374 protein-coding genes, 7 tRNA genes, 3 rRNA genes, 1 other RNA gene, 6 pseudogenes and 3 riboswitches (1 of these 394 only partly in view) are annotated in these 461,373 nt (G+C 72.3%); of the genes and pseudogenes, 233 read left to right on the top strand and 158 right to left on the bottom strand.

What is annotated here, in order from left to right; all coding sequences use genetic code 11:
• Window positions 1-69, top strand: the 3' end of a protein-coding gene (locus MID12_RS11430) for a zinc-ribbon domain-containing protein (protein WP_263166642.1). The gene continues 3,189 nt to the left of window position 1, outside the view; only the last 69 of its 3,258 coding nucleotides appear in the window; its start codon lies beyond the left edge, outside the window; it ends in the stop codon at window positions 67-69.
• Window positions 70-121: 52 nt separating this feature from the next.
• Here the strand turns inward: MID12_RS11430 and MID12_RS11425 are convergent, their stop codons facing one another.
• The gene (locus MID12_RS11425; protein ID WP_411576941.1) at window positions 122-682 is read right to left on the bottom strand and encodes a GNAT family N-acetyltransferase; all 561 of its coding nucleotides are present in this window, start codon (window positions 680-682) and stop codon (window positions 122-124) included.
• Between the two features lie 121 nt (window positions 683-803).
• On the opposite strand from MID12_RS11425, the gene MID12_RS11420 reads away from it, so the two are divergent.
• A complete protein-coding gene (locus MID12_RS11420; protein WP_040249606.1) occupies window positions 804-2,087 on the top strand; it encodes a geranylgeranyl reductase family protein in 1,284 nt (427 codons plus the stop codon).
• A gap of 588 nt (window positions 2,088-2,675) precedes the next feature.
• Here the strand turns inward: MID12_RS11420 and MID12_RS11415 are convergent.
• The gene (locus MID12_RS11415) at window positions 2,676-3,473 is read right to left on the bottom strand and encodes a C40 family peptidase (protein WP_040249604.1); all 798 of its coding nucleotides are present in this window, start codon (window positions 3,471-3,473) and stop codon (window positions 2,676-2,678) included.
• A gap of 755 nt (window positions 3,474-4,228) precedes the next feature.
• Here MID12_RS11415 and MID12_RS11410 point away from each other — a divergent pair.
• From MID12_RS11410 to recQ, 16 genes are all read left to right on the top strand, one after another.
• Window positions 4,229-4,588 (top strand): NADH-quinone oxidoreductase subunit A, encoded by a 360-nt coding sequence (locus MID12_RS11410; protein ID WP_040249601.1) that lies wholly within the window; start codon window positions 4,229-4,231, stop codon window positions 4,586-4,588.
• A 50-nt stretch (window positions 4,589-4,638) separates the two neighbouring features.
• Entirely contained in the window at window positions 4,639-5,193 is a 555-nt protein-coding gene (locus MID12_RS11405) for a NuoB/complex I 20 kDa subunit family protein (RefSeq protein ID WP_040249598.1), read from the top strand.
• A complete protein-coding gene (locus tag MID12_RS11400) occupies window positions 5,190-5,966 on the top strand; it encodes an NADH-quinone oxidoreductase subunit C (RefSeq protein WP_052482260.1) in 777 nt (258 codons plus the stop codon). Before MID12_RS11405 ends, MID12_RS11400 begins: the two co-directional genes overlap by 4 nt.
• Window positions 5,963-7,315, top strand: a complete 1,353-nt coding sequence (locus MID12_RS11395) for an NADH-quinone oxidoreductase subunit D (protein WP_040249593.1) — start codon at window positions 5,963-5,965, stop codon at window positions 7,313-7,315. Before MID12_RS11400 ends, MID12_RS11395 begins: the two co-directional genes overlap by 4 nt.
• Window positions 7,316-7,350: 35 nt before the next feature.
• Window positions 7,351-8,181 (top strand): NADH-quinone oxidoreductase subunit NuoE, encoded by an 831-nt coding sequence (gene nuoE, locus MID12_RS11390; protein WP_411577055.1) that lies wholly within the window; start codon window positions 7,351-7,353, stop codon window positions 8,179-8,181.
• Window positions 8,181-9,554 (top strand): NADH-quinone oxidoreductase subunit NuoF, encoded by a 1,374-nt coding sequence (gene nuoF, locus MID12_RS11385; protein ID WP_040249587.1) that lies wholly within the window; start codon window positions 8,181-8,183, stop codon window positions 9,552-9,554. The genes nuoE and nuoF overlap by 1 nt, the downstream gene beginning before the upstream one ends.
• Complete coding sequence (locus MID12_RS11380) at window positions 9,551-12,064, top strand: NADH-quinone oxidoreductase subunit G (protein ID WP_040249584.1); 2,514 nt, start codon at window positions 9,551-9,553, stop codon at window positions 12,062-12,064. Before nuoF ends, MID12_RS11380 begins: the two co-directional genes overlap by 4 nt.
• Window positions 12,061-13,422, top strand: a complete 1,362-nt coding sequence (nuoH, locus tag MID12_RS11375; RefSeq protein WP_263166634.1) for an NADH-quinone oxidoreductase subunit NuoH — start codon at window positions 12,061-12,063, stop codon at window positions 13,420-13,422. Before MID12_RS11380 ends, nuoH begins: the two co-directional genes overlap by 4 nt.
• On the top strand, window positions 13,415-14,083 hold the full coding sequence (gene nuoI, locus MID12_RS11370; protein ID WP_237282706.1) for an NADH-quinone oxidoreductase subunit NuoI: 669 nt from the start codon (window positions 13,415-13,417) through the stop codon (window positions 14,081-14,083). Before nuoH ends, nuoI begins: the two co-directional genes overlap by 8 nt.
• Entirely contained in the window at window positions 14,080-14,895 is an 816-nt protein-coding gene (locus MID12_RS11365; protein ID WP_040249578.1) for an NADH-quinone oxidoreductase subunit J, read from the top strand. The genes nuoI and MID12_RS11365 overlap by 4 nt, the downstream gene beginning before the upstream one ends.
• Window positions 14,892-15,191: an NADH-quinone oxidoreductase subunit NuoK gene (gene nuoK, locus MID12_RS11360; protein WP_006133113.1), complete on the top strand. Its 300-nt coding sequence runs from the start codon at window positions 14,892-14,894 to the stop codon at window positions 15,189-15,191. Before MID12_RS11365 ends, nuoK begins: the two co-directional genes overlap by 4 nt.
• Before the next feature lie 11 nt (window positions 15,192-15,202).
• The gene (gene nuoL / locus MID12_RS11355; protein ID WP_040249570.1) at window positions 15,203-17,122 is read left to right on the top strand and encodes an NADH-quinone oxidoreductase subunit L; all 1,920 of its coding nucleotides are present in this window, start codon (window positions 15,203-15,205) and stop codon (window positions 17,120-17,122) included.
• 5 nt (window positions 17,123-17,127) lie between these two features.
• Window positions 17,128-18,702 carry an NADH-quinone oxidoreductase subunit M gene (locus MID12_RS11350; RefSeq protein WP_040249567.1) on the top strand — a complete coding sequence of 525 codons (1,575 nt, stop codon included), beginning with the start codon at window positions 17,128-17,130 and terminating at the stop codon, window positions 18,700-18,702.
• Window positions 18,699-20,363, top strand: coding sequence for an NADH-quinone oxidoreductase subunit NuoN (nuoN, locus tag MID12_RS11345; protein WP_040249564.1), 1,665 nt, complete (start codon window positions 18,699-18,701; stop codon window positions 20,361-20,363). Before MID12_RS11350 ends, nuoN begins: the two co-directional genes overlap by 4 nt.
• Window positions 20,364-20,507: 144 nt before the next feature.
• Window positions 20,508-20,714, top strand: a complete 207-nt coding sequence (locus MID12_RS11340; RefSeq protein WP_040249560.1) for an antitoxin — start codon at window positions 20,508-20,510, stop codon at window positions 20,712-20,714.
• Between the two features lie 363 nt (window positions 20,715-21,077).
• Window positions 21,078-23,291, top strand: a complete 2,214-nt coding sequence (gene recQ / locus MID12_RS11335) for a DNA helicase RecQ (RefSeq protein ID WP_263166625.1) — start codon at window positions 21,078-21,080, stop codon at window positions 23,289-23,291.
• Between the two features lie 85 nt (window positions 23,292-23,376).
• Here recQ and MID12_RS11330 read toward each other — a convergent pair whose 3' ends face one another.
• Both MID12_RS11330 and map read right to left on the bottom strand, forming a co-directional pair.
• A complete protein-coding gene (locus MID12_RS11330; protein ID WP_263166623.1) occupies window positions 23,377-24,087 on the bottom strand; it encodes a DUF4232 domain-containing protein in 711 nt (236 codons plus the stop codon).
• Window positions 24,088-24,395: 308 nt separating this feature from the next.
• On the bottom strand, window positions 24,396-25,163 hold the full coding sequence (gene map, locus MID12_RS11325) for a type I methionyl aminopeptidase (protein ID WP_263166621.1): 768 nt from the start codon (window positions 25,161-25,163) through the stop codon (window positions 24,396-24,398).
• 104 nt (window positions 25,164-25,267) lie between these two features.
• On the opposite strand from map, the gene MID12_RS11320 reads away from it, so the two are divergent.
• A complete protein-coding gene (locus MID12_RS11320; RefSeq protein WP_040249553.1) occupies window positions 25,268-25,546 on the top strand; it encodes a helix-turn-helix domain-containing protein in 279 nt (92 codons plus the stop codon).
• A 73-nt stretch (window positions 25,547-25,619) separates the two neighbouring features.
• On the opposite strand, the gene MID12_RS11315 is transcribed toward MID12_RS11320, so the two are convergent.
• Window positions 25,620-26,291 carry an NADPH-dependent F420 reductase gene (locus MID12_RS11315; RefSeq protein ID WP_263166618.1) on the bottom strand — a complete coding sequence of 224 codons (672 nt, stop codon included), beginning with the start codon at window positions 26,289-26,291 and terminating at the stop codon, window positions 25,620-25,622.
• 288 nt (window positions 26,292-26,579) lie between these two features.
• Between MID12_RS11315 and MID12_RS11310 the strand changes: the two genes are divergently transcribed.
• On the top strand, window positions 26,580-26,879 hold the full coding sequence (locus tag MID12_RS11310; protein WP_263173069.1) for a winged helix-turn-helix transcriptional regulator: 300 nt from the start codon (window positions 26,580-26,582) through the stop codon (window positions 26,877-26,879).
• 94 nt (window positions 26,880-26,973) lie between these two features.
• On the opposite strand, the gene MID12_RS11305 is transcribed toward MID12_RS11310, so the two are convergent.
• From MID12_RS11305 to MID12_RS11280, 6 genes are all read right to left on the bottom strand, one after another.
• A complete protein-coding gene (locus tag MID12_RS11305) occupies window positions 26,974-29,778 on the bottom strand; it encodes a fumarate reductase/succinate dehydrogenase flavoprotein subunit (RefSeq protein WP_263166617.1) in 2,805 nt (934 codons plus the stop codon).
• Between the two features lie 70 nt (window positions 29,779-29,848).
• A complete protein-coding gene (locus MID12_RS11300; protein ID WP_411576940.1) occupies window positions 29,849-30,643 on the bottom strand; it encodes an ABC transporter ATP-binding protein in 795 nt (264 codons plus the stop codon).
• The gene (locus MID12_RS11295) at window positions 30,640-31,545 is read right to left on the bottom strand and encodes an ABC transporter permease (protein ID WP_263166614.1); all 906 of its coding nucleotides are present in this window, start codon (window positions 31,543-31,545) and stop codon (window positions 30,640-30,642) included. The genes MID12_RS11300 and MID12_RS11295 overlap by 4 nt, the downstream gene beginning before the upstream one ends.
• Entirely contained in the window at window positions 31,542-33,026 is a 1,485-nt protein-coding gene (locus tag MID12_RS11290) for an ABC transporter substrate-binding protein (protein WP_263166612.1), read from the bottom strand. The genes MID12_RS11295 and MID12_RS11290 overlap by 4 nt, the downstream gene beginning before the upstream one ends.
• A gap of 13 nt (window positions 33,027-33,039) precedes the next feature.
• Window positions 33,040-33,267, bottom strand: a complete 228-nt coding sequence (locus MID12_RS11285) for a ferredoxin family protein (protein ID WP_168543254.1) — start codon at window positions 33,265-33,267, stop codon at window positions 33,040-33,042.
• A gap of 238 nt (window positions 33,268-33,505) precedes the next feature.
• Window positions 33,506-34,342: a GntR family transcriptional regulator gene (locus tag MID12_RS11280; protein ID WP_263166609.1), complete on the bottom strand. Its 837-nt coding sequence runs from the start codon at window positions 34,340-34,342 to the stop codon at window positions 33,506-33,508.
• Window positions 34,343-34,796: 454 nt separating this feature from the next.
• Between MID12_RS11280 and MID12_RS11275 the strand changes: the two genes are divergently transcribed.
• Window positions 34,797-35,537 carry an SDR family NAD(P)-dependent oxidoreductase gene (locus MID12_RS11275; protein WP_040249533.1) on the top strand — a complete coding sequence of 247 codons (741 nt, stop codon included), beginning with the start codon at window positions 34,797-34,799 and terminating at the stop codon, window positions 35,535-35,537.
• Window positions 35,538-35,559: 22 nt separating this feature from the next.
• On the opposite strand, the gene fahA is transcribed toward MID12_RS11275, so the two are convergent.
• The 9 genes and pseudogenes from fahA to MID12_RS11235 form a co-directional block, all read right to left on the bottom strand.
• Entirely contained in the window at window positions 35,560-36,807 is a 1,248-nt protein-coding gene (fahA, locus tag MID12_RS11270; RefSeq protein WP_040249530.1) for a fumarylacetoacetase, read from the bottom strand.
• A gap of 251 nt (window positions 36,808-37,058) precedes the next feature.
• Window positions 37,059-38,078: a DUF5954 family protein gene (locus MID12_RS11265; protein ID WP_263166607.1), complete on the bottom strand. Its 1,020-nt coding sequence runs from the start codon at window positions 38,076-38,078 to the stop codon at window positions 37,059-37,061.
• Between the two features lie 496 nt (window positions 38,079-38,574).
• Window positions 38,575-38,973, bottom strand: a complete 399-nt coding sequence (locus MID12_RS11260; protein ID WP_263166604.1) for an immunity 50 family protein — start codon at window positions 38,971-38,973, stop codon at window positions 38,575-38,577.
• Window positions 38,974-38,983: 10 nt separating this feature from the next.
• Window positions 38,984-43,876 carry a putative T7SS-secreted protein gene (locus MID12_RS11255; protein WP_263166601.1) on the bottom strand — a complete coding sequence of 1,631 codons (4,893 nt, stop codon included), beginning with the start codon at window positions 43,874-43,876 and terminating at the stop codon, window positions 38,984-38,986.
• Entirely contained in the window at window positions 43,873-44,463 is a 591-nt protein-coding gene (locus MID12_RS11250; protein ID WP_263166598.1) for a hypothetical protein, read from the bottom strand. The genes MID12_RS11255 and MID12_RS11250 overlap by 4 nt, the downstream gene beginning before the upstream one ends.
• The gene (locus MID12_RS11245; RefSeq protein WP_263166596.1) at window positions 44,460-44,804 is read right to left on the bottom strand and encodes an SseB family protein; all 345 of its coding nucleotides are present in this window, start codon (window positions 44,802-44,804) and stop codon (window positions 44,460-44,462) included. The genes MID12_RS11250 and MID12_RS11245 overlap by 4 nt, the downstream gene beginning before the upstream one ends.
• Before the next feature lie 485 nt (window positions 44,805-45,289).
• The gene (locus MID12_RS11240) at window positions 45,290-45,493 is read right to left on the bottom strand and encodes a DUF397 domain-containing protein (protein WP_263166593.1); all 204 of its coding nucleotides are present in this window, start codon (window positions 45,491-45,493) and stop codon (window positions 45,290-45,292) included.
• Window positions 45,494-45,628: 135 nt separating this feature from the next.
• Window positions 45,629-45,733 (bottom strand): annotated as a pseudogene (locus tag MID12_RS32270) (transcriptional regulator); the annotation flags it as partial.
• A 210-nt stretch (window positions 45,734-45,943) separates the two neighbouring features.
• Window positions 45,944-46,207, bottom strand: a complete 264-nt coding sequence (locus MID12_RS11235; protein WP_263173065.1) for a helix-turn-helix domain-containing protein — start codon at window positions 46,205-46,207, stop codon at window positions 45,944-45,946.
• A gap of 68 nt (window positions 46,208-46,275) precedes the next feature.
• Between MID12_RS11235 and MID12_RS11230 the strand changes: the two genes are divergently transcribed.
• Window positions 46,276-47,958: a sensor histidine kinase gene (locus MID12_RS11230; RefSeq protein WP_263166590.1), complete on the top strand. Its 1,683-nt coding sequence runs from the start codon at window positions 46,276-46,278 to the stop codon at window positions 47,956-47,958.
• A 92-nt stretch (window positions 47,959-48,050) separates the two neighbouring features.
• Window positions 48,051-48,755, top strand: coding sequence for a response regulator (locus MID12_RS11225; protein WP_263173062.1), 705 nt, complete (start codon window positions 48,051-48,053; stop codon window positions 48,753-48,755).
• Between the two features lie 147 nt (window positions 48,756-48,902).
• Here MID12_RS11225 and MID12_RS11220 read toward each other — a convergent pair whose 3' ends face one another.
• Window positions 48,903-49,805, bottom strand: a complete 903-nt coding sequence (locus MID12_RS11220) for a phosphatase PAP2 family protein (RefSeq protein WP_263166587.1) — start codon at window positions 49,803-49,805, stop codon at window positions 48,903-48,905.
• A 278-nt stretch (window positions 49,806-50,083) separates the two neighbouring features.
• Complete coding sequence (locus MID12_RS11215; RefSeq protein ID WP_317633373.1) at window positions 50,084-51,100, bottom strand: GNAT family N-acetyltransferase; 1,017 nt, start codon at window positions 51,098-51,100, stop codon at window positions 50,084-50,086.
• A 330-nt stretch (window positions 51,101-51,430) separates the two neighbouring features.
• Here MID12_RS11215 and MID12_RS11210 point away from each other — a divergent pair, with 330 nt between their 5' ends.
• The 13 genes from MID12_RS11210 (at window position 51,431) to MID12_RS11150 (ending at window position 66,219) form a co-directional block, all read left to right on the top strand.
• The gene (locus MID12_RS11210; protein ID WP_397915742.1) at window positions 51,431-52,108 is read left to right on the top strand and encodes a SurA N-terminal domain-containing protein; all 678 of its coding nucleotides are present in this window, start codon (window positions 51,431-51,433) and stop codon (window positions 52,106-52,108) included.
• Between the two features lie 69 nt (window positions 52,109-52,177).
• Window positions 52,178-53,203: a nucleoside triphosphate pyrophosphohydrolase gene (locus MID12_RS11205; protein ID WP_040249525.1), complete on the top strand. Its 1,026-nt coding sequence runs from the start codon at window positions 52,178-52,180 to the stop codon at window positions 53,201-53,203.
• Between the two features lie 35 nt (window positions 53,204-53,238).
• On the top strand, window positions 53,239-54,576 hold the full coding sequence (locus MID12_RS11200) for a cytochrome P450 family protein (RefSeq protein WP_263166586.1): 1,338 nt from the start codon (window positions 53,239-53,241) through the stop codon (window positions 54,574-54,576).
• A gap of 307 nt (window positions 54,577-54,883) precedes the next feature.
• The gene (locus tag MID12_RS11195; RefSeq protein WP_263166585.1) at window positions 54,884-55,942 is read left to right on the top strand and encodes a LysM peptidoglycan-binding domain-containing protein; all 1,059 of its coding nucleotides are present in this window, start codon (window positions 54,884-54,886) and stop codon (window positions 55,940-55,942) included.
• A gap of 164 nt (window positions 55,943-56,106) precedes the next feature.
• A riboswitch (cyclic di-AMP (ydaO/yuaA leader) is annotated at window positions 56,107-56,324 on the top strand.
• Between the two features lie 4 nt (window positions 56,325-56,328).
• Complete coding sequence (locus tag MID12_RS11190) at window positions 56,329-57,030, top strand: transglycosylase family protein (RefSeq protein ID WP_040249519.1); 702 nt, start codon at window positions 56,329-56,331, stop codon at window positions 57,028-57,030.
• 383 nt (window positions 57,031-57,413) lie between these two features.
• The gene (gene eno / locus MID12_RS11185; RefSeq protein ID WP_040256857.1) at window positions 57,414-58,700 is read left to right on the top strand and encodes a phosphopyruvate hydratase; all 1,287 of its coding nucleotides are present in this window, start codon (window positions 57,414-57,416) and stop codon (window positions 58,698-58,700) included.
• A 101-nt stretch (window positions 58,701-58,801) separates the two neighbouring features.
• Entirely contained in the window at window positions 58,802-59,299 is a 498-nt protein-coding gene (locus tag MID12_RS11180) for an FtsB family cell division protein (RefSeq protein ID WP_263166583.1), read from the top strand.
• Window positions 59,300-59,387: 88 nt separating this feature from the next.
• On the top strand, window positions 59,388-60,047 hold the full coding sequence (locus MID12_RS11175; RefSeq protein WP_263166581.1) for a DUF501 domain-containing protein: 660 nt from the start codon (window positions 59,388-59,390) through the stop codon (window positions 60,045-60,047).
• Window positions 60,044-60,988: a Ppx/GppA phosphatase family protein gene (locus MID12_RS11170; RefSeq protein WP_263166579.1), complete on the top strand. Its 945-nt coding sequence runs from the start codon at window positions 60,044-60,046 to the stop codon at window positions 60,986-60,988. Before MID12_RS11175 ends, MID12_RS11170 begins: the two co-directional genes overlap by 4 nt.
• Before the next feature lie 530 nt (window positions 60,989-61,518).
• Window positions 61,519-62,913 (top strand): NAD(P)/FAD-dependent oxidoreductase, encoded by a 1,395-nt coding sequence (locus tag MID12_RS11165; protein ID WP_040249511.1) that lies wholly within the window; start codon window positions 61,519-61,521, stop codon window positions 62,911-62,913.
• Window positions 62,914-63,247: 334 nt separating this feature from the next.
• Entirely contained in the window at window positions 63,248-64,543 is a 1,296-nt protein-coding gene (locus tag MID12_RS11160) for an SAM-dependent methyltransferase (RefSeq protein WP_263166576.1), read from the top strand.
• A gap of 367 nt (window positions 64,544-64,910) precedes the next feature.
• Window positions 64,911-64,993: transfer RNA gene (locus tag MID12_RS11155), tRNA-Leu, on the top strand.
• A 329-nt stretch (window positions 64,994-65,322) separates the two neighbouring features.
• On the top strand, window positions 65,323-66,219 hold the full coding sequence (locus MID12_RS11150; protein WP_040249506.1) for a Bax inhibitor-1/YccA family membrane protein: 897 nt from the start codon (window positions 65,323-65,325) through the stop codon (window positions 66,217-66,219).
• A 155-nt stretch (window positions 66,220-66,374) separates the two neighbouring features.
• On the opposite strand, the gene MID12_RS11145 is transcribed toward MID12_RS11150, so the two are convergent.
• Entirely contained in the window at window positions 66,375-66,605 is a 231-nt protein-coding gene (locus MID12_RS11145) for a DUF4287 domain-containing protein (RefSeq protein ID WP_040249503.1), read from the bottom strand.
• 119 nt (window positions 66,606-66,724) lie between these two features.
• Between MID12_RS11145 and MID12_RS11140 the strand changes: the two genes are divergently transcribed.
• A complete protein-coding gene (locus tag MID12_RS11140; RefSeq protein ID WP_163011109.1) occupies window positions 66,725-67,036 on the top strand; it encodes a hypothetical protein in 312 nt (103 codons plus the stop codon).
• A 365-nt stretch (window positions 67,037-67,401) separates the two neighbouring features.
• Here MID12_RS11140 and MID12_RS11135 read toward each other — a convergent pair whose 3' ends face one another.
• The 3 genes from MID12_RS11135 to MID12_RS11125 form a co-directional block, all read right to left on the bottom strand.
• On the bottom strand, window positions 67,402-68,217 hold the full coding sequence (locus MID12_RS11135; RefSeq protein ID WP_040249497.1) for a hypothetical protein: 816 nt from the start codon (window positions 68,215-68,217) through the stop codon (window positions 67,402-67,404).
• Between the two features lie 277 nt (window positions 68,218-68,494).
• Window positions 68,495-69,715, bottom strand: coding sequence for an acetyl-CoA C-acetyltransferase (locus MID12_RS11130; RefSeq protein WP_040249496.1), 1,221 nt, complete (start codon window positions 69,713-69,715; stop codon window positions 68,495-68,497).
• Between the two features lie 367 nt (window positions 69,716-70,082).
• Window positions 70,083-71,255: an SGNH/GDSL hydrolase family protein gene (locus tag MID12_RS11125; protein WP_263166570.1), complete on the bottom strand. Its 1,173-nt coding sequence runs from the start codon at window positions 71,253-71,255 to the stop codon at window positions 70,083-70,085.
• 232 nt (window positions 71,256-71,487) lie between these two features.
• Here MID12_RS11125 and MID12_RS11120 point away from each other — a divergent pair, with 232 nt between their 5' ends.
• From MID12_RS11120 to MID12_RS11110, 3 genes are all read left to right on the top strand, one after another.
• Window positions 71,488-72,879, top strand: coding sequence for a cystathionine beta-synthase (locus tag MID12_RS11120; RefSeq protein ID WP_040249493.1), 1,392 nt, complete (start codon window positions 71,488-71,490; stop codon window positions 72,877-72,879).
• A gap of 725 nt (window positions 72,880-73,604) precedes the next feature.
• Window positions 73,605-74,177, top strand: a complete 573-nt coding sequence (locus tag MID12_RS11115) for an NlpC/P60 family protein (RefSeq protein ID WP_040249491.1) — start codon at window positions 73,605-73,607, stop codon at window positions 74,175-74,177.
• Window positions 74,178-74,434: 257 nt separating this feature from the next.
• Window positions 74,435-75,001 carry an NlpC/P60 family protein gene (locus MID12_RS11110; RefSeq protein ID WP_040249488.1) on the top strand — a complete coding sequence of 189 codons (567 nt, stop codon included), beginning with the start codon at window positions 74,435-74,437 and terminating at the stop codon, window positions 74,999-75,001.
• A 148-nt stretch (window positions 75,002-75,149) separates the two neighbouring features.
• Here the strand turns inward: MID12_RS11110 and MID12_RS11105 are convergent, their stop codons facing one another.
• Window positions 75,150-75,593, bottom strand: coding sequence for a hypothetical protein (locus MID12_RS11105; RefSeq protein WP_263166564.1), 444 nt, complete (start codon window positions 75,591-75,593; stop codon window positions 75,150-75,152).
• 196 nt (window positions 75,594-75,789) lie between these two features.
• Between MID12_RS11105 and MID12_RS11100 the strand changes: the two genes are divergently transcribed.
• Window positions 75,790-76,635, top strand: a complete 846-nt coding sequence (locus MID12_RS11100; RefSeq protein WP_040249484.1) for a MurR/RpiR family transcriptional regulator — start codon at window positions 75,790-75,792, stop codon at window positions 76,633-76,635.
• 150 nt (window positions 76,636-76,785) lie between these two features.
• Here the strand turns inward: MID12_RS11100 and MID12_RS11095 are convergent, their stop codons facing one another.
• Window positions 76,786-78,162, bottom strand: a complete 1,377-nt coding sequence (locus MID12_RS11095) for a diaminopimelate decarboxylase (protein ID WP_263166561.1) — start codon at window positions 78,160-78,162, stop codon at window positions 76,786-76,788.
• Window positions 78,163-78,332: 170 nt separating this feature from the next.
• Between MID12_RS11095 and hutU the strand changes: the two genes are divergently transcribed.
• From hutU to hutI, 4 genes are all read left to right on the top strand, one after another.
• A complete protein-coding gene (gene hutU / locus MID12_RS11090; RefSeq protein ID WP_040249481.1) occupies window positions 78,333-80,012 on the top strand; it encodes a urocanate hydratase in 1,680 nt (559 codons plus the stop codon).
• A gap of 71 nt (window positions 80,013-80,083) precedes the next feature.
• Complete coding sequence (locus tag MID12_RS11085; RefSeq protein WP_263173058.1) at window positions 80,084-81,292, top strand: allantoate amidohydrolase; 1,209 nt, start codon at window positions 80,084-80,086, stop codon at window positions 81,290-81,292.
• Complete coding sequence (locus tag MID12_RS11080; RefSeq protein ID WP_263166559.1) at window positions 81,289-82,683, top strand: formimidoylglutamate deiminase; 1,395 nt, start codon at window positions 81,289-81,291, stop codon at window positions 82,681-82,683. The genes MID12_RS11085 and MID12_RS11080 overlap by 4 nt, the downstream gene beginning before the upstream one ends.
• A gap of 131 nt (window positions 82,684-82,814) precedes the next feature.
• Window positions 82,815-83,984, top strand: a complete 1,170-nt coding sequence (hutI, locus tag MID12_RS11075; RefSeq protein WP_040249478.1) for an imidazolonepropionase — start codon at window positions 82,815-82,817, stop codon at window positions 83,982-83,984.
• Window positions 83,985-84,132: 148 nt separating this feature from the next.
• Here hutI and MID12_RS11070 read toward each other — a convergent pair whose 3' ends face one another.
• Window positions 84,133-85,035, bottom strand: a complete 903-nt coding sequence (locus MID12_RS11070; protein ID WP_040256844.1) for an RNA polymerase sigma factor SigF — start codon at window positions 85,033-85,035, stop codon at window positions 84,133-84,135.
• Window positions 85,036-85,289: 254 nt separating this feature from the next.
• Here MID12_RS11070 and MID12_RS11065 point away from each other — a divergent pair, with 254 nt between their 5' ends.
• Window positions 85,290-85,664, top strand: coding sequence for an STAS domain-containing protein (locus MID12_RS11065; RefSeq protein ID WP_040249475.1), 375 nt, complete (start codon window positions 85,290-85,292; stop codon window positions 85,662-85,664).
• Window positions 85,665-85,851: 187 nt separating this feature from the next.
• Complete coding sequence (locus tag MID12_RS11060) at window positions 85,852-86,361, top strand: ATP-binding protein (protein ID WP_040249473.1); 510 nt, start codon at window positions 85,852-85,854, stop codon at window positions 86,359-86,361.
• Window positions 86,362-86,564: 203 nt separating this feature from the next.
• On the opposite strand, the gene MID12_RS11055 is transcribed toward MID12_RS11060, so the two are convergent.
• Complete coding sequence (locus MID12_RS11055; protein WP_040249470.1) at window positions 86,565-88,091, bottom strand: peptide MFS transporter; 1,527 nt, start codon at window positions 88,089-88,091, stop codon at window positions 86,565-86,567.
• Between the two features lie 453 nt (window positions 88,092-88,544).
• On the opposite strand from MID12_RS11055, the gene MID12_RS11050 reads away from it, so the two are divergent.
• On the top strand, window positions 88,545-89,222 hold the full coding sequence (locus tag MID12_RS11050; RefSeq protein ID WP_040249465.1) for a response regulator transcription factor: 678 nt from the start codon (window positions 88,545-88,547) through the stop codon (window positions 89,220-89,222).
• Between the two features lie 15 nt (window positions 89,223-89,237).
• Window positions 89,238-90,551, top strand: coding sequence for an ATP-binding protein (locus MID12_RS11045; protein WP_052482255.1), 1,314 nt, complete (start codon window positions 89,238-89,240; stop codon window positions 90,549-90,551).
• A 63-nt stretch (window positions 90,552-90,614) separates the two neighbouring features.
• Here MID12_RS11045 and MID12_RS11040 read toward each other — a convergent pair whose 3' ends face one another.
• Window positions 90,615-91,136, bottom strand: coding sequence for a GtrA family protein (locus MID12_RS11040; protein WP_040249464.1), 522 nt, complete (start codon window positions 91,134-91,136; stop codon window positions 90,615-90,617).
• A 179-nt stretch (window positions 91,137-91,315) separates the two neighbouring features.
• On the opposite strand from MID12_RS11040, the gene MID12_RS11035 reads away from it, so the two are divergent.
• The 3 genes from MID12_RS11035 to MID12_RS11025 are packed head-to-tail and all read left to right on the top strand — an operon-like array spanning window position 91,316 to window position 94,393.
• Complete coding sequence (locus tag MID12_RS11035) at window positions 91,316-92,551, top strand: 5-(carboxyamino)imidazole ribonucleotide synthase (protein WP_078844898.1); 1,236 nt, start codon at window positions 91,316-91,318, stop codon at window positions 92,549-92,551.
• The gene (purE, locus tag MID12_RS11030) at window positions 92,548-93,114 is read left to right on the top strand and encodes a 5-(carboxyamino)imidazole ribonucleotide mutase (RefSeq protein ID WP_040249460.1); all 567 of its coding nucleotides are present in this window, start codon (window positions 92,548-92,550) and stop codon (window positions 93,112-93,114) included. The genes MID12_RS11035 and purE overlap by 4 nt, the downstream gene beginning before the upstream one ends.
• A gap of 16 nt (window positions 93,115-93,130) precedes the next feature.
• On the top strand, window positions 93,131-94,393 hold the full coding sequence (locus MID12_RS11025) for a dipeptidase (protein WP_078844897.1): 1,263 nt from the start codon (window positions 93,131-93,133) through the stop codon (window positions 94,391-94,393).
• Between the two features lie 157 nt (window positions 94,394-94,550).
• Here MID12_RS11025 and MID12_RS11020 read toward each other — a convergent pair whose 3' ends face one another.
• The gene (locus MID12_RS11020) at window positions 94,551-95,891 is read right to left on the bottom strand and encodes a UDP-glucose dehydrogenase family protein (protein ID WP_040249458.1); all 1,341 of its coding nucleotides are present in this window, start codon (window positions 95,889-95,891) and stop codon (window positions 94,551-94,553) included.
• 214 nt (window positions 95,892-96,105) lie between these two features.
• Between MID12_RS11020 and MID12_RS11015 the strand changes: the two genes are divergently transcribed.
• The gene (locus MID12_RS11015) at window positions 96,106-97,263 is read left to right on the top strand and encodes an acyl-CoA dehydrogenase family protein (RefSeq protein WP_040249456.1); all 1,158 of its coding nucleotides are present in this window, start codon (window positions 96,106-96,108) and stop codon (window positions 97,261-97,263) included.
• A gap of 172 nt (window positions 97,264-97,435) precedes the next feature.
• Window positions 97,436-98,476, top strand: coding sequence for a Fic family protein (locus tag MID12_RS11010; protein WP_263166552.1), 1,041 nt, complete (start codon window positions 97,436-97,438; stop codon window positions 98,474-98,476).
• A 100-nt stretch (window positions 98,477-98,576) separates the two neighbouring features.
• Here the strand turns inward: MID12_RS11010 and MID12_RS11005 are convergent, their stop codons facing one another.
• A complete protein-coding gene (locus MID12_RS11005) occupies window positions 98,577-99,929 on the bottom strand; it encodes an LCP family protein (RefSeq protein ID WP_263166549.1) in 1,353 nt (450 codons plus the stop codon).
• 107 nt (window positions 99,930-100,036) lie between these two features.
• On the opposite strand from MID12_RS11005, the gene MID12_RS11000 reads away from it, so the two are divergent.
• Entirely contained in the window at window positions 100,037-100,588 is a 552-nt protein-coding gene (locus MID12_RS11000) for an acyl-CoA thioesterase (RefSeq protein WP_040249452.1), read from the top strand.
• Between the two features lie 102 nt (window positions 100,589-100,690).
• Here the strand turns inward: MID12_RS11000 and MID12_RS10995 are convergent, their stop codons facing one another.
• Window positions 100,691-102,157: an LCP family protein gene (locus tag MID12_RS10995; RefSeq protein WP_263166546.1), complete on the bottom strand. Its 1,467-nt coding sequence runs from the start codon at window positions 102,155-102,157 to the stop codon at window positions 100,691-100,693.
• 291 nt (window positions 102,158-102,448) lie between these two features.
• Here MID12_RS10995 and MID12_RS10990 point away from each other — a divergent pair, with 291 nt between their 5' ends.
• Window positions 102,449-103,486: a glycosyltransferase family 2 protein gene (locus MID12_RS10990; RefSeq protein ID WP_052482254.1), complete on the top strand. Its 1,038-nt coding sequence runs from the start codon at window positions 102,449-102,451 to the stop codon at window positions 103,484-103,486.
• A 237-nt stretch (window positions 103,487-103,723) separates the two neighbouring features.
• Here the strand turns inward: MID12_RS10990 and MID12_RS10985 are convergent, their stop codons facing one another.
• The gene (locus MID12_RS10985) at window positions 103,724-104,953 is read right to left on the bottom strand and encodes a glycoside hydrolase family 64 protein (RefSeq protein WP_040249446.1); all 1,230 of its coding nucleotides are present in this window, start codon (window positions 104,951-104,953) and stop codon (window positions 103,724-103,726) included.
• A gap of 360 nt (window positions 104,954-105,313) precedes the next feature.
• On the opposite strand from MID12_RS10985, the gene MID12_RS10980 reads away from it, so the two are divergent.
• The 7 genes from MID12_RS10980 (at window position 105,314) to MID12_RS10950 (ending at window position 115,394) form a co-directional block, all read left to right on the top strand.
• On the top strand, window positions 105,314-106,354 hold the full coding sequence (locus MID12_RS10980; RefSeq protein WP_263166542.1) for a LacI family DNA-binding transcriptional regulator: 1,041 nt from the start codon (window positions 105,314-105,316) through the stop codon (window positions 106,352-106,354).
• A gap of 125 nt (window positions 106,355-106,479) precedes the next feature.
• On the top strand, window positions 106,480-107,841 hold the full coding sequence (locus MID12_RS10975) for an ABC transporter substrate-binding protein (protein WP_040249439.1): 1,362 nt from the start codon (window positions 106,480-106,482) through the stop codon (window positions 107,839-107,841).
• Window positions 107,842-107,846: 5 nt separating this feature from the next.
• Window positions 107,847-108,803, top strand: a complete 957-nt coding sequence (locus MID12_RS10970; protein ID WP_263166539.1) for a carbohydrate ABC transporter permease — start codon at window positions 107,847-107,849, stop codon at window positions 108,801-108,803.
• 38 nt (window positions 108,804-108,841) lie between these two features.
• Window positions 108,842-109,738, top strand: a complete 897-nt coding sequence (locus MID12_RS10965; protein WP_040249435.1) for a carbohydrate ABC transporter permease — start codon at window positions 108,842-108,844, stop codon at window positions 109,736-109,738.
• Between the two features lie 121 nt (window positions 109,739-109,859).
• Window positions 109,860-111,461 carry a glycoside hydrolase family 13 protein gene (locus tag MID12_RS10960; RefSeq protein ID WP_263166537.1) on the top strand — a complete coding sequence of 534 codons (1,602 nt, stop codon included), beginning with the start codon at window positions 109,860-109,862 and terminating at the stop codon, window positions 111,459-111,461.
• Window positions 111,462-111,574: 113 nt separating this feature from the next.
• A complete protein-coding gene (locus MID12_RS10955; RefSeq protein ID WP_317633372.1) occupies window positions 111,575-113,470 on the top strand; it encodes a glycosyl hydrolase family 28-related protein in 1,896 nt (631 codons plus the stop codon).
• Window positions 113,471-113,570: 100 nt separating this feature from the next.
• Window positions 113,571-115,394: a glycosyl hydrolase family 28-related protein gene (locus tag MID12_RS10950; RefSeq protein WP_263166535.1), complete on the top strand. Its 1,824-nt coding sequence runs from the start codon at window positions 113,571-113,573 to the stop codon at window positions 115,392-115,394.
• A 75-nt stretch (window positions 115,395-115,469) separates the two neighbouring features.
• Here MID12_RS10950 and MID12_RS10945 read toward each other — a convergent pair whose 3' ends face one another.
• From MID12_RS10945 to MID12_RS10930, 4 genes are all read right to left on the bottom strand, one after another.
• Window positions 115,470-117,194, bottom strand: a complete 1,725-nt coding sequence (locus MID12_RS10945; protein ID WP_263166533.1) for an LCP family protein — start codon at window positions 117,192-117,194, stop codon at window positions 115,470-115,472.
• Window positions 117,195-117,270: 76 nt separating this feature from the next.
• Window positions 117,271-118,998 carry an LCP family protein gene (locus MID12_RS10940; RefSeq protein WP_040249427.1) on the bottom strand — a complete coding sequence of 576 codons (1,728 nt, stop codon included), beginning with the start codon at window positions 118,996-118,998 and terminating at the stop codon, window positions 117,271-117,273.
• A gap of 278 nt (window positions 118,999-119,276) precedes the next feature.
• The gene (locus MID12_RS10935; RefSeq protein ID WP_263166531.1) at window positions 119,277-120,632 is read right to left on the bottom strand and encodes an LCP family protein; all 1,356 of its coding nucleotides are present in this window, start codon (window positions 120,630-120,632) and stop codon (window positions 119,277-119,279) included.
• A 277-nt stretch (window positions 120,633-120,909) separates the two neighbouring features.
• Window positions 120,910-121,665 carry a TIGR03089 family protein gene (locus MID12_RS10930; RefSeq protein ID WP_040249424.1) on the bottom strand — a complete coding sequence of 252 codons (756 nt, stop codon included), beginning with the start codon at window positions 121,663-121,665 and terminating at the stop codon, window positions 120,910-120,912.
• Window positions 121,666-121,793: 128 nt separating this feature from the next.
• Between MID12_RS10930 and MID12_RS10925 the strand changes: the two genes are divergently transcribed.
• Both MID12_RS10925 and MID12_RS10920 read left to right on the top strand, forming a co-directional pair.
• Entirely contained in the window at window positions 121,794-123,203 is a 1,410-nt protein-coding gene (locus tag MID12_RS10925) for a peptidoglycan recognition protein (protein WP_263166527.1), read from the top strand.
• A 247-nt stretch (window positions 123,204-123,450) separates the two neighbouring features.
• Complete coding sequence (locus tag MID12_RS10920) at window positions 123,451-124,533, top strand: NDP-sugar synthase (protein WP_040249420.1); 1,083 nt, start codon at window positions 123,451-123,453, stop codon at window positions 124,531-124,533.
• Window positions 124,534-124,669: 136 nt separating this feature from the next.
• Here MID12_RS10920 and MID12_RS10915 read toward each other — a convergent pair whose 3' ends face one another.
• The 4 genes from MID12_RS10915 to MID12_RS10900 all read right to left on the bottom strand — a co-directional run bounded on the left by MID12_RS10915 (window position 124,670) and on the right by MID12_RS10900 (window position 128,966).
• Window positions 124,670-125,719 (bottom strand): DNA-3-methyladenine glycosylase family protein, encoded by a 1,050-nt coding sequence (locus MID12_RS10915; protein ID WP_411576939.1) that lies wholly within the window; start codon window positions 125,717-125,719, stop codon window positions 124,670-124,672.
• Between the two features lie 220 nt (window positions 125,720-125,939).
• Window positions 125,940-127,427, bottom strand: coding sequence for a coenzyme F420-0:L-glutamate ligase (locus MID12_RS10910; protein WP_263166523.1), 1,488 nt, complete (start codon window positions 127,425-127,427; stop codon window positions 125,940-125,942).
• The gene (cofD, locus tag MID12_RS10905) at window positions 127,424-128,380 is read right to left on the bottom strand and encodes a 2-phospho-L-lactate transferase (RefSeq protein ID WP_040249413.1); all 957 of its coding nucleotides are present in this window, start codon (window positions 128,378-128,380) and stop codon (window positions 127,424-127,426) included. Before cofD ends, MID12_RS10910 begins: the two co-directional genes overlap by 4 nt.
• Before the next feature lie 58 nt (window positions 128,381-128,438).
• Window positions 128,439-128,966: a cysteine dioxygenase gene (locus MID12_RS10900; RefSeq protein ID WP_263166520.1), complete on the bottom strand. Its 528-nt coding sequence runs from the start codon at window positions 128,964-128,966 to the stop codon at window positions 128,439-128,441.
• A 696-nt stretch (window positions 128,967-129,662) separates the two neighbouring features.
• Between MID12_RS10900 and MID12_RS10895 the strand changes: the two genes are divergently transcribed.
• From MID12_RS10895 to MID12_RS10880, 4 genes and pseudogenes are all read left to right on the top strand, one after another.
• A complete protein-coding gene (locus MID12_RS10895) occupies window positions 129,663-129,926 on the top strand; it encodes a WhiB family transcriptional regulator (protein WP_040249407.1) in 264 nt (87 codons plus the stop codon).
• A gap of 246 nt (window positions 129,927-130,172) precedes the next feature.
• Window positions 130,173-134,008: pseudogene (locus tag MID12_RS10890) on the top strand (glycosyltransferase family 2 protein); the annotation flags it as partial.
• A gap of 323 nt (window positions 134,009-134,331) precedes the next feature.
• Window positions 134,332-135,936, top strand: coding sequence for a DUF5719 family protein (locus tag MID12_RS10885; protein ID WP_263166517.1), 1,605 nt, complete (start codon window positions 134,332-134,334; stop codon window positions 135,934-135,936).
• Between the two features lie 367 nt (window positions 135,937-136,303).
• Entirely contained in the window at window positions 136,304-137,704 is a 1,401-nt protein-coding gene (locus tag MID12_RS10880) for a PhoX family protein (protein ID WP_040249398.1), read from the top strand.
• 271 nt (window positions 137,705-137,975) lie between these two features.
• On the opposite strand, the gene MID12_RS10875 is transcribed toward MID12_RS10880, so the two are convergent.
• Window positions 137,976-138,425: a metallopeptidase family protein gene (locus tag MID12_RS10875; RefSeq protein WP_107071306.1), complete on the bottom strand. Its 450-nt coding sequence runs from the start codon at window positions 138,423-138,425 to the stop codon at window positions 137,976-137,978.
• 587 nt (window positions 138,426-139,012) lie between these two features.
• On the opposite strand from MID12_RS10875, the gene MID12_RS10870 reads away from it, so the two are divergent.
• The 8 genes from MID12_RS10870 (at window position 139,013) to MID12_RS10835 (ending at window position 148,238) form a co-directional block, all read left to right on the top strand.
• On the top strand, window positions 139,013-139,390 hold the full coding sequence (locus MID12_RS10870) for a DUF3499 domain-containing protein (protein ID WP_040249392.1): 378 nt from the start codon (window positions 139,013-139,015) through the stop codon (window positions 139,388-139,390).
• Between the two features lie 275 nt (window positions 139,391-139,665).
• Window positions 139,666-141,066 (top strand): phosphomannomutase/phosphoglucomutase, encoded by a 1,401-nt coding sequence (locus tag MID12_RS10865; RefSeq protein ID WP_078844891.1) that lies wholly within the window; start codon window positions 139,666-139,668, stop codon window positions 141,064-141,066.
• 457 nt (window positions 141,067-141,523) lie between these two features.
• Window positions 141,524-141,694, top strand: a complete 171-nt coding sequence (locus MID12_RS10860; RefSeq protein WP_078844890.1) for a Trm112 family protein — start codon at window positions 141,524-141,526, stop codon at window positions 141,692-141,694.
• Window positions 141,695-141,832: 138 nt separating this feature from the next.
• Window positions 141,833-142,960, top strand: coding sequence for an SIS domain-containing protein (locus MID12_RS10855; protein WP_263166511.1), 1,128 nt, complete (start codon window positions 141,833-141,835; stop codon window positions 142,958-142,960).
• Window positions 142,961-143,256: 296 nt separating this feature from the next.
• Complete coding sequence (gene manA, locus MID12_RS10850) at window positions 143,257-144,408, top strand: mannose-6-phosphate isomerase, class I (RefSeq protein ID WP_263166509.1); 1,152 nt, start codon at window positions 143,257-143,259, stop codon at window positions 144,406-144,408.
• Window positions 144,409-144,577: 169 nt separating this feature from the next.
• Complete coding sequence (locus MID12_RS10845; protein ID WP_263166506.1) at window positions 144,578-145,558, top strand: cation diffusion facilitator family transporter; 981 nt, start codon at window positions 144,578-144,580, stop codon at window positions 145,556-145,558.
• 418 nt (window positions 145,559-145,976) lie between these two features.
• On the top strand, window positions 145,977-147,434 hold the full coding sequence (gene ahcY / locus MID12_RS10840; protein ID WP_040249376.1) for an adenosylhomocysteinase: 1,458 nt from the start codon (window positions 145,977-145,979) through the stop codon (window positions 147,432-147,434).
• A 189-nt stretch (window positions 147,435-147,623) separates the two neighbouring features.
• Window positions 147,624-148,238: a hypothetical protein gene (locus MID12_RS10835; protein ID WP_263166503.1), complete on the top strand. Its 615-nt coding sequence runs from the start codon at window positions 147,624-147,626 to the stop codon at window positions 148,236-148,238.
• A gap of 63 nt (window positions 148,239-148,301) precedes the next feature.
• Here MID12_RS10835 and MID12_RS10830 read toward each other — a convergent pair whose 3' ends face one another.
• Window positions 148,302-149,306 (bottom strand): RDD family protein, encoded by a 1,005-nt coding sequence (locus MID12_RS10830; protein WP_263166502.1) that lies wholly within the window; start codon window positions 149,304-149,306, stop codon window positions 148,302-148,304.
• A 118-nt stretch (window positions 149,307-149,424) separates the two neighbouring features.
• Between MID12_RS10830 and MID12_RS10825 the strand changes: the two genes are divergently transcribed.
• The 4 genes from MID12_RS10825 (at window position 149,425) to rrf (ending at window position 156,225) form a co-directional block, all read left to right on the top strand.
• Window positions 149,425-150,432 (top strand): stage II sporulation protein M, encoded by a 1,008-nt coding sequence (locus MID12_RS10825; RefSeq protein WP_263166500.1) that lies wholly within the window; start codon window positions 149,425-149,427, stop codon window positions 150,430-150,432.
• A gap of 608 nt (window positions 150,433-151,040) precedes the next feature.
• A 16S ribosomal RNA gene (locus MID12_RS10820) occupies window positions 151,041-152,568 on the top strand.
• Window positions 152,569-152,886: 318 nt separating this feature from the next.
• Window positions 152,887-156,009 (top strand): 23S ribosomal RNA (locus tag MID12_RS10815).
• Between the two features lie 99 nt (window positions 156,010-156,108).
• Window positions 156,109-156,225: ribosomal RNA gene (gene rrf, locus MID12_RS10810) — 5S ribosomal RNA — on the top strand.
• The 16S, 23S and 5S rRNA genes sit together here, the layout of an rRNA operon.
• 98 nt (window positions 156,226-156,323) lie before the next feature.
• Here the strand turns inward: rrf and MID12_RS10805 are convergent.
• Genes MID12_RS10805 through MID12_RS10785 form a run of 5 tightly spaced genes read right to left on the bottom strand, consistent with a single transcriptional unit; the run spans window position 156,324 to window position 161,876 of the window.
• Window positions 156,324-157,634, bottom strand: a complete 1,311-nt coding sequence (locus MID12_RS10805) for a DUF58 domain-containing protein (RefSeq protein WP_263166497.1) — start codon at window positions 157,632-157,634, stop codon at window positions 156,324-156,326.
• Window positions 157,635-157,644: 10 nt separating this feature from the next.
• Window positions 157,645-158,628, bottom strand: coding sequence for an AAA family ATPase (locus tag MID12_RS10800; protein ID WP_040249362.1), 984 nt, complete (start codon window positions 158,626-158,628; stop codon window positions 157,645-157,647).
• Window positions 158,625-159,830 carry a DUF4350 domain-containing protein gene (locus MID12_RS10795; RefSeq protein WP_263166493.1) on the bottom strand — a complete coding sequence of 402 codons (1,206 nt, stop codon included), beginning with the start codon at window positions 159,828-159,830 and terminating at the stop codon, window positions 158,625-158,627. Before MID12_RS10795 ends, MID12_RS10800 begins: the two co-directional genes overlap by 4 nt.
• The gene (locus MID12_RS10790; protein ID WP_263166490.1) at window positions 159,827-160,540 is read right to left on the bottom strand and encodes a DUF4129 domain-containing protein; all 714 of its coding nucleotides are present in this window, start codon (window positions 160,538-160,540) and stop codon (window positions 159,827-159,829) included. The genes MID12_RS10795 and MID12_RS10790 overlap by 4 nt, the downstream gene beginning before the upstream one ends.
• A gap of 4 nt (window positions 160,541-160,544) precedes the next feature.
• A complete protein-coding gene (locus MID12_RS10785; RefSeq protein WP_263166487.1) occupies window positions 160,545-161,876 on the bottom strand; it encodes a glycerophosphoryl diester phosphodiesterase membrane domain-containing protein in 1,332 nt (443 codons plus the stop codon).
• A gap of 140 nt (window positions 161,877-162,016) precedes the next feature.
• Between MID12_RS10785 and mtnA the strand changes: the two genes are divergently transcribed.
• From mtnA to MID12_RS10745, 8 genes are all read left to right on the top strand, one after another.
• Window positions 162,017-163,201 carry an S-methyl-5-thioribose-1-phosphate isomerase gene (gene mtnA / locus MID12_RS10780; protein WP_040249354.1) on the top strand — a complete coding sequence of 395 codons (1,185 nt, stop codon included), beginning with the start codon at window positions 162,017-162,019 and terminating at the stop codon, window positions 163,199-163,201.
• Between the two features lie 22 nt (window positions 163,202-163,223).
• Window positions 163,224-163,913, top strand: a complete 690-nt coding sequence (mtrA, locus tag MID12_RS10775; RefSeq protein ID WP_191870552.1) for a two-component system response regulator MtrA — start codon at window positions 163,224-163,226, stop codon at window positions 163,911-163,913.
• Window positions 163,914-164,175: 262 nt separating this feature from the next.
• The gene (mtrB, locus tag MID12_RS10770; protein WP_263166475.1) at window positions 164,176-166,287 is read left to right on the top strand and encodes an MtrAB system histidine kinase MtrB; all 2,112 of its coding nucleotides are present in this window, start codon (window positions 164,176-164,178) and stop codon (window positions 166,285-166,287) included.
• Window positions 166,277-168,133: an LpqB family beta-propeller domain-containing protein gene (locus tag MID12_RS10765; RefSeq protein ID WP_411576938.1), complete on the top strand. Its 1,857-nt coding sequence runs from the start codon at window positions 166,277-166,279 to the stop codon at window positions 168,131-168,133. The genes mtrB and MID12_RS10765 overlap by 11 nt, the downstream gene beginning before the upstream one ends.
• A gap of 274 nt (window positions 168,134-168,407) precedes the next feature.
• Complete coding sequence (thrS, locus tag MID12_RS10760; RefSeq protein WP_263173051.1) at window positions 168,408-169,634, top strand: threonine--tRNA ligase; 1,227 nt, start codon at window positions 168,408-168,410, stop codon at window positions 169,632-169,634.
• Window positions 169,635-170,244: 610 nt separating this feature from the next.
• Window positions 170,245-170,523, top strand: a complete 279-nt coding sequence (locus tag MID12_RS32265) for a ComF family protein (protein WP_317633371.1) — start codon at window positions 170,245-170,247, stop codon at window positions 170,521-170,523.
• Window positions 170,524-170,901: 378 nt separating this feature from the next.
• A complete protein-coding gene (gene hpf, locus MID12_RS10750; RefSeq protein WP_040249347.1) occupies window positions 170,902-171,618 on the top strand; it encodes a ribosome hibernation-promoting factor, HPF/YfiA family in 717 nt (238 codons plus the stop codon).
• 217 nt (window positions 171,619-171,835) lie between these two features.
• Entirely contained in the window at window positions 171,836-172,582 is a 747-nt protein-coding gene (locus tag MID12_RS10745; protein ID WP_040249345.1) for a response regulator, read from the top strand.
• 76 nt (window positions 172,583-172,658) lie between these two features.
• Here MID12_RS10745 and MID12_RS10740 read toward each other — a convergent pair whose 3' ends face one another.
• Window positions 172,659-173,894 (bottom strand): winged helix-turn-helix domain-containing protein, encoded by a 1,236-nt coding sequence (locus tag MID12_RS10740; protein ID WP_263166471.1) that lies wholly within the window; start codon window positions 173,892-173,894, stop codon window positions 172,659-172,661.
• 82 nt (window positions 173,895-173,976) lie between these two features.
• Window positions 173,977-174,564 carry a GNAT family N-acetyltransferase gene (locus MID12_RS10735; protein WP_040249341.1) on the bottom strand — a complete coding sequence of 196 codons (588 nt, stop codon included), beginning with the start codon at window positions 174,562-174,564 and terminating at the stop codon, window positions 173,977-173,979.
• 313 nt (window positions 174,565-174,877) lie between these two features.
• On the opposite strand from MID12_RS10735, the gene secA reads away from it, so the two are divergent.
• Window positions 174,878-177,679 (top strand): preprotein translocase subunit SecA, encoded by a 2,802-nt coding sequence (secA, locus tag MID12_RS10730; RefSeq protein WP_040249339.1) that lies wholly within the window; start codon window positions 174,878-174,880, stop codon window positions 177,677-177,679.
• Between the two features lie 430 nt (window positions 177,680-178,109).
• Here the strand turns inward: secA and MID12_RS10725 are convergent, their stop codons facing one another.
• The gene (locus tag MID12_RS10725; protein ID WP_263166466.1) at window positions 178,110-178,976 is read right to left on the bottom strand and encodes an Rv3235 family protein; all 867 of its coding nucleotides are present in this window, start codon (window positions 178,974-178,976) and stop codon (window positions 178,110-178,112) included.
• Between the two features lie 369 nt (window positions 178,977-179,345).
• Between MID12_RS10725 and MID12_RS10720 the strand changes: the two genes are divergently transcribed.
• The 3 genes from MID12_RS10720 to MID12_RS10710 all read left to right on the top strand — a co-directional run bounded on the left by MID12_RS10720 (window position 179,346) and on the right by MID12_RS10710 (window position 186,092).
• Complete coding sequence (locus MID12_RS10720; RefSeq protein ID WP_263166464.1) at window positions 179,346-179,849, top strand: DUF6912 family protein; 504 nt, start codon at window positions 179,346-179,348, stop codon at window positions 179,847-179,849.
• A 90-nt stretch (window positions 179,850-179,939) separates the two neighbouring features.
• Window positions 179,940-180,614, top strand: coding sequence for an HAD family hydrolase (locus MID12_RS10715; RefSeq protein ID WP_107071304.1), 675 nt, complete (start codon window positions 179,940-179,942; stop codon window positions 180,612-180,614).
• Window positions 180,615-181,154: 540 nt separating this feature from the next.
• The gene (locus tag MID12_RS10710; protein WP_263166460.1) at window positions 181,155-186,092 is read left to right on the top strand and encodes an NAD-glutamate dehydrogenase; all 4,938 of its coding nucleotides are present in this window, start codon (window positions 181,155-181,157) and stop codon (window positions 186,090-186,092) included.
• Between the two features lie 110 nt (window positions 186,093-186,202).
• Here MID12_RS10710 and MID12_RS10705 read toward each other — a convergent pair whose 3' ends face one another.
• Entirely contained in the window at window positions 186,203-186,649 is a 447-nt protein-coding gene (locus tag MID12_RS10705) for a hypothetical protein (RefSeq protein WP_263166458.1), read from the bottom strand.
• Window positions 186,646-187,086: an ATP-binding protein gene (locus MID12_RS10700; RefSeq protein ID WP_263166456.1), complete on the bottom strand. Its 441-nt coding sequence runs from the start codon at window positions 187,084-187,086 to the stop codon at window positions 186,646-186,648. Before MID12_RS10700 ends, MID12_RS10705 begins: the two co-directional genes overlap by 4 nt.
• A 273-nt stretch (window positions 187,087-187,359) precedes the next feature.
• Here MID12_RS10700 and MID12_RS10695 point away from each other — a divergent pair, with 273 nt between their 5' ends.
• The 6 genes from MID12_RS10695 to MID12_RS10670 all read left to right on the top strand — a co-directional run bounded on the left by MID12_RS10695 (window position 187,360) and on the right by MID12_RS10670 (window position 190,376).
• The gene (locus tag MID12_RS10695; protein WP_222106682.1) at window positions 187,360-188,271 is read left to right on the top strand and encodes a helix-turn-helix domain-containing protein; all 912 of its coding nucleotides are present in this window, start codon (window positions 187,360-187,362) and stop codon (window positions 188,269-188,271) included.
• On the top strand, window positions 188,250-188,489 hold the full coding sequence (locus MID12_RS10690) for a DUF397 domain-containing protein (protein WP_167748042.1): 240 nt from the start codon (window positions 188,250-188,252) through the stop codon (window positions 188,487-188,489). Before MID12_RS10695 ends, MID12_RS10690 begins: the two co-directional genes overlap by 22 nt.
• 80 nt (window positions 188,490-188,569) lie before the next feature.
• Window positions 188,570-188,779, top strand: coding sequence for a DUF397 domain-containing protein (locus MID12_RS10685; RefSeq protein WP_078844887.1), 210 nt, complete (start codon window positions 188,570-188,572; stop codon window positions 188,777-188,779).
• Between the two features lie 79 nt (window positions 188,780-188,858).
• Complete coding sequence (locus MID12_RS10680; protein WP_263166448.1) at window positions 188,859-189,068, top strand: DUF397 domain-containing protein; 210 nt, start codon at window positions 188,859-188,861, stop codon at window positions 189,066-189,068.
• A 78-nt stretch (window positions 189,069-189,146) separates the two neighbouring features.
• A complete protein-coding gene (locus MID12_RS10675; protein ID WP_263166446.1) occupies window positions 189,147-189,830 on the top strand; it encodes a class I SAM-dependent methyltransferase in 684 nt (227 codons plus the stop codon).
• Between the two features lie 12 nt (window positions 189,831-189,842).
• Window positions 189,843-190,376, top strand: coding sequence for a DinB family protein (locus MID12_RS10670; protein ID WP_078844886.1), 534 nt, complete (start codon window positions 189,843-189,845; stop codon window positions 190,374-190,376).
• A gap of 94 nt (window positions 190,377-190,470) precedes the next feature.
• Here the strand turns inward: MID12_RS10670 and galE are convergent, their stop codons facing one another.
• Together galE and MID12_RS10660 are read right to left on the bottom strand one after the other, a co-directional pair.
• A complete protein-coding gene (galE, locus tag MID12_RS10665; RefSeq protein ID WP_263166444.1) occupies window positions 190,471-191,448 on the bottom strand; it encodes a UDP-glucose 4-epimerase GalE in 978 nt (325 codons plus the stop codon).
• 233 nt (window positions 191,449-191,681) lie between these two features.
• Window positions 191,682-192,197: a MarR family winged helix-turn-helix transcriptional regulator gene (locus MID12_RS10660; RefSeq protein ID WP_237283056.1), complete on the bottom strand. Its 516-nt coding sequence runs from the start codon at window positions 192,195-192,197 to the stop codon at window positions 191,682-191,684.
• 313 nt (window positions 192,198-192,510) lie between these two features.
• Between MID12_RS10660 and MID12_RS10655 the strand changes: the two genes are divergently transcribed.
• A complete protein-coding gene (locus MID12_RS10655) occupies window positions 192,511-192,921 on the top strand; it encodes an organic hydroperoxide resistance protein (RefSeq protein WP_040249325.1) in 411 nt (136 codons plus the stop codon).
• A gap of 6 nt (window positions 192,922-192,927) precedes the next feature.
• On the opposite strand, the gene MID12_RS10650 is transcribed toward MID12_RS10655, so the two are convergent.
• The 6 genes from MID12_RS10650 to MID12_RS10625 all read right to left on the bottom strand — a co-directional run bounded on the left by MID12_RS10650 (window position 192,928) and on the right by MID12_RS10625 (window position 202,814).
• Window positions 192,928-193,824, bottom strand: a complete 897-nt coding sequence (locus MID12_RS10650; RefSeq protein WP_263166442.1) for a class I SAM-dependent methyltransferase — start codon at window positions 193,822-193,824, stop codon at window positions 192,928-192,930.
• 618 nt (window positions 193,825-194,442) lie between these two features.
• A complete protein-coding gene (locus tag MID12_RS10645; RefSeq protein WP_040249319.1) occupies window positions 194,443-195,354 on the bottom strand; it encodes a carbohydrate ABC transporter permease in 912 nt (303 codons plus the stop codon).
• Window positions 195,351-196,637 carry an ABC transporter permease subunit gene (locus MID12_RS10640; protein WP_040256810.1) on the bottom strand — a complete coding sequence of 429 codons (1,287 nt, stop codon included), beginning with the start codon at window positions 196,635-196,637 and terminating at the stop codon, window positions 195,351-195,353. Before MID12_RS10640 ends, MID12_RS10645 begins: the two co-directional genes overlap by 4 nt.
• A 62-nt stretch (window positions 196,638-196,699) precedes the next feature.
• Window positions 196,700-198,082: an ABC transporter substrate-binding protein gene (locus MID12_RS10635; protein WP_040249317.1), complete on the bottom strand. Its 1,383-nt coding sequence runs from the start codon at window positions 198,080-198,082 to the stop codon at window positions 196,700-196,702.
• Between the two features lie 331 nt (window positions 198,083-198,413).
• Window positions 198,414-202,061, bottom strand: a complete 3,648-nt coding sequence (locus MID12_RS10630) for an FHA domain-containing protein (protein ID WP_263166438.1) — start codon at window positions 202,059-202,061, stop codon at window positions 198,414-198,416.
• Between the two features lie 468 nt (window positions 202,062-202,529).
• On the bottom strand, window positions 202,530-202,814 hold the full coding sequence (locus MID12_RS10625) for a hypothetical protein (protein WP_040249311.1): 285 nt from the start codon (window positions 202,812-202,814) through the stop codon (window positions 202,530-202,532).
• A gap of 264 nt (window positions 202,815-203,078) precedes the next feature.
• On the opposite strand from MID12_RS10625, the gene MID12_RS10620 reads away from it, so the two are divergent.
• The 4 genes from MID12_RS10620 to MID12_RS10605 all read left to right on the top strand — a co-directional run bounded on the left by MID12_RS10620 (window position 203,079) and on the right by MID12_RS10605 (window position 208,489).
• Entirely contained in the window at window positions 203,079-204,740 is a 1,662-nt protein-coding gene (locus MID12_RS10620; RefSeq protein ID WP_263166434.1) for a serine/threonine-protein kinase, read from the top strand.
• Window positions 204,741-205,028: 288 nt separating this feature from the next.
• On the top strand, window positions 205,029-206,330 hold the full coding sequence (locus tag MID12_RS10615) for a serine/threonine-protein kinase (protein WP_040249299.1): 1,302 nt from the start codon (window positions 205,029-205,031) through the stop codon (window positions 206,328-206,330).
• 132 nt (window positions 206,331-206,462) lie between these two features.
• Window positions 206,463-207,572, top strand: coding sequence for a peptide chain release factor 2 (prfB, locus tag MID12_RS10610; RefSeq protein WP_040249285.1), 1,110 nt, complete (start codon window positions 206,463-206,465; stop codon window positions 207,570-207,572).
• Between the two features lie 308 nt (window positions 207,573-207,880).
• The gene (locus MID12_RS10605; RefSeq protein WP_263166430.1) at window positions 207,881-208,489 is read left to right on the top strand and encodes an LPXTG cell wall anchor domain-containing protein; all 609 of its coding nucleotides are present in this window, start codon (window positions 207,881-207,883) and stop codon (window positions 208,487-208,489) included.
• A 245-nt stretch (window positions 208,490-208,734) separates the two neighbouring features.
• Here the strand turns inward: MID12_RS10605 and MID12_RS10600 are convergent, their stop codons facing one another.
• Window positions 208,735-208,926, bottom strand: coding sequence for a hypothetical protein (locus MID12_RS10600; RefSeq protein ID WP_040249279.1), 192 nt, complete (start codon window positions 208,924-208,926; stop codon window positions 208,735-208,737).
• Window positions 208,927-209,228: 302 nt separating this feature from the next.
• On the opposite strand from MID12_RS10600, the gene ftsE reads away from it, so the two are divergent.
• The 6 genes from ftsE to MID12_RS10570 all read left to right on the top strand — a co-directional run bounded on the left by ftsE (window position 209,229) and on the right by MID12_RS10570 (window position 213,863).
• Complete coding sequence (gene ftsE / locus MID12_RS10595; RefSeq protein ID WP_040249277.1) at window positions 209,229-209,918, top strand: cell division ATP-binding protein FtsE; 690 nt, start codon at window positions 209,229-209,231, stop codon at window positions 209,916-209,918.
• 61 nt (window positions 209,919-209,979) lie between these two features.
• Window positions 209,980-210,897 carry a permease-like cell division protein FtsX gene (gene ftsX / locus MID12_RS10590; RefSeq protein ID WP_040249275.1) on the top strand — a complete coding sequence of 306 codons (918 nt, stop codon included), beginning with the start codon at window positions 209,980-209,982 and terminating at the stop codon, window positions 210,895-210,897.
• A gap of 67 nt (window positions 210,898-210,964) precedes the next feature.
• Window positions 210,965-212,149, top strand: coding sequence for a S41 family peptidase (locus tag MID12_RS10585; RefSeq protein WP_040249274.1), 1,185 nt, complete (start codon window positions 210,965-210,967; stop codon window positions 212,147-212,149).
• Between the two features lie 18 nt (window positions 212,150-212,167).
• The gene (gene smpB, locus MID12_RS10580) at window positions 212,168-212,647 is read left to right on the top strand and encodes an SsrA-binding protein SmpB (protein WP_040249271.1); all 480 of its coding nucleotides are present in this window, start codon (window positions 212,168-212,170) and stop codon (window positions 212,645-212,647) included.
• A 180-nt stretch (window positions 212,648-212,827) separates the two neighbouring features.
• Window positions 212,828-213,197, top strand: a transfer-messenger RNA (tmRNA) gene (ssrA, locus tag MID12_RS10575).
• A 174-nt stretch (window positions 213,198-213,371) separates the two neighbouring features.
• The gene (locus MID12_RS10570; protein ID WP_263166420.1) at window positions 213,372-213,863 is read left to right on the top strand and encodes an NUDIX hydrolase; all 492 of its coding nucleotides are present in this window, start codon (window positions 213,372-213,374) and stop codon (window positions 213,861-213,863) included.
• Window positions 213,864-213,882: 19 nt separating this feature from the next.
• On the opposite strand, the gene MID12_RS32430 is transcribed toward MID12_RS10570, so the two are convergent.
• The 3 genes from MID12_RS32430 to MID12_RS10560 are packed head-to-tail and all read right to left on the bottom strand — an operon-like array spanning window position 213,883 to window position 215,900.
• Window positions 213,883-214,344 carry a deaminase gene (locus tag MID12_RS32430; RefSeq protein WP_411576937.1) on the bottom strand — a complete coding sequence of 154 codons (462 nt, stop codon included), beginning with the start codon at window positions 214,342-214,344 and terminating at the stop codon, window positions 213,883-213,885.
• A 6-nt stretch (window positions 214,345-214,350) separates the two neighbouring features.
• Window positions 214,351-215,031: a RibD family protein gene (locus MID12_RS32425; RefSeq protein ID WP_411576936.1), complete on the bottom strand. Its 681-nt coding sequence runs from the start codon at window positions 215,029-215,031 to the stop codon at window positions 214,351-214,353.
• Window positions 215,028-215,900 (bottom strand): hypothetical protein, encoded by an 873-nt coding sequence (locus tag MID12_RS10560; RefSeq protein WP_263166418.1) that lies wholly within the window; start codon window positions 215,898-215,900, stop codon window positions 215,028-215,030. The genes MID12_RS32425 and MID12_RS10560 overlap by 4 nt, the downstream gene beginning before the upstream one ends.
• A gap of 195 nt (window positions 215,901-216,095) precedes the next feature.
• Between MID12_RS10560 and MID12_RS10555 the strand changes: the two genes are divergently transcribed.
• The 16 genes and pseudogenes from MID12_RS10555 (at window position 216,096) to MID12_RS10485 (ending at window position 234,252) form a co-directional block, all read left to right on the top strand.
• Window positions 216,096-216,980, top strand: coding sequence for a radical SAM protein (locus MID12_RS10555; RefSeq protein WP_263166415.1), 885 nt, complete (start codon window positions 216,096-216,098; stop codon window positions 216,978-216,980).
• A complete protein-coding gene (locus MID12_RS10550; RefSeq protein ID WP_263166412.1) occupies window positions 216,973-217,647 on the top strand; it encodes a hypothetical protein in 675 nt (224 codons plus the stop codon). Before MID12_RS10555 ends, MID12_RS10550 begins: the two co-directional genes overlap by 8 nt.
• 58 nt (window positions 217,648-217,705) lie before the next feature.
• Window positions 217,706-218,185 (top strand): SAM-dependent methyltransferase, encoded by a 480-nt coding sequence (locus tag MID12_RS10545; RefSeq protein WP_263166410.1) that lies wholly within the window; start codon window positions 217,706-217,708, stop codon window positions 218,183-218,185.
• A gap of 15 nt (window positions 218,186-218,200) precedes the next feature.
• On the top strand, window positions 218,201-218,755 hold the full coding sequence (locus tag MID12_RS10540; protein ID WP_263166407.1) for a class IV adenylate cyclase: 555 nt from the start codon (window positions 218,201-218,203) through the stop codon (window positions 218,753-218,755).
• Between the two features lie 397 nt (window positions 218,756-219,152).
• Window positions 219,153-219,860 (top strand): hypothetical protein, encoded by a 708-nt coding sequence (locus MID12_RS10535; protein ID WP_263166402.1) that lies wholly within the window; start codon window positions 219,153-219,155, stop codon window positions 219,858-219,860.
• Window positions 219,857-222,031 carry a glycosyltransferase gene (locus tag MID12_RS10530; RefSeq protein WP_040249257.1) on the top strand — a complete coding sequence of 725 codons (2,175 nt, stop codon included), beginning with the start codon at window positions 219,857-219,859 and terminating at the stop codon, window positions 222,029-222,031. The genes MID12_RS10535 and MID12_RS10530 overlap by 4 nt, the downstream gene beginning before the upstream one ends.
• 158 nt (window positions 222,032-222,189) lie before the next feature.
• Entirely contained in the window at window positions 222,190-223,515 is a 1,326-nt protein-coding gene (locus MID12_RS10525; protein WP_263166399.1) for an acyltransferase family protein, read from the top strand.
• A gap of 114 nt (window positions 223,516-223,629) precedes the next feature.
• On the top strand, window positions 223,630-225,018 hold the full coding sequence (locus MID12_RS10520) for a nitrate/nitrite transporter (protein ID WP_263166397.1): 1,389 nt from the start codon (window positions 223,630-223,632) through the stop codon (window positions 225,016-225,018).
• Between the two features lie 156 nt (window positions 225,019-225,174).
• Window positions 225,175-226,314: a uroporphyrinogen-III synthase gene (locus MID12_RS10515; protein WP_040249253.1), complete on the top strand. Its 1,140-nt coding sequence runs from the start codon at window positions 225,175-225,177 to the stop codon at window positions 226,312-226,314.
• A 133-nt stretch (window positions 226,315-226,447) separates the two neighbouring features.
• The gene (locus tag MID12_RS10510) at window positions 226,448-227,047 is read left to right on the top strand and encodes a CGNR zinc finger domain-containing protein (RefSeq protein ID WP_040256804.1); all 600 of its coding nucleotides are present in this window, start codon (window positions 226,448-226,450) and stop codon (window positions 227,045-227,047) included.
• A gap of 166 nt (window positions 227,048-227,213) precedes the next feature.
• The gene (locus MID12_RS10505; RefSeq protein WP_040249245.1) at window positions 227,214-227,777 is read left to right on the top strand and encodes a sigma-70 family RNA polymerase sigma factor; all 564 of its coding nucleotides are present in this window, start codon (window positions 227,214-227,216) and stop codon (window positions 227,775-227,777) included.
• Window positions 227,774-228,001, top strand: a pseudogene (locus tag MID12_RS32420) (zf-HC2 domain-containing protein); the annotation flags it as partial. The gene MID12_RS10505 and the pseudogene MID12_RS32420, both read left to right, overlap by 4 nt.
• Before the next feature lie 454 nt (window positions 228,002-228,455).
• On the top strand, window positions 228,456-229,019 hold the full coding sequence (locus MID12_RS10500) for a hypothetical protein (RefSeq protein WP_052482246.1): 564 nt from the start codon (window positions 228,456-228,458) through the stop codon (window positions 229,017-229,019).
• Window positions 229,020-229,218: 199 nt separating this feature from the next.
• Window positions 229,219-231,546: a HelD family protein gene (locus MID12_RS10495; protein WP_263173048.1), complete on the top strand. Its 2,328-nt coding sequence runs from the start codon at window positions 229,219-229,221 to the stop codon at window positions 231,544-231,546.
• Between the two features lie 572 nt (window positions 231,547-232,118).
• Window positions 232,119-233,549: an NAD-dependent malic enzyme gene (locus MID12_RS10490; protein ID WP_040249239.1), complete on the top strand. Its 1,431-nt coding sequence runs from the start codon at window positions 232,119-232,121 to the stop codon at window positions 233,547-233,549.
• A 421-nt stretch (window positions 233,550-233,970) separates the two neighbouring features.
• Window positions 233,971-234,252, top strand: coding sequence for an HU family DNA-binding protein (locus MID12_RS10485; RefSeq protein ID WP_040249235.1), 282 nt, complete (start codon window positions 233,971-233,973; stop codon window positions 234,250-234,252).
• Window positions 234,253-234,431: 179 nt separating this feature from the next.
• On the opposite strand, the gene murA is transcribed toward MID12_RS10485, so the two are convergent.
• On the bottom strand, window positions 234,432-235,778 hold the full coding sequence (gene murA, locus MID12_RS10480) for a UDP-N-acetylglucosamine 1-carboxyvinyltransferase (RefSeq protein ID WP_040249232.1): 1,347 nt from the start codon (window positions 235,776-235,778) through the stop codon (window positions 234,432-234,434).
• Between the two features lie 252 nt (window positions 235,779-236,030).
• Between murA and MID12_RS10475 the strand changes: the two genes are divergently transcribed.
• The 8 genes from MID12_RS10475 to MID12_RS10440 all read left to right on the top strand — a co-directional run bounded on the left by MID12_RS10475 (window position 236,031) and on the right by MID12_RS10440 (window position 247,364).
• On the top strand, window positions 236,031-236,603 hold the full coding sequence (locus MID12_RS10475; protein WP_040249222.1) for a YqgE/AlgH family protein: 573 nt from the start codon (window positions 236,031-236,033) through the stop codon (window positions 236,601-236,603).
• 77 nt (window positions 236,604-236,680) lie between these two features.
• Window positions 236,681-236,977 carry a DUF3039 domain-containing protein gene (locus tag MID12_RS10470; protein ID WP_078844882.1) on the top strand — a complete coding sequence of 99 codons (297 nt, stop codon included), beginning with the start codon at window positions 236,681-236,683 and terminating at the stop codon, window positions 236,975-236,977.
• A 678-nt stretch (window positions 236,978-237,655) separates the two neighbouring features.
• On the top strand, window positions 237,656-238,549 hold the full coding sequence (locus tag MID12_RS10465) for an FAD binding domain-containing protein (protein WP_040249217.1): 894 nt from the start codon (window positions 237,656-237,658) through the stop codon (window positions 238,547-238,549).
• On the top strand, window positions 238,546-242,739 hold the full coding sequence (locus MID12_RS10460; protein ID WP_263166384.1) for a 2Fe-2S iron-sulfur cluster-binding protein: 4,194 nt from the start codon (window positions 238,546-238,548) through the stop codon (window positions 242,737-242,739). The genes MID12_RS10465 and MID12_RS10460 overlap by 4 nt, the downstream gene beginning before the upstream one ends.
• Window positions 242,736-245,042, top strand: a complete 2,307-nt coding sequence (locus tag MID12_RS10455; RefSeq protein ID WP_040249215.1) for a xanthine dehydrogenase family protein molybdopterin-binding subunit — start codon at window positions 242,736-242,738, stop codon at window positions 245,040-245,042. Before MID12_RS10460 ends, MID12_RS10455 begins: the two co-directional genes overlap by 4 nt.
• A gap of 80 nt (window positions 245,043-245,122) precedes the next feature.
• Window positions 245,123-245,632, top strand: a complete 510-nt coding sequence (locus MID12_RS10450; RefSeq protein WP_411577054.1) for an AAA family ATPase — start codon at window positions 245,123-245,125, stop codon at window positions 245,630-245,632.
• A gap of 408 nt (window positions 245,633-246,040) precedes the next feature.
• Entirely contained in the window at window positions 246,041-246,631 is a 591-nt protein-coding gene (locus tag MID12_RS10445; protein ID WP_263166380.1) for an SUKH-4 family immunity protein, read from the top strand.
• A gap of 184 nt (window positions 246,632-246,815) precedes the next feature.
• A complete protein-coding gene (locus tag MID12_RS10440; protein WP_040249212.1) occupies window positions 246,816-247,364 on the top strand; it encodes a bacterioferritin in 549 nt (182 codons plus the stop codon).
• Window positions 247,365-247,427: 63 nt separating this feature from the next.
• Here MID12_RS10440 and MID12_RS10435 read toward each other — a convergent pair whose 3' ends face one another.
• Both MID12_RS10435 and MID12_RS10430 read right to left on the bottom strand, forming a co-directional pair.
• Window positions 247,428-248,267: an oxidoreductase gene (locus MID12_RS10435; protein ID WP_263166379.1), complete on the bottom strand. Its 840-nt coding sequence runs from the start codon at window positions 248,265-248,267 to the stop codon at window positions 247,428-247,430.
• Window positions 248,268-248,427: 160 nt separating this feature from the next.
• On the bottom strand, window positions 248,428-249,006 hold the full coding sequence (locus MID12_RS10430; protein WP_263166377.1) for a TetR/AcrR family transcriptional regulator: 579 nt from the start codon (window positions 249,004-249,006) through the stop codon (window positions 248,428-248,430).
• Window positions 249,007-249,204: 198 nt separating this feature from the next.
• Between MID12_RS10430 and MID12_RS10425 the strand changes: the two are divergent.
• Window positions 249,205-250,038, top strand: a pseudogene (locus MID12_RS10425) (oxidoreductase); the annotation flags it as partial.
• A 90-nt stretch (window positions 250,039-250,128) separates the two neighbouring features.
• On the opposite strand, the gene MID12_RS10420 reads toward MID12_RS10425, so the two are convergent.
• Window positions 250,129-250,200, bottom strand: a tRNA-Cys gene (locus tag MID12_RS10420).
• A gap of 388 nt (window positions 250,201-250,588) precedes the next feature.
• On the opposite strand from MID12_RS10420, the gene MID12_RS10415 reads away from it, so the two are divergent.
• From MID12_RS10415 to MID12_RS10400, 4 genes are all read left to right on the top strand, one after another.
• Window positions 250,589-252,316 carry an MFS transporter gene (locus tag MID12_RS10415; protein WP_263166375.1) on the top strand — a complete coding sequence of 576 codons (1,728 nt, stop codon included), beginning with the start codon at window positions 250,589-250,591 and terminating at the stop codon, window positions 252,314-252,316.
• Between the two features lie 230 nt (window positions 252,317-252,546).
• Window positions 252,547-254,343 carry a DEAD/DEAH box helicase gene (locus MID12_RS10410; protein ID WP_263166371.1) on the top strand — a complete coding sequence of 599 codons (1,797 nt, stop codon included), beginning with the start codon at window positions 252,547-252,549 and terminating at the stop codon, window positions 254,341-254,343.
• A 367-nt stretch (window positions 254,344-254,710) separates the two neighbouring features.
• A complete protein-coding gene (locus MID12_RS10405; protein ID WP_040249198.1) occupies window positions 254,711-255,352 on the top strand; it encodes an IclR family transcriptional regulator in 642 nt (213 codons plus the stop codon).
• Between the two features lie 223 nt (window positions 255,353-255,575).
• Window positions 255,576-256,364 (top strand): S16 family serine protease, encoded by a 789-nt coding sequence (locus MID12_RS10400; RefSeq protein WP_263166369.1) that lies wholly within the window; start codon window positions 255,576-255,578, stop codon window positions 256,362-256,364.
• Between the two features lie 107 nt (window positions 256,365-256,471).
• Here MID12_RS10400 and MID12_RS10395 read toward each other — a convergent pair whose 3' ends face one another.
• Window positions 256,472-256,942 (bottom strand): Lrp/AsnC family transcriptional regulator, encoded by a 471-nt coding sequence (locus tag MID12_RS10395; RefSeq protein ID WP_040249192.1) that lies wholly within the window; start codon window positions 256,940-256,942, stop codon window positions 256,472-256,474.
• 159 nt (window positions 256,943-257,101) lie between these two features.
• Here MID12_RS10395 and hppD point away from each other — a divergent pair, with 159 nt between their 5' ends.
• Complete coding sequence (hppD, locus tag MID12_RS10390) at window positions 257,102-258,253, top strand: 4-hydroxyphenylpyruvate dioxygenase (protein ID WP_040249189.1); 1,152 nt, start codon at window positions 257,102-257,104, stop codon at window positions 258,251-258,253.
• 157 nt (window positions 258,254-258,410) lie between these two features.
• A complete protein-coding gene (locus MID12_RS10385) occupies window positions 258,411-259,781 on the top strand; it encodes an FAD-binding oxidoreductase (protein ID WP_052482241.1) in 1,371 nt (456 codons plus the stop codon).
• A gap of 90 nt (window positions 259,782-259,871) precedes the next feature.
• On the opposite strand, the gene MID12_RS10380 is transcribed toward MID12_RS10385, so the two are convergent.
• Window positions 259,872-260,354, bottom strand: coding sequence for an SsgA family sporulation/cell division regulator (locus tag MID12_RS10380; protein ID WP_040249186.1), 483 nt, complete (start codon window positions 260,352-260,354; stop codon window positions 259,872-259,874).
• 296 nt (window positions 260,355-260,650) lie between these two features.
• On the opposite strand from MID12_RS10380, the gene MID12_RS10375 reads away from it, so the two are divergent.
• Together MID12_RS10375 and MID12_RS10370 are read left to right on the top strand one after the other, a co-directional pair.
• Window positions 260,651-262,333: an RDD family protein gene (locus MID12_RS10375; RefSeq protein WP_263166365.1), complete on the top strand. Its 1,683-nt coding sequence runs from the start codon at window positions 260,651-260,653 to the stop codon at window positions 262,331-262,333.
• Between the two features lie 201 nt (window positions 262,334-262,534).
• Complete coding sequence (locus MID12_RS10370) at window positions 262,535-263,296, top strand: RDD family protein (RefSeq protein ID WP_040249180.1); 762 nt, start codon at window positions 262,535-262,537, stop codon at window positions 263,294-263,296.
• 10 nt (window positions 263,297-263,306) lie between these two features.
• Here the strand turns inward: MID12_RS10370 and MID12_RS10365 are convergent, their stop codons facing one another.
• The gene (locus tag MID12_RS10365) at window positions 263,307-263,582 is read right to left on the bottom strand and encodes a hypothetical protein (protein ID WP_052482240.1); all 276 of its coding nucleotides are present in this window, start codon (window positions 263,580-263,582) and stop codon (window positions 263,307-263,309) included.
• 585 nt (window positions 263,583-264,167) lie between these two features.
• On the opposite strand from MID12_RS10365, the gene MID12_RS10360 reads away from it, so the two are divergent.
• From MID12_RS10360 to MID12_RS10350, 3 genes and pseudogenes are all read left to right on the top strand, one after another.
• Window positions 264,168-266,597 (top strand): immune inhibitor A, encoded by a 2,430-nt coding sequence (locus tag MID12_RS10360; RefSeq protein ID WP_263166361.1) that lies wholly within the window; start codon window positions 264,168-264,170, stop codon window positions 266,595-266,597.
• 331 nt (window positions 266,598-266,928) lie between these two features.
• Complete coding sequence (locus tag MID12_RS10355) at window positions 266,929-267,354, top strand: VOC family protein (RefSeq protein WP_263166359.1); 426 nt, start codon at window positions 266,929-266,931, stop codon at window positions 267,352-267,354.
• A gap of 253 nt (window positions 267,355-267,607) precedes the next feature.
• Window positions 267,608-267,940: pseudogene (locus tag MID12_RS10350) on the top strand (hypothetical protein); the annotation flags it as partial.
• Between the two features lie 110 nt (window positions 267,941-268,050).
• On the opposite strand, the gene MID12_RS10345 reads toward MID12_RS10350, so the two are convergent.
• Both MID12_RS10345 and MID12_RS10340 read right to left on the bottom strand, forming a co-directional pair.
• Complete coding sequence (locus MID12_RS10345) at window positions 268,051-268,635, bottom strand: isochorismatase family protein (RefSeq protein ID WP_040249172.1); 585 nt, start codon at window positions 268,633-268,635, stop codon at window positions 268,051-268,053.
• Between the two features lie 349 nt (window positions 268,636-268,984).
• Window positions 268,985-270,358, bottom strand: a complete 1,374-nt coding sequence (locus MID12_RS10340; RefSeq protein ID WP_263166355.1) for a nicotinate phosphoribosyltransferase — start codon at window positions 270,356-270,358, stop codon at window positions 268,985-268,987.
• A gap of 180 nt (window positions 270,359-270,538) precedes the next feature.
• On the opposite strand from MID12_RS10340, the gene clpS reads away from it, so the two are divergent.
• The 4 genes from clpS (at window position 270,539) to MID12_RS10320 (ending at window position 273,882) form a co-directional block, all read left to right on the top strand.
• Complete coding sequence (gene clpS, locus MID12_RS10335) at window positions 270,539-270,829, top strand: ATP-dependent Clp protease adapter ClpS (protein ID WP_040249169.1); 291 nt, start codon at window positions 270,539-270,541, stop codon at window positions 270,827-270,829.
• Window positions 270,830-270,847: 18 nt separating this feature from the next.
• On the top strand, window positions 270,848-271,486 hold the full coding sequence (locus MID12_RS10330) for a DUF2017 domain-containing protein (protein WP_040249166.1): 639 nt from the start codon (window positions 270,848-270,850) through the stop codon (window positions 271,484-271,486).
• A 420-nt stretch (window positions 271,487-271,906) separates the two neighbouring features.
• Window positions 271,907-273,373, top strand: coding sequence for an amino acid permease (locus MID12_RS10325; RefSeq protein WP_052482239.1), 1,467 nt, complete (start codon window positions 271,907-271,909; stop codon window positions 273,371-273,373).
• An 86-nt stretch (window positions 273,374-273,459) separates the two neighbouring features.
• Entirely contained in the window at window positions 273,460-273,882 is a 423-nt protein-coding gene (locus MID12_RS10320) for a Mov34/MPN/PAD-1 family protein (protein WP_040249163.1), read from the top strand.
• Window positions 273,855-273,996, top strand: a riboswitch (cobalamin riboswitch). Its footprint overlaps the gene before it by 28 nt.
• A 281-nt stretch (window positions 273,997-274,277) precedes the next feature.
• On the opposite strand, the gene MID12_RS10315 is transcribed toward MID12_RS10320, so the two are convergent.
• A complete protein-coding gene (locus tag MID12_RS10315; protein ID WP_263166350.1) occupies window positions 274,278-275,072 on the bottom strand; it encodes an SDR family oxidoreductase in 795 nt (264 codons plus the stop codon).
• Window positions 275,073-275,550: 478 nt separating this feature from the next.
• Between MID12_RS10315 and MID12_RS10310 the strand changes: the two genes are divergently transcribed.
• The 10 genes from MID12_RS10310 to rdgB all read left to right on the top strand — a co-directional run bounded on the left by MID12_RS10310 (window position 275,551) and on the right by rdgB (window position 282,251).
• Complete coding sequence (locus MID12_RS10310; protein ID WP_263166348.1) at window positions 275,551-276,795, top strand: DUF4238 domain-containing protein; 1,245 nt, start codon at window positions 275,551-275,553, stop codon at window positions 276,793-276,795.
• A gap of 110 nt (window positions 276,796-276,905) precedes the next feature.
• Window positions 276,906-277,043 (top strand): hypothetical protein, encoded by a 138-nt coding sequence (locus MID12_RS10300; RefSeq protein ID WP_411576935.1) that lies wholly within the window; start codon window positions 276,906-276,908, stop codon window positions 277,041-277,043.
• A 69-nt stretch (window positions 277,044-277,112) separates the two neighbouring features.
• The gene (locus MID12_RS10295) at window positions 277,113-277,274 is read left to right on the top strand and encodes a putative leader peptide (RefSeq protein WP_107071301.1); all 162 of its coding nucleotides are present in this window, start codon (window positions 277,113-277,115) and stop codon (window positions 277,272-277,274) included.
• 107 nt (window positions 277,275-277,381) lie between these two features.
• Window positions 277,382-277,660, top strand: coding sequence for a MoaD/ThiS family protein (locus tag MID12_RS10290; RefSeq protein ID WP_040249153.1), 279 nt, complete (start codon window positions 277,382-277,384; stop codon window positions 277,658-277,660).
• A gap of 6 nt (window positions 277,661-277,666) precedes the next feature.
• The gene (locus MID12_RS10285; protein WP_263166342.1) at window positions 277,667-278,617 is read left to right on the top strand and encodes a PLP-dependent cysteine synthase family protein; all 951 of its coding nucleotides are present in this window, start codon (window positions 277,667-277,669) and stop codon (window positions 278,615-278,617) included.
• A gap of 332 nt (window positions 278,618-278,949) precedes the next feature.
• On the top strand, window positions 278,950-279,702 hold the full coding sequence (locus MID12_RS10280) for an MBL fold metallo-hydrolase (RefSeq protein WP_040249147.1): 753 nt from the start codon (window positions 278,950-278,952) through the stop codon (window positions 279,700-279,702).
• A gap of 187 nt (window positions 279,703-279,889) precedes the next feature.
• Entirely contained in the window at window positions 279,890-280,123 is a 234-nt protein-coding gene (locus MID12_RS10275; RefSeq protein ID WP_040249144.1) for a glucose PTS transporter subunit EIIB, read from the top strand.
• 105 nt (window positions 280,124-280,228) lie between these two features.
• Window positions 280,229-280,963 (top strand): ribonuclease PH, encoded by a 735-nt coding sequence (rph, locus tag MID12_RS10270; protein WP_263166336.1) that lies wholly within the window; start codon window positions 280,229-280,231, stop codon window positions 280,961-280,963.
• A gap of 231 nt (window positions 280,964-281,194) precedes the next feature.
• Window positions 281,195-281,587, top strand: a complete 393-nt coding sequence (locus MID12_RS10265; RefSeq protein ID WP_263166333.1) for a hypothetical protein — start codon at window positions 281,195-281,197, stop codon at window positions 281,585-281,587.
• Window positions 281,588-281,645: 58 nt separating this feature from the next.
• Window positions 281,646-282,251: an RdgB/HAM1 family non-canonical purine NTP pyrophosphatase gene (gene rdgB / locus MID12_RS10260; protein WP_040249136.1), complete on the top strand. Its 606-nt coding sequence runs from the start codon at window positions 281,646-281,648 to the stop codon at window positions 282,249-282,251.
• Between the two features lie 74 nt (window positions 282,252-282,325).
• Here rdgB and MID12_RS10255 read toward each other — a convergent pair.
• The 3 genes from MID12_RS10255 to bcp form a co-directional block, all read right to left on the bottom strand.
• A tRNA-Leu gene (locus MID12_RS10255) sits at window positions 282,326-282,408 on the bottom strand.
• 58 nt (window positions 282,409-282,466) lie between these two features.
• A complete protein-coding gene (gene proP, locus MID12_RS10250) occupies window positions 282,467-283,963 on the bottom strand; it encodes a glycine betaine/L-proline transporter ProP (protein WP_263166330.1) in 1,497 nt (498 codons plus the stop codon).
• Between the two features lie 198 nt (window positions 283,964-284,161).
• On the bottom strand, window positions 284,162-284,638 hold the full coding sequence (bcp, locus tag MID12_RS10245) for a thioredoxin-dependent thiol peroxidase (RefSeq protein ID WP_040249131.1): 477 nt from the start codon (window positions 284,636-284,638) through the stop codon (window positions 284,162-284,164).
• 157 nt (window positions 284,639-284,795) lie between these two features.
• Between bcp and MID12_RS10240 the strand changes: the two genes are divergently transcribed.
• Together MID12_RS10240 and MID12_RS10235 are read left to right on the top strand one after the other, a co-directional pair.
• On the top strand, window positions 284,796-285,110 hold the full coding sequence (locus MID12_RS10240) for a DUF3618 domain-containing protein (RefSeq protein ID WP_040249128.1): 315 nt from the start codon (window positions 284,796-284,798) through the stop codon (window positions 285,108-285,110).
• 43 nt (window positions 285,111-285,153) lie between these two features.
• Window positions 285,154-285,495 (top strand): GroES family chaperonin, encoded by a 342-nt coding sequence (locus MID12_RS10235; RefSeq protein WP_040249125.1) that lies wholly within the window; start codon window positions 285,154-285,156, stop codon window positions 285,493-285,495.
• Between the two features lie 180 nt (window positions 285,496-285,675).
• Here the strand turns inward: MID12_RS10235 and MID12_RS10230 are convergent, their stop codons facing one another.
• Window positions 285,676-288,054 carry a transglycosylase domain-containing protein gene (locus MID12_RS10230; protein ID WP_263166327.1) on the bottom strand — a complete coding sequence of 793 codons (2,379 nt, stop codon included), beginning with the start codon at window positions 288,052-288,054 and terminating at the stop codon, window positions 285,676-285,678.
• Between the two features lie 208 nt (window positions 288,055-288,262).
• Here MID12_RS10230 and MID12_RS10225 point away from each other — a divergent pair, with 208 nt between their 5' ends.
• The 4 genes from MID12_RS10225 (at window position 288,263) to MID12_RS10210 (ending at window position 291,895) form a co-directional block, all read left to right on the top strand.
• Window positions 288,263-289,075 (top strand): ABC transporter permease, encoded by an 813-nt coding sequence (locus tag MID12_RS10225; RefSeq protein ID WP_040256775.1) that lies wholly within the window; start codon window positions 288,263-288,265, stop codon window positions 289,073-289,075.
• Window positions 289,076-289,151: 76 nt separating this feature from the next.
• Window positions 289,152-290,000: an ABC transporter permease gene (locus MID12_RS10220; RefSeq protein WP_052483107.1), complete on the top strand. Its 849-nt coding sequence runs from the start codon at window positions 289,152-289,154 to the stop codon at window positions 289,998-290,000.
• A gap of 7 nt (window positions 290,001-290,007) precedes the next feature.
• Window positions 290,008-291,054, top strand: a complete 1,047-nt coding sequence (locus MID12_RS10215) for an ATP-binding cassette domain-containing protein (protein ID WP_263166325.1) — start codon at window positions 290,008-290,010, stop codon at window positions 291,052-291,054.
• Window positions 291,055-291,064: 10 nt separating this feature from the next.
• Window positions 291,065-291,895, top strand: a complete 831-nt coding sequence (locus MID12_RS10210; RefSeq protein WP_040249123.1) for a DUF1707 domain-containing protein — start codon at window positions 291,065-291,067, stop codon at window positions 291,893-291,895.
• Window positions 291,896-291,943: 48 nt separating this feature from the next.
• On the opposite strand, the gene MID12_RS10205 is transcribed toward MID12_RS10210, so the two are convergent.
• Both MID12_RS10205 and MID12_RS10200 read right to left on the bottom strand, forming a co-directional pair.
• A complete protein-coding gene (locus MID12_RS10205) occupies window positions 291,944-292,630 on the bottom strand; it encodes an alpha/beta fold hydrolase (protein WP_263166322.1) in 687 nt (228 codons plus the stop codon).
• 174 nt (window positions 292,631-292,804) lie between these two features.
• Window positions 292,805-294,130, bottom strand: a complete 1,326-nt coding sequence (locus MID12_RS10200) for an SGNH/GDSL hydrolase family protein (RefSeq protein WP_040249115.1) — start codon at window positions 294,128-294,130, stop codon at window positions 292,805-292,807.
• Window positions 294,131-294,534: 404 nt separating this feature from the next.
• Here MID12_RS10200 and MID12_RS10195 point away from each other — a divergent pair, with 404 nt between their 5' ends.
• On the top strand, window positions 294,535-295,746 hold the full coding sequence (locus tag MID12_RS10195) for a DUF445 domain-containing protein (RefSeq protein WP_107071487.1): 1,212 nt from the start codon (window positions 294,535-294,537) through the stop codon (window positions 295,744-295,746).
• A gap of 153 nt (window positions 295,747-295,899) precedes the next feature.
• Here MID12_RS10195 and MID12_RS10190 read toward each other — a convergent pair whose 3' ends face one another.
• Complete coding sequence (locus MID12_RS10190) at window positions 295,900-296,919, bottom strand: NADP-dependent oxidoreductase (protein WP_263166318.1); 1,020 nt, start codon at window positions 296,917-296,919, stop codon at window positions 295,900-295,902.
• 159 nt (window positions 296,920-297,078) lie between these two features.
• Here MID12_RS10190 and MID12_RS10185 point away from each other — a divergent pair, with 159 nt between their 5' ends.
• Both MID12_RS10185 and MID12_RS10180 read left to right on the top strand, forming a co-directional pair.
• Window positions 297,079-297,636: a TetR/AcrR family transcriptional regulator gene (locus MID12_RS10185; protein WP_263166316.1), complete on the top strand. Its 558-nt coding sequence runs from the start codon at window positions 297,079-297,081 to the stop codon at window positions 297,634-297,636.
• Between the two features lie 464 nt (window positions 297,637-298,100).
• Entirely contained in the window at window positions 298,101-299,615 is a 1,515-nt protein-coding gene (locus MID12_RS10180; RefSeq protein ID WP_078844875.1) for an MFS transporter, read from the top strand.
• 32 nt (window positions 299,616-299,647) lie between these two features.
• Here the strand turns inward: MID12_RS10180 and MID12_RS10175 are convergent, their stop codons facing one another.
• Entirely contained in the window at window positions 299,648-300,778 is a 1,131-nt protein-coding gene (locus tag MID12_RS10175) for an MFS transporter (protein WP_411577053.1), read from the bottom strand.
• A 387-nt stretch (window positions 300,779-301,165) separates the two neighbouring features.
• Here MID12_RS10175 and MID12_RS10170 point away from each other — a divergent pair, with 387 nt between their 5' ends.
• Both MID12_RS10170 and MID12_RS10165 read left to right on the top strand, forming a co-directional pair.
• Window positions 301,166-302,197, top strand: coding sequence for a GlxA family transcriptional regulator (locus MID12_RS10170; RefSeq protein WP_263166311.1), 1,032 nt, complete (start codon window positions 301,166-301,168; stop codon window positions 302,195-302,197).
• A 102-nt stretch (window positions 302,198-302,299) separates the two neighbouring features.
• A complete protein-coding gene (locus MID12_RS10165) occupies window positions 302,300-302,662 on the top strand; it encodes a VOC family protein (protein WP_040249096.1) in 363 nt (120 codons plus the stop codon).
• Window positions 302,663-302,736: 74 nt separating this feature from the next.
• Here MID12_RS10165 and MID12_RS10160 read toward each other — a convergent pair whose 3' ends face one another.
• Together MID12_RS10160 and MID12_RS10155 are read right to left on the bottom strand one after the other, a co-directional pair.
• On the bottom strand, window positions 302,737-303,039 hold the full coding sequence (locus MID12_RS10160; RefSeq protein WP_040249093.1) for a hypothetical protein: 303 nt from the start codon (window positions 303,037-303,039) through the stop codon (window positions 302,737-302,739).
• A 142-nt stretch (window positions 303,040-303,181) separates the two neighbouring features.
• Entirely contained in the window at window positions 303,182-304,198 is a 1,017-nt protein-coding gene (locus MID12_RS10155; RefSeq protein WP_040249089.1) for an SEC-C metal-binding domain-containing protein, read from the bottom strand.
• 365 nt (window positions 304,199-304,563) lie between these two features.
• Between MID12_RS10155 and MID12_RS10150 the strand changes: the two genes are divergently transcribed.
• Window positions 304,564-304,950, top strand: a complete 387-nt coding sequence (locus MID12_RS10150) for a DUF6412 domain-containing protein (RefSeq protein WP_263166308.1) — start codon at window positions 304,564-304,566, stop codon at window positions 304,948-304,950.
• Window positions 304,951-305,152: 202 nt separating this feature from the next.
• Window positions 305,153-305,929, top strand: a complete 777-nt coding sequence (locus tag MID12_RS10145) for a YidC/Oxa1 family membrane protein insertase (RefSeq protein ID WP_263166306.1) — start codon at window positions 305,153-305,155, stop codon at window positions 305,927-305,929.
• A gap of 119 nt (window positions 305,930-306,048) precedes the next feature.
• On the opposite strand, the gene MID12_RS10140 is transcribed toward MID12_RS10145, so the two are convergent.
• Complete coding sequence (locus MID12_RS10140) at window positions 306,049-307,128, bottom strand: Gfo/Idh/MocA family oxidoreductase (protein ID WP_263166305.1); 1,080 nt, start codon at window positions 307,126-307,128, stop codon at window positions 306,049-306,051.
• A 355-nt stretch (window positions 307,129-307,483) separates the two neighbouring features.
• Here MID12_RS10140 and MID12_RS10135 point away from each other — a divergent pair, with 355 nt between their 5' ends.
• From MID12_RS10135 to MID12_RS10070, 14 genes are all read left to right on the top strand, one after another.
• The gene (locus MID12_RS10135) at window positions 307,484-308,545 is read left to right on the top strand and encodes a hypothetical protein (protein ID WP_263166303.1); all 1,062 of its coding nucleotides are present in this window, start codon (window positions 307,484-307,486) and stop codon (window positions 308,543-308,545) included.
• A gap of 255 nt (window positions 308,546-308,800) precedes the next feature.
• Entirely contained in the window at window positions 308,801-310,180 is a 1,380-nt protein-coding gene (locus MID12_RS10130; protein WP_263166301.1) for an MFS transporter, read from the top strand.
• A 97-nt stretch (window positions 310,181-310,277) separates the two neighbouring features.
• Window positions 310,278-311,510, top strand: a complete 1,233-nt coding sequence (locus tag MID12_RS10125) for an anhydro-N-acetylmuramic acid kinase (protein WP_263166300.1) — start codon at window positions 310,278-310,280, stop codon at window positions 311,508-311,510.
• Between the two features lie 211 nt (window positions 311,511-311,721).
• The gene (locus tag MID12_RS10120; RefSeq protein WP_263166298.1) at window positions 311,722-312,489 is read left to right on the top strand and encodes a GntR family transcriptional regulator; all 768 of its coding nucleotides are present in this window, start codon (window positions 311,722-311,724) and stop codon (window positions 312,487-312,489) included.
• A 438-nt stretch (window positions 312,490-312,927) separates the two neighbouring features.
• Window positions 312,928-316,053 (top strand): alpha-N-acetylglucosaminidase, encoded by a 3,126-nt coding sequence (locus MID12_RS10115; protein WP_263173043.1) that lies wholly within the window; start codon window positions 312,928-312,930, stop codon window positions 316,051-316,053.
• A 290-nt stretch (window positions 316,054-316,343) separates the two neighbouring features.
• On the top strand, window positions 316,344-317,465 hold the full coding sequence (locus MID12_RS10110) for a TIGR03364 family FAD-dependent oxidoreductase (RefSeq protein WP_263166296.1): 1,122 nt from the start codon (window positions 316,344-316,346) through the stop codon (window positions 317,463-317,465).
• A 410-nt stretch (window positions 317,466-317,875) separates the two neighbouring features.
• The gene (locus MID12_RS10105; RefSeq protein WP_263173041.1) at window positions 317,876-318,562 is read left to right on the top strand and encodes a phosphonatase-like hydrolase; all 687 of its coding nucleotides are present in this window, start codon (window positions 317,876-317,878) and stop codon (window positions 318,560-318,562) included.
• On the top strand, window positions 318,559-319,680 hold the full coding sequence (locus MID12_RS10100) for an ABC transporter ATP-binding protein (RefSeq protein ID WP_263166294.1): 1,122 nt from the start codon (window positions 318,559-318,561) through the stop codon (window positions 319,678-319,680). Before MID12_RS10105 ends, MID12_RS10100 begins: the two co-directional genes overlap by 4 nt.
• Window positions 319,673-320,596 (top strand): 2-aminoethylphosphonate ABC transporter permease subunit, encoded by a 924-nt coding sequence (locus MID12_RS10095; RefSeq protein WP_263166292.1) that lies wholly within the window; start codon window positions 319,673-319,675, stop codon window positions 320,594-320,596. The genes MID12_RS10100 and MID12_RS10095 overlap by 8 nt, the downstream gene beginning before the upstream one ends.
• On the top strand, window positions 320,583-321,380 hold the full coding sequence (locus MID12_RS10090; RefSeq protein ID WP_263166290.1) for an ABC transporter permease subunit: 798 nt from the start codon (window positions 320,583-320,585) through the stop codon (window positions 321,378-321,380). Before MID12_RS10095 ends, MID12_RS10090 begins: the two co-directional genes overlap by 14 nt.
• 83 nt (window positions 321,381-321,463) lie before the next feature.
• Window positions 321,464-322,540: a 2-aminoethylphosphonate ABC transporter substrate-binding protein gene (locus MID12_RS10085; protein ID WP_263166289.1), complete on the top strand. Its 1,077-nt coding sequence runs from the start codon at window positions 321,464-321,466 to the stop codon at window positions 322,538-322,540.
• Window positions 322,541-322,772: 232 nt separating this feature from the next.
• Complete coding sequence (locus MID12_RS10080; protein ID WP_263166287.1) at window positions 322,773-324,260, top strand: alkaline phosphatase family protein; 1,488 nt, start codon at window positions 322,773-322,775, stop codon at window positions 324,258-324,260.
• A gap of 91 nt (window positions 324,261-324,351) precedes the next feature.
• Window positions 324,352-325,131 carry an HAD-IIA family hydrolase gene (locus MID12_RS10075; protein WP_040249071.1) on the top strand — a complete coding sequence of 260 codons (780 nt, stop codon included), beginning with the start codon at window positions 324,352-324,354 and terminating at the stop codon, window positions 325,129-325,131.
• A 218-nt stretch (window positions 325,132-325,349) separates the two neighbouring features.
• Entirely contained in the window at window positions 325,350-326,186 is an 837-nt protein-coding gene (locus MID12_RS10070; RefSeq protein WP_263166284.1) for a hypothetical protein, read from the top strand.
• Between the two features lie 139 nt (window positions 326,187-326,325).
• Here MID12_RS10070 and MID12_RS10065 read toward each other — a convergent pair whose 3' ends face one another.
• Window positions 326,326-327,096 carry a CbtA family protein gene (locus MID12_RS10065; protein WP_040249067.1) on the bottom strand — a complete coding sequence of 257 codons (771 nt, stop codon included), beginning with the start codon at window positions 327,094-327,096 and terminating at the stop codon, window positions 326,326-326,328.
• Window positions 327,097-327,209: 113 nt separating this feature from the next.
• Window positions 327,210-327,422: a CbtB domain-containing protein gene (locus tag MID12_RS10060; RefSeq protein WP_040249063.1), complete on the bottom strand. Its 213-nt coding sequence runs from the start codon at window positions 327,420-327,422 to the stop codon at window positions 327,210-327,212.
• Between the two features lie 34 nt (window positions 327,423-327,456).
• Window positions 327,457-327,614: riboswitch (cobalamin riboswitch) on the bottom strand.
• A 157-nt stretch (window positions 327,615-327,771) separates the two neighbouring features.
• On the opposite strand from MID12_RS10060, the gene MID12_RS10055 reads away from it, so the two are divergent.
• Complete coding sequence (locus MID12_RS10055) at window positions 327,772-328,839, top strand: glycoside hydrolase family 6 protein (RefSeq protein WP_411577052.1); 1,068 nt, start codon at window positions 327,772-327,774, stop codon at window positions 328,837-328,839.
• 116 nt (window positions 328,840-328,955) lie between these two features.
• Here the strand turns inward: MID12_RS10055 and MID12_RS10050 are convergent, their stop codons facing one another.
• From MID12_RS10050 to MID12_RS10035, 4 genes are all read right to left on the bottom strand, one after another.
• On the bottom strand, window positions 328,956-330,893 hold the full coding sequence (locus MID12_RS10050; RefSeq protein WP_263166278.1) for a kelch motif-containing protein: 1,938 nt from the start codon (window positions 330,891-330,893) through the stop codon (window positions 328,956-328,958).
• Between the two features lie 53 nt (window positions 330,894-330,946).
• Entirely contained in the window at window positions 330,947-333,163 is a 2,217-nt protein-coding gene (locus tag MID12_RS10045) for a cellulose synthase catalytic subunit (RefSeq protein ID WP_263166277.1), read from the bottom strand.
• 296 nt (window positions 333,164-333,459) lie between these two features.
• Entirely contained in the window at window positions 333,460-334,248 is a 789-nt protein-coding gene (locus MID12_RS10040; protein ID WP_078844869.1) for a FadR/GntR family transcriptional regulator, read from the bottom strand.
• A gap of 116 nt (window positions 334,249-334,364) precedes the next feature.
• Window positions 334,365-334,438, bottom strand: a tRNA-Lys gene (locus MID12_RS10035).
• 205 nt (window positions 334,439-334,643) lie between these two features.
• Here MID12_RS10035 and MID12_RS10030 point away from each other — a divergent pair.
• A complete protein-coding gene (locus MID12_RS10030; protein WP_263166274.1) occupies window positions 334,644-336,236 on the top strand; it encodes a peptidoglycan-binding protein in 1,593 nt (530 codons plus the stop codon).
• Window positions 336,237-337,122: 886 nt separating this feature from the next.
• Window positions 337,123-338,604: an SPFH domain-containing protein gene (locus MID12_RS10025; RefSeq protein WP_263166272.1), complete on the top strand. Its 1,482-nt coding sequence runs from the start codon at window positions 337,123-337,125 to the stop codon at window positions 338,602-338,604.
• A 189-nt stretch (window positions 338,605-338,793) separates the two neighbouring features.
• On the opposite strand, the gene MID12_RS10020 is transcribed toward MID12_RS10025, so the two are convergent.
• From MID12_RS10020 to MID12_RS10010, 3 genes are all read right to left on the bottom strand, one after another.
• Window positions 338,794-339,963 carry a hypothetical protein gene (locus tag MID12_RS10020; RefSeq protein WP_263166270.1) on the bottom strand — a complete coding sequence of 390 codons (1,170 nt, stop codon included), beginning with the start codon at window positions 339,961-339,963 and terminating at the stop codon, window positions 338,794-338,796.
• An 81-nt stretch (window positions 339,964-340,044) separates the two neighbouring features.
• Window positions 340,045-341,211 (bottom strand): PQQ-binding-like beta-propeller repeat protein, encoded by a 1,167-nt coding sequence (locus MID12_RS10015; RefSeq protein ID WP_263166268.1) that lies wholly within the window; start codon window positions 341,209-341,211, stop codon window positions 340,045-340,047.
• Window positions 341,212-341,485: 274 nt separating this feature from the next.
• Window positions 341,486-342,058: a dihydrofolate reductase family protein gene (locus tag MID12_RS10010; protein WP_263166267.1), complete on the bottom strand. Its 573-nt coding sequence runs from the start codon at window positions 342,056-342,058 to the stop codon at window positions 341,486-341,488.
• Window positions 342,059-342,408: 350 nt separating this feature from the next.
• On the opposite strand from MID12_RS10010, the gene MID12_RS10005 reads away from it, so the two are divergent.
• Both MID12_RS10005 and MID12_RS10000 read left to right on the top strand, forming a co-directional pair.
• Window positions 342,409-343,551: a hypothetical protein gene (locus tag MID12_RS10005; RefSeq protein ID WP_263166265.1), complete on the top strand. Its 1,143-nt coding sequence runs from the start codon at window positions 342,409-342,411 to the stop codon at window positions 343,549-343,551.
• Between the two features lie 225 nt (window positions 343,552-343,776).
• Window positions 343,777-344,493 carry a nucleoside/nucleotide kinase family protein gene (locus MID12_RS10000; RefSeq protein WP_263166262.1) on the top strand — a complete coding sequence of 239 codons (717 nt, stop codon included), beginning with the start codon at window positions 343,777-343,779 and terminating at the stop codon, window positions 344,491-344,493.
• Between the two features lie 126 nt (window positions 344,494-344,619).
• Here the strand turns inward: MID12_RS10000 and MID12_RS09995 are convergent.
• The 5 genes from MID12_RS09995 to ehuB form a co-directional block, all read right to left on the bottom strand.
• A tRNA-Lys gene (locus MID12_RS09995) sits at window positions 344,620-344,693 on the bottom strand.
• Between the two features lie 113 nt (window positions 344,694-344,806).
• Window positions 344,807-345,622 carry an ectoine/hydroxyectoine ABC transporter ATP-binding protein EhuA gene (gene ehuA / locus MID12_RS09990; protein ID WP_040249041.1) on the bottom strand — a complete coding sequence of 272 codons (816 nt, stop codon included), beginning with the start codon at window positions 345,620-345,622 and terminating at the stop codon, window positions 344,807-344,809.
• The gene (gene ehuD, locus MID12_RS09985) at window positions 345,612-346,259 is read right to left on the bottom strand and encodes an ectoine/hydroxyectoine ABC transporter permease subunit EhuD (protein WP_040249038.1); all 648 of its coding nucleotides are present in this window, start codon (window positions 346,257-346,259) and stop codon (window positions 345,612-345,614) included. The genes ehuA and ehuD overlap by 11 nt, the downstream gene beginning before the upstream one ends.
• The gene (ehuC, locus tag MID12_RS09980) at window positions 346,256-346,993 is read right to left on the bottom strand and encodes an ectoine/hydroxyectoine ABC transporter permease subunit EhuC (protein ID WP_040249035.1); all 738 of its coding nucleotides are present in this window, start codon (window positions 346,991-346,993) and stop codon (window positions 346,256-346,258) included. Before ehuC ends, ehuD begins: the two co-directional genes overlap by 4 nt.
• Window positions 346,990-347,922 (bottom strand): ectoine/hydroxyectoine ABC transporter substrate-binding protein EhuB, encoded by a 933-nt coding sequence (gene ehuB, locus MID12_RS09975; protein ID WP_040249032.1) that lies wholly within the window; start codon window positions 347,920-347,922, stop codon window positions 346,990-346,992. The genes ehuC and ehuB overlap by 4 nt, the downstream gene beginning before the upstream one ends.
• A 117-nt stretch (window positions 347,923-348,039) precedes the next feature.
• Between ehuB and MID12_RS09970 the strand changes: the two genes are divergently transcribed.
• Window positions 348,040-348,543: a DUF3830 family protein gene (locus MID12_RS09970; protein WP_040249030.1), complete on the top strand. Its 504-nt coding sequence runs from the start codon at window positions 348,040-348,042 to the stop codon at window positions 348,541-348,543.
• A 43-nt stretch (window positions 348,544-348,586) separates the two neighbouring features.
• Here the strand turns inward: MID12_RS09970 and MID12_RS09965 are convergent, their stop codons facing one another.
• Window positions 348,587-349,990 carry an amidase gene (locus MID12_RS09965; protein ID WP_263166255.1) on the bottom strand — a complete coding sequence of 468 codons (1,404 nt, stop codon included), beginning with the start codon at window positions 349,988-349,990 and terminating at the stop codon, window positions 348,587-348,589.
• Between the two features lie 146 nt (window positions 349,991-350,136).
• A complete protein-coding gene (locus tag MID12_RS09960) occupies window positions 350,137-351,084 on the bottom strand; it encodes a D-2-hydroxyacid dehydrogenase (RefSeq protein WP_263166254.1) in 948 nt (315 codons plus the stop codon).
• 237 nt (window positions 351,085-351,321) lie between these two features.
• Between MID12_RS09960 and MID12_RS09955 the strand changes: the two genes are divergently transcribed.
• Together MID12_RS09955 and MID12_RS09950 are read left to right on the top strand one after the other, a co-directional pair.
• Window positions 351,322-352,233 (top strand): decarboxylase, encoded by a 912-nt coding sequence (locus tag MID12_RS09955; protein ID WP_159392995.1) that lies wholly within the window; start codon window positions 351,322-351,324, stop codon window positions 352,231-352,233.
• Window positions 352,234-352,266: 33 nt separating this feature from the next.
• On the top strand, window positions 352,267-353,004 hold the full coding sequence (locus MID12_RS09950) for a decarboxylase (RefSeq protein WP_168534796.1): 738 nt from the start codon (window positions 352,267-352,269) through the stop codon (window positions 353,002-353,004).
• Between the two features lie 94 nt (window positions 353,005-353,098).
• Here MID12_RS09950 and MID12_RS09945 read toward each other — a convergent pair whose 3' ends face one another.
• Genes MID12_RS09945 through MID12_RS09935 form a run of 3 tightly spaced genes read right to left on the bottom strand, consistent with a single transcriptional unit; the run spans window position 353,099 to window position 354,379 of the window.
• Window positions 353,099-353,287, bottom strand: coding sequence for a DUF397 domain-containing protein (locus MID12_RS09945; protein WP_263166251.1), 189 nt, complete (start codon window positions 353,285-353,287; stop codon window positions 353,099-353,101).
• Window positions 353,288-353,306: 19 nt separating this feature from the next.
• Window positions 353,307-353,492 (bottom strand): DUF397 domain-containing protein, encoded by a 186-nt coding sequence (locus tag MID12_RS09940; protein WP_263166250.1) that lies wholly within the window; start codon window positions 353,490-353,492, stop codon window positions 353,307-353,309.
• Window positions 353,489-354,379, bottom strand: a complete 891-nt coding sequence (locus MID12_RS09935) for a helix-turn-helix domain-containing protein (protein WP_263166249.1) — start codon at window positions 354,377-354,379, stop codon at window positions 353,489-353,491. The genes MID12_RS09940 and MID12_RS09935 overlap by 4 nt, the downstream gene beginning before the upstream one ends.
• A gap of 156 nt (window positions 354,380-354,535) precedes the next feature.
• On the opposite strand from MID12_RS09935, the gene MID12_RS09930 reads away from it, so the two are divergent.
• Window positions 354,536-355,015, top strand: coding sequence for an ATP-binding protein (locus tag MID12_RS09930; RefSeq protein ID WP_263166247.1), 480 nt, complete (start codon window positions 354,536-354,538; stop codon window positions 355,013-355,015).
• On the opposite strand, the gene MID12_RS09925 is transcribed toward MID12_RS09930, so the two are convergent.
• Both MID12_RS09925 and MID12_RS09920 read right to left on the bottom strand, forming a co-directional pair.
• Window positions 354,949-355,488 (bottom strand): GNAT family N-acetyltransferase, encoded by a 540-nt coding sequence (locus MID12_RS09925; protein ID WP_263166246.1) that lies wholly within the window; start codon window positions 355,486-355,488, stop codon window positions 354,949-354,951. The two genes, MID12_RS09930 and MID12_RS09925, sit on opposite strands and share 67 nt — an antisense overlap.
• Window positions 355,489-356,107: 619 nt before the next feature.
• Window positions 356,108-356,680, bottom strand: a complete 573-nt coding sequence (locus MID12_RS09920) for a TetR/AcrR family transcriptional regulator (protein WP_040249001.1) — start codon at window positions 356,678-356,680, stop codon at window positions 356,108-356,110.
• A gap of 160 nt (window positions 356,681-356,840) precedes the next feature.
• On the opposite strand from MID12_RS09920, the gene MID12_RS09915 reads away from it, so the two are divergent.
• Window positions 356,841-357,338, top strand: a complete 498-nt coding sequence (locus tag MID12_RS09915; protein WP_263166243.1) for an FBP domain-containing protein — start codon at window positions 356,841-356,843, stop codon at window positions 357,336-357,338.
• 289 nt (window positions 357,339-357,627) lie between these two features.
• A complete protein-coding gene (locus MID12_RS09910; protein ID WP_040248995.1) occupies window positions 357,628-358,731 on the top strand; it encodes an LLM class flavin-dependent oxidoreductase in 1,104 nt (367 codons plus the stop codon).
• Window positions 358,732-358,759: 28 nt separating this feature from the next.
• Here the strand turns inward: MID12_RS09910 and MID12_RS09905 are convergent, their stop codons facing one another.
• A complete protein-coding gene (locus MID12_RS09905; protein WP_263166241.1) occupies window positions 358,760-360,775 on the bottom strand; it encodes a putative bifunctional diguanylate cyclase/phosphodiesterase in 2,016 nt (671 codons plus the stop codon).
• 604 nt (window positions 360,776-361,379) lie between these two features.
• Between MID12_RS09905 and MID12_RS09900 the strand changes: the two genes are divergently transcribed.
• A complete protein-coding gene (locus MID12_RS09900; protein WP_411577051.1) occupies window positions 361,380-362,768 on the top strand; it encodes a M6 family metalloprotease domain-containing protein in 1,389 nt (462 codons plus the stop codon).
• Window positions 362,769-362,927: 159 nt separating this feature from the next.
• Here the strand turns inward: MID12_RS09900 and MID12_RS09895 are convergent.
• From MID12_RS09895 to MID12_RS09885, 3 genes are all read right to left on the bottom strand, one after another.
• Window positions 362,928-363,001: transfer RNA gene (locus MID12_RS09895), tRNA-Lys, on the bottom strand.
• 18 nt (window positions 363,002-363,019) lie between these two features.
• Entirely contained in the window at window positions 363,020-363,859 is an 840-nt protein-coding gene (locus MID12_RS09890; protein WP_411576934.1) for a bifunctional DNA primase/polymerase, read from the bottom strand.
• Window positions 363,860-364,023: 164 nt separating this feature from the next.
• Complete coding sequence (locus MID12_RS09885; RefSeq protein WP_263166237.1) at window positions 364,024-364,758, bottom strand: SAM-dependent methyltransferase; 735 nt, start codon at window positions 364,756-364,758, stop codon at window positions 364,024-364,026.
• Window positions 364,759-364,990: 232 nt separating this feature from the next.
• Between MID12_RS09885 and MID12_RS09880 the strand changes: the two genes are divergently transcribed.
• Complete coding sequence (locus MID12_RS09880) at window positions 364,991-365,713, top strand: DUF2470 domain-containing protein (RefSeq protein WP_052482229.1); 723 nt, start codon at window positions 364,991-364,993, stop codon at window positions 365,711-365,713.
• A gap of 36 nt (window positions 365,714-365,749) precedes the next feature.
• Here MID12_RS09880 and MID12_RS09875 read toward each other — a convergent pair whose 3' ends face one another.
• From MID12_RS09875 to MID12_RS09845, 7 genes are all read right to left on the bottom strand, one after another.
• Window positions 365,750-365,962 carry a hypothetical protein gene (locus tag MID12_RS09875; protein WP_040248982.1) on the bottom strand — a complete coding sequence of 71 codons (213 nt, stop codon included), beginning with the start codon at window positions 365,960-365,962 and terminating at the stop codon, window positions 365,750-365,752.
• Window positions 365,963-366,063: 101 nt separating this feature from the next.
• The gene (locus MID12_RS09870) at window positions 366,064-366,432 is read right to left on the bottom strand and encodes a hypothetical protein (RefSeq protein ID WP_168534828.1); all 369 of its coding nucleotides are present in this window, start codon (window positions 366,430-366,432) and stop codon (window positions 366,064-366,066) included.
• Window positions 366,433-366,579: 147 nt separating this feature from the next.
• On the bottom strand, window positions 366,580-367,881 hold the full coding sequence (locus tag MID12_RS09865) for an AAA family ATPase (RefSeq protein ID WP_263173038.1): 1,302 nt from the start codon (window positions 367,879-367,881) through the stop codon (window positions 366,580-366,582).
• Window positions 367,882-367,973: 92 nt separating this feature from the next.
• A complete protein-coding gene (locus MID12_RS09860; RefSeq protein WP_263166233.1) occupies window positions 367,974-369,755 on the bottom strand; it encodes a hypothetical protein in 1,782 nt (593 codons plus the stop codon).
• Window positions 369,752-371,245, bottom strand: coding sequence for a hypothetical protein (locus tag MID12_RS09855; protein ID WP_411577050.1), 1,494 nt, complete (start codon window positions 371,243-371,245; stop codon window positions 369,752-369,754). Before MID12_RS09855 ends, MID12_RS09860 begins: the two co-directional genes overlap by 4 nt.
• Window positions 371,145-372,131: a phosphatase PAP2 family protein gene (locus MID12_RS09850; RefSeq protein WP_040248976.1), complete on the bottom strand. Its 987-nt coding sequence runs from the start codon at window positions 372,129-372,131 to the stop codon at window positions 371,145-371,147. The genes MID12_RS09855 and MID12_RS09850 overlap by 101 nt, the downstream gene beginning before the upstream one ends.
• Before the next feature lie 363 nt (window positions 372,132-372,494).
• Window positions 372,495-373,985, bottom strand: a complete 1,491-nt coding sequence (locus MID12_RS09845) for a tetratricopeptide repeat protein (protein WP_263166232.1) — start codon at window positions 373,983-373,985, stop codon at window positions 372,495-372,497.
• Window positions 373,986-374,344: 359 nt separating this feature from the next.
• Here MID12_RS09845 and MID12_RS09840 point away from each other — a divergent pair, with 359 nt between their 5' ends.
• Together MID12_RS09840 and MID12_RS09835 are read left to right on the top strand one after the other, a co-directional pair.
• A complete protein-coding gene (locus MID12_RS09840) occupies window positions 374,345-374,800 on the top strand; it encodes a hypothetical protein (RefSeq protein ID WP_237282697.1) in 456 nt (151 codons plus the stop codon).
• An 81-nt stretch (window positions 374,801-374,881) separates the two neighbouring features.
• Window positions 374,882-375,775, top strand: a complete 894-nt coding sequence (locus MID12_RS09835; protein ID WP_411576933.1) for a spermidine synthase — start codon at window positions 374,882-374,884, stop codon at window positions 375,773-375,775.
• 11 nt (window positions 375,776-375,786) lie between these two features.
• On the opposite strand, the gene MID12_RS09830 is transcribed toward MID12_RS09835, so the two are convergent.
• Together MID12_RS09830 and MID12_RS09825 are read right to left on the bottom strand one after the other, a co-directional pair.
• On the bottom strand, window positions 375,787-376,392 hold the full coding sequence (locus MID12_RS09830; protein WP_263166229.1) for a nuclear transport factor 2 family protein: 606 nt from the start codon (window positions 376,390-376,392) through the stop codon (window positions 375,787-375,789).
• A 121-nt stretch (window positions 376,393-376,513) separates the two neighbouring features.
• A complete protein-coding gene (locus MID12_RS09825; RefSeq protein ID WP_263166227.1) occupies window positions 376,514-377,491 on the bottom strand; it encodes an SDR family oxidoreductase in 978 nt (325 codons plus the stop codon).
• Between the two features lie 229 nt (window positions 377,492-377,720).
• On the opposite strand from MID12_RS09825, the gene MID12_RS09820 reads away from it, so the two are divergent.
• Window positions 377,721-379,136: a Gfo/Idh/MocA family protein gene (locus MID12_RS09820; protein ID WP_040248970.1), complete on the top strand. Its 1,416-nt coding sequence runs from the start codon at window positions 377,721-377,723 to the stop codon at window positions 379,134-379,136.
• 258 nt (window positions 379,137-379,394) lie between these two features.
• Window positions 379,395-379,934 (top strand): excalibur calcium-binding domain-containing protein, encoded by a 540-nt coding sequence (locus tag MID12_RS09815; RefSeq protein ID WP_263166223.1) that lies wholly within the window; start codon window positions 379,395-379,397, stop codon window positions 379,932-379,934.
• A 119-nt stretch (window positions 379,935-380,053) separates the two neighbouring features.
• Here the strand turns inward: MID12_RS09815 and MID12_RS09810 are convergent.
• The 3 genes from MID12_RS09810 to MID12_RS09800 all read right to left on the bottom strand — a co-directional run bounded on the left by MID12_RS09810 (window position 380,054) and on the right by MID12_RS09800 (window position 382,125).
• Window positions 380,054-380,126: transfer RNA gene (locus MID12_RS09810), tRNA-His, on the bottom strand.
• Between the two features lie 136 nt (window positions 380,127-380,262).
• Window positions 380,263-380,904: an oligoribonuclease gene (gene orn, locus MID12_RS09805; protein WP_263166221.1), complete on the bottom strand. Its 642-nt coding sequence runs from the start codon at window positions 380,902-380,904 to the stop codon at window positions 380,263-380,265.
• Between the two features lie 9 nt (window positions 380,905-380,913).
• On the bottom strand, window positions 380,914-382,125 hold the full coding sequence (locus MID12_RS09800) for a helix-turn-helix domain-containing protein (RefSeq protein ID WP_040248967.1): 1,212 nt from the start codon (window positions 382,123-382,125) through the stop codon (window positions 380,914-380,916).
• 914 nt (window positions 382,126-383,039) lie between these two features.
• On the opposite strand from MID12_RS09800, the gene MID12_RS09795 reads away from it, so the two are divergent.
• Entirely contained in the window at window positions 383,040-383,564 is a 525-nt protein-coding gene (locus MID12_RS09795) for a universal stress protein (protein ID WP_040248964.1), read from the top strand.
• A gap of 35 nt (window positions 383,565-383,599) precedes the next feature.
• Here the strand turns inward: MID12_RS09795 and glmS are convergent, their stop codons facing one another.
• Together glmS and MID12_RS09785 are read right to left on the bottom strand one after the other, a co-directional pair.
• Complete coding sequence (gene glmS / locus MID12_RS09790; RefSeq protein ID WP_263166217.1) at window positions 383,600-385,417, bottom strand: glutamine--fructose-6-phosphate transaminase (isomerizing); 1,818 nt, start codon at window positions 385,415-385,417, stop codon at window positions 383,600-383,602.
• 107 nt (window positions 385,418-385,524) lie between these two features.
• Window positions 385,525-385,782: a hypothetical protein gene (locus MID12_RS09785; protein WP_040248957.1), complete on the bottom strand. Its 258-nt coding sequence runs from the start codon at window positions 385,780-385,782 to the stop codon at window positions 385,525-385,527.
• A gap of 288 nt (window positions 385,783-386,070) precedes the next feature.
• Here MID12_RS09785 and MID12_RS09780 point away from each other — a divergent pair, with 288 nt between their 5' ends.
• Entirely contained in the window at window positions 386,071-387,690 is a 1,620-nt protein-coding gene (locus tag MID12_RS09780; protein WP_040248954.1) for a beta-N-acetylhexosaminidase, read from the top strand.
• A gap of 213 nt (window positions 387,691-387,903) precedes the next feature.
• Here the strand turns inward: MID12_RS09780 and MID12_RS09775 are convergent, their stop codons facing one another.
• Together MID12_RS09775 and MID12_RS09770 are read right to left on the bottom strand one after the other, a co-directional pair.
• The gene (locus MID12_RS09775; protein ID WP_040248951.1) at window positions 387,904-388,743 is read right to left on the bottom strand and encodes a siderophore-interacting protein; all 840 of its coding nucleotides are present in this window, start codon (window positions 388,741-388,743) and stop codon (window positions 387,904-387,906) included.
• Between the two features lie 73 nt (window positions 388,744-388,816).
• Complete coding sequence (locus MID12_RS09770; protein WP_040248948.1) at window positions 388,817-389,872, bottom strand: ABC transporter substrate-binding protein; 1,056 nt, start codon at window positions 389,870-389,872, stop codon at window positions 388,817-388,819.
• Between the two features lie 292 nt (window positions 389,873-390,164).
• Here MID12_RS09770 and MID12_RS32415 point away from each other — a divergent pair.
• Window positions 390,165-390,631, top strand: a pseudogene (locus MID12_RS32415) (FAD-binding oxidoreductase); the annotation flags it as partial.
• Window positions 390,632-390,925: 294 nt separating this feature from the next.
• Window positions 390,926-391,594 carry a BBE domain-containing protein gene (locus MID12_RS32410; protein WP_411577049.1) on the top strand — a complete coding sequence of 223 codons (669 nt, stop codon included), beginning with the start codon at window positions 390,926-390,928 and terminating at the stop codon, window positions 391,592-391,594.
• 147 nt (window positions 391,595-391,741) lie between these two features.
• Here MID12_RS32410 and MID12_RS09760 read toward each other — a convergent pair whose 3' ends face one another.
• A complete protein-coding gene (locus tag MID12_RS09760) occupies window positions 391,742-393,538 on the bottom strand; it encodes an FAD-binding dehydrogenase (RefSeq protein ID WP_263166211.1) in 1,797 nt (598 codons plus the stop codon).
• A gap of 312 nt (window positions 393,539-393,850) precedes the next feature.
• Here MID12_RS09760 and MID12_RS09755 point away from each other — a divergent pair, with 312 nt between their 5' ends.
• Entirely contained in the window at window positions 393,851-394,498 is a 648-nt protein-coding gene (locus tag MID12_RS09755; protein WP_263166209.1) for a TetR/AcrR family transcriptional regulator, read from the top strand.
• Between the two features lie 31 nt (window positions 394,499-394,529).
• On the opposite strand, the gene MID12_RS09750 is transcribed toward MID12_RS09755, so the two are convergent.
• The 4 genes from MID12_RS09750 to MID12_RS09735 form a co-directional block, all read right to left on the bottom strand.
• Window positions 394,530-395,687, bottom strand: a complete 1,158-nt coding sequence (locus MID12_RS09750) for an acyl-CoA dehydrogenase family protein (protein ID WP_263173032.1) — start codon at window positions 395,685-395,687, stop codon at window positions 394,530-394,532.
• A gap of 11 nt (window positions 395,688-395,698) precedes the next feature.
• The gene (locus MID12_RS09745; RefSeq protein WP_040256714.1) at window positions 395,699-396,619 is read right to left on the bottom strand and encodes a hydroxymethylglutaryl-CoA lyase; all 921 of its coding nucleotides are present in this window, start codon (window positions 396,617-396,619) and stop codon (window positions 395,699-395,701) included.
• Window positions 396,620-396,711: 92 nt separating this feature from the next.
• Window positions 396,712-398,715, bottom strand: a complete 2,004-nt coding sequence (locus tag MID12_RS09740) for an acetyl/propionyl/methylcrotonyl-CoA carboxylase subunit alpha (RefSeq protein WP_263173027.1) — start codon at window positions 398,713-398,715, stop codon at window positions 396,712-396,714.
• 113 nt (window positions 398,716-398,828) lie between these two features.
• Entirely contained in the window at window positions 398,829-400,460 is a 1,632-nt protein-coding gene (locus MID12_RS09735; RefSeq protein WP_168534869.1) for a carboxyl transferase domain-containing protein, read from the bottom strand.
• Between the two features lie 121 nt (window positions 400,461-400,581).
• Here MID12_RS09735 and MID12_RS09730 point away from each other — a divergent pair, with 121 nt between their 5' ends.
• On the top strand, window positions 400,582-401,169 hold the full coding sequence (locus MID12_RS09730; RefSeq protein WP_168534871.1) for a TetR/AcrR family transcriptional regulator: 588 nt from the start codon (window positions 400,582-400,584) through the stop codon (window positions 401,167-401,169).
• Window positions 401,170-401,254: 85 nt separating this feature from the next.
• On the opposite strand, the gene MID12_RS09725 is transcribed toward MID12_RS09730, so the two are convergent.
• Window positions 401,255-402,136 (bottom strand): glycoside hydrolase family 16 protein, encoded by an 882-nt coding sequence (locus MID12_RS09725; protein ID WP_263166199.1) that lies wholly within the window; start codon window positions 402,134-402,136, stop codon window positions 401,255-401,257.
• Between the two features lie 385 nt (window positions 402,137-402,521).
• Between MID12_RS09725 and MID12_RS09720 the strand changes: the two genes are divergently transcribed.
• Window positions 402,522-406,325, top strand: coding sequence for a WD40 repeat domain-containing protein (locus MID12_RS09720; protein WP_263166197.1), 3,804 nt, complete (start codon window positions 402,522-402,524; stop codon window positions 406,323-406,325).
• Between the two features lie 174 nt (window positions 406,326-406,499).
• Here the strand turns inward: MID12_RS09720 and MID12_RS09715 are convergent, their stop codons facing one another.
• Both MID12_RS09715 and MID12_RS09710 read right to left on the bottom strand, forming a co-directional pair.
• The gene (locus MID12_RS09715; protein ID WP_317633370.1) at window positions 406,500-408,377 is read right to left on the bottom strand and encodes a serine/threonine-protein kinase; all 1,878 of its coding nucleotides are present in this window, start codon (window positions 408,375-408,377) and stop codon (window positions 406,500-406,502) included.
• A 182-nt stretch (window positions 408,378-408,559) separates the two neighbouring features.
• Window positions 408,560-408,997: a Dabb family protein gene (locus MID12_RS09710; RefSeq protein ID WP_263166195.1), complete on the bottom strand. Its 438-nt coding sequence runs from the start codon at window positions 408,995-408,997 to the stop codon at window positions 408,560-408,562.
• Window positions 408,998-409,089: 92 nt separating this feature from the next.
• Between MID12_RS09710 and MID12_RS09705 the strand changes: the two genes are divergently transcribed.
• Window positions 409,090-409,740: a TetR/AcrR family transcriptional regulator gene (locus MID12_RS09705; RefSeq protein ID WP_040248933.1), complete on the top strand. Its 651-nt coding sequence runs from the start codon at window positions 409,090-409,092 to the stop codon at window positions 409,738-409,740.
• 217 nt (window positions 409,741-409,957) lie between these two features.
• Here the strand turns inward: MID12_RS09705 and MID12_RS09700 are convergent, their stop codons facing one another.
• A complete protein-coding gene (locus tag MID12_RS09700) occupies window positions 409,958-410,491 on the bottom strand; it encodes an alkyl hydroperoxide reductase (protein ID WP_040248929.1) in 534 nt (177 codons plus the stop codon).
• 21 nt (window positions 410,492-410,512) lie between these two features.
• Window positions 410,513-411,064 (bottom strand): peroxiredoxin, encoded by a 552-nt coding sequence (locus MID12_RS09695; protein ID WP_040248925.1) that lies wholly within the window; start codon window positions 411,062-411,064, stop codon window positions 410,513-410,515.
• A gap of 137 nt (window positions 411,065-411,201) precedes the next feature.
• On the opposite strand from MID12_RS09695, the gene MID12_RS09690 reads away from it, so the two are divergent.
• Window positions 411,202-412,176: a LysR substrate-binding domain-containing protein gene (locus tag MID12_RS09690; protein ID WP_052483101.1), complete on the top strand. Its 975-nt coding sequence runs from the start codon at window positions 411,202-411,204 to the stop codon at window positions 412,174-412,176.
• Between the two features lie 177 nt (window positions 412,177-412,353).
• On the opposite strand, the gene MID12_RS09685 is transcribed toward MID12_RS09690, so the two are convergent.
• The 5 genes from MID12_RS09685 to MID12_RS09665 form a co-directional block, all read right to left on the bottom strand.
• Window positions 412,354-414,738 (bottom strand): ABC transporter permease, encoded by a 2,385-nt coding sequence (locus MID12_RS09685; RefSeq protein WP_263166193.1) that lies wholly within the window; start codon window positions 414,736-414,738, stop codon window positions 412,354-412,356.
• Window positions 414,735-415,436, bottom strand: coding sequence for an ABC transporter ATP-binding protein (locus MID12_RS09680; protein WP_040248922.1), 702 nt, complete (start codon window positions 415,434-415,436; stop codon window positions 414,735-414,737). The genes MID12_RS09685 and MID12_RS09680 overlap by 4 nt, the downstream gene beginning before the upstream one ends.
• A complete protein-coding gene (locus MID12_RS09675; protein ID WP_040248919.1) occupies window positions 415,433-415,957 on the bottom strand; it encodes a PadR family transcriptional regulator in 525 nt (174 codons plus the stop codon). Before MID12_RS09675 ends, MID12_RS09680 begins: the two co-directional genes overlap by 4 nt.
• Window positions 415,958-416,104: 147 nt before the next feature.
• Window positions 416,105-416,458, bottom strand: coding sequence for a hypothetical protein (locus MID12_RS09670; protein ID WP_411576932.1), 354 nt, complete (start codon window positions 416,456-416,458; stop codon window positions 416,105-416,107).
• Complete coding sequence (locus tag MID12_RS09665) at window positions 416,404-417,297, bottom strand: SPFH domain-containing protein (protein WP_263173022.1); 894 nt, start codon at window positions 417,295-417,297, stop codon at window positions 416,404-416,406. Before MID12_RS09665 ends, MID12_RS09670 begins: the two co-directional genes overlap by 55 nt.
• Window positions 417,298-417,830: 533 nt before the next feature.
• Here MID12_RS09665 and MID12_RS09660 point away from each other — a divergent pair.
• Entirely contained in the window at window positions 417,831-420,101 is a 2,271-nt protein-coding gene (locus MID12_RS09660) for a transglycosylase domain-containing protein (RefSeq protein WP_263166186.1), read from the top strand.
• Window positions 420,102-420,234: 133 nt separating this feature from the next.
• Here the strand turns inward: MID12_RS09660 and MID12_RS09655 are convergent, their stop codons facing one another.
• Together MID12_RS09655 and MID12_RS09650 are read right to left on the bottom strand one after the other, a co-directional pair.
• Entirely contained in the window at window positions 420,235-421,701 is a 1,467-nt protein-coding gene (locus MID12_RS09655; RefSeq protein WP_040248911.1) for a catalase, read from the bottom strand.
• Between the two features lie 122 nt (window positions 421,702-421,823).
• Complete coding sequence (locus MID12_RS09650; RefSeq protein ID WP_263166183.1) at window positions 421,824-422,915, bottom strand: GlxA family transcriptional regulator; 1,092 nt, start codon at window positions 422,913-422,915, stop codon at window positions 421,824-421,826.
• Between the two features lie 70 nt (window positions 422,916-422,985).
• Between MID12_RS09650 and MID12_RS09645 the strand changes: the two genes are divergently transcribed.
• Entirely contained in the window at window positions 422,986-424,008 is a 1,023-nt protein-coding gene (locus MID12_RS09645; RefSeq protein ID WP_411576931.1) for an NADP-dependent oxidoreductase, read from the top strand.
• An 82-nt stretch (window positions 424,009-424,090) separates the two neighbouring features.
• Here the strand turns inward: MID12_RS09645 and MID12_RS09640 are convergent, their stop codons facing one another.
• From MID12_RS09640 to MID12_RS09625, 4 genes are all read right to left on the bottom strand, one after another.
• Window positions 424,091-426,076, bottom strand: a complete 1,986-nt coding sequence (locus MID12_RS09640) for an ATP-binding SpoIIE family protein phosphatase (protein WP_079152724.1) — start codon at window positions 426,074-426,076, stop codon at window positions 424,091-424,093.
• Between the two features lie 49 nt (window positions 426,077-426,125).
• Window positions 426,126-426,800 (bottom strand): class I SAM-dependent DNA methyltransferase, encoded by a 675-nt coding sequence (locus MID12_RS09635; protein ID WP_040248904.1) that lies wholly within the window; start codon window positions 426,798-426,800, stop codon window positions 426,126-426,128.
• A 120-nt stretch (window positions 426,801-426,920) separates the two neighbouring features.
• Window positions 426,921-427,616: a DUF402 domain-containing protein gene (locus MID12_RS09630; protein ID WP_263166179.1), complete on the bottom strand. Its 696-nt coding sequence runs from the start codon at window positions 427,614-427,616 to the stop codon at window positions 426,921-426,923.
• A 262-nt stretch (window positions 427,617-427,878) separates the two neighbouring features.
• Window positions 427,879-429,300 carry a class II fumarate hydratase gene (locus MID12_RS09625; protein ID WP_263166177.1) on the bottom strand — a complete coding sequence of 474 codons (1,422 nt, stop codon included), beginning with the start codon at window positions 429,298-429,300 and terminating at the stop codon, window positions 427,879-427,881.
• A gap of 212 nt (window positions 429,301-429,512) precedes the next feature.
• Here MID12_RS09625 and MID12_RS09620 point away from each other — a divergent pair, with 212 nt between their 5' ends.
• The 5 genes from MID12_RS09620 to MID12_RS09600 all read left to right on the top strand — a co-directional run bounded on the left by MID12_RS09620 (window position 429,513) and on the right by MID12_RS09600 (window position 433,695).
• On the top strand, window positions 429,513-429,827 hold the full coding sequence (locus MID12_RS09620; RefSeq protein ID WP_040248896.1) for a hypothetical protein: 315 nt from the start codon (window positions 429,513-429,515) through the stop codon (window positions 429,825-429,827).
• Window positions 429,828-429,840: 13 nt separating this feature from the next.
• Entirely contained in the window at window positions 429,841-431,136 is a 1,296-nt protein-coding gene (locus MID12_RS09615) for a putative T7SS-secreted protein (RefSeq protein WP_263166175.1), read from the top strand.
• Between the two features lie 253 nt (window positions 431,137-431,389).
• Window positions 431,390-432,061 (top strand): hypothetical protein, encoded by a 672-nt coding sequence (locus MID12_RS09610; RefSeq protein ID WP_263166172.1) that lies wholly within the window; start codon window positions 431,390-431,392, stop codon window positions 432,059-432,061.
• A 53-nt stretch (window positions 432,062-432,114) separates the two neighbouring features.
• Window positions 432,115-432,753 carry a hypothetical protein gene (locus tag MID12_RS09605; RefSeq protein ID WP_263166168.1) on the top strand — a complete coding sequence of 213 codons (639 nt, stop codon included), beginning with the start codon at window positions 432,115-432,117 and terminating at the stop codon, window positions 432,751-432,753.
• 54 nt (window positions 432,754-432,807) lie between these two features.
• On the top strand, window positions 432,808-433,695 hold the full coding sequence (locus MID12_RS09600; RefSeq protein WP_263166165.1) for a hypothetical protein: 888 nt from the start codon (window positions 432,808-432,810) through the stop codon (window positions 433,693-433,695).
• Between the two features lie 43 nt (window positions 433,696-433,738).
• Here MID12_RS09600 and MID12_RS09595 read toward each other — a convergent pair whose 3' ends face one another.
• The gene (locus tag MID12_RS09595) at window positions 433,739-435,403 is read right to left on the bottom strand and encodes a fumarate hydratase (RefSeq protein WP_040248888.1); all 1,665 of its coding nucleotides are present in this window, start codon (window positions 435,401-435,403) and stop codon (window positions 433,739-433,741) included.
• Between the two features lie 224 nt (window positions 435,404-435,627).
• Here MID12_RS09595 and MID12_RS09590 point away from each other — a divergent pair, with 224 nt between their 5' ends.
• Complete coding sequence (locus MID12_RS09590) at window positions 435,628-436,368, top strand: DUF1707 domain-containing protein (RefSeq protein ID WP_078844855.1); 741 nt, start codon at window positions 435,628-435,630, stop codon at window positions 436,366-436,368.
• 260 nt (window positions 436,369-436,628) lie between these two features.
• A complete protein-coding gene (locus tag MID12_RS09585) occupies window positions 436,629-437,003 on the top strand; it encodes a WhiB family transcriptional regulator (protein WP_040248886.1) in 375 nt (124 codons plus the stop codon).
• A gap of 223 nt (window positions 437,004-437,226) precedes the next feature.
• Here the strand turns inward: MID12_RS09585 and glpX are convergent, their stop codons facing one another.
• Entirely contained in the window at window positions 437,227-438,258 is a 1,032-nt protein-coding gene (gene glpX, locus MID12_RS09580; RefSeq protein ID WP_040248883.1) for a class II fructose-bisphosphatase, read from the bottom strand.
• Window positions 438,259-438,492: 234 nt separating this feature from the next.
• Here glpX and MID12_RS09575 point away from each other — a divergent pair, with 234 nt between their 5' ends.
• On the top strand, window positions 438,493-439,002 hold the full coding sequence (locus tag MID12_RS09575; protein WP_040248880.1) for a DUF4245 domain-containing protein: 510 nt from the start codon (window positions 438,493-438,495) through the stop codon (window positions 439,000-439,002).
• 219 nt (window positions 439,003-439,221) lie between these two features.
• On the opposite strand, the gene MID12_RS09570 is transcribed toward MID12_RS09575, so the two are convergent.
• The 3 genes from MID12_RS09570 to xseA form a co-directional block, all read right to left on the bottom strand.
• On the bottom strand, window positions 439,222-439,812 hold the full coding sequence (locus MID12_RS09570) for a malonic semialdehyde reductase (protein ID WP_040248877.1): 591 nt from the start codon (window positions 439,810-439,812) through the stop codon (window positions 439,222-439,224).
• A gap of 178 nt (window positions 439,813-439,990) precedes the next feature.
• Window positions 439,991-440,287 carry an exodeoxyribonuclease VII small subunit gene (locus MID12_RS09565; protein WP_263166157.1) on the bottom strand — a complete coding sequence of 99 codons (297 nt, stop codon included), beginning with the start codon at window positions 440,285-440,287 and terminating at the stop codon, window positions 439,991-439,993.
• A 121-nt stretch (window positions 440,288-440,408) separates the two neighbouring features.
• A complete protein-coding gene (gene xseA / locus MID12_RS09560) occupies window positions 440,409-441,620 on the bottom strand; it encodes an exodeoxyribonuclease VII large subunit (protein WP_040248871.1) in 1,212 nt (403 codons plus the stop codon).
• Between the two features lie 114 nt (window positions 441,621-441,734).
• Here xseA and MID12_RS09555 point away from each other — a divergent pair, with 114 nt between their 5' ends.
• Both MID12_RS09555 and ppgK read left to right on the top strand, forming a co-directional pair.
• The gene (locus MID12_RS09555; RefSeq protein ID WP_397914600.1) at window positions 441,735-442,799 is read left to right on the top strand and encodes a 4-hydroxy-3-methylbut-2-enyl diphosphate reductase; all 1,065 of its coding nucleotides are present in this window, start codon (window positions 441,735-441,737) and stop codon (window positions 442,797-442,799) included.
• Window positions 442,800-442,931: 132 nt separating this feature from the next.
• Window positions 442,932-443,687: a polyphosphate--glucose phosphotransferase gene (gene ppgK / locus MID12_RS09550; RefSeq protein ID WP_263166153.1), complete on the top strand. Its 756-nt coding sequence runs from the start codon at window positions 442,932-442,934 to the stop codon at window positions 443,685-443,687.
• Between the two features lie 130 nt (window positions 443,688-443,817).
• Here ppgK and MID12_RS09545 read toward each other — a convergent pair whose 3' ends face one another.
• Window positions 443,818-444,576: a DUF6542 domain-containing protein gene (locus tag MID12_RS09545; RefSeq protein WP_107071298.1), complete on the bottom strand. Its 759-nt coding sequence runs from the start codon at window positions 444,574-444,576 to the stop codon at window positions 443,818-443,820.
• Between the two features lie 283 nt (window positions 444,577-444,859).
• Between MID12_RS09545 and ychF the strand changes: the two genes are divergently transcribed.
• The 8 genes from ychF to MID12_RS09505 all read left to right on the top strand — a co-directional run bounded on the left by ychF (window position 444,860) and on the right by MID12_RS09505 (window position 458,281).
• The gene (ychF, locus tag MID12_RS09540) at window positions 444,860-445,948 is read left to right on the top strand and encodes a redox-regulated ATPase YchF (protein WP_040248865.1); all 1,089 of its coding nucleotides are present in this window, start codon (window positions 444,860-444,862) and stop codon (window positions 445,946-445,948) included.
• A gap of 710 nt (window positions 445,949-446,658) precedes the next feature.
• The gene (locus MID12_RS09535; RefSeq protein WP_263166150.1) at window positions 446,659-449,097 is read left to right on the top strand and encodes a type I restriction-modification system subunit M; all 2,439 of its coding nucleotides are present in this window, start codon (window positions 446,659-446,661) and stop codon (window positions 449,095-449,097) included.
• Between the two features lie 113 nt (window positions 449,098-449,210).
• Window positions 449,211-450,332: a restriction endonuclease subunit S gene (locus MID12_RS09530; protein ID WP_263166146.1), complete on the top strand. Its 1,122-nt coding sequence runs from the start codon at window positions 449,211-449,213 to the stop codon at window positions 450,330-450,332.
• Complete coding sequence (locus tag MID12_RS09525; RefSeq protein WP_263166143.1) at window positions 450,329-453,421, top strand: type I restriction endonuclease subunit R; 3,093 nt, start codon at window positions 450,329-450,331, stop codon at window positions 453,419-453,421. Before MID12_RS09530 ends, MID12_RS09525 begins: the two co-directional genes overlap by 4 nt.
• Window positions 453,408-454,130, top strand: a complete 723-nt coding sequence (locus tag MID12_RS09520; protein WP_263166141.1) for a M48 family metallopeptidase — start codon at window positions 453,408-453,410, stop codon at window positions 454,128-454,130. The genes MID12_RS09525 and MID12_RS09520 overlap by 14 nt, the downstream gene beginning before the upstream one ends.
• A 199-nt stretch (window positions 454,131-454,329) precedes the next feature.
• Entirely contained in the window at window positions 454,330-455,856 is a 1,527-nt protein-coding gene (locus MID12_RS09515; protein ID WP_263166138.1) for an ATP-binding protein, read from the top strand.
• Between the two features lie 8 nt (window positions 455,857-455,864).
• Complete coding sequence (locus MID12_RS09510; protein WP_263166135.1) at window positions 455,865-456,725, top strand: HNH endonuclease; 861 nt, start codon at window positions 455,865-455,867, stop codon at window positions 456,723-456,725.
• Window positions 456,726-457,180: 455 nt separating this feature from the next.
• Window positions 457,181-458,281: a tyrosine-type recombinase/integrase gene (locus MID12_RS09505; protein WP_263166132.1), complete on the top strand. Its 1,101-nt coding sequence runs from the start codon at window positions 457,181-457,183 to the stop codon at window positions 458,279-458,281.
• Window positions 458,282-458,587: 306 nt separating this feature from the next.
• On the opposite strand, the gene MID12_RS09500 is transcribed toward MID12_RS09505, so the two are convergent.
• Together MID12_RS09500 and MID12_RS09495 are read right to left on the bottom strand one after the other, a co-directional pair.
• A complete protein-coding gene (locus tag MID12_RS09500) occupies window positions 458,588-459,493 on the bottom strand; it encodes a ParB N-terminal domain-containing protein (RefSeq protein WP_411577048.1) in 906 nt (301 codons plus the stop codon).
• 450 nt (window positions 459,494-459,943) lie between these two features.
• A complete protein-coding gene (locus tag MID12_RS09495) occupies window positions 459,944-461,113 on the bottom strand; it encodes a GNAT family N-acetyltransferase (protein ID WP_263166129.1) in 1,170 nt (389 codons plus the stop codon).
• Between the last annotated feature and the right edge of the window lie 260 nt (window positions 461,114-461,373).

Raw genomic sequence — 461,373 nt, 5'->3', positions numbered from 1 at the left:
TGGGACACCGTGCTGAGCGGTGCCTTCGACACGGCCCTCGACACCTGGCGGCTGTCCGGCAGCGACTGAGCGGGCGGGGCGCCGGGGCGGGGAGTGGAACCTCCCGCCCCGGCGCCCGGCGTCACAGCGCCAGCCGGTAGCAGTGGCCCTCGCGCCGGGAGACCGGGGTCAGGAAGGTCTCCGCGAGTTCCATGCCGAGGCGGCGGGTGACCGCCACCGAGCGCGCGTTGCGGGCGTCCACCATGGCGACGACCCGGCCGACGCCCGCCGCGCGCAGCCGCTCCAGGGTGGTCTCGGCGGCGGCGGTGGCATAGCCCCGGCCCCAGTAGTCCCGGCCGAGCCGCCAGCCGATCTCGATCTCGCCCGCCGGGCCCCAGCTGTGCGGCCAGGGCTGGGCCCCGGTGAAGCCGAGGACCTCGCCGCCGGGGCCGAGCATGGTCCACAGGCAGAAGCCGCGCTCGGCGTCGTGGCGGCGCTGCCGGGCGGTCAGCTCCTCGTAGACGGACAGCTCCGCGGAGCGGCCGCCGTGGAATTCCATGACCTCGGGGTCGGCGAAGACGCGATGCCAGGCGTAGGCGTCCTCGTCGGTGGGAACCCGCAGGTCGACCGCGGGCAGCGGCCGGTCCGGCGCCACCGCGGTGCGCGGTGCGGTCAGCGAGCCCGGTGTTCTCGGTTCTGTCACGAGCGGCCCTTCGGCTGGGTGAGCGGTGCCGCTGAATAGACTGCCCGTGTCCTGTGCCCCTCGGCACGCGGAATACTGAAAACCCATGGCCCGAGAATTCCGACAGTGGGGAGTGCCCGCCGTGACCGAGCTTCTTGCCGACAACTCCGCGGATGTCATCGTCGTAGGGGCCGGCCCCGCCGGTTCGACGACCGCCTATCACCTCGCCAAGGCCGGACTCGACGTCCTGCTCCTGGAGAAGACGGCCTTTCCGCGCGAGAAGGTCTGCGGCGACGGACTGACACCGCGTGCCGTCAAGCAGCTCGTCGCGATGGGGATCGACATCTCCGAGGAGGCGGGCTGGCTGCGCAACAAGGGCCTTCGGATCATCGGCGGCGGCGTCCGGCTCCAGCTCGACTGGCCCGATCTGGCCACGTACCCGGACTACGGCCTGGTGCGCAAACGCGACGACTTCGACGAGCAGCTCGCCCGCCAGGCGCAGAAGGCCGGGGCCCGCCTCCACGAGCGCTGCAACGTCGGCTCCCCGATCACCGACGAGCGCACCGGGCACATCACCGGGGTGCGCGCCAAGCTCGGCGAGGACAAGAAGGAGGTCAGCTTCCACGCCCCGCTGGTCATCGCCGCGGACGGCAACTCGACGCGGATCTCCCTCCAGATGGGCCTGCACCGCCGCGAGGACCGGCCGATGGGTGTCGCGGTGCGCACCTACTTCACCTCGCCCCGGCACGACGACGACTACCTGGAGTCCTGGCTGGAGCTGTGGGACCGGCGCGACGGCCAGGAGCGGCTGCTGCCCGGCTACGGCTGGATCTTCGGCATGGGCGACGGCACCTCCAACGTCGGCCTCGGCGTGCTCAACACCACCGCCGCCTTCAAGGAGCTGGACTGGCGCGAGGTCCTCAAGACCTGGTGCGCCTCGCTGCCCGAGGACTGGGGCTACACCGAGGAGAACATGACCGGCCCGATCCGCGGGGCCGCCCTCCCGATGGCCTTCAACCGCCAGCCGCACTACACCAAGGGCCTGATGCTGGTCGGCGACGCGGGCGGACTGGTGAACCCGTTCAACGGCGAGGGCATCGCGTACGCCATGGAGTCCGGCCAGATCGCCGCCGACGTGGTGGTCCAGGCGCACGCCCGCGCCACCCGCGAGCAGCGCGAACTCGCCCTGCAGAACTACCCGAAGGTCCTCAAGCAGACCTACGGCGGCTACTACACGCTCGGTCGCGCCTTCGTGAAGCTGATCGGCAACCCGAAGGTCATGAGGATCGCCGCCGAGCGCGGTCTGACCCACCCGCTGCTGATGAAGTTCACCCTGAAGATGCTCGCCAACCTCACCGACCCGAGCGGCGGCGACGCGATGGACCGCATCATCAACGGCCTGAGCCGGGTGGCCCCGAAGGCCTGAGTTCCCGCGTCCCGGCCTTCTGCGCGCCGGTTCCGGTACGTACGTGCACGGCCGTGCGGCCCGGTTCGTCCCCGAGGTGGGGGCGGGCCGGGCCGCGTGCGTTGCGGGCGCCTGGGCGACTCAGGGGGTGAAGCTGCCTGGCTCCGGGCGTGGACTTGCCCGGCTCCGGGAGTAAATCGGTGCAGAGCGGGGCTAATTGGGGCGCCGGGCCCCTGACCGGGCCGCCGCCCGGCCCTCGTTCTGTGGCGCGTCCACCCTGCCGGGCCTCTGGAGCGGCCGCTGACGGCCTCGACGGGGCCGGGAGAGGGGCGGGGCGGTCCGGGCGGTTCCCCGGCCTCTGAGGGGCGCTCTCCGGGTGCCGGGAGAGGCGCGGTCGCGGTACGCGCGGTTGCCGGGGTGTGAACAAGCCCCCGCAGGGCGGCTGTTCGGGGTGCGCGAAACCGCATGTACCGGGTCGAAACCGGCTGGGATCCGCGGGAGCCCGTATACGGGCGAAGGCCGCCGCTCCCGGTGGGGGAGAGGCGGCCTTCGTCCGTGTCGTCGGGGGCCCGTGCGGGACCCCGGTCGTTCAGTGGCGGGTCCGGTGGCTCACAGGACGCGGATCGCGCCGCTGGCCGGGTAGCCGGAGAGGTCCTGGATCACGACGCCCTTGGAGGGGTTCGCGGCGTCCAGGTACTGGCCGCCGCCGAGGTAGACGCCGACGTGGTGGGCGCTGCCCGCGCCGCCCCAGTACAGGATGTCGCCGGCCTGGGCGCTGGAGACCGAGACCTGGGTGCCCGCGGTCGACTGCTCCTGCGAGGTGCGCGGGAGGCTGATGCCGGCCTGCTGGAACGCGGCCTGGACGAGGCCGGAGCAGTCCCAGGAGCTGGGGCCGGTGCCGCCCATGACGTAGGGCTTGCCGAGCTGGGCCTTGAGGAAGGAGATGACCGTGCTGACGCTGCCGCTGGACGGCGTGGCGACGGGGGTGAGCGCGGTGCGGGCGGAGGAACGGTTCGCCCGCTGCTCGGCCGCGCGGGCGGCCTTCTCCTTCGCCTCCTCGGCGGCCTTCTTCTTGGCCTCCTCGGCCTTGCGCTCCGCGGCGGCCTGGTCCTTCTTGGCCTGCTTCACGGCGCGTTCGGTCGCGGTCTCGCGGGTGGCCTGCAGTTCGTAGGTGTCGGCCGCCTGCTGGATCTGCGCGGCGGACTCGGCGGTCTGCGTGGACAGGCCCTCGGTGAGGGTGGGCAGCTCGATGGTCTCGGTGGCCGGTTCCGCCGCGTTCGCGGGGCCCGCCGCACCGGCCACTGCCAGGGTGCTGAGGAAGCCACCGGCAACTCCGGCCCGCAGTGCCAGCTTCGACTGACTGCGGCGGGGCTTCCGGTGGCTGCGTATGTGAGCGCTGTGGGACATGGGACAACCGCTATCAGGGCTCCACCGTTACCTTCAAGAAACGTGGGCTGCGCCACAGTTACCGTTTTGTCCGGCCGAACCGCGCCCCGAGAGCCCCTTATTGACGCCGTAACGGGCAATGCGGACGCGGGCTTTCCCCTCCCTGTGCACGGGCTATTCGCGATACGTCCGAATTGCCCCGCGCCTACCACCCGTTGGGAAGATTGGCCAAGCCCCGTTCCCCGGCCAGGGTGGCCGATGTGGCGCAGGTCACGGAACGATCACACGGCGGGCCGCGTCCGCTCGTGAATCCGCGCACGTATGCGGCGCGCGTCCACGATCATCACCGGATCTCCTTCCGGCGGGTGAATCCGCGCCTCCTATCAAGAAGGTGTGTCCAGCACCAATTTTGTGCGATTCGCCGGGACTTGATAATGCGCGACCCGTCCCCTACGTGGCCGACTGGGCCGGATGTCACGTCTCGTGGTCACTCGGGTGTCTCCGGTGTGAACTGCGGGGTGGCACTGCGTGCATGATCCACGGGCTCGTGGTGCAGATCACAAAGATCGTCTTGTACCCCGTGTCGCAGATCACAGACGGGCGGGCATAGGATGCACGGCAGTTGGGCTTGTGACCTGCTTCACATGCGCGCGATCTTCAGGAATCCGCACACCAGGCGGCTTCCGGAGGCGGGCGCACCGCACGGGACGCGGAGGGGAGCGGGAGGGCCCGGCGTCGCCGAAGCAGTCAAAGCCGACTGAGAGGAGCGGGGAGCGGTGAACGCGTATGCGCCCATCCTCGTACTGGGAGCCCTGGGGGCCGCCTTTGCGATCTTCTCCGTGATCGCGGCCTCGCTCATCGGCCCGAAGCGGTACAACCGGGCCAAGCTGGAGGCCTACGAGTGCGGTATCGAGCCGACCCCGACTCCGGCCGGTGGCGGGCGATTCCCGATCAAGTACTACCTGACGGCGATGCTCTTCATCGTCTTCGACATCGAGATCGTCTTCCTCTACCCGTGGGCGGTCACCTTCGACGCGCTGGGCCTCTTCGGCCTCGTCGAAATGCTGCTGTTCGTGGTCACGGTCTTCGTCGCCTACGCCTATGTCTGGCGCCGCGGCGGCCTGGAGTGGGACTGAACACCGCGAAAGACGCAAGCTGGTCTTGAAGGGGCATTAAGGGGCAACCAATGGGACTCGAAGAAAAACTGCCGAGCGGTTTTCTGCTGACCACCGTCGAACAGGCCGCGGGCTGGGTGCGCAAGTCGTCCGTCTTTCCCGCCACCTTCGGCCTGGCGTGCTGCGCCATCGAGATGATGACCACCGGCGCGGGACGCTACGACCTCGCACGCTTCGGCATGGAGGTCTTCCGCGGCTCCCCGCGGCAGGCGGACCTGATGATCGTGGCGGGCCGCGTCAGCCAGAAGATGGCGCCGGTGCTGCGGCAGGTCTACGACCAGATGCCCAACCCCAAGTGGGTCATCTCCATGGGGGTCTGCGCCTCCTCCGGCGGCATGTTCAACAACTACGCGATCGTCCAGGGCGTCGACCACGTCGTCCCGGTCGACATCTACCTGCCGGGCTGCCCGCCGCGCCCCGAGATGCTGATCGACGCGATCCTCAAGCTGCACACCAAGATCCAGGGCTCCAAGCTCGGCGTGAACGCCGCGGAGGCCGCCCGGGAGGCCGAAGAGGCCGCCCTCAACGCACTGCCGACCATCGAGATGAAGGGGCTGCTGCGGTGAGCGGGACCTCTCCTGGCGACAAACCCGACGGCGAATCCACCGGCCCGGACGCGGGGGTGAACCCCGAGGCGGACCTGAACGCCCAGAACCTGCCCGGCCAGCGCGGCGAAGGCGGCGAGGAGATCCGCGTCCAGCGCGGCATGTTCGGCGCCAACAACGGCGGCGACACCTCCGGCTACGGCGGCCTGGTCCGCTCGATCCGGCTGCCCGGCGCGGCCAGCCGCCCGTACGGGGGCTGGTTCGACGAGGTCGCCGACGAGCTGGAGGGCGCCCTGGAGGAGCAGGGACTCGTCCCCGAGAACGCCATCGACAAGACGGTGGTCGACCGCGACGAGCTGACCTTCCACATCCACCGCGAACACCTGGTGCAGGTCGCCCGCACCCTGCGTGACGACCCGGCGCTCCGCTTCGAGCTGTGCACCGGCGTGAGCGGGGTGCACTACCTCCACGACAAGGGCCGCGAGCTGCACGCCGTCTACCATCTGCGTTCGCTCACGCACAATCGGCTCATCCGCCTGGAGGTCAGCGCCCCCGACGCGGACCCGCACATCCCCTCGCTGGTCGCGGTGTACCCGACCAACGACTGGCACGAGCGCGAGGCCTACGACTTCTTCGGCCTCGTCTTCGACGGCCACCCCGCGCTGACGCGGATCATGATGCCGGACGACTGGCAGGGCTTCCCGCAGCGCAAGGACTACCCCCTCGGCGGCATCCCCGTCGAGTACAAGGGCGCCCAGATCCCGGCTCCGGACCAGCGGAGGTCGTACTCGTGAGCACCGACTCCCCCCACGCGGCCGACTGGGGCGACGCCTCCTCCGCCGCACGCGAGACCACCGAGGGGACCGTCTACACGGTCACCGGCGGCGACTGGGACGAGGTCGTCCGGTCCGCCGCCAAGGCCGACGACGAGCGCATCGTCGTCAACATGGGCCCCCAGCACCCCTCCACGCACGGCGTGCTCCGCCTGATCCTGGAGATCGACGGCGAGACGGTCACCGAGGCCCGCTGCGGCATCGGCTACCTGCACACCGGCATCGAGAAGAACCTCGAATTCCGCAACTGGACGCAGGGCACCACCTTCGTCACGCGGATGGATTACCTGACGCCCTTCTACAACGAGGCCGCCTACTGCCTCGGCGTGGAGAAGCTCCTCGGCATCCAGGACGAGATCCCGGAGCGGGCGAACATCATCCGGGTGCTCCTGATGGAGCTGAACCGCCTCTCCTCGCACCTGGTGGCCATCGCCACCGGCGGCATGGAGCTCGGCGCGACGACCATCATGATCTACGGCTTCCGCGATCGTGAACTGATTCTCGATCTCTACGAGCTGATCACCGGCCTGCGGATGAACCACGCCTACATCCGGCCCGGCGGCCTCGCCCAGGACCTGCCGCCCGGCGCCCCGGAGGCGATCCGCGAGTTCCTGAAGACCATGCGCAAGAACCTCCCGGAGTACGACAAGCTCGCCACCGGGAACCCGATCTTCAAGGGCCGCATGCAGGACGTCGGCTACCTCGACCTCGCGGGCTGCATGGCCCTCGGCGCCACCGGCCCCGTGCTGCGCTCCGCGGGCCTGCCGCACGACCTGCGCAAGTCCAGCCCCTACTGCGGCTACGAGACCTACGACTTCGAGGTCCCCACCACCGACACCTGCGACTCCTACGGGCGCTTCCTCATCCGTATCGAGGAGATGCGCGAGTCGCTGAAGATCGTCGAGCAGTGCCTGGACCGGCTGCAGCCGGGCCCGGTGATGGTCGGCGACAAGAAGATCGCCTGGCCCGCGCAGCTCGCGCTCGGCCCGGACGGGCTCGGCAACTCCCTCGACCACATCAAGAAGATCATGGGCACCTCCATGGAGTCCCTGATCCACCACTTCAAGCTGGTGACCGAGGGCTTCCGGGTCCCGCCGGGACAGGCGTACACCGCGGTGGAGTCCCCCAAGGGCGAACTCGGCGTGCACGTCGTCTCCGACGGCGGCACCCGGCCCTTCCGGGTGCACTTCCGCGACCCGTCCTTCACCAATCTGCAGGCCATGGCGGCGATGTGCGAGGGCGGCCAGGTCGCCGACGTCATCGTCGCCGTCGCGTCCATCGACCCCGTGATGGGAGGCGTCGACCGGTGACGACCACACCCGCGAGCCACGAGGTGAGCCTGGGCATGCCCCAGCTGCCCGCCCCCGCGTACCCGGCCGAGGTGCGCGCCCGCCTGGAGGCCGACGCGCGCGAGGTCATCGCCCGCTACCCGGACTCCCGCTCGGCGCTGCTGCCGCTGCTGCACCTGGTGCAGTCCGAGGAGGGCCATGTCACGCGCACCGGAATGCAGTTCTGCGCGGACGTCCTCCAACTGACCACCGCCGAGGTCACCGCGGTCGCCACCTTCTACACGATGTACCGGCGCAAGCCGGGCGGCGACTACCAGGTCGGTGTCTGCACCAACACGCTGTGCGCGGTGATGGGCGGCGACGCCATCTTCTCCGCGCTGCAGGAGCACCTCGGCGTCGGCAACGGCGAGACCACCGAGGACGGCAAGGTCACCCTCGAACACATCGAGTGCAACGCGGCCTGCGACTTCGCTCCGGTCCTGATGGTCAACTGGGAGTTCTTCGACAACCAGACCGTCGAGTCCGCCAAGCGCCTGGTCGACGAGCTGCGGGCCGGAGCCACCGTCGAGCCCACCCGCGGCGCCCCCCTGTGCACGTACAAGGAGACCGCCCGCATCCTCGCCGGATTCCCCGACACGCGCGAAGGCGCCGTCGAGGCCGGCGGCAGCGGCGGCCCCGCCTCCCTGATCGGACTGCGCCTGGCCAAGGGCGAGAGCCCCCAGCCCCGGGTGGTCCACCCGCGCGGCCAGGACGCCGGGACGATCCGCGGGACCGCCCCGCACGAGCCCTCGCCGGGCGAGCACCTCAGCTCGCACGACGCCCCGCAGGAGACCTCGGCCTCCGACCCGGCCCACCCCGCAGGCCCCGCTGCCGAGGAGGGGGAGTGATGACCTTGACCACCGACAACGGCGACACCGCGGCGCCCGGCGGCCCGGAGCTGAGCCCCGAGGAACTGCTCGCCCCGGTGCTGTCCGCCTTCTGGGACGAGGAGAAGTCCTGGTCCCTGGAGGTCTACCGCCGCCACGAGGGATACGAGGGGCTGCGCAAGGCGCTCGCCATGGCCCCGGACGACCTGATCGCCTATGTGAAGGACTCCGGTCTGCGCGGCCGCGGCGGCGCGGGCTTCCCCACCGGCATGAAGTGGCAGTTCATCCCGCAGGGCGACGGCAAGCCGCACTACCTCGTCGTCAACGCCGACGAGTCCGAGCCCGGCACCTGCAAGGACATCCCCCTCCTCTACGCCAACCCGCACTCCCTCATCGAGGGCATCGTGATCGCCTGCCACGCGATCCGCTCCTCGCACGCCTTCATCTACCTGCGCGGCGAGGTCGTCCCCGTACTGCGCAGGCTGCACGAGGCCGTGCGCGAGGCCTACGAGGCCGGCTACCTCGGCAAGAACGCGCTCGGCGAGGGACTCGACCTCGACCTCACCGTGCACGCGGGCGCCGGGGCTTACATCTGCGGCGAGGAGACCGCGCTCCTCGACTCCCTGGAGGGGCGCCGCGGCCAGCCGAGGCTCCGGCCGCCCTTCCCCGCCGTCGCCGGTCTCTACGCCTGCCCCACGGTGGTGAACAACGTCGAGTCCATCGCCTCGGTTCCCGCGATCCTCAACAAGGGCAAGGACTGGTTCAAGTCCATGGGCAGCGAGAAGTCCCCGGGCTTCACGCTGTACTCGCTCAGCGGCCATGTCGCGGGCCCCGGCCAGTACGAGGGCCCGCTCGGCATCACCCTGCGCCAGCTCCTCGACATGAGCGGCGGCATGCGGCCCGGGCACCGCCTGAAGTTCTGGACCCCGGGCGGCTCCTCCACCCCGCTGCTCACCGACGAGCACCTCGACGTCCCCCTCGACTACGAGGCCGTCGGCGCCGCCGGATCGATGCTCGGCACCAAGGCCCTGCAGTGCTTCGACGAGACCACCTGCGTGGTCCGCGCCGTCACCCGCTGGACCGAGTTCTACGCCCACGAGTCCTGCGGCAAGTGCACCCCCTGCCGCGAAGGCACCTACTGGCTCGTGCAGTTGATGCGCGACCTGGAGGCGGGCAAGGGCACCCACGCCGACCTCGACAAGCTCGCCGACATCGCCGACAACATCAACGGCAAGTCCTTCTGCGCCCTCGGCGACGGCGCCGCCGCGCCGATCTTCTCCTCGCTCAAGTACTTCCGCGCGGAGTACGAGCAGCACATCGACGAGAAGGGCTGCCCCTTCGACCCGGCCCGGTCCACCGCCTGGGCCGACACCCACACGGAGGTGAACGCATGACGGTCACCACAGGCGCTCCCTCCGGCGGGGCGTCGGGCAAAGAGGCCCCGGTCGCCGAGGACCTCGTGACCCTGACCATCGACGGCTCCGAGATCAGCGTGCCCAAGGGCACCCTGGTCATCCGGGCCGCCGAGATGCTCGGCATCGAGATCCCCCGCTTCTGCGACCACCCGCTGCTCGACCCGGCCGGTGCCTGCCGCCAATGCATCGTCGAGGTCGAGGGCCAGCGCAAGCCGATGGCCTCCTGCACCATCACCTGCACCGACGGCATGGTCGTCAGCTCCCAGCTGACCTCGCCGGTCGCGGAGAAGGCGCAGCGCGGGGTGATGGAGCTGCTGCTCATCAACCACCCCCTGGACTGCCCGGTCTGCGACAAGGGCGGCGAGTGCCCGCTGCAGAACCAGGCCATGTCGGTCGGCGACGCCGACTCCCGCTTCGAGGGCAAGAAGCGGACCTTCGAGAAGCCGGTGCCGATCTCCACCCAGGTGCTCCTGGACCGCGAGCGCTGCGTGCTGTGCGCGCGCTGCACCCGCTTCTCCAACCAGGTCGCCGGCGACCCGATGATCGAACTCCTCGAACGCGGCGCCCTCCAGCAGGTCGGCACCGGCGAGGGCGACCCCTTCGAGTCGTACTTCTCCGGCAACACCATCCAGATCTGCCCGGTCGGCGCGCTGACCTCGGCGGCGTACCGCTTCCGCTCCCGCCCCTTCGACCTGGTGTCCTCGCCGAGCGTGTGCGAGCACTGCGCCGGGGGCTGCGCCACCCGCACCGACCACCGCCGCGGCAAGGTCATGCGGCGCCTGGCCGCCGACGACCCCGAGGTCAACGAGGAGTGGATCTGCGACAAGGGCCGCTTCGGCTTCCGCTACGCGCAGCTCAAGGACCGCCTCACCACCCCGCTCGTCCGTGACGCCGCCACCGGTCAACTGCGGAGCGCCAGCTGGCCGGAGGCCCTGGACGCCGCCGCGAGCGGACTGGCCGCGGCCCGCGGCCGGGCGGCCGTGCTCACCGGCGGCCGGCTGACCGTCGAGGACTCCTACGCGTACAGCAAGTTCGCCCGGGTCGCCCTCGACACCAACGACGTCGACTTCCGGGCCCGGGTGCACAGCGCCGAGGAGGCCGACTTCCTGGCCGCCTTCGTCGCCGGGCGCGGCCGCGACCTGGACGGTACGGGCGTCACGTACACCCTGCTCGGCAAGGCGCCCGCGGTGCTGCTCGCCGGGATCGAGGCGGAGGAGGAGGCACCCGGTGTCTTCCTGAGGCTGCGCAAGGCCTGGCGCAAGCACGGCCAGCGCACCTTCGCCCTCGCCACCCACGCCACCCGGGGCCTGGAGAAGGCGGGCGGCACCCTGCTGCCCGCCGCCCCCGGCACCGAGACCGAGTGGCTGGACGCCCTCGCCACCGGCACCGGACTCGAAGGCGACGGCAGCCGGGCCGCCGAGGCGCTGCGCGAGGAGGGCGCCGTCCTCGTCGTCGGCGAACGCCTCGCCGCGGTCCCCGGCGCGCTCACCGCCGCCGCCCGCACCGCCGCCGCCACCGGCGCCCGCCTGGTGTGGATCCCGCGCCGGGCGGGTGAGCGCGGCGCCGTCGAGACCGGCGCGCTGCCCTCGCTGCTGCCCGGCGGACGCCCGGCCACCGACCCGCGCGCCCGGGACGAGGTCGCCGCCGTCTGGGGCCTGGCCCGCCTTCCGCACCGCCACGGCCGCGACACCGGGCAGATCGTCGAGGCCGCCGCGAGCGGCGAGCTCGGCGCGCTGCTCGTCGGCGGCGTCGAGATCGACGACCTGCCGGACCCGGCACGCGCCCGTACCGCGCTGAAGGAGGCCGCCTTCGTGGTCTCCCTGGAGCAGCGGCCGAGCGAGGTCACCGAACGGGCCGATGTGGTCCTGCCGGTCGCCGCCGTCGCCGAGAAGTCCGGCACCTTCCTCAACTGGGAAGGCCGGGCGCGGATGTTCGAGGCCTCGCTCAAGCCCGACCAGATGACCCGCACCCTGGCCCCCCAGGACCTGCGCGTGCTGCACATGCTCGCCGACGCCATGGACATCCACCTGGGCCTGCCCGATGTGCGCACCGCCCGCGCCGAACTCGACCGCCTCGGCGGCTGGGACGGACCGCTCGCCACCGGGCCCAGCGGGACCACGGCCGCGCTGCCCCGCCCCGGTCAGGGCGAGGCGGTGCTCGCCGGGCACCGGCTGCTGCTCGACCGCGGCCGGCTCCAGGAGGGCGACGAGGCGCTGGCCGGCACCCGGCACGCCGCCGTCGCCCGGCTCTCCGCGGCCACCGCCGCCGAGACCGGGGTCGCCGACGGCCAGGCCCTGAGGGTCACCGGACCCGAGGGCAGCGTCGAACTGCCGCTGCTCGTCACGGAGATGCCCGACCGGGTGGTCTGGCTGCCGCTGAACTCCACCGGCCACGGCGTGGCCGCCGACACCGGAGCGCGGCCCGGCCAGCTCGTGCGCCTCGCCCCCGCCACCGACGGGGCCACCGCGATCACGGAGGTGACGTCATGATGCCGCTCGCCCAGGAAGACCTGTCGCTGTTCGGCACCGACCCGTGGTGGCTGGTCGTCATCAAGGCGGTCTTCTGCTTCGCCTTCCTGATGGTGACCGTGCTCTTCTCCATCGTGTGGGAGCGCAAGGTCGTCGCCTGGATGCAGCGGCGCATCGGCCCCAACCGGCACGGCCCCTGGGGCCTGCTGCAGTCGCTGGCCGACGGCATCAAGCTGATGCTGAAGGAAGACGTCATCGTCAAGCGCGCGGACAAGGTCGTCTACGTCCTCGCGCCGATCGTCGCCGCGGTCCCCGCGTTCATGGCGATCGCGGTGATCCCCTTCGGGCCCTCCGGCAACGAGGTCTCGATCTTCGGCCAGCGCACCACCATGCAGCTCACCGACCTGCCGATCGCGATGCTCTACATCCTCGCGGTCGCCTCCGTCGGCATCTACGGCATCGTCCTCGCGGGCTGGTCCTCCGGCTCCACGTACCCGCTGCTCGGCGGGCTGCGCTCCTGCGCGCAGATGATCTCGTACGAGATCGCGATGGGCGCCGCCTTCGCCTCCGTCTTCCTCTACTCCGGGTCGATGTCGACCTCGGCGATCGTGGAAGGCCAGCAGGACCGCTGGTACATCCTGCTGCTGCCGGTCTCCTTCCTGCTCTACATCATCACGATGGTCGGCGAGACCAACCGGGCGCCCTTCGACATGCCGGAGTCCGAGGGCGACCTCGTCGGTGGCTTCAACACCGAGTACTCCTCCATCAAGTTCGCGATGTTCATGCTCGCCGAGTACGTGAACATGGTGACGGTCTCCGCGGTCGCCACCACCCTCTTCCTCGGCGGGTGGCGCGCACCCTGGCCGGTCAGCACCTTCTGGGAGGGCGCCAACCACGGCTGGTGGCCGATGCTCTGGTTCGTCCTCAAGGTCCAGCTGCTGCTGTTCGGCTTCATCTGGCTGCGCGGCACCCTGCCCCGGGTCCGCTACGACCAGCTGATGAAGCTCGGCTGGAAGGTGCTCATCCCGGTCTCGGTGGTCTGGCTGATGCTGGTCGCCACCGTGCGGGCGCTGCGCAACGAGGACTACGACTTCGCCGAGATCGCCCTCTACGTCGGCGGCGCCGTGATCGCCCTGCTGCTGATCTCCTTCGTCGTCGACATCCTGCGCGACAACCAGGAGAAGCGGGAGAAGGCCGAGTCCGTCGCCCACCCGCCCGAGCCGGAGGTCTTCGACCCGATGGCCGGCGGCTTCCCCGTACCGCCGCTGCCGGGGCAGAGCCTGCCGCCGGTGCCGCGCAGGCCCTCCCGCCAGCGCGACCTCGTTGTCAGTGGCGGCCCCAATACTGACAGTGACGGAAAGGAGGCGTCCGATGGCTGAGCAGTCCTCAGTGCCCGAGAAGCCCGGCAAGGGCGGCGAAGTGGCCCCGGCCGGGGCGGAGTCGGGCGGCCGGTCCGCCGAACCGGCCGGGTTCCAGAACCCGGTGGCCGGCTTCGGCGTGACCTTCAAGGCCATGTTCAAGAAGCGGCTCACCGAGCAGTACCCCGAGCAGCCCAAGACCACCGCACCGCGCTTCCACGGCCGGCACCAGCTCAACCGCCACCCGGACGGCCTGGAGAAGTGCGTCGGCTGCGAGCTGTGCGCCTGGGCCTGCCCCGCCGACGCCATCTATGTGGAGGGCGCCGACAACACCGACGAGGAGCGCTACTCGCCGGGCGAGCGGTACGGACGCGTCTACCAGATCAACTACGCCCGCTGCATCCTGTGCGGGCTGTGCATCGAGGCCTGTCCGACCCGCGCGCTCACCATGACCAACGAGTTCGAACTCGCCGACTCCAGCCGCGAGAACCTCATCTACACCAAGGAGCAGCTGCTCGCCGGGCTCGACGAGGGCATGGTCGACAGCCCGCACGCGATCTACCCGGGCACCGACGAGCAGGACTACTACCGGGGCCTGGTCACCGAGGCCGCCCCCGGCACCGAGATCCAGACGCCCCGCTCCAAGGACGAGAAGCCGGACTCCGAGGAGGTGGACGTATGAGCCAGCTCGCCGCCGCCACCACCTCCACCGGTGAGGCCGTCCAGTTCTGGATCCTCGGCACCGTCGCGGTGCTCGGCGCCCTGTGCACCATCCTGATGCGCCGGGCCGTGCACAGCGCGCTCTGCCTCGCCGGGACGATGATCATCCTCGCGGTCTTCTACCTGGCCAACGGCGCCTACTTCCTCGGCATCGTGCAGATCGTCGTCTACACCGGCGCGATCATGATGCTGTTCCTCTTCGTGGTCATGCTCATCGGCGTCAGCGCCGCGGACTCCCTGAAGGAGACCATCAAGGGCCAGCGCTGGCTGGCCGCGCTGTGCGGACTCGGCTTCGGCGTCCTGCTGATCGCCGGGATCGGCAACGCCTCGCTGACCGAGTTCAGCGGACTGAGCCGCGCCAACTCCGGCGGGAACGTCGAGGGCCTGGCCACCCTGATCTTCACCAAGTACGTCTTCGCCTTCGAGATCACCGGCGCCCTGCTCATCACCGCCGCGGTCGGCGCGATGGTGCTCACCCACCGGGAGCGCACCGAACGCGCCAAGACCCAGCGCGAGTTGTCCGAGCAGCGCATCCGGGACGGCGTCCACCTGCCGCCGCTGCCCGCCCCCGGCGTCTACGCCCGGCACAACGCGGTCGACATCGCGGGCCTGCTGCCGGACGGCTCCCCCTCGGAGCTGACCGTCAACAAGACGCTGCGCGCCCGCGGCCAGATCCGCGACGTCTCCAGCGAGGCGCTGAACGACCTCAAGGCCCTCGAACAGCGGTCCACCGAGCGCCTGGAGCGGCCGACCTCCGAGGAGGCATCGAAGTGAACCCGGTCAACTACCTGTATCTGGCGGCACTGCTGTTCACCATCGGTGCCACCGGCGTACTGATCAGGCGGAACGCGATCGTGGTGTTCATGTGCGTGGAGCTGATGCTCAACGCCTGCAACCTCGCCTTCGTCGCCTTCTCGCGCCTGCACGGAAACCTCGACGGCCAGATCATCGCCTTCTTCACGATGGTCGTCGCCGCCGCGGAGGTCGTCGTCGGACTCGCGATCATCGTGTCGCTGTTCCGCTCCCGCCACTCGGCCTCGGTCGACGACGCCAGCCTGATGAAGCTCTAAGGGGTCAGCTCGTGGAGAACCTGATCGCGCTGCTGATCGCGGCGCCACTGCTCGGAGCCGCCGTGCTCCTGTGCGGCGGGCGGGCCCTGGACCGCACCGGGCATCTGCTCGGCACCCTGCTGTCCTTCGCCTCCTTCGCCTTCGGGCTCGTCCTGTTCACGGACATGCTCGGCAAGGACGCGGAGGAACGCGCCCTGCACCAGCACCTGTTCAGCTGGATCCCCGTCGAGGGCTTCCAGGCCGACGTCGCCTTCCAGCTGGACCAGCTGTCGATGACGTTCGTGCTCCTGATCAGCGGGGTGGGCACGCTCATCCACATCTACTCGATCGGGTACATGGAGCACGACGAGCGGCGCCGCCGCTTCTTCGGCTACCTGAACCTGTTCCTCGCGGCGATGCTGCTGCTGGTCCTCGCCGACAACTACCTCCTGCTGTACGTCGGCTGGGAGGGCGTCGGCCTCGCCTCGTACCTGCTCATCGGCTTCTGGCAGCACAAGCCCAGCGCCGCCACCGCCGCGAAGAAGGCCTTCCTGGTCAACCGCGTCGGCGACATGGGCCTGTCCATCGCCATCATGCTGATGTTCACCACCTTCGGGACCTTCGCCTTCGGGCCGGTCCTGGAGGCCACCGGGGACACCGGCGAGGGCAAGCTCACCGCGATCGCGCTGATGCTGCTGCTCGCCGCCTGCGGCAAGTCCGCCCAGGTGCCGCTGCAGTCCTGGCTCGGCGACGCGATGGAGGGCCCGACCCCGGTCTCCGCCCTCATCCACGCCGCCACCATGGTCACCGCGGGCGTCTACCTGATCGTGCGCTCCGGGGCGATCTTCAACGCCGCCCCCGACGCCCAGCTCGTCGTCACCATCGTCGGCGCGGTCACGCTGCTCTTCGGTGCGATCGTCGGTTGCGCCAAGGACGACATCAAGAAGGCGCTCGCCGGATCGACGATGTCGCAGATCGGCTACATGGTCCTCGCCGCGGGCCTCGGCCCCATCGGCTACGTCTTCGCGATCATGCACCTGGTGACCCACGGCTTCTTCAAGGCCGGGCTCTTCCTCGGCGCCGGATCCGTGATGCACGGCATGAACGACGAGGTCGACATGCGCCGCTACGGCGGACTGCGCAAGTACATGCCGGTCACCTTCGTCACCTTCGGACTCGGCTACCTCGCCATCATCGGCTTCCCCGGCCTGTCCGGCTTCTTCTCCAAGGACAAGATCATCGAGGCGGCCTTCGCCAAGGGCGGCACCGAGGGCTGGATCCTCGGCTCGGTGGCCCTGCTCGGCGCCGCGATCACCGCCTTCTACATGACCCGCGTGATGCTGATGACCTTCTTCGGCGAGGAGCGCTGGCGGGGGCAGGCGGCGATCGCCTCGGGCGCCGGCGAGGACTACCAGGAGCCCCACCCGCACGAGTCGCCCAAGTCGATGACGATCCCGATGATCATCCTCGCCTTCGGCTCGGTCTTCGCGGGCGGCTTCTTCAGCATCGGCGACCGCTTCCTGCACTGGCTGGAGCCGGTCACCGCACACGAGCACGGCCATCCGCCGATCAGCGCGGGCGCCGTCACCGGCGCCACCGTCGCGGTGCTCGTCCTCGGGGTGGCCGCCGCCTGGCTGATGTACGGCAGGCGCCCGGTGCCCGCCGTCGCCCCGCGCGGCTCGCTGCTCACCCGGGCGGCCCGCCGCGACCTGCTCCAGGACGACTTCAACCACGTCGTCCTGGTCCGCGGCGGCGAACACCTCACCCGCTCCCTGGTCTACCTCGACCACTCCCTGGTCGACGGCGCCGTCAACGGCACCGCGGCCTCCGTCGGCGGACTCTCCGGCCGGCTGCGCAGGCTGCAGAACGGCTACGTCCGCAGCTACGCCGTCTCGATGTTCGGCGGTGCCGCACTGATCGTCGCCGCGACCCTGCTGATGAGGGCGGTCTGATTCCCATGTCCTTTCCTCTGCTGACCGCGACCGCGGCCCTGCCCGCCCTCGGCGCCCTCGCCACGGCCGCCGTCCCTGCGGGCAAACGCAACGCCGCCAAGTCCCTGGCACTGCTCGTCTCGCTCGCCACCCTCGGCCTCGCCGTCGCCGTCCTGGTCCGCTTCGACCCGGACGGCGGGCGGTACCAGCTCACCGAATCCCACTCCTGGATCAAGGACTTCGGGGTCCGCTACGAGCTGGGCGTCGACGGCATCGGGGTGGCCCTGCTCGCCCTGACCGCGCTGCTCATCCCGTTCATCATCCTGGCGGGCTGGCACGACGCCGACACCCTGGAGACCAGCTCCTCGCGCTGGCGTCCGACCCAGGGCTTCTTCGCCCTGATCCTCGCCGTCGAGGCGATGGTGATCCTCTCCTTCGAGGCCACCGACGTCTTCCTCTTCTACATCTTCTTCGAAGCCATGCTCATCCCGATGTACTTCCTCATCGGCGGCTTCGGAGACCGCGCCCACCCGCACCAGGACGAGAAGACCGCCGCCGCCCAACGCTCGTACGCGGCGGTCAAGTTCCTCCTCTACAACCTGGTCGGCGGCCTGATCATGCTGGCCGCGGTGATCGGCCTCTACACGGTCGCGGGCAGCTTCTCGCTCGCCGAGATCGCCGAGGCCCGGGCCAACGGCTCCCTCGACATGGCGACCTCCACCGAGCGCTGGCTCTTCCTCGGCTTCTTCTTCGCCTTCGCGGTGAAGGCCCCGCTGTGGCCGCTGCACACCTGGCTGCCCAACGCCATGGGCGAGTCGACCGCGCCGGTCGCCGTGCTGATCACCGCGGTCGTCGACAAGGTCGGCACCTTCGCGATGCTCCGCTTCTGCCTCCAGCTCTTCCCGGAGGCCTCCAAGTGGGCCACCCCCGCGATCCTGGTGCTCGCCGTGATCAGCATCGTCTACGGCGCCCTGCTCGCGGTCGGCCAGCGCGACATCAAACGCCTGGTCGCGTACGCCTCGATCTCCCACTTCGGGTTCATCATCCTCGGCATCTTCGCGATGACCTCCCAGGGCCAGAGCGGCGCCACCCTCTACATGGTCAACCACGGCATCTCCACCGCCGCCCTGATGCTGGTCGCCGGATTCCTCATCTCCCGGCGCGGCTCCCGGCTCATCGCGGACTACGGCGGGGTGCAGAAGACGGCGCCGCTGCTCGCCGGCACCTTCCTCATCGGCTCCCTCGCCACCCTCTCGCTGCCCGGACTCGCCCCGTTCGTCAGCGAGTTCCTGGTCCTGGTCGGCACCTTCTCGCGGTATCCGGCCCTCGGCATCATCGCCACCTTCGGCATCGTGCTCGCCGCCCTGTACTCCCTCGTCCTCTACCAGCGGACGATGACCGGCCCGGTCAAACCGGAACTCGCCAAGATCCCCGATCTGCGGGTACGTGAACTGGCCGTGGTCGTCCCGCTGATCGCACTGCTCGTCTTCCTCGGCGTCTACCCGAAGCCGCTGACCGAGCTCGTCGACCCGGCGGTGAAACACACCATGTCCGACGTCCAGAAGAAGGATCCCCGGCCCGACGTGGAGGCGTCCAAGTGAGCGCATCGGCCGTCCACAGCCTGTGGACAATGGCGGCCACCGCGCCCGCCAGCAACGAGATCGGCAAGATCGACGCACCCAAGATCGAGTACGCCCAGCTGTCGCCCACGCTGATCGTCATCGGCGCGGCCCTCATCGGCATCCTCATCGAGGCCTTCGTACCGCGCCGGTCCCGCTACTACGCGCAGGTCGGCACCGCCGTCCTCGCCCTGGTCGCCGCCTTCATCGCGGTGCTCGCCCTCGCCGCCGACGGCTACGGCACCACCAAGGCGCACATCGCCGCCATGGGCGCCGTCGCCGTCGACGGACCCGCCCTCTTCCTCCAGGGCACCATCCTGCTCGCCGGGCTCGTCGCGATCTTCACCTTCGCCGAGCGCAGGCTCGACCCGGCCGCCCACGGCAACCAGGTCGACTCCTTCGCCGCGCAGGCCGCCTCGGTCCCCGGCAGCGACTCCGAGAAGGCCGCCCTGAAGGCCGGGTTCACCACCACCGAGGTGTTCCCGCTGGCCCTCTTCGCCATCGGCGGCATGCTCGTCTTCCCCGCGGCGAACGACCTGCTGACCCTCTTCATCGCGCTGGAAGTCTTCTCCCTGCCGCTGTACCTGCTGTGCGCGCTCGCCCGCCGCAACCGGCTCATGTCGCAGGAAGCCGCCGTCAAGTACTTCCTCCTCGGCGCCTTCGCCTCCGCCTTCACCCTCTTCGGCATCGCCCTGCTCTACGGCTACTCCGGCTCCGTCTCCTACGCCCGGATCGCCAGCGTCGTCGACGGGAGCGTGCAGGACATCGACCCGGCGCTCGCCGACACCATGGGCAACGACGCGCTGCTCCTGATCGGCGCCGCACTCGTCGTCATGGGCCTGCTCTTCAAGGTCGGCGCGGTCCCCTTCCACATGTGGACCCCGGACGTCTACCAGGGCGCGCCCACCCCCGTCACCGGCTTCATGGCCGCCGCCACCAAGGTCGCCGCCTTCGGCGCCCTGCTCCGCCTGCTGTACGTGGTGCTGCCGGGCCTGCGCTGGGACTGGCGGCCGGTCATGTGGGGCGTCGCCATCGTCACCATGCTGGGCGGCGCGATCGTCGCCATCACCCAGACCGACATCAAGCGGCTGCTCGCGTACTCCTCCATCGCGCACGCGGGCTTCATCCTCGCCGGTGTCATCGCCATGAACCCGGAGGGCATCTCCTCCGTCCTCTTCTACCTCGCCGCGTACTCCTTCGTGACCATCGGCGCCTTCGCCGTGGTCACCCTGGTCCGCGACGCGGGCGGCGAGGCGACCCACCTGTCGAAGTGGGCGGGGCTCGGCCGCCGCTCGCCGCTCGTCGCGGCGGTCTTCGCCATCTTCCTGCTCGCCTTCGCGGGCATCCCGCTGACCTCCGGTTTCGCCGGAAAGTTCGCGGTGTTCAAGGCCGCGGCGGAGGGCGGCGCCGGTCCGCTCGTGGTCGTCGGTGTGCTCTCCTCGGCGGTCGCGGCCTTCTTCTACATCCGCGTCATCGTGCTGATGTTCTTCAGCGAGCCCCAGCCCGGCGGCCCCACGGTCGCGGTGCCCTCCGCGCTGACGACCACGGCCATCGCGGTCGGCGTCGCGGTCACCCTGGTGCTCGGCGTCGCCCCGCAGTACTTCCTGGACCTGGCGGGGCAGGCGGGGGTGTTCGCCCGGTAGCCCGCCCGGCGCACAAGCCGGACCAGAAGGCCCCTTCCGCCACGGCGGAAGGGGCCTTCGTCCTGCGGCCTTGCCCGCACTGGAGATGCGGACTCCCCGCACTGTCGTGATGCTGGAGTGAGGCCCAGAAGCTAGGAGGACCACATGTCCATGATGGACAAGCTGAAGCAGATGCTCAAAGGCCACCCCGAGCAAACCGGCAAGGGCATCGACAAGGCAGGGGACTTCGTCGACGGCAAGACCGGCGGCAAGTACAAGGGCCAGGTCGACTCCCTACAGGACAAGATGAGGGACCAGTACGGAGGCAGCGGCGGCGGTGGCGGAAAGGGCGAGGACCGCCCCTCGCACTGACCGCGGGCCACTGACCGCGGGCCACCCGCACCCGCGACCGGCGTGCGGCGTTGCTGCCCGTGCCCGTGCCCGTGCCCGTGCCCGTGCCCGTGCGGGTGCCCATGCCGGTGCCCGCGGCGGGCAGCGGCGCTGACCCGCCGCACCACGTCCTACGGAGGGGCGCGCAGGCCCCGAGCGCGCCCGCGGACGCGCCGATACGCGTGCCCGCGCCCCTCCGCGAGCCCCCTGCCTGTGGATAACTCCTGCCCTGTCCCCGCCGCCCCCTATCGTTGCCTGCGTGGGCCGGAAAGCCGCCCACGGCAGCAGCGCGGACGCCGCAGGGGCGGTCGCGCGGCGTGAAGCAGACGGGTGGGATCGGGCAGCATGACGGACACGGCACGGCACGGGACGGGCCCCGAGCAGGAGGCGCCCCCGGCGGAGGGCACCGAAGCGGAATCCGGGGCGGCGTCCCCGACGGCCCCGGAGGACGCCCCTGACGGCACCCCCGCCGAGGGCGCCCCGGAGAGCGGCCCCGGGGGAAGCGCGGCGGACAGCCCCGCCCTTGGCACCCTGCGCCGCGTCTTCGGATACGAGGCCTTCCGCGGGGAGCAGGAGGCCGTCATCGAGCATGTGGTCGGCGGCGGCGACGCGGTCGTGCTCATGCCCACCGGCGGCGGCAAATCCCTCTGCTACCAGATCCCGGCGCTGGTGCGCCCCGGCACCGGGGTGGTCGTCTCCCCGCTGATCGCGCTCATGCAGGACCAGGTCGACGCCCTGCGCGCGCTCGGTGTCCGCGCCGGGTTCATGAACTCCACCCAGGACTTCGAGGAACGCCGCCTGGTCGAGGCCGAGTTCCTCGCCGGGGAACTCGACCTCCTCTACCTCGCCCCCGAGCGCCTCCGCCTCGACACCACCCTCGATCTGCTCGGCCGCGGGGACATCTCCGTCTTCGCCATCGACGAGGCGCACTGCGTCGCCCAGTGGGGCCACGACTTCCGGCCCGACTACCTGGCCCTCGCGGTCCTCGGCGAGCGCTGGCCCGAGGTCCCGCGCATCGCGCTCACGGCCACCGCCACCAGGGCCACCCACCAGGAGATCACCCAGCGGCTCGACATGCCCCGGGCCCGGCACTTCGAGGCCAGCTTCGACCGGCCCAACATCCAGTACCGCATCGTCCCCAAGGCCGACCCGAAGAAGCAGCTGCTGTCCTTCCTGCGCACCGAGCACCCGGGCGACGCGGGAATCGTCTACTGCCTCTCGCGCAACTCGGTGGACAAGACCGCCGAGTTCCTGAACCGCAACGGCGTCCACGCCGTCCCGTACCACGCGGGTCTGGACGCCCCGGTGCGCGCCGAGCACCAGGCCCGGTTCCTCCGCGAGGAGGGGCTCGTCGTGGTCGCCACCATCGCCTTCGGGATGGGCATCGACAAACCCGACGTACGCTTCGTCGCCCACCTCGACCTGCCCAAGTCCGTCGAGGGCTACTACCAGGAGACCGGCCGCGCGGGCCGCGACGGACTGCCCTCCACCGCGTGGATGGCCTACGGCCTCCAGGACGTCGTCCAGCAGCGCAAGCTCATCCAGATGGGAGAGGGCGACGAGGCCTTCCGGCGCCGCGCGGGCGCCCACCTCGACGCCATGCTCGCCCTCTGCGAGACCGCCCAGTGCCGGCGCGGCCAGCTCCTGATGTACTTCGGCCAGGAACCGGGCAGCGCGGGCTGCGGCAACTGCGACACCTGCCTCACCCCGCCGGAGACCTGGGACGGCACCGTCGCCGCGCAGAAGGCCCTCTCGACGGTGGTCCGGCTGAAGCGGGAGCGCAATCAGAAGTTCGGCGCCGGTCAGATCATCGACATCCTGCTCGGCCGCAGGACCGCGAAGGTGATCCAGTTCGACCACGACCAGCTCTCCGTCTTCGGCATCGGTGAGGAACTGGCCGAGGCCGAATGGCGGGGCGTGGTACGCCAGTTGCTGGCCCAGGGCCTCCTCGCGGTCGAGGGCGAGTACGGCACCCTGGTCCTGACCGAGGGCAGCGGCACGGTCCTGCGCAGGGAGCGCGAGGTCCCCCTGCGCAAGGAGGCGAAGATCCCCACCGCCCGCGCGGGCAGCGGCGCCTCGGGCAGCTCGCGCGGCGAACGCAGGCAGAAGGCGGCGGCCGCCGCGGCGGAGCTGCCCGCCGAACTCCAGCCGGTCTTCGAGGCACTGCGGACCTGGCGCGGCCAGCAGGCCAAGGAGCAGGGCGTCCCCGCCTACGTGATCTTCCACGACGCCACCCTGCGTGAGATCGCCACCCTCCAGCCCACCTCGGTACGCGAACTCGGCGGCATCAGCGGCATCGGCGAGAAGAAGCTGGCCACCTGGGGCGAGGGCGTGCTGGAGGTGCTGGGGTCGCTCGGCGCCACCGGGGGCGGCGAAGGCACTGGTAGCGCCGGTGCCGGTGCTGGCACCGGTGGGGGGACGGCAGGTGCCGGAGCCCCCGGGGCCGGGCGGGGCGCGGCGGGAGGCGCCCGGGGCGCGAAGGGGTCGGAGGAGGCCCTGTTCTCGGAGGAGGAGCCGCCCGAGGAGGAGTGGGGGTGGGAGCCGCCGGACGAGGGGTGAGGCCGTGCCCCGCCTGCCCCGGGACGAGGCCGCCCTGCTGTCCCGGGGCGGGCCGCCCCACGGTGCCGGGCCCGGGGCCCTGTCGTCAGTGGCCGCCGTCGAAGGGAACGGCGTCCGCCGGTGAGGTGTGCCAGTTGGTGACGATCGGGTCGTCGACGGTGAGGGTGCCGGTCTTCAGGGCTACCGGGTCGGTCCTGTCGTCCTTGCTCACCGCGACGATGATCTCCTCCAGTTCCTTGCCGCCGTCCCTGTTGGTGGTCTTGGGGTTCACCCCGGCGTAGGCGACCGTGCCGCCGCTCAGCTTCACGGGCTCGCCCACGGACTGCTCGGCCGGCCCCGCCTCCGTACCGTCCGACCCGAAGGCCACCACCGGCAGCTGAGCCGGGAGCGTGCAGGTGATCCCGGACCTGGCCTGCACCGAGAGGAGGATGTAGCCCCCGGCCTGGGTCTTGGACGTGGCCTTCCAGGTCAGGTCATTGGCACCGCAGACCTGCCCGTAGCCGTCCTTGTCACCGCCCCCGCTGCCGCTGCCACCGGCGTCGGAGGAGCCGTCGCCGCCGGAGGCGCCACCGCTCGAACCCCCGCTCTCCGACCCCGCGGAGGAGCCCTGCGAACCGGAGCCCGCGCCGGAGCCGTCCGCCCCGCTGTCGCCGCCCTGCCCCTTGTCCGCGGACTGCTCGGCACCGGGCGAGGACGAAGACGAGGAGTCCTCGTCCCCGTCGCAGGCGGTCAGCGAGAAGACGGCGGCCACGGCCGTGACGGCCAGTGCGGTCGTGCGGATGAGGTTCTTGCGCATGGGTGGTCTCCCCCGTAGTGGTCGGACTGCCGGCCCCGAAGCGGTGCGAGGCACCCGCCCGGTCGGCCTCGTGGCCCGTCGGCGGGATCAAGACTCCCGGCGGCTCATCCACCCCGCAATGATCTCCGTCCAAGCAGGGACACTGGAACGCGGAGACCCCATCTGACCTGCGCCGATTCGGCATCGCTGGAATGTCTGCCTGGGACGGGCGCTGAAGGGTCCGCATACGAGGACGCGAAGCGGGGGGGTGGGGGCGGCAGGGAACGCCCCCGACCAGAAGCCCTACGAGGCCGTCACGCCCGGATCCCTCACAGCGCCGTGAGGATGCGCGGGCCGTTGTCGGTGACCGCGATGGTGTGCTCGATGTGGGCCGCGCGGCTGCCGTCGGTGGTGTGCAGGGTCCAGCCGTCCGGGGCGGTGCGGTAGGCGTTGGTGCCGCCGGACATGAGCATGGGCTCGATGGCGAGGGTCAGGCCGTGCCGGAGCGGGAAGCCGCGGCCGGGGCGGCCCTGGTTGGGCACATGCGGGTCCTCGTGCATCCGGCGGCCGATGCCGTGGCCGCCGAAGTCCAGCGGCATACCGCAGCCCGCCGCCTCGGCGACGCGGTGGACGGCATGCCCGATGTCCCCGATGCGGTTGCCCACGGTGGCGGCGGCGATCCCCGCCGCCAGGGCCTGCCGGGTGGACTCGATGAGGGCGAGGTCCTCGGGCCGGGGCGTGCCGACGACGAAGCTGACGGCGGCGTCGCCGGTCCAGCCGTCGAGGGTGGCCCCGCAGTCGATGCTGAGCAGGTCGCCGTCCCGGAGGCGGTATGTGCTCGGGATGCCGTGCACCAGGGCGTCGTTGACCGAGGTGCAGAGGACACCGGGGAAGGGGGTCGGCGCGAAGGAGGGCCGGTAGCCGAGGAAGGGCGAGGTGGCTCCGGCCGCCTCGATGGCCTCGCGGGCGGCCCCGTCCAGCTCGCGCAGGCTCACCCCCACGCCCGCCGCCTTCCGCGCGGCCTCCAGTGCCTGCGCCACCACGCGCCCCGCCTCGCGCATCGCGTCCATCGAGGCATCGGTCTTGATCTCCACCATCTTCGGAACCCGCCCGTCGATCCAATTCTTGTACCGGTATAGATATCACGGTACAGGTATCACGGTATAGCTATAACGGTCGGGGCGGTATTAGTATCCGGACCATGGTGCGAACCCCTTTGACCCCCTGGGAGCGGCAGCGCGGCGAGCGCTTCGGTGATCTGCTGCGCCGGGCGCGCGGCGACCGGAGCATGGTCGAGGTCGCGGCGGCGGCCGGGGTCTCCGCGGAGACCCTGCGCAAGATCGAGACGGGCCGCGCGCCCACCCCCGCCTTCTTCACCGTGGCCGCGCTGGCCGCCGCCCTGGAGGTCTCGCTCGACGCGCTCGCCACCGCCTGCGCCGAAGAGAGCGCCCCCGCCGAGGACGAGCCCTTGACGGCCTGAGCCGCCAAAGCCCTTGCGCCGCCGGTCAGTTCGCCCACGCATCTCCGGCCGCTCACCGGCGCCGCCCGGCCGCTCAGCCCCCGCCGAACTCCACCGGCGGCAGGATCGCCTGCGCGTCCGCCCCCGCGCCCACCCACAGCCCGATCACGAAGGCGGCGGTCGCTTCGAGGAGCCGCGCGCGGACGAGCCCGCCGCCGTCGACGGGCGTGCAGCCGAGGTCCCGTACGAGGGCGGCGACCCGCGCGACCGCTTCCGGCTCGTCGCCGCACAGGGGGACGGAGAGCGCGCGGCCCGCGAAGACCGGCGGGGTCAGCCGCCAGACATCGGCATGGCAGAGGTTGAAGGCCTTGACCACCTGCGCCCCGGGCGCCTCGGCGGCCAGCCGCTCGGCCATCGAGGGGCTTCCGGTGGTGCCGAGGGTGAAGCCGGGGCCGAGGTCGTTGGTGCAGTCGATGAGGGTACGGCCGCGCAGGGTCCCCGCCCCCGCGCCGACGGCGGCCAGTACGCCGGGCGCGCTCGCGGCCGGTACGGCGAGCAGGACGGCGTCCCCGAAGGGACCGGCCTCCGTCAACGGGCCGTGGGCGACGGGCGGGCGGGAACCGGCGGTGGGCTCGCCCAGCCTCCGGGCGAGTGCCGAGGCCTTGCCCGGATCGCGGCCCAGTACGGTCAACTCGTGGCCCGCGCGGGCCCATGGGGTGCCCAGGGCCTCGGCCATGGTGCCGGTTCCGAGCAGGGTCAGATGCATGGGACGCTCCGAAAGCAGTGCGGATGACGGGTGGTTGCCACCGGGCCCGGTGCGCGGCGACCGTGGCGACGACCCTAGGAATCCCGAAGGGAACCGATCGGTACCCGCACCCCGCGCGACACTGGGACCATGGCCCGCACCCCCGACACCCGCACCCCTGAAGCCGCCTCCGCCACCGCCACCGCTCCTGCCACCGCAACCGTCACCGCCTCCGGCTCCGGCTCCGACCCCACTCCCGCCCCCGACGCCTTCCTCGCCGACTGCCGTGCGCGTCAGGCCTTCGACCTTCTGCTCAACACCTGGAACCCGGTCGTCCTCTGGGCGCTGCGGCACGGTCCCCTGCGGCACGGCGCGCTGCGCACCCGGATCGGCGGCATCAGCGCGAAGGTGCTGACCGAGACCCTGCGCAGACTGGAACACCACGGTCTGGTCTCCCGCACCACCCACCCCGCGGCACCGCCCCGCGTCGAGTACGGACTCACCGACCTCGGCCGCACCCTCCTGGACCCCATCGACTCCTTCGGCCGCTGGGCCTTCACCCACGGGGACGCACTCCTGCGGGCTCAGGACGAGGCGAACTCCGCCTGAGGACAGTCCACTTGCCTGCCCGCACCCCTCAACTCCCGCTCAGCGGCGCCCTGAAGAGGTAACCAGCGGGCACCCCGGCCCCCCGCCCCTCCCCTCAAACCCACCGCCCCGCATACGCCCGTACGTCCGCGTCCGGGTCGCGCAGCACCGTCGACAGGGCCCGGCGGGCGGCCTCCTGGGACGGGGCGTGGCGGCCGAGGGCGAGTACGGCGGCCTTGCGCACGTCGGCGTTCGGGTCGGTGAGGGCGGTGGTCAGCGCGGGGAGGGCGGCCGGGGAGGCGGCGGCGCCGAGGGCCCCGGCGGCGCCCGCCCGCACCTGCCAGGCGGGGTCCGCGAGCGCGCCGGCGGCCCGGGCGGCGAGCGGTTCGGGGCAGCCGGTCGCGCCCAGGGAGGCGAAGGCGGCGGCGCGGACCAGGTGGTCGGGGTCGCCGAGCAGGGCGGTCAGCACCTCGCGTACGGCCGCCGCCGCGGTGGCCGCGCCCGCCGGGGTCCCGGATCCGGCCCGCACGGTGTCCACGGCGGCCAGGCCCTTGGCCACCGTCACCCGTACCTCGCGGGCGGGGTCGCCCGCCGCGACGGCGAGGGAGTCCACGGCGTCCACGGAGACCAGGGCCCGTACCGCCTCGATGCGCACCGCGGTCTCCGCGTCGTCGAGCGACCCGGCGAAGAGCTCGGCCCCGCCGAGGCGCAGAGCCCGCAGGACGTCGAGGGCGGCGGCCCGTACCGCGGTGTCGGGGGAGGCGAGGGCGGTCAACAGGCCGGTGCGCAGGGCGGGTTCGGGGGGCAGGGTCTCGACGACCTCGCGCAGGGAGGAGGCCGCGGCACCGCGCACCCCGGCGTCCGGGTCGGTGAGGGCGGCGGCAAGGGCGGGTCCGGTGCCCTCCGGTGCCGTCTCGGTCAGGGTCTGCACCGCCGCTTTGCGGACGGCCGGGTCGGGGTCGGCCAAGTACGGTGCCAGCGCGTCGAGTCGGGGCTGCTCCTCGGCGAGGGCCACCACCCGCAGCAGTCGCTCCCGCGCCGCCGGGGCACCGGCCTCCTGCCCGGCCGGGGCCGCGGTCACTTCCCCAACGGGCCCGCGCACAGCGGCACTTGAGGAGAGCGGCGGATCATCCCCGGAGGGCGCGGGAGACGGCGTCTCCTCTCCCGCGATCGCCACCCGCTGCCCCGCCACCGCGCCCAGGTGGCGGGAGGGACCGCCGACCGGAGTGAACTCCTCGACCGGCACCACATAGGGAGCCACCGGCCTGGCCGTGAACTCCATCGTGCCCTCAGGGGACTTGCGCAGGTCGAGGTGGTGGAGCCAGTCCTCGTCGTCGCGGGCGGGGTGGTCGAGGCGCTCGTGGTAGAGGCCCCAGCGGGACTCGGTGCGGGCCAGCGAGGCGCGGGCGGCCATCTCGGCGCAGTCGCGGATGAAGCTCACCTCGGCGCAGCGCATCAGCTCGTGCGGGGTCGTCGCGCCCATCCGCGCCAGGTCGGTGCGCATCCGCTGGAAGTGCTCCAGGGCCAGCGAGAGGCGGGCGCCGGTCTTCGGCGGGGCGACGTAGTCGTTGACGAACCGGCGCAGCTTGTACTCGACCTGCGGCTGCGGCGGCCCGTCGGGGTTGCGCAGCGGCCGGTAGACCAGCTCGTGCGCGGCGGCCAGTTGATCCGCGGGCAACTCCCCTTCGTAGGGCGGATACTTGGCGGCGTCGAGGCCCGCGAGGTCGCCGTAGACGAAGGCGCCGATCATGTAGTTGTGCGGTACGCAGGCGAGGTCCCCGGCCGCGTAGAGGCGGGGCACCGTGGTCCGGGCGTGCTCGTCGACCCGGACCCCGGAGGCCGAGTGGCCGCCGCACAGGCCGATCTCGGAGATGTGCATCTCGATGTCATGGGTGCGGTAGTCGTGGCCGCGGCCGCTGTGGAAGGTGCCGCGGGTGGGGCGCTCGGTGGTGTGCAGGATCCCTTCGAGGGCGCTCACCGACTCCTCGGGCAGATGGCTCAGCTTCAGATACACCGGCCCCCGGTCGGAGGCGACCTCGGCGGCGAACTCCGCCATCATCTGCCCCGACCAGTAGTCCGAGTCCACGAAGCGCTCGCCGTGCCGGTTGACCTGGTAGCCGCCGAAGGGGTTGGCGACATAGGCGCAGGCGGGGCCGTTGTAGTCCTTGATCAGCGGATTGATCTGGAAGCACTCGATGCCGGTCAGCTCGGCGCCCGCGTGGTAGGCCATCGCATAGCCGTCGCCCGCGTTGGTGGGGTTCTCGTAGGTGCCGTACAGATAGCCGCTCGCGGGCAGCCCGAGCCGTCCGCAGGCCCCGGTGGCGAGGACGACGGCGCCCGCGCGGATCGTGACGAAGGCGCCGGTGCGGGTGTGGAAGGCGGCGGCGCCCACGGCCCGGCCGTCCGCGGTGAGCACCCGCACCGGCATGACGCGGTTCTCGATACGGATCCGCTCGCGCATCTCGCGCCGCCGCAACTGCCGGTAGAGGACCTTCTTGACGTCCTTGCCCTCCGGCATCGGCAGCACATACGAGCCGGAGCGGTGCACCTGGCGCACCGCGTACTCGCCGTGCTCGTCCTTCTCGAACTTCACCCCGTACGACTCCAGGCGCCGCACCATGCCGTAGCCGCGCTCGGCGGTCTGGCGCACCGTGCGCTGGTCGACGATGCCGTCGTTGGCGCGGGTGATCTCGGCGACGTAGTCCTCGGGTTCGGCGCGGCCGGGGATGACGGCGTTGTTGACCCCGTCCATGCCCATCGCGAGCGCACCCGAGTGCCGTACGTGCGCCTTCTCCAACAGCAGGACGTCCGCGCCCTGTTCGGCCGCGGTGAGCGCGGCCATGGTGCCTGCCGTGCCCCCGCCGATGACGAGGACGCCGCAGGAGAGCTCCTCGGCGGAACCGAGCGGGGGGATCTCCATGGGGGTGCCTTTCGGTGCAACAGGGTTGGGGGCGGGCGTACTTGGGGCGTGCGTGCTGCGGAGGCGGCGGTCAGCCGGTGGTCAGGGCGTCCAGCACCTCGTGGCGCAGGGCCCGGGTCGCCGCCGCCTCGCGGGCGGTGCGGTCGCGGGGGTGCGGCACCTCCCGTACGCCGAGCAGGGCGCCCTCGCCGAGGAGGGCCACCCGGTCGCCGAGGAAGAGGGCCTCGTCGACGTCATGGGTGACGAAGACGACCGTGGCGCAGGTGTCGCGCAGGACCTCGACCAGGAGATCCTGCATACCGGTGCGGGTCTGCACATCCAGGGCGCCGAAGGGCTCGTCCATCAGGACCGCCCGGGGCGCGCCCGCCAACGCCCGTGCGAGCTGGGCGCGTTGGCGCTGCCCGCCCGAGACCCGATGCGGCAACTGCCCTGCCCGGTCGCCGAGTCCGACCCGGTCGAGCCAGCGCGCGGCCTCGGAGCGGCGCTGAGTGCGCGTCACCTTCTGCACGGCCAGCGGGAGTTCGACATTGCCTCGCAGGGTGCGCCAGGGGAGCAGCGCGTCCTCCTGGAAGACCAGGGCGCGGTCGGCGGCGGGACCCCGCACCGGTTCGCCGTCCGCGGTGGCCCGCCCGCCGAGGGGCGCCAGCAGCCCGGCGAAGGTGCGCAGCAGCGTCGACTTGCCGCAGCCGGACGGCCCGACCACGGTGAGGATCTGCCCGGCCGGTACCTCCAGGGAGACGCCGTGCAGCGCCGGGTGCCCCGGGCGGCCGAGGGTGGCCCCGTCCAGCGCGAGCCGCGCCCCGGGGGTACGGGATACGCCGGTGGCGGGGCGCCGGGGCGCGGGCGTACGGGGGAGTGCGGTCACGGCCGTTTCCCTTCGCTCGATGCCGCGGGGACCGGCACGGCCGCGCCGCGTACGGCAGGGGCCGGACGGTCCACGGGTGCCGGTCCGCTCCGGCGCGCCCGCGCCCGGCCCCCGGCCGCGCTCGTCACCGCGGGTCGCGCCGGTTCGCGGCCCGGCAGCCACCGGGTCACCCGGCGTCCGGCGCTCTCCACCGCGGTCGAGGTCAGCCAGCCGAGGACCCCGATGGTGACCATGCCGGCCAGGACCCCCGGGTAGTCGACCACCGTGTAGTCCTGCCAGGTCCGGTACCCGACCCCGTACTCGCCGGAGATCATCTCCGCGGAGATCACGCAGATCCAGGAGACGCCGATGCCGACCGAGAGCCCGCCGAAGATGCCGGGCAGCGCGCCCGGCAGCAGCACCGAGACCAGGACCCGGGCCCGGCCGCCGCCCATGGTGCGCACCGCCTCCTCCCACACCGGCGACAGGGCGCGCACCGCGTGGCGGGTGGAGACCATCACCGGGAAGAAGGCGGCGGTGCAGGTGATGAAGACGATGCCCTGCTCATTGCTGGGGAACAGCAGGATCGCCACCGGTACCAGGGCGATCGCGGGGATCGGCCGCACCACTTCGAGCAGCGGCCCGAGCAGGTCCTCCACAAGCCGGGAGCGGGCGATCGCGGTGCCCGCGGCCACCCCGAGCACCGCGGCCAGGGCGAAGCCGAGGACGATCCGGGTGACGCTGTCGGTGAGGTCCTGCCAGTAGGCGTCGGTGCCAAGACGCGTCCCGAAGGTCCGGGCGACATCCGTCACCGTCGGGAACTGCGCGAATCTCAGCCAGAGTTCGACATCCCGGGCGGTGAGGAACTGCCACAGTCCCAGCGCCCCCGCCAGCGAGAACGCCCGCAGCGCGTACCGCCTCATGTCCCCTCACCCGCCGCCGACTTGAGGGCCTCGGCATACGAGAGCCGGTGTGCGCCGGGGTGGCCGGCGAGGTAGGCCTTCGCCGCCGAGGGGGTGACGAAGGCGGCGAACTCCCGTTGTGCTGCCCCGCCTTGGGGCTTCGGTCCGCGGACCCACACCGCCTTGTCTGCGAACCAGGAGGTGCCCGTCACCGCGTCCGGCACATAGGCGGCCCGCACCTTCCCGGGCCCGGCCGCGGCGACCGCCCGCAGCAGCGCGCCGGGGCTGCCGAAGCTGCGGGTCCTGTCGGCGCCGCGCTCCCACAGCTCGCTCCGTGCGGCGGGGGCCGGGGCGGCGAGCTGCCGGGCGTACGGGGCCCTGCCGAGGGCGCGCTTCAGATACCGGTCGTCGACGAAGCCGTCCACGTCCACCTCGCCCACCAGCTTCGCCGACTTCAGTACCGGTACGTCCTTCTTCAGGGCGGACACCAGCGGCGGCTTGAGGGTGGGATCGAAGGTGGCGATGCCGTGCGCGCCGTTGTAGAGGTAGACCACCTCGGCCGGGAGCCCGGTCTCGCCGGCGACCTTCCCGGCCGCCGCGACGGGATGCGCACGCAGGTAACTCGTCGCCGTACGCTGCGCCTTGAGGAAGGCCTCCAGCGCGGCGGAGTGCCCTTCGGCGAAGTCCTCGCGGGCGGTGACCCCGTGGAAGGTGGGCAGCCTCAGCGCGGCGCCGTCGTACAGGGCGCGCGCCTTGCCCTGGTGGACCAGCAGCCCCGGCCAGGCCACGAACTGCGAGAGCGCGTCCGCACTGCCCGCCTCAAGGGCCGAAGCACCCACCGCGGGCTGCTGGTTGAGCTTGCGGATGTCCTTGTCCGGGTCGAGTCCGGCACGTCGGAGTGCCCGTACGAGCGTGCCGTCCGCGGCCGAGCCGATGCTCGTGGAGACCTTGCGGCCCTTGAGGTCCGCGAGATCCTGAAGTCCCGAACCGGGCTTGCTCACCACGGTGTTGAGGCCGCCGCGCAGGTTGTAGCCGGTCACCGAGACGAGCTTGGTGGGGCGGTTCAGCTGCTTGCCGCGGGCGGCGTTGAGGAGCAGCGGGTAGTCGCCCATCGAGCCGATGTCGATCTTCCCCGCGGTCATCTGCGCGGTGATCGGCGCCCCGGTCGCGTAGTCCTGCCACTTCACCTTGTACGTCCTGCCGTCCCGCCTGCCGAGCGCGCGCAGCTCCTTCTCGAAGGCGCCCAGCGAACGCAGCAGCGTCCCGGCGGTGACGGTGTTGATCGTCTTGGACTGGTAGCCGACCGTGACGGTGACCGTGGAACCGTCCCCGCCGCCGGTGGATCCGCATCCGGCGAGCGGCACCAACAGCGCGGCGCAGCAGAGGAGTCGGGGCAGCGGGGTGGCGCGGAGGGCGCCGCGGGCGGGGGTGCGGCCGGGGGTGCGGGGGCGTTTTTGGCGGTGCCCGGTCCGGGGACGCGGGTGGCTGGTTTCGGTGTGCATGGGAGGGGGCCTCTCACCGGAGCAGATAGGGCATGTCGACCGTGACGGCTCCGGTGGGACAGCGGGCCGCGCACGGGCCGCAGTACCAGCACTCGTCCACGTGCATATAGGCCTTGCCGCTCTCCTCGTGGATGGCGAGGGAGTCGAGGGGGCACATGTCCACGCACAGCGTGCAGCCGTCGATGCACTTCGACTCGTCGATGGTCACGGGCACATCGGCCCGTTGGGGTGCCAAGGGCATGGCGGACTCCAGGGGAGGGGACGGGAGAGGGGGCCGCTTCCGGGCAGCGCGGACCGGCGTACGTACGAGCGCGAGAGCCGGGCGTGCGGAACGGGGGCGTACGAGTGCGGAACACGGAGGCGTACGAGTGCGGATCAGGGACGTACGCGTGACGTGCGAGTGATGTACGCGTACGGAGTGGGAACGGGGCGTAGCGGCGGTGGGCGCGGCCGGTTCGGGTCCGGCGGCCGGTTCGGGTCTAGGGGGTGTGGGACCGGACCCCCGGCCGGGTCGGGGGCTGGGCCTGAGTGCGGGTGTCGGCGGTCCGGTGCAGCAGTCCGCTCATGGCGATGCGGTCGCCGCGGAAGCGGATGAACTCCAGGTCCACGGGCCGCCCGTCGGCGAGATGGGTGAGGCGTTCGAGCATCAGCACCGCGGAACCGCGCGGCGCCCCGAGCACGGCCGCCGAGTGGGCGTCCGCGGTCACCGCCTCCAGGGTGATCTCGGCGTGCCCGAGCGACTGCCCGGTCAGCTCCTCGAGCAGGCGGAAGACATCGGTGTTCTCCAGGTCGGCGCCGAGCAGCCCGCTGCCGAGGTCGAGCGGCAGATAGGTGAGGTCGAGGGAGAGCGGGATGCCGCCGAGGCTGCGCAGCCGTTCGATGTACAGGACCTCGGCGCCCGCGGGCAGACACAGCCGCTCGGCGACCGGGGCGGGCGCGGTGACCGGCTGGACGGTGCGGACCTCGTTGGTCACCCTGCCCTGTTCGTGCAGCGTCTCGCCGAGCCCGCGCAGCCGCTCCAGGCCGTGGGTGCACTTCTCGGCCACGACCACGGTGCCCACCCCGGGCAGCCGCTCGACCAGCCCCTCGGCACGCAGCAGCCCGAGCGCCTGGCGCACCGTGTTGCGGCTGGCGCCGTAGTCCCCGGCGAGGGCCGCCTCGTGCGGCAGCGTCCCGTCCGGGAAGCCGCCGCTCAGGACCTGGCGGCGCAGCAGGTCGGCGAGTTGCCGGGCCCGGTCGGCACGCAGCCGCCGCCGGTGCGCGGCGACGGTTCGCGCCCCGGCCCCGGCGTGCTCGCGGATGCGTTCGGCTGACATGCCAAGGACCATAGCCAGGCCCGCCCGCCCGGGGTGTTGCCGCAGTATTGCGCCACCCCCGCGCCCGGCCCGACCGCCCCTGACCTGTGCATTTCCGCCCGCCGCGGCAAGATCTGCCAGTACCGGGTCGCCCGGGGTCCGCACTGTGGACGCCGCCGCGTCCGCCCGCCGGTGGCACCCCTGATCTCCCACACCACCGGCGCGGGCCGCCGGGCGCCCGTCCCGTACGGACGCGTACCTCCTCGGCGGGTCACGGGTCCGCGCGCCGTCCCGAAACCTCCGGGTGGCGGCCGGGAAGAGGCACCCGCGCGGGCCGGGGGAGTGAGACGCTGAGCGGGCGGCCCGCCCGGGCCCGCTTCTGTTCCCGCCGACCGCCCCGCGTCCGCCCGCCCGCGGACGACCCGCCGTCCGCGTACGGCCCCGGTGCGGTCACGCGCATCCACGGGAGGCTCCAGTGCCACGTCCGGTCACCATCGTCACCGGCGGCAGCCGCGGAATCGGTGCCGCCGTCTGCGTCCGCCTGGCCGCCGAGGGCCACGATCTGGTCCTCGGCTACCGCACCGACGGCTGGGCCGCCGAGGAGACGGCCGCGGCGGTACGGGCGGCCGGTGTGCGCTGCCTGCCCGTCCGGGTGGATGTCGCCGAAGAGGCGGACGTGGAGCGGCTGTTCGACCGTGCGGCCGCCGAACTCGGCCCGGTCACCGGCCTGGTGAACAACGCCGGGGTCACCGGCCCGCTCGGCCCGCTCGCCAAGGCCGAGACGGCCGGGCTGCGGCGCGTCCTCGACGTCAACATCCTGGGCACACTGCTCAGTTGCCGCCGCGCCGCCCAGGACATGACCGCGAACGGCGGCGGCGCCATCGTCAACATCTCCTCCGCCGCGGCCACCCTCGGCAGCCCCGGCGAGTACGTCCACTACGCCGCCGCCAAGGCCGCCGTCGACACCCTCACCCTCGGCCTCGCCAAGGAACTCGGCCCCGAGGGCATCCGCGTCAACGCCGTCGCCCCCGGTGTCGTCACCACCGGCATCCACGCCGAGATGGGCGACGCCGACCGCCCCGCCCGGGTCGCCCGCGACACCCCGCTGCGCCGCCCCGGCGAACCCGAGGAGATCGCCGCCGCCGTCGCCTGGCTCCTCTCCGAGGACGCCTCCTACGCGACGGGGACGGTGGTACGGGTGGCCGGGGGGCGGTGAGGGCGGTCCGCGTCCGCCCCCGCTACCGCGCCGCCGCGATCCGCCCCCGCACCTCGCCGAGGGCGACCCGGGTGCCGCCCGGGCCCGGGGCCCAGGCGGTCATGGTGACCTCGTCGCCGTCCTCCAGGAAGGTGCGCTTGCCGCCGGGGAGTTCGAGGGGGTTCTTGCCGCCCCAGCTGAGTTCGAGGAGGGAGCCGCGCTCACCCTCGGTCCCGCCGCTGACGGTGCCGGAGCCGTAGAGGTCCCCGGTGCGCAGCGAGGCGCCGTTCACCGTCATATGGGCGAGCTGCTGGGCGGCCGTCCAGTACATGGTGGAGAAGGGCGGCTCGGAGATCACCTGGCCGTTCAGCTCGACGGTGATCCGCAGGTCGTAGCCGCCGGGCTCGCCGCGCAGCTCCTCCAGGGTGTCGTCGAGGTAGGGGAGCAGCTCGTGGGTGCGGGCGGGCGGCGCGATCCGCGCGGCGTCCAGGGCCTCCAGCGGGGTGATCCACGCCGAGACCGACGTCGCGAAGGACTTCCCGAGGTGCGGGCCGAGCGGCACGTACTCCCAGGCCTGGATGTCCCGCGCCGACCAGTCGTTGAGCAGGGTCAGCCCGAAGACGTGCTCCCGGAAGTCCGCCAGCGCGACCGGCTGCCCGATCTCCGTCGGCACGCCGACCACGAAGCCGACCTCCGTCTCGATGTCGAGCCGCACCGAGGCCCCGAACACCGGCACCGGATCGGCCGGCGTCTTGCGCTGCCCCGAGGGCCGTACGACCTCCGTACCGGAGACCACGACGGTCCCCGCCCTGCCGTGGTAACCCACCGGCAGATGCTTCCAGTTGGGCATCAGCGAGTCCTCGGCGTCCGGCCGGAACAGGCGGCCGAGGTTCCGCGCGTGGTTCTCCGAGGCGTAGAAGTCGACGTAGTCCGCCACCTCGAACGGCAGGTGCAGGGCCACCTCGGCCAGCGGGTGGAAGTGCGCGGCCGCCGTCTCGCGGTACGCGGACTCGGTCACCCAGGCGGTCAGCTCCCGCCGCACCTCGCTCCAGACACCGCGGCCCGCCGCCATCAGCGGGTTGAGCGTCGCCTGCGAGAGCACACCGGCGTGCGGCGACCCCAGCACCCCCGCCACCGCCCCCGCGTCGAGCACGAACTCCCCGAGCCGCACCCCGACCCGGCGCTCACCCGAACCGCCGGGGGAGAACACGCCATACGGAAGGTTGTGCGGCCCGAAGGGATGCCCCTCGGCCAGATCGAACGGGCTGTCCGCGGACTGCTGCTCGGGCATCGGTCGGTGCCTCGCTCTCCGTGCGCTGGGTACTCGTGCGGCCCACGGTAGCGGGGGACGGAGACGAAGGGGACAGCGGGAGCCCCGATTTATGAAACGTGTGTCCGGTTAACGGACGGGAGGGTGGGGGTGCGCAGGGTCCGTCACCGGCTACGGGACTGCCCCTTGCCGAGTGCCGGGGAGTTGGAGACCGAGCGGGGAGGTACGGAGATCCGGACGCGGTGAGCGGGGGTAGGAGATGAAGCGCGGGATCAGGAGCCGAAGTGAATCGTCCCGTCCTCGTCCATCTTCGGGTGCAGCGCCATCGGCTCGCTGGTCTCGACGTCCGAGGCGCGCGGCGGCTCGGGCCCGTCCCCGCCGACGCGCACCAGGCGTTCCACCCGGCAGATGCGGTAGACCTCTCCGCCGACCCGCGCCTCGTTCGCCCGCTCGGCCGCCCGGAACTCCTCGGCCGCCGCCGCGTACCGGGCCGTGACCCTCGCGTCGAGGCGGTAGATCTTCGCCCAGAACTCCCGCAGGCCGTCGTAGAGCAGCAGCCGGGCGTCGTGCGGGGTCGGCATCAGGACACCGTGCGGCGTCCAACCGGGCCCGTCCTTCTCGATCACCCCGAAGGCCACCGGCAGCAGGACGATCCCCGGATGACTCCTCACCGACGCCTCGGACTCCCGGCGCACCTGCGAGGGGAACCCGAAATCCGTGTACGCGAACTCGCGCAGCCCCAGCCGCAGCGCCCCGGCGGAGAGGCTGGTCTCGCCGTGGCCGGGCTCGAGTACGAAGCCCTCCGGGTCCGGCGAGACATAGGGCTGGTGCTCCCAGACCCGCTTCAGCGGCTCCGGATCCGTGGCCCGGGGCGGTTCGAGGCCGCTCATGCCCCCGCGGGCGAACTCGTCGCCGCGGATCACCCGGTAGCGCGCGCCGAGGACCTCCACCTCGTCCACGGGTTCGCGCTCCAGCACCGAGACCGCGGCGAGCAGCGCCCGGCGCTCCGTACGGTCCTCGGTGTCGTCCTTGGCCCGGAACCACAGGTACGACTGGAGCGCGTCCCGCGCCTGCTGCGGCGTCCCGTCCGTCACCGACTTCAGCACCCGCCACTCGGGCCCTCGCGCCGGATCCTGCACAGCCACCCCGAAGACCGGCCCGCGCAGCGCCACCCCCGGATACCGCTCGGACGCCTCCATCGCCTCGGTCTCCGCCACCAGCTCCGCAGGATGGTCCCGCTCCCTCAACCCGGCGTGGAGGGCGTCCAGTTGTCGCTTCCAGTCATCGACCATGACCCCATTGTGACGATCGGGGAGGGGTGCGGAGGGCGAATGGCATATTCACCGGGGCGGGGGTGGGGTGCGGTGGGGGACGTGCGCCCCCGGGTGCTGGGGCGCTCGGCATCGGCGAGGAGTGGGAGGCTGGCCCGTGGCGTCGGCGGACTCGCGGCGCACCGCGCATCTCGCGCCGAGCTCGCCTCGGACTGCTGCGGCAGCGTCGCGGTCCTCGCCCTGGGGCCTCGCGCCAGACGAGTGGGTCGCTCCGATGAGTCGCTCCGACGGAAATCTCGACCACTGACTCTTGTTCACAGCTCACTTGCCACTCTGAGCGCTGCTTTACAGGGTTGTCAGGTCATTTCTTATGCGGGCGCGCAATTTGGTTGCTGCGAAGTCTTCGATGCCGAAGGCTTCTTCCTGGGAAAGACTGGGTGGTGCGAGGGGAAGCGGTGGCAAAGCTCCTTGACCGTCGACGCCGTCGATGAACAGGATGCTCGACTCTCGGATCCATTTAGTGTGTTTCGTCTTCGTTGCAGTATGCTGAAATTTTGGACAAGAAGGCTGCATCGGCAGTGGCGCTGATTCTGGCACCCGCAGAATTCGCTTTGAGGGTCACCAGATCTGGCTTCGTGAGGGAGATGTCTGCTCTTATTGTCGTTGTGAAGCCATCGAGTCGCACCTCGTGAATCCCTCCAAGCGTAATTTCCAATTGCACTGTGTTGAATCCCTTTGTGATCCATTTTTTGGGTGGATTCTGAGGAGGTCTATTCAGGTCGAACCGGAGAATGAGAGATGGTCCGTCGCGAACCAGTCTTACTTCGTGCAGTGAAACGCCTGAGAGGGAAGGTGTTCCTTCGGTGTAGATGTTTTCCAGACCTGTAGGATTGGCCACATGATTCAACCAGGACATCATCGCTTCCTCAATACTCGTAGTGCTGAGCTGTTCCGGGTACTTTTCCGGTTCGAGGGTTTTCAATGGGACGTACGTTCAGATGTGGGCCTTGGTCTCCTATCCCGCCTTCTCCGTAGTAGTGTCCGGCTGCGTGATCCTGGATGATGACTCTACTCCCGTCCTCTCTGGTGAATGTGTACTCTCTGGTCATGACAGGGCGGCTGTTCTCGTCCATCACCTGTCGCCCGCCCCGCTCGGTCATCGGTACTCGATCGATTGCATCCGGTTGTTGCGACACAGGTATTCCGAGATCGCGTTTTGCCTCTCGAAATGCTTCATTTCTGCTGGACGACTTCTTGTGGGTGACCTGCTCGTCACATCCAGATTTCGGTGCGAGACCGAGAGGGTCCACGAGAGTGGCAGGATTTGCTACGTACGCTACGGGGTTGGGGTCGGGCGCCAGGCCGAGCGGATCCGATGAGAGGTACCGAGCGGTTTGCGGATCGTAGTGGCGAAAATAATTGTAATGAAGGCCGGTCTCCACGTCGAAATACTGACCCGAGAAGCGCAGCGGTGTATATGCGTCGCTTCTCCGATGCCATGCAGTGCTCCCCCATAGAGTTGCCTGGTTCCGCCAGACCATCTTGCCGGTTTCGTCAAAAATCTCTGTCGGTGCTCCGGCCAGATCTGTGACGATGCTGAGAAATCGGTTGTCGATTTCTTGTTGTGAGTGATCTGTAAGGCGTTCAGTCTGACTTACTGGCTGAAGATTTTGATGCTCCCAGGTCAAGGTGACGACCTGGGCCAGACCCTCGCCTCGGCTCGTCTGCTCGCACAGCGTCGTCCCGTCCCAGGTGAAGTCCACCCTCTCCACGACGCTCGTCCCATCGCCCCCCATCCGCAGCTTCGCGATGCGGCGGCCCAGGGCGTCGTACTGGTAGCGCCAGAGCGTGCCGTCGGGGGTGAGGGCCTCGCGGAGGCGGTCCTCGGGGTCCCAGGTGTAGTGCCAGGTGTCGGGTTTGCGGGAGAGGCGGGTCTTCTGGCGGAGGGTTACGCGCCCGGCGGCGTCGTGCTCGTAGCGGATGCGCCCGGCGGTGGTGATGCGGGTGCCCTCGTACGTGCGGGGGCCGCGGGCCTCGGGGCCGGGGTGGCTGTCCGGCCAGTGGGCGAAGGTCTGGTTGCCGGCGGCGTCATAGGCGTAGGTCTCCGTCCAGTTGCGGGCGTGGACGGCGGTGACGCGGCCGACGGGGTCGAGCTCGAAGTGCTTGGTGCCGCCCAGGAGGTCGTCGACGGCGGTGAGGTTGCCGTCGGCGCGGTAGGTGTAGGCGCGGCGCTGGACCAGGGCGCCGTCGTGGCCGTGGACGGTATGGGTGGTGAGGCGGCCCAGGTCGTCGTAGGCGCGGTCGAGGGTGAGGGACTCGCCGATGCGGCGGCTGGTTTCGCGGCCCGCGGTGTCGCGGGTGAAGGTGATGCGGCGTCCGGAGGTGAGCAGTTCCGCGCGGCGGCCCGCGGCGTCGTAGGTCCAGGTGCTGGTGGCGCCGGAGGGGGTGATGCGCCCGGTGCGGCGGCCCAGGGCGTCGTAGTCGTAGCGGAGTTGCCTGCCCGCGACGGTCTCGGTGCGGACGCGGCCGTGGCGGTCGCGGAGGATCGAGACGGTGGTGTCCGCGTTCACGGCTTCGGCGAGCTGGTCGGTGAAGTCGTATGCGTAAGTGGTGAGTTGGCCGTCGGCGTTCTTACGGGTGATGCGGCCGAGCGCGTCGTGTTCGAGGGTGATGCGGTGGCCGAGGGGGGTGGTGCGGGAGGTCAGGCGGCCCGCCGCGTCGTGGGTGTAGCGCTGGACCCGGTGGTCGAAGTCGGTCTCGGTGACCAGGTTTCCGGCCGGGTCGTACTCGTAGGTCCAGTGCAGGCCTTGGGGGTTGGTGACCCGGGTGAGGCGGAGTTCGTGGTCGTGGGTGAACTCGTGGCGGACGCCGTCGGGGCCGGTGCGGGCGGTGAGCAGGTCGAAGTGGGTGTACTCGAAGCGGGAGACGCCGCCGAGCGGGTCGGTGTGGGTGAGGCAGTTGCCCTCGCCGTCGTAGGTCCAGCTCTCGGTGGAGCCGTCGGGGGCGGTGCGGTGGAGCGGCTTGCCCTCAACCGACCAGCGGGTGCGGGTGGTTGCGCCGAGCGGGTCGGTGACCGAGGTGACGCGGCCGAGGGCGTCGCGGGTGCAGCGGGTGGTGGCGCCGAGGGGATCGGTCAGCTCCAGGGGGAGCCCGGCGCGGTCGCAGCGCACCCGGGTGACCGCGCCCGCCGGGTCGGTGACGGCGGTGAGGTGGCCCCGGTCGTCGTGGGCGAAGTGGGTGGTGCGGCCCGCCGGGTCGGTGGTCGAGGTGCGGTTGCCGCGGGGGTCGTAGGCGTGCCGGACGGTGCTGCCGTCGTAGCCGGATATCCGTACGGGCAGGCCGAGTTCGCCGTAGGCGACGGTGGCGCGGCGGCCGTCGGGGCGGATCGCCTCGGTGAGGTTGCCGTGCTCGTCGTAGGCGAAGGAGGTGGTGTGGCCGAGGGGGTCGGTGCGGGTGAGGACGCGGCCGTGGCGGTCGTGGGTCCAGCGGGTGGTGGCGCCCAGCGGGTCGGTCTCGGCGACGATCCGGTCCTCGGCGTCGATGTGGAAGCGGCGGCTGTGGCCCGCGGCGCTGGTCGTGGTGGTGGTGCGCAGGCCGGTGCCGGGGTCGGTGTCCTCGTAGGCGAGGGTGAGGCTCAGATGGCCCTCGGTGCCGCCCTCGGCGACGCAGCGGTCCCGTTCGTCGTAGGCGTAGTGGTAGGCGCGGTCGTTGGTGTCGGTCCAGGAGGTGACGCGGCCGCGTTCGTCGTAGGTGAAACGCAGTGGCAGGCCTGAGGAGTTGACGACCTCGGTGAGGTTGCCGTCCGTGTAGCCGTAGCGGATCAGGGCGAGGTCGGTGCCGTCGTCGGCGCCGCCGGACAGGTGCAGGGCGCGCACCCGGCCCTCGGCGGCGGTGATCCGCAGCCGGTGGCCCGCGCTGTGGGTGAGGCCGAGCGGGGTGCCCTCGGCGTCGTACGCGAAGGTGATCCAGTTGCCGTTGCGGTCGTCGATCTGCTCCAGGACCGCGAGGTGTTCGTCCTGGTCGGCGAAGTGCCAGGTGCGCCCGGTGGCCGGGTCGGTGACGGTGTAGCCGCCGTCGACGCGGTCCAGGGCCCAGCGCGCGCCGCGCTCGGGCAGTACCGGCACGCCGGGGGCCGGGTGCGGGTAGCTGAGGAGGGTGCCGTCCTCGCGGGCGAAGAGCACGCCGCGGGCGTCGATGCGCAGGCACTGGTCGAGGGTGCTCGACCAGGAGGGTCCGAACCAGCGGCCGAGGCGGTAGCCGGACTCCACGCGCCGGGTGAAGACGAGCGGCAGCGCGCCGGGCAGGGCGACATCGGTGGTCGGCAGGAACATCTTGCCGGAGACCATGTCGACGGGGTCGGTGTCCCCGGAGGACTTCTCGGGGTTCTCGCTGCCGGGCTCCTGGTCGCTGCGGTGCCGGGCCTCCTCGGCGGACTCGGCCGAACTGCCGGGGTCCTCGCCGCGCTCGCGCCCGCCCGGGGCGCCGTCCGAGTCGTCGAAGGCGTCGGTGAGCCGCTCGGCGCTCGTCAGGTCGGTGCGGTCCGGACCGCCGGGTCCTTCCTTGGGCAGGCCGTCGAGGGCGTCCGCCAACTCCCCGGTCGCGCGGGCGAGTTCGGTGGGGGAGTCGCCGGGCGGCCGGGTGCCGAGCCCCGGTGCCTCGGGGCCCGGCTCATGGCCGCCCGGCCGCCGGAAGGCCGTGCCCTTCTTCAGGATGCCCGCGCCCTTGGTGCCCACGGCCTCCGGCAGCAGCCGCCCCGCGAACTCCGCGGGATCGTCTCTCAGCGCCGCCACCATCTGGGCCAGCGTCTCCTGCGGGTGCGCCGTGCTGTAGGCGACGCTGTTGACGGTGGTCTGGACGTTCTTGCCGTAGTCGCCGGGGTGCAGCAGGTTGTACGGGTCGAGGGGGTTGACCATCCGCGCCGCGTTCACCATGCCCGCCGCGCCCTTGAGCGCACCCGAACCCAGGTGCGCCGCCTCGGTGTCGGCGGCGGCGAAGGCGTCCCCGGCGTCGTCCCGCAGCCGGGACAGCGGTGGCGGCTCCTTCGGCGCGTGCTCCAGGGCCGCCTTCACCAGCCGGGCCGCGGTCTCGCCCGCCCGGTCGCGCTGCCGCCGGGCCCCGGCGAGGAGTTCGCGCGCGGCCTCCTTCGCCGCCTCGCCGGGGTCGGTCTCCGGCGGCCGGGTCAGGCCCTCGGTATCGCCCGCCAGCGCCGCGGTGCGGTAGGCGGCGACGTCCTTCTGGTGCCTGCCCGAGGCCCGCTCGCCCTTGGCCCAGGCCTCGACGGCCTCACCGGCGCGGGTCTGCGCCCACTCGATCACCTCCGCGTACGCGCTGAGCGCCTGCCCGGCCTCCTTGCAGGCGTCCGCCGCCCGCAGCCACTTCTGCGGGTGCAGCCCGAACTTCTTGCGGAAGGCGCCCGCCGCCTCGCCCTGCCAGGAGGTTGAGTCGACGCTCCGCATGCCGAGCCCGACCGCCTCGAAGGCGGTGGCGAAGTCGCTCAGGTTCTTGGCGGTGCCGCGCACCTTCCCGGCGCTGCCGTGGATCAGTTCGCGTGGGTTGTCGCTCTCGTCGAGCTGCTTCTCGGGTACGTCCGCGCCGAGTCGGGAGGCCAGGCTGTCCGCGGCGGCGTCCACCGCGTCCGCGGCGCCGTCCACGCCCCGGTCGCGCATCCAGTCGCCCACCGCGTGGCCGCCCTCGGCGACCCCCTCGCCGACGCCCTTCTTGACCTTGTCGATGCCGTCTTCCACCGCGCCCGCGGCGTCATTGGCGACATCCGTCGCCTTGTCCTTGAGCTTGTCCTCGGCGTCGTCCCACAGGCTCACCGCTCGCCGCCCTGCTCCGGTCGAAGAGCGCCCAGGTACCGGCGGGCCCCGGGCGGCGCGGTGCCGAGGTTCTCGCTCTCCGCCTCGAACTCCCGCTTCCCGGCGGCGAGATCCCCGCCGCTCCACTCCGGGTCGGTGAGGTAGTTGTCCCGCACCAGCCCGTCCCAGGAGCTGTTCCGGACCTCCTCCTCCGAGCGCGCGGGGTCCCCGATCGCCGCGTTGGCGACCGTCTTGAAGGCGCCGTCCACGGTCACATCCGTCTGGTGCAGGGTCCCCGCCGAGAGGCCCACCGCCTCCGCGAGTTCGTTGCCCTCGTGGATCAGGGAGCGCACCCCCCACTCCCAGCGCGAGCAGAACTCCCCGAACTGCGTGATGAGTTCGCCATGCCCCAAATCGAGTCCGGACAGCTCCAGTTCGCCGAAACCGCGTCCGGCGCCCGACCAGCCCACGCCGGGGGTGAGGTCGTCCAGTTCGGAGAGGGCGAGCGTGATGCCCTGGGCGATCAGCTTGAGCCCCAGGACCTGGAGGTCGGGCGCACCGCCCGCGCTCCCGTCCGCCCCGCCCGCGGGTGCTGTGCCCTCGTTCACCTTCGCGCACCCCCTGCGACCGGCGCGGCCGACCGCCGCTCCCGGGCTCCCGTGTCGACCGCCGCCGACTCCGGCACGATCCCGCCGACCGGCGGGAAGAGCATCGCCTCCGGCCCGCTGCCCGCGTCGAGCACGATCCCGCAGGGCGCGCCGACCGCGGGCACGGCCACGTCCAACAGCCGTGCGCCGTAGACGCGTTGGTACGACCACTCCCGGCCGCCCTCGCCGCGCGCGAGCGCCCAGGCGGCGAAGGCGGTCTCGTCCGAGAAGGCATAGAGCCAGCGGATGCCGTCCCGGTCCCCCGCGAGCGGCAGCCCGTCCTCGGTCAGCGGCAGCAGCACCAGTGAGCGCCTGAACTCCCCGAGCTGAGCGCGGAATTGGCGGCGCCGGTCCCCAACTCGCGGATCCTCGGCGGAGAATGACCGGTTCCCGTGCGGGAGGGCAGGCGCGGGGAGTGCGGGCGACGTAGGGAGTGCGGGCGAAGAGGGCGCGGCAGGCTCTCCGGTGTCCCCGCGCTCTCCGCGCTCTCCGGTCTCCTCCGCCTCCGGCTCAGGAACGGGTGGTACGTCGGCCCGGGCCGGGATCTCCGTGGTCAGGTCCCACAGCCGCGAACGCCGGGGCTCGGCCCGGTCCGCCGGGCCCGGATCCGCCCCGGGCCCGGCCGCCCATCCGTCTCCCACCGTGCTCGCCCCGTCCCCGTACGTGATCAGTACAGGGCATGCTCACATGGGCGAATTGCCTGGCGCAATGTGTTCTGGGTCAAGCCCAACTCGGGGGCTGGGCACGCCAGTTCAGTGGGGCGAACGGTCCGGTGGGGGTAAGGGACTCAGGCGCCGGTCGCGTACGAGACGAAGGCGGACCAGGTCCCGGGGGTGAGGGTCAGGTGGGGGAGGTCGGTGCGCTTGGAGTCGCGGACATGGACGTGGCCCGGGGCGGCGGCGAACTCGACGCAGTCGGGGCCGTCGTCGGTGCTGTAGCTGCTCTTGGACCACGGCAGTGCGGAGGCGCCGGTCGTGGGCCGCAGAGTCATGTCGAATCCCGTACTTCTCGGATGAGGTCCAGCGACCTGTTGGGGGTGAGAGCCTGCGCCCGGATCATGCCCATGGCGCATCTCCATGATCTGCACCTCTTTCGGGTCGGTGATGAGGCAGTTGGTGAGCTGAACTTCGTTGTGGGCGACGGTCGATCCGTCACGCAACTTCAGCAGCTTCAGCGACCCCGCCAGCCCCGCGTGTTCCTCTGTGTCCCTTGGTATCACCTGGATCTCCACGTCGGGCAGTTGGCCCAGTTCGCGCAGGCGGTCCAACTGCCGTCGCAGGACCAACCCGGCCGCCGATCGGACGTCGCAGCGTGACCTCCTCTTGAACAATGGTGACGAGCGGTGCCGGACTGCGCTCCAGATCAGAGTCGGCCGCCGTTCGGCGAACAGGACCCGCGCGTAGTCCTTGGTCTGCAACAGACCGTGAAGGACGATGCTGTCCTACGCCCCCAACTCCAAGGCTTTCGCCTCGATGTCCCTGAGGGCGCGGACCTTCTTCGGGACCCGGGCCTCCCGTAGGGGCTCCTCGAACGCCTTCAAGTGGCCGCCCGCGCGCAGGATGTCGTCTGACCTGACCAGGAGAGTGGGGCGGATGTTGCGGCGTCCGCGTTCCATGGAGCCGACCATCTCGGCGCTGTAGCCGACCAGGCGGCCGAACTCGGCGCGGCTGAGCCCCGCCGCGGTGCGCCGCGTCGTGAGCTGGATGCCGATCGTGCGCAGATGCGACTTTCGTCAGGGGCGGTCGAGGACCCGCGTCGCTTACCGTCGCCGATGTGGACGTGGACGTGGACGTGGACGTGGACGTGGACGCGGAGGTGAGCGGGGGCGTGGGCAGGGTCGCGGTTGTCGTGAAGTGGCGTTCGGGCCTGCGCGCGTTGTCAGGTCTGCGGGCGTTGCCGGGCCTGCGCGCATGGGGCCTGCCGCACCGGCTCGCCCTGCTGCTCGCGGGCGTCTCGGTCTGCCTCAGCGTGGTCAGCGGCTGGTGGGCGGCGGTGACCGTGGTCGCCGCCTTCCTGGCCGGGCGGGGGCCGGGGCGCGGGCGGTCGGCGGCCTGGATGCTCGGCGGGGTGGTGCTGCTCGCCGCCGCGGCCGTGCCCCTCTGGCCCCAACTGCTGGCCGGAGGTGAGGTGTTCGTGGTGGCGGTGGCCGGGGCCGCCATGCCGAGCTGGTTCGCGGGACGGTTCCGGCGGCAGTACCGGCAGCTCGTACGGGCGGGCTGGGAGCGTGCCGCTCAGCTCGAACGCGAACGCCAACTGGTCGCCGAGCAGGCCCGGTTGAGGGAACGGGCGCGGATCGCCCAGGACATGCACGACGTACTCGGCCACGACCTGAACCTGATCGCCCTGTCGGCGGGTGCCCTCGCCCTCGACCCCGGCCTGGCCGAGCCGCACCGGCTTGCCGCGCGGGAGATCCGGGGCCGGGCGGGAGCCGCGGTGGAACGGCTCGGCGAGGTGGTCGGCGTACTCCGCGAGACGGACGGCGCCTCCCCGCGACCGGCTTCCCGGCAACCGGCTTCTCCCGGACCCGCCTCCTGGTGCCCCGCCTCTTCGCGCCCTGCCTCCCCGCGGGCCGGTGCCGCCGCGGTCGCCGCGCTGGTCGAGGAGGCACGGGTGGCGGGGCTCGCGGTCGGGCTGCGCAGCGAGGGTGAGCCGGGGACGGTGCCCGTGGTGGTCGGGCACGCCGTGCACCGGGTCGTCCAGGAATCCCTCACCAACGCCGCCAAGCACGCCCCGGGCGCACCGGTCACCGTGCTCCTCGCTTACCGGGAGGGCGAGACCGGGGTCCGGGTCGAGAGTGGGGCTCGTGACGAGTGCGGGGCCAGGGGCGGGAGCGGGCCGGACGGGGCGCGGGGATCCGGTGGCGGGCCCGCCCCGGCGGGGACGCCCGCCGCCTCCGGCAGCCGCACCGGTCTGATCAGCCTCGACGAACGGGTCCGGCTCGCGGGCGGCGAGTTCGCCTACGGCGCCACCGGGGGCGGGTTCACCGTGACGGCCCGGCTGCCGCACACCCCGCCCGCAGCACCGCAGCCCCCGGGGCCGGACGCTCCCGAGAGCACCGGCGGCCGTGGCGGACTTCCGCCGGAGCACCGGCGCGCCGGCCGCAGCACGGTACGCGTCCTGGTCGCCGCCGGGGTGCTGCCGCTCGCCACCGGTGCGCTGCTCTACGCGGGGCTGACCGGCTGGGATACGTACGCCGCCGGGCGCACGGTCCTCGGCGAGCAGGACTTCGCGCGCCTCTACGTCGGCCAGCCCCGCGCGGACGCCGAACGCCTGCTGCCCGACCACCAGTCCCCGGACCGGCCGGGCGCCGCGGAGCCACCGGGGCGCGAGGTGAGCTGCCGGTACTACGCCCGTACCGCCGACCGGTTCGACGACCTCTCCGGCGAGGTGTACCGGGTCTGCTTCCGCGGCGGCCGGATTCTGAGCCTGGACGCCTACGGAGAGGAAGCGCGGTGAACGCGGAACGAGAGGCGGGGAGAGAGGGGCCCAGGGAAGAGGCGGCGGATCTCGCCGCCCCGGAATCCGCCGCCCCGGAACCGGCCGCCGCGATCCGGGTCCTCGTCGCCGACGACGAGCCGATGATCAGGGCGGGGGTGCGCGCGGTGCTGGCCGCCGATCCGGGGGTCGAGATCGTCGCCGAGGCGGCGGACGGACGGCAGGCGGTCGAACTGGCGCAGCGGTACCGCCCGCACGTCGCCGTACTGGACATCCGGATGCCCGGCACCGACGGACTCGCCGCGCTGGCCGGGATCCGCCGGACGGTTCCCGCCACCGCCGTGGTCATGCTGACCACCTTCGGCGAGGACGAGTACATCCTCCAGGCGCTCGGTCAGGGCGCCACCGGTTTCCTCATCAAGTCGGGGGAGCCGGAGGAACTCCTCGCGGGCGTACGGGCGGTGGCCGAGGGCGCCGCCTACCTCTCGCCGCGGGTCGCGGCGCGGGTCCTGGTCCACCTGGCCGCGGGGACCGGCCCGGCGAGCCGCCGCAGCGCCGCCCGGCAGCGGGTGGAGTCGCTCACCGTACGGGAACGCGAGGTCCTCGGGCTGCTCGGCGGCGGGCTCTCCAACGGGCAGATCGCGCGCCGGCTCCATGTGGTCGAGGGCACGGTCAAGGCGCACGTCAGCTCCATCCTCGCCCGCCTCGGCGTCGGCAACCGGGCCGCGGCCGCCGTCCTCGCCCATGAGGCCGGGATCCTGCCGCCCGATCGACCCGATCGACCTGATTCATCCGATCGACCCGGTTCCTCCGCCTGAGTCCCGGCCCTGAGTTCCGGACCTGGGCCCCGGACCCGAGCCCCGTGTCCGGATCCCCTGCCCGGATCCCCTGCCCGGTTCCCCTGCCCGGTTCCCCTGCCCGGTTCCCGTGCCCGGCCCCCGTACTGCGTCCCTCGCCCAACTCCCTCAGGCGGCAGGGGAGTCGATCCTCCGCGCGGGGCTCTCGGCCCGGCCGGTGGCGGACAGGCGGTGCAGCAGTGCGGTCGCGGGCGGCAGCAGCAGGAGGACCGTTGCCGCGGTGATGCCGGAGCCGAGGGCCGCCCCGGCGACCACGTCGTGCGGGTAGTGGGCGCCGAGCAGGACGCGGCTCAGCGCCTCCGCGAGGGCGAGGGGCAGGGCGAGGGCCGCGAGGCGGGGGCGCAGCAGCACGAGACCGGTGGCGAGGCCGAAGGCCAGGGTCGTGTGGTTGCTGGTGAAGGACCAGTCGCCCGGCGGCGGGCAGGCGCCGATGGTGTCGGTGACCCCGGTCGCGCGGCAGGGGCGCTCCTCGTCGACGGCGAGCTTCACGGCCTCGCTCAGCGCGTACGCGGCCAGTGTGCCGCCCACCGCGAGCAGTGCCCCGGCGAGCGCCGCGGCGTCCCGGCGGCGCAGTCCGGACCAGCCGGTCAGCGCGAGCAGCAGGCCGAGCAGGAGCAGGAGGCCGGGGGAGGAGGCCTCCAGCGCGGTACCCGCCCAGGAGGGCACGCCCTCCGTCGCCCGGACCGCGTCGCGGTAGAGCTCCGCGGACCAGCCGTCCGTCACGTGCACCGCCCGCGGGGTGCCGAGGCCTCCGGGGGCCAGCAGGCCCACGACGGCCGCGGCGCCGAGCAGCGCGGCGAGGGCGGTCAGCAGCCGGGCCGCGGGGCCCGGCCGAGGGGTTTTCGGCCGGGGCGACCGGTGGGCTGCCGCCTCAGTTCCCGTCGGCCCGGGCGACCGGTGGGCCGCCGCCTCCGTTCCCGTCTGCGCGGCCGACCGGTGGATCGCCGCCTCCGTTCCCGTCTGCGCGGGGGAGTCCGCCTGCCTCGTCCTGGCCATGTCGCCGGTCGTCACGGTCCTCTTCTTCTGGGTGCGGGTGCGAGTAGGGGTGTGCGTGGGGGGTGTCTCTGCCGTCGTCGGCCTTGTGCTCAGCTTCTGCTTCGTCTGCTTCGTCTTCTTCTGCTGCTGCTGCTGCTTCGGCTGCCTCGTTGCCGTGGTCGAGCTTTCGCCATGCCTCCGACGCTAGGGAGTGCCGGGGGAGGGGGGACGGGACGAAGGGCGGGGACGGGCCCTGACGTTGGTCGGGGGAGCGGGTCCTCCCGTCCCGTCCCGAGGGTCCGCCTTGCCGTCCGTCACGAAGGTCCGGCTCCGATGCTCCGGGACCCCCGCCCCAGGTCGTACTGGTACAGGACTTCCTGGTGCGTGGGCCGGTAGCCGAGGCGGTCGTTGACGGCGCGCATCGGGAGGTTGCTCAGGGCGGTGTCGGTGAGGAAGCCGTCCAGGTCCGGGTACTGCTCGCAGGCCAGGCGGACCGACTCGGCCTTGAGCCACAGGGCGAGGCCCCGGCCGCGGTGCTCGGGCAGCACGCCGGTGCCGTAGTGCTGGGCGTCGCCGGTGCCCGTACCGGGGACGACGAGTTCGGTGAAGCCGACCAGGGAGCCGTCCGCCTCGTCGGCCACCGCCACCGTGTGCAGGCGGTCGCCGCGGCGGGCGACGGCCCCGGTGGCGGCGGCGACCCGGGCGGCGTCCCACACCATCGGGCCGTGGTCGGCGTCCTCCATCGGCATGTCGTCCATGGCGCGGCGGGAGGCGACGAAGGCCGCGAGCAGATGCTCGGGTACGTGGCCCGCCCAGTGCACCAACCGGTAGCCCTGGTGCGGGACTTCGGCCAGCGCCCGCACGGTGGCGAGGTCGAGCCCGCGGCGCGCGAGCCGGGTGAAGCCTAGGCGCAGCGCGGGACCGAAGCCCGACCGGGCGAGGAAGGCTGCGGCCGCCGAGTCGCCCGGCACCTGCGCCAGCACGCTGCGGCGCTCCTGCTCCCGGGCCGCGTCCAGGGCGGCGGTGAGCAGGCGCCGCCCCACGCCCTGGCGGCGGTGCGCCGGGTGGACGGTGACCTCGATCTCGGCGAGATGCTCCTGCCCCCGCGCGCACAGCAGCCGCAGGAAGGCCGAGCCGAGCGGGACGGAGTCCGGGTCCGAGGCCAGCCAGGCGAGTCTGCGGGCGGCGCCGGGCGCGGTGCCCTCCGCCTCGGTGAGCACGGTCAGTGAGGTGACGGCCACCGGGGGCGCGGCCGGGGGAGCGGGTGCCTGCGGCTGCCCGGGTACGGGCGCGGCCGGGTCGGCGGGGCGAGCGGTGGGGCGAAGGGACAAGTGCGGTTCTCCGTAAGGCGATCGGGGAGGGCTGGTGCGTAAGGGATCGGGAGCGGGCCGGGGCGTCGGGCCCAAGGAGCGGGGCGGGCCGCCCGGGACCCGGGGGTCCGAGGGTATGCCCTGGTCGGCGTCCCGAACTGTACCGAGCGTGCGGGGTCGGGCACCCTGCGGCAACGGTTTTTCAGGGGTCGCGGGCAGGGTGCCCGGGGCGGGGCTCGCTCGTTGGTCGAATCAGTGCTGTCGAACCTGTGGCCCGGGCCACCGCGACTGCCTACCATCGATCACCGCAAGACTTTGTGCACCGTCGCACAAGCTCGCCGGGAGGACACCTTGCTCAGCCTGTACCGCGGCAGCCGTCCGCGCCGCCGTCGTTCCGCGCTCGCCCTGTCCGCCGCCTTGGTGGCAGCGGCGCCGCTGCTCGCCGCCTGCGGCGACGACGCCCACCCGGGCGCGGCCGCCGTGGTCGGCGGCGAGCGCATCACGGTCTCCCAGCTGGAGAACCGGGTCAACGAGGTACGGGAGGCCCAGCGGTCCGCGACCGGCGGCGGGGCCCAGTACGCCGAGGCGATCTCCAAGAGCGGCGGCCTCGCCCGCGACACCCTGCACACCATGGTCCTGGACCGGGTGCTGCACCAGGCCGCGGCGGACTCCGGCATCAGCGTGACCCGCCGCGAGACCCAGCGGATGCGCGAGGGCCTGGAGAAGCAGGCGGGCGGCGCGAAGGCCCTGGAGGCGGGCTGGCTGCGGCAGTACGGGGTCGCCCCCGCCCGGCTCGACGCCAGCCTGCGCACCGAGCTGGAGGCCCAGAAGCTGGCCCGCAAGCTCGGCGCCGACATGCAGACCAAGGAGGGGCAGGACGTCTTCTGGCGCCATATGTCGGCCACCTCCAAGAAGCTCGACATCGACCTCAACCCCCGCTACGGCACCTGGGACGCGGTCAACAGCAAGCGCACCGACGCGAAGACGCCGTGGCTGCGCGAGGTCTCGCGGGGGCAGCAGCCGGCCTGAGGCCATGAGGCGCGGGGGTGCCCGGCCGCTGCCGTCGGGTGCCCCGCCCGGGTGGGTTACGTTCGGTGCGTGAACGCCACTTCGCAGACGGCCGCGGGCCGCATCGTCCTGCTCACCACCAGCCACCGGGTCGCCCCCGGGCTGCTGTCCTGGCCCGCCTGGCAGACGCTGCACGCCGCCGACCGCGTGCTCTGCGCGGATGCCGCACACGTACAGCTGCCGTATCTGCGGGACGCCGGGGTCGAGGTCGCGCGGGAGGCGCCGCTCGCCCGGGAGCTGGTCGACTGGTGCGCGGGCGGGCGCACGGTGGTCGTCGTCGCCACCGGTGAGGGCGACCGGAAGCTCACCGACGGGCTCGCCGCGCTGGCCGGTTCGGGCCGGGTGACCATGCCCGAGCTGGAACTCCTCCCCGGCTCCTACGACCTCCCCGGCGCCCGCCTCCTCGACCTCGTCCAGGTGATGGACCAGATCCGCGCCGAGTGCCCCTGGTCCTCCCGGCAGACCCACGAGGGGCTCGCGAAGTACGCGATCGAGGAGGCGTACGAACTCGTCGAGGCGATCGAGGACGGCGACCGGGCGGAACTGCGCGAGGAGTTGGGCGACGTCCTGCTCCAGGTCGTCTTCCACGCCCGGATCGCCCAGGAGGGGCCCGCCGCCGGGGACGCGGCGGCGGGAGAAGAGGAAGGGGACGGCGAGGAGGAGGTGGGCGCCTTCTCCCTCGACGATGTCGCCGCCGGGATCGTCGCCAAGCTCATCCACCGCCACCCGCACGTCTTCGGCGAGGAGAGCGCCGAGACCCCCGAGGACGTGGAGGCGCTCTGGCGGCGCACCAAGGCGGAGGAGAAGCAGCGCGACTCCCTCACCGACGGCGTCCCGCTCGGTCAGCCGGGCCTCGCCCTCGCCGCCAAGCTCGCCTCCCGGGTGCGCACCGCGGGCCTCGACGTGCCCCTGCCCACCGGCGAGGGCATCGGCTACCGGCTGCTCGCCCTCGCCCTGGACGCCCAGGAGCAGGGCGTGGACCCCGAGGCGGCCCTGCGCTCCGCGGCCCGCGCCTACCGGGACGCCATCCGGGCGGCGGAGCAGGGCCAGGCCTGACGGCGGTGGCGAGCGGGACGAGAGGAAGTCAGCACGTGTCCGAGCAGGTGGGGCGGAACGGACAGGCCGGGGAGCCCGGCGGCCCGGACGCCCCGGCCGCCGCCCCCGGAAGCTGCCCGGTCGCCGGTGCCGAGAGCCCGCCCGACCTCTTCACCTGGGAGTTCGCGGCGGATCCGTACCCGGCCTACGCCTGGCTGCGCACCCACGCGCCCGTGCACCGCACCCGGCTGCCGAGCGGGGTGGAGGCCTGGCTGGTGACGCGGTACGCGGACGCCCGGGCGGCGCTGGCCGATCCGCGGCTCAGCAAGAACCCGGCGCACCACGACGAGCCCGCGCACGCCAAGGGGAAGACCGGTATCCCGGGCGAGCGCAAGGCCGAGCTGATGACGCATCTGCTGAACATCGACCCGCCGGACCACACCCGGCTGCGCCGCCTCGTCTCCAAGGCCTTCACCCCGCGCCGGGTGGCCGAATTCGCGCCCAGGGTCCAGGAGTTGACCGACTCGCTGATCGACTCCTTCGCCGCGCGCGGCAGCGCCGACCTGATCCACGAGTTCGCCTTCCCACTGCCGATCTACGCGATCTGCGAACTGCTCGGCGTCCCGCGCGAGGACCAGGACGACTTCCGGGACTGGGCGGGCATGATGATCCGGCACGGCGGCGGCCCCCGCGGCGGTGTCGCGCGCTCGGTGAAGAAGATGCGCGCCTACCTGGCCGAACTCATCCACCGCAAGCGCGAGGACCTCGGCGAGGAGTCCGCGCGGGACGACCTGATCTCCGGCCTGATCCGCGCCTCCGACCACGGCGAGCACCTCACCGAGAACGAGGTCGCCGCGATGGCCTTCATCCTGCTCTTCGCGGGCTTCGAGACCACGGTCAACCTGATCGGCAACGGTACGTACACGCTGCTCCGCAATCCTGACCGGCGGGCCGAGTTCCAGCGGGCGGTGGCCGAGGAGGACACCGCGCTGCTCGCCTCCTCGGTCGAGGAACTGCTGCGCTACGACGGCCCGGTGGAGCTGGCCACCTGGCGGTTCGCGACCCGGCCGCTGGAGATCGGCGGGCAGCGGATCGCGAGCGGCGACCCGGTGCTCGTGGTGCTGGCCGCCGCCGACCGCGACCCGGCCCGCTTCCCCGCCCCCGACACCCTCGACCTCGCCCGCACCGACAACCAGCACCTCGGCTACGGCCACGGCATCCACTACTGCCTCGGCGCACCCCTGGCCCGCCTGGAGGGCCAGTACGCGCTCGGCACCCTGCTCCGCCGCCTCCCGGACCTGCGCCTCGCCGCGGAACCGGAGGAGCTGCGCTGGCGCGGCGGCCTCATCATGCGCGGACTGCGCACCCTGCCGGTCAGCTTCACCCCGCGGTAGGGCGGCCACCGCAGGGTGCCCGCGGCGGGCGGTCCGTCCTCGGGCGGACGGGGCGTCGTACCGCGTATGTCGGACATGCGCGGCAGTCGGTCCGCGGCTCCGTCGACCCGCTTTGCGGACTCGGGGCGAACCCCGGTCACTGCCCTGAACTGCCTCTGGGCATGCGGAATTGACGGAGCGTCAGGATTGTGATGTACGCGTGATCTCCGCTGCATCGACTTGTGACAAGCGTTCGACTCCGGCTACGTTCTCGGGCAACTCGGCGGCTGGTCACAGCCGTCACCGCTGTCACGCGAAAGGCCACGGCATGCTCTCCGGGAACGGTCGCCATCGACGCCCCCGCCAGGCTCCGGCGTTCGTCGTCACGGCGGGGGTGACCGGCTCCGCGCTGGCCCTGCCCCTGCTCGCCGGGACCTCCGCGCACGCCGCGGACAAGGCCACCTGGGACCGCCTCGCCGACTGCGAGAGCGGTGGCGCCTGGAGCGCGAACGAGGGCAACGGCCATTACGGCGGGCTCCAGTTGACGCAGCGTGACTGGGAGTCCTACGGCGGCCTCGACTTCGCGGCCCGCCCCGACCTCGCCAGCCGCTCGCAGCAGATCGCCGTGGGCCAGAAGCTCCTGGACGACAAGGGCCCGGCGGCCTGGCTGGCCTGCGCCGCCGTCGCCGAGCTGACCGGCGGCGGCCCGGAGCCCTCGGTCGACCCCGGCGTCCCGGACTCCAGCAGCCCGAAGCCGAGCGACAGTCCGAAGCCGGATGACGGCGGCGAGCCGTCCGGGTCGCCCTCGCCCTCCGGTTCCGGCGGCGACTCCGACAAGAAGGACGATCCGAACCCTTCGGACTCGGCGGATCCGACGGACTCGGCCGGCTCGGCGGACCCGTCAGGCTCCCCGAGCGAATCGGATGAGTCGGGTGAAAAGGGTGAGTCCGGCGCCCCGGAAGCCGACCCGAGCGCCACCCCCGAGGACTCCGCCACCCCGGGCGACGGTGACGGCAAAACCGGCGACGAGGGTGATTCCGGTACGGATCGCGGCAACTCCCCTGGCTCCGGCGGGGGTTCGGGTTCCGGCGGGGAGGGTTCCGGCCGCCATCGCGGTGAGCCCGCGCCCGACGCGGACGTCCCCGACCGCCCGGGGAACTCCACCGGCCGCCACTCCCGTCCCGGTGACTCGCCCGCGGCCGGGGACGGTTCGTACTCCGTGCGGCCGGGCGACAGCCTGTCGATGATCGCGGAAGCACAGGATGTGGACGGCGGATGGCCCGCGCTCTACGCGCTCAACAAGGAGACGGTGGGCGCCGATCCCGACCTCATCCTGCCCGGTCAGAGCCTTGCACTTGCCTCCGAAACGGACGCTCCCCAGGGCTAGTTCGGCAGCTATTGTCCGCTTTGGTGAAACTGAGACATGAGTCTCAGAAGCCCTGATCGTCTTTGGAGATCCGGCGAGCGCGTGTTTACGGTCGTGACCGCTCGCCACAGCGGGCTCCGTGTGACCGTCACGCCGAATCCTGCCGGCGGTCCCCGGGAAACTCGTCGCGTGAAGCGCCGTTGGCAGGAGCGGGGGAACCAAGGTTTGCGCCGGGTCCCAGGGGCCGGGCAGCACATGCTGCCCACTTCGGGAAACGGCTAGGGGTGAAGTCGCACAGCGCGAGCGTGCGGCCGGGCAATTCGCCTTCTGCTCTTACGGAGCGGGGGGCACCCCATCGGCCCGAACCCGACAGCTCACCTCGCAGGCGTCGGTGAGGGGATCTCTTCATGCTGCTTTCCGGCAAGGGCAAGCACCGCCGCCCGACCGTCTTCAACCGCACCACCCGTGTCGTCACGCTCGCCGGCGTCGCCGGTGCCGCCATCGCCGCGCCGCTGGTCACCAGCGGTTCCGCCTCCGCCGCCACCGCCTCCGAGTGGGACAAGGTCGCCCAGTGCGAGTCCGGCGGCGACTGGTCGATCAACACCGGCAACGGCTTCTACGGCGGCCTGCAGTTCACCAACTCCACCTGGGCCGGCTACGGCGGCACCCAGTACGCCGCCCGTGCCGACCAGGCCACCAAGGAGCAGCAGATAGCCGTCGCCGAGAAGGTGCTCGCCGGTCAGGGCAAGGGCGCCTGGCCGTCCTGCGGTGTCGGCCTGTCCAGCACCCCGTACGGCGGCGGCGCCCCGCAGTCCGGTGGTCAGCAGGAGAGCAAGCCCGCCGAGCAGCGCTCCTCGCGCTCCGCGGAGCGTCCGGCCCCGGCGAAGAAGGCCGAGCCGAAGGCCGAGAAGAAGACCGTCACCACCCCGACCGGCAAGAAGGTCGCCAAGGGTGACGGCGAGTACAAGGTGGTCAAGGGCGACACGCTCAGCGAGATCGCCGCCGAGCACAAGGTCAAGGGCGGCTGGGCCAAGCTCTTCAAGCTCAACGACGACATCGTCGACGAGGCCGACCTCATCTACCCGGGCCAGCAGCTGCACCTGCGCTGACCCCGCACGGCCGGACCGGCCGGGCCCCGCGCCCGGCCCGTCCCCCGCACAAGGACCGCCCCGCCCCACGCGTCATCCCCCGTACGCGTGGGGCGGGGCTCTTGTCTGCCGCCGTGCCGCCGCGGTGCTCCTGCCGGGGCGTACCGGGTTCCGGAAGTGACCGGCCGGTAGCCGTACTCCGGCTGACGGGGCGGTGGCCGCAGGGGGACATGAAATGCGTATGTTCATCCTGTTATTCGTATCTTTTGGTCGTCTTTTCGTCCCGGTACGTGGGCCGTCGGGCGGGGCCGGTGCCCACTGCGGATAGGCTCTTGGCGCAAGGACACCCCCGCACAAAGGCGTGCTCCCGCATTCCACGCGTCACATCCCAGAAGGAGATGCTCGTGCCGTCCATCGACGTCGTCGTAGCCCGGGAAATCCTGGACTCCCGAGGCAACCCCACGGTCGAGGTCGAGGTAGGCCTCGACGACGGAAGCACCGGCCGTGCCGCCGTCCCCTCCGGTGCCTCCACCGGTGCCTTCGAAGCCCTGGAACTCCGCGACCAGGACGCGAGCCGCTACAACGGCAAGGGCGTGGAGAAGGCCGTACTCGCCGTCATCGAGCAGATCGGCCCCGAGCTGGTCGGCTACGACGCCACCGAGCAGCGCCTGATCGACCAGGCGATGTTCGACCTGGACGCCACCCCGGACAAGTCCTCGCTCGGAGCCAACGCCATCCTCGGCGTCTCGCTCGCCGTGGCGCACGCCGCCTCCGAGGCCTCCGACCTGCCGCTCTTCCGCTACCTGGGTGGCCCCAACGCGCACCTGCTCCCGGTGCCGATGATGAACATCCTCAACGGCGGTTCGCACGCGGACTCCAACGTCGACATCCAGGAGTTCATGATCGCGCCGATCGGCGCCGAGTCCTTCTCCGAGGCCCTGCGCTGGGGCGCCGAGGTCTACCACACCCTCAAGAAGGTGCTGAAGGACCGCGGCCTGTCCACCGGCCTCGGCGACGAGGGCGGCTTCGCCCCCAACCTCGGCTCCAACCGCGAGGCCCTCGACCTCATCCTCGTCGCGATCAAGGAGGCCGGTTACGTCCCCGGCCAGCAGATCGCGCTCGCCCTCGATGTCGCCGCCTCCGAGTTCTACAAGGACGGCGCCTACGAATTCGAGGGCAAGTCCCGCTCCGCCGCCGAACTCACCGAGTACTACGAGGAGTTGGTCGCCGCCTACCCGCTGGTCTCCATCGAGGACCCGCTCTTCGAGGACGACTGGGACGGCTGGAAGGTCATCACCGACCGCCTCGGCGACAAGGTGCAGCTGGTCGGCGACGACCTCTTCGTCACCAACCCGGAGCGCCTGGCCCGCGGCATCGACGAGGGCGCCGCCAACTCCCTCCTGGTCAAGGTCAACCAGATCGGCTCGCTGACCGAGACCCTGGACGCCGTCGAACTGGCCCAGCGCAACGGCTTCAAGTGCATGATGTCGCACCGCTCCGGCGAGACCGAGGACGTCACCATCGCCGACCTCGCCGTCGCCACCAACTGCGGCCAGATCAAGACCGGCGCCCCGGCCCGCTCCGAGCGCGTCGCCAAGTACAACCAGCTGCTGCGCATCGAGGAGATCCTCGACGACGCCGCGGTGTACGCCGGCCGCAGCGCCTTCCCGCGCTTCAGCGCCGACCAGTAGTCCCGCGTCCGGGCCCCGCGCCCGGTTGACCGTGTCCCTGCCCCCGGTCCCGTACCGTGTGCGGGGACACGGTGACGTACAGCGCAGTGGGGAGGCGGGCGATGGCCGGCAGGAAGGCTCCGGGCGGACCGCGGGATGCCGACAGGTTCTCCACCTCCACCCGGCTCCGGCTGATCGGCGAGCAGACCGCCGAGCGCGTCTACCGCTCCCAGACCCGGCGCCAGGCCCGCCGCTCCCGGCTCACCGGCCGCGCGGCCCTGCTCGCCCTGGTGCTCTGCTCGCTGGTGGTGGCCCTCGCCTATCCCATGAGGCAGTACGTCTCCCAGCAGGCCGAGATCGACGAGCTGCGCCGGGAGAAGGCCGAGCGCCGCGAGGAGGTCGAACGGCTCCGCGACGCCAAGGCCCGCTGGCAGGACGACAGGTTCGCCGAGCAGCAGATCCGCGCCCGACTGCACTACGTACGCCCCGGGGAGACCGGCTACACCGTGGTCGGCCCCGACGCCACCCGCGCCCGCCCGCGGACCGAGGGCGCCACCGACCGCCCCTGGTACGCCAATGTCTGGGACGGCGTGGACAAGGCCGACCGCTCCGGCGGCTGAGCCCGCCCGCCGCACCCGCGGACCGGCGCCCCCTCGGGCCGGGCCGCCCCACTCGCCGCCCCATATGAGGAAAGACGACAGTTCAGGCATGGACACCCCCGACCACCGACCGACCGAAGACCCCGCGGGCAACCGCCCCGCGCCCCCGGCCGGCCGGACCGCCTCGCCGCACGGGGACCTCGCCGTCCTGCACCGCGCGGACCTGCCGCCGACCCCGCGCACCCTCCCGGTCGACGCCGATGTCGAGGCCTTCGAGCAGCAACTCGGCCGCCCCCCGCGCGGACTGCGGGCCATCGCGCACCGCTGCCCCTGCGGCGAACCGGACGTGGTGGAGACCGCGCCGAGGCTCCCGGACGGCACCCCCTTCCCGACGCTGTACTACCTGACCTGCCCGCGGGCCTCCTCCGCGATCGGCACCCTGGAGGCCGAGGGCGTCATGAAGGAGATGACCGCCCGCCTCGCCGAGGACCCCGAACTCGCCGCCGCCTACCGCTCGGCGCACGAGGACTACCTCCGCCGCCGCGACGAGATCGAGGAGCTGACCGGCTTCCCGAGCGCGGGCGGCATGCCGGACCGGGTGAAGTGCCTGCACGTCCTCGTCGCGCACGCGCTCGCGGCGGGCCCGGGCGTCAACCCGCTCGGCGACGAGGCCATCGAGCTGCTGCCCGCCTGGTGGCGCAAGGGCCCCTGCGTGAGCCACCCGTCGGCCGCCCCGGCCGACTCCGACGAGCCCGAGGAGCAGGCATGACCAGGGTCGCGGCCGTCGACTGCGGCACCAACTCCATCCGCCTCCTGGTCGCCGACGCCGACCCGGCCACCGGTCGACTCACCGACCTGGACCGGCGGATGGAGATCGTCCGGCTCGGCCAGGGCGTCGACCGCACCGGCCGCCTCGCCCCCGAGGCCCTGGAGCGCACCTTCGCCGCCTGCCGCCAGTACGCCGCGGTCGTCAAGGAGCACGGCGCCGAGCAGCTGCGCTTCCTCGCCACCTCCGCCTCCCGGGACGCCGAGAACCGCGACGACTTCGTGGCGGGCGTACGGGAGATCCTCGGCGTCGAACCCGAGGTGATCACCGGGGCGCAGGAGGCCGAGTTCTCCTTCACCGGCGCCACCAAGGAGCTGACCGGCCGCACCGACCTGGCCACCCCCTACCTGGTGGTGGACATCGGCGGCGGCTCCACCGAGTTCGTGGTCGGCGACCAAGGGGTGCGCGCCGCCCGCTCCGTGGACATCGGCTGCGTGCGGATGACCGAACGGCACCTGGTCCACGAGGGCCGGATCACCGACCCGCCGACCGAGGCGCAGATCGCCGCCATACAAGGGGACGTCGAGGCCGCCCTCGACGAGGCGGAGCGCACGGTGCCGCTGCGCGAGGCCAAGACCCTGGTGGGACTGGCGGGTTCGGTGACCACCCTCGCCGGGATCGCCCTGGACCTGCCCGCCTACGACTCGGCGGTCATCCACCACTCCCGGATCGCCTACGCCCAGGTCGACGCCATCACCGACCGCCTGCTGCGCGCCACCCACGCCGAACGCGCCGCCGTGCCGGTCATGCACCCCGGCCGGGTGGACGTCATCGGCGCGGGCGCCCTCATCCTGCGCGGCATCATGGACCGCTGCGGCGCCACCGAGGTCGTGGTGAGCGAGCACGACATCCTGGACGGGATCGCCTGGAGCGTGGCGGGCTGAGGGGCGGGGGAGCGTTGCCGGTTGCCGGTCCCGCGGTCCGCCTCCCGCTGTCCCTCTCCTCACCCTCCTCCTCTCACACTGCTCCCCGCCTTCCGCGGAGCCTCTTGTTACTTACGGGTAATGCTTCGCCTGAGCAGTTCCGGTATCGTCTGAGCGCGCCCTCGGGGGCCCTGGGAGCCCCCGGAAAAGACCTCGCCGAGAATGTTCGTGAAGTTCTTCACAAGGATTGGCGCCCAGAGGAACCCATAAGGCGCCCGTAAAGGCCGCTTCCGGCGGTCCGGGGCCCGTCCCGGCTCAACTCCGCCAGGGTGATGGCGTGTTACATCCCTGTGAACTGAGGTGAGCGCCCGCCATCGCCTGGGAATCGGAGGCGCAGCTCAGGGGGGTTGCCGGTGCGAGTGAGTACACGACTGTACGGCGCGCTTCGTGTGATCTGCGCAAAATGAGCCGCGCAGTGTAGCAGAAGGTGTGCAGATGCTTGTGAAGGGGCGCACGAGCGACCCCCTCCAGGCGGGTGGATACTCGATGGCATGAGCACCACGGAGCGTCCCAGGATCCTCGTAGTAGGCGGCGGATACGTCGGCTTGTACGCGGCTCGCCGCATCCTCAAGAAGATGCGTTACGGCGAGGCGACCGTCACCGTTGTCGACCCGCGCTCGTACATGACCTACCAGCCCTTCCTCCCCGAAACGGCCGCCGGCAGCATCTCGCCCCGGCACGTCGTCGTTCCGCTGCGACGCGTGCTGCCGAAGGCCGAGGTCCTCACCGGGCGGGTCACCACCATCGACCAGGACCGCAAGGTCGCCACGATCGCCCCGCTGGTCGGCGAGGCGTACGAGCTGCCCTTCGACTACCTGGTGATCGCGCTCGGCGCGGTCTCCCGCACCTTCCCGATCCCCGGCCTCGCCGAGCAGGGCATCGGCATGAAGGGCATCGAGGAGGCCATCGGCCTGCGCAACCACGTCCTCGAGCAGCTCGACAAGGCCGACTCCACGACCGACGAGGAGGTCCGCCGCAAGGCGCTCACCTTCGTCTTCATCGGTGGCGGCTTCGCGGGCGCGGAGACGGTCGGCGAGGTGGAGGACATGGCGCGCGACGCGGCCAAGTACTACACCAACGTCAAGCGCGAGGACATGCGCTTCGTCCTCGTCGACGTCGCCGACAAGATCCTCCCCGAGGTCGGCCCCAAGCTCGGCCAGTACGGCAAGGAGCACCTGGAGAGCCGCGGCGTCGAGGTCTACCTCAAGACCGGCATGGACTCCTGCGTGGACGGGCACGTGGTGCTCGGCAACGGCCTGGAGGTCGACTCCAACACCATCGTGTGGACCGCCGGTGTGAAGCCGAACCCGGCGCTCGCCCGCTACGGCCTGCCGCTCGGCCCCCGCGGCCACGTCGACACCCGGCCCACCCTCCAGGTGCAGGGCACCGACTACATCTGGGCCGCGGGCGACAACGCGCAGATCCCCGATGTGGCCGCGCGCAAGGCGGGCAACGAGAACGCCTGGTGCCCGCCCAACGCCCAGCACGCGCTGCGCCAGTCCAAGGTCCTCGGCGACAACGTCATCTCCGGTATGCGGGGCTTCCCGCAGAAGGAGTACAGCCACGCCAACAAGGGCGCGGTGGCGGGCCTCGGCCTGCACAAGGGCGTCGCGATGATCGTCCTCGGCAAGCTGAAGATCAAGGTCAAGGGCCGCCTCGCCTGGTACATGCACCGCGGCTACCACGGTCTGGCGATGCCGACCTGGAACCGCAAGATCCGCGTCTTCGCCGACTGGACCCTCGCGGTCTTCCTCAAGCGCGAGGTCGTCTCGCTCGGCGCGATCGAGACCCCGCGCGAGGAGTTCTACGAGGCGGCCAAGCCCGCCCCGGCACCGGCGGCGGCCCAGCCCGTCGCCCCCGCGGGGGAGCGGGCCAAGGCCTCCTGACCCCCCGTCCCGTACGGCCCTGAAGGGGCGCTCGCCATCCGTGGTGCGAGCGCCCCTTCGGCGTTCCCGGGCGCCCGCGCGTACGCAGGTCCGGGCGCCCGCGCGTGCGTGTGTCTGGGCGCCCGCTCGCGCGCGGGGCGCATGGGGCTGGTGCGGGGCGTATGGGGCCGGTGGGGCGCTCATGCCCCGGTGGGGCGGGCCCGGAGCCCACTTACGTGCCCCAGGCAACTTCTTTGCCCAGGCATGACCCGGCAACGGGACTGTGCGCGGCCCCGGTTGGTGTTTACGTGGTATCGGGCGCTTTGCTCGGGCTGAAGCCACGGAGGTGTGCGTGATGCGGGACGCGGCACGGCAGCTGCAGTCGGTTGCCGAGGAACTGTTGGGGACCGGGCTGCCGCTGCGGCTGCGCGCCTGGGACGGCAGCGAGGCGGGCCCGCCCGGCGGCCCGGTGCTCGTCGTCCGCAACCGCCGCGCGCTGCGCCGGCTGCTCTTCAAGCCAGGCGAACTCGGCCTCGCCCGCGCCTGGGTGGCGGGCGACCTCGATGTCGAGGGCGACCTCTACGCCGCCCTCGCGCTGCTCTCCGGGCTCATCTGGGAGCGCGGGGAGGACGCCCGCGGCCTCGGTGCGGCGCTGCGCGAGCCGGGCGTGCGCGCCGCCGTGCGCCGGCTCGTGGCCCTGGCCCGCCCGCTGCTGCCGCCCGCCCCGCCGGCCGAGGAGCGCCGCCGCCCCGGCCTGCTGCACCGGCACACCAGACGCAGCGACCGGCAGGCCATCGGCCACCACTACGACGTCGGCAACGACTTCTACGCGCTCGTCCTCGGGCCCTCCATGGTCTACTCCTGCGCCTACTGGGGCGGCCCGGAGGACACCCTCGAAGCCGCCCAGCGCGACAAGCTGGAGCTGGTCTGCCGCAAGCTCGGGCTGCGGCCCGGGATGCGGCTGCTCGACGTCGGCTGCGGCTGGGGGTCGATGGCGATCCACGCCGCCCGGGAGCACGGGGTGCGGGTCGTCGGGGTCACCCTCTCCGCCGAGCAGGCCGCCTTCGCCCGCAAGCGGGTGGCCGACGCGGGCCTGACCGACCGGGTCGAGATCCGCGTCCAGGACTACCGCGACGTCGCCGACGGCCCCTTCGACGCCGTCTCCTCCATCGGCATGGCCGAGCACGTCGGCGCCGCCCGCTACCTGGAGTACGCGCGCACCCTGCACGGCCTCCTGGCCCCCGGCGGGCGGCTGCTCAACCACCAGATCGCCCGGCCCCCGCAGCGCGACGAGGGCGCGTACGAGGTCGACGCCTTCATCGACGCCTATGTCTTCCCCGGCGGCGAACTCGCCCCGGTCGGCACCACCGCGGGGCTCCTGGAGGAGGCCGGTTTCGAGGTGCGCGACCTGGAGGGCCTGCGCGAGCACTACGCGCTGACGCTGCGCGGCTGGGTCGCCAACCTGGAGCGGGAGTGGCGCCGGGCCGGCGCCCTCACCACCCCGGGCCGGGCCCGCGTCTGGCGCCTGTACATGGCCGCCTCGGCGCTCGCCTTCGAGTCCGGGCAGCTCGGGGTGAACCAGGTGCTCGCGGTGCGCGCCGCGGACGGGGGCGGCTCCGGCCTGCCGCTGCGGACCCGCGACTGGCGGTGAGCCCCCGGCGGCCCCGGCGCGGACCCGGGGCCGCCGTCCGGCAACCGCCGCTATCTGTCTTCAACTACCCTTATGCGGAGGGAAGTTGAGTTGTAGTCTGCATTTACGGAGGGTCATCTTCCGGCCTGGCGGGGCCTGTTGCCGGGTGGTCAGGGGCCGGGGAGGCTCTCGGGGGCGGCGATATTCCGTCAATCCCTGGCAGCGCCTCCGCGGCGCCGAGGCCTGCGCTGGCGGGCCCGAACACCCGGTGGAGAGATCTGACGCGCCCTCAGACGCCCATAAAATAAGACAGTATCGGCCCCGGGTGCCGATCGTCGCCGGGGCCCGTCCCGATAGTCTCGAACCGCTCGATGCGGAGCCATGGCCTGCCCGGATGGTGGAATGCAGACACGGCGAGCTTAAACCTCGCTGCCCCTCGGGGGCGTACCGGTTCAAGTCCGGTTCCGGGCACCTCCGCGCCCACGTTCCCCGGTGCTCCACCGCACCCGGAAGAAGCCGGAAGAAGATCGTACCGGTGCGCGGACGGTGCCCCCGAAGGCCGCGGGCCCGCCCGGTCCGTCGTGCGGCGCCGGAGTCCGTACGGATCCCGGCCGGACCGCACCGGCCCGGGCCGCCCGGCGCACGGGCCGACCGCCCGCCGACGTGGAATCTCCCCCTCGCGTACCGTGTTGCGAGTCACAGGCGGAGGCGAAAGATCCTCCCCAGGCAGTACTGTCAGTCTTTTGCCTACGCATTACTCTTGAGCCAAGGCCGTGCAGTGCGGCCGATGGAGGAGTGACATGAGGAGCAGCAACCCGGTCTTCTCGCGACGGGGCTTCAGCCGCGACAACGGCTACGCGGGCTTCAACGCCGCGCCCCAGGCCGGGGGACCCGCCGTCGCGACGCAGGGCAACCCGTACGCGGGTCAGCAGCAGGCCCCCGCGAACCCGTACGCCCAGAACCCGTACGCCCCCCAGGACCAGCAGTACGGCGCCCCGCAGGCGCCGGCCGCCACCCGTATGACGATGGACGACGTCATCATGCGCACGGCGAGCACGCTGGGCCTGCTGGTCGTCACGGCCGCGCTCGCCTGGGCGCTGCTGCCGGTCGACGACGCCAACATCAGCAAGTCCTACGGCATCGCCATCGGCGCCGGTCTCGTCGCGATGGTGCTCGGCCTGGTGCAGGCCTTCAAGCGCAAGGCCTCGCCGCCGCTGATCCTCGCCTACGCCGCCCTGGAGGGCGTCTTCCTCGGCGTGGTCTCCAGCGTGGTCGACAACCGCATCGCCGACGGCGCGGCCATGCAGGCCGTGATCGGCACGATCAGCGTCTTCGGCGCGGTCCTGCTCGCCTACAAGGCCGGCTGGATCCGGGTGAACCGCCGCTTCTACGGATTCGTGATGGCGGCCGCGGTCGGCTTCCTGATCCTGATGGCCGTGAACCTGCTCTTCATGGTCTTCGGCGGCGGTGACGGCCTCGGCTTCCGCAGCGGCCCGCTCGGCGTGGTCTTCGGCGTCATCGGCATCCTGCTCGGCGCGGCCTTCCTCGCCATGGACTTCAAGCAGGTCGAGGACGGCATCGCCTACGGCGCCCCGCGCGAGGAGTCCTGGCTCGCGGCCTTCGGCCTCACCATGACCCTGGTCTGGATCTACATGGAGTTCCTGCGCATCATCGCCATCCTGCAGGGGAACGACTAGCGCCCACCGATCCGGTGACGGTCCCGCCCGCCGGGACCGTGGACCGGCACAGCGAAGGGCCCGCGGCTTCGGCCGCGGGCCCTTCGGCGTCGTCCGGGGCGGATAGGGGTGGTGGCGGTCCTGGAAGAGAGCGGGTGAGGGTGTCGGCGGTGCGGCTAGCCCAGCTTGCGGGCGGCCCGGCGCAGGTCGTACTCGTGGATGATCGCCTTGGCGTGCCCGTACGCGAGGTCGTGCTCGGAGCGGAGCCAGCTGACCTTCTCCTCGAAGCGGAAGAGGGAAGGGCCTTCCTCGACGGTTCGCAGCCAGTCGGAGATCTCGCGGCCGGTGCACGCGGGAATCCTGGCGAGCAGATTGCGGTGGGTCTCCTGCGAGAAGAGTTGAGACATCGGCGCCTCCGGACGCGTTCGATGTGGTCCGTCCTTCACGTCACCGTGCCTGAGCGTCCGGGAGTTGGCAACAGTCCCGTACGGGCGCATCGGATCGCGGCGCGCTATAGGGTCACCGGGTGCTCGATACGACCCCCCTCATGGACGCCGTCCTGCGCTTCGCCGACCGGCTGCGGGCCGCCCCGCAGAGCAGGCTGCAACGGGGCGCCGCCGCCGAGGCCCTGGCGCTCGCCCGTGAACTCGCCCGCCGCGCCCAGCTGATCGAGGAGCCGGAGCGTACGCCCCGGGAGATGCCGGAGGCCGGGATGTTCGCGGTGGCCGACCAGCTCACCGTCGCGGGACGGGACCTGGCGCTCGTACTGACCGCCGCGGAGGCGCTCGACGAGTCCGTCGCCCTGGTGGAGGAGGCGCACAAGCGGGCGGGGGTCTGAGCCCGGGAGCGGCCTGAGAGTGCGAGCCCGCCGAGGTGAACTCGGCGCTGTGGGCTCGCCGATGTGGGCTCGTGGGTGCGGGTCCCTGCCGGTGTGTTCTCGCGGGTGCGCCGGGCGGCTGTGCCGGGCGCCTGTGCGGCGGTGCCCGGGCTCCCGGGCACACAGACGCGCCGGGGCGTGGGGCCCCGGCGCGGACGTGGCGGCGGGTGGTGGGGCGGAGCCCCGGACCCGCGGGAGGCGGACCGGTCGACGGTGACGGGTCCCTCGTGCGTGCGGTGCGCGGGCGCGGTGCGTGTGAGGCGGTGCCCAGGCGCGGTGCGTGTGCGCGGTGTGGTGTGCGCGTGGTGCGGTGTGTGCGGTGCCGGTCAGGCGGAGGCGATCACCCGGTCCGCGAGGACGTAGACATTGTCCTCGCCGCAGGCGAAGGTCAGCGAGTAGGCGCCCGAGACCCCGGAACCGCCGAGCAGTACCGGCGCCTCGCCGTTGACCAGGGCGGCGGCCAGCTGCTGCGCGGTCTCCCGGTGGCCGGGGGTCATGCAGAGCGTGGTCCCGTCCGCGAAGACGTAGACGTCGAGGGTGCCGAGCGGTCCGGGCCGGACGTCCGCCAGCTCGGTGCCGGACTCGGCGAGTTCCTCCAGGGCGGCCACCGTGCGCTCGTGGTCCCCGGTCACCGGCGACCGGTCCGGCACGAAGTCCGGGTGGGAGGGGTGGCGGCGCCGGGCGGCGGCCAGCTCCGGCGAGTCACCGGAGGCCTCGTGCGGCCCCGCGGAGTGGCCCAGCTGGTTCTCCTCGAACTCCACCGTGGCCTCGGCGAGATGCTCCAGGCCGATGAAGTCCGCCTGCCGCGGCAGGAAGAGGTCGTCGGCGGGCAGGCCGAGCAGCGAGGGCGAGTCGGAGGCGTCCCGCGCCTCCTGGGCGGCCCAGAAGGCGCGTGCCTCGGCGAGTTCGCGCTCGCGCTCCTCGGCCAGCGCCTCCGCGACGGCGGTACGTATCTGCTCGGTGTCCGCGGCGGTACGGGCCGCCGGAATCGAGGCCTCGGCCCGCAGGGCGGTGCTCTCGGCCAGTTCCGCGCGCAGCGAGGTGAGCTGGCCGCGCAGTCCTCGTACGGTGTGCAGCGCGGCGGTGCCGACGGCCGTGGCGGCGGCCGTGGCGAGCAGCAGAGCTATGGGGATGGCGCTCACTGAATAGACTCCCGGTTCAGTCGACCCCCGACTTCTTACCTCAGCTTGAAGCCGGGGACGACCCACTGTCAGTGCATTACGTCACCGACTTGGCGGGCCATAAGACCCTGACCGGTCCCCCGTACCGGCCGTGGCCTGCGAAAACCGGCCACCCCGGGACGCAGGTCACATCCTGGGGGAGATTGGGTCACGGCCGGGCGGCCTGCCGGGACCCCGTCCCAAGCGCCCGCGACGCGCGCTCCGGCCGGGGTCCCGTCGGATCAGTGCCTGCTGTCTATCAGCTCAGCCGCTCGATGACCATGGCCATGCCCTGACCGCCGCCCACGCACATGGTCTCCAGACCGAACTGCTTGTCGTGGAACTGCAGGCTGTTGATCAGGGTGCCGGTGATCCGGGCGCCGGTCATGCCGAAGGGGTGGCCGACCGCGATCGAGCCGCCGTTGACGTTCACCTTGTCCAGGTCGAAGCCCAGCTCCTGGTAGGAGGGGATGACCTGGCCCGCGAAGGCCTCGTTGATCTCGACCAGGTCGATGTCGTCGGTGGTCAGGCCCGCGCGCCGCAGCGCCTGGCGGCTCGCCTCGACCGGGCCGAGGCCCATGATCTCGGGGGAGAGGCCGGTGACGCCGGTGGAGACGATGCGGGCGAGCGGGGTCAGGCCCAGCTCGCGGGCCTTGGTGTCGCTCATGATTACCAGGGCGGCGGCGCCGTCGTTGAGCGGACAGGCGTTGCCCGGGGTGACCCGGCCGTCGGGGCGGAAGGAGGGCTTCAGCGCGGCGACCGCCTCCAGGGTGACGCCGGGGCGGGGGCCGTCGTCCTTGCTGACCACGGTGCCGTCCGGGGTGGTCACCGGGGTGATCTCGCGCTCCCAGAAGCCCTTGGCGATGGCCTCCTCGGCGAGGTTCTGCGAGCGCACCCCGAACTCGTCCATCGCCTCGCGGGTGATCCCCTTGTGGCGGGCCAGGTTCTCCATGGTCTGGCCCATCGCGATGTAGGCGTCCGGCACCAGGCCGTCCTCGCGCGGGTCGTGCCACTCGTCGGCGCCCTCCTCGGCCTTCTTCGCGGTACGGGCCTCGGCCTCGGCGAAGAGGGGGTTGTGGGTGCCGGGCAGATCGTCGGAGGAGCCGTTGACGAAGCGGGAGACCATCTCGACACCGGCCGAGAGGAAGACGTCGCCCTCGCCCGCCTTGATCGCGTGCAGCGCCATCCGGCTGGTCTGCAGCGAGGAGGAGCAGTAGCGGGTGATGGTGCAGCCCGGCAGGTGGTCCATGCCCAGCTGCACGGCCACGATGCGGGCGAGGTTGTGGCCCTGCTCGCCGCCCGGCAGACCGCAGCCGAGCATCAGGTCGTCGATGTCCCTGGGGTCGAGCGCGGGGATCTTGTCCAGGGCGGTCTTGATGATGGTGGCGGTCAGGTCGTCGGCCCGTACGCCCTTCAGGGATCCCTTGAAGGCGCGGCCGATCGGGGAGCGGGCGGCTGAGACGATCACGGCTTCGGGCATCACGGCTCCAGTTCGGAGAGCGGGCAGGTGCGGTACCGGCGGTACTGGGACTCCAGGCGAAGTTACCTCTGCGTAGGGGGTGGGTCACCCTCGCCCGCGTGTGACACCTGCCGCATTTTTCTAAGCGCTTGCTCACTGCCAGGGTGCCACGCGTCCGGGGCGGGTGCCATGGCCGTACGAGCGGGTGCCATGGCCGTACGAGGGGTGGCGGGGCGCACGCGCACGGGGTGGCGGCGGCGCGGGTGCGAGTGGCGCCGCCGTGTGTACGAGCGGGGGCGGCGCCGCTTGGCCGCGGGTGGCGGGGCCGCGGAGAGCAGGGCGCGGGCCGGGCACGGGGCAGCACGCGGGCAGGGCGCCGCCCCGGTGGTCAGCCCGTGGTGCCTCCTTCCGCGCGCTCGGAGTCCGGCGCGGAGTCGGCGGGGTCCGGCGGGGAGTCCGCCGAGCCCTGCGCGGAGTCCCGCTCGGTGAAGCGCCCCCGCCAGGCCCGCCAGGCGCTCTCGCCGCCGGGGCGTGCCTCCTGGTCCTCCTGCGGGGCCGGGCCGGGGGAGGTGATCCGGCGCCGGCGGCGGCGCTTGAGCAGCGCCCAGGGGCCCCGGGGCCCGGTCGCGGTGGCCGGGGTGACCTCGGTGCCGCTCTCGGCCGCGGCCTCGGCGGCGGCCCGGGCCACCGGCAGGAAGCCCTCCCGCCGGGAGGTCTCGGGGCGCTCGGCCTCCGGCCACAGGCCCAGGCTCGCGCAGAGCGTGGGCAGCACGGCCATCGCCGCGGTCACATACCCCTCGGCGGAGGGGTGGTACTTGTCCGGGCCGAACAGCTCGCGGTTGGCGGCGAACTCGGGGCCGAGCAGATCGCCGAGCGAGACCGTACGGCCGCCCTGCTCCACGGTGGCGATGGTCTGCGCCGCCGCCAGCTGCCGCGAGGCGCGCCGGGCCAGCCAGCTCAGCGGCTGGTAGACGTGCTCGATGGTGCCGAGGTCGGGGCAGGTGCCGACCACCACCTCGGCGCCCGCGGTGCGCAGCCTGCGCACGGCCGCCGACAGGGAGCGCACCGACTCGGTGAAGGGCATCCGGTTGGTGACGTCATTGGCGCCGATCATGATCACGCAGACGTGCGGAGGCCGGGCCCGGTCCGCGAGCAGCAGCGAGACCTGGCGGCCGAGGTCGTCGGAGCGGGCGCCCGGCAGCGCCACATTGCGCAGCTGCACCGGGCGCTCGGCGACCGCCGCGAGCCCGGAGGCGAGCAGCGCGGCCGGCGTCTCCCGGGCCAGCCGCACCCCCTGCCCCGCCGCGGTCGAGTCGCCCAGCATCGCGAACCGCAGTAATCCGCCCGGGGTGCCGTGCTCGGCGAGGCCGTCGCCGTAGAGGCCGTCCGCCCGGGGCGGCGGCTCGTCCTCCTCGCCCGCGTGGTTGCCGACCTGGCGCTTGGCCAGCTCCGCCTCCGTGAGCAGCAGTCCCACCGCGGCCGCGCCCAGCAGCCCGATCCCGCCCGATCCGTACGCCGCCCCCGCGGCGATCCGCCGTGCCACCCGCGCCCTCGACGACATTCGCGACACCACCTCCTGACCCGTACTCCACTCCTTGCCCCGCCGGACGGGCCGGTCAATCCAGCGCGGCGGGAGAAGCCTTCGGCCGACAGTCAACAGGGATCCGGCCTGGAGCGGGGGGCCTGTGGACAACTTCCCTCGGGGCCCTGTGGACAACTCACCGGGGCCGCCCGGCACGCCTTAGGCTGACAGCACCCAGTCCTTTTCTTCTTGCGCAGCTCCGGAGACAACGGTGCAATTCCACGATTCGATGATCAGCCTCGTCGGCAACACCCCGCTGGTGAGGCTCAACAACGTCACCGCCGGAATCCAGGCGACCGTCCTGGCCAAGGTCGAGTACTTCAACCCCGGCGGCAGCGTGAAGGACCGCATCGCCCTGCGCATGATCGAGGCGGCCGAGCAGTCCGGCGCCCTCCAGCCCGGCGGCACCATCGTCGAGCCGACCAGCGGCAACACCGGCGTCGGTCTCGCCATCGTGGCCCAGCAGAAGGGCTACAAGTGCATCTTCGTGTGCCCGGACAAGGTCTCCACGGACAAGATCAACGTCCTGCGGGCCTACGGCGCCGAGGTGGTCGTCTGCCCGACCGCCGTCGACCCCGAGCACCCGGACTCGTACTACAACGTCTCCGACCGCCTGGTCCGCGAGACCCCCGGCGCCTGGAAGCCCGACCAGTACTCCAACCCGCACAACCCGCTCTCCCACTACCACTCCACCGGACCGGAGCTGTGGGAGCAGACCGAGGGCAAGATCACCCACTTCGTGGCGGGCGTCGGCACCGGCGGCACCATCTCCGGCACCGGCCGCTACCTGAAGGAGGTCAGCGAGGGCCGGGTGCAGGTCATCGGCGCCGACCCGGAGGGCTCCGTCTACTCCGGCGGCTCCGGGCGGCCGTACCTGGTCGAGGGCGTCGGCGAGGACTTCTGGCCGACCGCCTACGACCGGACCGTGGCCGACGAGATCGTGCCCGTCTCCGACAAGGACTCCTTCCAGATGACCCGCCGCCTCGCCAAGGAGGAGGGCCTGCTCGTCGGCGGCTCCTGCGGGATGGCGGTCGTCGGCGCCCTGGAGGTCGCCAAGCGGCTCGGGCCCGACGACGTGGTCGTGGTGCTGCTCCCGGACAGCGGGCGCGGCTACCTCAGCAAGATCTTCAACGACGAGTGGATGGCCGACTACGGCTTCCTGGAGGACCTCGGCCCCTCCGCCCGGGTCGGCGACGTGCTGCGCGACAAGTCCGAGGGCATGCCCTCCCTCGTCCACATGCACCCCGAGGAGACCGTCGGCGAGGCCATCGAGGTGCTGCGCGAGTACGGCGTCTCGCAGATGCCGATCGTCAAGCCCGGCGCCGGGCACCCCGATGTGATGGCCGCCGAGGTCGTCGGCTCCGTCGTCGAACGCGAGCTGCTCGACGCGCTCTTCGCCCAGCGCGCCTCCCTCGGCGAACCGCTGGAGAAGCACATGTCCCCGCCGCTGCCGCAGGTCGGCTCCGGTGAACCGGTCGCCGACCTGATGGCCGTGCTCGGCAAGGCCGACGCCGCCATCGTGCTCGTCGAGGGCAAGCCCACCGGCGTCGTCAGCCGCCAGGACCTGCTCTCCTTCCTCGCCAAGGGCCAGCAGAGCCGCTGAGCCCCGGGGCAGCCCGCCCGGCGGCCCGGCCCGTGTGACGCGCGTCCACCTGCGCTTCGCCCGGCGGCCGCCGGGAGTTCCCCGACTTCGCGGAAGTGGTACGAGGGCGTCACGTCCGCGCAGCACCGGCTTAACACAGGGCAGGCAGATTAGAGGGCGTCGGCAGGGAAGAGCGGGATCGGCTCCCCGCTCCTCCACCACCGGCACCACGCGGCACCAAGGACCTCCGGAGCGGCTCCCGGACCTCTTTGGTCGCCCGGACGCGCAGCGCCGGCCCTGACCCGGCCACGCGTCCCCCGCGGGGACCGCCGTCGTCCCGCCCCTCAGTACTGGGGGTGCGGCGGTCCCCGCCTTAACCCCCGTACTGAGGTGCCTCTTTGCGCCTAAACCGGCGCCGCTCTCGCGTAGGTGGCTGGGGTTCGTCGGGGTTGCTCAATTGATGGTGGCGGTTCTTGGGAGGGGGTTTCCCGGGGGCCGCTTTTCTGTGTGGGTGGGTGCGGGTGGGTGGGGCTCGTGGGGCGGGAGGTGGTGCGGGGGGTGGTGTTTCGGGGCTTGGGGTTTTGGTCAAGTGGCTGGATGTTGACCTTGACGTGTGCATGGTCGGGGTTGAAGTGTGATCGACACGCGTAGAGAAGCGGCTGCCGCAGGCCATGCTTCGCCGGGGGTGCGCGCAGGTTTCCTGTGTGTGTGACCGGCGGGGTTCCGTCGATTCCACGAGGACAGTCATGCAGCGAACTGCCCGAGCACTTCTCCCGCTCGCCTTCAGTACCGCCCTGATCGCCCCGCTCGCCCTCGCGCAGGGTGCCAGCGCCGCTCCGGCGGAGCAGCACGCGGCCGGGCAGCAGACCGTGCGTGCGCAGAGCGGGGCCGAGGCCGCCGCCGCGTACAGCAGGACCACCACGATCAACCGGGCCAAGAAGTGGCTGACCGCCAACAACGGCCACCAGGTGCCCTACAGCCAGACGAAGACCTGGGGCGGCTACCGGACCGACTGCTCCGGGTACGTGAGCATGGCGCTCTCGCTCGGCAAGCCGGGGCCCAACACGGTGGGCCTGGCGACGAGCACGTACACCAAGAAGATCAAGATGGCGTCCCTGAAGAAGGGCGACCTGATCATCGACAAGACCGGTGGCTCCACCGCCCGGCACGTGGTGATCTTCGTCAAGTGGTCCAGCAGCGCGCACAAGTCCTACAAGGCCTATGAGCAGCGCGGCGGCCACGGCACCGACTACCGGACGCTGAGCTACGGCGTCGGCTCCGACCAGTACGACGCCTACCGGCCGAAGAAGTACGGCTGAGCGGACAACTGCCGTACGTACGGGCGCTGTTGCCCGGTGTGAGGGGCGAGGGGCGGTCACCCGCGGGTGGTCGCCCCTCGCCCGGTCCGGATTCCGGGGAGTGGCCGAATATCAACCTTGACGCGTACGCGTCAAAGCCGCCACGGTGGTCAACACGCGTAGACAAGCGGCTGCCGCAAGGCCATCGCTTCGCCGGGGGTACGCAGGACTTCTGTGTGTCCCGGGCGGGGCAACCGTCGACCCCCACGAGGACAGTCATGAAGCGCACTGCCCGAGTTCTCCTCCCGCTCGCTTTCAGCACCGCGCTGGTCGCCCCACTCGGCCTCGCGCACGGTGCCGCCGCGGCCCCGGCCGTCGCGCAGCACCAGCAGACGGTCCACCACAAGAGCGGCGAGAAGTCCGCCGCCGCGTACAGCCGGGACACCACCATCAACCGGGCCAAGACCTGGCTGACCGCCAACAACGGCTCGCAGGTGCCCTACAGCCAGACCGCGACCTGGGACGGCTACCGCACCGACTGCTCCGGCTACGTGAGCATGGCGCTCTCGCTCGGCAAGCCCGGCCCGAACACGGTGGGCCTCGCCTCCAGCACGTACACCACGAAGATCAACATGTCGCAGCTGCAGAAGGGCGACCTGATCATCGACGCGAACGGCAGCTCCACCACCCGGCACGTCGTCATCTTCGTGAAGTGGAACGACAGCGCCCACACCTCCTACGAGGCCTATGAGCAGCGGGGCGGCCACGGCACCGACCACCGCAACCTGAGCTACGGCGTCGGCTCCGACGAGTACGACCCCTACCGGCCGAAGGTCTACGGCTGAGCGCGGCAGGCATCCGCGGAGAGAGACCCGCCGCCCCGGAGGAGGATGACCTCCGGGCAGACGGTGAAAGGCCGGGCCGCCCCCGTGGCGGCCCGGCCCGTCCGTGTCCGGACCGGTCCTCGCGGCGGGCCCGGTGCCCGGCGCCGGTTCAGTCCTCCCAGTCCGAGGAGTCCCGGCGGGATTCCCGGGAGGAGTCCGCGCCGCGGCGGGTGAAGCGGCCCCAGCCGTGCTTGGCGTGCACCGCGTTCACGCCGACGATCCCGGCCCAGGTGACCAGGAGTCCCGGCAGGTCGGCGTTGACCGCGCCGATCGCGGAGAGCGGGATGGCCAGGATCATCGTGACCATGCCGAAGCCGAAGCGCTCGCCCCAGGAGTCCCCGGAGTGCTCCTGCGGCCGTGAACCGCGGGCCACCACCATCTGCTGCTGGGCGAGCTGCCGCCGGACCTGGCGGTCGACCGTGCTGGTCACCTGCTGCTCGACCTTCTCCAGGAAGGAGTCGATCAGCGCGGACTCGTACTCCTCGCCGAGGTCCCTGCGCGCGTGCAGGGTGGCGTCGAGTTCCTTCTTGAGGTCGGCGTCGTGGGCGTCCATAGCGCCTTACGGTACGGAGTACGGGAGCGCCCGGCAGTGGGGCTAGCCCCCCTCTTGATGCTGTGCCGGGCCCCCGGTCCGGGCCCCGCCTTGCCGCCCTGCATACTTTCATGCAGAGTTTTCGGAACGTGAATAGGGCGCCGTGCGGGCGGCGCCGCGGCGGGGCGCGGGTCCGCGCCGGCCGGGGAGGCAGCGGATGAACGACAGTCCTGGCGCACGGCTCCAGCGGCTCTTCGAGGGGCACCGGCTGACCCCGACCCAGCGCCGTATCGCGCACTGCATGGTGCGCAGCCCCGCCGACGCGCCCTTCCTGTCCAGCGTGGAACTGGCCGAACTGGCCGGGGTGAGCCAGCCCTCGGTGACCCGGTTCGCGGTCGCCCTCGGCTTCGACGGCTATCCGGCGCTGCGCCGGGCGCTGCGGGAGATGGCCCCCTCCGAGGGCGCCGCGGGCGCGGCCGAGGAGGCGGGCGGCAACGAGTACCAGCAGGCCGTGCTCGCCGAGATCGAGAACCTGCGCCGGCTCGCCGCGGCCCTCGCCGATCCCGCGCCGGTGGCCGAGGCGGGGCGGCTGCTCGCCGCCTCCCGGCCGCTGCCGGTGCTCGGGCTGCGCGCGGCCGCCGCCCAGGCCTACGGCTTCGCGTACTTCGCGGCGAAGGTGCACCCCGACATCCGGCTGCTGCACGAGGGCGGCACCATGCTCCAGGACCGGCTCGACGCGGCGGCGCGGGCGGGCGCCTCGGCGCTGCTCTGCTTCGCGCTGCCGCGCCATCCGCGCGAGGTGGTGGACGCGCTCCGGCAGGCCCGCGCGGCCGGGCTCACGGTGGTGACCGTCGCCGACAGCGCCTTCGCGCCCGTCGCCGGGCTCTCCGACCTGCTGCTGCCCGCCGCCGTCGGCACCGGCCTCGCCTTCGACACGGCCTGCGCGCCGATGCTGCTCGGCCGGGTCCTCCTGGAGGCCATGTGCGATGTGCTGCCCGAGGCGCAGGCGCGGCTGGAGGAGTTCGACGCGCGGGCGGCCGAGCGCGGGCTGTTCGTGGAGTAGCCCGCGGCCCGGAGCCTGCGCCTGCCGCGCGCGTGCCCGCGGTTGCCGCCGCCCGCGCGCGTACCGCCGCCCGCGCCTACCGGGCCCGTGCCTGCCGTGCTCCGGCCCGCCGGGCCCGCGTCTCCCGTGCGCCCGTCTGCCGGGCCCCGCTCACTCCGCCACCAGCGCGTCCCGCAGCGCGCCGCCCGACTCGGCGACGATCTCCTCGGTCCGCTGCCCCTCGCGGACCAGCGCGAAGCGCACCTCGCTCGCCGGCTCCGCGGTGGTGGTGAAGCCGTAGACGGGCGGCCGGGCAAGGGAGTTGTACGCGTAGTGGTGGGCGAAGTAGTAGGCCCCGGTGTCCAGGGCGGCGGCGAAGTCCCCGGGGGCGAGCAGCGGCAGCGGCCGGTCCCGGGCGAGCAAATCCCCCGCGAAGCAGGCGGGACCGGCGACGTCCTGGGCCACCTCGGGCCCGGACTTGGGGCGCCCTGAGCTGTCGTAGGCGGCGATCCGCAGCGGCCAGGACTCGGGGGCGTAGACCGTGCGGGCCGCGATCTGGGCGCCCGCGTGGGTCACCGCGATGGGGCGGCCCCCGGAGCTCTTGGTGTACTCGACGCGGGCGAGCGCGGTGCCGTGCTTGGCGAGCAGGGAGCGCCCGAACTCGGTGACCAGTCCGTAGCCGCCGCCGAAGAGCACCGGGACCTCGCGGCGCAGCAGGCGGGCGTACGTGGCGAAGTCGGGGGTGCGCTCGTCGGAGGCGAAGTTGACCGGGAGCCCGCCGCCGATGTCCAGGGTGTCGATCTGGCGGCGGCCCGCCTTCTCGTTGATCTCCTCGGCGAGCGCGGCGGTCGCGGCGAGCCCGGCGGCGAGCCGGTCGAGCGGGATGCCCTGGGAGCCGGAGTGGGTGTGCAGCCGGGTCAGCCAGGGGCGGTCGAGGAAGGCGCGCACCAGCCAGTCCCGGGCGCCCTCGTCGCGCAGCGCCACCCCGAACTTGGAGGTGGCGGTCGCGGTGGACAGCGCCTCGATGCTGCCGCCGCCGACCTGCGGGTTGACGCGGATACCGAGCGGCGAGCGGGGCGGCGCACCGGCCACCAGCTCGTCCAGGCGGGCGAGTTCCTGCGGGTTGTCGGCGTTGACGGCGATGCCGAGGTCCAGGGCCTCGCGCAGTTCGGCGCGGGTCTTGGCGGGGGAGTCCAGCACCGTCCGCCCGGGCTCGATCCCGGCCGCCCGGGCGAGGGCGAGTTCGCCGGGGCTCGCCACCTCGGCGCCGATGCCCTCCGCGCGCAGCAGCCGCAGCACCGGCACCAGCGGGGCCGCCTTCACCGCGAAGGCGTGCAGGACCGGGGTGCCCGGCGCGGTCACCTCCGCGAAGGCGGCGGTGAGGGCGCGGGCGTCCTCGCGGATCCCGGTCACGTCGAGGAGCCCGACCACGGGCGCGGCCTCCCCGGCGAGGGAGACCGCGACGGCGGAACGCACCGCCTTGTCGCGCCGGAGGGTCAGGGCGGGCAGGTCGGTGGCCGCGGCGGTGCGCGGGGCGCTGTCGCTCATACGGTCAGCCAATCACGGCGGTCCGCCGGGCGTCGCGGCCCGTTCCGGTCCCTGGACGCCGACCGCCCCGGGGCGGGCCCGGACGCGCGGCGAGGAGGCCGTATTGACTGAATCTATTCAGCACTCCAGGATGTGAATATCTGAGGCAACAGTCCGCGAGGAGGCACCCCATGTCAGGACCCCGGCCGGTGAGCGCACCACGAGGTACGGAGCTGAACTCCCTGGGCTGGCAGCAGGAGGCCGCCCTGCGGATGCTGCAGAACAACCTCGACCCCGAGGTGGCCGAGCACCCCGACAAGCTCGTGGTCTACGGCGGCACCGGCAAGGCGGCCCGCGACTGGCGCTCCTTCGACGCGATGGTGCGCACCCTGAAGACCCTCAAGCAGGACGAGACCATGCTGGTCCAGTCCGGCCGCCCGGTCGGCGTGATGCAGACCCACGAGTGGGCGCCCCGGGTGCTGCTCGCCAACTCCAACCTGGTCGGCGACTGGGCGAACTGGGAGGAGTTCCGGCGCCTGGAGCAGCTGGGCCTGACCATGTACGGGCAGATGACCGCGGGCTCCTGGATCTACATCGGCACCCAGGGCATCCTCCAGGGCACCTACGAGACCTTCGCCGCCGTCGCCGCCAAGCTGCACGCGAGCGGCCGGGGCGGCGCCGACGGCTCGCTCGCCGGGACCATCACGCTCACCGCCGGGCTCGGCGGCATGGGCGGCGCCCAGCCGCTCGCCGTCACCATGAACGGCGGCGTGGTCATCTGCATCGACTGCGATCCGCGCGCCATCGAGCGCCGCATCGGGCACCGCTACCTCGACGTCAGGGCGGACTCCCTGGAGCACGCCCTGACGCTCGCCACCGAGGCCCGCGACGCCCGCCGCCCGCTCTCCATCGGGCTGCTCGGCAACGCGGCCGAGCTGCTGCCGCGGATGCTCGCCGAGGGCGCCCCGATCGACATCGTCACCGACCAGACCAGCGCCCACGACCCGCTCTCCTACCTCCCGGTCGGCATCGACTTCGCCGACATGGCCGCCTACGCCGCCGAGAAGCCCGCCGACTTCACCACCCGGGCCCGGGAGTCGATGGCCCGGCACGTGGAGGCGATGGTCGGCTTCATGGACGCGGGCGCCGAGGTCTTCGACTACGGCAACTCCATCCGGGGCGAGGCCCGACTCCACGGCTACCAGCGGGCGTTCGACTTCCCCGGCTTCGTCCCCGCCTACATCCGGCCGCTGTTCTGCGAGGGCAAGGGCCCCTTCCGCTGGGCGGCGCTCTCCGGCGACCCCAAGGACATCGCGGCCACCGACAAGGCCATCCTCGACCTCTTCCCGGAGAACGAGTCGCTGGCCCGCTGGATCAGGCTGGCCGGGGAGCGCGTCCACTTCCAGGGCCTGCCCGCGCGGATCTGCTGGCTCGGCTACGGGGAGCGCGAGCGGGCCGGTGAGCGCTTCAACTCCATGGTGGCGAGCGGGGAGTTGACCGCCCCGCTGGCGATCGGCCGGGACCACCTGGACTGCGGCTCGGTGGCCTCCCCCTACCGGGAGACCGAGTCGATGCGCGACGGCTCCGATGCCATCGCCGACTGGCCGCTGCTCAACGCCATGGTCAACGTCGCCTCCGGGGCCTCCTGGGTCTCGCTGCACCACGGCGGCGGCGTCGGCATGGGCCGCTCGATCCACGCCGGGCAGGTCTCGGTCGCCGACGGCACCGAACTCGCGGGCGAGAAGCTGCACCGGGTGCTCACCAACGACCCCGGCATGGGCGTGATCCGGCACGTCGACGCGGGCTACGAGGAGGCCGAGGCGGTCGCCGAGGCCAAGGACGTCCGCATCCCGATGAAGGAATCCGAGTGAACGAGCCGTCTCGACAGGCCGCCGTGGCAAGGGAGTCCACCCCCTCGGTGACCCCGCCCTCCTTCCACGCGATGTGGCGGGAGCTGGCGGCCATCGGCCGCGAGGACTCCACCGGCGGCTACCGCCGCTACGCCTGGACGCCCGCCGACGCCGACTGCCGCGACTGGTTCCGCGCGCAGGCGCTCGCCCGCGGCCTCGACCACCAGGTGGACCGCAACGGCAACCAGTGGGCCTGGCTGGGCGATCCCGCCGAGGGGGACGCGGTCGTCACCGGCTCGCACCTCGACTCGGTGCCGGACGGCGGCGCCTTCGACGGCCCGCTCGGCGTGGTCTCCGCCTTCGCCGCCCTCGACCGGCTCCGGGACAGGCAGGCCCGGTTCACCCGGCCGGTGGGCCTGGTCAACTTCGGCGACGAGGAGGGCGCGCGCTTCGGCCTGGCCTGCGTGGGCTCCCGGCTCGCCGCCGGGCGGCTCAGCCGCGAGCAGGCCTTCGCCCTGCGGGACCAGGACGGCATCGCGCTGCCCGCGGCCATGGAACGGGCCGGATACGACCCGGAGGCCATCGGCGCCGACCCCGAACTCCTCGGCCGTATCGGCGCGTTCGTGGAACTGCACATCGAGCAGGGCCGGGCGCTCGCCCTGCCGGAGAGCGGCGGCGCGCGGGTCGGCCTCGCCTCCGCGATCTGGCCGCACGGCCGCTGGCGCTTCGACTTCCGCGGCGAGGCCAACCATGCGGGCACCACCCGCCTCGCCGACCGCCGCGACCCGATGCTCTCCTACGCCGAGACCGTGCTCGCCGCCCGCCGGGAGGCCGAACTCGCCGGTGCCGTCGCCACGTTCGGGAAGATCGCGGTCGAGCCGAACGGCGTCAACGCCATCCCCTCCCTGGTCCGCGGCTGGCTCGACTCCCGCGCCGCCGACCAGCGGACCCTGGACACCGTCGTCACCGGCATCCAGGAGGCCGCCGAGCAGTACGCCACCCGCTACGGGGTCCGACTCGACGTCGTCCGCGAGTCGTTCACCCCCGTGGTCGAGTTCGGCGACGCGCTGCGCGAGGAACTCGCCCGTATCCTCGGCGGCCGGGGGGAGCCGGTGCCGGTACTCGGCACCGGCGCCGGGCACGACGCCGGAATCCTCTCCGAGTCGGTGCCCACCGCCATGCTCTTCGTCCGCAATCCGACCGGCGTCTCGCACTCCCCGGCGGAGTGGGCCGAGGAGGACGACTGCCTGGCGGGAGTGGCCGCCCTCGCCGACGTACTGGAAGGTCTCGCCTGCGCATGAGCCACGAGCACGCCGAAGGTTCCGGTCAACTCCCTTCCCCGCCGCCTGAGTTCACCTACTGGCTGGAGCACGCCTGGCTCGGCACCCATGTCGAACCGGAGGTGTGCGTGGAGGTCACCGGCGGCCGGATCACCGGGGTGCGCCGCCAGGTGCCGGTGCCGCCGCGCGGGGCGCACGTACTGCGCGGGCTCACCCTGCCGGGCCTGGCCAACGCGCACTCGCACGCCTTCCACCGGGCGCTGCGCGGCACCGTCCAGGTCGGCACCGGCACCTTCTGGACCTGGCGCGAGACGATGTACTCGGTGGCCGACCGGCTCACCCCCGAGTCGTACTTCCGGCTCGCCCGCGCGGTCTACGCGGAGATGGCGCTCGCCGGGGTCACCGCGGTGGGGGAGTTCCACTACCTGCACCACGCGCCCGGCGGGAGCCCCTACCAGGACCCCAACGCCATGGGCGAGGCGCTGATCGCCGCCGCCCGCGAGGCCGGGATCCGGATCACCCTGCTCGACACCGCCTACCTCTCGGCCGGTTTCGGCGAGCCGCCCAACCACCACCAGCTGCGGTTCTCCGACCGCACCGCCGAGGCCTGGGCCGAGCGGGCGAGCCTGCTCGCGGACGCCGCGAAGCCCTCCGAGCACACCCTGATCGGCGCGGCCGTGCACTCCGTACGGGCCGTGCCCGCCGGGCAGTTGGCCACCGTCGCCGACTGGGCCCGCGCGCGGTCCGCACCGCTGCACGTCCACCTCTCCGAGCAGCGGGCCGAGAACGAGGCCTGCCTCGCCGCGCACGGCGTCACCCCCGCCCGCCTCCTCGCCGACCACGGCGTCCTCGGCCCCGGCACCACCGCCGTGCACAGCACCCACCTCACCGAGGAGGACATCGCCCTGCTCGGCGGCTCCGGCACCGGCACCTGCATGTGCCCCACCACCGAACGCGACCTCGCCGACGGCATCGGCCCCGCGCCCCGGCTCCAGGCCGCGGGCAGCCCGCTCAGCCTCGGCAGCGACAGCCACGCCGTCATCGACCTCTTCGAGGAGGCGCGCGCCATGGAGCTGGACGAGCGCCTGCGCAGCCGCACCCGGGGCCACTGGACCGCGGCGGCCCTGCTGCGCGCCGCGAGCCCCGACGGGCACGCCGCCCTCGGCCGCCCCGACGCGGGCGCCATCGAGCAGGGCGCCCTCGCCGACCTCACCACCGTCGCCCTCGACTCGGTGCGCACCGCGGGCTCGATCCCTCGCCTCGGCGCGGAGACCGCCGTCTTCGCGGCCACCGCCGCCGACGTACGGCATGTCGTGGTCGGCGGCCGCCACCTGGTACGGGACGGGGCGCACTGCCGGATCCCGGACGTACCGGCGGCGCTGGCGGAGGCCGTGGAACTGCTGCGCGGCTGAACACGGCACCGCCCGCGGGAGGCGGCGGGCGGACACGGGGAGACGGGAAGAGCGGACAGTGAACCGGCGGGGCCTCCGGCCCGGCAGGAGAGCGCAGGGCATCGGGCCCGGCAGGAAAGCGGAGGAACGCGATGGGCAGCACCGTCCTCACCGGCATCGGCAGCCTGGTCACCAACGACCCCGCACTCGGCGAGGGCCCGCTCGGCCTGCTCACCGGGGCGGCCCTGGTCCTCGACGGGGAGCGGATCGCCTGGGCGGGACCGGCGGACCGGGCCCCGGCCGCGGACGAGGCGCACGACCTCGGCGGGCGGGCGGTCGTCCCCGGCTTCGTCGACTCGCACTCGCATCTGGTCTTCGCCGGTGACCGTACGGCGGAGTTCAACGCCCGTATGTCCGGGCGGAGTTACTCGGCGGGCGGCATCCGCACCACGGTCGCCGCCACCCGGGCGGCGAGCGACACCGCGCTCGCCGAGAACCTCGCCCGCCATCTGCGCGAGGCGCTGGCCCAGGGCACCACGACCTTCGAGACCAAGTCCGGCTACGGGCTCAGCGTCGAGCAGGAGGCGCGCGCCCTGCGCCTGGCCGCCGAGCAGACCGAGGAGGTCACCTTCCTCGGCGCGCACATCGTGCCCCCCGAGTTCGCCGAGGACCCGGCGGGCTATGTCGCCCTGGTCACCGGTGAGATGCTCACGGCCTGCGCCCCGTACGCCCGCTGGGTGGACGTCTTCTGCGAGCGCGGCGCCTTCGACGGCGAGCAGGCCCGCGCGATCCTCACCGCCGGGATGGCGGCCGGCCTGACCCCCCGGGTGCACGCCAACCAGCTCTCCTACGGGCCCGGGGTCCAGCTCGCCGTGGAGCTCGGCGCGGCCAGCGCGGACCACTGCACCCACCTGACCGACGCCGATGTGGACGCCCTCGCGCAGGGGAGCACGGTGGCCACCCTGCTGCCGGGCGCGGAGTTCTCCACCCGGGCGCGGTGGCCGGACGCCCGCCGCCTGCTCGACGCGGGCGCCACCGTCGCGCTGTCCACGGACTGCAACCCCGGCTCCTCGTACACCTCCTCGATGCCCTTCTGCCTGGCGCTCGCGGTGCGCGACATGGGGATGACCCCCGACGAGGCGCTCTGGTCGGCCACCGCGGGCGGGGCCGCGGCGCTGCGCCGGACCGACATCGGCCGCCTGGCCCCGGGCGCCCGCGCGGACCTCGCCGTCCTGGACGCGCCGAGCCATGTCCACCTGGTGTACCGGCCGGGGGTGCCGCTGGTCTCCCAGGTGTGGCGCCGGGGCGTGCCGGTCGCCTGAGGGCCGCGGGGCAGACGCGGAAAAGCCCGCCTCCGGGGGAGGCGGGCTTCCTCGTCTGCCAGCTGCCGTGTGCCGGGGCCGCGGGCGGCCGCGAGCCTGTCCGGTGGGCCTTCGTCGGGGGCGAGGGTCCGCGGGGCAGGCCCGTCGGTCACTCCTCGACCGTCAGCCCCTTGCGGAGCCGGCCCAGGGTGCGGGTGAGCAGGCGGGAGACGTGCATCTGCGAGATGCCCAGCTCCTCGCCGATCTCCGACTGGGTCATATTGGCGACGAAGCGCAGCGAGAGGATCTTCCGGTCGCGCGGCGGGAGTTCGGCGATCAGCGGCTTCAGGGACTCGATGTACTCGATGCCCTCCAGGCCGTGGTCCTCGTAGCCGATCCGGTCCGCGAGCGCGCCCTCGGAGTCGTCCTCCTCGGGCTGGGCGTCGAGCGAGCTGGCCGTGTAGGCGTTGGAGGCGGCCATGCCCTCGACGACCTCGTCCCTGCTCAGGTCGAGGCGCTCGGCCAGTTCCGCCACGGTGGGCGCGCGGTCGAGCTTCTGGGCGAGTTCGTCGCCGGCCTTGGCCAGGTCCAGGCGCAGCTCCTGGAGCCGCCGCGGCACGCGGACGGACCAGCTGGTGTCCCGGAAGAAGCGCTTGATCTCACCGACGATGGTGGGCATCGCGAAGGTCGGGAACTCGACCCCGCGGCTCAGCTCGAAGCGGTCGATCGCCTTGATCAGGCCGATGGTGCCGACCTGGATGATGTCCTCCATCGGCTCGCTGCGGGAGCGGAACCGGGAGGCGGCGAACTTCACCAGGGCGAGGTTCAGTTCGACCAGGGTGTTGCGTACGTACGCGTACTCGTGGGTGCCTTCTTCGAGCGAACCGAGACGGTCGAAGAGCGTCTTGGACAGAGCCCGCGCGTCCGCCGGTCCCACCTCGTCGTACGGGGGGATCTCGGGGAGGTCGAGGTCGTCCGCGGCCTCTGCGGGCGCGGGCAGCTCGGCGCGGAGTTCCGGCGGATGTGCCGACGTCGCCTGGTCGGTATGCGATTCGTCGAGCCGGGGTGACATGGTGTCCTCCATGATTCTCGGCATCTGGCTGCCGAAGCCTTTGCGTGCACTGCGGAGTGCGGCGCCTCCATAGCCGGCGTGTCGGTCAGGTGTCCTTATAAGCCCTACCCGTTTTTCCGGTGGACTTGCAAGTGCATTTCCTTGTGAATTGTCCGCTTTGAACCGGTTGTTCGGGTGTTGGAAGGCACCCGGAGAGCGGTAGTGTTCGAGGGCGTCAATCCACATCCACGACTGTCGGAAGAGAGAGACACCGCATGGACCGCGGGACGGTCGGCAGCGCGAACCGGGGCCGGCTTCTTGTCGAGGTACGGGAAGAGGGCGGCACCGCCGTCATCACCCCGGCAGGTGAGCTCGACCACCACACCGCCGATCTGCTGCGCGAGCCCCTGGAGGCCAGCATCGACCGGGGCCTCTCGCGCCTCGTGGTCGACTGCTCCCGCCTGGAGTTCTGCGACTCCACCGGGCTCAACGTCCTGCTCGGCGCCCGCCTGAAGGCGGAGGAGGCCGGCGGTGCAGTCCACCTCGCGGGCATGCTCCCGGTGGTCGCCAGGGTCTTCGAGATCACCGGCGCGGAGGCCGTCTTCACCCTGCACGACAGCCTCGCCGAGGCGCTCGCGGCCACCGGCTGAACCACCGGACGAGGAGACTTGCGTCTCCTCGTCCACTGTGTGACCGGCACGTTACGAGCGTCACACGGCCCGCTTTCGAATACGTGGGTGTTCTCACGGAACGACCGGGCAGAAGACCCCCTGGATCAGACAACAGGCACAGCGGCAAGAACTGCCACGACTGGTGAATCGGTGAGGTGAAGCGCTGATGAGCACCACCCGGCCCTTCCCGCCGGGCGAGCGGGGCCCCCAGGCGGGCACCGGCGCTCCCGCGAACGGCGAAGGCGCGGCCTTGGCCCCCGTCACCGAGCGGCAGGTGCGTGCCCTGGACTTCGAAGGGGCGAGCGGCATCGTCCCGCTCGCCCGCGACTTCACCCGTGAGGCCCTGTACGACTGGGGCTGGCTGCCCGCCGCCGGCGCCGACCGCAGGGCCGCCGCCGAGGACGTCCTCCTGGTCGTCTCCGAGCTCGTCACCAACGCCTGCCTGCACGCGGGCGGCCCCGAGCGGATGTGGATCTCCAGCGAGGGCAAGGTGCTGCGGATCGAGGTCCGCGACAAGGGCGCGGGCGAGCCCGCACCCCGCACCCCGCACCGCGCGGGCCGCCCCGGCGGGCACGGCATGTTCATCGTGCAGCGCCTCTGCCTGGACTGGGGGATCGTCCGTACGCCGAGCCTGACCGGCAAGACGGTCTGGGCCGAACTGGGCGCCCCCGCCTAGCGCTTCACCCTCCCCCCCGCCTCGCTTCCGCCCTCGTCGGCACACGTCCGCACGGGGGCGTTCCGCTGCCCGCTCCCGCCCGGCCGCGTACGTACCGGGATCGCCCGGGCGCGTACCCACCGGGATACCGACCGGAGCGACGGCGAGGGCCGCCCCGCCTGGTGCGGCGGGACGGCCCTCGGTGCGTGCGGTGCGCGGTGGGGTCAGTGGACCTCGCCCATGTGGGCGCGCACCTGCTTGCGGTACATGTACACCGCGAAGGCGGCGAGCAGCGCGAGGCCGGCCTCCAGAGCCACCACGCCCGACTTGTTGAGGTCGACCCCGGCGATGGAGAGCAGCCCGGTGGCGCAGTCGCCCGCGGTGACCGCGAGGAACCAGACGCCCATCATCTGGGAGGCGTACTTGGCCGGGGCCATCTTGGTGGTGACCGAGAGGCCGACCGGGGAGATGCACAGCTCACCGACGGTCTGGATCAGGTAGATGCCGACCAGCCACATCGGGCTGACCTTGGTGCCGTCCGAGGAGGCCGCGAGCGGCAGCAGGAAGAGCACGAAGGACAGGCCCACCAGGCCGAGACCGGCGGAGAACTTCACCACCGTGCTCGGCTCCTTGGCCTTGCGGGCCAGGTAGAGCCAGAGCCAGGCGACGAGCGGGGCCAGCGCCATGATCATGACCGGGTTGACCGACTGGAACCAGGAGACCGGGAAGTCGAAGCCGAGGATCACGGTGTTGGTCTTCGACTCGGCGAAGATCGACAGGGTCGAGCCGCCCTGGTCGTAGATCATCCAGAAGATGGCCGCGGCGACGAAGAACCAGATGTAGCCGTTCATCTTGGACTGCTCTTCGCCGGACAGGTCCTTGTCCCGCTTGATCCGGGCCAGCACCCCGATCGGGATGAGCAGACCGGCCAGGGTGATCGGGACCAGCGCCCAGTTCAGGGTGTAGAGGTCGGTGGCGACCACCACCGCGTAGAAGACGGCGGTCAGCGCGACGCCGATCAGCGTCTTGCGGATCACCGAGCTGCGCTCCTGCTCGGACAGCGGCTTGGGCACCTCGCTGGAGCGGGCGTCCAGGTGGCGGGTGCCGAGCAGGAACTGGGCGAGGCCGAGCGCCATGCCGAGCGCGGCGAGGGCGAAGCCGAAGTGCCAGTTGACCTTCTCGCCGACGGTGCCGATGATCAGCGGCGCACCGAAGGCACCGACGTTGATGCCGATGTAGAAGACGGTGAAGCCGCCGTCCCGGCGCGGGTCCTCGGGGCCGTCGTAGAGGTGGCCGACCATCGTGGAGACGTTGGCCTTGAGCAGGCCCGAGCCGATCGCGACGAGCGCGAGACCGGCGAAGAAGGCGCCCTCACCGGGGATGGCCAGCGTCAGGTGGCCGAGCACCACGATCGAGGCGGAGACGGTGACCGTCTTGCGCGGGCCCCAGACCCGGTCGCCGAACCAGCCGCCCGGCATCGCGAGCAGGTAGACCATCGCCAGGTAGATCGAGTAGATCGCGGTGGCGGTGGCGGCGGTCATCGCCAGGCCGCCCTCCTGCGCGCCCTTGCTCGCCGCCGGGCCGCCCGCGATCAGGTAGAGGGGGAGCAGGGCTTTCATGCCGTAGAAGCTGAAGCGCTCCCACATCTCCGTCATGAAGAGCGTGGCCAGTCCGCGGGGATGGCCGAAGAAGGTTTTTCCGGAGCCCGGGGTGCCGGCTCGTGCGGAGTCCTTCGTCTGGCTGGGCGCCATGTCGATCCTCTGGGTTTCGGGACGCGCTGCGAGAGCGGGTGCGCGCCCGGTGGGGGGCGGCCGGTTTACCGGGCGCGCCGCCCCGCGTTGAGGGGTGAGGACGGCGGTCCCGGGATCCACGCCCGGCGCATCCCGGCGCCGTGGCCCGGCCACAGATTCTTGTTGACTTGTCGAAAGGCTGGATCATCCCGACCCGCGCACAAAAGAGACCCTTGGCACAGATAACGGGCCAAAGGTCCTCAAGCAGTGCGACAAGCTGCGGCCACGATACGGCACGACATAGGCCGCTATGGAAGGACTTGAGAGATGGATCACAGGTGACCGTGGAACCACATACCCAGTTTCGAAGGTTCATCACAGGTTCTCATCACCAAGCCGCAGGGCCGAACCCGCAGGCCCCGCGGGGCGCCGATCACCCCGCGAGCCCGGCGGCACGCGGTCTACCATCACTCCATGACCCGTGTACTGCTCGCCGAGGACGACGCGTCCATCTCGGAACCGCTGGCCCGCGCCCTGCGCCGGGAGGGTTACGAGGTGGAGGTGCGCGAGGACGGCCCCGCGGCGGTCGACGCCGGAATGCAGGGCGGTGTCGACCTGGTCGTGCTCGACCTCGGACTGCCCGGCATGGACGGCCTCGAAGTCGCCCGCAGGCTGCGCGCCGAGGGCCACACCGTGCCGATCCTGATCCTCACCGCACGCGCCGACGAGGTGGACACCGTCGTCGGCCTCGACGCGGGCGCCGACGACTACGTCACCAAGCCCTTCCGGCTCGCCGAACTCCTCGCCCGGGTACGGGCCCTGCTGCGCCGCGGCTCCGCCGAACCCCAGCAGCCGCCCGCCACCCACGGGGTGCGCATCGACGTCGAATCGCACCGCGCCTGGATGGGCGAGGAGGAACTCCAGCTCACCGCCAAGGAGTTCGACCTGCTGCGGGTGCTCGTACGGGACGCGGGCCGGGTCGTCACCCGGGACCAGCTGATGCGCGAGGTCTGGGACACCACCTGGTGGTCCTCCACCAAGACCCTCGACATGCACATCTCCTGGCTGCGCAAGAAGCTCGGCGACGACGCCGCCAACCCCCGCTACATCGCCACCGTGCGGGGTGTCGGCTTCCGCTTCGAGAAGAGCTGACGAAGCCTCCTCCTCATGCGCCGCCGCCTGATCAACTCCACCCTCGCCGTCGTGCTCGTGGTCATCGCCGTGTTCGGGGTCTCCCTGGTGATCGTCGAGACCCGCACCATCACCAGCAGCGCCCAGGACCGGGTGGACTCCGAGGCGGTGCGCCTGGTGAGCATCGTCGACAGCAGGCTGCTCGGCCAGGAGAACATCAGCGCCGACATCCTGCGCGAACAGGTCGAGCCGGGCCGCCACGCCGTGGTGGAGATCCCCGGCCGCGAGCCGATCCGGATCGGGGACCGCCTCGGCGGCGAGGTCATCGAGTCCAGCGCCCGCGGCGAACAGGGCGAGCGGGTCACCGTCCAGGACTCGCGCTCCTCGGTCACCCGCGAGGTCGGCCGCACCCTGCTGATCATCGCCGCCGTCGCCCTGCTCGCCGTGATCGCCGCCGTCCTGCTCGCGGTACGCCAGGCCAACCGGCTCGGCTCCCCGCTCACCGACCTCGCCGAGACCGCCGAACGCCTCGGCTCCGGCGACCCGCGGCCGCGGCACAAGCGCTACGGGGTGCCCGAACTCGACCGGGTCGCGGACGTCCTCGACGGCTCCGCCGAGCGCATCGCCCGGATGCTCACCGCCGAACGCCGGCTCGCCGCCGACGCCTCCCACCAGCTGCGCACCCCGCTGACCGCGCTGTCGATGCGCCTGGAGGAGATCACCGTCACCGAGGACCTGGACACGGTGAAGGAGGAGGCCTCCATCGCGCTCACCCAGGTCGAGCGGCTCACCGACGTGGTGGAGCGGCTGCTCACCAACGCTCGTGACCCGCGCACCGGTTCGGCCGTCTCCTTCGACCTGGACGAGGTCATCAAGCAGCAGCTGGAGGAGTGGCGCCCGGCCTACCGGGGCGTCGGCCGCGCCATCGTCAGCTCCGGCAAGCACGGGCTGCGGGCGGTGGGCACCCCCGGCGCGGTCGCCCAGGTGCTCGCCGCGCTGATCGAGAACTCGCTGATGCACGGCGGCGGCACCGTCGCGCTGCGCACCCGGGTCACCGGCAACCAGGTCGTCGTCGAGATCACCGACGAGGGCACCGGCGTCCCCGGCGACCTCGGCGCCCGCATCTTCGAGCGCACCATCAGCGGCCGCAACTCCACCGGCATCGGCCTCGCGGTCGCCCGGGACCTCGCCGAGGCGGACGGCGGCCGCCTCGAAATGCTCCAGAGCCGCCCGCCGGTCTTCGGCCTCTTCCTCTCCCGTACGCCGAAGAAGGGCGGGGAACCGCTCCTCGGGGAGCCGGGCGGGACCGGAGCCCCCGGCGAGGACGGACCGCCCGCCCCGGTGCGCTGAGCCGTCCCGGGCGCGCCGCGTCTCCGGGCGCGCGGGGCCTTCGCCCGCGCCGGGCGGCCGGGCTCAGCGGATCCGGGGCCCCGCGGGCTCCCGCTGCTCCGCCTCCAGGAAGGACTCGGCGCGGGCCACGGTCTCGCGGGCGGGCAGCGCGCGGAAGACCCAGGTGCGGTACGACCAGAAGCGGAAGAGGGTGGCGACGCCGATGCCGAGGAACTTGAAGATGTTGCTCTGCAGCGGGCTGTCCCAGCCGAAGCCGTAGGTCGCGGTGTAGAGGACGCCGTTCTCGATGACCAGGCCCACCGCGCTGAACAGCAGGAAGAGGGTCAGTTCCTTGGTCCGGCCACTCTTGTCGCGGTCACGGTAGGTGAAGTACCGGAAGCCCAGGTAGTTGAAGACGATCGCGACCACGGTGGCGATCACACTGGCCCGGACCACCTGGAGATCGGTGACCTGCCGGACCAGGTTGAAGACCAGGAGGTTCACCAGGAGACCGGCCCCGCCCACCGCCCCGAACTTCGCCAGCTCGCCGGTCAGTTGCCGGATGCGCCGCCGCAGCGGGCGGTACGCGGGACCGTGGTGCTCCATGGGCGGCGTGCCCCCGTCTGTCGGAAATCCGGAGTGTCGTTTCGCAAAAGCTCGACCCGACCATGCTAACCACGCGGCGGGACATGTGCCTCGGGGCTTTTGCGGCCTGTGGCAGGGGTGTGACGGAGCCGCCCGCGCGCACCGCTCCGGCCTGCGGTGGTCACCCTGCGTAGGCGGCGATGCCTCGAAGAGTGGCCGGAACGGTGCGCGGCGGGGCACCCGCGCGCGGCCGATACCCTGGGTTCGTGACATTCCCGGTAATCGGCATGGTCGGCGGGGGACAGCTCGCCCGTATGACCCACGAGGCGGGTATCCCGCTCGGCATCAGGTTCAGGCTCCTCAGCGACACCCCGCAGGACTCCGCGGCGCAGGTCGCCGGTGACGTCGTCGTCGGCGACTACCGCGATCTGGAGACGCTGCGCGCCTTCGCGCAGGGCTGCGATGTGATCACCTTCGATCACGAGCACGTCCCGACGGAGCACCTGCGCGTCCTGGAGGCGGACGGCATCCCGGTCCGCCCGGGCCCCGAGGCCCTGGTGCACGCCCAGGACAAGGGCGTGATGCGGGCCAGGCTCACCGAGATCGGCGCCCCCTGCCCGCGCCACCGCATCGTCGCCGACCCGGCCGATGTCGCCGCCTTCGCGGCCGAGCTGGCCGCCGAGGACGGGGGCGAGGGCTTCCCGCTCGTCCTGAAGACCGTCCGCGGCGGCTACGACGGCAAGGGCGTGTGGATCGTCCGCTCCGCCGAGGAGGCCGCCGAGCCCTTCCGCGCGGGCGTCCCCGTGCTCGCCGAGGAGAAGGTCGACTTCGTACGGGAGCTGGCCGCCAACGTGGTCCGCTCCCCGCACGGCCAGGCCGTCGCCTACCCGGTCGTGGAGTCCCAGCAGGTCGACGGCGTCTGCGACACCGTGATCGCCCCCGCGCCCGGACTGGACGAGGGCCTCGCCCTCGGCGCGAGCGAGCTGGCGCTGCGCATCGCCGCCGAACTCGGCGTCGTCGGCCATCTCGCCGTCGAGCTCTTCGAGGTGCGCGCGGCCGACGGCACCCCCCGCGTGCTGGTCAACGAGCTGGCCATGCGCCCGCACAACTCCGGCCACTGGACCCAGGACGGCGCCGTCACCTCGCAGTTCGCCAACCACGTACGCGCCGTCCTCGACCTGCCGCTCGGCGACCCCCGCCCGCGCGCCCGCTGGACCGTGATGGGCAACGTCCTCGGCGGCGACTACCCCGACATGTACACCGCGTACCTGCACTGCATGGCCCGCGACCCCCAGCTGAAGATCCACATGTACGGGAAGGACGTGAAGCCCGGCCGCAAGGTCGGCCACGTCAACACCTACGGCGACGACCTGGACGACGTCCTCGCACGCGCCCGCCACGCCGCCGGCTACCTCCGAGGGACCATCCAGGAATGACCGCACCGTCCGCCCCCGGCAGCTTTGCCGAGGACAGCCCGCTCATCGGCATCGTCATGGGCTCCGACTCCGACTGGCCCGTGATGGAGGCCGCCGCCAAGGCCCTCGACGAGTTCGAGATCCCCTACGAGGTCGACGTGGTCTCCGCGCACCGCATGCCGCGCGAGATGATCGCCTACGGCGAGGGGGCCGCGGCCCGCGGGCTCAAGGCCGTCATCGCGGGCGCGGGCGGCGCCGCCCACCTGCCCGGCATGCTCGCCTCGGTGACCACGCTGCCGGTGATCGGCGTGCCCGTACCGCTGAAGTACCTGGACGGCATGGACTCCCTGCTCTCCATCGTGCAGATGCCCGCCGGGGTCCCGGTCGCCACCGTCTCGGTCGGCGGCGCCCGCAACGCCGGACTGCTCGCGGTGCGCCTGCTCGCCGCCCACGACGAGGAACTCGCCGCCCGGATGCGGGACTTCCAGCAGGAGCTGAACGACCAGGCCACCGAGAAGGGCAAGCGGCTGCGCGCCAAGGCGGGCGGCCAGGCATCCGGCTTCGGCTTCGGCGGCGGGAACTGAGGGGAGTCTTACGTCCATGACCTCCCCCAGCTCCGGCACCTCTGGTTCTGCCGCCTCCCCGGCTCCCTCGGCCGCCTCGCTCGACGAAGCCCGCGCGCTGCTCCGCGAGTTCCCGGTGGCCGACGGCCACAACGACCTGCCCTGGGCGCTGCGTCAGCAGGTCCGCTACGACCTCGGCGCCCGCGACATCGCCACCGACCAGCGGGCCCATCTGCACACCGACCTCGCCCGGCTCGGCGAGGGCGGCGTCGGCGCCCAGTTCTGGTCGGTCTACGTCCGCAGCGACCTCAGCGGCGACGCGGCCGTCAGCGCCACCCTCGAACAGATCGACTGCGTCGAGCAGTTGACCGCCCGCTACGAGGCGGACCTCAGGCGCGCCCGCAGCGCCGCCGACATGGAGAGCGCCCGGTCCGAGGGCCGGATCGCCTCCCTGATGGGCGCCGAGGGCGGGCACTCCATCAACAACTCGCTCGCCACCCTGCGCGCCCTGTACGCGCTCGGCGTGCGCTATATGACCCTCACCCACAACGACAACATCGACTGGGCCGACTCCGCCACCGACGAGGCCGGCGTGGGCGGCCTGACCGCCTTCGGCCGCGCGGTGGTCCGCGAGATGAACCGCAGCGGCATGCTGGTCGACCTCTCGCACGTGGCGGCGAGCACCATGCGCGACGCCCTGGACGCCTCCGCGGCCCCGGTGATCTTCAGCCACTCCTCCTCCCGCGCGGTCTGCGACCACCCGCGCAACATCCCCGACGACGTACTGGAGCGGCTGCCCGCCAACGGCGGCGTGGCGATGGCCACCTTCGTGCCGAAGTTCGTCCTCCAGGAGGCGGTCGACTGGACCCGCAGGGCCGAGGGCCATCTGGAGGCGGGCGGCTTCCACGCCCTCGACCACACCCCCGAGGCCATGAAGGTGCTGGCCGCCTTCGAGGAGGCCGACCCGCGCCCGGTCGCCACCGCCGCCACCGTCGCCGACCACCTCGACCACATGCGCGAGGTGGCGGGCATCGACCACCTCGGCATCGGCGGCGACTACGACGGCACCGCCTACACCCCGCGGGGCCTCGACGACGTCGCGGGCTACCCGAACCTCATCGCCGAACTCCTCGACCGCGGCTGGTCCCGCCCCGACCTCGCCAAGCTGACCTGGCAGAACACGGTACGGGTACTGGGCGCCGCCGAGGACGTGGCGGCCGACCTCCAGTCCCGTACGGGCGTCTCGAACGCGACGATCGAGGAACTCGACGGGGCGGGCGGGGCGGCCGGGGAAGGCTGAGTCCTCCCGGCACGGGAGCGGTCGGCCTCCCGGCAACGGGCCGACGGCGAAGGGGCCGCATCGCTTCGGCGGTGCGGCCCCTTCGGGTGTCCCGGGTGGTGTGCTTCGGCGGCGGTTCCGGGGCGGGCCGGAGCGGTGCTCAGGCCGCCGCGCCGTCTCAGGCCGCCGGGCGGCCCATCGCCCGGTACGTCCATCCCGCCGCGCGCCACAGGGCCGGGTCCAGGGCGTTGCGGCCGTCGAGGAGGACCCGGGAGGCGGTGGCGCCGCCCAGCTCGGCCGGGTCCAGCTCGCGGAACTCCCGCCATTCGGTGAGGTGCAGGACGACATCGGCGCCGCGTACCGCCTCCAGGGCGCTGTCCGCGTAGCCGAGGGTGGGGAAGAGGCGGCGGGCGTTGTCCATGCCCTTGGGGTCGTAGACGGTGACCTGGCCGCCCTGGAGGTGGATCTGCCCCGCGACGTTCAGGGCGGGCGAATCGCGGACGTCGTCCGAGTCGGGCTTGAAGGCGGCGCCGAGGACGCCGACCCGCTTGCCGAGGAAGGTGCCGCCGACCGCCTCCCGGGCCATCTCGACCATCGCGCCCCGGCGGCGCATGTTGATCGAGTCGATCTCGCGCAGGAAGGTGAGGGCCTGGTCGGCGCCGAGTTCGCCCGCGCGGGCCATGAAGGCGCGGATGTCCTTGGGCAGGCAGCCGCCGCCGAAGCCGATGCCCGCGCGCAGGAACTTCGAGCCGATGCGCTCGTCGTGCCCGATGGCCTCGGCCAGCTTGGCGACATCGCCGCCCCCGGCCTCGCAGACCTCCGCCATCGCGTTGATGAAGGAGATCTTGGTGGCCAGGAAGGAGTTGGCGGAGGTCTTCACCAGCTCGGCGGTCGGGAAGTCGGTGACCACGAAGGGGGTGCCCTCGGCCAGCGGCTTCGCGTACACCTCGCGCAGCAGGCGCTCGGCGCGCTCGCTGCCGACCCCGGCCACGATCCGGTCCGGGTGCAGGGTGTCCTGGACGGCGAAGCCCTCGCGCAGGAACTCCGGGTTCCAGGCCAGCTCCGCCTCGGCGCCCGCGGGGGCCAGCTCCGCGATCCGGGCGGCGATCCGCTCCGCGCTGCCGACCGGCACGGTGGACTTGCCGACCACCAGGCAGGGCCGGACGAGGTGCTTGGCCAGCGACTCCATGGCGGAGTCGACGTAGCTCATGTCGCAGGCGTACTCGCCGTGCTTCTGCGGGGTGTTCACGCAGACGAAGTGCACATCGCCGAACTCCGCGACCTCGGCGAAGTCCATGGTGAAGCGCAGCCGCCCCGAGGAGCCCTCGATCCCCGCGACATGCGCCCGCAGCAGTTCCGCGAGGCCCGGCTCGTACATCGGGACCTCGCCCCGCCCGAGCATGTCGATCTTCTCCGGCACCACATCGAGGCCGAGGACCTCGAAGCCGAGTTCCGCCATGGCCGCGGCGTGCGTGGCGCCGAGATAGCCGGTGCCGATCACGGTGATCTTGAGGGCCATGCGGTTACTCCAGTGCTCCGTCGAGGGGCGGTTCCGGTACCCGTCCGGTACGCCGTTTCGTACGCGGTCGAGCGCGCGCCCAGAGCATAGTCCGGAGCCCGGAGGCTGTGTTTCCGCGCTGTCGGCAACCTCACGTACCGCCCGGGAGAGCGGAGCCGTAAAATTGGGTTACTTGACGGTAACTGGCATTTTTGCGACATGGAGAGTGAGAGCCTTGGCGGGCAACGCAGCTTTTGATCTGTACCGGCCGTCGGAGGAGCACGAGATGCTCCGGGAGACGGTGCGCGCGCTCGCCGAGGCGAAGATCGCGCCGTTCGCCGCGCAGGTGGACGAGGAGGGCCGCTTCCCCCAGGAAGCGCTGGACGCGCTGCTCGGCGCCGACCTGCACGCCGTCCACGTCCCCGAGACCTACGGCGGCGCCGGAGCCGACGCCCTGGCCACCGTCCTGGTCATCGAGGAAGTCGCCCGCGTCTGCGGCTCCTCCTCCCTCATCCCCGCCGTCAACAAACTCGGCTCCATGCCCGTCGTCCTGTCCGGCAGCGAGGAACTCAAGCACACCTACCTCGGCGCCCTGGCCCGCGGCGACGGCATGTTCTCCTACTGCCTGTCCGAACCCGAAGCAGGCTCCGACGCCGCCGGGATGAAGACCCGCGCCGTACGCGACGGCGACCACTGGGTCCTCAACGGCGTCAAGCGCTGGATCACCAACGCCGGCGTCTCCGAGTACTACACCGTCATGGCCGTCACCGACCCCGCCCAGCGCTCCAAGGGCATCTCCGCCTTCGTCGTCGAGAAGGGCGACGAGGGGGTCTCCTTCGGCGCCCCGGAGAAGAAACTCGGCATCAAGGGCTCACCCACCCGCGAGGTCTACCTCGACAACGTCCGCATCCCCGCCTCCCGCATGATCGGCGCCGAGGGCACCGGCTTCGCCACCGCCATGCGCACCCTGGACCACACCCGCGTCACCATCGCCGCCCAGGCCCTCGGCATCGCCCAGGGCGCCCTGGACTACGCCAAGCAGTACGTCACCGAACGCAAGCAGTTCGGCAAGCCCATCGGCGACTTCCAGGGCGTGCAGTTCATGCTCGCCGACATGGCCATGAAACTCGAAGCCGCCCGCCAGCTCACCTACTCCGCCGCCGCCAAGTCCGAACGCGAGGACCGCGACCTCACCTTCCACGGCGCCGCCGCCAAGTGCTTCGCCTCCGACATCGCCATGGACGTCACCGTCGACGCCGTCCAACTCCTCGGCGGCTACGGCTACACCCGCGACTACCCCGTCGAACGCATGATGCGCGACGCCAAGATCACCCAGATCTACGAAGGCACCAACCAGGTCCAGCGCATCGTCATGGCCCGCAACCTGCCGTAGACCCCGACCACACCTCACGCACCAGAAGGGCGTCCCGGGAGCCGGGGCGCCCTTCGTGTTTCCAGGATGGCCGAAAGGATGGGTGACCCCGATTTTCCGGGAATGCGAGCCCGCCGGTACTTGATAAGTTCAATTCGCCTTGGGGTTCATGTATCAACTTTGGGAGTGAGTGGTGGCGGGACGTGGGCGACCGAGTCGGCACACGGTGTACCGCCGCCTGGACGCGGCGCTGGCGGAACTGAACGAGCGGTTCGGCGGCCTGCCCAGCCCTCGTGAGGCCAGGGAGATCTGGGACGACATCTGGCACCAGGAGGCGCACCATTCGACTGCGCTGGAGGGCAACACCCTCGTGCTGCGCGAGGTCCAGACGCTACTCGACGAGGGCCGGGCGGTAGGAGCCAAACCTCTCAGCGAGTACAACGAGGTGCAGGGGTACGCGGCTGCCGCGCGATGGGTCTACGGGCAGGCACTCGAACCGGACGCCTGGCATGACGGCCGTCTCCTCACCCTCGCCGAGATCCGTCACCTCCACCATGTCTCGATGACTCCGGTTTGGGATGTGGCGCCGCCTCCTGACGCGGGAGACCGGGAAGGGCCCGGTTCCTTCCGTGAGCACGACATCGCCGCCTTCACGGAAGGGATGACCCCGCCGCCCTGGAACCTGGTACCGGCACGGACCGAGGCGTGGGTCACCGATGTCTGCCTGCTCGGCGAGCGAATCGGCCGCGGAGGGAGCCTCGGCAGGCCGCTGCCCGAAGAACTCGCCGGTATCCACAACGAGTTCGAGCAGATCCATCCGTTCCTGGACGGGAACGGCCGGACCGGGCGCCTGGTCATGAACCTGGTGCTCGTACGGCTCGGGTATCCGCCGATCATCATCTCCAAGCGCCAGCGGGACCTGTATCTCGCGGCGCTCCGGGGTGCTGACGGGGGCGACTGCGGTGCGCTCGGTGAGCTCATCGCCCGAGCCATGGAGGACAACCTCAACCGCTTCATCGTCCCCAACATCGCGGGACCTGCCCGGCTGGTCCCGCTCGCCGCTCTCGTGGACGAGGACCACTCGCTCGCGGCTCTGCGCCAGGCAGCACAACGGGGCCGTCTCAGCGCAGTGCAGGGAGCCGATGGAGTCTGGCGCTCCTCTCGGAAATCCGTGGCCGCCTACCAGGCCACCAAACATCAGCGCAGGCCACCTGGCACCCGTTCGCCCCGGTAGAGACGGGCCACGCCGAGGGCCGGCCGCTGGGCGGCACGCCAGGTACCCGCGACCGCCTGCACCTGCTCGGGTTCCGCCCGTGGACCCGGTCCCCGCCCCCTCAGTTCCCCGTGACCGTGACCTTCTCGTCGTTCTTCAGCTGCTCGACCAGTTGCTTCTTCTTGGCCTCGTCCCAGACCAGGTTGGCGCCCTTGGAGCCGCTGATGGGCATGTTCATGGACGTGCCGTCGCCGCCGGTGACGCCCTTCATGGCCCAGAACATCGAGCTGAGGTCCCACAGGCTCATGTCCTTGTCGACGATGAGGGAGTCCAGGCCGGCGCCCATCACGGGGTACAGCTTGAACGGGTTCATCACCGTCGTCGGGGTGGCCGTCTGGCTGGCGAGGGCCGAGAGGAACTTCTGCTGGTTCTTGGTGCGGTCCAGGTCGCTGGTGAAGGCGTGCCGGGTGCGGACGAAGGCGAGGGCCTGCTGGCCGTCGAGGGTCTGCTTGCCGGGGCCGAAGTCGGCGCCGGAGTACTTGTCCTTGAAGCCCTTGCCGAGGTCCATCTCGACACCGCCGACCGCGTCCACGATGTTCGCGAAGCCCGCGAAGCCGATCTCGGCGTAGTGGTCGATGCGCAGTCCGGTGTTGAACTCCACGATGCGCACGAGCAGTTCGGCGCCGTCCACGCTGTAGGTGTCGGTGAGCTTGGCCTCGCGGCCGGTGTCGGGGTACATCTTCCCGGAGGTGCCGCGGAAGGACGGGACCCGCACGTTCGAGTCACGCGGCAGGGAGACCATGGTGTTCCCGTTGTCGCCGACGTGCAGGATCATCATCGAGTCGGTGCGCTTGCCGTCGGCGGAGCCGGTGTGCAGCTCCTTCTTCTGCTCATCGGACATGCCCTCGCGGCTGTCGGAGCCGACGATCAGGTAGTTGGTGCCCTTGCCGGCCTCGGGGCGCTCGATCACGTGCGAGAGGTCGACCTCGCGCTTGAGCTTGGAGTCCGCCCAGAAGTACGTCGCCACGCTCGTCACCAGCAGGACCACTGCCAGCGTGAGCGCGGTGAAGCCTATCCGGCGCTTCCAGTTCACCGGCGGCTTCGGCGGGCGCTGCCCGGCCGGTCCGCCGGGGCCGCCGGGACCCTGGCCGTCGCCGTCCGCCCCGGGCCCGCGGCGGCCGCCGCGGGACTCGTAGACCTGGCCGGTGTTGTAGCCGCTGTCGTACGCGGCCCCCGGGTCCTGCTCGTTCTCGTAAGAGGGGGCACCGGCGTGGTCCTCGGGTCCGTAGGCGGGCTGGCGCGGAACCGAGGAGTTCGGGGGCGCGGCCGGGGCGCCCGGCGGCGCGTCGCCGCGCTGCACATGGCGCATGACGCGGGCGCGCTCGGGCTGCGCGCCCGCACTGCCGCGGCCGTAGCGGCGCTGCTGCTGCGGCGCGCCGTCCTCGTCGCTCCACCCCTCGGGCCAGTTGTTCATGGGCTCAGTCTGCGGGACGGCGGCCGGAGGCTCACAGGCCGGGTGGAGACTTGGGGCGAGGCTGTTGCAGAGCTGATGCAAAGGGGGCCCGGCATAAGGTGGGGGCTATGACAGACCAGGCTCCCGGCCCGGATGCCGGTATTCCGGGCAAGCCCACCGCCGCTTCCCGCACCACGCTGAGCCACATCATGACGCAGGCCGACACCAACCTCCTGGGCACGGTGCACGGCGGCGTGATCATGAAACTCGTGGACGACGCGGCGGGCGCGGTCGCCGGGCGGCACTCCGGCGGGCCCGCCGTCACCGCCTCCATGGACGAGATGGCCTTCCTGGAGCCGGTGCGGGTCGGCGACCTGGTCCATGTGAAGGCGCAGATCAACTGGACGGGCCGTACCTCGATGGAGGTCGGGGTGCGGGTGCTCGCCGAGCGGTGGAACGAGTCCTCGCCGCCGCAGCAGGTGGGCAGCGCCTATCTGGTGTTCGCGGCGGTCGACGCGGACGGCAAGCCGCGGGCCGTACCGCCGGTGCTGCCGGAGAGCGAGCGGGACAAGCGGCGCTACCAGGAGGCGCAGATCCGGCGCACCCACCGCCTCGCCCGGCGCCGCGCGATCATGGAGCTGCGCGAGCGGCGCGCGGCCGAGGGCATCGACGAGGGGTAGCGGGGCCGGGGCCTTCCGTCCTTCTGTCCCTTTCTTTCCTTGTCGATCCTCTTTCGGGCCGCCGGTCCGCCCCCCGGCCGGGCCCGCCCGCCCCGCGGCTCGTCAGCCGCACTCCACCTCGTCGCCGCGTACCGCCGCCGAGCCGTCGTCGCGGGGCTTCTCGGCGCGTACCTGGCGGACCTTCTCGAAGTCCTTGCCCGCGAGCACCTTCAGGGTGGGCCCCTGCTTCTTCACCGCGTGCAGCCGGGAGCCCGGCAGCGCGGTGGCCAGGGACTTCGCGGAGCGGTCCCACCGGGGGTCGTAGAGCACGGTGGTCCGCGCGGCGTCCCGCTGCTTCGCGTCGCGGGGGGCGCCGGTGGTGCGGAAGCCGGTGGCGCGCAGGGCGCCGTCCACGCGCTTGCCGAGGCCGGGGGTGCCGGTGCCGTTCTCCACCTGGACGCGGATGGTGCGCGGGTCGACCGGGACCACCGTCTTCTTCGGCCCGACCCGGGGCGAGGTGATCGGCCGGTCCTCGCGCAGCGCCGTGAAGAGCCGCGCGGACTTCGCCGGGTCCCATTTCACGGTGGAGCCGACGCCGGGCACCGCGTAGCCGACGGTGCCGATCGGGACGGTCTGGAACTCCGAGGAGCGGGGCGAGAAGGTGCGCATGGCGCGGCCGAGGGCGAGCAGCTCCGCGGAGCCGAAGCCCTTGTCGGCGCGGACCGAGCCGAGCACGGCGCCCGTCACCTCGCGGAACTTCACCGGGTTCAGGAGGATGCCGGAGGAGGTGGCCCGCTGGACCAGGGCGGCCATGAACCGCTGCTGGCGCTGCATCCGGCCGAGGTCGGAGTCGGCCTCGATGTGCCGGGCGCGGACGTACTGCAGGGCCTGGCCGCCGCCCAGTTCATGGGTGCCCGCGGGGAGGTCCAGTCCGGAGTAGCGGTCCTTGAGCGGCCTGCTGGTGCAGACCTCGACGCCGCCGACCACGTCGACCGTCTTCATGAAGCTGGTGAAGTCGACTTCCAGATAGTGGTCGATCTTCAGCTTGGTCATGTGCTCGACGGTGCGCACGGTCAGCCCCGGACCGCCCTCCGCGTAGGCCGCGTTGAGCTTCACCGGGTGCGCCTTGTGCCGCTTCTTCGTGGTGCGGTCCAGGTGCGGGGGCATCATCGCGTACGAGTCCCGGGGCAGGCTGACCACGCTGGCGCGGTGCCGGTCGGCGGAGAGGTGGACGATCATCACGGTGTCGGTGCAGTGGCAGGGGGCGCCGCCGAGCTTGTACTTCTCGCGCTCCGCCTTGGAGATCTTCTCGCGGCCGTCGGTGCCGACCAGGAGGATGTTGGTGCCGTGCCCGGACTCGGGCCGGTTCTTCATGTCGCGGAAGGGGTCCACCCGGTCGATCTCCGCGCCGACGCCGGTGAGCAGGGCGTGCCCGATCCCGGCCACCGCGAGCACCGCCACCGAGCAGCCGGTCACCACCCGCATCCGCCAGCGCGGGCCCGGTCTGCGCCGGGGCGCCGCGGGCCTGCGCTGCGGGGCCGGCCGCGGCCTTCGCGGCGGCGGGGCGGGGGAGCGGGGCGGGCTGGGCACGAGGGCGGGACCTCCGCGGTTCCTTGCGGTCCCGGGGCGGGCCGGGACGCGGCTCGGGAAGGTGATCTTGTACGGCCGGGGGACGCTGCGGGACACAGTAGGCCGATACGAAATGCTGCCCGGCGCATTCCGCCGTACGGCGCGCGCTGCTGTCCCCCGTAAGCGGTAACGTGACGTCCGATGCAGTGGTCCCGCCCGCTCCCGGAGGGGCCGCGCACCCCGTACAGCCCAGCAGTCCGCACGGTTCTCGCAGAGATCCCCGGGCCCCCGGACCACGGCACGAAAGACGAGATGGAAGCCCAAGCCCCCCAGGCCGGTGTGCCGCACCCCGCCGTTTCCGTGATCATGCCCGTGCTCAACGAGGAGCGGCACCTGCGCGGCGCCGTCCAGGCGATCCTCGCCCAGCAGTACGCGGGCGAGATGGAGGTGGTGATCGCGCTCGGCCCCTCCGCGGACCGTACCGACGAGATCGCCGCCGAGCTGGTCCGCGAGGACCCGCGGGTGCACACCGTGCCCAATCCGACGGGCCGTACGCCCGCCGCCCTGAACGCCGCCATCAAGGCCTCCCGGCACCCGGTCGTGGTGCGGGTCGACGGCCACGGCATGCTCTCGCCCGACTACATCGCCACCGCGGTACGGCTCCTCGCGGAGACCGGCGCGCAGAACGTCGGCGGCCTGATGCACGCCGAGGGCGAGAACGACTGGGAGCACGCGGTCGCCGCCGCGATGACCTCCAAGATCGGCGTGGGCAACGCCGCCTTCCACACCGGCGGCGCGGCCGGACCCGCCGAGACCGTCTACCTCGGTGTCTTCCGGCGCGAGGCGCTGGAGCAGCAGGGCGGCTACAACGTCGAGTTCATCCGCGCCCAGGACTGGGAGCTGAACTTCCGCATCCGCGAGGCCGGGGGCCTGATCTGGTTCTCGCCCGAGCTGCGGGTCTCCTACCGGCCGCGGCCCTCGGTGCGCGCGCTCGCCAAGCAGTACAAGGACTACGGGCGCTGGCGCCATGTCGTCGCCCGGTACCACGAGGGCTCGATCAACCTGCGCTACCTCGCCCCGCCGGTCGCCGTCTGCGCGATCGCGGCGGGCCTGGTCGCCGGGGCCGTGCTCACCCCCTGGGCGCTGCTCGTGCCGGGCGGCTACCTCGCGGCGATCACCGCGGGCTCGGTGCCCGCCGGGCGCGGACTGCCCCTGAAGGCGCGGCTGCGGATCCCGCTCGCCCTCGCGACCATGCACATGTCCTGGGGCTGGGGCTTCCTCACCAGCCCGCGCTCACTGGCGAAGAAGGTCATCGCGAGCCGCCGTCCGGCCGTGCTCAGCGAGGCCTGAGGCCCGCCTGCCGCGTCCGGGACGCCCGCACGGGGGTACGTACGGGCTCCCGGCCCGCGGTCACCGCGCACCGGTGCCGGGTGCGCCGATGCCGGGTGCGCCGATGCCGGGTGCGCCGATGCCGGTGGGGCGGGCCCGAACCCGCCCCACCGGCATCGTTGTCGAGGGCAACGTTGTCACACCGCCCGGACCGGCCGGACCGTGCGCACCGCGCCGCTCCTCATCGGGCGCCGGGCCTCAGGAGCCGACCCGTACGGTGAAGCGCCGCGGGTTGCCGTCGAAGGCGGCGCCGGAGACGTCGGGTTCGCCGTCGGGGCGGACGTCGTCGTACGGGAAGGCGTAGCCGATCGGCGAGTTGGCGTGCACCACGCGGGACCAGTGGTTGGTGATGGGGTCCTGGTAGTAGTCGTCGGAGCCGCCGCCCGGCTGGTCGGGGTGGGTGAGCAGGGTGCTGCGGTTGAATCCGGCGGCGAGGCGGGCGAGCAGGCCCTTCTTCTCGTCGGAGTCGTCGGGGTTGTTGGTGAACGGGCCGTGGTTGCAGCTGAAGATGTCCTTGGACACGGGCTTGATGAACTCGTGGCCGCCGTCGAAGGTGAGCACGTCGCCGCTGACCCGGCCGGTGAAGACGCCCCGGCCGCCCTGGAGGTCGATCTTGAGGTCCTCCGCGCCGTACTTCTCCCAGACCTTGTCGATGTACTCGTTCCAGACGTCCCGGAAGGGCATCTTGTCGGGCTGGTCGTACCAGGGCGCCATGATGCTCTGCGGCGAGACCACCCGCAGCACCTTGCCGTCGCCCTCGATGACGAGCTGGTCCCAGGGCTGGCCGTCCTTGGCCGCCTGGTCCCGCACCCCGGCGGCGATCTTGTCGACCGCGCCGTCCGGGAGCGGTGCCACCTCGTGGTCGCCGTCGCCCTCCAGGTGCAGTCCGATGGGCAGCGCGGTGACCAGGTCGACATAGCTGATGTTGGAGTACAGCTGCTCGGTGTTGAAGGTGAACTCGCAGAACGACCAGGTGCGGCCGTAGTTGGGGTCCTCGGGTGCGGCGAAGGACGGTTCGACCAGGGAGGGCCCCGGGTTGACGAAGAAGTCCAGCTTGTCGTCGCGCACGAAGTAGACCCGGGCGCCGTGCATCTGCGGCAGCGTGATCACCTTCGGCTCGCTGCCCGCCGCCGGGACCGGGATGGCGCAGTCGTCGGGCAGCGGGGTGTTGGGCGCGCCCGGCTCCTCCAGGCGGTAGACGCTGCCGTCCGCCTTGAGCACCACCCAGGCGTCGGTGGCCAGGTCGCGGCCGGTGACATAGGCGTTGACCTCGCCGGGCAAGGAGGTGTTCTGCAGGGCGAGTTCGCAGGTCTCGGGGGCTGCCGACCGGGCGCGGGTCGCGGCGGCGGAGAGGTTCGGCACGCCGAGGAGGGCGGCCGCTCCCGCGGTGCCGGCGGCTCCGGCGAGGAACAGTCTGCGTGAGATCACTGAGGCCTCCGTGGCTCTGGTGTGGGGGGCATGCCGCAGGGCCGTGGACCGGGTGGGGGGTGGGCCCGTACGGCAGGCCCCAGAGTTGCGTTGCGTCACGGACACGTCAAGACTGCCGACGCCGGGCTCCTGACGTGCGGAAGTGACCGCGTGGCGTGGGCACTTACCGTGACCGCGGACGCTTGAACACGGCGTGCGCAGGTGGCGCCGAGGACGTGAAGGCAGCCGGGAGCGGGCGGGTGGGCGCCCGGCGGCGATCCGAGACGCGAGAAAAATTCAGGAATTCGCCTGGGCGGACCGGCCGCTGAGCGGACATCGAGGCCGCAAGTACACCGCAAATCTTGCGCTATTCTTGCGCGCATGACGCGACGACTTGCTCAGGTGGCCCAGAAGGTCGGAGTCAGCGAGGCCACGGTGAGCCGGGTCCTCAACGGCAAGCCGGGGGTCTCCGAGGCCACCCGCCAGTCCGTGCTGAGCGCCCTGGACGTGCTCGGCTACGAGCGCCCCACCCAGCTGCGCGGCGAACGCGCCCGCCTGGTCGGCCTGGTCCTGCCCGAGCTGCAGAACCCGATCTTCCCCGCCTTCGCCGAGGTCATCGGCGGCGCGCTGGCCCAGCAGGGGCTCACCCCGGTGCTCTGCACCCAGACCAAGGGCGGCGTCTCCGAGGCGGACTACGTCGAACTCCTGCTCCAGCAGCAGGTCTCCGGGGTGGTCTTCGCGGGCGGGCTCTACGCCCAGGCCGAGGCCCCGCACGCGCACTACCGGCGGCTGGCCGAGCGCAACATCCCGGTGGTGCTGATCAACGCGGCCATCGAGCGGCTCGGCTTCCCCTGCGTCTCCTGCGACGACGCGGTCGCCGTCGAGCAGGCCTGGCGGCATCTGACCTCGCTCGGGCACCGCCGGATCGGCCTGATCCTGGGCCCGGACGACCACCAGCCCTCGCAGCGCAAGCTCGCCACCGCCCGCGCGCTGGCCGCGGCCGCGGGCGGCGAACTGCCCGAGGAGCACGTGGTGCGGGCGATGTTCTCGCTGGAGGGCGGGCAGGCCGCGGCGGGCCGGCTCCTGGAGCGCGGGGTCACCGGCATCGTCTGCGCCAGCGACCCGCTCGCGCTCGGGGCGGTACGGGCCGCGCGGCGCCGCGGGCTCGCGGTGCCGGGGGAGGTCTCGGTGGTGGGCTACGACGACTCGGCGTTCATGAACTGCACGGCGCCGCCGCTGACCACGGTCCGCCAGCCCATCGAGGCCATGGGCCGGGCCGCCGTCGACCTGCTCTGCGCGCAGATCCAGGGCGGTGCGGTGCCCCTGGAGGAGCTGCTCTTCGAGCCCGAGCTGGTGGTGCGCGGCTCCACCGGGCAGCCGCGGCCCGAGGCGGGTCGGCGGGGGGACTCCGGCGCCTGCTGAGCGCTGTCGATTTTTTACAGAACTCGCGCGAGATATTGCGGAGTTCTGGCCGCGGTGGTTGAGTGTGGGCCGCCTCACAGCGCCGCGCTGTGGGCTTCCCGCGCTCCTGCCCTGGAGGGGTCCCGATGAGAAGTGCCCGCTCTGGCCGTGCCCGCCGTACCCGTGTCAGCCTCGTGGCCACCGCGCTCGCGCTCTCCGGCCTCGCCGCCTGCTCCGACTCCGGCGGCGGGGCGGCCGACGGCAAGGTCCACCTCACGGTCAACTGCCGCCCGCAGGCCAGCGCGAAGATCGACCACCGGCGCTTCGGCGAGGACCTCGCGGCCTTCGAGAAGCAGCACCCGGACATCGACATCACCGCCCACGACGCCTTCCCCTGCCAGGACCCGAAGACCTTCGACGCCAAGCTCGCGGGCGGGCAGATGGAGGACGTCTTCTACACGTACTTCACCGACACCCGGCATGTCGTCGACATCGGCCAGGCCGCCGATCTCACCCCGTACGTCAAGGAGTTGAAGGGCTACCAGGCCATCGCCGAGCCGCTGCGCGCGGCGTACACCGTGGACGGCAAGGTCTACGGGATCCCGCGCACCAACTACTCGATGGGCCTGCTCTACCACCGCGGCCTGTTCGAGAAGGCGGGCCTGGACCCGGACCGCCCCCCGGCCACCTGGGCCGAGGTCCGCGCCGCCGCGAAGAAGATCGCCGGGCTCGGCGGCGGCACCGTGGGCTACGCCGACTACAGCGCCCAGAACCAGGGCGGCTGGCACTTCACCGCCGAGATGTACTCGCGAGGCGGCGAGGTGGTCAGCGCCGACGGGAAGAAGTCCCGGGTCGACTCGCCCGCGGGCCGGGCGGTGCTGCAGAACCTCAAGGACATGCGCTGGAAGGACGACTCCATGGGGTCCCGCCAGCTCCTGGTCATCAACGACACGCTGCAGATGATGGGTTCGGGCAAGCTCGGGATGTACCTCGCCGCCCCCGACAACGTCCCGCGCATCGTCAAGGAGGCGGGCGGCGACTACCAGGACCTCGCCTTCGCGCCGATGCCCGGCGGCCAGGGCACCCTCATCGGGGGCGACGGCTACATGTTCAGCAAGAAGGCCAGCCCCGCGCAGATCAGGGCCGGGCTGAAGTGGCTGGAGTGGACCTTCCTCACCCCGGGCAACGGCTACGTCAACAACTACGCCCGCCTCGCGCGGGACAAGTCCCCGGTCGGGCTGCCCGAGCCGCGCCTGTTCACCGGCGCCACCGACGCCGAGGACCAGGCGCTGAAGAAGAAGCACGCCAATGTCCCGGTCGCCAACTACCGCGCCTTCACCGAGGGCGGCCGCACGCTGCGCGCCCGGCTCGAACCGCCGCACGGCCAGCAGATCTACGCGGTCCTCGACGGCGCCGTCTCCGCCGTCCTCACCAAGGAGGACGCCGACATCGACCGCCTCCTGAAGGACGCCGCGCGCAAGATCGACGGCATCCTGGCCCGGGGCTGAGCGCCGTGCGCACCGCCTCCCGGGGCGCGGCGCCCGCCCCCGCCGCGCCGCCACCGCTCAAGCTCCCGCCCCGGGACCGCGCCCCGGTCCGCCCCTGGCGCCGGCGGCTCGCCGACCAGGCCGCGGCCCACGGCTTCCTGCTCGGCGGAGTGCTCTGCTTCGCCCTGTTCTCCTGGTACCCGGCGATCCGCTCGCTGGTCATCGCCTTCCAGAAGTACACCCCCGGCTCGGACCCCGAGTGGGTGGGCACCGCCAACTTCACCCGCGTCTTCGGCGACCCGGAGTTCGCCGCCGCCTGGCGCAACACCGCCGTCTTCACCGCCCTCGCCCTGCTCCTCGGCTTCGCGGTGCCCTTCCTGATGGCCCTCGTCCTCAACGAACTCCGGCACGCCCGGGCCTTCTTCCGGATCGTGGTCTATCTGCCGGTGATGATCCCGCCGGTGGTCAGCGCCCTGCTGTGGAAGTGGTTCTACGATCCGGGCGCCGGGCTCGCCAACGAGAGCCTGCGGCTGCTGCACCTGCCGACCTCGAACTGGTCCAACGGCGCGGACACCGCCCTCATCTCCCTCGTCATCGTGGCGACGTGGGCCAACATGGGCGGCACCGTCCTGATCTACCTCGCCGCCCTCCAGTCCATCCCGGGCGAGCTGTACGAGGCCGCCGAACTCGACGGCGCGAACCTCCTCCAGCGCGTGCGGTACGTCACGGTCCCGCAGACCCGGTTCATCCTCCTGATGCTGATGCTCCTTCAGATCATCGCGACGATGCAGGTGTTCACCGAGCCCTTCGTCATCACCGGCGGCGGCCCGGAGAACTCCACGGTCACCGTGCTCTACCTGATCTACAAATACGCCTTCCTCTACAACGACTTCGGCGGGGCCTGCGCGCTCAGCGTCCTGCTGCTGCTCGCCCTCGGCGCCTTCTCCGCCCTCTATCTGCGGCTCACCCGCACCGAGGACTGAGCCGCACCCGCACCGCAGACCGACAGGAGCGCCCGGCCGTGAACCGCACCCCGCCACCCGCCGCACCCCGCACCCTGATCTCCCCGCTGACCCTCGCCCGCCCCCGCGGCAAGGTCCTGTACTGGACGGTCTTCGGCGCCGTCGTCCTGCTCTTCGCGCTCGCCTTCCTCTTCCCGGTGTACTGGATGGTGACCGGCGCGATGAAGGCGCCGGAGGAGCTGGCCCGCACTCCGCCGACGGTGGTCCCCGAGTCCTGGAGCCTGGCCGGCTACACCGACGCCTGGGACCTGATGGACCTGCCCACCCACCTCAAGAACACCCTGGTCCAGGCCGCCGGCGCCTGGCTGCTGCAACTGGTCTTCTGCACGGCCGCCGCCTACGCGCTCTCCCAACTGCGCCCCGCCTTCGGCAAGGTGATCCTCGGCGGGATCCTGGCCACGCTGATGGTCCCGGCGCAGGCCCTGGTCGTCCCGAAGTACCTCACCGTCGCCGACCTGCCGCTGCTCCACCTCAACCTGCTCAACGACCCCGCGGCGATCTGGCTCCCGGCGGTCGCCAACGCTTTCAACCTCTACCTGCTCAAGCGGTTCTTCGACCGGATCCCGCAGGAGGTGCTCGAAGCCGCCCGGATCGACGGCGCGGGGCGGCTCCGCACCCTCGTCTCGATCGTGCTGCCGATGTCCCGGCCGGTGCTCGGGGTGGTCTCGATCTTCGCCCTGGTCGCGGTCTGGCAGGACTTCCTCTGGCCGCTGATGGTCTTCTCCGACACCGGGAAGCAGCCGGTCAGCGTGGCCCTGGTGCAGCTCTCCCAGAACGTCCCGCTGACCGTGCTCATCGGCGCGATGGTCGTCACCAGCATCCCGATGGTGCTGCTCTTCCTGGTCTTCCAGCGCCACATCATCGCCGGTATCAGCGCCGGCAGCACCAAGGGCTGAGCCCCGCCGGGGCCTCAAGTCCGGCGCACAGCACAGCAGTTCACCGCTCCCGCACTCCGCACCCCCTCCCGCGCACCGGCAGCCCTGCCGGTGCCCCCGCCTGCCGCGAAGGAGACCCCGCATGGAAGGCAGCCCGCTTGCCGACGGCGACTGGTGGCGTACGGCCGTCCTCTACCAGGTGTACGTACGCAGCTTCGCCGACGGCGACGGCGACGGCACCGGCGACCTGACGGGGGTGCGCTCCCGGCTCCCGTACCTCGCCGAACTCGGCGTGGACGCCCTGTGGTTCACCCCCTGGTACCGCTCCCCGATGGCGGACGGCGGCTACGACGTCGCCGACTACCGCACCGTCGACCCCGCCTTCGGCACCCTCGCCGACGCCGAGAAGCTCATCGCCGAGGCCCGCACCGCCGGGATCCGGGTGCTGGTCGACGTGGTGCCCAACCACGTCTCGGCGCAGCACAGTTGGTTCCGTGCCGCGCTCGCCGCCGGACCCGGCAGCCCGGAGCGGGAGCTGTTCCACTTCCGGCCCGGCCGCGGACCGGAGGGCCAACTGCCGCCCAACGACTGGCAGAGCGAGTTCGGCGGCCCCGCCTGGACCCGGCTCGCGGACGGCCAGTGGTATCTGCACCTCTTCGCCCCCGAGCAGCCCGACCTCAACTGGGCGCACCCGGCGGTGCGCAGGGAGCACGAGGAGATCCTGCGGTTCTGGTTCGAGCGGGGCGTGGCCGGGGTGCGCATCGACTCCGCGGCCCTGCTCGCCAAGGACCCCGAACTGCCGGACATGGCAGGGCACCAGGGCCCGCACCCGTATATCGACCGGGACGAACTCCACGAGATCTACCGCTCCTGGCGGGCGCTGGCCGAGGAGTACGGCGGCGTCTTCGTCGGCGAGGTCTGGCTGCCCGACTCCGAGCGCTTCGCCCGCTACCTGCGCCCCGACGAACTGCACACCGCCTTCAACTTCGCCTTCCTGAGCTGCCCTTGGGACGCCGGGCGGCTGCGTACCGCGGTCGACGAGACCCTCGCCGAGCACGCCCCGGTCGGCGCCCCGGCGACCTGGGTGCTCTGCAACCACGACGTCACCCGCACGGTCACCCGCTACGGCCGCGAGGACACCGGCTTCGACTTCGCCCGCAAGGCCTTCGGGGTCCCCAGCGACCCGGTGCTCGGCACCCGCCGGGCCCGCGCCGCCGCCCTGCTCTCGCTCGCCCTGCCCGGCTCGGTCTACCTCTACCAGGGTGAGGAACTCGGCCTGGTAGAGGCGGAGATACCCCGGGAGCTGATCCAGGACCCGATGCACGAGCGCTCCGGCGGGCGCGACCCGGGCCGCGACGGCTGCCGGGTGCCGCTGCCCTGGGCGGCCGCCGAACCGTACGCGGGCTTCGGCTCCACCGTCGAGCCCTGGCTGCCGCAGCCCCCCGGCTGGAGCCGCTTCGCCGCCGACCGCCAACTCGCCGATCCCGACTCGATGTTGAGCCTCTACCGGGCCGCCCTCGCACTGCGCAGGAGCCACCCCGGCTTCACCGGCACCCCGCTGCGCTGGCTGCCCGCCCCGCCCGAGGTGCTCGCCTTCACCCGCGGCGAGGAGCTGAGCTGCCTGGTCAACCTCTCCGCCGCCGCCGTCCCGCTGCCCGCCCACCGGGAACTGCTGCTCACCAGCGGTCCCCTGGACGACGCGGGGCACCTGCCGCCCGACACGGCGGCCTGGCTGCGTACCTGACGGCCCCTCACACGCACGTACCCGTACCGCTCTTGACGATCCCTCACCTCAGCACCGCCCCGCTTCGGCCCGCCCACCCTCGGGCCCCCTCCCCCCAGAAAGGGACGAGTGTCATGCCCCGAAGAGCCCCACTCCGCCTGCCGCGCGCCCGGTTGACGGCGGCCGTGCTCGCCTGCCTGGCGAGCGTCGCCACCCTCGCCGCCGCCCCGCCCGGCCGTGCCGCGGAGCCGCCGCCCGCCGCACCCGCGGCGCTGTCCCCCTTCGCCGTCGAGGGCCGCGGGGCGAGCGTGCCCTTCACCGAGCTGGAGGCCGAGTCCGCGGCCACCAGCGGCGAGGTGATCGGCCCGGACCGTACGTACACCACGCTGCCCTCGGAGGCCTCGGGGCGCAGCGCCGTGCGGCTCGACGCGGCGGGGGAGTACGTCGAGTTCACGCTGACCGCCGAGGCGAACGCGGTCTCGGTGCGCACCGCGCTGCCCGACAACGCGGCGGGCACCGGGATCACCGCGCCGGTCGCCCTGAGCGCGGACGGCGAGAGCCTCGGTGAGCTGGACCTCACCTCCAAGTACGGCTGGTTCTACGGCAGTTACCCCTTCACCAACACCCCGGGCGACCAGCCGCACCACTTCTACGACGAGCAGCGGCTGCGCTTCGGCCGGACCCTGGCGGCGGGCACCAAGGTGCGCCTCACCCTGCCGTCCACCGAGCGCACCCCCTGGGCGGTCGTCGACCTCGCGGACTTCGAGAAGGTCGCCGCGCCGGTCCAGCAGCCCGCGGGCGCCCTCTCGGTGACCGACTTCGGCGCCGACCCGAGCGGCGCGCGGGACTCCACGGCCGCCTTCCAGGAGGCGGTGGACGCGGGCGCCGCCCAGGGCAAGGAGGTCTACATCCCCGAGGGCCGCTTCACCCTCACCGACCATGTGGTGGTGGACCGGGTGACGCTGCGCGGCGCCGGGCCCTGGTACAGCGAGCTGACCGGCCGCAGCGGCAGCGACCCGCGGCGGGCCGCCGGGATCTACGGCAAGTACGCGGCGGGCGGCGGCTACCAGGGCGAGATCCGGCCGCACGAGGCGGGCGGCCCCAGCACCGGGGTCACCCTGAAGGACTTCGCGATCCTCGGCGAGATCACCGAGCGGGTGGACGAGGACCAGGTGAACGGCATCGGCGGCGCCCTGAGCGAGTCGACGGCCGACAACCTCTGGATCCAGCACACCAAGGTCGGCGCCTGGATGGACGGCCCGATGGACCGCTTCACCCTGAAGAACAGCCGGATCCTCGACCAGACCGCGGACGGCGTCAACTTCCACTGGGGGGTGACGAATTCCTCGGTGGAGAACACCTTCGTCCGCAACACCGGCGACGACGGCCTCGCCATGTGGGCGGACACCGAGGCCAACACCCGCAACAGCTTCCGCGGCAACACCGTGGTGCTGCCGATCCTCGCCAACGCGGTCGCCCTCTACGGCGGCACGGACCTCTCCGTCACCGACAGCGTGCTCGGTGAGAACCTCACCAACGGCGGCGGACTGCACGTCGGCAACCGCTACCCGGGGGTGAGCCCCGGCCAGGGCACGGATGTGCGGGGCACCTTCACCCTCGCCCGCAACACCCTGCTGCGGGCGGGCAACACGGACTACGGCTGGCCGTTCCCGATCGGGGCGCTCTGGTTCGACGCCCGCAACAGCCCGATCGACCAGGCGTCCGTCGAGGTCCGCGACACCGAGATCCTGGACAGTTCCTACGCGGCGGTGCAGTTCGTCTCCGGCACCACCAAGGGCGTCTCCTTCGAGGACGTCTCCATCGAGAAGACCGGCACCTTCGCCCTCCAGCTGAACGACCCCGGCGCGGCCTCCTTCACCCGGGTCACCGCGCGCGACCTCGGCTTCACCGAACCCGTCTACAGCTGCCTGGGCAGCCAGTTCGCCCTCACCGAGGGCGAGGGCAACTCCGGCTGGAACGAGAAGCTGCCCGAGACGTACTGCGGCGAATGGCCGGACCGCCAGGACTGAGCGCCGCCCCCCGGTACGACCAGCTCTCCACCCGCACGCCCGCTCCACCCCCGTACCTCTCCACCCCACGGCTCCACCCCACCGAGAAGGGAACCCCCACATGTCCGTCGACGACGCGCCCCTGACCGCCCCGTCCCCGAGAGTCTCCCGGCGCTCCCGCCGCACCCGTACCGCCGCCCTCGCCGCCCTGGTGGCCGCCGGGGTGACGGCCTCCGCCGCGCTGCTCGGCCCGGCCGCCACCGCCGCACCCGCCCCCGAGGACCGGCCCGCCGCCTCCCCCTACGAGGCGGGCACCGCGGGGGCCGACCTCCCCTTCGTCTCGCAGGAGGCGGAGAGCGCCGCGAGCGAGGGCAGCGCGGTCGGGCCCGACTACACCCAGGGCACGCTCGCCTCCGAGGCCTCCGGCAGGCAGGCGGTGAAGCTCGCCGCGGGCCAGGGCGTGGAGTTCACGCTGAGCGCCGCGGCCAACGCGGTCAACGTGGCGTACAGCCTCCCGGACGGGCAGACCTCCGCCCTGGAGGTCTACGCCAACGGCGAGAAGCTCGACCGCAGCCTCGCCCTGACCAGCAAGTACTCCTATGTCGACACGCCCTGGATCGCGGGCGCCAAGACCCACCACCTCTTCGACAACGCCCGGCTGCTGCTCGGCCGGGACCTCGCCGCGGGCGACAAGGTCAAGCTGGTCGCCACCGGCGAGACCACCGTGGACGTCGCCGACTTCGAGCAGGTCGCCCCGGCGGCCGAGGCGCCCGCCGGAGCCGTCTCGGTGCTCGACAAGGGCGCCGACCCGAGCGGCGAGCAGGACTCCACCCAGGCCTTCCGGGAGGCCATCGCGGCGGCCCGGGGCGGCACCGTGTGGATCCCGGCGGGCGACTTCAAGCTCACCTCGGCGCTGAGCGGCGTCGAGGACGTCACCCTCCAGGGCGCGGGCGCCTGGCACTCGGTGGTGCACAGCTCCCGCTTCCTCGACCAGTCCAGCTCCGCGGGCAAGGTCCACCTCAAGGACTTCGCGGTGCTCGGCGAGGTCACCGAGCGGGTCGACAGCAGCCCGGACAACTTCGTCAACGGCTCGCTGGGCGCCGGGTCCTCGGTCTCCGGGATGTGGCTCCAGCACCTCAAGGTCGGCCTGTGGCTGACGGGCACCAACGACGGCCTCGTGGTCGAGGACAACCGCATCCTCGACATGACCGCGGACGGCCTCAACCTCAACGGCACCGCCAAGAACGTCACCGTACGGAACAACTTCCTGCGCAACACCGGCGACGACGCCCTGGCGATGTGGTCGCTCAACACCACCAACAGCGACAGCAGCTTCGAGAACAACACCGTCTCGCAGCCCAACCTCGCCAACGGCATCGCGATCTACGGCGGCCGGGACATCACCGTCAAGGACAACCTCGTCCTCGACACCAACGCCCTCGGCAGCGGCATCGCGCTCTCCAACCAGAAGTTCATGGACCCCTTCTTCCCGCTCGCCGGAACGCTCACGGTCTCCGGCAACACCCTGGTGCGCACCGGCGCGATGAACCCCAACTGGCAGCACCCGATGGGCGCGCTGCGGGTGGACTCCTACGACAGCGCCATCGAGGCCACCGTCAACATCACCGGGACGACGGCCACCGACAGCCCGTACGGGGTCTTCGAGTTCGTCTCCGGCGGCGGCACCGGCAAGGAGGTCAGGAACGTCACCGTGGACGGGGCCGTCATCGAGCGGGCCGGCACCGTCGCCGTGCAGGCGGAGACGCCCGGCGAGGTGAAGTTCAGCAAGGTCACGGCGAGCGGGCTCGGCGCCGCGGGCATCTGGAACTGCCCCTTCCCCGAGGGCTCCGGCACCTTCACCCTCACCGACGGCGGCGGCAACGAGGGCTGGGACACCACCTGGGAGGACTGCGCGAGCTGGCCCGCCCCGGGCGGGGAACGCTGACCGGACCTCGCACGGACGAGGGGCGGGCGACCCGGTCGCCCGCCCCTCACCGATCCCTTCAGACCGCCAACTCGCTCAGCTCCAGGTGAAGTTGGGGTCGACGTGCATACAGGCGTCCTTGTCGGAGCCGTTGAGGGCGTCGGCCGACTCGGGCGTCCTGTCGTCGTCCGCGCCGCCGCCCTTGCCGTCGGCGCGGCCCTCGGGCGCCTGGTAGCGGTCGCCCTCGCGCCAGTCGGCGCCGACCACCAGGGTCACCCCGGAGACCGCGGTGGAGCGCTCCACCGCGTCGGCCGGGATGCCGAGCTTCTTCGCCACCCGCCGGGCGTCGCCCTCCAGTTCGGCGCTCGGGTAGCGCAGCACGGTCCGCTCCACGCCGGGCACCGCGGAGCCGTCGGCCGCCGCGGCGGTGAAGCCCTCGGCCGCGAGCAGCCCGCCGACCTGGGTGGCCCGGCCGGAGGCGGCGGCCCGGGTCGCGGTGCCGGTGCCGTTCTGCACCCGCACGGCGATCTGCGCGTCCGGCGCGGCCGGGTCGGTGGACTCCGGCTCCTTCGCGGCCTGCTCCTGCTCCGCCTTCTCCTTCTCGGCCGCGGACTTCCGCTTGTCCTTGCCGTCCAGGGCGATGTCCTCGCGCACCAGGCGGAAGAGCTGCTCGGCGTCCTCGGGCTTGGGCTCCACCCGGTTGTGGTCCGAGACGGCCTGCTGCCAGGGCATCGTCGTCATGGTGATCCGGCTCGGCGGCACCCGCTTGAACTCGTTGCTGAGGTCGTACAGCTTCTTGACCGTGTCCAGGCCCTCGTCCACGGTCAGCGCGCTGGTGGCCTGCTCGGCGAGGCCCCGCAGCTTGCCCGGGTTGCCGAGGGTGGCGTTCTCGCGCAGCTCGCGTGCCATGGAGTTCATGTACATGTGCTGGGCCTTGGCCCGGCCGATGTCGGTGCCGTCCTCGAAGCCGTAGCGGGTGCGCAGCCACTGCAGGGCCTGCTCGCCCTTGACCGGGTGGGTGCCCTTCTCCAGCTTCAGGCCCGAGCCGTGGCCCTCGCCGTCCCGGGAGAGGATGTTGGCGTCCACGCAGACCGGGACGCCGCCGATCGCGTCGGCCATCGAGACCACGCCCGCGAAGTCCACCATCATGAAGTGGTCGATCCGGATCCTGGTGAGCTTCTGCCAGGTGGCCACCGTGCAGCCCGGACCGCCGCGCCCCAGCGACTCGTTGGTCATCACCGGCCGGGTGGAGGCCGGGTAGACCTTGCCCTCGCCGTCCGTGCACTTGGGGATCTCGAGCAGGGTGTCGCGCGGCATGCTGACGACCGACATATTGCTGCGGTCCGCCGAGAGGTGCACCAGCATCTGCACATCCGCGAGCGGGGTCCCGCCGAAGGTGTCCCGGGCCCCGCCGAGGTCCTGGTTGGCCTTGGTGTCCCGGGCGTCCGAACCGATCAGCAGGATGTTCATCGGGGTCTGGCCGGCCGCGTTCGGCGCGGTGCCCGCGACGCTGTCGTCGCCGAGGTTGAGCTTGTCCTTCTTGATGTTGCCGTTCAGGTGCAGGTAGTAGAGGTAACCCGCCCCCGCCGTACCGAGGATGAGCAGCGCGAGGCAGGCCGCCACCCAGCGGAGTATTCGGTAGCGGCGGCGCGGCCGCTCCCGCTGCCTGCGCCGCCGGAGCGCGCCGCGCCCCCCGGCGGCAGCGGGGGAGGCGTCCTCGGCCGCCTGGTCCCCGCCGTCCGGGGCGCCGCCCCGGTCCGGGTCACCGGCATGCCGGACGCGTTCTCGCGTCTCCTCCCCACGCACGCTGCTCTGCCCCACAGTCCCCGCCCCTCTGCGCCCCGCAGCCCCGCCGGGGCCCTTGTGTGCCTGTTAGACGCACGAGAGCCCCCGAGGGTTACTTGGCACACACAGTTTTGTCCGCTTCCACGCGCTGGACGTCGTCCGGCGCCTTCTTCGGCGGAGTGAGCGGAACCCCCGCGCCCTTGAAGTCCTTGCCCAGGGTCAGCTTCATCGCCGGGAGCCCCTGCGCGTTCTCCTCGCTCTTGCCCGGCTTCAGCGCCGAGCCCGGCAGGCCCATGATCTCGGCGAGCCTGCGCGCCTGATCGGCCTGGTCCGGGTCGTACTCCAGGAGCGTCTTGTCCAGCGGCTTGTCGGCGTTGCCGAGCTGACTGGACTTCAGTACGCCCTCCTGGTTCTGCAGCCAGGTCAGCGTCTGGGAGGCGGAGCCCGCCGGGGCGCCGCCGTTGTAGAGGTCGACGCGGACCTCGGAGGCCTTCGCCTTCGGCCCCTTGAGGAGGGCGTCCTGCTTGGACTTCTCCTCCTTCTCCTTCTTCTTCACCTCGGTCAGCGAGACATCGGCGCGCATCATCTCGAAGAGCGGCTCGGCCGCGGACTCCTTGAGCAGCACCGTGGCCCCGTCGGTGTTGTCCACGACCGGGGTGGTGGCGAAGCTGAGGTTCTTGGTGTTGACCTTGCCGATCTCGGTGCCGAGGTCGCGCAGCTTGCCGATGTCGCTGATCTTGGAGTCGACGGTGAGCGCCTTGGTGCCCGCCTCGGCCAGCTTGAACATCTTCGTCGGGCTGGTGAGGGTGTCGTTCGACTTCAGCTTGCGCATCAGCGAGCTGAGGAACTGCTGCTGGAGCTCGATCCGGCTGAGGTCGCCGCCGAAGCCGACCGAGTGCCGGGTCCGTACGAAGGCCAGCGCCTCCTCGCCCGCGATGGTGTGCTTGCCCTTGTCCAGCTTCAGATGCGACTTCGGGTCGTCTATGTCCTTGGCGAGGCAGATGTCCACGCCGCCGACCGCGCTGGAGAGCGACTTCACGGCGTTGAAGTCGGCCACCATGAAGTGGTCGATCTCCAGGCCGGTGATCTCGGTCGCGGTGCGCATCGCGCAGCTCGGGGAGCGGCCCGACTGGCCGAGGCTCTCGTTGAACCGGGTCTCCGAGGAGCCCGGGATGACCTTGGTGGAGCCGTCCTCCTGGGTCGTCGGGCAGTCCGGGATGTCGGTGATCATGTCCCGGGGGATGCTCAGCGCAGTGGCGTTGGTGCGGTCCTTGGAGACGTGCAGCAGGATCGTGGTGTCCGCGTGGCCCGCGCTGCCGGAGTCGCCGTAGCCCGCGTTGCCCTTGCCGGTGCGCTTGTCGGTGCCGATCAGCAGGACGTTGATGGCCCGGTCCTTGCTGAAGCCGCCGGTGCCCGCGCCGTCGTCCGGGATCGCGGTGATGTTGTCGTTCAGGTGCTGGTAGTACAGGTATCCGGCGGCCGCGGCGGCGAAGAGCACGAAGGCCAGGGTGCCGACGCTCCACAGGAGCACCTTCTTGGCCCGGGACTTCTTCGGCTTCTGCTTGCGGCGCCCGGCGGGCGCGGGCTGCTCCTCCTGCGGGGCGCGGCGCCTGCGCGAACCGGCGCCCTCCCGCGCGGCGCGCGAAGGCGGCCCGGCGGCCTGTTCGGCCCGGGCGGCGCGGCGACCGGCGGCCCGGCCCTCCGTTCCGCGAGGACTCGGGACGCCCGACTGCTCTGGGGAAGGACCCAGTCGCAGTTCGTAATCACCGGTGTGCGGGTTCAGTACCCACTGGTCCGCGGGGTCGATGTCGTCCGCCCGCCCTCGGCCTTGCGCGTCCACGGTTGTCTGTGTCCTCCGTCGGGGCCACGCGGCGCCCTCCCCCCGGGCGCCAGGTCACTCGGTGCTGCTCAGTGCGCGACCAGAGGCCGGAGCACCGGATCGGGTCACACTATCCGCCCAGTTCAGCGTGGTGCGACTGGCGGTGACAAATTCCACGCCCATACAACCGGGCAATCTGCCCCAATTCACGAGTCGCCGCAGCGGCTTTGAGGTGGCCTTTACCGAGCGGAGTCGACACTTCCGTCGGTGCCGCCGCCGGCGCGGCCGCCGGGGGCTCCTCAGCAGGCGTCCTGCTCGGCCGTGTTGCCCCGGAATGTCGGTGCCGGGGAGGAGGGGTCCTCGGGTGCGTCCGACCGCTTCTCCGCGCGCCCGGAACCGCTCTCGGCCGCCTGCTCGCGCGGCTCCTCCTCGCGCGGGCGCTGCTCGCTCACTGCCAGGTCCCGGTCGTGGCGCAGCCGGGAGAACAGCCGCCCGGCCTGGGGTTCGACGAGCTGGTCGCGGTTGGCGTCGTAGACGTACGAGCGCCGCGGCACCGTCAGGAACTGCACCTTCTCGGACGGCACCTTCCGCATCCCGCGCACCAGCTGGTAGAGGTCGCGCAGGCTGGCGAGGCCCGGGTCGGTGGTGAGCGAGGAGGTCGCCGCGTCCAGGACCGGGTAGAGCTTGCCCGGGTTGAGCAGGACGTCGTTGCTCTGCACCTTGTGCACCAGGGCGCCGAGGAAGCGCTGCTGACGGTCCATGCGGTCGGTGTCGCTGCCGTTGCCGAGGCTCTTGCGGGCGCGGACGTAGCCGAGGGCCTGTTCGCCGTCGAGCTGGCGGCGCCCGGCGGCCAGCCGCAGATGGGCCTTCTCGTCGTCTATCGCCTTGGGCAGGCAGACCTCGACCCCGTCGACGGCGTCGACCACCTTCTTGAAGCCGCCGAAGTCGATCACCATGTGGTGGTCGATCCGGATGTCCGTCATCTTCTCGACGGTACGGATGGTGCAGGCCGAACCGCCCTTCTGGAAGGCGTAGTTGAACATCGCGAACATCGGCCGGCTCTGCTTGCCGTCCCGGCCGCGGCAGCCGGGGACCTGGGTCATCAGATCGCGGGGTATCGACATGGCGGTGGCGCTGCGCCGGTCCGCCGCGAGGTGCAGCAGGATCGTGGTGTCCGAGCGCTCGGTGCCGTTGTCCCGGCCGTAGCGGGCGTTGGCCCGGCCCGCCCGCGAGTCGGAGCCGATGAGCAGGATGTTCTGGGCGCCGCGCACCAGCGCGGTGGGGCGCTCCTTCTCGTAGCGGGCCAGCTCCCGGGCCGCGGCCTCGTCGGCGGTGATGTTGCCGTTCAGCTTCTCGTAGAGCGCCCAGCCCGCGCCGCCCGCGACCAGGACCAGGAAGGCGCCGCCGATCGCGGTCCGGCGGATCCACCGCCTGCGCCGCACCGCCCGCTGACCGGTGGGCGTGGCCCCGGCGCCGTAGGGGGAGGGGGCCTTGCGCCCCGCCCGGGGGCCCGGCCGCCCGGCCCAGGAGTCCGCCGGGCCGAAGCCCTCGGACCCGCCCGGCCCCGTCGGACCCCCGCCGGTGCCGCCCGCCCCGTCGTGCTCGTGCCGCTCGCCGTCTCCGGTGTCACCCGGACCGCCGGTGGAGCCGTTCATCCGACGCCTCCCTCGGTAGGCCCGGTCCACGCCTCTCGGTACGGCCAACCCTCTGGCCTCTGTACGACCATGGACCGTGCCCGGCGAGGGGGCGCGCGGTCAGGGGGAAAGCTCGGCCGGTCGGGTGAGCGGGGGAGGGGGCGGGAGCGGGGGCGGGAGCGGGCTCTCGGCCGGGGCGGGCGGCGGCGGGCCCGGGGTGCGGCGGGGTGCGGCCGGGTGCGGTGGCCCGGGGGCCGACGGGTCCCAGCGGATCCCGGCGGAGTCCGGCGCCTCCGGCTCAGCGGGCCGTGGCGCTGACCCGCTCGGTGTCGATGCGCTCCCTGAGCACGTCCTCGGCGGCCTGTTCGGCATGGCGGCACAGCACGACCGAGGCGCCGGAGGCCAGCGGCGCGTACAGCCCGGCGCTCAGGCCCTCCCAGGTGTCGTAGCCGCGGGTGGAGAGCAGCCGGGTGCCGGGTCCGGTCAGGCCGAGGCCGAGCGCGTCGGCGCGGGCGCGGTCCACCACCTCGGAGGCGGCGAACCGGGCGCCCGCGACGATCAGCGCCGGCTCCTCCGGGTCCACCGGCGCGAAGGGCGCGAAGCGGTCGCCCTGCCCCGGCACCTCCAGGGCGTAGTCCGCGAAGCCCTCGGGCGGCTCGGGGAACCGCCCGCCGAGGGGGCGCAGCGCGAGGGCCACCCGCTCCCCGCGGCAGGCGCGCGCGGCCCCGAGCGTGTCCGGCCCGCTGACCACGAGGTCGGCCTCGGCCGGGTCGCCGCCGACATCGGCGAGCACCCCGACCGAGGAGGCGGCGAGCAGCCACACCGCGCTCTGCCAGTGCGCCGGGAGCAGCAGCGCGAGCCGGTCGCCCGGTTCGGCGCCGAGGTCGCCCTGGAGCAGATTGGCCGTCTTCGCCACCCAATTGGCGAAGGTGGCGACGGAAAGTTCGACGCGTTCGCCGGTGGCGTCGTCGTAGAAGGTCACCAGGGGGCGCGCGGGGTCCGCGGCGAGCGCGGATCGCAGCAGGTCGGCAGGGGTGCGGTCGGTGGCGGTCACGGGCGCAAGGGTACGCGGGCGGCGCCGGGGCCCGGGCGGCGGACCGGGGTGCGCCCGGGTGCCCGTACCCGACGAGGCGTCAATTCCGCAATAGACAGCTTTGTTGCTTCATGCCCAGGATCGTCCCCATGCGTGGATTCCTTGCTTCCTCGATCGGTGTCTCCTGTGCGGCCGCCGCCCTGGCGGCCCCCCTTGTCCTGACCGCCCCCGCCTCCGCCTCCCCGACCGCCCCCGCCCCGCCCGCCGCCGCGCCGAAGGCGGCGCCCGGCGCCACCCAGTCCCTGCCCCTGGTGCCGCTCGGCAGCGACCGCGGCCTGAGCCAGGGCCCCGGCGAACAGGGCCTGGCGAAGCGGGAGGTGAAGCCCTTCTCGCTGCTCGGCGTGGTCTGGGACGACCCCGACGCCGAACTCCCCGGCCTGGTCCAGGTCCGTACCCGCGACGCCGCCACCGGCCGCTGGTCCGCCTGGCAGGGCGTCGAGACCCACAACCACGAGCACGCCGCCGACCCGGGCAGCGCCGAACGCGGCACCGGACGGCGGCTGCGCGGCGGCACCGCCCCGCTGTGGGTGGGCGCCAGCGACGGCGTCGAGGTCCGGGTGCGGCCCGGCGGCGAGGCCCCCGCCGACGAGCCCTTCGCCGACGAGAACGGCCAGCCGGTGCTCCCCGGCGGACTCCACCTCGAACTCGTCGACCCCGGCGGCTCGCCGGGCGGCACCGGTGCCCGCGACGCCGCCGAGAAGGCCGCGAGCCGGGCCAACAGCCCGCTCGCCCCGCTCGGCGCCACCCGACTGCCCGCCCGGAGCGCCGCCGAGGTCCGCGCCGAACAGGGCGCCAAGCCGCTCCCGTACGCCGCCGCGCAGCCGGAGATCGTCACCCGCCGCGGCTGGGGCGCCGACGAGAGCATCCGCGAGGCCGAGTTCCTCTACACGGACACCGTGAAGGCCGCCTTCGTGCACCACAGCGCCTCCGGCAACAACTACAGCTGCGCGGACGCGCCCGCCATGATCCGCAGCATCTACCGCTACCACGTCGAGAGCGAGGGCTGGCGGGACATCGGCTACAACTTCCTCGTCGACAAGTGCGGAAAGGTCTACGAGGGCCGCGCGGGCGGCGTCGCCAAGCCGGTGATGGGCGCGCACACCCTCGGCTTCAACGAGAACAGCACCGGGGTCGCCGTCCTCGGCACCTTCACCGGCACCGAGCCGCCCGCCCCCGCGGTCGAGGCCCTGAAGAAGCTCACGGCCTGGAAGCTCGGCCTGACCGGCGCCGACCCGGCGGGCACCACCCACCTGGTCTCCGGCGGCGGCAACCGCTACCCCAAGGGCCAGAACGTGCCGATGAAGGTGATCTCCGGCCACCGCGACGGCTTCACCACCGAGTGCCCCGGCACCAAGCTCTACGACAAGCTCCCCGAGATCCGCACCGGCGCCGCCGCCCTGCAGCAGCGCGAGCCCGGCGAGGAGACCGAGCCGGGTACCGGGACCGGTGCGGAGACCGCTCCGGGCGAGCCGACCGCCCCCGCCGGAGCGGCCCGCTGAGGCCCGGCTCCCCCGCGGGGGAGCGCCCGCCGCCGCCACCGGTCCGCCCGGCGGCCCCGCTCCGGAGGCCGCCGGGCGGAGCCGTGCCCGGGTCTGCCTAGACTGACCGGCCAGGCGGTGCCGGGCAGCTCCGGGCGGCCGCGGCGTACCGCGCCGCGCCGTCGTGCCCGTCCCGCCTGCGCGCGCGTGAGCGCCGGGCAGGCTCCACCGCACCACCGACCGACCGGGCAGGAAGCAGAGACAACAGGTGACAGAAGCGATCCTCCTGGTCGGGGGCAAGGGCACCCGCCTGCGCCCGCTCACCGTCCGCACCCCCAAGCCGATGGTCCCCGCGGCGGGCGTGCCCTTCCTCGCGCACCAGCTCGCCCGCGCCAAGGCGGCCGGCGTCGAGCACATCGTGCTTGCCACCTCCTACCTCGCCGAGGTCTTCGAGCCGTACTTCGGGGACGGCTCGGCCCTCGGCCTGCACCTGGAGTACGTCACCGAGGCCGAACCCCTCGGCACCGGCGGCGCCCTGCGCAATGTCGCCTCCCGGCTGCGCTCGGCCCCCGGCGACCCGGTGCTGATCTTCAACGGGGACATCCTCACCGGACTGGACATCCGCGCCCTGGTCGGCGTCCACGAGTCCAGCGGCGCCGATGTCTCGCTGCATCTGACCCGGGTGCCCGACCCGCGCGCCTTCGGGCTCGTGCCCACCGACGCCACCGGCCGGGTCACCGCCTTCCTGGAGAAGCCGGAGACCCCCGAGGAGATCGTCACCGACCAGATCAACGCGGGCGCCTACGTCTTCCGGCGCTCGGTCCTCGACACCATCCCCGCGGGCCGCCCGGTCTCCGTCGAACGCGAGACCTTCCCCGGACTGCTCGCCGCCGGTGCGCACCTCCAGGGCATGGTCGACTCCACCTACTGGCTCGACCTCGGCACCCCGGGCGCCTTCGTCCGCGGCTCCGCCGACCTCGTCCTCGGCCGGGTCGCCTCCCCGGCGCTGCCCGGCCGCCGCGGCGACCGGCTGGTCCTGCCGGGCGCCGAGATCGCCCCGGACGCCAAGCTGACCGACGGCACCGTCATCGGGGAGCGCGCGGTGGTGGGCCCCGGCGCCCGCGTCTCCGGAAGCGCCGTGCTGGACGGCGCGGTCGTCGGCCCCGGCGCCGTGGTCACCGACTCCCTGATAGGCGAGGGCGCCCACGTCGGCGCCCGGACCGTCCTCGCCGGCGCGGTGGTCGGCGACGGCGCCCGGGTCGGCGAGGACAACGAACTCCGCGCGGGCGCCCGCGTCTGGTGCGACGCGGTCCTCCCGGCCGGGACGGTGCGGTTCTCCTCGGACCAGTGAGGGGCCGGGGTTCGGTCCCATCGGATCCCCCCCGGGGGACCGGTGGGACGGCCGCGGCTGCGGGAGGGATGGCCGCGGCTCCAGGAGGAGCGGGGCGTACCGCCCGCTCCTCAGCCGCCGATCGGGCGGCGCCCGCTCACCACTTGCTGATGTCGGTACGCCGCATCTTCGGCGTCCGGCGTGCGGGCGCGTGCCCGGAGAGCAGGATCAGCCGCGCCGCCCGGTGCCGCTGGCCCGCGTAGGGCTCCAGGAGCCGCAGCATCTCGGCGTCGTCCGCGTGCCGGTTCCCGGCGAGCGCGTAGCCGATGATGCCGGGCAGGTGCAGATCGCCCACGGTGACCTCGTCCGGGGCGCCGTGGCTGCGCTGGACCACCTCGGCGGAGGTCCACGGGCCGATCCCGGGGACGAGTTCGAGGCGGGCCCGCGCCTGCTCCGGCGCCATGCCCGCGGCCTCTTCGAGGCGCCGGGCCACCCGGACCGCCCGCAGGATGCTCCCGGCGCGCTTGTCGTCCACGCCCGCCCGGTGCCACTCCCAGGACGGGATCAGCGCCCAGCGCCGCGGCTCCGGCATCACATACAGATCCGGCATCCCCTCGGCGGGCCCCGGCGCGGGCTGCCCGTATCGCCGCACCAGCAACCGCCAAGCCCGGTAGGCCTCGTCGGTGGTGACCTTCTGCTCCAGTACGGACGGGATCAGCGACTCCAGGACCAGTCCGGTACGGGTGAGCCGCAGCCCCGGGCGGCGGTGCCTGCTGTGCGCGAGGAGGCGGTGCCGGGGCACGAAGGCCGCCGGGTCGTCCTCGGCGCCGAGCAGTCCGGGCAGCCGGTCGAGCAGCCAGTCGGCGCCCGGGCCCCAGGCCTCGGCCTCGGCCCGTCCCCCGGCGGCGGCCACCCGCAGGGTGCCCGGCCCCTCGGGGGTCAGACAGCTCCGCCACACCGTGCCGTCCCGCCCGGCCCGGAAACTCGGATCCACGGGGCCCCGGCGCAGCGGCCCGAGCACCAGGCCGAGGTCGAGCGGCCCGTGCTCCGCGGGCGGCAGCCAGCTGCGCCGCCGCACCGGCGCCGCCGGACGCGCCGCCCGCTCGGGCGCGGGCCCGGGAGCGGGAACCCGCCCGCCGCGCACCGTCGTCCGGGTGCCGTGCTCGCCCTCCTGCCGGGGGCCGCGGGGCGCGAAACGTCCAGCCACGGGCTCGGTCCGCTCCTCGGGTCGGGCGCGCCTCGGGACGGGACGCTGGGGTCGGTGGTCGGTGGTCGGTGGTCGGCCGGGCGGGGGCGCCCGGGTGGTGCGCGGTGCCGCGGTGGCGGTGGTGCCTGCCCCGGTGGTGGTACGTGCGGTGGTGCTCCGGCGCCCCGGTGGGGGAGCGTACGCGGCGGTGGCGAGCCCCGACCCGGTGGGCGCCCCGGGGTCAGCGCACTGCGAGGAAGTCGGCGGCCTCCCGGGTGGGGCGCGGCGGCGGGTCGCTCGCGGGGTGGCCGACGGCGACGGCGCCCATCGGGTCCCAGTCGTCCGGGAGCCGCAGGACCTCGCGTACCACCTCGCGGCAGAACATCGTCGAGGAGACCCAGGCCGAGCCGAGCCGCTCACCGGCGAGGGCGATCAGGAAGTTCTGCACGCCCGCGCCCGCGGCGACCACGAACATCTCGCGCTCGGCGGCATCCCGCCGGGCGTCCCCGTAGTGGTGCGAGCCGTCCATGACCAGGCAGGGCACCACCAGATACGGGGCCCGGCGCAGCACCTCGCCGCGGCGCACCCGGCGGGCGACGGACTCCTCGCTCTTGCCGTCCCGGCGCAGATCGGCGATCCAGGCCTCCCGCATGGCGTCCAGGAGCCGGGTGCGCGAGGCCGCCGACTCCAGGAGGACGAAGCGCCAGGGGGTGGTGTGGTGCGGGGCGGGCGCGGTCACGGCGGCGGCCACCGCCCGGCGCACCGCCCCGGGGTCCACCTCCTCGGCGGTGAACTCCCGCACCGTGCGCCGCCCGGTCACCGCCTCCCGCACCGCCTCCGAGGTGCCGAGCCGGAACATGTCGTCCCGCGCGCTGCGCACCAGCGCCCGCGCGCCCGAGGGGCCCGGTGCCGCGGCTTCCGTACCGGCCGGGCCTGCCGCCCCCTCCGCACCCGTTTCCGCCGCCCGCTCCGCGCCCGTTCCGGAGGTCGCCGTCCCTGATGCCGTCGTGCCCGATGCCTCTGTCCCCGGTGCCGCCGTCTCCGACGTCTCTGTCCGCGGTGTCCCGGGCTCCGGTGCCCCGCTCCCCGGCCCCTCGTCCGCCTCGACGAGATGGCCGAGTCCGCGGATGACGGCGACCGGCAGGCCCGCGGCCTTGCCCTTCACCAGGTCGGCCGCCGCGGCGAGTTCGTCGGCGGTGGCGACCACGGTGGCGGAGAGCGGATTGCCGTGGGCGTCCTCGCCGCCGCGCAGATCGTCCAGGACGCGCACCCCGGCGGCGCCGATCGCCACATCGGTGAGGCCGTTGCGCCAGGGGCGGCCGAAGGTGTCGGTGAGCAGCACGCCGACCTCGACGCCGAGGGTGTCGCGCAGTCCCGTACGGATCGCGCGGGCCGAGGCGTCCGGGTCCTCGGGCAGCAGCAGGACGGTGCCCTCGGGGGTGTTGGAGGCGTCGATCCCGGCGGCGGCCATCACCAGGCCCTGCCGGTTCTCCACGATGCGCAGCGCACCGCGGCGGGCGACCACCCGTACCGTCTCGGCGTCGATGGCCGACTCGCGGTCGGCGGCGGCCAGGATCCGGCCCTCGGCCTTGGAGACGATCTTCGAGGTGACCAGCACGAGGTCGCCGTCGACCAGGCCGGGGCCGGTCGCGGCGATCAGCTTCGCCAGGTCGTCGCCGGGCCGGACCTCGGGCAGCCCGGGCAGCGCCCAGACCCGGTAGGAGTTCACGCGCTGACCTCCTCGGCCAGTCTCAGCGCCTCGGCGGCCATCCGGGCGGCGGCGTCCACGTCGGTCATCAGCAGCGGGACGGCCCGGCAGCGGATCCCGGCCGACTCCACCCGCTCCACCACGCCCGCGTCGGCGGTGTCCACCAGCCAGCCGTCGACCAGGCCCGAGCCGTAGTGCTCGGCGACCGCCGCGGCGTCGGCCTCGACGCCGACCGCCGCGAGCACCTTGTCGGCCATGCCGCGCACCGGGGCGCCGCCGACGATCGGCGAGAGGCCCACGACCGGTACGGCCGCCTCCGCGATCGCCTCGCGGATCCCCGGCACGGCGAGGATGGTGCCGATGCTGACGACCGGGTTGGACGGCGGGAAGAGCACGATGTCCGCCTCGGCGATCGCCTCCAGGACCCCGGGCGCGGGCTCGGCCTGCTCCGCGCCGACCGGCACCACCGCGAGCGCGGGCACCGAGGCCCGCATCCGCACCCAGTACTCCTGGAAGTGCACCGCGCGCTGCTCGCCGTCGACCTCGACGGCGACATGGGTCTCGATCCGGTCGTCGCTCATCGGCAGCAGCCGCACCCCGGGCTGCCAGCGGTCGCAGAGCGCCTCGGTGACCGCGCTGAGCGGGAAGCCCGCGCCGAGCATCTGCGTCCGCACGATGTGGGTGGCGAAGTCGCGGTCGCCGAGCCCGAACCACTCGGGGCCCACTCCGTAGGCCGCGAGCTCCTCCTTGAGGTGGAAGGTCTCGTCCCGGCGGCCCCAGCCCTGCTCCTCGTTGATGCCGCCGCCCAGCGTGTACATCACCGTGTCGAGGTCGGGACAGACCTTCAGGCCGAAGAGATGGATGTCGTCACCGGTGTTGCCGATGACGGTGATCTCGGCGTCCGGGGCCGCCTGCTTCAATCCACGCAGGAAACGGGCACCGCCGATGCCGCCTGCCAGAACCACAATGCGCATGCCCGCAGTCTGTCAGGCCCCACCGACAGCCCCGGCGCGGACGGGTCGCCGGACGGCCTCAGGCGGGGCCCGCGAGCTGCGCGCACCGGGCCGCCTGGGCGGCCGGTTCCAGCGCCCCGCCGTCCCCGGAGCGCATCGGCATCTCGGTCAGGCCCGGGAAGTAGACGTGCAGGCTGACCGCCCCTTCGAGGGAGTCGTTGACCACCTCGTGGACGTAGCCCGGCGCGAACACGCGCTGCGCGCCGGTGCCGAGACGGTGGTCGCCGCGCGGGGTGCGCTCGGTCAACTCCCCTTCCAGGACGGTCAGTACGCCGCTGGAGGGGCCGTGGTCGTGGAGCCGGCTGCGCTGCCCGGGCACCCAGGAGAGCAGCCAGACCTCGTAGCCGGGGCCGGTGCGCAGCCGGTGGTACCAGCGGGTGGTGGCGTCGTAGCGGACCAGCGGGGCCCACTGGGCGCGGTCGGCGGCGAGCCCCCGGGCCAGCCCGACGAACTCGCCCACGGTGGTGGGGTGTTCGCGCTGGGGCTGCAGGAGGTGCAGGACCTCGAGGAGGTCGCCGGCGATCTGGAGGTCGCTGTCGCTGTTCATCGTGGGAGGTGTCCTCGGCGGATGCTGGAGTGTCACGGGCGGCGCCCTGGGACGGAGCGCGGGGTCCGCCCGGTGGGGAGGGCGGGGAGAAGCCGGAGCGGGAAGGCTCAACAGCTGGGACAGCAACAGCTCCAGCGCGTACGGGCAGCACCCGGGGACCCGGCGGTGCGGGTCAGGAGGGTGGCCGAAGTCGCGAGCATGCCCACAAGGACACCCGCTCATGCTCGCGCTGTCAACTTGCTCACCGGTTCGTGCGAGATGTTTCACCCCATCCGGTATCGGTGGGAGGCGAAAGGTTTGTGCGGCCCCGGGCCAGGAGAGACGGCGCTGTACCGGGCATGCCCGGCGCCCCGTCGGCACCCGTCCCCCGGGCCGGGCGGCCGCGGGGCCCGGCATGCGGAACGCGTGTGGTCCCCGAAGCGTTTCTCCCGGTGTGCGGCTGCGCCGAATGTGTGGCGCCGGACCGGGCACAGGGCGTCGGGGACCGCGAAAATCCGCCACAGGGATGTGTCATGGTTTAGGCCGATATGAACACTTTCTGTGTCAGCTTGGTTCCGCAGAGTGAATAACGGGCTCAATAGCAGATCCCGGCTTGACTCGCTCGGAGTCACACACTTGTAATTTCACACGTGTCGTTCGGCCGAAAACGGGCCAACGGCAGCATCGCGGGGACGCAAAGTCGGACGAGGGGCGCACATGACCGAGCTGTTTGAGGAACTGCTGGTCGACGAGGCCGAGGAGGAACTCGGCTGGCAGGAACGCGCGCTCTGCGCGCAGACCGACCCCGAGTCCTTCTTCCCGGAGAAGGGCGGCTCCACCCGCGAGGCCAAAAAGGTGTGCCTCGCCTGCGAGGTGCGCTCCGAGTGCCTCGAATACGCCCTCGCCAACGACGAGCGCTTCGGCATCTGGGGCGGACTCTCCGAGCGCGAGCGCCGCCGCCTGAAGAAGGCCGCCGTCTGATCCCCGCCCCGCGCCCGTGGACGGCTCCCACGCCCCGGTGCCGCGCGCTCCGCTTCGGCTGAGCCCCGCCCGGGCGGCCCGCCGCCACCCGCCCCGTCGCCATGTACGGCCCGTCGCCTCCGAGTTGTCCACAGGCGGCGGGCCGCGGTGTTGCGCAGCCGTTAGTGTGGGCCCTCGTCCGAGACGCACACGCCCCCGCGGGCAGGTGCGTCCACCGCAGTCCAGCGAACCGGGGCCCGTACCTCGATGTCCGTGCACAGCCATTCGGCAGGCCACCACGATCCGGTCACCGCCGCGGGGCCCGACCCCGCCCGCGGGCCGCTCTCCGACGCCACCAGCGCGCCCGAGTTCCCGGCGGCCGTGGTCACCGCCGTCCTCGTCTCGCACGACGGCGCCCGCTGGCTGCCCAAGGCGCTCGCCGGACTCCTCGGCCAGCAGCGCCCGGTGCAGAACGCCATCGCCTCCGACACCGGCAGCGCCGACGACTCCGCGCGCCTGCTCGCCGAGGCCCTCGGCGACGCCCGCGTCCTGCACCTCGCCCGGCGCACCGGCTTCGGCGCCGCCGTCGACGAGGCGGCCCGCACCGCCGGGGTGCTCACCCCCGACGACCTGCCCTATCTGAAGCGGCCCAGCGGCTGGGACCCGGTCACCCGGACCTGGCGCGACGAGGCCTACGAGATGCCCGAACTCCCGTACGGGGAGCCGGAGCAGTGGCTCTGGCTGCTGCACGACGACTGCGCCCCCGAGCCCGACGCCCTCGCCCAGCTCCTGCGCGTCGTGGAGAACGAACGCGAACTCGGCCGGGAGACCGCCATCGTCGGCCCCAAGCTGCTCGGCTGGTACGACCGCAGGCAGCTCCTGGAGGTCGGCGCCTCCATCGCGCACAGCGGCCGCCGCTGGACCGGCCTCGACCGCCGCGAACAGGACCAGGGCCAGCACGACCACGTACGCCCCGTGCTCTCCGTCTCCACCGCGGGCATGCTCATCCGGCGCGACGTCTACGAGCAGCTCGGCGGCTTCGACCGCAGGCTGCCCCTGATGCGCGACGACGTCGACCTGTGCTGGCGCGCCCACCAGGCGGGCCACCGCGTCCTCGTCGCCCCCGACGCCGTCGTCCGGCACGCCGAGGCCGCCTCCCGTGAGCGCCGCACCGTCGACTGCGTCGGCCGCACCGCCGCCGCCGACCGCACGGGCACGGGCCGCTTCGCCCGCCAGGGCACCGGACCGCACCGCGTCGACAAGGCGGGCGCCGCCTACACCCTGCTCGTCAACTCCCGTACCGCCGTGCTGCCCTGGGTGCTGCTGCGCCTGGTCGTCGGCACCGTGGTGCGCACCCTCGCCTATCTGGTCGGCAAGGTGCCGGGGCAGGCCCTCGACGAGATCGCCGGGCTCTGCACCACCCTGCTGCGGCCCGAGCGGATCCTCGCCGGGCGCCGCCGCCGCAAGGGCTCCGTCCTCGACAAGGGCGAACTGCGCGCCCTGTTCCCGCCGCCCGGCGCCACCGTGCGGCACACCGTCGAACAGGTCGCGGGCAATCTCATCGGCCGCTCCGAGCCCGAGGTCCTCACCGCCGGCCGGCACGGCGGCGCGGTCGAGTCCGGACCCGGCGGGGACGACGCCGACTTCCTGGAGATCGAGCAGTTCGCCCGGCTCAAGCGGGTCGCCCGCAGGCCGGGACCGGTGCTCTTCTTCGTCCTGCTCTTCGTCTCCCTCATCGCCTGCCGCTCGCTGCTCGGCAGCGGCGCGCTCGCGGGCGGCGCCCTGCTGCCCGCACCCCCCGACGCCTGGGACCTCTGGTCGCGCTACACCGACGGCTGGCATCCGGTCGGCACCGGCGGCACCCAGTCGGCGCCGCCCTACCTCGCCCTCGTCGCCCTGCTCGCCACGGTCTTCTTCGGCTCCACCGGCCTCGCCGTCACCGTGCTGCTCGTCTGCTCGGTGCCGCTCGCCGGATTCTCCGCGTACTTCGCCTCCCGCCCGCTCGTCGGCTCCCGGCTGCTGCGCGCCTGGGCCTCGGTCGCCTACGCCTTCCTGCCCGCCGCCACCGGCGCGCTCGCGGGCGGCCGCATCGGCACCGCGGTCCTCGCCATCCTGCTGCCGCTGATCGCCCGGGCCGGTATCGCCGCCGCGGGCCTGGCCACCGGCGACCGCGGCAGCTGGCGCGCCACCTGGGCGTACGCCCTGCTGCTCACCACCGCCACCGCCTTCACCCCGATCGTCTGGCCGCTGGCCCTGGTCCTCGGGCTCGGCCTGCTCGCCCTGCGCCGCGGTGAACTGCGCGCCCACGGGCTCCGGTTGCTCGCCGCCCTCGGCGCCCCGCTGGTCGTGCTCGCCCCCTGGTCGCTCTCCCTGCTGCCGTTCGGCTTCTTCCGCGAGGCCGGACTCGACTACGGCGAGGGCGCGGCCTCCGTGCTCGACCTGCTCGGCACCTCCCCGGGCGGCCCCGGCACCGTCGGCGGGCTCGTCCTGACCGGCATCGTCCTCGCCGCGCTCGCCGCGCTCCTGCGCCGCGAGAGGCAGTTCGCGATCCGCGTCGCCTGGACCGTCGCCCTCACCGGCTTCCTCTTCGCCGCCCTGTCCAACTCCTCCGCCTGGGCGGGCCCGGCCACCCTGGTCTACGGAATCGCCCTGCTCGGCGCCGCCGCCCTGGGCGCCGAGGAGGCCCGCGGCCGGGTCGCGCAGCAGAGCTTCGGCTGGCGCCAGCCGCTGGCCGCGCTCATCGCCCTCGCCGCCTTCCTCGGCCCGCTGTCGGCCGCCCTCGGCTGGATGGCCGACGGCGCCGACGGCCCGCTGGAGCGCCGCGACCCCGTCCAGGTCCCGGCCTTCGTCGCCGAGGAGAGCCGCACCCCCGACCAGCCCCGCACCCTGATCCTCGGCAGCGACTCCGCCGCCGAGGTCTCCTACACCCTGATCCGCGGCTCCGGCGCCCGCATGGCCGACGCCGAACTCACCGGGGCCGCCGACCGCAACACCCGCCTCGACAAGGTCGTCGCCAACCTCGTCGCGGGCTCCGGCGCCAACCAGGCCGACCAGCTCGGCGGCTTCGCCGTGCGCTACGTCCTGGTCCGCGACGGCGCCCCGCGCGAGATGAGCCGCGTCCTGGACGCCACCCCCGGCCTCACCCGGCTCAGCCAGCAGGACGGCAGCGCCCTGTGGCGGGTGGACCGGCAGGTCGCCCGCGCCGTGGTGGTGCCGAAGTCCGGCGAGCCGCTGCCGGTCGCCGCCGGACCCGTCGAACTGCACACCGAGCTGCCCGCGGGCAGCGAGGGCCGGGTACTGCGCCTCGCCGACACCGCCGACGAGGGCTGGACCGCCACCCTCGACGGCCGCCCGCTCACCAAGGTGACCCTCGACGGCTGGGCCCAGGGCTTCGCACTCCCCTCCGGCGGCGGCCGCCTCGACCTCGGGTACGAGGACTCGGTCGGGCACACCGCCTGGCTCTTCGCCCAGGGCTTCCTCGCCCTCGTCCTGGTCGTGATGGCCCTGCCGGGCCGCCGCCGCCATGTCGACGACGACCTCCCCGAGGAGCCGCTGGTCCCCGCCCAGGCCGTCGCGGGCGAGGGCCGCCGGGCCCGCCGCCTCCGCGCCCAGGCGGTCGCCGAGGGCCAGCCGGCCCCGCAGGACCCGGCCGCTCCCGCCCCGCCGTCCGCCGGGCCCGCCCCGGCCGAGCCCGGCGGAGAGTCCCCGGCGCGGAGCAGGAGTTTCACCCCGCCCGCCCGCCCCCCGCCGCCCCCCCCGCCGCGCCCCCGGCCCCGCCGGGGACCCCGCCGCCCGGCACCGAGGACCAGGCCACGGCCACGCCCCCGGCCGCCGAGCCCTACCTCCCGCAGCAGCAGGGGTACGAGCAGTGGGCGCAACCCCCCGCCGAACCGGGCCGGTCGCCCCAGGACCCGGCGGACCAGGGCGCCTACGCCGACTACACCGCGTACGGCCGGACCTCGTACGCCGAGGAGAGCCCGTACCCGCAGACGCCGTACCAGGGCGGTGCCTACGAGCAGACGTACCAGGACCCGGGACAGCAGGCGTACCAGGAGCAGCAGGCGTACGAGAACCCGGGCACGTACCAGGACGGCCAGGCCTACGAGGGCGGGCAGTCCTACGGGAGCGGCCAGGCCTACGAGGGCCCGCAGACGTACGGCGGCCAGGGCGGCCCGGACTATCAGCAGAGCCCGGGCTACCAGGAGGGCCCGTACGGGAGCGGGCAGTACCAGGAGCAGGGCGGGCAGTACGACCCCTACGCCGGGTACGGCACCGGCTACGAGGGCGGGTACGGCTCCGGCTATCCCGCGCAGGGTGAGCAGGGCGCCGCCGAGGGGCCCGAGCAGGGCGGTCACCCGGGCCCTGACCCGCGGACCGGCCGTCCCGCGCACGACCACGACAGCGAGCGTCCCGACGGGAGCCAGCAGTGAACCGCAAGACCCTGCCCCTGCCCGTACCCGTCCCGCTGCTCGCGGCCACCGGCGCCCTGCTCCTGCTGACCGGGGTCGCCGCCCTCGCCGCGCCCGAGGACTCCGGCGCGCAGGCGAAGTCCGCGGCCCGGCTGCCCGTCGAGCGCAGCAGCCTGCTCTGCCCGGCGCCCAGCGGCTCCGACCTCGCCGAGACCTCGTACACCTCCTTCACCCCCGTGGTGAAGGGCGCCGACGGCGAGGGCGAGGCGAGCCTGCTGCCCGCCGCCACGGACGGCGCCGAGGGCGAGACGGACAAGAAGAAGGACGGCAAGGGCAAGAAGGACGGCAAGGGCGACAAGAGCGAGAAGGGCAAGGGGGACAAGGACGGGAAGGGCGGCAGCGGCCAGGAGGCCGGTGCCGAGCCGGTGTTCGAGGCCAAGGAGCCGGGGAAGCCGGTCGGGCACTCGGCCTCCGGCGGTGCGGAACCCGCGCTGATCGGCACCGCCGAGGGGCGGCTCGCCCCGGGCTGGACCGTGCAGCAGTCCACCAAGACGCCGGTGGGCACCGGCCGGGGCCTGTCCGGCCTCGCCTGCTCCGCCCCCGACACCGACTTCTGGTTCCCCGGCGTCAGCACCGCGGGCTCCCGCAGCGACTACGTCCACCTCACCAACCCGGACGACTCCGCCGCCGTGGTCGACGTCGAGCTGTACGGACCCGGCGGCGCCCTCAAGTCCGAGGTGGGCGAGGACATCCAGGTCCGCCCGCACGCCAGCGTGTCCGTGCTCCTCTCCACGCTCACCGAGAAGACCGAGGCCGATGTCACCGCGCATGTCGCGGTCCGCAGCGGCCGGGTCTCCGCCGCCGTGCACAGCGCCGACGAGAAGACCGGCGGCGACTGGCTGGCCCCGGCCGGGGACCCGGCGGGCAGCCTCGTGCTGCCGGGCATCCCCAAGGACGCCACCTCGGCCCGCCTGGTCGTCTTCGCGCCCGGCGAGAACGACGCCGACCTCCGGCTGAAACTCGCCACCCCCAGCGGCCCGATCACCCCCGCGGGACACGAGTCCCTGCATGTGAAGGCGGGCATGACCGCCACCGCCGATCTGCGCGACGTGACCCGCGGCCAGCCCGGATCGCTGCTGCTCAGCCCCGGCGACAAGGCCGTACCGGTGGTCGCCGCCCTGCACGTGGTGCGCGGCAACGGCGAGAAGCGCGAGTCCGCCTTCCTGCCCGCGGCCCCCTCGGTCGGCGCCCGGGCGAGCGTGGCCGAGAACCATGCCAAGGGCAGCGTGCTGAGCCTCACCGCCCCCGGCGCCGCGGGCAGGGTCAAGGTCACCGCCTCGGCGGGCACCCGGGGCGGCACCCCCGTCAGCAAGACCTACCGCGTCAAGAGCGGGAGCACCCTCGCGGTGGCCCCGCCCGTACCGCAGGGCCTGAAGGGGACGTACGCCCTGACCGTGGAGCACCTCTCCGGCGGCCCCGTCCACGCCTCCCGGCTCCTGGAGGCGCCCGAGGACGGCATCCCGATGTTCACCATCCAGACCCTCTCGGACGACGGCGGCACCGTCGCGGTGCCCGAGGCGGAGGAGGACCTGTCGGTGGTGCAGGACGCCGAACGGGACTGAGGGCCGAGCGGGGTTGAGGCTGAGCGGGGTTGTGGCCCGAGCGGGACTGAGGTCCGAAAGGGATTGAGGTCCGAGCGGGATCGCGGCCCGAACGGGATTGAGGTCCGGGGCTGATCGCCTCGGGTGCCGGAGCGGCAACCGGAGCACCGGAGGAGATCAGGACGCGCGGCTTCCGCGGTGGACGGTGCGGCTTCTGCGGGGGACACGGGGGACGCCGGGGGACGGTGCGGCGGAAACCGGTCGGCTCCGCGCCCGGGTTGCCGGAGCTGCGCACGTGACGGGGGTACGCACCTGGTTCCCGTGGGACGGAGCGCGTGATACACACGGGCGGGTCCGGATTCCTGTCCGCCAGCAGGAGGTACGCCCAATGTCCGCACCGTCCGGGGCCACGCCCCACCCCAGCTCGTCCGCCCCGTCCCGGCGCCAGATCCTGGCCCGCACCGGTGCGGTGGGCGCGGGAATCGCCTTCACCGGCGCGCTCGGTGAACTCTTCGCCGGTACCGCCGCCGCCCACTCACCCGGCAAGGGCGGCTACGGCCCCCTGGTCCCCGACCCCGCAGGCATCCTCGACCTGCCCAAAGGTTTCCGCTACAAGGTGCTCTCCCGCGAGGGCGAGCCCCTGCGCTCCGGCGAGGGCCCGGTCCCCAGCAACTGCGACGGCATGACCGCCCTGCCCGGCCGCCACGGCCAGGTCCACCTGGTGCGCAACCACGAGAACCGCGCCGACGGCCGGGTCCCGGTGCCGGTGATCGACGGCCTCACGTACGACCCGATGGGCAAGGGCGGCTGTACCGCGCTCACCCTCGACCGGCACGGCGAGGTCCGCACCGAGCGCGTCGGCATCGCCGGTACCGCGGTCAACTGCGCGGGCGGGCCCACCCCTTGGGGCACCTGGCTCACCTGCGAGGAGACCGAGGACAAGGCCGGCACCAACGGCTACACCAAGGACCACGGCTTCATCTTCGAGGTCGACCCGGTCGACCCGCACCGCTCCGGCGCCGTCCCGCTCACCGCGATGGGCCGCTTCCAGCACGAGGCCATCGCCATCGACCCGCGGCGCGGCATCGTCTACGAGACCGAGGACGCCTTCGAGAAGCCCTTCGGCCTCTTCTACCGCTTCCTGCCCGAGAAACCCCAGGGCGGCCTCGGCTCGCTGCGCGCCGGGGGCACCCTCCAGGCGATGCGGGTACCCGGCGTACCGGATCTCTCCGCGGTGCAGGAGACCGGCACCGTCTTCCGGCACATCGAGTGGGTCGACGTCCCCGACCCGCTGGCCACCTCCACCCCCATCCGCTTCCAGGACTTCGGCGCCGGCGGCATCACGCACGCCCAGAAGCTGGAGGGCTGCTACTGGGGCGGCAGTTGCGTCTACTTCGTCTCGTCCTTCGCCCACAGCGACGAGGGCTCGGCCGCGGACCACTACGGCCAGGTCTGGCGGTACGACCCCAGCCGCCGCACCCTCACCCTGGTCATCGTCTTCGGCCCCGACACCGACGTCCAACTCCCGGGCGAGTCCCCGGACAACATCTGCCTGGCCCCCTCCGGCGGTCTGATGGTCTGCGAGGACGGCGAGGGCGGCCAGCACGTCTTCGGCCTGACCCGCAGGGGCGAGGTCTACCCGATGGCCCGCGGCCGCCAGAACATCGGCACCCCCGAGGAACCGGAGTGGGGCGAGTTCGCGGGGGTCACCTTCGCCCCCGACCACAAGACGATGTTCGTGAACGTGTACACGCCGGGTACTACGTTCGCGGTCACGGGGCCGTTCTGAGCCAGGGGCCGTGCTGAGTCGGCGACGGTGCTGAGTCAGGGACGGTGACGGTGCTGAGTCGGAGGCTGTGCTGAGGTCCGGCTCGTTCCGAGGCCAGGCGCTGGCGTGTCTGACTGATCTGGTCGGGAACGTGAGCCGACCGCGAGGGCGGGGCCCGCTGGGTGCGGGGCCCGCCCTTCGTCAGGTGCGGGGCCTGCCCTACGTCAGGTGTGGGGCCCCGGCGTCACTGCCAGGCTGAGGCCCGGTGTCAGTGTCCGGCCGAGGTCCGGTGTCAGTCCTCGCCGTAGCGGGGGTCGACGGTCTCGGGCGTGAGGCCGAGCAACTCGGCCACCTGCTCGACGACGACCTCGTGCACCAGCTCGGCCCGCTCGTCGCGGCTCTTGGTACGGATCTCGATCGGCCGCCGGTAGACGACCACCCGCCCGGGGCGCCCGTCCCGGGCCGCGGAGATACCGCCGAGCGGCACCGACTGCCCGTCCCAGTCCTCGGCGCCGCTGTCCAGGCGCGGCACCTCCAGCACCAGGAAGTCGACCTCCGCCAACTGCGGCCACCGGCGCTCGAGACGCTCGACGGAATCCTGCACGAGGTCGGCGAAGACCTGCGCGCGCGGCGCGGAGAGCGGCACCTGAGGAGGTGCGACGGGGCCGCGCATGCCCCTGCCGTGACGGTCACGGCGACGGGGCCGCGGCTCGGTGGGGGGCGGCGGTACGGGGTTGTCCATCACCGACGAAGCGTAATCCCCGGGGAGGGGTGGGGTCGCGGATGTCGACTGAGGGCGGTGGGTGATGACCGGCAGGTGGCGGATGACAGGTGACAGGTAACAGATGACGGATGACAGATAGTGATATCCGTCATCCGTCATCTGCCACCTGCCATCCGTCGCCCGGGTTCCTCATCGACCGCCCGGGTCCCCCATCGCCCCATCCCTCGCCTGTTCACCTGCCGCCACTCTCCGCCGCCAGCCGCCAGCCGCCAGCCGCCAGCCGCCAGCCGCCAGCCGCCAGCCGCCAGCCGCTGGCCACCGGCTGCCGACCGCTGGTCACCGGTCACCAGCTGCCAGCCGCCGCTCCCCCCTCCCCGGGCTCGATCGCATATCAGTCCCGGCCCTCCCGCGGCCCGCTCTTCGCCGGCATCCGACCCGAGCGGCGCCAGATGGCCGCCGCCCCCACCGCCTCCCGTACCACGTCACGCCAGTTCAGCGCCGCGTGTCCGACCGGCGCCGGGCCGCGCCCGCGGGGTACGACACGGTGGGGTGACCTCGGGGAGAGTCGTCGCGGCCCGCTCAAGAGTGCGGTACCGTCCAACGTCGTGAGCCCTGTACGTCGTTGTTCGCGCACCGCATGCGGCCGTCCTGCCGTAGCGACGCTGACGTACGTCTACGCCGACTCGACCGCGGTCCTCGGCCCGCTCGCCACCTACGCCGAACCGCACTGCTACGACCTCTGCGCCGAGCACTCGGAACGCCTCACCGCCCCCCGCGGCTGGGAGGTCGTCCGGCTCGCCGAGGCCTCGGGGCCGAGCCGCCCCAGCGGCGACGATCTGGAAGCCCTCGCCAACGCGGTCCGCGAGGCGGCACGTCCCCAGGAGCGCGCCGCGGAGGCGGGCGGTAACCCGACCCGCGCCGCCGACCCGATGGAGGTCGCCCGCCGCGGCCACCTGCGCGTACTCCGCTCCCCGGACTCCTGACCCCGCGTACGTTTCCGAAGGCATACGTTTACCGCTCGGGCGTGTTTCCTGGCCGGGTACTTCTGCGGGCCTTCCGCTTACGCACTCGTGAACGCATGGCGCGACGTACCGAGTTGCCCGCTTTGCCGGCGTCCTGCATGGGGTGTTATCTGCCGATACCTCAGGTGAAGTACCGTCAAGCGGCGCTGCCGACAACGTCACAGTGACCGGGAAGCGGAACCGGGTAGCTTTTGCCCTGACCGCAGGGACCGCAGGAACTCCAGAAGGGCTCGGCCGTGGCTGTTGCTGATCTTTCGCAGCTCGTGAAGGCGTACGACGTACGCGGGGTGGTCCCGGACCAGTGGGACGAGTCGCTGGCCGAGCTGTTCGGCGCGGCCTTCGTCCAGGTGACCGGCGCGGAGGCGATCGTCACCGGACACGACATGCGGCCCTCCTCGCCCGGCCTCGCCCGCGCCTTCGCCCGGGGGGCCGCCGCCCGGGGCGCGGACGTCACCGAGATCGGGCTCTGCTCCACGGACCAGCTGTACTACGCCTCCGGGGCGCTCGACCTGCCGGGCGCGATGTTCACCGCCTCGCACAACCCGGCCCAGTACAACGGCATCAAGATGTGCCGCGCCGGGGCCGCGCCGGTCGGGCAGGACACCGGACTCGCCGAGATCCGCGCGCTTGTCGAGGGCTGGCAGGACGGCGGAGCCCCCGCGCCCGCCGCCACCACGGGCACCATCACCCAGCGGGACACCCTCGGCGACTACGCGGCCCATCTGCGCTCGCTCGTCGACCTCACCGGGATCAGGCCCCCGGCGAGCGGCGCCAAGGCGGCCGGGGACAAGGTCAAGGTCGTCGTCGACGCGGGCAACGGCATGGGCGGCCACACGGTGCCCACCGTGTTCGAGGGCCTGCCGATCGACCTCGTACCGCTGTACTTCGAGCTCGACGGCACCTTCCCGAACCACGAGGCCAACCCGCTCGACCCGAAGAACATCGTCGACCTCCAGCAGCGGGTGCGCGAGGAGAACGCCGACCTCGGCCTCGCCTTCGACGGCGACGCGGACCGCTGCTTCGTCGTCGACCAGAACGGCGACCCGGTCTCCCCGTCCGCCGTGACCGCGCTCGTCGCCGCCCGCGAACTGGCGAAGAACGGCGGCACCGGCACCGTCATCCACAACCTGATCACCTCCTGGTCCGTCCCGGAAGTGGTACGCGAGAACGGCGGCACCCCCGTCCGCACCCGGGTCGGCCACTCCTTCATCAAGGCCGAGATGGCGAAGACCGGCGCGATCTTCGGCGGCGAGCACTCCGCGCACTACTACTTCCGCGACTTCTGGAACGCCGACACCGGCATGCTCGCCGCCCTGCACGTCCTCGCGGCACTCGGCACCCAGGACCAGACCCTGTCCGCCCTGGTCGCCCAGTACGACCGCTACGCCAGCTCCGGCGAGATCAACTCCACCGTCACGGACCAGGCCGCCAGCGCCGCCGCCGTGAAGTCGGCGTACGAGAGCCGGGACGACGTCACCCTCGACGAACTCGACGGCCTCACTGTCACCGCCGCCGACTGGTGGTTCAACCTCCGCGCCTCCAACACCGAGCCGCTCCTGCGCCTCAACGTCGAGGCCCGCGACGAGACCACGGCGGCGAAGGTACGGGACGAGGTGCTGGCTCTGGTCAGGGGCTGAGGCACGCGCCCGGGCGGCTGGTCGGGGGTCGGTCGTGGGCTGCGGGACCCCCCCCGCTCGGGCGGGGGTTGGATTGGGCCGGGGCCGGGGCCGGGGCCGAGCGGGGCGTGGCGTGGCGTGGTGGGGCGGTTGCCTCGGAGTCGGCGGTAGTGGAGTGGACTCGGCGCGCCACCCGGCGGCGGCCAGGCTGCCGGAAGCCGGGCATTGAAAGTCGGGCACCGGCTATCAAGTGGCAGATGACGGATGACAGATAGTGAAATGCGTCATCCGTTATCTGTCAGCCGTCAGCCGTCAGCCGTCAGCCGTCAGCCGTCAGCCGTCAGCCGCTGCCTCCGTCCCCTCCGCTCCTCACCCCCCACCCCCTCCCGGGCCACCCCCACACCCCACCCCTCACAGCGGTACCCTGGCCAGGCCGCGTCCTGCGGCCCAAGTGCTGCTCCTTTGAAGGGACGACCCCATGCCGCTGGAAGCCGGCCTCCTGGAGATCCTCGCCTGTCCGGCCTGCCATTCCGCGCTCGACGAGCGGGACAGCGAACTGGTCTGCACCAGCAAGGAATGCGGCCTCGCCTACCCCGTGCGCGACGACATCCCGGTCCTGCTGGTGGACGAGGCGCGCCGCCCCGCCTGAGCGCGCCCGCACGGCCTCCCCGAGCTCCCGAGCCGCCGCAGGGACCCCGTCGTAGAGGCTTGCTCCCCGCCCGAGGCCCCGGACCCGGCTCCCGCCACTCCAGCCCGCCCCGACCCACGGCCCAGGAAAGGCCCCGCCATGCTGGACGAAACGCTGCTGGAGGACCCCGAGGCGCTCGCGCGTGCCGACCGGCGCGGCCTGCTGCGCGGAGCGGCCGAGGCGGGCGCCCGGGTGCGTACCGCCGTACGGCACGCCGCCGAGGCCGGGGTCACCGAGCTGAAGCCCGAGGGGCGCCCGCGTGCCGTACTGATCGCGGGCCCGGGCGCCGCCGCGATCTGCGTGGGGGACCTGCTCGGCAGGCTGGCCGGGGTCGGCTGCCCCGTGACACGGCTGCACGCCACCGGCGTCGCCCCCGCCCCGGGTGCCCTGCGCTGGACGCTGCCCGGCTGGGCGGGCCCGGTGGACGTCCTCCTGCTCGCCACCCCGGACGGTTCCGAGCCGGGCCTCGCGGTCCTCGCCGACCAGGCCTACCGCCGCGGCTGCAACGTGGTCGCCGTCGCGCCCCAGGACTCCCCGCTGCGGGAGGCCGTGGAGACGGCGCACGGACTCTTCGTGCCGATGGCGACCGCCCCGTACGAGGAGGAAGAGGTCGGGGCGGCCTCCGCGCCCGGCGCGCTGTGGGCCCTGCTCACGCCGCTGCTCGCGCTCCTGGACCGTACGGGCCTGATCAGCGCGCCCGCCGAGGAGCTGGCCCGCGTCGCCGACCGGCTCGACGAGATCGCGCAGCGCTGCGGCCCCGCCATCGCCACGTACCACAACCCGGCCAAGACGCTCGCCGCCGAACTCGCCGACTCGCTGCCGCTGATCTGGACCGAGGGGCTGTGCGCGGGTCCGGCCGGGCGGCGTTTCGCCGGGGCGCTCGCCGAGCTGGCCGGGCGCCCCGCGCTCGCCGCCGAGCTGCCCGAGGCGCTGCCCGCGCACGGCGCCCTGCTCGCCGGGGTGCTCGCCGCGGGCGGCGACCCGGACGACTTCTTCCGCGACCGGGTCGAGGAACCGCAGGCCATGCGCGCCCGTGTGGTGCTGCTGCGCGACGCGCTGAACGGCGGTCTCAGCGCCGCGCCCGCCGCGCGCGAGCTGGCGCTCGGCCACGACACCGCCCTCAGCGAGTTGGAGCCCGGCGAGGGCGGGGAACTGGAACGGCTCGCGGAGCTGATCGCCATCACGGATTTCGCCGCCGTTTACCTGGCGCTCGCCTCCGGGGTCTGATCTTGACGCCACCGGGCAGCCGCTCCACCGACGGCACCCCGCACCGGTCCGTGGCACCGCCGCCCCGGATCTGCCCGGCCCCGCACCAGGCGCCCGGCGCGGCGCGCAGGACGTCCACCGCCGCGCCCACGGCGCACTGACCCGCGCCCGACCTCCGCAGCCCGCCCCCTGCCCTCAGCCGCCCTCCTCCCCGTCCACTCCCGTCCGCCCCTCCGCGCTTCCGGCCAGCCCTCCCCGCCGCCACACCCCCCTCCCGCAGAATTCGCCCCCCGCGCCCCTCCGCAGAAAGAGCCCGCATGTACCGCCTCGCGAACTCCGTCCGGCCCTACGCCTGGGGCTCGGTCACCGCCCTCCCGCAGCTGCTCGGCGTGGAGCCGAGCGGCGAGCCGCAGGCCGAGATGTGGATGGGCGCGCACCCGGGGGCGCCCTCGCACACCGAGGCCGGACCGCTCAACGAGGTCATCGACGCCGCCCCCGAGGCCCTGCTCGGCGAGGCCGCGGTCGCGAAGTTCGGCCCCCGGCTGCCCTTCCTCCTGAAGCTCCTCGCGGCGGGCGCCCCGCTCTCCCTCCAGGTCCACCCCGATCTCGACCAGGCCAGGGCGGGCTTCGCGGAGGAGGAGCGCCGGGGCGTCCCGCTCGACGCCCCGCACCGCAACTACAAGGACGCCAACCACAAGCCCGAACTCCTCTGCGCGCTCACCCCCTTCGACGGACTGTGCGGCTTCCGCGAACCCGCCGCCGCGGCCGAACTGATCGCGGGCCTCGGCGTCGACTCCCTCAAGCCGTACGTGGACCTGCTGCGCGCCCACCCGGAGGAGGCCGCGCTGCGCGAGGTCCTCACCGCCGTGCTCGGCGCCGACCGCGAGGAGATGGCCGCCACCGTCACCGAGGCCGCCGCCGCGGCCGAACGCCTCGGCGGCGACTACGCCCCGTACGCCACCCTCGCCCACCACTACCCCGGCGACCCGGGGGTCCTCGCGGGGATGCTGCTGAACCACGTCACCCTCCAGCCGGGGGAGGCCCTCTACCTCGGGGCGGGGATCCCGCACGCCTATCTGGACGGCCTCGGCGTCGAGATCATGGCCAACTCGGACAACGTGCTGCGCTGCGGCCTCACCCCCAAGCACATCGACATCCCGGAGCTGCTGCGCATCGTCCGCTTCCAGGCGGGCGAGGCGGGCGTACTGCGCCCGGAGGCCGGCCCGGACGGCGAGGAGGTCTACGCGACCCCCATCGAGGAGTTCCGGCTCTCCCGCTTCGTCCTGTCCGAGGACGGCGCCGCCCGCGACCTCGCCACCGCGCTGCCGCAGATCCTGCTCTGCACGGCGGGCCGGGTCCAGGTCGGCGAACTGGCCCTCGGCCCGGGCGAGTCGGCCTTCGTGACCCCCGGCGAAGCCGCCGAAGTGTCCGGAGACGGCACGCTTTTCCGGGCCACCGTGGTCGCCTGAGACGCCGATCCGGAACCGCCCTGCCGACCCGGCCCCCCGGGTGGAGCCGAGGCTGCAACAATGGCCCCTCGCAAAGGTCCGGCAAAGCCGGAACGGCGACCGCAAGGCGCGGCCGAGCACGCCAGGGGCGGGCGGCTGCGCGTCACGTACGAAGGGACTTCGGGAACACATGAGTGCTTCAGGCGGCACCAAGGCGATCGTGGCGGCACTGGGCGCCAACCTCGCGATCGCGGTGGCGAAGTTCGTGGCGTTCCTCTTCAGCGGATCGTCCTCGATGCTCGCCGAGTCGGTGCACTCCCTCGCGGACTCCGGCAACCAGGGCCTGCTCCTCCTCGGCGGCAAGAAGGCCCAGCGCGAAGCCACCCCGCAGCACCCCTTCGGCTACGGCCGCGAGCGCTATATCTACGCCTTCCTCGTCTCCATCGTCCTCTTCTCGGTCGGCGGCATGTTCGCGATCTACGAGGGCTACGAGAAGATCAAGCACCCCCACGAACTGGAGCACTGGTACTGGCCGGTCGGCGTCCTGGTCTTCGCGATCATCGCCGAGAGCATCTCCTTTCGTACGGCGATCAAGGAGTCCAACCTCCTGCGCGGGAAGCTGAGCTGGTCGCAGTTCATCCGCCGCGCCAAGGCCCCGGAGCTGCCGGTGGTGCTCCTGGAGGACTTCGGCGCGCTGGTCGGTCTGGTCCTCGCCCTCGGCGGCGTCGGACTGGCCCTGGCGACCGGCGACGGCGTCTGGGACGGCATCGGCACCCTGTGCATCGGTGTCCTCCTCATCGTCATCGCGATCGTGCTCGCCGCCGAGACCAAGTCGCTCCTCCTCGGAGAGGCCGCGGGCACCGAGGACGTCGCGAAGATCGAGAAGGCGGTCGTCGACGGGGACACGGTCACCGGCATCATCCACATGCGCACGCTCCACCTCGGCCCCGAGGAACTCCTCGTCGCCGCCAAGATCTCGGTCCGCCACGACGACACCGCCGCCCAGGTCGCCGAGGCCATCGACGCGGCCGAGGCCCGGATCCGCGACAGCGTCCCGATCGCCCGCGTCATCTACCTGGAGCCCGACATCTACAGCGCGGCCGAGGCCGCCGCCGGCGCCTCCCCGGAGGCCTCACCCGGCGGCCCCGCCAAGGACGCCCCCGGCCACTGATCTCAGGCCGTACGGCGGGCACTTCCCGCCAAGCTCGACTGTGGCTGTCCTCACTCCACCTCCTCGTCCGCGCCGCGAGGCCCGTTCCGCGCCCGCGGCCCCGACCGTCTCGACCAGCGATTTCGCCCCGAGTGCCGCCACCACCCGGCGTCCCGCCGGGGCCCCTGGCTCCCCGGTCCGCCGCCGCGGGCGGGGCACGAATTCCCGGGGCGGGCTGGGGTCGGCCGGGCCGATCGGTGTAGATTCGTGACCAGAGCCAGACGTCGCTGCTGATGGCGGTCGGGCGACCCGCGACGCGGGCCGGCCGAGGGAGAGAGGGCCTCCGACGGACTGCTTTGCGCGCGCCCGGCCACAGTTGTGTCCGCCGCCGCTCAGCCAGCCGTACCCACCCTCGACCCATCACGAGGAGCAGCTCGACATGACCACTGTCGACAACCGACAGGACTTCAAGGTCGCCGACCTTTCCCTGGCCGAGTTCGGCCGCAAGGAGATCACTCTCGCCGAGCACGAGATGCCCGGCCTGATGTCGATCCGCAAGGAGTACGCCGCCGCGCAGCCCCTCGCGGGCGCGCGCATCACCGGCTCCCTGCACATGACGGTGCAGACCGCCGTCCTCATCGAGACCCTGGCCGCCCTGGGCGCCGAGGTCCGCTGGGCCTCCTGCAACATCTTCTCCACCCAGGACCACGCGGCCGCGGCCATCGCCGTCGGCCCCGAGGGCACCCCGGACAACCCGCAGGGCATCCCCGTCTTCGCCTGGAAGGGCGAGACGCTCGAGGAGTACTGGTGGTGCACGGAGCAGGCGCTGACCTGGCCGGACACCCCCACCGGCGGCCCGAACATGGTCCTCGACGACGGCGGTGACGCCACGCTCCTCGTCCACAAGGGCGTCGAGTACGAGAAGGACGGCAAGGTCCCCGCCGTCGACACCGCCGAGAACGACGAGCACCGCGTCATCCTCGAGGTGCTGCACCGCACCATCGGCGAGAACCCGCAGAAGTGGACCCAGCTCGCCTCGGAGATCCGCGGCGTGACCGAGGAGACCACCACCGGCGTCCACCGCCTGTACGAGATGCACCGCGAGGGGACCCTGCTGTTCCCCGCGATCAACGTCAACGACGCCGTCACCAAGTCGAAGTTCGACAACAAGTACGGCTGCCGCCACTCTCTGGTCGACGGCATCAACCGCGCCACTGACGTCCTCATCGGCGGCAAGACGGCCGTGATCTGCGGCTACGGCGACGTCGGCAAGGGCTGCGCGGAGTCGCTGCGCGGCCAGGGCGCCCGCGTGATCGTCACCGAGATCGACCCGATCTGCGCGCTGCAGGCGGCGATGGACGGCTACCAGGTCGCCACGCTCGACGACGTGGTCGAGACCGCCGACATCTTCATCACCACGACCGGCAACAAGGACATCATCATGGCCTCGGACATGGCCAAGATGAAGCACCAGGCGATCGTGGGCAACATCGGCCACTTCGACAACGAGATCGACATGGCCGGTCTCGCGAAGATCGACGGCATCGTCAAGGACGAGGTCAAGCCGCAGGTCCACACCTGGACCTTCCCCGAGGGCAAGAAGATCATCGTGCTCTCGGAGGGCCGCCTGCTCAACCTGGGCAACGCGACCGGACACCCCTCCTTCGTGATGTCCAACAGCTTCGCGGACCAGACCCTGGCCCAGATCGAGCTGTTCACCAAGCCCGACGAGTACCCGACCGACGTCTACGTGCTCCCCAAGCACCTCGACGAGAAGGTCGCCCGCCTCCACCTGGAATCCCTCGGGGTCAAGCTGACGACGCTGCGCCCGGAGCAGGCCGCGTACATCGGCGTCGAGGTCGAGGGCCCGTACAAGTCGGACCACTACCGCTACTGACGGCCGCGCCGCCGATCCCGGGCATCCCGGCCCGGGATCCGGTGGACGACCGCCCCGCACAGGCCCTCGCCCGAACCGGTGGGGGCCTGTGCCCGTCAGCGCACCGCTCCGGCCGCGCGCCGACCGCGCGGCCAGGGCCCACCGCACACCCGCGAGCCGGCCCAGCAGGCCGAGAAGGACCCGCACCCCATGCCCCGCGGCCGCTACTCCCTGCACGACCCCCACGACCACACCCCCCTCGGAGAAGAACGCTTCCAGTGCGCCCCCGGGCCCTCCGGCTGGCGCTATGTCTCCCGGCTCACCGCTCCCGACGGCAGCCCCACCGGCTCCGTCGACCTGGCGCTCGACGCGCTGGGCCGCCCTATTCGCCTGGAGGCGCACGCCTTCGAGTGGCAGGTGAAGGGCGCCGCCATCGACGGCGTCACCTGGGTACGCACCGACCCCACCGGCGTCCACGCCACCGAGGGCAACGCGCCCGCCCACGCCTTCACCGGCACCTCTCCGGCCTTCCTCATCGCCACATCCCGCCTGCTCGACCTCAGCCCCGGCGCCCCCGCCACCCGCGTCAGGCTCCTCGCCCTCACGGATCCGGTACTCGCCCCGCGCACCCTGGACCAGTCCTGGGCGCTGCTGAGGAGCGAAGCACACCCCACTGACAACGGGACCCTCACCGTGGACACGTACCAGGTCACAGCCCTGGACACCGGTGAGCAGGCGGAGATCCACCTCGCCGGGGACGTGGTCCTCGCGGCCCCCGGAATCGAGCTGGAGGACCTGGAGTCACCACCCTCGGTCTTCACCTGAACCGGCCGCACCTGAACCGGCCGCGCGACGGGGCCGCCTCAGCCCGGACTCATGAGCCCGGACTCACGCGGGCGGCGCGAAGCCCGTCCCCGAGGCAGGACGCCCCTCCGAAGCGGGACGATCCGCAGGCGCAGGCGCGGCTGCGGGCACCGGAGGCACGGGGTGCGCCTGTGGGGCAGGCGGCTGGTGGGCGGGGTGCTGCCGCGACGGCCAGCCCTGTGGCGCGGGCGTATACGGCTGGGCCGGCTGCGGCGCTCCGTACGGTGCATTGGTGTACGGCGTATTGGTGTGCGGCTGGGGCGCGTGCGATGCCCCCGCACCACCCCCGAAGGCCCGATGCGCGTCCCGCGCCTGCCGTTCCTGAAGGACCCCCGCCAGATACATCGCGGGCGGCATCCCCGGCGGCACCGGAGCCCCGGTCCGCGCCGCGACCTCGTTGGCGAGCCGCCCCGCCATGGACCAGCTGATCTGCTGGTCGAGCTGCCCCATCCGCCCCAGGTACTGCCGTACGCCCAGCCACAGCTCGTCCGGCACCCCGGACAGGTCGAGACCCGTGAACAAGGCCGCCACCTGCGGAGGCGGCGGCGCCACAAAACCCGTACGCGCCACGGGTATCCGCTCCCGCACCACCAGCGTCCCCGCGAAGACGTCGCCGAGCCGCCGCCCGCGCGCCGAGACGAACGAGGCGATGCAGGCCACCACACCCATGGTCATCAGGATCTCGACCACACCCATCGCCCCGCGCACCAGCGCGTGCCGGAACCGGATCGGCCCGCCGTCGTCCCGTACCACCCTCAGGCCGAAGGCGAGCTTGCCCAGCGAACGACCGTGGCTCAGGGTCTCCACCGCGATCGGCACACCCACGAGCAGCAGCAGGAACGAGGCCACGGCTATCGCCGCCTGCGCGGCCTCGTCGAGCGAGGCGGTCGCCGCGGCGAGGGCGAGGATCAGGACGACATACACCGTCAGGGCCACCACCAGATCGAGCAGCACCGCCAGGGCACGGCTCGGCAACCGGGCAGGCCGCAACTCCAGCGCCACCGCCTCACCCGTCACGAACTCCGTCATGCCCCCGCCGCCCTTCCGCCCTGGCCTGCCCCTCGCACGGCCAGTCTGCCAAGCTGAGGCGCACCGCGCCGCACGCAGTACCACGCAGTCCCTGCCGGACGAGGAGGAGCAGCCGCAGATGGACCTCGACGTCTTCGTCGCCGCCCACCGCCAGGAGTGGGACCGGCTCGACGCGCTCCTGCGCCGCCGGCGCCGCCTGACGGGTACCGAGGCGGACGAACTCGTCGCCCTCTATCAGCGTGCCGCCACCCACCTCTCACTGATCCAGTCCAGCGCCCCCGACCCCCAGCTCACCGGTCGGCTCACCCAGCTCGTCGCCCGTGCGCGCAGCACCGTCACCGGCACCCGCCGCGCCTCCTGGCGCGATGTGACCCGCTTCCTCACCGAGGGGTTCCCCGCCGCCGTCTACCGCAGCCGCCGCTGGTGGGTGCCGACCGCCCTGCTCTCCACGGCCCTCGCCGCCCTGCTCGGCTGGTGGATCGGCACCCACCCCGAGGTCCAGGCGACCATCGCCGCCCCGGACGAGCTCCGCCAGATGACCCGCCCCGGCGGCGAGTACGAGACGTACTACTCCAGCCACCCCGCCACCTCGTTCGCCGCCCAGGTCTGGACGAACAACGCGCAGGCGGCGGCGATGTGCCTCGTCCTCGGCGCCTTCCTGTGCCTGCCGGTCATCTGGATCCTCTTCCAGAACATGCTCAACCTCGGCGTGGGCATCGGCCTGATGTCCTCCGCGGGCCGCCTGGACACCTTCCTCGGCCTGGTACTGCCGCACGGCCTGCTCGAACTCACCGCCGTCTTCGTCGCCGCCGGTACGGGGCTGCGCCTGGGCTGGACCGTCATCGACCCCGGGCCGCGCAGCCGCCGCACCGCCCTCGCCGAAGAGGGCCGCTCCGCGCTGGGCATGGCGGTCGGCCTGGCCCTGGTGCTCTTCGTCTCCGGCGCCATCGAGGGCTTCGTGACCCCCTCCGGTCTGCCGACCTGGGCCCGGATCACCATCGGGGTCGCGGCCGAGGCGGCCTTCCTGCTGTACGTGTGGATCCTCGGCCGCCGGGCCGTGCAACTCGGCGAGACGGGTGACGTGGAGGAGGCCGAACGCAGCGCCACGGTGCCGCTCGCCGCCTGATGTGCATCGGGAAGCCGTGAGCTGCTAGTCTCCTCTTCGCCGCACGGACTCCGTTGACACGGAGCGCGTGGGGAGGTAGATTCGAACAGTTGCCTAGAGCGAGGCAGTGACTGCCGGCTCGGTGGTACTTGAGAAAATCTATAAGGCTCTGCGGAAGTCACTTCCACCGGAGCCATTCCGATTCAGTCAGAACAGACCACCGGTCAATCCGGCGGAAAACCTCTGATAAAGTCGGGTCCACCGAAAGGGAGCCGGAAGGCAACTGAATAGGTACGGCTCTCCAACGGCCACTGGATGACATTACGGACCGGAAATCGGGACGGAAAGCGTCTGGTAGAGTTGGAAACACCGAAGGGAAACGCCCGGAGGAAAGCCTCGGCTGAATGGTCGGGGTGAGTACGAAGGAAGTGTCCGTTCCTTGAGAACTCAACAGCGTGCCAAAAGTCAACGCCAGATATGTTGATACCCCTGACTCTGGTGCAGTCGTTTGTGGCTGTCTTGGGTTTGGGTTCCTTTGAAGAAACACACAGCGAGGATGCTGTGGACCGGGGGGATTATTCCTCTTCCTGGTTCCGCTCTCGTGTGTGTGACCGGATTACCGGTACACATTCACGGAGAGTTTGATCCTGGCTCAGGACGAACGCTGGCGGCGTGCTTAACACATGCAAGTCGAACGATGAACCCGCTTCGGTGGGGGATTAGTGGCGAACGGGTGAGTAACACGTGGGCAATCTGCCCTGCACTCTGGGACAAGCCCTGGAAACGGGGTCTAATACCGGATATTGACCTGCTTGGGCATCCAAGTGGGTGGAAAGCTCCGGCGGTGCAGGATGAGCCCGCGGCCTATCAGCTTGTTGGTGAGGTAGTGGCTCACCAAGGCGACGACGGGTAGCCGGCCTGAGAGGGCGACCGGCCACACTGGGACTGAGACACGGCCCAGACTCCTACGGGAGGCAGCAGTGGGGAATATTGCACAATGGGCGGAAGCCTGATGCAGCGACGCCGCGTGAGGGATGACGGCCTTCGGGTTGTAAACCTCTTTCAGCAGGGAAGAAGCGTGAGTGACGGTACCTGCAGAAGAAGCGCCGGCTAACTACGTGCCAGCAGCCGCGGTAATACGTAGGGCGCAAGCGTTGTCCGGAATTATTGGGCGTAAAGAGCTCGTAGGCGGCTTGTCGCGTCGGTTGTGAAAGCCCGGGGCTTAACCCCGGGTCTGCAGTCGATACGGGCAGGCTAGAGTTCGGTAGGGGAGATCGGAATTCCTGGTGTAGCGGTGAAATGCGCAGATATCAGGAGGAACACCGGTGGCGAAGGCGGATCTCTGGGCCGATACTGACGCTGAGGAGCGAAAGCGTGGGGAGCGAACAGGATTAGATACCCTGGTAGTCCACGCCGTAAACGGTGGGCACTAGGTGTGGGCAACATTCCACGTTGTCCGTGCCGCAGCTAACGCATTAAGTGCCCCGCCTGGGGAGTACGGCCGCAAGGCTAAAACTCAAAGGAATTGACGGGGGCCCGCACAAGCGGCGGAGCATGTGGCTTAATTCGACGCAACGCGAAGAACCTTACCAAGGCTTGACATACACCGGAAAACTCTGGAGACAGGGTCCCCCTTGTGGTCGGTGTACAGGTGGTGCATGGCTGTCGTCAGCTCGTGTCGTGAGATGTTGGGTTAAGTCCCGCAACGAGCGCAACCCTTGTCCCGTGTTGCCAGCAGGCCCTTGTGGTGCTGGGGACTCACGGGAGACCGCCGGGGTCAACTCGGAGGAAGGTGGGGACGACGTCAAGTCATCATGCCCCTTATGTCTTGGGCTGCACACGTGCTACAATGGCCGGTACAATGAGCTGCGATACCGCAAGGTGGAGCGAATCTCAAAAAGCCGGTCTCAGTTCGGATTGGGGTCTGCAACTCGACCCCATGAAGTCGGAGTCGCTAGTAATCGCAGATCAGCATTGCTGCGGTGAATACGTTCCCGGGCCTTGTACACACCGCCCGTCACGTCACGAAAGTCGGTAACACCCGAAGCCGGTGGCCCAACCCCTTGTGGGAGGGAGCTGTCGAAGGTGGGACTGGCGATTGGGACGAAGTCGTAACAAGGTAGCCGTACCGGAAGGTGCGGCTGGATCACCTCCTTTCTAAGGAGCACTTCTCGGCTGTCCGGCTCTGCCGAACAGTCCAGAGGCCAGATCGCGAGCGAACGTCTCGCGCTGGTTGCTCATGGGTGGAACGTTGACTACTCGGCACACTCGGTTCGGTGGGTTCGCTAGTACTGCTCGTAAGGGCGTGGAACGTGAAGATCGTGGAGCTGGGGGTGTCGGGCACGCTGTTGGGTGTCTGAAGGTACGGCCGTTGAGGCTGCCTTCAGTGCCGGCCCCGGTGAAGCATCACGTTGGTGGTGTGTGACGGGTGGTTGGTCGTTGTTTGAGAACTGCACAGTGGACGCGAGCATCTGTGGCCAAGTTTTTAAGGGCGCACGGTGGATGCCTTGGTACCAGGAACCGATGAAGGACGTGGGAGGCCGCGATAGGCCCCGGGGAGCTGTCAACCGAGCTGTGATCCGGGGGTGTCCGAATGGGGAAACCCGGCAGTCGTCATGGGCTGTCACCCATGCCTGAACACATAGGGCATGTGGAGGGAACGCGGGGAAGTGAAACATCTCAGTACCCGCAGGAAGAGAAAACAACCGTGATTCCGGGAGTAGTGGCGAGCGAAACTGGATGAGGCTAAACCATGTGTGTGTGAGACCCGGCAGGGGTTGCGCATGTGGGGTTGTGGGATTCTTCTTGATCAATCTGCCGGTTGGTCGACGAGTCAGAAACCGTTGGTGTAGGCGAAGGACATGCGAAAGGTCCGGCGTAGAGGGTAAGACCCCCGTAGCTGAAACATCAACGGCTCGTTTGGAGAACACCCAAGTAGCACGGGGCCCGAGAAATCCCGTGTGAATCTGGCGGGACCACCCGCTAAGCCTAAATATTCCCTGGTGACCGATAGCGGATAGTACCGTGAGGGAATGGTGAAAAGTACCCCGGGAGGGGAGTGAAATAGTACCTGAAACCGTGTGCCTACAAGCCGTGGGAGCGTCGGGCAAGCACTTGTGCTTGTCTCGTGACTGCGTGCCTTTTGAAGAATGAGCCTGCGAGTTTGCGGTGTGTTGCGAGGTTAACCCGTGTGGGGAAGCCGTAGCGAAAGCGAGTCCGAATAGGGCGGTATAGTAGCGCGCTCAAGACCCGAAGCGGAGTGATCTAGCCATGGGCAGGTTGAAGCGGAGGTAAGACTTCGTGGAGGACCGAACCCACCAGGGTTGAAAACCTGGGGGATGACCTGTGGTTAGGGGTGAAAGGCCAATCAAACTCCGTGATAGCTGGTTCTCCCCGAAATGCATTTAGGTGCAGCGTCGTGTGTTTCTTGCCGGAGGTAGAGCACTGGATAGGCGATGGGCCCTACCGGGTTACTGACCTTAGCCAAACTCCGAATGCCGGTAAGTGAGAGCGCGGCAGTGAGACTGTGGGGGATAAGCTCCATGGTCGAGAGGGAAACAGCCCAGAGCATCGACTAAGGCCCCTAAGCGTACGCTAAGTGGGAAAGGATGTGGAGTCGCAGAGACAACCAGGAGGTTGGCTTAGAAGCAGCCATCCTTGAAAGAGTGCGTAATAGCTCACTGGTCAAGTGATTCCGCGCCGACAATGTAGCGGGGCTCAAGCGTACCGCCGAAGTCGTGTCAATCCAGCAGATAGCCCTAACGGGTGTTGGGTTGGGTAGGGGAGCGTCGTGTGCCGGGTGAAGCCGCGCCGGAAGGCAGTGGTGGATGGTTCACGAGTGAGAATGCAGGCATGAGTAGCGATACACACGTGAGAAACGTGTGCGCCGATTGACTAAGGGTTCCTGGGTCAAGCTGATCTGCCCAGGGTAAGTCGGGACCTAAGGCGAGGCCGACAGGCGTAGTCGATGGATAACCGGTTGATATTCCGGTACCCGCTGTAGAGCGTCAAACATCGAGCATCGTGATGCTAAGGCCGTGAAGCCGCCCTGATCTCTTCGGAGTTGAGGGGAGTGGTGGAGCCGCCGGTCCAAGCGGTTAGTAGGTGAGTGATGGGGTGACGCAGGAAGGTAGTCCATCCCGGGCGGTGGTTGTCCCGGGGTAAGGGTGTAGCCCGTGCGATAGGTAAATCCGTCGTACATAGGGGTGAGACCTGATGCCGAGCCGATTGTGGTGAAGTGGATGATCCTATGCTGTCGAGAAAAGCCTCTAGCGAGTTTTATGGCGGCCCGTACCCTAAACCGACTCAGGTGGTCTGGTAGAGAATACCGAGGCGTTCGGGTGAACTATGGTTAAGGAACTCGGCAAAATGCCCCCGTAACTTCGGGAGAAGGGGGGCCATTTCTGGTGATCCCACGTGCTGGGTGAGCTGGGGGTGGCCGCAGAGACCAGCGAGAAGCGACTGTTTACTAAAAACACAGGTCCGTGCGAAGCCGTAAGGCGATGTATACGGACTGACGCCTGCCCGGTGCTGGAACGTTAAGGGGACCGGTTAGCTCACTTTCGGGTGGGCGAGGCTGAGAACTTAAGCGCCAGTAAACGGCGGTGGTAACTATAACCATCCTAAGGTAGCGAAATTCCTTGTCGGGTAAGTTCCGACCTGCACGAATGGCGTAACGACTTCTCGACTGTCTCAACCATAGGCCCGGTGAAATTGCACTACGAGTAAAGATGCTCGTTTCGCGCAGCAGGACGGAAAGACCCCGGGACCTTTACTACAGTTTGATATTGGTGTTCGGTTCGGCTTGTGTAGGATAGGTGGGAGACTGTGAACTTGTCACGCCAGTGGCGGGGGAGTCGTTGTTGAAATACCACTCTGGTCGTGCTGGATGTCTAACCTGGGTCCGTGATCCGGATCAGGGACAGTGTCTGATGGGTAGTTTAACTGGGGCGGTTGCCTCCTAAAGGGTAACGGAGGCGCCCAAAGGTTCCCTCAGCCTGGTTGGTAATCAGGTGTTGAGTGTAAGTGCACAAGGGAGCTTGACTGTGAGACCGACGGGTCGAGCAGGGACGAAAGTCGGGACTAGTGATCCGGCGGTGGCTTGTGGAAGCGCCGTCGCTCAACGGATAAAAGGTACCCCGGGGATAACAGGCTGATCTTCCCCAAGAGTCCATATCGACGGGATGGTTTGGCACCTCGATGTCGGCTCGTCGCATCCTGGGGCTGGAGTCGGTCCCAAGGGTTGGGCTGTTCGCCCATTAAAGCGGTACGCGAGCTGGGTTTAGAACGTCGTGAGACAGTTCGGTCCCTATCCGCTGTGCGCGTAGGAATATTGAGAAGGGCTGTCCCTAGTACGAGAGGACCGGGACGGACGAACCTCTGGTGTGCCAGTTGTTCTGCCAAGGGCATGGCTGGTTGGCTACGTTCGGGAGGGATAACCGCTGAAAGCATCTAAGCGGGAAGCCTGCTTCGAGATGAGTGTTCCCACCTCCTTTGAGAGGGTAAGGCTCCCAGTAGACGACTGGGTTGATAGGCCGGATATGGAAGCCCTGTGAGGGGTGGAGTTGACCGGTACTAATAGGCCGAGGGCTTGTCCTCAGTTGCTCGCGTCCACTGTGTTGGTTCTGAAACCACGAACAACCGCTGCCCCGCATCCAGGTGGGTGTGGTGTGGCTTCGGTTGTGTGTTTCATAGTGTTTCGGTGGTCATAGCGTGAGGGAAACGCCCGGTTACATTCCGAACCCGGAAGCTAAGCCTTACAGCGCCGATGGTACTGCAGGGGGGACCCTGTGGGAGAGTAGGACGCCGCCGAACAAATTGTAGAGAAGAGCCCCTGTACCGGGAGACCGGTATGGGGGCTTTTTTCATTTCCAGGGGTAATTCCCGTTCCCCGTCCTGTTCCCGGACCCCTTTCAGAGCTTTCCGGCGGCCTTCAGGGCCAAGTACGTGTCGGCGAGGGCGGGGGCCAATTCGTCCGGGAGGGCATCGACCACATGGACACCGTGGCGGGTGAGGCGGGCGGCGACGCGGTGGCGTTCCGCCTCCGCCTGGGCCCCGGCGGCCGCGCTGTACACCGCCTCCGTACTGCCGCGTGAGGCGGCCATGCCGGCGATGTGCGGGTCCGCGACCGAGGCGATGAGGACGGTGTGGCGGTCGGTGAGGGTGGAGAGGACCGGGAAGAGGCCTTCTTCGAGGGGGGCGCTCTCCAGGCCGGTGAACAGCACGATGAGGGAGCGGCGGGGCGCGGAGCGCAGTGCGGCGGCGGAGAGTCCCCGGGAGTCCGTCTCCACCAGTTCCGGTTCGAGCGGGGCCATCGCGTCGACCAGGGCGGGCAGCAGCTCACCGGAGGCCTTGCCCTGGACCAGGGCCCGTACGCGGCGGTCGTAGGCGAGCAGGTCCACGCGGTCTCCGGCGCGGGAGGCGAGCGCGGCGAGGAGGAGGGCCGCGTCCATGGCGGCGTCGAGCCGGGGCGCGTCGCCGACCCGGCCTGCGGAGGTGCGGCCGGTGTCGAGGACGAGCAGGAGGTGCCGGTCGCGTTCCGGGCGCCAGGTGCGGACGGCGACGGTGGACTGCCGGGCGGTGGCGCGCCAGTCGATGGAGCGGGTGTCGTCGCCGGGCACGTACTCGCGCAGGCTGTCGAATTCGGTTCCCTCGCCGCGGGTGAGCAGGCTGGTGCGGCCGTCGAGTTCGCGCAGCCGGGCCAGTTTGGACGGCAGGTGCTTGCGGCTGGTGAACGGCGGCAGGACGCGGACGGTCCAGGGGACCCGGTGGCTGCCCTGGCGGGCGTACAGGCCGAGGGGGCCGTAGGAGCGCAGGGTGACGCGGTCGGCGATGCGGTCGCCGCGGCGGGTGGGGCGCAGGCGGGTGGTGAGGCGGCGGCGTTCGCCGGGCGGGACGGTGAGGGTGTGCCGGGAGGCGTCCTGCTCGGTGCCGGGGCGCCAGCTGCTCGGCGGCCAGGCGTCGCGTACCCGGGCGCGCAGCGGGCGGCGCGAGGTGTTGGTGACGGTGAGGGTGACCTCGGCGGGTTCGCCGAGGCGTACGGAGGTGTCGCCGGTGCGGCTGAGGCCGAGGCGGCGTACGGGGGCGGCGAGGGCGACGTCGCAGGCGCAGGCCAGGGCGACGGCGCCGTCGACGGCGAGGATGCCGGTCCAGCTCGGGGCGAGCAGGCCGACCGGGAGGGAGCCGAGGGCCGCGAGGAGCGCGGCGCGTCCGGTGGGTGCCATGTCTCCTCGGTCAGCGGGGGACGGGTACGTGGGCGAGGATCGCGTTGATGACGGAGTCGGCGGTGACGCCTTCCATCTCGGCCTCGGGGCGCAGCTGGACGCGGTGGCGCAGGGTCGGCAGGGCGAGGGCCTTCACATCGTCGGGGATGACGTAGTCGCGGCCGGTGAGCCAGGCCCAGGCGCGGGCGGTCGACAGGAGCGCGGTCGCGCCGCGGGGGGAGACGCCGAGGGTGAGCGAGGGCGATTCGCGGGTGCTGCGGCAGAGGTCCACGACGTATCCGGCGATGTCGGGGGAGACGGTGGTCTTCGCGACGGCGGTGCGGGCGGCTTCGAGGTCGGCGGCGGTGGCGACGGGGCGCACTCCGGCGGCGGCGAGGTCGCGGGGGTCGAAGCCGGAGGCGTGCCGGGTGAGGACGTCGATCTCGTCCTCGCGGGAGGGCAGCGGGATCGTCAGCTTCAGCAGGAAGCGGTCGAGCTGGGCCTCGGGCAGCGGGTAGGTGCCCTCGTACTCGACGGGGTTCTGGGTGGCGGCGACGAGGAAGGGCTCGGGCAGCGGGCGGGCGGTGCCGTCGACGGTGACCTGGCGCTCCTCCATGGCTTCGAGCAGGGAGGACTGCGTCTTCGGCGGGGTGCGGTTGATCTCGTCGGCGAGCAGGAGGTGGGTGAAGACGGGCCCGGGCTGGAAGGAGAACTCGGCGGTGCGGGCGTCGTAGACCAGGGAGCCGGTGATGTCGGCGGGCATCAGGTCGGGGGTGAACTGGACCCGCTTGGAGTCGAGTGCGAGGGCGGAGGCGAGGGCCCGTACGAGGAGGGTCTTGGCGACGCCGGGGACCCCTTCGAGCAGGACGTGGCCGCGGCACAGCAGGGCCACGACGAGGCCGGTGACGGCGGGGTCCTGGCCGACCACGGCCTTGCCGATCTCGGTGCGCAGGAGTTCCAGGGAGGCGCGGGGGCCGCCCGGACCGCCGGCGTTGTCAGTGGTCGGGTCCATCATGAAACGCGTACCTCTCTTTCGAGGGCGTCGAGTTGATCGGCGAGCTGGATGAGGGCCGCGTCGTCGTGCGGGGGCGGCCCGAAGAGCAGGGCGAGCGGGTCCCGGCCGGGCTCGGGGAGCCGGGCGGCCAGGGCGGGCAGCAGGGTCTCGGGCGCGTGCGCCTGGGCGGGGGAGACACCGAGCAGGGGGGCGAGGCGCAGGCGGGAGGCGGAGCGGAGGGCCGCGGCGGCACGGTCGCGGGCCCGGGTGCGGTGGTAGAGGCGGACGCGGCCTTCGGCGGTCTCGGAGGCGCGTACGGCGACGGGGAGGCGTTCGGGGACCAGCGGGCCGAAGCGGCGTGCCCGCCAGAAGGCGGCGAGGACGGCGGCGAGGGTGAGTTGGAGGGTGCCCCAGAGCCAGCCGGAGGGGATCAGGTCGAAGAAGCCGCGTTCCTCGCCGTCGGTGGCGGCGGAGTCGGAGAGCGAGGGGAGGTACCAGACCAGATGGGGCCGGGAGCCGAGGAGTTGGAGCGCGAGGGAGGCATTGCCGTGGGCGTCGAGGCGTTCGTTGAAGAGGATGTCGGGCGAGCCGAGCAGCACGGTGTCGCCGGGGGAGTCCTGGGCGGGGATCCGCAGCAGGGAGGCGGATCCGGCGTCCCGGTAGCAGGACCGGGCGCCGGGTGCGGTGGTGGTGTAGCGGACGCCGCCCACCTCGGCCGTGCCCGCGCGGCGGGCCTCGGGAAGCGAACAGCCGGGCGGGAGCAGCGAGTTGAGGCTCGGGGTGTCGGCGGCGGTGGTCCCGGGGGCCAGCCGCCGGGTCGCGCCGGGCCCGGGGGCGAGCAGGACGGTGCGGCCGCGGGAGTCGAGCTGGCCGAGGCGCCGCTGCTGGCCCGTGGTGAGCAGTTCGGGGCGGGCCACCAGGAGTGTGGTGTCCGCGCCGGTGGCGGCCTCGGCCTCGGCGGTGGTGGTGACGACCCGGGTGGACACCCCGCGTTCGGCGAGGAGTTCGGCGACGGCGCGGCTGCCGTGCGGGTCGGCGGCGCGCGGGTCGAGGCGCCCGTGCTCGGCCCCGGAGCGTACGAGGGCGATGACGGCGGCGGCGAGCAGCAGCAGGGCGAGCGCGAGCAGCGGTCCGCGGCCGCCGCGCCACAGTCCGCGGGCGGTGGGCGCCAGCGAGGTCGGGGCGGCCGGTGCGGGGGCGGCCGGTGGTGCGCCGGTGGTCACCGGATCGCCTCCCAGGAGCCGCGGCCGGTTGCGGCGGAGGCGGCGAGGTCGGGCTTGGCGCGCTCCAGTTCGCCGTCGAGGGCGGTGAGTTCCTCGTACGCGGCGGGGGTGGCGCGGCGGCCGCCGTATGCGATGTCGTCGAAGGCGCGGGCCGCGGTGCGCAGCCGCTCGGCGTGGGCGGGCAGCGGGCGGCCGGCCTCGGCGGCGGCCTCGTCGGCGGTGCGGCCGGGGCGCGGGTCGAGGAGGGCGCGTTCCTCCAGGGCGCGCACCAGGGCGCGCATGCGTTCCTGGACGGCCTGGTTCCAGTGGCCCTGGGCGGCATGCGCCTCGGCCTGGGCGCGGTGTTCGGCGGCGGTGCGGGCGCGGTCCTCGAAGAGCGCGGCGCCCTTGTCCGCCGAGGGGGTGCGGCGGGGGGCGCCGAGCCGCCACCACAGCAGGGCGGCGAGGGCGAGCACGGCGAGGACGATGACGGTCAGGCCGAGTCCGCCGCCGGGGGTGGCGCCGGAGGCGGAGTTCAGCAGCTGGTCCAGCCAGTCCCAGAAGCGGTCGAGGGCGCGCTGGAAGAGGCTCGGTTCCTGGTCGTGGTACCGGCCCTTGGTCAGCTCGCGGCGGGCGGCCTCCCGCGCGTCCTCGCGGGAGACGACGACCGGCGGTTCCTCGCCGGACGCCGCGCGCAGCACCGTGCCGAACAGGTCCCCCGTCGCCCTCACCCGCTCAGCTCCCGGTGGCGTAGCCCTGGACGCCCGCGGCGCGGCCCAGTTCGAGGTCGAGGGCTTCCCGGCGGATGCGCTGGTCGATGTAGAGGAGCACGGTCACGCCCGCGGAGACGGGGAAGCTCAGCATGGAGCCGATGACCGCGCCGACGCCCTGGATGATCAGGAAGGTCCAGCCCATGTCGGAGGAGCTGTTGTTGAGGAAGGTGTCGAGGCTGCCCTCGCCCACCGCGCCCGCGACGAGGGTGAAGGGGATGACGATGATCGACGAGAGCACGTTGGCGATGATCGCGCCGAGCACCTGGATGCCGAACACCCGCCACCAGGAACCCTGGACGAGTTTCGTGGAGCGCCGCATGGCCTGGCCGATGCCCTGCTTCTCCAGCATCAGCGCGGGCGAGGCGAGGGAGAAGCGCACGGTCAGCCAGATCGCGACGGCGGCGCCGGCGAGCAGCCCGAGGACGAGCAGGCCGACCGCGGCGTCGGAGCCGTCCGAGCCGAGCGCGACGAGCAGGGCGGGCAGGCAGGCCAGGGTGACGACGGCGAGGGCGATCAGCGGCAGCAGCAGGGTCAGGCCGAGCAGGCGCACCATCTGAGGCCGGGCGTCCCGCCAGGCCTCCGCGGTGCTGACCGGCCTGCCGATCACGGCGCGGCTGGTGACGGTGGTCAGCAGCGCGGTCGCGACGATGGTGCCGATCAGGGAGATCAGCAGGACGATGCCGGAGCCGAGCAGGGCGTCGCCCATGGCGTCGGCGACCTCGTCGAGGCTCGCGGTCTCGTCCTCCAGGGCGGAGGTGTCCGTCATGTCGTTGAGGTAGAGGCCTTGGAGGAGGACCACGGCGACCTGGGTGACGACGGCGACGGTCAGCGAGATGCCGAGGACGGTGCGCCAGTGCTTGCGCATCGTGGAGACCGCGCCGTCGAGGATCTCGCCCACGCCGAGCGGGCGCAGCGGGATCACCCCGGGCTTGGCCGCGGGCGGGGGGCCTCCCCAGCCGCCGAAGCCTCCCCAGCCGGGTCCGCCCCGGCCGGGACCGCCTCCTGCGGGGCCGCCTCCCCAGCCGCCGCCTCCTGGGCCCGAGGGTCCCGGGCCGCCGCCGGGCTGTCCCCAGCCGGGCTGCTGCCGCGGGGGCGGGCCCTGCCCCGGCTGTCCGCCGCCGGGGGCCGTCCACTGGGCGGGAGGGGGCTGGTTGCCGGACCACTTCGAGGAGGGACCGCCCGGGTTCGAGGAGGGATCGCCTTGGCCGCCCGCCGCCTCCTGGCCGGGGGCGCCGGGCTCCTGCCCGTCGGAGGGGGAGGATCCGGGCGAGGCCCAGCCCGGAGAGTCGTTCATCGTCGCTCCTTCTCGGTGCCCGTCCGCGGTCGCGGCGGCAGCTTGGCGCCCATCGTGCCATGGGGCGTCGGCGGGCGGACCGGGTGCTGCCGGGGCAGTGCACCTTCAATAGTGGCGCCGGGGGCGGGCACACTGTGCGGATGGCAGATCACGAAGCGCGCGCACAGGTGGATGCACCGGCCGACGGCATTCCCACGATCCGCTGGGAGGAGCCCCCGGAGGGCCCCGTCCTCGTCCTGCTCGACCAGACCCGGCTCCCGGCCGAGGAGGCCGAGTACGTCTGCACGGATCCCCCCTCCCTGGTGGAGGCGATCCGCACCCTGGTGGTCCGCGGGGCGCCGGTCCTCGGCATCGCCGGGGCGTACGGGGTGGCACTGGCCGCGGCCCGCGGCTTCGACGTGGACGAGGCCGCGGAGGCGCTGGCCGCCGCCCGGCCCACCGCCGTCAACCTGGCCCGGGGGGTGCGCAGGGCGCAGGGTGCCTACCACCGGGCGCTGGCGGGGGCGGCCTCCGTGGCGGCCTCGACGGGACCGGACGCGGAGGACTCCGCGGGCACCGCGGACCAGGTGGCCCTGGCCGCGGCCGTCGCGGCGCTGGCCGCCGCGCGGGCACTGCACCGGGAGGACGCGCAGGCCAGCGACCGGATGGCCGCCCATGGCCTGGCCCTCCTCGGTGAGCTGCTGCCCGGGGGCGGGCACCGGCTGCTCACCCACTGCAATACGGGCGCGCTGGTCTCCGGCGGGCGCGGCACCGCCTTCGCCCTCGCGCGGGCCGCCCACGACCGGGGGCAGCTGCGCAGGCTGTGGGTGGACGAGACCCGGCCGCTGCTGCAGGGGGCGCGGCTGACCGCCTGGGAGGCCGCGCGGGCCGGCATGGCGTACACACTGCTCACGGACAACGCGGCGGGTTCGCTCTTCTCGGCGGGCGAGGTGGACGCGGTGCTCGTGGGCGCGGACCGGATCGCCGCCGACGGCTCGGTCGCCAACAAGGTGGGCACCTACCCGCTCGCGGTGCTCGCGCGCTACCACCATGTGCCCTTCCTGGTGGTGGCGCCGGTGACCACGATCGACCCGGACACCCCGGACGGCGCCTCGATCGAGGTGGAGCAGCGCGCCGCCCATGAAGTGACAGAGGTCACATCGCCGACTGCGGGTGGCGCGGGCGGCCCCGGGGGCGGGGTGAGCGTGGCACCGCTGGGGACCCAGGCGTACAACCCGGCCTTCGATGTGACGCCTCCTGAGCTGGTCACGGCGATCGTCACGGAGGAAGGTGTGGTGTCGCCGGTGACGGCCGAAGCGCTGACCGAGCTGTGTGGCAGGTCATGACGGGTAACGATTCGCTAATGGGATGATGTCATTCATGAAGGGACGAGTCCTTGTCGTCGACGACGACACCGCACTGGCCGAGATGCTCGGCATTGTGCTGCGTGGTGAGGGTTTCGAGCCGTCTTTCGTCGCGGACGGCGACAAGGCGCTGGCGGCATTCCGGGAGACCAAGCCCGATCTGGTCCTGCTCGACCTGATGCTTCCCGGACGGGACGGCATCGAGGTCTGCAGGCTGATCCGGGCCGAGTCCGGGGTGCCGATCGTGATGCTCACCGCCAAGAGCGACACCGTGGACGTGGTGGTCGGCCTGGAGTCCGGGGCCGACGACTACATCGTGAAGCCGTTCAAGCCCAAGGAGCTGGTGGCCCGCATCCGTGCGCGGCTGCGGCGCTCCGAGGAGCCCGCCCCCGAGCAGCTGACCATCGGTGACCTCGTCATCGACGTGGCCGGCCACTCGGTGAAGCGGGACGGGCAGTCGATCGCGCTCACCCCGCTGGAGTTCGACCTCCTGGTCGCGCTTGCCCGCAAGCCGTGGCAGGTGTTCACCCGGGAGGTCCTTCTCGAGCAGGTGTGGGGCTACCGGCACGCGGCGGACACCAGGCTGGTCAACGTGCACGTACAGCGGCTGCGCTCCAAGGTCGAGAAGGACCCCGAGCGGCCCGAGATCGTGGTGACGGTCCGCGGAGTCGGATACAAGGCGGGACCGAGCTGAGATGAACCCGGACGACAGTGCCGCTGCGGCGGGCGGGGCGTCGGGCGCCCACGCCGAGCGGCCTGTCGGCCGGGGGCACCCGGACCGCCCCGTCACACCCGCACCACCCGTACCTCCCGCGCCCGGCTCCGGGGGCGCCACCGCCCCGGCGCCCTCCGGCGCGCACGCCGACGCACCCGCCCCCGCCCCGCACGCTCCCGGCGCACCCCCCAAGGGCCCGGCGGCGGCCCGCCCCGGCCGGTCCGCCAAGGCCAGGAAGGGGATGAAGGCCGCGGCGCCCTCGCTCGGGCGGTTCCTGGACACCGGTCTGATGCTCCAGGGCGGGGTGCAGGGCAGCCCCGTACTGCGGCTTTTCACGCGGTGGGTACGGCGTCCGCTGCTGCCCGCGCTGCGGCTGTGGCGGCGCAACATCCAGCTGAAGGTCGTCGCCACCACCCTGCTGATGTCGCTCGGCGTGGTGCTGCTGCTCGGCTTCGTCGTCATCGGGCAGGTCCGCAACGGCCTCCTCGACGCCAAGGTGAAGGCCTCCCAGGGCCAGGCGGACGGCGGCTTCCGCGCCGCGAAGGACCGCGCCGACTCGGCCAGCTCCGGCCAGGCGCCCGAGGGCGCGGACCCGGACGGGCAGCCGGGCCAGAACCCGGCGGTCTGGATGAACGACCTCGTCGAGCAGCTGTCCAGCGGCGGCCAGAGCGCCTTCGACGTCGTCACCCTCAGCCCCACCGCCGAGGGCGACACCGGCAGCGTCCGCGGCCCGCGCGCCTCCGGCGGCGTCGACCCCATCTCCAGCGTCCCCGAGGAGCTGCGCGACAACGTCCGCCGCGGCACGACCTTCCAGAGCTACACCCGCATCGTCTACGGGGACGGCCAGGCACCCCAGCCCGGACTGGTCATCGGCAAGCAGCTCAACGGCCCCGACAGCGAGCCGTACCAGCTGTACTACCTCTTCCCGCTCACCCAGGAGGAGAAGTCGCTCAGCCTGGTCAAGGGCACCCTGGCCACCGCCGGGCTCTTCGTGGTGGTGCTGCTCGGCGCCATCGCCTGGCTCGTGGTGCGCCAGGTCGTCACCCCCGTACGGATGGCCGCGGGCATCGCCGAGCGGCTCTCCGCGGGGCGCCTGCAGGAGCGGATGAAGGTCACCGGCGAGGACGACATCGCCCGCCTCGGCGAGGCCTTCAACAAGATGGCGCAGAACCTCCAGCTCAAGATCCAGCAGCTGGAGGACCTCTCCCGGATGCAGCGCCGCTTCGTCTCCGACGTCTCGCACGAACTGCGCACCCCGCTGACGACGGTACGGATGGCCGCCGATGTCATCCACGAGGCCCGCGAGGACTTCGACCCGATCACCGCCCGCTCCGCGGAACTCCTCGCCGACCAGCTCGACCGCTTCGAGTCGCTGCTCGCCGACCTCCTGGAGATCAGCCGCTTCGACGCGGGCGCGGCGGCCCTGGAGGCGGAGCCGATAGACCTCAGGGAGGTCGTACGGCGCGTGGTCGGCGGCGCCCAGCCGCTCGCGGACCGCAAGGGCAGCCGGGTGCGGATCCTCGGGGACCAGCAGCCGGTGGTCGCCGAGGCCGACGGGCGGCGCGTCGAGCGGGTGCTGCGCAACCTCGTCGTCAACGCCGTCGAGCACGGCGAGGGCAAGGACGTCGTGGTGCGCCTCGCCGCGGCGGGCGGCGCCGTCGCGGTCGCGGTACGCGACTACGGCGTGGGCCTCAAACCGGGCGAGGCGAGCCGCGTCTTCAGCCGCTTCTGGCGCGCCGACCCGGCCCGCGCCCGCACCACCGGCGGCACCGGCCTCGGGCTGTCCATCGCCCTGGAGGACGCCCGGCTGCACGGCGGCTGGCTCCAGGCCTGGGGCGAACCGGGCGGCGGCTCGCAGTTCCGGCTCACCCTGCCGCGTACGGCCGACGAGCCGCTGCGGGGCTCCCCGATCCCCCTGGAACCCGACGACTCCCGCCACAACCGCGAGCTGCGGAAGGCCGGGCTGCCCCCCGGCGGTGCGGAACGCGCCGTGACGGTTCCCGAGCGCAGCCCCGTCACGGTGTCGCGCGAGGCACAGGGCCACCCCGTCTCCCCGCTCGCCCGCTCGCTGACCCCGGTCGGGGGCTCGGGCACAGGCGCGACGGCGGTCGTCACCGGGGAGGGGACGGCGAAGAGGGAGACGGCCCCTACGGGGGCGGAAGGGCGCCCGGCACCGGCCACGGGCGCGCCCGCGCAGCCGGAACCGGGGACCCCCGACTCGGCCGCCCCCGCCACCGAGTCCACCCCCGGTACACCTTCCCGTTCCCCCAAGCCCGCCCCGACCGGCGACCCCCGGGACCGCGACAGCCGCGGCGGCCGGGGCGCCGACGAGGAGACCCGACGTGGCCGATGACCGCTCCCGGCGCCGCACCGGCCGCCCGCTGCGCACCGCCCTGGTGCTCGGCTGCTCCGGCGCCCTCCTCGCGGGCTGCGCCTCCATGCCCGACACCGGCGACGTACGGGGCGTCGAACCCTCGCAGCGCCCCGACGCCCAGGTCCGCGTCTTCGCGATGCCGCCGCCGCAGAAGGCCACCCCCGACGAGATCATCCAGGGCTTTCTCGAGGCCCTGACCAGCGACGACCCGCAGTTCGAGATGGCGCGCAAGTACCTCACGCGCGAGGCCTCGCGGAACTGGCACCCCGAGAGCTCCACCACGGTGCTCGCCGACGGGCCCAGCACCGAGGCCACCGACCGGGGCTCGACCCAGGACGGCCAGCCGGGCCGGAACTGGCTGCTCACCGGCCGCGAGGTCGCCAAGGTCGACGGCCGGCGCGCCTACACGCCCCGCAAGTCCACCTACTCCGAGCCCGTGCACCTGTCCATGGACCCGGACGTGGAGGGCGGCCCCGAGTGGCGAATAGACCGGCCGCCGAGCGGAGTCGTCCTCGGCGAGTCCGACTTCCAGCGCATCTACCGCTCCGTCAGCAAGTACTACTACGCGGCCGATACGGTGCCCAGCGACGGCGGGCAGGGCGATGTCGTCGCCGACCCCGTCTACGTACGGGAGCGAATAGACCCGCTCACGCAGACCGTGCGCTCGCTGCTCGAAGGGCCCACCGAGTGGCTGGACCCGGCCGTCACCTCGCTCTTCCCCAAGGGCACCCGGCTCGCCGCGGGCACCAAGGGGCTCGCCCCGGACGACCAGAACACCCTCACCGTCCCGCTGACCCGGCAGGCGGACCGGGTCGACCTGCGCCGCTGCAAGCTGATGGCCACGCAGATCCTGTACACCCTTGAGGACTTGACGCCCGCCGGGATCGAGGAGGTCAAGCTCCTGCGCTCCGACGGCCGCCAGCTCTGCCCCCCGCTGCGCGAGGACGACGCCGAGGCCGCGGCCCCGCACCGCACCGCGGGACAGGCCCGCTACCAGTACTTCCTGGACGGGCAGCGCCGCCTCGTCCGGCTCTTCGGCACCTCCACCGGCCACAAGGCCGAGCCCGTACCCGGCGCCTTCGGCGAGGGCGGGCGCAAGCTGCGCGGTGCCGCCGTCTCCCGCGAGGAGGACAAGGCCGCGGGGGTCTCGCTCGACGGGCGCTCCCTGTACGTGAGTTCGCTGGTCCAGGGCGCCGAACTGGGCGAGCCGGTGATCAGCAGCAGCGCCAAGGCGGAGGACAACCGGCTCACCGCGCCGAGCTGGGACGGCCGGGGCGATCTGTGGGTGGCCGACCGCGACCCGCTGGACCCGCAGCTGTACCTCCTCAAGGACGGTGCGGGCACGCCGAAGCCGGTGGCCGTCGCCGGACTCGGCAAGGGCCGCATCCAGGCCGTACGGGTGGCGGCCGACGGGGTGCGCATCGCCCTCCTCGTGGCGGACGGGGGCAAGAAGTCCCTGCGGGTCGGCCGCGTCCAGCGCACCCCCGGCGAGAACGGCCCCGCCCGCATCAGCGTGCACCAACTCCGCACCGCCGCACCGCAGATGGAGGACGTCACCGCGATGTCCTGGGCCGGCGGCAGCAGGCTCGTGGTCGTCGGGCGCGAGGAGGGCGGCGTCCAGCAGATCCGGTACGTGCAGTGCGACGGCTCCGCCCCGGCCGGCGGCGTCCTGCCCGGCCTGACCGGAGCCGAGGAGATCGCCGCCGCCGAGGACGAACGCCTCCCGCTGATCGCCCACTCCGACGACGGAATCGTCCGCCTGCCGCCGGGCGCCCCCTGGCAGACGGTGGTGGGCGAGGGGACGGCGCCGGTCTATCCGGGGTAGCCCTGGTCGGGGCTGTCGGGGCTGTCGCCAGGTAGGGCCGCTCTCCTCCGGGGGCTGTCCGGCGGATCTCCTGACCGAGGAATCGACCGCGTGGACCGCGGTGCATCCTGCTAACGTCCGCGACATGAAGCGCGCTGCCATGACGACGACGCCGGAGAGTGTCCCGGCGCGCTGACAGATGATCTGATCCGAAGCCCCGGGGCGAGTGCCCCGGGGCTTCGTCGTAGGCCCGGTCACTCGCTCCGCACCCAGCGAGGAGACCGCGATGACCACCGTGCACGACCACCGCAAGCTCGGCCGTGAACTGGGTCTGTTCGACACCGATCCGCTGATCGGCGCAGGCCTGCCGTACTGGCTGCCCGACGGCGCGGCCGTGCGGCACACCCTGGAGGAGTACATCCGTGCCGCCGAGCGGCGGGCGGGCTACCAGCACGTGTACTCACCGGTACTCGGCAAGCGGGAGCTGTACGAGATGTCGGGGCACTGGGCGCACTACAGCGACGACATGTTCCCCCCGATGGACCTCGGCGGAGAGCAGGTCGTCCTGCGGCCGAGCCTGTGCCCCCATCACGCGGTGATCTACCGCTCCCGCTCCCACAGCTACCGCGAACTGCCCCTGCGGATGGCCGAACTGGGCGGCATGTACCGCTCCGAACTCTCGGGCGTGCTCGGCGGACTGACCCGGGTGCGGGCCATCCAGCTCAACGACGCGCACATCTTCTGCACCCTGGACCAGGTCGCCCGGGAGGCGCAGGCGGCCCTGGAGATGATCCGCCGGGCGTACGAGGCGCTCGGCATCACCCCGACCCGTTACCGGCTCTCCCTCCCGGGCCCCGGCGGCAAGTACGTCGCCGCACCCGAGAAGTGGCAGCGGTCCACCGCCCTGCTGACCGACGTCCTCGACCGCTCCGGCCTGCCCTACGAGGCGGCCGAGGGAGAGGCCGCGTTCTACGGCCCCAAGATCGATGTCCAGGTCACCGACGGCGCCGGCCGGGAGTCCACCCTGTCCACCGTCCAGGTCGACTTCCACCAGCCCGAGCAGTTCGACCTGCACTACATCGGCGCGGACGGCGCCCAGCACCGCCCGGTCATGGTGCACCGCAGCATCATCGGCAGCGTGGAACGAGCCGTCGCTCATCTCATCGAACAGCACGGCGGTGCCTTCCCCGCCTGGCTCGCCCCCACTCAGCTGGTGATCCTCCCGATCTCCGACACCGAACTGCCGAACGCCGCGGCCCTCGCCCACCGTTGCACCCTTCTCGGACTGCGTGCCCAGATCGCGGGACCGGACCGCGGCAGCCTGGGCGCCCGCATCCGAGAGGCCCGCCTGGTTCCCTACCAAGCCGTCATCGGCGCCAAGGAGGCCGCTGACGATCACGTCGCACTGCGCTTGCGTGACGGACGCCGACTCGACCCGCTGCCGGTCGATGACGTACTGACCCGCATCAGCGCTCTCATCGGGGCCCACGGCACCGACCTGTGGGCCGACCCCACCTCGTAGCGGAGGGTGCCGTCAGCGGTGGGTGGGCGCGGTGCTGCCTGTGGACAGTCGTCCATGCCTGCGAGGGGGTTCACTCCCAGGGCATCGGTGGCGGACGCGGCGACCGCGGGAGTTATCCACAGGCCTTTCGCGTTCCCGCCCCTCCCCCCACAGTAGAGCCATGCGACGGCTCTGGCAGGACCTCGCCGACCTGGTGCTCCCGGCCGACTGCGCCGGGTGCGGCGAACCGCGCACGGAGCTGTGCGGGCGGTGCCGTGCGGCGCTGCACGGGCGGCGGCCGCGCCGGGTGCGGCCCGATCCGGCGCCGGGCGGGCTGCCGGTGGTGCATGCCGCCGCGCCGTACCAGGACGCGGTACGCGCCGTGCTCCTCGCGCACAAGGAGCGCGGGGCACTCGCGCTGGCCGCTCCGCTGGGCACGGCCCTGGCGGGGGTGGTACGGGCGGCACGGGGCGGCGCGGGGGGAGGGGGAGGGGAGGGGGGAGGGGCCCCCACCCTCCTCGTCCCCCTCCCCTCCACCCCCCGCTCCACCCGCGCCCGGGGCCACGACCCCACGCGCCGTGTCGCGCTGGCCGCCGCGCGTGTGCTGCGGGGCTCGGGGGTGCCCGCGCGGGTGGTGCCCGTACTGCGGCAGCGGCGGGCGGTCGCCGATCAGTCGGGGCTCAACTCCCGGCAGCGGAAGGCGAATCTGAAAGGGGCGCTGGAAGTGAATGCGAGAGCGGTCCGGCTGTTCGGCTCGGGGGCTCGCGTGATCATTGTGGACGATCTTCTGACCACGGGTTCTTCGTTGGCCGAAGCCGCACGCGCATTGTCCGCGGATGCCGGGGTAAGGAGGATCTCAGCGGCGGTGATCGCCGCTCCTGCCGAGGCTTTCGAAGTAAACAGGAACTGATCGAAAACTTGCATCGTTGCAGGTAGAGAGAGACTGGTGACACCCGAACGGAGGTAGGTACCGGTAGAGGGTGACGACTTCCTCCGGGCGAGATATGTTCGGTTGTGAGGAATGACGGAGGTACCGGATCCGGAGCCGCAAGGCGGATCTCGGCCTGCCCCTCACACAACCGAATGCCTGACCGCTGCCGCGGGTAGCCGAGTGAATCGACGGAATCGACGATTCTCGCAATCACCCGGTCCGGTGGGGTGGAGATCTTGCCCGCGGGGGAGGAGGAGGTGGAAGTCACCGAGTCCGAGGCTCCGGGAGCACCGGGGCCTGGTGCGAAAGGGAGATGCTCCGCCGCCGTAGCGGAGCTATCCGGGAACGGAGTTCTGCGTGGACATCGTCGTCAAAGGCCGCAAGACCGAAGTACCCGAGCGGTTCCGCAAGCACGTGGCCGAGAAGCTGAAGCTGGAGAAGATCCAGAAGCTCGACGCCAAGGTGATCAGCCTCGACGTGGAGGTGTCCAAGGAGCCGAACCCCCGCCAGCACGACCACTGCGAGCGTGTGGAGATCACGCTCCGCTCGCGGGGTCCGGTGATCCGGGCGGAGGCGGCTGCCAGCGACCCGTACGCAGCGCTCGACCTTGCGACCGAGAAGCTCGAGGCGCGACTGCGCAGGCAGCACGACAAGCGGCGCACCCGCCGCGGCTCGGGCAGGCTTTCAGCGGCTGAGGTTGCCGACCACGTCCCGGACGCGGCGCACCTCAACACCGACGGCACCCTCGCAAAGGACGAGCCGGAGTCCGACGACGGCGTCCCCACCAAGCGGATGGGCTCGCTGGAAGTGAAGGGCGACGGCCCCCTCGTGGTCCGCGAGAAGACCCACATCGCCGCCCCGATGACGCTGGACCAGGCGCTCTACGAGATGGAGCTCGTCGGGCACGACTTCTACCTCTTCGTCGACTCGGAGACGAAGGAGCCGAGCGTCGTCTACCGGCGTCACGCCTACGACTACGGCGTCATCCACCTCACCACGGACCAGATGGTGACGGCCACCTCGGATACGGCGGACGCCTCGATGTCCGCGGCCGGTGGCGTGATCGGCGCTTGACGCGAAGAAGGTGACCACCACGTTTCGGCGCCCCCGGGTGCGCATTGGCGCCCCGGGGGCGCCGGTGTGCTCCCGCGGGGCTCTCGCGACGTCACCGTTTCGCCTGCCGGGCATGGAATCATGACCGGCAGGCCAACCGGGGTGCTGCCGCCCCGGGTTGGCGCCTTCGACCCGGCAGCGCTGGAAGACAGGGCCATGGCCTTCAGGGGGAGGAACGATGGCGGACAGCTTCGGACCGATGCGTGAGCAGGGTGCCGACCTCGGTGCCGTCGGCATGGGCCCGCAGGGCGGAGCACCGGGGCAGGAGCCGATCCGGGTCCTCGTCGTCGACGATCACGCGCTCTTCCGGCGGGGACTGGAGATCGTGCTCCAGGCCGAGGAGGACATCCTCGTGGTGGGGGAGGCCGGGGACGGCGCCGAGGCGGTGGACAAGGCGGCCGACCTGCTGCCCGACATCGTGCTGATGGACGTCCGGATGCCCAAGCGCGGTGGTATCGAGGCCTGCACCTCCATCAAGGAGGTGGCCCCCAGCGCGAAGATCATCATGCTGACGATAAGCGACGAGGAGGCCGACCTCTACGAGGCGATCAAGGCCGGGGCCACGGGCTATCTGCTCAAGGAGATCTCCACCGACGAGGTGGCCACGGCGATCCGCGCGGTCGCCGACGGGCAGTCCCAGATCAGTCCCTCCATGGCCTCCAAGCTGCTCACCGAGTTCAAGTCGATGATCCAGCGCACCGACGAGCGCCGTCTGGTGCCCGCGCCCAAACTCACCGACCGCGAGATCGAGGTGCTCAAGCTCGTCGCGACCGGCATGAACAACCGTGACATCGCCAAGGCGTTGTTCATCAGCGAGAACACGGTGAAGAACCATGTGCGCAACATCCTGGAGAAGCTGCAGCTGCACTCCCGGATGGAGGCCGTGGTCTACGCGATGCGGGAGAAGATCCTCGAGATCCGCTGAACAGGGCTGATCTGCGCTCAACAGAGCGCCCGCCGGGGCGCGTTCGCGACCGGCTCCCGGCCCCGGCACCCTGCTCTCAGCCCAGCAGCCGCGCCACCTCCGCCGTCAGCGGTGCCCGCAGTTCCTCCTCGGCCAGCCGCTCGACGCGTACGGCGGTGCAGTCCACCCAGTTCGCGGCCTCCACCAGCGCCTGGGCGACGCCGGGCACCGCGGCGGGCCCGGCCAGCGATATCTGCTTGGCGACCAGGGTCTTCCCCTCCCGCCCCGGGTCCACCCGGCCGACGAGGCGGCCGCCGGAGAGCACCGGCATCGCGAAGTAGCCGTGGATCCGCTTGGGCCGCGGGACGTAGGCCTCCAGGCGGTGGGTGAAGCCGAAGATCCGCTCGGTGCGGGCGCGTTCCCAGACCAGGGAGTCGAAGGGGGAGAGCAGGGTCGTGCGGTGGCGGCCGCGGACCGGGGTGCCGAGCGCCTCCGGGTCGGCCCAGGCCTCGGCGGGGCCGCGCCCGGCACCGCGCGCACCGCTGCCGGGGCGCCCCCAGCCCGCCACCGTGACCGGGACCAGGCCGGAGTCGGCGAGCACCGCGTCGACCTGCTCGCCCCTGAGCCGGTGGTAGTCGGCGATATCGGCCCGGGTGCCGACGCCCAGCGACCGGCCGGCCAGGCGCACCAGGCGGCGCACGCACTCCCGGTCGTCGAGCTCGTCGTGCAGCAGCGCCTCGGGGATGGCGCGTTCGGCGAGGTCGTAGACGCGCTTCCAGCTGTGGCGGCGGGTGCAGACCACCTCTCCGTACATCAGGGCGCGTTCGACGGCGACCTTGGCCGCGGACCAGTCCCACCACTCGCCGGTGCGCTTGGCGCCGCCCAACTCGGTGGCGGTGAGCGGGCCTTCGGCGCGCAGCTGCTTGATGACCTGCTCGTAGGCGCCGTCCGGCAGCTCGTGGTTCCAGTGCGGGCGGGAGCGGTAGGCGCGGCGGCGGAAGGCGAAGTGCGGCCACTCCTCGACGGGCAGGATGCAGGCGGCGTGCGACCAGTACTCGAAGGCGTGCGGCCGGGGGCCGCCCTCGGTGGCCGGTGCCCAGTACGCCTCCTCGACGCGGCCGCGGCCGACGGCGCCGAGCCGGGCGTAGGGGACGAGTTCGTGGGAGCGGGCGAGGACGGAGATCGTGTCCAGCTGCACCGCGCCGAGGTGCCGGAGCACGCCGCGCACGCCGCCGCGGCGGTCGGGGGCGCCGAGCAGCCCTTGTGCGCGCAGGGCTATGCGGCGGGCCTCGTCGGCGGACAGCTCTGTCGTCGGACGCGGATCAGTCGTCATGAGCGCACCCTAGAACGCGGCACTGACATCGCCGCCCGGGCGGGGTGGCCGGCCCCGGGGACCGGGCTCCGGCGGGCCCGGTTCAGGCGGCCGGGCCCGGTACGTAGGGCGAGTTGGCGGGCAGGTCGAGGTCGGCGGGGAGCAGGGAGCCCACCCAGCAGTCGCGGCGCGCGCCCCGGTGCTCCATGCCCGCGCGCTGGACGCCCTCCATGGTGAAGCCGGCCCGCAGGGCGGTGGCGCGGGAGCCGTGGTTGCCGACCTCCGCGCGCCACTCGATGCGGTCGATCCTGGCCTCGGTGCAGGCCCAGCGGCAGACGGCGAGGGTGGCCTCGACGACGTAGCCCTTGCCGCGGTGCTCCCGGGCGGCCCAGAAGCCGATCTCGCCGGTGCCGGGGCCGCGCCTGGTCAGGCCGAGCATCGCGGCGAGCGGTCCGTGGGCGGCGCCCCGGCCGCGCGGGAAGACGCCGAAGGTGAACATGGACGCGTCGTGCCAGCCGTCGGGGACCATCTGGCCGGTGAACCCCGCGGCGTGCTCGTGGAGATAGGGCGAGGGGATCGTCGTCCAGTGCTGGATGTCGGGGTCCTGGCAGGCCTCGTAGACGGCCTGGGTGTCGTCGGGACCGACGGTGCGCAGCAGCAGGCGTTCGGTGGCGAGGGCGACGGGTTCCATGGGCCGATTGTGTGGGTGGTGCGAAGAGCGCGCCAAGGCTTTTCGCCGGGCGGGCGCATGCCGGTCGCCGGGCGGGCGCGTCCGGCGCGTACCGGGCGCGTGCGGGCAGGGCGCGCGCCGCCGCGGGTGAGCGCCCGGTGACTTTCCGTGCGGGCCGGGCACCTTCCGGGACGCCCGTCCGTTGGCTCGGTACCGTGGGCAGTTGTCGTCGTCGCGGCAGACCTCCCGGCGTGGCGGGGTCCTCGCATACGATGGCCGTTGCCCGAAGTAATAACGACCGTGCCAGGCCCGACCGGCAAGGAGAACACCCCCCGTGTCCGTCCTCTCGAAGATCATGCGTGCAGGCGAAGGCAAGATCCTGCGCAAGCTGCACCGCATCGCGGACCAGGTCAACTCCATCGAAGAGGACTTCACGGGCCTCTCCGACGCCGAGCTGCGCGCCCTCACGGACGAGTACAAGGAGCGCTACGAGGCGGGCGAGACCCTCGACGACCTGCTCCCGGAGGCCTTCGCCACGGTCCGCGAGGCCGCCAAGCGCGTGCTCGGCCAGCGGCACTACGACGTGCAGATGATGGGCGGCGCGGCGCTGCACCTCGGCTATGTCGCCGAGATGAAGACCGGTGAGGGCAAGACCCTGGTGGGCACCCTGCCCGCGTATCTGAACGCGCTGTCCGGCAAGGGCGTCCACCTGATCACGGTCAACGACTACCTGGCCGAGCGCGACTCGGAGATGATGGGCCGGGTCCACAAGTTCCTCGGCCTGGAAGTCGGTTGCATCCTGGCGAACATGACGCCGGCGCAGCGCCGCGAGCAGTACGGCTGCGACATCACCTACGGCACCAACAACGAGTTCGGCTTCGACTACCTGCGCGACAACATGGCCTGGTCGAAGGAGGAACTCGTCCAGCGCGGCCACAACTTCGCGATCGTCGACGAGGTCGACTCGATCCTCGTCGACGAGGCCCGTACGCCGCTGATCATCTCCGGCCCCGCCGACCAGGCCACCAAGTGGTACGGCGACTTCGCCAAGCTGGTCACCCGTCTGAAGCGGGGCGAGGCGGGCAACCAGCTCAAGGGCATCGAGGAGACCGGCGACTACGAGGTCGACGAGAAGAAGCGCACCGTCGCCATCCACGAGTCCGGTGTCGGCAAGGTCGAGGACTGGCTGGGCATCGACAACCTCTACGAGTCGGTGAACACCCCGCTCGTCGGCTACCTGAACAACGCCATCAAGGCCAAGGAGCTGTTCAAGAAGGACAAGGACTACGTCGTCATGGACGGCGAAGTCATGATCGTCGACGAGCACACCGGCCGTATCCTCGCGGGCCGCCGCTACAACGAGGGCATGCACCAGGCGATCGAGGCGAAGGAAGGGGTGGACATCAAGGACGAGAACCAGACCCTCGCCACGATCACCCTGCAGAACTTCTTCCGCCTGTACGACAAGCTCTCCGGCATGACCGGTACGGCGATGACCGAGGCCGCCGAGTTCCACCAGATCTACAAGCTGGGCGTCGTGCCGATCCCGACGAACAAGCCGATGATCCGCATGGACCAGTCGGACCTGATCTACCGCACCGAGGTCGCCAAGTTCGACGCCGTCGTCGACGACATCGCCGAGAAGCACGGCCAGGGCCAGCCGATCCTGGTCGGCACCACCTCGGTCGAGAAGTCCGAGTACCTCTCCCAGCAGCTCAACAAGCGCGGCATCCGGCACGAGGTCCTCAACGCCAAGCAGCACGACCGGGAGGCGACCATCGTCGCCCAGGCGGGCCGCAAGGGCGCCGTCACCGTCGCCACCAACATGGCCGGACGAGGCACCGACATCAAGCTCGGCGGCAACCCGGACGACCTCGCCGAGGCGGAGCTGCGCGGCCAGGGCCTGGACCCGGTGGAGCACGCCGAGCAGTGGGCGGCGGCGCTGCCCGCGGCCCTGGAGCGGGCCGAGCAGTCGGTGAAGGCGGAGTTCGAGGAGGTCACCGACCTCGGCGGGCTGTACGTCCTCGGCACCGAGCGGCACGAGTCGCGCCGTATCGACAACCAGCTCCGCGGCCGCAGCGGCCGCCAGGGCGACCCCGGCGAGTCCCGGTTCTACCTCTCCCTCGGCGACGACCTGATGCGCCTGTTCAAGGCGCAGATGGTCGAGCGCGTGATGGCGATGGCGAACGTCCCCGACGACGTCCCGATCGAGAACAAGATGGTCACCCGCGCCATCGCCTCCGCCCAGTCGCAGGTCGAGCAGCAGAACTTCGAGACCCGCAAGAACGTCCTCAAGTACGACGAGGTCCTCAACCGGCAGCGCGAGGTCATCTACGGCGAGCGCCGCCGCGTCCTGGAGGGCGAGGACCTGCACGAGCAGGTGCAGCACTTCATGGACGACACCATCGACGCCTACATCCAGGCGGAGACCGCCGAGGGCTTCGCCGAGGAGTGGGACCTGGACCGGCTGTGGGGCGCCTTCAAGCAGCTCTACCCGGTGAAGGTCACCGTCGAGGAGCTGGAGGACGAGGCCGGCGACCGCGCGGGCCTGACCGCCGAGTTCATCTCGGAGTCCATCAAGGACGACATCCACGCGCAGTACGAGGCCCGCGAGGAGCAGCTCGGCTCCGAGATCATGCGGGAGCTGGAGCGCCGCGTGGTGCTCTCCGTCCTGGACCGCAAGTGGCGCGAGCACCTCTACGAGATGGACTACCTCCAGGAGGGCATCGGCCTGCGGGCGATGGCGCAGAAGGACCCGCTGGTCGAGTACCAGCGCGAGGGCTTCGACATGTTCGGCGCCATGATGGACGGCATCAAGGAGGAGTCCGTCGGCTATCTGTTCAACCTGGAGGTCCAGGTCGAGCAGCAGGTCGAGGAGGTCCCGGTCGAGGACGCGGCGCCCGCCCAGCAGGACGCCGTCCCTGCGGGTGCCCGCCCGGAGATCCGCGCCAAGGGCCTGGACGCCCCGCAGCGCCCGGACCGCCTGCACTTCTCCGCGCCCACGGTGGACGGTGAGGGCGGTGTCGTCGAGGGCGACTTCGCCGACACCCCGCCGCGTTCCGAGTCGGACGGGCTGACCCGCGCCGAGCGCCGCAAGCAGCAGCAGAAGGGCGGCAGCCGCCGCCGCAAGAAGTGAGCCGGGGCGGCCCGGACCGCGGGGCGAGAGACCGCGGATCCGGGACGCCGGACAGCTGACGCACAGGGACCGGTGGCCTCGGGGGCCGCCGGTCCCTCGTGGTTCCGGAGGGCCCCGGCCTTTTCGCGGTCAGCTGCCCAACTCTTCGCGGGCAGGGGGGCGGTGGGGCCTTCGCGGTGGGTCTGTTCTTGGTGCGTCCCTTCGCCGTGGGTCTCCTCGCGATGCGTCCCCTCGCCGTGGGTCTGTTCGTGGTGCGTCCCTTCGCGCAGGTGCCCCGCGCGGTACGGGGCTCGCCGCTGCTTCGCGGTACGGTGCGCCGCCCCTTTGCCGTGCGGGGCCCGCCGCTGCCTCGCGGTACATGTCCGCCGCCCTTTGCCGTACGGGGCCCGCCGCTCCCTGGCGTACAGGACGCGGCCCTTGCCGGGTGCGCTCAGACGGCGGCTTCCGCTCGGTGCCGCCGCCCCCGCTCCTGTCCCTGCCCCTGCCCCTGCCCCTGCCCCTGCCCGTGTCCCTGTCCGTGCCCCTGCCGGGGGACGGCGCCCAGTTCCACGGCCGTGCAGCGCCAGCGCAGATCGCGGCCCCGCTCCAGCCGGTAGGCCATGGCGCGCACCCTGCCGTCGGCGGCGATCCGGGCGAAGGCCTCCATGGCGCCCTCCTGCGGGACGCACCAGCCGAGGTCCCGCACCACCGGCGGCGGACCGCAGGTGCCGAGCGGCGTCCGCTCGGCGAGGGAGGCCAGCTCGTCGTAGGCGCTGGACGCGGTGTGGCGGAGCATCCAGTGCACCGGCCGCTGTCCGCTGAGCACCGCGAGCAGCCGCTCGGCGAAGGCCTCGGCGGGGTGCGGCTCGGGTGCCGGGGCCTGCCGCCGGGGCAGCGCGGCACCGGGGCGGCGGCCGTCGCGTCTGCCGGGGGGCCGGGTGCCGCTGCCGGGGCGCCGCCGGTTCCTCGCCATCACCTTGGCGAAGCCGTCCGCCTGCGCGAGGAGGTCGGCCTCGCGGGCTCGCGGGGTGCTGGCCGCGTCGGCGTCGGCGGAGGCGGTGCCCTGCGCGGTCGTCGCTGTGGGCGAGGCCGTGGCCGTGGTCCTGGCCGTGGTCGTGGCCGCGGTCCTCCGTGCCGCCGCGACGCCGGACGCGGCCGAGCTGCCGATGGCGGTTGTGACGCCGCGGACCGCGACGCCGCGGACGGTCGTCGTGCCGCTGGGGGCCGTGAGGACGGTCGTCGTGCTGTGGCGGGTCGTGAAGACGGTCGTCGTGCCGCTGCGGGTCGTGGGGACGGTCGTCGTGCTGCTGTTGGTCATGGTGAGCCCCGTGTCCGGTCGGCCCGGGGGGTCCGGGCGCTGCCGTTTGCCGGGATCCTGGCCGAGGCCCGGGGGCGTGGCGAGCACCCCGTGTCCGTGGCGCGGGCGCCGGGAGAATTCACCTATCAGGGTGAGAGGCGTGCGGCAGGGCCCGTGAGGACCGGGATCCGGGTGTCCGCGGGAGCCGCCTCCGGGCCCGGGGACACCGCCCCGAAGGGGGACTCCCGCACGTACTCTGGGAGCCGTCGCCGGGCGGGGTGTCCGTCCGGGAGGCAGCGCCCGGGGGCGTCACCGGCAGACGCGTACCGGCGGAGTCCGGAGCGTCACCGGCGAATCCAGACGGGCGTCACGAGCAGAAAGCGGCCAGTCATGCGTGTCTATGTCCCCCTGACCCTCTCCGGCCTCGCCGAGGCGGCCAAGGCCGGAGAACTCGGACCGGGCCCGCTGACCGCGTACGCGGTGACCCCCGGCCTGCGCGAGTGGTACCTCTCCGACGACATCGAGGAGCTGGAGTACGCCGCCCTCAACCGCGCCGCCCTCGCCTCGCTGCGGCAGCTCGCGCTCGACCCGGCCGCGGCCCGCCGCCGGGTGGTCGTCGCGGTCGACGTGCCGGACGGCGAGGCGCAGGCCGACCCGGACCTCGGGCTCGACCCCTCCTCGCTGGGCGAGGTGCGCCTGGCGCGGCCGGTTCCGCTGGCCAAGGCCGCCGCCGTGCACGTCGACTCCGAGGAGGCGGAGGCCGACGTACGGGCCGCCGCGGACGCGGTCGGGGCGGCGGACGTGGGCGACGACGACGCGCAGTTCACCGTGGACGGCGCCGAGGACCACGAGCTCCTCTGGTACGCGACGCAGGAGATCCCGAACCTGATCTGACCGGCGCGGCCGCCGCTGCCCGGCCCGCCGTGAGCGAGGCCACGGACGGCGGGCGGGGCGTTGTCGGTGGGCCCGGGTAGGTTGCGAGGCATGGGGATGAAGCAGGCAGCGGCAGGGCACATCGTCTGGGACTGGAACGGCACCCTGTTCCACGACATCGAGGCCGTGGTGGGCGCGACCAACGCGGCCTTCGCCTCCGCCGGGATAGACCCGGTGACCGTCGCGCAGTACCGCGAGCTGTACTGCGTGCCCATCCCCCGTTTCTACGAGCGGATCATGGGCCGGCTGCCCACCGAGGCCGAGTGGCAGAGCATGGACGGCGTCTTCCACCGGCACTACACCGACCGGCGGGCGGCCTGCGCCCTCGCCGAAGGGGTGGAGGAGCTGCTCGGCCAGTGGTCCGCGGCGGGGCACAGCCAGTCGATCCTCAGCATGTACGGGCACGACGAACTGGTGCCGCTGGTGCGCGGCTTCGGCATCGCCTCGCACTTCGTCCGCGTCCAGGGCCGCACCGGCCCCTCCGGCGGCAGCAAGGCGGAGCACATGGTCCGCCACCTGGCCGCGCTCGGCGGCGGCATAGCACCGGAGCGCACCGTGGTCATCGGTGACGCCGCCGACGACGCGGTCGCCGCGGCGCACGCCGGGGTGCGGGCGGTGCTCTACACCGGCGGCTCGCACGGCAGGGCCAGCCTGGAGGAGACCGGCGCCCCGGTGGTGGACAGCCTCGCCGAGGCGGTGGCCGAGGCGCGCCGGATGGCCGCCTGAGCACGGGAGCCGGCACCGGGGCGCGTCCCCTCACCGCCTGAGCAGGGACCCGCCGCCGGGGCAGCAGAGAGCCCGCCGCCGGGGCGCGTCCCCCGGGCGGCCGTATCCGCTCCCGGGCGCTTCGGGGCGGTGTACGGGAGCGGGCGGGGAAGGCCACGGGTGGACGGGGGGAGGGTACGGGTGGACAAGGAGGGTTTCTGTGCAGTCCGTCAAAATTGCGCGCCGGGTTTTGTACAGAAGCGGCTCATGACGGCGGGCCGGGTAAGGACGATAGCCTTGGGGCCGTGATCAGTGCGATATCCCGCAGGGGCACCGTCGCCCCTGCGCCGCACCCGGTACGCGTGGAGGATTCCCGCCGCCGGGCGTTCGCCGATCCCCGCGGGAACCGCGCCGTGCGAACGGCCGGGAGCGCCCCGCACCTCGCAGCGCGCGGCAGGACGTCCACCCCGAGCGGAGACCCCGCGCCATGGCGTCGATCCGCGCGTGCCGCACTATTTCCTTCTACGTCTCGCAATGGCGCGCGACAGGAGTCAGAGGACAATGCAGACCAAGCTGGACGAAGCCAAGGCCGAGCTGCTCGAGAGGGCCGCGCGCGTAGCTGAGAACAGCCCGGTCGGGGGGATCCTCCCGACCGAGGCGCAGGGCGCGAAATCCGACCAGGCTGCCGTACTCGCGTTCCTCCAGCGCTACTACCTGCACACCGCGGCCGAGGACTTCGTCGGCCGCGACCCGGACGACGTCTTCGGCGCCGCCTTCTCGCACCTCAGGCTGGCCGAGAACCGCCCCCAGGGCACCGCGAACGTCCGGGTGCACACCCCGACCGTGGAAGAGAACGGCTGGACCTGCAGCCACAGCGTCGTCGAGGTCGTCACCGACGACATGCCCTTCCTCGTGGACTCCGTCACCAACGAGCTGACCCGCCAGCACCGCGGCATCCATGTCGTCATCCACCCGCAGATCGTGGTCCGCCGCGACGTCACGGGCCGCCTCCTGGAGGTGCTGACCTCCGCCACCGCCGGCGACCGGGGCAGCCTGCCGCACGACGCGCTCATCGAGTCCTGGATCCACGTCGAGACGGACCGCGAGACCGACCGCTCCGACCTCAAGCAGATCACCGCCGACCTGCTGCGGGTGCTCTCCGACGCCCGGGAGGCCGTCGAGGACTGGGAGAAGATGCGCGAGGCCGCGCTGCGCATCGCCGAGGAGCTGCCCGGCGAGCCCACCGCCGACGACCTGCCCGCCCAGGAGGTCGAGGAGGCCCGCGAGCTGCTGCGCTGGCTCGCCGCCGATCACTTCACCTTCCTCGGCTACCGCGAGTACGAGCTGCGTGAGGACGACTCCCTCGCCGCCGTCCCCGGCACCGGCCTCGGCATCCTGCGCGCCGACCCGCACCACAGCGGCGAGGAGCACCCGGTCAGCCCGTCCTTCAGCCGCCTGCCCGCCGACGCCCGGGCCAAGGCCCGCGAGCACAAGCTGCTCGTGCTGACCAAGGCGAACAGCCGCTCCACCGTGCACCGGCCCTCGTACCTGGACTACGTGGGCGTGAAGAAGTTCGACGCCGAGGGCAATGTCATCGGCGAGCGGCGCTTCCTCGGGCTCTTCTCCTCGGCCGCCTACACCGAGTCGGTGCGCCGGGTGCCGGTGATCCGCCGCAAGGTCGAGGAGGTGCTGCGCGGCGCCGGGTTCTCGCCCAACAGCCACGACGGCCGCGACCTGCTGCAGATCCTGGAGACCTATCCGCGCGACGAGCTGTTCCAGACCCCGCCGGACGAGCTGCGCGCCATCGTCACCAGCGTCCTCTACCTCCAGGAGCGCCGCCGCCTGCGGCTCTACCTGCGCAAGGACGAGTACGGGCGCTACTACTCGGCCCTGGTCTACCTCCCGCGCGACCGCTACACCACGGGCGTACGGCTGCGCATCATCGACATCCTGAAGGAGGAACTCGGCGGCACCAGCGTCGACTTCACCGCCTGGAACACCGAATCGGTGCTCTCCCGGCTGCACTTCGTCATCCGGGTGCCCACCGGGACGGAGCTGCCGCAGCTCAGCGACGCCGACAAGGACCGTATCGAGGCCCGCCTCGTCGAGGCCGCCCGCTCCTGGCAGGACGCCTTCACCGAGGCCCTCTACGCCGAACTGGGCGAGGAGCGCGCCGCCGAGCTGGCCCGCCGCTACGCCGGTGCCTTCCCCGAGGGCTACAAGGCCGACCACTCGCCGCGCTCCGGCGTCGCCGACCTGGTGCACCTGGAGGCGATCCAGAGCGGCGCCAAGGACTTCGCCCTCTCGCTGTACGAGCCGGTCGGCGCCCAGCCCGGCGAGCGCCGCTTCAAGATCTACCGGGCGGGCGGCCAGGTCTCGCTGTCCGCGGTGCTGCCGGTGCTCCAGCGCCTCGGCGTGGAGGTCACCGACGAGCGCCCCTACGAGCTGCGCTGCGCGGACCGGCCCAACGCCTGGATCTACGACTTCGGCCTGCGGATGCCGAAGGCGCCCGGCCCCAGCGGCGACTACCTCGGCGACGACGGCCGGGACCGCTTCCAGGAGGCCTTCGAGGCGACCTGGAAGGGGCACGCCGAGAACGACGGCTTCAACTCCCTGGTCCTGCGCGCCGGTCTGAGCTGGCGCCAGGCGATGGTGCTGCGCGCCTACGCCAAGTACCTGCGGCAGGCCGGTTCCACCTTCAGCCAGGACTACATGGAGGACACCCTCCAGAACAACGTCCACACCACCCGGCTGCTCGTCTCCCTCTTCGAGGCGCGCATGTCGCCCGACCACCAGCGGGCCGGCACCGAGCTGACCGACGGCCTCCTGGAGGAACTCGACGGCGCCCTCGACCAGGTCGCCAGCCTGGACGAGGACCGCATCCTGCGCTCCTTCCTGACCGTCATCAAGGCGACGCTGCGCACCAACTTCTTCCAGGAGACCGAGGGCGGCAGCCCGCACGACTACGTCTCCATGAAGTTCGACCCGCAGGCCATCCCGGACCTGCCCGCGCCGCGGCCCGCCTACGAGATCTGGGTGTACTCGCCGCGGGTCGAGGGCGTCCACCTGCGCTTCGGCAAGGTCGCGCGCGGCGGCCTGCGCTGGTCCGACCGGCGTGAGGACTTCCGTACCGAGATCCTCGGCCTGGTCAAGGCGCAGATGGTGAAGAACACCGTCATCGTGCCGGTCGGCGCCAAGGGCGGCTTCGTCGCCAAGCAGCTGCCGGACCCCTCCGAGGACCGGGACGCCTGGCTCGCCGAGGGCATCGCCTGCTACCGCACCTTCATCTCGGCGCTGCTCGACATCACCGACAACCTGGTCGCGGGCGAGGTCGTACCGCCCGCGGACGTGGTGCGCCACGACGAGGACGACACCTATCTGGTGGTCGCCGCGGACAAGGGCACCGCCACCTTCTCCGACATCGCCAACGAGGTCGCCGAGAGCTACGAATTCTGGCTCGGTGACGCCTTCGCCTCCGGCGGCAGCGCGGGCTACGACCACAAGGGCATGGGCATCACCGCCCGCGGCGCCTGGGAGTCGGTCAAGCGGCACTTCCGCGAACTGGGCCACGACAGCCAGACCGAGGACTTCACCGCGGTCGGCGTCGGCGACATGAGCGGCGACGTCTTCGGCAACGGCATGCTGCTCTCCGAGCACATCCGCCTGGTCGCCGCCTTCGACCACCGGCACATCTTCATCGACCCGAAGCCGGACGTGGCCGTCTCCTACGCCGAGCGCCGCCGCCTGTTCGAACTGCCGCGCAGCTCCTGGGCGGACTACAACACCGAGCTGCTCTCCGCGGGCGGCGGGATCTTCCCCCGCTCCGCCAAGGCGATCCAGCTCAACTCGCATGTGCGGGAGGCCCTCGGCATCGAGAAGGGCGTCGCCAAGATGACCCCGGCCGACCTGATGCGGGCCATCCTCCAGGCCCCGGTCGACCTGCTGTGGAACGGCGGCATCGGCACGTATGTGAAGTCCTCGCAGGAGTCGAACGCCGACGTCGGCGACAAGGCCAACGACGCCATCCGGGTGGACGGCGCCGACCTGCGCGCCAAGGTCGTCGGCGAGGGCGGCAACCTGGGCCTGACCCAGCTCGGCCGGATCGAGTTCGCCCTCGGCGGCGGGCGGATCAACACCGACGCCATCGACAACAGCGCCGGGGTGGACACCTCCGACCACGAGGTGAACATCAAGATCCTGCTCAACGCGGTCGTCGGCGAGGGCGACATGACCGTCAAGCAGCGCAACAAGCTGCTCGCCGAGATGACCGACGAGGTCGGCAGGCTGGTGCTGCGCAACAACTACGCGCAGAACACCGCCCTCGCCAACGCCGAGGCCCAGTCGCCCTCGCTGCTCCACGCCCACCAGCGCTTCATGCGCCGCCTGGAGCGGGACGGGCACCTCGACCGCGACCTGGAGTTCCTGCCCACCGACCGGCAGATCAAGGAACGCCTCGCGGGCGGTCGCGGCCTGAGCCAGCCCGAGCTGAGCGTGCTCCTCGCCTACACCAAGATCACCGCGGCGGACGAGCTGATCCGCACCACGCTGCCGGACGACCCGTATCTGCGCGGGCTGCTGCTCGCCTACTTCCCGGCGGCGCTGCGCGAGCGCTTCCCCGAGCAGATCGACGGGCACGCCCTGCACCGCGAGATCGTCACCACGGTCCTCGTCAACGACACGGTCAACACCGGCGGTTCGACCTTCCTGCACCGGCTGCGCGAGGAGTCCGGCGCCTCCCTGGAGGAGATCGTCCGGGCGCAGCTGGCGGCGCGCACCATCTTCGGGATGTCCGAGGTCTGGGACGCCGTCGAGGGACTCGACAACATCGTGGACGCCGATGTCCTCACCCGGATCCGGCTGCACTCGCGGCGCCTGGTGGAGCGCGGCACCCGCTGGCTGCTCAACAACCGGCCGCAGCCGCTCCAGCTCCAGGAGACCGTGGACTTCTTCGCCGAGGGCGTCGCCGCGGTCTGGGACGAGCTGCCCAAGCTGCTGCGCGGCGCGGACCAGGAGTGGTACCAGCGCATCCGCGAGGAGCTCACCGAGGTCGGCGTCCCCGACGAACTCGCCCAGCGGGTGGCCGGATTCTCCGCGGCCTTCCCGACGCTGGACATCGTGGCCATCGCCGACCGGATGGGCAAGGAGCCGTCGGCGGTCGCGGAGGTCTACTACGACCTCGGGGACCGGCTGCGGATCAGCCAGCTCATGGACCGCATCATCGAGCTGCCCCGCACGGACCGCTGGCAGTCCATGGCCCGCGCCTCCATCCGCGAGGACCTCTACGCGGCGCACGCGGCGCTCACCGCCGACGTGCTCGCCGTGGGCAACGGCGGCTCCAGCCCCGAGCAGCGCTTCAAGGCCTGGGAGGAGAAGAACGCCGCCATCCTCGGCCGCGCCCGCACCACCCTGGACGAGATCCAGAGCTCGGACGCCTTCGACCTGGCCAACCTCTCGGTGGCGATGCGGACGATGCGCACCTTGCTGCGGACCCACAGCTAGCCGACGGCCGCCGCCCTCGGACGGTTGCCACGGGAAGGGGGCGCCCCGCACCAGCCGGTGCGGGGCGCCCCCTTCCCGTGCCGCACCGGGCGGCAGGAGTCCCGCCCCCCTCAGAACCCCTCGGGCTCCGACCCGGTGAGGCCCGGGGCGGTACGGAGGCGGAGCAGGCCTCTTCCCCAGGTGGTGGCCGCGATGGGCAACCTCCGTACGGGCCCCGGCAGTTGAGGCGCGGTGGTCTGGGTGAGGAAGACGTAGCGGGTGCCGTCCTCGTCTCTGGCGCAGAAGACATAGGGCTCCCCGAGGGCCACGCAGTCCAGGGCCCAGCTGTGTTCGTCCGGGTCGTTCGCCCAGGCGCGTACGGGGCGGGCGCAGGGAGGGGGAAGCTGGTCCGCGACGTGCTGCGCGCGGGCGTGCAGCCAACGCAGCGCCGAGCGGGGGGAGTTGGTGCGGTGCTCACCGAGCGGTATCCAGGAGCCGCCGGGCGTGTGGGCGGTGAGGCGGGCGCTGTAGGTGCCGCGGACCTGGTCTCGTAAGGGAGCTTCGTGCAGCAGCGTCACGCGGTTGCCGCCTTCTTCACCAGCAGGCGCGCCCATACGGTCTTGCCCACTCCGAGGCGGGGTGCGACGCCCCAGGACTCGGCGAGCGCGGTCACCAGGGCGAGGCCCCGGCCGGACTCGTCTTCTGGTCCGGCCTCCCTCATCGTGGGCTTCTCGTCGCTCGCGTCGGAGACTTCGAGGCGCAGCTCGGTCCCGTTCAACTCGAAGCGGACCAGGATCTCGTGCCCGGGGCGGGTCTTGGCGCAGAGGGCGTTGGTGGCCAGCTCGGAGAGCAACAGCACGGCGGTGTCGGTGACTTCGCCGTCCACCTGCCAGAGGGCGAGCTGGTGGCGCAGGGCGTCGCGGGCACGGGCGACGTTGCGGCGGTGGCGGGGGTACTGGTGGGAGACCGCCTTCACGGCGGCGGGTGTTGCAGCTGGTACGGCACTTTCGGGCATGGCTCAACCCCTCGGGATCAGGCGACGGCGGTGCGCAGGGATGGGGAGCGGTCTCGCGGTCGTCCTCCCGCAGGAGAGACTTCGGCCGCTCTTCAGCAGGCATGTGTCACACAGGGTGAAGACATAGGTGTGACTTGATGCGCAGTCACATGTTCTGCCGCACTCAGCATGCTCCTTTTGGCGGTTGGGTTGCAACAAGGATGGCCGAGTTAGCAAGAAGTCGAACAGGCATCCCCATCGTCGGGCGCGTCAGGCACGTGCAACACTGCGTCCATGACCGAGAACCGCGCGTCGTCGCCTCAGAAACGTGCGACGCCGACCATCATGCGGCGTCGCGTCGGTGCTCAGATCCGTCGCTGGCGCGGCGAGTTGAAGTCGGGCGAGGCCGCCAAGCTGATGCCGGGCTGGGACACCACCAAGCTCAGCCGCATTGAGCGCGGGCTGTACCGCATCTCGGGTGACGACGTGCGCACCTTCACCGCCAAGCTCGGCGTCGAGGACCCCGAGGGTGTGGAGGAAGTCGCCAGCGTGGCGGAGGAGCCGGCCGGAGGAGCGCATGGCTGGTGGAAGGCGTATGACAGTCGGGTATCTGAACCCCTGATCGACTTCGTGCAGCTCGAATCACGTGCCAGCAAAATCCGTATGCATCATCCTGTTGTGATCCCGGGGCTGCTTCAAACTCCAGGCTATCTACGAGAGATCATCGGAGGGCCATCCGCGGCGATCAGCCCTGAGCAGGCGGAGATCCTGGTCTCGATCCGGCTGGCGCGTCAGGAAGTGCTCACACGCACGGATAATCCAGTCGAGTTTCATGCGCTCGTGCCTGAGTCGGCGTTTCACGCCACGATCGAGTCCGGCCCTGGCGTCATGAAGGATCAGCTTCGGAAGCTGTTGGACGTGTCTGAGCGTCCCAACGTGAGATTGCAGATCCTCCCGCTCACCGCCCATCCGTCGCACGGATCAAACGGAGCGACAACGATCCTGACCTTCAGCCACCCTTGGGTGCCAGTGGTCAGCATCGACAATCCTCTGGGCGGCACCCACAGCGAAGATCCCGTCGAAATCGGCTACATGGAGCGGATCTTCACGGCGGCTGCCGACACTGCGCTTCCCGTGGACGAGTCACGGGACCTCATCACCGAGTACCTGGAAGGAAAGCCGAAGTGGCCAACAACAGGAGCCTGAGGGCGACCGATCTCTCCGGTGCCGACTGGCGGAAGTCGTCGTACAGCGGCGCTAATGAGGGCCAGTGCGTCGAGATCGCCGCCAACCTCGTTGCTTCGCATGGCATGGTCCCCATCCGTGACTCCAAGGCCCCCACCGGCCCCATTCTGGGTCTTCGCGTTGACGCGTTCTCGTCGTTCGTGGCGGGGATCAAGGCGGGTCAGCTGGGTACCGTCTGATCGTCCGAGCGTTACAACGGCCCCGTCGTTATCCCTTAGTTGGGGTGTGGCGGGGCCGCTGTCAAGGGAAGGGTTTCTCGATGGCTGCCGATTCTCCTCGCTGGTTCAAGTCCTCCTACAGCGGTGGTGAGGGCAACTGTGTTGAGGTGGCTGACCTTCGCCGGTCGTCCTTCCCCGCTATCGCTGTCCGTGATTCCAAGAACCTCAGCGGTCCTGTTCTGGGCCTTCACGTTGACGCGTTCTCGTTGTTCGTGGCGGGCGTCAAGGCTGGGCAGCTGGGTACCGTCTGATTGACCGAGCGCTACAACGGCCCCGCCACGCTTGCACGTTGAGGGTTGGCGGGGCCGATTGCTAAGGAAAGGGTTCTCGATGGCTACCGAATCTCCCCGCTGGTTCAAGTCTTCGTACTCCAGTGCCGGAGAGCAGTGCGTCGAGGTCGCCGACCTTCGTCAGTCGCCGTTCCCCGTCATCGCCGTCCGTGATTCCAAGGCCCCCACCGGCCCCGTCCTAGGCCTGCGCGCCGACGCCTTCGCCTCGTTCCTCGTGGGCGTCAAGGGCGGGCGGCTCGGCGCCGTCTGAGCGTCCGGGGGCCGCGCGGCACCGGCGTCGTCACTCGTACGGGGGGCGATGTCAGTGGCCTCGCGTACGTTTCCTCGCATGACGCCGACTGCCGACCCCGCTGCGACACCGACCCCTGAACCGCTGTATCCGACGGCCACCCGCACCTCCTACAGCGCCATCGCGGAGCCCTACCTGGACTACGCCCTGGAGGAGTTCGGGAGCGAGCCGTACGGGCGGGCGATGCTCACCGCCTTCGCGGAGCGGATACGGGCGCGCGGGGGCGCCAGGGTGGTCGAGGTGGGCAGTGGCCCCGGGTACGTCAGCTCCTATCTGCACGGGCTCGGCCTCGACATCTCCGGTGTGGACCTGGCCCCGGGGATGGTCGCCCTGGCCTCGCGGAGCTACCCCGGACTCCGCTTCACCGAGGGCACGATGACCGCGCTCGACCTGCCGGACGCCTGTCTCGGCGGGCTCGTCGCCTGGTACTCCCTGATCCACATCCCGCCGGAGCACCGGCCGGGCGTCCTCGCCGAGTTCCACCGGGTGCTCGCCCCGGGCGGCTACCTCCAACTCGCCTTCCAGACAGGCCAGGAGGAGCCGCTCCACTTCGCCGAGGCCTTCGGCCACCCGGTCGCGCTCGACTTCCACCGCCTCGCGCCCGAGGCCCTCACCGAGCAGCTGACCCGTACCGGATTCACGGTCCGCGCCAGCCTGGTGCGCGCCCCGGAGGAGACGGAACGGACCCCGCACGCCTACGTACTGGCGCGCAAGGAAGAGTGAAAGGTACAGGACATGAGTACGGGTACGACCCCGGACGGGCGCGCCGTCCCGCCGCCACGGGCCGGTGAACGCGCCACCCTGGAGAGCTGGCTGGACTTCCACCGGGCCACGCTGGAACTCAAGTGCGCGGGCCTGGACGACGCGCAGCTGCGGCTCGCCCCGGTGCCGCCCTCCTCGATGACGCTCCTCGGCCTTGTCCAGCACCTCGCCGAGATCGAACGCAACTGGTTCCAGCGGGTGTTCGCCGGTCTGCGGGTGCCGCCGGTGTACGAGGAGGGCGGCCCGGACGCCTTCACGCTGAGCCCGGACCGGGGCATCGAGGAGGCGCTGGCCGCCTGGCGCGCCGAGGTGGCCCGGAGCCGCGAGATCACCGCCGCCGCCCTCCTGGAGGACACCGGCATACCGCCCGCGCCCGAGTCCGCGTACCTCGGAGAGGAGGGAGTCTCGCTGCGCTGGATCCTGGTCCACCTGATCGAGGAGTACGCCCGGCACAACGGCCACGCCGATCTGATCAGGGAGTGCCTCGACGGGGCCACCGGGGCCTGAGCGCGGGCGTCCGGCGCGGGCCGCGCCGCCGCAGCCCGGGGCCGGTGCCGCCTGCGCCGGGGGCCTGTTTCGTCTGAGCCTGGGGCCCCGCCGCCTACGGGTGGCGGTGCAGCCAGCCCGCCCAGGCGGAGGTGACCATGTCCCGGACGTCGTGGCGGGCCTTCCAGCCCAGCTCGGCGTGGACCCGGTCGGCGGCGGCGACCACCGAGGCCGGGTCGCCGGGGCGGCGGGGCGCGACCTCGGGGGCGAGCCGGTGGCCGGTGACCTCGCCGATCAGCTCGGTCATGGCGCGCACCGAAACGCCTTCGCCGCGGCCGATGTTGAGGGTGAGGTCGGAGCCGGGCGCGCTCGCGGTGAGCCGCCGGGCGGCGGCCACATGCGCCTCGGCCAGGTCGCTGACGTGGATGTAGTCCCGTACGCAGGTGCCGTCCGGGGTGGCGTAGTCGTCGCCGAAGATGCGGGGGGCGGTGCCCTCGGTGAGCTTCTCGAAGACCATCGGGATCAGGTTGAAGACGCCGGTGTCGGCCAGCTCCGGGGCGGCGGCGCCCGCGACGTTGAAGTAGCGCAGGTTCGCGGTGGCCAGCCCATGGGCCCGGCCGGTCGCCCGCACCAGCCACTCACCGGCGAGCTTGGTCTCGCCGTACGGGGACATCGGCAGGCAGGGGGTGTCCTCGGTGACCAGACCGGAGGCCCCGGTGTCCGGCATGCCGTAGACAGCGGCGGAGGAGGAGAAGACGAAGGAGGGGACACCGGCCGCGGTCACGGCCTGGAGCACCGTGCGCAGGCCCTCGACATTGGTGCGGTAGTAGTGCAGCGGCAGCTCCACCGACTCGCCGACCTGCTTGCTCGCGGCCAGGTGCACCACGCCGGTGATCCGGTGCCGGGCGAGGGTGCGCTCCAGGAGGTCGTGGTCGAGGACCGAGCCCTCGACGAGGGGCACCTCGGCGGGGAGACGGCCGGCCAAGCCGGTGGAGAGGTCGTCGTAGACGACGGCCTGCTCGCCCGCCGCGGTCATGGCGCGCACCACGTGCGCCCCGATGTAACCGGCCCCGCCGGTGATCAGCCAGGTCATGCTCTGCGTCCGCCTGTCCGTCTGCTGTGCTGTGCGTGCCGCCGTCTCCGGCAACCGTTCCGCCGGGCAGTGTGCCAGACGGGGCAGGTTCGGCGCCGTTCGCGGCCCGCCGGGCAGGCCTGGTGCGGGGTGGCCCCGGGTGCGCTCGGCCGTGGCCCTCGGGGCGCCCGGCAGCCGCCGTCGTGGCACCCGGCCCTGGTCCCGGACGCGCGCGACGGTGGCCCCGGACCGCCTCAGCCGCAGCCCTGGCCTTCGGCGGTCCGAGCCGCGGTGCCGTTCTCGCCGGTGCCGCTCTCCCCGGCCTCGTCCTCGTCGCGGCCGGTCAGATCGACCCGGTCGAGCGCGTCGATCAGGCGGTCCAGGGTGCCGCGCAGGTCCCGCAGTTCCTCCAGGCCGAAGCCGGTGGCCCCGGCTATCCGGCGCGGGACACGCAGGGCCCGTTCGCGCAGGGCGGCTCCCTCGGGGGTGAGCCGGATGCCGACGGAGCGCTCGTCGCGGGTGCTGCGCTGCCGGGTGACGAGACCCGCCGCCTCCAGGCGCTTGAGCAGGGGCGAGAGGGTGCCGGAGTCGAGCCGCAGCTCCTCGCCGAGCCGCTTGACCGGCAGTTCGCCCCGCTCCCACAGGACCAGCATCACCAGGTACTGCGGGTAGGTGAGGCCGAGGTCCTTCAGGAGTACCCGGTAGACGCCGTTGAAGGCGCGCGAGGCCGCGTGCAGGGAGAAGCAGATCTGCCGGTCGAGGCGGAGCATGTCCCCGGCGGGCAGCTCGCCGGCGAGCACGGCCTCGGAGAGCGTCGGACCGGCAGCGGAGCCGGACGGGGCCGGGGAGCCGGACGGGGTCGGGGCGGGGGTCGGAGGGGGCGTCGCGGTCATGGATCCAGGGTAGCCCGGCACATCCCACGCACGATTGAGTTGTGCACAACTTAATTGCGTGCTCTACTGGAGCACGCGAGGCGGAGACGCCCGCGAACGGAACGAAGAGGCCGACTGACGGAACGCACAGGCCAGTCGGCGGCGGCGAACCGACCGCGCAAGCAGACCAGCCAACAGAGGAGACCCCGCGATGGACGCGCTCTACACCGCAGTGGCGACGGCCAACGGCCGCGACGGACGGGCCGTGAGCTCGGACGGTCAGATCGACCTGCCGCTCGCCTTCCCGACCGCGCTCGGCGGTGACGGCAAGGGCACCAACCCCGAGCAGCTCTTCGCCGCGGGCTACGCGGCCTGCTACGCGAGCGCCCTCGGCCTCGTCGGACGGCAGGCCAAGGTCGACACCGGCGAGATCTCGGTGACCGCCGAGGTGGGCATCGGCGACGACGGCGACGGCTTCGCCCTCAAGGTCACCCTCCGCGTCGAACTGCCCGAGAACCTGTCCAACTCCGTGGGCGAGGACCTCGTCCACAAGGCCCACCAGGTCTGCCCGTACTCCAAGGCGACCCGGGGCAACATCCCGGTCGACCTCGTCATCGAGTAGTCGGCCTCACCGCGGGCCCCGGCGCCGGACCGCGCGCGTCACGATCGGCGGCAGGACGTCCTTGGCCAGGGCGCGGGCCCGCCGGGTGCGGCGGGGAGCGGCCGGGGCCGCGGTGTCCGCCGGGGCCGGGGCCGGTTCGGCGGCCCGGTGGCGGGAGGGCGGGTGCGCCGGGGTGGCGGCCTTCCTGCCGTCGATGCGGATCAGGCTGCCGGTGCCGAGCCCCTGCACCTCGTGCCACAGATCGCCGCGGCCCCGCAGCCAGTCGAGGAGTTCCTCGCGTACCGGCCCGGGGTCGCCCCAGGTCCCGTAGAACTTCGTACCGCTGACGCAGACCGGGTGCAGTCCGGCGACCGCCACCGCCTCCCAGGTCGCGAAGGCGACGCCGGGGCAGTGCTCCGCGCGGTAGTCGTCCAGGGCGACGATGCCCTCGGGGCGCAGGGCCTCGCGGGCCGCGGCGATGTCGCCGTGCACATGCTCGTACAGATGCGAGGCGTCGATGTGGACGAAGCGGCAGCTGCCCGGGGCCACCCGCGCGGGGACGGCGGAGGTCGGCGCCTGGAGGATCCGGGGGAGCCGGGCGTGGAAGGAGAGGTAGTTGGCCTCGAAGGCGCGCCGGGTCAGGCTCGCGTACGACTTGGTCATCTCCTTCGAGTTGGCCGCGTCCGGGGCCGGGGAGTCGAAGAGGTCGCAGACCGTGAAGGCCTCGTCCTCGCGCAGGTAGCCGGCCAGGAAGATGGCGCTCTTGCCGAGGTAGGCGCCCATTTCGAGCAGGTCGCCGTGCTCTTCCGCGGCGAGCTGGCGGGAGAGGAACCAGCCGAAGAGCTGCTGGTCGACCGGGCGGAACCAGCCCTGCACCTCCGCGAGGGAGGCGGGGCGCGGCAGCTCCGAGGTGGCGCTGGTCATCGGGACTCCAGACGGTGGGTGATCCGTTCCGGGACCCCGGCCGCGGCGGACGGCGCGGGTCCCGTGGGCGTGGGTTCGGTGTGCGGAGGCCCCGGGTGCCGGAGGCCGGGCCGGGACCTCTGGCGGCGGCTGCCCGGCCCCCTGGGCGGCACACCCCGCGAGGGCGCCGGGTGCGCTGAAAGGTGCCCGAACTGCGGACGTACGACAAGACAAGCAGAGGAAGGGGTTGTGTGAAGGGCCAGCTCACGGCCCTCGCCGGGTGCTCCGGGGGCGTGCGGGCGGAGCGGGTGCGCTGCTCAGGGGGGCGCCCGCGCGTGAGCGGGGCGCGGGCGCTCGCCGTGCTCGGGGCGGGGGTGGCCGCTACTCCCGTACGCCGGACCGGTCCGTCCCTCACGGCCGCGTACTCATCCCCGTACTCATCCGAACGAGCGAGCCCCGCACGGACGAACGGCGTAGCGGGAGCGGCCCCGCCGATGCCACCGACACCAGAGGGGCGGACCGGTGAACCGGTCCGCCCCTCTGCCGTGCCCTGCTGTCCCGCCCGGAGGCGGGGGAGTGCTCAGCGCTCCCCTCCCGTACCGCGGTGGGGGAGTGCTCAGCCCTCCTCGGTGCTCCGCGTCACTTGACGGCGCCCGCCATGACCCCGGTGACGAACTGCCGCTGGAAGGCGAAGAAGACCGCCAGCGGGATCACCATGGAGATGAAGGCGCCCGGTGCCAGGACGTCGATGTTGTTGCCGAACTGGCGGACCTGGGTCTGCAGCGCCACGGTGACCGGCTGGTTGCCGGGGTCCGCGAAGATCAGCGAGACCAGCATGTCGTTCCACACCCACAGGAACTGGAAGATCCCCAGCGAGGCGATCGCCGGTCCGCCGAGCGGCATCACCACGCGGAAGAAGAGCCGCAGCTCACCGGCGCCGTCGAGGCGGGCGGCCTCCAGGAGTTCCCGGGGGATCTCCGCGAAGAAGTTCCGCAGCAGGAAGACCGCGAACGGCAGGCCGAAGCCGGTGTGGAAGAGGACCACCCCGAACACCGAGCCGAAGATGCCGAGGTCGCCGAAGAGCCGCGCGATCGGCAGCAGGGCGACCTGGACGGGCACCACGAGCAGACCGACCACCCCGAGGAACCACCAGTCCCGGCCGGGGAAGTCCATCCACGCGAAGGCGTACCCGGCGAGCGAGCCGACCACGACGACGAGCAGCGTCGCCGGGACCGTGATGATCAGGGTGTTCCACAGCGAGTCGGTGATCTGGGAGTTGTCGAGCAGCTTGGAGTAGCTGTCGAAGGTGATCTGCGAGGGCTCGCCGATCAGGTTCCACCAGCCGCTGTCGGCGGTGTCCTCGGGCGTGCGCAGCGAGGCGAGCAGCAGCCCGACCGTGGGCGCCAGCCAGAGCAGGCCGACCATGATCAGGAAGATCCGCAGGAAGCCGCCGCCCGCCGCGGCCGCGATCCGGGAGGCCACTGAGGGCTTCGCCAGGCCGCTGCGTTCGGCGACGGGGGCGCCTTCGAGGACTTCAGTCTGTGCGGTCATCGCCGTCCCTCCCGCTTCAGCCGCCGGATGTTGAAGAGCATCACCGGCACCACGAACAGCAGCAGCACGACCGCGATGGCGCTCGCGATGCCGGGTTGCTGGTCGGAGAAGGCCGAGCGGTAGAGCTGCAGGGCGAGCACGTTGGCGTCGTCCTGCGAGGAGCCCGGCGGGATGATGAACACCAGGTCGAAGATCTTCAGTACGTTGATCATCAGGGTGACCAGGACGACCGCGAGCACCGGCGCCAGCAGCGGCACGGTGATCCGGCGGAACACCTGCCACTCATTGGCGCCGTCCACCCGCGCCGCCTCCAGCAACTCCCGTGGCACGCCCGCGAGTCCGGCCGCGATGAGCACCATCGCGAATCCGGCCCACATCCATACGTAGCTGCCGATGACGGCGGGGGTGACGAAGGACGGGCCGAGCCAGTCGACGCCGTTGTAGGCCTCGCGGAAGTTGGAGGCGGGCAGGCGCAGTTTCGCGCCGTCGGCCTCCTTCGGCAGGGTGAAGCTGCCGTCGCCCGCGGTGGTGGTGGAGGCCACCACCTTGCCGTCCGCGCCGACCGCCTCGACCTTCATCCCGGAGTAGCCGGACTCGGTGGTGTCCACCGCGCCGAGCTTTCCGGCGCCCTTGCCGCGGGTGAAGTCCTGCCAGGCGATGCCGGTGACCTTGCCCGGGTCGGTGCCGGCCGCCTTGGCGGGCTCGGTGCCGTCCGGCATCTCGTCCGGGGCGACACCGACCAGCGGCAGCAGGGCGCTCTGGCCCGCGCGTACCGGCTCCTTGGTGAGGAAGGCGCCGCCCTTCTCGGGCACCAGCGGCGAATCGCGGCCGGGGTGCGCCTTGGGGAAGGCGGAGGACTCCTGGAAGGTGTCGTGGACGCCGACCCATACCGCGTTGGCGACGCCCTTCTCCGGGTCCTGCTCGTAGACGAGGCGGAAGATGATCCCGGAGGCGAGCATGGAGATCGCCATCGGCATGAAGATGATCAGCTTGAACGCCGTCGCCCAGCGCACCCGTTCGGTGAGCACCGCGAAGATCAGGCCGAGCACGGTGGCCACCGTCGGGGCGAGGGCCACCCAGATCAGGTTGTTCTTCAGTGCCGTCAGGATGGTGTCGTCGGTGAAGAGTTCCCGGTAGTTGTCCAGGCCGACGAAGGAGTCTCCGGACCGGTCCAGGAAGCTGTGGACCAGTGAGTACCCGATCGGGTAGACCACGAGCGCGCCGAGGAGCACGAGCGCGGGCAGCAGGAAAAGCACCACCAGGCTCTTGCGGGTCCCCGTCACGCTCTTGCGCACGTGGGGTGCGGGAGGCGCCTCGGCGCCTCCCGCCACTGCCGACTTCACCCTCAGTCCTTGTAGGCCTTGGCGGCGCCGGCTTCCAGGGTCTCCTGGGTGCCCTTGACGTCCTTCGGGTTCTTCAGGAAGTCCTGGAGGGCCTTCCACTCACCCTTGCCGGGCGTGCCGCCGAAGGACTGCGGCGCCTGGTCGGACATGTCGAAGCGGAAGTCGTCGCCCGCGTCGATGAGCGCCTTCGCCATCGAGCGCTGCACCTCGTTCGGGTAGGCGGCGAGGTCGACGTTCTTGACCGGCGACAGGAAGCCGCCCTGCTTCGCCCAGATCTCCGCGGCGTCCGGCGAGGCGAGGAAGGTGAGCAGCGCCTGCCCGGCCTTCGACTCCTTCAGCAGTACGGCCGCGTCGCCGCCGCTGACCACCGGCGGCTCGTCGCCGACGGCCGGGAAGGGGAAGACCTTCGCGTCGGTGCCGACCTTGGCCTCGGTGTCGGCGATGTTGACGCCCACGAAGTCGCCCTCGAAGACCATGCCCGCCTTCGGCTGCTCGCCGCCGGTGAAGGTCTGCGTCACGGAGGCCGGGAACTCGGTCTGCAGGGCGCCGTCCGCGCCGCCCGCGACGTAGTCCTTCTTGCCGAACAGCGAACCCAGCGTGGTCAGCGCGTCCTTGACGGACGGGTCGGTCCACTTGATCTTGTGGGTGGCGAGCTGGTCGTACTTCTCCGGGCCCGCCTGCGAGAGGTAGATGTTCTCGAACCAGTCGGTGAGGGTCCAGCCGTCCGCGCCACCGACCGAGACCGGGGTGACGCCCGAGTCGTAGACGGTCTGCGCGGTGCCCAGGAAGTCCTTCCAGGTCTTCGGCTCCTCGGCGCCCGCGTTCTCGAAGACCTTGGCGTTGTACCAGACCAGCGACTTGTTGGCGGCCTTGAAGTAGACGCCGTACTGCTTGCCGCCGACCTTGCCGAGGTCCTGCCAGCCCTTGCTGTAGTTCTTGGCGAGCTGCTTGACCGCCTCGGGCCCCGCGGGCTTGGCCCACTTCTTGTCCACGGCCTGCTGGATGGCGCCGACCTGCGGCAGCATCGCGATGTCCGGCGGGGAGCCACCGGCTATCTTCGAGCCGAGGAAGTTGATGATGGGGTCCTGCGCCGGTACGAAGGTGACCTCCGCGCCGGTGCGCTTCTCGAACTCCCCGAGCACCTTCTTGAAGTTGGCCTGCTCGGCACCGGTCCACACCGCGGCGACCTGGAGCTTCTCGCCGTCCAGCTTGGGCAGCTGCACGCTGGGGGCGCTGTCCTTCTCGCCCTTGTCCGCCTTGTCGTCGCTGTCGTCGCCGCCGCACGCGCTGAGCGTGAGGGCGAGCGAGCCGGCGAGGACCGCCGCCGCGGCTCTGGCGGTGATGCGGCCGCGGCCGGTGTGTCGTGCCTGTCGAAGAGTGCGCATTGTGCCCCGTGTCTTCATGATCTGCACGCGCGTCCGCGCGTGACGGCGAGCCGTTGTCCCGTAACGGTCTGGTCTACGCCCGCGTGGACGACGGCGGCAAGGGCTTCTGCGAGGTCACGGTCATGATCGTGACGGGGTCGTGATCTGCGGCGGTGCCAAGGGCCCACAAGCCTCTGATCACCGCACACACGGGGCACTTGGGACCCAGCGGAACAGGGGTTGCGCACCCCTTCGAGAAGGGGATAAGGGCCGGTCGGGGTCGCTGCCCCGGGCCCGCGCACGGGGCCCCGCAGCGGGCGTACGCACCCCTCACCCCCGGCGGCACCCGCCCTCACAGCAGCGAGGGCACCGGCCGCACCTGCACCGAACGGGCCGCCCGCTCCAGGGCGCTGGCCAGCAGGGCCAGATCGGTGGGGCCGTTGCCCAGCTCGCGCACCGGGCGCCGGGCGGGCGGATCGCCCATCCGCTCCCACTCCAGGGGGACCACGGTGGGCCGCAGGGTCGCGGTGCGCGGGATCCGCCCGGTGACCCGGCCCGCCTGGAGGGGGGTGGTCCGGCCGTCCGGGCCGTGCAGCCGCCCGCGCCCGGGCGCCGGGTCCTCGGGCCCCGGCGCGGGGGCGTCCAGGCTCAGCCGCAGCGCCGCACCGGCGGCCGGGGCCCAGCCGGAGAGGCGTTCGCCGCCGGAGGCCACCAGATGCACCCCGAGCCGCTCCCCCTCGCGGGCGACGGCCTCCAGGGCGCGTATCACCGAGCCCGCCGCGGGCCGCCCCGGCGAGCCGAGCGGCGGGGCGAGCAGCGCGTCCACGTCGTCGACCAGGACGACCAGCCGGGGCAGCGGCGCCCCCGGCTCGCCCTCGGCCGCGCGCGGGGCGGGCCGCAGCCGCAGGGTCGTACTGGGCGGCCCGTCGACCTCCCCCGCCGCGGGCACGGCCCGGCCGCCCTCGCCGCCCTCGCTCCGCCGGGCCCCGGGGACGCGGGGCCCGGCGGGCGGCTCCACGGTGCCGGTGCCCCCCGGTGCCCGGCCCTGCTCCCGGGCGCCGGACTCGGGGCCCCGGCGCGGGGGCGCCGGCGGCGCGTGCTTGCGGCCGCCGTGCCACTGGGCGAAGCCGTTCAGGCCGAGCAGCCCGGCCCGGCGCTTCAGCTCCGCGGTCAGCGCCTGCGCGAACTCCCGCATCCGTACCGGGTCGTTGGCGGTGAGATGGGTCGTGACATGCGGCAGGTCGGTACAGACCCGCAGCCCCTCGCCGACGGCCGGGCCCGCCGTGCCGTCCCGCCCGTCGACCAGGACCATCGCCAGCCGGTCGGGGCGCTCCGCCGCGGCGAGCGAGGCGGCCACCGCCCGCAGCACCTCGCTGCGCCCGCTGCCCGCGGGCCCCTCCACCACGGCGTGCGGCCCCTCGGCGACCAGATCCATCAGTACGGGTCCGCGCGGCCCGGCGCCGAGCACCGCGAGCGCCCGGCCGCCCGGACAGGAGGTGTCGTCCGCCGCGGCCGCCCAACGCGCCATCAGGGAAGCCGGGGTGGCCCGGGCGAGCCCCAACTCGTCGAGGAGCCGGGCCACTTGGGGCAGGGGCGCGGAGATCCGCGCGGTGGAGCCGCCGGAGCCTTCGGTACGCAGCGGGGCGAGCGCCCGCGCGAAACGGTCCGCCCAGGCCGCCGAGACCGCGTCCAGGGTGCCGGGCAGCCCCAGCCCGGCGGCCCCGGCGCGGCCCGTGTCGCGCGGCGCCGGGTGCAGCAGGCGCAGGGCGGTGGCCACCTCGCCGGTCAGCAGCGCGGCGGCCCCGCAGGCGCGGAAGGCCGGGGAGGCGGTGCAGGCGCTCTCGTACGTCTCGTGCAGCGGGGAGGCGGCCGAGGCGGGCGGGGTGGTGGCCAGGCACAGGACATGGATCCCGGCGAGCGCGCCCTGCGCGGCGAGCCGGGTCACCGCCTCGCGCAGCGCCACGGAACCGGGGTCCCCGTCGACCACGACGACGGTGGCGGCGAGGGTGTTCGGGGCGGGACCGCTCGCGCCGGGGGAGGGGGCGGTGCCGGGTCCGTGCGCGGGGGAAAAGGGTGCGGTGCCGGGTCCGGCCGCGGCGGGAGAGGGGACGGTGCCCGGTCCGTCCGCGGTGGTGGCGTATCCGTCCGGGAGGTGACCCGCGGGGTCGTCGGCGGCCGGGTGGGGCGGCTGGGGAGCGGTGTGCCCGGCGAGCAAGTCGTCGAGCCTGCGCAGCAGTTCACCGGTGCGGGCGGTGGCCTGTTCGCGGTCGAAGGCGAGCAGCAGGCGGCAGTCCTGGCCGTGCGCCGGGCGCAGATGCGGCAGCCAGCCCAGCCAGGCCCAGTCGGCGAGATGGGCGGCCGTGCCGCGCGCCCGGTCCGTGCTCAGCAGGACGATCTGGAGGTCCTCCGGCGCGTGCAGCGCCGCGAGTTGGGCGAGCACCGCGCGGGCGAGCCCGGTGACCCGCTCGCGGGGGCCCGCGAGCCCCAGCGAACCCGCCTCGCGCAGGCTCAGCGTCAACGGCACCGGACGACGGCCGCCCGGCGCGTCGCCGAGGCCGAGCCGCACGGTCAGCGCCTGCGGATGCTCCGGGTCCCGCTCCCACAGGCGGGGTCCGGGGCCGAGCGCGGTCAGCAGCAGCGCGGCCGGATCGGGACAGGGCTCCGGACCGGCGGGCCCCGGCGGCGGCCCCTCCTCGAAGGCGTGGTCGCGGGCGGCGGGCTCCGCGGCCGGGGGCTCCTGCGGACCGCCGCCTCCGGCGAGCCGCCGCGCCCAGCCCGCGAGCCCCCGGCGGCGCACGCCCCGGGGCACGGGGGTACCGCGCAGCGGCGTACCGCGCCGGTTGCCCTCGGCGCCCGGCGGCCCGCCCTGGTACGGCACCGTGTGCGTGCTGTCCGGACCCGGCTCGTCCCAGGCGGAGTCGCCGTACCCGTGCCCGGTCGGGGCGGTGCCCGGGGGAGCGGCGTGACCGGCGGCCGGCCGGCCCTCGCCCGGGGTACGCGCCTGCGGAACCCGCGGCTGCGCGCCGCCGGGGCGAGGCGCGCTCGCCTGGGGTCCCGCCGGATCAGGCCTCGTCTGACCGAGCCCGGCGGGGCCAGACCCCGCTGGAGCAGAGCCCATCGGAGCAGAGCCCATCGGACCAGAGCCCACCTGACCAGAGCCCGTGGGACCGGGCCTCATCGGATCAAGTCCGGTGGGATCAGCGCCCGTCGGTCCATACCCCGTCGGCCCATGCCCCGTCGGCCCCTGCGCTGTCGGCCCCTGCCCCGTCGGGCCCGGCCCCGCCGATTCAGGGCCCTCGGCCGGGGACTCCCGCGGCCGGGACCCCAACTCCTCGCGCGGGTGCGGGAGTCGGGTGCCGCGGTCCTCGGGCAGGCGCAGGTGGCCCTCGCCGTCCGCCGCGGTGCGCAGGACGAGGCCGCCGTCGCCAGCGGGCGTGAGCCGCAGCGCGGACTCGCCGAGGCGCAGCAGCCCGCCGGGTGCCAGCGGGACGGGGTCGGGGCCGACCGGCCGCCCGTCCAGGAGGGTGCCGTTGGTGGAGCCGAGGTCGGTGGCGGTGACACTGCCGTCCTCGGCGACGGTGACCGCGCAGTGCAGCCGGGAGACGTCCGGGTCGTCCAGGGGTACGTCCGCCTCCGCGCTGCGGCCGATCAGGATCTGCCCGCCGTGCAGCAGATGCACCCCGCCCGCGTCCGGGCCCGCCACCACGTGGAGTTGGGCCGCCCCCGCCGCGAGGTCGGGCCCCGCCTCGCCCACCGAGCCGAGACAGAGCACCGCCCCGTCGGTCAGCGGGGGTTCGCCGAGCACGCTGCGCCCGCTGTCCAGGCGCTGGCCGCCCGCGTAGAGGACCGGCTGCCCCTCACCGCCGCCGACCGCGGCCGCGAGCGCCGGGGCCACCGCCGCGAGCGCGGTACCGGCGGGGGCGGTGACCAGCACATCGCTCGCCCGCTCGGGGACCTGCGGTACGGGCCCCGGCCCGAGGACGGTCAGCCGGATCTGCATGGATGCGGCGGTCCCTTCTGCGCGGGCGCCCGGCACGGGGACGCGGCGAACTCCCCCGACGCGCCGGGCACGTGGGCCAGTACAGAGGAGCATCCTCGCACCTGCCACCGACAACACGCCCGCCGGGCGACCAGGAATGATCATGAATGGCCGGGTCCGTGCGCACAAGAGGCCGGTCCCGACCGTCTCACCCCTCGGCCCCGGGAGCCCCGGGAACCCGGCCCGGTCTCCGGCAACCGCCGCGGGCCGTACGGACGTCTTCCGTAGCGCGGGCTCTTTCACGGGATCCCGCGGCAGCGGACGTACGAGAGACCGCAGACGTACGAGGCAGTGGGCGTACGCGGCGGGCGTACGAGAAGGAGAGGCAGGTGCCGTGCCAGCGGCAGGCGTCCCGCCGGAAGCGGGCGTCCTCCCGGAAACAGGTGTCCGAGCGGTCCGAGCGGTCGCGGTGGTCGCGTCCGGGTGGGCCTAGCGGTCCGAGCCGAAGAGGAAGTCCCGGTCGGCGCGGCCGTTGATCTCGGCGATGACGAGGTGGTGCCGGTGGACTCCGTAGCGCAGGGAGAGGTCGCCGTTGATGAACGCGCGGCGGGCGTCGGGTCCCTCGGGGGCGGTGCCCTTGTCCGGGTACGGGTCCTTCTCCAGCAGGCCGACGGCCATGTCGACCAGCGCCCGGTCCTGCGGGGAGAGCCCCTGGTACTCGGCGCGGGCCTCGACGGAGAACACATGCGTGTAGCCGGGGGCGGTGGCGGTCATGCCCGCGATCGTACGTGAGGCGCCCCGCGCGGGGCCCGCAGCGCCCGCGGCGGTGGCCCGGGGACGCCTCTCACCTGCACAGGTGTCATGGTCACCCCCTTCGCGGGTACGTTCGACGCGCGGCGGCACCCCACTACAGTGGGCGCGAGGACCCCGGACCCTCCGGAGAGCCGACGAGAGACCCAGCTCACGCACCACCCAGACCTCACGCACCACCCAGATCACACAGACCACACGGACCCGGACCAGCAGGGAGCGCATGACGTGCGGCCGGTAGGCAGCAAGTACATCCTGGAGGAGCCGCTCGGCCGCGGCGCCACCGGCACCGTATGGCGGGCCTCCCAGCGGGAGACCGCGGGATCCGAGGCGGCCGTGCAGGGGCGGCCCGGCGAGACCGTGGCCATCAAGGTCCTCAAGGAGGAGCTGGCGGGCGACGCGGACGTGGTGATGCGCTTCCTGCGCGAGCGTTCGGTGCTCATGCGGCTCACCCACGAGAACATCGTGCGGGTGCGCGACCTGGTCGTGGAGGGCGATCTGCTCGCCCTGGTCATGGACCTGATCGAGGGCCCCGATCTGCACCGCTATCTGCGGCAGAACGGCCCCTTCAGCCCGGTCGCCGCCGCCCTGGTGACCGCGCAGATCGCCGACGCCCTCGCCGCCAGCCACGCCGACGGCGTCGTGCACCGGGATCTGAAGCCCGCGAACGTCCTGCTCAAGCAGCAGGACGGCGCGATGCATCCGATGCTGACCGACTTCGGCATCGCCCGCCTCGCCGACTCCCCGGGCCTGACCCGCACCCACGAGTTCGTCGGCACCCCGGCCTATGTCGCCCCCGAGTCCGCCGAGGGCCGGCCGCAGACCTCCGCCGTGGACGTCTACGGCGCGGGCATCCTGCTCTACGAGCTGCTCACCGGGCGCCCGCCCTTCTCCGGCGAATCCGCCCTGGAGGTGCTGCACCAGCACATCAGCTCCGAGCCCCGGCGGCCCTCCACGGTGCCGGACCCGCTGTGGACGGTGGTCGAGCGCTGCCTGCGCAAGGACCCGGACCAGCGGCCCAGCGCCGAGAACCTCGCGCGGGCGCTGCGGGTGGTCGCCCAGGGCGTCGGCGTGCACGCCTCCTCGGCGCAGATCGCCGCCGCGGAGAACGTCGCGGGCCTGCTCGCCCCCGACCCCGCCCCGACCGCCGTGCACGAGGTGCCCGGCGCGGCCGACCCCACCCAGGTCCTCGACCGCCCGGGCGGCGCCCACGACCCCGAGGCCGCCACCAGCGTGCTGCCGCACACCGGGGGATCCCCCGGCCAGGGCGGCGGGCAGGGCGGCGGCGACGCGACCGCGGTGCTGCCGCCGGTGCCGCCCGGCCAGGGCTCCGAGCCGGAGGGCCCACACCCCTGGCAGAGCCAGCTGCGCGCCGCCCGCGACCGCAACGAGCAGACCCAGTACCTCGACCCGGGCCAGGACCCGCTGCGCCGCCGCCCGCAACGCCAGGTGGCCCGGCCGCAGCAGCAGCAACCCCGGCAGCCGCAACAGCAGCAGCCCCGGCCCCAGCAGCGGCGCTCCACGCCCCAGCCGGAGCAGTACGCCCCCCAGCAGCAGCCGCAGCGGTACGCCCCGCAACCGGTGCAGCCCCAGCCGCAGCACTACGCGCCGCCCCAGCAGCCGGCCGCCCCGCAGCAGCCGCGCGAGCGCCGGCGCAGCGCCAACCCGGCCCGGATCCCCGGCCTCGGCTGCCTCAAGGGGTGCCTGATCACCCTGGTGGTGCTCTTCGTCGCGGGCTGGCTGGTGTGGGAGCTGAGCCCGCTCCAGGACTGGATCGGTACGTCCAAGGGCTACTGGGACCAGATCAGCGACCTGTTCTCCAAGGTCTCCGGACTCCTCGACGACCTCGGCGGCTCCGGGGGCGACGGCGGGGGCGGCGGCGGCAACTGACGCGCGGCACAGGGCGGGTGGCGGACCTCGGCGTCCGCCACCCGCCCTCTGCTTTCCCCGCTGCTCCCCTCTCGGCTTCCCTGTCGCCGACGGGTGCCCGGGCGCCCGAAGCGCCCCGGCACCCTCCAACACCCCTCCTATTCAGCCGACTTGTCGACATCCAGCGGGTGATTTCCCGCGGGGATGCGCGGCTTGGCTCTCGGGGCGCGTAGTTTTGTCGACCGTGGGGTTCCGGGAGGCGTCCTTCCGGAGAGGTGAAGCCGCCAGCCCGCGTCGGTAGGAGCAGCCTTGGCACGGAAAATCGGCAGCCGGTACACCGCGAACCAGATCCTGGGCCGCGGCAGCGCCGGCACGGTGTGGCTGGGCGAGGGGCCCGAGGGCCCGGTCGCCATCAAGACGCTGCGCGAGGACCTCGCCTGCGACCAGGAGCTGGTCGGCAGGTTCGTCCAGGAGCGCACGGCCCTGCTCAGCCTCGACCACCCGCGGGTGGTCGGCGTGCACGAGCTGGTCGTCGACGGGCACGACCTCGCCCTGGTGATGGACCTGGTCCGCGGTACGGACCTGCGGACCCGCCTGGAGCGGGAGCGCAGGCTCGCCCCCGAGGCGGCCGTCGCGATCACCGCGGACGTCGCGGAGGCGCTCGCCGCCGCGCACGCCGCGCAGATCGTGCACCGCGACGTGAAGCCGGAGAACATCCTGCTCGACATGCAGGGCCCGCTCGGACCGGGTGGCTCGCATCCCGCGCTGCTCACCGACTTCGGTGTCGCCAAGCTCATCGACTCCACCCGGCGCGCCCTGCCGCAGGGCCCCGCGGCGCCGGGCAGACCGGGCGCCAAGAAGATCATCGGCACCCCCGACTACCTCGCCCCGGAGATCGTCGAGGGCCTGCCGCCGCGCGCCTCGGTCGACATCTACGCCCTCGCCACGGTCCTGTACGAACTCCTCGCCGGGTTCACCCCCTTCGGCGGCGGGCACCCGGGCGCGATCCTGCGCCGCCATGTCACCGAGACCGTGGTGCCGCTGCCGGGCATCCCCGAGGAGCTGTGGCAGCTGATCGTCCAGTGCCTGGCCAAGGCCCCGGCCTCCCGGCTGCGCGCCGGTGAGCTCGCGGCCCGGCTGCGGGAGCAGCTGCCGCTGCTGCGCGGCATGCCGCCGCTGGACGTGGACGAGCCCGAGTCCGCGGACCCGGAGACCGCCGAGCGCCCGGACGCCTCCGGCGGGACCGCCGAGGGCGCCCCGGAGACCGCCGCCTCCGGCCGCCGCCTCGCGGTGCACCGGGGTGCGGTGCCGCTGGTGCCGGGCGCGGCCCCCGACTCCAACCGGGACACCCACACCAGCATGCGGGTGCCGGCCCCGGACGAGCTGGCCGGGGGCGCGCTCGGCACCGCCCGCGCCCCCCGCGCCACGGGCGCGCCCCGCCCCGGCTCGGCCCGCAACCGGGCGGCCGCCCGCAGGCGCCGCCTCACGCTCAGCGCGGCCGGGGTGGTGCTCGCCGCCGCGGTGGGCGTCGGCGCCTGGGTGGCGGGTTCCGGCGACGACTCCGACCCCCAGCAGGAGGAGACCGGCAGCTCGGCCCCGGCCGGTCCCTGAGCGGCCGGGGGCCTGTCCTCGACCGGCCGGGGGCCTGTCCTCGACCGGCCGGGGGCCGGTCCCTGTGCGGGCCGGGCCCGCCCCCTTCCCGGGGCGGGGAGCATCGCTTGCGACAGCCGTTAGGCTGGAGTCGTGGCAGTCGTCGATGTATCCGAAGAGCTCAAGTCCCTCTCCTCGACCATGGAGTCGATCGAGGCCGTATTGGACCTCGACAGGCTGAGGGCCGACATCGCCGTCCTGGAAGAGCAGGCGGCGGCGCCGTCGCTGTGGGACGACCCGGAGGCGGCGCAGAAGATCACCAGCAAGCTCAGCCACCTCCAGGCCGAGGTCCGCAAGGCGGAGGCGCTGCGCTCCCGCATCGACGACCTCGAGGTCCTCTTCGAGCTCGCCGAGGCCGAGGACGACCCGGACACCCAGGCCGAGGCCGAGGGCGAGCTGGCCGCGGTGAAGAAGGCGCTGGACGAGATGGAGGTCCGCACCCTGCTGTCCGGGGAGTACGACTCCCGGGAGGCGCTGGTCAACATCCGCGCCGAGGCGGGCGGCGTGGACGCGGCCGACTTCGCCGAGCAGCTGCAGCGGATGTACCTGCGCTGGGCGGAGCGGCACGGCTACAAGACCGAGGTGTACGAGACCTCCTACGCCGAAGAGGCCGGGATCAAGTCGACCACCTTCGCCGTCCAGGTGCCGTACGCCTACGGCACCCTCTCCGTCGAGCAGGGCACCCACCGCCTGGTGCGGATCTCGCCCTTCGACAACCAGGGCCGCCGCCAGACCTCCTTCGCGGGGGTCGAGGTGCTGCCGGTGGTCGAGCAGACCGACCACATCGACATCGACGAGTCCGAACTGCGGGTGGACGTCTACCGCTCCTCGGGCCCCGGCGGCCAGGGCGTCAACACCACCGACTCCGCGGTCCGCCTGACGCACATCCCGACCGGCATCGTCGTCTCCTGCCAGAACGAGCGCTCGCAGATCCAGAACAAGGCGACCGCGATGAACGTCCTCCAGGCCAAGCTGCTCGAACGCCGCCGCCAGGAGGAGCAGGCCAAGATGGACGCGCTCAAGGGCGACGGCGGCAACTCCTGGGGAAACCAGATGCGTTCGTACGTCCTGCACCCGTACCAGATGGTCAAGGACCTGCGCACCGAGTTCGAGGTGGGCAATCCGCAGTCCGTGCTCGACGGTGAGATCGACGGCTTCCTGGAGGCCGGAATTCGCTGGCGCAAGCAGCAGGACAACCAGTAACGCCCCGCCGGAGCGCGGAAGTTGCGCGCCCGGAGCTTTGTCGACAAGGCAACTGCCCTCCCAAAGAGGACAGTTGCCTTGTTTCTTGCGGTATTCGTCACAGTCCTGTGGAGAGTTCGCGGGCAACAGCACCTAAGTCGGACATCGCGGTCGCAACGGCCTTGACGGTGTTCACACCGCTGGGAAAGGGTGACGCGCGGCATGCGTAACTCTGGGACGGGTGGGAACAGGCGGGCAGGTTCAGCCTCTTCGAGACCGTGACCCGGGCGCTGCTCCACTGACGAATAGCTACTGGGGGTAGCAAGCAGATGACCAAGAAGACGCGGATCCGGATCGCGCGCGTCGCCGCCGGTGCGGTGATCGCGGCCGGTGCCTCGCTGTCCGCCGCCGGTGTCGCCTCGGCGAGCGACGGCACGGCCCAGGACTGCGGTCTGCTCGGCGGGATCTTCGGTTGCGAGGAGGGTGACGAGCCGGGCGACGAGCCCACCGAGATCCCCACCGAGCCCACCGACGACCCGACGGAGCCCACCGAGGTCCCGACCGAGCCGACGGACGAGCCCACCGAGCCGACCGACGAGCCGACCGAGCCCACGGACGAGCCCACCGAGCCGACCGAGGAGCCCACCGAGCCCACGGACGAGCCCACCGAGCCGACCGGCGAGCCCACCTCGGAGCCGAGCGAGCCCGGCAACGACACCGACCCCGACGGCGGTTCGATCCCCGACGACCAGGGCAAGGACGACCTGACCGACACCGGCTCCAAGCCGGTCGAGCAGGGCAAGCCCGACGGAGAGCTGGCCGAGACCGGTGCCGCCGAGAACACCACCTACCTGGTGATCGGCGCCGCCACCATGATCGCCGGTGGCGTGGGCTTCCGCCTGCTGCCCCGTCTCGTCGGCGGCCGCACCGCCGCCTGAGTCCCGCGGGGCCCGCGGGCCCGCCGAGCGTGACGACACCACGAAGGCCCGGAGCCACCGCTCCGGGCCTCTCGTGTGCGTGGGGGTCGTGCGTGGGGACGGCGCCGGTACGCACGTATCGCCTGCCGTGACGCCGCGGACACGGACGGTTCCGCGCGGACGCCGACAGTTCCGTACGGTCGCGGACAGTTGCGTACGGTCGGTGCGGACAGTTGCGTACGGCCAGTGCGGACGGTTCCGTACGGTCAGGCGGTCTGGTGCGCCACCAGTGCCACCGCCGTGATCAGTATCGCGAGCAGGGCTATCAGCATCATCGGGTTGAGCCCGGCGAAGGGGCCCTGCTGCTGCATGCGCTCGCGGCTGGCCCGGCAGACCGGGCAGCGGCCCTCGCTCACCGGTGCCGCGCAGTTCGCGCACACCAGTCGGTCGTAGGTCATGCGCACTCCTCCTCCCGCACGGCGGGCCCTGTTCACCGGGGGCCGGGGCCCTGATGGCGGTGGTTCTGCAGGGGCACAACGCCCGGGGAACCGCATCCGTTCCCCTTCCCACTGTGCCAGCTCCGGCGGATTTCGGCGCGGTCCGCAGCTTCTTGCCCCGTTTCGCCCGTTCCGCGCGCCTGGAGTGGTGACAAAACACGCAAGGCATGCCCAAGTCGGGCCGTGGACTGCGCGCGTACACCGCTGTCGCGTATGGTCACGCTCACCTACCCCCGACGCCCCAAAAGCTCCGAGGCGCACCCGTGATCCGATTCGACAACGTCTCCAAGGTCTACCCCAAACAGAACCGCCCCGCACTCAGGGAAGTCTCCCTGGAGGTCGAGCGCGGCGAGTTCGTGTTCCTGGTGGGTTCCTCCGGTTCCGGGAAGTCGACCTTCCTGCGGCTGATCCTGCGCGAGGAGCGCACCAGTCACGGCCAGGTCCACGTCCTCGGCAAGGACCTGGCCCGGCTGTCGAACTGGAAGGTGCCGCACATGCGCCGCCAGCTCGGCACCGTCTTCCAGGACTTCCGGCTGCTGCCGAACAAGACCGTCGCGGAGAACGTCGCCTTCGCGCAGGAGGTCATCGGCAAGTCCCGGGGCGAGATCCGCAAGTCGGTGCCGCAGGTGCTCGACCTGGTGGGCCTCGGCGGCAAGGAGGACCGGATGCCCGGCGAGCTGTCCGGCGGCGAGCAGCAGCGCGTGGCCATCGCCCGCGCCTTCGTCAACCGCCCCAAGCTGCTGATCGCCGACGAGCCGACCGGCAACCTCGACCCGCAGACCTCCGTGGGCATCATGAAGCTGCTCGACCGCATCAACCGCACCGGCACCACCGTGGTGATGGCCACCCACGACCAGAACATCGTGGACCAGATGCGCAAGCGCGTGATCGAGCTGGAGAAGGGCCGTCTCGTACGCGACCAGGCGCGCGGTGTCTACGGATACCAGCACTGAGCCGGCCGCGGTGCACACCGGAGTCGAGCAGATGATCCACGGAAAGGCCTGAAACCCCGCCATGCGCGCACAGTTCGTCCTGTCGGAGATCGGCGTCGGTCTCCGCCGCAATCTCACGATGACCTTCGCGGTCGTGGTCTCCGTGGCCCTCTCGCTCGCCCTGTTCGGCGGCTCGCTGCTGATGCGCGACCAGGTGAGCACCATGAAGGGCTACTGGTACGACAAGGTCAACGTCTCCATCTTCCTGTGCAACAAGGGCGATGCCGAGTCGGACGCCAACTGCGCCAAGGGCGCCGTCACCAGTGAGCAGAAGAAGCAGATCCAGACCGATCTGCAGAAGATGCCGGTGGTCGACAAGGTCATCTACGAGTCCAGCGACGAGGCCTACAAGCACTACAAGGAGCAGTTCGGCGACTCCCCGCTGGCCAGTTCGCTGACCCCGGACCAGATGCAGGAGTCCTTCCGCGTCAAGCTCAAGGACCCGCAGAAGTACGCGGTGATCGCCACCGCCTTCGACGGCCGGGACGGCGTGCAGTCGGTGCAGGACCAGAAGAGCGTCCTGGACAACCTCTTCGAACTGCTCAACGGCATGAACTGGGCGGCGATCATGGTGATGCTGCTCATGCTGGTGGTCGCGCTGATGCTGATCGTCAACACGGTGCGGGTCTCCGCCTTCAGCAGACGGCGGGAGACCGGCATCATGCGGCTCGTCGGCGCCTCCAGTTTCTACATCCAGGCGCCGTTCATCATGGAGGCCGCCGTCGCCGGGCTCATCGGCGCGGGCGTGGCCTGCCTCATGCTCGTGGTGGGCCGCTACTTCATCATCGACAACGGCCTCGCCCTCTCCGAGAAGCTGAATCTCATCAACTTCATCGGCTGGGACGCGGTCCTGTCCAAGCTGCCGCTCGTCCTCGCGATCGGCCTGCTGATGCCCGCTCTTGCGGCCTTCTTCGCGTTGCGCAAGTACCTCAAGGTGTGAGACATCCCCACCCGCGCAAGTCCGCAACCACCCCTGTCGAGGACCGGGTTGTCCTAGACTCACCGCCATGTCGGGTCCGGATACCAGCTTCGAGCTCCGCCGCTTGCGCCGCGGGGCCGCCCTGACACTGGTCTTCGCGGGAGTGCTCGCGGCGGGTGCCGCGGGCGGAGCCTTCGGCGGGGACCGCGCTCCGGGCGAGAGGGCCGCGGCCCCGGTGGGCTCCTCACCGGCCGCGCACAAGCAGGACGTACAGGACGTGAACGAGGCGGCGGCCGAGGCGCTGGCCGACGGCAAGTCGGCCGCGGAGGCCGCCCGTCGCGAGGTCAGCCGCAGCGGCGACCGCTGGGGCGCGGTCTACTCCCCGCACGAGTACGAGGAGTTCGCCCAGTCCCTGGACGGCGAGTACACCGGGGTCGGGCTGCGCGCCAGACGCGGCGGCGACGGCGGCATCGAGGTCTCCCGGGTCCAGGAGGGCGGCCCCGCGGACCGCGCCGGGATACGGCGCGGCGACCGGCTGCGCAGCATCGACGGCAAGCGCGTCACGGACCGCCCGGTGACCGAGGTGGTGGCGCTGCTTCGCGGCGACGCCGAGCAGGCCCGCGCCGGCAGCCCCGTCGAACTGGGCCTCAGCCGCGAGGGCCGCGACTGGCGGCAGACGGTACGCAGGGCCGTGCTGCGCACCAGCCCGGTCACCGTGGAGCGGCCGCACCCCGAGGGCCCGGTCCGGATCAAGGTGGACTCCTTCACCAAGGGCGCCGGTGAGCGGGTGCGCGAGGCGGTGCTGAGCGCCCCCGAGGGCGCCGGGGTCCTGCTCGACCTGCGCGGCAACTCCGGCGGCCTGGTCGTCGAGGCCACCCGGGCCGCCTCCGCCTTCCTGGACGGCGGCCTGGTCGCCACCTACGACGTGGACGGCAGCCAGCGCGCCCTGCACGCGGAGCCCGGCGGCGACACCCGCAGGCCGGTGGTCGCCCTGGTCGACGGCGGCACCATGAGCGCGGCCGAGCTGCTCACCGGGGCGCTCCAGGACCGCGGCCGGGCCGTGGTCGTCGGCGAGCGGACCTTCGGCAAGGGCTCGGTGCAGATGCCGAGCGAGCTGCCGGACGGCTCGGTGGCCGAGCTGACCGTGGGCCACTACCGCACCCCCGCGGGCCACCGCCTCGACAACCGCGGCATCACCCCGGACCTGGAGGTCGAGGAGAAGGCCGCTCAGCGGGCCGAGTCGGTATTGAGTGGCCTCGGGGGCCCCTCCTAGTGCGAAAATGGGCGCACTATGGCTAAGGAAAAAGGGCGCAAGCTGATCGCGCAGCACAAGAAGGCGCGGCACGACTACCTCATCCTCGACACCTACGAGGCCGGTCTGGCCCTCACCGGCACCGAGGTGAAGTCGCTGCGCCAGGGGCGGGCCTCGCTGGTCGACGGCTTCGTGCAGCTCGACGACAACGAGGCCTGGCTGCACAACGTGCACATCCCCGAGTACAGCCAGGGCACCTGGACCAACCACAGCGCCCGCCGCAAGCGCAAGCTGCTGCTGCACCGCGTGGAGATCGACAAGCTGGCCGCGAAGTCCCAGGAGAGCGGGCACACCATCGTGCCGCTGGCGCTCTACTTCAAGGACGGCCGGGCCAAGATCGAGATCGCGCTGGCCAAGGGCAAGAAGGAGTACGACAAGCGGCAGACCCTGCGCGAGAAGCAGGACCGCCGCGAGACCGAGCGCGCCATGTCGGCGGTCCGCCGCAAGCAGCGGGCCTGAGCGGGGCCGCGCCCGGGCAGGGCGGCCCCGGGGCGGCCGGGCCCGGCGGCGCCGCCGCGGCGTGCGGCCCGGGCGGGGGAATACGCTGGCCCCCGCCCTCGTCGGTCACGTACGATGGCTACTGCCCGCTCGGACAGGGGCGGCCTCTCGGTGAAGAGGCGGAGCTTTTCAACTCAACATGGGGATGATCGGTTTCGACAGCGGATGTCGAGGCAGGGGAAGCGAGTCGAGGAAGCGGCCATGATCTCGTAAACCACAGGCCGAAAAAAATAATCGCCAATACCAAGCGCGATTCCTTCGCCCTCGCTGCCTAAGTAGCGACTTGCGAAGTGTCAGCCCGGGGGTGTTCCCGACCCGGATCCTGGCATCAGCTAGGGAACTAAACCTCTAGGCCCGGTCACGGGGCGTAGGGGGAAATCACACAGTGGCTGAGCCCGTCGGAGACTTGTTCGCGTGATCTCCGGGGCCGAGAAAATCACAGCGAACTGCACTCGGAGAAGCCCTGGTTCCGCACCGTTGGACGCGGGTTCGATTCCCGCCATCTCCACCACCCCATGGAGCCCCTGGCCTGCCCGTTTTCGCGGCAGACCGGGGGCTTTGGTGTTGCTGCTTCCGCTTTTGCCGCATAGCGGCTGGGGGAGGGTGACCAAAGACAGCAGCCGACTCCCCGGAGAATCACACTCTGTAAAATTCTGGTACCTGTCTGCATTTCCTGAGGATTGGTATGACCCAGAGCCAGCCCACCGAACCGACCCCGTTCGTCCACCCCGACGGTCGCCACCGTCTGGTCGTGGGCGTACACCTGATCCTGCAGCGGAACGACCGAGTGCTCCTCGGCCTCCGGCAGGGCACTGGCTGGCGGGACGGCCACTACCACGTGCCGGCCGGACATCTGGAGTCCGGCGAATCCGCGACCGCAGGTGCCGTACGCGAGGCTGCCGAAGAGCTCGGCCTCGCGCTGCGCGAGGCCGACCTGGAGCTCGTCCATACCGTGCACCACCACAGCGGCTCGGTGGACGACCCCAGGATCCAGCTGTTCTTCCGGGTACGGCACTGGCAGGGGGAACCCGTGAACCGGGAGCCCGAGCTGTGCGCCGACCTGTCCTGGTTCCCGCTCGACCGGCTCCCGGAGCCGATGGTCGACTACACGGCCGTGGCCCTCGCGCAGTTCCGGCGGGGCCTGACGTACTCCAACGTCGGCTGGCCCGCCTCCTGACGGAAGAGTTCGCGAGGACCTACGGGTGGATCAAGTGCACGTTGACGGTCCGGGCCCTGTGCGCCAGCTCCCGCATCTCGACGACCTCGACTCCGGCGGCACGAAGCTGTTCGGCACCGTCGCAGTCGACGAACAGCCTCGGTTCGCGCCAAGCGAAGACGACCCGGGCGATGCGTGCCCTGAGGATGTGCTGGGTGCAGGTGACCGACCGGGAGGCGCGCTTGCTGCACGGCTCCAGGGAGCTGTACAGCGTCGCGGTCGCCAGCGCGGGAGAGCCGGGTGCCAGCTTGGCCAAGGCGGCCTCTTCGGCGTGGTCGTGCGGGTCGTTCTCGCGGGAGTAGCCGGTGGCCAGAACGTCGCCGTCGGCGGCGACGATCAGGGCGCCGACGGAAAAGGCCGTCGTCGAGGGCGGGCACTGCTCGGCCAGCGCGATCGCTTCTGTCAGGCGGCGGCGATCGGCATCGATCGGGATCTCGCTCATGGGTACCTAGTGTGCCGGGAGGTAGCGCAGCAGGACGCAGTCGCCGATCTGCCGTGTCTCCGCGAGCCGCATGTGACGGCCGGGCCCGTTGGCGAATGTGCCGGGGCCCACGAAGCGGGGGGCGTCCCTGTCACCGACGAAGAACGGGGCGAGGACGAGGTGCAGTTCGTCGGCGAGGCCTGCGGTGAGGAACTGCGTGTGCATGCTGCTGCCGCCCTCGACCATCAGCCGGTGCACGCCGCGGGCGTCCAGGTCGGCCAAGAGGCGAGGCAGGTCGATGGATTCTCCGGCATCCACGACCGTGGCCCTCTCACCGAGACGGGCGGTGGCCTTGTCGACGCCGGACGAAGCCGCATAGACGATTTTTTCCTCGCCGCCGGTGGTGAAGAACTTCGCCTCGGGGTCGAGGTCGCCCGAGGTGCTGACGGTGACCTTGACCAGGTTCTTGGTCCTGCCCGCCGCTGCGCGCGCGGCGCGGCGCTGCTCGGACCTGATCAGCAGGCGGGGGTTGTCGCGGCGGATGGTGTTGGCGCCGACGAGGATGGCATCGCACTCGGCACGGACGGCGTCCACGCGGTCGAAGTCCTCCTCGTTGGACAGCAGCAGCCGCGTAGTGGTGGTGTCGTCGATGTAGCCGTCGAGAGAGGCCGCGCAGGACAGCAGAACGTACGGGGCGGCGGTGGTCACAGGGCGGCTCCGGCGGTGTCGGTGAGGACGCTTTCGATGAAGGCGATGTGGTCGTCCACGCTCGAACATGCTTCCACAGCGGCGAGTTGCCCGTCGGTGATCCACGGCCACAAGTTCCGCTCGGCCAAGGCGCGTTCATGGAAGCGGCGGGCAGCTCCGCCGGTAGGAGCAACCGGCAGGACAGGGATGCGGAGGGAGCGGGCGAGATCGAGCTCGTCCTGGGTACCGGGGCCGCCTCCGGCAACGATGACGTAGTTCACGCTGTGGACGATGTTGATGCGGCCGAAGATTCCGGTCGTGGTCCGGAAGTCCGGTGGCCGGTAGTGATCGGCGATATAGGTCATCACTTCGATACCGACCCCCACGGGGCCGTGGCTGATCCGGTAGCGGCGGGCCAGGACGAGGCGGGCCAGGCCCCGTACGGTCTGGTCGAGCGCTTCAGGATCGCAGTCGGGGTGTCGGCTTCCGCAGATCGCGACTCGTAGGTGTCGCTCGGCCTCGTCCGGGCGCGGGCCGGAAGGCTTGGCAGCCTGTGATTCCACGCCGACTTTGGTGACGAGCATGTCAGCGGGAGCGAGGCCTAAGAGCAGGCGGGCGTGGTCCGGCATGACCAGGCCTTCGACGATCCTGGTCAGGACGTCGATGTCCGAGACGCGGCTCTGGCGGGCACCACGCACCCAGTTGGAGATGTCCGCACGGTCGTGTTCGGTCAACAGAGCCAGCTGAGTCTGCGTGCAGTCCGGGAAGGCGGCGAGGTAGGCCCGGAAGAGGCAGCCGAGGTCCCGGTTGGCGAGGTAGGTCTCGATGTCGCCGCGCGCCCAGAAGGCGACGGGCACGGTGGCGGGATCGAAAATCCGGCGTCGCGTCATGTCCAACCGCTCCCGTATGCCGTCAGGTCGAGAGGAATCAGCATGGCAGCCCTGGGTGGCCGCGCACACACTGAGGGTGGGGAACGGTTCCGTGGGACGGTTCCGTGGAACGCATCGATTTCCCCCGGACGCTCGCCCTCTGAGACTCAAGGCCACACCGACCTCACTGGCTTGGGAGGCACTGTGATCAGGGACGTGACCGGAATCGATCACATCGAGACCCTCTATTTGCAGTTGTTGTTCCGCTGCAACTTCGACTGCGCACACTGCTTCCACGGTGAGCGCCTGGCTTGGCGCGACGCCTACACCTACGAGCAGGCTCAGCATCTTCTGGCGCTGATGAAGACCGACTACCAGACGTCGAGGGTGGTGCTGCTGGGCGGTGAGCCACTTCTCCACACCCGCCTGCCCGACCTCGTGCGACACGCTCGCCACGACCTCGGCCTGCGAGTCGAGATCTGCACCAATGGCTACCGGATCGAACGTCGTCTCGGTCAGTGCGCGGACGCGATCGACCTGTTGCGTGTCTCTCTCGAAGGCCTGGAAGTGGCCAACGACCGCATCCGCCGCCCAGGCAGTTTCGCCGCAGCGATGCACACCCTGGCTGTGGCAAGGAACCTCGGCATCGCCACGGGGGCGACGATGACCGTAACCCGCGACACCGTCGATGATGTCCTGCCGCTCGCCCGTCTGCTGCAAGAGGCCGGAGTAGGGCAGCTGAAGTTGCACTGCCTGCGGCCGGTGGGCAACGCCGTCCACCACCCGGAGCTCACGGTCACCGAGCCAACTGCCTATACGGGCATGCTCGTGGAGGTGAAAACCGCCGGCCTCACCATCGACATCGTGGCCGACGAGGACCTCGTGGCCGCCGAGCCCGGCTGCGCAGTGCTGGACCGAGGCGGGCGGATCCAGCGGATCGAGTCGGACCCCCGCGGGGCGCTGACGATGTCCTGCAAGGCCGTGGGCAAGGACGCTCACGCCTTCTGGTACGACAAGGCCGCGGGAGCCATCGTTCACCGGCCCACCGTGACCGACGAGCTGACGCTGCCGGTCGCGGACGTGGTGTACACCCATGTCTGATCTGCCACGCTTCCTTGCCCTGGAGGGGTTGCGCGGGGTGGGGAAGTCCACCGTCGCCCCCCTCGTGGCTGCCGCACTCGGTGCAGAGCTGGTGCCCACCGTGCCTCCCCCGTATGCAGCGGCGCGTCGCCATGTGGACGGCAGAGAGAACCCCGAGGCCCGGATGTGCCTGTACCTGGCCGCGTTGTTCGATGCCGCTGAGCGCATCCGCCAGCTCGGCTGCGAGGGCCGCTCGGTGGTGGTGGAGAGCTACTTCGCCCGCTGCTTTGCCACGCACCTCGGCATGGGGGCCCGCCTGCATGTGGTCCTGCCTCCGCGCCTGCCCGCACCGCTCAGCTTCCGCCTGCTGTGCAGCGAGCCGGAACGGCAGCGCCGGCTGCTCACACGAGTCAAGGCGACCACGCACTGGGATGCCCTCGCCGAATCCAGCGCGAGCCGGATCAGCGCCGTCTACGACCACTTTCCGATGGCGCCGATCGACACCACCGACCACACCCCGCAGCAGGTCGCCGAGACGATCTGCGATCGACTCAGGGAGGACACCGCCGATGCGGACCGAGAGCCTGTGGGCACAGACGCTGACGTTCTTTCCGCAGTTCCTCCGCGCCCTCGACGAGCAGGTCACCGGGGCGGCGAGGATTGCAGTGGTCGGGGCCTCGGACGGTAAGTTCGTTCTCCCGCTGGCCGCCGCCGGGCATCACGTGATCGCGATCGAGAAAGATCCCGTGGCAGTCCACGGCGGCGACATCACCCTTCCGGACGGCCGCACCGTGTACCACCCCGGCCTCCTCGGCCGCCTCGGGGAGTACGGCCTCGGCGGCCGGGTCACGGTCGTCGAGGGCGACTTCCTCGACACCGCTGCCCGGTTGGCGAGTTGCGACGCCGTGTGGACCTCCTGCAGCTGGCACTACTCCGCCAACCAGGCTCGGCCCCTTCCGCTCTTCCTCGGCCGTATGCAGGACCTGGTGTGCGCCACCGGCCTCTTCGGCGCCGAGTTCTTCATGCCCCTCGCCTCCCGCCATCGCAGCGTCGAGCACTACACCTCGCCGGAGAGGCTCATGCGCCACTTCGCGCCTTCCGCATGGCAGATACTGCTGACGCTGCGCACCGGCATCTTCACCGAGCATCCGCACATCGACCATCCCCACGAGCATGAACACCGCATGGGGTTCCTGCTCGCAGCCCGCAACGGCGCGGCCCACTGAATCGGAGACAAGCGCGTGAAGAACGAGTACGAGGCCACGTTCATCAACATCGATGCGTCCGCGCTCAAGCAGCAACTCGCCGCCCGTGGGGCCACCCAGGCAGTCCCCCGTACTCTCCAGACCCGAATGATCTTCGACAGTGACCGCCTGCCCCAGGGCGCCTGGCTGCGGTTGCGCGACGAGGGGCGGCGCACCACGCTCACGCTGAAGCAGGTCACCGACGCCACCACCATCGAGGGCACCAAGGAGATCGAGACGGAGGTCTCCGACGTGGACGCGACGGCGGAGCTGTTGCGGACGATCGGCCTCAACCAGGTGCGGTACCAGGAGAACTACCGGGAGGAATGGCGCCTGGACGGGGTGGTCTACGACTTCGACACATGGCCGGACCTTCCCGAGATGCTGGAGATCGAAGGGCCTGGAGAAGAGGCGGTCAGGAGGGCGACTGCCGACCTGGGGCTGGACTTCGGCGACGCCCGCTTCGGTTCCGTGGATGAGATCTACCGGAGCGAGCTGGGACGGGACATCCTCGCCGAGACGACTCTGCTCTTCGGCGCCCCTTCTTCCTGACAGCGTCTTGGTGGACGACTCCACGGGCCGCAGGTGCGAGTCCGCGTGCACCGACTTCGCCGGTACCGCGGATTGTTCTGTTCTGGCCGAGCCCGCCTGACCCGTCTCGCAGTGTGGGCAGGTTCCGACCGTGAATGGCCGACTCTGCGCTTTTCCGTGTGCTCCTGGCGGAAAACAAGAGTCGGATCCGGCCAGTGGCCATTCATGGATGCCCCGTCCCCGTCGAGTGTCGGTTCCGTGAAGAGGCGGGTGGGGTTCCGGTGCGCTACATTCATGGCCCGGGTGCAGTGCGGTAAGGGGGGCGCGCGGAGCGGGTGGGGGCCCGGTCCGGTGCCGAAGTGCCCGGCTTCTGCGTTCGCGCACCTTGCTTGAGTCCCGTGGGGGGATGTGCGTGCACATGAACATCTGGCGTGAAGACGCCCAACCCGGTCATACCCATGACCCCAACGAGGTCACCGTCCAACTGGACGGCGCGGGCCGGCAGTTGGCCGAACTCCTGGACCGCGGGGAGCGTCCCGCGCCGGACACCCCGGTGTTCGTCGACGAGACGGGCCGCCGCAGCCGTACCTACCGCACCCTCGGTGTGCTGGTCGGCCTCGCCTGCGCCGGGTACGCGGCCGTCATCGCGGTGACCCTGCTCTCCGGCAACGCCGGTGCCCCCTGGCTGCCGCTGGACGGACCGCCGGAGGGCAGGCCCGCGGGCAAGGTCGAGCCCTCCCAGGTGCCCGCCGGGCAGGAGGCCGTCCCCGGGGGCAGCACCGCCCCCGCCGCGGACCCGGCCGGGGAGCCCGGCACCGACCCCGCCACCGGCACCTCCGCGGAGCCCGGCGCCGGCCCCTCCGCCACCCCGGACGCCGAGGGCCGCGGCCGCGCGGACCGGGCCGGCGGCCAGGACGAGCCCGCGCGGGGCGGCACCGCGAGCACGCCGGGGCGCCCGAGCGGCACCCCGGGCTCCGGCCCGAAGCAGCCCGCCGAACCCGTGGGTCCCGGGCCCGCCGAGTCCTCCGGCCCCGGCACGGCCACCGCCGAACCGCCGCCCCCGGCGCCCTCCGCGGCGACCGGTGAGACGGTTCCGCTCACCCCCGCGGAGAGCCCCGCACCATGAGCCGAGGCCGCCGCGCCCGGGTGAGAACGCCCCGGCGCAAGCTCCCCCTGCGCTATCTGCTGCCCTTCGTCCTGCTGGTGGCGCTCTCCGCGATGCTGATGCTGCGCGGCTATGTGCATAGCGAGATCCTCGCCGACCACCGGGTGCGCCCGCCCGCGCCCACCGACCGGGTGCCGCAGAAGATCCTCGACGGCGGGCCGGTCATCGACACCCGCGGCGGCGGCGAGCAGAGCCTGCGGGTGCCGGACCGGCGCCTGGTGCTCACCTTCGACGACGGCCCGGACCCCGAGTGGACCCCGAAGGTCCTCGACGTGCTGCGCGAACACCACGCGCACGCCGTCTTCTTCGTCACCGGCACCATGACCTCGCGCCACCCCGAACTCGTACGCCGGATGGTCGCCGAGGGCCACGAGGTCGGGCTGCACACCTTCAACCACCCGGACCTCTCCTACCAGTCCACCGACCGCATCGACCGGGAGCTCTCGCAGAGCCAGCTGGCGCTCTCGGGGGCGGCGGGCATCAGGACCTCGCTCTTCCGGCCGCCGTACTCCTCCTTCGCCGACGCCATGGACAACCGGTCCTGGCCGGTGACGCGGTACGTGGGCAGCCGGGGCTACCTCACCGTCGTCAACGACACCGACAGCGAGGACTGGCGGCGGCCCGGCGTGGACGAGATCATCCGCCGGGCCACCCCCGAGGGCACCGAGGGCGCCCTGGTCCTGATGCACGACTCCGGCGGCGACCGCGCCCAGACGGTGGCCGCGCTCGACCGCTTCCTGCCCGAACTCCAGGCCCGCGGCTACCGGTTCGACAATCTCACCGACGCGCTCGGCGCACCCAGCGCGCACACCCCGGTCACCGGGCTCGGCCTGTGGAAGGGCAAGGCGTGGATCTGGGCGGTGACCGCCTCCGACTCCGTCACCGGCGTGCTCGTGGTCTGCCTCGCGGTGATCGGGGTGCTGGTCCTCGGGCGGTTCGCGCTGATGCTGCTGCTCTCCGGGGCGCACGCCCGCCGGGTGCGGCGGCGCGGCTTCTCCTGGGGGCCGCCGGTCACCGCGCCCGTCTCGGTCCTGGTGCCCGCGTACAACGAGGCCAAGTGCATCGAGAACACGGTCCGTTCGCTGATGGCGGGGGACCACCCGATCGAGGTGATCGTCATCGACGACGGCTCCACGGACGGGACCGCGCGCCTGGTCGAGGAGTTGCGGCTGCCCGGGGTGCGGGTGGTGCGCCAGCACAACGGCGGCAAGCCCGCGGCGCTCAACCGCGGGCTCGCCAACGCCCGCCACGAGCTGGTCGTGATGATGGACGGCGACACCGTCTTCGAACCCTCCACGGTCCGCGAACTGGTGCAGCCCTTCGCCGATCCCCGGGTCGGCGCCGTCGCCGGGAACGCCAAGGTCGGCAACCGCGACTCGCTGATCGGCGCCTGGCAGCACATCGAGTACGTGATGGGCTTCAACCTCGACCGGCGGATGTACGACATGCTGCGCTGCATGCCCACCATCCCCGGCGCGGTCGGCGCCTTCCGCCGCGGCGCCCTGGAGCGGGTCGGCGGCATGAGCGACGACACCCTCGCCGAGGACACCGACGTCACCATGGCCCTGCACCGCGACGGCTGGCGGGTGGTCTACGCGGAGAACGCCCGCGCCTGGACCGAGGCCCCGGAGAGCGTGCAGCAGCTGTGGTCCCAGCGCTACCGCTGGTCGTACGGCACCATGCAGGCCATCTGGAAGCACCGCCGCGCCGTCCTCGAGCGCGGGCCCTCCGGGCGCTTCGGCCGGATCGGGCTGCCGCTCGTCTCCCTGTTCATGGTCCTCGCGCCGCTGCTCGCCCCGCTCATCGACGTCTTCCTGCTGTACGGGCTCGTCTTCGGGCCCACCGGCAAGACCGTGCTCGCCTGGTGCGGGGTGCTCGCCGTCCAACTGGTCTGCGCCGCCTACGCCTTCCGGCTCGACAAGGAACGCATGACCCACCTTCTCTCGCTGCCCCTCCAGCAACTCCTGTACCGGCAGCTGATGTACGTGGTCCTGCTCCAGTCCTGGATCACCGCGCTCACCGGCGGCCGGCTGCGCTGGCAGAAGCTGCGCCGCACCGGCGCGGTCGGCGCGGCCCCGGGCCTGATCCCGGCGCCCCGCACCGCCCCGCGCGAACGGAGGCCGGTGGGATGAGCACGACCCGCCCCGGGCCCGGACGGGCGGAGGCCACCGCCGCCGGATCCGCTCCCGGACCTGCCGCGGTGTCCGCCCCCGGACCCGCCGCCGTACGCCCGCAGACCGGACCAGGGGGACCGGAGAGACCGGAGAGACCGGAGTACCCCGCCCCCGTCGTGCCCGCGGAACCGTCCACGGGACCGCACACGGAACCGACTGCGGGACCGCATACGGAAACGACTGCGGAACCGCCTGCGGGCCCGCCCGCCGAGGCGCCCCCGGGCCGCGACCGCTATCTCGACCTGCTGCGCTTCCTCGCCCTGGTCCGGGTGGTCGTCTACCACCTGCTCGGCTGGGGCTGGCTCTCGCTCGTCTTCCCCTCCATGGGCGTGATGTTCGCGCTCGCGGGCTCGCTGATGGCCCGCTCGCTGAAGCGCCCCGCGGCCGGGGTGGTCCGCGGGCGGCTGCGCAGACTGCTGCCGCCGCTGTGGGCCTTCAGCGCGCTCGCCCTGGTCATGCTCTTCACCAGCGGCTGGGACCCCGGTGAGGAGGAGGGCGCCTGGGGCTGGGCCAAGGTCCTCAACTACCTGGTGCCGCTGGGGGCGCCCCCGTACCCCTGGGAGAGCGGCAGCGAGGGCGGCTGGCTGGAGACCAGCTGGGCCGACCAGGCGGTGGGACCGCTCTGGTACCTGCGGGCCTACCTCTGGTTCGTGCTCGCCTCGCCGCTGCTCCTGTGGGCCTTCCGCCGCTTCCCCTGGCCGACCCTGCTCGCCCCGCTCGCGCTCACCGCGCTGCTCGCCACCCCCCTCGTCGAGATCCCCGGCGAGACCGGCAACGCGGTGGGCGACTTCGCGGTCTACGGCGGCTGCTGGCTGCTCGGCTTCGCGCACCACGAGGGGCTGCTCCGGGCGGTGCCGCGCTATCTGGCCGTCTCGCTGGCCTCCCTGGTGATGGCCTTCGGCCTGTGGTGGGCCTCCGGTCACCTCGGCCCGGACGGCTGGGACCTCAACGACATCCCGCTCGCCCAGGCCGCCTGGTCCTTCGGCTTCGTGGTGATCCTGCTCCAGTACGCGCCGTCCTGGCGGGCACTGCCGGGCAGGCTGGCCCGCTGGGACCGGCTGGTCACCCTCGCCAACAACCGGGCGGTGACGGTCTACCTCTGGCACAACCTGCTGATCATGGGCACCATCGTGCTCCTCGACCAGGCCTACGGACTGCCCTTCATGGACGAGCGGCTCTCCACCGCGCTGGACACCACGTACACGCTGTGGATGCTCACCCTGATCTGGCCGCTGCTCGCGCTCGCCGTGCTCGGCACCGGCTGGATCGAGGACCTCGCGGCCCGGCGGCGGCCCCGGCTGTGGCCCGACCGGCCGGAGCGGAAGGCCGGGCGCGGCGCGGGAAGGCGCGGCGGGGGCGGCGGGCGCGGTGCCGGGCGGCGCGGCGGGCGGCGGCGCAGGCCGGGGGGACGGGCCCTCACGGCGCCGGGTCCGGGCCGGTGAGAGCAACGTTCCCCGCCGGTCACCGCGCGGGGCACAGCGCGGAAACCCCGCCTCCCTAGCTTCGAGGCCTCAGCAAGAGCGCGCCGCGCACGCCGAGAATCCGGAGGCGAACAGATGACTGCCGCGAGCCCGAGCCCCGCCGCACCGAAGCGGCGGGCCAGCCGCTGGATCGACGAGTGGGACCCCGAGGACGAGCGCTTCTGGGAGGCCGGCGGCAAGCGCGTCGCCCACCGCAACCTCTTCTTCTCGGTGCTCTCGGAGCACATCGGCTTCTCGATCTGGACCCTGTGGTCGGTCCTGGTCCTCTTCATGGGCCCGGAGTACGGGATCGACCCGGCCGGGAAGTTCTTCCTGGTGTCCATGGCGACCCTGGTCGGCGCCTGCGCCCGGGTCCCGTACACCTTCGCGGTGGCGCGGTTCGGCGGCCGGAACTGGACGGTCTTCTCGGCCGCGCTGCTGCTGCTTCCCGCGCTGGCCGCCTTCTGGGTGATGGAGCCCGGCACCTCCTACACCACCTTCATGCTCTGCGCGCTGCTCACCGGCATCGGCGGCGGCAACTTCGCCTCCTCGATGACCAACATCAACTCGTTCTTCCCGCTGCGGAAGAAGGGCTGGGCGCTCGGCCTGAACGCGGGCGGCGGCAACATCGGCGTCCCCGTGGTGCAGCTGATCGCCCTCGCGGTGATCGGTGCCGGCGGCGGACCGCGGGTGCTGCTCGGCTTCTACCTGCCGCTGATCCTGGTGGCCGTGGTGCTCTCCGCCCGGTACATGGACAACCTCTCCTCGGTGCGCAACGACACCGGCGCCGCCCGGGAGGCCGCCCGGGACCCGCACACCTGGATCGTGTCGCTGCTCTACATCGGCTCCTTCGGCTCCTTCATCGGCTACAGCTTCGCCTTCGGCCTGGTCCTGCAGACCCAGTTCGGGCGCACCCCGCTCCAGGCCGCCTCGATCACCTTCATCGGCCCGCTGCTCGGCTCGCTGATCCGGCCGGTCGGCGGGCTCCTCGCGGACCGCTGGGGCGGTGCCCGCATCACCCTCGGCAACTTCGTCGCCATGGCCGCCGCGACCGGTGTGGTGGTGCTCGCCTCGGTCGAGGAGTCGCTGGCCCTCTTCACGGCCGCCTTCATCGCCCTGTTCGTGCTCACCGGGCTCGGCAACGGCTCGACATACAAGATGATCCCCGGCATCTTCCAGGCCAAGGCGCGGGCCCGGGGGCTCACCGGCGAGGAGGCCGCGGCCTGGGCGCGGCGGCTGTCGGGGGCCTCGATGGGCCTGATCGGGGCGGTCGGCGCGCTCGGCGGACTCGGCATCAACCTCGCCTTCCGCCAGTCCTTCCAGACCGCGGGCACCGGCACCGGCGCCTTCGTGGCCTTCCTCGCCTTCTACGCCGTCTGTCTCCTTCTCACCTGGGCCGTATACCTTCGACGTCCGGCCCCGGCCGCCGCGCCCGCGGCGGCGGCCGGTGATACGAAGAAGCAGCTCGGTTACGCCGAGGTGTGACCCCGTCCGCGTAACACCGCGGACATCGGGCGGAACCGGGCCTGTCATGCCCCGTTGGCAGGCTCGGCCGCCCCGAGGGCGCGAGCGGCACCACGGGGGGCCGGGCCCCGTACAGCGGGCCGGGCACCATACGAACGGGACGAGCGGACGAGAGCCATGCACGAGAAGGAACACGGTCCCCTGGCGGGCTTCACGGTCGGAGTGACCGCCGCCCGCCGGGCCGACGAGCTGATCGCCCTGCTCGAACGGCGCGGCGCGGCGGTCCTGCACGCCCCCGCCCTGCGCATCGTCCCGCTCGCCGACGACGGTGAACTCCTCGACGCCACCAAGGGGTTGATCGACCGGGCGCCGGACATCGTGGTGGCCACCACCGCGATCGGCTTCCGCGGCTGGATCGAGGCCGCCGAGGGCTGGGGCGTGGGCACCGCCCTGCTCGACCGGCTCGGCACGGTGGAACTCCTCGCCCGCGGACCCAAGGTGAAGGGCGCGATCCGGGCCGCCGGGCTCACCGAGCACTGGTCGCCCAGTTCGGAGTCGATGGCCGAGGTGCTGGACCGGCTGCTCGACGAGGGGGTCCAGGGGCGCCGGGTGGCGGTGCAGCTGCACGGCGAGCCGCTGCCCGGATTCGTCGAGTCGCTGCGAGAGGCCGGGGCCGAGGTGGTCGGCGTCCCCGTCTACCGGTGGATGCCGCCGGAGGACATAGGGCCCGTGGACCGGCTGCTCGACACCGTGGTCGCCCGCGGCGTCGACGCCCTCACCTTCACCAGCGCGCCCGCCGCGGCCTCCCTGCTCTCCCGCGCCGAGGAGCGCGGGCGGCTGGCCGAGGTGCTCGACGCCCTCGGCCACGACGTCCTCGCGGCCTGCGTGGGACCGGTCACCGCGCTTCCGCTCCAGGCCCGGGGCATCGACACGGTGGCCCCCGAACGCTTCCGGCTCGGCCCGCTCGTCCAGGTGCTCTGCCAGGAACTCCCGTCCCGCGCACGGGTGTTGCCGATCGCGGGCCACCAGGTGGCGATCCGCGGCCACGCGGTCCTGGTGGACGGGGAGCTGCGGACCGTGCCGCCCGCCGGGATGGCCCTGCTGCGCGCGCTCGCCCGCCGCCCCGGCTGGGTCGTCTCGCGCGGCGAGCTGCTCAAGGCGCTGCCGGGCGCGGGCACCGACGAGCACGCGGTGGAGACCGCGATGGCCCGGCTGCGCACCTCGCTCGGCACCCCGAAGCTGATCCAGACGGTCGTCAAACGCGGCTACCGGCTCGCCCTCGATCCGCACGCGGAGACCAAGTACGCGGGAGAGTAGGGCAGTTGGGTCCTGTGTCCGCGGCGGGCGGATGCGGGGGGAATCGGCGCCGACGGGGTTCCGGTCGGCCGCCGGGGCGGGCACTGTAGGGGGACGGCAGGCACCGGATCCCCGAAAAGGCGGTGACATGCTCATGGCAGCGAGCCCCCTCGGTACGGCTCCCCCCGCCCATCCCTTCCGCTTCGACTCCGGCCGGGTCTGTCTCGACCTGCTCGCCACCGCCCACCCCGCCGAACGCCTCGACACCGTGCTGCGGCTGCGCTCCTGGTGCACCGGGGTCGGACTCGTGCCCAGCGGCACCCCGCTGCTCGCCGCCGACCCCGGCTGGCTCGCCGCCTTCCGCGAACTGCGCGAGCACCTCGCCCGCCTGACCCGCGCCGCGCTGGAGGACGGCGCCCCCGCCCGCGGGGCCCTCGACCGCGTCAACGCCCTGGCCCGCGAGGCCCCGCCCGCCCCGCGCGCGGTACGCGCCAGTGACGGCAGCCTGATCCGCGCCCTGCACGCCGAGCCCGGCTGCGCGGCCCTGCTCGCCGTCATCGCCCGGGACGCCGTCGACCTCCTCACCGACCCGCGCTCCCGCGCCGGACTCCGCCGCTGCGAGGGCGACAACTGCCCCCTGGTCTACCTCGACACCTCCCGCGGCAGGCGCCGCCGCTGGTGCTCCAGCGAGGTCTGCGGCAACCGGGAACGGGTGGCCCGGCACCGGCGGCGGGCGGCACTGGCCCAGGCGTAGCGTGCGGGCGGCTCTGATCCGCCGGGCACTCCTCGCGGGGCGGGTCGGGTCGGGTTCGGGCGGCCCGCGGAAGAAAATCCGCGGTCCGTTGAACGGTGCGTCCTCCCGTACGTACTTCCTGGAAGGGCACCGCTCCGGGTGGTCCGCAGGGGAGGTGGGCGCAGGCGTGAGGGAGGATGCGGCGGTGGCCGGGGAACGCCTGGCGGCGGCCGGTCATGGCGCGCCGCACGACGAGGAGTTGATGCGCGCGCTGTACGAGGAGCACGCGGCGCCGCTGCTCAGCTATGTCCTGCGGCTCGTCGCGGGGGACCGCCAGCGGGCCGAGGACGTGGTGCAGGAGACCCTGATCCGGGCCTGGCGCAACGCCGACAGCCTTGCCGCGCACGGGAGTTCGCTGCGCCCCTGGCTGGTCACGGTGGCCCGCCGGATCGTGATCGACGGCCACCGCAGCCGCCAGGCCCGGCCGCAGGAGGTCGACCCGGCACCGCTGGAGGGCGTCCCCGCCTCGGACGAGATCGACCGGGCGCTGTGGCTGATGACCCTCACCGACGCCCTCCAGGACCTCACGCCCGCCCACCGCGCCGCCCTGGTGGAGACGTACTTCCTGGGCCGTACGGTCAACGAGGCCGCCGAGACACTGGGGATACCGAGCGGCACCGTGCGCTCGCGGGTGTTCTACGCCCTGCGCGCGCTCCGGCTGGCTCTGGAGGAGAGGGGGGTGACGGCATGACGGGTGAGGACTTCCGGATGACGGGTAAGCACTTCCGGGAGACCGGCGGACGGGACGGGGCCGGCCACCCGCTCTTCGGGACGGGCCCGGCGTACGGGAACGACCGGCCTGAGGGGAGCGACCGGGCCGACGGCAGGGATCCGGTCCACGAGACGGTGGGGGCCTACGCCCTCGGTCTGCTCGAAGAGGAGGAGGCCCGGGACTTCGAGGCGCACCTCGCCGGATGCGATCTGTGCGGGGCGCGGCTGGTGGAGTTCCGGGGGCTGCGGCCGCTGCTGGACCTCATGGGTGGAGTGGGGGGAGACGGGGGGAGCGGGGGAGGAGCGGTCCCTGGATCGACGGTCAGCGGATCGGCGGTCGGCGGATCGGCGGTCGGCGGATCGGCGGTTCCAGGATCGGCAGTCCCAGGGGCGGCGGTCCCGGGATCGGCAGTCCCAGGATCGGCGATCCCGGGATCGGCGGTCCCAGGATCGGTAGTCCCTGGATCCCCGGTCCCAGGCTCGGCAGTCCTCGGATCCTCGGTCCCTGGCGCCGCGATTCCTGGACCGGCGATCCCCGGATCCCCGGTCCTGGGTCTCCCGATCCCAGGACCCGCCGCACCCCCCGGCTCCCCGAGCCCCGTACCCCCCCCCCGACCCCTCACCGCAGGCGCCCCTCCTGCCCCGCCTCCTCCACCAAGTGGCCCGCGAACGGGTCCGCCGCCGCAGGCGCGCCCTCGCCCTCGCCGCGGTCGCCGCGCTGCTGCTCGTCGGCGGCCCGCTGGCGGTGCTCGCCGTGGACCGGGACCGCGAGCCCGCGGCGGCGCCCGGGGACGCGGTGCCCGCCGACCGGCAGACCCTGCGGGCCACCGACCCGAAGACCCGGGTGACCGCCGAGATCGGCATGGAGCCCCGGGCCTGGGGCACCCACACGGTGCTGCGGCTGAGCGGCGTACGGGGCCCGCTCACCTGCTCCCTGTACGCGATCGGCGTCGACGGCAGCCGGGAGACCGTCTCCACCTGGGCCGTCCCCGAGGGCGGCTACCGGCCGGGCCGGGGCGGCTCCACCGGCGGCCACGGCCAGGACGACCGCTACCCGCAGGACCAGCAGGGGCAGCAGGATCCGCAGGGCGGGTCCGGCGGGTCCGGTGCCTACGGCGGCCTGAACGTCGAGGGCGGTGCCTCCTACCGCCCCGCCGGGATCGACCACTTCGAGGTGCGCACCACCCAAGGGCGGCGCCTGGTGACGGTCAGCAACCCCTGAACCCGGGCCGGTGACCGCGGGAATCCGGCACGAGTCGTCCTTTCCGAGGATTTTCCGGGGTGGGACAGTGCACACGTGTCGCCTCTTTCGCGTACGGTAGACGGCTGCCAAGTCAGGAGAAGGGGGCCCGGTGGCCGCGCAGCAAGCCGTCGATTCCACTGGTGATCCGGTCGGGTCCGCAGAAGGCGCCGAGAGCGGGGTGCCGGGGCCGCCCCAGGGGACGGAACCGTCCCCGGACTCGCTGCGCGAGCGGGAGATCGGCGCCGAACAGGAGCACCTGGACCGGGTCTACCGGCGCCTCGAGGAGAAGATCGACGAAGCCGAGTTCCTGATGAACGACGCCGCCCGGCGCGGTCAGGTCGGCACCCCGGGGGCGCTCGCCGAGCGCGACGCGCAGGTCTTCCGCGCCGGTGTCCATCTCAACCGGCTCAACAACGAGTTCGAGGACTTCCTCTTCGGCCGGATCGACCTGCTCAAGGGCAAGGACGGCAAGAAGGGACCGGACGGCGCGTACACGGCCGTCGAGCCCGCCGAGGGCGCGGTGCGCGAGGACGGCACCGCGGACATCGCCGAGACCCTGCACATCGGCCGGATCGGCGTGCTCGACGCCGACTACGCCCCGCTGGTCATCGACTGGCGCGCCCCGGCGGCGGCCCCCTTCTACCGGTCCACCCCGGTGGAGCCCGGCCGGGTGGTGCGCCGCCGGGTGATCCGCTCCAAGGGCCGCCGGGTGCTCGGCGTCGAGGACGATCTGATGCGGCCCGAGCTGACCGCCTTCCTGGACGGCGAGCGGCTCGCGGCGATCGGCGACGGCGCGCTGATGGCCGCCCTCGGCCAGGCCCGCGGCCACACCATGCGCGACATCGTCGCCTCCATCCAGGCCGAACAGGATCTGGTGATCCGCGCCCCCGCCGCCTCCGTCACCTATGTCGAGGGCGGCCCCGGCACCGGCAAGACCGCGGTGGCCCTGCACCGGGCCGCGTACCTGCTCTACCAGGACCGGCGCCGCTACTCCGGCGGCATCCTGATCGTCTCGCCGACGCCGCTGCTCGTCTCGTACACCGAGGGCGTGCTGCCCTCGCTCGGCGAGGAGGGGCAGGTCGCGATCCGCGCGGTCGGCTCGCTCTACGAGGGCCCGGACGGCGGGCAGGCCACCGAGTACGACTCCCCGGCCGCCGCCCGCGTCAAGGGCTCGGCGCGGATGCTGAAGGTGCTGCGCAAGGCGGCCCGCGGCGCCCTGGAGCTCGGCGAGGTCCCCACCCGGCTGCGGGTGGTGGCCTTCGGGCGCCGACTGGAGCTCGACACCGAGGCCCTCGCCCGGATCCGCGCCTCCGCCCTCGGCGGCACCGCCCCCGTCAACCTGCTGCGCCCGCGCGCCCGCAGGCTGCTGCTCGACGCGCTGTGGGCGCAGTCCGGCGCGGGCAGCCGGCACACCGATCCGGAGCTGGCCGCCGAACTGCGCTCCGGCTTCGACGAGGACATCAGCGCCGAGGACTCCTTCCAGTCCTTCCTGGACGCCTGGTGGCCCGAGCTGACCCCGCGGTCCGTCCTCGCCGCGATGGCCGACGAGCGCCGCCTCGCCCGCTGGTCGCGCCGGGTGCTGAACCAGAACGAGGTCCGCAGGGCCGCCCGCTCCTTCGCCAGGAAGGAGCTGAGCGTGCACGACGTGGCCCTGCTCGACGAACTCCAGGCTCTCCTCGGCACCCCGGTCAGGACCCGCCCCCGCCGCGAGCTGGACCCGCTCGACCAGCTCACCGGCCTGGAGGAGCTGATGCCGCGCCGCGAGGAGACCCAGCGCGAGCGCGCGGAGCGGCTGGCCCAGGAGCGCACCGAGTACGCGCACGTCATCGTCGACGAGGCGCAGGACCTCACGCCGATGCAGTGGCGGATGGTCGGCCGCCGCGGCCGGCACGCCACCTGGACCGTGGTCGGGGACCCGGCGCAGTCCAGCTGGTCCGACCCGGAGGAGGCCGCCGCGGCGCGCGACGAGGCGCTCGGCAGCCGCCCGCGCCGCCGCTTCACCCTCACCGTCAACTACCGCAACCCCTCCGAGGTCGCCGAACTGGCCGCCCGGGTCCTCGCCCTGGCCATGCCGGGCGCCGAGGCCCCGCGGGCGGTCCGCTCCACCGGTCTGCGCCCGCGCTTCCGGGCGGCGCAGGACGGCGCGCTCGCCGGGGCGCTGCGCGAGGAGGCCGCCCGGCTGCTCGGCCAGGTGGACGGCACGGTCGGTGTGGTGGTCGCGATGCGGCGCCGCGAGGAGGTCCGCCGGGCGCTCGCCGGACTCACCGCGCCGGACGGCTCGGCGGCGGACACCGGCCGCGTGGTGGTGCTCGGCAGCCTGGAGGCCAAGGGCCTGGAGTACGACGCCACGCTGGTGCTCTCGCCCGCCGAGATCGCCGACGAGAGCCCGGCCGGGCTGCGCGTCCTCTACGTCGCCCTGACCCGCGCCACCCAGCAGCTCACCGTGGTCGCCGTGCCGCGCGACCTCCCGGACGCCGAGGGCGTGCCCGACCTGCTGCGCGACTGAGCGGCGGCCGCCCGGATCCGGGTCTCCCGAGCGGCCCGGATCCGGGTCCGGGGTGCGGCCCGGACCCGGCGTCCCGGGCCGTCCGGATCCGGCCGTCCGGACGAACTTCCGTGACGGGAATGGCCTTCCGGGGATCCTTTGTTACCGTGGATGTGGCACCGGCTCGATCCAAGCCCCCGGGCCCAACCTTCGTCGCTACGAGCGACCACTTGCCGCGAGGCGAGCATGGCGGGCCGGTGTCACCTACTTCCCGCGGGAGACCGCGGGCGCACAGCACGAGCGCGAGACAGTACGAGCACCACACGAGGTCCGCTCCGCAGCCGCGGGGCGGACCTTCCGCGTGTGCGCCGGTGGGCCCGGCGCACCCCGGCCCGCGTACCTCCCGGGGAACGGGTGGGGAACAGAACGTACGCAATCAGGGGCCGTTACCACGTACCCGGCAGTAGGTGCGACGATCGGTCCACGCCGCCTGGGCCGTGTCGGCCCGGCGGCAGTCCCGCGCACCGGTGACCGGTACGCGTACCGCGCGCGGGGCGGACACGCGCACAGAGAACAAGCAGAGGAAGTCGGTCATGGCAACGGCGCCCAGCGTCTCCTACTCGATGACGGTCCGTCTCGAGGTGCCCGCGAGCGGAACCGCCGTCTCGCAGCTCACCACCGCCGTGGAGTCCTCCGGCGGTTCGGTGTCGGGCCTGGACGTCACGGCATCGGGCCACGAGAAGCTCCGTATCGACGTCACGATCGCCGCCTCCTCCACCGCGCACGCGGACGAGATCGTCGGCAAGCTGCGCGGCATCGAGGGCGTCACCCTCGGCAAGGTCTCGGACCGTACCTTCCTCATGCACCTCGGCGGCAAGATCGAGATGCAGTCCAAGCACCCCATCCGCAACCGCGACGACCTGTCCATGGTCTACACGCCCGGCGTCGCCCGGGTCTGCATGGCCATCGCGCAGAACCCCGAGGACGCCCGCCGCCTGACCATCAAGCGCAACTCCGTCGCGGTCGTCACCGACGGCTCGGCGGTGCTCGGCCTCGGCAACATCGGGCCGAAGGCGGCGCTGCCGGTCATGGAGGGCAAGGCCGCCCTCTTCAAGCGCTTCGCGGGCATCGACGCCTGGCCGCTGTGCCTGGACACCCAGGACACCGACGCCATCGTGGAGATCGTCAAGGCCATCGCCCCCGGCTTCGCGGGCATCAACCTGGAGGACATCTCCGCCCCGCGCTGCTTCGAGATCGAGGCCCGGCTGCGGGAGGCCCTGGACATCCCGGTCTTCCACGACGACCAGCACGGCACCGCCATCGTGGTGCTCGCCGCGCTGACCAACGCGCTGCGCGTGGTCGGCAAGGCGATCGGCGACGTACGGGTCGTCATGTCCGGTGCGGGCGCGGCCGGTACGGCCATCCTGAAGCTGCTGATCGCCGCGGGCGTCAAGCACGCGGTGGTCGCGGACATCGAGGGAGTGGTGCACGCGGGGCGCACGGACCTGGTGGACGCCGCCCCCGATTCGCCCCTGCGGTGGATCGCCGACAACACCAACCCCGAGGGCGTACGCGGCTCGCTGAAGGAGGCGGTGCGCGGCGCGGACGTCTTCATCGGTGTCTCGGCGCCCAACGTCCTCGGCGGCGAGGACGTCGCGGCGATGGCGGACGGCGCCATCGTCTTCGCCCTGGCCAACCCGGACCCCGAGGTCGACCCGGCAATCGCCCGGCAGAGCGCGGCAGTTGTGGCCACCGGCCGCAGCGACTTCCCGAACCAGATCAACAACGTCCTGGTGTTCCCCGGGGTGTTCCGCGGACTGCTCGACGCGCAGTCCCGCACCGTCAACACGGAGATGATGCTCGCCGCCGCGAGCGCCCTCGCCGACGTGGTCACGGGTGACGAACTCAACCCCAACTACATCATTCCGAGCGTTTTCAACGACAAGGTCGCGGGGGCGGTGGCCGACGCGGTGCGCAGCGCCGCCAAGGCCGTGGGCGCCGTCGCCCCCGCCGCGGGGGCCTGACGTACGGCGCGTCGCGGGACCAAGCGCCCCGGCGCGCCCTTAGGGTGGCACGCAGCGAACTCGCCCGGCCCCCGCCGGGGATGCCCGGCCTCCCACCACCGGGCAACGCCGGCGGGGGCCGGGCGAACCCCGGAAGCGAGCAGTCGCCCTGCGGACCGCTGCCGGGAGCGGACGGAGCGTCACCAAGGCGAGGCAGTGGCGTTTTTCGTGTGGCTTCCAAAGCCCGGCCCGAGCGCCGGATTGGCTTTACCGCCGCAGGTGGGGGCAGGATGCTCCTCCGGGACGTAGTCCTGGGGGGACGACCCCCAGGGGCGCGAGGGCGTCCGGCGGAACGGACCCGGGTCCGGCCCCGGACAAGGGCCCTGGCAGCATCGGCTTCGATCTCACGCCTCAACGGCAAGATGAACACGGGAGTACAAAAATGAACCGCAGTGAGCTGGTGGCCGCGCTGGCCGACCGCGCCGAGGTGACCCGCAAGGACGCCGACGCCGTTCTGGCCGCCTTCGCCGAGGTTACGGGCGAGATCGTCGCCAAGGGCGACGAGAAGGTCACCATCCCCGGCTTCCTCACCTTCGAGCGCACCCACCGTGCCGCTCGCACCGCCCGCAACCCGCAGACCGGCGAGCCGATCGACATCCCGGCCGGCTACAGCGTGAAGGTCTCCGCGGGCTCCAAGCTCAAGGAAGCCGCCAAGGGCAAGTGAGTCGGTCCGGGCGCACCCCGCACGGCGGGAGGGCGCCCGGACCACCGGCCGCCCGGCGCACGTCAAGACCGGCGCGAGCCGCAGGACATGGCGAAGGGGGCGGCCACCCGGACCGGGTGGCCGCCCCCTTCGTCGTGCTCGCTGCCGTCACCGGCGGGCAGTTGGCCCGCCGGGTGCCCTCAGCCCAGTGCCTTGCCCGGGAGTTCGACCTTGGCGCCGAGCTCCTGGAGCTTGTCCATGAAGTTCTCGTAACCGCGGTTGATGAGGTCGATGCCGTGCACCCGGGAGGTGCCCTGGGCGGCGAGCGCGGCGATCAGATAGGAGAAGCCGCCGCGCAGGTCGGGGATGACCAGGTCGGAGCCCTGGAGCCGGGTCGGGCCCGAAACCACCGCGGAGTGCAGGAAGTTGCGCTGGCCGAAGCGGCAGTCGGAGCCGCCGAGGCACTCGCGGTAGAGCTGGATGTGCGCGCCCATCTGGTTCAGCGCCGAGGTGAAGCCGAGCCGGGACTCGTACACCGTCTCGTGGATGATGGACAGTCCGGTCGCCTGGGTGAGCGCGACCACCAGCGGCTGCTGCCAGTCGGTCTGGAAGCCGGGGTGGACATCGGTCTCCAGGGCGATGGCGTTCAGGGTGCCGCCCGGGTGCCAGAAGCGGATGCCCTCGTCGTCGATCTCGAAGGCGCCGCCGACCTTCCGGAAGGTGTTCAGGAAGGTCATCATCGAGCGCTGCTGGGCGCCGCGGACCAGGATGTTGCCCTCGGTGGCGAGCGCCGCGGACGCCCAGGAGGCCGCCTCCAGGCGGTCCGGGAGGGCGCGGTGGTTGTAGCCGCCGAGCGAGTCGACACCGGTGATCCGGATGGTCCGGTCGGTGTCCATGGCGATGATCGCGCCCATCTTCTGCAGTACGCAGATGAGGTCCTCGATCTCCGGCTCCACGGCCGCGTTGGACAGCTCGGTGACGCCCTCCGCGAGCACCGCGGTGAGCAGCACCTGCTCGGTCGCGCCCACCGAGGGGTAGGGCAGCTCGATCTTGGTGCCGCGCAGCCGCTGCGGGGCCTCCAGGTACTGGCCGTCGGCGCGCTTCTCGATCCGGGCGCCGAACTGCCGCAGCACGTCGAAGTGGAAGTCGATCGGGCGGCCGCCGATGTCGCAGCCGCCGAGGCCGGGGATGAAGGCGTGCCCGAGCCGGTGCAGCAGCGGCCCGCAGAACAGGATCGGAATGCGGGAGGACCCGGCGTGCGCGTCGATGTCGGCGACGTTCGCGCTCTCCACGTGCGTGGGGTCCAGGACGAGTTCGCCGGGCTCCTCGCCGGGACGGACCGTTACTCCGTGCAGCTGGAGCAGCCCGCGGACGACGCGGACGTCCCGGATGTCGGGGACGTTGCGCAGGCGGCTGGGGCCGCTGCCGAGCAGCGCGGCGACCATGGCCTTCGGCACGAGGTTCTTCGCGCCGCGGACCCGGATCTCGCCCTCCAGCGGGGTACCGCCGTGGACAAGGAGTACGTCGTCAATGCCGGTGACGGTCATGTATCTCGCGTTCCGGTGAGGTGGGCAGGGGCAAGGGACCAAGACTAATGGCCCCGGGCCCCCCTTCCGTAAGTCCGGGGACGGCGGGAGGGCTTCCGGGGTTCCGCGGCGGTACGTCCCGTGGCCGCTCCGGGACGGCCGGTCGCTCCCCGCCGCGGGCGCCGGGGGCCGGAGGCACCCCGCTGAGCTGGGCGGCGGCGGCCGGCGCCGCGGGCGTCCCGCGCGCGGCCCGGATGCGGGATCATGTCTGGCATGACCGAGGTGTCCTCTCTCACAGGGCGGCTGCTCGTGGCCAGCCCCGCCCTGACGGACCCGAATTTCGACCGCGCGGTGGTGCTCCTCCTCGACCACGACGAGGAGGGCTCGCTCGGCGTGGTCCTGAACCGCCCGACGCCCGTCGACGTGGAGACCGTCCTCACCGGCTGGGGCGGGCTCACCGGCGAGCCCGCGGTCGTCTTCCAGGGCGGCCCCGTCTCGCTGGACGCCGCCCTCGGCGTCGGCGTCGTACCGGGCGAGAACGCCGGGGAAAGCGGAATCCTCGGCTGGCGCCGGGTGCACGGGGCGATCGGCCTCGTCGACCTGGAGGCCCCGCCGGAGCTGCTCGCCCCGGAACTCGGCTCGCTGCGGATCTTCGCCGGGTACGCGGGCTGGGGCCCGGGCCAGCTGGAGGACGAGCTGACCGAGGGCGCCTGGTACGTCGTCGAATCGGAACCCGGCGATGTCTCCTGCCCGGTGCCGGAGCGGCTGTGGCGCGAGGTGCTGCGCCGCCAGCGCGGCCAGCTCGCCATGGTGGCGACCTACCCGGACGATCCGTCCATGAACTGACCCATGCCGTCTCCCGCGCCGAGGCGGCGGGACGGTCCGCGACCCGCGTCCGCGCGGCTTCAGTAAACTGGAAACTTATGAGCACTCTCGAGCCCGAGCGCGGGGCAGGAACCGGAACTCTCGTCGAGCCGACACCGCAGGTGTCGCACGGCGACGGCGATCACGAGCGCTTCGCCCATTACGTCCAGAAGGACAAGATCATGGCGAGCGCGATGGACGGCACCCCCGTCGTCGCGCTCTGCGGCAAGGTGTGGGTCCCGGGCCGCGACCCGAAGAAGTACCCCGTCTGTCCCATGTGCAAGGAGATCTACGAGTCCATGGGCGCCGGTGGCGAGGGCGACAAGGGCAAGGGCGGCGGCAAGGACAAGAAGTAGTCCCGCCGGGCCGGGCGCGCCTCGCGCGGTGCGCCCGGCGGCCCGCCTGCCCTCCCGCCCGCCAACTGCTCTGCCCGCCCGGGGGTTTCCTCCGTTTCCCGGTTCCCACGAGACCGCGGCGCGCTCCCCGCTGAGGGGGGACGCGCCGCGGTCTCGGCGTGTCCGGCGGCCGAAAGCCGCCGCCGGCAAGGGAGTCCGGGGCCCGGGAACTCAAGCCGCCCGCGGTTTCGGGGAGTTGGTTCTCGGCCACGCGCTCGGCGGATGTCCCGGCCGCCGCCTGCCGTCAGCCGCGGGCGCGGAGTGCGGCCCGGCCCGCCTCAAACGTCCGAGCGACCCGGCGTCCCCGTACGTGTGAGCCGCCCCCTGACGTGGAACGCGCGCCCGGTGGGCCTGCCACCGTGGAGGCAGTCGGGGGCGGGCGGGGGCGCGCGTCCGGGAGGCGGCGCCCGCGGGGCGACGGGGGAGCCGGTGAGGAGGAGAGCGGCACGGGCGGCCGGAGGACTGGCCGAGGAGCAACGGCGATATCCGGTCAAGGGTGTTCAGGAGGGCAAAAGCCTCCTAACGGACCCCCGCTCCGGGCCCTGGGGAAGATGTGCCAGAGTTGCCACGTCCCTCCGGTGAGCACGTACCGTACGGCCACGGGTGGGACCAGGTGAGACGCGGAAGGGACAGCCGGTTTTGACGACGCAGGCACCGCAGGCAGTGCAACCGGTGAAGCTGCCTGCCACGCTGGACGAGGCCGTGGCGGCGCTCGCCGCCGTGCCCGCAGCCGTGCCGGTGGCCGGCGGTACCGACCTGATGGCCTCCGTGAACGCGGGGCAGCTGCGTCCCGCGGCGCTCGTCGGCCTCGGCCGGATCAGCGAGATCCGCAGCTGGCAGTACCTGGACGGGCATGCCCTGCTCGGCGCCGGACTCACCCACGCCCGCATGGGCCGCCCCGACTTCGCCGCCCTGATCCCCGGCCTCGCCGCCGCCGCGCGCGCCGCCGGGCCCCCGCAGATCCGCAACGCCGGGACCCTCGGCGGCAACATCGCGAGCGCGGCGCCCACCGGGGACTCGCTGCCCGTACTGGCCGCCCTGGAAGCCACGTTGATCATCGCGGGCCCCGGCGGCACCCGCCGCGAGATCCCCGTCTCGCATCTGCTCGCGGGCATGGAGATGCTCGGCCCCGGCGAGCTGATCGGCTTCGTCCGGGTGCCGCTGCTGCACGCCCCCCAGGTCTTCCTCAAGGCCACCGGGCGCACCGGGCCCGGCCGGGCCACCGCCTCGGTGGGGCTCGTGCTCGACCCCGCGCGCCGGAGCGTGCGCTGCGCGGTCGGCGCGGTGGCGCCCATGCCGCTGAGGCCCCTGGAGGCCGAGCAGTGGGTGGCCTCGCTGATCGACTGGGAGAACGGCCGCGCCCTGGTCCCCGAGGCGCTGCGCGGCTTCGGCGAGTACGTCGCCGCCGCCTGCATCCCGGACCCCGAGCCCGCCCCGGACGGCACCGTGAGCGAGCATCCGCCCGCCGTACTGCACCTGCGGCGCACCGTCGCCGCGCTGGCCCGACGAGCGTTGGGGAGGGCACTGTCGTGACCGACGAACAGCGGGGCGGCGAGGGCGCCCCCCGGGGCTGGGAGCCGCTGCCCCAGGGCGAGTACGACGACGGCGCCACCGCCTTCGTCCAGCTGCCGGAGAACTTCGACCAGTACGCGGGGGGCGGCGACAGCCCGCTGGCCGCCCCCGGCCACGGCTACGTCCCCCCGCAGATAACGATCACCCCGACCGCCGGCGGCACCACCGACCCCGCGGCCACCGGCACCTGGACCCTGCCGCACCTGACGCCCGGGCCGCCCGCCGGGGAGCAGGGCCGACCCCGGCCCCCGCAGGCGCAGTCGGCCCCGCCGGAGGCCGTGCACTGGCCGGAGCCCGGCGACGCCCACGGCCACGCCACCCCGCCGCACGGCACATCGGACCCGCTCCACACCCAGCAGGGCCAGTTCGTCTACGAGCCCGCGGCCACCGGCCAGTGGACCTTCGCGGACGGCACGGACCACCGCGGCGGCCACCCGGACCCCACGGCACAGGACCCCTCTCAGGGCGCGTACCCGGAGGCGTATCCGCAGGACCCGTACGCCCAGGAGCAGCGGTTCCAGGAGCAGCGGTTCACGGACGGGCAGTTCCCCGACCGGCAGTTCCCGGACGAGCAGTACCGGGATCCGCAGTACCAGGATCCGCAGTCCGGGGATCAGGGGTACAGGGATCAGGCGTACGCGGATCAGGCTTACGGGGACCCCCAGTCCGGGGACCCCCAGTCCGGGGACCCCCAGTCCGGGGACCCCCAGTCCGGGGACCCCCAGTCCGGGGACCCCCGGTCCGGGGATCGGCAGTCCGGGGATTCGCCGTACGGGGACGCGCAGTACGGGGACCAGCGATACCGGGATCAGCCGTACGGGGACTCCCGCTACCCGGATCCGCGGTTCGGGGATCCCCAGTACCAGGACCCGCAGTACCAGGACCCGCAGTACCAGGACCCCCAGTACCAGGACCCGCAGTACGAGGAGCAGCAGTACGCGGACCCGTCCGTGCCGCAGGCGCACGGTGACGGGCAGCCGCACAGCGATGTCACCGGCGAGTGGTCCATCCCGGTCGCCGAGGGCGATCTGCCGGATGACTCGGGCGAGTTCACCGCCTCCAGCCTCGCCTCCCAGTGGGAGGGCACCCTCCCGGCCACCCTGCCCGGCGGGGCCGTCGCCCCCTGGGCGGCCGGTGCCGCCGCGGGCACCTCCTGGCAGGGCGGGGCGGAGGCCGGACCCCCGGACGCCGCCGAGGAGCACCAGGGCTCCCGGGACCAGCGGGACCGCCGGGACGACCACCAGGACCACCGCGGGTACGCGGACTACGCGGCCTCCGCCGACTACCGCGCCGGAGCCCTGGACGGCTACGAGGACGCCGCGGACCCCGGATTCGCGGCACCGGACGGCATGGCCGGGGAGGACCCCGAGGGCTACGCCGGGCGCGGTCCGGGATACCCGGGCGGCCCGTACGGAGGCCCCGAAGGCTTCGCCGCCACCGGGCAGTTCGAGACCGGCGACCTGTACTCGGACGGGCCCGTCACCGAGGACGAGGGCACGGACTCCGAGACGGACGAGGACTCCGGCCCCGGCGAGAACGAGGAGTACCGCGGCCCCGGCGCCGGTTTCGGCGGGGGACTCGCGGCACTGCGGCGTTCCGGCACTCCGGGCCCGGACGCCGGTACGGACGCGGGCCCGAGTGCGGGCGCGGGGGGAGCGGCGGCCGGGCCTTCCGGACGCGCCGGCCACCCCGGCGCCGGGCCGGGCGGGCGCGCCGGGGGGCGACCGCAGCAGGGAAGCCGAGTACCGGCGGGGCCGGGCGAGAACACGGCGGGGACAGGCCAGTTCCCGGCAGGGACAGAAGAGTTCCCGGCGGGAGCAGGCGAGATCCCGGCCGGGGCAGGCGAGGCACCGGCAGGGCCGGGCCAGGTACCGGCAGGACCGGGCCAGGCTTCGGTAGGACCGGGCCAGGCTCCGGGTGGTCTGGACATGCCGGGCACGCCTGGTACGCCGGGTGACCTGGGTACGCCCCAGGGGCACGCTCCGCAGGGTCCCGGCACCGGGGGCCCCGAGGCCTCCGGCCGTGGTCCCGCCGCTCCGCGCGGCGCGGCCCCGGACGCGGCTCACGAGTCCGCCGCGCCCGCCCCCGCGCGCAGGCGCCTCGGCAGCGGTGTCGGCCCCGTGGTGGCGGTCGGCGGGCTGGACTTCGTGGAAGAGGGTGCCTTCGGCGCGGACGGCGAACCGGGCGGTCAAGGCGACCAGGGTGCCCAGGGCGGCCGGCGTGGACAACTGCCGGGCCGGGCGGCTGGCCAGGCGCCGGGCCGGGAGGCGACTGGCGCGGGTACCACCGGTGCGGAGACCCCTGGGACACCTCGTCCTGGGACCGCTCGTCCTGGGACCGCTGAGGCTGGGACTGCCGCTCCTGGGATTGCCGCTCCTGGGATCGAGGAGCCGGGGATCGCTGATCCTGGGGTCGAGGAGTCGGGGCTCGCCGCTCCCGGGATCCGCGCTGCCGGGACCGCCGCTCCGGGGACCGCAGCTCCCGGGATCGCCGACCCCGGGATGGCCGACTCTGGGATCCCCGAGTCTGGTTCCCCCGACGCCGGGACGCCCGATCCCGGGACCCCCGAGGCCCGGATCCCCGAAGCCCGGACTCCCGAGTCCCGTACCGCCGAGCCCCGGCCCCGACGTCCGCTGAACGGCAGGCCCGGGACCCCCCGCACTCCGGCCGACCCGACCGGCGGGGCCCCAGCAACTACCCCCGATCGCAACGACGTTGACACCGGCCGCCCCGACCCCGCCCCTCAGGCCGGAGCCGGAGCCGGAGCCGGAGCCGGAGCCGGAGCCGGAGCCGGAGCCGGAGCGGGAGCCGAGGCCGAGGCCGCGGCGACCCAGGGCGAAGCCCACCACCCCGCCGCCACCCCCGCCGGTCCGGACCCCGCGTCCACCCCCGGCGCCCCTGCGGCACCCGGCGCCTCCGTGGCCCCCCCGGCCCCCCCACCCCCCCCACCCCCCCGGCCGAGGACACCGCCACCCCGGACACCCCCGGCACCGGCCCCTCCGCCGAGGGGCACCCCCGACCTGCCCCCGCCCAGGCCACCGCGCGCGCCCACCCCCGCCGAGCCGCCGACCTCCGACGCCCACTCCACGGGCGCCCAACCCACCGACGGCCGCCCCACCGACGTACAGCCTCCTGACGCGGAACCCACCGACGCCCAGCCGTCCGACCCGTCCGACCCCTCCGACGCCCCACCCCCCGGCACCCGCCTCTCCGAACTCCCCCCGGGAGCCGTGCCCTCCGCGCGGGCCGGGGAGCCCGCGCCCGCGCCGGTGGCGCCCGCGGTGCCGCGGGAGGAGCATCCGCTCGGCTCGTATGTGCTGCGGGTCAACGGGTCCGACCGGCCGGTGACCGGTGCCTGGATCGGGGAGTCCCTGCTCTATGTGCTGCGCGAGCGGCTCGGTCTCGCGGGGGCCAAGGACGGCTGCTCGCAGGGGGAGTGCGGGGCCTGCAACGTCCTGGTGGACGGGCGGCTCGTCGCCTCCTGCCTGGTGCCCGCGGCCACCACGGCGGGCAGCGAGGTGCGCACCGTCGAGGGACTCGGCGAGAACGGCGAACCCTCCGATGTGCAGCGCGCGTTGACCAAGTGCGGTGCCGTGCAGTGCGGCTTCTGCGTACCCGGCATGGCGATGACCGTGCACGACCTGCTCCAGCGCAATCCCGCGCCCGGCGAGCTGGAGACCCGCCAGGCGCTCTGCGGCAACCTCTGCCGCTGCTCCGGCTACCGGGGCGTGCTCGAAGCCGTACGCGAGGTGGTCGCCGAACGCGGCAGCGCGGCGGCGCGGCAGTCCGGGGCGCAGGACGAGTCCGCCGAGGCCGAGCCGCGCATCCCGCACCAGGCCGGACCCGGCGCGGGCGGCATCCACCCCTCGGCGCACGAGGGTTACGCCGACCCCTCCGCCCAGGAGCCCTACGGCGAGGACGGCCAGGCGCCCGGCGGCTACGGCGAGGACGCGCAGGCCCCGTACGCCGACGGCACCGAAGACCCCTACGGCGACGGCACCCAGGTCCCGTACGGCGGCGCCCCGCAGGACCCGTACGGTGACGTCTCGGCGCATCTCGACGCGTACGGCGACCCGGTGCACCGTACGTACGACGGGGGCCCGTCCGGGCGCGGGGCATACGGCGAGGAGAACGGCGGAGGCACGGCGTGAGCAAGGATTCCCCCGCGGCGCCGACCGCCGTCGTGGTGCCCGCGGCGGGCGCCGCCCCGCACGGGCTCGGCGCGCCGGTCCCCTCCGCCGAGGCGCGTGCCAAGAGCGAGGGCACCTTCCCGTACGCCTCCGATCTGTGGGCCGAGGGGCTGCTGTGGGCGGCGGTGCTGCGTTCGCCGCATCCGCGCGCGCGGATCGTCTCCATCGACACCGCGCACGCCCGCGAGATGCCCGGCGTGCGCGCGGTGATCACCCACGAGGACGTGCCGGGGCGGGGCACCTACGGACGCAGCGGCGACCGGCCGGTGTTCGCCTCCGGCGAGGTCCGCCACCACGGCGAGCCGATCGCCGCGGTCGCCGCGGACCACCCGGACACCGCGCGGATGGCGGCCGCCGCGATCACCGTCGAGTACGAGGTGCGCGAGCCGGTCACCGACCCGGAGAAGACCTTCGCCGCCGAGCCGCTGCACCCCGACGGCAACGTCATCCGGCACATCCCGCTGCGCCACGGCGACCCGGACGCGGCGGGCGAGACCGTGGTCGAGGGCCTGTACCGGATCGGCCGCCAGGACCCGGCGCCCATCGGCGCCGAGGCGGGCCTCGCGGTGCCCCGCCCGGACGGCGGCGTGGAGCTGTACACCGCCTCCACCGACCCGCACCGCGACCGCCGGCTCGCCGCCGCCTGCTACGGACTCGACGAGGACCTGGTCAAGGTCGTCGTCACCGGGGTGCCCGGCGCGACCGCCGACCGCGAGGACCCCGGCTTCCAGCTCCCGCTCGGCCTGCTCGCCCTGCGCACCGGCTGCCCGGTCAAGCTGACCGCGACCCGCGAGGAGTCCTTCCTCGGCCACGCCCACCGGCATCCGACGCTGCTGCGCTACCGCCACCACGCGGACGCCGAGGGCAAGTTGGTCAAGGTCGAGGCGCAGATCCTCCTCGACTCCGGCGCCTACGCCGACACCTCCTCGGACGCGCTCGCCGCCGCCGTCTCCTTCGCCTGCGGCCCCTATGTCGTCCCGCACGCCTTCATCGAGGGCTGGGCGGTGCGCACCAACAACCCGCCCTCCGGGCATGTGCGGGGCGAGGGCGCGCTCCAGGTCTGCGCCGCCTACGAGGCCCAGATGGACAAGCTCGCCAGGAAGCTCGGCCTGGACCCCGCCGAACTGCGGATGCGCAACGTCCTCGCCACCGGCGACGAACTGCCCACCGGCCAGACCGTCACCTGCCCCGCCCCGGTCGCCGAACTCCTCACCGCGGTACGGGAGATCCCGCTGCCGCCGCTGCCCAAGGACAGCCCCGAGACCGAGTGGCTGCTGCCCGGCGGCCCCGAGGGCGCGGGCGAGCCGGGCGCGGTCCGCCGCGGTGTCGGCTACGGACTCGGCATGGTCCACATGCTCGGCGCCGAGGGCACCGACGAGGTCTCCACCGCCACCGTCAAGGTCCAGGACGGCGTGGCCACCGTGCTCTGCGCGGCCGTCGAGACCGGCCAGGGCTTCGCCACCCTCGCCCGGCAGATCGTGCAGGAGGTCCTCGGCGTCGAGGAGGTGCACGTGGCGCCGGTCGACACCGACCAGCCGCCCGCGGGCCCCGGCTGCCGCGGCCGCCACACCTGGGTCTCCGGCGGCGCCGTCGAACGCGCCGCCAAGATGGTCCGCACCCAGCTCCTCCAGCCGCTGGCCCACAAGTTCGGCATGTCCACCGAACTCCTGCAGATCAACGACGGCCGCATCACCTCCTACGACGGCGTGCTCTCCACCACCGTCACCGAGGCCCTGGACGGCAAGGAGCTCTGGGCCACCGCCCAGTGCCGCCCGCACCCCACCGAGCCGCTCGACGAGTCCGGCCAGGGCGACGCCTTCGTCGGCCTCACCTTCTGCGCGATCCGCGCGGTGGTGGACGTCGACATCGAACTCGGCTCGGTACGGGTCGTCGAACTCGCCGTCGCCCAGGACGTCGGCCGCATCCTCAACCCCGCCCAGCTCACCGCCCGTATCGAGGCGGGCGTCACCCAGGGCGTGGGCGCGGCCCTCACCGAGAACCTGCGCACCCCCCGCGGCCTCGTCCGCCACCCCGACCTCACCGGCTACGCCCTGCCGACCGCCCTGGACGCCCCCGAGATCCGCATCGTCAAACTCGTCGAGGAGCGCGACGTCGTCGCCCCCTTCGGCGCCAAGGCGGTCAGCGCGGTCCCGGTGGTCACCGCCCCCGCCGCCATCGCCTCCGCGGTCCGCACCGCCACCGGCCGCCCGGTCAACCGCCTGCCGATCCGGCCGCAGGCGGCGGTGGTCACCGGGGCCTCCTGAGGGTGGCGGCGGAGGGGCCGGTATCCGGCGGCGCGGCAGCTCCGGGGACCTGCGAGGGCGTCCTCGTCCTGACCGGCATCATGGCCGCCGGGAAGTCGACCGTCGCCGAGGCGCTGGCCGCCCGGCTGCCCCGCGCCGCGCACATCCGCGGTGACGTCTTCCGCCGCATGGTGGTCTCCGGCCGCGAGGAGTACGCCCCCGGCGCGGGCCCCGAGGCCGAGGCCCAACTCCGCCTGCGCCACCGCCTCTCCGCGGCGACCGCCGACGCCTACGCGGCCGCCGGTTTCACCGCCGTCGTCCAGGACGTCGTCCTCGGCCCCCACCTGACCGCCTACGTCGACCTGTTCCGCACCCGCCCGCTGTACGTCGTCGTCCTCGCCCCGAGCCCCGAGGCGGTGGCCGCCCGCGAGGCAGGACGCGCCAAGTCCGGCTACGGCACCGGGGACACATCCTGGACCGTCGCCTCCCTCGACCGCGGCATGCGCGAGACCACCCCGCGGCTCGGACTCTGGCTGGACAGCTCGGAGTCGACGGTCCCGGAAACCGTGGACGCGGTACTGGCGGGGCTGGGGCGGGCGCGGGTGCGGTGAGCGGCGCGGCCCCGCGCGGGATCAGGACGTGAGCGGTACGGGCCGTCGAGCGAGCCCACCGGGCGGCGCGGGCATCGCCGCAGGTCGGCGCGGATTGTCAGTGGGGGCTCGTACGGTGCAGGCAATGGGAGCGGGCCGCTGGGCGGCCGGTTCCCGAAGCACGGTCCTGGGGGCACGATGAGCACGAGCGAGACAGCCGCGACACAGGCGGCCCGGAGCACGCGCGCCGCGTCGACCGGTGCGGGGCCCGCCGCCGACGGGACGGCCGTGGGGCCTGCCGTCGACGGGACAGGTACGGGGCCCGCCGCCGACAGGACGGGCGCGGGGCCCGCCACCGATAGGACGGGCGCGGGGCCCGCCACCGGCGGGACAGGTGCGGGGCCTGCCGCCGACCGGATCGGTGGTTCCGTGCCCTCGGAGGACTTCCTGCCCTGCCTGACCCGGGCGTTCGCGCGCAGTCGGGCGCGCGGCTGGCTGTCCGCCTCCGGGGCGGGGCTCATACTCGACCTGCCGGAGCGGCTGCTCGCCGAGGAGTTCGGGCCGGGGCGCGTGATGCGCTTCGAGGACGTCGACTTCCCCGCCGCCCTGCGGCACGCGCCCACCCGCCGCTTCCTGCGCGACCTCGGCCTGCCCGAGGACGTCCACCCCTTCCAGCTCGACACCGAGCTGCCGCTGCCCACGCTGACCCAGTTCCACGCCGAACCGGACTTCGAGGAGTACGCGTCCCCGGCCCTGCCCGCGCAGGCGGACGCCCTGGTCCGGCTCGGACGCCTGGCCCACCACGGCACCGGCGTCCGGGGCACCGGCAACCGCGGGCTCGGCCCGTCCGCCGACCCGGTGAGCGAGCGGGGTGTGCACCTCGTCGTCGACGGCGGCACCGGCGCCCTGCTCGCCTGGCGGCCGGACAGCGGGGCGCTGACACCCCTGCACGCGGACGTCTCGACGCTGGCCTTCGCGCTGTGGCTGCGTCAGTTGGAGAGCGCTACGGCGGTGGCCTGAGCAACCAGCCGCCGGGCGGAATCCCGTGCCCGCACCCCCGTGGGCGTGCTCCCCGCCCCGGCGGCGATTCGGTGGCGAAATCCGGGGCACCAGAGCGTGCAGCATGAAGCGATTCCCCCGCACGGTCGGCCGTCGCGCAGCCAAGAGCGGCGCCTCGGCCCCTTCCACGAAGACGGAGAACGTCGTGGCCGAATTCCTCACCGACATCAAGACCATCCGCGAACGCGCCCGCCAGGAGATCGAGAAGGGCCCGGTCACGGACGCCTACGGCGCCGACATCGAACGGGTGCTCAGCGTTCTCAACGAGGCGCTCGCCACCGAGATCGTCTGCACGCTCCGCTACAAACGCCACTACTACACCGCCTCCGGCCTCTACTCCGAGCCGGTGGCGGCCGAGTTCCTGGAGCACGCCAAGGAGGAGCAGGAGCACGCCGACCGCCTCGCCGAGCGGATCTGCCAGCTCGGCGGCGAACCGGACTTCAACCCGGACACCCTCACCTCCCGCTCGCACGCCCAGTACGACGCCAGCGCCGGACTCGTCGACATGATCAAGGAGGACCTGATCGCGGAGCGGGTCGCCATCGCCTCGTACACCGAGATCGCCCAGTGGCTCGGCGAGGACGACCCCACCACCCGCCGGGTCTTCGAGGACCTCCTCGCCCAGGAGGAGGAGCACGCCGACGACCTGCGCGGCCTGCTGGAGCGCATTCCCAAGGAGCACTCGGCCTTGTGACGGGCCCGGGCACGGTCCGTTCCGGCGGGTCCCCGGTGACCGGCCTCCGGCGACCGGTGCCGCTCAGCTCGTCGCGAACTGGCGGCGCAGAAGGGCGTCGAAGACGCGGCTGCCTCCCAGGCGGCGCAGATGGATGAGCGCCCTGGCGGCAGGGGTGATGACGTAGCGGTGGCGGGGCCGGGCCGAGGTGGCCGCCTTCAGCACCGCGGTGGCGACGGCCTCGGGCCCCGCCGTCATCGTCCTGTTGGCGTACCCCTCGGTCATGGCCTTGTCCGCGGCCTTGTTCAGGGCGGCGTAGGGGCCGGTGGCGCGGCCGGGGTCGGAGGCGAGCGTGCCGGCGGCGGTGCCGCCGAAGCCGGTGCGGATCAGGCCGGGTTCGATGAGGCTGACCCGGACGCCGAAGGGCGCCGTCTCGAAGCGCAGGGCGTCGGTGAGGGACTCCAGGGCGTACTTGGAGGCGTGGTAGAAGCCACCGGCCGGGAAGGTGAAGCGCCCGCCCATGGAGCCGATGTTGACGATGCTGCCGCCGCCCTCGCGGCGCATGCCGGGCAGCACCAGCTGGGCCATCCGCACGGCACCGAAGACATTGGTCTCGAACTGCCGCCGCACGCGCTCCAGCGCGACCTCCTCCACCGGGCCGTATTCGCCGTACCCGGCGTTGTTGACGAGGACGCCCACCGCGCCGTGCTCGGCCTCGACCTCGGCCACGGCCGAGGCCATCGACCGCTCGTCGGTGACGTCGAGTGCGAGGACCCGCGCGCCCGCCTTCTCCAGCGCACCGAGGGTCTCGGGCCGCCGGGCGGTGGCGTAGACGGGATGGCCCGCGGCGAGGAACGCCCGGGCGGTGGACTCCCCGATGCCGGAGGAGCAACCGGTGATCAGGACAGCGGACTTGGCGGACATGGGTACCTCGTCAGGGGTCGGTGGTCAGTGGGTCGGGTGGGTCGATGGGTCGGTGGGTCGGTGGGAGAACAGGGCAGTGGAGGCGGGTGGCTGGGGCTGGGGCAGCGGGTGGGTTCGCGGCTCCGCGGACCGGTCGGGCGGGGGCCTATCGGGCGGGGTCCTACGCGGTGAGCAGGCCCCAGACGGCCTCGCGTGCCTCGGTGCGCAGGGCGGCGGGCCGCGGCCAGGTCTGCTTGGTCAGGCCCACGTAGGCGCCGAAGACCATGTTCGTGAGCATGAGCGGATCCGCCGCGCGGACGACGCCGAGGCGCTGGCCGGTTCTGAGCAGCGAGGCCGCGAAGCCTTCGACCTCGGCGACGAGCCGCTGGTTCGCGGTGTCGAGATAGGTGGCGTGCTGCTGGTGTTCCAGGAAGGCCAGGGAGGCCGGCTGCTCCTCGGCGAAGTCCAGGAGGTTGTCCCAGACCGCCTCGAAGGCGGCGCGCAACTCCGCCGGTGAGGTCACGGGCCGGGCGGCCCTGCCGCGGCCGAGGTAGTCGCCGAAGAGCTGCTTGGCCTCCTTGTAGACGGCGTTGGCGAGCGCCTCCTTGCTCGGCCAGTGGCGGTACAGGGTGCCCGTCGCGACCTTCGCCTGCTGGGCGATGACGGGGACGGCGGTACCGGTGACGGTCCGCTCGGCGAAGACCACCAGGGCTGCCGACAGCAAGGCCGCGCGCGTCGCTTCGGGATTGGCAGGGGGCATGAATGAATGTTCACTCACGCCTACGATCGCGTCAAGCCCGGCCGCTTCCGGGGCGGGGGCGGGGGGCGTGCTGCTCGACCGGCGACCGGCGACCGGCGACCGGCGACCGGGGACCGGCGGCCTCCGACCTCAGTCGGTGGACGCGGACGTGGACGCGGACGTGGACGTGTCCGAGCCGCCGCCCCCGGACGCCCGCCGGCCAACAGCGGCCTCGGCGCCGTCACCGCCCGGGAGGCGGCCCGCGCCGGAGCCCGGGTGGTGCTCGCCGTGCGCGACACCGGCCGCGGCGCGGAGGCCGCCCGGACGATGCCCGGGCAGGTGGAGGTGCGGCGGCTGGATCTCGCCGACCTCTCCTCCGTCCGCGCCTTCGCCGAGGCCTGGGACGGCCCCCTCGACATCCTGGTCAACAACGCCGGTGTCATGGCCATCCCCGAGCGGCGCACCGCCGACGGCTTCGAGATGCAGTTCGGTACGAACCACCTCGGCCCCTTCGCCCTGACCAACCTGCTGCTGCCGTACCTCACGGGCCGCGTGGTCACCGTGGCCTCCAACGCCCACCGGCGCGTGCGGCTCGACTTCGACGACCTCAACTCCGCCCGCGGGTACGAGAGGTGGCGCGCCTACGGCAGGTCCAAGCTCGCGAACCTGCTCTTCACCCTCGAACTCCAGCGCCGCCTGGAGGCCGCCGGCTCGCCTGTCACCGCGCACGCCGCCCACCCCGGCTGGTCCGCCACCAACCTCCAGGGCCACACCACCAGCAGGATGGAGAAGGCGGTCATGGCGGTCGGCAACCGGCTGCTCGCCCAGCGGGACGAGATGGGCGCGCTGCCGACCCTCTACGCGGCCACTCAGTCGCTGCCCGGCGCGAGCTACACGGGCCCCTCCGGCTTCCAGGAGTTCCGCGGCAACCCGGGCCCCGCGGGGCGCAGCACGGCGGCCCAGGACACCCGCGCCGCCCAGCGCCTGTGGCACATGTCCGAGCAACTGACCGGGGTGAGCTTCCCCTTGGCCGCCCTGCGCCTGGACTCCTGAACCCGCCCGGCCCTCCCCGCGTCCGGCGGGACAGGAAACGGGTGCGCCCGGCGAGCGGAACCCTCCGCCCGCCGGGCACACCCGTACGAGAGGCCGTGGCGGGAATCGAACCCACGTAACTCGCTTTGCAGGCGAGCCCCTGAACCACTCGGGCACACGGCCGTCCGCCCCGCCCGGCCGCCGCGGACCCGAGGGCGCGGCGACCGGCGAAGGCGATGCCCCGACGGTAGGCAGCGGTCGGCGGGGAGCTCAAGGGCTTCGGGCCGACTGCAATACGAACGCCATACCGCGTTCATGGACCCGGGGTGCCCGGCGTCCACGGACATGCGGCGCCCGGCGCTCATAGCCCCGAGCCGCCCGGCCCCCACGGACACCCGGCGCCCGGCATCCACGAACCCGGGACGCCCGGCGCGCGGCGGAGCCGTGCGCTCCGTGCCGGGCAGTCCCACCGGAGCCGTACGCTCCGCCCCGCGGTGTAGGGCGAAAGGCCGACCGTTCTCCCACCCTCCGACAGGGGCCAGCCGGTTGTACGCCCCTTACGCTGGCGGGCATGGCCGCCCTGGAACCCCGCGACGCCGACGTCGCCCCCACCCCGGAACAGACGAGGACCCCGCGCACCGCCGACCACGCCGCGCCCCCCTTCGACGGGGTCCGGGACCCGGGCAGCGGCACGGAGACGGAGGAGCCGCCGGGCGGAACCGGGGAACAGGGGAGCCGGGCCGCGGAGAAGGGGAGCGGCCCCGAGGCGCTCGGGAACTCCCGGAAGGCCGTCGCTCCCCGGCCGACGGACCCCCGACTCGGCGCCCCGCAGCCGGCGGACCCCCGAGCCGGAGTCCTCAGCCGTGCCTACCGTGCGCTCAGCATCGGGATCGTCTCCGTCGTGCTGCTGATCGCCTTCGAGGCGACCGCCGTGGGGACCGCGATGCCGGTGGCCGCCCGGGAGCTGGACGGGGTCTCGCTCTACGCCTTCGCCTTCTCCGGGTACTTCACGACGAGTCTGCTCGGGATGGTGCTGTCGGGGCAGTGGGCGGACCGGCAGGGCCCGCTCGGGCCGCTGGCCACCGGGATCTCCGCCTTCGGCGCGGGGCTGCTGCTCTCGGGTACCGCCGGTTCGATGTGGGTGTTCATCGCGGGCCGCGCGGTGCAGGGGCTCGGCGGCGGTCTGGTCATCGTCGCCCTGTACGTTCTGGTCGGGCGGGCCTACCCGGAGCGGCTGCGGCCCTCGATCATGGCGGCCTTCGCGGCGAGCTGGGTCGTCCCCTCGGTGGTCGGCCCCCTCGCCGCGGGCACCGTGACCGAACGGCTGGGCTGGCGCTGGGTGTTCCTCGGCATCCCGGTGCTCGTGCTGCTGCCGATGGCGCTCGCGCTGCCGCAGATCCGCCGCCGCGCCTCGGGACCGCCGGAGCACCACGGGGAGGGCGAGCCCGCCGAGCCGGGCCGGGCCGCCCGGCGGCTGCGGCTGGCCTTCGGGATCTCGCTGGGCGCGGGGCTCGTGCAGTACGCGGCGCAGGATCTCAGTTGGTGGTCGGTGCTGCCCGGGGCGGCCGGGGCCGTGCTCCTGGTGCCCGCGGTACGGGGGCTGCTGCCGCGTGGCACCTACCGGGCGGCGCGCGGGCTGCCCTCGGTGGTGCTGCTGCGCGGGGTGGCGGCGGGCTCCTTCATCGCCGCGGAGTCCTTCATCCCGCTGATGCTGGTCACCCAGCGCGGACTCTCGCCGACCATGGCCGGGGTCTCCCTCGCGCTGGGCGGCGGCACCTGGGCGCTCGGCAGCTTCGTCCAGTCCCGGCCGCGGGTGGAGCCGTACCGGGAGCGGCTGATCGCCTTCGGGATGCTGCTCGTGGCGGCGGCGATCGCGACCGCGCCGACCGTGCTCCTGGACGCGGTGCCGGTCTGGATCATCGCGGTGGCCTGGGGCTTCGGCTGCTTCGGGATGGGCCTGGTGATCTCCTCCACCAGTGTGCTGCTCCTGAAGCTGTCCACCCCGCGGGAGGCGGGCAGCAATTCGGCCGCCCTGCAGATCTCCGACGGCCTGTCCAATGTCGTCCTGCTCGCCGCGGGCGGCGCCGCCTTCGCGGCCCTCGGCGGCGGCGCGGTCGGCGGCACCCACGAGGTCACCTCCGCCGCGAGCGCCTCCCATCCCGGGGCCTTCCTGGTGGTCTTCGTACCGATGGCGGTGGTGGCGCTGGCGGGCGCGTGGATCGCGGGGCGGCTGCGGGTGGCCGAGTCCGCGAGCGGGCCCGGGACCGGGACGGGGACCGGGAGGGTGGCGGCCGGGTGAGCGGGGCCGCTGCCGGGTTCCGTACCGGGGCACCGCGGCGGGAGGGCCGCCCGGTGGCGCCGAAGTACCGCCCCGCGAACGGCGGTTGCCGGGCCCGCCCGTACGTGAGCTGAGTCGCACCCGCCGCCCCGTCCGTGTTCCCGGAGCCGGGCCGCGGGTGCCCCCGGTAGGGTGGCCCGGTCCCGTTCGCGGGAGAGACGACCCTGGCCGCCGAACCACTGCCGGAGACCGTGACTACCACGACGCATTCCTCGCACCTGTCGCCCGCCTTCCCCGGCCGCGCCCCCTGGGGTACGGCGGGCAAGCTCCGCGCCTGGCAGCAGTCGGCGATGGACCGCTATCTCGGGGAGCAGCCGCGGGACTTCCTCGCGGTGGCGACGCCCGGCGCCGGCAAGACGACCTTCGCGCTCACCCTGGCCTCCTGGCTGCTGCACCACCACGTGGTCCAGCAGGTGACCGTGGTCGCGCCGACCGAGCATCTGAAGAAGCAGTGGGCGGAGGCCGCCGCGCGGATCGGGATCAAGCTCGACCCGGAGTACAGCGCGGGCCCGCTCAGCAAGGAGTACCAGGGCATCGCGGTCACCTACGCGGGTGTCGGCGTACGGCCGATGCTGCACCGCAACCGCGTCGAGCAGCGCAAGACGCTGGTGATCCTGGACGAGATCCACCACGCCGGCGACTCCAAGTCCTGGGGCGAGGCCTGCCTGGAGGCCTTCGAGCCGGCGACCCGCAGGCTCGCCCTGACCGGTACGCCCTTCCGCTCGGACACCAACCCGATCCCCTTCGTGGTCTACGAGGAGGGCAACGACGGCATCCGGCGCTCCGCCGCCGACTACACGTACGGATACGGCAGCGCGCTCGGCGACGGCGTGGTGCGGCCGGTCATCTTCCTCTCCTACAGCGGCAACATGCGCTGGCGGACCAAGGCGGGCGACGAGATCGCGGCACGGCTCGGCGAGCCGATGACCAAGGACGCCGTCTCGCAGGCCTGGCGCACCGCGCTCGACCCGCGCGGCGACTGGATGCCCAATGTGCTGCGCGCGGCGGACCTCAGGCTCGGCGAGGTGCGCAAGGGCATCCCGGACGCGGGCGGTCTGGTGATCGCCTCCGACCAGGACTCGGCGCGCGCCTACGCCAAGCTGCTGCGCGAGATCACCGGTACGAAGCCCACCCTGGTGCTCTCCGACGACACCGGGGCCTCGAAGCGGATCGACGAGTTCAGCGGCTCCGCGGACCCGGACGCGCGCTGGATGGTCGCGGTGCGCATGGTGTCCGAGGGGGTGGACGTGCCGCGGCTCGCGGTCGGGGTGTACGCGACCACCATCTCCACGCCGCTGTTCTTCGCCCAGGCGGTGGGCCGATTCGTACGGTCCCGCAGGCGCGGCGAGACCGCCTCCGTCTTCCTGCCCACCATCCCGGACCTGCTCGGCTTCGCGGGCGAGATGGAGGTCGAGCGCGACCATGTCCTGGACAAGCCGAAGAAGGAGGGCGAGGGGGACCCGTACGCCGAATCCGAGAAGGAGATGGAGGAGGCGAACCGGGAGCAGGACGAGGACACGGGCGAGGAGGAGACCCTGCCCTTCGAGGCGCTGGAGTCCGACGCCGTCTTCGACCGGGTCCTCTACGACGGCGCCGAGTTCGGGATGCAGGCGCACCCGGGCAGCGAGGAGGAGCAGGACTACCTCGGCATACCGGGGCTGCTCGAACCCGACCAGGTCCAGCTGCTGCTGCAGAAGCGGCAGGCGCGGCAGATCGCGCACAGCCGCAAGAAGCCGGACGAGGAGGCCGACCTCCTCGAACTGCCCGCCGAGCGGCGCCCGGTGGTCTCCCACAAGGAGATGCTCGAACTGCGCAAGCAGCTCAACACCCTGGTCGGCGCCTATGTCCACCAGAGCGGCAAGCCGCACGGCGTGATCCACACCGAGCTGCGCCGGGTCTGCGGCGGGCCGCCGAGCGCCGAGGCCACCGCCGGGCAGCTGCGCCAGCGCATCGACAAGGTGCGGGAGTGGGCCACCCGGATGCGCTGAGCGCACCCGGATCCGCCGTGCCGGGCGCCCCGGTGTCGCGCCGCGCTGAGCGCACTCCGGTGTCCGCTGGGCGGAGGAGTGCGGCCCGCCATGATCTTGCCCCCGGTACGGAACCGGCGTAACGGGATGAAAGGGATGCGGGGACTGCCCGGATTCTGGACGGAGTCTTCCGCTCAACGAACTCCGCTCGCTACTGTCCCGCTACGCATACGCCCCGTGGCAGCGCCGCCGCGGAGCGCAGCCGGTTCCGAGTGGCCGGATCGCACCGCCCACTCACTCGCCGGCGGCCTCTCACGCGCGTCGTCCTGGGACAGGCACGTCATCCTCGCAGGGGCCGTCGACCCTCACCTACGAAGGAGTGGGCGTCGTGACCGCGGAGACCTCCCAGACGCTCGACCGGGGACTGCGTGTCCTCAAACTGCTCGCCGACACCGATCACGGGCTCACCGTCACCGAGCTGTCCCACCGGCTCGAGGTGAACCGCACGGTGGTCTACCGCCTGCTCGCCACCCTGGAGCAGCACGCCCTGGTCCGCCGCGACCTCGGCGGCCGGGCCCGGGTCGGCCTCGGCGTGCTGCGGCTCGGCCGCCAGGTCCATCCGCTGGTACGGGAGGCCGCGCTGCCCGCGCTGCGCGCCCTGGCCGAGGACATCGGTGCGACCGCCCATCTGACCCTGGTCGACGGCACGGAGGCGCTCGCGGTGGCCGTCGTCGAGCCGACCTGGACCGACTACCACGTCGCCTACCGCACCGGCTTCCGCCACCCGCTGGACCGCGGCGCCGCGGGCCGGGCCATACTCGCCGCCCGCCAGGCTCTGCCCTCCGACCCCGGATACACCCTCACCCACGGGGAGTTGGAGGCCGGGGCCTCGGGAGCGGCGGCCCCGCTGGTCGGCGTCACCGGGGTCGAGGGCAGCGTCGGCGTGGTCATGCTGGCGGAGTCCGTACCGGAGCGGATAGGGGCCCGGGTGATGGAGGCCGCCCGCGAGGTGGCGGACGCGCTGCGCTGAGCCGGGTCCGGGCGGCGGGCCATCGGCCGTACGGGACCGGCCGGTCACCCGCGGCCGTCCCGCACCCGAGCGCCCACCCGTCCCCGAGCGCCCACCTGTCCCGCACCCGAGCCCCCGCCCGTCCCCGAGCCCCGCCCGTCCCGCACCCGAGCCCCCGCCCGCCCCGGGCCGCTGCCCTGGAACCCGTGGCCGAGGCCTCCGGGCCGCGCGTTAGATTGATCCCGTGCTCTCCCGTCTCTCCCGCCCCAAGGCCCTGGCCGTCTGCGCGCTGCCCGCCGTGGCGCTGCTCGCGACCGCCCTGCTCGCCCCGCTGCCCTTCGCCGTGGCGCAGCCCGGCACCACCGCGGACGTGCTCGGCCGGAACAAGGGCGAGCCGGTGATCACCATCAAGGGAGCGCCCAGCCGCAAGGCCGAGGGCAGGCTGCTCATGACGACGATCGTGGCGACCGGGCCGGACGCGCAGGTGGACTTCGGCGACGTCCTCGACAACTGGTTCCGCACCGACCGCGCGGTGATGCCGCGCGACTCGGTCTACCCGAGCGGCGACACCACCGAGGAGATCGAGCAGCACAACCTCGACGACATGACCGAGTCCCAGGACAGCGCCACCGCGGCCGCGCTCTCCTACCTCGGGCGCGCGGACGAGGACCTCGACGTGCGGCTGAAGCTGGCCGATGTCGGCGGCCCGAGCGCCGGTCTCCTCTTCGCCCTCGGCATCGTGGACAAGCTGGACGGCGACGGCGCGGGCGGCGGCCTGACCGGCGGGCGCACCATCGCCGGTACGGGGACCATCGACGCGGACGGCAGGGTCGGCGCCGTCGGCGGGGTGGAGCTCAAGACGCAGGCCGCCAAGCGGGACGGGGCCAGTGTCTTCCTGGTCCCCGAGGACGAGTGCTCCCAGGCGAAGGCGGAACTCCCCGAGGGCCTGCGGCTCATCCCGGTGACCGACCTCAAGGGCACCGTGACGTCGCTGCGCGCCCTGGAGCAGGGCCGCAAGGTCCCGAGCTGCTGAGGCCGCGCGCCCTGCCCGGCTGCTGAGGCCCCGCGGCCCGCCCCGGTCCACCGCCTCCCGTACGTATCTGCCGCACCGCCCCGCCCGTACCCGCCGCACCGCCCCGCTCAGGCGTCCGCCGCGGCCTGCTCCACCAGCGGGATGATCCGCAGCGGCACCGGGTTCTCCATCACGATCGCCGTCGAGGCGCGGACGATGCCGGTGAAGCCGACCACCCGGTCGATGACGCGCTGGAGGTCCGCGTTGGAGCGGGCGACCAGGCGGCAGAGCATGTCGCCGCTGCCGGTGGTGGTGTGCAGTTCGAGGACCTCGGGCACCGAGGACAGATGCGCCCGTACGTCGGGGCCCTGGCCCTGGCTGATCTCCAGGGTGGCGAAGGCGGTCACCGGATAGCCGAGCGCGGCCGGGTCGACCTCGGGCCCGAAGCCGCGGATCACCCCGCTGGACTGGAGCCGGTCGAGCCGCGCCTGCACGGTGCCGCGGGCCACGCCGAGGCGCCGGGAGGCCTCCAGGACCCCTATCCGGGGTTCCCGCGCGAGCAGGACGAGCAGCCTGCCGTCCAGCCGGTCGATCGCCATGGTGCCTCCGATGCGGGGGAGATACGGCCGGGTCCGGCCGCGCTGTGACGCTGGTCATCCTGTACAGATCGACCGGCGTATCGGGTGATCCACTGGTCAGGTTGCCCAGTGGATACGCAAACTATTGCGCACCTTGTGGAACGGCGGGAACCTGCGGGCATGGCTACTTCTGCGCACCTCAACCCCACCCCCACGACCGCCGGCGGAGCTGACCCCTTCCCGGTGAAGGGCATGGACGCGGTCGTCTTCGCCGTCGGCAACGCCAAGCAGGCCGCCCACTACTACTCCACCGCCTTCGGCATGAAGCTCGTGGCCTACTCCGGCCCCGAGAACGGCAGCCGGGAGACGGCGAGCTACGTACTGGAGAACGGCTCGGCCCGGTTCGTCCTCACCTCGGTCGTCAAACCCTCCTCGGAGTGGGGCCGGTTCCTCGCCTCGCATGTGGCCGAGCACGGGGACGGCGTGGTCGACCTCGCCATCCAGGTGCCGGACGCCCGCGCCGCCTACGCCTACGCCGTCGAGCACGGCGCCACCGGCCTCACCGAGCCCTACGAGGTCAAGGACGAGCACGGCACCGTGGTGCTCGCCGCCATCGCGACGTACGGCAAGACCCGGCACACCCTGGTCGAGCGCGGTGACTACGACGGGCCGTACCTGCCCGGCTTCGTCAGCGCCTCGCCGATCGTCGAGGGACCGGCCAAGCGCACCTTCCAGGCCATCGACCACTGCGTGGGCAATGTCGAGCTCGGCCGGATGAACGAGTGGGTCGGCTTCTACAACAAGGTCATGGGCTTCACGAACATGAAGGAGTTCGTGGGCGACGACATCGCGACCGAGTACAGCGCGCTGATGTCCAAGGTGGTCGCGGACGGCACCCTCAAGGTGAAGTTCCCGATCAACGAGCCCGCGATCGCCAAGAAGAAGTCGCAGATCGACGAGTACCTGGAGTTCTACGGCGGCGCCGGTGTCCAGCACATCGCGCTCGCCACCAACGACATCGTCGCCTCGGTGCGGGCCATGCGCGCCGCGGGTGTGCAGTTCCTCGACACCCCGGACTCGTACTACGACACCCTCGGCGAGTGGGCCGGGGAGACCCGGGTGCCGGTGGAGACGCTGCGCGAGCTGAAGATCCTGGTCGACCGGGACGAGGACGGCTACCTGCTGCAGATCTTCACCAAGCCGGTCCAGGACCGCCCGACCGTCTTCTTCGAGATGATCGAGCGGCACGGCTCGATGGGCTTCGGCAAGGGCAACTTCAAGGCGCTCTTCGAGGCGATCGAGCGCGAGCAGGAGAAGCGCGGCAACCTCTGAGCGACCGGCACCCTCCCCGGCCGCCCCGCCCGCCCCTGACGGCGGTGCGGGGCGGCCGTCCGGGGGCGGTACGGGGCGGGCGGCCGTCCCGGGGGCCGGGCGAGGCGGGGCGTGCCGATGCCTTCACAGCGGCGGTGCCGGGTGCGAAGGTGTGATCATGAGCAGCACTCTCGTCGACCGCCTCCGCACCGGACTGCCCGACGGGGCGGTCGTCACCGACCCCGCGATCACAGCCTCCTACGCGAACGACATGGCGAGCTTCTGCCCGGCGGAGCCACCCGCCGTGGTGGTCCTGCCGCGCACCGTCGAAGAGGTGCAGCACGTGATGCGCACCGCCACCGAGCTGCGGGTGCCGGTGGTCCCGCAGGGCGCGCGCAGCGGCCTGTCCGGGGCGGCCAACACCAGCGCGGACTGCATCGCGCTCTCGCTGGTGAAGATGGACCGCATCCTGGAGGTCAACCCGGTCGACCGGATCGCGGTCGTGGAACCGGGCGTCATCAACGCCGACCTCTCCAAGGCCGTCCTCGCCGAGGGCCTCTTCTACCCGCCGGACCCCTCCAGCTGGGAGATGTGCACCATCGGCGGCAACATCGGCACCGCCTCCGGCGGCCTGTGCTGCGTCAAGTACGGGGTCACCGCCGAGTACGTGCTCGGCCTGGAGGTCGTCCTCGCCGACGGGCGCCTGATGAGCACCGGGCGGCGCACCGCCAAGGGCGTCGCCGGATACGACCTGACCCGGCTCTTCGTCGGCTCCGAGGGCAGCCTCGGCATCGTCGTCAAGGCGGTGCTCGCGCTGCGGCCCGCGCCGCCGCCGCAGCTGGTCCTCGCCGCCGAGTTCGACTCGGTACGGGCCGCCAGCGCCGCGGTCTGCGAGATCATGAGCGGCGGCCATGTGCCCTCGATGCTCGAACTCATGGACCGTACGACCGTGCGGGCCGTCAACTCCTTCGCGCACATGGGCCTCCCGGAGTCCACCGAGGCGCTGCTGATCGCCGCCTTCGACACCGCGGACCCGGCGGCCGACCTCGCCGCCGTCGGCGCCCTGTGCGAGGCGGGCGGGGCGAGCCAGGTGGTCCCGGCGGAGGACCAGGCCGAGTCGGAGCTGCTGCTCCAGGCGCGCCGCCTCTCGCTGACCGCCCTGGAGCAGGTCAAGGGCACCACGATGATCGACGACGTCTGCGTGCCGCGCTCCCGGCTCGGCGACCTGATGGAGGGCGTCGAGGCCATCGCGGGCAAGCACGCGCTGACCATCGGGGTGGTCGCGCACGCCGGGGACGGCAACACCCACCCCACCGTCTGCTTCGACGCGGCCGACCCCGAGGAGTCCCGGCGGGCCCGTGAGTCCTTCGACGAGATCATGGCCCTCGGCCTCGAACTCGGCGGCACCATCACCGGGGAGCACGGTGTCGGCGTACTGAAGAAGGAGTGGCTGGCGCGGGAGCTGGGCCCGGTGGGGCTGGAGATGCAGCGGGCCGTCAAGCAGGCCTTCGACCCGCTGAACCTCCTCAACCCCGGAAAGCTCTTCTGACGGCGGAGCCGGGGGCCGCCCACTGCCGGGGACCCGTACCGGCTCCACCGTGCTCGCCGCGCCTGCCGTGAAGGTCCGCCGTACAGCTGCTCACTCCCCGTCCTGGGGCTCGTCGTACGGCGATCCCAGCTGGGGGCGGCCCAGCCACAGGTCGTCGGCCACAGTGGGGGCGAGCAGCTCGGCGAGGCCGTCGTCGATGCGGAGCCGCTCGGCCTCAGAGCCCGGCGGGACCACCCTGAGCGTGCGCTCCAGCCAGGCGGAGACGATGGCGGCCGGAGCTTCCAGGAGCGCGTCGCCGTCGGGGGAGCTGAGCGCCATCAGGACCACGCTGCGGCCCTGCGACTTCGTCGGCCACACCCGGACATCGCCCTGGCCGCACGGCCGGAACACCCCTTCCACCAGGAGTTCTCTCGCGAAGGTCCAGTGCACCGGGCTCTCCGAGCCGATGTGGAAGGTGATGTGGACGGCGTAGGGGTCGTCGCTGCGGTAGGTGAACCTGGCCGGCACCGGGATGCTGCGCTCTGGTGACAGCACCAGATACAGCTCCAGTTCTCGTTCCACCACGGTGTGCATGGGGTGCTTTCCTTTCCTCGGCAGGGCGCCGTTCGGCAGCCCGCGTCAGAAGAGACACCGCAGGTGGACGAGCATTACGCGAGTTCCTGACTTTTTTTCTCGCAAGTTCGCGGGCGGGTGCCCGGGCGGCCCGGGCGGGCCGCCGCGCGGAGCCGGGCGCGCGCCCCGAACCGCCGCCGGGGACACGGCCGTTGCCCGGAAAGAGGGCATCGCGCGCACAGGGACCCACCGCCGCGCGCGGGTCTGATAGATGTGGACCCTCACGCAGACCCCCGAGCAGATACGGGACGACGGACATGAGCGCCCCTACCCCGGCCTCCGGCGAAGACCGCCCCCGCGAGGGCTACTACCCGGACCCGTCCATTCCCGGCTACGTCCGGTACTGGGACGGCGTCTCCTGGGTCCCCGGCACGAGCCGCCCGGCGCCCACCGACGGCACCCCGCTGCCCCCGCCCCCCGGCGCCCGCCCGGCCGCGCAGGAGACCGGCCCCCTCTTCTTCGACGAGGACCCCGCGAGCGCCGGACGCCAGCAGAACGGCCCCGCCACCTCCGCCCTCCCCCAGCAGAGCGCCCCCGGCGGCTGGGGATCCGAACCCTTGGGCCAGGTCCGGCAACCGCCCGCGCCCGGCGGGCAGTTCGGCGCGCCCGGCTCCGGCGAGGACCGGGACCCGGGCACCGGGCAGCCGCTGCCGGGCAGGGACGAGGAGCGCCCGGACGGCACGGTCACCATGCGCGCGGTACGCCCCGGCGTCCCCGGCCCCGCCGCGCCCCGCGACGACGAGCCCGCGGGCGCCGCCCCGGCCGAGGACGGCGGCGTCCCCACCGACGGCACCGTCACCATGCGCGCCCTCGGCCCCGGCGCCCGCAGGCCCGCCTTGCCGAGCTCCGGCCAGGGCAAGCCCGTCGAGGGCACCGTGGTCTTCCGGCGCCCCGAGACCCCCGGCCGCGGTGCCGAGGCGCCGGGCTCCGCCGGGGGCGGCTCGGCCCCGGCGGCCGGTCAGTCCTGGGGCACCCCGGGGCAGGCTCCCGCCGCCCCCGGGCAGGACGCCGGTACGCGCGGTTCCGCCCCGCACCAGGGCCGGGGCGCTGCCCACCAGGGCAGCCCTGGCCAGGAGGGCACTGGCCGCGAAGGCACCCCCGGCCGTGACGGCGCCGCCGCCCGCGAGGGCCGTGCCGAGCGCCCGGGCGAGGGCACCATGGCGATCCGGATGCCGCGGCCCCCGGCCCAGGAGAGCCCGGGCACCCCGACCGCCCCGCACCCGGGCGCCGCCCCCGCCTTCCCGCACCCGGCCGCCCCGCAGAGCACCCCGGGCGCCGCGCCCTCGGGCTGGCCGCAGCAGCCGGGTCCCGCGGGGCACGGCGGGCCGGGCGGAGCGGGCGGCGGTGCGCTGTCCGCCCCCGGCCGGGCGGCCGGACCCGGCGGTGCCGAACCCCCGGTCGTGCCCTGGAAGCCGCCGGTCGAGGACCCCTTCCTCGCCGCCGCGCAGGAGCAGGCCTCGGGGCGCCCGGCGGCGATCGGCAAGCGGTTCGCGGCGCGGCTGATCGACACCGTGGTGGTGGGTGGGCTGACCGCGCTGGTCGCGGTGCCGCTCGGGAGCCGGGCCGCCGACCACATCGACGACAAGATCGACGAGGCGAAGCTCTCCGGCGAGACCGTCACCGTCTGGCTGCTCGACGGCACCACCTCGGTCAGCCTCGCCCTCGTCCTCGGTGTGCTGCTGCTCGCCGGTCTCCTCTTCGAGGTGCTGCCGACCGCCAAGTGGGGCCGCACCCTCGGCAAGCGGCTCTGCGGACTCGACGTACGCGACATCGAGGCCCACCAGCCGCCCGGCTTCGGCGCCGCGGTGCGCCGCTGGCTGGTGTTCACCGTCCCCGGGCTGCTGCTGATCGGCGTGGTCGGCGTGGTCTGGTGCCTCTTCGACCGGCCCTGGCGCCAGTGCTGGCACGACAAGGCGGCCCGCACCTTCGTCGCGGGCTGAGTCCACCCGCTGCCGGGTCCGCGGCCGGGTCCACCGCCGGGTCCGCGGCCCGGAGGCCGCGGGGTCTGCCCAACTGCCCCTGCCCGGCCGCCCGGGACGGTCGTCGCGTGCTCCGCCGCCCTCACTCCGGCTCACCCCGCCGGTAGCCCGGACGGCCGAGCGCCGGATGCGCCCGCCGGGCGTTCAGGTTCGACTCGGGCCATGAGCACTGACCCGCCGCCCCCCGGCTCCGGCCGCCCGCCGGAAGACGACCCGTTCAGGAAGCCGCCCTCCGGCGGCGGTTCGCCCTACGACGCGCCGCAGGGCGGGACCCCGTTCAGCACACCGCCCCCCTCGGGCGGCGGCAGCGGCGGCGGTTCCCCCTACGGCAGCCCGCCGCCCTCCGGCGGCGGCGGCCCGTACGACGGGGGCTACGGCGGCGGTGGGGGCGGTCCCTACGGCGGCGGGGGAGGGGACCCCTACGGCGGCGGTGGCGGGACCGGCGGGCCCTACGGCGGAGGGGATCCGCTCGCCGGGATGCCGCCGCTCGCCGACTCCGGCAAGCGGGTCCTCGCCCGGCTGATCGACATGATCCTGGTGGGCGCGGTGACCGCGCTGCTCTCCTGGATCTTCAGCTTCGGCGCCTGGGAGGTCGACCCGGACAAGGTCGAGTACGGCAAGTCCTTCGGGCAGTCGCTGCTCGCCGCGGTCCTCTACATCGGCTACGACACCATCCTGACCGCCAAGACCGGGCAGACCCTCGGCAAGCGGCTGATGAAGCAGCGGGTGGCCAACCTCGACAACGGGGCGACGCCCTCGGCGCAGACCTCGCTGGTGCGCGCCGCGGTGCTCTGGCTGCCGTTCGCCTTCTGCTGCGCCTGTGTGTGGACGATCATCTGCGGCGGCTGGAGCTTCTTCGACAAGCCCTATAAGCAGGGCCTGCACGACAAGGCGGCCAAGACCGTCGTGGTGAGCACGGCCTGAGCGGCCCGCCTCAGGGCCCGGCCGGTTCCCGTACCCGCTCGGTGGTCCGCGCCCGGCGCCCGGGCGAGGGCCGCTCGGCCGGGGCCTGCTGCCGCGGGCGCCCCGCCGGGTGTGCGGGGCGCGGACCGGCCAGCCGCACCGCGACCCACAGGCCGAGCAGCAGCGAGCCGACCGCGGCTCCGGCGAGGGCGGGTGGCGAACTCACGCCCGCGAGCAGCAGCGCGAGGTTCGCGGCGATGACGGTGGCGGAGCCGGTCAGGATCTGCACGGCACTCGGTCGGGCCATGGCGGTGTCCGTCCTCGGGATCACTTCGGGGATGCGGGAGCGGTGGGCGCCTCGGATCCGGCCGTGGCGCGCGGTGTTCGTCCGGGTGGCCGCGGCCGAGGGGCGTTCTCGCTGGGGCATGCCCGGCCGCCCCGCCGGGTAAGCCCTCCGGCCGCCCGGGCGGCGGTGCACGGGGGGCGCACGGATTCACCCGTATCGCCAAGTGGACGGCGGGACGCGCCCGTTGGGAGTCGGCCGGGGCCCGCGGCGGGCGGGGCGGAGAGGCCCGCGAGAGGGGCCGGATCCGTACGGAGCGGAGAGCGGCGGGACGGGTTGCGGAGGACCGGTTCGGTGGCCGGGAGGCGGATCGGGCGCCGGGCGGGGCCGGGTCCGGTGGTGAACTGGCCGAAGAGGAACGGAGTTGTCCGTATAGCGGAGGTTCGGGACTGCATAGTGCACTTGGCCTGTTCAAGTCAAGATCTGTTTTTTCCGTCGAAACTGCTGTCGAATGTCGCTCACTTATGACGCGTATCACCGCGCGCGGTAGTCCGTTGACCCTGGACCCCCCGATGCCGCGCAGCCGGGCGCGTGGGGAGGAACCCTCAAGTGATCAGCAGGAAACACACCGTCAGAGCCACCGCGGTCGCGGTCGCGCTCGCGGCGGCCACCGCCGGCTTCGCGGCCGCCACCTCGGCCGAGGCCGGCGAGGTCCGCGGCCAGGAAGTGCACCGGCACGACCCGGCCCCCGGTGCCGCGCAGGACAAGGACGGCCACGGCGCCCACGAGCACAACCTCGACGGCCCGTTCACCAAAAAGGCCGAGGCGCAGCGCAAGGCCGCCCTGGAGCAGGTCCTCTCCGGTGACCGGAAGGTCGTCAAGCGCGGCGGCTCGCAGGTCGTCAAGCTCGACGACAAGAAGTACGTCGAGCTGGGCCGCGAGAAGACCGACAAGATCTTCACCATCCTGGTCGAGTTCGGCGACAAGGTCGACAAGGAGACCACCTTCGACCCGGACGGCGACGGCCCGAAGCCCCCGGTGGAGAAGTACGGCGGTGACCCCGGCCCCGCGCACAACGAGATAGCCCAGCCCGACCGCAAGAAGGACAACAGCACCGCCTGGCAGAAGGACTTCGACCAGAAGCACTTCCAGGACCTGTACTTCGGCGAGGGCAAGGACTCCAAGGGCAAGAAGAAGGAGTCCCTGAAGACCTACTACGAGAAGACCTCCTCGGGCCGCTACTCGGTCGAGGGCGAGGTCTCCGACTGGGTCAAGGTCCCGTACAACGAGGGCCGTTACGGCTCCAACTACTGCGGCGACACCAACTGCCCCAACGTCTGGGACACGGTCAAGGACGGCGTGACCGCCTGGGTCGCGGACCAGAAGGAGCAGGGCAAGACCGACGCCGAGATCAAGGCGGACCTGGCCAAGTACGACGCCTGGGACCGCTACGACTTCGACAGCGACGGCAACTTCAACGAGCCCGACGGCTACATCGACCACTTCCAGATCGTGCACGCCGGTGAGGACGAGTCCGCGGGCGGCGGCGTCCAGGGCGAGCACGCCCTGTGGGCCCACCGCTGGTACGCCTACGGCGACGAGGCCGGGCACACCGGTCCCGGCGACAACAAGGCGGGCGGCACCCAGATCGGCGACACCGGCATCTGGGTCGGCGACTACACGATGCAGCCGGAGAACGGCGGACTCGGCGTCTTCGCCCACGAGTACGGCCACGACCTCGGCCTGCCGGACCTCTACGACACCTCCGGTGGCGGCGACAACTCGGTCGGCTACTGGTCGCTGATGTCGGCCGGTTCCTGGCTCGGCACCGGCAAGGACGCCATCGGCGACCTGCCCGGTGACATGACCACCTGGGACAAGCTGCAGCTGGGCTGGCTGAACTACGCCAAGGGCAAGGCGGCCACCGTCTCCGCGCACGAGCTGGGTGTCTCGGAGTACAACACCAAGCACCCGCAGGCGCTGGTGGTGGACCTGCCGAAGAAGGAGGTCACCACCACGGTGGTCAAGCCCACCGAGGGCAGCAAGCAGTGGTGGAGCGACCAGGGTGACAACCTCAAGAACACCCTGACCCGCAGCATCGACCTCACCGGCAAGAAGAAGGCCGAACTCACCCTGAACGGCTGGTGGGACATCGAGAAGGGGTACGACTACCTCTACACCGAGGTCTCCACCGACGGCGGCAAGCAGTACACCCCGCTGGACGGCACCGCCGACGGCAAGGCCCTCCCGAAGGACGGCGCGGACCGCCCGGCCCTGACCGACGCCTCGAAGAAGTACCAGAAGCTGGTCTTCCCGCTGGACGCCTACGCGGGCAAGAAGATCGACCTCCGCTTCCGCTACCAGACCGACGGCGGCGCGGGCGGCAAGGGCTTCACCGCCGACGAGATCGTCCTCACCGCCGACGGCGAGGCGCTGTTCAGCGACAACGCCGAGGCCGACGACAACGGCTGGACCAGCAAGGGCTTCTCGCGCATCGGCGAGTCCTACACCAAGGACTACGAGCAGTACTACCTCGCCGAGAACCGCCAGTACGTCTCGTACGACAAGACCCTCAAGGTCGGCCCGTACAACTTCGGCTTCCGCGACAAGAAGCCGGACTGGGTGGAGCACTACCCGTACCAGAACGGCCTGATGGTCTGGCTGTGGGACACCTCCCAGAAGGACAACAACACCAGCGCCCACCCGGGCAGCGGCCTGATCCTTCCGGTGGACGCCCACCCGAAGGCGCTCAAGTGGAAGAACGGCAAGGTCGTCGGGAACAAGATCCAGACCTTCGACTCCTCGTTCACCCTGGCCCGTACGGACGCGCTGACCCTGCACGACGCCAGCGTGCCGCTGAAGATCAAGGCCCAGAAGGGCGTTCCGGTCTTCAACGACTCCACCGGGGTCTACTGGGACAAGGCCAACCCGACCGCCAGCGTGCAGGTGCCGGACACCAACACGAAGATCAGCGTGGTCGGCGGTGCCAAGGACGGCTCCACGGTCGACGTGATGGTCGGCCCGGCCAAGAAGAAGTAACCGCGAGCACGACGACCGCGCGGTCCGCGGGAGGCAGTCGACGCTCCCGGGACCGGAGGTGACTCGGCCTCCACGACCCGTCGCGGGTCGTGGAGGCCGCGTGCGTGTACGGGGGCCTCACCCGCCTTTCGCGAGCCCGTCCGGGAGCCCGCGCGAGGAACTGACCTGGGCCGGGTGACTGCCGGGTCGGCCATGGGCCATGGACGAGTGAGGCGCCCGGCCCCGGCATGAGCGCCCGGCGGGCCAGGGCCCCGCCGCCACTCCGCGTCCTTCCTCGCCGCGCCGCACAGGGCGCTTCCGCAGCGGATCCACGACCCGGAGACACCTCCCCATGGCACACCGAGAGCAGCACCGGCCCGCGTCCGCGCCGCCGGACACCGTCCAGTTGAACCACACCGCCGTCTACGCCCGCGACCGGCGGCTGTCCGCCGCGTTCCTCGCCGCGGTCCTGGGCCTCGAGGTCGGCGCCCCCTTCGGGCCCTTCCTCCCCGTCGACCTGGGCAACGGCGTGACCCTCGACTACTACGAGCTGCGCGAGGAGCCGATCCGGCCGCAGCACTACGCCTTCCTCGTGCCCGAGGAGCGCTTCGACGCCATGATCGACCGCCTGGAGGCGGTGGGGGTCACCTACTACGCCGACCCCCGGCACACCGAGCCCGGCCGGATCAACCGCCTCTTCGGCGGCCGGGGCGCCTACTTCGAGGACCCGGACGGCCACAACATGGAGATCATGACGCGGCCCTACGTACGGCCGTAGCGGACCGGCGCCCGAGCCCGGGCGGGGCCTTCCGCCCGGGCTCCCCGCGTCCGCCCCGCCGGAGGAATCCCGGAAGGATCAAGGAAAATCCCGCCTCCGGGCGGTGATCTTCCGGCAAGATCGCGAGTCCGCCGGTGTTCTCGCAGGTCAGCGCATGATCAACCCTCGGCCCTTGGAGGGCGGTGGCCGGTCGTGCTTAGCTGCGTCCGACAAGGTTTCCCACCGACAGACGTCTCACGGGGGTGTGACAGGCATGGCCGCAGGAGGTTTCTGCAAGCTGCCCGACGGGCGGATGGTGGTGGCGCTGACCCTGCCCAGGCCGGTCGGCCGCCCCGCCTCCGGAGCCGTCCGGACCGGCGCGGACGGCACCGTACGCGTCCTGGTGCACGCCGTGAACCGGGCCCGCGCCCTGACCCGGCTGCGCAACCTCGGGCTGCGCGCGGTCTACCTCAGCGGCAACGCCGAACCGCCCACCGAGGACGAGATCACGGCGGTGCTGCACCACCCCGACGGGCTGATATGGCGGGCGAGCACCGGCGGTGCGGCCGAGCTCTGGCACCCGATCCGGGCGTTGCTGCCCGCGCCCCGGTACTGGCCCGGCGCCGAGGCCGCGAACGGACTGCGCGCCGCGGACCTGGCCCCGGCGGGCCCCGCCCCGGGCGGCAGGAAGCCCGGCGCGCTGCCCCCGTCCTGGCCTCAGACCACCGGCTTCCCGGACAGCTCCACGCCCGCCTCGCGCATCTCCTGAAGCGCCTGCTCGGTGCTCTCCTCGGCGACCCCGGCGGTCAGGTCGAGCAGCACCTGGGTGCGGAAGCCCTCCCGGGCCGCGTCGAGCGCGGTCGCCCGTACGCAGTGGTCGGTGGCGATGCCCACCACGTCGACCTCGGTGATCTCGCGGGCCCGCAGCCACTCGGCGAGCGGGGTGCCGTTCTCGTCGGCGCCCTCGAAACCGCTGTAGGCGGCCGAGTAGGCGCCCTTGTCGAAGACCGCGTCGATGCCGCCGGAGGCCACCGCGGGCGCGAAGTTCGGGTGGAAGCCGACGCCCTCGGTCCCGGCCACGCAGTGCGCGGGCCAGCTGCGCCGGAAGTCGGGCCGGTCCGAGAAGTGGTCGCCCGGCGCGATGTGGTTGTCCCGGGTGGCGACCACGTGCCGGTAGCCCGCCGGGGCCTGGCCGATCAGCTCGGTGATCGCCGCGGCGACGTCGGCGCCGCCCGCGACCGCGAGGGACCCTCCTTCGCAGAAGTCGTTCTGCACGTCTACGACAATCAGGGCGCGGCGCATGGTCGGTGTCCTTCGGCAGTACGGGCTTCTTCGAATGGTGGGGCCGGTGAACCCGAGCGTAGAGACTGCGGGGGCGGAGCGGGAGGGTGTGTCCGGCTGTCGGATGCGCGAGCGGCTCGTGCTGCGTGTGCATTCCCCCTCACCCGGTGTTCATGCCCGCCCGCCGGCCCCCTGACCCGCGCCGGGACGCCCGGATACGTCCTGGTCCGGGCGCCCCGGGTCCCGGCCGCACACCTGGCCCCGGGGGTACGCCGGGTCCCGGACGCACGCCGGGTCCCGGAGGTACAGCGAGTCCCGGACGCCCGCCGCGCCCCCGCCGCCCGCCGGGTCCTCAGGCGCACGCCCGGCCTCAGAGGTACTCGGTGGGCAGCACCGGCTCACCGCGGGAGAGCTGGGTGGCCGAGAGCGGCAGGGAGGCGCGGGCCGCCGCGTGCCGCTCGCGCACGGTGTCCAGGGTCTCGCGGGCCAGCACCTCGCCGCCCTTGACCAGCTCGACCAGGAGCTCGCGCCCGGCCACCTCGGTGGGCAGGCTCCCGGTGCCGATCACCTCGGCCTCGGCGACGCCCTGCGCGTCCAGGCGGCGGGCGGCCCATTTGCGGCCGCCGATCGAGGTCTTGCCGCCGGTGGACCTCTTCGCCACCGGCACCAGCGGGGCGGCCGGGTCGGCGGACTCGGCGCGGGCCACCAGCTTGTAGACCATCGAGCAGGTCGGGTGCCCCGAGCCGGTGACCAGCTGGGTGCCGACCCCGTAGGCGTCCACCGGGGCCGCGGCCAGCGAGGCGATGGCGTACTCGTCCAGGTCGCTGGTGACCACGATGCGGGTGTTCCGGGCGCCCAGCTCGTCCAGCTGCTGGCGGACCCGGTGGGCGACCAGGAGCAGGTCCCCGGAGTCGATGCGGACGGCGCCCAGCTCGGGCCCCGCGATCTCCACGGCCGCGCGGACCGCCTCGGCGACGTCGTAGGTGTCCACGAGCAGGGTGGTGCCCTGGCCCAGCGAGTCGACCTGGGCGCGGAAGGCGTCCCGCTCGGTGTCGTGCAGCAGCGTGAAGGCGTGCGCGGAGGTGCCGACCGTGGGGATGTCGTAGCGGAAGCCCGCGGCCAGGTCCGAGGTGCTGGTGAAGCCGCCGATGTAGGCGGCGCGGGAGGCGGCGACCGCGGCCAGCTCGTGGGTGCGGCGGGCGCCCATCTCGATCAGCGGGCGGCTGCCCGCGGCCGAGGACATCCGGGAGGCCGCCGCGGCGATCGCCGAGTCGTGGTTGAGGATCGACAGGATCACCGTCTCCAGGACCACGCACTCGGCGAAGGAGCCCTCGACGCGCAGCACGGGGGAGCCGGGGAAGTAGACCTCGCCCTCCGGGTAGCCCCAGATGTCGCCGCCGAAGCGGTAGGCGGCGAGCCAGTCCAGGGTGGCGCCGTCCACGATCTTCTTCTCGCGCAGGAAGGCGAGCTGGTCCTCGTCGAAGCGGAAGTTCTCCACCGCGTCCAGGACCCGCCCGGTCCCGGCGAGCACCCCGTAGCGGCGGCCCTCGGGCAGCCGCCGGGTGAACGCCTCGAAGACCGAACGGCGGTGTGCCGTACCGGACTTGAGGGCGGCTTGCAGCATGGTGAGTTCGTACTGGTCGGTGAAGAGCGCGGTGGAGGGGACCCCCACCCGCCGCCCGCCGCCGCGGGCGCCCGACGCGCGCCCTTCCTCAGCTCCCAGCCCCTGATCCACCGAGTGCATGTCTGCTTCTCCTCGCGATGCGCACGGGCGTCCGGCACCTGCCGGGTCACCGGGACGGGCCCGGTTTCGTTCGACAGACCGGATGCTACCCCCATCTCGTCAGTCTGACGATTTCTCGGGTCCGTTTGTGCGCCACGCCACCTCAGGTGGCAGCATGGCGGTGTGACCGCTCCCGCTCCCATGGAAACCGAACGCACCGAAGCGGCGGAGGAGACTTTCGCCGTGCCCGAGCCGGACCTGCCCTGGGTCACGATCGTGCACAACGACCCGGTCAACCTGATGAGCTACGTGACGTACGTGTTCCAGACGTACTTCGGCTACTCCAAGGACAAGGCCACCAAGCTCATGCTGGACGTGCACCACAAGGGCCGCGCCGTGGTCTCCAGCGGGAGCCGCGAGGAGATGGAGCGCGACGTGCAGGCACTGCACGGATACGGTCTGTGGGCCACCCTCCAGCAGGACAGAAAGTAGACGGGGTCACTCAAGTCCATGGCAGGTCATTTCGAAGCGATCCCGGGGGGCGGCGCCGCCGTCGCCCTCGACGAGGTCGAGATCTCGATCATCCGCTCGCTCTCCGTCCAGCTCCTGGAGCTGGTCGGCCCCGGGCCCGGCGGTGAGGACTCCGGCTCCGCCGACCCGCTCGACGAACTGTTCGCCGAGGGCCCGAGCGAACCGCCCTCCGACCCGGTGCTCCGGCGCCTCTTCCCGGACGCCTACGGCGGACCCGACGGCGCGGCCGAGGGTGCGGGCGGCGACCCGGCGGCCGAGGAGCAGCAGCGCGCCTACTCCGCGGAGTTCCGGCGCTTCACCGAGAACGACCTGCGGGCCCGCAAGCGGGAGGACGCGCTCGCGGTGATCCGCAGCCTCGACTCGCTGAGCCTGGAGCGCGAGGGTGGCGCCGAGGAGGCCGAGGCCCTGCTCGAACTGAGTCCGGAGCAGTCCCGGCAGTGGCTCAGCTCCCTCAACGACCTGCGGCTCGCGATCGGCGCCCGCCTCGACGTCGCCGACGAGGAGGACACCGACCTCCTCTACCGGCTCCCGGACAGCGATCCGCGCAAGCCGATGGTGATGGCCTACCTCTGGCTCGGCGGACTCCAGGAGACCCTGGTCGGCACCCTGATGCCCTGACCGCCCCGCACCTCAGCCCTCCCGCGGCCGCCCTCGTGGCGGCCGTCGCGGTGTCCGGGCTCACGCCTGCGGCGCCGGTGCGGAGAGGGCGGCGGACCCCGCAAGCGACTCCCGGTGGCGTTCGCTCAACGGACGCTCAACTCCGTATAACGATCCCGTCACCCCCACTGCGGCTTTCGCTGTGGCAAGCGAGTTTTGTCCGGTTCTTCCTGTGGGGTGTGCCACAAGTGTCCGCTCCGGGCGCTCCGGATGCCGTGATACATCTTCACGACCACCGGCGGGACGCCACCCATGTCGCCGCCGGGGCGCACCCGCCGGGCCGACCGCCCGGCAGGCACTCCATCAGCATCCGGGGGGATCGGGACCCGATCCGCGGCCTTGACTCGGCGCGGGTCGGCCATGGAGAAAGGCGCTCGAACGATGACCTCAGCGCGGGTCGGCAAGCAGCAGGACGGCCCGGCGGCCGACGCCGCCGGAGCGCCCGGCGCCCACCAGGGCGAGGGCTACCAGCGCGGGCTCGGTGCCCGGCAGATCCAGATGATCGCGATCGGCGGTGCCATCGGCACCGGCCTGTTCCTCGGCGCCGGCAAGGCCATCGCGAAGGCCGGGCCGAGCCTCATCCTCGCCTACGCGATCGCGGGCCTGGTGATCTTCTTCATCATGCGCGCCCTCGGCGAACTGCTCATGTACCGCCCGGTCTCCGGCTCCTTCTCGGAGTACGCCCGGGAGTTCGTGGGCCCCTTCGCGGGATACGTCACCGGCTGGACGTACTGGCTCTTCTGGGTCGTCACCGGCATCACCGAGGTCACCGCGGCCGCCGAGTACATGACGTACTGGTTCGACATCCCGCAATGGGTCTCGGCGCTGGTCTTCACGCTGATCCTCTACGGGGTGAACCTGATCTCCGTGAAGGTCTTCGGTGAGCTGGAGTTCTGGTTCTCGATGGTCAAGGTCACCGCGATCATCGGCATGATCCTCATCTGCGCCGGCATCCTCACCCTCGGCTTCTCCGACGCGGGCGACACCGCCTCCGTCAGCCACCTCTGGTCCGACGGCGGCTTCTTCCCCAAGGGCATCGGCGGCACCCTGATGACCCTGCAGATCGTGATGTTCGCCTTCCTCGCGGTCGAGCTGGTCGGTGTCACCGCGGGCGAGTCCAAGGACCCGAAGAAGACCCTGCCCAAGGCGATCAACACGGTGCCCTGGCGGATCGCCGTCTTCTACGTCGGCGCCCTGATCATGATCCTCTCGGTGGTGCCCTGGACCCACTTCCAGCCGGGCGTCTCGCCGTTCGTCGCCGCCTTCGAGAAGATGGGCCTCGCCGCGGGCGCGGGCATCGTCAACTTCGTGGTGCTGACCGCGGCCCTGTCCTCCTGCAACTCCGGCATGTACTCCACCGGCCGGATGCTGCGCGACCTCGCCCTCAACGGGCAGGGGCCCCGCTTCTTCACCCGCCTCACCCGCAGCGGCACCCCGCTGGTCGGCACCACCTTCTCGGCGGCGCTGATGATGGTCGGCGTCTGGATCAACTACCAGTGGCCCGGCGAGGCCTTCGACTACGTGGTCTCCTTCGCCACCATCTCCGGCATGTGGGCCTGGATCATGATCCTGGTCTGCCAGATCCGCTACCGCGCCAAGGCCGACCGCGGCGAGCTGCCCGGCTCCTCCTTCCGCGCCCCCGGCGCCCCGTGGACCAGCGTCTTCTCGCTCGCCTTCATCGGCATGGTCATCGTGATGATGGGCATCGACAAGGACGCCCGGGTCTCGCTCTACTGCGCCCCCGTCTGGGCCCTGATCATGTTCGTCTCCTACCAGGTCCTGAAGTCCCGCAACCCGGACGCCTTCGACCGCACCCCGGTCCAGGGCGCCGCCGCCCCGCGCGACTGAGGCTCCCGGACACCCCGGTGTCCAGCATGCGGGCCGTCCCGTACCAGCCTGTGGTACGGGGCGGCCCGCCGCATATTCTGGTCCCCATGCTGACCCTCACCCAGGACCTCTACGACAAGATCGTCGCGCACGCCCGGCAGGACCACCCCGACGAGGCCTGCGGAGTCGTCGCGGGCCCTGCGGGCAGCGGGCGCCCCGAGCGGTTCGTGCCGATGCTGAACGCCGCCCGCTCGCCCACCTTCTACGAGTTCGACTCCGCGGATCTGCTGAAGCTCTACCGGGAGATGGACGACCGGGACGAGGAGCCGGTGATCATCTACCACTCGCACACCGCCACCGAGGCCTACCCCTCGCGCACCGACCTCTCCTACGCCAACGAGCCCGGCGCCCACTACGTCCTGGTCTCCACCGCCGACACCGACGGGGCCGGGGAGTTCCAGTTCCGCTCCTTCCGGATCGCGGAGGGGGAGGTCACCGAGGAGGACGTGCAGGTCGTGCAGGCATACTGAGCGGCGACCTTGGGCGGCAGGAGCCAGGAAGCCGGTGCGAATCCGGCACGGTCCCGCCACTGTGACCCCGCCCCGCGGGGAAGCCAGGAACTGACCTGCCGCCTCTTCCACCGGTTGCGGAGGCCTGCGAGCGGATTCCGGTCCCCTCGCCGAGGAGCACAGGGGAGAAGCCGCTCGTCGCCGACCCGGACCTCGTCCACGGCGGGTACGGCAGCGCCTGCTCCGGGTGCGACGGCCGGGCCCGCGGCGACCACGCGAAGTCCGGCATCGACACCCGCCTCGACACCGAGAACTGCCTGGACGGCGCGGCCGCGCCGTCCGGCGAACGATGCACACCAGGTGAAGACAAGCTCAAGGGGGAGCAGGTCGCGGTCCCGAGACACATCACCCCAGGCCTACGCGGTTGTCGCGATGCCGCCGTCGACGGGGATGATGGTGCCTGTCAGGTAGGCGCCTGCCCGGCTGGCGAGGAACACGGCGACGCCCGCCATGTCGTCGTCGCGGCCGATCCGGCGCAGTGGGGCCGACGCCGCGATGGCCTCGCCGAACTCGTCGAGGGTTGCCACCATCATGGCCGAGGGGAACGGCCCCGGCGCCACGGCGTTCACGGTGACGTGCTGCGGTCCTAGTTCCTTGGCGAGCACTCTGGTGAGTTGATGCAGTGCGGCCTTGCTGCTGGAGTACGAGTAGTTGGGCCGCTGGGGGACGTGGATGGCGGCGATGCTGCCGATATTGATGATCCGCGCGGGGTCGTCGGCGGTGCCCGCCCCGCGCAGCGCGGGTAGCAGCGCTTGGACTAGCCAGAATGGCGACTTCAGGTTGAGGTCGACGACCGTGTCCCAGGCCGCGTCGGGGAACGTCGCCAGTGGCTCGTCCCACATGGCGCCCGCATTGTTGACGAGGATGTCGAGGCGCTCAGATTCGTCGGTGACGAGGTCAGACAGTCGCCGACATTCGTCGTGGCGGGATAGGTCGGCGGGGATGGCCCGCACCTCACCAACTGTGGACAGCTGCTCCTGCGCCTGAGCGCACGCTTCTGCGTTGCGTGAGCTGATGACCACGCGAACGCCTGCCTGGAGGAGGCCACGCGCGATCATCATTCCAATGCCTCGGGTGCCGCCGGTGACCAGCGCGCGCTTTCCACTCAGATCGAAAAGTTCCGCATGCGTTGCGAATTGCTTGTTTGCCACTTGCTGCCCTTCAGCTGATCGTGAGAGATGATGCGTCGACGCATTGGGTATTCGGTTCAGCTGTCTCGACGCTATGGCGTTGAAGCACACTTCAAGCAAGCTGATCCCGGTCCCGACGGCCCGCGGGCGCCCGCCTCAAGCGCGAGTCGGTAGGGGGCCGGCCGGCCGACTTCGCTCCGTCGAGGTGGCACGGACCTGCGAGGGGAGCGCGGCATCTTTGGCCGGGTCGCTCTGATCTGTCGTGGGCGCTGGCGTGACGGCACGCCACGATCAGGTGGTCGAAGGTGACGATCGCCTGCTCGCTGCGGGCGGGATGACCACGATGCGTCCCCCGCAGCTCAGAACCCCCGGAGCATCGCACCCCAGTGCGTGTAGGGCCGGGAGCGCTGCTGCCGAACACGGCTGTCGGGCGACCATGCGCTGAGGGGCAGATGGAAAATCCGTCTCAATTGTCGGACCGGGTTGCCACACTGGGCGGATGAATGAGGGATCACCCAATCCGTGGCAGGTGGCAGCGCAGCAGATCGATGCCCGGATCAAGGAACTCCAGCCTGAGGCCGATCGCCACGTTGTCGGTCAGCACGTGATCTCCAGAGTGCTACTCAAGCGTTTCGCCATTCCGTTCGGCAGCCAAGGGCTCAAGCTCGTGCCCTTCAACCTCGACCACCCCGACGGTTTGCACAAGGCGGCAAGTCCGCGCGCGTGCGGCAAGGTCCCGTACTTCGCGCGCTTCGCTTCCGCCTCCCTGGAACAGGTATGGGGAAAACTCGAGACACGCATACCCGACGCCGCGCGCGCGGTGGATCGAGGCGATGTCTTCCACAATGAGCAGCACGTGCAGACCCTCAAGGATCTCGTCGCCCTGCACCTGGTCCGCTCCCTGAACTACCGCAACATCCACGAGCGCATCTTCACCAAGGTCTACACCGAGCACCGCACCGCCCTACTTACAGAAAGGTCCGACCTGCTGCGCCGCGCAGTACTGCAACGCAGCGGACTTCACCTCTCTGGACCGCAGGGTCTGGCCACGGCGGCCACGGCGGCAGACGAGATCTTGAGCCCGCACATGGCGAACTTCGAGAACGGTGCGGACTTCCGGGCGCGGATCGAGATCACGTTCGCCAAGGCGAAGGAGATGATCAGCGATGCTGGACTGGAGATTCTGGTGCCCGCTGCAGGGGAGTTTCTCCTGGGCGACACCCCGGCCCTGGCGATTCAGCAGAGCGGAACCAGAATCGCCTTCAACGTTGCGATCGGTGACTCCACCGCCATTGTGTTGCCTTTCGGTCCCAGGCATCTCTTGGTCGGTAGGACCCCCCGCAACGGTCTGAGCACCGTATCCGAGGAGACGGTTGACTTGCTCAACCGGCTTCAGATTGAGGCAGCACAGCAACGCGTCTACTTCCGTCCTCGCAGCGGTCAAGATGCCATCGTCCGCAGATACCTCAAACAGGGCGGCCGGGCCAGGAAAGAGAAGCTGCAGGCGGCTTCATCCCCCGATGGCCGGGCGTCGAAGGTGAGCGGCCTCACTCGGCAGAGCCCCCACCCCCTCAAACAAGCCAGGCGAACCGTCCCCCGATCGGCGAACAGGCAGCCACGCAGCGGGCCCGCCGGGGCCAGGCGCTGCGCCGAGGCTTTTGTAGGACGCCTTCTTCCTTCGCCGTCGGCAGGGGAATCGCCCGCAGTTCCTTGTCGGAGACGGGTACGACTTCGTCCGCGGTGAGCTGACAGCCTTTGCCGACCTTGCGGTCCTCGATCTCGCAGACCTTGCGGGTGCGGACCCGGCCCCTGTCCTCCAGGTGGTACTGGCGGAAACGGATCGCGTGGGTCTCGGTGGCCGCGGTGGAGGCCCGCCCCGCCGAGGTCCTCACCGCCGAGCTGCTCGCGGCGGTCTACGGGGTGCGCGCCGAGGTGAGCGTGCACCCGCGGACCGGCTCGCCCACGGTCACCTATCTGCCCGGTCCCGTCTGACGAACAGAATCCGTCCAGGATACGAGACGCCATTCCGGAACCCGGACCGGGAATCGCTACGATGCCCCCATGGTTCTCCACGACGTGAGCGAAACGACGACGCCGGGCGCCCCGCTCGCCGCGTCCGCTCGCGCGCGCTCCGCCTCCGGCCTGCTCGGGGCCTTCGGCTGCGGAGCGGCGCGGCTGCACGTCGACCTGTGCAGGCTCGCCAGCGCCATCTGTCAGCACTGACACCTGCCGCCGCCCGGCCATGGGCCCGCGGCGCAAGCCCCCGCGCCGAGGGGCCCCCGGGGCCCCGCGCCCCTCCCCGATCTGCCCTCCCGAAGGAGCCCACCACCATGGCCATCGAGGTCCGCATCCCGACCATCCTCCGTACCTACACCGACGGCCAGAAGGCGGTCGAAGGCAACGGGGGCACCCTCGCCGAACTCCTCGCCGACCTGGACTCGCGCCACACCGGCATCCGCGAGCGGGTCGTCGACGGCGAGCAGCTGCGCCGCTTCGTGAACGTCTACCTCAACGACGAGGACGTGCGCTTCCTCGACGGCATCGACACCAAGCTGAGCGACGGCGACAACGTCACCATCCTCCCGGCCGTCGCCGGCGGAAGCCGCTGATCCCGGATGCGCTACGACAGCCCCCTCGCCGCGGTGGGCAACACCCCCCTGGTGCGCCTGCCGCGGCTCTCGCCCGCCGAATCCGTCCGCATCTGGGCCAAGCTGGAGGACCGCAATCCCACCGGCTCCGTCAAGGACCGGCCCGCCCTGCACATGATCGAGCAGGCGGAGAAGGACGGGCGGCTCACCCCGGGCTGCACCATCCTCGAACCCACCAGCGGCAACACCGGCATCTCGCTGGCCATGGCCGCCCGGCTCAAGGGCTACCGCATCGTCTGCGTACTGCCCGAGAACACCTCCTCGGAGCGGCGTGAACTGCTCGCCATGTGGGGCGCCGAGATCATCTCCAGCCCCGCCGCGGGCGGCTCCAACACGGCCGTGCGGGTCGCCAAGGAGCTCTCCGCCGAGCACCCGGACTGGGTGATGCTCTACCAGTACGGCAACCCGGACAACGCGGGCGCCCACTTCGCCACCACCGGCCCCGAGATCCTCGCCGACCTGCCCTCGGTCACCCACTTCGTCGCGGGCCTCGGCACCACCGGCACCCTGATGGGCGTCGGCCGCTATCTGCGCGCCAACAAGCCCGAGGTGAAGATCGTCGCCGCCGAGCCGCGCTACGACGACCTGGTCTACGGGCTGCGCAACCTCGACGAGGGCTTCGTCCCCGAGCTGTACGAGGCCTCCGTGCTCACCTCCCGCTACTCGGTGGGCTCCGCCGACGCCGTCACCCGTACCCGTGAACTCCTGCGCGAGGAGGGCATCTTCGCGGGCGTCTCCACCGGGGCCGCCCTGCACGCCGCGCTCGGCGTCGGGAAGAAGGCGCTGGACGCGGGCGAGGAGGCCGACATCGTCTTCGTCGTCGCGGACGGCGGCTGGAAGTACCTCTCCACCGGCGTCTACACCGCCGCCACCACCGAAGAGGCCATCGAGACCCTTCAGGGCCAGCTCTGGGCCTGAGCCACCCGGACCGGCCGCGGGAGGGGCGGACCGCGGACCCGAGCCGCCGCGTACGGTCCGGCCCGCCGCCCCGACCGCACCCGCCACGCACCGAGGGCGCACCCCGCACACCGGGGGTGCGCCCTCGCCCCTTTCCCCCTCCCGGGCGCCCCGCACACCTGCCGCCGCGGGCTTTTCCGTACACCTCTGCCCGGGGCCATCCGAACCGGTGACAGCGCAGGTGAGTTCTCCCACAACGACCCGCCGCGAAGGAGCGGCCCCCAGTTCCGCGCCTTACCCTCGACGGACCCGTACGCCCCCCGTCCCCTGCCAGCGCGGAGGTTCCAGCTCCCATGAAGCTCACCGTCGTCGGCTGCTCGGGGTCGTTCCCGTCCGCGGAATCGGCCTGTTCGAGCTACCTCGTCGAGGCCGACGGCTTCCGGCTGCTCCTCGACCTGGGCAACGGTGCCCTCGGCGAGCTGCAGCGCCACTGCGGTCTCTACGACCTCGACGCGATCTTCCTCAGCCATCTGCACGCCGACCACTGCATCGACATGCTGGGCTACTTCGTCGCCCGCTACTACCGGCACGACGGCGGCCGCTGCCCCGCCCTGCCCGTCTACGGCCCCGAGGGCACCGAGCAGCGCCTGACCACCGCCTACGCCGACACCCCGAGCGCCTCCTCGATGAGCGAGGTCTTCGACTTCCACACCGTCAAGCCGGCCGCCTTCGAGATCGGCCCCTTCGCGGTACGCACCGAGCGGGTGCGCCACCCCGTCGAGGCCTACGCCATCCGCCTCGAACACGGCGGCCGCTCCCTCACCTACTCCGGCGACACCGGGGTGGCCCCCGAACTCGACGCCCTCGCCGAGGGCAGCGACCTCTTCCTGTGCGAAGCCGCCTTCACGCACGGCAAGGAGGACGTCCCCGACCTGCACCTCAACGGCCGCGAGGCGGGCGAGAGCGCCCGGCGCGCGGGCGTGGGCCGCCTGGTGCTGACCCACATCCCGCCGTGGACCGACGCCCGGACCAACCTCGCCGACGCCCGCGAGGTCTTCGAGGGCCCGGTCGAACTCGCCGCGCCCCGCGCCACGTACGAGATCTGAGCCCGCGCGAGCACCGCGCCCCCGCCCCCCGAAGGCCCCGCGTCCGCACCGCGCGCAGGGCCTTCGCCGGTGCCGGGCGGGCCGAGGCCGGGGGCCGGGGCACCGCCCGTGAAGATCGGCGGACCGTGGGTTACCGTGACAAAACGGACCGCGTGGGCGCGGGCCACCGAAACCCCCGGAGCGCACCATGGCCACCAAGGCAGAGAAGATCGTCGCCGGACTGGGCGGAGTCGAGAACATCATCGAGGTCGAGGGCTGCGTGACGCGCCTGCGCACCGAGGTCGAGAACCAGGACAACGTCGACGAGGCCGCGCTCAAGGCGGCCGGCGCCCACGGGGTCGTCAAGATGGGCAGCGCCGTGCAGGTCGTCATCGGCAGCGACGCCGACCCCGTCGTGCACGAGATCGAGGACATGATGTGAGCCCCGGCCGCGCGGCCCTCGCACCGGGCCGCGCGGCGGGCACCCGGCCCCGGGCCGCCAGGGCGGCGTACGGGGGCCTCTGCCCGGCGGGCTAGGCTCACCACCATGTCTCGAATCGACGGCCGAACCCCCGCACAGCTGCGTCCCGTCACCCTCCAGCGCGGCTGGAGCAAGCATGCCGAGGGCTCCGTCCTCGTCTCCTTCGGCGACACCAGAGTCCTGTGCAACGCCTCCGTCACCGAGGGCGTCCCGCGCTGGCGCAAGGGCAGCGGGGAGGGGTGGGTCACCGCCGAGTACGCCATGCTGCCGCGGGCCACCAACACCCGGGGCGACCGCGAGTCGGTGCGCGGCAAGATCGGCGGGCGCACCCATGAGATCAGCCGCCTCATCGGGCGTTCGCTGCGCGCGGTCATCGACTACAAGGCGCTCGGCGAGAACACCGTGGTCCTCGACTGCGACGTCCTCCAGGCCGACGGCGGCACCCGCACCGCCGCCATCACCGGCGCCTATGTCGCCCTCGCCGACGCCCTCACCTGGGCCCAGGGCAGGAAGCTCGTCAAGCCCGGCCGCAAGCCGCTGACCGGGACCGTGAGCGCGGTCAGCGTCGGCATCGTCGGCCAGGTGCCGCTGCTCGACCTCTGCTACGAGGAGGACGTGCGCGCCGAGACCGACATGAACGTGGTCTGCACCGGCGACGGCCGCTTCGTCGAGGTCCAGGGCACCGCCGAGGCCGAGCCCTTCGCCCGCGAGGAGCTGGACGCCCTCCTCGACCTCGCCGTCACCGGCTGCGGCGAACTCGCCGCCCTCCAGCAGGCGGCACTGGAGCAGACCGCGGGCTGAACCCTCCGGCGGGGCGGGCCGGGTCACCCAACACCCCGGGCACGCCGCCCACTTGGGCAAACGCGCCCCGCGCGCGCCGCCGCCGGGCGGGCCCTCGGTGAGAGAGCCGTCACACCCGTATGCGCAAACGGTAAAGAAGCAACCAAGAAGCACCCCTCCGCGTTTCTACTGGTGCGGGCGCGACGCTCCGGCGAAGCGCCCGCACCATGACTCTCGGGAGGGACCGCCGACATGGCCACGCGCCGCCGCACCATCACCGCCGCCGCAGTTCTCGCGAGCGTGGCACTGCTCGCCCCCGCCGCCGTCGGCTGCAGCGCCCTCGACAAGGCGCTGGACTGCGTGCAGACCGCCGATGCCATCGCCGACAGCGTCACCGCGCTCCAACAGGCCGTCGAGAACGCCTCCGACAACCCCGCCCAGGCGGACGAGGCCCTCGACGACATCGACAAGAACCTCGACGAGATCGGCGACAAGACCGACAACACCGACGTCAACAAGGCCGTCGACGACCTCGACCGGGCGGTCACCAACGTCCGTACGGCGCTGAAGAACGGCGACGAGACCCCGGACATCAGCCCCGTCACGGACGCCGCGGGCGAGCTGACCAAGGTCTGCACCCCCTGAACCCGCCCGGGCCCGGCTCGGGTGGGGGAGCACCCGGGCCGCCCGCGATACTGGGCGCATGACCCGCCTGATCCTTGCCACCCGCAACGCCGGAAAGATCACCGAGCTGAGGGCGATCCTCGCCGCCGCCGGACTCCCGCACGAACTCCTCGGCGCCGAGGACTACCCGGACATCCCCGACGTCAAGGAGACCGGCGTCACCTTCGCCGAGAACGCTCTGCTCAAGGCGCACGCCCTCGCCCGCGCGACCGGGCTGCCCGCCGTCGCCGACGACTCCGGGCTCTGCGTCGACGTCCTCGGCGGCGCCCCCGGCATCTTCTCCGCCCGCTGGGCGGGGCGGCACGGCGACGACCGGGCCAACCTGGAGCTCCTGCTCGCCCAGCTCTCCGACATCGACATGCCGCACCGCGGCGCCCACTTCGCCTGCGCCGCCGCCCTCGCCCTGCCGGACGGCACCGAGCGGGTGGTCGAGGGCCGCCTGACCGGCACCCTGCGCCGCTCCCCGCACGGCACCGGCGGCTTCGGCTACGACCCCGTCCTCCAGCCCGAGGGCGAGAGCCGCACCTGTGCCGAGCTGAGCCCCGAGGAGAAGAACGCGATCAGCCACCGCGGCAAGGCCTTCCGCGCTCTGGTGCCGGTGGTACGGGAGCTGGTCGGCGCCTGAGAGCCCGGCCCGCAGACGCGGGGCGTACGCACAGGGGTCCGTGTCCCGCGGCGCGGAACACGGACCCCTCACGGTGCGGCGGAAGGGATTCGAACCCTCAAGCCCCTGGGGGCCACAGGACCTAAACCTGCTGCGTCGCCGACTGCGCCACCGCCGCCAGTCGCCGGGACATCGTACTGGCCCGGGCCCCCGGCACTCCACCGCGTTGCCCGGCCTCAGAACCGCGGCACCGGCGCCTTCGACTCCACCAGCGCGGCGGCCTCCTCGTCGGTGGCCACCGCGGGCGGCGAACCGGCCAGCGGCCGGCGGGCGGTCTCCTTCATGGCGGCGACCGAGGCCACCCCGACCAGGGCGGCGGCCATGGCGTAGTACGCGGGCATCATGTCGGTGCCGGTGACGCTGATCAGGGCCGTGACGACCAGGGGTGTGGTGCCGCCGAAGAGGGAGGCGGAGAGGTTGTAGCCGACGGAGAGCGAGCCGTAGCGGACGTCGGTGGGGAAGAGGGCGGGCAGCGCCGCGGACATGGTGCCGAGCAGGCAGACCAGGCTGAAGCCGAGCAGCAGCATCCCGCCCGAGACGGCGAGCACGCTGCCCTGGTGCAGCAGCAGGAAGGCCGGGGCCGACAGCACGAGGAAGCCGAGCATCCCGGCCATCAGCAGCGGCTTGCGGCCGATCCGGTCGGAGAGCCTGCCGACCTGGTTGATGACCAGGAGCAGCACCGCCATGGTGCCGATGAGCAGCAGCAGCCCGTGGCTCTCGTCGTAGTCGAGTTCGTCGGTGAGATAGGTCGGCATGTACGAGAGCAGCGTGTAGTTGGTGACGTTGTACGCGCCGACCAGGCAGACGCAGAGCACCAGCGTCGGCCAGTGGTCGCGGAAGATCTTGGCGAGGTCGCCCTTGGCGGTGGTCTCGACGTGCGCGGCCTCCGAGGCGCTGTGCGTGGACTCGTCCTCCAGCTTCTGGAAGGCCGGGGTCTCGTCCAGCCGCAGCCGCAGATAGAGCCCGACCAGGCCGAGCGGACCGGCGACCAGGAAGGGCACCCGCCAGCCCCAGGACTCCATGCCGCCGTCGCCGAGCAGGGCGGTGAGGATCGTGACCAGGCCGGCGGCGCCGATGTATCCGGCGAGGGTGCCGAATTCGAGGAAGCTGCCGAAGAATCCGCGGCGCTTGTCGGGGGCGTATTCGGCGATGAAGGTGGAGGCGCCGCCGTATTCGCCGCCGGTGGAGAAACCCTGGATCAGGCGGAAGAGGATGAGCAGCGCCGGGGCCCAGAATCCGATGGTCGCGTACGACGGAATGAGGCCGATGGCGAAGGTGCCGATCGCCATCAGGATCATCGTGAGGGCGAGCACCTTCTTGCGGCCGATCTTGTCGCCCATGGGCCCGAAGAACATTCCGCCGAGCGGCCGCACCAGGAAGCTGACGGCGAAGGTGGCGAACGAGGAGATGAGCTGTGCCGTGTCGTTTCCGCTGGGAAAGAAGACGTGCCCGATGGTGACCGCGAGATAGCTGTAGATGCCGAAGTCGAACCACTCCATGGCATTGCCGAGCGCGGCGGCCTTCACGGCGCGCTTGACGGCGGCCTCGTCGGTGACGGTGATGTCGGTGCGGCGCAGCGGCGGGTTCCGGCGGCGTTTGACGGCGCGGAAGAGGGTGCGGTGGCGCTTGAGCGCCGCCGGATCGCCTGCTTCTTCCAGACCGTTGACCGCCATCGATGAATCCCTTCGTCCGCCGCCGGGGTTCCAGGGCAGTCTTCTTCCGCGCTCAGGCGGACGCAAACGAGGGGCGGGCGGCGCGGATTCCCCTGGACGGCCGAGGGCCCCCGCTCCCGCGGAGGCCCTCGGTGCTGCGGCGGTCCGGCATGTCACCGGCCCGGCCTGGGGGTTCTACGGTCCATCGGCGCGGCGGGCTCAGTCGGCGGCGATGCCGAGGTCCTTGAGGATTTTCGCCACATGGCCGGTCGCGCGGACGTTGTAGAGGGCGCGCTCGACCTTTCCGTCCTCGTCCACGACCACGGTGGAACGGATGACTCCGGTGACCGTCTTCCCGTACAGCTTCTTCTCGCCGAAGGCGCCGTAGGCGGTGAGCACGGACTTGTCGGGGTCGGCCAGCAGGGTGACTTTCAGGTTCTCCTTCTCGCGGAATTTCGCGAGCTTCTCCGGCTTGTCGGGGGAGATGCCGAGGACGTCGTAGCCGGATTCCGCGAGGAGTTCGAGGTTGTCGGTGAAGTCGCAGGCCTGCTTGGTGCAGCCGGGGGTGAGGGCGGCCGGGTAGAAGTACACGATCGTCTTGCGGCCCCGGTGGTCGGCCAGGGACACGCTCTTGCCGTCGGCGTCGGGCAGGGTGAAGGCCGGGGCGGTGTCGCCGGTGGTGAGGCGCTCGCTCATGGGTCGTACTCCTCGCGAAGCGGGGTTTCAGGTCCCCGGGGCTGGTTACGCGTCGAGGGTACGCCGGGCATTCAGGGGTGCCGTGGGGTGCGGCGGCGGTGGAGCTGACAGACTGTTGGGAAGAGAACTTTCGGACAACGACCACGGAGGCAGCCCGGTGTCGGACGCCAGGACTCCCACGCAGATCGAGGCGGACATCGAGCAGCGTCGGGTGACGCTCGCCGAGACGCTCGACGAGATCGGTGTGCGAGTGCACCCGAAGACCATCATCGGCGACGCCAAGGCCTCGTTCGCGGCCCGCGTCGACCACACCCTCGGCCGCGCGTACGTGACCGCGAACCGCGTGGTGTCCTCGGTGCGCGGCCAGTTCGTCTCGGAGGAGGGCGCCCCGCGCCTGGAGCGGGTGATCCCGGCGGCGGTGGTCGTGGTCGGGCTGACCTCGCTGGTCGTCGTGCGCCGCGGCAGGCGTTGACCCGCGCGGTCCCGGCGGGGTCCGGACAGGTAGGTTGCGGGGCGTGAGCGAGAAGAGCCAGGACGACAAACTCCCCATCCGGATGCTGCACGACCGCGTGCTCGTGCGGCAGGACACCGCCGAGGGCGAGCGGCGCTCCGGCGGCGGCATCCTGATCCCCGCCACCGCGGCGGTGGGCCGGCGCCTCGCCTGGGCCGAGGTCGTCGCCGTCGGGCAGAACGTCCGCACCGTGGAGGCCGGGGACCGGGTGCTCTTCGACCCGGAGGACCGCGCCGAGGTCGAGGTGCGCGGGGTCGGCTATGTGCTGATGCGCGAGCGCGACCTGCACGCGGTGGCCGCCGACCGCTTCGAGGGCTCCCAGGACTCGACGGGGCTCTATCTGTGAGCCGTACGGGGCCCTGTCTGTGAGCCGCGGGGTCCCAGAGGGAGCCGTACGGCGTTCCTGAAGGCGCCTCCTCCCGGGGTCCGGAGGCGGACCGCGAGCGTGGCCGCCACGGCCCAAGTGGCATACGGGGCCGGTGAGTTGCTCACCGGCCCCGTCGCCGTGCCCGGGCCCGCCCGGTCGTCAGCGCAGCCGCTCCGGGCGCCAGAAGGGCTCGGAGCCGCCCGCCGGGCTCTCGGGTGACGGCCGCTCGCCGCTGCCGGCCTCGTCCCGCGGTTCGCCGTACTCCTGGCTGGGTTCCGCGGTGCCGGGGTCGTCCGTGCCGGGGTCGTCCGTGCCGGGGTCCTCGGTGCCGGGCTCCCGGGTGCCCTCCTCCGGCTCCTCGCCGTCGCCGTACCCGTCCTCGCGGCCGTTCTCCTCGCCCTCCTCGCTGGGGGAGGCGGAGGCGCTCCCGGAGTCCGAGGGGTCGGGCTTGGTGGCGCCCGGGGCCAGGCGCAGGTCGAAGGCCTTGGCGGGGCGGCCTTCGAGGGCGGCCTCGGTGAACTGGCCCCAGATGGCGGCCGGGTAGCCGCCGCCGTTGATCCGGGCCTGGCCCAGCGCCCCGTACAGCGGGGTGTGCGAGCCCGAGACGGGGTTCTGGCCCATGACGGTGATCACGGTGGCCAGGTCGGGGGTGTACCCGGCGAACCAGGCCGCGGTGTCCTCCTCCGCGGTGCCGGTCTTGCCCGCGGCGGGGCGGCCCGCGCTCTGCGCCGCGGTGCCGGTGCCGCCCTCGACGACGCCGCGCAGCACCGCGGTGGTGGTGTCGGCGGAGGCCCGGCTGACCGCCTGCCGGGACGCGTGCCGGGCCGGTTCGCGGGTCTTCTCGCCCTTCTTGGCGACCTTGGTGACCAGGGTGTACGGGTGGTGCTCGCCGTGGTCGGCGAGGGTCGCGTAGGCCTGGGCGAGGTCGAGCGGGCTCGCGGTGGCGGTGCCGAGCGCGAGGGAGGGCGAGGCCGTGAGGTCGGGGGTGGTGCGCGGGATGCCGAGCGCGACGGCGGTGTCGAGGACCTTCTGCGGCCCGACGTCGGCGGCCATCTGCGCGTAGACGGCGTTGACGGACTTGTCGGTGGCCTGCTTCACGGAGAGCTGTCCGTAGGACTTCTTGTCCTCGTTCTCGGGCGCGTAGCGCTCGCCGCTCCAGCCCTGGACGGTGCGCGAGCTGGTGCCGTCGTACTTGGTGTGCGGGCCGATCCGGCGGCCGTCCTGGGTGCGCGAGCGGTGCTCGACGGCCGCGGTGAAGACGAAGGGCTTGAAGGAGGAGCCGACCTGGTAGTCGCGCCGGGTGGCGTTGTTGACGTACTGCTTCGTGTAGTCGACCCCGCCGTACATCGCCACCACATCGCCGTCGGCGGGGTCGAGGGCGACGCCGCCCGCGCGGACGTTGCGGTCCTCGGGCCGGTCGCTGTCGCGCAGCGAGAGCAGCTGCTCGTCGACGGCCTCGGTGAGGGCGTTCTGCTTGCCCCGCTGGAGCGTGGTGGTGATCCGGTGGCCGCCGGTGGCCAGCTCCTTCTCGCCGATGATGCCGTTGCTCTGCAGGTACTCCTTGACCGCCCGCACGATGTAGCCGCGCTGGCCCGCCATCCCGGTGCCGATGGTGTTCTTCGCCCGGTGCGGCACCGGGAAGGTGAGCCCGGCGCGCTCGGTGCGGCTGAGCCACTTCTGCTGGACCATGCCGTCGAGCACGTAGTTCCAGCGGGCCACCGCGCGGCGGGTGTTCTCCGGGTGCGCGACGACGTCGTAGACGCTGGGGGCGTTCAGCAGGGAGGCGAGGTAGGCGCCCTGGGCGGTGGTCAGATGGGCGGCGTCGACGCCGTAGTAGGCCTGGGCGGCGGCCTGGATGCCGTAGGCATTGCGGCCGAAGAAGCTGGTGTTCAGATAGCCCTGGAGGATCTCCTGCTTGCTCTGCTCCCGGTCGAGCTTGATGGAGATGAAGAACTCCTTGAACTTGCGGGTGACGGTCTGCTCCTGGCCCAGGTAGTAGTTCTTCACGTACTGCTGGGTGATGGTGGAGCCGGACTGGCGGCCCTTGCCGGTGGCGGTGTTCCAGGCCGCGCGCACCATCGCCTGGGGGTCGACCGCCGACTCCTCGTAGAAGTCGCGGTCCTCGGCGGCGAGCACGCTGTGCTGGACGTGCTCGGGTACCTGGCCGAGCGGGATGTTCTCGCGGTTGACGTCGCCGTCGCGGGCGAGCTGGCTGCCGTCGGCGTAGAGGTAGACATTGCTCTCGGCGGTGGCGTTGGCGTTGGCGTCCGGGATGTCGACCGTGAGGTAGCCGGTCAGGAAGCCCGCGACGCCGAGCAGGATCACGCCGATGAAGCCGCCGAGGACGAGGCGCAGGCTGGGCAGGAAGCGCCGCCAGCCGGTACGGGTCCTTCGGCCGCGGCCCGCGGCCGGTCTCCCGGGTCCGGCCCCGTCGTCCGCGGCGGTGCGGGGGGTCCAGCCCGGCGCGTCCCCCGGTGCCCCGCCCGGTGCCCCCGTCGTCTCGCGCCTCTCGCGGTGCTGCGGCTCGTCGTCGCCCATGTCGCACTGAACTCCCGATTGCCGGTTCTGCGCTGTATGTCTCTTACGCACCTCTGGGGACACTCTCGCACCGCGGCTCCCGGCCCGCGTTCCGGAGGGCGCCGCTCGGGCGCTCCCGGGAAAAAACACGTGGCGGCCGGGGAGGGGCGGGGCTAGGCTCGGGCGCTTTGGTGCCGAACGGCCGGTGGCGGCGGGGTGAGGGGGCGTGGTGACAGGGTCGGTCCGGCTCTACGGCGCGGTGGCGCGCGGGAGCTTCCGGCGGCATGCGACCTATCGGACGGCGACGGCGGCGGGGGTGTTCACCAACACCGTCTTCGGCCTGATCCTCGCCTACACCTATCTCGCCCTCTGGGACCAGCGCCCCGGCCTCGGCGGCTACGACCAGGCGCAGGCCCTGACGTACGTCTGGCTGGGCCAGTCGCTGCACATGGTGATGGCGGTGCTCGGCGGCGGCTTCGAGGACGAGCTGATCGAGCGGATCCGCAGCGGGGACGTGGCGATCGACCTGTACCGGCCCGCCGACCTCCAACTGTGGTGGCTGGCCGGGGACCTGGGCCGGGGCCTGTTCCACCTGCTCGCCCGGGGCCTGGTGCCGATGCTCTTCGGCGCCCTCGTCTTCGACCTGGCGCTCCCGGCGGATCCGCTGCGCTGGCTGGCCTTCCTGGGCGCGGCGCTGCTCGGGCTCCTGGTGAGCTTCGCGATCCGGTTCCTGGTGGCGCTCTCCGCCTTCTGGCTGATGGACGGCGCCGGGGTCGCCCAGATGGCCTGGCTGACGGGCATCTTCTTCTCCGGCATGCTGCTTCCGCTGAACGTGTTCCCCGGACTGCTCGGCGAGATCGCCCGGCTGCTGCCCTGGGCCTCGCTGATGCAGCTGCCCGCGGACGTCCTGCTCGGCGAACGCACCGGCGCCGCCCTGCTCTCCGGCTACGCCTTCCAGCTCGGCTGGGCGGCGGCCCTGCTCACCCTGGGGCGGCTGCTCCAGACGGTGGCGACGCGGCGGGTGGTGGTGCAGGGTGGCTGAGTCCGTCGAGTACGCGGGGTCCGCCGCGTCCGCTGGGTCTGCCGCGTCCGCCGGGTCCCTTGAGCCCGGGGAGCCCCTGGACTTCGGCGAGTCCGCGGGGGAGTCCGGTCGGGGCGCCCGGCTGCTCCAGGGCCTGCGCGCCTACGGCCTGATCTGCGCGATGTGGATCCGCTCCACCATGGCCTACCGGGCCTCCTTCGCGATGACCCTCTTCGGCAACTTCGCCGCGACCGCCCTCGACTTCGTCGCCATCCTGCTGATGTTCTCGCAGGTCGACCGGCTCGGCGGCTACCAACTGCCCGAGGTGGCCCTGCTCTACGGCAGCGCCGGGACCGCCTTCGGCATCGCGGACCTGCTGCTCGGCTCCATGGACCGGCTCGGGCGCCGGGTGCGCGACGGCACCCTGGACACCCTGCTGGTGCGGCCGGTGCCGGTGCTCGCCCAGGTGGCCGCCGACCGCTTCGCGCTGCGGCGGCTCGGCCGGATCACCCAGGGACTGCTGATCCTCGGCTACGCCCTCTGGGTCCTGGACGTGGACTGGTCCCCGCTGAAGGTGCTCATGGTGCCGCTGATGCTGCTGAGCGGGGCGGTCATCTTCGGGGCGGTGTTCGTCTGCGGGGCGGCCTTCCAGTTCCTCGCGCAGGACGCCGCCGAGGTGCAGAACTCCTTCACCTACGGCGGGGTCACCCTGCTCCAGTACCCGCCGACCGTCTTCGGCAAGGACCTGCTGCGCTCGGTGACCTGCGTGGTGCCGCTCGCCTTCGTGAGCTGGCTGCCCGCGCTGTACATCCTCGGCCGGGACTACCCCCTCGGGCTGCCCGGCTGGCTCGCCTTCACCCCGCCGCTCGTCGCCCTCGCCTGCTGCGCGCCGGCGGGACTCGCCTGGCGCGCGGGCCTTGCCTCGTACCGCAGTACCGGGAGTTGAGAACCAGATGACCGCCGAAGCCGCGCACGGGCCCCAGGCCGCCCCGCCACCCGCCACCGACCCGGCACCGAGCGCCGCCCCCGCCGCCGCCCCCGCCCTCATCCGGCTCGACGGCGTGGAGAAGGTCTTCGAGGTGCGGCGCAGGAACGGGCGGCGGCTGCGGCGGGAGAAGCAGGAGGTACGGGCGGTCGACTCGCTCAGCTTCGAGGTCGCGCGCGGGGAGATGGTCGGCTACATCGGCCCGAACGGCGCGGGCAAGTCCACCACCATCAAGATGCTGACCGGCATCCTCACCCCGAGCGGCGGGCGGCTGCGCGTCGCCGGTATCGACCCGGCCCGGGAGCGCACCCGCCTGGCCCGCCGCATCGGCGTCGTCTTCGGCCAGCGCACCACCCTCTGGTGGGACCTGCCGCTGCTCGACTCGTACCGCCTGATGCACCGGATGTACCGCATCCCGGACGCGCGCTACCGGGAGAACCTCGACCGCTGCGTCGAACTCCTCGAACTGGGCGCCCTTCTTGACACCCCCGTCCGGCAGCTCTCGCTCGGCCAGCGGATGCGCGGGGACATCGCCGCGGCCCTGCTGCACGACCCGGAGATCCTCTACCTGGACGAGCCCACCATCGGCCTCGACGTGCTCTCCAAGGCCCGGGTACGCGCCTTCCTGAAGGACCTCAACACCGCACGCGGCACCACGGTCCTGCTCACCACCCACGACCTCACCGACATCGAGCAGCTCTGCCACCGGGTGATGGTCATCGACCACGGCCGCCTGATGTACGACGGGGCGCTCGCCGGTCTGCACGAGGCGGGGGAGAGCGAGCGGATGCTCGTCGTCGACCTGGAGCGCGAACTCCCGCCGCTCCAGATCGCCTCGGCACGGGTGGTGCGCACCGAGGGCCCGCGCCAGTGGCTCGCCTTCCCGGCCGCGCAGTCCGCGGCCCCGCTGGTCGCCGAGGTGGCCGCCCGCTACCCGCTGCTCGACCTCTCGGTGCGCGAGCCCGACATCGAGGCCGTCATCGCCCGGATGTACGCGGGCAGGGCGACCTCGTAGGCTGCCCCCCATGAGCGACGACCTCCCCGAACTGCGTGCCTCCGACGCCGACCGCGACCGGGTCGCCGAGATCCTGCGGGAGGCGGTCGCCGAGGGGCGGCTCGACATGGAGGAGTTCGACGAACGCCTCGACGCGGTCTACCGGGCGCGCACCTACGGGGAGTTGGCCCCGCTGACCCGCGATCTGCCGGGCGCCGGGGCGGTCGCGCCCGCCAAGGCGCCGGGTGCCGGAGCCGAGCGCCCGGACGGGGAGGTGCACTGGCCCGACCGGATCGGCGGCGCGCCCACCTCCAAGGGCGCCTTCGCCTTCTGGAGCGGTTTCAGCCGCAAGGGCCGGTGGACGGTGCCCCGGGTGTTCACCGCCTTCGCCGTCTGGGGCGGCGGCGAGATCGACCTGCGCGAGGCCGACTTCGAGGCGGACGAGGCGGTCATCCGCTGCTTCACGGTCATGGGCGGCGTCCATGTGACCGTCCCGCCCGAACTGACCGTACGCGTCACGGGAATCGGCATCATGGGCGGCTTCGGCGACGCCGCCGGGGGCCAGGGCACCCCGGGCTCCCCGCAGGTCACGGTCACCGGCTTCTCCCTGATGGGCGGCGTCGGCGTGGAACGCAAGCTCCGCCGCGCCGAGAAGCTCCGGCTGCGCGAGGAGCGCCGCGCCGAGCGCCTGGACCGCCGCGAGGCCCGCCGCGCCGAACTGGACGACCGCCACGCCCGGCCCGACGACCGCCATCCCCAACTGGAGGGCCGCCGCGCCGACTTGGAGAAGGACCGTACGGACCGCCGAGCCGACCTGGACAAGGACCGCGGGGACCGGCGCGACCGCCGCCGGGACGGCTGAGGAGAGCAGGGGCCGGTCCGGGACCCGGCAACCACCCGGTCGGGGGCTCTACAACCACCCGTCGAGCGCGGCGAGGAAACCGTCCACGTCGTCGTTGTGGATGTTGTGGCCCGCCCCGGCCACCACTCGTACCTCATAACCCTCGGTACGCAGCTGTCCGGCGAGCGCCTCGTCGATCATCGGCTGCCGGTCACCGGCCAGTACGAGCGAGGGGCCGGGCGGCGGTGCCGTCCGCCGCCCCGGGTACTCCCGGGCCACCTCCACGGTCGCCGGGTCCCAGCGGGACAGCCCCCGGTGCTTCTCCCGGACCGCCTGCTCCGGCCACCCCGGGTGGAAGGCGGCCAGCCGCTCCCGGGTCCAGCCGCGCTGGGAGTCGAGGAAGGCGGCCACCTCGGGGCCGGGCGGCGCGCCCCACGGCGGGTCCTCGTAGACGGCACGGGCGGGCCGGAGGCGATCCACCGCGTAGGCGAGCACGGTGCCGCCCAGCGAGTGGCCGATGGCGAGCTCCGGCCCCCGGGGGACCGACGCGGCCAGCGCCTCGCCCATCGCGCGCAGGGTGTACGCGCCGCGGGGGCTGTCGCCGTGCCCCGGCAGGTCGGGGGCGAGCACCCGGTAGCCCCGCTCGGCCAGTTCGGGACCGACCCGCCACCACGAGCCCGCGTCCGTCGTCATCCCGTGGACGAGCACGGTCACCCGCTCGCCCCGCCCCCACTCCTGTACGTGCAGCCTGCTCACGCCGTCGTCCTCCGCTCCGCGTCTCCGCTCATCCGCTTGTTCCGCGTGCCCGCTCGTCGGGGTGTTTCGCGTGCCCGCGTGCCCGGGCGGTCCGGACAGCGCGTCCGCAGCCGTGCGGGTCGGGGCCGGTCCGGTCTCAGCCGTGCCGGTCCGATCGGAGCCGTGCCGGTCCGGTCAGAGCCGCGCCGGTTCCGTCCCCTTGCGCAGCTGGGCCAGGTTGAAGGACTGGGCCATCCGCTGGTAGCCCTCGTCGCTGAGGTGCAGGTGGTCGCCGCTGTCGTACTCGGGGCGCAGCCGCCGCCAGTCGTAGGGGTCCCGCACGGCCTTGTCGAAGTCGACGTAGGTGTCGAAGACGCGGCCGGAGCGGATCTCGTTGTTGAGGCCCCGGCGGGTGTTCTCCAGGGTGTCCTGGTAGCCGCGGTGGCCCTTGAAGGGCATCAGGGTCGCGCCGATCACCCGAAGCCCGCGCTCGCGCGCCTTGCGGGTCAACTCCCGCAGGCCCTCGGCCATCCGGGCCGGGTCGGTCTCGTGCGGGGTGCGCAGGATGTCGTTGACGCCGAGGACGATGACCACGGCCCTGGCGCCGCTGCGGCCGAGCACGTCCCGCTCGAAGCGGGAGAGGCCGCTCGGGTTGAAGGAGGGGCGCCCGAGGCCGTCCGTGAGGATCCGGTTGCCGCTGATGCCCTGGTTGACGACGCCGTAGCGCGGGGCGCCGTTCTCGGTGCGCAGCCGCTCGGCGAGGAAGTCGGTCCAGCGGTGGTTGGCGTCCGGGGTGGAGCTGATGCCGTCGGTGAGCGAGTCGCCGAGGACGACCACGGTGCCGTTGGCGGTCTGGGTCAGCACGTCGAGCGCGGTGACGTACCGCCAGTGGTCGGTGCGCGCGGTGTACGGGGCGCCGTTCGGGTTCTCCGTGTGGTCGCCGCGGGCCGCGAAGGAGGTCTGCCGGGCGTGCGGGTGGTAGGTCACCGGACCGGCGGGGGCGGGCGAGTAGGTGCTGACGAGGACGTCGGCGTCGTGCGGGACGGCGAGCCGCACCGGGTCGGTGACCACCTGGCGGCCGACCGGGATGACGAACCGGGGGCTGCCGCGGAAGGTGAGGCGGCGCATGGTGCCGGGGGCGGCGGTCGCGGAGTCCGGGCCCGCGGCGAGCGCGAGCGAGGCGTGCGAGATCGTCAGCGGGCCGCGGCCGAAGAGGTTCGAGAGGGTGACCCGGGCGCCGGAGCCGCCGACGCTGGTGTGCACGAGGTTGCGCAGCGAGGTGCCGGCCAGCCCGCGGACCGCGGTGCCGGGCTCGCCGCCCACCGGCGAGGCGGACCAACTGCTCACCCAGGAGGCCGTGGAGGCGGGCGCGGCCGGGTTCTTCGCGCCGCCGCCCGAACCGGCCAGGGTGTCCCGGTCGCCGTCCGCGCTCCTGGAGACGCCGAGGTAGATGGCCGTCGAGACGACGATCACGACGGCGACGATGGCGGCGAGCGAGGCATAACCGTGGCGCCTGGTCATGCGGTGCGGTCTCCTCGGGCAGGGGAGCGGGTGCTCCGGTGCGGTGGTGGTGCACCGGGCCCGCGGGGGCGGCGGTGCGGGGGCGAAGTGCCTGAGCCCCAGGGCCCCGTGACGGCGGCTCCGGTACGGATCCGCGGTTCTGGTACGGATCCATGATGCGGCATTGATCAGGACGCCTTCGTCCCCCCTCCCACCAGACGCAGCCGGGCGCCCTGTGGATCCCACCCGTACCCCCGGCAGGGCACAATGCGGGCGGGACCTGCGGAACTGCCCAGCGAACGGAACGCGCGAAAGTGGATGAAACGGCCGAGAAGGAGCCCGCCCCGGGCGGAGCGCCGACCACGCCTGTGAGCGGATTCACAGACAGCGCGGCGGACGAGGAACGCCGCCGCGGGGTACGGCGGATGAAGGCCCTCGCCCTCGCCCTCCTGCTCGGCGTCGCCGTCGTCTACGTCCTCGCCACCTGGGCCGAGCACCAGGGCGCCGGTGCCTGGGCGGGCTATACGGCCGCGGCGGCGGAGGCGGGCATGGTCGGCGCGCTCGCCGACTGGTTCGCGGTCACCGCCCTCTTCCGCCACCCGCTCGGCCTGCCCATCCCGCACACCGCGATCATCCCGACGAAGAAGGACCAACTCGGCGTCTCCCTGGGCGAGTTCGTCGGCGAGAACTTCCTCTCCGAGGAGGTGGTGCGCCAGCGGCTGCGGGCCGTCGGCATCGGCAGCAGGCTCGGCGCCTGGCTCGCCGCGCCCGAGCACGCCGACCGGGTCACCGCCGAGCTCGCCACCGCCCTGCGCGGCGCCCTCGCCGTGCTGCGCGACTCCGATGTGCAGGCCGTCGTCGGCGAGGCCATCACCCGCCGCGCCGACGCCCAGGAGATCGCCCCCGGCCTCGGCGACCTGCTGGAGCGGATCGTCACCGACGGCGGCCACCACCGTGTCGTCGACCTGATCTGCGTCCGCGCCCACGACTGGCTGGAGGTGCACAGCGACTCGGTGATGGGCGCGGTGCAGGGCGGCGCCCCCGGGTGGACGCCCCGCTTCGTGGACCGCCGGGTCGGCGAGCGCGTCTACAAGGAACTCCTGCGCTTCCTCGCCGAGATGCGCGACATGCCGGGCCACCCCGCCCGCGGCGCCCTGGACCGCTTCCTCACCGACTTCGCCGCCGATCTGCGCGCCGACCCGGACACCCGGGCCCGCGTCGAACGCCTCAAGAGCGAGGTGCTGGCCCGCGACGAGGTGCAGGACCTCATCGCCTCCGCCTGGTCCTCGGTACGGGCCATGATGGTCGCGGCGGCCGAGGACGAGCGCAGCGAACTGCGCCTGCGGGTACGCGCCGCCCTCCTCTCGCTCGGCTCCCGGATGGCGGCGGACGCCGGGCTCCAGGCGAAGGTCGACCGCTGGGTCGAGGGCGCCGCCGTCTACGTGGTCACCACCTACCGCCGGGAGATCACCTCCCTGATCACCGAGACCGTCGCGGGCTGGGACGCCGAGCAGACCACCCGCAAGATCGAGGCCCACATCGGCCGCGACCTCCAGTTCATCCGCATCAACGGCACGGTGGTGGGCTCCCTCGCCGGGCTGGTGATCTACGCGGCCTCGCGGGGGCTGGGGGCCTGAGACCCGCCGATCCCGGGGCCGGTACGTCCTGCTCGGGCCGGCGGTCGGTCCTGCTCGGACCGGCGGTCGGTCCTGCTCGGGCCGGCCGTCGGTCCTGCTCGGACCGGCTGTCGGTCCTGCTCGGACCGGCGCCTTGCGTCCCGGGCGGCCGGGTCAGTCCTCGGCGACCGTCAGCACGAGCTTGCCCCGGAGGTGGCCCCGGGCGGCGCGTTCGTGCGCCGCCGAGGCGTCCGCGAGGGGGAAGGTGCCCTCGATCGCGAGGCGGAGGGTGCCCGCGTCCAGGAGGCCGAGCAGTTCGGCGAGTTGGGCGCCGTTCGAGCGGACCTGGGTGCCCGTCACGGTGACCCCCAGCCGCTCGTTCTCCGCCTCGTCGAACGCGCCGAAGTACACCGGGTAGAGCGATCCGCCGCGCTTGAGGGTGCGCAGGAAGCGCCTGCTGTGCGGGCCCCCGACGGTGTCGAGGACCAGGTCCATGTCCCGTACGGCCTCCTCGGGCCGCTGGGCGGTGTAGTCGACGAAGGCGTCGGCGCCCAGCTCGCGCAGGAAGGCCTCATGGGGACCGGAGGCCACGGCGACCACGCGGGCTCCCCGCCACTTGGCCAGTTGGAGGCCGAGGTGCCCCACGCCCCCGGCGGCGCCGTTGACGAGCACCGTGGTCCCGCTGCCGAGGGCCGCCGGGCGGTGCCGGGCCTCCTGGAACGGCGAGGGGTGGTCGTGCCCGAGGTCGATCAGGAACTGCCAGGCCGTCAGCCCCGACATGGGCAGCGCGGCGGCGTCGACGTGGCTGACACCGGAGGGCTTGCGGGCGAGGTCGGCCGCCGGAGCGGTGACGTACTCGGCGTAGGCGCCGCCCTGGAGGGAGTCGGGGAAGCGCAGCAGCCCGCAGACCTCGTCCCCGACCGCGAAGCCGGGGGCGTCGGGGGCCACGGCCGCCACGGTGCCGGAGACATCGGTCCCGGGGATCAGGGGCAGCGCGAAGGGCGGTGTGAACTCGTCGGGCACCCCGGGCATCCCCTCGCGTACGTACCAGTCGGGAGGGTTGAGACCGGCCGCGTGCACCCGGACGAGGACCTCACCCGGACCGGGCTCGGGCACCGGCACCTCGTCCAGGCGCAGCACCCCGGGGCCGCCGTACTGGTGCAGCCGGATCGCTTGCATGGTGGGTGTCGGCATCGGTTTCTCCTGGTTCCTCGCGGCGGGTACGCTGAACGGATCGGCGATCCGTTTATCCGGATCACTGAACCGAATATGTGGACCACTGATCCGGATCGTCAATCGGGGCGCGGCCGAGGCGCGACCGGGGCACGGTTCCGGAGGGCCGGGAGGGTGTGGATGCGGGCGGACGCCAGGAAGAACCGGGACCAGTTGCTCACCGTGGCGCGCGAGGCCGTCGCCGAGCAGGGCGTGGACACCTCGATGCGCGACCTCGCGCGCAGGGCGGGCGTCGGGCTCGCGACCCTGCTGCGGCACTTCCCGACGCGCGAGGCGCTGCTCGACGCCCTGCTCCGTACCAGCTTCGAGGAACTGACCGCCCAGGCCGAGGAGTTGGCGGCCTCGCAGTCCGCCGAGGACGCGCTGCTGGCCTGGCTGCGCGACTGCGTCTCCTGGACCACGACCTACCGGGGCGTGACCGTGCTGATGGCGGCCGCCATCGAGGACCCCGACTCCGCGCTGCACGCCTCCTGCACCACCCTGCGCGCGGCCGGTGCGCGGCTCCTGGAGCGCGCCCAGGCCGCGGGCGCGGCGCGCGGCGACCTCGACGGCGACGAGCTGTTCGCGCTGATCGCCGCGCTCGCCTGGCTCGGGGACCAGCCCTCCTTCGCACCGAGCGCCGATCACCTCTTCGAGGTGGTCGCGAGCGCGATCCTGACGGGACCGGCCCGCGTCTGACGGGATCGGCCCGCGTCTGACGGGATCGGCCCGCGTCTGACGGGATCGGCCCGCGTCTGACGGGACCGGTCCGCGTCGGATGAAACCGTCTCGCCTCTGACGGGACCGGCCCGCGCCGGAGGACCTGCCCGCGCCGGAGGACCTGCCCGTGCCGGGAGGACCTGCCCGTGCCGGGAGGCCGGCTCGCGCCCAGCGCGGCCAGGGGACCGCACCCCGCCCCGTACGCCCCGGATGCCGCACCCCCCACCCGGCCGACAGGCCGAAATCCCCCCGTAGCGGCAGGCTGGTAAGCCGCGGCGGGGCCGCGCGCGCACGGTGGACCGAGCCGGTGCTCATGCCCCGCCGCGGAGCGGGCATCCGGTACCGCAGAACGGGCACCCGAACCGGATGACCGTCCGGCCGGGGCGGGCCGCCAGCCGCGCTCCGGTCGCCGCGTGCAGGGAAGCGTGCAGGAAGAGGGAGCCATGTCCGAGACATCCGAGCCAGGTTCCGGCCACCGGTCCACCGGCGGCTCCGGCGATCCGTCCGGCGGCGGACCCGGTGACCCGACCGGCGGCACCGTGACCACCGCCGTACCGGCCCGGCTCGACCGGCTGCCCTGGTCCCGGTGGCACTGGATGATCGTGATCGGCCTCGGCACCGTGTGGATCCTGGACGGCCTGGAGGTCACCACGGTCGGCAACATCGCCAGCCGGCTCTCCGAGGACGGCAGCGGACTGGACATCACCTCCGCGCAGATCACCGGCCTGGCCGCCGCCCTCTACGTCGCGGGCGCCTGCGTGGGCGCCCTCTTCTTCGGGTGGCTCACCGACCGCTACGGCCGCAAGAAGCTCTTCATGGTCACGCTCGCCGTCTATCTCGCCGCCACCGCGATGACCGCGCTCTCCTTCGACGCCTGGTGGTTCTTCCTCTTCCGCTTCCTCACCGGCTTCGGCATCGGCGGCGAGTACGCGGCCATCAACTCGGCCATCGACGAGCTGATCCCGTCCAAGTACCGCGGCCGCGTCGACCTGATCATCAACGGCAGCTACTGGCTCGGCGCGGTCGGCGGCTCCCTGCTCTCGGTGCTCGCCCTGAACACCGCGATCTTCCCCAAGGACCTCGGCTGGCGGCTCACCTTCGCCATGGGCGTCGTACTCGGACTGGTGATCCTGCTCGTGCGCCGCCATGTGCCGGAGAGCCCGCGCTGGCAGTTCATCCACGGCCGCGGCGAGCACGCCGAGGAACTGGTCTCCTCGGTGGAGCGCGAGGTGGAGCAGGAGCACGGGCGCAAGCTGCCCGAGCCCGGTCCCGCGCTCACCATCCACCAGCGCAAGAGCGTCGGCTTCGGCCTGATCGCCAGGACCGTCTTCGGTACGTACCCCAAGCGCGCCGTCCTCGGCCTCTCCCTCTTCATCGGGCAGGCCTTCCTCTACAACGCGATCACCTTCGGCTTCGGCGCCATCCTGACCACCTTCTTCGACGTGCCCTCCGGCAACACCGGCTACTACTTCGCGGTGATCGCCGCCGGGAACTTCCTCGGCCCGCTCGCCCTCGGCAAGCTCTTCGACACCCTCGGCCGCCGGATCATGATCTCCTCCACCTACCTGATCTCCGGCATCCTGCTCTTCGGCACGGCCTGGCTCTTCGACCGCGGCTCGCTGGACGCGACCACCATGACGGCCTGCTGGTGCGCGGTGCTCTTCTTCGCCTCGGCCGGTGCCTCCAGCGCCTATCTCACCGTCTCGGAGATCTTCCCGATGGAGACCAGGGCGATGGCCATCGCCTTCTTCTACGCGATCGGCACGGCCGCGGGCGGTATCTCCGGCCCGCTGATCTTCGCCGACCTCACCGAGTCCGGGAAGGTCGGCGACACCGTCCTCGCCTTCCAGCTCGGCGCCGGTCTGATGTGCCTGGCCGGACTGGTCGCCGCCTTCCTCGCGGTACGCGCCGAGCAGCGCAGCCTGGAGGACATCGCCAAGCCGCTCTCGGCTGTCTGAGCGGTACGTACGCGGTCGGGGTGCCCCGTGCCTCAGGCGCGGGGGCGGGGCACCGCCAGCGCCAGGATCGCCGCCGCCGCGCAGAGGGCGCCGGTCGCCACCCACATCGGGTCGTAGCTGCCGAAGACGTCCCGGGCGGCGCCGCCGAGCAGGGCGAGCAGGCCCGCGCCGAGCTGGTGCGCGGCGCCGACCCAGCCGAAGACCACGGTGGCGTCGGCGCCGAACCGCTCCCGGCAGAGCGCGATCGTCGGCGGCACCGTCGCCACGTCGAGCAGCCCGAACACCACCATGAACGCCAGGAGTTGAGGCCGGGCAGTGGCGGAGAGCAGCAGCGGCAGCGCGAACAGCGACAGCCCGCGCAGCGCGTAGTACGAGGCGAGCAGCCACCGGACGTCGAGGCGGTCGCTGAGCCAGCCGGAGGCCACGGTCCCGGCGACATTGAAGATCCCGACCAGTGAGAGCAGCGAGGCGGCGAGCGTCACCGGCATGCCGTGGTCATGGGCGGCGGGCGCGAAGTGGTTCCACATCACGCCGTTGGTCGAGGCCCCGCAGACCGCGAAGCTCCCCGCGAGCAGCCAGAACGGCCCGCTGCGCACCGCGCCGCCGAGCACCCGCACGGCCCGGCGCGCCGCCCCCGGCTCCGGCGCCCGGCGCGGCACGAACTCCGTTGCCCCGTACGGGCGTTGGCCCACGTCGGCCGGATGGTCCCGCAGGAAGAGCAGCACCAGAGCGCCGGTGCCGAAGGCCGCGACCGCGACGGCGAGTACCGCCGCCCGCCAGCCGTAGGCGCCGATCACCCCGGCGAGCACCGGCAGGAAGACGAACTGGCCCACCACCCCCGCCGCCGTGAGGATGCCGGTCACCAGTCCCCGGCGGCGCACGAACCACCGTTCGGCGACCGCCGCCGCGAAGGCCAGCGCGGCGGCACCCGAACCGAGGCCCACCAACAGCCCCCAGTACAGGGCGAATTGCCAGGGCGCGGCCATGGTCGCGGTGAGCGCGGCCCCGGTGCCCGCGAGGCCGAGGGCGCCGGAGACGACCCGGCGCATCCCGAAGCGGTCCATCAGCGCCGCGGCGAAGGGCGCGCTGGCCCCGTACATCACCAGGCTGACCAGGCTCCCCGCCCCGATCATCGACCGCGACCAGCCGAACTCCCGGTGCAGCGGCCCGACAAGGAGCCCGGCCAGCGTCCCGGCGGCCCCGGCGGTGATCAGCGCCAGCGCGGCCAGCGCGGCGATGAGCCAGGGGAGGATGTGGCGCTCGGGGTGGGGGGGGGGGGTGGGTGCGGGCGCGGGTGGGGGTGGAGGCGGTGTGGAGGTGACCGGAGGTGGTGCTCCCGCCGGTCACGCCGTGGCCGCCGACCGCGCAGCCGGTGTCGTTGCTGATGTCGTCGCCGGTCCCGTTGCTGGTGGGAGCGCTGTCGGGGGCGCCGGAGGAGGCGGTGTCGGCGGTGCTGTCGGAGGTGGTGTGGCTGGTCATGCGACGAGCGTGCGCCCGGGCCGCCCCTCTCCGGCAGTGGCCAGATGGCCGAGATGTGCAAGAATCTGGCCATGGCCTCTCGTGCTCCCGCCCAGCGGACCCCGGCCGCGGACCGGAAGGATTCCCGCCCCCGCCACCGGGTCGCCGTCCTCGTCCGCCACGGTGTGCTGCCGATGGAACTCGGCCTGGTGCACCAGCTGTTCGGCGCGGCCCGGGACGCCGCGGACGCGCCGCTCTACGAGGTGGTGACCTGCGCCCCCGAGCCCGGCACCATCCGTACCGACGTCGACTTCACGCTGCACACCCCGCACGGCCTGGAGGCGGCGCGGGCGGCGGACACGGTCCTCGTACCGGCCTCCCATGAACTCGACGAGTCCCTTCAACCCGGCTCTCTGGACCGGGAGTTGACCGAGGTCCTGGCCGAGGCGGCGGGGCGCGGGCGGCTCGCCTCGATCTGCACGGGATCCTTCGTCCTCGCCGCCGCGGGCCTGCTCGACGGCCGCCGCGCGACCACCCACTGGCAGTCCACCGACCGCTTCGCCCGCGCCTTTCCGTACGTCACCGTCGACCCGGACGTCCTCTACGTGGACGAGGGCGCCGTGCTGACCTCGGCGGGCGAGGCCGCGGGCATCGACCTGTGCCTGCACATGATCCGCGGCGACCACGGCGCCGCCGTCGCCACCGGCGCCGCCCGCCGCACGGTGGTGCCCCCGCACCGGGAGGGCGGCCAGGTCCAGTACATCCAACGCCCGGTCACCGAACCGGAGTCGACCTCGACCGCCGCCTCCAGGGCCTGGGCCCTCGACCACCTCGGCGAACCGCTCACGCTGGCCGCCCTCGCCGCCCGGGACGGCATGAGCGTACGGACGTACAGCCGCCGCTTCCGCGAGGAGACCGGCCTCACCCCGGTCCAGTGGCTCACCCAGCGGCGCGTGGACCGGGCCCGCACCCTGCTGGAGGAGACGGACCACACCGTCGACCGCGTCGCCGCCACCTGCGGCTTCGGTACCGGCGCCTCGATGCGCCAGCACTTCCAGAGCGCCCTCGGCGTCTCACCGGGCGCCTACCGTGCGACCTTCCGCGGCGCCGCCGGGCCGCGCTGACCCGCCCGGCCGCGCCCGGCGCCGCGACCCGGGCCACACTGGACCCCGCAGCCCCTGGCCCAGCAGCCGACCGACCGCCACCGCAGGCAGGAGACCTCAGCGATGACCATCCGCCGCATCATGCCCGATCTGCACACCGGCTCGACCGCAGCGACGGACCGGCACCGTACGTTCTACGGCCTGTTGGGCTTCGAGGAGGTGATGGACATGGACTGGGTGGTCACCATGGCCTCCCCCGCCAACCCCACCGCGCAGATCTCCTTCTTCACCGAGGAGCGCACCGCCCCCGTCGTCCCCGAGCTGAGCGTCGAGGTCGAGGACGTGGACGCGGTCTACGCCGCCGTCACGGCACGCGGCGCCGAGATCGTCCGTGAACTGCGGGACGAGGAATGGGGCGTACGCCGCTTCTTCGTACGCGACCCGGGCGGCCGCGTGGTGAACGTGCTGACCCACCGCGAGGACTGAGCCGCGGGCCCGAGGAACACGCGGGCCCGGCCCGTTCGCGACCTGGTGGGGATGCCCCGGCGGGTGCGGGTGCCTCAGCCCCGCCGGTCGGCGACGGCCCAGGAGGCGGCGGCCACGGCACCGGCCACCGAGAACACCGCGGGCCAGGCCCCGATCTTCTTCGCCAGCGGATGCGAGGCCCCGAAGGCGCCCAGGTAGGCGGCGGTCAGCGCGCCCGCGGCCTTCCCTCCGGCCTGTTCCCGCCACTGGTTCGCGGCGGCGGCCCCGGCGACCGCGAGCACGGCCCCGCCGAGCTGCCGCTTCCTGGTGAAGCGGGCGGTGGCGTACCCACCGATGAGCCCGGCCGAGGCCAGCACCGCCGCGGGAACCTTCGCCATCTGTGCTCCATGCGTGCGCGTACGGGATGAACGGGATGAACGGGATGAGCTGCGGATACCGCCCCAGGTGCGGCTACGGGACGAGGCTAGCGCGGGTGCCCGGACCGCCGTGGAGCGGGGCGGGCACCCGGCCGCCGCCGTCTCAGCCCGCCCCGTGGCACTCCCCGTACGTCCGGCCCGAGCCGCACCAGCAGGTGTCGGTCGCGGCCGGGGGCCAGGCCGTGGCGCGGCCGCGGGCGGCGAGGGTGGTGGCGTACTGGGGGAGGAGTTCGGTGTCGGCGGGGGAGCTGCCCTCGGAGGCGGCGAAGGCCTCGTAGGAAGGGACCGTGGCGGAGACGATGCCGATATTGGCGGTGCCGGAGTCGGCGAGTTCGCGCAGGCTGGACTCTATGGCCGCGAGGTGCTCCTCGTGGGAGGGGTACTCGGAGGCCAACGACGGGTAGGCGGCGAGCAGTTCGGCGAGTTCCGCGGCGGGCCAGTGCAGTACGGCCACCGGGAAGGGGCGGGACAAGGCGGCGCGGTAGGCGCCGAGTTCGGCGTTGAGGCGGGAGATCTCGGCCTGGATCTCGGCCGGGTTGTCCGAGCCCAGCGACCAGACCCGCTTGGGGTCGTGCAGCTCGTCCAGGGCCACCGGGCCGGTGTGCCGCTCCTGGGCGAGCGCGTCCCACTCGTCGTGTTCGGCGCCGAGCATCCGGCGCACCCGGTGGCGGCCGACCAGCAGCGGTTGCAGGTCCTTGGCCGCCGGAGCCTGCGCCGAGAGCAGCTGGCGGACGCCCTCGGTGAAGGTCTCGTGGGCGGCGTCCAGGTCGTCGTGCGCCTCGTAGGCCTCGCCCGCGATGACATACGGGGCGCCCTCGCGCGGGGCCGCCAGCCGTACCCCGTCGAGGTTGGCGCGCGCCTCGGCCTCGTGCCCGTACTCCCACAGATTGGCCGCCTTGAGGGCCTTGACCAGGTCGGGGCGTTCCAGCGGGGTCGGGGCGGCGGAGAGCAGGCGGTCGTAGAGGGTGCTCGCGCGGGAGCGGGCACCGGCGAGTTCGAGATGGGCGGCCGCCTGCAGCAGCAGTTGCTCCGCGTCCTCTGGGTAGAGCCCGGCGGTGCGCTCCAGGCGTTCGGCTTCGGCGATGTGGTCGACGGAATCGGCTGACGTTTCGGGGCGCATGCGGACACGGTACTGCGGTTGCGGCCACGTGAAACGAACGGTGCCGGGAGTGTGAGCAGCGCGGCATCGGCGGCCGGTCGATCTCCTCCCTGGGGTGGAGCAGCCGGGCCCCGGCTCTCGGGTATAACCGGACAGGGCACGTCCGCAGGGGCGTTGCAGGTGCGTTCACGGGCTCGCGGACACGGGGCGAAGAGCGTGGGCGCGGGAACGCGGGCAGGTGGGCAGCCGGGACGACCGGGACCACCGGGGTACGAAGCGAAGCGGGGAGGGCGAGGCGGTACATGGGCACGGGTGGAGACCTGGGCGCGACCGGGGTCCTCGCACGTCCGGCGGCGGCCTCGCACCGGGCCCCGACTCCGGCCCGTATGACCGCCCTCGCACATCCGGCGGCGACGCGCTCCCGCCGAACCCCGGCCCCGACCCGCCTGACCGCCCTCGTGCACCCCGCGCACCCCGCGTTCCTCCGGCGCCTGCTCCTGCCGCTCCTGGTGGTCCTCTCCGAGGTGCTGTTCGCCGAGGCGGGGATGCTCGGCGCCGCCATGACGCTCGCCGCCACCGCGGCGGCCGGTTCGCTGCTCGCGCTCTGCGCCCTGCTCGCCGCGCGTGCGGTGCCCGCGGTGCCGCACGCCCGGGTCCGTACCGCCATCCGCGACCGGGCCCGGCGCACCGCCTTCCTGCCCCAGCGCGATCCCGATGCCGCCGGGCGCCCGAGGCCCCGGGCACCGGGGTGCCGGCCCGTGACGGCCGTATGAGGAAGCGCCGCACCGGCTGAACCGCCCGCGTGCCCCCGGGGTACGCGGCCCCGCCGTGCGCCCGCCTCCCGGCCGGGGCGCCCGACCGCGCCGCCCCGTCCGTACGGTCCGTCCCGCCGAGGTCTTCTCCTCCCTTCCCGGTCCCCCCTTCCGCATCCGCACGGGGCGACCGGCACGACGAGACCCCCGGAGGGCTCCTCCCATGGCATCGCTGTCCGTCTTCGCCGACCTGGTCGCGTCTCTCGCGGACCTGCTCGACCCCCTGTTCCACGACTCCGCCACCGCCGCCGCGATCGTGGTCTTCACCGCACTGGTACGGCTCCTCGTCCTGCCGCTGTCCCTGGCCGCCGCGCGCGGGCAGCGGGCGCGGGCCCGACTCGCCCCGCAGGTCGCCGCGTTGCGTACGAAGCACCGCAAGGACCCGGCGGCATTGCAGCGGGCGCTCACCGCGCTGCACGCCGAGCACCAGGTCTCGCCGCTCTCCGGCTGCCTGCCGAGCCTGCTGCAACTGCCCGCGTTCTTCCTGCTCTACCACCTGTTCTCCAGTGGCAGCATCGGCGGCGAGCCCAACGCCCTGCTCGGGCACACCCTCCTCGGCGTCCCGCTCGGCGGGCGCTGGCACCAGGCCCTGGCCGAGGGCGGCCCCTTCGGCGCGCCCGGCCTCGTCTATCTGGCGCTCTTCCTGCTGGTCGCCGCCGTGGCCACGGCCAATCTCCGCCGCACCCGGCGGGGCATGGCCGCCTCCGGCCCGCTGCTCCCGACGGGCGAGGACGGGCGCCCGGCCCCGGGGCTCGGCGCCCTGACCAGGGTGCTGCCGCTGATGTCCTTCCTGACCCTGATCAGCGTCGCGGTACTGCCGCTCGCCGCCGCGCTCTACGTCGTCACCAGTACGACCTGGAGCGCGGTCGAACGGGCGGTCCTCTACCGGGAGCGGGAGCGGGAGCAGCCGGAGGCGCGGGCGGAGGGCGCCGCGGCCTGACGGAAGCCGGAGGGGCGGCGAGCGGACCGGGGCGTGCTGCCCCGGCCCCGCACCCCGCGGTCAGCCCAGCATCCGCGCCGCGGTCATCCCAGCGTCCGCGGTCACCTCAGCGTCCGCGGTCAGCCCAGCGTCACCGTCACGCCCTCGCGGGCCGAGCGGCGGGCGGCCTCCAGGACGTCCAGGGCCGCGGCGGCCTCCCGCGCGGTGACCGGGTTGGGGCCCTCGCCGCGGACGGCGGCGGCCACCGCCGCGTAGTACGCCGGGTAGTCGCCGTGCCGGGTGGGTACCGGCTTGCCGCCGCCGGTCAGCGGGGACTCGCCGGAGCCGAGACGGCCCCAGAGCGACTCGGGCTCCACGCCCCAGGCGGTCTCCGAGTCGGGGCGCAGGCCCTCGCGCAGGGCGGCCTCCTGCGGGTCGAGCCCGTACTTCACATAGCCGCCACCCGAGCCGAGCACCCGGAAGCGCGGCCCGAGCTGGGCCGCCGTCGAACTCGCCCACAGATGGGAGCGGACCCCGCTGCGGTGGGTGAGCGCGAAGAAGGTGTCGTCGTCCGCCTCGGCGCCCGAGCGGCGCACCACGGACTCGGCGTAGACGCGTTCCACCGGGCCGAAGAGGACCAGCGCCTGGTCGACGATGTGGCTGCCGAGGTCGTAGAGCAGCCCGCCGATCTCCTCGGGGTCGCCGGACTCGCGCCAGCCGCCCTTGGGCCGCGGCCGCCAGCGCTCGAAGCGGGACTCGAAGCGCCAGACCTCGCCCAGTTCGCCGCCCTCGACGAGCTCCTCGAGGGTGAGGAAATCGTTGTCCCACCGGCGGTTCTGGAAGACCGAGAGCAGCAGCCCGCGCTCCTCGGCCAGCGCCGCCAGCTCCCGCGCCTCGGCGGCCGTACCGGCGAGCGGCTTGTCCACGACGACCGGCAGCCCGGCCTCCAGGGCCGCCCGCGCGATGCCGACATGGGTCTTGTTCGGCGAGGCGATCACCACCAGGTCGAGTTCACCGGCGCGCGCCCACAGCTCCTCCGGTCCCGCCGCGAAGCGCACCTCCGGGAACTCGGCCCGCGCCTGCTCCCGCCGCTCGGGGTTGGCGGTGACCACGGTGTCGAGGAGCAGCCCCTCGGTCGCGGCGATCAGCGGGGCGTGGAAAACGGAACCCGCGAGGCCGTAGCCCACGAGTCCGGTGCGCAGGGGGTGCGTGCCAGTCATGGCGCCAGCTTAGGCAGGGAGAACACCGGGCGCCGTACGGGGTCGCCGCCCGCCGGGGGAGGGGTGGTCCACCGGTGCCGCCGTCCCGTTCCCGGGGTGCGGCCGCCGGGTCCGCGGGCCTCCTTGCCCGGCCCAGGTCGCTCCCCGGCCCCGCCGAACGGGCGGAAGGGCGCCGCTGAACGGGGGTAGCGGGGTGTGGCGTACGCCGGGCCGCGGGAGGAGGCATGGCATGCACAGCCGAACCGGAAGCGGAAACAGACCCGGACACGGAAGCGGAAGCGGAAACAGCGACAGCAGCAGCGGCAGCAGCGGAAGCAGCAGCGGGGAGCCGGGGGCCGGGACGCGGGTTCTCGGGGTGCGGGCTCGGAGTGGCCCGGAAGCAGCCGAGAGCCGCACCCCTGCGCGCGGACGTCCCCGCTCGTGGACCCGCACCCCGAGCCAGGCACCCACCGCCTCCCGACCCACCGCCGCCCGACCCCGCGCCTTCGCCGCCTCCCGAGCCCTCGCCGCCGCCCTGGCCCCGCTCGCCCTCCTCGGTCTGGTGACCGTGCCCGCCCCGCTGGTCGGCGCGGTCCCGGCCGCCGCCGCGGAACCGTCCCCGGCGGCGGCCCCGGCCCGCGAGTGCGCCGCCCGGGGCGCCGACTTCCCGGTCCGCGCGCGCCTCGACGCCACCGGTGAGCCGCGCCTTCGCGCGGGCGCCGCCCCGCGGAACTGGACGGTCGAGCTGACCAACACCACCCGCACCCGGTGCCGCGCGCTGCACCCCCTGCTCGTACTCGTCGACGCGGAGGGGACGTTGCGCCCCGGACAGGTCCGGATGGAGTTCCACGACGGCGGGCGGTGGCGGCCGGTGCAGCGTGAGCACACCGACCGCGGGGAGACCATCGGGGTCTTCGCGGGTCCCGGGTTCGAGGGCTTCCCGCTGTCCGCGGGCGACACCCGCCGGGTGCGGATGCGGCTGGCCTTCGCCCGGGACGCGGCGCCGGACGAGCTGACGGCCGAGGTGACGGTGGTACGGCGGCGGGGCGCGGACGGCGACTGGTTCGGGCAGTCCGCGCCGCACCGCTTCACGCTGCTCTCCGCCACCGGCCGCGCGCCCGAGGCCACCGAGCGGCCGGAGGCCCCGGAGGGGCGGCTCACGGAGGAGTCCCGGGAGCGCGAGTCCCGCGAGAGCGCCGGTCACCCGGAGCCCGGTCGCCCCGAGTCCGGTGACACCGAGTCCGGTGACACCGGCGCCGCGGACACCACCGGCGGCGACGGCCTCCCGGACTCCTGGCCGCGCCCCGAACTCGCCCGTACCGGTCAGCGCCATCTGCCCCAACTCACGGCCCTCGCCGCGGTGTTCCTCGTGACCGGGACCGTATTGCTGCGCGTAGCAAGGAAGTTGCGCCGGAACGCCTCTCGCGACGCGGCCTGACCACGAGGTGACCCGACCCCCAAGTCGGCTTGGTAGCAGTCCAGATGACCCGGAAGGCGAGGGGCGACTCCGTCGGACGGTACGGAGGGCGGTACGGAGGCGGTACGGAGGAGCGAGGGCCCGGCACCGCGGAGAGCGGGCCCGGCTCGCAGGAGGGCGGGCCCGGAAACGGAAGAGACCGGGCCCGGTACGGAGTCTTGTGCGCAGGTCCGCCGGAGCGGACCCTTCTCGGATGGTGACGCGAGAGGGCAGCCGATGAACAAGCCGGTCGATCAGCGCGAGCACGGCGAGGAGCCGAAGGCCCCGCCCGGTCGGCGCCGCGCCCTGGCGGCCGGTTCGGTGGGCAACTTCATCGAGTGGTACGAGTTCGGTGTCTACGGCTACTTCGCCACCACCATCGCGGCCCAGTTCTTCAGCCCGGGGGGCACCGGCGACCTGGAGAGCCTGGTCAAGACGTACGCCTCCTTCGCGCTCGCCTTCTTCTTCCGCCCGGTGGGCGCCGCCCTCTTCGGGCGGCTCGGGGACCGGATCGGGCGGCGCCCGGTGCTGATCCTCGTCGTTCTGCTGATGAGCGGCGCCACCACGCTGATCGGGCTCCTTCCGACGTACGCCACGGTCGGGGCGGCGGCGCCCTGGCTGCTCACGGCGGTACGGATCGTCCAAGGCCTGTCCGCGGGCGGGGAGTTCGGCGGTGCGGTGGCGGTGATGACCGAGTTCGCGCCGCCGGGCCGCCGGGGGCTCTACGGTGCCTGGCAGTCCTTCACCGTGGCCCTCGGCCTGCTCGGCGGGGCGGGCGCCGCCGCGCTCCTCGCCACCCTGCTCAGCACCGCCCAGCTGAACGACTGGGGCTGGCGGATCCCCTTCCTGCTCTCCCTGCCGCTGGGCCTGATCGCGCTCTGGCTGCGGCTGCGCCTGGAGGAGACCCCGTCCTTCCAGCGGACCGCCGCCGGGCGGCCACCCGGTGAGGACGCCTCCCGCGCACCGGTGGACCGGGCGAGCCCCCGGGCCACCGCGCGGGCCGTCGCGCTCGGCGCCGGGCGGCTGATGGGCTGGTCGGCGGCCGGGTACACCTTCCTGGTCGTCCTGCCGGGCTATCTGCAGGTGGCGCTCGACGCCAGCTTCCAGCAGGCGCTGCTCGCCGCCGTGGTGTCGAACCTGGGCTTCGCCGCGGTCATCCTGCCCGCCGGGATGCTCAGCGACCGGATCGGCCGGCGCCCGGTGATGGTCGCGGGCATGGTCCTGGTCGTCCTGCTCGCCTTCCCGCTGATGAGCCTGCTCCAGGACGGCGACGCCCCGACCTGGGCCAAGGGGCTCGGCGTCTGCGCGGCGGGCGCCGCGGTCGGACTCGCGGCGGGGCCCGGACCGGCCATGCTCGCCGAGATGTTCCCCACGGACGTCCGCTACATCGGCCTCGGCCTGGCCTACGCCCTCTCCAACGCGATCTTCTCCGGCTCGGCGGGCCTCATCATCACCGAACTCATCGAACACACCGGCAACGCCGACATCCCCGCCTACTACGTCGCCGCCACCTGCCTGGTGAGCATCGGCGCCCTCCTCACCCTGCGCGGCGACGCCCACCGCCGCCCGCTGCGCGACGCGGGCCACGAGGCGCCGTCGACGAGGAGCGAGGCATGAGGAACGGGCGGCGGCGGTACGTGAGGAGCGAGCGGCGCTGCGCGAGGTGCGGGCAGCGCTGCGCGAGGTGCGGGCAGGGGTACGCGAGGTGCGGGCGATGAGGGTCATCGGCCTGATGTCCGGCACCTCGTACGACGGAATCGACGCGGCGGCCGCCGAGTTGACCTTCGAGGACGCCGACAGCGCTACCGACGCCGATGCCGATATCGGCCCGGGCGGGGACCCGGGTGCCACCCTGCTCCTCGACCCCCTCGGCTGGTTCGGCGGCGAGCATCCCGAGGAGGTGCGGGCGGCGCTCGCGGCCCAACTCCCGCCGTCCGGTACCACGATGGAGGCGGTCTGCCGTCTCGACACCGCCCTCGGGCAGGCCTTCGCCGGGGCCGCGGACCGCGCCCGGCGCGAACTCTGCGCGGGCCGGGCGGACTTGGTGGTCTCGCACGGGCAGACCGTCTACCACTGGACCGAGGCGGGACGGGTCCGCGGCACCCTGCAACTCGGCCAGCCCGCCTGGATCGCCGAACGCACCGGGCTGCCCGTGGTCTCCGATCTGCGGGCCCGGGACGTCGCCGCGGGCGGCCAGGGCGCACCCCTGGTCAGCGCCTTCGACGTGCTGTGGCTGCGCGGGCGCCCGGGCAAACCGGTGGCCCTGAACCTCGGCGGCATCGCCAATCTGACCGCGGCGGCGGCCGGTGAGGAGCCGGTGGCCTTCGACACCGGACCGGCGAACGCGCTGCTCGACGCCGCGGTGCGGTACCTGACCGAGGGGCGGCTGCACTACGACGCCGACGGGCGGCTCGGGGCGCGCGGCACCGTGCATCCGCCGCTGCTCGCGCACCTGCTCCGGGAGCCGTACTACGCGCGCACGCCCCCGAAGACGACCGGCAAGGAACTCTTCCATCTCCCTTATCTGCGCGAGCGGTTGAGACTGGTCGACCCCCTGCCGCCAGAGGACGTGGTGGCCACCGTGACGGCCCTGACGGCGCGCACCGTCGCCGAGGCGGTCCGCGCGGTCGGCGGCACCGAGGTGATCGCCTCCGGCGGCGGCACCCGCAACCCGACGCTCCTCGCCATGCTCCGCCGCGAACTCGGCGCCCTGCCGCTGCGCACCTCCGACGAGCTCGGCCTGCCGTCCGCCGCGAAGGAGGCCTACGCCTTCGCCGTGCTCGGCTTTCTGAGCCTGCACGGGCTCCCGGCCACGGTCCCCGCCTGCACCGGCGCCGCCCACCCGAGCGTCCTCGGCTCCCTCACCCCGGGCGCGGACGGCTTCCCGCCGCTGCCCCCGCGCCGCAGGGCACCGACCCGGCTGCGGATCGAGGCGGCGGCGCGCTGACCGGGCGTCGGCCCGGCGGGTACCGGCTGCGGCGAGTACCGGGCACGGCGAATACCGGGCACGGCGAATACCGGGCACGGCGAATACCGGGCACGGCGAATACCGGGCACGGCGGGTGCCGGGCACGGCGAGTACCGGGCGGGCCCGCCCGGAGCGCGGCGGCACGGCCCCGCCGCCCCCCGACTCCGTGGCCGTCTGCAACGATTCCCCGGTGGACTACCCGAACGACCAGGCACCCGGCGCCCCCGTGCGCTCCGGGATCCCCGAGCACGGCCGGATTCCGAAGTACTACGCGGTGAAGGCGCGGATCGCCCTCCTCGTGGACGAGTTGGCGGAGGGCGGCGCGCTGCCGACCGAGCGGGCTCTCGCGGAGCGCTACGAGGTCGCCCGCGAGACCGTGCGGCAGGCCCTGCGCGATCTGCTCCTGGAGGGCAAGCTGCGCCGCCAGGGCCGCGGCACCGTGGCGGCGGGGCCCAAACTGGAGCAGCCGCTCTCCCTCGTCAGCTACACCGAGGGGGTGCGCAGGCAGGGGCGCACCCCGGGCCGGAACCTGATCGGCCTCGACCGCTTCCCCTGCAACGCGGCGCTCGCCGAGGAGACCGGGCTCCGGCCGGGGGAGCCGGTCTGGCACCTGGAGCGGGTGCTGCTCGCGGACGAGGAGCGGATGGGCCTGGAGTCGACCTATGTCGCGGCGGAGCGGGTACCGGATCTGGACACCGACTTCGACCCGGACTCCTCCTTCTACTCCTATCTGCACGACCGCCTCGGCATCGCCTTCGGGGACGCCGACGAGCGCCTGGAGACCGTGCTCGCCACGCCCCGCGAGGCACTCCTGATCGGCACCCCGCCCGCCCTCCCGATGCTCCTCATCCACCGGATCTCCCGCGACACCGAGGGCCGCCCCCTGGAACGCGTACGCAGCCTCTACCGCGGCGACCGCTTCTCCTTCTCCACCCGGCTCGGGGACTCCTCCACCTGACCTCCGGGGCTTCCTCCACCCGCGCCCGCTGGCTTCCTCCACCCGAGTACGGCGAGTCCTCCACTGGGGACACCGTGAGGCCCCCGGGCGACAGAACCCGGCGTACAGCCCTACTCCACCCGGCTCAGAGATCCCCGTAGCCCCGCCCCCCGATGGCCGAAACCCGCCCGCGTGAACGCTCCCTGAGGGGGCGTCAGCTCCGGTCGCGGGGCGCGTACGCGGCGCGTTCGGGGCGACACGGAAGGTGCGCACGACCCTTGCTCCGGTGTGCGCGCCCACTTAGCGTGCGCTGGGCACGTACCTCCGTCGCCCGTACGACAGCTTGGGGTTTCCGTGACCGTTCCCCCGCACCTTCCCCCCTCCTCGGCGTCCTCCCCGCCCCTCTCGCCGCCGTCGTCTCCGCCGCCCGCTCCGGGCTCCTCGGGCCTGCCCCGCCGACTGGTCCTCGGGGCCGCGGGTGCCCTCGGCGCCGGGTCCGCCCTCGCGCTCCCCACCGCCGCCGCTGCCGCCGCGCCCGGCGCACCGGCCGCCGCGCCGGGTGTCGCGCCGGGCGCCGCCGAGGACCGGGGCACCGGCGCCGCCCGGGCCGCCCTGCGGCGCCTGCTGCCGCACCACGCCGAGCAGTTCACCCTGCGGCTGCGGCCCCCGCACGAGGGCCGCGAGCACTTCCGCGTCACCGGGAGACGGGGGCACCTCACCGTCGAGGCGACCGGCCCGGCCACCCTGCTGACCGGGGTGCACTGGTACCTCAAGTACGGATGCGGGGCCCATCTCGCGTGGAACGGGGCGCAGGTGGACCTGCCGGACCGGCTGCCCGCCCCGCGCCGCCCGCTGGAACGTTCCACCACGCTCAAGCACCGCTTCGTGCTCAACGACACCAGCGACGGCTACACCGCCCCGTACGCGGACTGGGCGTACTGGGAGCGGATGATCGACCTCCTGGCGCTGCACGGCTGCAACGAGGTCATGGTCATCGCGGGCGCGGAGGCGGTCTACCACCGGGTGCTCGAGGAGTTCGGCTACAGCGACGCGGAGGCGCGCGCCTGGCTGCCCGCGCCCTCGCACCAGCCCTGGTGGCTGCTGCAGAACCTGGCCGGATACGGCGGCCCGCTCTCCGCCGAACTGATCGCCAAGCGGGCCGACTTGGGCCGCCGGATCACCGCGCGGCTGCGCGAACTCGGCATGTCCCCGGTGCTGCCCGGCTACTACGGCCATGTCCCGGACGGCTTCGTCGACCGCAACGGGGGCGACGCCCATGTCGTCCCGCAGGGCACCTGGCACGGCTTCGCCCGCCCCGACTGGCTCGACCCGCGCACCGACTCCTTCGCCTCGGTGGCCGCCTCCTTCTACCGCCATCAGCGCCAACTCTTCGGCGAGGCACGGCACTTCAAGATGGACCTGCTGCACGAGGGCGGCACCGCGGGCGACGTACCGGTGCCGGAGGCGGCGCGCGGGGTGCAGAAGGCGCTCCGGGCGGCCCATCCGGAGGGCACCTGGGTCATCCTCGGCTGGGAGGCCAATCCGCTGCCCGAGCTGCTGGACGCGGTGGACAAGGAGCGGATGCTCATCGTCGACGGCGTCTCCGACCGCTACTCCAGCGTCACCGACCGGGAGAAGGACTGGGCGGGCACCCCCTACGCCTTCGGCACCATCCCCAACTTCGGCGGGCGCACCACCCTCGGCGCCCGCGCCCACCTGTGGACACAGAAGTTCTTCGCCTGGCGCGACAAGCCGGACAGCGCGCTGACCGGAACGGCCTATCTGCCGGAGGCCGTGGACCGCGACCCGGCCGCCTTCGAGCTGTTCTCCGAACTCGCCTGGCGGGAGAGCGCCCCGGACCGCGCCGACTGGTTCGCCGGTTACGCCGACTTCCGCTACGGCGGCCGGGACCCCGGGGCCCGCGCGGCCTGGCGGGCCCTTGAGGAGACCGCGTACCAGCACACCGCGAAGGAGCGCAGCGACCCGCACGACTCGCTGTTCACCGCCCGGCCCTCGCTGAGCGCGGAGCGCTCCTCGGCCTACGCGCCCGCCGCGCTCGCCTACGATCCCGGCCGCTTCGACGCCGCCCTCGCCGGGCTGCTCGCCGTCGCCCCGGCCCGCCGCCGGGGCCAGGCCTACGCCTACGACCTGGTGGACGTGGCCCGCCAGGCCCTCGCCCACCGCAGCCGCCAGTACCTGCCCCAGCTGCGGGCGGCCTACGAGCGGGGCGACGCCGGGACCTTCCGGGAGCTGGCGCGGCTGTGGCTGCGGCTCATGCACCTGGCGGAGGAGTTGACGGGTGGACACCGCGCCTTCCTCCTCGGCCCCTGGGTGGAGGACGCCCGGCGGATGGGCACCACCGCCGCCGAGCGCGCCGAGTTCGAGCGCACCGCGAAGGTGCTCCTCACCGTCTGGGGCGAGCGGGACACCGCCGACCCGGGCAAGCTCCACGAGTACGCCAACCGCGAATGGCACGGGCTGATCGGCGAGTTCTACCTGCCGCGCTGGCGCAAGTGGCTCGACCTGCTCCAGGACGCGCTGGACACCGGCGAGGAGCCGCCGGAGGTCGACTGGTTCGCGGTGGAGGAGCCCTGGACCCGTACCCGCAAGGACTATCCGCTGCGCCCGGTCACCGACCCCTACCGCACCGCCTCCCGGGTCCGCGCGGTGCTCGCCCGGGCGCCCTACCAGGGCCGGCTGGCGGTGAGCAGCGAGCCGCCCGCCTTCCCGCCCGGCGGCCACGCCCTCCTCGCGGCCGAGTTCCGCAACGTCAACGGCCTGCGCGCGATGGGCCCCGTCGACTTCACCCTCACCGGCGTCGAGGCCGAGCCCGAGGGCCCCGCCCGGCTGCCGCGCGTCGCACCCGCCGGCACCGGCACCGTCCGCTGGCGGGCCAAGGCCCCCGCGAAACCCCTGGACCGCCCGCTGCGCCCGCTCCCGTACACGCTCACCGCGCGGTACGGGCCCGAGGGCGAGCGGCGGGTGGAGGCCGCCCAGCGGGGCACCCTCTTCGAGGCCGGTCCGCTCGCGGACGGCTGGCGCACCGTCACCACCAACGCGGCGGTCTTCGGGCAGCTGGACGACCGCTTCGCCGTCGACGGGGCGGGCGCCGACCTCTGGAAGGGCACCGCCGAGTTCGGCGCCCTCTACCGGGCGGGGGCGCTCGCGGACGGCGGGGTCCTCACCGTGTCCGTGGACAGCCAGGCAGCCACCGGGCCCTGGGCGCGCGCGGGCCTGATCGTGCGCGACAGCCTCGCCACCGCGGGCGCCCCCGGCTTCCTCAACCTCGCCGCCACCCCCGGCAACGGCGTCGTCCTCTCCTACGACAGCACCGGCGACGGCACCCTGGACACCTACCGCAGCCTGAAGGGCGTCAAGGCCCCGGTGCTGCTGCGGCTGAGCCGCGCCGGGGACACCTTCACCGGCGCCTGCTCCACCGACGCGGGCACCACCTGGCGCGAGGTCGCCGCCGTACGGGTCCCCGGCGCGGCGGCCCGGCAGGACGCGGGCCTGTTCATGACCGCCACCAACGGCGGCGGCGGGGCGCGCGGCACGGTCGAGTTCAGCGGGTGGAGCGCGACGTAGACCCCCGGGAGGACTCTCCACCCGTACGTACCGTCCGGCTCCACCCACGGGCGGTACGTACGGGTGGACCCGGGCGCCCCGAGGCGGCCCCGCGCCCCTCCTGTGGCCGAGGTCTCGTCACGGCATAAGGCGCGGAACGTGCCGAAGAGGTCTTACCGCTCCCATCCGGTCTCGATCTCCCCTCTCGATAACGCTAACGTAACGGGTCTAGTCCAAACTTGGGAGTCGGTTCACCGGTCCTTTGCCGGGCGGACGGACTGATTCCACTCACCCCGAGGAGCGTTGCCGACGTGAGAGTCATAGTGGTGGGAGGCGGCGTGGTCGGAACCATGCACGCCTGGCAGGCAGTGGAACGCGGCCACGAGGTCGTACAGATCGAGCGCGAGGCGGAGGCCCGCGGGGCCTCGCTGCGCAACTTCGGCCTGGTCTGGGTCGGCGGGCGTGCCCACGGCGAGGAGCTCGGTGCCGCCCTGCGCGCCCGGGAACTCTGGGAGGCCATCGCCGCCCGGGTCCCGGACCTCGGCTTCCGGGCGAGCGGTTCGCTGACCCCGGTGCGCACCGCGCGCGAGCGGGCCGTCGCCGAGGAGGCGCTGTCCCGGCCCGAGGCCGCGGCGCGCGGGCACCAGCTGCTCACCGCGGCCGAGACCCGGGCGCTCAACCCGGCCCTGCGCGGGGAGTTCACCGGCGCGCTGTACTGCGAGCGGGACGCGCAGGTCGAGCCGCGCACCGCCCAACTGGCCCTGCGCGCCGCGCTCGCCGGGTCCGGGCGCTACACCTTCCTGCCCGGCCGCGAGGTGCGCGAGGTCCTCGACCGGGGCGCGGTCCGCGACGACCACGGCGAGGTGCACCGCGGCGACCAGGTGGTGCTGTGCACCGGGGCCTGGCTCGGCGGTATGGTCCGCGAGCTGGCGCCGCAACTGCCGGTGCGCCGGGTGCGGTTGCAGATGATGCAGACCGCGCCGCTCGGCGAGACCCTGACCACCTCGGTCGCCGACGCCGACAGCTTCCGCTACTACCCGGCGTACGCGGGCGGCGCGCTCGACGCGCTCAACTCCGGGCAGCCGCAGCCCGAGGTGGCCGCCGCGCACAAGATGCAGCTCCTGATGGTGCAGCGCCGCGACGGCGGACTGACCCTCGGCGACACCCACGAGTACGCGCAGCCCTTCGGCTTCGACGTGGCCGAGGAGCCCTACGCGCATGTGCGGGAGGTCGCCGAGACACTGCTCGGCCGCCCGCTGCCGAGGATCGTCCGCCGCTGGGCCGGGGTGTACGCGCAGTGCACCGACACCACCCGCCTCGTCCACCGCGAGCAGGTCCGCGAGGCGGCCTGGCTGGTCACCGGCCCCGGCGGTCGCGGCATGACCTGCTCACCCGCCATCGCCGAACAGACCGCCGACGCACTCGGCTGGTGAGCCCGGTGACGAAGCCCCCGGCCCCCCGGGTCCGGGCGAAGCCCCCGGCACGGGCCGCAGCGAAGCCCCCGGCCCCGGACCGAGCGAAGCCTCCGGCACCGGACCCAGCTGAGCCCCTGGCACCGGACCGAGCGAAGCCCCTGGTATCGGACCCAGCGAAGCCCCCGGTGCAGGCCGCGGCGAAGCCCCCGGCCCCGCGCCCCTCCCCACCCCTGTCCGCGTCCCCCTCCCAACCTCTTCCCCCACCCCCCCCCCCCCCCCCCCCCCCCTCCCCCCCCCCCCCCCCCCCCCCCCCCCCCCCCCCCCCCCCCCCGCCCCCCGTGACCGACCCCCAGACCACCACGACCCCGGTACGTACGCGCCGCGAGGACGCCCGCCCGGCGTCCTTTGCGGAGGGCGCGCCCTCGGACATCCGCCTCGCCGTGCTCGACATGGCGGGCACCACCGTCGCCGACGGCGGCCTGGTGGAGCAGGCCTTCTCGGCCGCCGCCGCCCGCCTCGGGGTGGAGCCCGGCTCCGCCGACCACGCGGCCAAGCTCGCCCATGTCCGCGCCACCATGGGCGAGTCGAAGATCTCCGTCTTCCGGCACCTCTTCGGCGCCGAGGACCTGGCGCAGCGCGCGAACACCGCCTTCGAGGAGGCGTACGCGGAGCAGGTCGCCGCGGGGCGCATCGCCCCGCTGCCCGGCGCGCGGGAGGCCATCGAGCGCCTGCAGGAGTCCGGCCGCACCGTGGTGCTGACCACCGGCTTCGCCCGGCCGACCCAGGACGCGATCCTCGCCGCCCTCGGCTGGCGGGACCTGGTCGCGCTCACCCTCTGCCCGGCCGACGCCGGTGGCCGCGGCCGCCCCTGGCCGGACATGGTGCTCCAGGCCTTCCTGCGCACCGGCGCCGCGGACGGCGTGCACCAGATCGCCGTCGCCGGGGACACCTCGTACGACATGCTCAGCGGGCGCCGCGCCGGGGCCCCGGTCGTCGCGGGGGTGCTCACCGGGGCGCACGACGAGACGGCGCTGCGGAGTGCGGGCGCCAGTCATGTCCTCGGCTCGGTGGCCGAACTGCCCGCGCTGCTGGACCAGTTCGGGTCCCGGCCATGAGCGGCGGCATCCGCTTCGAGAACGTCTCGGTCGCCTACGGCGCCACCACCGTCCTCGACCGCTTCGACCTCGGTGTCGAGCCCGGGGAGGTCATGGCGCTGCTCGGCCCCTCGGGCTCGGGCAAGACGACGGCGCTGCGCACGGTCGCCGGGTTCACGCACCCGGCGGCCGGGAGGGTGCGGATCGGCGGCCGGGACGTCACCGGGCTGCCTCCGTACCGGCGGGGCATCGGCATGGTTGTCCAGCAGTACGCGCTCTTCCCGCACCTGCGCGTCGAGGAGAACGTCGCCTTCGGCCTGCGGGCCCGGCGGGCGCCCCGCCGGGAGATACCCGGCCGGGTCGCCGAGGCCCTGGAGCTGACCGGCATGGCCGCCTACGCCCGGCGCCACCCCCGGGAGCTCTCCGGCGGCCAGCAGCAGCGCGTCGCCCTCGCCCGCGCGCTCGCCATCCGCCCCGAGGTGCTCCTCCTGGACGAGCCGCTCTCCGCCCTCGACGCCCGGCTCCGCTCCGGCATGCTCGCCGAACTCGCCCGTCTGCACCGCGAGTTGCCGAAGATGTCGATGCTGTACGTGACCCACGACCAGGTCGAGGCGCTGACCCTGGCCGACCGGATCGCCGTCATGGACAAGGCCCGGCTGCGCGAGGTCGGCACCCCGCAGGAGCTGTACCGCAGGCCGCGCACCGAGTTCACCGCCTCCTTCGTGGGCGGCGCCAACCTGCTGCCGGTGACCGTCACCGAGGGCGGCGTCCTCCTCGGCACCACCCGACTCGCCGTGGAGCGCGGGGAGTTGGCCCCCGGGGTCGGCGCCACCCTGTGCCTGCGCCCGCATCTGATCGCCCTCGGCGAGGGCCCCAACTCCCTTGTCGGCACGGTCCGGGAGGTGCAGTGGCGGGGCGCCACCCACCGGCTGCACCTGGACCTCGGCGGCCGCACCCTCACCGCGGACCTGCGCGAGCTGCGCACCCCGCCCGCCCTCGGGGAGCGGATCACCGTGCACTTCGCCCCCGGCGACGCGGTACTGCTCCCCGCCGGGATCGGCGAGGACGCGGACCGCCGGGCGGCCCCCGGGACCGCGGCGCAGAGCGCCCTGACCGGAGCGGGGCGCACCGATGGCTGACCCCACTCTGCTCCCGGCGGCGCCCGCTCAACTGCCGTACCCGGCAGCCCGGTCGGGACCGCCTGGTGAGCCCGCCCGGCCGCGGCCCCCGACCCGCGGCCGTACCCGGGCGCTCTGGGCGCTGCCCCCGCTCGCCGCGCTCGGGCTGCTCTTCCTCTACCCGCTGTACCTCGTCGTGCGGCAGTCCTTCCAGCCCGAGGAGGGCGGCACCTCCCTCGCCCCGTACACCGGGGTCCTCGGCTCCGCGGCCTTCCGTGAGGCGCTGCTGACCACCGTCTGGCTGGCGCTCGCCGCCACCGCGGGCTGCCTGCTGCTCGGCTTCCTGCTCGCGCTGATCATCGCCTTTGTGCCGATGCCGGGCACCCGGGCGCTCGCCCGGTTCATCGACGTCTTCCTCTCCTTCCCCTCCTTCCTGGTCACCCTCGCCCTGGTCTTCGTCTACGGCACCGTCGGCATGGCCAACGGAGTGTGGATCGGGGCCACCGGCGCCGCCGAGGGCCCCTTCGCCTTCCTCACCACCCCCTGGGGCGTCCTCCTCGCGGAGATCACCTACTTCACGCCCTTCGTGGTACGCCCGCTGCTCGCCGCCTTCGCCCACCTGGAGACCGCGCAGCTGGAGGCGGCCTCCTCGCTGGGCGCCCGGCCGCTGCGGATCGTGCGCACGGTGATCCTGCCGGAGGCGCTGCCCGCGCTCGCGGCGGGCGGGGGACTGGTCCTCGTGATGTGCCTCAACGAGTTCGGCATCGTGCTCTTCACCGGCGCCAAGGGCGTCACCACCCTGCCGACCCTGGTCTACGGCAAGGCGATCCTGGAGTCCGACTACCCGGGCGCCTGCGTCGTCGCCGTCGTCAACATCGCACTCTCCGTGGGCCTCTACGCCCTCTACCGGGTGGTGAGCCGCCGTGCTGGTGCATAGCCGCAAGGGCAGATGGGCGCTGTGGGCGCTCTTCCTCGCCCTCTTCCTGCCGCTCTTCGCGCTGCCGCTCAGCGTGATCCTCGCGGCCTCCTTCGCCACCCACTGGTCCGGCGCCCTGCCCTCGGGCCTGACCACCGCCAACTACCAGGCGGCCACCCGCGGTTCCTCCCTCCAGGCGCTCGGCACCAGCCTGGCCACCGCCCTCGGCGCCGGCCTGCTCGCCCTGCTCCTCGGCGGCTGGTCGGCCCTGTCCGCACACGCGCTCGGCGGGCGCCGGCGCCGCCTGATGGACGCGCTGTTCGTGCTGCCGCTCGCGGTGCCCTCGGTCGTCGTCGGGCTCGCCGTCCTGGTCGCCTACTCGCAGCCGCCGCTGCTGCTCAACGGCACCCCCTGGATCGTCGTCCTCGCCCACACCGTCCTGGTCACCGCCTTCGCCCACCAGTCGGTCACCGCCGCGCTCGGCCGCCTCGACCCCGCCTACGAGCAGGCCGCCGCCTCGCTCGGCGCCCGGCCCTGGTACGTCCTGCTGCGGGTCCGGCTGCCGCTGCTCCTGCCCTCCCTGAACGCGGCGGCCGGGCTCTGCTTCGCCCTGTCCATGGGGGAGTTGAGCGCCACGATGATGCTCTACCCGCCCGGCTGGGTGCCGCTGCCGGTGCAGATCTACACCGCCACCGACCGGGGCGCCCTGTTCACCGGCTCCGCCCTGGCCGTCGTCCTGATGGCGACCACACTCGCCGTGCTCTTCGCCCTCTCCCGCCTCCGCAACCGCGCCTCCTACCGCTGACGTCCACCGCGGACGCCAACTCCCCTTCCGCGCGGGTGCGTTCGCCCGCCGCTCCCACCCCGTACTCAGGAGACACCCCTGCCATGTCCACTCCGCCCACCCTGCCCCGTACCCTCAAGTCCCTTGTGGCCGCCGGTGGTTGCCTTGTCCTCGCGGTGACGGCCACCGCCTGCGACGCGGGCTCCGCCGCCTCCGACGAGAAGGCCGTCACCGTGTACAGCGCCGACGGACTCAAGGGGGAGAAGGGCGACGGCTGGTACGACCGGGTCTTCGAGGACTTCACGAAGCAGACCGGCATCAAGGTCGACTACGTGGAGGGCGGCTCCGGCGAGATGGTCCAGCGCGCCGTCCGCGAGAAGCGCAACACCCAGGCGGACGTCCTGGTCACCCTGCCGCCCTTCATCCAACAGGCCGAGGAGAAAGGCCTGCTGACGGGATATCAGCCGAAGGATGCCGCCCAACTCACCGGCGCCCCGAAGGGATCCGGGAAGAAGTGGACCCCGGTGGTGAACAACTACTTCGGCTTCGTCTACAACAAGAGGCGGCTGAAGACCGCGCCCCGGACCTGGGAGGAACTCCTCGGCGCCCGCTACAAGAACCGGCTCCAGTACTCCACCCCCGGCATCGCGGGCGACGGAACCGCCGTACTGATCAAGGCGATCCACGACTTCGGCGGCAAGAAGGCCGCCCTGGACTACCTGGGCCGCCTGCAGAAGAACAACGTCGGCCCGTCCTCCTCCACCAGCAAGCTCGCGCCCAAGGTCGACAAGGGCGAACTCCTCGTCGCCAACGGCGATGTGCAGATGAACCACGCCCAGTCCGCGAGCCTGCCCCACCTCGGCATCTGGTTCCCGGCCCGGCAGGGCGGCCGCCCCACCACCTTCGCGCTCCCCTACGCGGCGGGCCTGGTCGAGGGCGCCCCGCACCCCGGCAACGGCCGCAGGCTCCTCGACTTCCTGCTCGGCAAGCGGGCCCAGGAGCAGGTCAGCGCCATCGGCCGCGGCTTCACCGTACGCCGCGATGTGCACCCCACCGACGAGAACGCCCGCGCCCTGAAGTCCGTGATGGAGGGCGTCGAGGTCTTCACCCCCGACTGGGCCGACATCGCCGGGAACCTCACGGACCACGTCGACGACTGGAAGGCGGCGACGGGCAGTTGAGACGAGCGGTCGGGACGGGCGGTGGAGACGGGCGATGGGGGGCCCGGCACCCCTGCCCTCCGGAATCTCTTTACCGTCCGGTGCTGTAAAGCCCGGCCGCGCATCCGCGATTATCTCCAATGCATAACAGGTATGGACCAAGACCCTCCGCGGCGCCCGCCGCCGGAGGCCGCGGCCCGGCCGCCCGGCACGGCAGCCCGGCCGCCCGGACACCCCCCACCGGAGGACCCCCATGTCACGCCTCTCCCGCCGCTCCCTGCTGCTCGGCGCCGCCGCGCTCGCCGCCGCCGGAGCGGGCCCGCTCGCCTCGGTGGCCCGCGGCGCCGCCCGCAGACCGAAGGTGCTCGCCCTCGGCATCGACGGCGCCCTGCTCACCCGTATCGAGGACGCCCGGGCCCCGCGACTCCAGCAGCTGATGACGGAGGGCCTGACCGCCCGCAGCAGCATCTACGCCGAGCCGCTCGCGCCCACCCTCTCCGGACCGGGCTGGGCCACCGTCCTGACCGGGGTGTGGCCCGACAAGCACCGCGTCCGGGACAACGAGTTCACCGGCAACGCCTTCGACCGCTACCCCGACTTCCTCACCCGCGTCGAGCAGGCGCGGCCCGAGCTGAAGACCCTCGCCGTCTGCTCCTGGAACCCGCTCACCGACACCGTGATCTCCCCGGCCGTCGACACCCGCGTCTCCACCCCGGAGGAGGAGTACGACGAGGGCACCACCCGGCGCGCGGTGGCCGAGCTGACCGACGGCGACCCGGACGCCGTCTTCGTCCACCTCGACAACGTCGACCACGCGGGACACAGCACCGGCGCCGCGAGCCAGGAGTACCTGGACGCCATCGCGGGCGTGGACGCCCAGGTCGGCCGCATCCTCGACGCGGTCGGCGCCCGTGGCAGCCACGGCGAGGAGGACTGGCTGATCCTCGTCACCGCCGACCACGGCCACACCGACCCCGGCGGCCACGGCGGCTCCTCCTGGGCCGAACGGCAGACCTTCCTGCTCGCGGTGGGCGGCGGCGCCGAGCCCGGTGCGGTCCGGCACGACATCCGGATGCCCGACCTCGCGGCCGGCGCCCTCGCCCACCTCGGTATCGCCCTCGACCCCGCCTGGGACCTCGACGGCCGCCCCTTCCAGGAGCCCGCCCCCGACGACTTCGAGAGCCTGCGCGAGAAGCTGGAGACCGCGGTCGACGAGAGCGGCCTCGGCGAGACCCTGGGCTTCACCCACACCCCGCCGAAGGGCTGGTCGGTCGACAACTCCGCGATGGGCGGCGGCGGAATCACCGAGTGGCGCGGCTGGACCTTCACCACCGACGAGTTCTGGACCCGGGCCGCCCCCGACCAGGAGCGCGAGTCCAACCTCCGCTCCCGCGGCGTCTTCGCGGTGGCCGACGGCGACGAGTGGTCCGACGCCGGGACCGACGGCACCTTCGACTCCACCCTGGTCAGCCCCGCGTACCCGGTCTCCGGCGGCGCGGCCACCCTCACGTACACCACCTTCTACCGCCAGGAGGGCGAGCAGCGCGGCGAGGTCTCCGTCTCCTGGGACGGCGGCGCGCCGCAGGTCCTCACCACCTACACCGAGGACGTCCCCTCCCGCGTCGAACACCTCGACCTGGACGTCCCCTCCGGCGCCCGCGAGGCCACCGTGCGCTTCCGCTACCGCGGGGGCGACAACTGGTTCTGGGCGCTCGACGGGGTCCGGCTGACCAGCGGCTGATTAAGGTGGGGGCGTCGGCACGGTGTGGTGGCGGCGCCCCCAGCACGGCACTTTCTCGGTTCGGTTCGGCGTACGGCAGGAGACCCGCACGATGTCACACCGCAGGCCCATCGATTCCTGGCTCACCGACATGGACGGGGTCCTCATCCACGAGGGCGTGCCCATCCCGGGAGCCGAGGCCTTCATCAAGCGGCTCCGCGAATCCGGCAAGCCCTTCCTGGTCCTCACCAACAACTCCATCTACACCGCCCGCGACCTGCACGCCCGCCTGAAGCGGATGGGCCTGGACGTCCCGGTCGAGAACATCTGGACCTCCGCCCTCGCCACCGCCAAGTTCCTCGACGACCAGCGCCCCGGCGGCACCGCGTACGTCATAGGGGAGGCGGGCATGACCACCGCCCTGCACGACATCGGGTACGTCCTCACCGACGCCGACCCGGACTACGTGGTACTCGGCGAGACCCGTACGTACTCCTTCGAGGCGATGACCAAGGCGGTACGGCTGATCAACGCGGGCGCCCGCTTCATCTGCACCAACCCCGACGAGACCGGCCCCTCCACCGAGGGCCCGCTGCCCGCGACGGGCTCGGTGGCGGCGCTCATCACCAAGGCCACCGGCAAGGAGCCCTACTTCGCGGGCAAGCCGAACCCGCTGATGATGCGCACCGGCCTGAACGCGATCGGCGCCCACTCCGAGTCCAGCGCGATGATCGGCGACCGGATGGACACCGACGTCCTGGCCGGTCTGGAGGCGGGCATGGAGACCTTCCTCGTCCTGACCGGCCTCACCGCCGAGGCCGACATCGAGAAGTACCCCTTCCGGCCGTCCACCGTGGTGCGCTCGATCGCCGATCTGGTGGATCTGGTCTGAGGCGGGGGCGGGGCCGAGGTCGGGGTCGGGGGCGGGGGCGGGGCTGCCTTCGGAGTCGTGGCCGGAGCCGGGGTGTTCCGGCCGCCGCCGACCGGGGTGTTCCCGGCTGAGAGGTGGCCCGGCCGCCCGGTCGGCGCCGGGCCCGTGGCTACGCTGCGTAGCGCTCCGGATGCGAAGTGCCTCCGCGGAGGTGAACCTGCCGTAGTAGGAGGTTCACGATGCACATAGCTCTGCTCCCTCTGAGCGCCGCCGCCGCGGGCGCCGTCCTGATGGCGGCACCCGCGGGCGCCGTCCAGGGGCCGCCGCCATCCGCGGGGGACGGGGTGGTGCGGGTCGCGCCCGCGGTCGTCGACCGCGGCGGCAGTGTCGCGCTCACCGTCACCGGCTGCCCGGGCCGCACCGGCCGGGCCTACTCCCCGGCCTTCGCCGCCCCCGCCGAACTCGCCGCCGCCCCGGGCGCCCCGCTCCGCGCCGAGGCCCGGATACGGCCCACCGCCACCCTCGGCCTGCACGAGGTGCGGATCGCCTGCGCGACCACCGGCAGCCCGGTGGACCCGGACGGCGCCGCCCGGGCCGACCGGGGGCTGCTCACCACCTTCCGGGTGCTCGACGAGGGGGCGGGCGACCGGGCGCGCACGGGAGACCTGGCGCCCTCGCAGAGCGGCGCGGACGACGGCGCCCAGGGCGCCCGCCACGCGGCACACCCCGCGAGCTCGGCGCCCGGCGAGCAGCAGAGGCGGGCGCCCGGCGAGAAGCAGGGAGCGGCCCACGGCGAGAAGCAGACGTCGGCCACTGGCGAGGAGCAGACGTCGGCCCCCGCCGAGCAGCAGGGAGCGGCGGCCCCCGAGGCGACAGGCGCGGCCCCTTCCGCCTCGCCCGGGCCGCGGCCCCCCGGCGCCGCCGCCCCGGAGATGGCCGCCCAGCCCGAACTCGCGGGCCCCGGCACCCGGCACACCGTCACCGGCCTCGCCCTCGCCTCGGTGGCCGCGGTCGCGATGGCGGTACGGAGCACCCGCCGCCGAGCCGCGCGGACCGGCGGAAAACCGCGTGGCTGACGGGAGTTGAGGGGCGGGCGGACCACCGGGCGGACCACCGGGGGAGAACGCGGGGGAACGGGGGAGTGGTGAAGGCCCCGACACCCGGCCCCGGAATCGGGGACGGGCACCGGGGCCGGGTGCGCGATGCGGGCGCCGGTCAGGCCGTGGCGGTCTCCCGCCGCGGCTCGGCGGCGGTGGCAGGGCGGGACGCGGCACGCAGGCCGAGAGCGCCGAAGACCGCGCCGAAGACGGCCCAGAGGAGGGCCTGGGTGCCGATCGACAGGACGCGGAAGTCCCAGAGCAGGGTGGCCTCGACCGGTACCGCGTCCGGGTTGTCCGGGAGCAGGAAGAGCACCGCGAGGACGGCGATCACGGTGGCGGCCACGGCGGTGTGGCGTACCGGGACGGGCCGTTCGGCGAGCTTCACCGCGACCTGCCAGGCGAGCAGCAGGCCGAGGACGCCGATCGCGACCGCGCCGAGCCACATCTCCTGGCGGTCGGTGACCGTGGCGGAGTCGCCGACGCCGGGCGGGTTGGCCGGGTAGCGCAGGGCGGGCAGCAGGGCGACCGCGAGGAAGGCGGCGGCGGCGAAGACCAGGGCGCGCGGCCAGGGGTTCGCCAGGGGCGTGCGCCGGTGGATCAGGGCGTAGGCGAGGGCGAAGAACACGCCGAGGGCGATGCCCGCGACGACCGCCGTGACCACCAGGCCGAAGTGCTGGGTGGAGCGGGAGAAGAGTTCCTCGTGGTGCTGGGCCGCGGCGGCGGCGTGCTCGTGCGCGTGCTCCTTCGCCGCGCGCGCCTCCTCCTCGCGGATGGCGCGGTCCATCAGCGGTTCCGCCGCGAACAGCGAGAAGAGACCGGCCGCGAGACCGGCGGCGGCGCCCGCGACGACGCCGCGTCCGAGCAGGGGTATCAGGGGTGTGGACATGGTTCTGTGCGCTCCGGGATCAGTACGCGGGGGTGGTCGTACGTGGTGCTCGGGGGTGTCGTCACAGTCCGGTGCGGGCCCGTGGGCGCCGAGCGGGACTGTGACGACACTCTCTAGTGGCAGGGAGCGCCGAAGAGGTGGCGGCCGTCGTGGGCGAACTCGTGCAGGTAGCTGCCGGTCGCGGAGACCAGGGTGCCCTGGTCGAGGAAGACGGCGTACAGGGCGATCAGGGAGACGATCGCCGCGGCCGCCGCGATCGCCCAGTCGCGGGCGCTGAGGGTGGCGTCGGCCGCCGATGCGGTGTGCGATGCGGTGTGCAAGGACATACCGGTGGACCTCCTTCTTGGGGTTTCCACGCCCCATGGCAGGAGGACGACGGGTCAGTTCCTGACTCCCGCGCGGCGGCGGCCGGCGGTAACAGTGGCGGGACCGTCCCGGATTCGCACCGGGTTCCTGGCTTCCGTCGCCTCGATGTATGGATTTGTCGTCCGGAGAGTCCCAGCAGTTCGGTGAACCTGTCAACCAGACAGGTCACTTCTGCGTCCGCCCTCGGACACTCCCGCGCGCCCGCCGCCCCGCCCCGATCGCAAGCCGCCGACCTGGGGTGTACGGACGCTGTGCGGTGAGGGAGGTGTGCCACGATGGGACGCCAGTGAGCCCACCGAGGGGGAGTGGATGTACGGCAGCACACCGATCTGCCGGGCCGCGGACCGCGGCACCGTGAGCAAGCGCACAACCGCCCCCGCCCGTACGGGGCTTCGGGCCGCGGCGCTCGGCGCGGCGGCCGCGCTGCTGCTCGCCGGCTGCTCCTCCTCCGACGACGGCGGCGGCGAGGAGTCCGCGCCGGTGCGTCAGCAGCCCAAGGCCGCCGACCCGTTCTGGGTGAATCCGGACGGCAAGGCCGCGGCGCAGGCGGCCGGTTACCGGGGTGACGGGCAGGACGAGGAGGCCGGTCTCCTCCGCCGGATCGCCGAGCAGCCCGCCGCCGAGTGGATCGGCCAGGAGAACGCCGAGCAGCAGGCGCGCGGTTTCACCGAGGCCGCCGCCAAGGCCGACCGCAGGGCCCTGCTCGTCCTCTACAACATCCCGCACCGCGACTGCGGCAACTACTCGGGCGGCGGCGCCGCGGACGGCGACGCCTACCGCGGCTGGGTCGAGCAGGTCGCGGGGGGCATCGGGGACCGCCCCGCCACCGTGGTCCTCGAACCCGACGCCGTACTGCACCTGGTGGACGGCTGCACCCCCGGCGAATTCCACGAGGAGCGCTTCGACCTGCTCAAGGGCGCCGTCGAGCGCCTGGGCGCGCTCAAGGACACCGAGGTCTACCTCGACGCGGGCAACGCGGGCTGGGGCAAGCCCGATCAGCTCTTCGAGCCGCTGAAGCGGGCGGGCGTGGAGCAGGCGGACGGCTTCGCGGTCAACGTCTCGAACTTCTACGGCACCGCCCAGTCCGTCGCCTACGGCAAGCAGCTCTCCGCGAAGCTCGGCGGCAAGCCCTTCGTCGTCGACACCAGCCGCAACGGCAACGGCCCTTACACCGGCGGCGATCCGAAGGAGCGCTGGTGCAACCCGCCCGGCCGCGCCCTCGGTGAGCCCCCCACCGTCAAGACGGGCGACCCCCTGGTCAAGGCCTACCTCTGGGTCAAGCGCCCGGGCGAGTCCGACGGCACCTGCAAGGGCGGCCCCAAGGCGGGCGAGTGGTGGCCGCAGTACGCGCTGGGGCTGGCGAAGGGCGCGAAGTAGCGCGCAGCCGAGGAGAGTTGGGAACCGCCCGCCGGACCGCTGGAGGACCGGCGGGCGTCCTGTTCCCCGGGAAGCCGTCGCGCGCGCCCGCGGCGCTGCTCCCCGGGGGCGGCTGCCTACGGCACCTTCACCCACTGCGCCTTCGACGGTGTGCCCTTGCCGTCCGTCACGAAGAGCATGTACCAGCCGGAGGGGACCAGATCGCGGTTCTTCGGGACCGTGACGGTGACCTGGTCGCCCTCGGTCTGCATGTCCAGGGCGACGGAGCGCTGGTCCACGTCGGTGACATGGGTGGAGGCGCTCGGCCGGATCAGGCGGGCGTTCTTCAGCGCGGCGGCGGTCGGTGAGGTGAAGGTCGCCGAGTCGCCGCGCTCCACGGTCTTCGGGCCGCCGCTGAGCGTGGGGCGCGAGTCGCGGTAGAGGTAGGGCGGGGTGTAGATCTCGATGCGCTGCTCGAAGGTGCCGGGCTTGCTGCCCGCCTTGTCCGCGTAGAGCGAGTCGGAGCCGAAGAACATCACCCGGCCGTCCGGCAGCAGCAGCGAGCCCGAGTGGTAGTTGCGGCCCACCTCGGGGTCGGCGACCCGGTCGAAGGTGCGGGACTTCGGGTCGTAGAGCCGCGCCTGGTGGATGTTGGAGTCGCCGCGCCCGCGGTAGTCCTCGGAGCCGCCGGAGACCAGGACCGTGTCGTCGGGCAGTACGGAGGCCTGCGGGTAGCGGGTGCCCTTCTCCAGCTCGGGGCCGTCGGTGAACTTCGGTGACGCGTCCAGGAGATCGACGATCCGGGTCTTCCTGCTGGACTTCTCGGACTCGCCGACCCCGCCGCCGCCGATCACCATGTACCGCTCGTCCTGCGCGGGCGGCAGCAGCACCGTATTGGAGGTCTCCAACTGGTCCGCGTCGCTCAGCCCGGGGATCTTGCGGAACTTATTGGTCTTCAGATCCCAGAGGCCCGGGTCGCGGCCGACGTCGTCCGGTCCGTACCCGGCGTTCGAACCGGAGTAGAAGAGCTTGCTGTCCCGGGTGAGGAAGACCGCGGGATAGGTCGGGAACTGGCGCAGGCCCTTGGTGTACGACCACTTCCTCGTCTTCGGGTCGAAGACCTCGTTCTTGCCGGGCACCAGCTGGCCGATCTCGTCGAGTCCGGAGAGGCTGAGCACCTTTCCGTCCGAGAGCGTGGTCAGCGTCGGATACCAGCGGGCCTCGTTCATCGGGTCGACCTTGATGTACTTCTCGGCCCGCGGGTCGAATTCGTAGGCGTCCCGGATTCCCTGGAAGTCCTTCTTGTCCAGGGCGAGTTTCTGCGCGATGCCGTACACATTGCGCGCGTCGGAACCGGTGAGGCCCTGCACCCGGTAGTTGTCCTGGGTGCCGGTCTCGTACTTCGTGCCGCTGCGCTGCGCCTCCACGTAGACGCGGCCGAGGCCGGGGTCGTTGCGCTCGAACTCCCCGGTCTCCTCGTCGAAGACCTTCTTCGCGCGCTCGATGACGACGGGGTCCTTGGAGACGAAGGTCTTGCCGTTGGTCCGGCCCGAGAAACGGGTTCCGGCGGGCAGCGTCATCGGCTTGTCGGGGTCCTCGTTGTGGACGATCATCAGGCCGCCCGCCTTGGTGACATCGCCCTTCAGCTTCTCGTAGCGCTGGGTGCCGCCCGCGATGAGGAGATTGCCGTTCGGCAGCTGGGTGTGGCCGGTGCAGAAGAGGTCGACCGGGGTGGGGATGCTCTTGATCGTCCGCTTCTCCGGGTCCCAGAGCCGGGTCTCGAACTTCTTCGCGTCGAAGTTCTTCTGGTTGTTCCCGCTGCCCGCGACGAGCAGGATCTTCCCGGTGTGCAGGAGCGCCGCGTGAATGGTGTTCAGCCGGTATTCCTCGGGAAAGTCGATGACATCCCAGTGGCCGTTGTCGGCCTTGTACTCCGGCTTGTTGATCGTGTAGTCGTGGTACTCCTCCGAGACGAACCGGTACGCCGCCGGTCCGTTCATTCCGGCGAGCGCGACGACGACCGCCGAGACGATCGCGATGCGGCGTATGCGGCGGCTGCGGGAGCGGTCTTTCACGTGAACCCCGTGATACTCGAGATGTGCGCGTACTTCGTGTCAGGCGTGGCCGCTCACTCGGGGTGCCGCGGCAGGCGCATGGTCTGGTCGGCCCCGTCCTGCGCCGGGAACTCCCGGGTACGGGACTCCTGGCGCGGCACCCGCGGCGGATAGCCGTAGCCGGGCCGGACCGCGGCGCCGGGGGCCCGGGCGCCGGGCGCCGCGTCCCGGAAGAGGGCGTCGTACTCGGCGGGCAGCGGGCGTTCGGGCGCCTCGGCGGGCCCCGCGGATCGGGCCGCGTAGGCGGGCGCGTACTGCTGCGGGAGCTGCTCGTACGGCGGTGTGAACGGGCCGTCGTCCTGCGGGACTCGACCGGTCTCCCGGGGCGGCTGCCGGTCGGCGGCGGCCGGGCCGGGGCGCCCGGGCTCCGGGGCGGCGGGCGCGGGCCGGGGCGGCGGGGGAGTGCTGGAGCGGCGGCTGTGCGCGCCGCGCCGGGCGCGCCCGCGGCGCTCCTTCCGCAGCGCCGAGCGCCAGGCGAAGATCGGCGCCGCCGTGATCAGCAGCGCGAAGGTGGCCCAGGTGAGCATCGCCGGGTGCGAGTGCCCGAAGAAGAAGGAGGCCACCATCGAGGAGGCGAAGACGAGGATGAAGAACAGATGGATGCGGAAGGTGCCGAACAGCGTGTCCGGGCTCGCCGAATCGCCCTTCGGGGTCACCACGAACTTGCTCTTGCGGCGCAGCACCGCGTCCATCAGGGAACGCGCGTAAATCGGGGCGGACAGCGCGGACATCACCATTCCGGCGACACCGCCGCTGCCCTCCGGCTCGTGCGGCGAGACATTGTGGCGGCGGTTCCACACGTACAGCCCGATCTGCAGGGCCGAGGCGTTTCCGTAGAGCATCAGCCAGATCGAGGGGTCGATGTTCACACCGGAGGCGCCGAGGCCGAGGAAGAGGGCGCAACTCAGGCCCGCGAGAATCCAGTTGAGCGCGGACATCGGGTAGAAGATGACCATCATCGTGTAGTTGAAGAAGCGGCCCGGCGGCAGTGTGAAGGGCGCCTTCCAGAACTGCTTCAGAATGGTCTCGTAGGTCCCCCGGGACCAGCGCAGCTGCTGGGTGAAGAAGTCGGTCCACGCGTTCGGGCCCTCACCGACCGCGAGCACGTCGGGGGTGTACACGGACTTCCATTTGCGGCCGGTCGCCGGGTTCTTGTGACGGTGCATCTCGAAGCCCGTCGCCATGTCCTCGGTGATGGAGTCGTACAGCCCGCCGATCTGCTTCAGGGCCGATATGCGTACGGCGTTGGAGGTGCCGACGAACATCGGTGAGCCGTAGCGGTTGCCCGCCCGCTGGATCAGCGCGTGGAAGAGGAACTGCTGCGATTCGGCGGCCTTGGTGACGAAGGTGTCGTAATTGCCGTACACCTGCGGGCCGATGACGAATCCGACGTCCGGGTCGCGGAAGAAGCCGAGCATCCGCTCCAGGTAGTTCGGCAGCGGCACATGGTCGGTGTCGACCGAGGCGAAGTAGTCGTAGTCCCCGCCGTGCGCCTGGAGCCAGGCGTTGTAGTTGCCGTGCTTGGTCTTGGCGCGGTGCGGGCCCTTGGCCTGGTTCCACTCGGCGACGCCCTTGCGGGTGAAGTGGTGCACGCCCAGGCGGCGGCAGACCTCCTTCACCGCGGGATCGTCGCCCTCGTCCAGCAGCCAGACATGCATCAGGCCGCGGTGGCGGATCCGCACCGCGGCCTCCAGCGTTTTCGTCACCATCTCCAGCGGCTCCTTGCCGGGCACGAAGGAGGTGAGGAAGGCGACCCGGGTCCCCGACTCGGGGACCACGGGTATCGGGTCCCGGGCGACGAGGGTGGCGTGCGCGTTGGAGAGGACGTTCATGCAGCGGAAGAACTCGATCAGGCCGATCGAGACGAGCATGACGATGTCGAGCGCGGGCAGGAAGTCGTAGGCCGGGTAGTCGCGTTCGGTCCAGTGGGTGGGCTGGAGCAGCCAGCCGAGCAGGACCAGCGAGAGCAGCGGAGCCGCGCCGAGCATGAGCGCGGCGCGGATTTTGTGCGGTTCCTGTGAGAGGAGCGAGCGGTACCGCACCGTATACGGCTTGTTCGGGTCAGGCTGGTGCAGAGGGCCCGCGAGGCGGCTGTAGTGCTCGTAGTCGTAGCGCGGGAGTTCCTTCTTCAGACGCCGAAGACCCGCCGTGCGCAGGCCGGGAAGCCTCAGCTGCGTCGTCTGCGCGGGGTCATCGGACACGGGTCGGCCGCCGTCCGGCGTCGACGTCATCAGTCATCCCCCCGCGCGCAGGATTGCGCAGTCGTTGTTCTCGAGTGTCCGTACCGGTCCCCCTGGCCGCGCCGGTACCGCACGGCCACCCGTCACCTTAGACAGCGGACGGCTTCCGTACGGTTGCATCAAGCCCCCCGCGGTCGGCGGACCCGGGTCTTTCGTCCGGATCGGGAACCGCACGCGGAACGGGCGGCTCCGGGGCCATGATCCCCGGACAGGTTTCTACGCCCACCCGCTTGATCGCAAGAGCGGAACAAGCTGTTTACCGGGTCGGCCCGCCGCCGCCCGGTGGCTCAGACCTCGCGGGCCGCGAGCGAGGTGCCGCCGACCGCCACCGGATCGCGGGGCGACTCGCGGGCGTGCACGTCCTCGCCCTCCGCGCCCCCTGCCGCCGGCTGCCCGGACCGGGGCGGGCCGAGCCGGGTCCGCAGATGGCCGAAGTGGTCCCGGATGGCCCGCTCCGCGCGCAGCACGTCCCCCGAGCGCACCGCGTCGAGGATGTCCCGGTGCCGTCGGCAGGTGGTGCGCGGGTCCTGCGGTACGTCGACCAGGTCGCGCTGCACCCGGTGGAAGGCGTCCCAGAAGGCTTCGAGCAGCTCGCTGAGCAGGGGGTTGCGCAGCCCGCGGTAGAGGGCGGCGTGGAAGTCCCGGTCGGTCTGGGCGAGTTCGAGCTCCGCGCCCGCCTCGGCCATCGCGTCCATCCGGTCGACCAGGGCCTCCAGCTCGGCGAGGTCCTCCTCCGGCAGCCGGCAGGCGTGCTGGGCGACCAGCCCGGTCTCCACCGCCTCCCGCAGTTCGAGGAGCTGGCGCAGGCTGTCCTCGCCCCGGTAGTGCCCGGCGACGGTGCGGAAGGCGAGGCCCTCGATCATCGGCGCCATCGACATCTGGCCGACATAGGTGCCGAAGCCGTGCCGTATGTCGACCAGGCCCATGGCCTGAAGCGCCTTGAGCGCCTCGCGGACCGAGTTGCGGCTCACCCCGAGCAGCTTCATCAGCTCGGGCTCGGTGGGCAGCGGGGCACCCGAGGGCAGCCGCTGGTCGATGATGAGCTTCTTGATCCGCTCCTGGATGTCGCGCGCCATGGGCCAAAGGTATCCGCACCGTGTTCGAAGGGAACCCCTGAAGCCCGTACGAGACCCTTCACCGGGGCACTACGCGAACAGGCCCCCCGTCTGCACGGAGGGCCTGCTGCTGTCGGTGCGCCGCCAGGGACTCGAACCCCGGACCCGCTGATTAAGAGTCAGCTGCTCTAACCAACTGAGCTAGCGGCGCCTGCTGACGCGAGAACTCTACCCGAACTCCCGGGGTGCTCCCGACCAGTTTTCGACGGCCCCCATTATCACGGAAGTTCCGGAAAGCCCCGCATTCATCCTTCTGGTCCAGCAATATGCAGCTTTTCCGAGTAGTGGGGGAAGGGTGCCCGGACAGGCCCGCTCCCCGCCCCCGCCACCCGCCTCCTGAATGTGAGGGAAATCGCATGCCGGTCCCCGCCCCGGTTCCCTTCCCGGCCCCCGTCTTCGAGGAGTACGAGCCCGCCGACGGCGACTGCCGGTGCCCGGGGTGCGTGTACGTGGGGGGCGCTGACCGGGGGCCCGGCCCGGGGGCGGGTGCTTCCTGGTGGGGCGGCTCCCGAGGGGGTGTCTACCGACTGGGCGGCTCCCGGTGGGGCTGTTCCGGGCAAGGTGTCTCCTGGTCGGTCGTCTCCCGAGGGGGCGACTCCCGGCAGGGCGGCGGCGCGCTCCGCGGCCCGCGCGGGGCCCGCCGGGCGCTGGTGGCCGTCGCGGCGGCGGGCAGCGTCCTCGGTACGGCCGCCGGGGCGGGGGCCCTCCCGGCGCGCACCGCCCCGGCACCCGGGGCGCCCCGCGCCGACGCGGAGCCCGGCACCCCGCAGGGCGGCCGGAGCGGGCTGCACGGCACCGGCTACGGGACGGTGCCCGCGGCCACCACCCGGGCCGCGATCCTCGACCGGGCCAAGAGATGGGTGGCCGCCGAGGTCCCGTACAGCATGGGCGAGTTCCACCGCGACGGTTACCGCCAGGACTGCTCCGGCTTCGTCTCGATGGTCTGGCAGCTCGGCACCAACGTCGGCACCGGCGGCCTCGCCCGCTACGGCACCCGGATCGCCCGCGAGGACCTGGAGCCCGGCGACATCCTGCTCTTCCACAACCCCGCCGACCCCGAGAAGGGCTCGCACGTCACCGTCTTCGGCGGCTGGAGCGACTCCTCGCACCGCTCCTACCTCGCCTACGAGCAGACCCGCCCGCACACCCTGGCCCGCAAGACCCCGTACCCGTACTGGTCGCACGCCGAGGACTACGTCCCCTACCGCTACCGGGGGCTCACCCCGCACGGCGGCGGCACCCCGGGCGCGGACGCGGTCTTCCCGGGCCTCAAGATCTTCGCCCCGGGCGTACGGCACGCCGGTATCACCCGGCTCGGCGAACTCCTCGCGGCCCGCGGCGGCCGCCAGTTCTACCCCGAAGGCCCCGGGCCGCGCTGGACCGAGGCCGACCGCCGCGCGGTGGCCGCCTTCCAGCGCGCCCAGGGCTGGCGGGGCACCGAGGCGAACGGCATCCCGGGTCCGGCGACCTGGGACTACCTGATTCATGGGAAGGGACGGGACATCGTGGGTGTGGGTGTGGATGTGGGTGCTGTCGGAGTGGGCGCTGTCGACAAGGGCGCCGGTGCGGATCCGGAGGCGGGGGTGGGGGCTCGGCAGGGCGCTCGGGCTCGCGGCGGCGGGGTGGTGGAGCGGCCGAGGGGAGGGGCAACAGGCGGCGGGACCGCCGGGCGTACGGCACCCGGACCGGACGCGGCGGAGCAGCGGGCGGCCCCGGACTTCCCCGGGCGGGCGGCCTTCCGGCCCGGGAAGTCGAGCATCCACATCGCCCGCCTGAGCCGCCAACTGGTCAAGCGGGGCTACGGCAGGTTCTACCCCTCCGGTCCCGGCTCGCGCTGGACCGAGAGCGACCGGCGCGCGGTGGAGGCCTTCCAGCGCGCCCAGGGCTGGCGGGGCTCGCGCGCGGACGGCGTTCCGGGCCCGGAAACCTGGCAGCGACTGTTCTCCTGACCGGCCGCTCGGGGGACTCGGCGGTTTGTCGTACGGGGACTGGGGGTCGGGCGGGGTTCTGATGCAGGGGGGCGGACGGCGATCGTTTGCGAAGGCGGAGGCAGCCATGAGGACTACGGACACGACAGGGACCCCCGAGACGCCGCACACCGGCAGCCCGGAACCGGTGGACGCGGGCACGATGCTCCCCGCCGAGGAGCCGGGAGCGCGAGAGCACACGGGGCCGACGGGAACAGCGGGGCTGACGGAGACGGCTCGGACGACGAAGACGGCTGAGGCGATGGCGGCAACCGGGATGGCGAAGTCGCGGGAGGCGGTGAAGTCGCGGGGAGCCACGGGGACGAGGTCGAGAGGGACTGCGCCGACAAGGGGGACCGCGGAGCCGAGAGAGACCGCGGCGGCAAGGGGGACCGCGGAGGCGAGAGGGACTTCGGGGGCGATGGCGCGGGCCGGAGGTCTGCCTGCGGTCGAGGGGACGGGTTCGGGCTCGGACTCGGGCTTGGGCTTGGGTTCGGGTTCGGGTGAGGGGAAGGAGCCGGGGGCGGTGGTGGGGGAGGCGAGGCCCGGGGAGCTGGGGTCGATGGATCTGCGGTCCCCGGTTCCTCAGTCTCCGGAGCCAGGATCCCGGGGTCGGCACTCCATGGATCGGCAGCCCCAGGATTGGCACTCCAGGGACTGGCAGTCCGAGGACCGGCAGTTCCGGGCTCCGCAGTCCGAGGACCGGCAGTCCCGGGCTCCGCAGTCCAAGGATCGGCAGTCTCCCGGTGGATGGTCCCGGGATCCCCAGTCCTTGGATCTCCACTCCCGGGATTCCCGCTCGAAGTCATTCCGCTCTACGGACTCCCGTTCAGCGGACTCCCGCGCTACGGATACCCGCTCAGCGGACTTGCGCTCCCGAGACCCCCATCTCCTCCCCCTGGACCCCGCCCTGCCCCTGAGCTCCACCCACACCGACCCGTTCACCCCTGACCCGGCCGCCACCCCGGCCCCGGCGACCGGCCACGATCTCCCCGGTTCGGCGCTGGCACGGGCCACGGAGACCCTGCCGCGGTACGACCTCTCCCGCCCGGCACCGGCCGTCGCCGAGCCCGCGCACGAGACCTCGGGCAAGGCCCTGGACACGCGGCCCGCACCTGACAGCCGGACGGCGCCCGACAACCGGACGGCGCTCGACACCCGAGCCCCCGCCTCCAGCACCTCCACCACCCCGACCGCCCCACCCCGCGGCCGCCACCGCCGACGCGACCCCGGCCAGCCCCTGGACTGGCAGTCCTCGGATCGCCAGTCCCAGGATGGCCAGACCCCGGCTCACCGGTCCCAGGACGGCCACACCCCGGATCGGCAGTCCTCGGACCGCCAGTCCCCGGACGAGCCGAGCCGGACTCCGGACCAGCGGGACCGCCAGGCGCTCTCCTTCCTGGAGCCGAAGGCGCGGCGGACACCGCGGACGGACACGGTGCCCGCGGAGCACCCCGCGCCCGTACTGCCCGCCGCGGTCGGACTGACCGCCGGGGTGCTCGGGCTTGCCGGGAGCGTCTACGCGCTGGCCTGGTCGGGACTGCTGCCGCGGGCGGCCGGGCTGTCGGCGCTGTCCGAGGGCGGGCTCGGCCCGGTGCAGGGCCTGGTGCTCGTCGTCTCCCTGCTGTTCGCGCTGTTCGGCCTCGCCGGTCTGGCCCGCGGCCGGGTGGGCCGGGCCTGGGTGCTGACCCTGTGCGGCCGGTACCGGGGTACCGTCCGGCAGACCGGGCTGATGTGGGTCAGCCCGCTGATGCACCGCCGCCGGGCCGACGTACGGCTGCGGCACTGGCGCAGCGAGCCGATGCCGGCGGTGGACGCCCAGGGCCTCGCGGTCCAGGTGAGCGTGCTGGTCGTCTGGCGGATCAAGGACACCGCGCGGGCGCTGCTCTCGGTGGACGGGCACGAGGCCTATCTGCGCGAGTGCGTGGAGGCGGTCGTGGCGCGGGTGTTCCCGCAGATGCCCGCCGACACCGGGCGCAACGCCCCCGGCCGGTACCTCAGCGGCCCGAGCCTCCGGGACGCCGAGGCGGTCGGCGAGGAGCTGACCCGGCTGGTGGCCGACGAGGGGCGGCCGGTGGGCCTGGAGGTCTTCTCCGTCCAGGCGGTCTCCCTCGACTACGCGCCCGAGGTGGCGGCGGCGGTACGCAGGCACCGCGCGGCGGCCTGGGACGCCCAGCACCGGGACGCGCTGGTCGGCTCGGTGCTCGACTCGGTGGAGGACACCGTCAACCGCCTCACCAGCCGAGGCCTGGTCGAACTGGACGACTACGAACGCAAGGCGCTCGTACGGGACTTGACGGTGGCCTTCTGCTCGGCACGCGTAGCGGACGGCTCCGCGGCCGAGGACTGACCGCAAGACCGGAACCGAGCGCCAGACCGGGACTGGCCGGGACTGAGCGGAGGGCCGGAACCGAGCGCAAGACCGGGACTGAGCGGGGGCCGGAGCTCAGCGGCGGACCGGCAGCGGACCGACGGAGGACCGACGGAGGACAGGCGGCGGACCGGCAGAGGATTCGGCGGAGGACGGGCGGTCGGCGTTCTACAGCAGGTCGGTCGCCCCGCACCCCCGCTGGGTCAGCTCGCCGATGCAGCCCCACCCCGTACCCGTGACCCACTCGAAGTACTGGGCGGGGCGCGCCGGGATGGCCTCGGCGGTGAAGGTGCCGGTGCCGCTCGGGATGCGCTGCTGGTGGGAGCCGGTCGTGTCGGTGTACGAGGCGACGATGTGCCAGGCACAGGTGTGGGTGGACACCTCGGGCTGGACGCGGAAGGCCATATTGGACTGGCCGTTGCCCAGCTCGACGACGTTCTGGCGGAAGTACAACTGCCCCTGCGAGGCGCCCTCGTCGAGGGCGTACGGTCCCCTGGGCCTGACCTCCTTCCCGCCGGTCAGATCCCAGAGCAGGCCTTGCCGGGGCTCGGATCCCGCGGAGGGGAGGTGGACGACGGTCCGCGCCCCGGGTGCGCGGCAGTCGTCCTTGACGGCCGTCATGCGGTTGACGGTGAGTCCGGCTCCGCGGTCGCTGTTGAGGTTGAGGTCGAAGGTCCGGAACTGGCCGCGGGTGTGCTCGCCGTCCGCGAACTCCAGGGGCCCCGAGGGGTGTTCGAGGAGACGGCCGCCCAGCGGCTTCAGGAACTCCCACACCCGCGCGGACTCGCCGCGCAGCGCGGTGAGCCCGGCCTGTTCGCGGGCGGTGAGCTTCCGGTCGAGGAGCACGGTGATGACCTCGGGCACCTCCTGCTCGTAGTCCTGGGGCGTGACGGTCGCGACGAAGGCGGGCTGCTCGCGGTCGACCGACCTCTCCGCCTGCTTGTCCGAGCGCGCCCGCTCCCTGGCCGTCGAACGGTCCAGGACGAAGGCGGCGTAGTAGGCGACGACGAGGCCCGCCACGACCACGACCGCCACGAGGGCCGCGTACACCGCGCGTTGCCGGGGCGGCAGCCCCCGAAAGCCCGGCAGCCGGTCGTCGGCCCAGGCACTCCACCCGCTCGGGCGCGACGGTACGGGGCTCGACGGGGCCTCGCGCCGCGCGGCGGACGCGGCGACGGGGGCGGGGGCGGGAACGGGGGCGTCACCGGGCGCGGGATCGGTCCGGTCGGCCTGGCCGGTCCGGCGGGTCTGGTCGGTCTGGCCGGTCCGGCGGCTCTGGTCGGTCTGGTCGCCCTGGCCGGAGGAAGAGGGCGGCGGAGAGGGCGGATTGGTGGCCATGGGATCCCCGGGAAGGAGTACGGAAGAAGGAGTACGGAAGGTGTACGGAATGCTGTCGGTCGGAGGCTGTGCCGGGACCCGTCAGTGGCGTCCCGGTGGTGACCAGCCGGGCGCGGGGCCGGTCGGGGAGGGCGCGGCCGGGCCCTTTCCGGTGGCGGCGTCCAGGGCGTAGAGGTTGCCGTCGTTGCTGCCGATGTACACCACCCCGTCCACCACGGCCGGAGTGCAGTCGATCTCCCCGCCCGTGGTGTAGGCCCACTTCTTCTTCCCGGTGGCCGCGTCCAGGGCGTACAGGCGCTTGTCGCGGCTGCCGAGGTGGACCACCCCGCCGACCACGGTGGCGGAGGCGTCGAGCGCGCCCTCGGCGGTGAAGGTCCACGTCTTCCGGCCGGTCGCCGCGTCCAGGCGGTGGAAGGACCGCTCGCTGCCGCAGTACACGGCCCCCTCCGCCACCTGGGGTTTCGAGGCGATCCAGCCGCCGGAGTCGAAGGCCCATCTCTTCTCGCCGGTGGCCGCGTCGAGGGCGTAGAGGTTCTTGTCGCGGGCGCCGACGTAGACGATTCCCCCGGCCACGGTCGGCGAGGCGACGAAGTCGCGGGCGGTGGTGAAGGCCCACCTCTTCCTGCCGGTCGCGGCGTCCAGCGCGTAGACCTTTCCGTCGTTGCTGCCGATGTAGACGACCCCCTCGGCCACCGCGGGGGAGGCGGAGACCCACTTGTCCGTGGCGTACACCCACTTCTTCCTGCCGGTGGCCGCGTCCAAGGCGTAGACGCCGGTGTCCCAGCTGCCGACGTACAGCACCCCGTCGACCACCGCGGGCGTCGAGTGGACCCAACTGTTCGTGCGGAACGCCCACTTCTGCTCGCCCGTGGCGGCGTCCAGGGCGTAGACGTTCTTGTCGTCGCTGCCGATGTACACGAGGCCGCCGACCACTCGGGGCGAGGAGACGGCCCGCGCGGCGACGCGGAACGCCCATTTCTGCCTGCCGGTGGCGGCGTCCAGGGCGAGGACCTTCTTGTCGCTGCCGAGGTAGACCACCCCCTCGGCCACCGCGGGGGAGGACTCGATCCAGCCCCCGATGGCATGACGCCAGGGACGCCGTGGCCCGGGCGCGGGGGAGCCGCCCGTGTCGCCGCTCGGCTTGCGCCGGTCGCCGCCGCCGTCCTCCGCGGAGCCGCCGTCGGAGCAACCGGCAGCGGCGGCGCCGACACCCCACGCGGCCACCGCGCCGAGCCCGATCCGCAGCACCCTCCGGCGGCCGGGCGGCCGACGCCCCTCTGACAACCGTCCAGCCATCACGAACCCCCGTTCCGGACACCGCGCGCAGGGCCCAACGGGCTTGCGCACGAGCGCAGTTGGTCCCGCGACACTCGCAGAGACCATCCCATACGGGGACCACGCTGAGGCAAGACGGCGCCACGGTCGGTGACACGGGGACTCGCCCGATCCCGCCCTCTCGGTCTCAGGACCGTCCTCTCGGCCCCAGGACCGCCCTCCCGGCCTCAGGGCTTCCGGACCGGTCTCAGGGCTTCCGGACCCGGTACCGCAGATGGGTCACCGATCCCGTGATCGCCTCGCCCTCCGGGACCAGTTCGGCCCGCTCGCCCGCGAAGAGCGGGGTGCCGCCGCCGAGGAGTACCGGGACGAGGTGGAGCTGCACCTCGTCGAGCAGGCCCGCCCTGAGCAGCGCGCGGGCGGTCTCGGCGCCCAGTACCCGGACGTCCTTGTCCCCCGCGGCCTCCCGGGCGCGCCGGGTGGCGTCCTCCAGGCCGGCGAAGGCGAAGGTCCCGCCGTTGCCGCCGACCAGGTCCGCCCTGGTCCGGTGGGTGACCACGAAGCTCGGTACGCCGGGCCAGGGGGTGCCGCCCCAGGGGCGCAGCCCGAGGTCGAAGGTGCGCCGTCCGATGAGGGCGGCCCCGGTCCGCGCGTCCAGCTCCCGTGCGACGGCGAGGTCGGCCTCGCCCCCGGGTCCCTCCCCGGCGTGCCACTCGTGGAGCCCTTCGCCGCCGGCCCCCATGGGCTCCTCGTCCCGGACATCCGGCCCGGCCGTGAACCCGTCCAGGGACACGGACACATCCAGCACCACCTTGCCCATCGCGGGCCTCCTCGCTTCCACCGACCGCACCGAACATGCCGACCGCACCGAACATGCCGACCACACCGACCACACCGACCGTGCCGACAACATCACCGGCACCGACGCCGGTACCCACGGCGACACAACCGATCACGTTCGGGAACGTACGCCTCCCGGGCCCGGCCCGCAGCGCGGCCCGCGTGTCGCCGTGAAGGGCCTGTACGCGGCACGGGCGCGGCGCGCGCACGGCGCATACACGAGACGTCCGCCGAATCCCCGGACCATACTGGGGGCCGTCCCCTGCCTCCCCGAAGACCTCCGAAGACCCCCAGTAACCCCGGAAGACCATGCCGAAGACAAGGACCTCCTTGACCCCAGTCCCCGCCACGACCTGGCTCGGCCAGGGGCGCCATCCCGGCGCCGAGCCCGAAGTGGACGTCCGCCGCAATCTCATCGCGCTGAAGTCCGCGGGGGTGATCGACGACTTCCTCGACCTCGACCCCGCGGAGGCCGCCCGGCCCGTGATCGGCGGCCCCCACGAGGAGCCGGTGACCGCGCCCGGCGCCCTCGCCCGGCGGCTCTTCGAGGCCCGGTGGCGGGTGGACGGGGACGTCGTCGTACGCGCCCGCCTGACCACGTACGAACCCGGCGGACGCCGCGACGACCAGGCGGTCTCCTGGGTGCTCGTCGCCGAGGCGGACCGGGCCTGGCGGCTGGACTGGCCCTCGCCCGCGACGATGTTCTGGCCGGACAGCGAGCGCGTGCCCTGGGACCGCGAACCGGTCGCGGGCCTGCGGCTGCGCGCCACCAACCCGCTGCCCGCCGACGACAAGGAGATGCGCACCCTGCTGAAGGAGTGCGCACGCCAGAGCTGGTACATCCACCTCGTGGTGCACGAGGCGATGACGCCCGACGCGCACGGGCAGCGCTCGCTGACCCGGTTCCTGCCGCCGAGCCTGCGCCACCGGGTGGTCGAGCACCGCGCCTCCCCGGAGCAGTTCCAGATCGTCAACTACGCGGTGAAGGACCTGCGCGTAGTGGTGCCCAGGGGCGGCGCGGTGGTGCTGCCGACCTCGCCGCCGGGCCCGGAGTACGACACCGAGCGCTTCGGCGTACGCAGTGTCTTCCTGGACGGTTCGCAGCCGACCGAACTCCTCGCGAAGATCATCGAGTTCGCGGGGCTGCCGCGGGAGATGTCCCCGGAGGCGGAGCAGGCTGTCACCAGCAGGCGCCGCACCTGGCACCTGCTGACCATGGAGGAGGAGCTGGCGCACGCGCGGGCCCTGGTCGCCCACTACGCGGAGGCGCTCGACGCGATGACGAAGTCCCGGGACCTCTACCGCGAGGCCGCCGAACTGGCCCGGGCCGCGATGGCCGAGTCCGGGGACTCCCGGGGCGCCACCGCACCCGGCCCGGCTCCCGGCACCAGGCCCGAGGGCTCCGCCACGGGCCGCTTCACCAAGGCCTTCGCCCGCATCAAGGACCCGGGCAAGCGCCGCCCCACCGACTGATCCGGCCAGGCGCCGACGACCGATCCGGCCGGACGGCGTCGCCCCCTCGGCGGCCGGTCCCGCTGTCGCCCCCTCGACGATCGATCCCCGCTGTCGCCCCCCTCGACGGCCGGTCCCGCCGTCGCTCCCCGCACGACCGATCCCGCCCGGCTGCCGCCCGCCGTCCGCCGTCCATCCCCCATCCGCCACCTGCCCTCGCCCCCGGCTCCATTAGGCTCGCCCGCCATGGACCACACCCCCGGCCCCGAGGCACCCGGCGCCACGGACGACGTCCCCGCCCCCGGCACTCTCGACCAGCTCGCCGCCGAGGCCTGGCGGCTGACCGAGGGCCGCCCCCGTGCCGTACTCGGACTCGCGGGTCCGCCCGGTGCCGGGAAGTCCACCCTGGCCCGCGCCCTTGTCACCGCGGTCGAGCAGGTCAGGGGGCCCGGCACCGCCGCGTATCTGCCGCTCGACGGCTTCCATCTGTCGAACGCGCAGTTGCGCCGCCTCGGCCTGAGCGACCGCAAGGGCTCCGAGCCGAGTTTCGACGTCCACGGGTACGCGGCGCTCCTCGCGCGGGTGTGCGCCGCGGCGGCGGAGCCGAGCCCGTACGGCGTCTACGTACCGGACTTCGACCGGACCCTGGACGAGCCGGTCGCGGCCCGGCACCTGGTCCCGCCGACCGCCCGGCTCGTGGTCACCGAGGGGAACTACCTCGCCTGCGACCTCCCGGGCTGGCGCGAGGCCCGTGCGCTGATGGCCGGGTGCTGGTACGTGGCGGCCCCGAGTGCCGTGCGCCGGGCCCGCCTCCTGGACCGGCACGTCCACCACGGCCGCACCCCGGGCGCCGCCCGCGACTGGGTGGCCGCCAACGACGACCCGAACGGCGAACTGGTCGAGGCCTCCCGGGCGCGCGCGGACCGGATCCTCACCCCGCCGCCGCTGCCCCCGGACTCCTGAGCCGCTGCCCGCGGACTCCTGAGCCGCCGCCGAGCCGCCCCGTACCGCCGCACCGCGCGAGCCCACCCGCGTACCGCCGCGCCGGGAACGACGAAGGCCCCCCGCTCTCGCGAGGGGCCTTCACTGTGCGCCGCCAGGGACTCGAACCCCGGACCCGCTGATTAAGAGTCAGCTGCTCTAACCAACTGAGCTAGCGGCGCGTGACCGGGTAATCGTACCTGGTCCCCGGGGGTGCTCCGGACCGGGCGGGGGCCCCGGCGGGCGTCCTGCCCGCCGGGGCCCCCGCACCGGCTCCGCGCCTCGGCTCACCGGTTCACAGCACGGCGCTCAGGAACTCCCGGGTGCGCTCGTGCTCCGGCTCGTTGAACATCTTCTCCGCCGTGCCGGACTCGATGACGCGGCCGGAGTCGAACATCAGGACCTGGTCCGAGATGTCCCGGGCGAAGCCCATCTCGTGGGTGACGCAGAGCATCGTGATGTCGGTGGTGTGCGCGATGTCGCGCAGGACGTCCAGGACGCCCGCCACCAGCTCCGGGTCGAGGGCCGAGGTGACCTCGTCGAGCAGCAGCACCTGCGGGCGCATGGCGAGCGCCCGGGCGATGGCCACCCGCTGCTGCTGGCCGCCGGAGAGCTGCGTCGGGTAGGCGTCGGTCTTGTCGCCGAGGCCGACCATGTCGAGCAGCTCGCGGGCCCGCTCCTCGGCCTCGTCCTTGGGCAGGCCGAGGACGCTGACCGGCGCCTCGGTGATGTTGCGCAGCGCGCTCATGTTCGGGAAGAGGTTGAACTGCTGGAAGACCATCCCGATGTTCTTGCGGACCTCGCGGATGTGCTTCTCACCGGCCTTGACCAGCTTGCCGTTCCGCTCCTCGTGCGTGAGGTACTTCCCGCCGACCCTGATCGTGCCCTCCTCGGGCTTGAGCAGGGTCATCAGGAGTCTGAGGATCGTGGTCTTGCCCGATCCGGACGGGCCTATCAGGGTGACGTGCTTGCCGGAGTTCACCGAGAAGTCCAGCTCGTCGAGGACGACATTGCTGCCGAAGCGCTTGGTGACCTTGTCGAAGCGGATCAGCTCCTTGCCGTCGACCGCGGGGTTCGACTGGTCCTTGATGAGGTTCTGGTCAGCGGACAAGACGACGCTCCAGGGCTCGGAGGAGAAGAGAAGCCGGGTAGGCGATGACGATGAAGGCGACACCCACGACGGTGAGGGCCTCGGTGGTGAAGGTCGCGTCGCTGAAGGCCCGGGCCTCGCCGAGCATGTCCAGCGCGCCGATGACGGAGATCATCGGGGAGTCCTTCAGCATCGCGACCACGTAGTTGCCGAGCGCGGGGATCACGCGGCGGATGGCCTGCGGCAGGATCACCGCGGTCCAGGTGCGGCGCTTGGACAGGCTCAGCGCGGTGGCGGCCTCCCACTGCCCGACCGGTACGCCCTCGATGCCCGCCCGGTAGACCTCGGCGGTGTACGTCGAGTAGTGCAGGCCGAGGCCGATGATGCCGGTGGTCAGCGGGGACATCGTGGGCCCCCACTCGGGCACCACGGTGAAGAGGAAGAAGAGCTGCACCAGCAGCGGCGTGTTCCGGATGAACTCGGTGAGCGCGCCCACCGGCCAGGTGATCCACCGCTGGTCGGAGCGGAGGGCGATGGCCCAGACGAGTCCGAGTGCGAAGGCGATCAGGGTGCCCCAGCCCAGTGCCTGGAGGGTGACGAGCACCCCGTCCCAGAACTGCGGCATGAAGTCGTCGACGACCTGCCAGTCCCAGTTCACTTGGCACCTCCCGTACCCGTGACGGCGTCGGTCGCCGACTTGCTGCGCAGACCGCTGAGGAAGCCGGTCTTCTCCGGGGGCGTCTTACCCATCCGCCGGTTGGCCTGCCGTTCCAGGAGCCGCATGCCCCGGGTGAGCAGGAAGGCGAAGACGAAGTAGATGACCAGGAGCAGCGTGTAGATCGGCGCGCTGTCGCCCTTCGCGAGACGCAGCAGATTGCCCGCGAAGGTCATGTCCGCCACCGCGATGGTGGAGACGAGGGCGGTGCCCTTGAGCAGTTCGATCAGCAGGTTGTTGAAGGGCGGGATCATCTCCGGCCAGGCCTGCGGCAGTTCGATCTTGCGCAGCCGCTGGGCCTTGGTGAAGTTCAGGGCGATGCCCGCCTCGCGCTGGGCCGGTGCGACCGCGGCGAGCGCGCCGCGCACGATCTCGGAGCCGTACGCCCCGTAGGTGAGCCCCAGGGCGAGCACACCGGCGGCCATCGGCACGAACTGGATGCCGAGCAGCGAGGGCACCGCGTAGGCCATCCAGAACATCATGACCAGGGCCGAGGTGCCGCGGAAGATCTCGAAGTACGTGCCGGAGGCGAACCGGACGATCCACAGCGGCGAGGTGCGCAGGGTGCCGATCAGGAAGGAGACGGCGAGCGCCAGGGCGGCGCTGTAGACGGTGACCTGGACGGTGATCCAGATGCCCGGCAGAAACCATTCGGTGAAGAACTTCTCCGACATCATGAGGCGGCTCCCTCGGCGGGAGGACAGAGGTCCTTGACCGTGAGGTCGGTCATCTCCTCCTCGGTGAAGCCGAAGGGCTTCACGAGCCGGAGCAGTTCGCCGCTCTTCTTCATCTTGTGGAGCTCCCGGTTGAAGGCGTCCCGGAAGTTCTTCTCGGAGAGCCGGAAGGCGAAGCCGCCCGCGCCGTAGGCGGGCTTGCCGTCGACCTCGGGCTGGAAGGCCTCGCTGGCCTCGACCCGGGGGCTGCCCTTGACCACGTCCTTGACGGTGACGTTGGTGCCCGCGAAGGCGTCGACCCGGCCCTGGGCGACCGCGTCGCGGCCCGCCACCTGGTCGGGGAGGATCAGGATGTCCTTGACGCCCGCGGCCTTCGCGTAGTCGACCTCGGCGTAGGCGGTGCCGCTGGCCAGCTTGAGGCCGCGCTTGGCGATGTCCTCGTAGCTCTTGATGCCCTTGGGGTTGCCCTTGCGGACGATGAAGGCGTCGAGCATCAGATAGTCGGGGTCCGAGAAGAGGACCTGTTCGCAGCGGACCGGGTTGATGTACATGCCCGCCGAGACGACGTCGAACTGCTGGACCTTGAGGCCGGGTATCAGCGAGCCGAACTGCGTCGGTATCGCGCGTACGTCGGGTATCCCGAGCCGCTTGAAGATGACCTTCGCGATCGCGGGCGCCTCCCCGGTCGCCTCGCCGTCCGCGTCGATGTAGCCGAAGGGCTTCTCACCGGCGACGCCGATCTTGACCGTGCCCGAATCGCGGAGCTTGTCGAGCAGGCTGCCGCCCTCGACCGTCCCCTCGTCGGGTACGCGGCTGCAGCCGGCGGCACCCAGCGCGGCCACCGAGCCGAGCGCTGCCGCCCCCGCGAACAGCGACCGGCGGCGCATGCCACCCGGTTCCCGTTGGTGTTGTCTTTCCGAAGTCGGAGCCATGGGCGCGCGGCTACCCCAATGCATGCGGAGTATGCGGTTCACTTTCGGCCCCTTCTGTGGGCCCTGCCTCCCGAGCCCCCTTGACCCCAGGAGCACCCATGGTTCATGACTTGGTCCATGACTGAGCGATTCATCGAGGTCTCCCTTCCCAAGCGCGGTGTCCACTGCACTGCGAAGCTTCTCGACGACCGCGCGCCCCTGACCTGTCAGGCGGTGTGGGACGCACTCCCGCTGGGAGGGGACGTCTATCACGCGAAGTATGCCCGCAACGAGATCTATGCGCTCTTCGAGCCTTTCGCGGCCCAGGAGCCCCCGATGGAGAACCCCACGGTCACGCCCATCCCCGGGGATCTCTGCTACTTCTCCTTCAACGGCACCCAGCTGGGCAGTCAGGCCTACGGCTACGCCTCGGCGGGCGCCGAGGTGAAGGCGGGGGCCACCCTGGTGGACCTGGCGCTGTTCTACGAGCGGAACAACCTGCTCCTCAACGGCGACCTCGGCTGGATCCCCGGCATCGTCTGGGGCAGCGTCGTCGAGGGCCTGGACCGGATGGCCGACGCCTGCCAGGACCTGTGGCGCGCGGGGGCCCTCGGCGAGTCCCTGACCTTCAAGCGGGCCTGAACCCCGGCCCCGGGCGGGCCGCCGCGCCCGCCCGGGCCCCCGCTCAGACCGCCGTGCTCTCCGGCACCCCCGCCACCCCGGCCGCGTACAGCGCGTGCGCGGCCCGCAGCACCAGGGCGTCCTCGTGCCGCGCCGCCACCAGCTGCAGCCCGATCGGCAGCCCGGCCGCGTCCAGACCGACCGGCACGCTGGCGGCGGGCTGCTGGGTGAGGTTGAAGGGGTACGTGAAGGGGGTCCAGCCCGTCCAGCGCGTGAGGCCCGAGCCGGGCGGCACCTCCACGCCGCCCTCGAAGGCGGTCAGCGGCAGCGTCGGGGTCACCAGGAGGTCCCAGTCGCGGTGGAAGGCGCCCATCCGGCGGCCGAGGTCCATCCGTACGTCCACCGCCGCCAGGTAGTCCAGCGCGCTGTGCCGGGCGCCCTCCTCGCAGATCTCCCGCAGCCCGGGGTCCAGGAGGGCGCGCTGCTCCTCGCCCAGGCCCTGGGTGACCCGGGCGGCGCCGCTGAACCACAGGGTGTGGAAGGCGGCCACCGGGTCCGCGAAGCCGGGGTCCCGCTCCTCGACGTGCGCCCCGAGGTCCTCCAGGCGCTCCACGGCCCTGCGCACCGCCGCGGCCACCTCGGGCTGCACCTCGACCTGCCCGCCGAAGTCGGGGGAGAAGGCGATCCGCAGGCCGGAAAGCCCGCCGTCCAGCTGCTGGGTGAACTCGCCCTGGGACGGGGCGAGTTGGGACCAGTCGCGGGGGTCGGGGCCGCTGATCACATCCATCATCAGGGCCGCGTCGGCGGCGTCCCGGGTCATCGGGCCGACGTGCGCGAGGGTGCCGAAGGCGCTCGCCGGATACAGCGGCACCCGCCCGTAGGTCGGCTTCAGCGCGAAGATCCCGCTGAAGGCCGCCGGGATCCGCACCGAGCCGCCGCCGTCGGTGCCCAGCGAGAGCGGCCCGCACCCGAGCGCCACCGCCGCCGCGCTGCCGCCGCTGGAGCCGCCCGCGGTCCGCGCGGGGTCGTACGGATTGCCGGTGACCCCCGACAGCGGCGAGTCGGTGACCCCCTTCCAGCCGTACTCCGGGGTGGTCGTCTTCCCCGCGAACACCGCCCCGTGCTCGCGCAGCCGGGCCACCGAGGGGGCGTCCTCGGGGAACTCGCCGGTGGTGGCCGAGGTGCGGGAGCCGCGCAGGGTCGGCGCGCCCCGCAGCAGCAGGATGTCCTTCACGGTGACCGGCACCCCGTCGACCAGGCCCGCGGGCTCCCCGCGCCGCCACCGGTCCTCGGAGGCGCGCGCCTGCTCCAGCGCCTCCTCGCCGTGCACCCGCACGAAGGCGTTGACCGCGTGCTCGGTCTCCTCGATCCGGGCCAGCACCGCCCGCACCACCTCGACGGGACTGAACTCGCCGCCGCGGTACCCCGCCACCAGCTCGGTCGCCGTCAGCCGGCTGAGGTCGCTCATCGCACTCCTCGGTTCACGCTTGCCTCCCGGCCCGGCGGCCGCCGGCCCGGCTCCCTCGCCCGTACGCGCTCTCCCGCCCGTACGGCCCGTACAGCCCGTACGGAACCTGCCGCGCGGCCGTACAGTCCCCGGCCCCGCGGGCGGGCTCAGTGCCCGGGAACGTACCCGCGCTCCTTGTCGACGACATTGCGCAGCGGTTGCCCGGCGGTCCACCGCTCGAACTGCGCGACGAACTGCTCGCCGAGATCGTCCCGCCAGCCGACGGTGTCGCCGCTCATGTGCGGCGAGACGATCAGCCCCGGGGCCTCCCACAGCGGGCTCCCTGCGGGCAGCGGCTCCTGCTCGAAGACGTCCAGGGCGGCGCCCGCGAGACGGCGCTCGGCCAGCGCCTCGGCGAGGTCGGACTCCACGACGAGCTGGCCCCGGCCGACGTTGACGAAGCGCGCCGAGGGCGGCATCAGCGCGAAGCGCCGCCGGTCGAACATGCCGCGGGTGTCCTCGGTCAGCGGCGCCACGCACACCACCCAGTCGGCGCGCGTCAGCAGCGCGTCCAGGTCCTCGGGACCGTGCACCTCGCCGCGCGCGGTCCGGCCGACCAGCGCCGTGGTGATCCCGAGCGCCTCCAGGGTGCGGACGATGGCCCGGCCGATGGGACCCGAACCCACCACACAGGCGCGAGTTCCGGCCACCCGCTGGCTTTCCCGATGGCGCCATTGGTGCGCCCTCTGGAGCTCCAGGGTCCGCGGAAGATCTTTTGCCATCGACAAAACGAGCGCGGCGACATATTCCGCGATGGGCTGGTCGAAGATCCCGCGCGCGTTGGTCACCACCGTGTCGGAGGCGGCCAGCTCCGGAGACATCAGATGATCTACGCCCGCGCTCGCGGTGTGTACCCAGCGTGGCCGCGGACCCTCGCCCGGCCAAGCCCCGCGCACCGCGTGCGAGAGGAAGTCCCAGACCAGCAGGACATCCGCCTCAGGCAGCTGACCTGCGAGGGAGTCCTCGTCGGCGTGGAGGATCCGTGCTTTTCCGGTGAGTTTCCCGAGGCGGGGCGGCGGCTCCGCGTCGAGCACGAGAAGGGTCGGTTCTGTCATGGCGGGGAAACCGTTTCGCAATGCGTGTCCGCTTCTCTGGGAGGCGTATCGGATCATGCCGATCGGGCGGCTGAGAACTGCGGATTGACCACGCTGGCACCGGAACCTACCTTCGTCAACACGGACCCTTTTTGCGATCCGCATCGCCCCGTCCCGACGTCCCGGCATGTGCCGGTCATTCCCTAATTCCGGCCACCGCTGGCCGGCCCTCCGCACGCCCGAGAAGAGGGGCCTGCTATGGACGTCTCCTATCTCTCCTACCTAGGTGGGCCCCACCCGCAACGCGGTGTGGGAGTCGTCGCCCCCTTCGATTTCGCGCTCGACCGTGAGCTGTGGCGCTGGGTACCCGACGAGGTATCGCTGCACGTCACGCGGACCCCCTATGTGCCGGTGGAGGTCAGCCTCGACCTCGCCCGGCTCGTGAGCGAGCACGAGACCCTGGGCGAGGCGGTACGCGCACTCGGCACCCCCGGGCCCGAGGTGCTCGCCTACGCCTGCACCTCGGGCAGCTTCGTCGGCGGCAGAGCGGGCGAACTGGCCATGTGCGAGGCGATGACCCGGGCCGGCGAGGTCCCCTCGCTGACCACCTCCGGCGCCCTCCTGGAAGCCCTCGACGAACTCGACGCCCGCCGCATCGCGCTCGTCACCCCCTACACGATGTCGGTGACCCACTCCCTGGAGGACTATCTCGCCGAGGGCGGCGTCACCGTCCTCGGTCGGGCCTTCATGGGCCTGACCCGGCACATCTGGAAGGTCCCCTACCGCGACGTGGTGGACATGGCGAGGCATGCTGTAAGTGGGTTCGCCGACGAGGTCGACGCGCTCTTCATCAGCTGCACGAACCTGCCCACGTACGACGTGATCCCGCAGCTGGAGGCCGAGCTGAGGATGCCCGTCATCTCGGCCAACCAGGTCACGATGTGGGCAGCACTGCGCAGGCTGGGTACGCGTGCGGTGGGGCCGTACCAGGCGCTGCTCGACCCGAGCGCGCGCCCGGGCGCGGCACCGCTGGAAACACCGCCGCTGGACACGCCGCCCGCGGCGGGGGGACAGGTCCCCCTGCAGGAGCCCTTCCAGGACTCCCTGCCGGAAGCCCTGCGGGAGTCGCTCCAGGACTCGCTGCAGGAGGGACAGCCACCATGGCCCTAGCCGGGCGGCCAGAGCGAAGGAGCTGAACTGCACGTGACCGCGATCGGAATCCTCTACCCCGGACACTCCGCCGAGGACGACTATCCCCGTATCGAGCAGTTGCTCGGCAGTGACATCAGGCTGCCCCTGGTGCACACCGACATCGGCGAGGACGCCCACCGGGTCGACGCCCTGCTCGAAATGGGCTCCGCGGACCGGCTCGCCGCGGGCGTGGAGGAGCTGCGCCTCGCGGGCGCCGAGGCGGTGGTCTGGGCCTGCACCAGCGGCAGCTTCGTCTACGGCTGGGACGGCGCCCACGAGCAGGTCCGCAAGCTGGCCCTCTCGGCCGGGCTGCCCGCCTCCAGCACCTCCTTCGCCTTCGCCCACGCGGTACGCGAACTGGGGGTGAAGCGGGTCGCGGTCGCCGCCACCTACCCCGAGGACGTCGCAGGACTCTTCTCCGACTTCCTCAAGGCGGCCGGCGCCGACGTCCTCTCGGTACGCGGCAGCGGCATCATCACCGCCGCCGAGGTCGGCACCTGGCAGTGGCCGGAGGTCCTGGAGATGGCCCGCGCGGGCGACCACCCCGACGCCGAGGCGGTCCTCCTCCCGGACACCGCCCTGCACACCGCCGCCTACGTCCGCGACCTGGAGACCGAACTAGGCAAGCCCGTCCTCACCGCCAACCAGGTCACCACCTGGGAAGCCCTCCGCCTCGCCGACCGCCGCGTCAACGCCCCTGAACTGGGGCGCCTGTTCACCCGCGAACCGGTGGTCCAGATGCCGGGCTGAGCCCATCTGCTCGGCATCAACCGCGCGTGGATACGACTACGGGCCGCTCCGGGAGACCGGGGCGGCCCGTAGTCGTGTTCGCTTGCGTACGGGGTCAGTCGGCGGCTGCGTGCTCGATGAACCGGGCCCAGGCGCGGGGGCTCACCGAGAAGGGCGGACGCTCGGCGTCCTTGGAATCACGTACGTGGACGGAGAGTTGGGCGACGGCGACCTCGACGCAGTCGTCGCCTTGGGTGCCGCTGTAACTGGACTTGTGCCAGTGGAGGTGGGTCACGGGGTGCATGGCACTCCTCGCGTGAGAGTCAGCTGACGGCGGTGTGCTCGACGAACTGGGCCCAGGCCTCGGGTGCGACCGCGAAGGCCGGGCGGGTGGTGTCCTTGGAGTCACGGACATGGACGGCGTGGGCGGTGAGGGCCACCTCGACGCAGCTGTCGCCCTGGGTGCCGCTGTAGCTGGACTTGAACCAGGCGAGTTCCGTGTGGTTCATAGCGCTCCTCGTAGTCGCTCCAACAGGTCCCGTGACTTCTGGGTGTTGAGGGCCTGCGAGCGCAGTGTGTCATACCGCTGCTGGAGGAGAGCGACCTCTTTCCGGTCGGTGATCAGACGCCCGTTCTGCTGCCCTTCTGCGTAGCCGTACCTCTTGCCATCAGGCGTTTCAAGAAGCTGAAGTGGTCCATCCAGACAAGCGTGGGACTCGGCCTCCAGCGGCATGACTTGAAGCGTCACATTGCGCATTTCGGAGACCGTCAGCATGTGGCCCAGTTGCTCACGCATCACGACCGGCCCGCCGAGCCGCCGCCGCAGCACCGCCTCCTCGACGATGAAGCTGAAGGGCACATTGGGCCGGTGCCGAAGCAGGCCCTGCCGCTCCAGTCGAGCCGCGACCTGCGTCTCCAACTGCTCGTCGGAGAGCGGCGGAACGCTGTTGTCGAAGGTCGCCCGCGTATACGGCTCCCCCTGCAACAGGCCCGGCACCAGCCTGCATTCGTACGTGCTGAGGCTGATGGCCTTCTTCTCCAACGAGGCCCACTTCCGGAACCAGGCGGCGAGGCCGGGCTTGTTCCGTGTCAGGAACCCGAAGGCCTTCCGTAAGGCCCCCGTATTACCCGTGAGCCACTCCGCCCGCTCGACCAAGTCCTCATCCGGCATCCGGCGCCCCAACTCCACCGATTCCACGGTGTGCTTGGAGAACCTGACGAGCTTGGCGAACTCGGCCCGGCTCAGCCCCGCGTGCTCCCGCAGAGCCTGGAGTACGGCCCCGAAAGTGCGCAGACTGTCCGAAGGACTGGGCTCCCGCTCATCCCGCCCATCCCGGTCCGTGGGCTGATCCCACTCCTGTTCGCCGCCCTCGGGCGGTTCGGGGATCTCGGGCATGCGGCCACCTCCGGGTGCGTACGGTGAACTCCGGCTGACTCACCCAGAGTTACCCCGGACGGCGGCGTACCGTCCACCTTTTGTGTCCGTACGCTGACCCACCGTACGGGGTTCCTCCCTGGTGAACGCGCCCCCGCGCCCCCCACCGTGGACCCCATGGACTCCGTGACCTCCCAACTCCCCGTCACCGTACGCATGTTCCATCAGCTCTTCCCGGCGACCCGGCTCGGGGTACGCAGGGCCCGGCTGCTGGCGGACGGTCAGCTCGCCCACTGGGGGCTCGCCCAGGACACCGCCGAGCGCGCCCGCCAGATCATCGCCGAACTCGCCGCCAACGCCGTCCAGCACGGCCGCCTCCCCGGCCGCGACTTCCGGCTCGCCCTCGGCTACGCGGCCCCTGCACCGGGGGCACGCTCCACCGCCCTGCCCGGCGAACTCCGCATCGAGGTGACCGACGCCCGCGGCGAACGCCACCCCGACTTCCCGTCCTCCACCCCCACCCCGGACGCCGAATCCGGCCGCGGCCTCCTCCTGGTGGCCACCTTCGCCGACCGCTGGGGAGTCGAGGCCTACCCACCGAGCGGAAAAACGGTGTGGGCGGAGGTGGACGTCCATCCGGCCCCCGGCGACCACTGAGCCCTTTCCCATCCTGCGGTGGGTAGACGTGAAGATGTTGATCGCTTCGCGTGCTCAAGCGCCGGAGTAAAGCCGATCAGGGCTGGTCTTCTCGTTGTTCTGGCGAGCCGGTCCGGGCCATGCGGAGGTTCGGCAGCTTGTCTCGCCACAGGTGCCGCTCGCCGGTGGTCTTCGAACCCGTAGTGCTGGTAGAAGTCGATGGCCCGCTCGTTGTAGGCAGTGACCCACAGGCGGATGGGTGCGTCTGTGGCCCAGGTGAGGAATGCCGTCATCAAGTTGCGTCCGATGCTTCGGCCCTGCGCCTGGGGCAGCAGGTACATCGGTCCGAGACTGACCCCTTCGTCGCGGCGCCCGCACAGGAAGCCGATGATCTCGTCCCCCTGGCGCACGACACGGCAGAAGAGATGTGCGGGCTGGCGCTCAGTCTCCTCGATGAACTCCCGCCACTGGGCGATGCCCTCGTTGGTGACCACGTCGCCGCGCTGCGCCCGGATCCATGCCTCGTCGATCCCTGCGTTCTGGTTGGGGTAGGCAGTAGCCAGGCCGCCGGGAGGGTGTGGGCAAGGGCTGGGGCGTCCTCCACTCGGGGGATGTCGATCACGAAATCCACCTGGGCATTGTTCAGCGTGGTCCTTCGGGTTGTCTTGCGATATGCGTCGTCCCACACGCTTGCGGAGCCACTTCCCGCTTCAGGCTGGGTCGAGATGAAGGGTGAGGATCGTCGTAGCGGTAGCTCGCGCTGCGGTCGACGCCGGGCTGGTTCTCGCGGTCCACCCGGGAGTTGGCGAGGCGCTGGGTGCCGAACTCGTAGGTGTTGGTGACCTGGGTCTTCAGCCCCGATTCACCGGCCGTCATGGTCAGTTGCAGCGGTTTGCCCGTCAGGCTGCTCGGTGCGCAGGGAGGTGACCTCCACCGGTTCACCGGTGGAGGCGGCCCGGGCGAGGGCGGCCTCCGTGCTCGTCCGGGCGGACGGACCGGGTGCGGCGGCGGAGGGGGCGCCGGTGATCGGCTCGACTCCCGCTGGGGGTAAGCGATTTCCGCTCGGGGTGGAGGGGTGCGAGGAGGCGGACCCGGCTCCTCACGGCGGTCTGCTCAGGCCTCTTTCGGCCAGTTCTCCAGGGTTGTGTGCAGTGCCTGCACGGTGCGGTTCCAGGAGGCCTCGACCGGGCGGGTGGCGTTGAAGCCGCCGCTCGACTCCAGGGTGACGAAGCCGTGGAGGGTGCTGCGCAGCAGGCGTACGGCGTCGGTGAGGTCCGGCTCGGTCAGGCCGTAGGAGCGGAGCATCGCGTAGGTCAGCTCGATCTTGGTGAGCGGGCCGGGGTGGGCGGCGAGGACCTCGGGGTCGACCGGGAGCTGGGTGGCGGCGTAGCGGCCGGGGTGGCTGAGCGCGTAGTCGCGATAGGCGTGGGCGAAGGCGGTCAGGGCCGCCCTGCCGGAGCGGCCGGCGAGGGCGTCGCCGACGGTCTCGGCGAGTTCGGTGCCCGCGAGGACGGCGATACGGGTGCGCAGCTCGGCGAGGTTGCGCACGTGCGAGTAGAGGCTCGCGTCCTTCACGCCGAAGTGGCGGGCCAGGGCCGAGAAGGTCAGCTTGTCGAAGCCGCGCTCGTCGGCGAGGTCCGCGGCGGCGAGGGTGAGGCGTTCCGCGGTGATTCCCGCCCTGGGCACAGTCGTTCTCCTCGCTCGGTCCGGGTCGTGGCCCGGTGGGTCCGGGTGGCGGCCGGGCCCCGGGATCGGGCCGGGCTCCGGGTACGGTACCCAGACCCCGAGGAACCTAATTGCTTTAACCATTTGCCTAGTATGCCTAGGGAGAGTTAGCTTCCGAGGCATGAGACCGCTCACCGAGAAGGAAATCCGCGCCTCGTTCGTCAACTGCACCAAGGGCGAGGCCACCCGTATGACGCTGCCGCGGGACCTGGCCGAGCAGCCCTGGGAGGACCTGGACTTCCTCGGCTGGCGCGATCCGGCGGCCCCCGAGCGCTGCTGCCTGGTCGCCGAACGCGAGGGCAGGCTGACCGGGGTGATGCTGCGCTACCCGGCGCGGGCCCGCGGGCAGCACCGCCGCAGCATGTGCACCCTGTGCCTGACCACCCACCCCACCGGCGGCGTCTCCCTGATGACCGCGGCCAAGGCGGGCAAGGCCGGGCGCGAGGGCAACTCGGCCGGGCTGTACATCTGCACCGACCTGGCCTGCTCGCTCTATCTGCGCGGCAAGAAGATCCCGGCCGCGGGCGGCGAGCGCTTCGAGGAGTCGCTCAGCCTGGAGGAACAGATCCGGCGGACCATGACCAATCTGTCCGCCTTCCTCGACCGGCTCGCCGCCTGATCTCCGACGGGCCGCCTGATCTTCCGACGGTCGGGGCCCCGGCGGCCGGTGCCGGGCGGCGGCCCGAGCGGGACACCGGATGGAATAACCACGGATCCGGCCCTGTTCGCCTGCTCACGGGGTGTGCGCGCCCACCGCAGGCGTGCGCTTCCGGCCGCACCGGCATCCGTACGGACGACTCCCTCGGGGGGACCGCTTCCGTACGGTGGCCGCCCCTGCGGCCGGACACGGCACCGGGGCGCGCGAGGCCACCGGGGCCGGACACGGCAACGGCACAGGAGGCACCGCAGTGGGCGAGACGGACGCGGCCAGGGACGAGATCCGCGGCCAAGTGGCGGGGACGGCGCCGGTGCCGTTGTCGGTGCTGGATCTGGTGGCCGTCGGCGCCGGGTACACCGCGAGCGATTCGCTGGCCACCAGCGTGCGCCTCGCCGAGCTGGCCGAGCGGCGCGGCTACCACCGCTACTGGGTGGCCGAGCACCACTCCATGCCCGCCGTGGCCTCCTCCTCACCGGCGGTCATCCTGGCCCGGCTGACCGCGCACACCTCCCGCATCCGGCTCGGCTCCGGCGGGGTGATGCTGCCCAACCACGCGCCGCTGGCCGTCGCCGAGCAGTTCGGCACCCTTGAGGCGCTGGCGCCCGGCCGGGTCGACCTCGGCCTCGGGCGGGCGCCCGGCACCGACGGGGCGACCGCCGCCGCGCTGCGCCGGACCACCCAACTCCGGGAAGGCGCCGACGACTTCCCCGAGCAGCTCGCCGAACTCACCCGCTTCCTCGACGACGACTTCCCGGACGGCCACCCGTACACCCGCATCCACGCGGTGCCCGGGCCGGTCCAGGGCAGTGCGCCGGGCGGGGTGCAGTCCGCGGCCCGGCCGTCCATCTGGCTGCTCGGCTCCTCCGGCTTCAGCGCCCGCCTGGCCGGTGTGCTCGGGCTGCCCTTCGCCTTCGCCCACCACTTCGCGGCGGGCAACACCCTCCCCGCGCTCGACCTGTACCACCAGTCCTTCCGGCCCTCGGCGGTGCTCGACTCCCCGTACGCCCTGATCGGTGTCTCCACCCTGGCCGCCGACGACGAGGAGACGGCGGCCCGCGAATTCCGGGCGGCGGCGCTGAACATGGTCCATCTGCGCACCGGGCGGCCCGGGTTGATCCCCACGCCGGAGACGGCGGCCGCCTATCAGTTCAGCCCCATGGAGCAGGAGGTCGTCGCCAGCTGGCAGTCCAACGTCCTGCACGGCACCGCCGACCTGGTCCGCTCGGAGCTCGACGACCTCCAGAAGCGCACCGGCGCCGACGAGTTGATGCTCTCCACCGTCGGCCACAGCCTCGCGACCCGGTTGCGCTCCTTCGACCTCATCGCGGACGCCTACGGGATGCCGGACGCGTAGGGGAGTACGGGGAGGTGTGGCCCTGGGCTCAAGTCCGGGGCGGGGAAGGTGAGTTCAGCAGTGCGGTGATGTGCTCCGGTGGCACCGGGCGGGAGTAGAGCCAGCCCTGGCCGGTGTCGCAGCCGATCTCGCGCAGCCGCGCCGCCTGCCCGGCGGTCTCCACGCACTCGGCGGTGACGGTGAGCCCGAGCCGGTGCGCGAGCTGCACCACGGCCTCCACGATCACCTCGTCGGCGGGGCTGCGCGCGCCCGCCGCCTCCCCCGGCTCAGCCGCCGACTCCCCCTGGCGGAAGGCCCGTACGAAGGAGCCGTCCAGTTTCAGCGCGGAGACCGGCAGGCGGCTGAGGTAGGCGAGGCTGGAGTAGCCGGTGCCGAAGTCGTCGATGGCGATGCGCACCCCGCGCTCCTTCAGCTCCCGCAGGGTCTCCAGGGGGCGGCCGGAGGAACCCATCACCGCGGACTCGGTCAGCTCCAACTGGAGCAGCCCGGGCGGGAGTCCGGTCTCCCGCAGCACCTCCCCGACATCCGCCACCAGATCCGAATCCCACAGCTGACGCACCGCCACATTGACGCTGACGTACGGGACTTGGTCCTCCGGATGGGCCAACTGCCAGGCGCGGGCCTGGGCACAGGCGGTACGGAGCACCCAGCGGCCCAGCGGGACGATCGAACCGTCCTCCTCCGCAAGGGAGATGAACCGATTCGGCGGCAGCAGCCCGTACTGCGGGTGCTGCCAGCGCACCAGGGCCTCCACCCCGTGCAGCCTGCCGTCGCCGAGGCCGACCAGCGGCTGGTACTCCAGGACGAACTCCCCGCGTTCCACCGCCGGACGCAGCGCCGAGGACAGGGCCTGCCGGGTCACCCGGTGGGCGTTGCGCTCCGGGTCGAAGAGGGTCCAGCGGGATCTGCCGTCGGCCTTCGCCCAGTACAGCGTGGTGTCCGCGGCCTGCATCAGCGCGGTGGCGGTGGTCCCCTCGACCGGGCGCTCGACCACCCCGATGGAGGCCGAGACCGCGAGCCGCTCCCCGGCCAGGTCGAAGGGCTCCCGCACCGCGGCGAGCACCGCGCGGGCGAGGTCGGCCAGCTGCTCGGTCCCGGTGGAGTCCTCGACGAGCAGGGCGAATTCGTCCCCGCCGAGCCGCGCCACCAGGGGGGTACCGCCCCGCGCCGAGCCGGTGCGGTCCGCGCAGCGGGTGAGGCGCTCGGCGACCGCGGTGAGCAACTGGTCGCCGAGGCGGTGGCCGAGGGTGTCGTTGATCGCCTTGAAGCCGTCGAGGTCCAGATAGCACAGGCCGATCCGCCCGGTGCCGCCGCGGGCGCCCGACTCCAGGGCGGCGGTGACCCGTTCGAAGAAGAGGGCGCGATTGGGCAGCAGGGTCACCGGGTCGTGCCGCTGCAGATGCCGCAGCCGGGCCTGGAGATCGCGGCGGGCGCTGATGTCGGTGACCGAGACCAGGGCGGCGCCGCGTTCCCCGCCCCCGCTCAGCGGCGCGACGCTGACCTGCGCCCAGAGCGAGTTCCCGTCCGGGTGCTTGAGGTGCCGGGTGCAGCGCAGCCGCGGCCGGGTCCCGCGCAGCACCTCGCGGTAGGCCGCCCAGGTCTCCTGGTCCGAGGCGAGGTCCAGGAGGTCGGCCGCGAGCAGGGGGGCCGGGCCGGGCGGGGGTTCCTCGGCGCCGGTCGGGGACGGGTCCGCTCCGGTGCGGGATTCATCGGCCCGGGTGGGGGATGTGCCGGTCCGGGTGGGGGATCCCTCGGCCCCGGTGCGGGATCCGTCAGCCCGGGAGTGGGATCCGTCGGTGCCGAAGAGCGAGTGGAAGGCCTCGTTCGCGTCGATCACGGTGCCCTCGCGGTCCACGACGGCGAGGGCGAGGGGCGCGGCGGCGAAGGCGGCGTGGTGCGGGACGCGGCGGGAGTCCGGGCGGCGGGCCGGGGCGGCCGGGAGGGCGGGGGGCGTGGCGGTGGGGGAGCGGTCGGGCTCACTCTCCGTGAAGGTCGCGCGCGCCTGATCGGCCGTCGAGGCGGGTCCTTCGGAGGTTCCGCTCACCGCTCGCTCCCGCAGTGCTGTCGTACTCGGATCGGATCCGGCCGTCGTACCCGGGTCGGTCCCGGCGGTGGGGCCGGTTGCCGGTTCGGTTGCGGGTTCCGGATCTTTGGGCCGGGGTTTTGGTCCGCCGTGGATTCCGGGGCGGGCTCGGTCAGTTCGCATGCGCGCGCTCCGGTCCGGGCACGGGGCCCGCACGCCGCCGGGAAAGTGTGCCGATCATAGTGGCTGCTCACCGGGCCCTTCCAGCCGCGACCCGCGGCATGTGCCACCGGTACACGCCCGGCTCGCGCGTCGACCCGACCGCTTCCGCATCGGCGTCCGGCCCTTCTGTCTCGGTTCCGTTCCCGCCCGCCCTTGCTGTCCTGCTTCGGGCGGCGAGGCTCCCTCCTCCGCTTCCGTCCCTTCGCTCCTTCCGCTTCCCGGTCGTTCGTTCCTCTTCCGGCCTGATCCCCCTGCTTCCGTACGTGCGCGGGAGCGGATCGGTTGCCGCTCCCGAATGACCGTCAGTGACCGTCTGGCGGTGGGGGGTCGGGCGGACGGGTGCTCACCCGGCCGGGCTCAATGAACAGGACAAATCACATGAAATGACAACAGTCTGGGTGCGCTGACCCGAATTCCGCACCCGGAGGTCGACGTGCCGCGTCCGCTCCCCGTCCGGCGGCTCACCCGGGGGGAGTGGCCCCGGCTGCGCAGCGCCGCCGCCGCTGCCACCTCGCTGAGCGCGCTCGCGGCCACCTCCCTGGTGGCCGGTCCCGCCGTCGCCGCGACCGGCGCCGGGCTGTGCCAGCTCACCCGTACGGCGGCCCACCACTCAGAGGGCGTCGACACCTGGAACAGCGCCTACCCGCGGCCGCGGCGCACTCTCGACGCGGTGATGGTCTTCCTCTCCTTCCCCGACTCGGGCCGCCTGCACAGCACCCGCGCCCTGGCCGCCGACCACTTCCCCGCCACCAGCACCTTCTTCGCGCGCGCCTCCTACGGGCAGTTCCGGCTGCGCGCGCACCCGCAGCACCGCTGGATCCGGATGCCGAAGCCGTCCACCGACTACGAGGTGCGCCGGGACTGGAACCCCGAGAAGCGGGGCGCCTATCTGCGCGACGCCCTCAAGGCGAGCGATCCGCGGGTGGACTTCTCCCGGTATGACGTCGTCTACTTCGTGGCCGACCCGGAGGCGCCCGGAGTGGACTCGGATGCGACAAAAGTCGTCAACTTCGCTCGTCCGCTGCGCGCCGACGGTACGGATCTGCGCCGGGTCGTGACCGTTTTCGAGCGCCATCCGCCGGACCGCAATGTCCTCGCCCATGAGACCGGCCATGTCTTCGACCTGCCCGACCTCTACCACCGCCCGGCGGACGGCAAGGGCGACTGGGACACGTATGTCGGCGACTGGGACCTGATGGGCAGCCAGTTCGGCCTGGCCCCCGACTTCTTCGCCTGGCACAAATGGCGCTTCGGCTGGCTCAAGGACGACCAGGTCGCCTGCGTCCACGGCACCCAGCGCCTCGCCCTGGAACCGGTCTCCCGCGCGCCCGCCCCCGAGCAACCCCGCTGGCGGCCGAGGCCCCAGCCGCTGATCGGCCGCGACTCCCCGGCGACGACCGCGGGCCCGGCCCCCGCCGAAGGCGCTCCGGCCGGGCTGCTCCCCGGCAGGAGCGGGCCCCCGGTCCGCAAGCTCGCCGTCGTGCGCACCGGCCGGGAGAGCGCCCTCGCCGTCGAGGCCCGCAGCCGCACCGGCAACGACCACACCACCTGCACCGAGGGCGTACTGCTCTACCGGGTACGGGTCCGCACCGCCTCCGGTGAGGGCCCGGTGGAGGTGGTCGACACCCACCCGCGTACCGAGGCCTGCTGGGGCGAGTCGGTCTACCCGCCGCTCGCGGACGCGCCGCTGCGGACGGGCGAGAGCTTCAAGGTGCCGGGCGAACCGGTGCGGATCTCGGTGGAGGGCCGCACGGGCGCGGGCGACTGGAAGGTGCGGATCCAGCCCGGCTGAGCGTACGGATCCGATCCGGCTGAGCCCTACGGATGCGGCCCGGCCGACCCGGGTGCCGTACTACCGGGCGGCGGACTGGTGAGGGGCGCAGGCGAGAGGCCCGCGCTGCGGGAGCATGCGAAAAGCCCCCCGCTGCTGCGAGGGGCTTCCCACCGTCTGTGCGCCGCCAGGGACTCGAACCCCGGACCCGCTGATTAAGAGTCAGCTGCTCTAACCAACTGAGCTAGCGGCGCCTGCTGACGTCGTAGACCTTAGCATCCGCTCCGGTGCGGGGAAAAATCGACAACCCCGTCCCCGCCGAGGCCTCCCGCCTGCCCCGATGCGCCCCGCGCGGGTCGGGAGCGGGCCGCCCGTACGCAGGCCCACAGCAGTACCTCGGCGCCGGGCAGCCGGGGCCGCCGGCACTCCGGGGCGACCAGCCAGCGGGAGTCGGGGCGGGCCCCGGCGCGGGTCGCGGTCCCGGGGGTGAGGGCGGCGGCCGGCGGCGGCACCGTCACCGCGTCCCCGGTGCCGTGGCACAGCAGCGGCGGCACCCCGGGGTGGCGGCCCGCCGAGCCCCACTCCTCCCAGTGCAGCAGCGAGGGCAGCCGGGCGGCGGTGCCCGGGGAGGCGAAGAGCAGGACCCGGCCGTGGTGGGCCGCGACCGGGCCCGGGCCGCCGGAGCCCGCCGCCCAGAGCTGGTCGAGCATCCGGCGGCCGAAGACGGCGGGGGCGTTCACCACGTCGAAGACCGGACCGCAGGAGAGCACCACGGGGGTGGCGGGGTGCTCCCGCCACAGGGCGAGGGTGCTGCGCGGGTGCGCCGAGGCGGAGGCCAGCCAGGCGGCGCCCTCGGCACGGGCGGCCGCCTCTGCGGAGCCCTCCGCGTCCCAGGGGGTGAGGCCGCTCCCGCCGAAGTCCTCGCAGCCGTAGGGCGCGTAGTCGTGCACGCCCAGATCGCCGAGGTCGCCGAGGCCGCCGAAGAGCGGGTGCGGCGGGCGGTCGGCCGCCGCGGGCAGCGGGCGGGGCTCCCCTTCCGCGGGCAGGACGGTACGGGGCTCGGAGGAGGTCGTCCCCGGGGACGCGGTCGCGGGATGCCGAGTGCTGCTCATACGGAATATGTGTACTCGCAGTGAGTGCGCGATTCCCGTGAGTTGAGGGAAAGCCGGACAGGAAGACCCGGACCGGAGTATCTTGCGCCTGCGCCTCAGGCATATGCCCTCACGGTGTGTGCCCTCCGGTGGGGGCCCGCACGGAAGCCGCGGGCCCGCGGATCTCACCCCGTGCGCCGCAGGACCAGGCAGACGAAGCCGAAGCAGTCCCGGTAGGTGCGCAGCCACTCCTCGCGGTGGAGTTCCGCCGCCTCGCGGACCTGGCCGCTGTCCGGGTGCTCCGGGTGGTCCAGGGCCCAGGCGGCGAGGGAACCGGTCCAGGACCACTCGTAGGCGTCGCGTTCCCGCCGGGTGCTGGTGTGGCCGTGCACCGGGGTCCAGCCCGCGGCGCCGACCGCGGCCACCGTGTCCGCCAAGTCCCGCAGCTCACCCAGGAGTTCGACGGCCGCCGGGGAGGGCGTGCGCTCCCAGTACCCCTCGCCGAGGAGGACCGCGCCGCCGGGGGCCAGGTGGGCGCGGGCGGCTTCGAGGGTGGGCAGCAGTCCGCCGTGGGCATGGCTCGCGCCGACGGTGAGCACGAGGTCGTACGGGTGCGGTGAACGGAATTCCGCGGCGTCCTGCCGATGGAGTGCGAGGCGGTCGCCGAGGCCGAGCCGCTCGGCCTCGGTGCGGGCCGTGCGCAGCGCGCTCTCGGAGAGGTCGACGCCGGTGGCCCGCAGCCCGGGGTGCGCGGCCAGCGCGCGCAGCAGCCAGGCGGCGGAGCCGCAGCCGAGGTCGAGCGCGCGGCCCTCCCCGTCCGGCAGGGCGGCCCGCAGCAGCTCGTCCGCGGCGGCCTCGTCCACCGGGGCGCTGATCGGGTGGCGGCGGTGGGCGAGGGTGGAGAGCTCCTGTCGGTTCACGGGCGCAGCGTGCCAGTACGGGGGCGGGGCGCGCACCTCATTTCGGGGCCCGGGCGGCGCGCGTCGCCCGGGGAGCCCGAACGGCCCGACCGGCGGCCGGAATTGCCCCCCGCCGGGCCGCCGGGGCCCGTACGCCCGGGCCGGGCGACCCGCAGGGAGGGGGTGGGCTTCCCAAGCGGAGCGAGGGTAATTAAGGTAAGCCTCACCTAAGTCGAAGGTGGGAGCGCAGCGCATGACTTCTGTGGACCGCAGTGCGGAACCCAAGCCCGCGGAACCGACCCCGGCCGAGCGGGCACGCTCGGTGCTCGCGGCGGCCGGTTCCCTGACCGTCACCACCCACGGCCACCGGGTCGAACTGGTCGGTCTGCACTCCGTCGACGCGGAGGGCGGCCTCACCCTGCACGACCCGCCGGACAGCCACCTGGTGGCCGAGGTGCGGGCCGCGCCCCGGACCAGCCTGCCCGCGGTGATGGAGTTCACCGACATCGCCCCCAGCGTCGTACGCGACCGGGTCCGGGCCCGGCTCACCCTCGCGGGAAGCCTCGCCCCCGGCGCCGAGGAGGGCGTCCTCTCCTTCACGCTCGCCCGGGCCTGCCTGGAGGAGCACAACCGCCCGTACACCGTGGAGCCCGCCGAACTCGCCGCCGCCGAGCCCGATCCGCTGGCGACCTTCGAGGCGGACATGCTCGGCCACCTCGACACCGCGCACGCCGACGCCGTCGAACTGCTCTCCCGGCTGCTGCCGGTGAAGAAGCTCCTCGGGGTGGTGCGGGTGCGTCCGCTGCGCCTGGACCGGTACGGCATCGTGCTGCGCCTCGAACGCTTCCGCGGCAGCTGCGACGCCCGCCTGGTCTTTCCCGAGCCCGCGACCCACGCGGGCGAGGCCGTCGAGCGCCTGCACCTGCTGCTCGACCGCGCCGCGGCCTGCCCGCACCGCCTCGCACCGCGCCGCTGAACACCCTGTCTGCGTACGTCCCCGAGCCGGGCGGGGTCAGGCGGGCGTCCGCTCAGGGGGTGTCCGCCCGCGGCGGCCGGGGCGCGGATAGTCCGGGTCCGCCTCCGGTCCCGGCAGGTCACCGCTGCCCTGCGACCAGTGGTTGACCCAGCCGCAGACCCCGCAGGCATACCGCCCGCCGAGCCCGGACACCTGGGCACCGCAGCCCCGGCACTCGGTGGTGGTGATCTCCGCTCCGCCCTCGTCCATGGGGCTCGACTACCCAGGACGGGGCGGGGCATGGCTCCCGGGACGGAGGTGGTGCGGCGAGAGTGCGTGGCGGGCGTCGCGGGAGATGCCGCGGACGTCCCCTAGCCGAGCGCCTGGTCCCCGAGTCCGCCCTCGCCGCCGCGCTGGAGCCTCCGGCCGAACTCGATCATCTTGCGGGCGTAGTCCTCGGTCCACCCGGCGCGGTCCGCGATGCTCCCGGGGGTGAGGCGGTCGAAGCGGCGGGGGTCGGCGAGCTGGGCGGCGGCCAGGGCCTGGAACTCCATCGAGCGGTCGGTGGCCGCGCGGAAGGCGTGGGTCAGCTCGGTCGCCCGGTCCAGCAGATGGTGCGGGTCCTCGATCGACTCCAGGTCGAAGAAGTGCTCCGGGTCGGACGCCGCCGCTGCCGGTTCGAAGAGCAGCGGTGCGGGTCGCAGCCGCGGCTCGGTCCGGGGCCGCTCGGGCTCCGCCATCATGATCCTCCTCGTACGTTCCTCGGCCCGGGCACGGACCCGCCGCCCGCCACCCCTCGGCGAGCGGACCACCCTCCATTGTCCTGGTCGGCGCAAGAGGGCCGGTTCCCCGGTCCGCGCGAGGGGTCCGGATCCGCCCGCCGCGCCTCAGCCGGGCCGCCACGCCACCCGGTGCTCGCCCAGCTCGGCCAGTACCGCCTGGTTCGCCTCCCAGCCGTCCGGGAACTTCACGCTGACGCCGAGCTGCACCGGCTCCGTCGAGGGGTGGGCGTCCAGGAGTTCGGGCACGCCCGCGCGGCAGACCACGATGCAGGCCTGGCGGTGCCGGGAGGCGAGCACGCACAGGCGGCCGGTCTCCAGGTGGAAGGCGGTGGCGTCGGGCCGCCCGGACAGCGGGTGCAGGACCACCGTGACCTCGTACTCGCGGCCCTGGAGGCGGTTGGCGGTGTCCACCGTGACGCCGCGGACGCCGAGCCGGTCGAGGGCGGCGCGCACCGCGGCGGCCTGGTCGCGGTGGGCGGTGCCGACGGCGATCCGGGCCGCGGTGAGCGGCACCGGCTCCTCGGCCGTCTCCGAACGCGCCCTGCCCTCCCGCTCCAGGAGCCGCGCGACGACCCGGGCCAGGGCGTCCACCGCCTCGGGGTCGGTGCGCGGGGTGCGCGCGGCGGGGAGTTCGAGCAGGCCCCAGCCGGAGCCGGCCGCCTCGTCGATCACCCGGTCCGGGCCCGAACCGTCCGAGGCCACCGCGAAGTCGAGCCCGCGCGCCCCGGGTCCGGTGCCGCTGGTGAACGGTGTGAACGGGTAGAAGGCCCGCGAGACCAGCGGCGCGGCCGAGGCGGGCAGCCGCCAGGAGACCGGCAGCCGCAACTGCGGCAGCTCCGGATTGTGCGCGAGCAGGGTGGAGACCGCGGAGGCGGAGGGGTCGTAGGCGAGGCCCGCCCACTGCTCGGAGCCGACCACCGCGAAGGGGTCCAACTGGCCCGGGTCGCCCACGAACAGGGCCCGCTCGAAGAGCCCGGCCACGGCGAGCAGGGCGTCCGAGCGCATCTGGTAGGCCTCGTCCACGATGGCGTGGCCCCAGGGCTCCTCGGTGCGCACATGCGCCCACTTCGCCGCCGTGGAGAGCACCACGTCGAGCCCGGCCAGATCGCCCGCCTTCGCGGAGGTCCGTACGGCGGGCAGCGCGTCCAGGGCGCGGTCGTACGGTTCGGCCTCGCTGCTGTGCAGCCGTCCGACGCCCAGCTCCGGGTCCTTGGCGGCGAGCCGCAGGACCAGGTCGTCGACCTGCGCGTTGGTCTGCGCGATGACCATCAACGGCCTTCCCGCGGCGGCCAGTTCGCGGGCCGCGCGGACGACGAGGGTGGACTTGCCCGCCCCCGGCGGGGAGTCCACGACCACCCCGCGCGCCTCGCCGTGCAGGGTGTGGTGCAGGATCCGCGCGGTGGCCAGGTCCGCGGCGGCGCCCGGGTCGGCGGCGGCCGGTCCGGCCGGGTCCCGCGGGTCCGGCCCGGGGTCCGGGCGGCCGGTGGTGGGCGCGGTGGTCACAGCAGGTCCTCCCCGGTGAGCGGATCGGGCGCCTCGGCGGGAGCGTCCGCGCCGGGCGGGCCGCCGTGCGTCCAGGGGGTGTCCTCCGGCTCGGGCAGCCGGCCGCCGCCGCGCTGCTCATGGGCGAAGAGCGTGAAGCAGACCCGCTCGCCCTTCTCCGGCACCGAACCCGGCGCGGGCTCCCTGGCCCGGCCCATCCGGTCGGTGATCCGCAGCACCACCAAGTGCGCCCCCTCCGCCGCGAGTTGCCCCCCGACGGCCGCCGCGGCCCGCTCCCCGGCTCCGGCTCCGGCTCCGGTTTCGGCTCCGTCTCCGCCCGTGCCCTCCGCCGTCTCGTCGCCCCGTACGGACTCCTCCCCGTCCCCCGCGGACTCCCTCTCCGGCGGTACGGATTCCTGCTCGTACCGTACGAACTCGGCCGTCTGCTGCTTGCCGTCCAGGGAGCGGTACGCCTTGGTGCCCTCGCCGAGGTAGGGGCGGTCCTCGGTGCGGATCGTCACCAGGGGGCGGGGGCTCGGGCGCTTGCCCTCCGACCAGGCGGGCAGCACCTCGGTGACCTCGCCCGCGAAGGCCTCGCCGGACAGCCGCCGCACCGCCATCGCCAGCGGGTCGTCGAGGGCCTCCTGGGCTTCCAGACGGGCCTGTTCGCGTTCCCGGGTGGCGAGTTTGCGGGCGGCGGTGACCGCGTCGTCGCGGCGCGGCTGCGGGGGTTCGCCCGCGGCCAGCCGGTCGCGGTGCGCGGTGAAGGACCAGCGGTCGCGGATCCAGCGCTCCTCGGTGTGGGCGGCGGGCGGCAGCGTGCGCAGCAGGTCGACGCCCCGCCAGACGGCCTCCCAGGCGGGGCGGGTGACGGACTCCACCAGCGCCCCGATCTCCCGTTCGGCGGCGGTGACCTGGCCGAGCGCCCGGTCCGCCGCCGTGCCGTCCCCGGCGGCCGCGTACGCGCTCCGGGCCCGGTCGTAGGCCTCGATCGCCGGGGCGAGCAGGCGGTTGTCGAAGGCCGGGTCGGTGGCCGGGCCCGCCGGGGGGCAGTGCAGCTGGCCGCGCGCGTCGCGTGCCGTCTCGGCGTGCAGGGCGGCCTCGGCGCCGCCCCTGCCCTCCGGGTCCTCCGGCCGGGCGTCGATCCAGGCGAGCAGCGCCCCGAGGTGCTGGTCCTCCAGGCTGCTCTGACCGGTGGCCCAGTGCCGGGAGAGCAGATCGGTCATGGCGAGCAGCAGGCTCGACCCCGGCACCCGGGAGCGCTCCGCGTAGTGGGTGAACCAGCGGCCCAGCAAGGGGACATGGGGCGGGGCGGGGTGGCTGCTCTCCGGGTCCTGCTCGGCGGTGCGGCGGAAGCGCATCGAGCGGCCGAGCAGGCGCACCCACTCGATGCCGCCCCGGCTCGGCACGATCAACTGCGGGGCGTCCGTGCAGAGTTCGGGTTCCGGTTCGGGCTCCTCCCCGTCCTCGGCGGCCTTCTTCGGCCGGGCCCGGCTCGGCTCGGGCACCTCCGCGTCCCGGGCGTACTCCGCCACGTAGGGCAGTACCTGGTCCGCGAGCCGGGCCAGGAAGGTGAAGCGCAGCTCGCGGTCGCGGGGCTGCGGTACGAGCAGCAGCCGGGGCGCCTCGCGGTCGGTGCCGAGGAGGGCGCCGAGCGGGGCGCCGGTCTCGCCCGCGGTGGTCAGCGGCACCAGGACCAGCGGGCGGGGCGAGAGGTGGCGGTGCAGCACGGTCGCGGCCGGTTGGGCCCGGCCGCTGTGCACCGCTTCGAGGCGGGCGAGGTCGGTGAGCAGGCTCATGCGCGCTCCTCCCCGCCCTGCCTCAGGCCCGCACCGGCCAGGGCCTCGGCGCGCAGGGCGGCGGCGCGGCGCAGGGCCCGGGCGGTGGGGTCGGCTGCGGTGGGGTCGGTGGCAGCGATGGGGGACGTCGGCTCGGCGGCGGCGGTCGGCTCCGCGGGCGCCGGGTCGAGGCCTTGTCGATCCGGGCCGGGGCACTGTGCGCCGCAGGCGGTGGCGAGGACCTCCTCGACGGTGGTCAGGGCGCCCAGTTCGGCGCGTACCCCGCGGCCCAGGACGGTCACCTGCCCCTCGGCGCGCGAGCGGGCCCGGCAGTGGAAGGCCAGCTCGCAGGCGGCCAGGCACTCGGGGGCGTAGGCCGCGGGCACGCTCTCCAGGGAGGCGGTCAGCTCCTCCGGCGGGCGCCCGACGTCGAAGCTGGTGCCCTCGGGCAGCTCCTCGGCGATCTCCTCGACCCGGGTCAGCCGGGCGAGCTGGCGGCGGGTCACCGACAGCTGCCTGCGGATGTCCACCGGGGCCCCGGCGGGCAGATTGGAGAAGTCCTTCGGGCAGACGAGCAGCACCTTGTCGTCGAGCAGCACGTGTCCGCCGGTCCGTGCCTGCTCGTCGGTCCGCGTCCGTTCGTCGACCCTTGCCTGCTCGTCGGCCCGTGTCTCGTCATCGGCCTGCGCCCGTTCGTCTACCTGTGCCTGCTCGTCGGCCCGCGCCCGCTCGTCGGTCCGCGCCTCCTCGCCGGTCCGGGCCCCGGGCTGTTCGGCCGCCAGGCGTTCCGGCTCGGGTGGTTCCTCCTCCGGCAGGCGCCGTACGAGGCCTTCGAGGGCGAGTACGTAGACCGCGGCCTGCCGGGCCGCCGCGCCCGCCTTCGCCGGGTCCGCGGTGCCGTCGATCATCGGGAAGGACTTGATCTCGACGACGGTGCAGCGCCCGCCGGGGTGGACCACCAGGGCGTCCGGTTCCAGATAGGCGGGCGAACCGGCCACGTCCAGGGTGAGCAGCGGATGGTCGAGCAGGGTCCAGGCCTTCGCCGCCACGGCCTCCCGCAGGGCCAGCGCGGTGCGGGCCACCCGGCCCTCGGGCCCGCTCGCGCCGAGGTCGGGCACCCGGGAGCGGGCCGGATCCGGTGCCTCGGCCTGCGGGGCGGTGTGCGCGTGGACCAGGCGCAGCAGGGCGGCGCCGCCGTCGGCCTTGACCCGGGCCTCGAAGGCATTGCCCCGTACCAGGGCGAACTGCGACTGGCCGAAGGCGGAGGGGGAGCCGATCGCCGCGGCGAGCGCCGTCTTGTCCACGCCCGCGCCGTCGAGCAGGGCGCGGCGGCGGCAGCCGGGGTTGGCGGCGAGGGCCGCGAGGGCGCGGGCGTCCAGGGGCCGGGGCGGGTGCTCCGGGCCCCGCAGCTCAGCGAGCCGCTGCCGGAGCGCCCTCGCCGGTGCCGGCCCGGTCGGGCTCGCGGGCGCCGACCCGGCCGGACTCCTCGGTGGAGTCCGCGGGACGGGCACCTGGCTGCTGCGCCTCCTGGCGCTGTCCGGGAATTCGCTCACCCACCGGAGTCTGGCACTCGGCACCGACAATCACCGAACGGGACGGCTGCGCCGCGGTCTTGACCGGGCGCCCGCCGAGGAGTTCGCGTACCCGCTGGGCGAGGCGCAGCACGGGACGGGTGAGCAGCAGGCCGACCCCCATGGTGGCGGCGCCCGCGACGGCGTCCAGGAAGTAGTGGTTGGCGGTGCCCATCACGACGATGGTGGTGCCGAGCGGATAGACGACCGCGGCGGTCTTCATCAGCGGACCGCGCCCGCAGTACCAGAGCAGCACCCCGCACCACAGCGCCCAGCCGACGTGCAGGCTCGGCATCGCGGCGAACTGGTTGGTCATGCCGCCCATGCCGCGCGGGGCGCTCGCCTCGCCGCCCCACCAGCCGTAGTCGGAGTACTGCGCCATGGTGTCCAGGAAGCCGTACTTGGCGTCCAGGAGCCGCGGCGGACAGGTCGGGAGCAGCGTGAAGCCGATCAGTCCGACCATGGTCGAGGTCATCAGCCAGGTGCGGGCCCGGCGGTACAGGTCCTTGCGGCGCCGGAAGATCCACACCAGGACCACCGGGGTCAGGACGTAGTGCAGCGAGGCGTACCAGAAGTCGGCCGGGACCCCGATCCAGGTCTCGGCGCGGAAGAGCCGGTTCAGCGGGTGCTCGGCGTTGATGCGCAGCGCCTGCTCCACGCGCAGGATGGCCAGGCCGTGGTCGACGGCGGCCTCCTCGTTCCCCCGGGCCAGCAGCCGTCCCGCGGTATAGGCGGCATACACCAACACCAGCAGCGGCAGTTCGGTCCACCAGCGCAGCGGTGTCTTCTCCGGTGCGCCGGGGTCCGCCGCGTTGCTGTGCGGCATGTGATCGCCCTCCTCCTTGGCTGCTGCGGCCCGCGGCCCAGTCGCCCCACCTTAGGGTCCCTGCGAGTGCGACCAGGGGGCGCCCCGGTCGTCAAAGACGCAGCGGGACCGCCCCGGGTTGCACGGGGCACACGGGGCGGCACGCGCCACAAGTGGGCAATCCTGCCAGTTTCCGACCCATTTGTTCCAGCGGGTTCCCGGGCGCGCACAGCCCGGGCGCACGACCTTCACCGCGCGCCCGTACGAACGCCCGCGCGCGGGCGGGGGGCATTACGGGCCGCCCGGACAAGGGCCGTCAGTATCGCGGGTCGGTCCCGGGCACCGCTCGGTCCGCGCGCGCCACCGGGCGGGACGTGGCGAAGCTCACGCCCGGCGGGGCAGCGCGGTCTGCCCTTCGAGGAACGCGGTGTGCTGTGCGAGGAAGTCGCCGACGCCCGCGGCCTTGCGCTGCGGCAGCAGGACCCGGGCGGTGCCCGCGAGCATGGACTGGATCCGGGTGGACTGCACCACGCCGAGCAGGTCGAGCACCCGGCCGCCCTCGGCCGCCGCCTCGTCGGGGCGTCCGGCCCGGGCCAGGTCCTGGGCCAGCTCGGCGGTGTACAGGGCGGTGTTGCGGGTGAAGTGCGGGTCCTGGAGGCCGACCGCGCGGCGGGCGTGCACGGCGGCGGTGCGCCAGTCGCCCAGCGCCGACCAGCACTGCGCCTGGAGCCCCTCGAACTCGGCGGCCCCGAAGAAGCTCATCCACTCCGGGTCCGCCTCGGCCGGGCCCTCGGCGAAGAGCGACCGCGCCGCCGCCAGCGCCCGTACGCAGCTCGCCCGGTCGGCGAGCCCGGCCCAGCCGCCCGCCTCGCGCAGGGCCAGCAGGCTGAGCAGCCGGGCCGAGCCGAGCTCCCGGGCCGCGCGCAGACCGGCCTGCGCTGCGCGTACCGCCTCGCGCGGGCGGTGCGCGTCCCGGGCGAGGAAGGCCGTATTGCTGAAGGCGTGCGCCTCCAGGGCCGCGTCCCCGGCGATCCGGGCGGTGGCCAGCGCCTCCGCGTAGTGCGAGCGGGCATCGTCGTGGCGCCCCGAGTCATGGGCCAACCAGCCTACGGAGAGGGCGAGTTCACCGGCGCCCGCGTGCAGCCGGCCGGCCGTGGAGCCGCGGCTCGCGCCCGCGTCGAGCAGCGCGTAGGCGGCGCGCAGGGGTGCGCCCGCGCGCCGGTACAGGCCGTCCGCCCCGTGCCGGTCGTCGAGCAGCCGGATGCCGCGGACCGCCTCTTCCAGCGCGCGCACCTCGCTCTCCCCGGCCCTGCGCACCGCGACGGCGGAATCGGCGCCCGGGCCGAAGGGCCCGAGCGCGGCGGCGAAGGCGGCGGTGCCGCCGGTCATGAACGCGCGACGCTGCACGTCGCTCTCCTCATTGCTCCGGATACTGCTCTGGATCTCGGTACCGCTGCGGATCTCGGTGCCGCGGTGCGTCCCGTACGGTCCGCTTCGCCTCTCCGCCGGTCCGTCGGGGGTCCGGGGACCGGGGAGACCGGCAGCTCCTCTCGAAGGGGCCGCCGGGTCCGCGGACGGGCTCCGGCCGCGGACCGCCGAGCGGGGGGCGAAGCCCAGGTCCGCGAGGGTGCGGCCGGGGAACATGTGCCGGAACACCCGCTCGTAGGCGTAGTTGGGGCAGCGGATCTCGCCCGCCTCCACCCGGCCCACGTACCGCGCGTCGCAGCTGACGCGCTCGCCGATCTCGCGCGCCGCCCGGCGCACCGCGGCCGCGAACTCGCCCGGTGAGCGCGGTCCGCGCAGTTCCCGGAAGGCGAGATTGGGCCGGGGCCCGCCCGGTACGGGGGCCGGCCCGGTGACCGGTGAAGACGCCATGTGACCTCTCCCTGCGAACTCTCCCGCGGCTGCGGGCCCGACCTCCGGTGTACGGCGCGGTCCGGGCCGGTCGCGTCCCGGTCCCGGCGGCTCCGGTGCCGCGAGCCGCACCGGCGAGGCCCGAACGTACCGTGTGTGACGGATCGGATACACCTAGTTTCTGTACAAAACGGATATCCCACCCGCGATGTGCCATGAACTGCCATCCTTTGCGGTGGTGTTGTGCCGTAGCCGCCCGCGCCGTGCGCCGTTGAACCATGCGGAGACCGAGCGAACCGTTCCTGCAAGAACAGCAGGGAATTGCGAGGAGGCTTTTCGTGTGGGAGCCCGGGTGCGAAACCAGCACAGCGAGAACGCCGATGCCCGTGGAGAGCGTGCTGCCCGCGCCCGCGGACACATCGCGTGCGCCGCACCCGACGGCCGCGGCTCTGCCACCCCCGCCGACGCCGGAGTGCCGGGCCGCGGCCGACCCGCGCGAGGTGGTGACCGTGCCCTCCCGGCAGGGACTTGAGGCCGTGGACATCCTGCGCCGCCAGTCCTGCGAGGGGGTCGGCCCGGTCCTGCACGACGACGACCACGACACCCTCAGCTTCGTGGTCCCCCGGGGCACCGCCGAGGGCTGGGACGTGCCCGGCAGCGACTGCACCCGCACCGCGGGCGGCGGACTCCCGCTCGGCCGCGCGGCCGAGGCGCCGGAGGGCACCGACTGGCTGGTCCCGCCGCGCGACGCCGACCCGGTCACCGACCCGGCGGTGCTGCGCGCGGCGCTCGGCGAGGCGGCGCGCACCATCGAGGCAGCCGACAACTGCCGCTGATCTCCCGGGGCGGCACCTTCCCCCGAGGTGCCGCCCCGGGGCCGTCGCGCCCCACCGGGAGCGGCGGCCGATAATGGGCCCGTGGCGGGCAAACGAGCGGCGAAGGACGCGGCGAAGGGCAGGGGCAGGCGATCCGCCGGTGCCGCGCGGACGATCGCCGAGCAGGTCGAGGGCGGGCTCGCCGAGCTGGTCCCGGACCGGGAGCGCCCGCGCGCCATGACCCTGCTCCTCGACCGCGCCCCGCAGTCGTTTGTCGACCTCGACGACCCGGCGTATCTCGGCTTCGCCTACCAGCGCAGGCTGGGGCACCTCGTCGACACCCTCGCGCCGCCGCGTGCGCCGCTGCGCGTGCTGCACCTCGGCGGCGGCGCCTGCACCCTGGCCCGCTATGTCGCCGCCACCCGCCCCCGCTCCACCCAGCAGGTCGCCGAACGCGACGGCGCCCTTGTCCACCTCGTGCGCCGGGAGCTGCCGTTCGACCCCGCCGCCCGGATCCGGGTGCGCACCGGCGACGCCCGGGAGATCCTCGGCAGGCTGCCGGACGGCTGGGCGGACCTGGTGCTCGCCGATGTCTTCGGCGGCGCCCGCACCCCGGCGCATCTGACCAGCGGGGAGTTCTACACCGAGCTGCGCAGGGTCCTGGCGCCCACCGGCACCGCCGCCGCCAACCTCGCCGACGGGCCGCCGCTGACCCATCTGCGGCGCCAGATCGCCACCGCCGCCGGGGTGTTCGGGGAGCTGGCCCTGCTCGCCGACCCGGCCGTGCTGCGCGGCCGCCGCTTCGGCAACGCGGTGCTCGCCTGCTCCGCGGTCCCGCTGCCGGTGGCCGAACTCACCCGCCGCGCGGCCTCGGACCCGCACCCCGGACGCCTGCTGCACGCCCGCGAACTCACCGACTTCACGGGCGGCGCCGCCCCGGTCACCGACGCGGACGCGGTCGCCTCGCCCGCCCCGCCGCCCGGCGTCTTCGAGTAGAGACGGGCCGGTCAGCCGCCCGGCATCTCGGGCAGCTCCCGCTCCACCTCCTCGGGGAGGACGGGCGGTTGACCGGTGTGCCAGAGCGGGGTGATGGACAGGTGGGTGAAGCGCCAGCCCCGCTCGGTGAGTTTGGCCTCGGCGCGGCACCGGCCGCCCACCGTGAACAGCGGTGCCGCCTCGGGGCCCCGCCGCTCCAGGGTGGACGCGCGGTGGATGTGCGTCATCAGCGCGTTCCAGGCGAGGCTGACCTCGCCGGGCTCTGCGGGTGCGTCGGGCTCTGCGGGCTCCGTGGGCTCCGCGGGCCCACCGGGCTCTCCGGGCTCCCGGGTCTTCGGCCGGTCGCCGTTCCCGGTCGCCGTCCCGGAGGAGATCAGGAGATCGGCGGAGATGTGCTGGGTGGCGGCGAACCTGCCCAGCGCGGTGCGCGTGTGCGCGGCGATCTCCGCCACCCCCGCGACGGTGCCGATCGGCGTCACCGTGGTGGCGTCCTCGGTGAAGTAGCGCCGGGCCCACTCCAGGTCCGTACGGCGGTCGTCGAGGGAGGCGAAATAGCGGCTGACGAGGTCGGCGAGGGCCGGTCCCGGACCGGTGCGTCGATACGTGGAGGAAGTCATGTCTCGATCGTGTGACCTGAACCAAACTTGAGGTCAAGCCCGGCCGGAGACGTCCGGTGCCCGCCACCGCGGAGCCGCCCCCCTGCCTTCGCCGACCCCCACCTGCGTCCGCTTCGCCGCCCTACCGGAAGTCCGCGTAGTCCGCCTCCAGCCCCGGTTCCTGCACCTCCTCGATATAGCGCCAGCTGTCCGGCTGCGAGCCGTCCACATCGGTGAAGCCGTACTCCTTGGCCAGGCTGCCGACGTCCAGGGAGCGCTGGTTCCAACGGGTGCGCTCCGGGTCGGTGGCCAGCGCGACGACCGCGCGGCCGACATAGCGCGGGGTCTCGGAGAGGGCGAAGTCCGCGGGCGCGGACGGGGGTTCGCCGCCCGGGCCGGGGCGCAGTGAGTCGCGCCAGGTCTCCTCGGTGGTGCGGAAGTGCTCCAGCATCATCTCCGAGCGCAGCCAGCCGGGGGTGAGCGCCACCGCGGTGCCGCCGTGCGCCGCGAGTTCGTGGCCCTGGGAGAAGGCCAGCCGGTTCACCGAGGCCTTGGCGAGGTCGTAGAAGACGGAGAGGCGGTACCGCTCGGCGTTGTGCGCGGTGGTGCCGTCGGTCATCTCCACGACGAGGCCGCCGGGGCGCTCGACGAGCAGCGGCAGCAGGTGGTGCGAGGTGATCAGATGGGTGTCGACCGCGAGCCGCAGCAGGCGCAGCCCCGGGTCGAGGTCGAGCTCCCACAGCGGGGTGTTCCAGTTGTCGGGGCCGCCGGTGAGCGTCTCGCCGCCCCAGATGTCGTTGACCAGGATGTCGAGCCGCCCGTACTCGCGGCGGATGCGCTCGGCCAGCGCCGCCACCTGGGCGGAGTCCAGGTGGTCGACGGGGGCGGCGACCCCGGTGCCGCCCAGTTCGGTGACGAGTTCGGCGGTGTCCTCGACGGTCTCCGGCCGCCCGCCGTAGTCCGAGCGCAGCGTGCCCGCCCTGCTGCTGCGGCCCGTGCAGACGACGGTCGCCCCCGCCTCGCCGAGCGCCGCCGCGATGCCCCTTCCCGCGCCCCGTGTCGCCCCTGCCACTACCGCCACGCGTCCGCGCAGCGCCTCCGTATCCGGTGTCCAGCTCATGCGCGCGAGTCTGGCAGCCGCCACTGACAACGGCCCCGCGAGACGTGCCGGCCGGTGCCGTCCCCACCTCTCCGCACCCTGCCCGCCGCCGGCCGTCTCGTCACCCGCATGACGTTTTCTGTTTGAAATGAGCTTGTTTTGAGCGTCTATTGACATCTTCCCGGTGGTGCCGCAACCCTCTTGAGTGCTAGCGAGCCTTGTTCACCCCCTCACAAGGAACGGATCGCCCATGCCTGAAATCCCCGCAGTCCCACGCCGCTTGGTCCTCGGCGGAGCCCTCGCCACCGGCGCGCTCGCGGCCGGGATGGGCTCCGCCCACGCCGGGACCCCCGAGGCCGCCGCCCCCGGCCGCAGACCCGGCCAGAAGTCGATGATCAACGTGCCCTACGAGGCCCACGACACCGTGCGCGTCGGCATCATCGGCCTCGGCAACCGCGGCGGTCCGATGACCACGGGCTGGTCGGTCATCCCCGGCTGTACGGTCGCCGCGGTCTGCGACATCCGGCCCGACCGCGCCAAGAAGAGCGCCGACGCCCTGGAGAAGGCCGGCAAGCCGCGCCCCCTGGAGTTCGGCGGCTCCAGGGACGCGTACAAGGAACTCCTCAAGCGCGAGGACATCGACCTCGTCTACATCGCCACCCCGTGGGAGTTCCACTACGAGCAGGGCCGGGCGGCGCTGCTCGCGGGCAAGCACGCCGCGGTCGAACTGCCCATCGCCCCGGAGCTCAAGGAGCTGTGGGACCTGGTCGACACCTCCGAGCGCACCCGCAAGCACCTGATCCTCGCGGAGAACTGCTGCTACGGCCGCAATGAGCTGGCGATGCTGAGGATGGCGCACGAGGGGGTCTTCGGGGAGCTGACCAACGGCCACGGCGGATACCTCCACGACCTGCGCGCCCTGCTCTTCGACGACACGTACTACACCGACTCCTGGCGCCGCCTGTGGCACACCCGCAGCCGCGCCTCCTTCTACCCGATGCACGGACTCGCCCCGATCGCGGCGGCCATGGACATCAACCGCGGCGACCGGATGGCCACCCTCACCGCCACCGCGAGCGCGCCCAAGGGCCTCGCCGACTACCGCGAGCGGTTCGTCCCCAAGGGGCACCCCTCGTGGAAGGAGACCTATATCGAGGGCGACCTCACCACCTGCATGATCCAGACGGCGAACGGCCGCACCATCCGCGCCGAGCACGACGTCAGCTCCCCGCGCCCGTACAGCAGGATCAACACCCTCGCGGGCAGCCGCGGTCTCTTCGAGGACTACGCGGGCGGCGACCCGACCGGTGCCCGCGTCTACTTCGAGCCGGACCACAGCGACGACGTCTGGCGCGGCTTCGCCCCCTACCGCGAGGAGCACGAGCACTGGCTGTGGCGCGAGTTGGCCGACGAGGCGGAGAACGGCGGCCACGGCGGCATGGACTACGTCATGCAGTGGCGCATCGTGCAGTCGATGCGCGCCGGGCTCGTCCCCGACTTCGACGTCTACGACTCCGCCGCCTGGTGCTCCGCGGTCCCGCTGAGCGTCAAGTCCCTGGAGAACAAGGGCCGTCCGGTGCAGATGCCCGACTTCACCCGCGGCTCCTGGGTGGGCAAGCGCCCCGGTCTGGACTCGAAGCAGACCGAGATGCCCCCGGTCCGCTGAACCGCACCCCGACTCCCGCGCGGGAGCGCCCCTCGTGAGACAACCCCCTCCGTGAGCCCCCCGCGGGTACCGCGAAGGCCCGGTCACCTACTCCCTGACTCCGGTGACCGGGCCTTCGCCTCTCCCTCTCCCTCTCCGTCCCCGTGTCTCCGCGTCCGTCTCCCTCCCCACGCCGCATCACGTTTCCTGCATTCCGCCTCCACATTTACTCCACATGCTCCATGATGTGCCCCTGCGTACGACATCCCAGGGGGGATCATGAACTTTCCTGACAACAGGCCGCCGTCGCCGTTCGGTCCGTACGTACCGCCGCCGGTGCCTCCGCAGCGGCCGCTCGGCAGGATGAAGCGGGTCTGGGGCGGCGGGGCCCTGCTCCTCTTCCTCGGCGTCGGCTTCGGGGTCAGCTCGTCACAGGACGCCGCCTCCACCACCGACCGGGCGAAGCCCGCCGCCAGCGCCCCGGCCCCGTCCGCGACCACCACGGTCACGGCCACCGCGCGCGCGGAACCGGAGCCCCGGGTCACCGTCACCCGCACGGCGACGGCCACCGCCACGGTCACCGAACGTCCGCGCGCGACACGGGACTCCGGGAACAGCGACGCCAACAGCACGTCGGGCGGCGGGAGTTCGCGTGCGCGGGGGAGCGGCGGCGGTACGGGAGGCGGCGGCACCGGCAGCGTCTACTACGAGAACTGCACCGCCGCCCGGGCTGCGGGCGCCGCCCCCGTCCACCGCGGGGAACCGGGCTACGCGGCCCATCTGGACCGCGACGGGGACGGTACGGGCTGCGACTCCTGAGCGGCGGCGGGCGCCTGCGGAGGGGCGGAGCCGTCCCGGTGCCCCGAGCCTCAGGCCCCCGCCCCCGACCACGAAAAAGACCCGGTCCGCTTTCCCGGACCGGGCCTTGATCGTTCGAGGGTGAGTGACGGGACTTGAACCCGCGACTTCCTGGACCACAACCAGGTGCTCTACCAGCTGAGCTACACCCACCACGACCGGCTTGGTGCTCCCTGGGGAGTCCCCTACCGGCCGAGAAAAAGTGTACAGGGTCCCGGCGGGTGCTCGCGCCCGCCTTTCCTCCGGGCCGGCGGCCGGGCGGCCCGCGGTCCGCCGGGCCGGACGCCCCTCAGGCGGAGGGTGCCGGCTGCCCGCCCTGCTCGCCGCCGCCCTCCTTGGGCAGCACATGCCGGGCGGCGATGGTGCGGGCGGTCTCCGAGTCGGGGCCGGGCTGCGGGACGAAGATCGCCTCGCGGTAGTAGCGGAGTTCGGCGATGGACTCCCGGATGTCGGCCAGCGCGCGGTGGTTGCCGTTCTTCTCCGGGCTGTTGAAGTAGGCGCGCGGATACCAGCGCCGGGACAGCTCCTTGACCGAGGAGACGTCCACGATCCGGTAGTGCAGCCAGCCCTCCAGGGTCGGCATGTCCCGGAGCAGGAAGCCGCGGTCGGTCCCGACGGTGTTTCCGCAGAGCGGGGCCTTGCGCGGTTCCTTGACGTGTTCCCGTACGTAGGTGAGGACCTGTTCCTCGGCCTCGGCGAGAGTGGTCCCCGCGGCGAGTTCCTCGAGCAGGCCCGAGGCGGTGTGCATGGAGCGCACCACCTCGGGCATGGTCTTGAGCGCCGCGTCCGGCGGGCGGATCACGATGTCCACTCCCTCGCCGAGTACGTTCAGCTCCGAATCGGTGACCAGTGCGGCCACCTCGATGAGCGCGTCGTTCGCCAGCGAGAGACCGGTCATCTCGCAGTCGATCCACACCATGCGATCGTTCATGCGCTCACCCTACGGCGCGCTCCGCGGCCCCGGCAGGCTCGGGCGCCCCATGCTTCCCGGGACGTACGACTCCGGCGGCCGCGCGTCCATCGGCATCGAGGCGCTGGGGCCCAGCGAGCTGGCCGCCGCGGTGCGCCTGGTCTGCGCGGGGACCGGCGGTTCCGGCAGCGCCATGGGGGCCACCTCGGCGGGGCGCTCGCCTCCCGGCCTGCGGGCGCGGTAGGCGGCCCGGTAGGCGGCGGGGGAGGAGCCGAGCTGGCGGCGGAAGTGGCCGCGCAGCGCGACGGGGGAGCGGAAGCCGCAGCGGCCCGCCACCTCGTCCACCGAGTAGTCGGAGGTCTCCAGGAGCCGCTGGGCCTGGAGCACCCGCTGGGTGATCAGCCACTGCAGGGGCGCGCTGCCGGTCAGCGACCGGAAGCGGCGGTCGAAGGTGCGGCGGCTCATGTACGCGCGGGCGGCGAGCGTCTCCACGTCGAACTGCTCGTGCAGATGCTCCAGGGCCCAGGCGACCACCTCGGCCAGCGGGTCCGCGCCGATCTCCTCCGGCAGCGAGCGGTCGAGGTAGCGCTCCTGGCCGCCGCTGCGGCGCGGCGGGACGACCAGCCTGCGGGCCAGGGCGCCCGCCGCCTCGTTGCCGTGGTCGGTGCGCACGATGTGCAGGCACAGGTCGATGCCGGCGGCCGTGCCCGCGGAGGTCAGCACGTCGCCGTCGTCCACGAACAGCTCGCGCGGGTCGACGTGGACCGACGGATAGCGCTTGGCCAGCGTCGGCGCGTACATCCAGTGGGTGGTGGCGGGCCTGCCGTCGAGCAGCCCGGCGGCGGCGAGCACGAAGGCGCCGGTGCACAGGCCGACGATGCGCGCGCCTTCCTCGTGCGCCCGGCGCAGCGCCTCCAGCGCCTCCTCGGGCGGCGGCGCGGTGATCGAGCGCCAGGCCGGCACCACCACGGTCCCGGCGCGCGAGATCGCGTCGAGGCCGTAGGGCGCGGTCAGTTCCAGGCCGCCGGTGGTGCGCAGCGCCCCGTCCTCGCCCGCGCACACCAGCAGCCGGTAGCGGGGTACGCCCGCGTCCTGGCGGTCGATGCCGAACACCGACAGCGGTATGGAACTCTCGAAGATGGGGCCGCCGCTGAACAGCAGTACGGCGACTATTTCGCGGCGGCGCCTTCCGGACAGCTTCCTGGCCGTGGAATCGGGCGCAGCGGTGGAGTCGTGGCTCATGACGCTAAGCCCCCCTCGGTGGTCGCGGCTCCTCGGTTGCTTCGCTCCTGCACGTTTCCCCTCGGTCCTGCACGAGTCCCCCGCCGTAATACAGTCATGATCGAATCTACTGCGTCCCTCGGTAGCAGCGTGACCAGTTCAGCACCCGCAGCAATGTCGACATCGCCGCCTGGCGTGAAGCGTTCGTTCGAAAAGTGCCCCGAATGCGGGTTGCGAGGCGAAGTATGCCCGGTATCAATCGGGCGGCCGCGGGGGGCCCGAGGGCCGCGTCAAGCCCCAAGAGCCGCCATTCCGGCCGGTCGGAAGGGTATTGCCGGCCGACCGGGTCAACTTTCGGAGCCCCCGGGGAAGTTGGCTCAAAACAGCCGGGGCGCAACCGGGAAGCACGGCGTTGCACGGCGCGAATCTTTCGGTGGAGGCTCACGCTTCCATGCGCCCCCACTGCGCCGCCGCCCGCCGCGCGGATCTTCACCAAGGACCCGCCGCCGACACCGCTCCTCCACCGGCGGCGGAGGCCGGGTCGTCACGAAAGCGACGGGTGCCGTCCGCCCGCCGCGGCCCGGGAGTGCGGGGCCCCGGGCGGGGTACGGGTGGGTGCATGGACCACGGGTGAAGCGGAGGGGAGGCCGAGGGAAATCGCCTGTACACCCCAGCCACCATTGCCTTCCGGCGCGGCCTCGTGCATGCTCCCGAAAACGCCGTATACGGGTCCAGACGGACCTCGCCGGAGAGGAGTGCAGCCGTACCCTTGGGGGTATGGGCCAGGGAAGACGATTCCCGGACACAGCAGTTCGGTGCTCGTCCGTCCCCGTCCGTACGCTCCGCGTACGGGCCCCGACTCCTTGTACCCGCGCACCTTCACAGTCAGCCCCGTCAGCCGCTCCCGACTGAGGACCTTGTAAGCCGAGACTCCGATGGCCGGTCACGAATCCTTTGAACCAGCGGACCGCAAGCGGCAGCTCGCCGACCACTCCGGTGAGCCCCTGCCGACAGCGGAACCACGCCATGCCTGCGATCCCGCCTTCCAGCACGGAGTCGTCGTCGGCTTCGACGGCTCGACCTCCAGTGAGCGCGCCCTCGCCTACGCGATCGGGATGGCGTACCGCTCGGGCTCCGGGCTGATCATCGTCCATGTGGCCAACCGGCTGCCCACCACGGTCTGGGCGGGCTGCGAGCCCCCCGTCTTCGTGGACGTCCCGGACCACCGCACCGAGGTGCTCGGTCTGGAGCTGGCCTGCGCGGAGTACCTCTCCGAGGTCCCGTGGATCCTGGTCGAGCGCGGCGGCGACATCTGCCACGAACTGGAGGAGGTCGGCAAGGAGTACGAGGCGGACGCCATCGTCGTCGGCTCCACGCACGGACTGGTCGGCCGCCTCTTCGGTTCGGTGGCGGGCCGCCTCGCACGGCGTGCGCAGCGGCCCGTCATCACCATTCCCTGAGCCCGGGGCCGGGGCGGCCCCGGGCCGCGGGCGCCCTACTCCACCGTCACCGACTTCGCGAGGTTGCGCGGCTTGTCGATGTCCCGGCCCAGGGCGAGCGCCGTGTGGTAGGCGAGGAGCTGGAGCGGGATGCCCATCAGGATCGGGTCGAGCTCGTCCTCGTTCTTCGGCACGACCACCGTGCTGTCGGCCTTCTCCTGCTTCTGGTGCGCGACCGCGAGGATGCGCCCGCTGCGGGCCTTGATCTCCTCCAGGGCCGCGCGGTTCTTCTCCAGCAGGTCGTCGTCGGGGACGATCGCCACGGTCGGCAGGGCCGGCTCGATCAGCGCGAGCGGTCCGTGCTTCAACTCCGAGGCGGGATAGGCCTCGGCGTGGATGTACGAGACCTCCTTCAGCTTCAGCGAGGCCTCGCGGGCGACCGGGTAGCCGCGCACCCGGCCGATGAACATCATCGAGCGGGCCTCGGCGAACTCCTCAGCCAGCGCCTTGATCTCGTCCTCCTGCTCCAGCATCTCGGCGATCTGCTCGGGCAGTTTGCGCAGCCCCTCGATGATCCGCTTGCCGTCGGCCACCGAGAGGTCGCGGGTGCGGCCGAGGTGCAGGGCGAGCAGCGCGAAGGCGACCGTGGTGTTGGTGAAGCACTTGGTGGAGACCACGCAGACCTCGGGGCCCGCGTGCACGTACACGCCGCCGTCGGCCTCGCGGGCGATCGCCGAGCCCACCACGTTGACCACGCCGAGCACCCGGGCGCCCTTGCGCTTGAGCTCCTGCACCGCGGCGAGCACGTCGTAGGTCTCGCCGGACTGGGAGACGGCGACGTAGAGGGTGTCGGGGTCGACCACCGGGTTGCGGTAGCGGAACTCCGAGGCGGGCTCGGCGTCGGCGGGGATGCGGGCCAGCTCCTCGATCATCTGGGCGCCGATCAGGCCCGCGTGGTAGGAGGTGCCGCAGCCGAGGATCTTGACCCGGCGCACCGCGCGCGCCTCGCGGGCGTCCAGGTTGAGGCCGCCGAGGCGCACCGTGGAGAAGCGGTCGTCGATCCGCCCGCGCAGCACCCGGTCCACGGCCTCGGCCTGCTCGTGGATCTCCTTGTGCATGTACGTGTCGTGGCCGCCCATGTCGTAGGACTCGGCCTCCCACTCCACGGTGGTCGGCGAGGCCGTGGTGCGGGTGCCCTCGGTGGTGTAGGTGCGGAAGTCGTCGGCCTTGAGGGTGGCCATCTCGCCGTCGTCCAGGGTGACGATCTGGCGGGTGTGGGTGACCAGGGCGGCGACGTCGGAGGCGACGAACATCTCCTTCTCGCCGATGCCGAGGACCACCGGGGAGCCGTTGCGGGCGACCACGATGCGGTCGGCGAAGTCGGCGTGCAGCACGGCGATGCCGTAGGTGCCCTCGACCAGGCGCAGCGCCTCGCGGACCCGGTCCTCCAGCTCGGCGGCGGAGGAGCGGGCGATGAGGTGGGTGAGCACCTCGGTGTCGGTCTCGGACTGGAACTCCACGCCCTCGGCGGTCAGCTTGGCGCGCAGGTCGCCCGCGTTGTCGATGATGCCGTTGTGGACGACGGCGACCTTGCCCTCGGCGTCCAGGTGCGGGTGGGCGTTCTCGTCGGAGGGGGCGCCGTGGGTGGCCCAGCGGGTGTGGGCGATGCCGGTGGTGCCCGCGAACCGCTTGGGGATGCGGGCCTCCAGGTCGCGTACCCGGCCCTTGGCCTTGATCATCTTCAGACCGGCGGCCTTGGGTCCGGTGACGACGACACCGGCGGAGTCGTAGCCGCGGTACTCCAGGCGCTGCAGTCCTTCGAGCAGCAGCGGTGCGACATCGCGCTTGCCGATGTATCCCACAATTCCGCACATGTTCTCGGGCTCCCCTTGCAGTTCGGTGCGTACGCGGTGGGCGGTACGCGGCGGGTGGTACGGAGGGCGGCCGGCGCCGGTACGGCACGGTCCGGGTGGCGGTCCGGTCAGCCGTAGACGATGCGGCGCAGCTGTCTCAGCGTGAGCTGGGGCGGCGCGACCGCGCGGTAGGCCAGGTCCGCCTCGATCCGTTCGAAGATCGCCGCGTTGACGAGGCCCTGGCCCCGCAGCTCGCGGTGGCGGCGGCGGACGAAGTCCTCGGCCGTCTCGTCGAAGTACGCGAGGACGTCCTGGATCACGCGCAGGGCCTCGCCGCGGCTGAGCGGCGTACTGCGGGTCAGGTGATCGACAAGGTCCTCGTGCACGGGACGATCCTGGGGGAGTGGCGGGCCTTTCGCAAGAATCCTGCCCGATATCGGGCACGTGTCAGGCCTGGACCTCGACGGAATCCGGCATTCCGGTGACAGGTGCGGGAGGCGCCCGGCTCCGAAGCGCCCGGTGGGCCGGGTGCCGGCGCCCGGAATCCCCTCGTCGGGCGGGTTCCCGCCGCCGCATCCCGTGTGAGTGGTCTTGACCACTTGGGGGGTGCGCGATACCGATAGTCCCCGTTCGCTGTTCCCCACCTCCAGGGGCTCCTGCCGAAGGGACCGTTTGTGAGACAGCACCCCAGAACCCCCGCCCGCACGCGCCGCATCCTCGGCGCACTCCTCCTCGTCTCGGCGGCCGCCTTCGGCTCCGTCGGCGCCGCCTCCCCGGGGGCGCCGTCCCCGGCCGGGCAGCCGCGCGGCCTCGACCAGGTGATCCCCGCGCCCTCCTCGGTCGAGGCGGGCGGCGCGCCCTACCGGCTGACCGGCGACACCCGGATCCGGGTCACCGGCGGCAAGGGCGCCCAGGGCGTCGGCAGCTACCTCGCCGGGCTGCTGCGGCCCGCCACCGGCCTGGACCTGCCGCTGACCGGGCGCGGCGGCGGCGACGGCATCCGCCTGGAGCTGAGCCCCGGCGCACGCGAACTCGGCGACGAGGGCTACCGGTTGACCAGCGGCCGCTCCGCCGTGACCATCACCGCGCGCAAATCCGCCGGGCTCTTCCACGGCGTGCAGACCCTGCGCCAGCTGCTGCCCGCCGCCGTCGAGCGGCGCACCGCCCAGCGCGGGCCCTGGCTGGTCGCGGGCGGCACCATCGAGGACGTGCCGCGCTACGCGCACCGGGCCGTGATGCTCGACGTCTCCCGGCACTTCTTCACCGTGGACCAGGTCAAGCGCTATATCGACCAGGCCGCCATGTACAAGATCAACAAGCTGCATCTGCACCTCTCCGACGACCAGGGCTGGCGGATCGCCATCGACTCCTGGCCGCGGCTCGCCGAGTACGGCGGGTCCACCCAGGTCGGCGGCGGCGAGGGCGGCCACTACACCAAGGACCAGTACCGGGACCTGGTCGCCTACGCGGCCTCCCGGCAGCTGGAGGTGATCCCGGAGATCGACATGCCGGGCCACACCAACGCCGCCCTCGCCTCCTACGCCGAGCTGAACTGCGACGGCGTCGCGCCCCCGCTGTACACCGGCACCGAGGTCGGCTTCAGCTCGCTGTGCGCCGGCAAGGACGTGACGTACGACTTCGTGGACGACGTGATCCGGGAGATCGCCGAGCTGACCCCCGGCGACACCCTCCACATCGGCGGCGATGAGGCCCACTCCACCAGTCACGAGGACTACGCCGCCTTCATGGAGAAGGTGCAGCCGGTGGTCGCCAAGTACGGCAAGAAGGTCTACGGCTGGCACCAGCTGGCGGGCGCGACCCCGGCGAAGGGCGCCACCCTCCAGTACTGGGGCTACGACGCCACCAAGCCGGAGGAGCGGCAGCAGGTGGTGGACGCGGCGAAGAACGGCGCCAAGGTGGTGCTCTCCCCGGCCGACCGGGCCTACCTCGACATGAAGTACACCGAGGACACCCCGCTCGGCCTGTCCTGGGCGGGCCTGGTCGAGGTCCAGCGCTCCTACGACTGGGACCCGGGCAGCTACCTCGAAGGGCTGCCCGCCGAGGCGGTCGCCGGGGTCGAGGCGCCGCTGTGGACCGAGACCCTGTCCACCTCGGCGCACCTGGAGTACATGGCCTTCCCGCGGCTGCCCGGCATCGCCGAGCTGGGCTGGTCCTCCGCCGAGAGCCACGACTGGGAGGCGTACCGGCAGCGCCTGGCCGCCGAGGGTCCGCGCTGGGACGAGCTGGGCATCGGCTACTACAAGTCCCCGCAGGTGCCCTGGCCCAGCAGCTGAGTCCGGACACCGCGGCTGCCGTCCGCGGAAAACCGAGACGCCCCGGAGGACCGTACTCCGGGGCGTCTCGTGCGTGGCCGTCCTGAGCCGCGCTCTCCGGCGGGAGAGGAGCGGCTTGGCAACGACAAGGTCAGGTTAGCCTAACCTAAGTCATCTGCCCAGTGGGGTGGGCGGTCCGGCGCGCCGGGCGCGGTGGGAGGGCCCGCCGCGTGCTTACTCGGCGGCCTCCCGCAGCTGCTCCTCGCTGAGGCCGCGGCGCCAGTAGCCGACGAAGGCCACCCGCCGCCGGTCGATGCCGAAGCCGCGCACCAGCTGCCGCCGCAGCGCCTTCACGCTGCCGGACTCGCCCGCGATCCAGGCGTACGGTGCCGCGCAGGCGGGCAGCCCGGCGGCCACCGCCTCGGCCGCCGAAGGTGCCCCCGACTCCCTTACCAGCCAGGTGAGTTCGGCCTCGGGGCCGTGGTCGAGGGGCAGCCGGTCCGCCTCCCGGGCGACCTCCAGCCAGGCCCGCACCCGGGTGCCGGCGGGCAGCGACTCCAGGATGGCCGCGGCGGCGGGCAGCGCCGTCTCGTCCGCGTAGAGCACCACCAGGTCGGCGTCCCCGGGCGGCCGGAAGCGCACGCCCAGGTTGTCGGCGCGGCGCGGGCCGAGGAGCAGCGCCCGGTCGCCGGGCTCGGCGCGCGCCGCCCAGCGCGAGGCGGGCCCGCCGTCGCCGTGCAGCGCGAAGTCGATGTCCACCTCCCCGCCGTCCGGCCCCGGCCGCTGGGCGCGCAGGGTGTACGAGCGCATCACCGCCCGTACGGATTCCGGGAGTTCACGCCAGGCGGCGAACCAGGTCGACTCGCCCAGGTCCGCCGGGAGCACCGGGACCTCCTGCCCGGGGCGCGGCAGGAACAGCGAGGCGCTCTGGTCGCGGCCACCCGAGACCAGGTCCACCAGCGCGGGGCCGCCGAAGGTCACGCGCCGCATCCCGGCGCTGAGTTCCCGGGTGCGCACCACCCGCACCGCGAAGAAGTCGAAGGCGCGTACGGGGGTCTCGGCGGTGGTGGTCATCGCGCTGGCTCCTCGGTCCTGCGGGGCGGGGCGGGGGCCCGGGAGGCGCCGCACCGCGTCCCGGGCCGGTCGGTCAACTGACCTTCTCGGCCTTCTCGATGGCCTCGGCGAGGTCCTCCAGGATCGGGGCGGTCTTCGCGTACGAGTAGACGGGCTCGGTGACGCGCGCAATGACCTGGCCCGCCTTGACGGCGGGCAGCTGCTTCCAGGTCGGCTTGGTCAGGCTCGCGGGCTGGAGGGCCGAGGTGCGGTTGTCCATCATGATCACGTCGGCCGGGTACCTGTCGACGTTCTCCCAGCTGAGGTTCTCGAACCAGCCGCCGCTCTCCTTCTTGGCGGACTCCGGCGGCTCGACCAGCTTCACCCCGAGCGACTTGAAGAACTCCAGGTCGGGGGAGAGGTTCGAGCCGGAGACATAGAAGATCTCCTGGCTCGCGGAGCCGACCAGGACCGTGATCTCCGGGCGGGACTTCGCGGCCTTGCGCAGCCGCTCCGCCGCGTCCTCGAAGCGCTTCTTGGCGTCGGTGACCTTCTTGGCCTTCACGTCCGCGCCGAGCGAGGCGGCCAGGGCGAGCATCCGGGCCAGCGGCTGGGGGAGTTCGCGGTCGTACATGCTGATGCCGACGCTGTCGGCCAGCGGGAGGATCTTGTCCTTGGACTCCTCCGGTACGTACCAGAGGGTGCCCTTGGCGTCGAGCACTCCGGAGACCAGCAGATCCGGTTCGAGGCTCGCGTACTTCTCGACGCTGAACTGGCCCCACTCGTTGCCGAGGACGGTGACCTTGTCGATGTCGAGGTCGCCGGCCTGCACATCGGGCTTGCCGTCCTTGGTCCTCGTCGGGCCGAAGACGCCCTTGACCTCGATGCCGTAGTCGAACAGCGCGGCGGCGACACCGGTGAAGGCGACGATGTTCTTCGGTGCGGAGTCCTTCCGGATCTTCTTGCCGCGGTCGTCCTGGAAGGACCAGGCGCCCCCGCCGTCCGAGCCGCCCTTGCCCTCCTGGTCCGCGTCGCTGTCCCCGCAGGCGGTCAGCAGGGCGCCGAGGCCGAGGGCACCCCCGGCGGCGAGCACGCTGCGCCGCGAGGCCGGGCCGCCGGCGGACAGGAAGGAGGGGCGTGAAGAAGGCATGGCTGAACTGCTTTCAGGAGGCGCGGCCGGAAACCGCTCCGGGAGGGAACGGGCTTAGGCTAACCTAACTTCGCGCCCTGTCGAGAGGCCCCGGCGCGGGTGTGCGACTGCGCACACCGCCCGTCCGTGCTTCCCGCCCTCCGGGTTCCGTTGCCGCTGTTCCCCTCCACTCCCGGGGTGATTTGTGCGCCTCTGGGGCCCTGGTTACGGTGGAAACCGGAGCAGGCGCCCGCGATCCCCGCCGCGCGCCCGCATCCCGCGCCTCTGCCGCCCGGCCTCCCGGGGGAAGCCCATGACCAGCGTCCACGCACCGGATGCGGCGGCGCTGCGCCGCGCCTTCGCCGGAGAGCTGATCACTCCCGCCGACCCCGGCTACGACACCGCCCGTGCCGTCTGGAACGGCGCCGTCGACCACCGCCCGGCGCTCCTCGCCCGCTGCACCGGCCCCGAGGACGTGGCCGCCGCCCTGGACTTCGCCCGCGCGCGGGGACTGGAGGTCTCGGTGCGCGGCGGGGGCCACCAGACCGCCGGGGCCGCGGTCTGCCCGGAAGGGCTCGTGCTCGACCTGACCCGGCTCGACGCGGTACGGGTCGACCCCGAGGCACCGTGCGCTGCGGCGGCGGCACGACCCTGGCCGCGCTGGACGCGGCGACCCAGGCGTACGGGCTCGCGGTCCCGTCCGGCACCGTCAGTCACACCGGGGTCGGCGGCCTCACCCTCGGCGGCGGCATCGGCTGGCTCACCGAGGAGTACGGACTCAGCTGCGACAACCTGCTCGCCGCCGAGACCGTCCTCGCCGACGGCAGGGTGCTGCGGGCCGCCGCCGACCAGCACCCCGAACTCTTCTGGGCCTTGCGCGGCGGTGGCGGAAACTTCGGCGTGGTCACCGAGTTCACCTTCCGGCTGCACCCGGTCGGGCCCGAGGTGCAGCTCGGCCTCTTCTTCTGGGACCTCGCCGACGGGGACGCGGTGCTGCGCCGGCTGCGCGAGACGGTGCCCGAACTGCCGCCGGGGACCGGGGTGTTCACCGGCATCGGGCTGGCCGCGCCGCCGATGGCCCTGGTGCCGCCGGAGCACCGCGGCAGGCCCGGCCACACGCTTCTGGTCGCCGGGTTCGACGGACCCGAGGCGCATGCGCGCGCCCTCGCCCCGCTCGCCGAGGGACCGCCCGCCCTGGTCGAGCGGCGCGCCCCGATCCCGTACCGGTACCTCCAGCGCCTGCTCGACGACCACGCCCCGTACGGGATCCTCGCCCACGACCGTGCCCTGCCGCTGCCCGTCCTGGACGACGCGGTGCTCGAACTGCTCGGTGCCCAACTGCCGGGCAGATCCTCGCCGTTGACCTTCTGCCCGAGCTTCCGCCTGGACGGGGCCTATACCGCGGTGCCCGAGGAGGACACCGCCTTCGGCGGCGCGCGGCGGCCCTGCTGGGTGATGAACATCTCCGCCCTCGCCCTCGAACCCCGGCGCCTGCGGGCGGACGCCGCCTGGGCCGCGGCGCTGTGGACCGAACTGCTCCCGTACGCGGCGAACCCGGGCGGTTACGTGAACTTCCTGGCCCAGGGCGAGCAGGACCGGGTACGCGCCTCCTACGGTCCCAAGTACGCCCGGCTGGCCGCCGCCAAGGCCCGCTACGACCCCGGCAATGTCTTCCACCGCAATGCCAACATCCTGCCCGAGCCGGGCCGGGGTGCCGGTGGTGCACCAAGTCCGCCTGGCTGACGGGTGGTTCACCAAGTCGGTCTGGCGGAGGAGCGGTTCACCGAGCCGCCGCCCGGCTGAAGGAGGGTTCGCCAAGTCGGCCCGCACCGGCAGCAGTTGCCCAAGTCCGCCTGAACCGAGGGCGGTTCAGGCGGACATCGGGTGCGTTCAGGCGCTCTCGGCCGCCGCCGCGCGGCCCGCCTGGCGGCCGGAGAAGAGGCAGCCGCCGAGGAAGGTGCCCTCCAGGGAGCGGTAGCCGTGCACCCCGCCGCCGCCGAAGCCGGAGACCTCCCCGGCCGCGTAGAGGCCCGGCACCGGTGCTCCGTCGGCGTCGAGCACCCGGCCGGAGAGGTCGGTCTGGAGGCCGCCGAGGGTCTTGCGGCTGAGCAGGTTCAGCCGGACGGCGATCAGCGGTCCCGCCGCCGGGTCGAGGATCTTGTGCAGGCCGACGGTGCGGGAGAGGTCGTCGCCCACATAGGCCAGGGAGTTGCGGATGCCCATCACCTGGGTGTCCTTGCCGAAGCGGTTGTCCACCTCGCGGTCGCGGGCGGTGATCTGCCGCAGCAGCGCGTCGTGGTCCACGAGGTTCTGGCCGGTCAGCTCGTTCATCCCGGCGACCAGTTCCCGCAGGGTGTCCGCGACCACGAAGTCCTCGCCCCGGTCGAGGAACTTCTGCACCGGCTCCGGGGTCTGGCCGAGCGCCCGGTTGGCGAGGTAGGCGACCAGGTCCTTGCGGGTCAGCTCCGGGTTCTGCTCCGAGCCGGAGAGGGTGAACTCCTTCTTGACGATGCGCTCGTTGAGGACGAACCAGGAGTAGTCGTAGCCGGTGTCCTTGATCATCTTCAGGGTGCCGAGGGTGTCGTAGCCGGGGATCGCGGGGGCCGGGAAGCGGCGGCCCTTGGCGTCGAACCAGAGGGAGGAGGGGGCGGGCAGGATGCGGATGCCGTGGTTCGCCCAGATCGGCTCGTAGTTCTTGAGGCCCTCGGTGTAGTGCCACATCCGGTCGCGGTTGACCAGGCGGCCGCCCGCGCGTTCGGCGATCTCCAGCATGCGGCCGTCGACATGGGCGGGGACGCCGGTGACCATGGTGCGCGGCGGGGAGCCGAGGCGGCTCGGCCAGTTCGCGCGGACCAGGTCCAGATTGCCGCCGATGCCGCCGGAGGTGACCACCACCTGCGGGGCGTTCAGCGTGAACTCGCCGACCTTGGTCCGTGAACTCGCCGTGCCGCGCGCGGCGTTGCTCGGTTCCAGCACCGACCCGCGGACGCCGGTCACCGCACCGGAGCTGAGCAGCAGCTCGTCCACCTGGTGCCGGAAGCGGAAGCTCACCAGGCCCTTCTTCGCCGCCTCCCGCACCCGCTTCTCGAAGGGCTCCATCACGCCGGGCCCGGTGCCGAGGGTGACATGGAAGCGGGGCACCGAGTTGCCGGGGCCGTCCGCGAGCTGCCCGCCGCGCTCGGCCCAGCCGACGATCGGCACCCAGCGCATCCCCATCCCGTACAGCCAGGACCGCTTCTCCCCGGCGGCGAACTCCAGGTAGGCCTCGGCCCATTTGCGGCCCCAGTGGTCCTCGCCGAGGCGGTCCTCGACGCCCCGGTCGAAGCCCGCGGTGCCGAGCCAGTCCTGCCGGGCCAGCTCCAGCGAGTCCTTGATCCCGCACAGCCGCTGCTCGTGCGAGTCGATCAGGAAGAGGCCGCCGAAGGACCAGTACGCCTGGCCGCCGAGGCTCGCCTCCGGCTCCTGGTCGAGGAGGATCACCTTGCGTCCGGCGGCGGCCAGTTCGGCGGTGGCGACCAGTCCGGCGAGCCCGCCGCCGACCACGATCACATCCGCGTCCGCCTTCGGGGACCCGGCGCCGTAGGCCGGGCTCGCGCCCAGCGCCGTACCGGCCGCCAGCGCCCCGCCCGCGACCTGCATCAGGCGCCTGCGGCTGACCGGGGACGTCCTGGAGGACTCTTCTTCCATGGCTCTCTCCTTCTGCCGGGAGGGATCAAGTGGGCCCGGGCGCCGCCGAGTTGACCGGAGGCGTCCGGAGATCGGGGGAGGGGATTGAGGCAGGCATGACAAGGCGGGCAGGCGGGTGAAGGCGTGCGAAGTCCTCGACCGGGGCGCGCCGGGACGCGGATCGCCGGGGCGTGGATCGCAGGGGAGGGCGGCGGTGCCGGATTCTGAAAACGGCTCTGTTCAGATCTGGCTACTCGAAAGTAATGACGGGCGCGGGCTTCTTCAAGCCCCCGGACAGGAGAAGATGGCCGCCGTGCGAAGGAGGGGGTGCGGATGAAGGGCAGGGTCAGGCCGCCCACCGGCCGTTACGCAGGCAAGACGGCCAGTGAGCGGGGCGCCGAGCGCCGGGAGAGATTTCTCGGCGCGGCCCTGGAGCTCTTCGGCGCGGGCCCCGGCTACCGGGCGACCACCGTCGCCGCCCTCTGCGAGGCCGCCGGTCTGTCCACCCGGCAGTTCTACGAGGAGTTCCGCACCCTGGAGGACGTCCTCGCCGCCCTGCACCTGAAGGTCAACGACTGGGCCGAGGCGGCGGTGACCGAGGCGCTCGCCGGTACCGCGGGGCAGCCCGCCGCCGAGCGCTATGCGGCCGTCTTCCGCGCCTATGCCGCCAGCGTCACCTCGGACCCGCGCCGGATCCGGATCACCTTCACCGAGATCGTCGGCATCAGCCCGCGCATGGACGAGCAGCGGCTCAGCCGCCGCGCCCGCTGGATCGAGCTGATCCGCGCCGAGGCCGAGGCGGCGCGGGCGCGCGGCGAGGCGGCCGACCGGGACTACAGCCTCGCGGCGGCCGCCTTCATCGGCAGCGTCAACGGCCTGCTGCACGACTGGGCGGCGGGCTGGGTCGACGCCAGCCTGGACGAGCTCGTCGAGGAACTCGTCGGTCTGCTGCTCGCCTCCCTGCGCCGCCCGGGGGCCTGAGGACCGCCCGGCGGCGCGGGGGCGATTGCCCTCAGCCCAGGCCGAGTTCGCGGGCCACCAGCATCCGCTGGATCTCGCTGGTGCCCTCGCCGATCTCCAGGATCTTGGAGTCCCGCCACATCCGGGCGACCGGGTACTCGTTCATGAAGCCGTACCCGCCGTGGATCTGGGTGGCCTCCCGGGCGTTGTCCACCGCGATGGTGGAGGAGTACAGCTTCGCGAGCGCGGCCTCCTTCTTGAAGGGCTCGCCCTGCACCAGCCGCGAGGCCGCGTCCCGCCAGGCCAGCCGCGAGGTGTGCGCCTTCATCTCCATGTCGGCGACCTTGAACTGCACGGCCTGGAAGTCACCGATCACCCGGCCGAAGGCGACCCGCTCCTTGGCGTACTTCACCGACTCGTCCACACAGCCCTGGGCGAGACCGGTGGCCAGCGCCGCGATGGCGATCCGGCCCTCGTCGAGGATGCGCAGGAACTGCGCGTACCCCCGGCCCTCCTCGCCGACCAGGTTCTCCCGGGGCACCCGCACATCGGCGAAGGACAGCTCCCGGGTGTCCGAGGCGTTCCAGCCGACTTTCGAGTACGGGGCCGCCACCGTGAAGCCCGGGGTGCCGGAGGGCACCAGGATGGCGGAGATCAGCGGCTTGCCGTCCGGCTTGCGGCCGGTGACGGCGGTGACCGTGACCAGTCCGGTGATGTCGGTGCCGGAGTTGGTGATGAAGCACTTGGTGCCGTTGATGACCCACTCGCCGGTGGACTCGTCCAGGCGGGCGGTGGTGCGGGTGGCGCCCGCGTCGGAGCCGCCGTCCGGCTCGGTCAGGCCGAAGGCGCCGAGCATCTCGCCCGCGCACAGCTTCGGCAGCCAGGTGCGCTTCTGCTCCTCGCTGCCGAAGAGGTAGAGCGGCATCGCGCCGAGCGAGACCCCGGCCTCCAGGGTGATCGCCACCGAGGAGTCCACCCGGGCCAGCTCCTCCAGGGCGAGGCCGAGCGCGAGGTAGTCGCCGCCCATGCCGCCGTACTCCTCGGGGAAGGGCAGCCCGAACAGGCCCATCCGGCCCATCTCGCGGATGATCTCGTAGGGGAACTCGTGCCGCTCGTAGTAGTCGCCGATCTTCGGCGCGATGACGTCGTGGGCGAACTCCTCGACAGTGCGCCGGAGTTCCTCGTGCTCGGCGGACAGGCGATGGTCGATCGACATGGCTTTCAGGACTCCTTGTGGGAGAGGGCGCGAACGGTACGAGAGGGGCTCGGGCGGCCGAGCTGCTGGGCCATCCACACGCTTGTGGCGGTGAGCCGGTCCAGGTCGACCCCGGTGTCGATGCCGAGGCCGTCGAGCATCCAGACCAGGTCCTCGGTGGCGAGGTTCCCGGTGGCGCTCTTGGCGTACGGGCAGCCCCCGAGCCCGCCCGCCGAGGCGTCCACCGTGGTGACGCCGAGCTCCAGGGCGGCCAGGGTGTTGCTGAGGGCCTGGCCGTAGGTGTCGTGGAAGTGCACGCCGAGCGCCTCGGTGGGCACCGCGGCCTCGTGCAGCGCGCCGAGCAGGGCGCGGACATGGCCGGGGGTGGCCACGCCGATGGTGTCGCCGAGGCTCAGCTCCTCGCAGCCCATGTCCCGCAGCGCGGTGCAGACCCGCACCACCTGCTCCAGGGGGACCGCGCCCTCCCAGGGGTCGCCGAAGCACATCGACAGATAGCCGCGTACGTGCACGCCCTCCTGCCGGGCGCGGGCCACCACCGGCTCGAACATGGCCAGGGCCTCGTCCACGGTGCGGTTGAGGTTGGCCTTGGCGAAGGACTCGGTGGCGCTGGCGAAGACCGCGATCCGCCGGGCGCCGAGCGCGAGCGCCCGCTCCATGCCCCGGGCGTTCGGCACCAGCACCGGCAGATGCACCCGCAGATCGGTGAGCTGGGGGAACAGCTGCTCGGCGTCGGCGAGTTGGGGCACCCACTTCGGGTGCACGAAGCTGGTCGCCTCGATGGTGCCGAGCCCGGCCTCGGCGAGCCGCCGCACGAACTCGGCCTTCACCTCGGTCGGTACGACGCCCTTCTCGTTCTGCAGGCCGTCGCGCGCGCCGACCTCGTGGATACGGACCCGGGCGGGCAGCCGGCTGTCCGGGAACCGCATGGGCAGGGCCCGGGGCCCGGTCGCGAGGGCCCCGGTCGCGCCGGTGTCGGGGGCACCGGCCGCACCGGCACCGCCCGTCGTAGGGGACTCGGTCATGTCGTCGGCTCCTTCGCGTCCTTCGCGCTCTGCGCGTCCGGTGCGGGCTGCGCGGGCAGTTCGGCCCCGGCGTCCTCGGCGGCCGGTTCGACCACCGCGAGCACCTGGTCCATGGCGACCGCGGTGCCGGGGCTGACGTCGAGTTCGGTGACGGTGCCCGCGTGCGGGGCGGAGACGACGTGCTCCATCTTCATCGCCTCGACCACCAGCAGGCTCTGGCCCGCCGCCACCTCCTCCCCGACGGCGACCTTGACCACGGTGACGGTGCCCGGCATCGGCGCGGTCAGCGAGTCGGCGCCCGCGTGCGCGGCGCCCCGCAGCGAGGCGGCGACCGGGTCGTGGTCGCGCACCTGCCAGGCCTCGCCCTCCCGGCCGAGCCAGTCCCCGGCGCGGGCGAAGCGGTGCCGGACGCCGTCCAGGGTGACGAAGACGGTGTCCTCCTCGACGGTGGCCTCGCCGCGCGCCACATACGCCACCGGGTCGAGGCCGGGCACCCGCAGCTGGTGGGTGACCGGGACGTGCCGCCCGCCGAGGCGCCAGCCGCCGCCCGCGGAGAAGGGGTCGAGCCAGCCGCCCGCGTCCGGCCGGGGCTGCCGCACCCGCACCGCCGCGGCGGCCTCGTACACCTCCTCGGGGACCTCGTCCGGGATCAGCGACTCGGCCTCGCGCTCCACCAGGCCGGTGTCCAACTCCCCGGCCATCACCGCCGGATGGGCGAGCAGCCGGCGCAGGAACCCGGCGTTGGTCTGCACGCCCAGGGTGACTGTCCCGGCGAGCGCGCCCCGCAGCCTGCGCAGCGCGGTGGCCCGGTCGGGGCCGTAGGCGATGACCTTGGAGAGCATCGGGTCGTACAGGCTGGAGACCTCGGTGCCGAGGCTCAGCCCCGAGTCGGTGCGCACCCCCTCGCCCTCCGGTTCGGCGAGGGCGAGCACCACCCCGCCGGAGGGCAGGAAGCCGCGGCCCGGGTCCTCGGCGCAGATCCGCGCCTCGACGGCGTGCCCGGTGAGGGTGATCTCCTCCTGGGCGAAGGGCAGCCGCTCCCCGGCCGCCACCCGCAGCTGCCACTCCACCAGGTCGAGCCCGGTGACCAGCTCGGTGACCGGATGCTCCACCTGGAGGCGGGTGTTCATCTCCATGAAGTAGTACGCACCGGGGTCGCCGCCGGGCACGATGAACTCCACGGTGCCCGCGCCCCGGTAGCCGCAGGAGCGCGCGGCCTGCACCGCGGCCTCGCCCATCGCGGCCCGGGTCGCCTCGTCGAGCAGGACCGAGGGCGCCTCCTCGATGATCTTCTGGTGGCGGCGCTGGAGCGAGCACTCCCGCTCGCCGAGGTGGACCACGTTGCCGTGGCCGTCGGCGAGTACCTGGATCTCGATGTGCCGGGGGCGGTCGATCCAGCGCTCCACCAGGAGGGTGTCGTCGCCGAAGGAGGCCCGGGCCTCGCGGCGGGCCGCGGCGATCTCCTCGGCGAGCAGCGCCTCCTCGCGCACCAGGCGCATGCCCTTGCCGCCGCCGCCCGCGGAGGGCTTCAGCAGCACCGGGGTGCCGATCTCCTGTGCCGCGGCGGCCAGTTGCCCGTCGCTCAGCCCGCTGCCCGAGGAGCCGGGGACCACCGGCACGCCCGCCTCGCGGACCGTCTCCTTGGCCCGGATCTTGTCGCCCATCAGCGCGATCGCCTCGGCGGAGGGGCCGATGAAGACCAGCCCCGCCTCCTCGCAGGCCCGCGCGAAGGCGGCGTTCTCCGCGAGGAATCCGTACCCCGGGTGCACGGCCTGGGCCCCGCTGCGCCGGGCCGCCTCGATCAGCCGCTCGGCGGAGAGATAGCTCTCGGCGGCCGGTGCCGGACCGAGCCGTACCGCGGTGTCCGCCTCGCGTACGTGCCGCGCCTCGGCGTCGGCGTCGCTGAAGACGGCGACCGAGCGGACGCCGAGCGCCCGCAGGGTGCGGATCACCCGGACCGCGATCTCGCCCCGGTTGGCCACCAGGACGGTGTCGAACATCCGCCCGCGCGCCCCGGCTGTGCTGCTCTTGCGCATCTCGGCCTTCCCGCCCATCTGCCCCGGCTCCTCGCCCTTGCTGTCCCTCGCGGACACGGTGTCGGTCGTCATGGCGCTCACATCCGGAAGACGCCGTACCCGGGCGCCTTCGGGTCCTTGGCGGGCAGCGGGGCGTTGGCGCAGGCGGTGAGCGCGAGGCCGAGGACCCGGCGGGTCTCCAGCGGGTCGATCACGCCGTCGTCCCAGAGCCGGGCGGTGGCGTAGTAGGCGTTGCCCTGGCTCTCGTACTGCTGCCGGACCGGGGCCTTGAACGCCTCCTCGTCCTCGGCGGGCCAGGACTCGCCGCGCGCCTCCAGCTGGTCCCGCTTGACGGTGGCGAGCACCGAGGCGGCCTGCTCGCCGCCCATCACGGAGATCTTCGCGCCGGGCCACATCCACAGGAAGCGGGGGGAGTACGCCCGGCCGCACATCGAGTAGTTGCCCGCGCCGTAGGAGCCGCCGATGACCACGGTCAGTTTGGGCACCCGGGTGCAGGCGACCGCCGTGACCATCTTGGCGCCGTGCTTGGCGATGCCGCCCGCCTCGTAGTCCTTGCCGACCATGAAGCCGGAGATGTTCTGCAGGAAGAGCAGCGGGATGCCGCGCTGGTCGCACAGCTCGATGAAGTGCGCGCCCTTCTGGGCGGACTCGGCGAAGAGGATGCCGTTGTTGGCGACGATGCCGACCGGGTGGCCGTGCAGCCGGGCGAAGCCGGTGACCAGGGTCTGGCCGTACTCGGACTTGAACTCGGAGAACTGCGAGCCGTCGACCAGGCGGGCGATCACCTCGCGCACGTCGTAGGGGGTGCGGGAGTCGACCGGGACGGCGCCGTAGAGCCCGTGCGGGTCGACCTTGGGTTCCACCACCGGGCGCACCGACCAGGGCAGCGGGCCCCGGTCGGGCAGGGTGGCGACGATGTTCCGCACGATCCGCAGGGCGTGCGCGTCGTCCTCGGCGAGGTGGTCGGTCACCCCGGAGACGCGCGAGTGGACCTCGCCGCCGCCCAGCTCCTCGGCGGTGACCACCTCGCCGGTGGCGGCCTTCACCAGGGGCGGGCCGCCCAGGAAGATGGTGCCCTGGCCGCGCACGATCACGGCCTCGTCGCTCATCGCCGGGACGTACGCCCCGCCCGCGGTGCAGGAGCCGAGCACCGCCGCGATCTGCGGGATGCCCGCGCCGGACATCCGCGCCTGGTTGTAGAAGATCCGCCCGAAGTGCTCGCGGTCCGGGAAGACCTCGTCCTGCATGGGCAGGAAGGCGCCGCCGGAGTCGACCAGGTAGACGCAGGGCAGCCGGTTCTCCAGGGCCACCTCCTGGGCGCGCAGGTGCTTCTTGACGGTCATCGGGTAGTACGTGCCGCCCTTGACGGTGGCGTCGTTGGCGACGACCACGCACTCGCGGCCCGAGACCCGGCCGATGCCCGCGATCACCCCGGCCGCCGGGGCCCCGCCCTCGTACATCCCCTCGGCCGCGAGCGGTGCCAGCTCAAGGAAGGGGGAGCCCTCGTCGAGGAGGGTGTCCACCCGGTCGCGGGGCAGCAGCTTCCCGCGCGCCACATGCCGGGCCCTGGCCCGCTCGCCGCCGCCCAGGCGCGCGGCGTCCAGCCGGGAGCGCAGCTCCTCGCCGAGCGCCTGGTGCGCGGCCTCATTGGCCCGCCAGGCCTCCGAGGCCGGGTCGGCGGCGCTGGTGAGCACCGGTGCCTGCTGCATCGTTCGAGCCTCCTTGCTCGCAGCTCCCCGGCGGCGCCGGTTCGCGGCCCGCCGGTTAGTGAGCGTTAACGTATGCCCCAAAGGTTAACGAGCGCTAACGACTCTGTCTAGAATTGCCGGCATGACCAGCAGAGTGGACGCCCCGACCCGCCGCGAGCAGATCCTCGGCGAGGCCGCCCGCCTCTTCGCCGAGCGCGGTTTCCACGGGGTCGGCGTCGACGAGATAGGCGCCGCGGTGGGCATCAGCGGGCCCGGACTCTACCGGCACTTCCCCGGCAAGGACGCCATGCTGGCCGAGCTGCTGGTCGGGATCAGCGAGCGCCTGCTGCGCGGCGGCCGCCGCCGGGTCGAGGAGGCCGCGGGCTCCGCCGAGCAGCTCCTCGACTCCCTCCTCGAGGGCCATATCGACTTCGCCCTCGACGACCGCGCCCTGATCACCCTCCAGGACCGCGAGCTGGACCGGCTGCGCGACAGCGACCGCAAGCTGGTCCGCCAGTTCCAGCGGCAGTACGTCGAGCTGTGGGTCGGCGCCGTCCGCGCGGTCTACCCGGCACTGGCCGAACCCTCGGCCCGCGCCTCGGTGCACGCCGTCTTCGGCCTGCTCAACTCCACCCCGCACCTCGGGCGGCCGGGCTCGCTGCCGGGCCGCGAGGCGATGGCTGCCCTGCTGCACCGCCTCGCCCGGGGCGCCTTCTCGGCGGCGCGCTGAGCCGTACCGCCCGCCCGCGCGCATAGGTACGGCCTCCTCCCCGGCAGCCGGGGAGGAGGCCGTACGTACGCTCCTCAGGGAGGCGTCAGCGCTTCTCGGCGGGCTCGCTCACCCCGTCGATGGAGTACGCGCGGGTCCAGTCCACCTCGTAGACGGCGCTCTGCATCGAGTCGCCGAAGAAGTTGTCGAGCTGGATGGTCTGGTGCATGGAGGGCGCGCACTGGATGCAGTCGCGGACGTCGTTGGCGCCGCCGGAGAAGCTGAACCACTCCTCGCCGTCCACGAAGCCCTTGACGTGGTCGGGCGTCCACTCGACCGCGATGTTGTGCCACTGCGTGAGGTCGACGCCGCACTTCTCGGCGTGCTCCTGCTGGACCGCGGCGTCCGGGTCGTGCGGGTAGTGGATGAAGGCCTCCGAGCAGTCCTCGCCGGGGGCGGTGTTCTCCAGGTAGTCGTACTCGCCGTCCTCGGGCCAGCGGTCCGAGTCCGGCCACAGGATGAGCAGCGGGTGGTACTGGCGGCCGTTGTCCTCGCCGGTCGCCTCGGAGCGCACACGCGCCTCCCAACGGCCGTAGCGCTGACCGAACTTGGAGCCCATCCAGCCCGAGTCGCCGTTCTGGGCGCCGCTCTGGCGCAGCAGCCCGCCGACCACCCGTGAATTGTCCGAGCAGCGGCGGCCGTTGCCCGCGTGGCCGTCCCAGCACTCGCCGTCCGCGCCGGGCAGGCTCCACTTGGCGTCGTCCGGGCGGGCCGGGGCGTCCTCGGAGCCGTAGTCGAACTCGTCGGTGCCGGCCGCCACCGGGGTGCCCCAGTCGTAGCGTTCGGCGGCGCTGTCGGGTGCCGCCGGGGCGGCGGCCGGGCCGCCGGTGCCGGTGGCCGAGGCCGGTCCGGAGAGGGTGGCGGTGAGGGTCAGCAGACAGGCCGCCGAGGCGCCGAGGGCGGCGAGCCGCAGTCGTGAGGGGCGCACGGACACTCCTTCGTGAGGGGACTTCGGTCGGGCGCCCCGGCGTGGGGGCGGGCGGTGGGCGTGGCGCGCCCCGGGAACCGAGTCTCCCCCCGTGGAAGATTCGGTCGCGGCCGGTGAAGATCCGGCGCGAGGGCGGGGCGGCGCGCCACGGCCCGTACCGCCCGGCCGGGGCCGCCGGGTCCAGCCAATCGCACGGCGGCGCTGTTCAGCAGCCCGGCGGCGGTGGGATGAACAAGAAACCCGCCCGGCACCTGAGCTGCCTCGGCGAAGTCCCGCCCGGCTCGGGGCAGTTGCGTGTACGCCGCACCGCTCCCTACCGTGGCCGCTCCTCGCAGGGGGCGAGCGCCGCGGTGGCGGACGGGGACGCAGGGCGACGGGGGCGGACATGGCGGGCACACCGGAACCGGCCGAAGTCGCCGCGCCCGCGGCGGAGTTCGCGGCGGCGCTGCGGGCGCTCCGCGAGGCGGCGGGCTCGCCCACCTACCGGCGGATGCAGCGCGAGGCGGGCGTCTCGCTCGGCGCCCTCCACCAGGCCGCCCGCGGCGGCGCCTTCCCCACCCTGCGGGTCACCCTCGCCTTCGTACGGGCCTGCGCGGGCGACGCCGAGGAGTGGGAGCGGCGCTGGCAGGCGGCCAAGGAGCGGATCGAGGAGCAGCCGCGCCCCGAGGAGGACGGAACTCCCGCCCCCTACCGCGGACTTGCCCGCTACGAACCCGAGGACGCCGGTCTCTTCTTCGGCCGCGAGCAGCTGATCGGCGAACTCCTCGCGCTCACCCGGCGGTTCAGGATCTGCGCCCTGCTCGGCGCCTCCGGCAGCGGCAAATCCTCCCTGCTGCGCGCCGGGTTGATCCCCGCCCTGCGCGCACCGGAGGGGGAGGGCCCGCGCCCGGCCCGGGTGGTCATCCTCACCCCCGGCGCCCACCCGGCGGCCGAGCACCGGGAACGGCTCGCCCCGGCGGAGGGGCCGGAGGGACCGCCCGAGGGTCCAACCGGTGGACCGCCCGGCGAAACCGTCGTCCTGGTCGACCAGTTCGAGGAGCTGTTCACCCTCTGCGCCGACCCCGCCGAACGCGAGGCCTTCCTCGGTCTGCTGCTCGCCGCCCGCGCCCCGGAGAGCCGGCTGCGCGTCGTGCTCGCCCTGCGCGCCGATTTCCTCGCCCACTGCGCCCGGCACGCGGAGCTGGCCGAGGCGCTGCGGCGGGCCACCCTGCTGCTCGGGCCGATGAGTGCGGAGGAACTCCAGCAGGCCGTGGTGCGCCCCGCCGCGGCCCGCGGACTCCAGGTCCAACGCGCCCTGACCGCACGGGTGGTGGCCGAGGTGGCGGGCGAACCCGGCGCCCTGCCGCTGATGTCGCACGCCCTCCTGGAGACCTGGCGGCACCGGCGCGGGAACCTGCTCACCGAGACCGCCTACGAGGCCGCGGGCGGACTGCACGGCGCCCTCGCCAAGACCGCCGAGGACGCCTACGCCGGGTTCGGGCCGCGGGAGGCGGCCCGGGCCCGGCGCGTACTGCTGCGTCTGGTCAGCCCCGGCGAGGGCGGTCCCGACACCCGACGGCCGCTGCCGCACGCGGAGTTGGCGGCGGACGCGGCCGGGCAGGCGGCGACCGCCACCGTGGTGGACCGGCTCGTCGCGGCCCGGCTGCTCACCCGGGACGAGGCGGTGGTGGACCTCGCGCACGAGGCGCTGCTCACCGCCTGGCCCCGGCTGCGCGGCTGGATCGACGCCGAACGCGACCGGCTGCGCCTGCACCGGCGGCTGAGCCGCGCCGCCCGCGACTGGCGCGCCCTGGACCGCGAGCCCTCCGCGCTCTACCTCGGCAGCAGGCTCACCGCCGTCGAGGAGGCCTTCCCCGCCGCCGACCGCGCGGCCGAACTCACCGCCGAGGAGCTGGAGTTCCTCACCGCCTCGCAGCGCAGGCGGCAGCGCGGACGGCGCCGGCGGCAGGCGCTGACGGCCGTGCTCTGCGCCCTCACCCTGCTCGCCGGGTGCGCCGCCGCCGTCGCCTTCCGGGAGCGCTCCGCCGCGCACGCCGAGCGGGACACCGCGATCTTCCACCAGATCGCCACCGCCGCCGACAACCTGCGCGGCGAACACCGCGCCGGGGCCGCCCGCCTCGACGCCGCCGCGCACGCCAGGGCCGACACCCCCGACCTGGACACCCGGCTGCTCGGCGACGCGGGCGCGAGCCTGTCCAGCGCCCTGCCCGGCCACGACGGCGTGGTCTCCGCGGCCTCCTTCGCCCCCGGCGGACGGCTGCTCGCCAGCGGCGGCCACGACCGCACCGTCCGCCTCTGGGACACCGCCGACCCGCTGCGCGCCCGCCCGCTGCGCGCCCCGCTCGGCCCCTTCCCGGACCGCGTCGAGGACGTCCAATTCGCCTCCCGCGGCCACCTGTTGGCCCTCGCCCTGCACGACGGCACGGTACGGCTGCTCGACCTGAGCGAGCCCCGCCGCCCGCGGGCCCTCGGCCGCCCGCTCGCCGCCCACCGGGCACCGGTCGCCATGCTCCGCCTCGCCCCGGACGGCCGCACCCTCGCCACCGCGAGCGACGACGGCACCGTCCGCCTGTGGGACCTCGCGGAACCGGCCCGCCCCCGGCCCCTCGGCCGACCGCTGCCCGCCCACCGCGGCGGCGCCCGCGCCCTCGCCTTCGCCCCCGACGGCGCCACCCTCGCCAGCGGCGGCTACGACGGGCGGATCCGTCTCTGGGACCTGAGCGCTCCGCGGCGGGCCCGGCAGCGCGGGGCGGCGCTCACCGGCCACGGGGAGCCCGTCTGGTCGCTGGCCTTCAGCCCCGACGGCGCCACCCTGGCCAGCGGCGGCTTCGACGGCACCGCCCGCCTCTGGAACCTCACCGACCCCGGACACCCCCGCCGCGGGCCGGTCCTCGACGAACCCGGCGCGCCCGTCTGGTCGGTGGCCTTCAGCCCGGACGGGAGCACCCTCGCCGCCGGAGGAGAGGACAACGCCGTACGGCTGTGGACCGTGCTGGACCCCGGCCATCCGCTCCCGCTGGACGCGCCGATGACCGGGCACCGCTCCGGGATCTGGTCGGTGCAGTTCCGCCCCGGCGACGCCCGCACCCTGGTCAGCGCCGGATACCAGGGCGACCTGCTGCTCTGGCACCGCCCGCCCGGCCAACTCACCGGTTTCACCAACCCGTTGACCAGCGCCGCCTACCGCCCGGACGGCCGGGTCCTCGCCGTCGCCAGCACCGACGACGCGCTGATCCGGCTGTGGGACGTCCACGACCCGCTCCGCCCCCGGCTCCTCGGGCTGCTGCGCGGTCACCGGGACCGGGTCACCTCGGTCGCCTTCGCCCCGGACGGCCGCACCCTCGCCAGCGCGGGCGAGGACGACACCGTACGGCTGTGGGACACCGCCGACCCGGCCCGCGCCCGCGCCCTCGGCCCGCCGCTCGGCGGCCACCGGGACGGCATCCGGGCGGTGGCCTTCGCCCCGCGCGGCCGCACCCTCGCGGGCGGCGGCCGGGACGGGACGCTCCGCCTCTGGTCGCTCGCCACCCGCGCCCGCCCGGAGCCCCTCGGCCGGGCCGCCGCCCCGCGCGAGGGCCACATCAACGCCCTCGCCTTCGCCCCCGACGGCCGCACCCTGGCCACCGCCCACCAGCGCAGCGCCGTACGCCTCTGGGGACTGCGGGGCACCCGGGACCCTCGCCCGCTACGAAAGCTGACGGGCCATCAAGAAGGCGTACGGGCAGTGGCGTTCAGCCCGGACGGCACCCTGCTCGCGAGCGGCGGCGAGGACCGCACCCTGCGGCTGTGGAAGACCGCCGACCCGGCGCACGCCGCGGCCACCGGGCGCCCGCGCACCGGCCACGGCAGCCAGATCAACGCCCTCGCCTTCAGCCCCGACGGCCACCGCCTCGCCACCGCGGGCGGCGATGCGACCGTACGGCTCTGGCGGGTCACCGCCACCGGCGCCACCGCCTGGGGCCGGCCGCTCACCGGCCACACCCGCTCCGTCGGCACCGTCGTCTTCAGCCCCGACGGCCGCACCCTCGCCAGCGGCGGCGACGACCTCACCGCCCGCCTCTGGCCCCTGGACGTGGCCGCGGCGCTGCGCCAGGTCTGCGCCCGCACCCGGGGCAGCCTGGACCGCGCCGAGTGGCGGGCCCGGCTGCCGCAGGTGCCGTATGCGGAGCCGTGCGGGGCGGGGGAGTGAGGGGGAGCTCAACCGTCCGGCCTCACCGGCAGGTCTCCATCGATCGGCCTCGACCGTCCAGTCTTCATCGATCGGCCTCAACCGTCCGGCCTCGACCGTCCAGTCTTCATCGATCGGTCTCAACCGTCCCGTCTCCATCGATCTGCCTGGACCGATCCGCCTCAGCCGATCTGCTCAACCGCCCGGCTTCTCGTCGGCGAGGCGCAGGCCCGCGCTCGCCGTGTCGAAGACCTTGCGGTAGCGGGCCCAGTCGGAGCTGGGGGCCGAGAGGTAGAGCGCGTACTCCTTCTCGCCCGGCCTGCCGAAGCCGAGGTCGATGGCGCGGAACTGCCTGGCCTTGCCCTCGAAGGTGAACTCCCATACGGCGGCGGGCCGTTCGAGGTAGCTGGTGCTCTGCATCCGCAGCTGCCGGTAGCCCGGCAGCTTGCCCTCCCGGACCGACTTGGCCTCGTCGTCCTTCCAGTGCTGCAGCGGGTCGGTGCTCGCGAAGTCCAGCGCGCTGACCTGGAGCCGGACCAGGCCCGCCGGGTCGATGAAGGCGATCGCGCCGTCCTCCAGCGTCTTGCGCCGCCAGCCGTCGGGCACCGGCACCGAGAGGCCGATGTCCTTCTCCTCGGCGAGGTGGTAACCGGCGGGCGGCGGCTTCGCGGGCGTGCTCGCTCCGTCCGAGGGGGAGGGCCCGGCGGTTCCGGACGGCTTCCCCGAGCCCTCGCCCGGCTCCTGTGGCGCGGACTCCGCGGGCGCCGAAGCCCCCGGGCGGTCCGAGGCCCCCGACCCCTCGCCCGAACCGCGCAGGGTCAGCGCCGTGGCCCCGGCTCCCGCGAGGACCACCGCGGCAACGGCCGCCCAGACGGCGACCCGGCGGCGGCTCCGACCCGGGGCGGGCTTCCGGCTGCCGCTGCCGGGGGCGCCCAACTGCCGCTGACCGTCGTCGAGTTCGGTGTGGCCGCTGCGGTCGCGGCGGTGGGTGGGAGTGTGGTCGGGCGACACGGCGCGCCCGCGAGAGTCTTCGGCGTGCCCGGCGTGCCCTGCGTACTCGGTGGGCCCGGCGTAACCGGTGTGCCCTACCTGCCCGGTGCTCCCTGTGCGTCCGGCGCGCCCGACCGCCCGCTCCTGCACCGCCGTGGCCGTCCCCTCCCGCAGCAGCTCCTCCACGGTCGCCGCGTCGGGGCGCTCCTCCGGGTCCTTCCGCAGCAGGGCCTCGATCAGCGGGGCCAACGGCCCTGCGTGGCGCGGCGGTACGAGCGGATCGGCCGCTATCGCGTACACCGTCTCCATGGCGGAGTTCCGGCGGAAGGGCGCCGCCCCCTCCAGGGCCTCGTAGAGCGTGGCGCCCAGCGACCACAGGTCCGAAGCGGGGCCCGGTGTCCGGCCCTTGACGCGTTCGGGTGCCAAGTAGCCCACGGAGCCGACGAGTTCGCCGGTCCGGGTCAGGGTGGAGGTGTCGGAGGAGACCGCGATGCCGAAGTCGGTGAGGACCACCCGGCCCGCCTCCCCGAGCAGCACATTGGCCGGTTTGACGTCCCGGTGCAGCACCCCGGCGGCATGCGCGGCCCGCAGCGCCACAACCATCCGGTGCCCGGTCCGGGCCGTCTCCCGCGGGCTCAACGGCCCGTCCTCGCGCAGCACTTGGGCGAGGGTGCGGGAGGGCACGTACTCCATCACGATGCACGGCAGCCCGCCGTCGTCGACCACGTCGTGCACGACGACCACGCCCGGGTGCGTGATCCGCGCCGCGCTGCGGGCCTCCCGCCGGGTGCGTTCGTACAGGGTCTCGCGCTCGTCGTCCGAGAGATGCGGCGGTACGTGCAGCTTCTTGAGGGCGACATGGCGGCCGAGCACCTCGTCCGAGGCCCGCCAGACGGTGCCCATGCCGCCGCTGCCGACCCGTTCGAGGAGCAGGTACCGCCCCGCGACCAGCCGCCCTTCCTCGGCCCCGCCGCCCTGCCCGGACCGGCCGACTCCCCCGTCCGCACGCACTCCTGAGCCCCCCTCTGCTCCCCCGTCGACCAGGGCGGCTTCGACCCGCCATGGTCCCGTCACGATAGCCACGGCTCCGGCTGGGTCCCAATCGGGGACGGAGCCGGGTGGATCGGGTCAAGAGCTTGTGAAGGGGGTGTGATCCGGACGCGGACTCCTTCAGCTACGGGCGACTGCGGAAAGACGCGGGCAACTACGTGACGGGCGAACCGACTTCGGCCCTCCCCCTCCCTCCCCCCTGTTCGTCTCCCCCGCTATCCCTGCTGTTCCTGCTGTTCCTGCTGTTCCCGCGTCTCCCGGGGGTGGCCGCCGAAGAGCGCCTCCACCTGGCGTCCCCAGGCCGGGTACTTGCGGACCTTCCGGTCGTAGATTGCGAAGACCGCCTGGCGCAGTTCCGGGTCCGGATCGTCGGCCAGCCGTACCGCCGACTGCCTGGCCAGCCGCGGCAGGATGACCTCGTCGCCCGCCAGATGCACCGGGTCGTGCATGTACCGCTCCAGGGCGTCCAGGTCGGGGACCGCCGCCAGATAGGCGTGGGTGAAGCCGTCCGCGGGGTCGCCGAGGTCCTGGCCGACGGCCGAGTACGCCACCGACTCCACCGATCCGGTACGCCGCATCGCGGCCAGCACCTCCGCCTTCTCCTCCTCGCTCACGCCGGGCTTGAAGCTGAACCGCTGCAGGTTGACGATCATCGGCACTCCTTCGCAGGGTGGTACGCGTCTGCATAACTGCACTGGCTAGTGCACTTTAACGTACGTACGAGTCCATTGGATATCGTTGCCCGGTGAGCGGAGCCAGGACAGAGCGGACGCGGGGCCGGATCGACAAGCGGCAGGCGATTCTGGACGCCGCGTTCACGGTCTTCGCCCGGGACGGGTACCACGCGGCCGGGGTGGACGCGATCGCCGCGGGCGCGGGGGTCGCGAAGCACACGGTCTACAACCACTTCGGTGACAAGGAGCGCCTCTTCCGCGAGGTGGTCGGCGCCCTGGCCGACCAGGCGCTCGCGCGCAATCTCGCCGCGGTGGAACTGCTCCGGGAGGACGGCGATCTGACCGCGATGCTGACCCGGACCGGGCGGGCGCTCGCCGAGTGCTACTGCGACGAGCGGTCCGTGGCGCTGCGGCGGCTGCTGCACGCGCAGATCAGCACCATGCCGGACCTGCTCGACATCGTCCGGGACCGGGCGGCCGACCGCGTCGACGACGCCCTGGCCGCGCGCCTCGCCCGGCTCGCCCTGGCCGGGCGGCTCGACCTCGGCGGCCGGCCCGCCCTCGCCGCCGAGCAGTTCGGCGCCCTGCTCACCGGGCCGCTGGAGGCCCGCTCCCGCCTCGGCACCCGGAAGATCCCGCGGGCCGAGGTGCGCGAGGTCGTCGGCAACGCCGCCGCGACCTTCCTGCGCGCCTTCGGCACGGAGCCCACCGAGTCGGCGTAGCGGCACGCAACACGCAACACGTACACGCAACACACGGCACGCGGCACGCAGGCGCGACGAAGAAAGCCGCGCCACCCAGGCAGCACAAAGTCCTCGGCCCCTTCCGGAGCAACGTCCGGAAGGGGCCGAGGACTTGGCCAATGAGCCAGAGGCCCGCCTGAGGGGCATCAGGCCCAAATGGCGGGTCCGTCAACGGGGTTCATCCCGTCAGCGGGGTTCAGTCCGCGAGGGCCTGCTCCGCGTCCAGGGTGACGGCGACGGCCTGAACGACCGAGGCGATCTTGAAGGCCTCCTGGATGGTCTCGCGGTCGACACCGGCCTTGCGGAGCACCTGCTCGTGCGAGTCGAGGCACTGGCCGCAGCCGTTGACCGCGGAGACCGCGAGGGACCACAGCTCGAAGTCGACCTTCTCCACGCCCGGGTTGCCGATGACGTTCATCCGCAGGCCCGCGCGCAGCGTGCCGTACTCCGGGTCGGAGAGCAGGTGGCGGGTGCGGTAGAAGACGTTGTTCATCGCCATCACCGCGGCGGCGGACTTGGCCGCCGTGTACGCCTCCGGGCTCAGCTGCGTCTTCGCCTCGGGCTCCAGTTCGCGCAGGACGGTCGTCGAGCGCGAGGCGATGGCGACCGCGAGCACGGTGCCCCACAACTGCTGCGCGGGGAGCGCGGAGTTGCCGATCACCGAACCGAGGTTCAGGCGGAGGTCCTTGGCGTAGTCCGGGACCGCGGACTTCAGTTCGTCGAGTGACATGGGGAGATCAGCTCAGTTCGTTCACGCGGAGAGGAGCTGGACCGGGTCGAGGGTGTCCTCGCCCTTGCTCCAGTTGCAGGGGCACAGCTCGTCGGTCTGCAGGGCGTCGAGGACCCGCAGGACCTCCTTGGGGTTACGGCCGACGGAGCCCGCGGTCACCATCGTGAACTGGATCTCGTTGTTCGGGTCGACGATGAAGACCGCGCGCTGGGCGAAGCCGTCCTCGCCCTCGACGCCGGCGCCCTGCATCAGCTCGTGCTTGGAGTCGGCCAGCATCGGGAAGGGCAGGTCGCGCAGGTCGTCGTGGTCCTTGCGCCAGGCGTGGTGGACGAACTCCGAGTCGCCGGAGACGCCGAGGATCTGGGCGTCGCGGTCGGCGAACTCGTCGTTCAGCTTGCCGAAGGCGGCGATCTCGGTGGGGCAGACGAAGGTGAAGTCCTTCGGCCAGAAGAACACCACGCGCCACTTGCCCTCGTAGCTCTTGTGGTGGATCTGCTCGAACTCCTTGCCGCTCTCCAGCGACACACAGGCGGTCAGGTCGTAGGCGGGGAACTGGTCACCGACAGTGAGCACGCGCGCTCCTAGTCAAAAAGAAACCCCCTCGTGAGGGGTCCTTGCGGGTTGGACGGATCTTGATGTTGGCACAGTGAGTATTGATTCGTGAAATAGCTAGACTGACTCGTGTTGATCGGAGGTACTTATTGGTTTCCCTGGGAAAAACGCCGCGTAAAGGACCGCGCACCGCGGCGGCGGCCGGACGCACCCGCCAGCCCACCCTGGCGCAGCTGCGTGCCTTCGCCGCCGTCGCCGACCATCTGCACTTCCGGGACGCGGCGACCGCGATCGGCATGAGCCAGCCCGCGCTCTCCGGCGCCGTCTCCGCCCTGGAGGAGGTGCTCGGCGTCCAGCTCCTGGAGCGCACCACCCGCAAGGTCCTGCTCTCCCCCGCAGGTGAGCGGCTCGCGGTGCGGGCCAAGACGGTGCTCATCGAGGTCGCGGCACTGCTCCAGGAGGCCGATGCGGTACGCGCCCCCTTCACCGGCTCGGTACGCCTCGGGGTGATCCCCACGGTGGCCCCGTATCTGCTGCCCACGGTGCTCCGGCTGGCCGGGGAGCGCTATCCGGACCTGGACCTGAGGGTCTTCGAGGAGCAGACCTCCTCCCTGGTCGACGGACTGCATACCGGCCGCCTCGACCTGCTGCTGCTCGCGGTGCCCCTGGCTGTGCCGGGAATCACAGAGCTGCCGCTCTTCGACGAGGACTTCGTGCTTGTCACCCCGGCGGGGCACGAGCTGGGCGAGCGGGGGGCGGTGCCGCGCTCCGCGCTGCGCGAACTCGACCTGATCCTGCTCGGCGAGGGCCACTGCCTGCGCGACCAGGCCCTGGACCTCTGCCATGAGGCGGGGCGCGCCGACACCCCCGTCACCACCGCCGCGGCCGGACTGTCCACCCTGGTCCAGCTGGTCGCGGGCGGGCTCGGCTCCACCCTGCTCCCGCACACCGCGGTGGAGGTGGAGACCGCCCGCAGCGACCGCCTGCGCACCAGCCGCTTCGCGGACCCCGCCCCCACCCGGCGGATAGCCTTCGCGATGCGCACCGGCGCGGCCCGCGGCGCGGAGTACGCCGAACTGGCCGCCGAAGTACGCGAGGCGGTACGGGAGTTGCCGGTGCGGGTGCTGGACTGAGCCCGGCCCGGCGCGACCGGTCCCCGCCCGCCGGGACAGGCCACCGGTCTCCGCCCGCCCGGACCTGCCACCCGTCCCCGCCCGCCGGGACATGACTCGGCCCGCACCGGGGGCGCGGTACGGGCCGAGGCAGAGGGCGTACGCGGACACGTACGCGGGGGTGCCGCCGCTGCTCGGTTACTCGGTGCGCAGGCCCTCCGGCCGCATCAGCCGCAGCAGCGCGGGCATGCTGAGCGCGGTCACCGCGAGGACCACCGCGGTGGCGATACCCGCCATCGAGAGCACCCCCGTCCAGTCGACCCGGACGGGCGCGCTCACCATCTTCAGGAGCACCGCGCCGAGGGTGATGCCGACCGCCGAGGCCAGCACGACGCCGAGGGCCACCGGCAGCGCCGTCTGCCACAGCACCGACAGGCTCAGGGTGCGGCGCCGGGTGCCGAAGGCCACCAGCGAGGAGAGCAACTTCCGCCGCTCCCGCAGCTGTTCGAGCTGCGAGATGAGCAGGCTCGCCCCGATGAGCACCAGGACGCAGGAGGCGCCCACCAGGAGTCCGGTGCGGATCGCCGCGAACTGCCTGTCCTCGTTCTCGGAGACCAGGGTCAGCTCGTTGGCGAGCGGATCGACGCGGGCCGCCGAGGTGCGCACCCGGTCGACCGCGTCCGGGGTGCTCTTGTCGAGCCGCACGTACACCTGGGCGGTCAGCCCCTTGCGGGCGGCCTCGGAGAACGCCGAGGGGGTGACGAGCACACCCGAAGTCTCCATGCCCAGCGGGTCCTTGAGCCCCTTCGCCGTCGGCAGCTTCGCGGGCAGCCGCCAGGCGGCCTCGGCGCCCGGGGAGCCCTCGTAGGAGGGCGAGAGGTAGACCGTGCGGCCGGGGCGGGCGACCTCGGCGGTGTCCTCGCTGTAGTCGCCGCCCGGGAGCAGGAAGGCGTCCCCCTCGTGGCAGGAGGGGAGTTCGGCGAGCTGGCGCAGGACCGCGCAGCTGCCGACGCTGATGTCGGTGGCGGCATCCGGTTCACGGGGCTTCGCGGCGATGGTCGCGGTGTCGAAGGCCAGCGAGTCCGCCACCCCGCCACCCGCGCGCAGCGCCCGCTCCAACTCCCTTGCGGACGCGCTGTTGTCGACGTCGATCCTGACCTGGGCCCGGGTGGTGTCCTGCCCCGAGTCCTGTACGTAGTCGCCCTCCAGGCTGGTGAACATCATCTGCAGGGCGATCGCCCCGGCCACCGCCACGGCGATGCCGTTCACCATGCGGGCGGCCGTACCGCTGCTCAACTGGAGTCTGCGGATGGCCAGTTGCCAGGAGAGCCCGCCACCGCCGAGCCGCAGCACCAGAGCCTCGACCAGCCAGGGCAGCAGGGCGGTCACGCCGATGAGGAGCAGCACCGTGCCAGTGACGACCACCCACTCGTTGAAGTCGCCGTCCCCGCCTGCCTCTCCGGACATCGGCAGCAGCAGCGCGAGCCCGGCCACCGGGAGCAGCAGCCGCCACCACAGCCGCCGCCGCGGGGGTTTGGCCGTCCGCACCACGCCGAGCGGTTCGATGACCACGCCGCGGAGCGCGAGCAGGGTCACCGCGATCGCCGCACCGGGGACGGCGAGCACGACCAGGGCGGCCAGCGCGGGGTGCGGGGTGAGGTCCTGCGGGAAGAAGCTGAGGTCGAACAGGCTGATCTGCGAAGCAAGTTGACGGGCGATCAGGAAGAACCCGGCGCCGAGGACGAGGCCGAGGACGGCGCCCGCGAGGGCTTCCCCGGAGGCGATCAGGCGGGTGGTGCGGCCGTCCGCGCCCATCAGGCGCAGCGCGGCGAGCCTGCGGTCGCGCCGCTCCCCGCCGAAGCGCACGGCCGCCGCGATGAAGACGCCGACCGGCATGAGCAGCACCACGAAGATGATCAGGATCAGCAGGGTCAGCGCCGGGCCGAGCTTCTCCGGCTCCTGCTCCTCGGTCCCGAAGCGGTCGAGGCGCTGCACGGGGCCGTTGCCGAGGCGGTCCTTGAGCCCGGTGGCGCCCGCGTAATAGGCGAGTTCATGGGGGCCCGCGAGCCCCTCGTCGCCGATGGTGCCGCCGATCCGGTACGGCAGCCGCTCCCGCAGCCGCTCGCTCCCGCCGGAGTCCAGCAGCTCCTTGAGCGCGGGGGAGACGAGCATCTCCCCGGGCACCGGGAAGGCGCGCACCCCCGGCGGCAGCGGCGCCTTCGGGCCCTCGGGCTCCACGAGGCGGCCGCGGACGTCCTCGTGCCGGAAGGTGGTGTCCGTACTGGCGAGCAGCAGGGTGTTCTGCCCAGGGCCGCCGGTCTTGGCGGCGATGTAGTCGTTGCGGGCGTCGGTACGGGTGCTCCGCTCGGCCAGCGCGTTCGGGATGGCCGTGGTGAGCAGCAGCAGGGTCACCCCGATGCCGACGCCGACGCCGGTCAGCAGGGTGCGCACCCAGCTCTCGCGCCCGCCGGTGACGGCGAAGCGCGCGCCCATCGCGAGGTCGCGGAGCCAGCCCTGGCGGGCGTCCGGGCCGGTCGGCCCCGGCGGGGCCGCGGGCGGTGCGGAGGCAGGCGCGGCGCTCATGCGGCGTGCGCCATGTCGCGGGAGCGGCCGTCGCGGACGACGATCTCGCGGTCCGAGTAGGCGGCGACCCGGGCCTCGTGGGTCACGAGGACGACCGCGGTGCGCGCCGAACGGGCGGCCTCGGTGAGCAGTTCCATCACCCGCTCGCCGTTGAGGGAGTCCAGGGCGCCGGTCGGCTCGTCCGCGAAGAGCACCCGCGGCCTGGTCACCAGGGACCGCGCGACCGCGACCCGCTGGCCCTGGCCGCCGGAGATCTCGCCGGGCCGCTTGCCCGCCAGCTCCGCCACCTCAAGGCGTTCCAGCCAGCCGCTCGCCTCCCGCTCGGCGGCCCGGCGCCCGGTGCCCGCCAGCCGCAGCGGCAGCGCGACGTTCTCCACACAGCTCAGCTCCGGCACCAACTGCCCGAACTGGAACACGAATCCGAACTCGGTACGCCGCAGCGCGCTGCGCTCCCGGTCCGACATGGCGGCCATCTGGCGCCCGTCGTAGGTGAGCGAGCCGGAGTCCGGCGTCACGATCCCGGCGAGGCAGTGCAGCAGGGTCGACTTGCCGGAGCCGGAGGGCCCCATGACCGCGACCACCTCACCGGGCCGGATCGAGAACTCCGCGCCGTCCAGGGCGGTGGTCGCCCCGTACTGCTTGCGGAGTTCCTGGGCGTGCAGCAACGGGGCTTCGCCGGGCGGGACTTGGCGGTTCATGAGCGCACCTCCAGGGCGAGCTTCTCCAGGCGGGCGGCGGTCAGTTCGAGCCAGCGCAGGTCGGCTTCGAGGTGGAACAGGGCGTGGTCGCAGATGAGTTGGTCGGCGAGATCGCCGCCGCGCTTGCGCTCGGTGAGCGTGCGCATCATCCGCAGGTGCGCCGCGCGCTGGCTGTCGAGCAGCTCGGCGGCGTCGCGCCGGGTGAGCAGCGCGAGGACGACCTTGGTGTAGAGCGTCGACTGCAGATACGGCTCGGGCTTCTCCGGCGTGGCCAGCCACTGCTGCACGTCGGTGACCCCGGCATCGGTGATCGCGTACCGCTTGCGCTCGGGACCCTCCCCCGACTCCACCCCGTCGACCTCGACGAGGCCGTTCTTCAGGAGCCGGGACATGGTCGAGTAGACCTGCCCGTAGTGCAGCGGCTTGTCGTGGCCGAACTTCTCGTCGAAGGCCCGCTTGAGGTCGTAGCCGTGGCGGGGGCCGGACTCCAGGAGTCCGAGCAAGGTGTGACCGATGGACATGGGGAGGACTATACACACGGGGTATACATGGTGTGTATAGATGGGGTGCATAGCTGTGCGGCGCGGGATCGGGGGAGGGGGTGACGAGTGAGGGGGCGACGAGGGAGGGTGCGGGGAAGGGGGACGGCGGATCATCCGCCGTCCCCCTCAACCGCCGCTGCCGTCCGCCTCCGGCTGCCCGTCCGCGGTGCCGGTGCCCCGCTCGGGGCTCCCGCCCTCCGCCTTCCGCGGCCGCCCCCGCCCCCGGATCGGCCCCGCGGTGCCCGGCAGGCGGCCGGTTTCGGCGAGGGCGCGGCGGAGGAGGAACTCGATCTGGGCGTTGGCGCTGCGCAGTTCCTCGCCGGCCCAGCGGGCCAAGGCCTCGTAGACCTGGGGGTCGAGCCGCAGCAGCACCTGCTTGCGCTGCTGCGGCGGGCGCCTGGGCGGGTCCTGGCCGGCCTCGGGGCTCACTGGTACAGGGTGCCCGTGTTGAGGACCGGCTGGGCCGCGCGGTCGCCGCACAGGACGACCATCAGGTTGGAGACCATGGCGGCCTTGCGCTCCTCGTCGAGGGCGACGATGTCGTGCTCGGAGATGCGGGCGAGGGCGGCCTCGACCATGCCGACGGCGCCGTCCACGATCTGGCGGCGGGCGGCGACCACGGCCCCGGCCTGCTGGCGCTGGAGCATCGCGGAGGCGATCTCGGGGGCGTAGGCGAGGTGCGTGAAGCGGGACTCGATGATCTGTACACCCGCGGCCTCCACCCGTGCGTGGAGTTCGACGGCGAGCTTCTCGGTGATCTCCTCGGCGTTGCCGCGCAGCGAGAGCGACTCCTCGTCGTGGGCGTCGTAGGGGTACTCGATGGCGATGTGGCGCACCGCGGCCTCGGTCTGGGTGGAGACGAACTCCAGGAAGTCGTCCACCTCGAAGGTGGCCTGGGCGGTGTCCTCCACCCGCCAGACGACCACGGCGGCCAGCTCGATCGGGTTGCCGTAGGCGTCGTTGACCTTGAGGACCGCGGTCTCGTGGTTGCGGACCCGGGTGGAGATCTTGACGCGCGAGGTCAGCGGGTTCACCCAGCGCAGCCCGTCCTTGCGGATGGTGCCCTGGTAGCGGCCGAAGAGCTGGACGACCCGGGCCTCGCCCGGCGCCACCATGTTCAGCCCGCCCATGGCGAAGAAGGCGGCGAGGATCACCACGATGCCGAGGAGGATCAGGGCGACCTTGCCGCCGGTGGCGGTGAGCACGGCGCCGACCGCGATCGCCGCGACCCCGGCCGCGAGGCCGAGCAGCCCGAGGAGCAGGGCGAGGCCCCCGGCGATGCTGTGCGCGACGCTCTCGCGGACCTGCGGGCTCGGCATCTCCGGTACGTCGGGGGCGTCCGGGGCGCCGGACGCCCCGGGGGCGGTGCGGTCGGTGTGCGCCGGGGGCTTCGGCGTGGAGCCGGGTGTGGGCTCGTGTGCGGGCATGGCGGGTCCCCGTTTCTCTCGTGTTCTCGACTCTGGCCGTCTCGGCGTTGCGTTGCCGCGTCGGCTCGTCATGGCGTGCGCGCCGTTGCGTACGTCACCGCGTACGGCAGGGCGCGGAGGTGGTCCCGGGGGCCGTCGTGCCTGGTCGGGCAGCGGATCCGGGCCGTGCGTCGACCTTAGCAGAGATCTAGCTAAGTGATATCACTTATTTCCGGGTGGCAACCTTCGGCCGCTTTCGCTCGTCGGTTCCTTTGGGTGTGGTGCTGATTGTCACGCCCTGAATGGTCCGTTCGGGGGCCGTATGTCCGAGGTGCGGTGTTAGCTTTCGTAGCCGACCGGACCGGACGGCCCGAGGAACGGGGTAGGAACCGGGCACGAGGAGACGAGGGCCGGCGCAGCGGTCACGAAGGGAAACGGGGCGACCCATGGCACGAGCGGAATCCGGGCGGGCGCGGTCGGGCGGCATAGGCCGCTTCCTGTCCTGGAAGAAGGTCTTCGGCACCTTCTTCGGCCTCTGCCTGCTCGGCATGGGCGCCTTCACCGTGCTCTACCTCGTGGTGGACGTCCCCGCGGAGGGCAATCCCGCGGCCAAGGCCCAGAGCAACGTCTACAAGTTCAGCAACGGCAAGACCTTCGCCCGCGAGGGCGCCGTCAACCGCGAGCTCGTCGAGCTCTCCGAGGTCCCCAAGGACGTCCAGCACGCCTTCGTCGCCGCCGAGAACAAGTCCTTCTACCGGGACCAGGGCGTCGACCTGAAGGGCACCGCCCGCGGACTGCTCAACACCCTGCGCGGCGAGGGCAAGCAGGGCGGCTCGACCATCACCCAGCAGTACGTGAAGAACTACTACCTGAGCCAGGAGCAGACCGTCAGCCGCAAGCTGAAGGAGATGGTCATCTCGCTCAAGGTGGACCGCAACAAGTCCAAGGACGAGATCCTCGCCGGGTACCTCAACACCAGCTACTACGGCCGCGGCGCCTACGGCATCCAGGCCGCCGCCCAGGCCTACTACGGCGTCGACGCCCGCGAGCTGAACGTCACCCAGGGCGCCTACCTCGCCGCCCTGCTCCAGGCCCCCAGCGCCTACGACTGGGCCGCCGCCTCCGAGGCCGGCAAGACGCACGTCAAGGAGCGCTGGGCGTACGTACTGGACAACATGGTCGACGAGCACTGGCTGGACACCGGGGCGCGGGCGCGGCAGAAGTTCGACGTGCCGGACGAGCCCAAGGGGGCGCCCGGGCTCGCCGGGCAGCGCGGCTACCTGGTGAAGGCGGCCAACGCCCAGCTCCAGGAGCAGCTGGTCGCGGACGGGGTGCCGAAGGACGCCGCCGCCGCGCTGGTCGACGCGGGCGGCTGGAACATCACCCTCAACATCGACGAGAAGAAGCAGCGCCAGCTGGAGAAGGCGGTCAAGGCCCAGCTGACCTCCCGGCTCTCGCCGAAGTCCCGCGCCGTGGACGCCGACGTACAGGCCGGGGCCGTCTCGGTCGACCCGAAGAACGGCCGGGTGCTCGCCATGTACGGCGGCGAGGACTACGTGAAGCACTACACCAACAACGCCACCCGCGAGGACTACCAGCCCGCCTCCACCTTCAAGCCGGTGATCTTCACCGCGGCGCTCGCCGAGGGCTCCGACACCCAGGACGGGCAGCCGATCACCGCCGACACCGTCTACGACGGCACCAGCAAGCGGCCGGTCGTCGGCACCGACATCCCCTTCGCCCCGGAGAACGAGGACGACCAGTCCTACGGCCCGGTCAGCGTGCAGCGCGCCATGAACAAGTCCGTGAACTCCGTCTTCGCGCAGATGGGCGTGGACGTCGGGATGGACAAGGTGCTCTCCACCGCGGACAAGCTCGGCATGGACACCGAGGACGAGGAGGCGGTGCCCTCGCAGACCCTCGGCACCATGGGCGCGAGCCCGCTCCAGATGGCCGGGGTGTACGCCACCCTCGACAACCACGGCAAGAAGGTCACCCCCTCGCTGATCAAGAAGGCCGACCACCTGGACCACAGCGTCGACTTCCCGGACCCGGTCGGCGAGCAGGTCGTCGAGCGCGGGGTGGCCGACTCGGTGACCTCGGTGCTCCAGGGCGTGGTGGACGACGGCACGGGCGCCGCGGTGCGCAACCCGGTGCAGGACGTGGCGGGCAAGACCGGTACCTCCGACGACAACAAGTCCGCCTGGTTCACCGGTTACACCCCGGACCTGGTGACCTCGGTCGGCCTCTTCGGCGAGGCGGCCAAGGACCGTACGACGGACTCCGGGGAGAAGGTCCGCCGCGGAGCCCAGGTGACGCTGAGCGGGGCCGCGGGCGGCGGCCGGGTCAACGGCGGCGGCTTCCCGGCGCAGATCTGGGCCGGGTACACCTTCGACGCGATGGGCGCGCCCAGCGCCTTCGACCTGGACACCGAGATGGGCGCCGGGATCGACCCGCCCGCCGAGGAGCCGGACCCCTCGCAGAGCCAGGGCCCGAGCGAGCCCGCCACCGAGCAGCCCGAGGACCCGACCACCGAGGCGCCGCCGACCAGCGAGGAGCCCTCGGGGGAGCCGACGTACACCCCGCCCACCGAGGGCCCGACGGCCCCGCCCACGGTCGACCCGACCCCGCCGTCGGAGCCCACCTGGGGCATCCCGGAGGGTCCGGACGGCCGGGGCCGGGGCGGCGACCGGGGCGAGGGCGGCTACCGGGACTGAGCCGGGCGACCGGGGCCGGGGCGCGGGGCGGGACCGGAGCGCCGGGCGGGGCTCAGGTCGCCCCGCGCGTGAGGCTCAGATCGCTCCCTGTGTGACGCTCAGGTCGCGTCGAGCGTGAGCCGGGTGGCGGGGTTCAGGGCGCCCCGTTGAACTTCGCCTCGATGCGCTCGCCGAGCCGCTTGTCCACATTGCGCCAGTACTCGAAGGCGCGCTGCAGCACCGGCGGCGAGACCCCGTCCGCCAGGTGGCCCGCCACGTTGGAGACCAGGCGTTCGCGCGCGGCGTCGTCCAGGACCTCGCGGACCATGGTGCCGGGCTGGCCCCAGTCGTCGTCCTCGCGGTGCTTGGTGTACGCCTCGCGGACCAGCTCGCCCTCGGTCTGCCAGCTCGGCGGCGGGTAGTCGGCAGGGTCCGCGGCCGGGCCGCCGTAGGAGTTCGGCGCGTAGACGGCGCCGACCCGGGCGGGCTCGTACCGCATCGGCCCGTCCTTGGCGTAGGAGTGCACGGGCACATGCGGCCGGTTGGGCGGCAGCTGCGCGTAGTTGGGGCCGATCCGGTACCGGTGGGTGTCCGGGTAAGAGAAGAGCCGGCCGAGCAGCATCTTGTCGGGGGAGGGGCCGATGCCGGGCACCAGGTTCGAGGGCTCGAAGGCGGCCTGCTCGATGTGGACGAAGTAGTCCTCGGGGTTCTTGTCGAGGACCATCCGGCCGACCTCGATCAGCGGGTAGTCGCTGTGCGGCCAGACCTTGGTGAGGTCGAAGGGGTTGAACCGGTAGTCGGGCGCGTCCGCGAAGGGCATGATCTGCACCTTCAGCGTCCAACTTGGCGGGTTCCCGGCCTCGATGGACTCGTAGAGGTCGCGGCGGTGCTTGTCCGCGTCCGAGCCGGCCAGCTCGTCGGCCTCGTCCTGGGTCAGGAAGTCGATGCCCTGGTCGGTCTTGAAGTGGTACTTCACCCAGAACTTCTCGCCGCCGCCGTTGATCCACATGTAGGTGTGCGAGCCGTAGCCGTTCATGTGGCGGTAGGTCTTCGGGATGCCGCGGTCGCCCATCAGCCAGGTGACCTGGTGGGCCGACTCGGGGGAGAGGGTCCAGAAGTCCCACTGCATGTCGTTGCTGCGCAGACCGGTGCGCGGGTGGCGCTTCTGGGAGCGGATGAAGTCCTGGAACTTGATCGTGTCCCGGACGAAGAAGACCGGGGTGTTGTTGCCGACCAGGTCGTAGTTGCCGTGCTCGGTGTAGAACTTCAGCGCGAAGCCGCGGGGGTCGCGCCAGGTGTCGGGGGAGCCCATCTCCCCGGCCACCGTGGAGAAGCGGGCGAGCATCTCCGTGGTGCGGCCGGGCTGGAAGAGGTCGGCCTTGGTGAACTGGCTGACGTCGTTGGTGACGGTGAAGTGCCCGTAGGCACCGCTTCCCTTGGCGTGCACGACCCGCTCGGGGACCCGTTCGCGGTTGAACTGGGCCATCTTCTCGATGAGGTAGTGGTCCTGCAGCAGGATCGGTCCGTCGGGGCCGACGGTCAGCGAGTTCTCGTCGCTCTCCGCGGGGATGCCTGCGTTGGTCGTCGTAAGGGGAACCTTGTGCTGGGATGCCGAGGTCACGAGCGTGCTCCCGTCGGGTGCTGGGGGGTCGGGTCGCTTCGTCTCGCCTGCCAGTGAACTCCTCGGAAGTGACCCCGGCAACATTTGGACATTGTCCTGAATTCGACCCCTTCGTGACGGGCCTATCTGCCCGCCGCCTGGAAGGTCCGCCGGTACGCGAGCGGGGCCACCCCGATGGCCGCGTGCAGATGCTGGCGCAGCGAGGCGGCGGTGGCGAAGCCGACCTCGTGCGCGATCCGGTCCACCGGCAGATCGCTGGACTCCAGGAGGTGCCGGGCCCGCAGTACGCGCTGCTGGGTCAGCCAGCGGCCCGGGCTGACCCCGGTCTCCTCGCGGAACCGGCGGGCGAAGGTCCTCAGGCTCATCCGGGCGTGCGCGGCCAGCTCCTCCAGGGTCAGCGGCAGGTGGAGATGGTCCAGCGCCCAGTCCCGGGTGGCCGCGGTGCCCGCCGCGGTCGGCTCCGGCAGCGGCCGCTCGATGTACTGGGCCTGCCCGCCGTCCCGGTACGGCGGCACCACGCAGCGCCGGGCGACCTGGTTCGCCACCTCGTTGCCGTGGTCCCGGCGGACCAGGTGGAGGCAGACGTCCACCCCCGAGGCGGCGCCCGCGCTGGTCAGTACGGTGCCGTCGTCGATGAAGAGCACATCCGGGTCGAGGTCCACCGCCGGGAAGAGCTGCCGGAAGCGCTCGGCGAGCGCCCAGTGGGTGGTGGCCCTGCGGCCGTCGAGGATCCCGGCCGCCGCGAGCAGGAAGGCGCCGGTGCAGATCGAGGCGATCCGGGTGCCCGCCGGGATCCGCTCCAGCGCCCGCGCGGTCGGCGGGGACAGCTCCGCGGCGGCCAGCGAGACGGTGTACGGCGGGATGACCACGGTGTCCGCCCACTCCAGGACCTCGGGCCCGTGCTCCGCGGTGACCGTGAAGTCGGCGTCGGTGCGCACCGGGTTCCCGTCGACCGTGCAGGTCCGCACCTCGTAGCGGCCGTCGGCGCTGCCGAAGACGCGGTGCGCGATGCCCAGCTCGAAGGGGTAGACGCCCTCCATGGCGAGGACGGCCACCCGGTGCGCGCCGGGCCGGGGCCCGGAGAGGCAGAGGTAGGAGTCCACGGGGGAGGGGCCGGTGCGCGGCCGGGGTGCGGGCTCGGCGGGTCGCTCGGCGGAGGATCCGGCGGGCGGCCCGGCGGCGGTGGGCGAGGAGGAGGCCATGCCGTCCAGCATGGCACGAACTCATCGGTTGATGGCATTCATGCCATGGCGCGGTCCTGGAACCCGGCGGCACCCTGGGCCTATGACCCAGCACCGCGATCAGCACACCCCCGGCGAGCCGACCGGCACCGCCTCGGCCGCCACCCCGGCCGACGCCCCCTCCGGCCCCCGGATGCACGCCCTGAGCCAGCGCACCCTCGGCGGCCCCGAGGTCCTCGAACTGGCCGAACTGCCCCGCCCCGCCCCCGGCCCCTCCCAGCTCCTGGTGGCCGTGCACGCCGCGGGCCTGAACCCCACCGACTGGAAGCACCGCGCCCACCCGGCCTTCCTGCCCGCGCCGCCGTTCGTCCTCGGCTGGGACGTCTCCGGCACCGTCGAGGAGGTCGGCGTCGGCGTCACCCTCTTCCAGCCCGGCGACGAGGTCTTCGGGATGCTGCCCTATCCGTACGGCGCCGGCTCGCATGCCGAGTACGTCACCGGGCCCGCCCGCGCCTTCGCCCGCAAGCCCGCGGGGATCGACCACGTCCAGGCGGGCGCGCTGCCGCTCGCCTCGCTGACCGCCTGGCAGGCCCTGGTCGACACCGCCGGGCTCGAAGCGGGGCAGCGGGTGCTGATCCACGCCGCGGCGGGCGGCGTCGGCCACCTCGCCGTGCAGATCGCCAAGGCCCGCGGCGCCTACGTCATCGGCACCGCCAGCGCGGGCAAGCACGACTTCCTGCGCGGACTCGGCGCCGACGAGCTCATCGACTACCGCACCACCGACTTCGCCGAGGCGGTACGGGAGGCCGACGTCGTCCTGGACACCATCGGCGGCGAGTACCGCTCCCGCAGCCTGCGCACCCTGCGGCCGGGCGGACTGCTGGTCTCGATCCTGCCGGTGGACCGGGAGGAGCTGGTGGCCGAGGCCGAGTCGCTCGGGGTCCGCGCCGAGACCCTGCTGGTCGAGGCCGACCACACCGGTATGCAGGCGATCGCCGCCCTCGCGGCCTCCGGTCAGCTGCGCGCCGAGATCGCCGGCACCTACCCGCTGGCCGAGGGCGCCAAGGCCCACGCCCTAGGCGAGACCAACCGGACCACCGGGAAGCTGGTGCTGACGGTGCGCTGAGCGCCGCGGCCGCACATGAGGGGGAGCCCCGGTCACAGGACCGGGGCTCCCCCTCACTCTCCATCAAGGCGTACGCGGCGGCTCACCCCCGCCAGGGCACCTCGAACCACACCACCTTGCCGGTGCTCAGCCGGGTCGCGCCCCAGCGCCGGGCCAGCTTGTTGACCAGGTACAGGCCGCGGCCGCCCTCGTCGGTGGCGCGGGCCTGGCGGAGCCTCGGCAGCTGCGGGACGTCGTCGCCGACCTCGCAGCGCAGCACGTCGGTGCGCAGCAGCCGCAGGGTGATCGGGCGCGAGGCGTAGCGCACCGCGTTGGTGACCACCTCGCTGACGAGCAGCTCGACCGAGTCCGTCAGCTCCTCCAGGTCCCAGCGGGCGAGCGCGCTGCGGGCCAGCCGCCGCGCCCGGCTGGGCGTGGCGTCCTCCGGCTCCAGGAACCAGTAGGCGACATCGCTCGGCGCGATGCCGTCGAAGCGGGCGGCGAGCAGCGCGATGTCGTCGTCCCGGTCGCCCGGGCCGAGCATGTCGAGCACCTCGTCGCACAGGGCCTCAAGGGGCGGCGGGTGGTCCGGTCCGGTCAACTGCGCGGTGGCGGCGAGGCGTTCGCGCAGCTGCTCTATGCCCGTCCAGACGTCCCGCAGCCGGGACTCCACCAGGCCGTCGGTGTAGAGCAGCAGGGTGGCGCCCGCGGGCGCGTCCAGCTCCACCGCCTCGAAGTCGACGCCGCCCACGCCGATCGGGGCGCCCGGCGGCACCCGCAGCACCTCCGCCCGGCCGCCGAGGTGCAGCAGCACGGGCGGCGGATGCCCGGCGTTGGCGATGGTGATGCGGTGCGATACCGGGTCGTACACCGCGTACATGCAGGTCGCCATGCGGTCGGTGCCGAGCCGCTGGGCCTGCTCGTCGAGGTGGTGCAGGACCTCCTGCGGCGGCAGGTCCAGGCCCGCGAGGGTCTGCGCGGTGGTCCGCAGCTGGCCCATGATCGCGGCGGAGGTCATCGAGTGCCCCATGACGTCGCCGACGACCAGGGCGACCCGGCTGCCGGGCAGCGGGATCGCGTCGTACCAGTCGCCGCCGACCCGGGCGGTCTCCGCGGCCGGGAGGTAGCGGGAGGCGAGCCGGACGCCCATCGCGCGCGGCAGCGTCTCCGGGAGCATGGTGCGCTGCAACTCGTCGGCGATATAGGCCTCGCGGCCGTAGAGGACCGCCTTGTCGATGCCGAGCGCGCTGTGCGTGGCCAGCTGGGCCGCGACCAGGAGATCGTCCGTCTCGAAGGCCGAACGGTCCGGGCGGCGCAGGAAGATGGCCGCCCCGATCACCCGGCGCCGCCCCCGCAGCGGCGCCAGAATGGCCCGCTTGCCGTCCGGCAGGCTGAGGGTGTCGCCGAGCAGCTCGGGCAGCGCGGTACGGGCGGTGGCCGCGTCCGCGAAGACCGGGCGCACCCCGCGCAGCACCTCGGCGAGCGCGCCGCCCGGCTGCACCTCGCACAGCTCGGCGGTGACGGTGAGATCGGGCCCGCTCTGCAGCGGCGGCAGCGGGGTGCCCTCGGTGTCCTGGTCGAGCGGGATCCGGTCGGTGCGGCGCAGCCGCAGCACCACGGGACCGGCCGGGCGCTCGTCGCCGACCGGCAGCGGGTCGCGCAGATAGACCAGGATGGCGTCGGAGAAGGTCGGCACCGTCGCCCGGCACAGGCCCATCACGATCTCGTCGAGGTCGATGCCCCGGGCGATCCGCCGGGTCGCCGCGCCCACGAACCTCAGCCGGTCCCCGTCCCGCCGCATGGCCACGGCCGCCGGGCGCGCGGAGGCCGCCGCCTGGGTCGTCGGCCCGGCGCCCTCGTCGCCCGCTTGCATCTCCACGCCCTCCGGGGTCGGTCGCGGGCGGGGCGCATCTGGCTCGGCCGTCGACGATTGCGAATGCTCATCACTGCCGGTGCCTGCCGGGGTCACGGGGTCGCCGGACCTGGCCTGCGCCGGGGTACGCAGCAGCGCCCCGCGCGGATCTGCGGGGGTGCCCGGCCGGGCAGCCTGCTGCTGCCGGGCCTCGTGGGAGGTGGGATGCTCCGTCACGCGTGTCGAATCCGTCCGTCCGGGGCTGCGCGCCGTGCGCGCGGTGGTCTCAGGCGCGTCGGCAGTTGAGGAACAACTGGTGTTCCGGGTGAGCGCCGGTACTGGCCGGGGCGTACGCGAATGTCTCCTCGCCCGCGATCTCGAAGCCCGCCTCGCGCACCACCCGGCGCAGTTCGTCCCGCAGGAATCCCGATACCCGGATCGGGTGCCCCAGGAACGGAATTTCCGCGTCGTCCAGGTCGGCTTCCACCATGGACAGCGCGAACAGGCCACCGGGTCTGAGCAGTCGGTGGAACTGCCGCAGGGCGTACGGGATCTCCGGGCGCGGCAGCATCAGCAGTGTGAAGTAGCAGGCGATGCCGTCGAACTCCCCCAGCCCGTCGGGTCCTTCGGCACGCAGCGCCGCGAGGTCCCGCCGCAGGAACCGCCCCTCGGGGACGTTCTTGCGGGCGAGCTCCAGCATGCCCTCGGAGAGGTCGACGCCGGTCACCGCGTGGCCCGCGTCCGCGAGCGCGCGGGCCGTGGGCAGGCCGGTTCCGCAGCCCACGTCCAGCACCCGGGAGCCCGGGGGGAGTTGAGCCGCCAGCCAGCCGCCGGAGGCGAGCTGGCCCTCCTTGTGCGGGAAGGCGTCGTCGTAGCGCGCGCCGATGGCGTCGAAGGCCTCGGCCTGACCCGTACGGTCGGGTGCCGCACCGTCGCCGTATCCCTCGTAAGCCTCGCTCACGTCCTGCCGCCCCTCGATGACTGGTTGTCAGGTCCCGCACCCACTGGCGGAGTTGCAGCCGCGCGACCTTGCGGGGGAACGATCCTACGGGTCAACCATGGGGGCGCATCAAGGGTCTCATCAGGACACATGCGCGGGCGTCCGGTCCCAGTTGTCCGGCAGAGAGGGGATCGTCCACGTCGGATCCGGCCGCCAGTCCTGCCATCCGTCGGCGAACGGGGCACCCCACTCGGCGATGTGCGCCACCGCACGCCTCCCCGCCTCCCGGACCCGGCCCGCCTGACCGGCGTCCATCAGTCCGGCCCGCTGCGCCTCGGCGAACTCGTCCTCGTCGCGCCAGGACCAACTGCGGTCCTCGTACACGCAGATGTCGAGGAAGTGGTCCTCGGAGTCCACGCCGCCGGCCCAGCGCTCGCGCGGCTGCTCCAGATTGACGTACCAGTTCTTGAACCGCCAGCCCTGCTCCCAGAACAGCCAAACGGACCACGGATCGCCCGGCCGTGCGAGTTTCAGCACGCCGGTGCCGAACCACCGGTCGCGCTGCACGGCCCGCGGCTTGGTGTACCGGGTGGCCAGCGGCTCCAGGTGGACCGGGGTGCCGTCGGCGAGCACCGGCTTCACGCACTCGGTGCCCGGGGCGAGCCAGACGGCCAGCAGCTCCGCGGTGTCCTCGACGACCGTCACCGGGCGGCAGATGTGGAAGCGCTCGCCCGCGTTCTCGCGGTAGCGCCACAGGATCTGGGCGCCGGGCGGCCAGTGTCCGCCGCCGCCTCCGCCGCCCTCGCGGGCTCTGTCCGCCGTGTCTGGGTCTGTCATGAGCGGATTTTAGGTGCCCGCGGCATACACCGCTGCGGCGCGGGTCACCCGGGCCCGGGCTACCGCCGGTTACGGGCGAGTTCCGGCCACCGCGGATCCCCGCCCGCACACCCGTGCGGTTCCCGCTCGCACACCCGTGCCCCCGCGTGGTCCCCGCCCGCCCATCGCCCGGGGCATCGCGAAGTTCGCGAAGCCGCGTGCCCCCGCGCGGCCCCCGCCCGCCCGGACGGGGACCGTACGGGGGCGGCGGGAACGCCCGCCGCTACGGCCGCGTCATCCGCAGCACGTCGAGCGCCTCGTCCAGCTGCTCGACGGTGAGGTCGCCGCGCTCCACGTAACCCGACTCCAGGACCACCTCGCGGATGGTCTTCCGCTCCGCGAGCGACTTCTTGGCGACCTTCGCCGCCTCCTCGTAGCCGAGGTACTTGTTGAGCGGGGTCACCACCGAGGGCGAGGACTCGGCGTACTCCCGGGCCCGCTCCCGGTCGGCGGTGATGCCGTCCACGGTGCGGTCGGCGAGCAGCCGCGCCACGTTGGCGAGCAGCCGGATCGACTCCAGGACGTTCTTGGCGATCACCGGGAGCATCACGTTCAGCTCGAAGTTCCCGGCCGCGCCGGCCGCCGCCACGGTCGCGTCGTTCCCGGTGACCTGCGCGGCGACCATCAGGGTGGCCTCCGGGATCACCGGGTTCACCTTGCCCGGCATGATCGAGGAGCCGGGCTGGAGGTCGGGCAGCGCGATCTCGGCGAGGCCGGTGCGCGGGCCCGAGGCCATCCAGCGCAGATCGTTGGCGATCTTGGTGAACCCGACCGCGATGGTCCGCAGCTGCCCGCTGGTCTCGACGATCGCGTCCCGCGCGCCCTGCGCCTCGAAGTGGTCCCGCGCCTCGGTCAGCGGCAGCCCGGTGGCCCGCGCCACCTCGGCGATCACGGCGGCCGGGAAGCCGGGCGGGGTGTTGATCCCGGTGCCCACCGCGGTGCCGCCGAGCGGGAGTTCGGCCAGCCGCGGCAGCGAGGCCTCCAGGCGCTCGACCCCGTACCGCACCTGCGCCGCGTACCCCGCGAACTCCTGCCCCAGCGTCACCGGCGTGGCGTCCATCAGATGCGTACGCCCCGACTTCACGACATCCGCGAACTCCTCCGCCTTGCGGCCGAGCGCGGCGGCCAGATGGTCCAGGGCCGGGATCAGATCGCGGGTCACGGCCGCCGTCGCCGCGATGTGGATCGAGGACGGGAAGACGTCGTTGGAGGACTGCGAGGCGTTCACATGGTCGTTGGGGTGGACCTCCCGCCCCAGCCGCTCGGTCGCCAGCGTGGCGAGCACCTCGTTGGTGTTCATGTTCGAGGAGGTGCCGGACCCCGTCTGGAAGACGTCGACCGGGAAGTGCGCGTCCCACCGCCCCTCGGCGACCTCCCGCGCGGCCTCCCGCACCGCCTCGGCGATGTCCTTGTCGAGGACCCCGAGCTCGGCGTTCACCTTCGCCGCGGCCGCCTTGATCTGCGCCAGCGCCTCGATGTGCGCCCGCTCGATCCGCTGCCCCGAGACCGGGAAGTTCTCCACCGCCCGCTGCGTCTGCGCCCGCCATTTCGCCTCCGCGGGAACCCGGACCTCTCCCATGGAGTCGTGCTCGATGCGGTACTCGCCGCCGGGGCCGGGCGCGGGGGTGCCGTGCGTCGTGGTCATGTGTGGTGTACCTCCTGGTGGGGGAGCGGTGGGCGGGGCGGCGGGTATTCCCCTTACTCGTACTTACTCGTACCTACTGGTGAGTCAATAGATTCCCAAGAGACTTCCCACTGTCTGTGACTGCGTGATTGCGTGGACGCCAATATGTTCGAGATCGGCATCGCTGTGCTGACCGCTGGCCATGCCACAGCCAGGGGAGGTCCGGGGGCGCGATGAGCGACCTGACGATCGACGGCACGGTCTTCGAGGACCTGCGCAAGATCTTCCGCACCGTGTCGGGCCGCATGGGCGACGCGCGCACCACGCTCAAGCACGCGGACGGTTCCGCCGTGGGCGCCGAGAAGCTCGTGGAGGAACTGCACGACTTCGCGGATGAGTGGGGCTACGGCATGAAGCAGCTCGGTAAACACGCCCAGGGCGCCGTGAAGATGATCGACAAGATCGGCAAGACCTTCGACGAGCTGGACCACGAACTCGCGGAGGCTCTCAAGCCGAAGAAGACCAAGGCGAAGGGCGAGGGGAAGTGAAGGGGGAGCGGGAATGACGAGGCCACCGCTGCCCAACATCGGCCGCGACCCGACACCGGGCGACGTCCAGGAGACCAAGCAGCTCGCCCGCAAGATCGACGCGCTCGCGACCGACTTCGGCACCACCGTCTCGGAGTTGACCGGCATCTCGGCCGGCGACTGGAAGGGCAAGACCGCGCGGTCCTTCTCCGACCATGTCGACGAGGACCTCACCCCGCTGTTCAAGAAGGCGCACAAGTCCTTCGACAAGGCCGCCCGCGCCCTGAAGAAGTGGGCGCACGAACTCCAGGACTTCCAGGACGAGACCGACCGCTTGGAGGCCGCGGCCAAGAAGGCGTACGAGGCCGAGGCCAAGGAGAAGGCCGAGGACGGCAAGCACGCCAAGGACAAGAAGGGCGCCGACACAGCCGGCAAGGGCGACGCCGAGCCCGCCGCCGATGACGGCCTCGACGTCCAGGGCTGCATGGACTGGCTGCATGACCTGGACGAGCGCTACGCGGCCGCTGCCAAGCGGATCGCCGAGGAACTCGACAAGGCCGGCGACATCGCCCCTGACGAGCCCGGCCTCTTCGACAAGATCGGCAACGCCTTCAAGAGCGCGGCGGACTGGGTGAAGGACCACGCGGACCTGATCAAGCTTGTGGGGGATCTGCTCAGCGACCTCAGCGGCATCCTCGGTTTCCTCGCGATCATCACGATGCCGTTCGAGCCGTTGGGACTGATCTTCGGGGCTGCGGCCCTGGTCACCACTGGACTGGCACTCGGCGCGCATGGTCTGGCCATGGCGGCGGGAGCCGATGTCGGCTGGGCGACCCTGGGCCTCGATGCGGTGGGTCTCCTTCCGGGCATCGGGGCGTTCGGGAAGGGGGCGAAAGTGGCCGACCTGGCCACGGCGACTGCTCGGGCGGCCAAACTGGGCAAGGGTTTCAAGGCGACCAAGCTCGCCACCTCGAAAGTGCCGTTCGCCTTCGGGAAGGCGGCGGAAGGCCTCGAAGGGGGACTGCGGCTCGGCAACAAGGTCGTGCTCGGGGGAACAGCGAAGAACATGGGGCTGGTGTTCCACGAGAGCAGTGGGCTCATGAGCCGCATGGCCGGGATATCCCAGGCGGGTTACCGGGAGGGGCAGTTCCTTGGGAGCAAGGGATGGAACATGCTTCCCTTCGGCGGGCATGTGAATCCGGAAGGCGCCCTGGCCAGGGGAATTGACGCAGGGATGAAAATCGCTCCGAAGGGCCTCAGCATTCCTCAGCACGTAGGCGAGGCCTTGCACCCGGGTGACTCGTTCCATGAATCTGCCGGCGCACACTGAGGAGTTGGACCGAGTGACAGTCTGGTCCCCCGACCCAGGGGAGAACCCGCTCTCCCGGAAACCCGTCATGTTCGCGACCGGTCTGGCCCCCGCGGTGAAGGGGATGCGGTGGTTCCGTGACCCCGACCGCCGAGACGTTCAGTATGAGCTGCCCGGCTGGCCGGAGGGGCCGACGTTCGCCCCCAGGCGCCCGGGATCCGCACGTACCCGGAAGGCGGCAGGAGCGGGCGGGAGGATCCTGGCCGTCCTGGCCATGACGGTCCTCAACGGTGGTGGCGGCGTGGGCGGTTGGCGGACTCCGGGCACCGTGCAGGACCCCGCGGACGAAGTGGACGACTTTCCCGTGATGTGGGGGGCGCCGGGCACGATCGCCCGCACTCTGCCGTGGCAGCTGGACCCGGCGCGTGGCCCCGAGGGGCAGCGGACCCATCTGATCGTCACCGACAGGCGGCTGCTGCTCGTGGCAGTTCGTGGCACCGGAGTCGTGGCGGACGACGATCTCCTGTGGGAGGTGCCACTCTCCCAGGTGTCCGGCGTGCGGCTGATGGACTTCAGCGAGGTCAGCGGCCGGGGCATGTACGCCACGAAGAGCGACTTCCGTATCGACTTCGCCGATGGCTCCTGGTGCAGGCTCGCCGCGCAGTTCCGTGGCGAACTCACCATGTATCTGACGACCCCTCTTCTTGTCGTACCGACCGAGGAGTTGAGCGCGGGCCAACGGGCCCGGATCGACTCGTTCGTGGCAGGCAGGCCGCTCCAGTCGCCTCCCGTCGTCACCCGGCGGGAAAGCGGGAACTACCTGGTTCAGATCCGGGTTTCCCCGGAGGTGGACGCGGCCGTGGGATTCGACACCGAGTTCGACCGGATGGGCGCGGACGGTCAGGACGTGGAGTACGTGGACGGTGACCTGTGGCGGCAGACATGAACGCGGTGCCGGGCGGAGCTCCTTCCTCTGCCGAAGGTGTCCCCGTCTCCGAGGTGCCGCCTCTGTGGTTCACCACCCCCGAAGGGTTCTTCGCGCTTCCCGTCGCGGCCACCGAGGACGAACTCCAGCCCCTGGCACAGGAGTTCGTGCGGGGGCTGTACTCGCAGGGGGATGAAGCCTTGTGGGCCCCCGCCTCCTCCTATTACGCCGCCGTCACATCGGCGATGGCTTCGGGAGGGCTCTCGTACGCGGCGATGGGGCTGTTCTCCACGGAGTCCGGCGGCGTCGTGCAGTGCGCTCTCACGGTCGCCGCCGTGCCGACGGAACACGAGGACCCGGACGTCGCGGCTCAGGGCATCCTCGCGGCGCTGAGGTCCGACCCGCTCAATGACGCACGATGGCTGGACCTGCCCTGCGGGCCGAGCGCCTCCTGCGTCACCATCCGAGAGGTCGTTCTGGACCCCGCAGTCACCGCCTCGGGTGAGGAGACCAAGCTGCTCACGGGACAGATCCAGGTCCACGTCCCGTTCCCGCACGCGCCCTGCACCGCCGTCTTCACCCTGTACACGGCATCCGTGGACTACTGGGTGGAGTGGTGCGAGGTCATGAACACCGTGCTGGGGACCGTGGCCTTCTCGCCGCCGGAGCAAGCCGAGGCCCCGGTATCCGCGGCCTCTCCACTGAACCGGTGAGCGGCCCCGTTCCCTCCACTCACCACCCCGCAACCTCCCGTAGGAGCACCCGTCATGCCCGTCTGGCAGCCCGAGTCCGCCGACGAGTACGTGCTCGGCCGCGTCCCCGTAGTCTTCGCGAGCGGGGCAGCGGTGGCCGTCTCCGGGATGCGCTGGTTCAGGGACGCGCAGCGGCGGGACATCCAGGACGAGCTGCCCGGTTGGCCACCCGGACCGCTGTTCACCCGGAAGGAGGGAGCCGAACGACACGGTCGTGGCGCACTGCGGGTCGCGGGCCGGGCGGTCGGCGCTCTGGTCATGGCCGCGCTGACCGGAGGGGGCGGAGCGGGAGGGGTGAGCGTCCCTGGACGCCCGGAGGACCCGCCCAACGAGACAGAGGACTTTCCGGTTCTCTGGGGCGACCACGGAAGCACGGCGCGTACCCTGCCTTGGCAGTTGGACATCTCCCGGCGTCCGCGGAACTACCGCACGCACCTCACGGTGACGAACCGACGATTGCTGATCACGGGATTTCCGCATGCGGACGAGATTCACGACGAGGTGCTCTGGCAAGTCGATCGCGATGAGGTGTCGTCGGTACGACGCAAGGATTTCAGTGCCTTCGTGGGAGACGACTACCGCGCCACTCGCTGCGATATGCAGATCGCTTTCGCCGACGAGTCCTGGTGCAGGCTGGCTTCGAACTTCCGGGACGAGATCTGCGAATACCTGGTCGACGGGGCGAAGCCGGTGCCGCTGAACAGCCTTTCCGTGGACCAGCGGGCACGCGTGGAAGAGTTCCGTGCACGGCACGCGGGAGAGGGTTCCGCCCTGGTGACGTTGCGGGACGACGGAATCTACCGCGTCGATGTGCGCGATCCCGCCAAGACCGACGCGTTTTCGGGGATGTTCGTGGCGTCCGATTTCATGGATCGGACGGGCGGGGATCCGGACGATTCCTGAGATCCGCCGCCCCCCGCCCCCCGGGTACGGAACCTGCTCCGCCTCAGGCCCCCTGCCGCACCGGAATGCTCAAGATCGTCGGTGACTCCGCCGGGGCCTGGAAGAAGTCGTTGCCCTTGTCGTCGACGACGATGAACGCGGGGAAGTCCTCGACCTCGATCTTCCAGACGGCCTCCATGCCGAGTTCCTCGTACTCGACGACCTCGACCTTCTTGATGCAGTCCTGGGCGAGGCGCGCCGCCGGGCCGCCGATGGAGCCGAGGTAGAAGCCGCCGTGGGTGTCGCAGGCCTCGGTGACCTGTCGGGAGCGGTTGCCCTTGGCGAGCATGACCTTGGAGCCGCCGGCGGCCTGGAACTGCGCCACGTAGGAGTCCATCCGCCCGGCCGTGGTCGGGCCGAAGGAGCCGGAGGCGTAGCCCTCGGGGGTCTTGGCCGGGCCCGCGTAGTAGACCGGGTGGTCCTTGAGGTACTGGGGCATCTCCTCGCCCGCGTCCAGGCGCTCCTTGATCTTGGCGTGCGCGATGTCGCGGGCCACCACCAGCGGGCCGGTCAGCGAGAGGCGGGTCTTGACGGGGTACTTGGTCAGCTCGGCGAGGATCTCGTCCATGGGGCGGCCGAGGTCGACGCGGACCACGTCGTCCTCGTCGGCCGAGAGGTGCTCGTCGGTGGTGTCGGGCAGGAAGCGCGCCGGGTCGGTCTCCAGCTGCTCCAGGAAGACGCCCTCGGCGGTGATCTTCGCGACGGCCTGCCGGTCGGCGGAGCAGGAGACCGCGATCGCGACCGGGCAGGAGGCGCCGTGCCGGGGCAGGCGGACCACCCGGACGTCGTGGCAGAAGTACTTGCCGCCGAACTGCGCGCCGATGCCGATCTTCTGCGTCAGCTCGAAGACCTTCTCCTCCAGGTCCTTGTCCCGGAAGCCGTGGCCGAGCGCGGAGCCCTCGGCCGGGATCTCGTCGAGGTAGTGCGCGGAGGCGTACTTGGCGGTCTTGAGCGCGTACTCGGCGGAGGTGCCGCCGACCACGATGGCGAGGTGGTACGGCGGGCAGGCGGCCGTGCCCAGCGAGCGGATCTTCTCCTCCAGGAACTTCATCATGGAGGCCTCGTTGAGGACCGCCTTGGTCTCCTGGTAGAGGAAGGACTTGTTGGCGCTGCCGCCGCCCTTGGCCATGAAGAGGAACTTGTAGGCGCCGCCGTCGGTCGCGTACAGCTCGATCTGCGCGGGGAGGTTGGAGCCGGTGTTCTTCTCCTCCCACATGGTCAGCGGGGCCATCTGCGAGTAGCGCAGATTGAGGTTCTGGTACGCGTCGTGGATGCCGCGCGAGAGGGCCGCCTCGTCGCCGCCCTCGGTGAGGACCTGCTGGCCGCGCTTGCCCATCACGATCGCGGTGCCGGTGTCCTGGCACATCGGCAGGACGCCCGCGGCAGCGATGTTCGCGTTCTTCAGCAGGTCCAGGGCCACGAACTTGTCGTTCGAGGAGGCCTCCGGGTCGTCGATGATGCGGCGCAGCTGGGCGAGGTGGGCGGGGCGGAGGTAGTGCTGGATGTCGTGGATCGCCTCTTCGGCGAGCGTGCGCAGCGCCTCGGGCTCGACCTTGAGGAAGGTGCGCCCGTCCGCCTCGAAGGTGCTCACGCCCTGCGCGGTCACCAGACGGTAGGGGGTCGTGTCCTCCCCGGTCGGCAGCAGATCGGTGTACGCGAACTCCGGCATGATGCGGCTTTTCCTCACTCGGCAGACATCGCTGGCCTCCCTGGGCAGCGCCCACCAGAGTAGAACCTGCCGGGGCCGCCGCTCCTGTGAGGTAAGGCTCAGCGGCCCGGCGGGAGGGGCCCGATCCGGCGGCGGCCGGGACCCTGCCGGGCCGGGCGGGAAGGCGCGGCACGGCGGGACCGGATGCCCTAGTCGCGATCTATCGCGTTCGGTAGGGTGGATCCGTGGACCTCGAAAAGCGCCCCCAGCCGTCGGGGCAGCCCTCGGAGCAGACCTCGGGGCAGTCGGTGGAGGTGCCCTCGCGGGCGCCGTTCGCCGAGCCCGGGGAGCCGCCGCTGCGCGCCTCGGACGCCGACCGTGACCGTATCGCCGACATCCTCAGAGAGGCGCTGGCCGAGGGCCGGCTCACCCCCGAGGAGCACTCCGAGCGGATCGACTCCGTCTACCGGGCCAAGACCCAGGGCGAGTTGGAGCCGCTGGTGCGCGATCTGCCGGGCGCGCACCGCGGGGGGCCGCAGCTGGCGGTGCCCGGGCGGCCCGTCCCCGGCACCATCCCGGCGGAGCCGGACGAGAACCTGGTCGCGGTGTTCAGCGCCTCGGTGCGCAAGGGGCGCTGGCGGGTCGGCCGCAGGACCCACGCCTACGCGGTCTTCGGCAGCGTGGAGATCGACCTGAGCCAGGCGGTCTTCGAGTACCCGCAGGTGGTGATCAAGGCGGTCTCGGTCTTCGGCAGCGTCGAGGTGCGGGTCCCGGAGAATGTCTCGCTGCGCGGCAGCGGCGGCGGCGTACTCGGCAACTTCGAGGTCGACACCCTGGATTCCGCCGAACCGGAAGCGCCCGTCGTCTACGTCGAGGGCGTCGCCGTCCTCGGGAACATCGACGCCAAGGCCAAGCGCGGCAAGCTCATCAGCAACCTCCAGCGCAAGCTGCGCGGCAAGGGGCACGGCTCGCACTTCGGCCACTGACCTGGGGTTTCCCGCGGTACGGCGGTCCCGCTCGCCGGGGTCGCGGGCCGCTCGCCGGGCTCGCTGCCACGAGGGTCGGCAGGACGCGGCCCGGCGACCGCAAACGGCCCCAACTCCCGCCCGCCGGAAGGAAGTAGAGGACCCTGGCCGTAAAGGCGCGGTCCCCTCCGGTGGTTCCTGGGCGCGTGCTTAGCGGCGCGCAGGGCGGGTATTCCTTGCTGCATCGTCACTCGCCGCGAAGCTGTCGTCAGGAGTAGACCGTGCCGCAACCGCCGCATCAGCCCCTGCAGGTCGCTGCCGTTCGGCCCCAGCGGGTGCCAGTGCGCGAGCGCGACCAGGACGCGCCCTGGCACTCGGACGCGGTCTGCCGCCGTGACGAGGCCGGTCTCTTCTTCGCCCCGTCCAAGGAGCCCACGGCCGCCCGGCTCTCCCGCGAGGAGGCCGCCAAGCGGGTCTGCGCACGCTGCCCGGTGATGATCGAGTGCCGCGAACACGCGCTCGTCCAGCCCGAACCGTACGGCGTCTGGGGCGGGTTGACGGCCGCCGAGCGCCGCGTGGTCCTCGCCCGCCGCCGCCGTCGCGACCTCGAACTCCAGAAGGCCCGCGCCACCGGCCGCATAGCCGCCGCGGGCTGAACTCCCGCCACGGGCTGAACTCCGGGGCCCGCTGGGCCACTTCGCGTACGTACGTCTCGGTGTACGTACGCACCGCCGTGCACGCGTGCCGTCCGCGGGTGCCTCTGCCGATGGCTGCCGTGCCCCTGCCGCGTACGCCGAGGGGCGCCCCTCCTGGTGAGAGGCGCCCCGCGGCGGCTTCCCGCTCTCCGGTCCGCGCGGTCCAAGTGCCGTGCGCGGCGGTCTACTTGGCGCGGTCGAAGTCGATGGCGCTGTAGGCGCGGAGCTTCTTCAGGCGGTGCGTGGAGTCGATCTGGCGGATGGTGCCCGAGCGCGAACGCATCACCAGGGACTGGGTGGTGGCGGTCTCCGCGCGGTAGCGCACGCCGCGCAGCAGTTCGCCGTCGGTGATGCCGGTGGCGACGAAGAAGACGTTGTCGCCCCAGACCAGGTCGTCGGTGGTCAGCACCCGGTCGAGGTCGTGCCCGGCGTCCAGGGCGCGCTGCTTCTCGGCCTCGTCCTTGGGCCAGAGCTTGCCCTGCAGGGTGCCGCCGAGGCACTTGATCGCGCAGGCCGAGATGATCCCCTCGGGGGTGCCGCCGATGCCCATCAGCATGTCCACGCCGGTGCCCTCGCGCACCGCCATCACCGAACCGGCCACATCGCCGTCGGAGATGAACTTGATCCGGGCCCCGGCCTCCCGGATCTCCCGGACGATGCCCTCGTGGCGGGGGCGGTCCAGGATGACGACGGTGACGTCCTCGGGGGTGGAGTTCTTCGCCTTGGCGACCCGGCGGATGTTCGCGGCGACCGGGGCGTTGATGTCGACGAAGTCGGCGGCCTCGGGCCCGGTGACCAGCTTGTCCATGTAGAAGACCGCCGAGGGGTCGAACATGGTGCCGCGGTCGGCGGCGGCCAGGACCGCGATGGCGTTGGACATGCCCTTGGCGGTGAGGGTGGTGCCGTCGATCGGGTCGACGGCGATGTCGACCTCCGCGCCGGTGCCGTCGCCGATCTGCTCGCCGTTGTAGAGCATCGGCGCCTCGTCCTTCTCGCCCTCGCCGATGACGACGACACCGTTCATCGACACGGTGGAGACGAGGGTGCGCATGGCCCGTACCGCCGCGCCGTCGGCGCCGTTCTTGTCGCCGCGGCCGACCCAGCGGCCCGCTGCCATGGCCGCCGCCTCGGTGACGCGGACCAGTTCGAGCGCGAGGTTGCGGTCGGGCGCCTCGGGGGAGACCTCGAGTTCGGACGGCAGATGATGCTCGGTCATCAAGCGCACCTTTCTGAAATTCGAGAAGAAGAGCTGCGCGCCCGAGGGCGGCGGGGAGCACGGCGCGGGCGGGGCCGGAAGCGGACGGATGCGTTCATGACTCTAACGGCACCCCGCCAGAATGAGCAGTGCGCCCTTCGCATGAGCGGCCCGCCATGCCGGGGCGCGGGCGTGCACGTCAGGGGCGGTCGCGGGGCGGTCGCGGGGACCTGAGACCATGGGCGGGTGGCAGGTATGAGAGGAAGGCAGACGGTCCGCGACATGGTGTTGTCGCTGGCCGCCATCGGCGCTTTCGCGGCAGTGATCTATTTCGTCCTCCCGCACGACGACACCGAGAAGCCCCCGCAGAAGGTCGACTACCAGGTGGAACTCACCACCGCCCGCCGTGCCGCCGGTTATCCGGTGGCCGCGCCGGAGGGCCTCGGCAAGGGCTGGGCGGCGACCTCGGTGCGCTTCGACGGGGCCGCCTTCAAGGCCTGGCACCTCGGCTTCCACGGCCCGGACCGGACGTACGTCGCGGTGGAGCAGTCCACCGAGCGGCCCTCCCGCTTCATCGACCGGGTCACCCGCGGGGCCGACGAGACAAAGCTCACGCAGGAGATCGGCGGCGACCGCTGGCGCCGCTACGACGGCTCGGACTACGACGCCCTCGTCCTGAAGGAGAAGGGCGTGACCACGGTCGTCACCGGCCCCGCCTCCCGCTCCGAGCTGACACATGTGGCGGAGCGCCTCAAGCGGTCCTGAGGAGGGGGCCCCGGGGGTTCTCGGGGACGGTTCCTCGCCAGGGCTTCTCCTGCCCAGGGCTCCCTCACGGCTTCTGAGCGGGCCGTCGAAGACATGGAACGGGCCGTCGAAGACACGGAAAGGGCCTCCGTCCGGCGCTGCTGCCGGGCGGAGGCCCTTCGTCTGCGTACGGGGTACGGGGTACGGGTGCGCCCGCGTACGGGAGGTGCGCGGCGGTGCTCAGACGGTCTTGACGACGTCCTCGAAGGAGAGGCGCGGCGAACGCGGGAACCAGGCGTCCTCGCCCGGCTTGCCGATGTTGACGACGACCAGCGGGGTGTGGTCGTCGTCGAGGAACTCCTTGCGGACGCCCTCGGGGTCGAAGCCGGACATCGGTCCCGCGGCGAGACCGGCGGCGCGCACGCCGATGATGAAGTACGCGGCCTGCAGCGCGGCGTTGAATCCGGCGGAGGCCTCACGGGTCTCACGCCGGCTGAAGAAGGCGTCCTTGGCCTGCGGGAAGTGCGGGAACAGCGTGGGCAGCTCCTCGTGGAACTCGTTGTCCGCGGAGAGGATCGCGACCAGCGGCGCGGTGCTGGTCTTGGGCCGGTTGCCCTCCGACATGTGGGGCACCAGGCGCTCCCGGGCCTCCGCGGAGCGGACCAGGGTCACCCGCAGCGGGGACTGGTTGAAGGCGGTGGGCCCGTACTTGACCAGTTCGTAGATCGCCTGGACCTGCTCCTCGGTCACCGGCTCGTCGGTGAAGGTGTTCGCGGTGCGGGCCTCGCGGAACAGCAGGTCCTGGGCGGCGGGGTCGAGAACGAGGGACATGGTCAGCCTTTTCGTCGAGGGAGGCGGCAGTTCGGCGCCGTGGGGCCCACCGTACGAGAGGTAGGTTGAAGTTTCAACAAAAGCCGGGTTGCCGTGATCGACTTCACAGCAGCCGCCGGGCCGGGTGCCACCCGGGCGGTCAGCCCGCAGGCAGCCACTCCGCTACTCCTCCACTCCGCTATTCCTCCTCGTCCCCGGTGGCCGCCGAGGACCCCTCGCCCTCTTCTCCTTCTTCCCCCTCCTCTGCGTCCTCGGCCGCGAGGGCGGCGTCGAGGCGGGCGCGGGCGCCGTCCAGCCAGCGGCGGCAGACCCGGGCCAGCTCCTCGCCGCGCTCCCACAGCGCGAGGGACTCCTCCAGGCTGGAGCCGCCGGCCTCCAACCGGCGTACCACGTCGACCAGTTCGTCGCGCGCCTGCTCGTAGCCGAGGGCCTCGGCGGCGGCCGTGCCCTGCTCGGTCGGTGTCTCGCTGGTCATTCCTCTGCCATTCCTCTGCCTTGTTCTCGTACGGTGCGGCGGGCCGCCGGGTGCGGTGGCCGCGGCCGGTGGTGCGCTGTCCACGACAGCCCCCGGTGTGCGTGGTGGGGTGCGGGCGGGGCTACTCCTCCACCCGCACCACCCCGAACTCGCCCCCGGCGACCCGCGCCCGGAGCGGCCCGCCCTCGGGGGCGTCCGCGGGCTCCCGCACCACGGTGCCGTCCGCGGTCTGCAGGACCGCGTACCCCCGGCGCAGGGTGGCGGCGGGGGAGAGGGCGACCACCCGGGCGCGGGTGTGCGTCAGCTCGGAGGAGGCGCGGTCCAGGAGGTGGCCGAGGGTGCGGCGGGCGCGGTCGGCCAGGGCGCCCACCTGCTCGGCGCGGTCGTCGATCATGCGGTGCGGGTCCTGCAGGACCGGCCGGGCGAGGGCGTGGGCCAGCCCCCGCTCCTCGCGCTCCAGGAAGGACTCCAGGCAGCGCAGCGCCCGGTCCTGGAGCAGCCGCACCCGCTCGTACTCCTCGCCGACGTCCGGCACCACCTTCTTCGCGGCGTCGGTCGGGGTGGAGGCGCGCAGGTCCGCGACATGGTCGAGGAGGGGATTGTCCGGTTCGTGCCCGATCGCGGAGACCACCGGCGTACGGCAGTCGGCGACCGTGCGCACCAACTGCTCGTCGGAGAAGGGCAGCAGGTCCTCCACGCTGCCGCCGCCGCGCGCCACGATGATCACATCGACGTCCCGGTGCCCGTCCAGCTCCTTGACGGCCTGGACCACCTGGGGCACCGCGTGCACCCCCTGCACCGCGACATTGCGCACCTCGAAGCGGACGGCGGGCCAGCGGTGCCGGGCGTTCTCCAGGACATCGCGCTCGGCCGCCGAGGCGCGGCCGCAGACCAGGCCGACGAGCTGCGGCAGAAAGGGCAGCGGCCGCTTGCGCTCGGCCGCGAAGAGCCCCTCGCCCGCCAGGGCCTTCTTCAACCGCTCCAGGCGCGCGAGGAGTTCGCCGACCCCGACCGGCCGTATCTCGGTGGCCCGCAGGGAGAGCTGGCCGCGCGGCGCGTACCACTCGGGCTTGGCGAACACCACGACCCGGGCGCCCTCGGTGACGACATCGGCGACCGCCTCGAAGACCTGGCGGTAGCACGTCACGCTCACCGAGATGTCCTGCGAGGGATCGCGCAGCGTCAGGAAGACGACGCCCGCGCCGGGGCGCCGGGAGAGCTGGGTGATCTGCCCCTCCACCCAGATCGCGCCCAGCCGGTCGATCCAGCCGCCGATCAGGCGCGAGACCTGACCGACGGGCAGCGGCGCCTGAGCCGAGGTGTTCACAGCCATGCGCCGAGCGTATCGGCCGCCACCGACAAACCGGGACTGTCCACAGGAGAGCACCGCACCCCTGGTCCCGAGGTTTTCCACAGGGGCTCCGGGACCGCGGGGCGACGCCCTACGATGGGTGCCATGACTGCTTCCCCTGCCAGTGCGGCCGGTCCGTCCGACGCCGACTCCGCCCCTGCCGGCAAGCGGGTCCTGCTGGCCGCGCCCCGGGGCTACTGCGCGGGCGTGGACCGCGCGGTGATCGCCGTGGAGAAGGCCCTCGAACAGTACGGCGCCCCGGTCTACGTACGGCACGAGATCGTCCACAACAAGTACGTCGTCCAGACCCTCGAACGCAAGGGCGCGATCTTCGTCGAGAAGACGGAGGAGGTGCCGGAGGGCTCGATCGTGATGTTCTCCGCGCACGGCGTGGCCCCGGTCGTCCACGAGGAGGCCGCCGGGCGCAGGCTCGCCACCATCGACGCCACCTGCCCGCTGGTCACCAAGGTCCACAAGGAAGCCGTCCGCTTCGCCAAGGAGGACTACGACATCCTCCTCATCGGGCACGAGGGCCACGAGGAGGTCATCGGCACCTCCGGCGAGGCCCCCGAGCACATCACGCTCGTGGACGGCCCCGAGGACGTCGCCCAGGTCGAGGTCCGCGACGAGTCCAAGGTGGTCTGGCTCTCCCAGACCACGCTCTCGGTCGACGAGACCATGGAGACCGTCGACGCCCTCAAGGAGAAGTTCCCCCAGCTCATCTCGCCGCCCAGCGACGACATCTGCTACGCCACCCAGAACCGCCAGCTCGCCGTGAAGGAGATGGGCGCCGACGCCGATCTGGTCATCGTGGTCGGCTCGCGCAACTCCTCCAACTCCGTGCGCCTGGTGGAGGTCGCCAAGCTCGCCGGCGCCCGCGAGGCCTATCTCGTCGACTTCGCCGAGGAGATCGACGAGAGCTGGCTGACGGAGGACGTGCGTACGGTCGGTGTCACCTCCGGGGCCTCGGTGCCCGAGGTGCTCGTCGAGGGCGTACTGGAGTGGCTGGCCGCCCGCGGCTTCGAGGACGTCGAGATCGTGAAGACGGCCGACGAGTCCATCCACTTCTCCCTCCCCAAGGAACTCCGCCGCGATCTGCGCGCCGAGGCCGCCGCCCTCGTCGGGGGCGGCTCCGCTGAGGGGCAGTCGAAGAGCGAGTAGTGCCGGGCCGGGGCGTGCCCGCGAAGGCGCGCCCCTCCCGCGGCGCCCCCGGCGGACCGCAGGGGTGAAGCAGGGGTGAAGGGCCGGGGCGCACGGGCCCTGGCGGCGCGCGGCAGGCTTTACCGTAGCGCCATGGAGATCTTCGGCGTGGACATCGGCGGTTCCGGGATCAAGGGCGCACCCGTGGACCTGGACCGGGGCGAGCTTGCGGCCGACCGCTTCAAGGTGCTGACCCCGCATCCCGCGACCCCCGAGGGCGTCAGCGAGGGTGTCGAACAGGTCGTGCGCCACTTCGACTGGGACGGGCCGGTCGGCGTCACCTTCCCCGGCGTGGTGACCGACGGCTCGACCATCCGCACCGCCGCCAATGTCGACAAGAGCTGGCTCGACGTGGACGCCCGGAGCCTGCTCAGCGAGCGCCTCGGCGGTGCAGAAGTGGTGGTCCTGAACGACGCCGACGCCGCCGGAGTCGCCGAGATGCAGTTCGGCGCGGGCCGCGGACGCAAGGGCACGGTCCTCGTGCTGACCCTCGGCACCGGCATCGGCAGCGCGCTCTTCGTCGACGGCACCCTGGTCCCCAACACCGAACTCGGCCATCTCGAACTCCACGGCCACGACGCCGAGAAGCACGCCTCCACCAAGGCCAAGGACGACAACGACCTCAGCTGGGAGCACTGGGCACACCGGCTCCAGAAGTACCTGCTCCACGTGGAGATGCTGTTCTCCCCCGAACTCTTCATCCTCGGCGGCGGAGTGAGCCGCAAGGCCGACAAGTTCGTGCCCCTGATCAATCACGTCAAGGCCGAGATCGCCCCCGCCCAACTCCGCAACAACGCGGGCATCGTCGGCGCGGCGATGCGGGCGCACGGGACGTACGGCGGGAAGTAGGGCCGCCGGTACGAGAACGAGGAAGGGCGCCGCCGGGGAGGCGGCGCCCTTCTTACGTGCGGGGCTCGGAGGACTGGGAACCCGGGTTCTGGGGCTTGATCGCTCAGGCGCTCAGGCGCGGGGAGGTCGCTCAGGCGCGCGTCGGGCGGGCCGGGCGCCGTCCGGCCTGGGGGCTGCCGTTGGGGCCACCGCCGGATCCGCCCTTGGGTCCGCCCTGGGCCGGTGGGCGCGGTCGGCGGGTCCCCTGGCCCCCCGGCGGCTGCGGCGGGCGGCCGCGGCGGGCGGCCGCGCGGCGGGCCATCAGGCGGATCTTGCGTACGGAGACGATCAGACCGGCGATGAGGGTGCCGCCGTAGAGCCAGCCCGCGTGCAGGGCGAGCGCGGTGAACAGGCCCATCAGCAGGCCGCCGATCCCGCCCTCGGTGTCCGCGACGGGGAAGACGCCGACCGCGAAGGCGATCGGTACGACGACGGGCGCCAGCACCAGGTCGGCATTGCGCACCCACAGCGCGGTCAGCGCGCTCACCGGCAGGAAGAAGAATCCGTACACCGTCAGCGAGGAGCCGAACAGCAGCCGGTCCAGACCGGCGACGAGGAACATCGCGGCGGCACAGAACAGCCCGCTGCCCAGCCCGGTCAGCCGGGGGTTGGGCAGCTGCCGGATCCGCGCCGCGAGACCGGCACCGGCGCCGCGGCCGGGCCGTGGATCATGCCCGGACCGCGGGCCCCGCTCCGGTCCCGGGCGGCGGGGGGTACGCGCGGCCGGTGCGCCCGGCGCCTGCGGCCGTCGGACCGGGGCCGGTGCGGTGCGGCGCGGGCCGCCCTGCGGTGGCAGGGGCGCGGTCCGGCGCTGACGGCTCTGGGGGGGACGGGTCCTCGGTTGCTCCACCGGACCAACGTAGATCCGATCATGTGCCGGGCGGCCGCTGGGACACGCGCTTTGACCTGTCTTGGCCAAGCATCCCGATGTCCTCCGCGAAGTGGAGAGCCTGCGGGGGTGGTGTGGGACGGGAGTACGCGCCGGGGCGCGGACCGCCGACGGGGCGCGAGAGGCCTTCGGGCGCCGGGTCCCGTACGCCGTAGACTGGGCGACCGGCCCGTGCGTGCGCTCACCCCGGGTCCCTCGGCAAAGCCAGTTCGCTTACCAGCCCTGACGTACGGGAAGTCGCAACGTGTCGCTCACGATCGGAATCGTCGGTCTGCCCAATGTCGGCAAGTCGACCCTGTTCAACGCCCTGACCAAGAACGACGTGCTCGCGGCCAACTACCCGTTCGCCACGATCGAGCCCAACGTCGGCGTCGTCGGCGTACCGGACCCCCGCCTCACCCGGCTCGCCGAGATCTTCTCCTCGCAGCGGGTGCTGCCCGCCACGGTCGACTTCGTGGACATCGCGGGCATCGTGCGCGGCGCGAGCGAGGGCGAGGGCCTGGGCAACAAGTTCCTCGCGAACATCCGCGAGTCCGACGCGATCTGCCAGGTCATCCGCGCCTTCCAGGACGAGAACGTCGTCCACGTCGACGGCAAGGTCTCGCCCAAGGACGACATCGAGACGATCAACACCGAGCTGATCCTCGCCGACCTCCAGACCATCGAGAAGGTCCTGCCGCGCCTCCAGAAGGAGTCCCGGATCAAGAAGGACGTGGCTCCCAAGGTCAAGGCGGTCGAGGAGGCCAAGGAGATCCTGGAGAAGGGCGACACCCTCTTCTCCGCGGGCATCGTCCAGGGCTCCGGCAACGAGGAGCTCCTGCACGACCTCCACCTGCTCACCACCAAGCCCTTCCTCTACGTCTTCAACGTCGACGAGGACGAGCTGACCGACGAGGACTTCAAGAACCAGCAGCGCGCCCTGGTCGCCCCCGCCGAGGCCATCTTCCTCAACGCCAAGCTGGAGGCCGACCTCGCCGAACTCGACGAGGACGAGGCCCTCGAACTCCTCCAGTCCGTAGGCCAGGAGGAACCCGGCCTCGCCACCCTCGCCCACGTCGGCTTCCGCACCCTCGGCCTCCAGACCTACCTGACCGCCGGCCCCAAGGAATCCCGCGCCTGGACCATCAAGAAGGGCGCCACGGCCCCCGAAGCCGCCGGAGTCATCCACACCGACTTCCAGAAGGGCTTCATCAAGGCCGAGGTCATCTCCTTCACCGACCTGGTGGAAACCGGCTCGGTCGCGGAGGCACGCTCGGCGGGGAAGGCGCGTATGGAGGGGAAGGAGTATGTGATGCGGGATGGGGATGTTGTGGAGTTTCGGTTCAATGTTTAATTGAAGCTTCAACTAAATTACTCGTCCTGTAAAGCCGCAGGTCAAGAGGGGTCCGTCAATCCAAGACGGGCCCCCTTTGCGGCTCCATCGAAGGTCGGACGGTGCTTTGGTGCTGGATGCCGCCCCGGAGGGCCGGATCGGACCACCTGTCGGCACCTGTGACCACCCTCGGGGTGCTGTCCCGTGCTGACATTGTCCTTTGCAGCTCCAAGGCCGAGCTCGCAGAGCTATGCAGATGCTGTGTCGACTCGGCCTCGGGTTCCCCCCACCTCCTCAACAGTGCCGTACGACGGTGGAGTGGCCAGGCCGAGGTTGATGCAGGCGGACGCTGGGGCTTGAGTAGCGCGGAACATGAGGAGTTGCACCTCGCGGCGGGAGCACGGCCGCCTGGCCCAGCCGGGCCACTACTCGCACTGTGACCTTCGCCCCTCGATCGCGGGCTGACCACCACACCCTGATGTCTGTGAAGGCGCCCCGTCCGACTCAGTGCATGTGATACGGACTGGGTCCTTGAGTGCCGCGGACTAACGGCATCCTGCGCAAGAACCCGGCGCTATCGTTGGGGCACTTAGCTTGGGCTGTGCCGCTAGTGGCAAAGCTGTCGCGCACTGACATACGAAGGATGGGCGCCGAAGAATGGACAGGTCGCACGTACACCTCACCGCGGGTTCGCGGTCAGGCTCTGGGCTCGGCGCTGGCAAGGGGGTGGCGTGCTAGTGGCCCTCAAGAAGTCTGACCTGTACAGCTCCCTGTGGCGGAGCTGCGACGAGCTGCGTGGCGGCATGGATGCCAGCCAGTACAAGGACTACATCCTGACGCTGTTGTTCGTGAAGTACGTGACGGACAAGGCCAAGTCCGATCCGAACTCCTTGATCGACGTACCCGACGGCGGGTCCTTCGACGACATGGTTGCCCTCAAGGGCGACAAGGAGATCGGCGACAAGATCAACAAGATCATCGGCAAGCTCGCCGAGGCCAACGGACTTGAGAAGGTCATCGACCTGGCCGACTTCAACGATGAGGAGAAGCTCGGCAAGGACAAGGAGATGCAGGATCGCCTCTCCAAGCTCGTGGCGATCTTCGCTGATCTCGACTTCCGAGGTAGCCGCGCTGAGGGCGACGACCTGCTCGGCGACGCCTACGAGTATCTAATGCGGCACTTCGCAACGGAATCGGGCAAGTCGAAGGGGCAGTTCTACACCCCGGCCGAGGTCTCGCGAGTACTCGCCAAGGTCGTCGGCATCGGAGCGGGCACCCCGCAGGACCACACGGTCTACGACCCTACGTGCGGGTCTGGCTCGTTGCTCCTAAAGGTCGCTGATGAGGCTCCACGTGGCCTCACTATCTACGGCCAGGAGAAGGACAACGCCACCTGGGCGCTGGCCCAGATGAACATGATCCTGCACGGCTACGAGGATCGTGACATCCGTAGGGGCGACACGATCACCAGCCCACAGTTCACCCATGGTGCACGGCTACAGACCTTCGACTTCGCCGTTGCCAATCCGCCATTCTCCATCAAGTCGTGGAGTAACGGTCTGGAGAACGAGTACGGTCGCTTCGAGTTTGGCCGGCCGCCGGAGAAGAACGGCGACTACGCTTTCCTCCTTCACATCCTCAAGTCTCTCAAGAGTAATGGCAAGGCCGCAGTCATCTTGCCGCACGGTGTACTATTCCGCGGTCACGTAGAGGGCGCAATTCGCAAAGAGCTCCTGCGTCGTGGCTACATTAAGGGCATCATCGGTCTACCCGCGAACCTCTTCTACGGCACTGGCATTCCGGCCTGCATCATCGTTCTTGACAAGGGGAACGCTCAGGCGCGAACGGGCGTCTTCATGATCGACGCTTCCCGAGGTTTCTTGAAGGACGGCAACAAGAACCGCCTCCGGAGCCAGGACATTCATAAGATCGTCGACGTCTTCAACAAGCAGACCAAGATTGAGCGCTATTCGCGCATGGTTCCGCTCCACGAGATCGCCGACCCGAAGAATGACTACAATCTCAACATCCCGCGGTACATCAACTCCTCGGAGCCGGAGGATATCCAGGACCTTCGCGCCCACCTGCACGGCGGGATCCCAGACCACGATCTGGACGCACTCAACCGGTACTGGGAGGCGTTCCCGAGCCTTCGTGCCACGCTCTTTAAGCCGAACCGCCCCGACTACAGCGACCTGGCTGTAGGCGTTGCTGAGGTACAACAGGCCGTCTTGGACTCCGACGAGTTTCAGGAGTTCGCTACGGACATCCGCGGACACGTTGACGACTGGTTCGCCGTGCACAGGCCCGTATTGCAAGCGCTCACCCCGGACACTGTCCCCAAGGATCTGATCGCCGGTATCAGTGATGATCTGCTGGCCCGGTTCAAGAACACTTCCCTGCTCGACGAGTACGACGTCTACGAGCAGCTCATGACTTATTGGCACAGCGTCATGCATGACGACGTCTTCCTCGTCATGAACGACGGGTGGTGTGAGGCGGCGAAGCCCCGCAAGACCATCGAGGATAAGGAGCGTAAGCTCTCCGAGACTCCGGACCTTGTCATTGGTTCCGGGCGCAACGCGACCAAGTACAAGATGGACCTCGTCCCGCCGGCGCTTGTCGTCGCTCGGTATTTCGCGGACGTACAGACCAAGGTTGATGCACTGCACGCGGCAGCCGAAGAGGCAAGCCGTGTTGTCGAGGAGTGCATCGAGGAGCACGCCGTCGAGGACGGCCTGCTCGCTGAGGCGATGGAGGACGGTAAGGTCTCCAAGCCGCTTGCTTCGACGCGACTGAAAGTGGCTCGGCACGAGGGAGTCGACGCGGAGGAGGTCAGGGCCCTTCAGCACTTGATCAAGCTGTACAACGAAGAGGCTGTCGCCAAGAAGGCCGCTAAGGAGGCCCAGGCCGCTTTGGATCTTGCGACCCTCAAGAAATACGGCGATCTTACCGAGTCTGAGATCAAGCAGCTTGTGCTTGAAGATAAGTGGCAGACCACGGTCGCGGACCGCGTTGCTCAAGTGGTTGACTCGCTGACGCTCGCGTTGGTGGTGCGGATTAAGGAACTTGGCAAGCGCTACGCAGAAACAGTTCATTCTCTCGATGCCGAGTTGGCGAAGATTGAGGCTGAGGTGGCGCGTCACCTTGCCGACATGGGGGTTGTGTAATGACCTCTGAAAACTCGTCTTGGCCTCGGTTGGCAACCGGGATCATTGCCGAACCGCGCTTGGGCGGAAACTATCGAAACACTGAGTCGGTGTCTAGGCGTCCGCTCATCAAGATGGGAAACATTGCGCGGGTCAATATGGATCTGTCGCGCATTGAGTACATCCCAGACTCGGAAACGGTTAACCCCTCACATCGTTTGCGATACGGTGACGTGCTTTTCAACACCAGAAACACGCTCGACCTTGTTGGCAAAGTTTCTATTTGGCGTGACGAACTTCCGATCGCTTACTATAACTCCAACATCTTGAAACTCGAATTCAAGCCTGAGTACTGTGGCGATTCGCGGTATTTTGGATACGCGCTAAATTCGGCGGAAAGTGTCGAATCGATCCGAAACTTGGCAACCGGTACAACGAGTGTTGCTGCTGTGTACACGCGCGACCTGCTTAAACTGGAAATCCCGGTTCCGTCAAAGTCTGAGCAGCGCGCAATCGCCGACACGCTTGAGGATGCCGAGCGTTTGATTTCGTCCCTAAGGCTTCTCATTGCCAAGAAGCAGGCGATCAAGCGTGGCATGCTGCAAGAAATTCTAGCTCGCAAGACCGCCCTGAAAGGTTCACTATCATCCGGACGTGACGCTCCACTCGGGGAAGTCACGACCTGGTTGTCAGGGGGAACTCCCAACCGAAACAACCCCGCTTACTGGGGCGGAACGATCCCGTGGATCAGCGCAGCAACGCTTAGGCATTCCCGTGTGCACGATTCCGATCAACATCTTACGGTGGCTGGAGTACGAGCAGGTAGTAAGCTCGCTCCGGCTGGTGCAACTCTGGTCCTCGTGCGCGGCATGGCCTTGCATCGCGAGACGCGCATCGGGATGGCAACTCGGCCGGTCAGCTTTAATCAAGATGTTAAAGCGCTGATCCCTAAGCCCGGTGTCCTGCCTGAGTACCTCGTGTACGCGCTGCAAGCTCGGAGTGCCCGTGTGCTCGACTTGGTGTCGTCAGCTGGGAGCGGAACTGGCGTGCTTGATACACAACTGCTTCAACGCCTTCCTGTCTGGGTTCCCAACGAAACCAACCAGCGCAGGATTGTGGCGGTAATTAACGCAGTCGACCGTAACGTTGAAGCGCTTGATCGTTTGCTCTTCAAGATGCAAGCGATTAGACAGGGCTTTATGCAACAACTCCTTACCGGCCGCACCCGCCTTCCCGTTAAGGAGAGCGCGACATGAGCAACGTCGGTCAGACGGAGCGCAAGACTCAAGAGCGCGTCGTCAAGCTGTTCCGAGCCTCGTTGGGCTACGAGTACCTCGGCAATTGGGAACATCGTGCGGAAAACTCCAACGTCGATATGGAGCTGCTTACTCAAAATCTCCGTGCCCGCGGCTACAGCGACAACCTCATTAACAGGGCGATCGACAAGCTGAAGAGTGACGCCTCGCTCGGGGGTGGCCGCGATCTGTACGAGGCGAACCGGGATGTGTACGGACTGCTCCGGTACGGGGTGAAGGTCAAGCCTGGTACTGGCGAGCAGACGGCGACGGTGAAGCTGGTCGATTGGGAGCACCCCGAAGCCAACCACTTCGCGCTGGCCGAAGAAGTGACGGTGCTGGGGCAGCACACGAAGCGCCCAGACATCGTGCTGTACGTCAACGGCATGGCCTTCGGGACGATCGAGCTCAAGCGCTCGAAGGTCGCCGTCTCTGAAGGCATCCGCCAGAGCATCGGGAACCAGCGTCCCGAGTTCATCCGTTCGTTCTTCACGACGGTGCAGCTCGTCATGGCCGGCAACGACGTGGAGGGGCTGCGTTACAGCGTTATCGATACGCCGGAGAAGTACTGGCTCGCATGGCGTGAACCGTCCGACATCGCCAACCCCCTCGATCGGTCCTTGACGCAGCTCTGCTCAAAGGCGCGCTTGCTTGAGCTGGTTCACGACTTCATGGTCTTCGACGCGGGGCAGAAAAAGACCTGTCGGCACAACCAGTACTTCGGCGTCAAGGCGGCGCAGGAGCGGATCGTCAAGCGCGAAGGCGGCATCATCTGGCATACCCAGGGCTCCGGCAAGTCGTTGACTATGGTGTGGCTGGCTAAGTGGATCCGGGAGTCTCAAGTTGGCACGAACCCACGGGTGTTGCTGATCACTGACCGGACCGAACTGGATGATCAGATTCAGAAGGTCTTCCAGGGAGCCAAAGAGCCCATCTACCGGACCAACAGCAGCGCTGATCTCCTCGCCTCCTTGAATGCGAGCAAAGAGTGGCTGATGTGCTCACTGGTTCACAAGTTCCGTGGCTCGGAAGACGAGGCCGCCCGCGATGCAGCTGAGAGTGAGTTCATTCGTGAGCTCACAGCGACCGTCCCCAAGGGCTTCCAGGCCAAGGGCAACCTATTCGTCTTCGTGGACGAAGCCCACCGTACGCAGTCGGGCAAGATGCACGACGCGATGAAGGCGCTTATGCCCGGTGCCATGTTCATCGGCTTCACGGGCACACCTCTCCTCAAAGAAGACAAGGACACCACTGTCCAGCGGTTCGGCAGCTTTATTCACACCTATAGGTTCAACGAGGGCGTTGCCGATGGTGTCGTGCTCGACTTGCGCTACGAGGCTCGCAACATCGACCAGGACCTGACCTCGCCGGCGAAGGTCGACCAGTGGTTTGAGGCCAAGACCCGAGGCATGACGGACCTCTCGCGCGCCGAGCTCAAGAAGCGCTGGGGCACCGTGCAGAAGATCGCCAGCTCGGAACCACGAGCCCGGGAGATAGTCAACGACATCCTGTTCGACATGGAGACCAAGCCGCGGCTGATGGATGGCCGAGGCAACGCCATGCTCGTCAGTCAGAGCATCTACCAGGCGTGCAAATTCTACGAGCTGTTCATTCAGGCCGGGTTCAAGGGTAAGTGCGCCATCATCACGTCGTACACACCGCAGGCGAGTGACATCGCCAAGGAAGACTCAGGCCACGGCGCGACCGAGCGCTTGCGCCAGTACGAGATCTACCGGCAGATGCTCGCGGATCACTTCAACGAGCCCGCGGACAAGGCGATGGGCAAGGTCGAGCAGTTCGAGAGGGACGTCAAGGAACGTTTCATCAATGACCCGGCTCAGATGCGGCTGCTCATCGTCGTCGACAAGCTCCTAACTGGCTTCGACGCCCCGAGTGCGACGTACCTGTACATCGACAAGAAGATGCAGGACCACGGCCTGTTTCAGGCGATCTGCCGAGTCAACCGCCTCGACGGCGAAGACAAGGACTACGGCTATATCGTCGATTACCGCGACTTGTTCAACTCCCTTGAGTCCGCAATTAAGGACTACACCGGTGCTGCTCTAGAGGGCTACGACAAGAAGGACATCGAGGGGCTGTTGCCAGACCGGCTCGACAAGGCACGGGATGACCTTGATGAGGCTCTGGAGAACATCCGAGCGCTCTGCGAGCCGGTTGAGCCACCAAAGGACACTCTCCAATACCAGCAGTACTTCTGCGCCCGGGAGCAAGGCAACGCCGAGCAGCTCAAGGCCAACGAACCCAAGCGCGTTAGGCTTTACAAGTTTGTGGCGGCCGTGACCCGCGCGTACGGCAACCTCGCCAACGAAATGAAGGCCGCTAGGTACAAGGACGCTGAAGCCGCAGCGATCAAGGAAGAGGTCGCTCACTACGCCAACGTGCGTGAAGAGGTGAAGCTCGGTGCCGGTGAGAATGTTGACTTCAAGCAGTACGAGGCCGGCATGCGACACCTACTGGACACGTACATCAACGCTAGCCCCTCCGAGGTGGTATCTGACTTCCAGAAAGCCGGGCTGGTCCAGTTGATCGTCGAGATGGGGGCTGGCGCGCTCGACAAGCTTCCCGCAGGCATCAAGAAGGACCCGGAAGCGGTAGCAGAAACGATCACCAACAACATGCGCGCGGTGATCATCGACGAGCGTCCGATGAACCCCAAGTACTACGACAAGATGTCGGAGCTGCTCGACGCCATACTCGAAAAACAGCGGCAGGGTGCTCTGGACTACAAGGAGTATCTCGCGAAGCTCCTGGAACACGCGTCCAAACTCGGCAAGGGCGAGTCGGACACCGAGTATCCGGAGTGGGCTGACAATGGGGCTCGTCGTGCTCTGATTGATTTCTTCGGTCCGTCACCGGAATTGGCCGCGGTTGTGGACACCGCTATCCTCCATAGCAAGCCCGACTCGTGGGTAGGTAACACGATGAAGGAGAAGAAGGTTAGACGCGCACTCATTCAAGCGCTGACCGCCGATTTCGACCGACTTGATGAGCTACTGGAATTGCTGAAGGCGCGTCATGAGTACCGCTAGTGCCTCTCTCACCGTCCGTGGCATCGATGTTGACATCATCTACAAGAACATTAAGAACCTGCACATCGGTGTCTACCCACCACTGGGGCGCGTCCGTGTAGCAGCGCCGCACCAGCTCGACGATGAGCAGGTGCGACTTGCTGTAATCCAACGCCTGTCGTGGATCAAAGAGCAACGCGAGCAGTTTCGATCTGCCGAACGGCAGTCCACGCGAGAGATGGTCACAGGCGAGTCCCACTATGTATGGGGCGTTCGTCGCAGGATGAAGGTTGTGGAGCGTCCAGGGCGGGCTCACTTCGAACTAGACGGTGAACGACTGCTGCTATACGTCCCGGTCGGCACAACGGCTGAACGGCGGCGGGACTTGCTGGATCGCTGGTATCGGGAGCAGCTTCGACATGTGCTTCCGGGCCTGATTGCCAAGTGGGAAGCCGTCCTCGAGGTTTCGGTGCCGCGATGGAATCTCAAGCGGATGAAGACCAAATGGGGCTCATGTAATCGTGAGACCGGGCGTATCTGGTTCAACGTCGAGCTTGCGAAGAAACCTCCAGGCTGCCTCGAGTACATCGTCGTCCACGAGATGACGCACTACTTGGAACGCAACCACGATGAGCGCTTCACCAATCTCATGGAGAGGTTCATGCCGAATTGGCGGAGCCTTCGTGATCAGCTAAATGCCGCCCCACTTGCAGAAGAGGAGTGGGCTTGAGGGAGCGGTAGGAGAAGCCCCTCGCACGACGTACCAGCGCAAACAGGATCACGGCGTGGGTCGGCGGCGTGCGCTGCCAGACGGGCACGCGGCCTTGGGCTGATCTCGTCGTGATCGCTCTGTCAGAGCGAGGCGATAGGGTCCAGACTCAGTTCGATCGTAGTGCGGGTGTCCGCCACAGAACCGGAGGCTCGACCCGGTGAAGTTCATTGTCCTACCCCAAGACACACCTGTGCGCTCAGGCCCCGAGGCTGTGGTCCTAGTAGCCGATGACTGGGATGACTTTGGCTTCCGCACCGGCTACACGCTTTGGTACAGGGACTCGCAGACGCAGACGAACCTGGGTTTCGTCAAGATCGCCGTCGCTGGGCAGGAAGACGGTCCCAGCCCCATCCGTGCTGGGGTCTACGATGGCTCGCCACCGGGTGAACTCTTCTCCCTCGGTCAGAGTGATCGCTACTACGACAACATCAAGAAGCTTGGACACGACAGGCGCGAAGAAATCCTTCGCGGGCTCTCTGACGTGGCCTACAACCCCGACCTTCTTGACAGCGCGATGCAGTACCCAGTGACACGATCATCACTACTGCGGACGATCCAGGAACAGACGGTCAGGGCCCAGTTCAACCGGATCGCACGTGGCGGAGTCCGGCTGACCGAGTACCGGTTCCGCTACACCGCACCGGGAAACAGGGCTGAGAGCACTCTCGACTTCGAGGTCGATCCTGACTCCACGCCGTCCAGCAATATTCACGTTCTCATCGGTCGCAATGGAGTTGGCAAGACGACCTTGCTGCGGAACCTTGCCGCTGCGGTTGTCTGGCCCGAGAGGAGCGCGGAATTCGGCCGCGTGGATATGCTCCCGACGTCCGCTTCTGAAACCGGCGAGCGGTTCGTGAACGTTGTCTCGGTCACCTTCAGTGCCTTCGATCCCTTCGTCGAAGTGGTAGAGGAGAGCGATGCCCAAGCGGTGAAGTACACCTACGTTGGCCTCCAAGGCACCTCGCTCGATGATCTACCCGCCGGCACCCAGCAGCAACGACTGCAAGCAGCCTTCAACGCTGGAATCCATGCCGTCATCAACTCGCGCGACCTCATGCGCTGGCGCGAGGCGATAATGCTGTTGAGCCGTGACCCGCAGTTTGCGAACTCCGCCATCGCGGCCTACGCCCGCGACATACGAGCGGGCATGAAAGTTACGGAATCCCACGTGCGGAACTTGACCTCTGCCTTCGGGCGAATGAGCTCAGGCCACGCGATCGTGACACTGACCATGACACAGCTCGTGCATCTCGTGGCTGAGCAGTCCCTAGTGCTAGTGGACGAGCCCGAAGCCCATTTGCATCCACCGCTGCTTGCTTCCTTCATGCAGGCGCTGTCTAGCCTATTGTCCGCGCGTAACGGCGTTGCAGTAGTTGCTACACACTCGCCCGTCGTGCTCCAGACAGTGCCGCAGTCCTGCGTCTACAAACTCATACGCCAGGGCGAGAGCAGCCGCTCCGAGCGCCCGCTGATTGAGACGTACGGCGAGAACGTGGGTGTGCTGACCCATGAGGTATTCGGGCTGGAGGTGATGGAGTCCGGCTTCTATGCGGAGATTGGCAGAGCGGTGGCCGCGCTGGACACGTATGAAGAGGTTGTTGCCCACTTCGACGGCAAGCTCGGCGGAGAGGCAAAGGGGTTGGTCCGGATCCTTCTTGCAGAGAAGACGGATGGTCCTCTTTGATGTGGCCCTTGAAGGTCCCCATGCGGAAGGCGAGTGACAGCTACCAGGCATGTGTCGCTCGTACCAAGGCGGAAGAGCGGCGTGAGCGGCTGCTCAACGCGGCCAACGCTGTGCAGAAGGCTGGCCAGGCGCTGCGTGAGGCTGCGGCTGCCAGGAATCTGCATGACCTTGATCCGAAGGGCTTTAAGGTCCCCGAGATCGCTGATGACGCCTTCGTGGATTGGGCCTACGAGAACGGCATGCAGACCGTCAGGGGGCGGGTGATACGTGACGAGCTGATGGCCGCTCCGCCCAACGAACGATGCCCGTTGTGCAGACAGGGCACCGTTCGCCAACTTGACCACTTCATGCCAAAGAGTCATTTCCCCGTGCTGTGCGTCGATCCGCTCAATCTTGTCCCCGTCTGTGAGCGGTGCAATTTGATCAAGGGGAACAAGCGGCCGGACAGCGCCGAGAACACACTCCTGCATCCATATCTCGACCGGGTATCCCATGAGGGTTGGTTGGATGCGCGATCGATCCACGATTCGGGCACGGTGCGGCTGCGCTTCTTCGTCAGCCCGCCGGCATCCTGGGACGCCACGCTCATCGCGCGGGTCAAGAACCACTTCAGGCTCTTCGAGCTCGGGAAACGCTACGCCATCGAGGCCAACCGCGCGATCTCCGATGTGACGTATAGCGTCGAGAGGCAGCGTAAACGCGGTGGCGCACGCATGGTCCGTGTCTACCTGGAGGATGAAGCGGAGAGCCGGTTCGCCGTAGACCTCAACAGCTGCGAAGGCATCACATACCGGACACTCGCAGCCGACGACCTCTATTGCGAAGGCCCCTCAGGGCAAGGCAGTCCCAGCTCGGTGGGCTCGCTTTGACCAACCAGATTGGGTGTGGCGACGCAGCCCCTCGTCGATCCGGTGCTGTCCGGCGGCTGGCGTCTTCTGACCCGCGCATCCCGGCGCTCCGTAGGCGTGGTGCCCCCGGCGTCCGGGAGAACAGCCAGACCAGCAAGGCCGTTGGCTCGGCCTGGGACTGAAAGACCACGTTCGCTGAAAAGGGCGGATTAATGACAAGCGTCTTGTCCGGTTGTGAGGCGCTGGCGACGATCTCAAGTGCTGGGTCCGGCTGCAGATCGGGGACTGAGGTGGCGAGCGTCTTCCAGAAGTGTAAGCGTGATGTCCGCGATCGGAACTATCCGTGTATGCGCCCAAGATGCGGCCACGTATGGACCGTGCGGTATCGGGAGCCGGGTGGCAGGTGGGGGCGGCAGCGGGAAAAGTCGTTTCCGCGGAGGATCGGCCTGGACGGTGCGGACGCCTTTGCCGCCGGTGTGGAGAAGGACAAGAAGGGCCGCGTCTGCGTCGACCCCGCGCGCGGTGCCATGTCCTTGTCGGTGTGGGCTGAGGAGTGGCTTGATCGACGAGTCGTCGGTGAGGCGACCCGCCGCAACTACGAAGGGTTCGTCCGCAACCATCTCGTGCCGAGCCTTGGTCGTAAGCCGCTGGCTGGGCTGGCGCGGCGGGACTTTGAGAGGTTCGTTAAGGACATCTACCGGGGCGGTGCAGGGCTGGCTGCATCGACAGTGAACGACCGCATGGTGATGGTGGCCGCCATCATGGAGGCGGCCGTCGTCGACAAGCGCATCACGGAGAACCCTGCCCGGGGCACCCGGATATCCCGTAGGGATGCTGTGGCGGTGGACGAGGACGAAGTTCCGACGCCAGTCGAGGTGGATCTGATCGCGGAGCACATCGCACCACAGTTCCGGCTCACCGTTTACCTGCAGTCCGGCACAGGCCAGCGCCCCAGCGAAGCCCTGGCCTTCTCCACCGAGTGCAGGCGGCGTGGCTTTGTCAGGATCCGATGGCAGGTCAGCTCCAAGGCGCACCGTGAGGACTGCCAGTCACCCTTCGTTCCCCTCAAGCATCGGCTGGAGAAGGAGTGCCGAGACGTGCCAACCGCCCTGTTCGTCGAGCAGGAGATCGACGCTCATCTCCTCAAGTGGAAGCCGGTTCCCGTGGTCTTCACCGGTCAGAAAGGCAAGCGGATTCGGCTCGAGACCTACTTTGCTCCGCGTCCGCCTGGCGTTGGCGCGATGCCGTCCATCTCCTCCTACGGCTACCAGTTCAAGAAGGCATGTCTCTCGGCCGGCCTGGTCGATCTGGACGGCAATGCCAAGTACACGCCTCGTAGCCTGCGGCACTTCTTCGCCTCCACCGCCCTAGCCAACGGTGTGCCGATCCACGAGGTGTCGCGCTGGCTGGGCCACCGCTCGGTCAAGACCACGGTCGATATCTACGGGCATCTGCTGCCCAGCGCGTGGGATCGCTGCCGGGAAGTCCTACAGCACGCCATGCGACCCGCATCCCCGGACGCGACGTTCCTGCCGGCGAAGGAGGCGAGCTGGAGCGCCGGCACCCGAGCTGCGTAGGCGTACGAGGGGCGTCTGGCCTACATGGTGCTGGGATAGAACGCCCGTGCTGGGATGGTGCTGGGATGACCCCTGCAAAACCAGCGTTTCCGCAGGTGGGAGCCCTGTACTACGGATTTCGGTTCAATGTGTAGCGGATGATGCCGCTCCGCTCTCGCTGATCCGGCGGAGGCAGTAGTTCACCTGGGGTCCGACTCTTCGGAGTCGGACCCCAGGTGTGTGCCTGTTTCGAGTTCGGTCCCGGGACATCCGGGACGCTTGCGACGGGGGCGAAATCGTACCGGCAATGCGCTGCCCCCTTGCTCGCTAACCGATTGCCGCGTGGCTCTCGCCGCGGGCTCCTTTCAGTTCTTCGGTGAATTCCTCCCATGCCCGTGCGTTCGCCTGCGCGACCTGGAGGACGCTCTCCACGCAATGGGGCGGGATGTTGCTGAGCAAGGCCTGCCAGTTCTCTCGTTCCGGCTGGCTGCTCAGCCAGTTCAGCAGGACGCGTCCCATCTCGCTGAACCGCAGGGACGGGTCCTTGCGGAGTTTCTGCAGGGCGGTCCAGTCCGCCACGGGGTCCTTCGGGATGACCGTCCGGGCCGAATGGGGAGCGACTGCCTTCTGCGGGGTTTCCGCGTTCTTCTTCGTCCGGCGCTGACTGGAGGGCACCGGATCCTGTCCGTAGCGCAGCCTGTCCCGTACGTCCATCACGGTGGACGGAGCCAGGCCCGCGGCCCTGGCTATCTCCCGCAGCGACGCATCGGGATTTTCGAGCAGCAATGCCGCGGCGAGTTCCCGGCCGCTGGCGCTGTTCAACGGGCGGACCCGGCCGTCGCGCCCCACCCTTGAGGACTCGCGCTCATTGTTGTCGGTGAGCTGGTCCCGCACGGCTCTCACCGATCGTGCCGACAGCCCGGTGATCGGAGATATGGCGCGGTCCGAGAGTTCGGGATGCTCCGTGACGATGCGCGCGGCTGCCGCTTTCCGATCGGAAAGTGAGAGGGGTAAGCCGTGCCGTACATTCATCTCGACTGCGATGACAAAGGCGTCCTCGGCGGCCCCGTCGAAGAAGCGGACGTCTATGGACTTGTCGCCTCTCGATGCGGCGGCGCGTAATCTGTGCATTCCGTCGATCACGCGCATGGTGGCCCGGTGCACGACTATGGGAGGGAAGTGCACATCGGACTCTACGAGCAATCGGATGTGATCAGCACGTTCGCCCTCCAGGCGAGGTGAATCCGCAGGGAGGATGGAGCTGATAGGGATTCGTACGACTGGGTTCCGTTCCAGGAGTGCGGCCAGCCGTATATCATCTTCGTGCAGTGTCAAGGCGGTTCCCCGTTATTCGCGGCGCACAGTTGCAGTCGTTCAGCCGCAGATATCCATGCGGCCAAGCAGCCTGGATATGCATCGGCAAAAGCTGATCACGGATACTTCCGGTGCGCAACCGCTTGCAATGTTTTCGGCCAAAGAATGCCGGGCTGCTGGCGAGATCCGGTCGGCGTTCTTGAAATGTGCATGCAGAATGCAAACGCGACGCAAGGGATGTGAAGACCTGGGCGTCTCTCGCCGCATCGCGTATGCGAGCGGGAAACCGGATTATCGTCCGGTAAAGCTGAACGTCGCGTTCCGGTGAACGCTTTGTCGACGAGGCGGCGCCGGGTGTCGCCGCCGGTATCAAGAAAGCGGACTCGTCCTTATCGCCTCGACGAACCGGGCCGCCTCACCGGCTGGCAGGGCCGCAGCCAGCCGGGTCGCCCGGTCGAGTACGGCGCTCCCGCGGACCGACACTCCCGGGGCGAGGGCCCACAGCGGACGGACGCGAGCCCCTCTGCGGCATTTCGCCTCGTACGACTCCGTGCCCAGGTGGAGGCGGCGCAGGCCCCGCTCGTAACAGTATTGGAGCGGGGCGTGCAGCATGACCTGGGCGTACGTCGCGGAGTCCTGAGCTGTGGCGTAGTCGAAACCCACCAGGCGCAGGCTCAGTTCGGTGCCCCAGTCGTAGCAGAGGGAGAAGCCGACCAGGCGTCCCTCCGCGTCTCGGGCCTCGAAGACGACGGAGAGGTCGTCGAGGTGCTCGGCCTGCCGCCGCAGGGAGGAGCGCTGCTGTTCGACGGTCTCGTCGTGGCCGTATTTCCACTGCACCTGGGCGAGGAGGGAGGCTCCCTCCTCGCAGACCTCGGACAGCCGGGTGCGGCGGATTCGCAGACCGCTCTCCTCGAACCGCCGCATCTCCCGCTGCCAGTTGGTCCGGCGCTGCCGGGTGGGCAGTGAGTGGCGCAAGTCCTCGGGACTCTCCCCGATGAGGTCGACGACGCAGTCCGCGCCCACCAGATGGATCTCCTCCGCCGAGAGCGGTCCGAGCAGACGGGCGGCGGCGACGGCGGTGTCCACCGCGTCCGGGGTGAGATAGGGCCACCACCAGCGGCCTTCGGCCTGCGGCAGCTCCTCCAGGGCGTGAGCCAGCAGTTTCGCGGTGTGTTCCGCCGCCGCGGCCTCCGACCGGCCCGGTGCGGCCAGCAGAGCGGAGCAGTAGCCGCGCCGGCCGCCGACCGTCAGGGCGGGTCCGCCGCCCTGAGCCCCGAGCAGGGTCGCGGGTTGGTAGCCGCTGTGCGGCTCCCGCGGGTTCCAGTGTGTGGGCAGGCCCGCGACCAGGTCGGGTCCGTCCTCCAGCGCGAAGTAGTGCGGTTCGCCGGTGGGACTGGTGTCGACGAAGCGGAGCCAGTGGGAGGAGAGGTAGAAGGGGGCTCCCTGCGCGAGGGCGTCCCAGCCCGGCAGGTCGTCCGCTCCGCGGACATGCCGTACACCCACGGTGTTGTCCGTCGAGGCGAGGCCATCTCTGGTCATCTCTGTCCTTCTCTCAGCCGGGACGTGGCCGTCCTGGGGCAGGGCCCGGGTCAAGTCGCCGCTCGCGTCGATGAGTCGGATGCCTGTCCGGGCCGACCGCGAGCGGATGGCCGTGGACCGTTTCCCGGAAGTTCTTCGCGCGCGGGCGCGAGTGGCGAGGCGGGCGGGGACCGGCCGGTCGATGAACTGCCCTTGCCCGCGGGGCGGTTCACCGGTACGGAGCCCCGCCGCGGGGCCGCTCGTCGGGACGGGGTGCCCTG

It is taken from the genome of Streptomyces sp. SCSIO ZS0520, assembly GCF_025643355.1.
GTDB classification, from domain to species: domain Bacteria; phylum Actinomycetota; class Actinomycetes; order Streptomycetales; family Streptomycetaceae; genus Streptomyces; species Streptomyces physcomitrii.
The sequence above is the reverse complement of the archived record's forward strand: the minus strand, read 5'-3'. Positions and strand labels throughout refer to the sequence as shown.

Coding starts and splice junctions, on each gene's coding strand:
- MID12_RS10975 (WP_040249439.1), top strand. CDS start 106,480: ATGAGAAGTGCCCGCTCTGGCCGTGCCCGCCGTACCCGTGTCAGCCTC.
- MID12_RS09610 (WP_263166172.1), top strand. CDS start 431,390: ATGACGGTCCTCAACGGTGGTGGCGGCGTGGGCGGTTGGCGGACTCCG.
- MID12_RS10165 (WP_040249096.1), top strand. CDS start 302,300: ATGACCATCCGCCGCATCATGCCCGATCTGCACACCGGCTCGACCGCA.
- MID12_RS10745 (WP_040249345.1), top strand. CDS start 171,836: ATGGCGGACAGCTTCGGACCGATGCGTGAGCAGGGTGCCGACCTCGGT.
- nuoI (WP_237282706.1), top strand. CDS start 13,415: ATGGCTGAGCAGTCCTCAGTGCCCGAGAAGCCCGGCAAGGGCGGCGAA.
- MID12_RS10340 (WP_263166355.1), bottom strand. CDS start 270,358: ATGCACTCGGTGGATCAGGGGCTGGGAGCTGAGGAAGGGCGCGCGTCG.
- MID12_RS11330 (WP_263166623.1), bottom strand. CDS start 24,087: ATGCGCAAGAACCTCATCCGCACGACCGCACTGGCCGTCACGGCCGTG.
- MID12_RS10515 (WP_040249253.1), top strand. CDS start 225,175: ATGCACGAGAAGGAACACGGTCCCCTGGCGGGCTTCACGGTCGGAGTG.
- MID12_RS09595 (WP_040248888.1), bottom strand. CDS start 435,403: ATGCCGGAGTTCGCGTACACCGATCTGCTGCCGACCGGGGAGGACACG.
- MID12_RS11365 (WP_040249578.1), top strand. CDS start 14,080: ATGAGCCAGCTCGCCGCCGCCACCACCTCCACCGGTGAGGCCGTCCAG.
- MID12_RS10900 (WP_263166520.1), bottom strand. CDS start 128,966: ATGAACAGCGACAGCGACCTCCAGATCGCCGGCGACCTCCTCGAGGTC.
- MID12_RS09520 (WP_263166141.1), top strand. CDS start 453,408: ATGAGTACCGCTAGTGCCTCTCTCACCGTCCGTGGCATCGATGTTGAC.
- MID12_RS10085 (WP_263166289.1), top strand. CDS start 321,464: ATGTCCACTCCGCCCACCCTGCCCCGTACCCTCAAGTCCCTTGTGGCC.
- MID12_RS10955 (WP_317633372.1), top strand. CDS start 111,575: ATGCCCCGAAGAGCCCCACTCCGCCTGCCGCGCGCCCGGTTGACGGCG.
- MID12_RS10280 (WP_040249147.1), top strand. CDS start 278,950: ATGAAGCTCACCGTCGTCGGCTGCTCGGGGTCGTTCCCGTCCGCGGAA.
- MID12_RS09830 (WP_263166229.1), bottom strand. CDS start 376,392: ATGACTTCCTCCACGTATCGACGCACCGGTCCGGGACCGGCCCTCGCC.
- MID12_RS10295 (WP_107071301.1), top strand. CDS start 277,113: ATGGTTCTCCACGACGTGAGCGAAACGACGACGCCGGGCGCCCCGCTC.
- ahcY (WP_040249376.1), top strand. CDS start 145,977: ATGACCACTGTCGACAACCGACAGGACTTCAAGGTCGCCGACCTTTCC.
- MID12_RS09565 (WP_263166157.1), bottom strand. CDS start 440,287: ATGACCAGCGAGACACCGACCGAGCAGGGCACGGCCGCCGCCGAGGCC.
- MID12_RS09915 (WP_263166243.1), top strand. CDS start 356,841: ATGAGACCGCTCACCGAGAAGGAAATCCGCGCCTCGTTCGTCAACTGC.
- MID12_RS10715 (WP_107071304.1), top strand. CDS start 179,940: ATGGGGATGAAGCAGGCAGCGGCAGGGCACATCGTCTGGGACTGGAAC.
- MID12_RS11415 (WP_040249604.1), bottom strand. CDS start 3,473: ATGTCCCACAGCGCTCACATACGCAGCCACCGGAAGCCCCGCCGCAGT.
- MID12_RS09730 (WP_168534871.1), top strand. CDS start 400,582: ATGACCAGCAGAGTGGACGCCCCGACCCGCCGCGAGCAGATCCTCGGC.
- MID12_RS09525 (WP_263166143.1), top strand. CDS start 450,329: ATGAGCAACGTCGGTCAGACGGAGCGCAAGACTCAAGAGCGCGTCGTC.
- MID12_RS11130 (WP_040249496.1), bottom strand. CDS start 69,715: ATGCCCGAAGCCGTGATCGTCTCAGCCGCCCGCTCCCCGATCGGCCGC.
- MID12_RS10510 (WP_040256804.1), top strand. CDS start 226,448: ATGGCAGCGAGCCCCCTCGGTACGGCTCCCCCCGCCCATCCCTTCCGC.
- nuoH (WP_263166634.1), top strand. CDS start 12,061: ATGATGCCGCTCGCCCAGGAAGACCTGTCGCTGTTCGGCACCGACCCG.
- MID12_RS11005 (WP_263166549.1), bottom strand. CDS start 99,929: ATGAACAACTGGCCCGAGGGGTGGAGCGACGAGGACGGCGCGCCGCAG.
- MID12_RS10720 (WP_263166464.1), top strand. CDS start 179,346: ATGCGTGTCTATGTCCCCCTGACCCTCTCCGGCCTCGCCGAGGCGGCC.
- MID12_RS11295 (WP_263166614.1), bottom strand. CDS start 31,545: ATGAGGCGGTACGCGCTGCGGGCGTTCTCGCTGGCGGGGGCGCTGGGA.
- MID12_RS10095 (WP_263166292.1), top strand. CDS start 319,673: ATGGCTGACCCCACTCTGCTCCCGGCGGCGCCCGCTCAACTGCCGTAC.
- MID12_RS10880 (WP_040249398.1), top strand. CDS start 136,304: ATGTCCGCACCGTCCGGGGCCACGCCCCACCCCAGCTCGTCCGCCCCG.
- MID12_RS10825 (WP_263166500.1), top strand. CDS start 149,425: ATGGACCTCGACGTCTTCGTCGCCGCCCACCGCCAGGAGTGGGACCGG.
- MID12_RS11145 (WP_040249503.1), bottom strand. CDS start 66,605: ATGTCTCAACTCTTCTCGCAGGAGACCCACCGCAATCTGCTCGCCAGG.
- MID12_RS09555 (WP_397914600.1), top strand. CDS start 441,735: ATGGGTGCCATGACTGCTTCCCCTGCCAGTGCGGCCGGTCCGTCCGAC.
- clpS (WP_040249169.1), top strand. CDS start 270,539: ATGGAAACCGAACGCACCGAAGCGGCGGAGGAGACTTTCGCCGTGCCC.
- MID12_RS10530 (WP_040249257.1), top strand. CDS start 219,857: ATGAGCCGAGGCCGCCGCGCCCGGGTGAGAACGCCCCGGCGCAAGCTC.
- MID12_RS11100 (WP_040249484.1), top strand. CDS start 75,790: ATGAACGACAGTCCTGGCGCACGGCTCCAGCGGCTCTTCGAGGGGCAC.
- MID12_RS10185 (WP_263166316.1), top strand. CDS start 297,079: ATGCGGGCGGACGCCAGGAAGAACCGGGACCAGTTGCTCACCGTGGCG.
- MID12_RS10310 (WP_263166348.1), top strand. CDS start 275,551: ATGAATGAGGGATCACCCAATCCGTGGCAGGTGGCAGCGCAGCAGATC.
- MID12_RS10010 (WP_263166267.1), bottom strand. CDS start 342,058: ATGGGCAAGGTGGTGCTGGATGTGTCCGTGTCCCTGGACGGGTTCACG.
- MID12_RS09600 (WP_263166165.1), top strand. CDS start 432,808: ATGCCCGTCTGGCAGCCCGAGTCCGCCGACGAGTACGTGCTCGGCCGC.
- MID12_RS09860 (WP_263166233.1), bottom strand. CDS start 369,755: ATGAGCCTGCTCACCGACCTCGCCCGCCTCGAAGCGGTGCACAGCGGC.
- mtrB (WP_263166475.1), top strand. CDS start 164,176: ATGAAGGCCGCGGCGCCCTCGCTCGGGCGGTTCCTGGACACCGGTCTG.
- rdgB (WP_040249136.1), top strand. CDS start 281,646: ATGACCCGCCTGATCCTTGCCACCCGCAACGCCGGAAAGATCACCGAG.
- MID12_RS10450 (WP_411577054.1), top strand. CDS start 245,123: ATGGCCGCCGGGAAGTCGACCGTCGCCGAGGCGCTGGCCGCCCGGCTG.
- murA (WP_040249232.1), bottom strand. CDS start 235,778: ATGACCGTCACCGGCATTGACGACGTACTCCTTGTCCACGGCGGTACC.
- MID12_RS10080 (WP_263166287.1), top strand. CDS start 322,773: ATGTCACGCCTCTCCCGCCGCTCCCTGCTGCTCGGCGCCGCCGCGCTC.
- MID12_RS10570 (WP_263166420.1), top strand. CDS start 213,372: ATGACCCAGAGCCAGCCCACCGAACCGACCCCGTTCGTCCACCCCGAC.
- MID12_RS10470 (WP_078844882.1), top strand. CDS start 236,681: ATGAGCACTCTCGAGCCCGAGCGCGGGGCAGGAACCGGAACTCTCGTC.
- hutI (WP_040249478.1), top strand. CDS start 82,815: ATGGGCAGCACCGTCCTCACCGGCATCGGCAGCCTGGTCACCAACGAC.
- MID12_RS10180 (WP_078844875.1), top strand. CDS start 298,101: ATGTCCGAGACATCCGAGCCAGGTTCCGGCCACCGGTCCACCGGCGGC.
- MID12_RS10145 (WP_263166306.1), top strand. CDS start 305,153: ATGGCATCGCTGTCCGTCTTCGCCGACCTGGTCGCGTCTCTCGCGGAC.
- MID12_RS10600 (WP_040249279.1), bottom strand. CDS start 208,926: ATGACCTACGACCGACTGGTGTGCGCGAACTGCGCGGCACCGGTGAGC.
- MID12_RS09645 (WP_411576931.1), top strand. CDS start 422,986: ATGACCCAGCACCGCGATCAGCACACCCCCGGCGAGCCGACCGGCACC.
- MID12_RS10950 (WP_263166535.1), top strand. CDS start 113,571: ATGTCCGTCGACGACGCGCCCCTGACCGCCCCGTCCCCGAGAGTCTCC.
- MID12_RS10415 (WP_263166375.1), top strand. CDS start 250,589: ATGGCCGCCCTGGAACCCCGCGACGCCGACGTCGCCCCCACCCCGGAA.
- MID12_RS10740 (WP_263166471.1), bottom strand. CDS start 173,894: ATGACGACTGATCCGCGTCCGACGACAGAGCTGTCCGCCGACGAGGCC.
- MID12_RS10585 (WP_040249274.1), top strand. CDS start 210,965: ATGTCGGGTCCGGATACCAGCTTCGAGCTCCGCCGCTTGCGCCGCGGG.
- ppgK (WP_263166153.1), top strand. CDS start 442,932: ATGGAGATCTTCGGCGTGGACATCGGCGGTTCCGGGATCAAGGGCGCA.
- MID12_RS09530 (WP_263166146.1), top strand. CDS start 449,211: ATGGGAAACATTGCGCGGGTCAATATGGATCTGTCGCGCATTGAGTAC.
- MID12_RS09845 (WP_263166232.1), bottom strand. CDS start 373,985: ATGGCGTCTTCACCGGTCACCGGGCCGGCCCCCGTACCGGGCGGGCCC.
- MID12_RS10000 (WP_263166262.1), top strand. CDS start 343,777: ATGGACCACACCCCCGGCCCCGAGGCACCCGGCGCCACGGACGACGTC.
- MID12_RS11070 (WP_040256844.1), bottom strand. CDS start 85,035: ATGTCACCCCGGCTCGACGAATCGCATACCGACCAGGCGACGTCGGCA.
- MID12_RS09880 (WP_052482229.1), top strand. CDS start 364,991: ATGACTTCTGTGGACCGCAGTGCGGAACCCAAGCCCGCGGAACCGACC.
- MID12_RS09620 (WP_040248896.1), top strand. CDS start 429,513: ATGAGCGACCTGACGATCGACGGCACGGTCTTCGAGGACCTGCGCAAG.
- MID12_RS10355 (WP_263166359.1), top strand. CDS start 266,929: ATGGCACACCGAGAGCAGCACCGGCCCGCGTCCGCGCCGCCGGACACC.
- MID12_RS11260 (WP_263166604.1), bottom strand. CDS start 38,973: ATGTCCTGGTTGAATCATGTGGCCAATCCTACAGGTCTGGAAAACATC.
- MID12_RS10960 (WP_263166537.1), top strand. CDS start 109,860: ATGGAAGGCAGCCCGCTTGCCGACGGCGACTGGTGGCGTACGGCCGTC.
- MID12_RS11340 (WP_040249560.1), top strand. CDS start 20,508: ATGTCCATGATGGACAAGCTGAAGCAGATGCTCAAAGGCCACCCCGAG.
- MID12_RS11170 (WP_263166579.1), top strand. CDS start 60,044: ATGACCAGGGTCGCGGCCGTCGACTGCGGCACCAACTCCATCCGCCTC.
- MID12_RS09775 (WP_040248951.1), bottom strand. CDS start 388,743: ATGACCACCACCGCCGAGACCCCCGTACGCGCCTTCGACTTCTTCGCG.
- MID12_RS10695 (WP_222106682.1), top strand. CDS start 187,360: ATGACCGAGAACCGCGCGTCGTCGCCTCAGAAACGTGCGACGCCGACC.
- MID12_RS10845 (WP_263166506.1), top strand. CDS start 144,578: ATGAGTGCTTCAGGCGGCACCAAGGCGATCGTGGCGGCACTGGGCGCC.
- MID12_RS11190 (WP_040249519.1), top strand. CDS start 56,329: ATGCTGCTTTCCGGCAAGGGCAAGCACCGCCGCCCGACCGTCTTCAAC.
- MID12_RS11175 (WP_263166581.1), top strand. CDS start 59,388: ATGGACACCCCCGACCACCGACCGACCGAAGACCCCGCGGGCAACCGC.
- MID12_RS09770 (WP_040248948.1), bottom strand. CDS start 389,872: ATGCCTTCTTCACGCCCCTCCTTCCTGTCCGCCGGCGGCCCGGCCTCG.
- MID12_RS10635 (WP_040249317.1), bottom strand. CDS start 198,082: ATGCGCACTCTTCGACAGGCACGACACACCGGCCGCGGCCGCATCACC.
- MID12_RS11350 (WP_040249567.1), top strand. CDS start 17,128: ATGTCCTTTCCTCTGCTGACCGCGACCGCGGCCCTGCCCGCCCTCGGC.
- MID12_RS09680 (WP_040248922.1), bottom strand. CDS start 415,436: ATGAACCGCCAAGTCCCGCCCGGCGAAGCCCCGTTGCTGCACGCCCAG.
- MID12_RS09755 (WP_263166209.1), top strand. CDS start 393,851: ATGAAGGGCAGGGTCAGGCCGCCCACCGGCCGTTACGCAGGCAAGACG.
- MID12_RS10925 (WP_263166527.1), top strand. CDS start 121,794: ATGCGTGGATTCCTTGCTTCCTCGATCGGTGTCTCCTGTGCGGCCGCC.
- MID12_RS09945 (WP_263166251.1), bottom strand. CDS start 353,287: ATGCACCCCGTGACCCACCTCCACTGGCACAAGTCCAGTTACAGCGGC.
- MID12_RS10860 (WP_078844890.1), top strand. CDS start 141,524: ATGCCGCTGGAAGCCGGCCTCCTGGAGATCCTCGCCTGTCCGGCCTGC.
- MID12_RS10020 (WP_263166270.1), bottom strand. CDS start 339,963: ATGGCCACCAATCCGCCCTCTCCGCCGCCCTCTTCCTCCGGCCAGGGC.
- ehuB (WP_040249032.1), bottom strand. CDS start 347,922: ATGGCTCCGACTTCGGAAAGACAACACCAACGGGAACCGGGTGGCATG.
- smpB (WP_040249271.1), top strand. CDS start 212,168: ATGGCTAAGGAAAAAGGGCGCAAGCTGATCGCGCAGCACAAGAAGGCG.
- MID12_RS10670 (WP_078844886.1), top strand. CDS start 189,843: ATGAGTACGGGTACGACCCCGGACGGGCGCGCCGTCCCGCCGCCACGG.
- MID12_RS11125 (WP_263166570.1), bottom strand. CDS start 71,255: ATGTCGTCGAGGGCGCGGGTGGCACGGCGGATCGCCGCGGGGGCGGCG.
- MID12_RS09675 (WP_040248919.1), bottom strand. CDS start 415,957: ATGTCCATCGGTCACACCTTGCTCGGACTCCTGGAGTCCGGCCCCCGC.
- MID12_RS10200 (WP_040249115.1), bottom strand. CDS start 294,130: ATGACCAGGCGCCACGGTTATGCCTCGCTCGCCGCCATCGTCGCCGTC.
- MID12_RS09825 (WP_263166227.1), bottom strand. CDS start 377,491: ATGAGCTGGACACCGGATACGGAGGCGCTGCGCGGACGCGTGGCGGTA.
- MID12_RS09940 (WP_263166250.1), bottom strand. CDS start 353,492: ATGAACCACACGGAACTCGCCTGGTTCAAGTCCAGCTACAGCGGCACC.
- MID12_RS10655 (WP_040249325.1), top strand. CDS start 192,511: ATGGACGCGCTCTACACCGCAGTGGCGACGGCCAACGGCCGCGACGGA.
- MID12_RS11055 (WP_040249470.1), bottom strand. CDS start 88,091: ATGGCGCCCAGCCAGACGAAGGACTCCGCACGAGCCGGCACCCCGGGC.
- MID12_RS10980 (WP_263166542.1), top strand. CDS start 105,314: ATGACGCGACGACTTGCTCAGGTGGCCCAGAAGGTCGGAGTCAGCGAG.
- MID12_RS10045 (WP_263166277.1), bottom strand. CDS start 333,163: ATGACGTCGACGCCGGACGGCGGCCGACCCGTGTCCGATGACCCCGCG.
- MID12_RS10370 (WP_040249180.1), top strand. CDS start 262,535: ATGAGCACTGACCCGCCGCCCCCCGGCTCCGGCCGCCCGCCGGAAGAC.
- MID12_RS10710 (WP_263166460.1), top strand. CDS start 181,155: ATGCAGACCAAGCTGGACGAAGCCAAGGCCGAGCTGCTCGAGAGGGCC.
- MID12_RS09575 (WP_040248880.1), top strand. CDS start 438,493: ATGAGAGGAAGGCAGACGGTCCGCGACATGGTGTTGTCGCTGGCCGCC.
- MID12_RS09800 (WP_040248967.1), bottom strand. CDS start 382,125: ATGAGCCACGACTCCACCGCTGCGCCCGATTCCACGGCCAGGAAGCTG.
- MID12_RS11195 (WP_263166585.1), top strand. CDS start 54,884: ATGCTCTCCGGGAACGGTCGCCATCGACGCCCCCGCCAGGCTCCGGCG.
- MID12_RS10675 (WP_263166446.1), top strand. CDS start 189,147: ATGACGCCGACTGCCGACCCCGCTGCGACACCGACCCCTGAACCGCTG.
- MID12_RS11045 (WP_052482255.1), top strand. CDS start 89,238: ATGCGCCGCCGCCTGATCAACTCCACCCTCGCCGTCGTGCTCGTGGTC.
- MID12_RS10140 (WP_263166305.1), bottom strand. CDS start 307,128: ATGACTGGCACGCACCCCCTGCGCACCGGACTCGTGGGCTACGGCCTC.
- MID12_RS10325 (WP_052482239.1), top strand. CDS start 271,907: ATGACCTCAGCGCGGGTCGGCAAGCAGCAGGACGGCCCGGCGGCCGAC.
- MID12_RS10700 (WP_263166456.1), bottom strand. CDS start 187,086: ATGCCCGAAAGTGCCGTACCAGCTGCAACACCCGCCGCCGTGAAGGCG.
- MID12_RS11080 (WP_263166559.1), top strand. CDS start 81,289: ATGAGCCACGAGCACGCCGAAGGTTCCGGTCAACTCCCTTCCCCGCCG.
- MID12_RS10475 (WP_040249222.1), top strand. CDS start 236,031: ATGACCGAGGTGTCCTCTCTCACAGGGCGGCTGCTCGTGGCCAGCCCC.
- MID12_RS10725 (WP_263166466.1), bottom strand. CDS start 178,976: ATGACCAACAGCAGCACGACGACCGTCCCCACGACCCGCAGCGGCACG.
- MID12_RS09720 (WP_263166197.1), top strand. CDS start 402,522: ATGGCGGGCACACCGGAACCGGCCGAAGTCGCCGCGCCCGCGGCGGAG.
- MID12_RS10785 (WP_263166487.1), bottom strand. CDS start 161,876: ATGAACGACTCTCCGGGCTGGGCCTCGCCCGGATCCTCCCCCTCCGAC.
- MID12_RS11025 (WP_078844897.1), top strand. CDS start 93,131: ATGACCTCCCCCAGCTCCGGCACCTCTGGTTCTGCCGCCTCCCCGGCT.
- MID12_RS32410 (WP_411577049.1), top strand. CDS start 390,926: ATGGCCCTGGTGCCGCCGGAGCACCGCGGCAGGCCCGGCCACACGCTT.
- MID12_RS09890 (WP_411576934.1), bottom strand. CDS start 363,859: ATGAGCAGCACTCGGCATCCCGCGACCGCGTCCCCGGGGACGACCTCC.
- MID12_RS10290 (WP_040249153.1), top strand. CDS start 277,382: ATGGCCATCGAGGTCCGCATCCCGACCATCCTCCGTACCTACACCGAC.
- MID12_RS10365 (WP_052482240.1), bottom strand. CDS start 263,582: ATGGCCCGACCGAGTGCCGTGCAGATCCTGACCGGCTCCGCCACCGTC.
- MID12_RS10645 (WP_040249319.1), bottom strand. CDS start 195,354: ATGACCGCACAGACTGAAGTCCTCGAAGGCGCCCCCGTCGCCGAACGC.
- ftsX (WP_040249275.1), top strand. CDS start 209,980: ATGCGCGCACAGTTCGTCCTGTCGGAGATCGGCGTCGGTCTCCGCCGC.
- MID12_RS10660 (WP_237283056.1), bottom strand. CDS start 192,197: ATGCTCCGCCTCGACCGGCAGATCTGCTTCTCCCTGCACGCGGCCTCG.
- MID12_RS10650 (WP_263166442.1), bottom strand. CDS start 193,824: ATGACCAGCGCCACCTCGGAGCTGCCGCGCCCCGCCTCCCTCGCGGAG.
- MID12_RS10680 (WP_263166448.1), top strand. CDS start 188,859: ATGGCTACCGAATCTCCCCGCTGGTTCAAGTCTTCGTACTCCAGTGCC.
- MID12_RS11035 (WP_078844898.1), top strand. CDS start 91,316: ATGCCTCGAAGAGTGGCCGGAACGGTGCGCGGCGGGGCACCCGCGCGC.
- MID12_RS11050 (WP_040249465.1), top strand. CDS start 88,545: ATGACCCGTGTACTGCTCGCCGAGGACGACGCGTCCATCTCGGAACCG.
- mtrA (WP_191870552.1), top strand. CDS start 163,224: ATGATGTCATTCATGAAGGGACGAGTCCTTGTCGTCGACGACGACACC.
- MID12_RS09660 (WP_263166186.1), top strand. CDS start 417,831: ATGGCACGAGCGGAATCCGGGCGGGCGCGGTCGGGCGGCATAGGCCGC.
- MID12_RS11000 (WP_040249452.1), top strand. CDS start 100,037: ATGACAGACCAGGCTCCCGGCCCGGATGCCGGTATTCCGGGCAAGCCC.
- MID12_RS10990 (WP_052482254.1), top strand. CDS start 102,449: ATGGAAGCCCAAGCCCCCCAGGCCGGTGTGCCGCACCCCGCCGTTTCC.
- MID12_RS10935 (WP_263166531.1), bottom strand. CDS start 120,632: ATGAACGGCTCCACCGGCGGTCCGGGTGACACCGGAGACGGCGAGCGG.
- MID12_RS10100 (WP_263166294.1), top strand. CDS start 318,559: ATGAGCGGCGGCATCCGCTTCGAGAACGTCTCGGTCGCCTACGGCGCC.
- mtnA (WP_040249354.1), top strand. CDS start 162,017: ATGGCAGATCACGAAGCGCGCGCACAGGTGGATGCACCGGCCGACGGC.
- MID12_RS11105 (WP_263166564.1), bottom strand. CDS start 75,593: ATGGACGCCCACGACGCCGACCTCAAGAAGGAACTCGACGCCACCCTG.
- MID12_RS11065 (WP_040249475.1), top strand. CDS start 85,290: ATGGACCGCGGGACGGTCGGCAGCGCGAACCGGGGCCGGCTTCTTGTC.
- MID12_RS11240 (WP_263166593.1), bottom strand. CDS start 45,493: ATGACTCTGCGGCCCACGACCGGCGCCTCCGCACTGCCGTGGTCCAAG.
- MID12_RS10800 (WP_040249362.1), bottom strand. CDS start 158,628: ATGATGGACCCGACCACTGACAACGCCGGCGGTCCGGGCGGCCCCCGC.
- MID12_RS10385 (WP_052482241.1), top strand. CDS start 258,411: ATGAGCAGCACTCTCGTCGACCGCCTCCGCACCGGACTGCCCGACGGG.
- MID12_RS09965 (WP_263166255.1), bottom strand. CDS start 349,990: ATGAGCGACCTCAGCCGGCTGACGGCGACCGAGCTGGTGGCGGGGTAC.
- MID12_RS32430 (WP_411576937.1), bottom strand. CDS start 214,344: ATGAGCGAGATCCCGATCGATGCCGATCGCCGCCGCCTGACAGAAGCG.
- nuoF (WP_040249587.1), top strand. CDS start 8,181: ATGACCTTGACCACCGACAACGGCGACACCGCGGCGCCCGGCGGCCCG.
- MID12_RS10075 (WP_040249071.1), top strand. CDS start 324,352: ATGTCACACCGCAGGCCCATCGATTCCTGGCTCACCGACATGGACGGG.
- MID12_RS10055 (WP_411577052.1), top strand. CDS start 327,772: ATGTACGGCAGCACACCGATCTGCCGGGCCGCGGACCGCGGCACCGTG.
- hutU (WP_040249481.1), top strand. CDS start 78,333: ATGTCAGGACCCCGGCCGGTGAGCGCACCACGAGGTACGGAGCTGAAC.
- MID12_RS11405 (WP_040249598.1), top strand. CDS start 4,639: ATGGGACTCGAAGAAAAACTGCCGAGCGGTTTTCTGCTGACCACCGTC.
- MID12_RS09625 (WP_263166177.1), bottom strand. CDS start 429,300: ATGACCACGACGCACGGCACCCCCGCGCCCGGCCCCGGCGGCGAGTAC.
- MID12_RS10535 (WP_263166402.1), top strand. CDS start 219,153: ATGAACATCTGGCGTGAAGACGCCCAACCCGGTCATACCCATGACCCC.
- MID12_RS09875 (WP_040248982.1), bottom strand. CDS start 365,962: ATGGACGAGGGCGGAGCGGAGATCACCACCACCGAGTGCCGGGGCTGC.
- MID12_RS11150 (WP_040249506.1), top strand. CDS start 65,323: ATGAGGAGCAGCAACCCGGTCTTCTCGCGACGGGGCTTCAGCCGCGAC.
- MID12_RS09930 (WP_263166247.1), top strand. CDS start 354,536: ATGGACTCCGTGACCTCCCAACTCCCCGTCACCGTACGCATGTTCCAT.
- MID12_RS11060 (WP_040249473.1), top strand. CDS start 85,852: ATGAGCACCACCCGGCCCTTCCCGCCGGGCGAGCGGGGCCCCCAGGCG.
- MID12_RS10380 (WP_040249186.1), bottom strand. CDS start 260,354: ATGCACACCGTGGTGGAACGAGAACTGGAGCTGTATCTGGTGCTGTCA.
- MID12_RS09650 (WP_263166183.1), bottom strand. CDS start 422,915: ATGCTGGACGGCATGGCCTCCTCCTCGCCCACCGCCGCCGGGCCGCCC.
- MID12_RS10435 (WP_263166379.1), bottom strand. CDS start 248,267: ATGTCCGCCAAGTCCGCTGTCCTGATCACCGGTTGCTCCTCCGGCATC.
- MID12_RS10195 (WP_107071487.1), top strand. CDS start 294,535: ATGAAGGCCCTCGCCCTCGCCCTCCTGCTCGGCGTCGCCGTCGTCTAC.
- MID12_RS10375 (WP_263166365.1), top strand. CDS start 260,651: ATGAGCGCCCCTACCCCGGCCTCCGGCGAAGACCGCCCCCGCGAGGGC.
- MID12_RS11265 (WP_263166607.1), bottom strand. CDS start 38,078: ATGGTCGATGACTGGAAGCGACAACTGGACGCCCTCCACGCCGGGTTG.
- MID12_RS10830 (WP_263166502.1), bottom strand. CDS start 149,306: ATGACGGAGTTCGTGACGGGTGAGGCGGTGGCGCTGGAGTTGCGGCCT.
- MID12_RS09740 (WP_263173027.1), bottom strand. CDS start 398,715: ATGTTCGACACCGTCCTGGTGGCCAACCGGGGCGAGATCGCGGTCCGG.
- MID12_RS10835 (WP_263166503.1), top strand. CDS start 147,624: ATGCCCCGCGGCCGCTACTCCCTGCACGACCCCCACGACCACACCCCC.
- MID12_RS09960 (WP_263166254.1), bottom strand. CDS start 351,084: ATGACAGAACCGACCCTTCTCGTGCTCGACGCGGAGCCGCCGCCCCGC.
- MID12_RS10070 (WP_263166284.1), top strand. CDS start 325,350: ATGCACATAGCTCTGCTCCCTCTGAGCGCCGCCGCCGCGGGCGCCGTC.
- MID12_RS09850 (WP_040248976.1), bottom strand. CDS start 372,131: ATGCCGCACAGCAACGCGGCGGACCCCGGCGCACCGGAGAAGACACCG.
- MID12_RS10550 (WP_263166412.1), top strand. CDS start 216,973: ATGTCTGATCTGCCACGCTTCCTTGCCCTGGAGGGGTTGCGCGGGGTG.
- MID12_RS10895 (WP_040249407.1), top strand. CDS start 129,663: ATGACCGAGCTGTTTGAGGAACTGCTGGTCGACGAGGCCGAGGAGGAA.
- map (WP_263166621.1), bottom strand. CDS start 25,163: ATGGTGGAGATCAAGACCGATGCCTCGATGGACGCGATGCGCGAGGCG.
- MID12_RS09970 (WP_040249030.1), top strand. CDS start 348,040: ATGACTGAGCGATTCATCGAGGTCTCCCTTCCCAAGCGCGGTGTCCAC.
- MID12_RS09495 (WP_263166129.1), bottom strand. CDS start 461,113: ATGACCAGAGATGGCCTCGCCTCGACGGACAACACCGTGGGTGTACGG.
- MID12_RS11160 (WP_263166576.1), top strand. CDS start 63,248: ATGCGGGACGCGGCACGGCAGCTGCAGTCGGTTGCCGAGGAACTGTTG.
- xseA (WP_040248871.1), bottom strand. CDS start 441,620: ATGGCTGTGAACACCTCGGCTCAGGCGCCGCTGCCCGTCGGTCAGGTC.
- glpX (WP_040248883.1), bottom strand. CDS start 438,258: ATGACCGAGCATCATCTGCCGTCCGAACTCGAGGTCTCCCCCGAGGCG.
- MID12_RS09870 (WP_168534828.1), bottom strand. CDS start 366,432: ATGGCGGAGCCCGAGCGGCCCCGGACCGAGCCGCGGCTGCGACCCGCA.
- MID12_RS10345 (WP_040249172.1), bottom strand. CDS start 268,635: ATGCGCCGCGCCCTGATTGTCGTAGACGTGCAGAACGACTTCTGCGAA.
- cofD (WP_040249413.1), bottom strand. CDS start 128,380: ATGCGCATTGTGGTTCTGGCAGGCGGCATCGGCGGTGCCCGTTTCCTG.
- nuoE (WP_411577055.1), top strand. CDS start 7,351: ATGCCCCAGCTGCCCGCCCCCGCGTACCCGGCCGAGGTGCGCGCCCGC.
- MID12_RS11165 (WP_040249511.1), top strand. CDS start 61,519: ATGAGCACCACGGAGCGTCCCAGGATCCTCGTAGTAGGCGGCGGATAC.
- MID12_RS10685 (WP_078844887.1), top strand. CDS start 188,570: ATGGCTGCCGATTCTCCTCGCTGGTTCAAGTCCTCCTACAGCGGTGGT.
- MID12_RS10855 (WP_263166511.1), top strand. CDS start 141,833: ATGCTGGACGAAACGCTGCTGGAGGACCCCGAGGCGCTCGCGCGTGCC.
- MID12_RS10125 (WP_263166300.1), top strand. CDS start 310,278: ATGAGGGTCATCGGCCTGATGTCCGGCACCTCGTACGACGGAATCGAC.
- MID12_RS10230 (WP_263166327.1), bottom strand. CDS start 288,054: ATGGGCGACGACGAGCCGCAGCACCGCGAGAGGCGCGAGACGACGGGG.
- MID12_RS10170 (WP_263166311.1), top strand. CDS start 301,166: ATGGCCTCTCGTGCTCCCGCCCAGCGGACCCCGGCCGCGGACCGGAAG.
- purE (WP_040249460.1), top strand. CDS start 92,548: ATGACCGCACCGTCCGCCCCCGGCAGCTTTGCCGAGGACAGCCCGCTC.
- orn (WP_263166221.1), bottom strand. CDS start 380,904: ATGAACGATCGCATGGTGTGGATCGACTGCGAGATGACCGGTCTCTCG.
- MID12_RS10040 (WP_078844869.1), bottom strand. CDS start 334,248: ATGGCGCGCGACATCCAGGAGCGGATCAAGAAGCTCATCATCGACCAG.
- MID12_RS11315 (WP_263166618.1), bottom strand. CDS start 26,291: ATGCATCTGACCCTGCTCGGAACCGGCACCATGGCCGAGGCCCTGGGC.
- MID12_RS10275 (WP_040249144.1), top strand. CDS start 279,890: ATGGCCACCAAGGCAGAGAAGATCGTCGCCGGACTGGGCGGAGTCGAG.
- MID12_RS10520 (WP_263166397.1), top strand. CDS start 223,630: ATGACTGCCGCGAGCCCGAGCCCCGCCGCACCGAAGCGGCGGGCCAGC.
- MID12_RS10155 (WP_040249089.1), bottom strand. CDS start 304,198: ATGCGCCCCGAAACGTCAGCCGATTCCGTCGACCACATCGCCGAAGCC.
- MID12_RS11095 (WP_263166561.1), bottom strand. CDS start 78,162: ATGAGCGACAGCGCCCCGCGCACCGCCGCGGCCACCGACCTGCCCGCC.
- MID12_RS09630 (WP_263166179.1), bottom strand. CDS start 427,616: ATGACAGACCCAGACACGGCGGACAGAGCCCGCGAGGGCGGCGGAGGC.
- MID12_RS11285 (WP_168543254.1), bottom strand. CDS start 33,267: ATGCCCTTGGCACCCCAACGGGCCGATGTGCCCGTGACCATCGACGAG.
- MID12_RS10190 (WP_263166318.1), bottom strand. CDS start 296,919: ATGCCGACACCCACCATGCAAGCGATCCGGCTGCACCAGTACGGCGGC.
- glmS (WP_263166217.1), bottom strand. CDS start 385,417: ATGTGCGGAATTGTGGGATACATCGGCAAGCGCGATGTCGCACCGCTG.
- MID12_RS10320 (WP_040249163.1), top strand. CDS start 273,460: ATGCTGACCCTCACCCAGGACCTCTACGACAAGATCGTCGCGCACGCC.
- MID12_RS10215 (WP_263166325.1), top strand. CDS start 290,008: ATGACCGCCGAAGCCGCGCACGGGCCCCAGGCCGCCCCGCCACCCGCC.
- MID12_RS11380 (WP_040249584.1), top strand. CDS start 9,551: ATGACGGTCACCACAGGCGCTCCCTCCGGCGGGGCGTCGGGCAAAGAG.
- MID12_RS09735 (WP_168534869.1), bottom strand. CDS start 400,460: ATGCAGCAGGCACCGGTGCTCACCAGCGCCGCCGACCCGGCCTCGGAG.
- MID12_RS09665 (WP_263173022.1), bottom strand. CDS start 417,297: ATGCCGAGCCCGCAGGTCCGCGAGAGCGTCGCGCACAGCATCGCCGGG.
- MID12_RS10160 (WP_040249093.1), bottom strand. CDS start 303,039: ATGGCGAAGGTTCCCGCGGCGGTGCTGGCCTCGGCCGGGCTCATCGGT.
- MID12_RS10805 (WP_263166497.1), bottom strand. CDS start 157,634: ATGGCACCCACCGGACGCGCCGCGCTCCTCGCGGCCCTCGGCTCCCTC.
- MID12_RS09815 (WP_263166223.1), top strand. CDS start 379,395: ATGAACTTTCCTGACAACAGGCCGCCGTCGCCGTTCGGTCCGTACGTA.
- MID12_RS10605 (WP_263166430.1), top strand. CDS start 207,881: ATGACCAAGAAGACGCGGATCCGGATCGCGCGCGTCGCCGCCGGTGCG.
- bcp (WP_040249131.1), bottom strand. CDS start 284,638: ATGAGCGAGCGCCTCACCACCGGCGACACCGCCCCGGCCTTCACCCTG.
- MID12_RS10625 (WP_040249311.1), bottom strand. CDS start 202,814: ATGACCGCCACCGCCCCCGGCTACACGCATGTGTTCTCCGTCGAGGCC.
- MID12_RS09840 (WP_237282697.1), top strand. CDS start 374,345: ATGCCCGTGGAGAGCGTGCTGCCCGCGCCCGCGGACACATCGCGTGCG.
- MID12_RS11290 (WP_263166612.1), bottom strand. CDS start 33,026: ATGCACACCGAAACCAGCCACCCGCGTCCCCGGACCGGGCACCGCCAA.
- MID12_RS11085 (WP_263173058.1), top strand. CDS start 80,084: ATGTGGCGGGAGCTGGCGGCCATCGGCCGCGAGGACTCCACCGGCGGC.
- MID12_RS10130 (WP_263166301.1), top strand. CDS start 308,801: ATGAACAAGCCGGTCGATCAGCGCGAGCACGGCGAGGAGCCGAAGGCC.
- MID12_RS11280 (WP_263166609.1), bottom strand. CDS start 34,342: ATGTCAGCCGAACGCATCCGCGAGCACGCCGGGGCCGGGGCGCGAACC.
- ehuC (WP_040249035.1), bottom strand. CDS start 346,993: ATGATGTCGGAGAAGTTCTTCACCGAATGGTTTCTGCCGGGCATCTGG.
- galE (WP_263166444.1), bottom strand. CDS start 191,448: ATGACCTGGCTGATCACCGGCGGGGCCGGTTACATCGGGGCGCACGTG.
- MID12_RS11320 (WP_040249553.1), top strand. CDS start 25,268: ATGGTGCGAACCCCTTTGACCCCCTGGGAGCGGCAGCGCGGCGAGCGC.
- MID12_RS09935 (WP_263166249.1), bottom strand. CDS start 354,379: ATGCCCGAGATCCCCGAACCGCCCGAGGGCGGCGAACAGGAGTGGGAT.
- MID12_RS10630 (WP_263166438.1), bottom strand. CDS start 202,061: ATGCAGATCCGGCTGACCGTCCTCGGGCCGGGGCCCGTACCGCAGGTC.
- MID12_RS09685 (WP_263166193.1), bottom strand. CDS start 414,738: ATGAGCGCCGCGCCTGCCTCCGCACCGCCCGCGGCCCCGCCGGGGCCG.
- recQ (WP_263166625.1), top strand. CDS start 21,078: ATGACGGACACGGCACGGCACGGGACGGGCCCCGAGCAGGAGGCGCCC.
- MID12_RS10030 (WP_263166274.1), top strand. CDS start 334,644: ATGCCGGTCCCCGCCCCGGTTCCCTTCCCGGCCCCCGTCTTCGAGGAG.
- MID12_RS10265 (WP_263166333.1), top strand. CDS start 281,195: ATGGCCACGCGCCGCCGCACCATCACCGCCGCCGCAGTTCTCGCGAGC.
- MID12_RS09795 (WP_040248964.1), top strand. CDS start 383,040: ATGGCCGGTCACGAATCCTTTGAACCAGCGGACCGCAAGCGGCAGCTC.
- MID12_RS09955 (WP_159392995.1), top strand. CDS start 351,322: ATGGACGTCTCCTATCTCTCCTACCTAGGTGGGCCCCACCCGCAACGC.
- MID12_RS10150 (WP_263166308.1), top strand. CDS start 304,564: ATGACCGCCCTCGCACATCCGGCGGCGACGCGCTCCCGCCGAACCCCG.
- MID12_RS11305 (WP_263166617.1), bottom strand. CDS start 29,778: ATGGAGATCCCCCCGCTCGGTTCCGCCGAGGAGCTCTCCTGCGGCGTC.
- hppD (WP_040249189.1), top strand. CDS start 257,102: ATGGCTACTTCTGCGCACCTCAACCCCACCCCCACGACCGCCGGCGGA.
- fahA (WP_040249530.1), bottom strand. CDS start 36,807: ATGCCCGAGCAGCAGTCCGCGGACAGCCCGTTCGATCTGGCCGAGGGG.
- MID12_RS10060 (WP_040249063.1), bottom strand. CDS start 327,422: ATGTCCTTGCACACCGCATCGCACACCGCATCGGCGGCCGACGCCACC.
- MID12_RS10430 (WP_263166377.1), bottom strand. CDS start 249,006: ATGCCCCCTGCCAATCCCGAAGCGACGCGCGCGGCCTTGCTGTCGGCA.
- MID12_RS09615 (WP_263166175.1), top strand. CDS start 429,841: ATGACGAGGCCACCGCTGCCCAACATCGGCCGCGACCCGACACCGGGC.
- MID12_RS10560 (WP_263166418.1), bottom strand. CDS start 215,900: ATGACGCGACGCCGGATTTTCGATCCCGCCACCGTGCCCGTCGCCTTC.
- manA (WP_263166509.1), top strand. CDS start 143,257: ATGTACCGCCTCGCGAACTCCGTCCGGCCCTACGCCTGGGGCTCGGTC.
- MID12_RS09570 (WP_040248877.1), bottom strand. CDS start 439,812: ATGTCCCTCGTTCTCGACCCCGCCGCCCAGGACCTGCTGTTCCGCGAG.
- MID12_RS11180 (WP_263166583.1), top strand. CDS start 58,802: ATGGCCGGCAGGAAGGCTCCGGGCGGACCGCGGGATGCCGACAGGTTC.
- MID12_RS09700 (WP_040248929.1), bottom strand. CDS start 410,491: ATGTCACTCGACGAACTGAAGTCCGCGGTCCCGGACTACGCCAAGGAC.
- rph (WP_263166336.1), top strand. CDS start 280,229: ATGTCTCGAATCGACGGCCGAACCCCCGCACAGCTGCGTCCCGTCACC.
- MID12_RS10735 (WP_040249341.1), bottom strand. CDS start 174,564: ATGGAACCCGTCGCCCTCGCCACCGAACGCCTGCTGCTGCGCACCGTC.
- MID12_RS09760 (WP_263166211.1), bottom strand. CDS start 393,538: ATGGAAGAAGAGTCCTCCAGGACGTCCCCGGTCAGCCGCAGGCGCCTG.
- MID12_RS10490 (WP_040249239.1), top strand. CDS start 232,119: ATGGCAACGGCGCCCAGCGTCTCCTACTCGATGACGGTCCGTCTCGAG.
- MID12_RS10210 (WP_040249123.1), top strand. CDS start 291,065: ATGAGCGACGACCTCCCCGAACTGCGTGCCTCCGACGCCGACCGCGAC.
- MID12_RS10065 (WP_040249067.1), bottom strand. CDS start 327,096: ATGTCCACACCCCTGATACCCCTGCTCGGACGCGGCGTCGTCGCGGGC.
- MID12_RS10285 (WP_263166342.1), top strand. CDS start 277,667: ATGCGCTACGACAGCCCCCTCGCCGCGGTGGGCAACACCCCCCTGGTG.
- MID12_RS10485 (WP_040249235.1), top strand. CDS start 233,971: ATGAACCGCAGTGAGCTGGTGGCCGCGCTGGCCGACCGCGCCGAGGTG.
- proP (WP_263166330.1), bottom strand. CDS start 283,963: ATGGCGGTCAACGGTCTGGAAGAAGCAGGCGATCCGGCGGCGCTCAAG.
- MID12_RS11020 (WP_040249458.1), bottom strand. CDS start 95,891: ATGGCCCTCAAGATCACCGTGATCGGCACCGGCTATCTCGGCGCCACG.
- MID12_RS09710 (WP_263166195.1), bottom strand. CDS start 408,997: ATGATCGTCAACCTGCAGCGGTTCAGCTTCAAGCCCGGCGTGAGCGAG.
- MID12_RS10395 (WP_040249192.1), bottom strand. CDS start 256,942: ATGGCGATCGACCGGCTGGACGGCAGGCTGCTCGTCCTGCTCGCGCGG.
- MID12_RS11115 (WP_040249491.1), top strand. CDS start 73,605: ATGCAGCGAACTGCCCGAGCACTTCTCCCGCTCGCCTTCAGTACCGCC.
- MID12_RS09745 (WP_040256714.1), bottom strand. CDS start 396,619: ATGCGGTTCCCGGACAGCCGGCTGCCCGCCCGGGTCCGTATCCACGAG.
- MID12_RS11040 (WP_040249464.1), bottom strand. CDS start 91,136: ATGGAGCACCACGGTCCCGCGTACCGCCCGCTGCGGCGGCGCATCCGG.
- MID12_RS11110 (WP_040249488.1), top strand. CDS start 74,435: ATGAAGCGCACTGCCCGAGTTCTCCTCCCGCTCGCTTTCAGCACCGCG.
- MID12_RS09820 (WP_040248970.1), top strand. CDS start 377,721: ATGCCTGAAATCCCCGCAGTCCCACGCCGCTTGGTCCTCGGCGGAGCC.
- MID12_RS10330 (WP_040249166.1), top strand. CDS start 270,848: ATGGCAGGTCATTTCGAAGCGATCCCGGGGGGCGGCGCCGCCGTCGCC.
- MID12_RS10875 (WP_107071306.1), bottom strand. CDS start 138,425: ATGGACAACCCCGTACCGCCGCCCCCCACCGAGCCGCGGCCCCGTCGC.